This is a genomic window from Streptomyces shaanxiensis (genome assembly GCF_039537145.1).
In the GTDB taxonomy this organism is placed as follows: domain Bacteria; phylum Actinomycetota; class Actinomycetes; order Streptomycetales; family Streptomycetaceae; genus Streptomyces; species Streptomyces shaanxiensis.
In genome coordinates this window covers 476,226-937,598 of record NZ_BAAAZY010000010.1, presented here as the reverse complement: position 1 = coordinate 937,598, position 461,373 = coordinate 476,226, and the positions used below count along the sequence as shown (strand labels likewise).

Genomic DNA, 461,373 nt, shown 5'->3' with positions numbered 1-461,373 from the left:
GGGCCGGGCAGGTGCGGATCAGCGACGGCAGGCTGCAGTTGCTCACCAGCTACGGCAGCGAGATAGACAGCGCGCCGGTGCAGGCGGTGCGGGCGTCCAAGCCCTGGTTCGCCACGGACGACAAGGCGCTGGCCGACGTCAACGGCACGCGCTACTCGCTGACCCTGGGCGATCACGACCCAGCGCCCGGGGAACCGGGACCTCCCGCGGCACGCCGGTTCATCGAGGCCGTACGGAAGGCCGCGGGGCGTAAGGGCTGAGTCACCGCGAGTTGCGGTACCGCACCCCCTGCGTCACGCTGGTCTCACGTCACTCTGGGTTTACCGGCGATAACGCTGCGAACCAGCCCGCCGGCCACGTCAGCAGGCGGCCGTTTTCCTCAAGCACCCTGCTGGATCCGTACTTCGTGTTCTTCCGGACCTCTTCAGTCGGGGAGTCGCAGCCGTGATCAGTCACCCAAGCAGGCACTGCACGGTGGAGCTCCAAGCCCTGCCGTCGCGGATCGGTCAGGTCCGCAGAATCGTATCCGCGCAGTTGCGTTACTGGCATCTGGATCCCTTGATAGACCGCGCCGCGCTCGGTGTGACCGAGCTGCTGACCAACGTCCACCAGCACGCCCGGCCGGACAAGATGTGCACCGTCGAGATCGAGCTGCTGCTCGACCGGCTCATGGTCTCGGTGCGCGACCACGACCCGCGGCTGCCGGTCGTGTCGGACGTCCACGACGCCGACGCGCTCGCCACCTGTGGGCGCGGACTGGCGATGGTGGCGGCCGTCAGCGAGAGCTGGGGTGCCCGGCCGGACGGCGAGTCCGGCAAGGTCGTGTGGTTCACGCTGCCGACACCCGTGGCGGCACGGCCCGCGACCGCGCGCCCTCCGCAGCGGCGGGCCGTGGAGAAGCCCGCGCGCCGGTTCGCCGAGGTCGGGCAGCGCGTCGACCTGCGCAGGCCCGAACACGCTCCCGCCCGGTCGGCCGTTGTCGGCTGACCGGGCGGTGACACCTTCCCGCGAGGGCGGTCTCACTCCGTGGCGATCGCCCGCAATACGTCCAGGCGTGCCGCGCGGCGCGCCGGGCGCAGGCCCGCGAGGGCTCCGGCCGTGAGGCCGACCAGGGCCACCACCGCCAGTTGCAGGGGCGGCACGGCGAAGGCGAAGGCGCTGTCGCTCGCGCCGTCGGAGGCCTCGACCAGGACCCAGCCGAGGAAGGCGCCGAGGGCGAGGCCGCCGACCGTGCCGAAGGCCGCGACCAGGACCGACTCCCAGCGGACCATCGCGCGCAGCTGGGCACGGGTCTGGCCCACGGCTCGCAGCAGGCCCAGTTCGCGGGTGCGCTCGTGGATCGCCAGGGTGAGGGTGTTGGCGATGCCGAGGAGTGCGATGAGCACCGCGAGGGCGAGCAGGGCGTAGACGAGGGTCAGCATCATGTCGATCCCGCCCGCCGCGGACTGCGCGTACTCGTCCCGGGTCTGCACCTCGGGGTTGCCGTACCGGGCCGCGACCTTCTCCACCGCCGCCTTGCCCGTGTCCGTGTCGACGCCGTCCTTGAAGGAGACGGCGAGGAGGGTGTCGGCGTCCTGGGTGCGGTGCGGGGCCCAGGCGTCGCGGGTGATGACGTAGTCGCCGGCGAGTTCGGACTGGCCGTACACCGCGCGGACCGTGAAGGTCTGCGTACGCCCGTCGGTGAAGGTGAGGCGCGCCTTGTCGCCGGTCGTCAGGTTCTGCTTCTCGGCCTCCTTCTCGGTGATGGCGATGCCGTCGGTGCCGAGGTCGCGCAGGGAGCCGTGGACGGTGCCGAGGTCGAAGGTGCGCTCCAGGGCCAGTGGGTCGGTGACGGTCAGGGCGCGGCCCTTGCCGTCGACTTCCGCGACTCCCCGGCCGAGACCGACCGCCGTGTCCACCTCGGGCAGCCGCTGTACCGCGTCGGCGAGCCGCGGGCTCAGGCCGCTGCCGCCCGCGCCGAACGACGGGGTGCTCACGGCCACGTCGCCCGCGAAGGAACGGGACACCGTCTGGTCCATCGTCGCCTTCAGCGAGGCTCCGAACACGGTGAACAGCGACACCACGGCCACGCCGATCATCAGCGCGCTCGCGGTGGCGGCGGTCCGCTTCGGGCTGCGCAGGGCGTTGCGCCGGGCGAGTCCGCCGGTGACCCCGCGCAGGCGGTCCAGGGGGCCGCCGAGGACACGTACGGCCGTCGTGGAGGCGACCGGGCCGAGGACCACGAAGGCGACCAGGGCGAGGACGGCGCCGGTGCCCGCCAGCCACAGGGACGGGGACAGCAGGACACCGCTGAGCGTCACCCCGACCGCGAGGGCGAGGAGGCCGAGGCCTGTGACCGCGCGGGCGGGGGAGGCGCCGGACGTGTCGACGGCCGTCTCGCGCAGGGCGGCCAGCGGTGCGGTGCGGCCGGCGCGTACGGCGGGCAGCAGTGCGGAGCCCAGGCAGACCACGATGCCGACCGCGAGCGGGAGGGCCATCGAGAGGGCGCTGATCACCAAGTCGCCCTCGGGGAACGGGAATCCGATCGCCGGGAACAGCGCCTGGAGCCCGGCCGCGATGCCGATGCCGCCGACCAGGCCCGCCGCCGACGCCGTGACGGCCACGGCCGTCGCCTCGACGAGGGTCGACGTGGTGACCTGGCGGCGTGAGGCGCCGAGGGCGCGCAACAGGGCGTTCTCGCGGGTGCGTTGGGCCACGACGATCGCGAAGGTGTTGTGGATGGAGAAGGTCGCGACCAGCAGGGCTACGCCGGAGAACACCAGGAGGAAAGTGGTGAAGACCGTCAGAAACTGGCTGGAGATCATGTCGGTGTTCTCCTCGGCCGACGCCTGACCGGTGATGGCCTCGACTCCCTTGGGCAGTACGGGAGTCAGGGCGTCCACCAGCTCCTGCTGGCCGACACCGGGACCGGCGCGCACCTGGATGCTCGCCGCCTCGCCGGGCCGCGCGGTGAGGTACTTCTCCGCGTCGGCCTGCGTCATGCCGGTGAAGGTCACCTGGGCCATGCCGTCCTCGCCGCCGAAGGTCGCGAGGCCGACGACGGTCACCTTGACCGGGTCGGGGGTCCGCAAAGTCGTGGTGTCGCCGATCTTGAGGTCGCCGCGTTCGGCGGTGCCGCGGTCGATGACGACCTCGCCGGACTTCCGCGGCGTGCGGCCTTCGGCGAGCCGGTACGCGTTGAGCTTCGGGTCGGCGATCCAGTTGCCGGCGAGGGTGGGCGGGCCCTGGCCGCCGATCGGGTCGCCGTTCCTGCCGACGAGCTGGCCCGCGCCCTGGATGTTGGGCTCGGCGGCCGCGACGCCGGGGACCTGCTCGATCGTGGTGACCAGGTCGGTGCCGACCGGCTCGCGCACGCCTTCGCTCTCACCGGGCGTGGTGATGGCGTCGGCGCTGCGGACGACGGCGTCGGTGCCGCTGGTCGCGTTGCCGAACATGGTGTCGAAGCTGGCGCGCAGCGTGTCGCCCATGACCAGGGTGCCGGCGAGGAAGGCGACGCCGAGGAAGACCGCGAGGAACGTACCGGCGAAGCGGCGCTTGTGGGCCCGCAGGGAGGACACGCTCAGGCGGACGGATGCGTTCATGACGGCACCTCGAAGGCTTTCATGCGGTCCAGGACCTTGTCGGCGGTCGGGGATTCCATACGGTCGACCAGGCGCCCGTCGGCGAGGAACACGACCTCGTCGGCGTGGGCGGCGGCCACCGGGTCGTGGGTGACCATGACGACCGTGCGGGCCGTCCGGCGCACCGTGCGGCCGAGCAGGCCGAGGACCTCCTCGCCGGACCGGGAGTCGAGGTTGCCGGTCGGCTCGTCGGCGAAGACGATGTCGGGCCGGCCGGCGAAGGCCCGGGCCACGGCGACGCGCTGCTGCTGGCCGCCGGAGAGTTCGGAGGGGCGGTGGTGGAGCCGGTCGCGCAGGCCGACGACGTCGATGAGCGCGTCGAGCCATTCCTCGTCGCCGCTGTCACCTTTGCCGCCCTTGCCACCCTTACCGCCCGCGAGGTCCAGGGGCAGCGTGATGTTCTCCGCGACGGTCAGCGTCGGTACCAGGTTGAAGGCCTGGAAGACGAAGCCGACGCGGTCGCGCCGCAGGAGGGTGAGGCGGCGGTCGTCGAGGCTGCTCAGCTCGGTGTCGCCGATGTGGGCGGTGCCCGAGGTGAGGGTGTCGAGGCCGGCCGCGCAGTGCATCAGGGTGGACTTTCCGGAGCCGGAGGGCCCCATGATCGCGGTGAAGCGACCGACCGGAAAGTCGACGCTCACCCCGTCCAGGGCCCTCACGCTGGTGTCGCCGCTGCCGTACACCTTCACGGCGTCGACGACACGGGCGGCCGTCGGCGTGATGGTGTGGGCGGTCGTGGCCGTCATGCCGCACCGCCCTTGCCCGTACGGCCGAACTGCTCGTCCAGGACGGACAGTCGGCGCCAGTACTCGTCCTCGTCGATCTCGCCGGAGGCGAAGCGGTGGCCCAGCACGGTGATGGGCGAGTTGTCGTCCGCGGCGGGTGCCCGCCAGGGGCCGCGGCGTCCGCGCCACACCGTGCGGCGCAGCAGCGCGATGCCGCCGACCACGACGGCCGCCCAGATCAGCGGGAAGAGGAGGATCCAGGGGCCGGGGCCGCCGTCCGCGAAGTGAGCCAGGGTCTGCATCTCGAGTCATCTCCCGAGTCGGTTCGGTCAGGTTGTTCAGGTCGGTCGGGTCGTTCGGTGATGTCTCGAGACTCGCGCCGGGAGGGGGTCCGGGTCGTCGTACGGCCAGCGGCAGTGCGCGTACCTCGCGGGGAGTACGCGGGAGTGGTTCCGCTGCTTCCTGACGCCTCGACTTCTGTAACTACTAGTATGTACAGTGACGGCATGAGCACCTCGGAGCGGCTGATCGAGTCCACCCGCGAGCTGCTGTGGGAGCGCGGCTATGTGGGCACCAGCCCCAAGGCGATCCTGGAGCGCTCGGGCGCCGGGCAGGGCAGCATGTACCACCACTTCAAGGGGAAGCCGGATCTCGCCCTGGCCGCGATCCGGCGAACCGCCGAGGAGATGCGGGCTACCGCAGCGGGAGTACTCGACGGTCCGGGAACGCCGTACGAGCGCATCGAGGCGTATCTGCGGCGCGAGCGCGATGTGCTGCGCGGCTGTCCGATCGGGCGGCTGACGATGGACCCGGACGTGATCGCCAGCGACGAACTGCGCACGCCTGTCGAGGAGACGCTCGACTGGCTGCGGGAGCGGCTGGCCGGGATCGTCGAGGAAGGCAAGCAGCAGGGCCAGTTCGCGGCCGGGCTCGACGGTGAGGCGATCGCGACGACGATCGTCGCGACCGTACAGGGCGGCTACGTCCTCGCCCGCGCGTCCGGTTCGCCCGCCGCCTTCGACGTGGGCGTCCGGGGGCTGCTCTCGCTGCTCGCCCCGCGGGACGAGACGACCGCCGAGTGGCACGAGCTCGTGACCGACGCGTGACCGACCACCCGGCCCGAGAAGGGACTTGGCATGCACGCCATGCAGTACGAGTTCACGCTGCCCGCCGACTACGACATGGATGTCATCCGCTCCCGCGTCGCCCGCGTCGGCCATCTGCTGGACGGCTGGGACGGCCTCGGCACCAAGGCGTACCTGCTGCGTGAGCGCGGCGTGCACGGCTCGCCGGTCAACCAGTACGGGCCCTTCTACCTCTGGAACACCATGGAGGGCATGAACGCCTTCCTGTGGGGAGGCGCCTTCCAGGGACCCGTGAACGACTTCGGGCGGCCGCGGGTGCGTCAGTGGACGGGGCTCGCGTACGCGGAGGGCGGCGCCGCGGACTCCCTTGCCAGGGTTGCCGTGCGGCGGCGTCAACCGGTGCCGGACGGCGTGGAGTTGGCCGCGTTCATGGCGGACTCGGCGGACGAGGCCGAGCGGCTGGCGGCGCGGGACGGCGCCGTGCTGGCCGCGGCCGCTGTCGACACGCACGCGTGGGAACTGGTCCACTTCTCGCTCTGGGCGCACGACACACCCAAGGCCGAGGGCGATGTGTACCAGGTGCTGCACCTGTCGGCGCCGGGGTGCGGCGCGCTGCCGCGGGGCCGGCAGTGGTGAGTGCGGTCCGTACGGTCCTCGGGGATGTGCGACCCGAGCGGCTCGGCGTGTGCGACGCGCACGACCACCTCTTCCTGCGCAGCCCGCAACTGCCCGGCCAGGAGCTCCAAGACGCCACCGCCGCGCGCGCCGAGCTGGACGCGTTCCGCGCGGCCGGCGGTTCGGCCGTCGTGCAGTGGACTCCGTACGGCATGGGGCGCCGGGCCGCCGACCTGCCACCGCTGTCCCGAGCGGCCGGGGTGCACCTGGTCTGCGCGACGGGCCTGCATCAAGCGGCGCACTACGCCCCGGAGGCGCTCGACGCGCTGCGTGGCAGGCCGGCCGACGTCTTCGTGGCCGAACTGACCGAGGGCATCGGCACTTCCGGGGTCCGTGCCGGGCTCATCAAGGTCGCCGGCGGCTTCCACGCCCTCGACGCGCACGCCCGCTGGACGATGACCGCCGCCGCCGAGGCCCACCACGCGACGGGCGCGCCCATCGCCGTGCACCTGGAGATGGGGACGGGCGCGCTCGACGTACTGGACCTGCTGTGCGGAGAGTTGGGCGTCCCGCCGTACCGGGTGGTCCTCGGCCATCTCAACCGCTCCCCCGATCCCCTGCTCCACCGCCAGGCCGCCGAAGCGGGCTGCTGGCTGGCCTTCGACGGGCCCTCGCGCGCCCATCACGCCACCGACTGGCGCATGCCGGACGCGATGCGGGCGCTGGCCGAGGCCGGGTTCGGGCACCGGCTGCTGCTCGGCGGGGACACCGTCGTGGCCGGGGCGCGGTCGGTCGACGGGGGTCCCGGGATGCCGTACCTGCTGCGCCGGATGCGGCCGCGGCTCGCGCTCGCCCTCGGCGAGGAGCTGGTGGAACGCGTCCTCACCGACAACCCCGGCCGGGCCTTCGCCGTCGACTGGCGCTGACCTGCGGCCAGAGCGTGGCCCGATCGTGTTGATCTTTGACCCACCGAACGCTTTCGGCCACTCCCGGCGGACGGAGGATGGAAAGGCGACGGAGTTGACCCATGAGGAAGGCGGAAGACATGGCGCTGGAGATGCGTGATCGCTGTGAGCGGTGCGGGACGGCGGAGCTGCCGCTCGACGCGGCTGCCCGTATCTGCACGTACGAGTGCACGTTCTGCGTGCCGTGCAGCGATGCCATGCGGGACGTCTGTCCCAACTGCGGTGGCGAGCTGGTCCCCAGACCTCGCCGTTGGTGACGGCGCATGGCTGCGGCCTCCGTGGCAGGGGGACCGCGGCCAATGCCTCGTGCACGGGGTGGGTGTCGAAGTCCCTCAACAGACCTGTGTGCGCAGGGAGTTCGGCGGTCGGGAAGGCGATCCACTCGTGCATGTAGGGCAGCAGCGAGTCGACGGCCTCGTTGATCGACTCGCTGACGATCTCCGGCCACGGCCGGCCGGCCGTGGTCGCCACGGTGACCGCCTGCCAGGCGCGGCTGCCGACCTGTTGGGCGCTGTGGAGCCTGACGGCGGCCCAGGCCCTCAGGCCCTGCCGAGATCCAGTCGCCCGATACGCGCCACGTTCTCCCGGTCCTCCGCGTCCTCGCTCGCCGCACCGGCGAACCAGGCGTCGAGGATCTCCTTGAGCAGCGGCTCGGACGTCAGCCGCAGGCTCAGGGCGAGCACATTGGCGTCGTTCCAGCGGCGGGCGCCGTCCGCGGTGTACGCGTCGGTGCACAGGGCCGCCCGCACCCCCGGCACCTTGTTCGCGGCGATCGACGCGCCCGTACCGGTCCAGCAGCACACGACCGCCTGGTCGGCCGTCCCGTCGGCGACCTCGCGGGCGGCCGCCTCGGAGCAGGCGGCCCACTGGGGGTCGGCACCGGGGCTGAGCGCGCCGTACGTCACCACCTCGTGGCCGCGATCAAGCAGCTCGGTGACGAGCGAGCGCGCCACGGGTTCGTCCATGTCCGAGGAAACGGAGATCCGCATGTCACGAAGCGTACCCAGGTCCTCGCCGGGGGTGCGGCCGTGCGAGCGGCGGCCGAGCATGGAGATGACCGGCGGGAACGGCCGAGGAGGAGCCATGCCGACCCTGCACATCGAGCATCCGATCACGGACTTCGCCAGGTGGAAGACGGCCTTCGACCGCTTCGCTCCGGCGCGCGCGGACGCGGGCGTGCGCCACTACCGCGTCCAGCAGCCCGTCGACGACCCCGCCTACGTCGTCGTCGACCTCGATTTCGACGACGTGGCCGACGCCGAGCGGTTCCTGGGCTTCCTCAGGACGAGGGTGTGGTCCTCGTCCGAGAACGCGCCCGCGCTGGCCGGGGCGCCCCGGACGCGGATCCTCAACACCGCCGAGGAGCGGTGAGGCCTACGACGCCAGCGCACCCAGCGGATCGTCCAGCACCGGCTGCCACGCCAACTCGGCCGCGCCGACCAGGCTGTTGTGGTCGAGGGTGCAGGCGAGGATCGGGACGCCGCCGCTCTGGCCCCACAGGCTGCGGTCGGCGACGACGGCGCGCAGGCGCTCGGGGTCGGCGTCGAGGAGGGTGCGGTGCAGGCCGCCGAGGATGATGCGGTCCGGGTTGAGGATGTTGACCAGGCCCGCGAGGCCGAGGCCGAGGCGGTCGATGAGGGCCTCGGTGGCCGTGCGGACCGCCGGGTCGTCGTACTGGGTGCGGATCAGGTCCTTGGCCTGCTGGAGCAGGGAGACCTCGGGGCCGGGCTCGCGGCCGGCCGCCGTGAGGAGGGCCAGCGGGTCGGCCTCGACGTCGAGGCAGCCGCGGCTGCCGCAGTGGCAGGGTCTGCCCTCGGGGTTGACGGTGAGGTGGCCGACCTCCAGGGCCAGGCCCGAACTGCCGGTGTGCAGACGGCCGTCCAGCACGAGCGCGCCGCCGACGCCCCGGTGCCCGGTGGCCACGCACAGCAGGTCGCGGGAGCCGCGCCCCGCGCCGTGGCGGTGTTCGGCGAGCGCGGCGAGGTTGACGTCGTTGCCGGTGAACGCCGGTCCGGTGATCCCGGCCGCGCGCACGCACTCCGTGAAGATACGGCGCACGGGCGCACCCACGGGCCAGGCGAGGTGCAGGGGGTTGAGCGCCAGGCCGTCGGGTTCCGCGACCGCGGAGGGGACGGCCAGGCCCGCGCCGACGCAGCGACGGCCCGTGGTGCTCAAGAGGTCGGCGCCTGCCTCGACGACCGAGCCGAGAACCTTCGCCGGATCGGCGTCGACCGTCTCGCAGCCGGGCGAAGTGGCGACGATCCGGCCGCCGAGGCCGACCAGCGCCGCCCGGAATCCGTCGGCGTGGACCTGTGCGGCGAGGACGACGGGCCCGTCCTCGGCGACCGCCAGCCGGTGCGAGGGCCGCCCCTGCGAACCGGCCGACGCGGTGGGCCGGGCGTCGACCCGGATCAGCCCCAGCGCCTCCAGCTCGGAGGCGACCGCGCCGGCCGTGGCCCGGGTCACGCCGAGCTCGGCGGTGAGGACGGCGCGCGTGGGGGCGCGTCCGGTGTGCACGAGCTCCAGCGCGGGCCCGAGCGCACCGCGCCCCCGGTCCAACCGCGTCCTCGAGGTGGTGATCCCTTCCCCCGCCGGCCGGGGGTCCGCGTTGCCGCTCATGAGGGCGAGTCTCCCATGATCCGCAGGTGTGGTGGCCTACAGCCCGCTCACCCTGAGCGTGAGGTTCAGCCGCCCGGTCAGCCCCAACTCCGCCGGTGCGGTGCCGGGCTGTACTTTCGGCACGCCGTGGTAGGCGAGCCGCGACGGGCCGCCGAACACGAACAGGTCGCCGCTGCGCAGCTCGACGTCCGTGTACGGCCGGGTCCGGGTCTCGGTGTTGCCGAAGCGGAAGACACAGGTGTCGCCGAGGCTCAGGGACACCACGGGTGCGTCGGACTTCTCGTCGCTGTCGCGGTGCATGCCCATGCGGGCGTCGGCGTCGTAGAAGTTGATCAGCGCGATGTCGTACGCCGCCGATGGCGCCGCCCGCCGCTCGCCCAGGGTGTCGCGCACCGCTCGGCGGCCCAGCTCGCCCAGCCACTCCGGGAACGGTTTCACCGGGGCGCCGTCACCGTCGACGACCGTGCGGGCGTAGGCGTACGGGTACCAGTGCCAGCCCAGGCAGACCTGTCGGGCGGTCATGGTGCCGCCGCCAGGGGTGCGCACCGTACGCAGGCCGGCCGGTGGGCGCGCCCACTCGCGGCACGCCTCCAGCAGCTCGCGCTGCGCGGGCGCGTCCAGCCAGTCGGGCAGGTGCACCGCGCCCGGCGAGACCTCCGTACGCTCCCGGGGGAACAGCTCGGTGTCCATGTCTTCCATCCTCCCCCACCCGTCGTGAGCTGCGGCTCAGCTAGCCTTGACGCACGATGAACGACCGTATGACGACGCCCTGGGGCGAGCTCGCGCTGACCCGTTACCCCGAGGACCCCCGCGACAGGCTGCGCGCCTGGGACGCCTCCGACGAGTACCTCCTCAGGCATCTGGCGGAACAGGAGATCCCGCTCTCCGGCACGGTCGTGGTTCTCGGTGACCGCTGGGGCGCCCTGGTCACGGCGCTCGCGGCGCACGGCCCGGTGCAGATCACCGACTCGTACCTGGCCCAGGAGGCGACCCGCGCCAACCTCGCCCGGCTCGGCGTCGAGCCCGGCACCGTCCGGCTGCTCACCACGCAGGACACGCCACCGGAGCGCATCGACGTCCTTCTCGTGCGGGTGCCGAAGAGCCTGGCGCTGCTGGAGGACCAGTTGCTGCGGCTGGCGCCCGCGGTGCACGAGGACACGGTCGTGGTCGGCACCGGGATGGTGAAGGAGATCCACACCTCGACGCTCCAGCTGTTCGAGCGGATCCTCGGCCCGACCCGCACCTCGCTCGCCGAGAAGAAGGCCCGGCTGATCTTCTGCACGCCCGAGCCCTCACCGGCGCGGCCCGCCAACCCCTGGCCGTACACCTACGACCTCCCCGACGGCATCGGCGCGGTCTCGGGGCGCACGGTGGTCAATCACGCCGGTGTCTTCTGCGCCGACCGGCTCGACATCGGCACACGGTTCTTCCTGGGGCACCTGCCCGACAGCAAGGGCGCGCAACGCGTGGTGGACCTCGGCTGCGGCAACGGTGTCGTCGGTACGGCGGTGGCGCTGGCGAACCCGGAGGCCGAGGTGCTGTTCGTCGACGAGTCGTTCCAGGCCGTGGCCTCGGCGGAGGCGACGCACAGGGCGAACGAGGTGCCCGGACACGCCGAGTTCCGGGTCGGGGACGGGCTGGCGGGCGTGCCGGCCGGGAGTGTCGACCTCGTGCTCAACAATCCGCCGTTCCACTCCCACCAGGCGACGACCGACACGACGGCCTGGCGGATGTTCACGGGCGCCCGGCGCGCGCTCAGGCCGGGCGGTGAGCTGTGGGTGATCGGCAACCGGCATCTCGGCTACCACGTGAAGCTGCGGAAGTTGTTCGGCAACAGCCAACTGGTCGCCAGCGACCCGAAGTTCGTGGTGCTGCGGGCCGTCAAGAGGTGACGATGCGGTCCGGGTCCCCGACGCGGTAGCGGTTCAGGCGGTACGACTCGATCTCGCGGCGCCGGAGCACCGTCATGGCCCGCAGCACGTCCTGCCGGTCGACCACATAACTGCTCGCCGTCTCCAATGTCAGCTCGGCGCCGGGCAGCCGCTCGGCGACGAGGTCGAACACCGAGCGGACCTGGTCCTCGTCCAGGTGGACCAGGACGGCCTCGGCGACCAGGAAGTACGGCCCCGGGCTCGCGCGCACCGCCTCGGCCCAGGCGGGGTCGGTGACGGAGGCGGCGAGGGTGTGCCTGCGGTCGGTGTCCTGGAAGAAGGCGCGGCGCAGGGTCATGACGTCGGGCAGGTCGAGGTCGAACCGCAACGTCTCCTGGATCTCGCCCAGCTCAGGCACGCGCTTCGACTTAGGCGTACCTAAGTATGTACACGGGCCATCGGTCAGGGAGCCCTGAGGACGCCGATGATGTCGGCCACCGCCCGCGCCATCGCCTCCCGCCCCACGCTCAGGTACTTGCGCGAGTCGACCGCCTCGGGGTGGGCGGCGAGGAATTCGCGGATCGCGGTCGTCATCGCGATGTTGAGGGCCGTGCCGACGTTGACCTTGGCGATGCCGCCCGCGACGGCCGCGGTCAGTTCGTCGTCGGGGACGCCGGAGGAGCCGTGCAGGACGAGGGGGACGTCCAGGGTGGCGGCCAGGCGTTTGAGGAGGTCGTGGTCGAGGGTGGCGGTGCGGGTGGTCATGGCGTGCGAGCTGCCGATGGCCACCGCGAGGGCGTCGACGCCGGAGTCGGTGACGAAGGCGTGGGCCTCGGCGGGGTCGGTACGGGCGCCGGGGGCGTGGGCGTCGAGCGGCGGCTCGCCGTTCTTGCCGCCGAGCCGACCCAACTCGGCCTCGATCCATAGGCCTTGGGCGTGCGCCCAGTCGACGGCCGCCTTCGTCGCGGCGAGGTTGTCCGCGTACGGCAGGCGGGCCGCGTCGTACATCACGGAGCTGAATCCGGCGTCCGGCGCCTGGCGCAGCAGGTCGTCGCTCTGGATGTGGTCGAGGTGCAGCGCGACGGGGACGGCGGCCCGTTCGGCGGCGGCGACGGCCGCGCGGGCGAGCGGCAGGAGCCGCCCATAGCGGAACTTGACGGCGTTCTCGCTGACTTGCAGGACGACGGGCGAACTCACCGACTCCGCACCGGCGATGACCGCTTCGACGTGCTCCAGGGTGATGACGTTGAAGGCGGCGACGGCGGAGCGGGTTGCGGCGGCGCCGGTGATGAGCTCACCGGTGGTCACGAGGGGCACGGCCTGTCCTTTCTCCTGTCCTGTCTCGGCGTGCAGGGGACGTGTTCAGGGGGCGAGGATCACCGAGCGGGTGAGGTGACGCGGCTGGTCCGGATCGAGGCCGCGGGCGGCGGCGACGGCGACCGCGAGCCGCTGGGCGCGGACCAGTTCGGCGAGGGGGTCGAGGCGGCCCTCGATCCACAACCCGCCGGTGGAGCGCACCTGTTCGGCCAGTCCGTCGGGCGCCGTGCCGAACATCCAGGTCGCGGTGCCGCTCGTGGTGATGCTGATCGGGCCGTGCCGGTACTCCATGGCGGGGTAGGCCTCGGTCCAGGACAACGACGCCTCGCGCATCTTCAGCCCGGCCTCGTTGGCCAGCCCCACGGTCCATCCACGGCCCAGGAAGGTGAACTGCCCGCACTCCACGAGCCCTTCGGGCAGTTCGCCGGAGAGTGCGGTGCTGGCGTCGGCCACGACCGCGTCGGTGTGCAGGCCGAGGTGGGCGCGGAGGAGGGTGAGGGCGGTGGTCGCGAACCGGGTCTGCACGACGGACCGTTCGTCCGCGTAGTCGAGGACGACGACGTCGTGCGCCGCCGTCATGACGGGCGTGCTCGGGTCGGCGGTGATCGCCGTGGTGCGGGTACGGTCCCTCGACCGCCCCAGAAGTTCGAGGACTTCGGTGGTGGTGCCGGAGCGGGTGAGGGCGAGGACACGGTCGTACGTCCGCCCGTGCGGGAACTCCGACGCGGCGAAGGCGTCCGTCTCCCCCTGGCCCGCTCCCTCGCGCAGCGCGGCGAACGCCTGCGCCATGAAGTACGACGTGCCGCAGCCGACCACCGCGACCCGCTCCCCCGGCGCCGGCAGCATCCCGCCGAGGTCGGCGGCCTGCGCCGCGGCGCGTGTCCAGCACTCGGGCTGGCTGTTGAGCTCGTCCTCGACATGCGTCATGCCGCCACCCTCCGGGCTTCCCACAGAGCTTCATACTGCTATCGCAATGCTTGTTCTTGCAAGATATCGCTAGCTTTCGAACAGAATCAAGCATTCCGCCGGAGGGGCGTGCGCTAAGGTCGCCGGAGATCGAGGAAATGGAGTGCGGATGTCGCGCGATGCCCGCTGGAAGGCGCTGCTGGAGCTGCTCGTGGAGCGGGGCCGGCTGGACGTCGAGGAGGCGGCCGCCGAGCTGGCGGTGTCGGCCGCCACGATCCGCCGCGACTTCGACCAGCTGGCCGAGCAGCAGATGCTGGTCCGCACGCGGGGCGGCGCGGTCGTGCACGGGGTGTCGTACGAACTGCCGCTGCGCTACAAGACGGCCCGGCACGCCTCCGAGAAACAGCGCATCGCCAAGGCGGTGGCAGACCTCGTCGCACCCGGCGAGGCCGTGGGGCTGACCGGCGGCACGACGACCACCGAGGTGGCCCGCGCCCTGGCGGTGCGCAGCGACCTTGCGTCCGGCTCGCCCGCACTGACCGTCGTCACGAACGCGCTCAACATCGCCAATGAGCTGGCCGTACGTCCCCAGTTCAAGATCGTGGTCACCGGCGGGGTCGCGCGCCCGCAGTCGTACGAGCTCATCGGGCCGCTCGCGGACGGGGTACTGGCCCAGATCACCATCGACGTGGCGGTGCTCGGCGTCGTCGCGTTCGACGTCACGCACGGCGCCGCCGCGCACGACGAGGCGGAGGCGGCGATCAACCGGCTGCTGTGCGAGCGCGCCGAGCGCGTGATCGTGGCCGCGGACTCCAGCAAGCTGGGCCAGCGGGCGTTCGCCCGGATCTGTGCGGCCGACGCGGTGGACACCCTGGTCACGGACACGGCGGCCCCGGCCGAGACGGTACGGCGCTTCGCGGAGGCGGGACTGAGCGTCCTCACGGTCTGACCCGGGTACCCGCCCGATTCCCGGCACCCGTCCGCCCGATTCCCCCTACGCTGGGAGCGAGGCGCATGGCGGGCCAGGGAGGCTGCGATGAGCACGACACCGATCGACCACGACGGACCGGCGGCATCGCGGTATGTGCCGATCGCCGAGCACGGGCTGATCGGCGACCTGCGCAGTGTTGCCCTGGTCGGCACGGACGGCACGATCGACTGGTACTGCTGCCCGGCCTTCGACGCGCCGAGCGTCTTCGCGGCGATCCTGGACGCCGAGCGGGGCGGCTGCTTCGAGCTGGCGGCCGCGGTGCCGGCCAGGACCAAGCAGTTCTACTTCCCCGACACGAACGTCCTGATCACCCGGTTCTTCACCGAGGACGGCGTCGGCGAGGTGCAGGACTTCATGCCGGTCGACGGCGACTCGGTCGAGGCGGAACGCCACCGGCTGATCCGGCGCGTGGTGTGCGTGCGCGGAGCGATCCCGTTCCGGACCCGGGTGGCGCCGCGCTTCGAGTACGGCGCCCGGCCGCACACCGTCCGCATGGTCGGCGACGTCGCGGTCTTCGAGTCCGAGAAGCTGTCGCTCGGGCTGACCGCGACCGTGCCGCTGGAGGTCGACAGCCTTGACGCGTACGCCGAGTTCAAGCTCGCCCAGGGCGAGTCGGCGGTGTTCGCGCTGGACCAGGTCGGCGGTGAGGTGACCCCGCGCCGGTGCGCGCGGACCGAGGCCGAGGAGCAGTTCAACAGCACGGTCGCGTACTGGCGACACTGGCTGTCCGCCTCCAAGTACCGGGGCCGCTGGCGGGAGATGGTGCACCGCTCGGCCCTCACCCTGAAGCTGCTCACCTACGCGCCCACGGGCGCCATCGTGGCCGCGGCGACGACGAGCCTGCCCGAGCAGCTCGGCGGCGAACGCAACTGGGACTACCGGTACGTCTGGGTGCGCGATGCCGCCTTCTGTGTGTACGCACTGCTGCGGCTGGGCTTCACGACCGAGGCCAGGGAGTTCATGAACTTCGTGACCCGGCATATCAGTCCGGGCGACGGCAAGCCTTCGGGCCCCTTGCAGATCATGTACGGCATCGACGGCCGCACCGATCTGCCCGAGCGCGAACTCGACCATCTGGAGGGGCACCTCGGCTCCGCCCCGGTGCGAGTCGGCAACGCCGCCGCCGACCAGCTCCAGCTCGACATCTACGGCGCGCTGGTCGACTCGATCTACCTCTACGACAAGTGGGCCGAGCCGATCTCCAGCGGCCAGTGGGACGACGTGTGCGCGCTGGTGGACTGGGTGTGCGAGCACTGGGACCAGCCCGACGAGGGCATCTGGGAGACCCGCGGCGGCCGCAAGAACTTCCTGTACTCCCGGCTGATGTGCTGGGTCGCGATCGAGCGGGCCATCCGCCTGGCCAACCGGCGCGGTCTGCCCGCCGATCTGCCGCGCTGGCAACAGTGCCGGGACACCATCTACCGGCGGATCATGAAGCGCGGCTGGTCCGAGTCGCGCAGGGCCTTCGTCCAGCACGAGGACGGCGACGTGCTCGACGCGGCCGTACTGATGATGCCGTTGGCGAAGTTCATCGCACCGACCGACCCCAAGTGGCTGTCCACCCTGGACGCGCTCACCCAGGAGCTGGTGTCCGACTCGCTGGTCTACCGCTACGACCCGATGGCGAGCCCCGACGGACTGCGCGGCGACGAGGGCACGTTCTCGATCTGCTCGTTCTGGTACGTCGAGGCCATGGTCCGGGCCGGCCGGATCGACGAGGCGCGGCTCGCCTTCGAGAAGATGCTCACGTACGCCAATCATCTGGGCCTGTACGCCGAGGAGATCAGCCACACCGGCGAGCAACAGGGCAACTTCCCGCAGGCGTTCACCCATCTCGCCCTGATCAGCGCCGCCTTCAACCTGGACCGCGCCCTGGGGTGAGGCGAGTTCACGGGTTTCACGGGCGAGACAATCGAACTTAGGTGAGGCTAACCTAAATAGGGGCGCGGCGGAGCCGCATGTCGATGCAGCCCCAACTCACCGAAGGGCAACCCGAGATGACGCCTGGCTCGATCTTCCCGTACGTCATGCCGACCCCCGCCATGCTGCCCGACGACCGGACCGGGTGGACCCTCGACCCGGGCCGGGCGGCGCTCCTGGTGCTCAATCTGCAGCGGCGTTGTCTGCGGGAGGTGGACCGCGAGGGCGCCCCGGTCACCGAACTCCTCACGAACGTCGGCCGGTTGGTGAACGCCGCCCACGCGGCGGGCGTACCCGTCGTCCACTCGGTGCCGGCCGGCGAGCGGGGTCCCGCGCCCACCGGCCGCCCCTCCGGACGGCCGGCCGACAAGGACGGCGAGGTGTTCGCCGAGCAGGTCATGCCGCGCATCGGCGACACCGTGCTCACCGCCCGGAAGTACAGCGCCTTCGCCCGCACCCGGCTGGACAGCCGGTTACGCGAGCTGAGGCGCGATCAGGTGGTGGTCGTCGGGTTGTTCGCCCGGGTCGGCGTGCTGATGACGGCCGCCGACGCCTGGGTGGAGGACCTCGAGCCCTTCGTGGTCGCGGACGCCATCGCCGATGTGTCGGCCGGGACCCACGAGTTCGCGCTCGAATGGGTGGCGGACACCTGCGGGGCGGTGACGTCCACGGATCGGGTGGCGGCGGCCTTCGACCCCGCCGTACCGGCGGCGAAGGCCGTCTGACCGGCTCAGACGGGCGCGGTGCGGCGGGTCAGCAGGGAGCGGTGGATCTCTCCGGCACGGATCGCGGTGGTCGACAGCAGGGTCGAGGTCAGCCCGTGGGTGTGCTCGGTACTGCCCTGCAGGTAGATCCCCGCGGCGACGTCGGGCGCGGTCTCCACGCGGTGGTCGCGGGAGACCCGGATCGCGTCCCCGTCGTCCCGCAGGCAGACCTTCGCCGCCTCGCCGAGCAGGGCGGTGAGGTCGCGGGGCCGGTATCCGGTGGCGTGCACGAGCACATCGGCCTCGAGGACCTGCTGCTCGCCGGTCGGCAGGAACTCCACCGCGACGTCGAGCCCGCCGTCACCGCGCTGCCCGACCTCGCGGATGCGGGAGACGTTGAGGAAGCGCAGCCGTTCACGGCCGGTGACCTTCTCCTGGTACGCGGTGGCGTACAGGGACTCGATCAACTCCATGTCGACGACGGAGTAGTTGGTGGAGCGGTGATAGTCGAAGAGGGACTGTTTCACCTCGGAGGGTGCGCCGAAGTACACGTCCACCGCCTCCGGGTCGAAGATGCGGTTGGCGAACGGGCTGTCGTCGGCGGGGGTGTAGCCGTACTTGGCGAACACCGCGCACACCTCGGCCTCCGGGAAGGAGCGGTGCAGATAGTCGACGGTCTCGGCGGCGCTCTGCCCGGCACCGAGGACGACCGCGCGGCGCACCGGCGCGCCGGCGGTGGCGAGTTCGGTCACGCGGGGCAGTAACTGGCTGTTGTGCCAGACGCGTTCGGAGAGTTCGACGCCGGGCGGCACATGGGGTTCCAGGCCGACGGCCACGCTGATGTCGCGGGCGCGGTAGGTGAGATGTCGGCCCGGGCGTTCCGGGTCACGGCAGACCACCTCGAAGTGCGTGACCGTGCCGTTGTCGTCGCGCACCGGGTCGACGTCGGTCACGCAGTGGTCGTACGCCACGAGGTGCCGCACCCGCTCGGCGGCCCACTCGAAGTACTCGTGGAACTCGACCCGGAGCGGGAAGAGCGTCTTCTGGTTCAGGAAGTCGATCAGCCGGCCGCGCTCGCGCAGGAAGCACAGGAAGCTGAAGTCGCTGGCCGGATTGCGCAGCGTCACAAGGTCCTTGAGAAACGACACCTGCATCGTGGCGTCGTCGATGAGCATGCCCCGGTGCCAGCCGAAACGTGGCTGCCGCTCCAGGAAAAGGGCGTTGATCCGACGGTCGGCCGGAAGGCCCGTGTTGTGTTCGTCAATCGCTATGGCCAGTGCGAGATTTGACGGCCCGAAGCCGATTCCGAGGACGTCGTAGGTGGTGTCCGATCCCGTGAGCGGTGACTTCACCGTGGCATCGCCTCCCTCAGGCAGCCACATGTTAGATAAGGTTAGCCTTACCTTGCAATGGAGCCTGCCGAAGGGGAGAACCGCATGCGCGTCGCCATGTTCGGCTACCAGACCTGGGGTCACCGCACACTCCAGGCCCTGCTGGACTCCGACCACGAGGTCGTCCTCGTGGTCACGCACCCCAAGAGCGACCACGCCTACGAGAAGATCTGGGACGACTCCGTCGCCGAACTGGCCGAGAAGAACGACGTCCCCGTACTCCTGCGCAACCGTCCCGACGACCCCGAACTCCTCGCCGCGGTGCGCGATGCCCGGCCCGACATCCTCGTCGCCAACAACTGGCGCACCTGGCTGCCGCCCGAGCTCTTCGACCTGCCCCCGCACGGCACGCTCAACGTCCACGACTCGCTGCTCCCCGCCTACGCCGGCTTCTCGCCCATCATCTGGGCGCTCATCAACGGGGAGGAGCGCGTCGGTGTCACCGCGCACCGCATGAACGGCGAGCTGGACGCCGGGGACATCCTGGTGCAGCGTTCGGTGGTGGTCGGACCGACCGACACCGCAACGGACCTGTTCCACCGCACGGTCGACCTGATCGCACCGATCGTGCGCGAGTCGCTCGACCTCATCGCCTCCGGCAAGGACGCCACCCACTGGCAGCCACAGGACCGCAGGCGGGCGAGCTTCTTCCACAAGCGTTCGCTCGAGGACAGCCGCATCGACTGGAGCTGGCCGGCCGAGCGCCTGGAGCGGCTCGTACGGGCGCAGTCGGACCCGTACCCCAACGCGTACACGTTCCATCGCGGGCAGCGGATCAGGATCGTCTCGGCCGCCGTCTCCGAGGGCCGTTACGGCGGCACCCCGGGGCGCATCTTCATCCGCGAGGGCGACGGCGTGGTCATCGTGGCGGGCAGCGAGGCCCACACGGGCCACCACCCGGGCCTGCTCGTCAGGCGGCTGCGCACCGACGACGGCACGGAGTACGCGGCGAGCGACTACTTCCGCACGATGGGGGGCTACCTCACCGCCCGTCCGTGACCGAAGAAGGCCGGAGAAGTCCGACGAGGACCGAAGTGGATCGCGAACTTCGGTGACGAAACGTCAACTCACGTCCGATACAAAGAAGTTGTCCGGAAGCCGTTGTTAAGGCAAGGCTTACCTTGCTTTACTGACGGCCGTACAGATCCTGCCTGCTTCACCGGCGACAAGGGACGCACATGACGAGAAAGATCCTCACCACCCTTCTCACCGTCACCCTGGCCGCCGCCTTGGCAGCCTGCGGCTCCGTCGAGGACGACTCGAACACCTCCTCCGACGCCTCCGGCGACGCGAAGGCGGACTCCTCGTCCGCCTTCCCGGTGTCCGTCAAGCACAAGTTCGGCACCACGAAGATCACCAAGGCGCCGGAGCGGATCGTGGTGATCGGCAACGGCGGCACGGACGACATCGACGCGCTGTACGCCCTGGGTGTCACGCCGGTCGCCGTGTCCAAGGACGCCCTCAGCAAGGACGGCGTCTACCCCTGGCTGAAGGACAAGATCGACACCGAGAAGACCGAGCTCCTCGACACGCTGACCGCCGTCGACTACGAGAAGGTGGCGTCCCTCCAGCCCGATCTGATCCTCGCCACCTCCGACTTCACCCTCGACAAGGACTACAAGAAGCTCGCCGCCGTGGCGCCGACCATCGGCTACGAGACGGCCTGGGGACGGCAGACCTGGCAGGAGCACGTGCAGGTGGTCGCCAAGGCCGTCGGCAAGGAGGAGCAGGGCGAGCAGGTCATCAAGGAGACCGAGGACAGCATCGCCGCGGTGAAGGCGAAGCATCCGAAGCTTCAGGGCAAGACCTACAGCCTGTCCATCGGCAACACCCCGGCGAAGATCTTCACCATCGCCTCCGAGGAGGACTTCGCCGCCAAGCTGATGAGCCAGGTCGGGATGAGCCTGACCCCGACGGTGAAGAACATCAAGACGGTCAACGGCAGCCCGACCGGCGAGCTGTCCTTCGAGCAGCTCGACAAACTCGACGCCGACCTGGCCGTCATCGCCTTCACCACGCCGGACCTGAAGAAGGCCTTCGAGTCCAGTGACCTGGTGAAGAACATGTCCGCGGTGAAGGACGGCAGGTACGTCGTGACCGACGTCGCGACCATCAGCCAGCTGCGCAGCCCGTCCGCGCTGGGCATCCCGTGGGCGCTGGACAACCTGGAGCCCGGGTTCGAGAAGCTCGACTAGACCGCCCGAGGGGGAATCGAAGGAGGGGCGGGGCGCCTGCGGGCACCCCGACCCTCCTTCTTCCGTTCGCCTACGTGTCGCGCAGCGCCGAGTCGACCTCGTCCGCCGACATGTCCTCGATCTCCAGGTGAATCGCGGCGACCTGTTCGAGCCGCCCGGGCGCCTCCTCCTCGGCCGACAGCCGCTTGGCCATGCCGCCGGCCGTGAGGGTCGCGAAGAGGGAGCGTACGGACACCGCGGAGGTGTCCAGCGCCTCGCGCAGCCGCCCGACGATCACGGTGGCGAGCACCGAGTCGCCGCCGAGGGCGAAGAAGCCGTCGTCGAGGCCGACGCGTTCGACGCCGAGGACGTCCTGCCAGACCCGCGCCACGACGGTCTCCAGGGCGGTGCCGGGGGCCCGCTGCTGTGCCGCCTCCGCCACCTGCCAAAGATCCTGTACGGCACGGCGGTCGAGCTTGCCGTTGGAGGTGAGTGGGAGTTCCTCGGCCACGGCGATCCGGGCCGGCACCATGTGCGGCGGCAGCACGGACCGCGCCCACTCCCGCAGCTCGTCCTCCTCCACCCCCTTGTCGGCGGCCACCGCGGCCGCCAACTGGACGCCCTGGCCCCCGGTCAGCCCCGCGACGGCCCGCCGTACCGCGGGGTGACCGGTGAGCGCCGCCTCCACCTCACCGAGTTCGATCCGGAAACCCCGCACCTTCACTTGGTGGTCGCGGCGGCCGAGGAACTCCAGGGTGCCGTCGGGCCAGTACCGCGCGAGGTCGCCGGTGCGGTACCAGCGCAGCCCGTCGGCCTCCGTGAACTTCTCGGCCGTACGTGAGGGATCGGCCCGATAGCCGAGAGCCACCCCGCTCCCACCGATCCACAGCTCGCCCGGCACCCAGTCCGGACAGTCCCGTCCATGGGCGTCGACGACCCGGCAGCGGACGTTGCGCAGCGGAGTGCCATACGGCACCGACCGCCAGTGCGCCGGTACTCGAGGTTCCGTCACCTCGCAGACGGTGGAATGGATCGCGGTCTCGGTCGTCCCGCCCAGTCCGGTGAACCGGCATCCGGGGGCCCGCTCGGCGAGGCGCCCCGGCAGGTCGGTGCCCACCCAGTCGCCGCCGAGCAACACCCCGCGCAGACTGTCGAGTTCGCCGGGCGCGGTGGCCAGGAGGAGCATGTCGAGCAGCGGGGGCACGCAGTTGAGGAGGGTCACCTGGTGCCTGCGCACGAGGTCGGCCCATTGGCTCGCCTCGCGCCGGTCGTCCTCGTCCACGAGCACGAGCGCGCCGCCCGCGCTCAGCAGCCCGAAGATGTCGTAGACGGAGAGGTCGAAGTCCAGCGCGGACAGGGCGAGGCAGCGGTCCGAAGTGCCTACGCCAAAGCGGTCGTTGAGGTCATCGATGGTGTTCATGGCAGCCCGGTGCGGCACTTCGACGCCCTTGGGCTCGCCGGTGGATCCGGAGGTGAACAGCACATAGGCGGGCTGCTCCTCGTCCACCGTCACCGGCTGCGGCAAGGGTGCGCTCACCACTGCCTCCGCGACGGGCAGGGCGTGGAGACCCTCGACCGGGCGTCCGCCGGTGAGCGCGACACGGAATCCGGCGGTGGCGCGGATGCGGTCCCGACGGGCGGGCGGCTGCTCGACGCCGATCGGCACGTATGCGGCACCCGCGGCCAGCACCCCCAGTACGGCGGTGATCTGGTCGGGCCCCTTCGGGAGACTGACCGCGACCGTGTCGCCGGGCCGTACTCCGCGCTCCGCCAGGGCGGCGGCGGTGCGCAGCGCGCGGTCGGCCAACTCGCCGTAGGACAGGGCGCCTTCGGTGGCCCACAGCAGGGCGGGGGCCTCCGGCTGCTCGGCGGCGCGTTCGAAGAAGCCCTCGTGCAGCAGCCGGTGGCTGCGCGGGCCCTCGGTGGTGTTGACCGCGGCGCGGACCGCCGACTGCCCCTCGGGCAGCAGGGCCGGCACGGGCCGCTCCCACACCGTTTCGTCGGTGCCGAGCCGGGTGACGAGGCCGTGGAAGGCGGTGAACATCGCGTCGACCATGCCGGGCGGGAAGGCGTCCTCGCGGACGTCCCAGTTGACCAGCAGTCCGCCGTCGACCTCGGTGACCTGGGCGTCGAGCAGTACCTGCGGCCCCTGGGAGATGATCCAGACGGGTTTGCCGAAGGACTGCCGTACGCCTTGGTCGAAGAGCTCGCCGAGGTTGAGCGCGCTGGTGAACACCACGGGCGCCAGGACCTGTTCGCCGTTGTGGCGCGACAGGTCCCGCAGCACCTCCACGCCGGAGTAGTCGGAGTGCGCCGCGTCGGTGTGCATACGGTCCTGCAGGCGCCGCGCGTGCTCGGTGAACGAGCCCGGTTCGGTCAGGTCGACGTCGAGCAGCACCGAGCTGGTGAAGTCGCCGACGAGCAGGTCGACGTCGGGGTGAGAGCCCCTGCGGTCGAACATCGGGACGTTCAGCAGGAAGCGGGGCTGTCCGCTCCAGGCGGCCAGGACCTCCGAGAAGGCGGTCGCCACGGCCATGGCCGGGGTCAGTCCGTGCTGGTGGGCGCGGACGGTGAGCCGTCGCTTCTCCGCGGGCGGCAGCCAGTGGTGGCGGCGTGTCACCCGGGTCGGGTCGGTGCGCTCCGTCTCGGGCACGAGCGGGAGCTCGGGCGCGCTGGGCAGCTCGGGGATCCGCCGCTGCCACCACTGCTGGGCCTGCTCCCGGCTCAACCGCCGTACGTCCGTGCGCTCGGCGAGGTACTCGGGGTAGCTGGTGCGGATAGCAGGCAGCGTGGTGCCGGGGTCCTGGTAGAGCTTGGCGAGGTCGGAGAGGAGCACCCGGTAGCTGAGCGCGTCGGCGGCGAGCATGTCGACGTCGACGTGCAGCCGGCTCGAACCGTCCGGCAGCAGCGAGAGCTGGACGGAGAGGAGCTCGCCGGCGGCGATGTCCAGGCGCGCGTGCGAGGAGGAGTGCCGGACGTCCTCCAGCTCTGCCGCCACCGTCCCCGCGGGCGACGTCCGCAGGTCGTGGACGACGGTCGCGGGGTGGGTGAGGTCGGGCAGGATCTGCTGGCGGCCGTCGTCGGTGAAGCGGGCGCGCAGCATGCCGTGGCGGGCCGCCAGAGCGCGTACGGCCGCGTCCAACCGGTCGGGGTCGACGCCGGAGCCGTCGAACTCGACGTAGAGGTGGGCCGCGACGGAGCCGAGCGTGGTCTCGTCGCCGCGGCCGATCCAGTAGGCGTGCTGCATCACGGCCAGCGGGAAGGGCTCGCGTGGCTCGGGCGCGGGGGGCGGCAGGGCCGGGGTCCGCTCGGCGGGCCGCGCGTCGACCGGTATGTGGGCTGCCAGCAGCTCCCGCCAGGCGCGCAGGGTGGGCTCCTTGGCCAGCTCCGCGAAGCTGACCCGGACACCCTGTTTCCGCCAGCCGCCCGCGATCTTCATCAGGGTGATCGAGTCCAGGCCCCAGGCGATGAGGCTGTCGTCCTCGCTCGGCGGTTCCTCCGAGCCGAATGTGTCGGTGACCGAACGGAGCAGCTCGTCCGCGGTCGGGTGGTGCTGCGTCACCGGTTCCTCCGAAGTCGTCCGTGGTGGCTCAGAAGTCGTCGAAGTCGTTCTCGAAGTCGTCGATGTCCTCCTGGGTCAGTTCGACCAAGGGGAGGTCCGACGGGGTGAGTCCGCCGGCCGGGGAGTCACCGGCGTGCCGGGCGAGACCGCGCAGGGCGCGCTCCCACAGCCCGAGCAGGTCCTGTGCCTCGGACTCGGTCAGGAACCCGTCCGGCCAGGTGGCGGAGACGTGCAGCCGGACACCGCCCGCCTCCTCGACGGCCACGGCGTTGATCTCCAGACCGAAAGCGGCGGACTGTCGGCCCGCGGCCGAGCCGCTGTTGGACGCGGTCGGCGGCGGTACCCGCAGCATGGGGGCCTCGGGGGCCAGTTCCCAGGGCTCGTCCGCCGCGCCGGACGCGGTGAAACGGCCCAGGTAGTTGAAGAGGACCTGCGGCTGCGGAAGCTTCTCCAGGGCGGGTGCGGTGTCCGGGTTGAGGTGGCGCAGGAGGCCGTATCCGAGGCCGCGATCCGGTACGGCGCGCAGTTGCTCCTTGATCCGCTTGAGCGCCGTGCCCGCCGCGGCCCCACCGGACAGCGCTTCGTCGAGGTCGAGCGGGCCCGGGTCGATGCCTACCGGGTGGAACGTGGTGAACCAGCCGACCGTGGCCGACAGATCGACGCCCTCGGCGATGCCCTCCTCGCGTCCGTGGCCCTCCAGGCCGACGAGCAGCGAACGGCCGGTCAGGTCGCCGCGCCGCTCCCGCCAGGCCGCCACGGCCAGGGCGAGGGCGGTGAGCAGGACGTCGGGGGCGGCGGCGTGATAGGCGGCGGGGACGGAGGTCAGGAGGGGGGCCGTGATGTCGTCCGGGAGGGCGAGGGTGTGGTCGCGCAACGTCGCGTCGGTGTCCGGTGTGCGCTCGATCAGCGGACGCCCGTTCTCCAACGCCTCGGTCCACCGGGCGAGTTCGCGCATCCGTGCCGGTTTGCGGGCCTCCTCGCCGAGGAGCCCGCTCCAGGTTCGGAAGGAGGTGCCTGTGCGGGGAATGGCCCGCCCGGGCTGCCCGGACTGCCATGCCTCTGCCAGGTCTGAGGTGATGATCCGCCAGGACACGCCGTCGACGACCAGGTGGTGGGCCACGAGGAGCAGCCGCCCGGAGCCTTCGAACCAGACGGCCTGGAGCATGCGTCCGGCCGCCGGGTCGAGTCGCGCCACGGCGGCGGCGAGCTGATCGTCGAGTGCCGCGTCCCGCACACGACTGAGCAGGTCGCTCGCACGCACCGTTCCTGCGGCGGGCACGACCAGTCGGTTCGTCAGTCGGGCACGGAGTATGTCGTGGCGGTCCAGGACCGCTTGGAGTATGTCGACGGCGGTTTCGTAGGTGAGGTCCGGCGGCGTCACGAGCAGGACCGCCTGGGCGAGGCCGCCGTAGGAACCGTCGGGGCCGGCCGTCCAGCGCATGACCGGGGTCAGCTCCACCTCTCCGACCGGCTCATCGACGAGGCCGGCGCCGGTCGGTTCGGCGGAGGCGGCCGCCAGACCGGCCGGCGTCGGCGTCTGGAAGACGTGCCGGGGGCTGAGGGCGATTCCGGCCTTGCGGGCCAGGGTCACCAGGCGGATCGAGACGATGCTGTCGCCGCCGAGTTCGAAGAAGTTGTCGTCGACGCCGACGCGCCCGAGTCCGAGGACGGAGGCGAACAACTCGCAGAGCAGCCGTTCGCGTTCGTCCGCCGGCTCCCGTGCCGGTGCGCTGGAGGTCGTGGTCTCGGGCGCGGGCAGGGAGCCGCGGTCGACCTTGCCGGAGGGGAGCAGCGGGAAGGCGTCCAGGGCGGTGAGCGTGCGGGGGACCATGTGCTCGGGCAGCCGTTCCCGGAGCCGGCCGTGCAGGTCGCCGAGGACGTCGGCGGCGAGGTAGTACCCGGCGAGCTGCTTGACGCCAGGGGCGTCCTCCCGGATCACCACGACACCGCGCCGCACACCGGGATGCTGTTCGAGGATCGCCTCGATCTCCTCCAGCTCGACCCGCATGCCGCGGATCTTCACCTGGTTGTCGGCGCGGCCGAGGAACTCCAGGGTGCCGTCGCGCTGCCACCGCACCAGGTCGCCGGTGCGGTAGAGCCGCTCGCCGGGCGGGCCGAACGGGTCGGCCACCCAGTGGTCGGCGGTGCGGCGGGGATCGTTGACATAGCCACGGCCGAGATAGACGCCGCCGGCGTACAGCTCCCCCGGCACCCCGACCGGCACCGGCTGCAGCCGGTCGTCGAGGACGTGGAGCCGGGTGTTGCCGTTGGGCCGCCCGATGGAGACGGCGCTGCGGATCGCTCCGGTGCGGTAGACGACGTGGCTGACGCCGATGGTGGCCTCGGCCGGCCCGTACCCGTGGTACATCACCGCGGGGCTCGCGGCGCGGAACCGGGCGAACAGCTCGGGGGTGAGCACCTCGCCACCGCACCAGACGTGCTTGAGGGAGCCGGCCCGGCTGGCGAAGCCGTCCAGTTCCAGCAGCAGGTCGAGCATCGAGGAGACGAGGTAGGTGAAGGTGACCCGGTGCCGTTCGACCGTGTCGAGGAGATAGTCGACGTCGCGTTCGCCGCCCGGCTCGGCGATCACCACCCTGCCGCCGTTCACCAGCGGCAGGAAGATCTCGTTGATGGAGATGTCGAAGCCGAGCGGCGCCTTGAACAGGGCCGCGTCCTCGGTGCCGAAGCCGAGCAGGCCGCGCTGCCACAACAGCCGGTGCGCGATGGCCCGGTGGCGGATCATGGCGCCCTTGGGGACGCCGGTGGAGCCGGACGTGTAGATGACGTAGGCGAGGCCCTCGGGATCGACGGGGACGGCCGGGTTCTCCGGCTCCTCCGGGCCGTCCAGGCGCACCTCCAGGAACGGCGGCGCGTCGTCCCCGAGGACCGATCCGTCGCCCGGCCTGCCCAGCACCGCCGTCAGCGCCGCGCTCCGGCACACCTCGGCGACCCGGCGCGCCGGCCAGGACGGCTCCAGCGGGACGAACGCCCCGCCCGCCTTCAGCACGGCGAGCAGTCCCACGACCATCTCCACCGAGCGCTCCAGATGGATGCCGACGCAGCGTTCGGGCCCGACGCCCCGTGAGGTCAGCTGCCCGGCGAGGGCGTTGGCGCGGGCGTTGAGCTCGGCGTACGTCAATCGCGTGCCGCCCTCGATGCCGTACTCCACGGCGGGCAGGTCAGGGGTCCTGGCCGCCTGTTCCTCGACCAGTGCGGTCAGGGTGGTGGCCGGCATGGGGTGCGCGGTGTCGTTCCACTCCCCCAGCATCCGGGCGCGCTCGCGCGGGGTGAGGACGTCGGCCTGGGCGACCGGCAGATCGGGCCGCCGGGCCAAGTCGCCTACCATCCGCACGAACCGCTCGACCATGTCCTGGGCGGATTCACGGTCGTACAGGTCGAGGCTGTGGACGAGCGAGCCGGTGATACCTGCGCCGTCGGCCCGTTCGAAGACGTGGAAGGCGAGGTCGGTCTTCGCGGTGTAGAAGGCGACGCGCAGCTCGCTGAGCGTCAGACCCGCGAAGTCCCTTGTCTCGTCCGGAGCTTGCTGATGGGCGAGCATGACCTGGAACAGCGGATGCCGGCCCATCGAGCGGGTGGGAGCGAGCGCGTCCACGAGCCGCTCGAACGGCAGGTCCTGGTGGGCGTACGCGTCCACGTCGGTCTCGCGCACCCGGGCGAGCAGCGTACGGAACGTCGGGTCGCCCGAGACGTCGGTGCGTAGCACCAGGGTGTTGACGAAGAGGCCCACGAGATCGTCGAGGGCGGCGTCGCCCCGTCCGGAGACGGGCGCGCCGAGGGGGATGTCGTCCCCGGCTCCCAGGCGGCGGAGCAGGACCGCCAGGGCGGCCTGGAGCGCCATGAAAACCGTGCCGCCGGCCTCTGCGGCCAGGTCCCGCAGCGTCGCGTGGACCTCCGCGTCGAGGGAGAAGTCCACGGCGCCGGCCCGGTATCCGGCGACGGCCGGGCGAGGCCGGTCGACGGGCAGCTGGAGTTCCTCGGGAACTCCCTCCAACTGACGTGACCAGTAGTCCAGTTGGGTTTGTGAAACCCCACCTTCTTGGAGCAACTGCCGCTGCCACAGCGTGTAGTCGGCGTACTGCACGGTGAGCGGGGGCCATGCGGGGCGATCGCCTCGCGCCCTGGCCGCGTAGGCCGTCTCCAGGTCCCGCAGCAGGGGCTCCGCCGACCAGCCGTCGGTGGCGATGTGGTGGACGAGGAGGAGCAGGACGTGTTCGTCGGGGGCGAGGCGGTACAGCGTGGCGCGTACGGGGATCTCGGCATCCAGCGCGAACGCGTACGCGGCGGCCTCACGCAGCAGCCCGTCGAGTTCCCCGGCCCCGGCCGGCGCGACCTCGAAGGGCACGGCCACGTCCGCCAGGACCCGCTGGAAGGGCGTGCCGTCGTCGTCCGGGAAGACCGTGCGCAGCGCCTCGTGGCGGGCCACGACGTCATGCAGGGCGGCTCGGAGGGCGTCCGTGTCGAGGTGCCCGGTGAGGCGTACGGCGGTGTGGATGTTGTACGTCGGGCTCGGCCCCTCCAGCCGGTACAGGAACCACAGCCTGGCCTGTGCGGAGGAGAGCGGCACCGGGTCGGGACGCCGGGCCGGCACCAGCGCGGGGCGTCGCTCGGCGGCCGGGGCCTGCAGGAGCGGGGCGAGCGCCGCCACGGTCGGGGTGTCGAAGACCGCCCGCAGGGGGAGGACGGCCCCGAACTCGGCCCGGATGCGGGCGATCAGGCGGGTGGCCAGCACGGAGTGGCCGCCGAGGGCGAAGAACTCGTCGTGGATGCCGACGGAGGGCAGCCCGAGCAGATCGGCGAACAGGGCGCACAGAGTCGCCTCCGCCTCGGTGCGGGGGGCGGTGGCGGTGGTGAGGCCGGAGAGGTCGGGGGCGGGCAGGGCCGCGCGGTCGAGTTTGCCGTTCGGGGTCAGGGGCAGCTCGTCGAGGATCACGACGGCTGCGGGCAGGAGATGCTCCGGGAGCGTCGCCTTGAGGTCCTGCCTGATCCGCAACGGCTCCAGGGTGGTGCCGGGGTGGGGCACGGCGTACGCCACCAACCTGGGGTCCGCCGCCTGGTCCTGACGTACCGTCACCGCCGCCTGGGACACTCCGGGCAGCGCGGCCACGGCGGCCTCGGTCTCACCCGGTTCCACGCGGAAACCGCGGATCTTGACCTGGTCGTCGGACCGGCCGAGGAACTCCAGCGCGCCTTGCGCGGTCCAGCGCACCAGGTCGCCGGTGCGGTAGAGGCGGGCGCCGGGCGAGCCGTACGGGTCGGCGACGAAGCGGTCGGCGGTCAGGCCGGGGCGGCGGAGGTAGCCGCGGGCCAGCTGGGTGCCGCCCAGGTAGAGCTCGCCCGGGACGCCCGGGGGCACCGGGCGCAGGGACGCGTCCAGCACGAGGGTGCGGGTGTTCCACACCGGGCGGCCGATCGGTACGGAACCGGCGGCGGACCTGGTCCCCTCGGAGCACGGCCAGGCGGTGACGTCGACGGCCGCTTCGGTGGGGCCATACAGGTTGTGCAGTTCGGTTCCGGGCAGCGATGCGGCGCAGCGCTCGGCGAGTTCGGAGGGCAGCGCCTCACCGCTGCACACGATCCTGCGCAGGGCGCCGCGCGCCTGCCCGGCGGCGGGGTCGTCGAGGAAGACGCGCAGCATCGAGGGCACGAAGTGCGCGGTCGTGACCCGGCGGTCGCGGATCAGCTCGGCGAGGTAGCCGGGGTCGCGGTGGCCGCCGGGTCGGGCGAGGACGAGCACGGCCCCGGTGATCAGCGGCCAGAAGAACTCCCAGACCGAGACGTCGAAGCTCGCCGGTGTCTTCTGCAACACACGGTCTTCGGGGCCGAGTTCGTACGTCTGCTGCATCCACAGCAGCCGGTTGACGATCCCGGCGTGCGGAACGACGGCACCCTTGGGGCGGCCGGTGGAGCCGGAGGTGTAGATGACGTAGGCGGGGTGCTCGGGGCGGAGGGGCCGGAGCCGGTCGTCGTCGGTGAGTTCGGCGGAGTCGAAGGCTGCGGTCTCCGCGGCCATGGTCTCCGTGTCGAGCAGGAGCAGCGGTACCCCTGGCGGCAGTTCCCGCGCGGTCTCGGTGGCGGTCAGCACCAGCGTCGGCGCGGCGTCCTCCACCATGAACGCCAGCCGCTCGGCCGGGTAGCCCGTGTCCAGCGGAACGTAGGCGGCACCCGCTTTGAGCACCGCGAGCAACGCCACCACCAGGTCGGTTCCGCGGTCCAGCGCCACGCCCACCAGGCGCTCGGGACCCACGCCGTACGAGACCAGCAGCCGGGCGAGGCGGTTGGCGCGGGCGTGGAGGTCGGCGTAATCGAGGGCGGGCGAGCCGTCGTCGGCGATGAGGGCGATCGCGGTGGGGGTGCGTGCGGCCTGCTGGGCGAGGAGGCCGGTGAGGTGCGCGGCGGGGACGGGGTGGTCGGTGGCGTTCCAGTCCTCCAGGATCCGGCGTTCCTCGGCCTCGGTCATCAACGGCAGCCGGGAGATGGCGAGTTCGGGGTCGGTGAGGGCTGCGGCGAGGAGTGTCTCGAGGTGCTGGAGGAGCCGGTCGACGGTGTCCGGGGCGAAGAGGCCGCTGCGGTAGGTGGCCTCGATCCGCAGGCGGCCGCCGGTGAGGAACGCCTCCAGGGAGAGGTCGAACTGCGTGGTGTCGTTGTGGACGGTCTCCCATGCGGCGCTCACGCCCGGGAGCTGCGGTCCTTCGAGTCCCTGGGTGAGGAAGAGCAGCATGACGTCGAAGTAGACGGAGCGGCCCGGCTGCCGTTCCGGCTTCAGTCGCTCCACCAGTTTGTCGAAGGGCATGTCCTGGTGGGCGTATCCGTCCGTGCAGACCTGCTTGACGCGCTCGACGAGTTCGGCGAAGCCGGGGTCGCCGTCGAGGTCGGCGCGCAGGGCGAGGGTGTTGCCGAAGTTGCCGATCAGCTTTTCGAGGCCGGGGAGGTCGCGGTTCATCACGGCCGAGCCGATCGGGATGTCCGTGGCACCGGTGATGCGGTGCAGCAGCGCGGCCAGACCCGCGAACAGCACCATGAAGGGCGTCGCGCCCGCGCCCCGCGCGAAGGAGGTGAGCCGGTCGGTGACGTCGGGGGCGAAGGTGTGGAAGCGACGGTCGCCGTGCGCGGTGGGGCGGGCGGTGCGCGGGGCGTCGGTGGGCAGGGCGAGGGGGCGCGGTGCGGGGACGAGGGTGGAGCGCCAGTGGTCAAGGTGTTCGGCCAGCCGCTCGTCGGTCCAGGTGGTGCGCTGCCAGTGCGCGAAGTCGCCGTACTGGAGGGGAAGTTGTTCGAGCCCGGCGGACGGTCCCTCGGTCACCGCCCGGTAGAGGGCGCTGAGGTCGCGGGAGAGCGCGTTGAAGGTTCCGCCGTCCCAGGCGATGTGATGGACCGTCAGGACGAGGGTGTGGTCCTGCTCCGCGCGATGGATCAGCAGGGTGCGCATGGGGTGGTCGGCGGCGAGGTCGAAGGGCGTCGCCGAGGCGGTCCGGGCCAGTTCCGCCGTCCGGCGGTCCCGCTCCTCCCCCGGCAGCCCGCGCAGGTCGGCCGTGCCGAACTCGACCTCCGCCTCGGCGTCGACGATCTGCTCCGGGGTGCCGTCCTCGGCGGCCGGGTAGCGGGTGCGCAGTATCTCGTGCCGGTCGACCAGACCTTGCAGGGCCGTGCGCAGGGCCGCCGGATCGAGCGGGCCGCGCAGGCGGATGGCGAGGCAGACGTTGTAGGCGGGGCCGGCCGGGTCGAGCTGCTGGAGCAGCCACATCCGGGACTGGGCGTACGACAGCGGCAGCCGGGGCGTGTCCGCGGGCCGGGGCGGGATGCGCTCGGAGCGGGCCGCGGCGTCGGCCAGACCGGCGCTCTCCAGCCTGCGGCGCAGCAGTTCGCGCTTGCGTGCGGCGAGGTCGGCGGTGGGGGTCTGCGTCACTGGTCTCCGCCTTTCGGGAGCGGTTCGCCCTTCAGCAGCAGTTCGAGGGAGGTGGTCCACAGCGCGGCCAGCCGTTCGATCTCGGCCTCCGTGAAGAGCCGCTCCGGCCACTGCCAGCACACCGAGAGGTCCGTTCCGGTGATCACCGCGTCGACGACGAGGGCGTACGGGGCGGGCATGTCGGGGTCGGCGCCGCTGCCCATGGCCCCGGTCTCGGGTGCGCTCGTGAACACGGCGGCCTCGCTGCGCTCGCCCATCCCCATCCGGCCCAGGTAGTTGAACTGGATCTGCGGCTCCGGGAGTTGGGAGAGCTGCTCCGCGGTCTCCGGGTTGAGGTGGCGGAGCAGGCCGTAGCCGATCCCCTTGTCGGGCAGGGCGGCCAGCTGGTCGCGGATCCGCCGTACCCGGTCCGCGCCGGGTGGGGCACCGGGATCCAGCCGGACCGGGAAGACGCTGGTGAACCAGCCGAGGGTGCTGGAGAGGTCGGCGCCGGGGAGGAGGTGCTCCTCGCGGCCGTGGCCCTCCAGGGCGATGAGGACGGAGGGGTCGGGGGCGCTTCGCCAGGACGCCACGGCGAGTGCCAGCGCGGTCAGCAGCACGTCCTGGACGGAAGCGGTGGTCAGCGGTGCGGTGATGTCCGGGCCCAGCGTGGTCCAGTGCCTGCGGATCGTCGCCCTGGTGTCCAAGGCCGGGTCCAGTGGTCCGGCACCCAGGGGTGACTCGGGCCGGTCCAACATCCCCTTCCAGAGGGCGAGTTCGGCAGACCGCTCCTGCGCGAGGCCTTGCAGCGCCTGCGCCCACTCACGGAAGGACGTGCCGCGCGGTGACAGCTCCCCGCCCTCCCAGGCGGCGGCCAGGTCGGCGACCAGCACGCCCCAGGACGCCGCGTCGGTCACCAGGTGGTGCAGCACGACCAGGAGCCGCCCCTCGCGACCGCTGCCGGCGTCGAACCACAGGAACCGCGCCATCGCACCGGACGCCGGGTCAAGCTCGGCCACCAGCTCGTCGAACGCCTCCGGCACCAGCGTGCCGATCGCCGTGTGGTCCAGCCGCTCGGCGTCGATGCGGCGTACGCAGTCGGCCGCGCGGGCCGAACCCACGGGCGCGGCCTCGAAGCGCCAGGACCCGTCGCCTGCCCGGGCGAAGACGGAGCGCAGCAGGTCGTGCCGGGCCAGTACGGCCTGGACGGTGCGGTGCAGCCCGTCGAGGTCCATGGCGGGCGGGGTCCGCAGGAAGCGCGCCTGGCTGAGGGCCCGGAAAGGGCCGCCCTGCTCGGTGAGCCAGGTCAGGATCGGGGTGAGCGGGATGTCGCCGGTTCCCGCGTCGGGGTCGGTGACGCGGCGTTCGACGCCGCCCGAGCGCTGTCCCGCCTCCACCCGTTCGGCGAGTTCCGCGATCGTGGGCCGCTCGAACACATCACGCGGCGAGATCGCGAGACCGGCCGCCCGCGCCTGGCTGACCAGCCGCATCGACACGATGCTGTCGCCGCCGAGCGCGAAGAAGCTGTCGTGCACCCCGACCGTGTCCAACCCGAGCACCTCGGCGAACAGCGTGGCGAGCCGCTCCTCGACCGGGTTCCGGGGCGGCTGCGCGGCCGGCCCGGCGGACCGGGACGGCGCCGGAAGGGCCGCGGTGTCCAGCTTGCCGTTGAGGGTGAGCGGGAAGCCGTCCACCGGGACGAACGCCGACGGCACCATGTAGTCGGGCAGTACGGCGGCCAGGGCCCGGCGCAGCAGCTCCGGGGTCTCCTCGGCCGGCGGCGCGGACAGAACGACGTACGCGACGAGGCGCCGTACGCCCGGGGTGTCCTCGCGGACGACGACCGCCGCCCGCTCGACCGACTCGTGCTCCAGCAGGACCGCCTCGATCTCGCCGGGTTCGATCCGGTAGCCCCTGATCTTGACCTGGTCGTCGACCCGGCCCAGGCACTCCACCAGGCCGTCCTCGGTCCAGCGGGCGATGTCGCCGGTGCGGTACATGCGGGCGCCGGGGTCGCCGGAGAAGGGGTCGGCGACGAAGCGGGCCGCTGTCGGCGCCGGTTGGCCGAGGTAGCCGCGGGCCAGGCCGGCGCCCGCCACGTACAGCTCGCCCTCGACGCCGACGGGGACCGGATTGAGGTGGCCGTCCAGGATGTACAGGGTCCCGCCCGCCACGGGGCGGCCGATCGCGGGCCGCTCACTGAGCGCGAGGTCGCAGTCCGCGGAGTCGACGGTGCATTCGGTGGGGCCGTAGAGGTTGTGCGCGGCGAGGCCGTCCGTCTCCCGCAGGGTGCGCCACAGGTCGGGCGGCACGGCCTCGCCGCCGACGCCGAGCACCTTCAGGTCGGCCTGCCAGTCGCCGCCCTGGGCGACCAGTTCCCCGAGCAGGGAAGGGGACAGTTCGATGAACTCGATGCCGTGCCGGGCGAGGAAGTCGCGCAGGGCGGCGGGGTCGCGGCGGACGTCCTCCGGGACCATGTGCAGTTCGTGTCCGGCGAACATCCACAGCATGGGTTGCCAGGAGGCGTCGAAGGCGGTGGGCCAGGCGTGGCCGATGCGGAGTTGGCTGCCGCCGGCCGCTTTCAACGCCGGTGTGTGCAGTGCGGCGTTGTGGGCTGCGAAGAGGTTGGCAATGGAGCGGTGGGGGATGACGACGGCCTTGGGGCGGCCGGTGGAACCCGAGGTGTAGATGACGTAGGCGGGGTGTTCGGGCAGGAGGGGGTTGTGGCGGTCGGCGTCGGTGAGATTGGCGGCGGGGGTGTGCGCCAGGAGGTGGCGCGTGTCGGGTGCGTCCACGAGTACGCAGCGGTGGGGTGGCAGTGCCGGAAGGTGGCTGCGGGTTGAGTGTGGCTGGTCGCGCAGTTCCCCGCGCCCCTTCGACGGCGTTGCTGTCGTCGTTGTTATGAGCGCCACCGGACTCGCATCCGCCAGCATGCCTGCGATCCGCTCCTCCGGCCATTCCGGATCCAGTGGCAAATAGGCCGCGCCCGCCTTCTGGATGGCCAGGAGCGCGATCATCGTGTCCGGAGTCGGCGGGAGGGCGAACGCGACGATCTGCTCGGGTGCTGCTCCCAACTCGACCAGGTGCTTGGCGAGTTGGTTCGCCGCACTGTTCAACTCCGCGAACGTGAGGCTTTGCCCGTCCCCGACCACCGCCAACGCGTCCGGCGTGCTGGCCGCCTGCGCCTCGAACACCTCGGGCATCGTGCGATACGGCACCGGCAGCCGCTCCCCCACCCCGCCCGTCAGCAGCGCCACCCGCTCCTCGGGCGCGAGGACGTCCAACGCAGCCAGGGGGACGTCCGGCGCGGCCAGAACCGCATGGACGAGGCGCTCAAAGCGGCCTGCCAGCTGCTTCACGGCCTGACGGTCATAGCAGTCGGGGCGGAACTCGAAGACGACCCCGAGCTCCTGCTCGGCCAGCACCGCCAGGGTCAGCGGGTAGTGGGTGGCGCCCGAGCCCTTGACCTCGACGATACGCAGGCCGGCGCTCGCCTCGGCCTCGGCGACCGCCGACTCGTCGATCGGATAGTTCTCGAAGACCAGGAGGGTGTCGAAGAGGTCGCCCGCTCCGGCTGTGCGCTGGATCTCGGTGAGCCCGAGGTGCTGATGGTCCATCAGCCTGGACTGTTCGTCCTGCAGTCGGCGCAGGAAGGCGCCCGCACGCTCGCCGGGCGGTACGGTCACCCGGACCGGGACCGTGTTGATGAACAGGCCGATCATGGACTCCGCACCGGCCAGTTCGGCGGGCCGGCCGGCCACGGTCGCTCCGAAGACCACGTCGTCGCGGCCCGTCAGCCGCGCCAGCAGCAGGGCCCACAGCCCCTGTACGACCGTGTTCACGGTGACGCCCCGGCTGCGGGCGAACTCCTGCACCCGGCCCGTCAGTTCCTCGGTCAGCCGCAGGGTGTGCAGCTCCGGCGGCACCGGGACCAGCCCGGCCGCCGAAGGAGCCAGCACTGTGGGCGACGCCCCGGCCAGCGCCTCACGCCAGGCGTCGGCGGAGGCCTCGCGGTCGCGGGAGGCGAGCCAGGCGAGGAAGTCACGGTAGGGCCGTACGGCGGGCAGCGGGGCCGTGGAGCCGGGGGCGAGCCGGGCCGCGTACAGCTGGAGGAGTTCGCGGACGAGGAGGGGGATGGACCAACCGTCCAGCAGGAGGTGGTGGTTGGTGAGGACCAGCAGCCAGCGGTCGGCGGCTCGGCGTACGAGCGTCAGGCGCAGCAGGGGCGGGTCGGTGAGGTCGAAGCGCGCGGTCGCGTCCTCGGCGATCAGCCGGGCCACCTCCGCCTCCACCTCCCCCGTGACATCCGCCTCGACCCAGTTCACGGGCACCTGCTTGAGGACGACCTGCACCGGTTCGTCCAGGTCCTCGTGCAGGAAGGCGCTGCGCAGGTTGGCGTGCCGGGCGAAGAGTTCCTCGGCGGCGGTGCGCAGCAGGGCGGGGCGCAGCGGGCCCTCGATCTCCACCAGGGACTGCATGGTGTAGACGTCCTGCGCGCCCTCGTCGAACAGAGCGTGGAACAGCAGGCCCTGCTGCAGCGGGGAGAGCGGCAGAACGTCCTCGACCAGGGAACCGTCGTCCCCGGGTGCCTTGCTCATCGAGTCCTCCACCTCGCCTTGACGTTGTCGAGCTGCGACTGGCTGAGTGACACCAGCGGGGCGCCGGTCGGCGTGAACTCCTCGGGCGCGGGGCCGGTTTCGTCGGGCAGGGCCCGGGCGAGCCCGGCCGCGGTGCGGTGGGTGAACACATCACGCGGGGACAGCGCGAGTCCGGCTCTGCGGGCCCGGTCGGCCAGCCGGACCGAGACGATGCTGTCGCCGCCGTGCTCGAAGAAGTCGTCGTGGACGCCGACCCGTTCGAGACCGAGCACCTCCGCGAACAGGCCGCACAGCACCTTCTCCGGTTCGGTGCGGGGCGGCTCGAACGGGCTCGTGCCGGTGAAGTCGGGGGCGGGCAGGGCCCGGCGGTCCAGCTTGCCGCTGGGGGTGAGCGGCAGGGCGTCGAGGACGACGACGGCCGACGGTACGAGGTGGGCGGGCAGGCGTTCGGCGAGGGCTCGACGCAGGGTGGCGGGGGCGAGGGCGGGCGAGGGCGAAGCACCCTGCGTCGGCTGCGCCCCCGGCACCCTCGGCGCACCGTGAACCTCTTGCGCCCCCTGCGCCTCCGGTACGACATACGCCACCAACCGCCGCGGCGCCGCCCCGTCCTCCCGCACCACGACCGCGGCCCGTCCCACCCCCGGCAACGCACGCGCCGCCGCCTCGATCTCGCCCGGCTCGACGCGGAAGCCCCTGATCTTGATCTGGTCGTCGGCCCGGCCGAGGAACTCCACCGTGCCGTCGGCGCGAAGCCTGGCGAGGTCGCCGGTGCGGTAGAGGCGGCTGCCCGCCGGGCCGAAGGGGTCGGCGACGAAGCGCTCGGCCGTGCGGCCCGGTTGGCCGAGGTAGCCGCGGGCCAGCCCGGCGCCCGCAACGTACAGCTCACCGACCGCGCCGACGGGCGACGGACGCAGGAACGGGTCGAGGACGTGGACGCGCGTGTTCGCGATCGGCCGTCCGAGCGGGACCGGGCCCGCGCCGCCGTCGTGGAGGTGGACGAGACTGTCGCCTGCCGCCTCGGAGCAGCCGTAGAGATTGACCAGTCGTGCCTGCGGCCAGCGTCGGGTGATCGCCTCGGCCAACTCGCCGGAGAGGGGTTCGCCGCTGGAGATCCAGGTGCGGACGGAGGAGAAGGCGTCCGGCGGGGCGGATTCGACGAGGGTGGTGAAGAGGCTGGGGACCGCGGTGAGGAGGGTGGCCCGGTGGCGGTCGGCCAGTGCGGCGAGCGCGGTGGGGTCGCCGGTCGCCTCGTCGTCGGCCAGGGCCACCGCCTCGCCCGCGACCAGGGCGCCGAGCAGTTCGGTGAGGCCGTCGATGAAGCTCAGCGGGCTCTTGGAGACCCGGACCCCGGTCGGGTCGGCGCCCAGCTCCCGGCCCCAGGCGAGCCGGTTGGCCAGGGCCTGCTGAGTGCCGATCACACCCTTGGGGCGGCCGGTGGAGCCCGAGGTGAAGATGACGTACGCGGGGTGCTCGGGCGACAACGGCGGTCGCTGCCGTACGGCGGCGGCCTCCGCGCCCGGCGGGCATGTCAACTCCCTTTTGATGCCGAGCTGTTGGGCCGTCGAGGCATCGCAGATCACGAGCCGGGGCTCGGCGTCGTCGAGCATCAGGGCGATGCGGTCGGGCGGGTAGCCGGGGTCGATCGGCATACAGGCCGCTCCGGCCTTGAGCACCGCGAGGAGCGCGGTGGCCAGGTCGGGGCCGCGGGGCAGGGCCACGGCGACGACGGCCTCCGGCCCGGCGCCCCGTTCGGCCAGAGCGGCCGCCAACCGGTCGGCTCGGGTGTCGAGTTCGGCGAAGGTCAGGGTGGTGTCGCCGTGGAGGACGGCGGGGGCGTCGGGGGTGCGGGACGCCTGGTCCTCGAACAGGGCGCGGACGGTGGGGTGCGAGAGGGGGCCTTCGCTCGGGGTGTGCGGGTCGCCCTCCGCCGGGGGCAGGCCGAGCTGCGCGACGGGGGTTGCCGGGCGTTCGATGAAGTCCCGGACGAGTACGTCGAGTTGGGCTGCGACGCGGGTCACCGCCGTGTGATCCAACACCGTCGGCCGGTAGCTGAAGGTCAGTGTCAGCCGTGCGCCGGGCAGGGCGGTGAGGTTCAGGGGGTAGTGGGTGGCGTCGTGGACCGAGACGCCCGTCATGCGCAGACCGTCGGGGCCGAGGGCCCGGGCGATGCCGTCGTCGTCGATGGGATAGCTCTCGAAGACCAGCAGGGTGTCGAACAGGACCGTGTGCCCGGCGGCGCGCTGGATGTCGGCGAGGCCGAGGTGGCGGTGGTCGAGCAGTGCGGACTGCTCGGACTGGAGCCGGGCGAGCAGGTCCGCGAGCGGTTCCTCGGGACGCAGCCGCGCGCGTACCGGCAGGGTGTTGATGAAGAGGCCGACCATCGACTCGATGCCGGGAACGTCGGCGTCGCGGCCGGAGACGGTGGCGCCGAGAACGACGTCGGTGCGGCCGGTCAGTCTGCCGAGCAGGACCGCCCACAGCCCCTGGAGCACGGTGCTGACGGTGAGACCGTGGGTCCGGGCGGTGGCGGTGAGGGCCTCGGTGTCCTGCTCCGAGAGGTCCCGTACCAGTCTCTCGGGCTCCTCGGCTGGCAGGTCCCGGGCATCGGGGGCGATCAGTGACGGTTCGTCAAGTCCCGTCAACGCGGCCTGCCATGACTGTTCCGCGGCCGTGCGGTCCTGCCGGGCCAGCCAGGCCAGGTAGTCGCGGTAGGGCTGCACCCGGGGCAGGGCGTCGGGGCCGCCGTCCGAGGCGTACAGCTGGAAGAGTTCCCGGACCAGGACCGGGGCGGACCAGCCGTCCCAGAGCAGGTGGTGCGAGGAGATCACCAGGCGGTGGCTCAGCGCGTCGAAGGTGACCAGCCGGCACCGCAGCAGCGGCGGCCGGGTCAGGTCGAACCGCTTTGCGCGGTCCTCCGCCAGCAGCCGTTCCAAGGCCGGTTCACGTTCGTCGGGCGGCAGGGAGGACAGGTCGGTGACCTGCCACGGGGTCTTGACCTCGCTCCTGATCACCTGGACCGGGCGCCCTGAGCGCTGCGTGCGGAACGCGGCCCGCAGATTGGCGTGCCGGGCCAGCAGCTTCCCGACCGCCGTGCTCATCCGTTCCCCGTCCAGTGGCCCTTCGAGGCGGAGGGTCATCTGGCCGGTGTAGACGTCGTGGCCCTGTTCGTCGTACAGCGCGTGGAAGACCATCCCCTCCTGCATGGGCGACAGGGGGAGGACGTCCTCCACGGCAGGGCGGCCGGCCATCAGCCCTCGGCCCTGCGCATGGCCTCGGCCAGGCTGCGCGGGCGCATGTCCGTCCAGTTCCGCTCGATGTACTCCAGGCAGGCCTCCCGGCCGTCGGGACCGTGCACCGAGGACCAGCCGTCGGGTACGGCTACGAAGTCCGGCCACAGGGAGTACTGGCCCTCGTCGTTGACCAGGACGTGGAAGACACCGTTCGCGTCGTCGAAGGGGTTGGCCATGGCTCAGTTCCTCTCCTGCTCGGCGGCCTGGACCGGCGCGTGGTACGTGAAGGTGCCGGACACCTGGTCGGTCGCGTCGGGCACGGGCTCGGCAGGGTCGGCGCCGAGCGCGACGATCCGGTTGGCCTTGTCGACGTGGACGACCCGGGGCCGATGGGCGGCGCGCTCGGACTCGTCGAGCGCGGCGAAGGACATGATGATCACCAGGTGCCCGGGGTGGACGAGATGGGCGGCGGCCCCATTGATCCCGATGACGCCGCTGCCGCGTTCGCCGGTGATGGCGTAGGTGGTGAGTCGGGCGCCGTTGTCGATGTCGACGATCTGGACCGCTTCGCCCTCGACGATGTCGGCGGCCTCCATGAGGTCCTGATCGATCGTCAGCGATCCGACGTAGTGCAGATCTGCCTGGGTGACGGTGGCTCGGTGGATCTTGCCGTTCAGCAAGGTGCGGTGCACCATGACCCCCTGAGGAGACTACTTAGGTGAGGCTAACCTAAATCAACATCGCCGGGTGCGGAAGGACGTGTGGAAGTCCGGTCACTGAAGAACTCCAGGACCACCCGGTTCACTTCGTCCGGTCGCTCCAGGTAGCCGTAGTGTCCGCAGCCCTTGATCTCCTGGTAGACGGCACCGGGGATGGCGTCGGCGACCTCCCGCCCGAGGTGCGGCGGGAGGATGACGTCGTCCGCGAAGCCGACGACCAGGCAGGGCACGTCGACGGCCCGGTAGGCGTCCAGCCGACCATCCGGGACGTCGAGGTCCAACTGGGCCCGTACGCCGGGCCCTTGGGGCTGGGGTGAGAACTCGAAGAGCTCCAGCCAGTCCTGGACCTGCCGGTCGTCGTCCAGGGTGGCCGGTGAGAGGTTCTGCAGGGCGCGGATCCAGGCGGTGTAGGCGACGGGCAGTTCCAAGCCGCTGTCGTACAGGGCGCGTTCGGCGTTCGCCATCGCGGCGCGCAGGACGTCGGTACGGCCGCGGGTGGCCATCAGCACGCCCTGCTGGACGAGTTGCGGCCGGGCGAGCATCAGCTCCTGGACGACGTACGCACCCAGGGAGACGCCGACGAACCGGCACGGCGCGAGACCGAGGTGCTCGGCCAGGCCCGCCGTGTCGGCCACCAGGTCGTCGACGGTGAAGCCGTCCGGGCACTCGTCGGTCGGGGGAACGCCCCGGTTGTGGAAGGTGACGGCCCGGTATCCGGCGTCGACCAGGGCCGGCACCTGATGGAGGTGCCAGGCCCGGCCACCGGCACCCCGGCCCATCACCAGGACCACCGGCTCGCCCTCGCCGGTGTCCTCGTAGTGGAGCCGGATTCCGTTGATCCGCGCGCTCGGCATGGTTCACCGCCCTGTCGTCCGAGGCCGTGTCCGTCGGGTTGGTCAGTCGGCTGCCGGAGACGTCTCGGCGGGCGCCGCCCGGTCGTCACCGCCGCCGTCGCCGTCGGGAGGCCGGCTGAGCGTGGCCTTCCGCAGCCCCGGCATCGCCAGGGCCACCGCACCCACGCCCGCCAGACAGACCAGCCCTCCGACCACCACGGCCCCGCTCGACGACCCGAGCGCCCTGGCCACCAGGCCCGCCTCGACATTGCCGACGGAGGGCCCCGCGGTGGCCTGGGCCAGCCACAGGCTGCCGACCCGGCCCTGCAGCCGGTCCGGCGTGTAGTGCTGGAGCAGGGCCCGGCGCAGGATCTCCGAGGCGGTGTCGCCGAGGCCGGCCAGGGCCAGGAAGGCCAGCGCGAACCACAGATTGGGGCTGAGGCCGAAGCAGGTCATCGCCACGCCCCATACCGCGACCGCGCCGATCAGCGCCCGCCCGGTGTGGTGCACCCGGCCGGTCCAGCCGCTGGTCAGCGCGCCGAAGAAGGAGCCGACCGCCGGGGCGGTGTAGAGCAGTCCGACGGTGGACGGGCCGCCGCCGAAGTGCTCGGTGCCGAGTTCGGGGAAGAGGGCGTACGGCATCGCGAAGACCACCGCGCACACGTCGATCAGCAGCAGTCCGGCCACGACCTGGTTGCCGCGCAGGAAGCGCAGCCCCTCCCCCATCGCCTTCAGCGGATGCTGTGCCTCGGCGTTCCCCTCGGGGGCGAGCTTCGGCAGCGGGGCGAGCAGGGCGAGTCCCACGACGTATATGGCCGCGTCGATCGCGAAGCACCAGGCGACGCCGGGGCCGGCCGCGATCACGCCCGCGAGCGACGGCCCGACCATGCCGCCCAGTTGGGCGGTCAGCGTGGTCAACGCGCCCGCCGCGGCCAGTTGTCCGGGCGCCACCAGGGCCGGAGTCGCGGCCATCAGGGCCGGACCGCCCAACCCGGCGGTGAAGCCTGCCAGCACGGCCGCCACGAAGACGAACCACACCTGCGGGTCGGGCAGTGCCGCGTTCACCGCGAGCCCCGCGATCACCACCGCGGTCACGGCCCGGGTGACGAGCATGACCTTGCGCCGGTCGACCCGGTCGGCGAGCAGCCCGCCCGTGACCAGACCTACCAGCAGCGACAGGCCCAGCACCAGGCTCATCAGACCCACTTGGACCGACGAGCCGGTGAGGTGGTAGATCTGCAGGCTGGCCGCCACCGAGGTGAGGTGGGTGCCCACCATGGAGATCGCCTGGGTGGCGAACATCAGCCTGAAGTTTCTGCTGGAGCGCAACGGCGCTACGTCGACGACCACTTCTCCCAGTCGCACGCGCGCCCCTAACCCTGCGCGGGGACGACGTAGGGAGCGACGCTGCGCAGCTTCTCGCAGGTCTCCTCCAGCTCCCTGGCCGGGGTCGACCCGGCGAGGATGCCGGCGCCGGCCCGCAGCCAGGTCCGGCCGCCCTCCTCGAAGAGGCTGCGCAGCACCAGGGCCGCGTCGAGCGATCCGTCGCTGCCGGCCCGCAGCACGGCCCCGCTGTAGATGCCGCGCGGCTCCTTCTCCAACCGCGCGATGCAGTCGTACGCCGGGGCCTTGGGGATGCCGGAGGCGGTCACCGCGGGGAAGACCGCGCGCAGTGCGTCCCAGGCGGTGGCGGAGTCGGCCAGCAGGCCGTGGACGCTGGACCCGAGGTGCTGCACGCTGCCGCGCCTGCGGACGCTGAGCAGGTCGCGCACCGAGACCGTGCCCGGGCGGCAGACGGTGGCCATCTCCTCCTCGGCGAGTTTGACCGACAGCACGTGTTCGGAGATCTCCTTGGGGTCGGCGAGGAGTTCGGCGCGCAGCCGCTCGTCCTCGCGCTCGCCGAAGCCGCGGGCCCGGGTGCCCGCGAGTGGCTGGGTGACGACCTCGCCGTCGGCGCTGACCTCGGCGACGGTCTCGGGGCTGAATCCGGCGACCCGGCGCCCGCCGAGGTTCAACAGGAAGGAGCGGGCGGGGGTGTTGTGCGAGCGGCCGTGGACATAGGTGGCGACGAAGTCGACCGGGAAGGGCACGTCGACGGACCGGGAGAGGATGACCTTCTGCAGGTCGGACGTCCGTATCTCCTCGATGGCCTGGGCCACCATGTCCGGATAGCGGCCCTCGGCGTCCGACACATCGATGGGGCGGGGTACGGCGGTTGCGTGCGCGTCGGCGCGGTCGAGTAACCCCGTCAGCGCGTCCAGCGTCTCCTGGTCGGCGCTGCGGATCAGAGCGCTCCTCCGACTGAGTCTCACTTCGCTGTGCGGGACCAGCAGATGGAGCAGGTCGTCGTCGCCCGCCCGGTCGGGGCGGCCGGCGTGCAGATGGGAGAACTCGAAGGCCATCCAGCCGTAGGCGTTCCAGCCCGCTACGGCCATCCGGCCCAGTTCCTCGTGGACTTGGCGCAGTGGATGCGACCCGAGCGCGGTCGTGGTCTCCTCGCCGAGCCATCGGCGGCGGATCTCGGAGCGGCCGACCAGGATCTCGCCGAGCACTCCTCCGGCGAACCAGACGTCGCCGTTCTGTTCGTAGATCACGTACTGGTCGAACAAGCCCGACTCCGCCAGTTGCGCCGCCAACTGGACGGGGTCTCCCGGCAGTTCCGTCTCCGCGCTCCGATAACGCAGCAAGGACCTACCTCCCTGGAGTTAGGTTAACCTAACCTAATTCCCTAAGACCCTAGCCCCCGCAGCGCGGCGCCGTCCAGATCACACCTCCAGGCTTGACCCCGTGCATTCCTTAGGCAAGCCTTTCCTAAACAGCAGGCGGGAGTTGAGGATGCTCGACGGTTGGGTGCCCTGGCCAAAGCCGTTGGCCGAGAAGTACCGCGAAGAGGGCTACTGGGAAGGCCGGCCGCTGGACCGGCTGCTGAGGGAGAGCGCCGAGCGGGGACCGAGCCGTACCGCGCTCGTCGACGCCGACGGAAACCGGTGGACGTACGCCGAACTCGACCTGCGCGCCGACCGCATGACGGCGGGGCTGCGCCGGCTCGGCATCGGCGACGGCGACCGTGTCGTGGTCCAACTGCCCAATACCGACGCCTTCGTGGTGCTCTTCTTCGCGCTGCTGAGGGCGGGCGCGATACCCGTGCTCACCCTGCCGGCGCACCGCGAGAGCGAGATCGTGCATGTCGCCGAGGTGTCCGGCGCCACGGCCTACGCCATCCCCGACCTGCACGACGGCTTCGACCACCGCGCGCTCGCGCGGGCCGCACGCAAGGCCGTGCCCGGTATCGAGCACGTCCTGGTGGCGGGCGACGCCGCGGAGTTCACCGCGCTCGCCGACGTCGACGCCGACCCGGTCCCGCTCCCCGAGGCCGACCCCGGCGACGTGGCCGTACTCCTGCTGTCCGGCGGCACCACCGGCAAGCCGAAACTCATCCCGCGCACCCACGACGACTACGCGTACAACGTTCGCGCGAGCGCCGAGGTGTGCGGCTTCGACGGCGACACCGTGTATCTGGTGGTGCTGCCGACCGCGCACAACTTCGCGCTGGCCTGCCCCGGTCTGCTCGGCACGCTGATGGCGGGCGGCACCGTCGTGCTCTCCCCCACGCCGAGCCCCGAGGACGCGTTCGCGCTGATCGAGCGGGAGAGGGTCACCGCTACCGCCGTCGTCCCGCCGATCGCGCTGCTGTGGCTGGACGCGGTGGAGTGGGAGGAGGCCGACCTCTCCTCGCTGAGCCTGCTCCAGGTCGGCGGCTCGAAGCTGGGCGCGGAGCCCGCCGCCCGGGTCGAACCGGCCCTCGGCTGCACGCTCCAGCAGGTGTTCGGCATGGCCGAGGGCCTGCTCAACTACACCCGGCTCGACGATCCGCCCGAGCTGGTGATCGGCACCCAGGGCCGACCGATGTCCCCCGCCGACGAGGTGCGCGTCGTCGACGAGGACGACCGTGACGTACCGCCCGGCGAGAGCGGCGAGTTGCTGACCCGCGGCCCCTACACCCTGCGCGGCTACTACCGCGCCACCGAGCACAACGCCCGCGCCTTCACCACCGACGGCTACTACCGCACCGGCGACCTGGTGCGGATCCTGCCCTCCGGGCATCTCGTCGTCGAGGGCCGGGCCAAGGACCAGATCAACCGGGGCGGCGACAAGATCTCCGCCGAGGAGCTGGAGAACCACATCCTCGCCCACCCGGCCGTGCACGACGCGGCGGTGGTCGGCATGCCCGACGAGACGATGGGCGAGCGCACCTGCGCCTACCTCGTCCCGCGCGGACAGGCCCCGGGCCAGCGGGAGTTGGCCGCTTTTCTCACCGAGCGAGGGGTCGCCGCGTATAAGCTCCCCGACCGGGTGGAGGTCGTCGAGACCTTCCCCCGGACCTCGGTAGGCAAGATCGACAAGAAGGGGCTCGGCCGGCTGATCGCCGATCGCCTCCGCGCGGAGGGCATTGGTGGCGACTGAGGCCGGAACGGCCCCTCCTGTACAGACCGACAAGCGCTCGCCCAGGCGCCGTACCTCGACCCGTTCGCTGGCCGTGCTCGGCGCCCTGCTGCTCCTGCTCCTCGCCGTCATGCTCAGCCTCGCGATCGGCTCGCGCGCACTGCCGCCGGCCGTCGTGGTCGACGCGCTGCTCCACGACGACGGCTCGACCGCGGCCTCGGTGATCTGGGACGTCCGGGTGCCGCGCACCCTGGCGGGCATCGCGGCCGGTGCCGCGCTCGGTGTCGCGGGCGCGCTCATCCAGGCGCTCACCCGCAATCCGCTGGCCGATCCCGGGCTGCTCGGCATCAACGCGGGCGCCGCCACCGGAGTCGTGCTGTCCATCACGGTTCTCGGCATCACGAGCCTGTGGGCGTCGGTGTGGTTCGCCATGGTGGGCGCGGTCGTGGCCGGTCTGCTGGTGTACTCGCTGGCCTCGGGCGGTCGCGGCGGCGCGACGCCGGAGCGGCTCGCCCTCGGCGGAGCGGTGATCGCCGCCGTGTTCACCGGCATCAGCCAGACGCTGATGCTGCTGGACGCCCAGGCGCTGGACCAACTGCGGTTCTGGAGCGTGGGGTCGCTGGCCCGGGCCGACCGCGAGACGCTGACGACGATCACGCCGTTCGTCCTGGTGGGCCTGGTGCTCGCCCTCGCGCTGGTCCGGCCGCTGAACGCGCTCGCGCTGGGCGACGACGGCGCCCGGGCGCTGGGCGCGCAGGTGGACCGGACGCGCTTCCTCGGCCTGGTGGCCATGACGGTGCTGTGCGGCGCGGCGACGTCGGCCGTCGGGCCGCTCGTCTTCGTCGGCCTCGCGGTCCCGCACATCGCCCGCATGATCGTCGGCGCCGACCAGCGCTGGACGCTGCCGCTGTCCCTGCTCCTCGCGCCCGCCCTGCTGCTCTTCGCGGACGTCCTCGGCCGGGTCGCCGTACGCCCCGACGAACTGGACGCGGGCGTGGTGACGGCGGTGGTCGGCGCCCCGGTGTTCATCGCCCTCGTCCGCTACCGCAGGGCGGTGACCGGATGACGGCCCAGGCGCCGGCCCGTACCGGTGCGCGCGGCCGTTCGCATGTCGTACGCAGCCGCTCGCACCGTTTCTCCCTGCGGGTGGACGTGCGCGCGGTGACGGTCTGCGTGCTGGTGCTCGCCGCCACCGCCGCGGTCGGCGTCCTCGCGCTCGGCACCGGCGAGTACACGATCTCCCCGGCGGACGTGGTCCGCACGCTGCTGGGCAACGGCAGCCCGCGCACCGACTTCGTCATCAACGACCTCCGGCTGCCCCGGCTGCTGACCGGCATCCTTGTCGGCGCCGCGCTCGGCCTGAGCGGTGCCCTCTTCCAGAGCCTGACCCGCAATCCGCTGGGCAGCCCCGACATCGTGGGCTTCACCTACGGCTCGGCCACCGGGGGCCTGCTGGTCGTCCTGCTCATCGGCGGCAGCGGCGGGCAGATCGCCGTCGGCGCGGTGGGCGGAGGCCTCGCCACCGCCGTCCTCGTGTACGTGCTCGCGTGGCGGCAGGGCGTGCACGGCTTCCGGCTGGTGCTCGTCGGCATCGGCGTGAGCGCGCTGCTCCAGGGGGTGAACGCCTATCTCCTGGCCAAGGCCCGCTTCACCCAGGCCGCACAGGCGATGGTGTGGCTCAACGGCAGCCTCAACGGGCGCAGTTGGGCGGACGTCCACCCGGCCGCCCTCGGCCTGCTCGTCGTGCTGCCCCTGGTGGCGCTCATCGCGAGCAGGCTGAAGATCATGGAGATGGGGGACGACGTGGCGGGCGGCCTCGGGGTGCCCGTCCAGCGCTCCCGGCTGGTGCTGCTGGTGCTGGCCACCGCGGCCTGTGCCGTGGCCACCGCCGCTGCCGGCCCCATCCCCTTCGTGGCGCTCATCGCCCCGCAGCTGGCCCGTCGGCTCACCCGGGCCCCCGGCCCCAACCTGCTCGCGGCCACCTGCACCGGCGCCTTCCTCGTGGTGACGGCGGACTTCGCGTCCCAGCGCATCCACGAGACGGCCCAGCTGCCGGTCGGTGTGGTGACCGCGGTCGTCGGCGGGGTGTACCTGGGGCTGCTGCTGCGCCGGCAGCGGCGGGCGGGGCGGATCTGAGCGCCTCGGCGGGCGTGCTCCTCGGCGCCCCTGCCCCTCGGTGCCCGTGTCAGTGCCCGTGCTCCTCGGCCCCGTCCTCGTGCGCGGGCGCCTCGGAGGTGGCCACCGCCGTTCCGGCCTTGACCGTGAACGCCGCGGTGTGCACCTCTCCGTCGTGCTTGAAGTCGAGGAACAGCCGGTAGGCGCCGCTGCTCGGCGCGGTGGCGGTGAACGAGATCTCCGGCCCTGCCTTCGTCCTGCCGTCGCCGGGTTCGCCGTTGGGGTGGACGTGGAGGTAGGCGAGGTCGCCGGAGCGCAGGGCGACCAGGTGGCCGTAGGCGCCGAGGTAGGGCTGGAGGTCGGTCACCGGGCGGCCGTCGCGCGAGACCTTCAGCTTCAGCTCGCTCGCCTTGCCCGGACGCAGGGCGCCGTCCAGCCGGACCTCGTAGCCGTGGATCCTCGCCGTCGTGTTCGGGGCGGGCAGCTGATGCGGCCGGTAGGAGCCCGCCGCCGCCAGGTCCGCGCCGAGGGTGAGGTTCTGCGCGCCCTTCGTCGCCGGGGTGAAGTCGGCGAAGACGCGGTAGTCGCCGGCGCGGGGCAGTTCGACGGGGGTGCTCCAGGTGCCGTCGGCGGCGCGGGTGGGGTGCAGATGGCGGTAGGTGACGAGATCGCGTGAGGCCACGATGAGGTGCAGTTCCTTCTCGTGCTCGCGCTCATAGGCGGTGACGGCGCGACCGGCGCTGTCACGTATGACGAAGCGCAGGTCGGAGCGGGTACCGGCGGTGACGCCGGGGGTCTTCAGGTCGAGGGTGTAGCCGCCCTCCGACATCTCCAGCCCGCCGGCCGGCTGCGTCTCGTGACCGCCGTGACCGCCGTCCCCGTCCGATGCCGAAGCCGGTGCCTGTGACGCCTCGCGGTGGCTGTCGTGTGCCGCGGGCGCGGGTTCCTCGACGACGGGGTCGAGGCCCTGGCCCACGCCGTAGGCGGTGCCGAAGGTCGCGGCCAGTGCGGCGGCGAACGCGGTGATCCTCAGTCCGGCATTCATGGCGGTCTCCTGCGGGTCAGATGCCTCGGTATGGTCCTTCGATGCATCTCACCATACCCCCAGGGGGTATAAAGGCAATGCGATCCAGCCCTTGCCCCGCGTACCCCCCAGGGGTATATATGGACTCCGGCAAGGATACCCCCACCCCGTACCCCGGTCGACCACGACCCCGCCCCCAGGAGGCACCCATGTCCACCACCACCTACGCCGTCTCCGGTATGAGCTGCGCCCACTGCAAGGCCACGCTCACCAAGGTCATCGGCGAGCTGGACGGCGTCACCGAGGTCGGCGTCGATCTCGCGACCGGCCAGGTCACCGTCACCAGCACCGCCGAGCCCGACGACACCCTGATCGCCGAGGTCGTCGACGAGGCGGGCTACGAGCTCACCGGCCGCACGGCCTGACCCGCACCCCCGACCGCCGGGGCCCGGCCGCACCGGGCTCCGCCCGCACCCCGCACCAGGAGCAGTGATGACCACCACCGCGTCCGACCCGACGACCGAGGTAGAGCTCGCCATCGGCGGCATGACCTGCGCCTCGTGCGCGGCGCGCATCGAGAAGAAGCTGAACCGCATGGACGGGGTGACCGCCACCGTCAACTACGCCACCGAGAAGGCGAAGGTCAGCTACGGCGGTGAGGTCTCCGTCCAGGACCTGATCGCCACCGTCGAGGCGACCGGGTACACCGCGCAGGAGCCCGCGCCACCGGTGTCCGAGGTGGCCGGGAGCGCCGACGAGCAGGATGAACTGCGGCCACTGCGGGAGCGGTTGGTCACGGCCGTGACGCTGGCCGTGCCCGTGATCGCGATGGCCATGATCCCGGCCCTGCAGTTCGAGTACTGGCAGTGGCTGTCCCTGACCCTGGCGGCGCCGGTCGTGACGTATGCCGCATGGCCCTTCCACAGGGCGGCGTTCACCAATCTGCGGCACGGCGCGGCCACCATGGACACCCTGATCTCGGTCGGTACGTCGGCCGCGTTCCTGTGGTCCCTGTGGGCACTGTTCCTCGGCACCGCGGGCGAGCCGGGCATGACGCACCCCTTCGAGCTGACCATCGCCCGCAGCGACGGCGGCGGCAACATATACCTGGAGGCGGCAGCCGGAGTCACCGCCTTCATCCTGGCCGGCCGCTACTTCGAGGCCCGCTCCAAGCGCAAGGCAGGCGCGGCGCTCAAGGCCCTGCTGGAGCTGGGCGCCAAGGACGTCACCGTCCTGCGCGCCGACGGCATCGAACAGACCGTCCCCGTCTCCGAGTTGAAGGTCGGCGACCGCTTCCTCGTGCGTCCCGGCGAGAAGATCGCCACCGACGGCACGGTCGTCGAGGGCTCGTCGGCGGTGGACGTCTCGATGCTCACCGGCGAGTCCGTGCCGGTCGAGGTCACCGAGGGGGACCCGGTCACCGGTGCCACGATCAACGCGGGCGGCCGTCTCGTCGTCGAGGCCACCCGGGTGGGCGCCGACACCCAACTCGCCCGGATGGCCAAGCTGGTGGAGGACGCGCAGAACGGCAAGGCCGCGGCGCAACGGCTCGCGGACCGGATCTCGGCCGTCTTCGTGCCGATCGTCATCGCCCTCGCGCTCGGCACCCTCGGCTTCTGGCTCGGCAACGGCGCCGGGGTGGCCGCCGCCTTCACCGCCGCGGTCGCCGTCCTGATCATCGCCTGCCCGTGCGCCCTGGGCCTGGCCACGCCGACCGCGCTGATGGTCGGTACCGGACGGGGCGCGCAGCTCGGCATCCTCATCAAGGGCCCGGAGGTCCTGGAGTCCACGCGCAAGGTCGACACGATCGTCCTCGACAAGACGGGCACCGTGACGACCGGCCGGATGACGCTGCTGGCCGTGCACACCGCCGGCAACGCCGACGAGGCCGAAGTCCTGCGGCTCGCGGGCGCGTTGGAGCACGCCTCCGAGCATCCGATCGCCCGTGCCGTGGCCGAGGGCGCGCTGGAGAAGCTGGGGTCGCTGCCCACGCCGGAGGACTTCGCGAACGTGCCCGGGCTCGGGGTGCAGGGCATCGTCGACGGCCATGCGGTACTGGTGGGCCGGGAGCGGCTTCTTCAGGAGTGGGCCATGGAGCTGCCGGAGGACCTCGCGCGCGCCAAGTCCGAGGCCGAGGCGTCCGGTCGTACGGCCATCGCGGTCGCCTGGGACGGCGAGGCGCGGGCGGTCCTGGAGGTCGCCGACGCGGTCAAGGACACCAGCCCGGAGGCGATCCGGCGGCTGCGTGCCCTCGGCCTCACCCCGATCCTGCTGACCGGCGACAACAAGGCCGTCGCCCTGGCCGTCGCCCGCGAGGTCGGCATCGCACCCGAGGACGTCATCGCCGAGGTACTGCCGCAGGACAAGGCCGACGTGGTCAAGCGGCTGCAGGGTGAGGGCCGTTCGGTCGCGATGGTCGGTGACGGCGTCAACGACGCGGCCGCCCTGGCCCAGGCCGACCTCGGTCTGGCGATGGGCACCGGCACGGACGCCGCGATCGAGGCCGGCGACCTCACCCTGGTCCGTGGCGACCTGCGCGCCGCCGCCGACGCCATCCGGCTCTCCCGCAGGACGCTCGGCACCATCAGGTCCAACCTGTTCTGGGCCTTCGCCTACAACGTCGCCGCCCTGCCGCTCGCCGCGGCCGGGCTGCTCAACCCGATGATCGCCGGCGCGGCGATGGCCTTCTCGTCGGTCTTCGTCGTCGGCAACTCGCTGCGGCTGCGCTCGTTCCGGGCGGCGGACTGATTCCCCGCACATGACAGTGAGGGCGCCGCACACGCGGCGCCCTCAGTCGTGTGACGGTCTGTCAGCCGAAAGCCTTCACGGCCTGGTAGTACGTCCAGGCCGTGCTGTTGCAGGCGGCCTTCGTCGCGCCGCCGTATCCGGCGCACACCCGCTTGAGGTCCTCGTAGAAGGCGCTGTCGATCCGTGACTTGTTGGCGCTGAACGTGCCCAGCGCCTTGTAGTTGCGGTAGCCGAAGTCGTGGCGGGCGCAGGACGTCTGGAAGGGGAAGCCGAAGGGGTTGTCCGGGGAGGAGGAGCAGTAGTCGGTCGACCAGTCGAACGCGTAGGCGCTCCACGCGGACTGGTTCGCCCGGGCGGCGGCCCACGCGTTGTAGCTGGACGCGCTGGTCTGCGTCCAGCTCGCGAGGACCTGGGGCTTGTCGGCGGGAGCGGCGTCGGCGGCCGCGGCGGTGCCGAGGACGGTGATCAGGGCCAGGGACGAGGCGCCAAGTGCGGTGGCGAGTCTGCGGTGCATTCCACACCTCCATGAGACCGCGGCCCGCCCGTCGAGCCGCAGGTTCATGACAAGATGATTCACACCGCAACTGCCCTTTCACACCTGCAAGTTGCCCAATGGACCCTTAACTCTGGGATGTCCCGGACAGCCGGACATGAACGGCGGTGAGCGCCAGCGCCAACGGACCCGGCGCCAGCAAGGCGAGCGGCAGCAGCATCCACGCGCACAGCGCGGCCGTGGCCGCCGCGAACAGGACCAGACCGGAGCCCCCCACATCCCGTACGGCGTCCAGGGCGGCCCCACGCAGGGCCGCCCGCCAGTCGGTGAGGGACTCGGGACGGGCACACGCCCTGAGACCCACCACCAGCGCGCTCGCCCCTGTCACGGCGGCCACCACCGCGAACAGCGGCGCCCCGGGGAGCCCGGCCCGGGCCAACGCCAGGTCCGCGGCGAGCAGCAGCGCACCCGCCAGGGCGAGCACGCCGGCCGCCAGGTCACCGGCCCGCAGCCGTCGCCGCAGTACCGCCAAGTACCGTCCGGCGGTGGCGGGCCGCCCCTCCCCCGCGCCCCGCAGCACCGCGCACGCGCTCGACAGCGCGGCCGGGGCCGTCACCAGCGGAAGGCAGGCCAGTGAGGTGGCGAGGCCCACGCTCAGCACGTCGGCGAAGAGGGTCATACGTGGCCCGAAGACCTCGCCCGGTTCACGCGTCCGCATGTCTCTCACCCCTTGATCCCGGAGCTGGCCATGCCCTCCACCAGCAGCCGCTGGAAGGCGAGGAAGAACAGCACGATCGGCAGCAGCGCGATCACGGACATCGCGAACATGGGGCCGAACGCCGAGGTGCTGGAGGCGTCCACGAAGGAGCGCAGGGCGAGCGTGAGTGTGAACTTCTCCGGGTCGAAGAGATAGATGAGCTGGGTGAAGAAGTCGTTCCAGGTCCAGATGAAGGTGAAGATCGCCGTGGTGATCAGCGCGGGGCGGGTGAGCGGCAGCACGACCAGGAAGAAGCTGCGGAAGGGGCCGCAGCCGTCGATGCGGGCCGCCTCCTCCAGCTCGCGCGGCAGACCGCGCATGAACTGGACGATGAGGAAGACGAAGAAGGCTTCCGTCGCCAGGAACTTCGGCAGGATCAGCGGCCAGTACGTGTTCACCAGGCCGAGCTGGTTGAAGATGATGTACTGCGGTATCAGCACCGCGTGGTGCGGCAGCATGATCGTGGCGATCATGAAGGCGAACAACGGTCCGCGGAAGCGGAACCGCAGGCGAGCGAAGGCGTACGCCGCGAGCGAGCAGCTGATCACGTTGCCGAGGACCGCGCCACCGGCGATCAGCAGCGAGTTGCTCAGCAGCCGCCAGATGGAGACGTCGTTGACGCCGTCGAAAGCGGTCTTGTAGTTCGACCACTCCAGGTGACTGGGCAGCAGGTCGAGGCTGGCGATGACCTCGTCCGCGGGCTTGAGCGAGGTGGCCAGCAGCCACGCCAGCGGGTACAGCATGACCAGCAGCGCGGCGAGGCAGCCGACGTGCAGGGCGATCCGGCGCCAGGCAACGGGCCTGCGCGGAGCCTCGGTCGAGACGGATGTCATCGGTCCCCCTCGGAGGCGTAGAAGACCCAGGAGCGCGAGGTGCGGAACAGCACCGCGGTGACGGCGCCGATGACGATCAGCAGCACCCAGGCCATGGCGGAGGCGTAGCCCATGTGGGAGGCGACGAAGCCTCGGTCGTAGAGGTAGAGGGTGTAGACGAGGGTCGAGTCGGCGGGGCCGCCCTTGCCGGCGCTCAGCGCGAAGGCGGGTGTGAAGACCTGGAAGGCCTGGATGGTCTGGAGGACGAGGTTGAAGAACAGGACCGGGGACAGCATGGGCACGGTGACGGACACGAACTGCCGCCACTTCCCGGCCCCGTCCACGGCCGCCGCCTCGTACAACTCGCTCGGGATCTGCTGGAGTCCCGCGAGGAAGATGACCATTGGCGCCCCGAACTGCCACACCGTCAGCAGTGCCACGGCGAGCAGCGCCCAGCCCGGCTTGTTGACCCAGCCGCCGGTGCCGAGCAGGGTGTCCACCGTGCCGCCGTCATTGAAGATCACGCGCCAGACGAGGGCGATGGACATGGACGCGCCGAGCAGCGAGGGGGCGTAGAAGGCCGACCGGTAGAAACCCTTGCCGCGTTTCATGGACTTCAGGGCGATCGCGACGACGAGTGCCAGCGCGAGTTGCAGCGGCACGGCGATGACGACGTACGTCAGCGTGGTCGCCACCGACCGCCAGTAGCGCGGGTCCTCGGTGAACATCTGGACGTAGTTGCGCAGGCCCACCCAGCGCGGCGGGTTGAACAGGTCGTAGTCGGTGAAGGACAGGTACAGCGACACGGCCATCGGCAGCAGCGTCAGGACGATCGCGCCGAGCACCCACGGGGACAGGAACACCCAGGCGGGGCCCTGGCGTTCGCGCTTGGCACGGCGCCTCGGGGCGGTGGTGGACCCCGGCTTCCTGACGGCGGGCACGGATATGTCGGTGGTGCTCATGACCTCAGCTCCGCCTTCGCCTCGGTGACGTAGTTCTCGGCCGCCTCGCGGGGCGACATGCGCTCGTACGACACCTGGTCGTAGTCGCGCTGGAAGGTGGTCTGCAGGGCGTTGTCGCCCGAGGGCGGGGCCTGTGGCGGGTCCTTGAGGGTGCCCTCGAGGGAGGACTGGTAGGCGGCGATCGTCTGGTCGAAGTCCTTGAGCTGCGGCTCGATCTCCTCGCGTACGGCCTCGTTGACGGGGATGCCGCGGGTGGCGCCGAGGATCTTCGCGGCCTGTTCGTCGTTGATGAGGAAGTCGACGAGCTGGGCCGCCTCCTTCGGGTGGCCGGTGCCCGCCCCGACGCCGAGGAACATCGACGGCTTGAAGTACTGACCGGGGGTGCCGTCCTCGCCGGACGGCATCGGTGCGAGCGCCACGCCGCTGGGGATCAGGGCGAGGAAACCGCTGGCCGGGGCGTCCCAGTTGGAGTCGGCCGTGGCCTCGCCGCGCCCGAGCGGGGTGTTCTCGACGGAGCCGTCGAGCTGCGTGGTCTGCTCGGCGGGCGAGACGACGCCCTCGCGCCGGAGCTCGTCGGTGAACGTCCACCAGCGGGTCAGGTCGTCTGAGGTGAAGCCGAGCCCGCCGTCCTCCGTGTAGAGGGACTTGCCCTGCCCGCGCAGCCAGACCTCGAAGCAGTCCTCGCTCTGGCCGGGGTCGGTGGCGCCGGGCTTGCCGGTCTTCTCCGCCAACGCGCGCATGGTGTCGGCCCATTCGCTCCAGGTCCAGCTGCTGCCCGGGAGCGGTACGCCTGATTTCTTCCACGTCTTGACGTCGTAGGCGACCGTCTCGGTGCCGCGGCCCTGGGGAATCGCGTACTGCGTGTCGTCGAGCCGGCCGGTGGCGAGGAGCCCCGGGTCGATCTCACTCGTGCGCAGTACGGCCTTCTGCTTCGCGAGGTCGAGCAGGACTCCGCCGGAGGCGTACTGGTCGATCTGGCGGTAGTCGAGCTGCATCACGTCGGGGGCGTCGCCGCCCGCGGCCTGGGTGGCGAGCTTCTGTTTGTAGGCCTCGTAGGCCGAGAACGACGTCTGCACCTGGACGTTCGGGTGCTGTTTCTCGAACAGGGCGACGGCCTGCTCGGTGCGTTCCGCGCGGTCGGGGTTGCCCCACCACGTGTAGCGCAGCACGACCTTGCCGCCGCCGACCGACTCCCCGGATCCCCCGCAGCCGGCCGACATCGTGCAGAGCACGAGTGCGACGACCGACGCGCAGAACCCCTTTGTCCTGTGTCCGGGCATGCCGAGGTCACCTCTCCTCTCCTCGGGCTTTCTGTTTGGCCCCCCTCGGTCCCCTTGCCTTCCCAGGCCCCCTCGCCCGGTTACTCGCCGCCGTACGGCAGCGTCGTGCCGGGCAGGTTGTACTCGTCCCGGCGGCCGCACATCCCGAATCCGCCGAGCCGGGTGGGCGCGGCCTCGTACGCGGTCGCGTCGGCGAGGTACGCCGGCTCGCCCGCCTCCAGCGCGTCGAGCTGGGCGCCCGTGCGCTCGGCCGTGGCCAGCGCGCCCGCCCGCCACAGCTCCCGCCAGTTCGGCACCTTGGCCCGCACGAGCCGGGCGGCCGCGCGCTGGAACTCGGCGTACGGGCCGTCGTCCCCGGCGACGAGCGCCTCGCGCAGGGCGAGGTAGCCCTCGACGGCGAGGTCCCTGCGGCGACGCGCGGCAGCCGCGGTCTCCGGGCCGGTGCCGGACGGCAGCACCGCGGCCGCCGCGTACTTGCCGGGGTCGGCGAGCACCTCGGGCGGGAACGTGAACACGGCGTCCCCGGCCTCCGGCAGCCCGCTGTTCTGCATCAGGACGGTGATGCGCAGATCGCCGCCCTGGACCATGCGGTGCACGGTCCCGGGCGTGAACCAGGCGACGGAGCCCGGCTCCAGGGGGATGTCCCGGTAACCGTCGGGGCTCAGCGTCTGCACCGCGCCCCGGCCGCCGGTGACGACGTACGCCTCCGTGCACACCAGGTGCAGATGCGGGCTGCCGCCGCACACCCCGTCGGCGGCCTCCCAGTCGTAGGCGCTGAGGTGGGACAGACCGACGGCGCCCGGCAGTGGCTGCGGAAGGCTGGGCTTCACCACGGCAGCCCCTCCAGGTGAGCGCCCACCCGCTCCCGGTCCCACGCCCCGTCGGCGAAGACCACCCGGTAGCGGTACGCGAAGGACTCGCCGGGCGGCAGCTCGAACTCCTCGAAGAACGCCCAGGAGAACGCCACCGTCGGGATCGGCTCGGAGCGCACGAACCAGTGGGACTCGTGGATCGCGGCCTTGTCGTCGAGGTTCTCGGGCGCGTGCGCGAAGACGAGCGTGGAGTGTCCGTCGGCGTCGTCGTGCTCGGTGGTGAAGGCGAGCCACGGCCCCTGCGTGCCCATCAGTTTGCCCGCGTCCGCGCCCGCTCCCCCGTCCAGGTCCGGCCCGAAGGCGGTGCCTCCGGTGAAGTCCCGGGGTCCGCGCCACTGGAGTCCGGTGTAGCCGGCCATCTCACGGCCGGCGGTGGTGGGCGAGCCGAAGGCCAGCGCCTCGTCACGGACGTTGGTGAGCCGGATCGACCAGTCCAGGGCCCAGGCGCCGGCCTCCTCGTCCACCGAGTGGACGGTCAGCCCACGCACCTCGCGCGCCCACTCCGCGCCGCCGTTCTCGACCCAGGTGAGCTCCTCGGTGAAGGCGAGCCGGTCGTCCTCGACGGTGAACTCGCCGAAGCCGTCGTGCCGCATCGAGCCGACGCGCTCGGGCAGCGGGAGGTAACCCTCGCCGTGCACATAGCAGTTGCCGCCCCAGAAGTTCTGCCCGGACAGATGACTCGCGGTCATCTGCAGGCCCTTGTGCCAGCGGTGGTCGCTCGGCCGGTAGCCGGTGACGGTGTGCCCGGCGAGGGTGCGCACGGGGTGGGCGTAGGGCTTGCGGGACTCGAACGCCTCCGGGTCGGGGCGGTAGACGTACCGCAGGATCTCGGTGCCGTTGGCGGCCGTGACCGCGATGTGGTCGCCGTGCGCGTGGGTGACGCGGATGCTCATGCGCGCTCCTTGGGGGCCCAGTGGGGGTGGTCGCCGTGCATGGCCGGGTAGAAGGGGTCACCGGGCTCGATCTCGCCCGCGTGCACGGGGCGTCCCGTGAAGGCGGCCTTGTAGAGGGCGGCGGCGAAGTCGAGGGTGGCCCGGGCGTCGGGGCCGCTGCCGGGCGGGCGGACACCGTTGTCGTAGGCGTCGAGGAGGGTGCCGAGCTGTGCCGTGTGCGAGCTGGGCAGGTCCGCCGCGAGGGTGCGCCAGGCGGTGGCGCGCTCGGAGGGGACGTGCGGGGCCGGGGTGTAGACCCAGTCGTCGTTGCGGTGGCCGTACAGGTGGGTGAGCTCGACCGTCGCGTCGGCGCAGTCGACGCGGATGCGGCTCACCTCGTGCGGGGAGAGCACGCTGTTGACGACGGTGGCGAGGGCGCCGTTCTCGAATCGTACGAGGGCCGTCGAGACGTCCTCGCTCTCGGTGTCGTGCACCAGGCGCGCGGCCATGGCCCGGATCTCCGCCCACGGGCCGAGCAGGTGCAGCAGCAGGTCGAACTGGTGGATGCCGTGCCCCATCGTCGGCCCGCCGCCCTCGGTGGCCCACCGTCCGCGCCACGGCACCGCGTAGTACGCGGAGTCCCGGTGCCAGGTCGTCTGGCAGTGCGCGACGAGCGGGGCGCCCAGCTCACCGCTCGCGATCAGCTCCCGGGCGTGCACGGCGCCGGAGCCGTAGCGGTGCTGGAAGACCACCGACGCGTAGGCCCCGGACGCCTCCTCGGCGGTCGCGATGTCGTCGTACTCGGCGAGCGACAGGCACAGCGGCTTCTCGCACAGCACCCAGGCGCCCGCCTTCAGCGCGGCGACCGTCTGCTCCCGGTGCAGCGACGGTGGCGTGCCGATCAGGACCAGGTCGGGGCGTACGGCGTCCAGCATGTCGTCCGTGGAGGTGTACCCGGCGACGCCCTCCCCGGCGAGCTGCCGGAAGGCGTCCAGCCGGGTCCGGTCCACGTCGACGGCGGCGACCAGCTCCACCCGGTCCGCGTGGTGTCTCAGCGCGGGGAGATGGCTGCCGCTGACGATGGCGCCGGTGCCGATCACGGCGACGCGACGGCGGGCGGGACTTCTGGACATGCAGTTCTCCTCGGACGGCCGGCGGACAGCCCGCACCAGAAAGCGCTTGCACTTCGAGGGTGACCCTAGGCAGGGACGTAATGTCAGGACAACCCCTGTGCGGCGACATGGGCAAAGCCTGACCCGTACGGCTTCGGCCCGTCTCCGGCACGCTCCCCTTCTCGGCCACCGCCGAAACGGACGAAGATCACATGGCGGGCCTGGGCTGTCCTGTGCTTCAAACGCGGCCGTGACGTGCTTCAACTCCGGGCCGGACAGGGCCCGTTGACACTGCGCTGGATCGGCGTCAGGGTGGTGACTCGTCGCGCCCGGGAGGTCACCCATGGCAGCAGCCGGTAACGATGCCGATTTAGTCGCGCGCGTACGGTCCCTGCGGCCGCTGATCCGCGAGCACGCGCTGCGGACCGAACAGGAGCGCCGGGTGGCGCCCGAGGTCGCCGCCGCGCTGTCGGAGGCCGGCATCCACCGGATGAACGTCCCCCGGCGGTACGGCGGCTACCAGAGCCGGGTGCGCACCCAGGTGGACGCGGTGGCCGAGATCGCCGCGGAGTGCGGCTCGACCGCGTTCAAGACGGTGATCCAGGCCGGCTGCTCCTACATCGCGGCGCTCTTCCCCGACGAGGCGCAGGACGAGATCTTCACGAGCCCCGACGTCAGGGTGGGCGGCACCCTCGTCCCGGACGCGACGGCGGTCCGGTCGGACGGCGGCTACGTCGTCAACGGCACATCGGGCTTCGCCACCGGCTGCCACGACGCCGACTGGCACCTGCTGACCGTCCGGGTCGAGTCCGAGTCCGGCGACGGGCCGCCCGAACTGCTGTGGACCGCGGTGCCGATGGCCGAGCTGGAGATCCTCGACGACTGGTACGTGTCGGGGCTGGCGGGCAGTGGCAGCGACAGCGTCGTCGCGCGGGACGTGGTGGTCCCCGCGCATCGCACACTGCCGGTCGGGCCGCTGCTGGCGGGCGAGTTCCCGTCGAAGGCGGGGGCCGACGACCCGTTCTACCGGATGCCCGTCCTGCTGCTGTTCTGCGCATGGACGGCGCCGCCCGCGCTCGGTCTGGCCCGCTCGGCCCTGTCGGAGTTCACCGAGCGCAGCCACCGGCGGGGCATCACGTACACCTTCCACCAGCGCCAGAACGAGGCGACGGTCACCCATCTCCAGGCGGCCGAGGCGGCCCTGAAGATCTCCTGCGCCGAGCTGCTGACCAGCGACTTCGTCGCCCTGATCGAGGCGCGGGCCGAGTCCGGCGAGCCGTACACGGCCGAGGAGCGGGCCAGGATCCGGGCGCAGAGCGGCTATGTGGCGCGGCTGTGCAAGGAGGCCGTCGATCTGCTCGGCTCCGCGTCCGGGGCGTCGTCGCTGCACCGGCAGGTGCCGATGCAGCGGGCCGTGCGCGACCTGCACGCGCTGACACTGCATTCGTTCGTGAATCCGGCCACCAACCTGGAGATCTACGGCCGGGTCCTGTCCGGTCTGGATCCGGGTACGCCGTTCCTCTAGGCCTCCTCTGTCCGGTGCCCTGTCTTGTCCAGGAAGCGCCGCAGCCGGGTCAGCGGCCAGGTGTTGATCACGTCGTCCTCGGTGAGCCAGCCGCGCTGGGCCGTGCCCACGCCGTAGCGCAGGTAGGCGAGGTGGATGACGGCGTGGGCGTCGCTGTCGACGGCGAACTTCACGCCGTGCCGCCTGGCCCGCAGGATGTCCTCGTCGCGCAGGTCGAGGCGGTCCGGATGGGAGTTGATCTCCAGGGCCGTGCCGGTGCGGGCGCAGGCCGCGAAGACCGCGTCGAGGTCGACGTCGACGGCGGGGCGCTTGCCGATGAGGCGGGTGGTGGGGTGGCCGATGATGTTGACGTGCGGGTTCTCGCAAGCCCGGACGAACCGCCGGGTGAGCGCGTCGCGCCCCTGGTTGAAGTGCGAGTGCACCGAGGCCACGCACAGGTCGAATCCGTCGAGGAACTCCGGCGTCCAGTCCACGTCGCCGTCGGGGCCGATGTTCAGCTCGGCGCCGTGCAGCACCCGCATGCCGCCCCGTTTGCCGCGCTTGCCGTACTCCCCGTCGAGCTCGCGCACGCGTGCGCGCTGGGCCAGGATGCGTTCGTCGGTCATCCGCTGCATGGCCATGTCGGGCCCGTGGTCGGTGACCGCGTAGTAGGCGTAGCCGCGCTCGGCGGCCGCGGCGACCATCTCCTCCAGCGGGGCGAGCCCGTCGGTGAGGTCGGTGTGGGTGTGCAGATCGCCCCGGATGTCCTTCTCCTGGACCAGCTCGGGCAGCTCGCCGCGCAGCCCGGCCTCGATCTCGCCCCGGTCCTCGCGCAGGGTGGGCGGGATCCAGGGCAGGCCGAGCCGGGCGTACACGTCCTCCTCGGTCCGGGAGACGATCTTCTTGCCGGTCTCGGTGTCGAAGAGGCCGTACTCGGAGAGCTTGAGCTTCTTGTGGACGGCCATCTCGCGGGTGCGGATGTTGTGCGCCTTCGACCCGGTGAAGTACTGCATCGCCGCGCCCCAGGAGTCCGGCGGTACGACCCGCAGGTCGACCTGGAGGCCCTTGGTGGTGCGGATCGACGTCTTCTTCTCGCCGTGCGCGATGACCTCCGAGACGTACGGCAGCTCGGTGAAGGCCCGCATGAGCGGCTGCGGCTTCTTCGCCGCGACGAGGATGTCGATGTCGCCGATCGTCTCGCGGACGCGGCGCAGGGAGCCCGCGTAGGCGCACCGCTCGCAGCCGCTGACCTGCGACATCTCGGCGACGATGTCCTCGGCGAGGCTCATGGCGACGTCGATCAGGACCCGGTCGCCGGAGGACTGCAGCAGGCCGATGCCGTGCAGGATGTTCTCCTCGGTCTTCGGTCCGAAGCCCTTCAGGTCGCGCAGCCGCTCCTCATGGATGGCGTCGGCGAGTTCCTCGGTCGTGGAGATACCAAGCTCCTGGTAGATGACCAGGGCCTTCTTCGGGCCGAGCGTGGGGATGGCCGTCAGCTGCCGGACGCCGGCGGGGATCTTGGCGCGCAGCTCCTCGACGGCGGACACCTGGCCGACGGTGAAATACTCGATGATCTTCTTGGCGGTCGACTTGCCGACGTTGGGGATCTCCTGGAGTCCTTTGACGTCGAGTGTGGACACGTCGGCGTAGTAGCCGCCGATCGACCGGGCAGCCTTCTCGTAGGTGCGCGCCCTGAACGCGTCTCCTCCGGTGATCGAGATCAGATCCGCGTATTCCTGGAACAGCGCGGCGACCTCGTCGTTGGGCCGAGCCACACTTCCAGGGTAGCTACGGACGCGCCGTCGACGACTCCGGCGACGTTTCTTGTCCGGCGAGGCAGAGCCTGACGCGGGTCAGGTCCTCGGCTTCGACGAACACCTGTTGCCCCCAGTGGGCAGTGAGGCGGTGCGCGACAGCGACCAGCCGACGGCGGTCTTCCGGCGTGTACGCCGGAAACCGTGCCCAGCCCTGGTCGGCGATCTTGTTGCCGAGTTCGCTGAACAACACGGCCCGCACGCGCTGCTCTTCCTCGTCGGTGAGCGGTGTGGTCTCGTGCTCCGCAGGCCGCACCCGGACGTTGTACAGGTCTCGTATCACCGGCGGCTCGCAATCTGCTCAAGGTCCGTGCGCGAGAGCTTACCGACCCATGTTCGACGACAGGGCCTAGGCCCTGTCGCCAAATTCCCGTCGTCCGCCCGGAGGGCGGGCCCGGCGGCGTCTGGTGCGTGCGATCGCAAGGCGCCGGAGCGCCCTCGTGGCGGAGCCACGTGGGCGGTTCGGCAACGCGGCGAGCGTGCGTGCCAGGCGTCGCCGGGCAGGCGGGAAATTGGCGACAGGGCCTAGTGACCCAGCGGCGTGGGCGGCGTGGTCGTGGTGTCGGCCACGGGCGTGGTCGTGAGCGGCGGGTGTGCGGGGGTGGCCCGCTCCTTCGTCAGGGCGTCGGTGATCCTGCGGGCCAGGAGGGGGTCGGCGGGCAGGGTGTGGGCGGCGAACCAGCGGGCGGCCGAGGGGTCGGGGGACGGTTCGACGAACTCGGCGCCCGCGTAGTCGTCGAGCGGCGGGTCGTAGACGTATCCCGCGACCACGCCATGGTTCACCAGGCGTTCGAGGAGGGCGTCACGGTCGTGGACCAGCAGCGGTACCCGGAACAGGGACGGCGGGCCCTCGCCCACCCGCTCGCGCAGGGCCGGGGTGGCCCAGGTGGTGCCCGACAGCACGGAGACACCGGCCCGGCGCCGGGCGAGGTCGCCGTCGAGCCGGGCCATCCGCAGCTCCAACTGCCCGCGGACCAGGGCCCCGTGACGGGAACGGAAGCCGTGCAGGTCGACCCGTACCCAAGGCTCGTACGCGGTCAGGCTCGGCGCCCGTCGGGCGCTGCCGGCGAGGCGGGGCGCGTGCAGGGCCATGCGGAACTCGTCGCGCTCCAGCAGATTCAGGCGCTGCATCGTGCGCCACACCGGACGCACCAGGTGGAGGGTGCGGACGGCGGACCGTGCCAGCGGGCGCAAGGTGGTGGTCAGGTCCTCGCGGAGGCGCCGCGGTGTCAGCAGGTCGTCGCGCAACAGCTCCAGTTCCCGCCGGGTGCGCGCGTCCTCGACGACGAGGAAGCCGCCGGCCTTCGCCGCCACGTGCTTGGACAGGCTGAACGCGGCCGCCGTGCCGAAGGTCCCGATGGGCTGCCCGTCCACGTGCGTGCCGATGGCGTGGGCGGCGTCCTCGATCAGGGGAATGCCCAACTGGTCGCAGCGGCGGCGCAGTTCGACGACGCGGTCCGGCAGGCCGTACAGGTTCGTGGTCAGGACGGCGTCCACGTTCCGCCAGGTCGACTCCGGTACGGCGGCCGGGTCGATGTTGCCGTCCCACCGGGACACGGGGGCCTGAACGGGGCGCAGTCCGGCCGCGAGGACGACGAAGAGGATCACGTCGTCGTTCACCGGGGACATCAGCACCCGTCCGCCGGGCCGGCACCAACGCCGCAGTGCCAGGTACAGGGCCAGTCGGGCCGAGGGCGTGTAGACGCATTCGCGTCCGATGCGCCGTGTCATCATCGCGGCGAGCCGCGATCCGTACGGCATGGTCACCTCATCCGTGGAAGGGTACGAAGAAGGGTCGCCCGATGCGGGCGGGTGCGTTCGCGCGCGTCGATCGAGGCCACTGTGCGGGGGGTTGGATTCCGCGAAGGCCAGGCATACGACGCCGACGCGTGGCGTGTGACAGGCGTGGGCCCGATCAGCGGGCCCGGGCTCCCACCCCTGGTGAGTGGGCCGGGCCCGAGGTGCGCAGCGTGCCGACGGTCTTCAGCAGCCGGTCGGCGGGCTCGCGCAGCCTGGGATGGGCCAGGACCGTGTTTCTCAGACCGCGCACCGGTCTGCGCCACATCCGGTGGGCCGCCGCCACCGGGTGCGGGCGGGCCGCGAACCCCTCGGCCACCCGCAGTTCACGGGTCTTGAGCCAGTCCTTGTACTCCTTCGCGCCGCGCCCCATGTCCATGAGCGTCACGCCGTCCCGGCCCGCGGCCTCGGCCAGCCGCAGGTGCATCATCAGTCCGGGCGAGTAGTAGCCGAACTCGGGGTCGTAGGCGGTGAACCAGGCCGCGAACACGGTGCGCGACCGCGGCCCGAAGTGCGCGGCGACCGGCCGGTCACCGGCGTACACCACGGACAGAATGCCGGTGAAGTGCTCCTCGCGGACCTGGAAGAGGTGGTCCACCAGGTCGACGATCCATGGCTTGGCGAACCGGTCCATCCGCCCCGTCCTGCGGTACTGGGCGGACTTCCACCGCATGAGCGTGCGCAGCATGCGCGGGTCGCGCTCGTCGTAGACGAACCGCACCTCGCCCGCGTCCCGGGCCAGGCGGCGCTCCTTCTTCAGCGTCGTCTTGGCGAGCCCCGGGTACGTGGCGCGCAGCCACCCCGGGTAGTCGCCCTCGCCGGGCTTCAGGTCGAGCACGGGAGAGGCGAACGTCCCCGTGACGTACGGGCCGAACGGCTGCTGCTCCGCGACGAGGTGATCGAACTCGAAGACGGACAGCCCGCAGGCCCGCAGGAGTCGCCGGCTGTCCCAGGTGACCCCCGGCCGGTGCACCAGCGCCTGGCAGTCCGAGAGACCTAAACCGATGGCCCGGCCGACCCCGTACGCATTGCGCTCATACGGGAAGAAACCGACGGCCTCCCCGTTCTCGTGCAGCACCGCGACCCGAGCCCCACCGCGGTACCTGCTCACGCCGATCGTGAACTCCGGTGCCAGAAAGGGGTTGGCGTAGTCGGGTGACTCGTCCATCGCCCGGTGCCACGCCCGGCGCAGCGACTCGTTCAGCTCCTCGGGTCTGTGAATCGTGATGGCGCTCGTGGATCGCATGGCGAACCGCTCCCCCCAGAATCCCCCCAAGACGCGCTTTTGGCGCCTCGCCACATTTACGCCCATGTCGAACTATGCGACGAGGCTCAAACTTCGCGAAACAGTACGCACGCTGTCAAGGCGCAGGTGCGAACCTTTAGCTGTGCTTGGTGAGGCCCCGATCGACAGACAACAGATGGAACTTGGTGAGGCCTGAGTTGAAGCCGAAGTTGTCGTCGGAGACGAGGACGAGCGAGCGGGACCCGTCGGGCAGGGTCGGCCCCCAGGTGATGCCCTCGACGTTGTCGGCGTCGGTGCCGGAGGTGGTGAAGTCGTACAGCAGGTGCTTCCGCATCGGCCGCTCGGAGCCGGACAGCGCCTCCTCGCCCCGGACGTCCGTCGCGCCGCGGGTGGTGGTCCAGTACAGGCGTATGGCGAAGCCGACACCCGAGGCGAAGGACCGTTCCACGGTGATGAAGTCGGTGTCGCTGATCGCGAGGATCTCGGAGACGCCCCGGTCCGCCGAGTAGGTGTTGACGGGGGCGGGCAGCGGGGCGGTGGGCGCGTCCGAGACCGGGTCGACCTCGTAGACGTGCTCGGCGAGCGGCTTGCCCGTCCTGCGGTCCGTCACCAGCAGCCGGGACGGGCTCTTGGCGGTCAGGCTCGCGGCGGGGCCGTCCTGGACGAGGGCGTTCTCGGTGACGGTGACGGCCTTTCGGCCGTCCGGGGTGAGGGTGAGGCCCTCCAGCGCCTGGTTGTTGCGGACGCCCGCGACGAGCTTGCCGTCGGCCGACCGGACCGGCGCGTACGCCTCGGGCAACGGAAGTTCCCGCACGTACGCCCCCGAGGGGGATGCCTCACGGAGGAAGGCGGGCTGCCCCGAGTTGGACGCGCCTTCGCTGGTCCACAGCAGGCTTCGGCCACCCGGCGTCCAGCGGATCGCCTCGGGGTCGACGGCCTTGGGGGCGAACGGCTCGCCGGTCACGTCGTCGAGCACGGTGAGGCTCTCGACATCGGGCTGGTCGTGGGCGAACGCGGTGCCGTGCACCGGCAGTCGCAGGGTGTAGAAACGGGCCTTGCCGTTCTCCGAGCGGTCGTCGCTGAGGGCGACGTAGGTGCCGGTCCGGCGGTCGTGGTCGAGGCCCGACAGGCCGCCGAAGGGCATGCCGAATGCGGTCGTTCCGGCGGGGACGGTGAGGGTGTCCAGGAGCCGGACGCGGTAGGGGTGGTCGGCGGCGACGGCGCCGGTGGGCAGGACGGTGAGGAGCAGGCCGGCCGCCATGAGGCCGCCGGAGAGCACGCGTGCGGGACGCACGCCGTGTCTGGTGCGCATGGTGTTCTCTCTGTGAGGTGAAGGTGGGGGATGGCTGTCAGAGGGAGGCAGCGACCTCTGCGGTACGCCCGCGCCGCTTGCGCCGCCACGCGTACGCCGCGAGGGCGACGAGGGTCATCGCGTACGGGATCGTCGACACCAGCTGCGGCGGCACGTCCAGCGTGCCGAGCTGTACGGCCAGTGCCTCCGCCGCGCCGAAGCCGACGGCGGCGAGGAAGACGCCCCAGGGCCTCAGGCCGCCGAGGAAGACGGCGGCGAGGGCGATGAAGCCACGCCCTGCGGTCATGTCCCGTACGAAGAAGGACACGTAGCCCATGCTGAGGAAGACCCCGGCGAGTCCGGCGAGCGCACCGCTGAGGGCGAGGCCGGCGTACTGGACGCGGCGGACCTTGATGCCGACGGACGCGGCGGCGTCGGGCATCTCGCCGACCGCGCGCAGGTGGAAGCCGAAGCGGGTGCGGAAGAACAGCCAGGTGACGAACGGGGCGGTGAGGAAGGCCAGCCAGGTGATCAGGTTCTGGCCGCTGAGCACGTCGCCCACGACGGGGATGTGCTCGAGGCCGGGCAGTGTGACCGTCGGCAGGGTGCCGCTCTTCAGGCCGGTGGTGCCGCCCTTGTCGTCGAGGAGGGTGTACACGGCGTACGCGGTGCCGCCGGAGGCGAGCAGGTTGAGGCCGATGCCGGCGATGATCGCGTCGGCGCCCAGCTCCAGGCGCAGGGCGGCGAGCAGGACGCCGAGGAGCGCGGCCACCGCGACGCCGCTCACCGCTCCGGCGGCGACCGACCCGCTGTAGCCGGCGACGAGGGCGCCCGTGCACGCGGCGGAGAGCATCTGGCCCTCCAGGGCGATGTTGCTGATGCCGGCGCGTTCGGCGACGAGTCCGCCGAAGGCGGCGAGCAGATACGGCGTGGCGACGCGGAGCACCGCCGCGAGGAAGGCGCTGGAGAGGACGACGTCGAGGACGGAGCTCATCGGATGCCCACCTGCCTGCGCGCGATCCGGCGCTTGAGCAGGTCCGGCAGGGCCTGTGCGGTGACCAGGAGCACGATGACCGCCTGGATGACCACCACGATCTCGGTGCCGACGTCCGTCTGCTGTTCCATGATGTCTCCCCCGGCACGCAGGTAGGAGTAGAAGAGCCCGGCGACCACGACGACGAGCGGGTTGTTCCGGGCCAGCAGCGCCACCACGATCCCCTCGAAGGCGAGGCTCCCGGCGAGCCCCGGCTCCAGCCGCCCGTACACGCCCTGCACCAGGTGCGCCCCGGCGAGCCCGGCGACGGCGCCGCCGATGACGAAGCTCCACTCGATGGCGCGGGGCACCCGGATGCCGCCGTACTCGGCGAAGTCGGGGTTGGCGCCGGTCATGCGGATGCGGTAGCCGAGCGGCGTGCGGGTCAGCAGCAGCCACAGGGCGACGGCGGTGAGCAGCATCAGTACGAAGCCGACGTTGGCGCGGCCCAGCGGCACCCCGAACCAGTCGGTCAGCGGCGTGAGCACGGAGTCCTGCTGGATGCGCTCCGAGCGCACGGCGCTGCTGTCGGGGTCCTTCAGCGGACCGTTGACCAGGTAGTCGTAGACCCGTACGGCGATGGCGTTGAGCATGAGCGTGGCCACGATCTCGTTCGCGCCGAGGCGTGCCTTCATCGCGCCCGGCACCAGCCCCATGCCCGCACCCGCGGCCCCCGCGGCGACGAGCGGCACGAGCACGGCGGCGACCGGCGGCAAGGGCAGGAAGATCGCGACGGCCGCTGCCGCCAAGGCGCCCGCGTAGAGCTGGCTCTCGGCGCCGAGGCTGATCTGGCGGGCGCGGAAGGGGATCGCGACGGACAGGCCGAGCAGGGTGAGCGTGGTGGCGTCCTCCAGCCAGCGGCCGACGCGGTAGGAGCGCTCCAGCGGGCCGGTGAGCAGCGCCTCGTAGGCGGCGATCGGGTCCTTGCCGGTGGCCAGGATGACGAGGAAGCCGATGGCGAGGGCGGCCAGGACGGTGGCCAGGGTCATGCCGAGGTCCACGGCGAGGGCGCGGCGCCGGGTCGTCCGGTACTGGCTGCGGTCCTCGGCCTCGACGGCGGTGGCGGTCATACGGCGGTCACCTCGCCGGAGTCGTCACGGCCGGAGCCTCTCGGCCCTGAGCCGGAGAGCCCGGCAGTGAGGTGCTCCCGGTCGTGCCGCTCGACCCCGAGCATGTAGAGCCCGACCCGCTTCTCGGTCAGACCGGCCGTGTCGTCGAAGCGGGCGACCAGGCGGCCGTCCTTCAGCACGAGCAACCGGTCGGACAGGGCGAGCAGTTCGGTGAGGTCGGCGGAGATCAGCAGGACGGCGGCGCCCGCGTCGCGCGCGGCGACCAGCTGCTCGTACATGAACCGCATGGCGCCGATGTCGACGCCCCGGGTGATCTGCGCGGCGATCAACAGCCTTGGTCCGGCGGACAGTTCGCGGGCCACGACGACCTTCTGCAGGTTGCCGCCGGACAGCGCGCGCACCGGGACCGACGGGTCGGGGGTCCGGATCGCATAGTCCTCGATGAGCCGCTCGGCGTGGGCGCGGACGGCCCTGGGGCGCAGGAGGCCGCGGCGGGCGAGGGGCGGTCGGTCGTGGCGGTCGACGACGAGGTTGTCGGCGATGGACTCATCGAGGGCGGCACCGTTGTGCAGCCGGTCCTCGGGAACGTAGCCGATGCCCGCCCTGCGGTGGCCGGCGACGTCGAGCCCCGCCGTGTCGGTGCCGCCGACGGTGACGGTGCCGGAGGTGCGACGGCGCAACCCGGCGAGGATCTCGGCGAGTTCACTCTGCCCGTTGCCCTCGACGCCGGCGACGCCGACGATCTCCCCGGCGGCGACATCGAAGTGCAGGTCGTGCAGGGACTGTCCGGTGGGAGCGTCATACGTCAACTCCCGTACTTGCAGGGTGACTTCGGACCGGCGAGCGGATGCCCGGTCCACGTCGAGGGAGAGGTCGCGGCCGACCATCATCGCGGCCAGGGAGCGCTCGGTGGCGTCGGCGGTGGGGACGGTGCCCACCAGGGAGCCGGCGCGCATCACACTCACCCGGTCGCTGATCTCCCGTACCTCGCGCAGCTTGTGCGAGATGAACAGCACCGTCATCCCGCCGTCGCGCAGGCGGCGTACCGCGGCGAACAGGTCCTCGGTCTCCTGCGGGGTGAGCACGGCGGTCGGCTCGTCCAGGATCAGGACCCGGGCGCGGCGGTGGAGGGCCTTGAGGATCTCGGTGCGCTGGCGCATGCCGACGGACACCTCGTCGACGCGCGCCTTCGGGTCGACGGCGAGACCGGACTCCTCGGCGAGGCGCCAGGTCGCCTTGACGGCCGCCTGTGGGTCGACCAGGCCGCGTCGGCCGGGTTCGACGCCGAGGACGACGTTCTGCGCGACGGTGAAGGACGGCACCAGCATCAGGTTCTGATGGACCATGCCCACGCCGAGGGCGATCGCCGCGGCGGGGTCGCGCAGCACGCGGGGCCGGCCGCCGACCAGGATCTCGCCGGAGCTGGGCTGTTCCAGGCCGTAGAACAGCTTCATCAGCGTGGACTTGCCCGCGCCGTTCTCACCGACGATCGCGCGGATCTCGCCCGGCGGGACCTGAAGGTCCACCCCGCGCACCGCGCGCACGCCGTTGGCGTACGTCTTGGTGACCACGCGGGCGGCGACGGCCGGTCCGGCCGCGTCCCATGACTCGTTCATCTCAAGGCCGTTCGGGAATCAGAGGGCGCTGGGGACCGTGACGGAGCCGGACTTCACCTGGTCGGCGGCCGCTTCGAGCTCGGTACGGATCTTCTCGGGGACGAGCTGGGCGAAGTGGTCGTCGTTCACATAGCCGACGGCGTCCTCGGCGAGTCCGACGGTCTCGACGGCGCCGTACTTCAGGGAGTCCTTCTGTTCGGCCTCGGCGGCCTTGTAGAGGGCGTTGCCGACGTTCTTGAGAATGGAGGTGACGACGGTGTTCTTCTGCGCCTGGTCGGTGAGGGTCTGGTACTGGTCGGAGTCGACGCCGAGGGTGTACCGCTTGGCCGCCACCGCCGACTCGAAGGTGCCGAGTCCGGAGAGTCCGGCGACCGGCCACACCAGGGCGGCGCCCTGGCCGTACAGGGCCGTGGAGATCTCCTTGCCCTTCGCCGGGTCGCTGAACGCCTTGTCACCGCCGACGTACTGGACGAGGACGTCCGAGTTCTTCCCGCCGGCCGCCTTGAATCCGGCCCGGAATCCCACGACGAAGTCCTCGATGAGCGGCGTCTTCACACCGCCCATGACGCCGACCTTGTTCAGCGATTCGGTTCCCTTGAGGGCCTTTTCGGCCACGAGCTTCTCGGCGAGGAATCCGGCGAGATATCCGCCCTCGTTCTGCTTGAAGGTCACGGAGTAGACGTTCTCGCACTTGTTGGAACAGGTGCCGTTCTCGCCGCTGTAGTCGACCGGGGCGTCGAAGATCCAGAACTTCTTGTCCGGATACTGCGGGGCGAGTTCGCCTATGTAGTCGGTGACCTCGAAGGTGCCGGCGGCGAGGATGTCGTAGTCGTCGGCCGCGGCGGCGTCCTCGAATCCGGGCTCCCACTTGGTGCGGTCGGAGCCGATCTCGACGACCTTGAGCTCGTAGCCGAGCTCCTTCTGCGCCCGCTTCAGGCCCGCGTAGGCGGAGTCGAAGAACGACTTGTCGCCGAGCCCGCCGTTGACCACCAATTTGATCCGCGTCTTTCCGGAGGACGCGGAATCGCTTTTCTCCCCTCCTCCCCCGCACGCGGCCAGTGCGAGCATCCCCGCCACCACCACGGCGGCACTCCTTGTTTTTCTCACCGTCGACCTCCTGATCATTGGGTTCTCCGAGTGGCCCGGGATATGCGATGCGTTGACAGTAGAAACTGCAAAACGTTTTGGCTACGCCGTGAGGTTTCGGTCTTATTTCGGCCAGGGGAATTTCAGCCGTCGACGAGCCAGCGCACCAGCCGGTCCCACAGCTCGGCATACCCCTGCCATGCCAGGAACGGCGGCGGCGCCCAGTGCGGGGCGACATCGGACGTGAAAGCCGCCGACCGTCCTGCCCCGTACTCCCCGACGACGAGCAGCGGATGCCCGGCGCACTCGGCCAGCACCGCCGCGTCATGCCGTACGGCGACCTCGTTCAGGCCGAGCAGCGCGGGCCAGGACCGCTCCAGCCCCCGCACGACCGCGTGCTCGCCGACCACCTCGGGCACGGCACCGGCCGGCAGCTCCACCCGGTCGTCCCGGTCCGCCATGACCACCGGCAGGGCGGCGGCCAGCGGCGAGCGTCCCCAGCGGGCGCGGGCGTCGATGCCGCTGAAGGTCAGATAGCCGCCGATCATGAGGACCGCGCCACCCCGCTCGACGAAGGCCCGGACCAGCTCCGTGCGGTCGGGCGCGGGGACCGAGCGGTTGAAGGTCTCGGGCGGCAGCTGGAAGCTGTTGGCGCCCACATCGCTGATGACCACGACGTCGTAGGCGTCGAAGCCCTCGACGGAGGCCGGGACCCGGGTGGGGATCTCGTGGGAGGGGACGTACGTCACCTCGTGGCCGCGCGAGCGCAGGGCGTCGAGGAAGACGCCGCCGCCCTCGGTGTACTCGGCGGTGTGGAAGGCGTCGAAGCCCTTCTGATGGACGGTGTACGTGAACCAGGACTCGCCGATGACGAGGACTCTGGGCATGGCGAACCTCCTTTCGGGCAGGGCGAGTTGGGCACCAAGGCAGGCCGCTCGGCGCGGTCGTCCGGTGTGAGGAAGGGTCGGTCAGCGGGCGGGCGGTGCCGTGCTGCCGCGGACCTTGAGGGAGACGGGGAGGGTGTGCCGGGAGGCGGGCGGGACCTCGCCCCGGGTGACGTACTGGAGGAGTTGCGCGGTGGCGGTGCGGCCCACGTCGTAGGCGGGCTGGTGGACGGTGGTCAGGGGCGGGTGGGCCAGCGAGGCCGCGCGGATGTCGTCGAAGCCGACCACGGAGACGTCCCCCGGCACCGACAACCCCGCCTCCCGCAACGCGGTGAGCGCACCGAACGCCATGAGGTCGTTGGCGGCGAACACGGCCGTGCGATCGAGGCCACCCTCTTCGAGGAGCCCGGCGACGAGCCGGTGACCGGAGGCCTCCTTGAAGTCGCCCTCGCGTTCCACGACGTCGCCCCGGAAGGCCTGGACGAAGCCGTGGGCACGGGCGACGCCGCTCCGGAGGGCGCGCGGCCCGGTCAGCATCAGGGCCCGGCGGTGGCCGAGCTCCCGCAGGTGCTCGCCGACCAGCCGGCCGCCCGCCTCGTGGTCGGCGGTCGCGATGAGCGCGCCTTCGAGCCCCTCGACCTCCTCGTCGGCGAGCGCGATGGGGAACTTGCCCATCAGCGCCTCCAGCCGCCGCCGCGACGGCGCGGACCCGGAGGCGTACACCATGCCGTCGATGAACCGGCTGCGGATCATGCCGAGGTAGCGGTCCTCCCGGTCCGCGTCGAACTCGGTGTTGCACAGGATCAGGCCGTAGCCGAGATCGTGGGCGGCGTCCTCGGCGCCCTTGGCCAGCTCGGCGAAGAAGGTGTTGCTGATGTCGGGTATCAGCAGGCCGATCACGGAGGTGGAGCCGGCCTGGAGGCTGCGGGCCAGCGAGGCCGGCACGTATCCGAGCCGGTTCACGACGCCGCGCACCCGGGCGGCGGTCTCCTCGTTGACCGGCCGGTTGCCGCTCAGGACATGGGAGACGGTGGTGGGGCTGACCCCGGCCGCCGCGGCCACGTCCTTGATGGAGGCGGGTCTGCGCACCGTCGATCTGCCGCTGTAGTGCTCACGGGTCATAGTGCTGCACCGCCCTGCCGTGCGAGGTGTCGAGAACGCGGGCCACCCGGGCCTCGGCCTCCGCGAGCAGTGCGGGCTCGTCGACGGTCAGCAGCCGGCCGTCACGCATCAGGACGCGGCCGTCGACGACGACCGTACGGACGTCACTGGCACGGGTGCTGTAGACCAGCGCGGCCCTGGGGTCGTGCAGCGGACGGCAGTGCGGCCCGGACTGGTCGACGAGGACGATGTCGGCCCGCATGCCCGGCTCCAGCGCGCCGATCCGGTCGTGCAGGCCGAGGGCCCGGGCGCCACCGCGCATCGCGAGGCGCAGGGTGTCGGAGACGGTCATCCACGTGGCGTCGCCCACCGCCTGCTTCTGCGTGAGCGCGAGAAGCCGCAGCGCCTCCCACACATCGAGGGTGTTGTGCCCGGCGGCCCCGTCCGTACCGACCGCGACGGTGACACCGGCGTCGAGCAGCTCGCGGACCGGGGTCAGCGGGGACAGGGCGTGCTTGAGATAGACCTTGGGGCAGCAGGCCACCGCGGTCGTGGCTGCGTACTCGGCCAGCAGCGGCAGGTCCTCCTCGACGATCCCGCACCCGTGCGCGATCAACGCCCCGGCCTCCAGCACCCCCGTCTCGTGCAGCATCCGGATCGGTGTGATCCCGCGCCGCTCCAGCCCGGCCCGCGTCTGCTCCAGGTTCTCGGCGGCGTGGATGTGCATGCGCAGACCCAGCCGCCGGGCATGTCCGGCGAGGGTGCGCAGGTCGTCGTCGTGCACCGTGTACGGGGCGTGCGGCCCGAGCGACACGGTCACCCGGCCGCCTGCCCCGCCATGCCACGCCTCGGCGAACTTCACCGTGCCCTCCAGGGCCGCCGCTCCCCCGCTGCTGAAGTAGGTGGGCGCGATGTCCGCCCGCAGGCCGGTCTCGGCCACCGCGTCGGCGATCCGCTCGGCGAAGAAGTAGTGGTCGGCGAAGGTGGTGACCCCGGAGCGGATCATCTCCGCGCAGGCCAGGAGCGCGCCGGCGCGTACGTCGTCGGGGGTGAGGTTGGACTCCATCGGCCAGACCCGGTCGTTGAACCAGCCCTCGACCGTCACGTCCTCGGCCGCGCCGCGCATCAGCACCATGGGGCTGTGCGTGTGGGCGTTCACCAGGCCGGGGACGGCCAGCAGCCCGCGCCCGTCGACGACGTCCGCGCCGGGCACCGCGGCCGGGTCACCCGCGGGCCGTACGTCCTCGATCGCGCCGTCCACGACGACGATGTCGTGCGCCGGGAGGATCTCGCACTCGCCCTCCGGCGGGACGCGCAGCACGTCGCAGCCGCTCACCAGGAGACGGCCGGACGGCTCGGGCGTTTGGTCGCTCATGCGGCACAAGCTAGGGATCCAAAACGTTTTGCACAACAGCCGAGCGGAACGTCCGATATCGGCGGGCGGCTGCCTGCGTCAGCGGATCGCGACGACGACATGACTGTCGCCGTACTGCCAGACGACACCGACATGCCCGAACCCCGCCTGCCGCAGCAGCCGTTCGTGCGCGGCCACGGACAGGCGCGCCGCGCTGTCGGTCCCCGTGGCCGGCTCCCGGCGCCGGCGTTCGGCGAGCAGGTCGGCCAGTTCGGGGTCCTCCGCGGCGGCCGTCCACCAGGAGTCCCAGTCCTCGTGCACCAGGGCGCGCAGGCGTTCGGCGTGCCGGCGGCCGACGCACCCGGCGAGTCGGGCGAGCGCGGTGTCGTCGTGCGGGAAGTGGTCGCCGTTGACGAGGACGCCGCCGGGTCGCAGCAGTGCCGCGAGCTCCCGGTAGGTGCGGTGCAGGGCGCCCGGGCTCAGGTAGTGCAGTGCCGTCGTCGACACGGCGGCGTCCAGGGGGCGGTCGAGGCGCAGGGCGTGTGTCCAGCCCTCCTCGCCGATCACCGCGTCGACATAGCGGGCCGCGTCCGCGTGGTGGGTGCGGGCCAGTTCAAGGAGCAGGGGGTCCCGGTCGACGGCGACGATGTCGGCGTCCGGCAGTCTGCGCATCAGCCGTGCCGCGAGCGATCCGGGACCGCAGCCGAGATCCACGACCAGCGGTCGGGCCGGCCGGCCGGTCACGGCCCGCTCGACGACGTCGGCGATCACCGTGAACCGCTCCTCGCGGTCCACGGCGTACCGCTGCTGCTGGCGTTCCCAGCGCTCCACCCACCGCTCCGCCGTTGCCAGGCTCAGCCCCATCCGGTCGTGCCACCTTGCCGTCTCGCACCTGTCCCGCACTGTCGGCGCCGACCCTACAGGTGGAAACGGTTCCCATTCCCTCTAATGGCGGTACGTCACCCGAGGGTGGCAAGGACGGCCAGCAGCCGGTCGATCTCCTCGACGGTGTTGTGGATGTGCAGACTCACCCGAACCGAGCCGGTCCGCTCCCCCGCGCCGCCCTGGCAGTGCTGGTCGCAGCGGACCATGAAGCCGTGGCTGAAGAGGATGAAGCCCAGGTCGGAGGAGTCGATGGCGTGGTGCCGGAAGGTGACGATGCCCTGGCGCCGCTGCACGGACGAGTCGGCGGCCAGGCTGGTCTGACAGCCCAGGATCTCGTAGGCGTCGAGATGGCGCAGTCCGTCGGTGAGCCGGGCCGCCAGGGCGACCGTCCACCGCTCGATCCGGTCGGTGCCGGCGGCGTCCAGCCAGTCCAGCGCGGCGGTGAGGGAGGCGATGCCGACGGTGTTGGGGGTGCCGGACCAGCCGCCCGGCGTGAACTTTGGGCCGCGTGCCTGGCGGGCCCAGACGGCGCCCGTGCCGGGCAGGGCCATGGCCTTGTGCCCGGAGAAGACGACGAAGTCGACGTCGAGGTCGGCCACGGAGACCGGCAGATGGCCGATGCTCTGGGCGGCGTCCAGGCAGATGACCGCGTCCGGGCCGACCACACGGCGGATGCGGTGGATGTTCATGTCACCGCCGTACACGTGGTGGACGTGGGTGGCGGCGACGAACCGGGTTCGCCCGCCCGCGAGTTCGGCCAGGGCGATGTGGTCGTAGTCGCCGGACGCCCGCTGGTACGGCATCGGGCGGACGCGGATGTGGACACCCTGCCCGGCCAGGTACCGCTGGGCCTCCAGCCAGGGCGCGATGTTGGCCTCGTGGTCGGCGACCGGGACGACGATCTCGTCGCCGTCGGCGAGGAGATCGGGCAGCCAGTCGCGGGCGACGGAGCGCAGTCCCTCGGTGGTGCCGCTCGTGAAGTGCACGGCCGAACGCTCGGGAGCGGGGTCGTCGAGGAACCGCTTCACCCGGTCGCGGGCCTGCTCGACCAGGGTCGTGGTGCGGTTGGCCCAGGGGTAGGTGCCGCGTCCGGCGTTGGCGTTGGTCGTGGTGAGGTAGGTGTGCACGGCGTCCAGTACGGCCTGCGGCTTCTGGGCGGTGGCCGCGCTGTCCAGGTAGGCCAGTTCGGGGTGGGTGGTGATGATCGGGAACTGGGCGCGCAGGGCACGCTGCCACTCCCCCAACCCCTCGATCACGTCGGCGACTTGAGTGTCGATCCTGGGTGTGGTCATGGGCTCAGTCCCGTACGAGAGGTGCGCCCGCGTCACGCCAGGCGATGATGCCGCCGGTCAGGCTACGGACCTCCGGGTGGCCCATCCTGGTCAGCAGGGCGGCGTAGCGGGCGGACTTCTCGCCGACCGGACAGGCCAGCAGGACGGGGCGGTTGCGGCTGAACGGCAGCCCGCCGTGCAGGAGTTCCTCGAAGAGTTCGTCGACGATGTTGACCGAGCCGTCGATGTGCAGGGCGGCGTAGGCGTAGGGACTGCGCAGGTCGACGACGAGCGGCTCGCCGGTGCCGATCCACGCCTGGGCGTCGGCGACGCCGATGGCCGGTGCCGTGCGTATCTCGGCGGCCGTCAGGTCGGCCGGGGAGTTCCTGCGGCGCGGGCGCCCGAAGAGGTCGGGGCGGCGCTGACGGACGTAGCTCAGATAGCTCTCGACGCGGTCGCAGACGATGAAGACCGCTGACTGGCGCTCCGTCAGTTCATCGTCGATCGCTTGCAGTTGGCGTACGGCTCCGAAGTAGGCGGCGCCTCCGGTGGGGCCGGCCAGGATGCCGCAGCGGCGGTTGAGGGTCAGCATCCCCTCGATCGCCTCGTCGGCGCTCACCGACGCGATGGTGTCGTAGGTGCCGGGGTCGAACAGGCCCACCTCGTGCGCCTCGTCGATGGTGCGGATGCCCGGGACGAAGTCGGACTTGGCCGCGACCAGGCCGACGACCCGAACGGCGGGGTCGTGTTCGCGCAGGGCGCGGGCGACGCCCGTGGAGGAGCCGGCGGTTCCCACGCAGGCGATGAACCAGTCCGGGGCCCGGCCGTCCAGGTCCTTGACGATCTCCGGTCCGGTACCGGTGAAGTGGGCCTCGGTGTTACGCGGGTTGAAGTACTGGTCGGTGTGCAGATACGTGCTGTCCGGCTCGGAGAGGGCACGGTGGAAGAGGGTGAGCGGGTCGTCGGTGGCGGTCGGGTCCAGACACTCGCTCTGGCCGGGAAGTTCCTCGATCTCCGCGCCGAGCAACAGCAGCAGGTCCTTGATCTCCGGGATGCGCATCCGGTTGGTGACGCTCTTGAAGGTCAGGCCGTGCATGCCCGCGAGCACGGCCAGGGCCTTGGCGGTGTTGCCGCTCGACAGCTCGACGACCTGGCCTCCACCCTCGCCCGCGGCGCAGGCCGCGGCTGCCAGGTGGGGACGCGCCATGTTCCAGGCGGCCCGGTCCTTGACCGAGCCGAAGGGGTTGAGCAGTTCGAGCTTGGCGTACAGGTCGATGTGCCCGAGGCCGTGCACGGTCGGATCGATGCGCACCAGCGGTGTGTTGCCGATGGCGTCGGTGATGCTGTCGTACCTCACTGCGCTCCCCCCACGGGTGTGGTCGGCCAGTACTGGTCGTCCAGGCACCAGCGCCAGGTGTCGCCTTCCTGCCAGGCGGCGACCTTGCGCGCGACGGGCTGGTGCTGGGCACGGGTGGCGTGGAAGTCCATGCAGTAGCCGGCCGTGTTGGCGAAGACCAACAGGTCGCCGGGTTCGGGGCGACGGGGCAGGAAGACCGTGCGGCGGGTGATCAGGTCGGACTCCAGGCAACGGCTGCCGAAGAGATGGACGGCGACCGGTGCCGTGCCGGTCGCGGGGCCGACGCCCGCGCCTGCCGGGTTCCGGGGCACGACGACGGGGTCCATCAGCACCCCGTGCTCCTCCAGGGCCACGTCGTCGGCCTTGGCCGCGAGCCGTACGGCCAGCGGGCCACCAGCCTCCCGGTCCTGGGCCGGCGGGCCACCGGCCTCCTGGTCGCGCACCTCCAGCACCTTGGTGAGGGTCAGTCCGCACTGGTCCAGCAGCGCCCGGCCGGGTTCGGTGTGCAGGTCGTAGAGGTGCTCCAGCAGCAGGGCGGCCAGGGGACGACCGTCGAAGGAGGCGGCCGGGTGCGCGAGCAGTTCGTCGAGGTAGTGGGCTCCGGCGACCGGACGGTGGGCCGGATACAGACCGAGCGTGCCGCGCACGGTCCCGGCTTCGCTCCGCAGTCCGTAGCCGTGGCCGCCGTAGGTCAGGGGCGGGCGGGTGCCGAGGACGGCTTCGGTGAGTTCGGTCGTGTACCGCTCCCATTGTCCGCCGTCGGCAAGGTAGTTGACGCCGAAACCGCCGCCGATGTCCACGGCACGGGGCCTGAGTCCCCGGCTCCGGCACTCCTCCAGCACGCGCAGGCAGCCTTCCAGCGCGGTGGCCTTCTCGGTGAGGCTCGTCGTGTCCAGGTGGTAGGCCACGCCGACCAGGTCGGCCACGTCGGCGTGCCGCTCGACGGCCTCCAGCAAGGGGTCCAACTCGCCTACGGGGGTGCCGAACCGGCTGCGGCGGCTCAGCACCCGTACGCCGGACGCCTCGAACCCGGACAGGCGGAGCAGGATGCGGACCCTGGGCAGCGCGTACTTGCGTACCAGCGTGGCGAGTTGGTCCAGCTCGCCTCGCGTGTCGAGGCTGACGGTGACCGAGGTGCGGGCCGCCAGCCACAGGAACTCCGGGTTCTTCGGCCCGGTGGCGGTGATCCGGTCAGGGGTGAGGCCCGCGCCCAGGGCGTGCTGCAGCTCCTCCAGCGAGGCGACGTCCACGCCGGCGTCCGTGGCGGCGAGCCGTCGCAGCAGGGCGCTGGAGCGGTTGGCCTTGTGGGCGAGGAACACCTGGCCGACCAGGTGGTGCTTGCCGTAGACCGAGCGGAACTGCTGGAGATTGTCGGCGAGTTGGTCGGGGACGACCAGGTTCAGCGGAGACCCGAGGGCGTCGGCGAGCGTGTGCAGCAGATCCGGTGAATCCAGCAATGAGCGCAGCCGCGCTTCCAGCCGCGGTTCGAGATACAGGGGCTGCCCGCCCATGTCCGGCCCCTCCCAGCGCCTCGGGCCCGGCAGTCCGGGCACTGACGACCACTCCCCGCGGTTTGCCGTATAGCTCCTTTCCCTTCCTTCCGGTGGTTTACGCCCCGTAGCTACCCGCGTGGGTGGTTACGTCAACAGACGGCCGGAACCCACCAGTGCCGCGGGCCCCAGCCGATTCCGGAGCGACCATCGCGCGCCCTTCTGCTCAACTCGCTTCTCTCGTAACGTCATTGCCGCTTTGAAGTGACCATGACTATGAAAGAGGCTTCATGGGCAGAGGTCTGCTGTCTCTGGTTCTCGCGGCGGTCACCGGCGCCGCGTTGCTCGCGGCACCCGCGGTCGCCGCGCCGGCCCCGCCGTCCGGGTCGGCTGCGCCGCCCGGCCCGTCCGATGTGTACCGGCCGGTCCGTGGGCCGTCCGCCCCCGCGGAATACCGCTATCTCCAGAAGACCCTGCCGGGTCAGTCGCTTCCGCGCCACGCCCACGACCTCGCCGCCGCGCGGGCCCGAGAACTGCCCACCGTCGGCGGGCGCTGGAAGGGCGTCGGCCCCACCAACGTCGGCGGGCGGATCGTCTCCCTCGCCCTCGACCCGAAGCGCGCCGACACCCTGTACGCCGCGGCCGCGAGCGGCGGACTGTGGCGCAGCACCGACGCCGGGGAGACCTTCCACTCGGTGTGGCCCGACAGCTGGACCCAGGCCATGGGCGCGGTGGCGACCGCTCCGGACGGCTCCCTGTACGTCGGCACCGGTGAGCCCAATCCGGGCGGCGGGAGCATCACCTACGAGGGAACAGGGCTGTACCGGAGCCGGGACGGCGGCCGGACCTGGACGCAGATCGGCCTGCGCGACTCCGGCGCGATCAGCGCCATCACCGTCGACCCGGCCGACCCGCGCCGCATCTATGTCGCCGCGGCCGGCTCGCTGTACAACGGCGGTGGCGACCGGGGCGTCTACCGCTCGGAGGACGGCGGCGCCACCTGGGAGCGGATCCTCGCCGGCGCCACCGAGTTCACCGGCGCCACCGAGATCGTCATCGACGGCGACCGGCTCTACGCCGTGCTGTGGGACCACCGCCGCACGCCCGAGCTGCGCACGTACGGCGGTGTCGGCTCCGGTGTCTTCCGCAGCACGGACGACGGCGCGACCTGGCAGCGGCTCGGCGGCGGGCTGCCCGCCGCGGGCCCGGGCGTGGGCCGCATCGGCCTCGCGGTCGCGGGCGAGAAGCTCTACGCGATCGTCAACAAGGCCAGTGGCCCCTTCGAGGGCTTCTACGCCTCCTCCGACGGCGGCGACAACTGGACCCGCACGCCTGCCAACGAGGACATGACGGGATCCCAGTCCAGCTTCGGCTGGTGGTTCGGCAAGGTGTGGATCGACCCCCGGGACAGCAAGCACGTGCATGTGGCCGGCGTGCCCCTGATGACCACGAAGGACGGCGGCGGCACCTGGACGGCCGACGACACCAGCATGCACGTCGACCAGCACGCCATGGTGTGGGACCCGCGCCGCCCGGGCCGCGTGTACCTCGGCAACGACGGCGGCGTGTACCGCTCCGACTCGGGCGGCGACGGCGGCTGGGTCAAGTCCCGCCACCAGCCCTACACCCAGCTCTACAGCGCGGCGATCAGCCCGCAGGACGTCAGCAGGATCTCGGGCGGCTCCCAGGACAACGGCTCGCTGCGTTCCTGGGGCGGTGAGTGGTTCAACGAGTACCTCGGCGGCGACGGCGAGGAGAACCTGATCAACCCGACCGACGTGAACAACGTCTTCGCCTGCTACCAGTACGGCAACTGCTTCAGCTCCACCGACGGCGGCGACACCCTCACGTACTTCGCGGACCGGACGACGTACCAGCGCCGCAACTGGTTCACGCCGGTGGTCTTCGACCCGCGTGACCCGAAGATCCTCTACTACGGCTCCGAGGTGCTGAACCGCTCCACGGACGGCGGCGCGACCTGGCAGCCGATCAGCCCGGACCTGACCGGCGGGCCGGGCCCCGACCCGATCTACACCAACTACGGCACGATCACCTCCGTCGCTCCGGCGGGCGACGGGCGCACCGTGTACGTCGGTACGGACGACGGCCGCGTCTGGGTCACCAAGGACCTCGGGACGACCTGGACGAAGCTGGCCGAGGGGCTGCCCTGGGTCACCCGGGTGGTCGTCGACCCCAAGGACCCGCAGCGGGTGTGGACCACACACTCCGGTTACCGCTCGGGCTCCCCGCTGCCCCATGTGTACGGCAGCACCGACGGCGGCCGGCACTGGCGGAACCTGTCGGGCAACCTCCCGGCGGCGCCCGTGAACGACCTGGTCGTCGCCCGCGGCGGCATCCTCTACATCGGCACCGACCAGGGCGTGTTCACCAGCGTCACGGGCGGCGGCCACTGGCTGCGCCTGGGCCGCGGCATGCCGCAGGTGCCGGTCGACGACATCGAGTACGACGCGGGTCACCGACGGCTGGTGGCCGCGACCTTCGGCAGGGGCTTCTACGAACTGACGACTCCCTGACGACCGCCCACCGGGTCCGGAGCACCCCATTCCGTGGTAGGGACAACCCAGTTGACGCGATCGACGGGTGGGGGCGCTGTGTTCGGTGGCCGTGCGGCGGTTGTGGTGGTCGTGGCCGGAGTGCTGGGACTGGCCGGCTGCACTTTCGAAGGCGGCACAAGCGTGGCTGAGCCGACGGATGCGGCGGTCGGCAACTCGACCGCCGCATCCGCCTCGGCGTCACCGGACTCGTCCGCGCCGTCGCCCTCGGCATTGCCTTCGGCGTCCCGGAGCCCGTCGCCGGTGCCCGTCACCGGACCGGATCAGAAGCTGGTGACCATGACCATCACCGGCGGCTTCGCGGGCGTCCACCAGGAGGTCGTCCTCCGGGGCGACGGCACCGTCCGCGCGAGTCACAAGGGCGAATCCGTCGTACGCCGTACCAGTACGGCCCAGTTCACCGAGTTGCGTACGCTGCTCGGGGATCCGGCACTGGCCGATGTCTCCGACTTCGCGATCAGCATGGGGTCGGCGGACATGTTCCAGTACACGCTCCGGTTCAACGGCCGTACGGTCACGACGGACCGCTCCGCCGAGCAGCCCGCACTCGACCGGCTCATCGACGCCCTGAGCGAGTTCCTTCCGGACCGGTGACCTGTCGGGCCGGGCTCAACCGGGCCACCGCGCTCAGCCGCCCTGCCCGGCGATGTTGATCATCCAGGTGATCCCGAACCGGTCCGTACACATGCCGAAGACGTCGCCCCACATCTGCTTGTCCAGCGGCACGGTCACCGAGGCGCCTTCGGACAGCTTCTCCCAGTAGCCGCGCAGTTCGGCCTCGTCGTCGCCGCTCAGACTCACGGAGAAGTTGTTGCCCGGGTTGTGGTCGCCCGTCGGGGTGTCGGCTCCCATGAGGGTGAAGCCGCTGGGGGTCTCGAGCATGCCATGCATGATCTTGTCGGCCATGGGGGTGTCCTGCTGGCCGTACTCACCGTAGGTGTTGAGCGTCAGGGTGCCGCCCAGGACTTCCTTGTAGAACTCCATCGCCTGCCGGGCGTCGCCGGCGAAGGTGATGTAGGGGTTGAGACGCGAGGCCATGGATCCTCCCGGAACAGTGCCAGATACCGACTCCAAGGAAGCTAGCGCGGGCCACTGACAATGGCCCGCGCACACGACCACATGGCCTAGGGCACGGCTACAGCGTGCGCTCCAGCCGGTCCGCCACCAGCTTCACGAAGCGTGCCGGGTCCTTGGGCTGACCGCCCTCGGCGAGCACCGCGAGCGTGTGGAGCAGCTCGGCGGACTCGACGAGCCCCGTGCGGTCCTCGCGCTCCTTGTACGCCTGGTTGAGGCCCTTGACCAGCAGGTGGTCGGGGTTGAGCTCCAGGATCCGCTTGGTACGCGGCACCTCCTGGCCCATGGCCCGGTACATGTTCTCCAGGGCAGGGGTCAGATCGTGCGCGTCGGAGACGACACAGGCCGGGGAGACGGTGAGCCGTGTCGACAGGCGCACCTCCTTGATGTCCTCACCCAGCTGCTCCCCCATCCAGCCGAGCAGCCCGGCGTACTCCTCGGCCTGCTTGGCCCGCTCCCCGTCGGCCTTGTCGTCGCTCTCGGCGTCGAGGTCGATCTCGCCCTTGGCGACGGACCGCAGCTTCTTGCCCTCGTACTCGCCCACGGTGTCGACCCACACCTCGTCGACGGCGTCGGTGAGCAGCAGGACCTCGATGCCCTTGTCCCGGAACGCCTCCATGTGCGGAGAGTTCTCGATGCTCTGCCGGGACTCGCCGGTGATGTAGTAGATGTCGTCCTGGCCGTCCTTCATCCGCTCCACGTACTGCGCGAGCGTGGTCGGCTCGTCGTCGTGTGTCGTCGCGAACGAGGCGACGGCGAGGATGGCCTCGCTGTTGTCAGGGTCGGTGACCAGGCCCTCCTTGAGAGCGGTGCCGAACTCCCGCCAGAACGTGGCGTAGCGGTCGGCGTCCTTGGTCTTGATCTCCTTGACCGTGGACAGGACCTTCTTCGTCAGCCGGCGCTGCATCATCCTGATGTGCCGGTCCTGCTGGAGGATCTCGCGGGAGACGTTGAGCGAGAGGTCGGCCGCGTCGACGACACCCTTGACGAAGCGCAGGTAGGGCGGCAGCAGCGCCTCACAGTCGTCCATGATGAAGACGCGCTTCACATAGAGCTGGACGCCGCGCTTGAAGTCCCGGGTGAACAGGTCGTGCGGGGCGTGCGAGGGGACGAACAGCAGGGCCTGGTACTCGAAGGTGCCCTCCGCCTGCAGCCGGATCGTCTCCAGCGGCTCGCGCCAGTCGTGGCTGATGTGCTTGTACAGCTCGTGGTACTCGTCGTCGGACACCTCGTCACGCGAACGCGCCCACAGGGCCTTCATCGAGTTCAGCGTCTCGGGCTCGGGTGCGCTGTCGTCATCCCCGTCGCCCGCCACCGGGACCATGCGGATCGGCCACGTGATGAAGTCCGAGTACCGCTTGACGATCTCCCTGATCGTCCACGGGGAGGTGTAGTCGTGGAGCTGGTTCTCGGGGTCGGCGGGCTTGAGGTGGAGCGTGACGGACGTGCCCTGCGGCGCGTCGTCGACCGTCTCCAGTGTGTACGTGGCCTCACCGCGCGACGTCCAGCGGGTGCCCTGGCTCTCGCCGGCCCGCCGGGTCACCAGCGTCATCTCGTCCGCCGCCATGAAGCCGGAGTAGAAGCCGACGCCGAACTGGCCGATGAGCCCCTCGGCCCCGGCCTCGTCCTGGGCCTCCTTCAGCTCCTTCAGGAACGTGGCCGTCCCCGAGTTGGCGATGGTGCCGATGAGTTTGCCGACCTCGTCGTACGACATCCCGATGCCGTTGTCCCGCACCGTGAGGGTGCGGGCCTCCTTGTCGATGTCGATCTCGATGTGCAGGTCGGTCACCTCGGCGTCGAGCGTGTCGTCCCGCAACTTCTCCAGGCGCAGTTTGTCGAGCGCGTCGGAGGCGTTGGAGACGAGCTCGCGCAGGAACACGTCCTTGTTCGAGTAGACCGAGTGGATCATCAGCTGGAGCAGCTGACGGGCCTCTACCTGGAACTCAAACGTCTCGGTCGGCATGGTTCGCGACTACCTCACAGGTTCAGTCACCGGAACTGGTCGCAGTCACTGTAAGACACGAGGTCAGCGCGGAGTGCCGCGGTTCCGGGACAAAGGCCGGGCCCACGCGACCAAGGCTCAGGCGAGGTGGGCGAAGACGACCAGGTTCGCGGTGTAGTCCTTGACACTGCGGTCGTAGTCGCCGGCGCAGGTGATGAGCCGGACCTGGGCGCGGGGGGTGTCGCCGTACACCCGCTTGCTGGGGAAGGTGTCCTTGTCGAACGTCTCCACACTGTCGATCACAAAGGACGCCTTGCGCCCGTCCGCTCGCAGCACCTGGAAGCGGTCCCCCTTCTTCAGCTCGCTCAGGCTCACGAACACCGCGGGAGACGTCGCCGTGTCCACGTGCCCGGCGATGATCGACGTGCCCGCCTCACCGGGGGATGCGCCCCCGGCGTGCCAGCCGACGAGGTTGGTGTTGTTGGCCGGCGGGGCCTCGAGCTGACCCGAGCTGCCGATGGCGAGGTCGATGAAGGGCGCGTCGACCGAGATCTTGGGGATGAGCAGCCGGACCGGCCGTGACCTGGGCAGATGCTTGCCCGCGGCGCCGTGGGTGCGCGGGGACGACTTGCCCTCCGGCGGAGCGGACGACTCGACGGCCGGCGGGGCGTGCGGTGCGCGACCGGCTTCGGACCCCTCGTGCGGCCCACCGGGCAGGATCACCAACAGGACCATGGCGGCGACCGCGCTCCAGAACAACGTCACCGCTGTGCGCCTTATCCGCCGAGAGGGCTCGGCAGGAGTGCCGGAGCACACGAAAGCGGTGTGGGGAGGAGCCGGGTCGGCTTCGGGGGACGGGGGACGGCAGTCGTCGGCCATCGGGCACCACCTCACGGGGGCAGGGCAGAGGACACTTCACTCGGGCAGGACAGGGGAGACGACAGATCCGGAGCCGACGGGGCCGCCGCGACGCGCGGCGGCCACGGCGGTTATGTCGTCGGGCATGGTCAGGCCGCGGTTCCGGAGGCCTTCTTGCGCCGCAGTGCGTACACGCCGGTGCCGGCTACCGCCAGCACGGCCAGCCCGCCGGCGGTGACGCCCGAGTCGGAGAGACCGCCGCCACCGGTGTGCATACCGCCGTGCGGCTTGTCGTGGTCGCCGCCCCAGGACTCCTTGCCGTGTTCGTCACCCTTCCACGAGTCCTTTTCGTGGTCGCCGCCCCAGGAGTCCTTCCCGTGGTCGTCCTCCTTGTAGCTTTCCGGGTCGAACTTCGAGTCCTTGTCGCCGCCCCAGTCGTCATCGTTGTTCAGGACCCCGGCCAGCGCTCCGCCACCCGTGTGCACGCCGCCCTTGGGCTCCTCGTGCTTGCTCCCCTTGTCGTGCTCCTTGCCGTAGTCCTTCTCGTGCTCGTCCTTGCCGTAGTCCTCCTTGCCCTTCTCCTCTTCCTTCTCCTCTTCCTTCTCCTTGTCGCCGTCCCACTCGTCCCCGTTGATCAGGGCCGCCAGCGCTCCGCCACCCGTGTGCACCCCGCCCTTGGGCTCCTCGTGCTTGCTTCCCTTGTCGTGCTCCTTGCTGTAGTCCTTGTCGTAGTCGTCCTTGCCGTAGTCGTCCTTCTCCTTCTCCTCCTCCTTGCCTGAGTCCTTCCCGTGCTCCTTGCCGGAGTCCTTGTCGTGGTCCTCGCTGTAGGAGGACGAGTCCTCCTTGTCCCAGTCACTCGCGGTGATGGCGTAGGCGGCGGGAGTGATCGCCAGGGCGGCCGTGGCCGTCGCGGTGGCGAGCAGCATGCGGGCAGAGCGCATAGGTGAGTCCTTTCATCACGGCCCGGGTGGCTGACGCTTCATCACCACTTGGGCCAGGCCTTGACGTGATCCACCGTCAGCCATTCCTCCGGGTCGCACCATTCGGAGCGATCACATGGGTTAAGGCCACACCCCTACGGCCGTATGGGCAGGAGCCCTCGACGGGGTGGCCTGCGCGTTCCGCCACGGGAGGTTTGCCTGCTCAGGAAGTGGTGAGGCGCGTGGGATGTCCAAGCCCATCCCCACGACCGTCACCGCCCCGGACACCGCTCCCGTTCGCGCCACGGCCGCGCCGCCCGGGCCCGAGAAGCAGCGGGACGCGTTCTTCGACAACGCCAAGTACGCGGCGATCGTGCTGGTGGCGGTGGGGCATGCGTGGGAGCCGCTGCGGGACGGCAGCCGGAGTGTCAGCGCGCTGTACATGCTCGTGTACGCATTCCACATGCCGGCGTTCATCATCATTTCGGGTTATTTCTCCCGCGGCTTCGACGGCCGGCCGAAACACCTCAGGCGTCTGGTGACCGGTCTGGTCGTCCCCTACGTCGTCTTCGAGACGGCGTACACCCTGTTCACCCGCTGGACCGACCAGGAGCCGGACCGCCCGATCAGCCTGCTGGACCCGCTGTATCTGACGTGGTTCCTGGCGGCGCTGTTCCTGTGGCGGCTGACCACGCCGTTGTGGCAGCGGGTGCGTCTGCCGGTGCCGCTCGCGCTCGGCGTGGCGATGCTGGCCACCCTCTCGCCGTCCATCGGCAACGATCTCGACCTGCAGCGCATCCTGCAGTTCCTGCCGTACTTCGTGCTGGGGCTGTCGCTGAAGCCGGAGCACTTCCGGCTGGTGCGGCGCCGGGCGGTGCGGATCGCGGCCGTGCCCGTGTTCGTGTGCGCGTCGGCAATGGCGTACTGGGCGGTGCCGCGGATGACGGGCGGCTGGTTCTACCACCGCGACAGTGCCGAGGAACTGGGGGCGCCCGGGTGGTACGGGGTCGTGATGACTCCGGCACTGTTCGTCTGTTCACTGCTGCTGGTGGCGTGTTTCCTGGCCTGGGTTCCCGGGCGGCGGATGTGGTGCACAGCGCTGGGCGCGGGCACGCTGTACGGCTATCTGCTGCACGGCTTCGTCGCGCAGGGCGCCAAGTACTGGGGCTGGTACGACCCCGCCTGGATCCACCGGCCGCTCGGCGCGGTCGTCGTCACCGTCGTCGCCGGCGGGGTCGTGACGCTGCTGTGCACCCCGCCCGTCCGGCGGGCCCTGCGCTTCGTGATCGAGCCGGAGCTGCCGTGGCTCTTCCGGCGGGACGCTGCTCAACGAGCCCGGGAGCGGGCCGCCGCGGGCGGGTGACCTTCCCGGTCAGGTCTCCTGTACCAGCCCGGCGATGTGCGCGGTGACCGTGTCGAGGATGTCGTTCCAGGTCGCCTCGTCGCCGAGCACGAGGTAGTTGAGGGTCAGCCCGTCGGTCATGGCGGCCAGGTAGCGGGCGAGAACGGGGGCGGGTACCCGCAGTCGCAGGCCCATGGTCTGCCGCACCTGGTCGATGAGTTCGGTGTACGTCTCGGTGTACAGCTCGTACTGCCGTCGCGCCAGATGCTCGAAGCCGGGCTGGCGCAGCGCGTACTGGGTCAGTTCGTAGGTGAGCATGTGCTCGTCCGGGTGGGCGCGGACGTGGTCCCAGTACGCCTGGAAGCCGGCCCGGACCGTTTCCTCCAGGGTGGCCCTGGGCCGTAGGGCCTCCTGCACGATCGTGACGTAGTGCCCGGCGATGGTCGTGATGACGGACTCGATCAGCTCCTGCTTGGAGTCGAAGCAGTAGTGGAAGACGCTCAGCGAGACGCCTGCCTCGGCGGCGATGGACCGGGTGGTCGTCCTGGGGACGCCGTCCCGGCTCATCGCCCTGATCGCCGCCTCGGTGAGCTGTCGCCGCCGCTCGGCGGACGGCAACCGTGCCATGGAGCCCCTCTCGTGGGTGTCAGCTGCTGTGGACGCCGACCTCGTAGAGGGAGTAGCCCCAGTCGGTGCCGCGCTCCTGCCCCTGGATGCGCAGGTATCTGGCGGGTGTGCCGGTGAAGCGGGCCGTGTCCAGCCCGCCGTCGCCGGCTGTCGTGGACCATGCCGTCCGCCAGTTCGCACCGTCGGTGGAGAGCTCGATGCGGTACGACTTCCCGTACGCGCGCTCCCAGTCGAGGGTGACCCGCTTGACCAGCTGCGTGGATCCGAGGTCGACCCGGTACCACTGGTCGTCGTTCCAGTCGCTCGCCCAGCGGGTGCCGCCGTCGCCGTCGACGGCCCGGTTCGGCTGGTAGCTGGTGAACAGGCTCCACTCCGAGGAACTGGCGGATGTGTACGCGCCGCGCGCGAGGTTCACGCCGGCCTGGTGGTTCTCGGAGGCCCCCCAGGTGTCGAGATAGGACTCGGCGCCCCGGAAGAGGTCGTCCACCACGTCCTGGCCGCCGACGCGGCGGATGTCCTCGATCCAGTCCGGGACGAGGCCGTAGTGGGCGGCGCCGTCGGTGTTGAGGTCCCAGGTGCGCTCGCCGGTGGTCTGCCGGTCGATGACCGAGCCGCCGTCGACGCTCTTGAAGGGGTACGTCACCTTGTTGGGGGCGTCCGCTCCGCGCGGTCCCGGCCAGCCGCCGACGCCGTTCATGTCGGTGCCGTAGCCGTAGCCCACGCCGTACTTGTCGCGCAGGGCCTCCGTGCGCTTCGCCTCCGAGATGAAGCCCTCGGAGCCGTGCATGTACTGGGCGATGAAGCCGCCGAGGCCGTAGACCCGTTCGGTCCAGTCCAGGTCCATCCAGCTGTGCGAGGAGAGGACGCCGGGGTAGGACTCGGCCTCGAATATGTCGAGCACCCGGCCGGTGGCCTTGACGCTCATGTGGTCGATCTCGAGCATCATCTTGCGCTTCATCATGCCGCGCACGGCGTACTCGCCGAGGTCGGTGAGCCCTCGGACGTTGCACTGGGCGTCCGCGCTGTACGAGGGGACCTCCACGCCCGCCGGGAGCTCCTTCTCCGCTTCGGCCGCCGTGGCGTTGCCGATGGGGTTGTCGTGCTGCGGCCCCTTGCACGTCTCGGTCTTCCAGAAGGTGCCGGTCGACAGGAACTGACCGACGTTGATGGCCGTTCCGAGCCCGCCCGAGTCGAAGCGGACCCCGCACAGGGCGTTGTCGAACTTGTGGCACAGGAACATGCTGCGCACGCCCAGTGCGTGCAGCTCGTCCAGGCCCTTGTCGATGTCCGCCTTGCTGCACTGCGCGATGTCGAGGACCTGCTTGCAGCCGAACGGTTCGGAGGTCTCCACGCCGAGGATGACGGCCAGTTTGCCCTGCTCGATGACCTGACGGGCCTGCGCGCTGTCGGTGACGATCCGGAACCAGCCCTTGCCCGTGCCGCCGTACATCTTGTCGATGTAGGCCTGCATGTCGTACGTCAGCTTGGCCTGCAGCCGGATGGACGTCATCTCGTCGCAGCTGCGGTCCTTGAAGAAGTACACGGAGCAGATCACGCCGTTGGTGACCAGGTCGTTGACCAGCACCCGCTGGCCGCCGCGCCAGGCCCGCTCGATCCAGGCGTAGTAGTTCTGCTGGTGGGTCAGCGAGTCGTGGGCGGGCCAGTCCTTGAAGGTGGGCCAGCCGACCGGGTCGTGCTTGCCGTCGCCGCCGTTGGTGATGAAGTCGAAGATGGCGAGCGAGCCGTCGGGGTAGTGCTCGGGGCAGTCCTTGAGGGCGTCCGCGACGCCCTGCTCGGAGAACGGCTTTCCGCAGATCAGACGGCCACCGAAGGCCTCGTTGGAGAAGATGTGGTCGTGCGCGTCGACGAAGCCCTTGACCTCCCCCTTGGCGTTGGTGCCGGTGAAGGGCTCGCCGGTGACGTTGATGCCGGAGTCCGGCGCGGGCCGTGCGGTCGGGTTCCACCAGTCGGATCCGGCCGCCGAGCTGGGCGTGGGGCCCAGCGCGACGGACAGCACGAGCAGGAGGAGCGACACAACGGTGACGTTCTTGCGTCTGCGGTACGGGCGTCCGGCACTGGTCACTGCCCACGTCCCTCGGTCGGCGGATGCGGGGTCGGGTTGTCATGACCTCGCAATATGTGCGACAGAGGATCGCCACTCCCGCTTTATGAGTCAAGAGTCCGGGACGGATGACCTGATGACGGGGCGTCCGTTCACTCGGCGTGAGTGACGCGGATCTTGGACTGGCCGTGCGGCAAAGCCTCCCAGTCCGTCATGAAACGCGCCCGTAGGCCGTGCTTCTCGGCCAGGGCCACGAGGGTCTCGGTGCGGTAGTAGAAGTCCTCCCGCAGGACCTGGTGTTCCTCGCCCTCGGTGCGGTCGAAGGTGAAGTCGAACCAGCCGCCGGGGGCGAGCACCCGGCCGACATTGGCCAGGCACTCCTCGATGACCGGGAGCGGCGAGTGGGAGAAGACGCTGTGCGCGTGCACGACGTCGAAGTGGGCGTCGGGCAGGAACCGCAGCGTCAGGTCACGGACCGGCGTCAGCATGGGGAGCCGCTGTTGCAGGCCCATCTCCACGACGGTGTCCTGGGCGGCGAAGAGGATGTCGGGCGAGATGTCGATGCCGTAGTAGTGACCGGGGTCGAGGTGCCGGATGAACCGCCAGCCGCCTCGCAGGTTGCCGCAGCCGATCTCCAGCATCCGGTGCTCGGGGCGCAGGCCGTGGCCGACGAGGTAGTCGAACTGCATCGCCCCGAGCGCCAGCCACCGCTCGCGACTGTGGCTGCCGACCGCCGCGTCGGGGTCGGCGCGGGTGTCGGAGCGCATCACGGCGCGGTAGTAGGAGACGTGGTCCGGGTGGCGGCTGCGCAGCCATATGTCCCGGGCGGTGCGGGCCAGATGGCGCGGTACCCGGTCGGGGTGGCGCAGGGCGTAGGCGAGGCGATGGCCGAGGGCCGCACGGTTGGCGGTGAGGTTCTTGGCCGGCATGTCGATCGTGCCTTCCTGGGGACGCGGAGCCCCCAAGCGGGCGAACACGGTGCTCGTCACCGCCACGAGGAGGGCCGTACCACCGAGGATGCTCAACAGGGCGTTGCGGCGCCACAGGTGCAGGCCGACCGTGAGGGCCAGGGCCGACAGCGGGGCGAGGACACGGGGTTGGGTCAGCGACAGGTCGCGCAGGCAGCGGACGACGAGGATCACCATGATGCCGGCGGGCATGCGGGTGCTGAGGTAGAGCACGCTGGTGCTCGCGCGCAGCGGGGCGAGGGCCGCGAAGGGCAGGGCGCGCAGGGCCCGGGTGACGGCGGCGGTGACGAGCACCGCGGCGATGGTGTAGCGGGCGTCAGGCAATGCTCGTCACCCGGTGCAGGGGGAAGGACAGCGCGCGGACGACGCGTCGGAGGCTCACCAGGAACGCGGCCACGGCGATCGTCGCGGACGACGAGTACGCGGCCGGCGTCGCGTACACCGGCCGGGTGGGCTCCTCCCGGACTCCCGACGCGCTGTACTGCCGAAAGCTGAGCTGAACGCCGCATTCGGGGGGAACCTGGAACCCGATGCCGATCGTATGCGCTGTCGCCGTTCTCGCCGTCGCGAACCTGCTGAACAACTGGCTCGCGCGGAGCCCCGCCCTGTACGTGGTCGTCTGCGTGGCGGCGACGGCCGTCCTGCTGCTCATCGCCCGCTGGGACGGTCTCACCCGGGCCGACCTGGGGCTGGACGCGGCGGGCCTGCGCCGGGGACTGCGGTGGGCTCCCGTGCTGGCCGGGGTCGTCCTGCTCGTCGTGGTGCTGCTCCTCGCGGTCCCGGCCGGGCGCGAGGCGTTCCGGGACTCCAGGGCCGCCGGCCTGTCCGTGGCGCAGGTGCTGTGGGTGACGCTGGTACGGGTGCCGTTCGGGACCGTGCTGCTGGAGGAGACGGCCTTCCGTGGCGTGCTGTGGGCCATGATCCGGCGCCGGCGCGGCACGGCCTGGGCCACCGGCGTGTCGTCGCTGCTGTTCGGGCTGTGGCACCTGCTGCCCTCGCGCGGCATCAACCGCTCCAACGCCGCCGTCGGCTCGCTCTTCGGGGACGGCCCGGCGGGCGTGGCGCCGACGGTCGCCCTCGCGATCGTCGCCACGGCCGCCGCCGGGGTCGTCCTGTGCGAGCTGCGCCGCCGCTCCGGCAGCCTGTTGGCACCGATGGCCCTGCACTGGGCGGTCAACAGCTTCGGTTACGTCACGGCCTGGGCGGCGGCCCGCTGGTGGCTCGACGGCTGAGCCCTCAGAAGTTGATCATGTGCCCGGCAAGGCCGTGCACCGCTTCCTTGACCGCCTCGCCGAGGGTCGGGTGGGCGTGGACGTTGCGGGCGACCTCATGGACGGTCAGATCCCACTGCTGGGCCAGGGTCAGCTCGGGCAGCAGTTCGGTGACGTCCGGGCCGATCAGGTGGCCGCCGAGGAGTTCTCCGTACTTGGCGTCGCTGATCAGCTTCACGAAGCCGGTCGCGTCGCCGAGGCCGTGGGACTTGCCGTTCGCCGTGAAGGGGAACTTGGCCACCTTGACGTCGTGGCCGAGCTCGCGGGCCTGTGCTTCGGTGTAGCCGAAGCTGGCGATCTGCGGCTGGCAGTAGGTGGCGCGCGGGATCATCACATAGTCGAGCTCCATCGTCTCGGCGTCCGCGATGGTCTCGGCGGCGATGATGCCCATGGCCTCGGCGGCGTGCGCGAGCATCAGCTTCGCCGTGACGTCGCCGATGGCGAAGATGTGCGGGACCGAGGTCCGACAGCGGCCGTCGACGTCAATCGCGCCGCGCTCGGTGACGGTCACGCCGGTCTTGTCCAGGCCGTAGCCCTCGACGTTCGGCTGGAAGCCGATCGCCTGGAGCACCTTGTCGGCCTCCAGGACCTGCTGCGCGCCGTCCTTGCCGGTGACCGTGACGCGCACGAGCTCGCCGGACTCGTCGACGGCGTCGACCCGCGTGGAGGTCAGCACGTCGATGCCCAACCTGCGGTACTGCTTGGCGAGTTCGGCGGAGACCTCGGCGTCCTCCAGCGGGGCCATCCGGTCCAGGAACTCGACGATGGTGACCCTCACGCCGTAGTTGTGCAGGACGTAGGCGAACTCGACGCCGATCGCGCCGGCGCCCGCGATGATGATCGACCCCGGCAGTTCCTCGGCCAGGATCTGCTCCTCGAACGTCACCACGCGCGCGCTCCGCCGGGTGCCGGGAAGCAGCTTCGGTGTGGCGCCGGTGGCGATGATGCACTGGTCGAAGCCGATGGTGCGGGTCTCGCCGTCGTAGCCGGCCACCTGGAGGGTGTGCGGGTCGAGGAAGGTGCCGCGGCCGTCGATCTCGGTGATCTTGTTCTTCTTCATCAGGTAGTGGACGCCCTTGACCCGGCCGTCCGCGACCTTGCGACTACGGCGGAAGGCCTCGCCGAAGTCGAAGGAGACCTGCCCCTCCACCTTGATGCCGAAGGTCTTCGCCTCACGCGTGAAGATGTGCGCCAGTTCGGCGTTGCGCAGCAGCGCCTTGCTGGGGATGCAGCCCACGTTCAGGCAGACGCCGCCCCAGTACTTCTCCTCCACGACGGCGACGCTCTTGCCCAGCTGGGCGGCGCGGATGGCGGCGACGTAGCCGCCGGGGCCCGCGCCGAGGACCACGACATCGAAGCGCTCGTCCTGCTCGACCATGGAGCGTTTTCCTTCCTGAGTACGACGTCCCGACTCTGCTGGTGCCGATCTCCGCGAGGAGATCGACTTCCGCTTCTTCCAGCATGACCGCATCCACGAGGTTGTGTGGTGGTGCGGGAGGGTGACGGTGATCTCAGGTGGCGTGCGCCAAGGCGATCAGGTCAGTTCCCCGGCATGTTTCAGCCAAGGCATACGAGGTTGAGCACGCAGAGCGACGCCGGCGAGGTCTCTTCCGGAGCCGGGCTCGACGGCGACGTGGAGGTTCCGGAGTCGGAGCTCTCGGTTGCCGACGGGGTCGGCGTCTGTGGCTCGGCCGCCGAGTCACCGCTGTCACCGGAGTTCGCCCCTCCGGTGTCCGGGGAGACGGGCTGCGTCTGCGGGACCGAGGTCGCCGCGGGACTCGGGGTGGAGGCGGCGTCCGGTCGGGTGAACTGGCGCGTGGTGTGCGGTGTGGTGATGGACTCGCGCGCGGCGTTGGTGGGGGTCGGCTTCGAACCCGGCGTGTCGGTGCGCGGCGCTTCACGGGTGTCCGGCGGAGTGGACGCCGGACGGGTGAGTTCCGGTACCTGCTGCTCCACCACCGCCGTGTTGGGGTTCTCCGGCGCGGTGGCCGCCTGGGCCTTGTCGGCGGACCCCCGGTCCATGGCCGAGACGGTCAGACCGCCGCCGACCAGCGCGACGGCGGTCGCGACGACGGCCTTGCGCTGGTTCTTCTTCCAGCGGGCCCGCTGACGACGCCGCGCGGCCCGGCCCATCGGGGCGACGGGTACGCCTTCCACGTCAGGAGACTGCGCTACGGGCGCGGTCTCTTCCACGTCGGCCGACGGTGCCGTCTCGTCCCGGAAGTAGCCGTCGTACCAGGTGTCGTGGGCGGGCGTCTCCCACGCCGCCGTTGCGGTGTCGGCCGCGCCGGACGCCACCGACACGGCGGGACCCCCAACCGCGGAGGGAGCGATGTCCGGGGCGTAGGCGCCGCACCCGGGGCACACGAGGGCCCCGTTGAGATGCCGACGGCACGAGGAGCAGTAGTCCATCTACGGTCTTCCTGGGTTCGCGTGGAGGATCGAACGGCCAGAACGCTAACGACGCTTTGGACGGGCTGTGTGCAGCCCGAGTGATGCTCCTGCACAGATGTCACAGGAAGTGTGTGTGGACCGTGACCGGCTCACAGGTCACAGCAGCCCTCACGCCGCATACGCCGGCTCACCTCCAGCCACTCCTCCTCCGCCCGCCGCTCGGTGGCGGTGTCGGGGGTATCGGGGGTGTCGAAGGTGTCGACCAGGTCGGCCTGCTCGAACAGGACGCCGCCGCGGAGGACCGCCGCCGTACGGATCAGGGCGGCGAAGTCGGTGAAGGGGTCGCCGTCCACGACCGTGAGATCGGCGAGCTTGCCCTCCTCCAGCGTGCCCAGGTCGTCGTCGGCTCCGAAGACGCGCGCGGGCAGCAGCGTGGCGGTGCGCAGCGCCTCGGCCGGTGAGAGACCGGCGCGGTGCAGGGCGCGCAGGGCGAGGTGCAGGTGCAGGCCGACCGGGACGATCGGCTGGTCCGTGCCGAGGGCGACCAGACCGCCGCCCGCGAGGATCCGCCGGTAGACGTCCATCTCCCGGCCCAGCGTTGCCAGTTGGGCGTCGGTCGGCGGCTGTCCGGCCTGCTCGCGGACCGACGCGGTGTCCCACGGCGGCATGAGCGCGGTGACGCGCGGGTCGTCCGCGAGCGCGGGGTCCGCGCCGAGCAGGGCGAGCGCGGTGAACGGGGTGGCGACGAGGTGGAAGCCGGCGCGGGTGTAGATCTCCTCGACGTCCTGGTGGGCGCGCCCCGTGGCGGAGGTCGCGTGCCCGAACTCCAGCCGCTGCGTCGCCTGCAGGTGGGTCGTCAGGTCCTGGCCCAACTGCACACCGGGAGTGCACAGATGGCTGCCGCTGCGCACCCCGAGCCGTTCGTGCCCGAACTGCGCGGCCTCCTTCATCACCCAGCCCGGGGCGCGTACGTAGGTCTTCACGAAGTCCCAGTCCAGCGCGGCCCCGCGCGCCAGCGAACGGTGCAGCCCCTCGTGGGTGCGGTGGGCGCGGCCCATGCTGTACGCCACCCGTGCCCCGTCGAGCAGTTCGCCGGTGGTCAGCAGCCGGGGTCCGGCGAGGGCGCCGGCGGCGACGGCCTCCCGGATGCGGGCCTGTTCGTAGGCGAAGCCGCCCAGCGAGACGGCGGTCGTGATGCCGTACGCGAGTTGGAGCGCGGTCTGACGCCCGCCGTACGTGGTCTGCCAGGGGTGGGTGTGCGCGTCCCACAGGCCGGGGATGACGGTGCGGTCGCTCGCGTCGATGTGGCGTGCGGCGGGGCGGCGGCCGGTGCGGTGCGGGGAGACCTCCGCGATACGGCCGTCGCGGATCACGACATCGATGTCCTCTCGGACGTCCGAGCCGGTTCCGTCCCAGAAGCGGCCCGCGTGCACGACCATGTCGGCCGGGCGCGGCCTGCGGTGCTCCAGCGGGACACGGACGGTACGGGTCCGGCCGCTGCCGATGTCGATCAGGCGCAGGGTGCCCGCGGAGAGGTACAGCAGGGTGCGGGCGTCGGCGGACCAGGACGGGTGGTCGGCGGGTTCGGTGGTGAGCCGGCGGGGCTCACCGTCCGGGGTGCCGTCGGACCGTACCGGCAGCAGCCACAGCGCCGACTCGGCGACCACGGCCATCCAGCGGCCGTCCGGGGACCAGACGGGGCCGGAGTCGTAGCGGTCGGAGAGCGAGGTGTGCGGGGCGAGGGCGTGCAGGGTGGCGGCGCCGGTGGTCGTGTCGACGACGCGGATGAGGTTGTAGCCCTCGCGGAAACGCTGGTTGAGGCGGTTGCGGTCGCACAGCGCCACATACCGGCCGTCGGGTGACCAGCTGGGCCGGCCGGGCAGCCCGCCCGCGCCGAGCGGTGCGGCGAGCACCTGTTCGACTCCGTCGGGCAGGTCCCGGACCACGAGGTTGCCGGACATGTCCAGGCAGGCCAGCCGCCTGCCGTCGGGCGAGAGCGCGGGAAAGACACGGCCGCCCCCGGCGAGCACGGTCTCCTCGCCGGAGCCGAGGTCACGGCGCCGTACGGCGAACAGTCCGTCGCGGTCGTCGGCGTACACCAGCGCCGTGCCGTCGGGCGTCCAGGCCGGCGCGAGCACATAGCGGGTGGCGGGTACTTGGAGGACCTTGCGGACCTTGCGGGGTGCGCGGCCGCCCGTCGTGCCGCCGATCCACAGCGCGTTGAGCGCGGCGAAGGCGACGCTGCGGCCGTCCGGTGACAGGGCGGGCAGGTGCAGGGCACGGACGGGGCGGGTGCCGGCGCCCTCGAAGTCGTACGCCTTGCCGCGGTAGCGGGGGCGGTGCACGGGCAGTGCGGCCGTGAACGGGATCTCCTCGCCGGTGCCCGGCGCGTCCGGGTCGAGCAGGCGGAAGTGTCCGTCGACGGTGAGGAGCAGTCGTCCGCCGTCCGTCCAGCGGGGCGGAGCGGGGAGGAGGTCGCCCTGGACGGCGACCGGTCTGCCGGCCACGACGAGGGTGCAGGAGGCTGCGGGTGAGGACGTGGTGCGCAGGTAGGCCAGGCGGCCGGCGGGCGAGACGGCCGGGGTCATGAGCTGGGCGCCGGAGTCGTCGGTGTGCTCGGTGGTGACCGGGCCCGAGCCGTCGGCGGGCACCGAGGCGACGGTGGTCGCGCGCAGGGCGCCCGTCGCGGAGACGCCGGCGCGCACGAACAGCACGCGCTCCCCGTCGGGCGACCACGCCGGGTCGAAGTCCTCCCAGCGGGCGCCCTGCCCGGGGCCCTGCTGTCCGGGGCGCCCGGTGAGCCGGGTCAGCGCGCCGGTGCGTACGTCGACGACCCAGATGCGGTACGGGGCGCCGGTCACGGTGTCGCCGCCGCGCTCGGAGGCGAACGCGACCCGGGTGCCGTCCGGGGACCAGGCGGGGCCCCGGTCGTCCCACGGTCCGTCGGTGAGCTGCCGTAGCCCGGTGCCGTCCGGCCGCAGCGTCCAGAGGTGGAAACCTCCGCCGCGGTAGGCGCAGACGACAAGGCGGCTGCCGTCGGGCGAGAACTGCGGGCGGGTGGGTTCGAGGCCGGGCGGGGTGAGCGGGACGGCGGTGCCGCCTTCGCGCGGGACGGACCAGAGCACGTTCTGGATCTCGGCGACGAGCCGGTCACCGGACGGGGCGAGGGTCGCGGAACCGCCGGTGGCGGCGGTGAAGGAGAGCGTGGTCGTACCGGAGGCGGCGGCCGCGGCCGGCGTGCCGACGGTGGTGAGCGCCGTCGCGGTGACGGTGGCAGTCGCGGTGGCGGTTGCGGTGGCCTGGAGGAATCTGCGGCGGGAGAGCGGGCCGGTGCGGTGGGCGTCCGAGATGTCTGCGGGGTCCAAGGAAGCTCCCAGTGCGCGGAGTTGGCGGGCCGGACAGGAGAGACCACTGGTGGCAACGTACGGGGCGGAGCCCGGTCACGGGCCCCGCCCCGGCGGTTCTCGGCCGTTCTTCGCACCGGCTTGGCCGTGCCGGAGCCCGCGACGGCGGCGTGGACCGGCAGACACCCCCTAGACCAGAAAGAGCAGTTGGACGGCGACGAGTACGTCGATGACACCGCACCACTCGGCGAACGTACGGGAGACGACCTTGTCGAGCCGCAGGTGCACGAAGTCCCAGACACCGTGGAAGAACCAGCCGGCCGCCAGCAGATAGCGGCCCAGGTCCGGATCCACCGCCAGCCCGGCCAGCGCGAGCCCGCAGAAGACGAGCGCGCCCCCGGCCTGGACCCCGAACGTGGCCCGCCCGTGCGGGGTCCCGCGGACGGCGCCCCAGGCCAGGACGGCCAGCGCCAGGGCGACCAGGACCGTCGACGGGGCGACCGCGTCCTGGAAGGGGAGGGCGAACACCACCACCGTCCCGGCCCCTAGGACCGGCCAGGTGGCCTGCGGCTTTCCGATCTGGTGGACGACCAGGTAGATCAGGGGCAGCAACGGCAGGGTCTCCGCGAAGCCGCCGACGGCGTCGGCCACGTCCTGCGAGCCGGACGCGAGCACGTTGAGGGCGACGACCGCGACGGCCAGCACCGTGGGCCAGCGCCGCTTGAGCAGCGCGGCGGGGTTCGGCCTGTCCGCCGTCGCGAGCGGGGCACGGGTTGTCATGGGACCCTCCTTGGGTACCGGGGTGGGGTATCTGTCAACACCTCCAGCCTGTGCCCTCGCCGAGTCCGTCAGTAGTGCCGAATCCCCATGCGCGCGCGTGGCGTTGTCACGTCCGCGCATGACATTTGTCATGCGGCCTGGGCCACAATGACCGGATGGGGGACGGGTCGATCGAACGCACGGCGGCGGGGCTGACGAGCTTCCGCCGCTACACGTGGTGGACCGTGCCGGGCATGACCGTGTGTGTCCTGGTCGTCTTCGTCGGCGCGTGGCTCCTCGACGGCGACGTCCCGCTGTGGGCCCGCGCCCCGGCCGCCGTCGCGTTGGCGGTCGAGATGTGGGCGAGCGTCGTCCTGCTGAGCCGACGGTTGGCGCTCCTGCCGTCGACGGACGTACCCCCCGAAGCGCCCTTGGGCCGGCTGATCGCCGCTGTCGGGGCGGGAGTTGTGCTCGCGGTCTTCCCTCTTGCCTTGCACGACTACGGGCTGTGGCCGGTCGCGCCCGCCCTGGTCGTGGCGATCGTCGCCACCTATCTCCCGCCGCGCCGGAGGCGAGCGCTGATCGCGGGTGCCGTGGTCCTCGCGCTGCTGCCCGGGGGCGTGGTCAGCCTGCTGGAGGGTGACGGGGAGTTGGCGTACGCCGCGCTGTTCCCGGCCGGGCTGGTCGCCTTCACGGCCTGGGTGACGCTCGGCCCGCTGTGGGCCTGGGACACGGCACGGCGACTGGACGAGGCACGGCGGCTGGAGGCGGAGCTGGCGGTCAGGGAGGAGCGGCTGCGGTTCGCCGCCGACCTGCACGACATCCAGGGCCATCACCTCCAAGTCATCGCGCTGAAGAGCGAGTTGGCGGCACGGCTCGTGGACGTGGACCCGGCACGCGCCGCCGTGGAGCTGAAGGAGATACGGCAGCTGTCGGCGGATGCGCTGAGCGACACCCGGGCCGTGGTGCAGGGCTACCGTCGTACGTCGCTGGACGACGAGATCGGCAACGCGACGCGGGTCCTGGCCGCCGCCGACATCGACGCCAGGATGACCCTCGACCCCGCCGCCGTGGCCGCCGGCCTCACGGATTCCGCCCGGCATCTCCTCGGTCTCGTGATGCGCGAGGCCACCACCAACGTGCTCCGGCACAGCCGGGCCGGGCACGCCGAGGTCGACTACCGGATCGCGGACGGTTCCGCCCGCCTGCGGGTGAGCAACGACGGCGCGGAGGACCGTCCCGGAGCCTCGGACGGCACGGGACTGCGTACCCTCGCCGAGCGGTTGGAGGCGGCCGGCGGCGAGCTGACCTGGAAGCGGGACGGTCCGCTCTTCGTGGTCACGGCCGCGCTCCCGACGAGGCCACTGCAATCCCCGAACCCCGCGGACGGAGCCGCCCGATGATCCGTCTGCTCATCGCCGACGACGAGGACCTGCTCAGAAGCGCCCTGGCCGCGCTGCTCGGCCTCGAGCTGGACCTCACCGTCGTCGCCGAGGCGGCCACCTCGACCGAGGCGGTGCGGCTGGCCCGCGAGCACCGCCCCGACATCGCCGTCCTGGACCTGGAGATGCCGCCCGCCGACGGGCTGGTCGCCGCCGAGGAGATCCGGGCCGAACTGCCCACGCAGATCGTCCTGATGACCCGGCACGCCCGGCCCGCCGTACTGCGCCGGGCGCTGGCCGCCGGTGTGCGCGGCTTCGTCCCCAAGACCACCCCGGCGTCCCGGGTGGCCGAGATCATCCGTGACATCGCCGCCGGCCGCCGCTACGTCGACCCGGACATAGCCGCCTCCGCGCTGACCGAGGACGACTGTCCCCTCACCGGCCGCGAACTGGAGATCCTGCGCGCCGCACGCAAGGGCGCGTCGATCGCGGACATCGCCGCCGAGGTCCATCTGGCGTCCGGCACGGTGCGCAACTACCTCTCCTCCGCCATGGCCAAGCTGGGCGTCCCGACCCGCCATGCGGCCGCCCACCGCGCCTGGGAGCAGGGCTGGATCTGACATCACTCGTCCGAGGGGCCGAACCACCGATGTCCCTCATCCGCTGTCTCCCCGCGCCGAGAATCCGGCCATGGGGACTGGTGGGCGTACTCGACGGGTCGGTGCGGTCTATCTCGGGCTGTCGGTCGGCGGCATGATCGGGGCGGTGTGCCTCGCCGTCCGTTTCGACCTGCGGATCGCCGAGACCCTGGCCGCTCTGCTGCCGTCCGTGGGCGGTATGTACCTGTCGTGGGCGACGTTGCGCGCCGATCGGCACGAGGGCGAGGACCTGGCCCGCGTGGCGGATCGGCTGGCGCCGGCGGTACGGCAGCAGTGGGAGTCCGAGGCCCGGGTGCGGCGCCTGAACGACCCCTATCCCCTTCCGGTCTCCTGGCGGGCGGCCGACGCCCGGTTCGGTGAATCGTGGTCACTGTTGAGGGAGCTGGCCGAGGACCGGACGGCTCCGCGCGTCGGCTGGGCCACCGGACCGGAGGAACTGAGCGGCACGGGCGGGGAGATCACCGAGGTGTTCCTGGAGCGCGTACCGACGCGCCGCCTCGTGATCCTGGGCGGCCCGGGCGCCGGGAAGAGCATGCTGCTGATCCGCCTGCTGCTCGCCCTCACGGACGTACGCACACAAGGCGGCCCCGTTCCGGTGCTGTTCTCGCTCGCGTCGTGGAATCCCGATGAGCAGACGCTGGAATCCTGGATGGCGGAACGGCTCCAACGCGACTACAGCGGCCTCGGCGCCCCGGAGACGCGCCACGCCGTTGGCGCCGCCCTGCTGGAGCGAAGGCTGATTTGGCCCCTCCTGGACGGCTTCGACGAGATCCCGGAACCGTTCCGCGCAAGGGCGCTGGACGCCGTCAACTCGGCCCTGCCGCCGGGCCGACCACTGGTCCTGACCAGCCGCCTGAAGGAATACGGCGACACTCTTGCCCCGGCCCACGGCGTACCCGTCAAGCTCAGCGGCGCGGCGGCGGTGGAACTGCGCCCCCTGGCGGCCCCGGACATCGCCGCATACCTGCGACGGGACGCGGGCGGTCAGGACACCGCTGCCGCCGCCCGGTGGGACCCGGTGATCCGCCTGCTCGGCACCGACGCGCCGGTGGCACGCGCGTTCACCACACCGCTGATGCTCTTCCTGGCCCGAACGGTCTACAACCCCCGCCCGGGCGAGCAGGACACCGCCCTTCCCACGCCCGCGCACCTGTGCGACGAGGCCCGCTTCCCCGACCCGGCGGCCGTCCGGGCCCACCTCTTCGACGCGTACGTGCCCGCCGCGTACCGGCCCCATCCGAGGTACCCGTGCCGTTGGTCCGCCGAGCAGGCCGAGTACGCCCTGCGCCGTCTGGCCCGGCATCTGCAGCACACCCTGGGCGGCACCGCCGACCTGGCCTGGTGGCAGGTGCGCCGGGCGTTGCCGCCGCGGTTCGCCCAGGTGGTGACGGGTGCCGTCCTCGGCGTCGTGGCCTGGGCCGCCGCCACCGGCGCGGGCAGGCTCACCGCGCTGTTCGCCGGCCTCGACTCCGGGTGGCTGACGGGTCCGCCCGCTGCCATCGTCGCGGGCCTGGCCGGAGGGATCGCGGGCGGCATCGGCTGCGGCCTCGTCGCAGGCCTGACCGGGGGTGCCGCCGAGGGCCTGACCCATGTGCTCGCCACCGGGCAGCCGCAGTGGCCGGCGGCCACGATGGCCAACGGGCTGGCCTACGGTTTCGTCGGCGGCATCGTCGGCGCGCTCTCCAGCAGAGGCTCTCGGACCGGGCACGGCTGGACCTGGGACCACCGCAAGTGCGCGGTGGGCTTCCTCACCGGGGGCACGCTCTTCTTCTCGTACCGCCTCAACCACGGTGGTACGGCCGCTGCCGTGGGCGCCCTCGCCGCCGCCCTGGTGTGCGCGCTGGCGGGCGGCGTGTTCGGCAGCCGCGCCGGGCGTCTGTCCGCACGCCGCCCGGGTGCCATCCCGACCGTCCGCACCCGGTGGGCCTGGGACTGGCGGGGGTTCTCGACGGGCCTGGCGGGCGGCTGTGCCGTCGGCGTCACCCACTGGGCCGTCACCGGACTCCAGTCGCTCCTCGCCGACACCGCCTCCTACCACGTCTCCACGATGATCACCTTCTCCTGCGCGTTCGGCCTGGCGGTGGGCATCGCGCACGGCCTCTCCGGCAAGCCCGCCGATCTCACGGCCCCGACCGGCCCAATCACCCTGCTGCAACAGGACCGACGGATCTTCGCCAGGCTGTGGCTCGCCGTGGGCCTGGCGGTCGCCGCCGCCTTCACGCTCAGCTACGGCATCGAGTACGTCGCCCAGGGCGGGCTCTCCTACGGCCTGGGCCGCGGGACCACGGACGGCCGGGCCATCCCGATGACCCCGGCCCACATCCTCGTCCGCGGCCTGGCCTACGGCCTCACCGTCGGCCTGGCCGCCGCGCTCAGCCAGAACGCCTGGTGGTACTACACCCTCACCCGCCACCACCTGGCCACGACCCGACAGCTCCCCCGGGACCTGACGGCCTTCCTCACCGACGCCCACGAACGCCGGGGCGTGCTTCGCCGGGCAGGAGCGGTCCACCAGTTCCGTCATCTCGACCTGCAGCAGCATCTTGCGGCCCCGGAGCGGTCCCAGGAGTCCGGAGCCGGGCGGCCGGGCCCGCTCCGGCCGTGGATCCCCCGTCGGCGGCACACGGACAGGGGACCGATGACGAGAGCGTGATCCCTCAGGGTGGTCCCGGAGCCCGCTTCCTCGGCGCCGCGGCCAGGGCGGACTTCAGGAGACGGCGGAAGGCGGGGCACTCCATGTGGCTCGGTGCGGGGCAGGCGGCGGCATGCCGCAGGGAGTCGCGCAGGACGGCCAGTTCGCGGATCCGCCGGTCCAGCTCGTCCGCCTTGGTCGCGAGCATCTGCCGGTCGAGGTCCGGCTGTGCGTCCGGCTGCCCGTCCGGTGTGACCATGCGCGCGATCTCGTCGAGCGAGAACCCCGCGGTCCGCCCCATCGCGATCAGGGCCAGGCGCTCCAGCACGCCGGGATCGTACTGACGGCGCAGGCCCCGCCTGCCGATCGAGGCGATCAGGCCCTTTTCCTCGTAGTAGCGCAGTGTGGAGGCAGGCACTCCGGCGCGGTGTGCCACCTCGGCGATGTCCAGGTCCGTCATGGTCTTGACCTCAAGTCGACTTGAAGTAGGACGCTGTCACCACGGCCCGGTGAAAGCAAGCCCAGGAGACGATCATGGACGCCACACGCAGGACGGACGACGAGCAGGCGGTCCGTTGGAACGGACCCGCCGCCCAGGCATGGGTCGAGACGCAGGCGCTGCTGGACAGGATGCTGAAGCCGTTCGAGGACCTGCTCCTCGAAGCGGTACCCGCCGGGCGCGGAGGCAGGGTGCTCGACGTCGGCTGCGGCACCGGCGGCACCACGCTGGCCGTCGCACGGAGGCTCGGCCCGGGCGGTCACTGCGTCGGCGTCGACATCTCCGAACCGATGATCACCGCCGCCCGGGAACGGGCCGAGCGGGAGGCCACACCGGCCTCCTTCGTCCGCGCCGACGCGGCGGACCACGCGTTCGGACCCGCCGCCTTCGACGCCGTGATCTCACGGTTCGGCGTCATGTTCTTCCACGACTCCGTCCGGGCCTTCGCGAATCTTCGGCGTGCCGCCGGGGACGGGGCCGGGCTGCGGTTCATCGTCTGGCGCGGCCCCGAGGAGAATCCGTTCATGACGACGGCCGAACGCGCCGCGGCACCGCTCCTGCCGAACCTTCCCGCCCGCCGGCCGGACGAGCCGGGACAGTTCGCCTTCGCGGACCCCGGCAAGGTCCACCGCGTCCTGGAGGAGAGCGGCTGGGCGGGCATCGACATCCGGCCGGTCGACGTCGCCTGTACGCTGCCCGAGCGGGAACTGGTCGGCTACTTCACCCGGCTCGGGCCGGTCGGTCAGGTGCTTCCCGAGGCGGACGAGCAGACCCGCGCACGGGTCGTCGAGACAGTCCGCGCGGCCTTCGATCCGTTCGTGCAGGGCGCCGAAGTCCGTTTCACCGGGGCCTGTTGGCTGGTCGACGCCCGGGCGGGCGCCCCCAGTCCGGAGGCGAAACTTTCGTGATCTCGACGCCCCCTTCCTGAGCGCGAGCGAACCCGCGCATAGTGAGGGAGCGGTACTACGTGATCGCCCACGGGAGCGGTGATTCAACGAGATGACGCTGAAGAAAGCCCTGGTGGTCCGAGGCGGTTGGGAGGGGCATCGGCCGGTCGAGGCGACGGAGCTGTTCCTGCCCTTCCTGCGGGGCAACGGCTACACCGTCCGCGTCGAGGAGTCGACCGACGTCTACGCCGACGCCGCCGAGATGGCCGCCACCGATCTCGTCGTGCAGTGCGTCACGATGTCGCAGATCAGCGCCGGGCAACTGGCGGGACTGACCGCGGCGGTCGAGGCCGGGACCGGCTTCACCGGCTGGCACGGCGGAATCGCCGACTCCTTCCGCGCCTCCTCCGACTATCTCCATCTGGTGGGAGGACAGTTCGCGACCCACCCGGGCAAGGAGCCGTGCGAGCGCCAGGGCGGCCAGGAGGACAACTACCTGCCCTACGCCGTCACCATCACGGAATTCGGCCGCGAGCACCCCGTGACGGCGGGCATCGAGGACTTCGAGCTGCACACCGAGCAGTACTGGGTGCTCCACGACGACCTGATCGACGTCCTGGCCACCACCACGCATCCGGCGCGGCCGTGGCAGCCCTGGCACCGGCCGGTCACCTCGCCGGCGATCTGGACCCGCCGCTGGGGCGCCGGCCGGATCGTGGTGACGACGCCGGGGCACAGCCTCGACGTGCTGGAGGACCCGAACGTCCGCACCGTCATCGAGAGGGGCATGCTGTGGGCGACCCGCACCGCGTCGGCGTCGTAGGGCTCGGGGTCATCTCCCGCGCGTACCTGGACACGCTCGCCGGTCATCCGGCCGTACGGATCACCGCGGTCGCCGACCTCGACGCCTCCCGGTCGGCCGCGGTCGCCGCCGAGGTCCCCGGTGTCGCGGCGCTGCCCGTCGAGGAGTTGCTGAGCAGCCCGGACGTGGACACGGTGCTGAACCTCACCGTCCCCGCGGCCCACGCGGAGATCGCCCTCGGCGCGATCGGCCACGGCAAGAACGTCTATGGAGAGAAGCCCCTGGCCGCCGACTTCGCTGCCGCCCAAGCCGTGGTGGAGGCCGCCGCGAGGGCCGGTGTCGGGGTGGGGTGTGCGCCGGACACCGTCCTGGGCACCGGGATCCAGACGGCGCGGGCGGCGGTGGCGGCGGGCGGGATCGGACGCCCCCAGTTCGCCTCGGCCGTGATGGTCACGCCGGGACACGAAGGCTGGCATCCGCACCCCGACTTCTACTACACCGCCGGGGGCGGCCCGTTGCTGGACATGGGGCCGTACTACCTCACGTCCCTGGTGCATCTGCTGGGCCCGGTGCGTGCGGTGATCGGGGCGGCCGGACGGTTGCGGCACGAGCGCGTGATCGGTTCCGGCCCGCGTGCGGGCGAGCGGATTCCGGTCGAGGTGGACAGCCATGTCTCCGGCGTGCTGGAGCACGTGAGCGGGGCGCTGACGACGCTCACGACGAGCTTCGACGGCGTCGCCACCACCGCCGCGCCGATCGAGGTCCACGGCGACGCGGGCACGCTGGCGGTGCCGGATCCGAACCACTTCGACGGCGAGGTACGGCTCTTCGAACTCGGCGGCACGCAGTGGCGCGCGCTGCCGCCGTCCGCGGGGTACGCCGACGCCGCCCGGGGTGTCGGTCTGCTCGACTTCGTCGCCGCGGACGGGCAGCGGGCGCCCCGCGCGGGCGGCGACCTCGCCCTGCACGTGCTGGAGACGATGAGCGCCCTGCTGCGCTCGTCGGCGGAGGGTCGCCGCATCGAGCTGACGACGTCGGTCCAGCCGCCCGTACCCGTTCCGCTGACGCCCGCCGAGGAGTGGCGGGGAACCACCGGCTCCCCGTCCGCGGCGCACTGAGGGGGCGTCAGTCCACGGGCCAGGTGTGCGCGGGCGCGTTCAGGTGCATGTAGTCCATGTACGTCCTGGTCATCCGGCGCAGTGCCTCGTACCGGTCGGTGGCGCCGTCCTTCTCCAGGTGGTGGACCGTCTCGGCCTGCCACAGGGCGCCGTTGCGGGCGGTGACGCAGCGCTGCTCGATGATGCCGAGCATGGGTTCGCGCCAGCTCGTGTCCATGCCGGCCAGCTCCAGGCCCCGATGGGCGAGGGGCAGCAGGCGTCGCAACACCAGTTCCGTGACCGGCACTTCGCCCACGCCGGGCCAGTACAGGCGGGCGTCGATGCCGTCCTGAGCCGCGGTGTGGAGGTTCTCCTCGGCGACCGAGAAGGACATCCGCGTCCAGATCGGGCGGTCCTCGTCGACCAGGGCGCGGGTGAGGCCGTAGTAGAAGGCGCCGTTGGCGATGATGTCGGCCACGGTGGGGCCGGCGGGCAGGACCCGGTTCTCGATGCGCAGGTGCGGGCCACTGTCGGTGACGGCGTATATGGGGCGGTTCCAGCGGTAGATCGTGCCGTTGTGCAGAGTCAGCTCGCCCAGCTCCGGAGCGCCGCCGCCGTCGAGCACCTGCTGCGGGTCCTCGTCGTCGCACAGCGGGAGCAGGGCCGGGTAGTAGCGCACGTTCTCCTCGAACAGGTCGAAGACGCTGGTGATCCACCGCTCTCCGAACCACACCCGGGGTCGTACGCCCTGGGCCTTGATCTCCTGCGGGCGGGTGTCGGTGGCCTGCTCGAACAGGGGGATACGGGTCTCGCGCCACAGCTCCTTGCCAAAGAGGAAGGGCGAGTTCGCCGCCAGGGCGATCTGGACGCCGGCGATGGCCTGGGCGGCGTTCCAGTAGCTGGCGAAGTCCTTCGGTGAGACCTGGAGGTGGAACTGCGTGCTGGTGCAGGCGGCCTCGGGGGTGATGGTGTCGGCGTACGTCGACAGGCGCTCGACGCCGTCCACCGTGATCCGCAGGTCCTCGCCGCGCGCCGCGAAGATCTGCTCGTTGAGCAGCCGGTAGCGCGGATCGCCGGACAGGGCGGTCTCGTCGACGTGCCTCTCCGCCAGCGTCGGCAGGATGCCGACCATGATGAGGTGCGCGCCCACGGCCGACGCGCGCTCCTCGGCGTGGTTGAGCGCTTCACGGATCGCCTGCTCCCAGGCGCCGGGGCCGCCGGTCGTCAGCTGCCGGGGCGGAATGTTGATCTCCAGGTTGAAGCGGCCGAGCTCGCTGGACCAGGCGGGGTCGGCGATCGCCTGGAGCACGTCGGTGTTGCGCATCGCCGGCAGCCCGTCGGCGTCCACCAGGTTGAGCTCGATCTCCAGCCCGACCCGGGGAAGCTCGCTCTCGAACGTCGACTCACGCAGCATCTGCGCCAGCACGTCGAGGCAGGTGTGCATCTTCTCCCGGTACCTGCGGCGGTCCTCCCGCGTGAACACCAGGGCCGGCACATCACGTCCCATCGGGCCCTCCCGAGTTCCCTCGGCGGATGCCTCTCGTCCCAGGGTGGCACCTCTGGCGGAACCAGGACAGTCGGCTCCCCTGTCATCCACTCGGAGCAGATTTTGTGCCACCAATAAACAAATCCTGTTGTACCTCTCGTTCTGCCTGCCGCAGCCGCATCCGGCGGCTAGACTCCCCGGTGCACGGTCGGCATGTGTGTCGACTGCGACGGGAACGGGTCCGACGTCCCTTTCGGGCGCGGCTGTCGAGGCATTCGGCATCGCGTCAATCGCGACAACTTCACATGCGGCCTGTACGTCGGCAGGGCCTCAGTTGATCACTGAAGTAATGGTGGTCGACCTGAGACACCTGCCATCGCTCTTCGCGGCTCGCGCTCGGTTCGGCCATCTCCGCTTGGAGGAGGAGCCGAGCATGGAATTACAAGTCGTCCTGGCGATTTTGGGCGCGGCCAGCGTGGTGTCGGCGTTCATGTACGCCCTGAAGGGGCTCCTCGATCAGATCCCCGATCTCATCAGGTCGTGGCGTCGAGTGCTGGACGAATTGCGGCGAGCCCACTCCGCGTCCTCGACGGGATCGGACGAGCGCGGATCGTCCTCCGGAGGGAGGGCTTCGAACTGACCACCTGTTTCAGCGACACGTTCCTGAGGCCCGGAGGACGTGGTGGCCCCACAGGTACGCACCCACGGGCCAGCCCCAGATCCTGCCCGGCTCGTACATCGGCTTCGGCGCCGGGGACGAACGCGTGGTCGTGTTCGCCGGGAAGGCCACGCGGCGCCGGCCGCATATCGAATCAGCCGCCACCGGCGCGGCAACGCGGCAGGACGCGCCGAGCTGATCGTGTAGGGAGGTCGGTGGGCACCCGCGGGCGGAGACATCGGTGAGCGCTCACGACACCCCAGACATGCGCCGGCACATGGAGCGGCTCGCCGCCGAGGGTGTGGACGTGGTTCGGGTGATCTATCCCGACCTCATCGGCACCGACCGCGCCCGTGACGTCCTGGTGGACCATCTGCCGTCGGCCCGCGAACACGGTCTGGCCTTCTGCCGGGCCGTCTACCACACCACCCCGCAGGGCGACGTGGTCCCGGTCGCGGGCGGCCTCGACGCCGGCCTGCCGGACGTCACCGTGCGCCCCGACCTGTCCGTCGCCCGTACCGACAACGACCATGTGACCTTCGGCAAGGGCAGCCCGCACCTGTGCCTGGGCAACCTCCTCGCCCGCACCGAGATCCGCATCATGTTCGAGGAGCTGATCCCGAGGATCGCCGGCATCAGGCCGGCCGGCGACGTGCCGCGTGTGCGCTCCAACTTCGTCAACGGCATCAAGAAGCTGCCGGTCGAGGTCACGCTCGCCTGATCGACAGGGCGTGGCGGAAGACGTCACGAGGGTCCCACCGCGCCTTGACGCGTTGCAGCCGCCGGTAGTTGTCGCCGAAGTACAGGGCGTGCCAGGGGGCGCCGGTGTTCCGGGCCGGGTCGGCGAGGTCGGTGTCGGGGTAGTTGATGAACGCGCCGTCGGCTGCGGCGGGGGCGCCGCCGGTGTCGGCGTACAGGTCCTCGTAGAGCTCGCGCAGCCAGCCGATGTGCCGGGCGTCGTCGCGGGGGTCCTCCCAGCCGTTGACGTAGAACATCTTGATGCTCGCGTCGCGGTGGGCCGTCGCGGTCGCGTCCGGGGCCACGGTGTTGACCTTGCCGCCGTGGGTGTAGAGGCTCACGCTGCCGCCCGGGTGGTCGTAGTCGGACCGGGTGAGGTGGTGGTGCAGGGCGTCGATCTGCCGGTCGGTGAAACGTCGGCGCAGATAGCCCGACTTGACCTTCAGCCGGTAGACCGGGCCGGGGTCTCCCGGTGAGCCGGCGAGGGCCGCGGCCAGCCAGGCCTGGTTCCGCAGCGTGCGGACCGGCTGGACCGGCACGCCCCGGTTGATCGCGGCGAGATGCTCGTCCAGCATCCGTTCGGCGCCGGAGTCCGCGGCCACCTGGCCGATCATGAGGACCGACCCCGACGGGCGGCGGGTGAGGGCGAGTTCGCTGTAGAGGGCGAGGTACGGCGAGTCGGGTGCGCTGTGCCGTTCGGCCCACTCGCCGTGGTTGCGGACGAGCCGGGCGAAGGACGTCCTGTCCAGCTGCTGCCAGTCCCAGGAGACCGAGAAGCTCAGCACGCCGGCCGGCGGCGCGGGCAGCAGGCCGGACGGGTCGTCGCCGGCGGCGCCGGGTGTGCGGAACCAGTAGCGGGTGACGATGCCGAAGCTGCCGCCTCCGCCGCCGGTGTGCGCCCACCACAAGTCCCGGTTCGGATCCGAGGGTTCGCGGGTGGCCACCACACTGCGGGCCCTCCCCGCCCGGTCCACGACGACCACCTCGACCGCGTACAGGTGGTCGACGGACAGGCCCATCAGCCGGGACAGCGGGCCGTAGCCACCGCCCAGGACATGTCCGCCGACGCCGACATCGGCGCACCAGCCCGCCGGAACCGTCACTCCCCAGCCCAGGTACAGCCGCCGGTACACCTCGCCCAGCAGGGCACCGGCCTCGACGGCGAAGGCGCGGCGGCCCGGGTCGTACGCGACGCCGTTCATGGCGGACATGTCGACGACCACCCGCACGGCCGGGTCGGCGACGAAGTTCTCGAAGCCGTGGGCGCCGCTGCGGACCGTGATCTGCCGGCCGCTGTCCACCGCCTGCTGCACGGCCCGTACGACGTGCGCGGTCGTGCCGGCCACCCAGACGTGCTCCGGCTCACCCACGAACCGGCGGTTGTAGCCCCGGCTCGCCAGGGACCGGAACCGTGGATCCCCGGGCCCGACCATGGCCGGCCCGGGCGGCGGAGGGCCGCAGGACGCCCCCTCGCCTGCCACCGCGACCGAGGCTCCCAGCCCGGGCGCCACGACCCCCGCCGTCGTGGCGACCAGGCCGCCGCGCAGTACGTTCCTCCTGCTTAACGCGCTCATTTCGTGTCCTCGTGCTTTCTTCCGGATCCTCACTTCCGTCGGTTCACGAATCTAGGTGGCGAAGGCGCCGAGGACAGTCGTCCCAACCCCCCGGTCATGGTGGTGCCGGCACCCCTGTCGACCGTCCGCGGAAAATCGCGTGCATGGCAGCACAGCCCGGAGTACGGTCCCGGCGTGATCAATGACGACGGCTACTTCGGAGAGAACGTCGCTGCCGACTACGACGATTCGGCGGCGAGCGAGTTCCGCCCCGACGTGGTGGAGCCGGCGGTCGACCTGCTGGCCGAACTGGCCGGCGACGGCCCGGCACTCGAACTCGGCATCGGCACCGGTCGCATCGCGCTGCCGCTGGCCGCCCGCGGTGTCCCGGTGCACGGCATCGACCTGTCCCGCGCCATGGTGGACCGGCTGCGCGCCAAGCCCGGCGGCGACGCGATCGACGTGACGATCGGGGACTTCGCGACAGCACGGGTGGAGGGGAGTTTCTCCCTCGCGTACCTGGTCTTCAACACGATCATGAATCTGACGACCCAGGACGCCCAGGTCGACTGCTTCCGCAACGTCGCCGCGCACCTGGCGCCCGGAGGCCGCTTCGTCGTCGAGGTCATGGTCCCGGAACTGCGGAAACTCCCGGCCGGGCAGAAGGCCGTTCCGTTCCACATCAGCGACACACGCTGGGCGTTCGACATCTACGACCCCGCCACGCAGGCGATGAGTTCGAACTACGTGACCATCGTCGACGGCCGCGCGGAGCACTCGTCCATCCCGTTCCGGTACATCTGGCCGGCCGAGCTGGACCTGATGGCGCGCCTCGCCGGTCTCCGGCTGCGCGACCGGTGGGAGGACTGGACGCGCGAGCCGTTCACGAGCGAGAGCGGCAAGCATGTGTCGGTGTGGGAGAAGCCGGCCGACTGACCGTTCCCGCACGGCCGGGTACGGCCCGGCGGTCACCTGGCACCGCTAGAGCGTCGAAGCGGTCCGCCGCCGCGGGGCCGACGGCACGGACCGCCCCTTCCGACGCCGGCACCTCGCACTGACTGGCGGGCACAGGAACGAGCCGAATGGCCGCCCGTCCCCGCGCGTTCGCCCGCTACCCCCGCACGCACGCCGCCCAGTCCACGATCTGCACCGCCGCGCCCGCCGCCTCCATGCCCCGGCAATGGGCGTGGTGCCGGCGTGCGATGCCGTCCAGGTCGAGGTGGGAGCCGAAGGCGGGGTGCGCCGCGAGGCGCTTGGCGTAGGCCCACAGGTGCGGGTGGCCGGTGATGCTGTGCACCGCGGCGGCGTCCAGGTGGTGGCGGTGCACGGTGTCCAGTTGCACCAGGGTCACCCACAACTCGACGTCGGCGAGGGTCGGTTCACCGCCCAGCACATACTCCTGGCAGGCCAGCCGCCGTTCCAGCCCGTCCAGGGCGTCCAGCAGGGTGGCGAGCGCGGTGTCGCGCACCGCCGAGTCGACGTCCGGCTCTCCGGCGCACTGCGCGGACGCGGTGATGTCCTGCTCGCAGAGGCGGCCGATGCCCTCGACGGCCTCCTCGGCGCCGCGCGGGAAGAGATCCGGGCCATCGCCGCGGAAACGCCGGGCCAGGTCCCGCAGGATGTCGGGGGCGTGGGTGCTCACGATCGTGCCGGTCCACGTGTCGCTGAGCACCGGCGCCGCCGCCGGTCCCGGGTGCTGGTGCGAACTCGCCTCGTACAGCGGGCGCAGCGCCTCGTGCCCGCCGTCAGGGGCGTCCGGCACAACGGGGAGCAGCGTCACCGGGAGGGTGTCGTCGAGGCCGAGCAGGCTGTGGGTGACGGCGATGCGCAGACAGCGCGGAGACGACAGGGCCAGGTGGAGCCGGTAGCGGCGGGGCGCCGCGTAGTAACCGCTGCGCGCGTCACAGCCGATCCTGCTCCGGAAGGACGGCACGGCGGTCGGGGATGGGGCGGACATACGTCTCCCTGGGTGCTCGGTCACGGGCATACGACGGCGATGGCGCGCGGCGGCTTCGGCGCGGCCGGAATGCGGTACGTGAGGTGAGGTTCAGGGGCGGGCTGTCGCGCCGCCCGCACCGTGCGGGGAACTTGCCGCACTGCACACACGCTCGAGGTCGATGTGGCGACGGGACGTCAGCAGGGGCAGCAGGGGCAGCGGCCGGACGGCGACACGGACCGTGTCACTGCCGAGGTCCAGCGCGGAGCGGCCCATGTTTCCCTACCAATTCACTAGGATTCCCGTACTGGAGTGTCGGGCCGGATCCGAGCCGCGTCAAGAGGGCCGCCGAGCATTGAGACGCCGGTCCGGGTCAGGGGTTCGTCCACGCCTCGGGGTCGTCCGCGAGGCTCAGGACGTCGTCGGGCAGTTTGGCCGCGGCCACATGGGCCAGGGTGACCTCGCCGAGGATCTTGCGGACGTTGGCGCGTACGGCGATCCAGAGCGGCAGCAGGGACTCCGCGGGACCGACGTAGGAGAGGTCGGGCGGGCGTACGCCACGCACCGAGACCAGGGGGCCGTCCGCCACGCGGATCACGTCCGCGATGGGGATCGAGTCCGCCGGGCGGGCGAGCCGGTAGCCGCCCTTGCCGCCCCGCTGGCTGACCACGAGGCCGCCCCGGCGCAGATCGCCGAGGATGCCCTCGAGGAACTTGTGCGGGATGCCCTGCGCCTCGGCGATCGCCTCGGCCTTGAGCGAGGTGTCGTCCCCCGCGGCGGCCAGCTCCAATGCCGCCCGCACCGCATAGTCCGCCCTCGCCGAGATCCGCATAGCGAGATTATCCATCACTGCCGTGCCGGCCTTCACCCGCCGGGCCCTCGCTCAGGCGGGAAGGGTGAACGGAGGGTGCGCGCCGTTGAGGAAGTAGTCCCCGACCTCGCGCAGTCGATGGGCGACCGGCTCACGCAGGGTGTGCGTACGGGTGTCGCGCCAGAAGCGGTCCAGGCCGTGCCGGGCGAACGCGGCGTGCGCCCCGACGGCGTCCAGGGCACGGGCGGTGATCTCCTGCGCGGCCCGGGCCGCGGCGGCCTCGGCCGCGCTCGCCAGGACCGCTGTCTCGGCACACTCCTCGTCGTCGAGGTCGTCGCCGCGCGCGAGGCCGTGCGTCAGGGCCGCCACGGCCTGGTCGGCAAGGGCGGACGCGGCACGCGCGGAGACGGCCAGCTCGCCGTACGCGGTCAGCACATACGGGTCCTGGGGCGGGCCCCCTGTCCAGGGGTGGGGCGAGAAGGGCTGCCACGGACTGTGCACCGCGCGTCCGTGCTCGCGGACTTCGCCGAGCAGGCCCTCGGCGACGCCGAGACAGAACTGGGCGGAGATCAGCCGGGCCGTGGGCACGGCGAGGCCGGCGAACGGCGACAGGGCGCCGTCGTCCGGGGAGAGGGAGCCGAGTACGTCGTCGACCGCGACCGGCACGGAGTCGAACCCGACGCTTCCGGCGGCCGCCAGCCGTTGCCCGAAGGTGTCACCGCCGCTGCTGCTCATGAGGCCCGGGTGGGCGGGGTCGACGAGGACGGCGAGGGGTTCACCGGTGCCCGGCACGGCGGCACGGACCAGCAGCCGGTCGGCCACCCCGACTCCGGAGCCGTACCGCTGATGGCCGTCCAGCAGATAGCCGTCCGTCGTCGGGGTCAGCATGAGCGGCGGTTCGTGCGAGGCGATACCGCCGCCCCAGTACCACTGCCCCGCCGCGGACGCCCGCTCGACCCGGGCGGCACGGTCGGGGCCGGTCAAGAACCGGGCGCAGTAGGACAGGAAGTAGTGGCTGCCCAGCAGATGAGCCACCGCGCCGTCGGCCGCGGCGACGGTCCGCACGACCGTGTAGGCGGTGCGCCAGTCCGCTCCCCCGCCGCCGTGTGCGGTGGGTACGAGCAGCGTCAGGAGGCCCGATTCACGCAGCCGCGCGACCTCGTCGAGCGGAGGCTTGCCGGCCTGCTCGCGTTCGACCGCGTCCGTGGCCAGGTCGTCCGCGAGCTCGCGGGCGATGTGCGGCCAGTCGGAGCGCCCGGTCACCGCTGCGACCGTCTTGTCGGCCGGTGGTGCAGTCGTCATGGCGGACTTCCTTCAAGGCAGAAGACAACGCGGTCCCGGTCTGCCCGGCCGACCCGGTCAGCGTCATCCTCACTCGCTCCACCGACGAGGGTCAACACTTCCCTAGTAATTCGATAGGAAATCTAGGGAATGCGCGTCACCTTGGCTGATTCCCGCTCCATGAAGGGGACCTGAGTCACAGTCCGTGCGGCCGTCGCGTCGCTGAAGGGATGCGTCCACAGCCCCTGCGTCTCCAGCCGCGGCAGCACGCCCTCGCCGAACCAGTACGCCTCCTCCAGGTGCGGATAGCCGGAGAGGACGAACTCGTCGATGCCCAGCCGGTGGTACTCCGCGATCCGCTCGGCGACCTCGTCGTGGCTGCCGACCAGCGCCGTGCCCGCGCCGCCTCGCACCAGCCCGATACCCGCCCACAGGTTCGGGTAGATCTCCAGGTCGTCGGAGCTGCCGCCGTGCAGCGCGAGCATCCGCTGCTGCCCCTCGGACTCGCTGCGGGCGAGTCCGGCCTGCACGGCCCGTACGGTCTCCGGGTCGAAGCCGGCGAGCAGCCGCCGGGCCTCGGCCCACGCCTGTTCGGCGGTGTCCCGGGTGATGACGTGCAGCCGGATCCCGAAGCGGACGCTCCGGCCCTCCTTCTCGGCCAGCGCCCGGATCCAGGCGATCTTCCGGGCGACGTCGGCCGGCGGCTCGCCCCAGGTGAGGTAGACGTCGACATGGCGTGCGGCGATCTGTCCGGCGATGGGCGAGGATCCGCCGAAGTACACCTCGGGCACCGGGTCGGGCACCCGGGCCAGCTTCGCGTCCTCGACCTGGAGGTGCTCGCCGACCAGGTCGACGGTCCTGCCCTCCCACAACCCTCGTACGATCTGGAGGAATTCACCGGTACGGCGGTATCGGTCGTCCTTGTCGAGGAAGTCGCCGTAGGCGCGCTGCTCGTGGCTCTCCCCTCCCGTGACCACGTTCAGCAGCAGCCGTCCGCCGGACTGCCGCTGGAAGGTGGACGCCATCTGCGCGGCGAGGGTCGGCGAGACGAAGCCGGGCCGGAAGGCGACCAGGAACTTCAGCCGCTCGGTGTGCTGGCTGACCATGGCGGTCGTGAGCCATGCGTCCTCGCACCAGGCACCCGTGGGGGTGAGCGCGCCGACGAAGCCGAGGTCCTCGGCGGCACGGGCGATCTGGCTCAGATAGGCGACCGTCGGCGGCCTGTCACGACCGGACACCGTGGCGGGGGTTCCGTGGCCGCCGCCGACGACATGGCGGCTGTCGCCGTTGGTGGGCAGGAACCAGTGGAAGGTGAGGGACATGGGGGGTCTCCGATCGGGGTCGTTCGTGTCGGGGGCGTTCGTATCGGGGCAGGTCGTTGCGGGGTCGTTTGTGTCGGGGCAGATCTGGTCGGGGTCGTTCGTCACAGCAGGCCGTGCCGGGGCGGCCTGACGCCGCGCAGCACGTAGCGGCCGATGTGCTGGACCTTCCAGCGGGCCGGGTCGTGCAGGGTGTGGGTGCGGGCGTCGCGCCAATGCCGGTGCAGGCCCAGGGAGTCGAGCGCCGACCGGGTGCCGGCGACCTCGAAGAGGGCGCTGCCGACCTCCACGGCCGCCTCCGCCGCCGTCACCTTGGCGGCGGCCACGGCGATGGAGGCCTCGGCCGCGGAGTCGTCGGTGAGGTCGGCGCGGGCGGCGTGCACGGAGCGTGCCGCGGCGACGAGCAGCGCGTCGGCGGCGCGTACCCGGATCGCCAGCTCGCCGAAGCGCTGGACCAGCAGAGGGTCATCGGCGGCGGTCGAGTGGCCTTCGCCGACGCTCTCGAACCAGGGGCGGCTCTTCGTGCGGACGAACTCCACGGCCTCGGCAAGCGCCCCCGCGGCGATCCCGGCGTCGATGGCCGCGTGCAGCAACTGGGCTACGGCGCCGTGGAGTTGGGGCCCCTGGAAGGTGAGGTGGTGGGGCACCACCCGGTCGGCGGGCACGGGCACCGACTCCAGGCGGACGGTTCCGCTGGCTGTGGTGCGCTGTCCCATGCCGTCCCAGTCGTCCACGACCGTGAGGCCGGGCGCGTCGCGCGGAACGTACGCCACGTGCAGGTTGTCGTCGTCGGCGCGGGCGAGGACGGGGATCCAGTCGGCGAACAGGGCGCCGGTGGAGTAGTGCTTGACGCCGTCCAGGTCGTACGACCCGTCAGGGCGCCGCGCGAGCCGCGTACGGATGTCCTGTACGTGGCTGGTGCCCGCCTCGGACTGGGCGTTGCCGAACCGTTTCCCCGCCAGCACCTCGCCGAAGAAGAACTCCTGCTGCTCCCGCGTGCCCTGCCGGCGCAGCACATTGACGTACACGAAGTGGCTCTGCGGTATTTGCGCGAGGCTGGCGTCGGCCGACGCCAGCACCCGGAAGATCTCGGCGAGTGTCTCCGTACGGACGTCCGCGCCGCCGAACGCCGCCGGTACCGTCACCCCGAGCAGCCCGGAGGCGGACAGCCGCTGGAGTTCCGCGTGCGGGAGCCGGCGCTGCGCGTCCCGCTCGGCGGCGTCCTTGCGGAAGTCCGCGGCCAGTTCGGCGGCGACGGCGAGGGCCTCGGCGTCGTCGGCGATCACCGTGGCGGCGCTCATCCGGTGGCCGCCAGCAGGGTCGGGCGGCCGCCGAGGGCGAGCGAGAACTGGTCGGTGACGTGGGCGAGCGCCTCGGCGGCGCCCGGTGCGACGGTCAGGGTGCCGTCGTCGCCCACGCTGATGTCCTTGTCGAGGGTGAACCAGCCCGGCGTGATGTGGGCCGGGCCCATGGAGTTCAGCACCGGGCGCAGGGCGTAGTCGATGGCCAGGACATGGGCGGTGGAACCGCCGGTGGCCAACGGGAGGACGGTCTTGCCCGCCAGCGCGTACTGCGGGAGCAGGTCGAGCAGCGACTTCAGCAGGCCGGAGTAGGCGGCCTTGTAGACCGGAGTGCCGATCACGACCCCGTCCGCGCGCTCGAACAGTGCGGTGGCCTCGACGATCGCCGGGTGGCCGAAGTCGGCGTACAGCAGGGCCTCGGGCGGGAGTGCGCGGACGTCGAACGGGATCACCTCGTGCCCCTGGGCCGCGAGCCGGTCGTCCAGGTGGCGCAGCAGCCGGGCGGTGCGGGAGGTGGCGGAGGGACTTCCGGAGACGGACAGGACGGTGGCCATGCGAGGACCTCTCTGGGGCGTGTCGGATGCGGGCGGCTGGGCCCTGGGGTCAGGCGCGGGCTGCGGCGGGCTCGGACGCGGCTTCCTGGGCTTCCAGTTCGCGGACGAGCGGCAGCACCCGCTTGCCGAAGTACTCGACCTCCTCCAGGTAGTGCAGGAAGCCGAGGAGGAAGAGGTCGACGCCGAGCCGCTTGTAGGCGACGATCCGCTCGGCGATCTGCTCGGGGGTGCCGATCAGGCCCGTGCGGAAGCCGTCGTTGTACTGGACGAGGTCCTCGAAGCCGGAGTCCTGCCACATGCCCTTGCCGTCGCCGGTGGACGGGCCGGCCTGCTGGACGGCGTCGCGGAAGCCGTGGACGGCCTCGGTGTTGGCCTTGGCGACGATCTCACGGAGCGTGTCGCGGGCCTCGGCCTCGGTATCGCGGGCGATGAGGAATCCGTTGAGGCCGAACCTGGGTGCCGTACGGCCCGCTTGGGCGGCGGCGGCGCGGACGTCGGCGATCTGCTCGGTGACGCCGTCGAAGTCCTTGCCGTTGCTGAAGTACCAGTCGGAGACGCGGCCGGCCATGGCGCGGGCGGCGGTGGAGTTGCCGCCCTGGAAGATCTCCGGGTGCGGGCGCTCGGGGGTGTTCAGCGGCTTGGGCTTGAGGGAGAAGTCGCGCAACCGGTAGAAGTCACCGGCGAGTTCGGCGTGGTCCTCGGTCCAGATCTGACGCAGGGCGCGGATGAACTCCTCCGAGCGGCGGTAGCGCTCGTCGTGCTCCAGCCAGGGCTCGCCGAGGGCGGTGAACTCGCCCTTGAACCAGCCGCTGACGACGTTGACGGCGAAGCGGCCGTTCGACAGGTGGTCGGCGGTGGCACCGAGTTTGGCGAGGACGCCCGGGTGCCACAGGCCGGGGTGGACGGCGGCGATGACCTTCAGGCGCTGGGTGGCGAGCAGCAGGGCGAGGCTGAAGCTGGTCGACTCGTGCTGGAACTCGGCGCCGTAGCTGGCCATGTAGCGCACCTGGCTGAGGGCGTAGTCGAAGCCGTTGTTCTCGGCGAGGACGGCCAGTTCGCGGTTGTAGTCGTAGCCCCAGTCGGTGCGCTGCTCGATGGTGCTGGTGACCAGGCCACCGCTGACGTTCGGCACCCAGTAGGCGAAGCGGACGGGGTCGGATCCGGGCGGGACGGGCATGGGGAGCTCCTGGCATGACTGCGCACGCGAAAAAGGCGCGTGCGTGGCAGGGAAACGTGTTCAGGGACCGGGATTCAGGCGTGTGGGAACGCGACCTCGGGGAAAGCCGAAATCACGAGCCGAAGCACGATGGAGATCGGCCGGCAGTGAAATGCGCGAAGAGAGCGGCGCGAGTGCGAGGGTTTCCCTCGGTGCGCTCAGGCCCGACAGCGACAGCAGGAGCTGGAGACACGCGCGAGATCGACATGGCGTCGCTGCGTGAGGTCCGGTCGCTTCATGTCATCGATCAAAACAGGAGGGGGTCCGGCCGGTCAAGAATGCCCGGTGGTGATTCCACATGCTGGGAGTCGGTATTCACGAGGTTGTGACAGGGATTCCCTTGAACCAGGTGGATGGCCGGCAGCAGTCTCCTGTCGTGCGTATCGAACAGCTCGAATACATCGCCGCCGTCACCCGGTCGGGGTCGCTGCGGCGGGCCGCCGAGGAACTGCATCTGTCCCAGCCCGCGCTCAGCGAGACCGTGCGCAATCTGGAGCGCGAACTCGGTGTGGACCTGCTGGAGCGCAAGCGGTCCGGGGCGAAGATCAGCGACGAGGGCCGGGAACTGCTGCCGCACATCATGAGCGTGCTGGACGCGGTCGACCGACTGCGGGGCGCGGCCGGCGACCAGCACCGCATCAGCCGGATGGTCCGGCTCGGCACGGTCAACACGGCCACCGTGCCACTCGTCATTCCTACAGTGCGGGAGTTCCGGGCCTCGCACCCGGTGACCCAGGTCGAGTTGGTCGGCGCGCAGCAGGCCGAGATCCATCGCGGGCTGCTGGAGGGCGCGTTCGATCTGGGGCTGGTCAACTACCTCGCGGGCGACGACCTGCCGCCCGGTTTCAGGACGACCGAACTGCTGCGCGGCCGGCCGGTGGTGTGCGTGCGGCCGGACAGTCCGCTCGCGGCCCTGGACGCCGTGGACGCGGACAGCCTCCTGGCCGAGCCGCTGGTCGTGATGCGGTCCGGCTACGTCATGCACCGCTTCCTGCACCGGCTGCTGGACGGCCGTACGCCCTCCTTCTCGTACTCCACCGACGGCGCCGAGATGGGCAAGCTGATGGTCGCCGAGGGGCTGGGGGCGACGGTGCTGCCGGACTTCAGCGTCCTCGGCGACCCCCTGGAGCGGCGAGGCGCGATCACCGTACGGCCGCTCGCGGGGGACGCGACCGACGTGCTGCTGGTCCTTCAGCGCCGCGACTCCGGCTCCGTCCCCCGGGCCGTACGCGATCTGCACGAGCTGTTCGTGCGCAACGCCCGTGCGTGCGGCGCCCCTTCGCCCGGTGAAGGTGCCTGATCAGACCACGGTCACCGGATGCCGCACCACCGCGTCGAACAGATAGCCCTGCGTGTTGGGCACGGCGACGTCCGGCTGGCGGTGTCCGGCGGTGTCGGTGGCGCGGGCGAGGAGGTGAGTGGTGCCGGGTGTCTCGGGCTTCCAGGGGATGGACCAGCGGGTCCAGGTGTCGGCGCGGGGCCGGTCGTGCAGTCGGGCCGGACGCCAGCTCGCGCCGCCGTCGGTGCTGACGTCCACCCGCGCGATCCCTCCCGCGCCCGACCAGGACCGGCCGTGCAACACCTGGTCCTCCCCCACCGGGAGGGTGGCGCCGCTCGCCAGCTCGAAGGCGCTCTTGATCGTCTGGCGGGTCAGCGGCGCGCTGCCCTGCGGTGGGTGGGAGGGGCCGAACAGCCGGTAGAAGGTCGTGTTCCACGGTGAGAACAGCGGTTGCGCGGACACCTCGATGTCACCGACCCACTTGATCGACGCGATCCCCACCCATGAAGGCACCAGCACCCGCACCGGATGGCCGTGGTCGTACGGCAGCGGCTCACCGTTCATCTCGTACGCGAGCAGGACGTCGTCCAGCGCCTTGGCCAGCGGCAGCGGACGCCGCACCCGGCCGAGGCTCTCCCCACCGCTGACGTACTCGGCGTCCAGGCCGCGCGGCTGGACGTCCACGGCGTACGGGGACAGCCCCGCCCTGCGCAGGACGTCGGCCAGCCGGACCCCGCGCCAGCGGGCGACGCCGATCGCGCCCAGGGTCCAGGGGGTGCCGGTGACCGTTTCGCCCTGCTGGGTCGTGTAGTGGCTGCGGCCGTTTCCGGCGCACTCGACGAACGCGGTCCGGGTGACGGCGGGCAGGGCGCGCAGATCGTCGTATCCGAACTCCACCGGCCTGTCCTCGCCGGGGGTGCCCCGCAGCCCGCTGCCCCACAGGCGCAGCCGCCAGTCGTGCGCGTCCAGGACGGGGGTGGTGGTGTGGTTGCGTACGAAGAACAGCTCGTTGGGGGTGTGGTGACCGGTTCCGCGCAGAGCCTCCCAGCGGGTCTCGGCGTTGGTGCCGCGCTGGATGAACCACTCGGGCGGCAGCGGCTTGACGATCGGGGTGTCCGCGGCGCGGGCGGGACCGGGTGCGGGGAGCGCGGTCGCGGCCGCCGTGGCGGCGAGCAGGGTGAGCAGCCGGCGACGGCTGACCCCGTCCGCCCTGGCGTTCCCGGCGAGCCACTGGCGCAGTCTGCGGCGGTCGTAGGCGGTCTCGTCGACGCGGGTCGCGGGACGGGGCGAAGGCACGGGGGATGCGGGCATGACGGGTCCTCATCGTCAGTGTGGAGACCGGACATGGTGAGGGGGGCGGCGCGGCCCGACGCTGGGTGTCCGCAGCCGGGCTGCCCGATCCAACAGGGCCGATGGCCAAGGCTGTTGGAGGGGTTACACAGGGGAACGCGCGCGGTGATCAGCCGGGGAACCGACACAGCGCGGCGGCCACGCGGACCAGGTCCACGGTGCGGCGGCGTATCAGCGGTTCCTGCGGTGACATGGCGCGATGCAAGCACGCGGAGCGTGAAGGTGTCAACGGACCGGCCGTGCCCGGTGGTTGGCGCTCACTCCGACGCCGCTCGGCGTGCGTCGAGCTGCCGCACGAGCCGGGTCAACGACTCGTGCGGGCTCTGTCCTGCGGTGTCGATCACCACGTGCTCGCGCTCCCACGGCTCGTAGGCGCGGGCGAGCACCTGGGGCCAGTCGGGCAGGGGCAGGCCGGGGATGTCCACGGTCCGTGATGTCAGGCGGTGCCGGTGCTCGGCGGGATCCGAGCAGACCACCTCCACCTCGACGGTCTCGACTCCGGACGCCGAGCCGACGTCACGCCATGCGTCCCGGGTCACCGCCAGCGGGTTGACCGACTCCGCGATCACGGTCAGCCCTTGCCGGAGATGCTCCCCGGCAAGGGCGTATCCGACGACGTAGCCGACCGGTCCGACGGGATGCCGGGCCAGACCGGAGCGGACGATCGCCTGCTCGATGGTGTCTATCCGCAGGTGGACCGCGCCGATCCGGCCGGCCAGCAGTCGCGCCAGTGTGGTCTTGCCGGTGCCGGGCAGTCCCGACAGGACGATGAGCATGCCTGACCCCGCCGGGGCGCCCGGGCGGCGGCTACTTGTTTGTCTTGGGCAGGCCGGGCGGGTTGATCTCCGACTTGGACACGGCCTCGTCGGACAGGCCCCAGCGCTCGAGCACCTTGGCGTACGTGCCGTTCTCGATGACGTGGTTGAGGGCGTCGGCGAGCGGCTTGACCAGTCCGCTGTCCTTCTTGGTGGTGGCCGCGATGAGGCCCTGGAGGGTGGCGCCGGCGCCGGAGTAGGTGCCGACGACCTCGGTCTTGCCGGTGGTGGCCGCGTGGTAGGCGGCGGTCGGGTTGGGGCCGAGGTACAGGTCGATGCGGCCGGACTGGAGAGCGAGGTAGGTGTCGCTGTCGTTCTGGTAGTACTTGATGTTCACCGGCTTGCGGCCGGCCTTCTCGTTCTCCTTGCTCCACTCGATCAGCAGCTTCTCCTGGTTGGTTCCGCTGCTCACGGCGACGGTCTTGCCCGCCACGTCCGCGGGCCCGGTGACCTTCAGGCCACTGCCCTTCTTCGCCCCGAAGCCCAGGTTGTCCTCGCGGTAGGTGGCGAAGTCGTACTTCTCCTTGCGTTCCTCGGTGACGGTGATGTTGCTGAAGCCGGCGTCGTACTTGGCGCTGTCGAGACCGACGAAGATGTTCTCCCAGGACACCGTGTTGATGTGCGGCTTGAGGCCGAGCACGTCGGCGACCAGGTAGGCGATGTCGGGCTCGACGCCGATGACCGTCTTGTTGTCGGTGGCGACGAAGGTGAGCGGCGCGGCGGAGCCGGACGAGGCGACGAGTTCCAGCGTGCCTCTCTTGCGGATCTTCTCCGGGACCTCGGCGGCTATGGAGTCGACCTTGTCGGTGGTGACACGGTTCTGGTCAGCGCTGATGTTGATCTTCGTCTTGCCGCCCGACGCGTCCGCGACCTCGGTCGTACCGCCTTCGGAGGGGTTGCTGCAGGCGGCGAGGACGAGGGCGGAGGCGAGTCCGAGCACGGCTGCGGTGGTGCGGCGGCGGGCGAGGCTGGTGGACACGGTTGTTCTCCTTGCGTGCGGAACAGAGGGTTGAGGGTGGTGGGTCGAAGGACCTTGGATCAGGGGCCCCGGATCAGAGGTCCTGCGTCAGAGGACCTGGCTCAGAGGACCTTGGAGAGGAAGGCGCGGGTGCGTTCGTGCCGCGGGTTGTCGAGGACGGCCGCGGGCGGCCCCTGCTCCACGACGACGCCGCCGTCCATGAAGACCACGGTGTCGGCGACCTCGCGGGCGAAGCCGATCTCATGGGTCACGACGATCATGGTGGTGCCTGTGCTGGCCAAGTCCTTGATGACGTCGAGGACTTCACCGACCAGTTCCGGGTCGAGCGCCGAGGTGGGCTCGTCGAAGAGCAGCACCTTCGGTTCGAGGGCGAGCGCGCGGGCGATGGCCACGCGCTGCTGCTGGCCGCCGGAGAGCTGCCGCGGGTAGGCGTCGGCCTTGTCGGCGAGGCCGACGCGGTCGAGGAGCCGACGGGCCGTCTCCTGCGCCGCCTTGCGCGGGCGGCGCAGCGCGGAGACCGGGGCCTCGATCAGGTTCTCCAGGACGGTCAGATGGGGGAAGAGGTTGAAGTTCTGGAAGACGAACCCGATGTTGGTCCGCTGCTTCAGAACGTCCTTCTCCTTCAGCTCGTGTAGCTTGTTCCCGCTGCGGCGGTAGCCGATGAGCTCGCCGTCGATGCTGATCCAGCCGCGGTTCACCTTCTCCAGGTGGTTGATGGTCCGCAGCAGCGTGGACTTCCCGGAGCCGGACGGGCCGAGGATCACCGTGACCCCGCCGGCCCGGACCTTCAGGTCGACGCCGCGCAGCACCTCCAGCGGACCGAAGCTCTTGTGGACGCCGTGGACGTCGACCATGACGTCGCTCATGTCTTCTCCGTCGGTTGGTGGTCGGCCACGACGCGTCGGTCGGCCGCGAGTTGTCGGGGGACCGCGAGTCGTTGGGTGGCCGCGAGTCTTTGGGTGGCCACGAAGCGCCGAACGCGCTGGATCGGCGTGGGCGGTGGGGTGCGGTTGGCGCCCCGGGCGTAGCGGCGCTCCACGTAGTACTGGGCGACCGAGAGCAGGGACGTCAGTAGGACGTACCAGGCCGTGGCGACCAGCAGCAGCGGGATCACCCGGCCGTTGCGGCCGTAGATCACCTGCACCTGGTAGAAGAGCTCGCCGATGGACATCACATAGACCACCGAGGTGCCCTTGAGCAGGCCGATGATCTCGTTGCCGGCGGTGGGCAGGATGGCGCGCATGGCCTGCGGCAGTACGATCCGGCGGATCTGCCGCAGCCGGGGGATGCCGAGCGCCGCGGCCGCCTCCAGCTGTCCGTGGTCGACGGAGAGGACGCCGCCGCGGACGATCTCGGCGGCGTACGCCGCCTGGTGCAGGGTCAGTCCGATGATGGCGGCGCCGATGGTGCCGATGAGGGTGTTGCTGTCGACGGACCAGAACACCGGGCCGAAGGGGATGCCGACGCCCAACTCCTCGTACAGCGCGCTCAGGTTGAACCAGAAGACCAGCTGGACGATCATGGGGATCGACCGGAAGATCCAGATGTAGGTCCAGGCGACGGTCGAGAGCACCGGGCTGCGCGACAGCCGCATGAAGGCGAGCACGGTGCCGAGGAGGAAGCCGAGGACGGTGGCGTAGGCGGTGAGCTGGAGGGTGACCCACACCGCCTGGACGATCGTCTCGGAGAAGACGTAGTCCCTGAAGACGTTCCACTCCCAGACGGGGTTCGTGGCCAGGCCGTGCGCGAACTGGGCGACCAGCACGATCACGGCGACGCCGGCGGCCCAGCGGGCGTGGTGGCGGGCCGGTACTACCTTCAACTCAGCCGGGTCTTCGGCCAGTTGTGTGACGGGTGAGGTGATGGTGTCGCTGCTCATGGTTCACCTGTGCTCGGGCGGGTTGATCCGCGACGTCTCGATCGCGGAGGCGGAGGTGCCCCACTTCCTGAGGATCCGGGCGTAGGTGCCGTCCTTGATCAGCTCGTTGACGGCGGCCTGGAACGCCTTGGTGAGCGGGGAGCCCTTCTTGAAGGCGAAGCCGACGTCGAGGCGGTGGAACTCGCCGAGGAAGGCGGTCTGCGACGCGGACTGTGCCGCCTGGTAGCGCAGGCCGTTGATGGTCGACATGATCACGTCGATGCGGCCCTGCTGGAGCGCGGTGAGCGTCGCCGCGTTCTCCGAGTAGACCTTCACGTCGTACGGCTTCTTGCCCGCCTTCGCGCACACGCCCTTCTGCGCGGTGAGGGTCGCCTCGAAGGTGGTGCCGGCGCCGGTGCCGATGGTCAGCCCGCACAGCTGGGTGAGGTCGGTGACCTTCGACTTGAGCTCGGTGTTGCCCTTCTTCACCGCGAAGCCCTGGCCGTCGTTGATGTAGGTGACGAAGTCGATGGTCTTGAGGCGCTCCGCGGTGACGCCGAAGTTGCCGGTGCCGAAGTCGTACTTGCCGCTGCCGAGGGCGGGCAGGATCGTCTCGAAGGAGGCGTCCTGTCGCTCCAGCTTCACGCCGAGCACCTTGGCCACGGCGTCGGCGAGGTCGATGTCCTGGCCGGCGGGAGCCTTGTCCGTGCCGTTCGGGTAGTACGCCCCGGGCGGGAACCCGACCGAGCTGCCGACCCGGAGCGTGCCCGCCTTGCGTACGTCGGCGGGGAGGAGGGCGGCGGCGGAGTCGACCTTGCGGACGGCGGCTACCGGGTCGTCGGTCGGTGCGGGGGACGCCTGGGCACCCACCGCCGCCGCGCCGCCGGTCTCGCCGGAGCCGCAGGCGGTCAGGGCGAGCAGGGGCAGCAACATGAGGGCGGCGGCGCCGCGCAGGCGTGGTCTGATCCCGTGGACGTTCACAGCTCGGCTGCCTTTCCCTCGGGTGCTTCGGCGGTCAGGTGCTTCTCGAAGGGCAGCGGACCGATGCTCTCCGGGTCGGCCTCCGTGTCGAAGAGCGGTGTGTAACCGGTGGCCAGGTACAGGCCACGGGCCTCGGGCTGGCGCGGTCCCGTCGTCAGGTAGACGCGCCGGTAGCCGCGGATGCCCGCCTCGCGCTCCAACTCGGCGACGACGCGCCGGGCGAGACCCCGCCGACGGTGGGCGGAGTGCGTCCAGATCCGCTTCAGCTCGGCCGTGGTCGCGTCGCACCGCCGGAAGGCGCCGCCCGCGACCGGCTCGCCGTGCTCCAGCAGCAGGAGCAGGACGCCGCCGTACGGCGCGGTGAACTCCTCGTCGGGGTAGCGGGCCATCTCGCCGTGGGCGTCCCCGCCGTACCGCGCGGAGTACTCGTCGCCGAGTTCCCGCAGGAGCGGCTCCACCAAGGGGTCGGACACCGGCACTTCGACGACCGTCAACTCGGCCGGGTGAGCCGGTGGTTGGGCGACGGAGGTCATCCGTTCACCGCCGCGAGGGTCTGTGCGCCGCGGCCGGCCCGCTCCGCGTCGCGCTTGGCGACCTCCTCGCGGACGATCGGGATCACGTACCGGCCGAAGTCGACGGCGTCGTCCAGCAGGTCGTAGCCGCGCGCGGAGAGGATGTCGACGCCGAGGTCGTAGTAGTCGAGCAGGGCCTGGGCGACCGTCTCCGGGGTGCCGACCAGGGCGTTGGAGTTGCCCGCGCCTCCGGTCGCGGCGGCGGTCGGGGTCCACAGGGCGCGGTCGTAACGCTCCCCCGCCTCGGCGATGGCGATGAGCCGCTGCGAGCCGGTGTTCTGCGGCTGGGCCTGCCCGTTGTGCCGCTTGGTGATCGCCTCGCCCCGCCCCTTGCGGGCCTTGATCGCGCCGACCGTGCGATGGGCCTTCTCCCAGGCCAGCTCCTCGGTCGGGGCGATGATCGGGCGGAAGGCGACCTGGATGCGCGGCACGTCGGTGCGGCCCGCGGCCTTCGCGGCGGCCTTCACGTTCTCGATCTGCTCGGCGGTCTTCGCCAGGGGCTCGCCCCACAGGCAGTAGATGTCGGCCTCGGCGCCGCCTGCGGCGTACGCCGCAGGGGACGAACCGCCGAACGAGACGTTCGGGCGGGGCTGTTGGACGGGGAAGACATCGCTCACGAAGTCGTGGAAGCGGTAGTGCTCGCCCTCGTGGTCGAAGGATTCGTGGGTGGTCCAGATCTTCTTGACGATCCGGATGTACTCACGGGTGCGGGTGTAGCGCTCGTCCTTGGTGAGGGTGTCGCCCTCACGGCCCTGCTCGTGATCGTTGCCGCCGGTGATGAAGTGGACGGTCAGCCGGCCGTCGCTGATCTGGTCGAGCGTCGCGAACGTCTTGGCGGCGAACGTCGGGTACGAGACGTTCGGGCGGTGGGCGAGCAGGATCTGGAGGCGGTCCAGCCGGCTCGCGATGTACGCGGCGGCCGGTGCGGGGTCCGCCGATCCGGAGCCGTAGGCGAACAGCACCCGGTCCCAGCCGTGGTCCTCGTGCGCCCGGGCGAGTCGGAGCGTGTACTCCTTGTCGAACGCGGCGCCGGAGCGCGGCGTGGTTTCGGAGCCGTTGTTGGTGGCGGCGATGCCGAGGAACTCCACGGGCATGGGCGTGGCCTTTCGGGAATGCGGCACGCAGGCATGACGGAACTGCCCGGCGCACAAGCGTGAGTGATGGCTCGTCAGAAGGACGACGAGTGGATACGGGCGTGACGACGCCGGGCGTCGATGGAGACGGTGCTACGGCAGCGCGCGTGAAAGGAGAACTCGGCCCGCGACGGGGTCACCGAGGGAGGGAAGGGCCGGTCGGACGGCCCGCTGCCGAGTCAGGCGCAACACGCCGCGGACCACACCCGACCGAAGTCGATGTGATCGCGCGTGACCAAGCGCTGCTGGGCATTCATGCGACTAATTGAGCAGTACATCGCGTCCGCCGTCAAGCAGCGCCCGGATGCCGGACCACCCCTGTCGGCGCCTCCCACCGGCCTGTTGACACATCGATGCCATGGGCACATACGATCGACGCCGGACCGGCTCCGCGTCGCGCGGCAGCCTCTCCGGCCGCGTTGAGGGACGCGGCGAGCGTGACGACACCGAACCCCGGCCGCACCGTATCCGCGCGGCGCCCGCACCGCGCGCGCCCTACGTGTGCCGCCGGGGGTCACCCACGCCTGCGATTCCCTCCCCCGGAGAGAGCCTCCTCATGGTCACGCCGTCCGATGTCACACCCACCTCTGGCACGAAGACCCCTCAGGCGCCCGACGATCCCGACGGTCCCGGCTCACCCGGCGCGGACCTGCCGCGGATCGTGCCGCGTCGGCACGCCGGCCGGTGGCTGACCGCGGCCCTCGCGCTGCTGCTGTTCGCGATGGTGCTCAACTCCGTCGTCCGCAACCAGGCTTTCCAGTGGGACGTGGTGGGCCGGTACTTCACCACCACCGCCGTGCTCGACGGGCTGCTGCTCTCCCTGTGGCTGACCGCCGTGGTGATGGTGCTCGGTTTCCTGCTCGGCACGGTACTCGCGGTGATGCGGCTGTCCGCCAACCCGGTGCTGCGCACGCTGAGTTGGGGCTATGTGTGGATCTTCCGGTCGACGCCGCTGCTGGTGCAGCTGCTGTTCTGGTTCAACATCGGCGCCCTGTATCCGACGCTGGGCCTCGGCATCCCGTTCGGCCCGCAGTTCCTCACCGTCAAGACGGTCAACCTGCTCGGCCCCACCCTCACCGCCGTCATCGGCCTGACCCTGCACGAGACCGCCTACGCCGCCGAGGTGGTGCGCGGCGGCATCCTCTCGGTGGACTCCGGGCAGACCGAGGCCGCCCAGGCACTCGGGCTGAGCAGACGCCGCACTCTGCGCCGGGTCGTCGTCCCGCAGGCGATGCGCTCCATCGTGCCGACCGCCGGGAACATGCTGATCGGCACCCTCAAGGGCACCAGCATCGTCAGCGTGCTGGCCGTGCACGACCTGCTGTACTCGGTGCAGCTGATCTACAACCAGACCTACCAGGTCATCCCGCTGCTGATGGTCGCCACCCTGTGGTACATCGCGGTCACGACCGTGCTGAGCGCGGGCCAGTTCTACGTCGAGCGGTACTACGCGCGCGGCGACTCCCGCGCCCTGCCGCCGACTCCGCTGCAGCGGCTGCGCGGCCATCTGATCGCCGTACGCCACCGGTTGAGCGCGGCCACGGCCGCCGACGCCCGCCCGGCGATCGGCGGTGACCGGTGAGCGGCGCATCCTCCACGGCCGTCCTGGTCGTCGTCGGCGCGGGGCCGCGCGCCACCGGCCTGCTGGAGCGGATCGCCGCCAACGCACCCGAACTGTGGGACGGAGCAAGGGAGTTGCGGATCCATCTGGTGGATCCGCATCCACCCGGCCCGGGTCGCGTCTGGCGACACGAGCAGTCCGCGCTGCTGCGGATGAACTCCATGGCCGAGGACGTCACCATGTTCACCGACGAGTCCTCCACCATCGACGGCCCCGTACGGCCCGGCCCCTCGCTGGCCGAGTGGGCCGCCCAGTTCTCCGGGCGGGGCCCACGTCATGCCCCGTACTCCGAACCCGCCGACCCGGAGGTGCTCGCCGAACTGCGCTCGCTCGACGGGGCCGACTTCCCCACGCGCCGCGCCCAGAACGCCTATCTGGACTGGGTGTTCCGCCGGGCGCTGGCCGAGCTGCCGCTCTCGGTCACCGTCGAGTGGCACCGCACCACCGCGACCGCCGTGACCGGCCCCCCGGACGGCCCGCAGCAGGTGCGCCTGGCCGACCGCGCCGCCCCGCTCACCGCCGACCTGGTGATCCTCGCCCAGGGACACATCGGCTCCACGCCCACCGCCGAGCACCGTGAGCACGCCGCCTTCGCCCGCCGCCACGGCCGCTTCCACCTCCCACCCGAGTTCTCCGCCGACGCCGACCTGTCCGCACTGCGCCCCGGCGAACAGGTCGTTCTGCGCGGCTTCGGGCTCGCCTTCATCGACCTGGTGGCACTGCTCACCGAGGGCCGCGGCGGCAGCTACCGCACCGAGGCCGACGGCACCCTCACCTACCTTCCGTCCGGCCGCGAACCCGTCCTCCACGTCGGATCCCGGCGCGGGGTGCCGTACCACTCCAAGACGCGCTACCAGCTCCAGGGCCCTCGGCCCGCGCTGCCGCGCCACTTCGGGCCCGAGGCGGTCGACGCGCTGCTCGCCGAGGAGCGTGCGCTGGACCTGCGGCGCGACGTGTGGCCGCTGATGGCCAAGGAGATCGGCTTCGGCCACTACCACGAGCTCTTCCACGCCCACCCCGAGCGCACCGCTGTCGCCTGGGCTGACTTCGTCGCCGCGTACGACCGTCTGGGCTGGTACGACGACGACATGGCGGCCCTCGTCGCCGAGGCCGTACCCGATCCGGCGGACCGCCTGGACTTCGAGGCGCTGGACCATCCGCTGGACGGCCTGGCCTTCCCGACACCGGGCGCCTTCCAGGAGCACCTGCGCGAGCACATCGCCCAGGATGTCGCCCGCCGCGAGGACCCGGAGTTCAGCGCCGACCTCGGGGTGTTCCTCGCCCTGCTCTCCGTCTACGGCCAGCTGCCCCGTCTGGTCGCCGCGGGGCGGCTGACGGCGCGGTCCGTCGCCGAGCGGCTGGACGGGTGGTGGAGCGGCTTCTTCAGCTTCCTGGCCTCCGGCCCACCCGGCTTCCGCCTGCGCCAGCTGCTGGCCCTCTCCCGGGCCGGGATCGTCCACTTCGTGGGCGCCGGCGTCCGGATCGGCACCGACGAGAGCGCCGGCACCTTCACCGCGACCAGCCCCACCGTCCCCGGGCACACCGTCCACGCGACCGCCCTCATCGAGGCGTACCTGCCGGGCCCCTCCCTGGACCGCACCGAGGATCCCCTCCTGCGGGACCTGCACCGGGCCGGCGCCCTCACCGAGGAGGTCATCGCCGACCCCACCCACACCCACCGCTCCGGCCTGCTGGCGGTCTCCGCCTCGAATGCCCACGTCATCGACCCGTCCCTCGGCGGCCCCCACCCCCGCCGGATCGCCCTCGGCGCTCCCACCAACAGCCGGGCCGTGGCCGCTTTCGCCCGTCCCCGCACCGACGCGCCCGCCTTCCGCCAGAATGACGCGGTGGCGCGCGCGGTTTTGCGCGCCCTTGGCGCCGGGTCCGTGACCTCGCACTTCTCAAATGACGAGAAGGAAGTGTCCATTATATGAAAAGCCTCTTGGGGTAGCGGCAACCTTCTGCCACGATCCCCATCAGCCAGGTAGGGAAACTAGGAAACTGTGGGGTGGGTGGCCATGCGAACGCGCAACCGCACAGACCTGCTGTTGCCCCTTCTGACTTCACGTCGCCACATCGACTTCGGCCGTACGGCCAGCGCGATCTGTCGGCTCGTCTGAGTCCTTCCGCGCAACCCGCACGTCCCCCCACACCATTGCGCCCCCTGCCGTCCCACCGGGACGGCGGGCGAGTGGTGTGCCGGTGCGCACCAGCAGGCCTTCACGCCTTCCTTGCCGTACACCCCTGATCACCTTTCTCCGAGAGGACACCTCCGTGTCTGCCGCAAGACCGCTCACCACCCTGCGCACCCTCGCCGCCATCGCGGCGCTCCCCCTGCTGCTCACCGCCTGCGGCTACGGCTCCGAGTCCACCGACAGCGACAAGCAGACCGAGGTCGCGGCGGACGCCAAGAAGCTCTCCGCCGACGAGGTGAAGATCGGCTACTTCCCGAACCTCACGCACGCCACCGCCCTGGTGGGCATCCAGGAGGGCCTGCTCCAGAAGGAGCTCGGCGGCACCACGATCAAGGCCTCGACGTTCAACGCCGGCCCGTCCGAGATCGAGGCGCTGAACTCCGAGTCCCTCGACATCGGCTGGATCGGCCCCTCCCCCGCCATCAACGGCTACACCAAGGCGGCGGGCAAGAACCTGCGGATCATCTCCGGTTCGGCCTCGGGCGGCGTGAAGCTCGTCGTCAACCCGGAGAAGATCAAGTCCCTGAAGGACGTCAAGGGCAAGAAGATCGCCACGCCGCAGCTCGGCAACACCCAGGACGTCGCGTTCCTCAACTGGGTCTCCGACCAGGGCTGGAAGGTCGACGCGGAGAGCGGCAAGGGCGACGTCTCCGTGGTCCGCACCGACAACAAGATCACCCCGGACGCCTACAAGTCCGGCTCGATCGACGGTGCCTGGGTGCCCGAGCCGACCGCGTCCAAGCTGGTCTCCGAGGGCGCGAAGGTGCTCCTCGACGAGGGCGACCTGTGGCCCGACAAGAAGTTCGTGATCACGAACATCATCGTCCGGCAGGACTTCCTCAAGGAGCACCCGGACGTCGTCGAGGCGGTGCTGCGCGGTTCGGTGAAGACCAACGAGTGGATCAACGCCAACCCGGACAAGGCCAAGGCCTCCGCCAACAAGGCCCTGGAGGAGCTCTCCGGCAAGGCCCTGCCCGCCCAGGTCCTCGACCCGGCCTGGAAGTCGATCACCTTCCTGGACGACCCGCTGGCCGCCACCCTCGACACCGAGGCGGAGCACGCGGTCAAGGCCGGCCTGCTGGAGGAGCCCGACCTCAAGGGCATCTACGACCTCACCACGCTCAACAAGGTCCTCAAGGCCGAGGGCAAGGACGAGGTCGACGACGCCGGTCTCGGCGTCAAGTAGCAACGACCGCACCGGATGAGTTCCCAGGAGGTGACGACCATGGCCACCACGACGGCCACGACCGCGAAGGTCGCCGAGGACGCCACGGCGGTGCCGTATGCCGCCCGTATCGAGCACGTCTCGAAGTCCTTCCCCACGCCGGGCAGGACCGGCGGGCAACAGCTCGTGCTGGACGACATCACGCTCGATGTCGCACCCGGCGAGTTCGTCACCCTCCTGGGAGCCTCAGGGTGCGGCAAGTCCACCCTGCTCAACCTGGTCGCGGGGCTCGACCGGCCGTCCGTCGGCTCGATCGGCACGGACGGCCGGCCGGCCCTGATGTTCCAGGAGCACGCGCTGTTCCCGTGGCTGACCGCGGGCAAGAACATCGAGCTCGCGCTGAAGCTGCGCGGGGTCGCCAAGGCGGAGCGCCGCCCGGAGGCGGAGCGGCTGCTGGACCTCGTGCGGCTGCAGGGCGCGTACGGCAAGCGGGTGCACGAGCTGTCCGGCGGTATGCGCCAGCGCGTCGCGCTCGCCCGGGCGCTGGCCCAGGACAGCCGGCTGCTGCTGATGGACGAGCCGTTCGCCGCGCTGGACGCGATCACGCGGGACGTGCTGCACGACGAACTGACCCGTATCTGGCGCGAGACGGGACTGTCGGTGCTGTTCGTGACGCACAACGTGCGCGAGGCCGTGCGGCTGGCCCAGCGTGTCGTCCTGCTGTCCTCCCGTCCCGGCCGGATCGCCCAGGAGTGGACGGTCGACCTGCCGCATCCGCGGCGCATCGAGGACGCCGCCGTCGCCGAACTGTCCGTCGAGATCACCGAAGAACTGCGTGGGGAGATCCGCCGCCATGGCCAGCACTGACAACGGCGTCGACGTCAAGAAGCACAGCGCCGACGACCTGGCGGGGCTGGAGGCCGGGCTCGACGCCCTGGACTCGGTGGTCGTCAGCCGTACGCCGCTGCGCGAGACCCTGAACCGCAAGGTGCTGCCGCCCGTCACCGCCATCGTCCTGGTGCTGGTGGTCTGGCAGCTGCTGGTGTGGGCCCAGGTCGCCCCCGAGTACAAGCTGCCCGCGCCGGCCGACGTGTGGGACGAGGTGAGCGATGCCTGGCTCAAGGGAACGCTCCTCGACTACATCTGGACGTCCGTCTCGCGCGGTCTGCTCGGCTTCCTGATCGCGCTCGCCATCGGTACGCCGCTCGGTCTGCTGGTCGCCCGGGTGAGGTTCGTCCGGGGCGCCATCGGACCCATCCTGTCCGGGCTGCAGTCGCTGCCGTCGGTGGCCTGGGTGCCGCCCGCCGTGCTCTGGCTGGGCCTCAACGACTCGATGATGTACGCCGTGATCCTGCTCGGCGCGGTCCCGTCCATCGCCAACGGCCTCGTCGCGGGCATCGACCAGATCCCCCCGCTGTTCCTGCGCGCCGGACGCACCCTGGGCGCGACCGGGCTGCGCGAGGCCCGGTACATCGTGATGCCGGCCGCGCTGCCCGGCTATCTGGCAGGTCTGAAGCAGGGCTGGGCCTTCTCCTGGCGCTCGCTGATGGCCGCCGAGATCATCGCCACCTCGCCCGATCTGGGCGTGGGGCTGGGCCAGTTGCTGGAGCACGGGCGCACCAACAGCAGCATGTCGCAGGTGTTCCTGGCCATCTTCCTGATCCTGCTCGTCGGTATCGCCATCGACCTGCTGATCTTCAGCCCGCTGGAGCGGCGGGTGCTGCGCGGCCGGGGGCTGCTGGTCACCCGCTGAACGGCGCACGCGCGCGCCGCGTGCTCGGTCGTCTACACACCCAGCGGGTCTGCCACTGTTGGCAGGCCCGCTGTTGTTCGACACCCGCGGGACGACCGGATACGCATCCGGGCCGAGGCATCACGAGCGCTGCGTCGGCTGGATCCACCCCAGCGACCGCTCGACGGCCCGCTTCCAGCACGAGTACTCCCACTCTCGCCGCCCGGGGTCCATGTCCGGCAGCCACTGAGCGGCCCGGTGCCAGTTGCGGCGCAGGACCTTCAGATCCGGCCAGTAGCCGGCCGCGAGTCCGGCGGCGTAGGCGGCGCCCAGCGACACCGTCTCGGCGACGAGGGGCCGTACGACGGGAACGTCGAGCACATCGGCCAGGATCTGCATGAGCAGGTGGTCGGATGTCATGCCTCCGTCCACCTTGAGCTGCTTGAGGGCGAGCGCGGAGTCGGCGTTCATGGCGTCGACGACCTCGCGGGTCTGCCAGCCGGTGGCCTCCAGGACGGCGCGCGCCAGATGGCCCTTCGTGATGTACGACGTGAGGCCGACGATGACGCCGCGGGCGTCGCTGCGCCAGTGGGGGGCGAACAGACCGGAGAACGCGGGGACGATGTAGCAGCCGCCGTTGTCCTCGACGGTACGCGCCAGCGTCTCGATCTCGGGGGCGCTGTGGATCAGGCCGAGCCGGTCACGGAACCACTGGACCAGCGAGCCGGTGACGGCGATCGGGCCTTCCAGCGCGTAGACCGTGGGCTGGTCCGCGATCTTGTACGCGACCGTCGTGAGGAGCCCGTGCTCGGACCGCACGAGGTCGGTGCCGGTGTTCATCACCAGGAAGCTGCCGGTCCCGTAGGTGCACTTCGCCTCGCCCGGCGAGAAGCAGGTCTGTCCGAACAGGGCCGCCTGCTGGTCGCCGAGGGCCGCCGTGATGCGCACCCCGGGGAGCAGTGCACGGGCCTCGCCGTAGCTCTCCGCCGAGGACCGGATCTCCGGCAGCATCGGGCGCGGCACCCCGAAGAACTCCATGAGCGCGTCGTCCCAGGTCAGCGTCCGGATGTCCATGAGCATGGTGCGGCTGGCGTTGGTGGCGTCGGTGATGTGCAGGCCGCCGTCCGTACCGCCGGTGAGGTTCCAGATCAGCCAGCTCTCGATGGTGCCGAACAGCACCTCCCCGTTCCGGGCGCGCCGTTCCAGCCCGTCGACGTTGTCGAACAGCCAGCGGATACGGGGCGCGGAGAAGTAGGTCGACGGAGGCAGGCAGCAGTGGTCGAGGAAGAACTCTTCGCCCGGGTCCCTCCTCAGCTCGTCGACGAGGGGGGCGGTGCGGGTGTCCTGCCAGACGATCGCCCGGACCAGCGGGACTCCGGTCCGCCGGTCCCAGAGCACCGTCGTCTCCCGCTGGTTCGCGATCCCTATGGCGGAGATCTGGCTCGCGTCGATACGGGCGTTGAGCAGTGCCTCGGGAACGACGCGCTGGAGGTTGCGCCAGATCTCGACGGCGTCATGCTCGACCCAGCCGGGCCGGGGGAAGTACTGCTGGTGTTCCCGCTGGGCGACGGACACCAGCCGCCCGCCGTGGTCGAACAGGATGCAGCGGGTGGAGGTGGTGCCCTGGTCGATGGACATCACATACCGTTCAACCATGATCGGCCCTGCCTTCCGATGTGTCGCGCAGGTGCTGGGGGCCTACCAGCGGGCCGCGCCCAGATCTCTGGAGATCGCGCGTGCCGCCTCCCGCAGCACGGTGATCAGGGCCGGTTGTGGCCGGCCTTTGGTGTCGCAGATCCGCTCGACCGCGCCGGACACTCCGATCGCGCCCACCACGAGTCCGCCCTGTCCTCGGATCGGCGCGGCGATTCCGGCCTCGCCCATGCTCATTTCCTGCACCTCGGCGCCCCAGCCGAGATCCCGTATCTCGCCGAGCGCGCGGTTCAGCTCCTCCGGGTGGACCAGGGTGTGCCGGGTGTACGCCTCCGGTTCGTCGTCCAGCAGCGGCTCGACGGGCGTCGCCCCGAAAGCGAGGAGGACCTTGCCGAGCGAGGAGGCGTGCAGCGGCAGCAGGGCGCCGACGTCCAGGGTCTGCAGGGTGTCGTCCGGCCGGAAGACATGGTGGATGACAAGCACCCTGCCCTCCAGGGGCGTGCCCAGGCGGACGGCCTCCCCGCTACGGGCGGCCAGGGCGTCGGCCCAGTTGATGGACCGCGAACGCAGTTCGTTGACGTCGAGGTAACTCGTGCCGAGGTGCAGCAGAGCCGCCCCGAGCTGGTACTTTCCGGTCGCCGGATCCTGCTCCACGAAGTCCACGTGCTGCAGGGTGCGCAGGATTCCATGGGCGGTGCCCTTGGCGAGCCCCAGCGACGACGCCACTTCCCCCAGCCCCAGCCGACGGGATCCGCCGGCGAGTAGGCGCAGGATCGCCGCGGCCCGTTCTATCGACTGGACTGGGCCGGCCATGAAGCGATGGTAGTCCCGCTTTTTCCGATTCGGGACCCTCGTTCGGTAATGCCGACCGATGTTCGTTGACGGCCCGCTTGCCCCTCTTTAGGGTGCCATGATGCCCGGCTTGCGGGCTACCAGGGCTTCCCCGAGGAGGAGGGCACATGACAACTGCGCAGCTCGACGCCGCGCCGCGCGGGGAGGCCGAACACGTCTTCTCCATGCCGCCCACGCCGGGTGCCGTCTCGGGCGTACGTCGACGCGTGCGCACGGTTCTAGCCGACTGGAACCTGGCAGCGGACATCGCCGAGGACGTACTGCTGGTGGTCTCGGAGCTCCTCACCAACGCGATCGTCCACGCCCTGCCTCCGGCGACGCTGAGGCTCTCGCGACGCCAGGTGGACAGGTGCGGCGCCATACGCGTCGAAGTGACCGACATGGGGCCCACGACCCCGAGCAGTCCGTCGACCTCGGCCATCGATCCGGACGAGCACGGAAGGGGCCTCGCCATCGTCCATGCGCTGGCGGCCCAGTGCGGCGTACACGCACACTCCGACGGGATCAGCCGGTGGGCGGAGCTGAACTTCGGCAGGAGCTGAGGCCGATCACCTTCACAGGCGGCGCGGACCTGACCGACTCACGCGAAAGGGTCCCCACAGGCTCTCGCCCATGAAGACCCTTCACACCGTCGGGACGACAGGATTTGAACCGCGACAAGTGCGCATTTGCCTATCGGTGGGCTCGGCCTGCGCAGACGCGGGACAGAAGGCGCGGCCATCCCAATTCCCGCACCGGCTGAGCCCAGAACCGACAGAAACTTTCCCAACAGCCCCTAGAAGGCGCTGTTGTTGCAGCCCATGGTCGAGCCGATGTGCTTGCTCTGCCCACCGGCGTTGCCCTCGCCGTTGAGCGCGTTGCCCAGGAGCCCGTTGAGGATGCCGACCTGGCCGAGGATGTCGAGGTTCAAGTCGTGCGACTTGCAGTTGGAGCTCTGCAGGACGCTGAAGCTGTCCCCGCCCTTCTTGCCCTTGTCGCCGTGGCCGTCGAGGCCCTGGGCGGTGGCGGTGCCGGCGCTCAGGAGTCCGACGCTGCCGAGGGCGGCGACCACGACGGCAGCCTTGCGAAGCTTGTGCATATGCCATCTCCGATGGAGTGAGGTGGGTGCGATCCGTGAGAGATCGACTTCTTATGGTCACCGGAGATTAGAATCAGAAAATCTCCATACGTCGCGGTGACACACCGAGGTTCCTGATCTCGTGGCGGTGCGGTCAGGCAAACGGCCGGATTCGATGTCCTGCGGCAACTACGCGTCCGGCATCGCCCGCTGAGCTTTCGTCAGATCGCACCGACGCCGCGACCGATGCCCAAGAGGCGCTGACCAATCATGCTTGCTGCCGATGCTCGACGGAGCGGGCGTCTTCTCCGTGCCGAGGATCGGCGTAACCCGAGGCCGTCTCAGACTCACGATTTCGACACGCAGCACATCGGGAATTACTTCAACTTTATTGCACAGGTGCGCGAAGCGCTGGCCAAGTGTGAATTCATGGCTCGCGACCGCATCGGCCCCACCTAAATGTACGGGCCCATTGGGTCAGGTAAGACCTCGCTTTTAACCGTCTTTCACCAAGCGGTGTACGTCCACCCCGACCCGCAAAGTCTCAGGGCCGGCCCGGAGAAGCCGAGTAAGCTGCTCGGCCAGGAAAGATCATTGATTCTGCTTGCGGCGACGGGCGGCACTCCGCGTATCGGGCTCTGCTGGAAGAGCTGATCGTGAGAAGTTCGACGTCTCTTGGCGTTCATAGGTGATCAGTGATTTGGGTAATGGATGCTCCCGACCGTGAGGTGCCGCGGACACGGTAGAAGAGCTGTCTGTTGGTCCGGGCAAGGGGGCACGATGCGGTGTATCCAGGACATATGACCTCTTCACGACTCCGCAAAGATCACGGTTTGCCAGGGGAGCCACGTCATGCGCTGCTGGCGGTACCGATTGCGTTGATCGTGATTGTTACGGTGGTCGACATCCTGGCTCCGCCCAGCGTCCATCTTGGGCCCTTCCTGGTCGCCGCACCCGCCGTTACAGCGTCGTTCGCCGGACCCTGGACGACCGGATGCGTCGGCGCGCTCGCCGTCCTGGCGCAGGCAGTGGTCGCAGTCGTGCGCACCAGTCTCACTGATCTGAACCACACCGTGCAGCTCATCACTCTGATCTTGATCTCAGTGTTCGTGACCTTCTTTGCCTACCGACGAGAACGCCACGAAAAGGAACTGACCCAGCTGCGGTCGGTGGCGACGGCGGCACAAGAGGTGGTGCTCAAACCGCTTCCCCACAGGATCGGACCTCTGCGCATCGCCTCCGTCTACCTGGCCGCGGAAACCGAGGCGCAGATCGGCGGCGACCTGTATGCCGCCGCCCGCACGGCCCAAGGAACCCGGATCATCATCGGGGATGTCAGGGGCAAGGGCCTCGAAGCGATCGGGGATGCCGCCCTCCTTCTCGGGGCATTCCGGGGCGCAGCCCACCGGCAGGCCGACCTGTCCGCGCTGGTCACCTTCCTGGAGGGAACTGTCTCCTCGGACCTGGACGATCCCACGGCCCCCGAAGACGAGACCGAGGACCGCGGCGAGGCATTTATCACCGCTGCCGTGCTGGACGTCCCGGACGATGAGCCGGCCCTTCATCTGATCAACTGTGGGCACCCCCCACCCCTGCTGGTGCGCGGTGGCCAAGTCCGCCTGCTGGAAGTACACCACCCCGCACCGCCGCTGGGGCTCACCGAATTCGTGGAAACCGATCTCTCCGCGGAAACGTTCGCCTTTCAGCCCGGCGACATCGTCCTTCTCTACACGGACGGTGTCATCGAGGCCCGCGACCGGGACGGCACGTTCTACCCGCTCGCGGAACGGGTGGCCGACAAGTCCGGCAAACGTCCCGACGCTCTCCTGGCCCACCTGTGCAAGGACCTGTTGCACCACGCCGGCGGCTACCTGGATGACGATGCCGCCATGGTGGCGATCGAGCGCATGCCGGGGCCATCCCGACCCGCGGAGCCTCAAGGCAGGCTCCGAGAAGCTGACCGAGCTGCTCGGACGAGGTCGTGAGCAAGCTCGCCTGCGACCGGTGGTCGTCTCGGTGGGCGCACCTGGCGGATAGCTCGTAGGTTTGGAGATGAAAGCGGTCGCGCTCGTAGAGATCGGTAGGGCACGCGCGTGACGACAGCGGAGATCGATTTCGAGGAGCTGTTCGACGCCGCGCCGAACCCGTATCTGGTGCTGGACGCCGACCTGGTGGTCCGCTACGCCAACCGGGCCTACCTCCAGGTCACCGGCAGGACCCGCGAAGAACTGGCCGGGCAGTACATCCTGGCGGTGTTTCCGGACACTCCTGCCGCGCCGGCTGCGGCGCGTGACTTCGGCGCCTCACTTCAGCGCGTGCTGGACTCCCGCAAGCCCGATGTGGTGGCACCGAGGCGATTCGACATTCCCGTCGCCGACCGCTCGGGTGAACTTGAGGAGCGGTGGTGGTGCGGGATGGCCAGCCCCGTCCTGGGGCCGGACGGCACGGTGAAGTGGATCATCGCGCGGGCCGACGACGTCACCGAGTTCATGCACTCCCCCGTCATCCGTGACCTCACCCCGCCGCTGAGCACGCAGGCAACAGGGATCGCGGCTCTGGTCTATGCCCGGTCGCACGATCTGGAGCAACTGAACGAGCAGCTACGCCAGGCGCATGCCCGCGAACGTGAAATCGCCGTCACCTTGCAGGAGGTCATGCTCCGCTCGCCCGACCTGGACAGGCACCGGGACATCGCTGTGCGCTACCTGCCTGCCTTCGGATCACTCAACGTGTGCGGCGACTGGTACGACGTCGTCGATCTGCCGCCCGACCGCTGCTCGATCGCCGTCGGGGACGTCGTCGGCCACGGCCTTGAGGCCGCCGCCATCATGGGCATGCTGCGCAGTGCTCTGAGCGCAGCCATTCGGGCCGTTCCCAGCCCCGCACAGGCCCTGGAGGTACTGGGTCTGTATGCCAGGGCGGTCGACGGCGCGCTGGCCACCACCGTGGTCAAGGTGCTCATCGACCCGCGCAGCCGACTGATCATCTACAGCAACGCCGGTCACCCTCCGCCGGTCCTGCTTCGTCCAGACGGCAGTTGGCAGTTGCTGGACCAGGCCACCGACCCGCCGCTGGGCGCCCGTCCGGAACATGTCCCGCGCCCTCAGGCCGGACTGTCCTACACCCCGGGGGACACCCTCGTGCTCTACACCGACGGGCTCATCGAACGCCGCGACGAAGACATCGATACTGGTCTGGCCCGGCTGACCGATGCCCTGGCCCAGTACAGCACCCTCCCAGTGGAAGAACTCGCCGACGGCCTGCTGGCCCACCTGGGCGTCACCGGCGGCAGCCAGGACGACATCGCCCTCGTCGTCGTCCGCCTGTGACGTGAGAAATTGTGGGACGAGACCCAGGAAACGATCAAGGGCCTCGTCTCACGTGATGTGATCCAAGGCCCTGATCTGCGACTACGGAGAAGACTCCAGTCGGGACGACAGGATTTGAACCTGCGACCCCTTGACCCCCAGTCAAGTGCGCTACCAAGCTGCGCCACGTCCCGGTGCCTGTCGCGCGGCGAACCGCGTGATCATGCAGGTCAACCCTACCTCATGCGCCGCCCCGCACCCGACCGGGCCACCCCCTTGACCCATAGTTGTCGCCACCTATAATTGCCGAACTCAATAGAATCGACAGTCGGGCAGGCCCGGTCCCCGGGCCGTGACCGAACGGAGCCACATGTCCCTCCTGGCCCGGCCCGCGGTGGCCGCCTTCGTCGCCAAGGCCATGCAACGGGTGACCGTCATGGCGGACCGCCGCTCCGGCGGCCGGGGCTCCGCCGCTGCCTCGCACGCCCGGTTCCCCGAATACCCGCGCAGGACACGGGAGTTGACGATCCCGACGTCGATCGCCCCGGCGCGGGCCACCGTGTATCTGCCGTCGGACGACGAGCCCGCTCCCCCGGTGCACGTCAACTTCCACGGCGGCGGTTACGTCATGACGCTGACCGAACTCGACGACCCGCTGTGCCGGTTCCTCGCCGCCGAGGCGGGAGTGGTCGTGATCAACGTGGACTACGTCGTCGCCCCGCAGCATCCGTTCCCGGCGCCGCCCCGGCAGGCGTACGACATCGTCCGGTGGGTCGCGGAGCACGGCGCCGAAGAAGGCTGGGACGGCGACCGGCTCACCGTGGGCGGGCAGAGTGCGGGCGGCGGGCTCGCGGCGGCCGTGGCCCGGCAGGCACTGGAGGAGGGCGGGCCCTCGATCGCGCTCCAGGCGCTGCACTATCCGCCGCTCGACCTGGCGACCGGCGCCCGGGACAAGCGCGCCGCCATCGCCAAGCCGATGCTGCGGCCCTGGATGGCCGACGTCTTCGACACCTCGTACGTCCCTGACGTCCGCCGGCGTCTCGACCGGCTGGTGTCCCCCGCTCACCCCTCGGACACGGCGGACCTGAAGGGCATCGCCCCTGCCCTGCTGGTCACCGCCGAACACGACCTGCTCCGGGCCGAGGGCGAGCGCTATGCCGAGCGGCTCCGGGAGGCAGGTGCCCTGGTCGACCACCATGACGTGCGCGGCGCCGACCACGGGTACGACGGGCAGGACGACGAGAAGGCGCGCGAGGTGTACGCGATCATCGCCCGGCATCTGCGGGAGGCGACGGGCAGTCGACTGCCCTGAGAACCCGGACGCCCAACAGGCCGATCCGCCCCGCCGGTCGGTGACCGCGCAGCCCGATCACTGATCGTCCGGGCAGGTGGCACCCACACTCACCGATACCGGCGGGGCGGGCGGGTGCATGTCCGCCGAGGGACACAAAGGCCGATCCGTCGGACCCGGCGTCGTGGTGGTCCTGGCACCCCGGCCCGGGCTCCAGGACCTCCCCGCGGCGAATCCCGCCATCAGCAGGGCCACGACCACCACCACCCACCACGGCAGGTGGGCGGTGGCCATGTACCCGACGACGGCCACCAGCGCGAGAAATACCGTCACGTCACTGATCCCCCTTAACCGTTCCACTCCCCTGCCCCCGGCACACCGAGAGCCGCCCGCGTCACAGCAGGCATATGACGCAACAATACGCGAGACCGTCGTATAACCCAGTTCGGCTCATCAGTACATATGACGGACGCCAATCGGCGAGTGACACACGCCAGTCAGGGCGCGCCCGGTCGGTGCGCTCAGTGCGCGCCGATCAGTTCCTGCTCGCTGTCACTGCGGTCCGCCCGCTTCCCGCCGCGCAGCGCGGCGATGCCGATGAAGACCATGGACGACAGGCCGGCGAGGGCGAAGGCGGTGAAGCCCCAGTCGCCCTTGTTCGCGGCGAGCAACTGGCCGCCGAGCCACGGGCCGAAGACGGCGCCGAAGCGGCCCATGCCGGAGGTCCAGCCGACGGCGGTGGCGCGGTTCTCGGGGCGGGAGCGGATCGAGACCGTCGCGTAGATCATGGTCTGGGCGCTGTTCAGGAACACCCCGGCCAGGAACACCACCGTGAAGGTGAGCGCCAGCGACATGTGGACGCTGAGCAGGAAGACTCCGGCGGCGGTCAGCGCGAACCAGATCGCCGAGATCCGCGGGGCGCCGAACCGGTCGGAGGCTCGTCCGGCGACCAGCATGCCGACGATGCCGCCGAGGTTGAACAGGACCACGAAGGTCAGCGCCGAGCCGAGGTTGTAGCCCTCGCTGCGCATCAGCGTGGGGAGCCAGGTGGCGACGCCGTAGACGAGGAGCAGACCGTCGAAGGAGGCCAGCCAGTACAGGAGCGTCTGGGTCCACTCGCCGCCGCGGAAGAGGTTGGCCAGGGAGGTCCAGCGGTCTGCGGTCGCCTGCTTGTCGGCCGGGACGGCGGGCAGTTCGACGTCGTAGCGCCGGGCCAGCTCGCCGGCCTCCTCGCTGCGGCCCTTGGCGACCAGGAAGCTCAGCGACTCGGGCAGGAACCTGGCCAGCACCGGCACGAAGAGCAGCGGGAGCACGCAGAACCAGAACGCGGCCCGCCAGCCGAGGGGTTCGACGACCCACAGGGCGACGTACGCGGAGAGGATGCCGCCCGCGTGGTGGGCGGTCATCAGCATGCCGATGGTGAGGGCGCCGCGGCCACGCGGGGCGTAGTCGGAGACCATGCTGATCGCGGTGGGCAGCAGGCCGCCGAGGCCGATTCCGGCGACGGTGCGGCCGAGGCCGAACACCGCGACGCCGCCTGCCAGCGCGCAGAGCCCGGAGGCCAGCGAGAAGAGCGTGACGCAGGCGACCATCAGCTTCTTGCGGCCGATCCGGTCGGCGACCGTCCCCGCCGTCAGGGCGCCGAGCAGCATGCCGAAGGTGGCGTAACTGCCCAGGTCACCGGCCTGGTCGGGGGGTGAGGCCGAGGGCCTTCTGCTCCAGCATGTGGGGCAGGACCGAGCCGTAGACGAACATGTCCAGGCCGTCGAAGAGGACGGCCAGCCAGCACAGGCCGACGGCGAGGACGGCCAGTCTGCCGCCGCGAGCGGACGGGGAGGGGGAGGAGGACATCTTCGTTTTCCTCTCGTGCGTTTGTGCGCCAGACGCTAAGGAGCCGTCCCCGATTGCGTCAACAGTTTTGTCAACAATCTCAGCGACAATTCAGGGGGCCCGAGGTCAGTCCGGGAACGGCTCCGGGCGTCCGGAAAGTGACGGGGCGTGTCGGGTCAGGCGACCGGCGGTGTCCCGTGCGTGTGGAAGGACTCGATCGTCTTCAGGCCCCACGCCTGCCCCTTGGCCCGCTCGGCCTCGGTCCAGGTGATCAGCGGCCAGTCCGGGGCCAGCACGAGGCGCGTGAGCGGGTTGCACAGCTCGATGCGGTTGCCGCCGGGCTCGTAGACGTACAGGAAGAACGTCTGCTGGATGGCGTGCTTGTGCGGGCCCGTCTCGATGAACACGCCGCTGTCGACGGCGAGATCGGCGGCGCGCAGGATCTCCTCGCGGGTGTCGGTCGCGAAGGCGATGTGGTGCAGCCGGCCCGTGGAGCCGGTCCAGTCCGAGGTGTAGACGACGTCGTACGACTTGTCGGTGAAGGTCAGCCAGCGGGCCGCGATCTTCCCGGAGTTCAGCTGGATCTGCTCCGTCGGCCGGGCGCCCAGCACCCGCTCCTGGAACTCGGCGTTGGCGAGCACGTCGGCGGCGAGGAAGTTGACGTGGTCCAGGCGCCGCACTCCCACGCCCCGGTTGGGCTTGGCCTGCGGCTGGTTCTTCAGCGCCGGCCTCAGCTCGTCCGGTGCCCGGTAGTACTCGCTCTCCCAGTACAGGGCGTGCTCGTGCCCGTCGGGATCGGTGGTGAGGTACAGCTTGCCGATGCCGGGCTCGTCCTCGACCCACTTGCCGGAGCCGCCTGCGGCCTCGACGGCCTTGATACGGCGGTGCAGTGCCTCCTCGCTCGAGGTGCGCAGGGCGAGCCTGCCGAGGCCGGGCCGGTCGCGGGCGGTGAGGAGCAGGCTGTGGTGCTCGTAGTCGTCGAAGGTCCGCAGGTAGACGGTGTCGCCTTCCTGGCCGTTGACGGTGAGCCCTAGATAGTCGGTGAAGAAGGCGACGCTGGCGTCCAGGTCCGGGGTGAACAGCTGGGCGTGGCCGATGTGGGCGATGTCGCCGAGCGGCGGGGTCATCGGGGGCCTCCAGGGGAGTGTGCGGGGGTCGGGGCCGTCTCGGCGGGCCGGGGGAAGACAGTGCCGTCGAAGATCTTGCGGGCCGTGCGGACGACGGCGGTGCGGCGGGCGACGGGCAGGCCGTCGGGGTCGGTGGTGAGGCTGCTGTCGATGTCCAGGAATCCTGTGGGGTGTTCGAGGCGGATGCGGTCGCCCGCGGTGGGCAGTCGCGCGAGCGCCGCACCGACGCCGCCCTCGATGCGCAGTCCGGCGGCGACGCTCGCCGCGCCGAGCACGCCGATCGAGGTGTGGCAGCGGACCGGGATGAAGGTGCGGGTGGTGACCGCGCCGCCGTGCCGGGGCGGGGCGAGGAGGGTGAGCTTCGGGACCGTCGTGTCCGACACGTCGCCCAGGCCCATCAAGTGGCCTGCCTTCAGCCGGATCGCGCGGAGCCGGTCGGCGAGCGTCAGGTCCTCCTCCAGGTCCTTGGGGGTCTCGTAGCCGGTGACCTGCACGGAGGCCGCGGCCATCAGCACCGTCGGCATGCCGTTGTCCACGCAGGTCACCGGGATGCCGTCGATCATGTCCCGCGGGCTGCCCGTGGGCAGCAGTCTGCCCGCGCCGGCCGGGAACTCGATCACCACCGCAGCGGCCGTACCGGGCACGCCCGAGATCTCGGCGTCTCCCGTGTAGTCGACGCGGGCGCCCGGGGTCGGGAAGGTCGCGGTGGCGAGGTCGCCGGTGTTGACCATGCGGATGCGTACGGAGGTCCGCTCCTCCCCCGCCGGGACCAGGCCGCGTTCCACGGCGAACGGCCCTACGCCCGCGAGGATGTTCCCGCAGTTCTGACGGTCGCTCACTTCCGGTTTCCCGACGGCGACTTGAAGGAACAGGTAGTCGACATCGGCCGCCGGGTCCGACGAGGGCGAGACCACCGCGACCTTGCTGGTGAGCGGGTGTGCGCCGCCCAGTCCGTCGATCTGCCGTTCGTCGGGGCCGCCCATCACGCGCAGCAACAGCGCGTCGCGCAGGGCGGGTTCGGTGGGGAGGTCCTCGGCGAGGAAGTAGGCGCCCTTGGAGGTGCCGCCGCGCATCAGCATGCAGCGGAGCTCCGCGGGCCGGGTCACGACCCGGCCTCCTCGCGCACATACTCGTCGTAGGACTTGTAGGTCACGCCGAGCCGCACCAGTGTCTCCCGCAACCCATAGCGGTCCAGGCCGAGTTGGCCGTCGAGGAACGCGGCGCGGGTGGCGGCCTCCTTGGCCTCGCGGGCCTCGGACCTCGCGACCGTCTCGCGGGCGCGCTCACGGGGGACGACCACGACGCCGTCGTCGTCGGCGAGGATCACGTCGCCGGGGCGGATCGCCTGGCCGTCGATGGCGATCGGCACGTTGACCGAGCCGCCGGTGGCCTTGACGGTGCCTTGCGCGGAGACCGCGCGGGACCAGGCGGCGAAGCCCGTCTCCCGCAGCTCCTGGGTGTCGCGGATGCCCGTGTTGAGGACGACTCCACGCACCCCGCGCTGCTTCAGGGCGGTCGCGAACAGCTCGCCGAACAGGCCGTCCGTGCACGGCGAGGTGGTGGTGACGACCAGGAGGTCGCCCTCGCCGCACTGCTCCACGGCGGCGTGGATCATGAGGTTGTCGCCGGGCCAGCCGAGCACGGTCACGGCCGTGCCCGCGACTCGTACGCCCTGCTGGATCGGGCGGATCCCCGGGCCCAGCAGGCCGGTTCGGCCCATCGCCTCGCTCACCGTCGCCACGCCGAAGCCGGCCAGCGCGTCGACGTCCTTCAGCTCCGCCTTCGGCGGGTCGGTGACGATCACGCCGCTCATGCCAGCTCCTTCGCGATCTGCGGGAAGGGGCGCATGTACGCCTCGGCCATGGTCCGGTGGGCCAGGCCCAGGTTGGGTCCGGCGTTGCGCTTGAGCTGGACGCCGCGGCGTACGGCGAGGTCGGTGTAGTAGTCCCACAGGTGCTGCTGGGCGCCGAGGCACTCCATGGCCTTGCGCTTGGTGTCCCACACCTCGGTGATGTCGAGCAGGACCTCGGGCCTGAAGCCGCTCATCTCGGGCTGGTGCGGCTCGAAGTAGAAGACGGGCGGGGCGCCGATGATGTCGCCGTCGCCGGGGTAGCCGATGGCCTGAGCGAGGATCCGGGCCTGCAGGGCCATGCGGTTGGCGGCGGGGTGGTCGCCGTTGTACGGGTCCTCGGTGGGGTGGGTGAGGACGACGTCGGGCTGGGTCTCGCGGTAGACGGCGACGAGTTGGTCGGTCAGCTCGGCCGTGGCGGTCAGCGGGTAGTCGCCGGCGTCGAAGAAGCGGACCTCGGCGCCGAGGGTGGCGGCGGCTCGCTCCGCCTCGTCGCGCCGTATCTCCTTGATCTCCGCCAGTTCCCGGCCCTCGCGCCATGCCTTGGCGGACTCGCCGCGCTCGCCGAAGGTCAGGCACGCGATGGTGACCCGCTCGCCCCGGGCGGCGGCCAGGGCGACGGCCCCGCCCGCCCGCCACACGAAGTCCCCGGCGTGTGCGGTGATGACGAGGGTGGAGCGTGGGGTGGCGGGCGCGTTGGCCTGAGTCATTGCTGCTCTCTCCTTGTTGGACAGGTGGACGCCCGCCTCCCCGCGTCCGGCGCTTCTGCGTCAGTCGCGCAACGCCTCGATCACGCTGGTGAGATGGGCGCGGACGGCCTCCTCGGCCGCCTGCGGGTCCCTGGCCCTGATCGCCTCGATCATCGCCAGATGCTCGTTCAGGGAGTGCTGCGGACGTCCCGGCCTCAGCGCCAACTGGAAGCGGTGGCGCACCAGTTGACCATTGAGCCGCTCCAGGAGTTCCACGGCGGTCCGCTGACCGGAGAACTCCTGGATCCTGGCGTGCAGTTCCTGGTTGAGCTCGGAGTACGTCATCGGCTCGCCGTCGGCCACGGCCTTGGTCATGGCCGTGCCCAGGTCGGCGAGTCGGGCCAGCTGCTCGTCACTGGCCGTGACGGCGGCTTTGGCCGCGCAGAGCCCCTCCAGGGCCATACGGCACTCGGTGATGGCGACCGCTTCCTCCACGCTCACCACCCGCACCCGCGAACCGCGGTTGCGGATCCGCTCGACCAGGCCCTGGGCCTCCAGGTCGATGAGTGCCGCGCGGATGCTGGCCCGTGTCACACCGAACTGCTCGGCGAGTTCGTTCTCCACCAGCCGTTGTGCCGGTGCCATCTCGCCGTGCAGGATCGCCTGCCGCAGCTGCGCGAGCGCGTGCTGCTTGGCCTGCTCTCCGGTGCTCGGACGGGCTTCGTTCGGCATGTGCCCTCCCTGAGTGAGTGCCTGTCGAACGTAAATCTAGCCAAACATAATTGTCAACAATTTTGTCGGCTGAATCTCCGGCGCCAGGGCCCCGCGACTGTCCGGCGTCAGCCGATCCTCAGCTGGTCCGTGCCGTGCCCGATGTGCGCGACCACGAGCCCGGTTCCGGAGACCTCCGCGTACTCGGCGGTGTGGTGGCGCAGGACCTGGCCGGCCTGCGCGCCCCGCCGGGCCTCGACCGTCCAGCGCAGCTCGTGGAAGAAGAACCAGTCGTCGAAGTGCTGGGCGACGACGTCGATCTCACGGACGGTGTGGTGGGCGTAGAAGTCCTCGAGGTACGAGCGCAGGTCGTCCTTGGTGTGCAGTTCCACCAGGGTGCCGGTGTGCGCCACATAGTCCCGGACACCGGTCTGGATCTCGGGGTGCGCCAGCTCGACGATCGTGTCGACGTCCCCGGCGCGGTACGCGTCGAGAAGCCTCCCGTGCAGCCCCGCCACCGCGAACCGGCTCGCCAGCACCCCGTCGGCCGCATCGCCCGGCATGACGCTCTGCTGGGTCCGGCCCCAGAAGAGCTCCCCGGTGATGCCGTCGGAGCCCATGGTCGGGAACAGCACGATGACCGGGCGCTCGGTCTCCTCTCCGGTCGTCTTCAGCCGACCGCGCCCCACACCGCTGACGAAGCTGTACCAGGAGGCGTGCAGTTCGGCGACGGGGCGGATGGCCACCACCGCGGAGAAGCGGTGCATGTTGCGGTAGGTGGCGGCGATCTCGTCGTACGTCGTGACGATGCGCTGCGTGGGGAGTTCCCTGCCCTCCTCCACGCTGGGGCTGATGGTGTACGCGTACGGCCCGCTGGGAGCCAGCGTCGCCAGGATGTCGTCGACGACGTCGACGTACTCGGCCTCCACATGCCGCCATGTCGTCGCCGCGGTGCTCACCCGCAGGTCCGAGGTGCTGAGCAACACCTCGGTCTTCGCCCGGTCCTTCACGGTCGTCTCTCCTCGCCCGATGTCCCGTAGGGCGGCCGCCCCACCGGGGCTCATCGAAGCGAACGAGCCCGACCTCTCCCGGACAGCCCGCTGACAGCAACCGGACGTGGCGTACGTCACATGGGTTCGGTGGCCGCGGGAGCCGCCGTCGTTCCGCGGACCTCCAGCGCGGGGACCGCGAGATGGACCTGGCCCGCTCCCCCGGCGCCCTCGAACCGGTCGAGCAGACAGCGGGCCGCCCGGCGGCCGACCTCGTGGCTGGTGTTGTCGACCGTGGTGAGCCACACGTGGCGCAGGCGGGCGATGCTCGTGTTGTCGTAGCCGACGACGGACAGGTCGCGTGGGACGCGCAGTCCCAGTTCCTCGGCCGCGGACAGCGCGCCGATGGCGGCGATGTCGTTGACGGCGAAGACGGCCGTGGGCCGCTCGGGGCGGCTGAGCAGCCGGACGGTGGTGCGGTAACCGCCCTCCTCGGTCATGTCGCTGGGCTCGACGACCGCCTCGTCCGCGAGGCCGTGTTCCCGCAACGTCGCCTCGAAGCTGCGGCGGCGCAGCTCGCCCACCGCCCCGTACCCCGCGATGTGCGCGATACGCCGGTGTCCGAGGCCGATGAGGTGCTCGGCGACCAGGCGGGCGCCCCGCTCGTCGTCGCCCGCCACGACGTCGACGCCGGGCGGCACCGGCTCGCGGGCGGCGGCCACCACGACCGGCATCTGTTCGACCACCGTGCCGAGCGCGGCCGGGTCGGGCAGCGTGCCGACCACGACCAGGCCGTCGACCCGCAGGTCCAGCAGCGGGCCCGCGGGATCCTGGCCACTGCGGCGGTTGAGGCGGGCGTCGGCGAGCAGCATGTGCAGGCCGTTGTCGTGCAGCAGCGAGTTGAGGCCGTCGAGCATGTCGACGAACCAGGGGTTGCGCAGGTCGTTCAGGAGGACGCCGACCGTGCGGGTGCGCCGCTCGCTGAGGCTGCGCGCGGCGGTGTTGGGCCGGTAGCCGAGCTCGCGCACGGCCCGCAGGACGGCGTCGCGCTTCTCCGGGCGCACCTGGTCGGAGCCGCGCAGTACCAGCGAGACCAGCGACTTGGAGACGCCGGCCCGGTCGGCCACGTCGCGGATCGTCGGCGGTCTCATGGGATGGACCGTTCCACGGCTGCGTGCGCCTTGTCAAAAGGTTGACATCGAGCGGATATGGCCCCCAGTGTGGCCTGGACAGAAAATGGACCGGTCCAAAGAGGGGCTGTCATGGTGGATTCGCTCGGTGTCGCCGTCGTCGGGTTCGGCTGGATGGGCCGGGTGCACAGTCAGGCGTACGCGCGCCTCCCGCACCACTACCCGCGACTGGCGGTGCGGCCCCGGCTCGTGACCGTCGCCGAGGAGGTGCCGGGCCGGGCCGAGGAAGCCGCCGCGCAGTTCGGGTTCGACGCCACGACCCGGGACTGGCGTGCGGTCGCCGCTGACCCGCGCGTTCAGGCCGTCTCCATTACCGCCCCGAACTTCCTGCACCGCAAGATCGGCGTCGCGATGGCCGAGGCCGGCAAGCACATCTGGATCGAGAAGCCGGTGGGCCTGACGGTCGCCGACGCGCAGGCGGTCGCCGACGCCGTCGCCAAGGCCGGCGTGCAGGGCGCGGTCGGCTTCAACTACCGCAACGCGCCCGCCGTCGAGGCCGCCCGCGAACTCATCGCCTCCGGCGAGATCGGCACCGTCACCCACGTGCGCGTCCGCCTCTTCAGCGACTACGCCGCCCACCCCGACGGCGCCCTGACCTGGCGGTACGAGAAGGAGCGCGGCGGCAGCGGCGTGCTGGGCGACCTCGCCTCGCACGGCGCCGACCTGGCCCGGTACCTGCTCGGTGACATCGCCTCCCTGACCGCCGACACCGCCGTCTTCATCCCCGAGCGCGCCCGCCCCACCGGCGCCACCGCCGGCCACACCCTGGCCACCGGCGGCGAGCTCGGCCCGGTCGAGAACGAGGACTACGTCAACTGCCTGCTGCGCTTCGCCTCGGGCGCCCGCGGCGTCCTGGAGGCCTGCCGGGTCTCGGTCGGCGAGCAGAACAACTACGGCTTCGAGGTGCACGGCACCAAGGGCGCGGTCTTCTGGGACTTCCGCCGGATGAACGAGCTCGGCGTCAGCCGCGGCACCAGCTACCAGGACCAGCCCGTCAGCACGGTCTACGTCGGCCCGGGCGACGGCGAGTTCGGCGCCTTCCAGCCGGGCGCGGCGAACGCCATGGGCTACGACGACCTCAAGGTCATCGAGGCGTACCGCTTCCTGCGCTCCATCGCCGAGGGCGTCCCGCACGGGGCCACCCTCCAGGACGCCGTGCACAGCGCCGCCGTACTGGACGCGATGGTGCGGTCGGCTCGGAGCGGCGCATGGGTGGACGTGGCTCCGGAGGCATGACGGCCGGCGTCAGCGCGCCCTGTCGGCCCGCAGCCCCAGGACCACCTTGACCGGGGCCATGGCGAGCCAGAGCCACATGGCCGCGGCGCCGACGGCCAGCGCGAGCGGGACGCTGAGCAGGAACACCACCACCGTCACCGCGAGGTCGGCCGCGAAGAGCCGGAAGCCCTCCGGTGGCGCCGCCTCGCCGCGCAGCCAGGGGCGCCGGGCCAGGAGGAGGATCAGCGCGAGGTGGGCGGCGCCGAGCGCGGCGACCGCTCCCGCGTAGATGGCGACCGAGACGGGCTCCCTGCCGTACTCGGCAATGAGCTTGGTGGGGAAGGGCACCAGGGCCGCGACACTCAGGCTCACGATGGACAGCGTGATCACCTGCCCGTCGATCTGCCGGACGAAGCCGAAGATCCGCCGGTGTTCGCGCCAGAAGACGCCGAGCACCAGCACGCTGAGCGCGTAGGCACCGAAATTCGGGATCAGTTCGTGCAGGGCGGCGTGATACTGCGCCGAGTCGAGTCCCCGTGGCACATAGAAGTCCAGGACGAGCAGCGTGATGGCGATGGCGAACACGCCGTCGGCGAGCGCCACCAACCGCTCGGGCCCGCCGTCCGGATTCGATTTCCACATGCGCACGACGGTAGGGAGCCGGGGCCCGCCGAGCGGGCGTACACGCCAGGCACGCACCCACGATCGTCACCCGATGGGCGTGGGCATGTTGTACGGCGTCACCACCTGGATCGCCGACGGCAGCGTGGGCCCCGCGGGCGGCAGCGCGCCGTGGGCGCGCATGACGATGTGGCAGGCCTCGCGCATGTCCTGGCGCAGGTCGTGATGGAGGACCAGGGACAGACGGTGCTCGCGCAGCAGGCGGGTGTTGTCGTGGTCGAGGTCGTGCGCGACGAACACCGCGCACTCGCGGCCCAGGTCCTCGAAGGCCCGCAGTGTCGCGATGTTGCCGCCGCCGATCGAGTAGACCGCGCGGATCTCCGGATCACGCTCCAGGGCGGCCCGCACGAGGTCGTACTGGGTGGCGTCCAGGCCCTGTCCCTCGGCCAGTTCGACCAGCGTGCGCTGGGGGTGCCGGGCGCGCATGGCGCTGCGGAAGCCCATCTCGCGCTCCTCCTCGTTGCGGAAGAAGCCGCTGCTGAGGCTGGTGAGGACATGGCCGGGGCGGTCGCCGAGCCACTGGCCCATGAGGTACGCGGCGGTCGCCCCGGCGGCCCGGTTGTCGATGCCGACGTAGGCGAGGCGCGGCGTGGACGGCAGGTCGGTCACCAGGGTGACCACCGGTATCCCCGCCTCCGCCAGCCGCACGACGGCTGCCGTGACCTCGGGGACGTCCGGCGCCTTGAGGATCACGCCCTGCGAACCGCGCCGGGCGATGCGGTCCAGCGTCCTCGTCAGCTCCTCGACCGGGCCCGTCTCCCGGAAGTGGAACCGCGAACGCACCACGGCCGGGTGCAGGCCCGGCAGCTCGGCCTCCAGGGCGGCCCGGACGGCGGTGGAGAACCGGTCCGGCGTCTGCATCACGATGTCGATCATGAACGTACGGCCCACCAGCCGGACCTGGGTCCGCTGCCGGTCCAGGTCGGCGATGGCCTGCCGGACCTCCCGCGCGGTGCTCTCCCGCACCCCTCCCCTGCCGTTCAGGACCCGGTCGACGGTGGCCTCGCTGAGGCCTGCCTGACGTGCGATCTCCCGGATCGGGAAGGGGTGACCCATGTGGCTGCTCCCGGGGTTGGTCCTGAGGGGTTTTTGATGGCCCCCTGCCGGTTGTTCGAGGGGATTGTCATGACAAGAATGACAGCGCTGAGTCGCCGCTGTCACCGAGAGGACGCCGATGTCCTACACGTCCCTTCAACGCCGTCCGTGGCTGTCCGAGCAGGACTGCGACCTCGCCGCCTTCCGTGACCTCGTCGAGCGCACCACCGACCTCGCCGACCACCCGTACGCCTCCGCCGTGGAGCAGGGCGTACTGGTCTACGACAGCGACCGCCTGCGCGCGGCCGGGGACCCACGTGCGGTGCGCGCCGAACTGGTCCGCGCCCTCACCGACGGTCCCGGCATCGTGGTCTTCCAGGGCGCCTTCCCGGACCCGGTGATCGTCGACCGGCTCAGCGCCGTGTTCGACGCGCTGATCGCCGAGCAGCGCGCCTCGGGCGCGAACGCCGGGGACCACTTCGCCAAGCCGGGCGCCAACGACCGGGTCTGGAACGCGCTGGAGAAGGCCGCCCTCTACGACCCGGAGGCGTTCGCCGACTACTACGCCAACGACATCCTGGCGCTCGTCTCGGCCGCCTGGCTCGGCCCCGGCTACCAGGTGACCTCGCAGGTCAACGTGGTCAACCCCGGCGGCGCCGCCCAGACCGTGCACCGCGACTACCACCTGGGCTTCCTCACCAACGAGGTCGCGGCCGCCTACCCGGCCCACGTCCACCTCCTCTCCCCCGTGCTCACCCTCCAGGGCGCCGTCGCGCACTGCGACATGCCGGTGGAGTCCGGGCCGACGATGTACCTGCCGTACTCGCAGACGTACGAGCCCGGCTACCTGGCCTGGCGGCTGCCCGAGTTCCAGGCGTACTTCGAGGCGCACCACGTCCAGCTCCCGCTCGCCAAGGGCGACGCGGCCTTCTTCAACCCGGCGCTGTTCCACGCGGCCGGCACCAACCGGTCGGCGGACATCCGGCGCATGGCGAACCTGCTCCAGGTGTCCTCCGCGTTCGGGCGGGCGATGGAGACGGTGGACCGCGAGGCGGTCGCGAACGCCGTCTATCCCGTGCTGCTGCGGCGGCAGGCCGAGGGCGCGGACGAGGCATGGTCGGCGAACGTGATCGCCGCGAGCGCCGAGGGGTACCCCTTCCCCACGAACCTCGACAGCGATCCGCCGGTGGACGGGCTGGCCCCGCCCGCACAGGCGGACGTCGTGCGGCGGGCGCTGCGCGAGGAATGGACTCCCGAGGCTCTGCGGGACGAGCTGCGGGCCGGCGCCGAGCGGCGCCTGAGCTGAAAGGACCCGGAACACCCATGGGACTTCTCGACGACAAGGTCGTCCTCGTCAACGGCGGCAGCCAGGGCGTCGGCGCCGCCATCGCGCGGGCTGCCGTGCGCGAGGGGGCGGTCGTGGCCGTCACCGGGCGACGCACCGAACCCGGCGAGGCGCTGGTGGCCGAGCTGGCCGCCGACGGAGCCAAGGCCATGTTCGTACGGGCCGACCTCTCCGACGCCGACCAGGCGAAGGCGTCCGTCGCCGAGGTCGTCGACGCGTACGGGCGGATCGACTGCCTGGTCAACTCGGCGGGGCTGACGTCACGGGGCACGCTGCTCGACACCACGCCCGAGCTGTTCGACCAGCACATCGCGATCAACCTCAAGGCGCCGTTCTTCGCCATGCAGGCCGCCGTCACGGACATGGTGGCCCGCAAGGCGCCCGGCACGATCGTCAACATCATCACCACCTCGGCGCACGGCGGGCAGCCGTTCCTCGCGCCGTACGTCTCCGCCAAGGCCGGCCTCATCGGGCTGACCCGCAACGCCGCCCACGCGCACCGCTGGGACCGGATCCGGATCAACGGCCTGAACATCGGCTGGACGGCGACCGAGGGCGAGGACACCACGCAGAAGGCCTTCCACGGCGCCGCCGACGACTGGCGCGAGTCGGCTGCCGCCGGGCTGCCGATGGGGAAGCTCGGGCAACCGGACGAGATCGCCGACTTCGTGGTGTTCCTGCTGTCGGAGCGGTCCGGGGTGGTCACCGGTTCGGTGATCGACTGGGACCAGAACGTACTGGGTGGCATGGACTAGGCCCACCTCCCCCCTGACTCTCCTCTCGCAAGACCCGTACTCAAGGAAGCGAACACCCCCATGCGAATCGGCATCCTCGGCCTCGGCCGCATCGGCGCCTTCCACGCCGAGACCCTCTCCGGACTCGACGCGGTCGACTCCCTCGTCGTCACCGACCCGTTCGCGGACGCCGCCAAGGCAGCCGCGGAGCGGTTCGGCGCCGAGGTCGTGGACTCGCCCGACGCCCTGCTGGCGGCCGGCGTGGACGGCATCGTCGTCGCGGCCGCGACCGACGCCCACCCCGCGCTGATCCTGGCCGGCGTCGAGGCGGGCATCCCCGTCTTCTGCGAGAAGCCCGTCGCCAAGACCATGAGCGAGGGCGTCGAGGTGCTGAAGGCCGTCCAGGGCAGCGACGTGCCGATCCAGATCGGCTACAACCGCCGCTTCGACACCGGCTTCGTCAACGCCCGCGCCGCCGTGCAGAGCGGCGAGCTCGGCAAGCTGCACACGGTCCGCTCGACCACGCTCGACCCGGCGCCGCCGCCGGCCGCGTACATCGCCGCCTCCGGTGGCATCTTCCGGGACTGTTCGGTGCACGACTTCGACATCATCCGCTGGGTGACCGGCCGTGAGGTGACCGAGGTGTACGCCGTCGGCGGCAACAGGGGCGCCGACTACATCAAGGAGGCGGGCGACGCCGACACCACCGGCGCGATCCTCACCCTGGACGACGGCACCATCGCTGTGGTCTCCAACTCCCGGCACAACGCCCGGGGTTACGACGTCCGCATGGAGATCCACGGCTTCCAGGACAGCATCGCCGTGGGCCTGGAGGACAAGCTGCCGCTGAGGTCGGTCGAGCCCGGCGTGACCTTCCCCGCCGGCACCCCGCACGACTTCTTCATGGACCGCTTCACCGCCGCGTACCGCGCCGAACTCACCGCGTTCACCGAGGTCGTGGCCGGCGCCCGGCCGTCCCCGTGCACGATCGAAGACGCCCTGGAGGCCGGCTGGATCGCCGACGCGTGCACACTGTCGCTGCACGAGCACCGTCCGGTGACGATCGAGGAGGTACGGCAGGGATGAACGACTCGAGCCCGCAGCCGCTGCGCATCGGAGTGCTGGGCGCGGCACGCATCACCGAGCTCTCCCTCGTCGGCCCGGCCCGCACGACCGGCCACCGCCTCGTCGCGGTGGCCGCGCGCGACCGGTCCCGCGCCGAGGCGTTCGCCGACGAGCACGACGTGGAGCGGGTGGTGGACTCCTACGCCGACCTGCTCGCCGACCCCGAGGTGGAGGTGATCTACAACCCGCTCGCCAACGGTCTGCACGGGCCGTGGAACCTCGCCGCTCTCGCGGCCGGCAAGCACGTCCTGTCGGAGAAGCCGTCGGCGAGCAACGCCGAGGAGGCGGCCGAGGTGCTTCAGGCGGCGGCGAAGGCCGGGACCGTCTTCATGGAGGCGTTCCACTACCTCTTCCACCCGGTCACCCGGCGCCTGCACGAGATCCTGGCGAGCGGCGAACTCGGCGACCTGCAGCGGGTGGAGACACTGGTGGCGATACCCGCCCCCGGTGACGCCGACCCGCGCTGGTCGCTGCCGCTCGCGGGCGGCGCCGTGATGGACCTCGGCTGCTACAGCCTGCACGCGGTGCGGATGCTCGCGCCCTGGGCGGGCGGTGCGCCGCGCCTGGTCTCCGCGCGCGGCGGTGAGCGGCCGGGTGCGCCGGGTGTCGACGAGTGGCTGGACGCCGAGCTGGACTTCCCCGGCGGGGTGACCGCGTCCGCGCGCTGCCACATGGCCTACGACGACCTGGCGATGAGCTGCCGGCTCGTCGGCTCGCAGGGCGAGGCGTTCGCGCCGAACTTCGTGCTGCCGCACCGCGACGACCGGGTCGTGGTGCGTACGGCGGACGGCGAGCGGACGGAGCGGCTGGGCACGCGCTCGTCGTACACCTACCAGCTGGAGGCGTTCGCCGCGCACATCCGCCGGGACGCGCCCCTCGCACTGGACGCGGAGGACGCGCTGGCCACGATGACGCTGATCGACGAGGCGTACCGCGCGGCCGGGTTCGACCCACGGCCGCGTACGGCGCTCGCGGGCTGACCCGCAGGCACGAGAAGGGGCCGGGGAGCATCTCCCCGGCCCTCAGCCGTCCTGTCGCCCCGGGGTTCTCGCCGGAGCCGTCCGCGCGCGTGGGGTTCGAGCCGACGGCCCGTCACCCCCCGTACAGCGCGGGCCTGTCGACGAGTTCCACGGCGACCCGGCCGCCGTCCCGCAGCGACCGTACGCCCGCCTCGCACACCGCGGCGACCGCGTAGCCGTCCCAGGCGCTCGGCCCGACGACCTCGCCGCGCCGGGTGGCGTCGACCCAGGCCTGGACCTCACGGTCGTAGGCGTCCACGAAGCGTTCGACGAAGTCCTGGGCGATGGTGCCGCCCCAGCGGCCGGCCGCGTTGGTGACCATGGCGTGGCCGTCGCCGACGCGTGCGGTGCCGCGCTCGCAGACCACTTCGGCCTGGACCTGGTAGCCGAAGCCGCAGTTCACGAAGATCTCGACGTCGACGATGGCGCCGCCGTCGGTCTCGAAGAGCACGAACTGCGGGTCCCGGATGCCGTCCGGCGCGTTCCCGGAGGGCGTCGGCGCCAGCACGGTGACGGCCGTGATCTCGTGGCCGAGCAGCCAGCGCGTCACGTCCATCTCGTGCGTCACCGAGTCGTTGATGAGCATCTCGCTGGTCCAGCCGGGCGCGCTCGCGACGTTGCGGTGCCGGTTGTGCAGCATGAGGGGTCTGCCCAACTGGCCCGTCTCCAGAAGGGCCTTGAGCTTCATGTACTCGGCGTCGTAGCGCCGCATGAAACCGACCTGGACCCTGCGGTGGCCCAGCTTCTGCTCGGCCTCCACAACGCGCAGCGCGGCCGTGGCGTCGGGGGTGAGGGGTTTCTCGCACAGCACCGGCAGATCGTGCTCGAAGGCCGCGAGGAGGGCCGCCTCGTGGGCGGGGCCGGGGGACGCGACGATCACCGCGTCGACGTCGGCCGCCGCCATCGCCGCGGCCGGGTCGGTGTGGGCGGTGCAGCCGTCGACGCGGGCGGCGACCGATTTGGCGCGCTCCGCGTCGACGTCCACGACGGCGGTCACCCGTGCCCCGCTGGTGACCTCCTGGATGCGGCGCACATGGTCCGCACCCATCTTTCCGGTACCGATGACTGCGACTCCGAGCGTTTCCGGACGCTGGGTCATGACGATCGGCCGTCCTTTCGGGTCGTCAGGCGCCGCAGGACTTCAGGAACTTGCGGGTACGCACCGCGATGGGCAGCGGCTTGTCCGGCTCGCAGGGGTACATGTCCTGCTCGACGATCGCGAACAGGTCCACGTTGAGCTTCTGCGCGGCCTCCAGGACCGGCCCCAACTCCGGTACGCCGGACGGGGGTTCGCACATCACGCCGCGCTGGACGGCCGGCCCGAACGGAACCTCGTTCTTGACGACGTCCGCGAGGATCTCCGGGTCCACCTGCTTGAGGTGCAGATAGCCGATGCGCTCACCGTAGGTCTCGATCAGCTTGACGCTGTCGCCGCCGCAGTAGGCGTAGTGACCCGTGTCGAGGCAGAGGTTCACCAGCTCGGAGTCGGTCGAGTCGAGGAAGCGCTCGACGTGGGCCTCGGTGTCGATGTGGGTGTCGGCGTGCGGGTGCACGACGATGTCGAGGCCGTACGTCTCCTTCACCTCGTGCCCGAGCCGCTCCATGCCCTTGGTCAGGTGGGCCCACTGCTCGCCGGTGAGCTCCGGCGGCTCCAGGATCTCGGCGGTCTTGTCGTCCCGCCAGAAGGAGGGGATCACCACCAGGTGCTTCGCGCCCATCGCCTGGGTGAGCGCGGCGACCTGGCTGACGTGCTCCCAGGTGGACTCCCAGACGGACGGGCCGCGGTGCAGGCCGGTGAAGACCGTGCCCGCCGAGACCTTCAGGTTCCGCTGGTTCACCTCGTCGGTGAGGCGGGCCGGGTCGGTCGGCAGGTAGCCGTACGGTCCCAGCTCGATCCAGGAGTAGCCGGCCTCGGCGACCTCGTTCAGGAAGCGTTCCCAGGGCACCTGTACGGGGTCGTCGGGGAACCAGACGCCCCAGGAGTCCGGGGCGGAGCCGACCCGGATGCGGTCCAGCACAGGGGGCATGTCAGGACTTCCCTTCGGGTGCCGTCGCCACGGGTGCGGTGAGGTCTTCCTCTTCCGGGAGCTCCTCGACGTCCACGCCTCGCACCTGGGCCAACTCGTGCTTGAGTGCGGCGAGTTCGGTGCCGCCGGCCATGTGGTTGGTGAGCTCCTCGAGGCTGACCTCGTCGCGGGAGGCGTTGAGCTCCATGGTGCCGAGGCGCAGTACGCTGAAGTGGTCGCCGACCATGTAGGCGTGGTGGGGGTTGTGGGTGATGAAGATGACGCCGAGGCCGCGGTCGCGGGCGGCGGCGATGTACTTCAGCACCACGCCGGACTGCTTGACGCCGAGGGCGGCGGTGGGCTCGTCCAGGATGAGGACGCGGGCGCCGAAGTAGACGGCGCGGGCGATGGCCACGCACTGGCGCTGGCCGCCGGAGAGCGTGCCGATGGGCTGCTCCAGGTCGTCCAGGACGATGCCCATGTTGCGCAGTTCCTGGTCGGCCGTCTTCTTCATCTTCTCGATGTCGAGGCGGCGCACGGGCCAGGGGCCCTTGGTCATCTCGGAGCCGAGGAAGAAGTTGCGCCACACCGGCATCAGCGGGACCACGGCCAGGTCCTGGTAGACGGTGGCGATGCCCTTGTCGAGAGCCTCACGCGGGGTGGAGAACCGCACGGGGGCGTCGTCGACGAGGAACTCGCCCTCGGTGTGCTGGTGCAGACCCGAGATGATCTTGATGAGGGTCGACTTGCCGGCGCCGTTGTCGCCGAGCACACAGGTGACCTGACTGGGGAACACCTTCAGGTCGACGCCGTGCAGGGCACGGATGTTGCCGTAGGACTTGCCGGCGCCGCGGAGTTCGACGATCGGGGCGTCCTTCTCGGGGGCCTTGTCGGCGACGACGGCGCCGTGGGTGCCGGTTTCGTTGGTGGATGTCATTGCGGTCACCTCCTGGTCGCCGTGCGGCTGACCCACAGATTGATCAGGACGGCGCCGAGCAGCATCACGCCGAGGAACGCCTTGAACCAGTCCGGGTTCCAGCCGGCGTAGACGATGCCCTGCTGCACCATGCCGAACATGAACGCGCCGAAGACCGGGCCGATCGCGGAACCGGCACCACCGGTCAGCAGACAGCCGCCGATGACCGCCGCGGCGATGTAGATCAGCTCCTGGCCGACGCCCTCACCCGACTGCACGGTGTTGAACGAGAACAGCTGGTGCATACCGACGAACCAGGCGCCGAAGCCGACCAGCATGAACAGGGAGATCTTGGTGAAGGTCACCGGGACACCGACCGCGCGGGCGGACTGCTGGTTGCCGCCGACGGCGAAGATCCAGTTGCCGTACTTGGTGCGCAGCAGCACCCACGTGGCGATGGCCGCGAACACCAGCCACCACACCACCGTGATCTTCACGTTGACGCCACCGACGTCGAACGACGAGGCGAAGAGCGCCTTGGCCTGCTCGAAGCCGTCCATGTCGCTGATGTCGTCCGTGGCCACGTTGCCGGTGACCAGCTTGGTCACCGCCAGGTTCACGCCCTGCAGGATCAGGAAGGTGCCGAGGGTGACCAGGAAGCTCGGCAGACCGGTCTTCACCAGCATCCAGCCGTTGAACAGGCCCACGCCCAGGGACACGATCAGGGCGACGATCACGCCGACCCAGACATTCATCGTCAGCTGGTAGCTGATCATGCTCGCCGTCAGCGCGGAGGTGATCACCGCGACACCGGCGGACAGGTCGAACTCGCCGCCGATCATCAGCAGCGCGACCGGCAGGGCCATGATCCCGATCGTCGACGACTGGTACAGGATGTTGGCCATCGAGCTGCCGTCCCGCACCGGCGGCGCCGTGATCAGGAAGAACACCAGCACCGCCACCGCGCCGAGGAAGACACCCACCTCGGGCCGGGCCAACAACCGCAACGCCAGCGGGCGTTCGGCCGTCCGCCCGTCTTTTTCCTTGCCCGGGCCGGGGGCCGGCGGTGTGGTCACCGCCGGCTCAGCCTGTTGGGTCATGCTCATCACCGAGTGCCCTTCGCGGCGTACTTGTCGATCGTCTCGACGTTCGTCTTGTCGACGAAGGCCGGGCCGGTCAGCACCGGCTGCTCGCCGCCGCCCATGTAGTTGCCGTTGTTCTTGTAGAGCCACAGGGAGTCGATCGCCAGGTAGCCCTGGAGGTAGGGCTGCTGGTCGACGGCGAACTCGATGGAGCCCTCGTTGATCGCTCCGGTCAGCTGCTTGTTGAGGTCGAAGGTGGCAACCTTCGCCTTGCTGCCCGTCTCCTCGACCGACTGCGCGGCCGTCAGCGCGAACGGGGCGCCGAGCGTGACGACGTAGTCGAGGTCGCCCTCCTGCTTGAGCTTGGCGGTGATCGTCGACTTCACGGACGGCATGTCGGTGCCATTGACGTTGAGGGTCTCCGTGGTGCCCTCGAACGTCTTCTTCACGCCGTCGCAGCGCTGCGTGAGGCCGATGTTGCCCTGCTCCTGGATCACGCAGACGGCCTTCTTGGCGCCGGCCTCGTTCAGCCGCTTGCCGAGCGCCTCGCCGGCCACGGTCTCGTCCTGGCCGAAGAACTCCATCAGGCCGAGCTTCTGCCACTCGCTGACACCGGAGTTGAGGCCGACGACGGGTATGTTCGCCTTCTTCGCCTTGGCCACGACGTCCTTGAGGGCGTCCGGCTTGGCGAGGGTGATCGCGATGCCGTCGACCTTCTGGTCGATCGCGTTCTGGACCAGGTTGGCCTGGGTGCCCGCGTTCGGGTCGGCCGAGTAGATCAGTTCGACGTTGTCCTTCGCGGCGGCGGCCTCGGCACCCTTGCGGACGATGTCCCAGAAGGTGTCACCGGCCGCCTGGTGCGTGACCAGGGCGACCTTCATACGGGGGGTGTCGGCCTTGCCCGCGGAGGCGCCCTGCGCGCTCTCCTCGGCCTCCTTGCCGCCGGAGCTGCTGGAGCATCCGGCGAGCGTCAGCGCTGCCGCTGCGGCCACGGCCACCACGGGGGCCAGTCTGCGGGAGCGAGAGTAAGAGCGGTCCATCTTTCCAGCACCTCACTGTGCGACGGGGTGTTGCGACGGGGGAAAGGGACGATCACTGGGATCGATGGCCCGGACCAGTGGGAGAAGCCCGGGTCGTGTGCCGTGGAACACGGCGGTTTCGCTGAGACGGGATCCAAGTCCCTGAAAGCGCGCGCTGTCAATACTTTGTTAAGACATCATTTCACAAGCAGGTCCGAATGTAAGTACAAAGTATTGACAGCGTCGGCCTCCACGTCCTACACCTGGGAGGCGGCAGGCCCCCTGGGGGCCCCACCCCCAGCCCAGCTCTAGGAGCGTTACGCATGGCCGAGTCAGCCAAGCCCTTCGACTTGATCACGATGGGAAGGATAGGAGTCGATCTCTACCCCCTGCAGTCTGGCCTACCTCTGACGCAGGTGGAGACGTTCGGCAAATTCCTCGGAGGCTCGGCCGCGAACGTCGCCGTCGCCGCCGCCCGGCTCGGCCGAACCACCGCCGTGATCACCCGCACCGGCGACGATCCCTTCGGCGCCTACCTGCACGAAGCCCTCAAGGACTTCGGCGTCGACGACCGCTGGGTGACGCCCGTCGCGGCGTACCCGACGCCGGTGACGTTCTGCGAGATCTTCCCGCCGGACGACTTCCCGCTGTACTTCTACCGGCAGCCTAAGGCGCCTGACCTGGAGATACACTCCGACGAGCTGGACTACTGGGCCATCCGCTCGGCCCGCGTCTTCTGGATCACCGGCACCGGCCTGAGCGAGGAGCCGAGCCGCTCCGCCACCCTCGCCGCCCTCAAGGCGCGCGACAAGGCGGGCACCACGGTCTTCGACCTCGACTGGCGCCCCATGTTCTGGCGCGATCCGGAGGAGGCCCGCCCGTACTACGCGGAGGCCCTGCGGCACGTGACCGTCGCGGTCGGCAATCTCGACGAGTGCGAGGTCGCCACCGGGGTCCGCGAGCCGCGTGCCTGCGCCGAGGCGCTGCTGGCGGCCGGTGTGGAGCTCGCGGTCGTCAAGCAGGGCCCCAAGGGCGTGCTGGCAGTGCACCGCGACGGTACCCAGGCCGAGGTGCCGCCGGTGCCGGTCGAGGTGGCCAACGGCCTCGGCGCGGGCGACGCCTTCGGCGGCTCGCTGGTCCACGGGCTGCTGTCCGGCTGGGATCTGGCCGAAACCATGCGCTACGCCAACGCCGCCGGCGCCCTCGTCGCCTCCCGCCTGGCCTGCTCCTCGGCGATGCCCACCGAGTCCGAGGTCGAGGACCTCCTCGCACGGGCGTCGTGACTCCCGGCCGAGCCACCCCTGAAACGGAGCTTCACTTGAGCATCACCATCCCCGACCTCACCGCGGTCAGAGCCCGGCACCCCGAGGCGATCGCCGAGGCCGCCGCCCGCCGGGTGCGCCGTCCGCTGATCGGTGACAGCGGCCGCCTGATGATCGTGGCCGCCGACCATCCGGCCCGCGGTGCCCTCGGCGTCGGCGACCGGCGCCTGGCGATGGCCAACCGGGCCGATCTGCTGGAGCGTCTCTGCATCGCGCTGTCGCGGCCCGGCGTGGACGGAGTGCTGGCCACCGCCGACATCCTGGAGGACCTGCTGCTCCTCGGCGTCCTCGACGACAAGGTTGTCATGGGCTCCATGAACCGCGGCGGCCTGGCCGGAGCGTCCTTCGAGATGGACGACCGCTTCACCGGCCACCGCGCCGAGGACATCGCCCGGCTGCGCTTCGACGCGGGCAAGCTGCTGGTCCGCATCGACTACGACGACCCTGGCTCGCTGACCACCCTGGAGTCCACGGCCCGCGCCATCGACGACATGGCCGCGCTCCGGCTCCCGCTGTTCGTCGAGCCGTTCATCTCCCGGCGGATCGACGGCAAGGTGCGCAACGACCTGTCCGCGGAGGCCGTCACCAAGTCGATCGCCATCGCGTCGGGCCTGGGCGGCACCTCTGCCTACACCTGGCTGAAACTGCCCGTCACCGATGACCCCGAGGACATGGCCGAGGTTCTGGAGACGTCCACGCTGCCCGTCGTTCTGCTCGGCGGTGAGGTCGGGGGCTCCGCCGAAGAACAAGCGGGGGCGTACGAGCGCTGGGGCAAGGCGCTCCAGCTCCCCACCGTCCAGGGCATGGTCGTCGGCCGTTCGCTGCTCTACCCGGCCGAGGGCAGCGTGGAGACGGCGGTGGACACGGCCGTCGGCCTGTTGTGACACGGAGGAACACGATGACGTATCACCTTCCCGCGGGAAAGGCGCTCGGCGGCCCTTACGTCGTGGACGTCACGCCCGAGAAGGCCGGCTGGGGCTACTCCAGCCTGAAGGTCCTGGAGCTGCCGCCCGGCGGCTCGCACACCTTCGACACCGGTGACAGCGAGTGGATCGTGCTGTCGCTGAGCGGCGGCTGCACGGTGGAGACGGCGGACGATTTCGGCCATGACACGTTCCGGCTGACCGGCCGTGACAGCGTGTTCAGCGGCGTGAGCGACTTCGCGTACGCGCCGCGCGATGCCCGTACGACCGTCTCGTCCACCGGAGGCGGACGGTTCGCGCTGACCGGTGCGCGCTGCTCCCGGCGGCTGCCCGCCCGCTACGGGCCGGCGTCGTCGGTGCCGGTGGAGCTGCGCGGCACGGGCAACAGCAGCCGCCAGGTCAACAACTTCGGCGCGGCCGGGGTCTTCGAGTGCGACAAGCTCATCGCGGTCGAGGTCATCACCCCGGGCGGCAACTGGTCGTCCTTCCCGCCGCACAAGCACGACGAGCACCGCCCCGGCGAGGAGTCGGTCCTCGAGGAGATCTACTACTTCGAGTTCGCCGACCACGAGGGCACCCCCGGCCTCGGCTACCAGCGCGTCTCGCCCTCCGGACACGGCCGCAACACCGACGTCCTGGCCGAGGTGCGCGGCGGCGACGTCGTGCTGATCCCCGACGGCTGGCACGGGCCCTCCATGGCCGTGCCGGGCCACCACATGTACTACCTCAACGTCATGGCGGGCCCCGAGGCCGAGCGCGCCTGGCTGATCTGCGACCACCCCGATCACGCCTGGGTCCGCGGCACCTGGCCGGACCAGCCCGTCGACCCCCGTCTGCCCCTCTACACCGCTCCGTCCCAGTGAGGTCCCCGATGAGCCAGTCCACCGTCCGCCTGACCGTCGCCCAGGCGCTGGTGCGGTTCCTTTCCGTCCAGTACACCGAGCGCGACGGTGTACGGCACCGGCTGATCGCCGGCACCTGGGGCATCTTCGGCCACGGCAACGTGGCCGGCCTCGGCCAGGCCCTCCTCCAGGCGGGCGAGGACGTGATGCCGTACCACCAGGGCCGCAACGAGCAGTCCATGGTGCACGCGGCCGTCGGCCACGCCCGCCAGCTCAACCGCCTCTCGGCGCAGGCGGTGACGACGTCGATCGGTCCGGGCGCCACCAACCTGGTGACGGGCGCGGCCCTGGCGACGATCAACCGCCTGCCGGTCCTCCTGCTCCCCGGCGACTACTTCGCCTCGCACGCCCCCGACCCGCTGCTCCAGCAGCTGGAGCACCCGACCGAGGCGGACGTGTCGGTCAACGACACCCTGCGCCCGGTCTCCCGGTACTTCGACCGGATCACCCGCCCCGAGGCCCTGATCCCGTCCGCGCTGAACGCCATGCGCGTGCTCGCCGACCCGGCCGAGACCGGCGCGGTGACCCTGGCCCTGCCCCAGGACGTCCAGGCCGAGGCGTACGACTGGCCGGAGGAGTTCTTCGCCGAGCGCGTCTGGTACGTACGGCGCCCCGCACCCGACCCGGTCGAGCTGACGGCGGCCGTCGAGGCGATCCGGGCCGCCGAGCGCCCCCTGATCGTCGCGGGCGGCGGCGTCCACCACAGCGAGGCCGAGGCCGCGCTCAAGGCCTTCGTCGAGGCCACCGGCATCCCGGTCTCCTCCACCCAGGCCGGCAAGGGATCGCTGCGCCACGACCACCCCGCCGACCTCGGCGGCATCGGCCACACCGGCACCTCGGTCAGCGACGACATCGCCCGCGCCGCCGACCTGGTGATCGGCGTCGGCACCCGGTACACGGACTTCACCACCGCCTCCGGCACGCTCTTCCAGAACCCGGACGTGCGGTTCCTGAACCTCAACATCACCGGCTTCGACGCGCACAAGCTGGCCGCGCGGACGCTGGTCTGCGACGCGCGGGCGGGGCTCACAGCCCTGACGGAGGCACTTTCCGGCCACCGGGTGGACGCGGCGTACGAGGCCGAGTACGGCGCCGGCAAGGAACGTTGGGACGCGGTCGTCGAGGCCGCCTACCGTGCCGACGACGAGAGCGCCGTACCGACGCAGACCCAGGTGCTGGGCGCGCTGGACGCGGTCGTCGGCGACGACGACGTGGTGATCAACGCGGCCGGTTCGCTCCCGGGCGATCTGCACAAGCTGTGGCGGTCCCGCTCGCCGCGCCAGTACCACCTGGAGTACGGCTACTCCTGCATGGGCTACGAGATCCCGGCCGGGATCGGCATCCAGCAGGCCGCCCCGGACGTCGCGGTGTGGTCGCTGGTCGGCGACGGCACCTACCTGATGATGCCGACGGAGATCGTCACCGCGGTCCAGGAGGGCCTGCCCGTCAACATCGTCCTGATCCAGAACCACGGCTACGCCTCCATCGGCGGCCTGTCGGCGGAGATCGGCGCCGAGCGCTTCGGCACCGACTACCGCTACCGGGCCGCCGACGGCACCTTCACCGGCGCCCCGCTCCCCGTCGACCTCGCCGCCAACGCGGCCAGCCTCGGCATGGACGTGCTGCGCGCCAAGACGGTGCGCGAGCTGCGCGAGGCGCTGGCCGCGGCCCGCGCCTCCGACCGGCCGACCTGCGTGTACGTCGAGACGGACATCCTGAACCCGACCTCGCCGGGCGCCGAGGCCTGGTGGGACGTGCCCGTCGCCGAGGTCGCCTCCCGCGAGGCGGCCGTCGAGGCCCGCGAACGCTACGAGCAGCATGTCGCCGGACGCCGCCACCACCTCTGATCGCCGTCACCACCGCTGAACTCCCCCTTACGAAAGGCCCTTTCGCACCATGAAGACCATCACCCACTGGATCGACGGCAAGCCCGTCGAGGGCACCTCCGGCCGCTTCGGCGCCGTCTACAACCCGGCCACCGGCGCCCAGGAGAAGCAGGTCGCCTTCGCGACCGTGGACGAGGTGGACGCCGCCGTCGCCTCCGCCAAGGCCGCGTTCGAGAGCTGGGGCCAGTCCTCCCTGGCCAAGCGCACCGCGATCCTGTTCAAGTACCGCGAGCTGCTGGACGCCCACCGCGACGAGATCGCCGAGCTGATCACCGCCGAGCACGGCAAGGTGCACTCCGACGCCCTCGGCGAGGTCGCGCGCGGCATGGAGATCGTCGAGCTCGCGTGCGGGATCAGCGTGCAGCTCAAGGGCGAGCTGTCGACGCAGGTGTCGAACCGGGTGGACGTGGCCTCGATCCGGCAGCCGCTGGGCGTGGTCGCCGGCATCACGCCGTTCAACTTCCCGGCGATGGTGCCGATGTGGATGTTCCCGATCGCCATCGCGACGGGCAACACCTTCGTGCTGAAGCCGTCCGAGAAGGACCCGTCGGCGTCGTACCGGCTCGCCGAGCTGGCCACCGAGGCCGGACTGCCCGAGGGTGTGCTGAACATCGTGCAGGGCGACAAGGTGGCCGTGGACCGGCTGCTGGAGCACCCGGACATCGAGGCGGTGTCCTTCGTCGGCTCGACGCCGATCGCGAAGTACATCCAGCTCAAGGCGGTCGAGCACGGCAAGCGGGTGCAGGCCCTCGGCGGCGCCAAGAACCACATGCTGGTCCTGCCCGACGCCGACCTGGACTTCGCCGCCGACCAGGCGATCAACGCCGCGTACGGCTCGGCGGGCGAGCGCTGCATGGCCGTCTCGGTCGTGGTCGCGGTCGGCGACACGGGCGACGAGCTGGTCGGCAAGATCGCCGAGCGGGCGAAGAACCTGCGCATCGGCCCCGGCAACGACCCGGCCTCCGAGATGGGCCCGCTGATCACGCGCGAGCACCGCGACAAGGTGGCGTCCTACGTGTCGTCGGCCGCCGAGCAGGGCGCCGAGGTCGTCGTCGACGGCACCGGCTACAGCGTGGAGGGCCACGAGGACGGCTTCTTCATCGGCGTCTCGCTGCTGGACAGGGTGCCGCTGACGGCGGACGCGTACCGGGACGAGATCTTCGGTCCGGTGCTGGCCGTGGTGCGTGCGGAGACGTACGACGAGGCCATCAAGCTGATCAACGACTCACGTTGGGGCAACGGCACCGCGATCTTCACCCGCGACGGCGGCGCCGCCCGCCGTTTCCAGCTGGAGGTCAAGGCGGGCATGGTCGGCGTGAACGTGCCGATCCCGGTGCCGGTCGGCTACCACTCCTTCGGTGGCTGGAAGGACTCGCTCTTCGGCGATCTGCACATCTACGGCAACGACGGCATCGCCTTCTACACGCAGGGGAAGGTGATCACCACGCGCTGGCCGGACCCGTCCGACGGCGGCATCAACCTCGGTTTCCCCAGCAACACCTGACACATCCGCAGAGGGCCTGCCACCCGTAGAGGAATCACCAAAGGGAGGGACCATGGCGAAGACCCGCGGCTCCGCACGTGCCGCGTCCGCCTCAGCGCTGGACTCGCTGGACTTCGCCCTGGACCGGGGCAGTCCCGTGCCGCTGTACTACCAGCTCGCCCAGCAGCTGGAGGCGGCGATCGAGCACGGGGTCCTCGCCCCGGGCAACCTGCTGGGCAACGAGGTCGACCTGTCGGTGCGGCTGGGCCTGTCCCGGCCCACCGTCCGGCAGGCGATCCAGTCACTCGTCGACAAGGGGCTGCTGGTCCGGCGGCGCGGGGTGGGCACCCAGGTGGTGCACAGCCAGGTGAAGCGGGGCCTGGAGCTCAGCAGCCTCTACGACGACCTGGAGGCGGCCGGACAGGGCCCCACCACGGAGGTCGTCCGCAACGAGCGCGTCCCGGCGACCGCGGACGTCGCGGCGGCGCTCGGCATCGCGGAGGGCGCGGAGGTCACGCTCCTGGAGCGGCTGCGCTGCACCCACGCCCAGCCCGTGGCCATCCTGTGCAACTACCTCCCCGCGAGCCTCCTCGACCTCGGCAACGCCCGCCTGGAGTCGACCGGCCTGTACCGGATGATGCGCGCCGCCGGCATCACCCTGCACAGCGCCCGCCAGACCATCGGCGCCCGCTGCGCCACCGCCGGGGAGGCCGAGCGCCTGGACGAGAAGGAGGGCGCCGCCCTGCTGACCATGCAGCGCACGGCGTACGACGACACGGGCCGCCCGGTCGAGTACGGCACGCACATCTACCGGGCGTCCCGGTACGCGTTCGACTTCCAGCTGCTGGTCAGGCCCTGAGACCCCCGGTGGCGATCAGGGCTTGAGGCTCTTCGTGAACGGCGTGACCGGCCGCTGCAGGCGTTCACCGTCCACGACGATGTCCACGGCCTCGTTGTAGAAGGCCAGGAGCCCCTTGACGGGACTCACCGCGGGCAGCGGCTCGGCGTAGCTCCAGACGATGTTGCGCGGGACCTCGCCCTCGCCGCGCCAGTTCCAGTACTGGGCCCTGCCCTTGTACGGGCAGCCGGTGCGGTGGTCGGTGGGCTCGAACAGGTCGAGTCGGACGTCCTCCCGGGGCACGTAGTACCGCGTCGGCAGCCCGGTCTCGAACAGCAGCACAGGGCTGTGGGTGTCCGCGACGACGGTGCCGTCGATCTCGACCTGGACATGGCGGCTGCTGGGCATGGCGTCCACCCGTTTGTGCGGGTCGCGCGGGTGGATGAAGATCTCTTCCTCCTCCTCGTACCAGTGGTCGAGGCCGCTGTCCCACCGCCAGAACCACTCGAAGGCGATGTGCCCGGCGAGGTCGGCGGAAGGGAACGTCCACGCCGCGTTCTCCACCAGCGCGCCGTCGGCCTCCAGGTCGTAGAAGATCTGCGAGCCGGTGTGCCTGCCCGTCGGTGGGTTCTCGGCCGGGCGGAGCAGGTCGGTGCGGACCTCCTCGCGCGGGAACGCGTAGCAGGGGACGGGCAGATCGGGTTCCCAGACCAGGACGGGGTGCCGGCTGTCGACGACGGTGACGTCACCCTTGCGGCCGCGCACCCAGCGGTCGCTGGGTTCCCAGAGGAGGCCTTCGGGGGTCGTACGGACGTTCCGCTCGTTGGGGAACAGAGGCATGGACCATTCTCCTTCGGCTCCTTTTCGGAGCGTACTCCCGGAGGGTTCCGCGAGCCACGCGGGTCGTGGCGCTCCTGCCGGTTCACGCGGGGAACACAGGCGTGGCGCACCTCGCGACAGACAGAGGGCGTCCGGGCCGTCGACCGCCACCGCGCGCTGCTCGACGGCCCGGACCCGGCGGCACGACCGGCCCCGGTGGAAGCGCGGCTGCATCCCGTTCCGCATCGTCGATCACCACACCGAGGAGGCGACCGCTCCCCCCTTGACGAAATAAGACACTCCGGGAAAGAGTGTACGCATACGTCGTAAACGTACGCACCCACGCGGTACCGATCGAGGGAAGTGGGTGATCGAATGGAGATCAACGAAGCCCTGCGCCGCACGATCGGCGGTCATTGGCGGCTGCTGGTGGTGTGCATCGTGGTGCCGCTGATGGCAGTCGGCGCCCTCCACTTCGACGCCGAGCGCTCGTACGAGGCGACCGGCCGGGTGCAGGCGTCCAGCACACTCCCAGGTACGGTGACCGAGGCGGATGCCGTACTCAATCGGGTCAAGGGCATCGCCACCAGCACCAGCGTCATCAACCAGGCGCTGCAGCAGGTCGACCACCCTGGCCGCAGCACCGCGGAGGTGGCCGAGGACAAGATCACCGTGAGGCGGCTGGGCAGCTCGCCGGTGTTCAACGTCACGGTCACCGACCGTGATCCGAAGACGGCCGCCCAGTTCTCCTCGGCCCTGGCCACCCGGTTGGTCGCGTTCCTCAACGGTCAAGGACCGGCGCAGAAGGCGCTCGTCGCCCAACTCACCGACCGCGAGGAACAATTGGCAGCTCAGCGGGTGGACGTGGCCACGAAACTGGCCGTAGCCACGAGCGCGGCGGAGAGCGCCAGGCTGTCGGCGCAACTGAGGTCCCTCGACCAGCAGATCGGTGACACCCAGAACTCGCTCCTCACCCTGCAGACCGGCGACGTCACCGCCGCGGTGCTCTCCACGCCGTCGCAGGCCGAGCTCACACCGTCCCGGCTCGACACGGACCTCGCGCTGGCGGCACTGGCCGGCCTGGTCGGTGGGCTGCTCGTGGCCGCCCTGCTGGAGGTCGTCCGGCCGCACGTTCCCGGTCCCAGGGCCTTCGCCCGGGAGATCGAGGCGCCGATGCTGGGAACACTGTCGGTGCGTCGGACCAAGGGCGCCCCGCCACAACTCGTGGCCGAGGGCGAGGCTCTGGTGGCTCTGCGGCGGGCGGTCGCCCGGCACAACGTCGGCACCATCGCTCTCGTCGGCCCGGGGGAACCCGAACGACTCGCTCGTCTCGCCTCCGAGTTGGAAAGCCGCCTGGCGCCGGTCGGCGCCCCGGCACAGGGCGATGGGCCATCGCCATCCGACGGGCGGGCCCCCAGCACGCTGAACGCATACGCCGACAGCGGTCCCGCGCGCGGCACGATGCTGCGCCCCATGCTGGAGTCCCCGCCGCTTCGGATCGCCATGACGGTACGAGTCCGGGCCCTGTCCGACGTGGACGACGAGCCTGACGGCCGCAGGCACGGGATGGTTCTCGTCGTCCCCCGCCAGACCCTCTACCACGAAGTCAGGCGGGTGAAGGACCTGGTCGCCACCACCGGCTGGCCGGTGATCGGTGTCCTCGGCGACCCGGCCCGCCCGACGAGGCGCAGGTCATGACCACCTGCGCCGACCCGGCCCCGGAGGGTTTCTGATGCGCGGCACTCTCGTCCAGGTCGGAGAACAGCTCCTGGTCGACTGCCCGATGGCAGGACTGTCCAGGCTGCTGTCCCAGGCGTGCCCGGACGCCTGGCGGTCCCCCGCCGCGGATTTCACCGCCGATGTGGAGGTCGTGGTGCAGCCCGACTCCACGCCCTTCGCCGGCCGCGGGTGGGAACCCCTCTCCCGTGGTGCGATTCGCCGCGATGGTGCTGTCGTGCTGCGCAACGCCTGCGCCAGCGGATTCGACCTGCGGATACGGCCGGAACCGGACCGGCTGCTCGTCGAGGCGCGGTGGCGACCGCCCACGCAGGAGCGCCTTGCCGCGCTCGTGCTGCGTCCCCGGTTTCATCTGCTGGCCCGGGCCGCTCTGGTGCAGTACCCGGCGCTGTGGTGGGCCGGATGCCACGGACGAGTGCCGCTGCACGCCGCGGCCCTGACCGTCGGCAACACGGTGGCGCTGCTGGCGGGTCCGGGCGGCATCGGCACGTCCACTCTGCTGTTCGGCGCCGTCACCGCCGGAGAACACGCCTGCGCGGACAACCTGGTCGCCTGTGGCGGCCGGGACGTGTACGGCCTGGTCGAACCGGTCCGGGTGGCGGGAAGCGGCGGCCGGCGCATGGCGCACGGGCGCGTCGAGCGACCGCTGCCGGGCCGTGTCGAGATGTTGCGCCCGGCCACGCTGGTGGTACTGCGCAGGAACAGCGGGGCCCGCCCGGTGGTGCGGCCACTCGATCCGCAACAGGCAGCGCAGTCACTGGCGGCCGGCACCTACATGGCCGGGGAGCTGCGCCGGTACTGGTCCTTCGCGGCCACTCTCGCGCTGGGTACCGGCCGCGGTCCCGTCCACCCACCCGTCACCGAGGTCGCACACACGATCGCCCGGCATGTGCCGGCCTGCGAGCTGGTGCTCGGCGACCGGCCTTCCGAGGGCCTCGCCGAGCTGCTGCGGCTCGGCGCCCCGGACCCGCAGCAGGACCCGCAGGAGGCGACGCCATGAGGCGCTGCCTGCCGTAACCGACTCCGAGGAGTTCCCGTGCAGGTAGACATCATCAGCCGCCGGGACGACCACCCACCCCAGGTTCCCAGCGCTGGCCCGACTGTCTTCGACAGCCCGGAAGTGCCCGCGGATCCCGCACTCCTGGACCTGCTCCGCGAGGGCACCGCCACCGCGGATCTCGCCGCTCCCCCTGTCGCACTGCCCGACTTCTGCCACAAGAGGTCGGAGATGCCCTCCAGCATCGTGGTGGCCACCCGCGGCGCCATCCGGCCCGCACTCACCGAGTCGGCCCTGAACTGCGGTATGGCTCTGGCCACGTTGGACATTCCCCGGCCTCCTGCCGCGGCAATCGACGACTTCTACGGGCGGGTCAGGCGGCGTTACCCCGATCCGCCCGGCTGGAAGTTCGAGCTGTCCCGTACGGAAGTGCTGCGCGCCGCGGTGGAGGGCGCCGGATTCGCCGCCGAGCGGTACGGCATCGACCCCGAGGACATCGACCGGATCGAGGAGTTCGGGCGGCTGCCCATCGAGGAGTACGGGGACGCGGAGCGCGCCCGCCGGGAGCTCCCGTGGATCTGTGTGCAACTGGCGCGGCTGCGGTTCGGCTCCATCGGGCCGAGCACGCACTTCCTGGAGCTGCAGCAGGTCGAGGAGGTGCTGGAGCCGGAGGCCGCCGAGCGGCTGGGGATCCAACGCGGCCAGGTGACCCTGCAGTTCCACAACGGCGGTGGCGTCCTCACCGGCCAGATCGGCGGACTGTACGCGCGGCGCGCAACCGCCCGGCGGCTGCTGCGCGCGGAGATGTCGGTGCAGAAGCCGCTGTCGCTGCTGCTCAGCGCCCGCAGTCTGGCCGAGGCCCGGCGGCGCTACGCGGCCTACTTCACGAAGGGCTGCCCTTCGGTGCCCATCGAGGGCGACGATGGCCGGCGCGTGATGCTGGCACAGCGGCTCTCCATGAACTACGGCTTCGCCTACCGGCTGGCGACCTACTCCGCGCTCCGGGCCTTCGCAGCCCAGGCATTCGGCGCCCGTGCCCGGCTGGTGGTCGATTCGCCGCACAACTCGGTGTACGAGGAACTGGTCGACGGCGAGCCGGCGTTCGTGCACCGGCACAACGCCACCCGCGCCTGGACGCCCGAGATGATGGCCGGCCACCCCGCCTTCTCGGACACCGGCCAGCCGCTGCTCGTTCCCGGGACGAAGCGCACCTCGTCCTTCCTGTGTGTACCGGCATCGCAGGCGCACCGCAGCCTCTTCACGGCCTGCCACGGCACCGGCAGCGTCATCAGCGCCTTCGTACGGCAGGGCCGTTCGGGCCGCGATCCCCACGGTCGGCACACGCTGCACTACGGCTACACGGACGCCGCCCCGCAGAGCGTCCCGCAGCTCGACGACCGGGGAGTCGACGCGGCGGTGGGCATCCTCGTGGACAACGGGCTGGTCCGGCCGGTCGCCCGACTCCGGCCCTTTGCGGTGCTGACATGACGTCCGCGGCCGTCGGACACCCCGGCATCTGGCAGGAGCTGCTTCCTCCCGGACGGCGCTTCGTGGCGCTGCCGTCGAAGCAGCGGCCGATCGTGGTGGCGGAGGCCGAGCCCCGGGTGCTGCGTTATGTGCGCACCGCGCTGCTGGCCACACCGCCGCGATCGGCCGCGCCCGCCTGGCTGTACACGTCCGCCCGTCATGCGCTGCGGGTCCCCGGTGCCTGGCGTCTGGCTCCGCGTCTGACCGTCCGGCCGTCGGCGCCGGGCGCGCCGACGCAGCGCCTCGACAGCAGCGTCAGCGCGTCGGGACCGGGCCCGAGCCCCGTCGAGGCCCTGATCGCCGAGTCGGGCGTGAGCCTGCTCGCACTGGACCACAGCCACAATCCGGACGCCCGTGTGGTGCTGCTGCTGTTCGCCCCTCATGGGCACTGGCCCACGCTGGCCCTCAAGGTGCCGTCAGGGCCGGAGGCGGCGGCGCGAGTACTCAACGAGGCCGACCGGCTGCGCACCATCGGAACGCTGCCGCTGGGGGCGGTCGCACCGACGGTCCCCCGGGCGGTACGGGTGCTGCGGCACGGCGGTCTGCCGGTGATGGTGACGACCGCACAGCCCGGAGTGCCGATGCTCGTCGCGTACCACCGATCCGGGCACACGGCGCGACCCGCCCGCGTTCAGGAGGATCTGGACAGGGCCGCGGCCTGGCTGGCAGCACTGCAGTCGGCCACGGCCGGCGAGACCGCCCCCCTGGACATCGCGCCGGGTGCGGTCGCCGCACTGGTCAGGCGGCTGGCCCGCGAACCCGACGCGGGTGACCGTGTGCTGAGCCTGGTGGCCGCCCTCCGCCGGCGCCTGCGCCGCTACAGCGCACCGCGCACCGTGGTCCACGGGGACTTCTGGCCCGGCAATGTGCTGGTGCGGCACGGGCGGGTCTGCGGTGTCGTGGACTGGGAGTGGGCCGAGACCGCCGGCAGTCCGACACGTGACCTGGCCCACTTCGCGCGGGGCTACTCGGAATACCTGGACCGGCACACCGGCACCGGGCACGGTGTACGCGGCCACCCCGGAATCGTCGCCGGAGTGCCCGGAGCGGGTGTGGCCTATGCGTTGGACGGCTCCGGCTGGTATCCGCGGCTGATCCGCCGCTTTCTCACCGCGGGGCTCGAACGGCTCGCCCTGCCCGGGGTCGTCGGCCGCGATGCGGTGCTGGCCGAACTGGTCGCCGTGGCCGCCGAGGCGACCGACGAGCACTTCGCCCGCCGGCAGCTTCAAGCCTTCGAGCATCTGGCCGTGGGGGTGACGGCATGACCGCAGCGCACGGGACCCTGCACGTCCTCGACCAGCCCGAGGCAACGGCGGGTGAGCCGCGTCCGGGCGTCTCGCGTCGACGCGGTACCGCTGAGCGTGCGGCCGGGCTGATCGCCTGCGCCTCGATGGTCTTCCAGCCGATCCTGCAGCCCACCGGTCCCGCCAACAGCTCGCCGGTGGACTTGCTGACCCTCGGGACGGTGCTGATGGGGCTGCTGTGGGTGGCCACCAGCGGACGCCGGCTCGGCGCACCGTACGCGATCGGCATGGGGGTGCTGGTGGTGACGGGCGCGGTGGCAGGCCTGGCCGGCCCGCTGCCGGGCACCTCATTGCTCACGTTGTCCAAGGACATCCTGCTGATCATCTGGTGCTTCGTGCTGTACAACATCGCGCGCCGGCCACGCATGCTGCGCCTGCTCACGGCGAGCTTCGCCTACTCCGCTGTCGTCTGGGCGACGGTGCTCGCGTTCGGCGTGGCGGCCCATATCCGCGCGATCGAAGGCAACTCCGCGCAGTGGGACAACCGGGTGGTGTTCACGCTCGGGAACCCCAACTACGCGGCGGCCTACTGGGTGACGGCACTGTTCATGGTGTTCGCGACGAAGTGCCCGCGGTCGCCGTGGGCGCGCTGGTACGCGTACGCAGTGCTGCTCTGGGCGCTGATGCTCTCCTGGTCGAACGGCGGCCTCCTGCAGTTGCTCGTCGGTCTCGCCTTCATCGCGCTGGTCACCGTCTACCGCAAGTACGGGGTGGCGGCGAGTCTGGCGCTGCTGCTGACGATCGCCGTCACGGTCTGCGGCGCGCTGCAGGTGGTCTCCGTCGGCAAGGCCCAGGAGTGGGCCCGGCAGTCCGAGCAGTCTTTCGTCGCCAACACCCTGGGGCGCAGTGAGAAGGGCGCCACGCAACGGCAGACGCTGGTGGACGAGTCACTGCGGCTCTACTCGGACCACGGCGTCCTCGGTTCGGGGCCCGGGACCACGCGGGGCGTGCTGCAGGAGGAGCAGGCGGCGTACGCCAATGAGGCACACAACGACTATCTCGCCGCCTTGGTCGAGCGCAGCCCCATGGGCGTGGTCGGGATCGTGATCCTGCTGCTCTCGGCGGGTTGGCGTGCCTCCGTGGTGCTCCGTGCGCCGCCCGGCGAGGGCTTCGCGGCCCAGGTGCCCAGGCCGCTGGGGGTGGTCGCGGCGCTGCTGGCCATGGGCCTGGCAGGGACCTACCGCGAGGTGCTCCACTACCGCTTCGCCTGGATACTGCTGGCACTGGTGGCCGTGCTCGCCTCCATGCCTGATCCCGATCATCCGGATGCCGTCCGGACTGCCGCGAAGGCGCATCGCGGACGGTCGGGAGGCCGTCCGTGACCGACACCGCCGATGCGGCCAACCTGATGGAGCCGGCCAGGCCGGCGCTGGGACGCCGCCAGGCCGTACAGAACCTCGTAGCCCATGGCAGCGCGCTGCTGATCGTGTTCGTGGCGACCTTGCTGGTCGCCCGGCTGGCCGGCCCCGCGGTGCTGGGCGCGTACGCGATGCTGCGCGTTCTTCCGTGGCTGACCGGTGTCGTGGTCAGCTCGGGGCTGCCGATGGCGTCGGCGTACTTCCTGGCCGCCGGTACTCGCGACGACCCGCGGCTGCGGCCCACGCTGGCGCTGCTCGCCGCGCTCGGCTCGGGCATCGGCGCGCTGCTCTGGCTGGCGGCAACCCCGCTACTGCAGAGGTTCTTCGTCGTCGTGCCGCTGTGGCTGCTGGCACTGGCGTCCATCACGGTGATCACCAGGCTGCTCACCGTCTGGGGCAAGGCCTGCTGTCAGGGAGCGGCGGACATACGCGGCGCCAACCTGGTGATCGTCATGGAGGAACTGATGTTCCTGCCGTGGTACGCAGTGGCGCTGGCCGCAGGGTTGCGCGGGGTCACCGCGGTGATCGCCGGACTGGTCTGCGGAGGAACATGCGCCGCGCTGACCGCACTGGGCCGGTTGCTGCGCACCGGCTTCGCGCACGGCTGGGGACGGCCCTCGGTGAAGATCGCCCGCCGGGTCGTCCACTACGGAGCCCGGGGCCAGCTGGGGGATCTCCTGTTTCTGGTCAACATGCGGCTGGACTTCGTGATCCTGGGGGCGCTCGCCGGGCCCGCGGTGCTCGGAATGTACGCGGTCGCCTCGAAGTTCGCCGAGCTGATTCGGCTGCCGGCCGTCGCGGTGCGGTATGTGCTGTACCCCCGGTTCGCCCGGCAGGGGCCCCGGAGCGCCAGCCGTGACGTACGACGGCTGCTACCGCGGGCGGCGGCGATGACCGCCCTCCTCACCCCGGTCTTGGGGGGCGCATCGGTGATCGCCCTGCCGCTGCTGTTCGGCCCGGCCTTCCAGGCCGCCGTACTGCCCGCGTGCATCCTGCTGATCGGGCTCGCGGCCTGGGGCGCCGCGGCCGTATCCACGGCCTTCCTGTGCGGGATCGGCAGGCCTGGAGTGAACTCCTGGGCGATGGGGATCGGCGTCGCCGTGACGGTGTCCCTCGATGTCCTGCTGATCCCCCGTCATGGTGCTGTCGGGGCGGCTGTCGCCTCCAGCGCCGCCTATCTCGTCACCACTGTGCTGCTGAGCGCCTTCACCGTTCGTCTGGCCGCCAGGGCCCTGCGAACCCCGGTCGACGACCCCGCCACCGACTCCTCGTAGACCACGAGCGGTACGCGTCGTACGAACGGGTTGTCGTGGCAGGTGTGTGTCCGGAGCAGCCGGGCGCCGACGGACCGCGAACGCAGCGGGCGGCCTCGCACTCGGGCTGGATCCGTGGGGTGCGACGAGCCGCGACCAGGAGGCCCGGCCGAGGGCTGCAGCGGCTCGCCCTGTTCGAGGCGCCCTCCTCCACGGAGTGGGGCCGGCCGACTACGGCACGGCCTTCAACCTTCCGAACTGTCTCCCCCGGCGAGACCGCCCGGGCAGGGCCGCCCGAACGCCCGGAACGTCCAGCCCGACGACCGCCACCGCGCTGCGTCAAGGGTGTGGCGCGCATCGAGGATCACCGGCCTGCGCACAACCGCGGCGAGTCCGGTCGGATCGATCTCGCCGTACTCCGGCCATGCGGTGAGATGCAGCACCACGTCCGCGTCCTCGCACGCCTTGGGCACGTCCAAGGTGAACTGCAGCCCGGGAAAGTCGGCGCGGGCGTTGTCGGTGGCCTCCGGGTCGTGTACCCGCACCCACGCGCCCTTGCCGTGGATGGCCGCCGCGACCGCGAGGGCCGGCGAGTCACGGACGTCGTCGCTGCCGGGTTTGAAGGCGGCACCCAGGACCGCGACCTTGCGGCCGGAGAAGGACCCGCCGACGAGCTCTCGCGCCAGAGCGATGGCCCGCCGGCGCTGACGGGTGTTGATCTCGTCGATCTGGCGCAGGAAGGCCACCGACTCGCCGAGCCCCACTTCCTCCGCGCGAGCGACGAGAGCCCGGATGTCCTTCGGCAGGCAACTGCCTCCGAAACCGAGCCCCGGCTGCAGGAACGGGCGTCCGATCCGCGGGTCCCGGCCAATCGCCTCCGCCAGGGTCATCACATCGGCACCCATGGCGTCGCACAGCTCCGCCATCGCGTTGATGAACGAGATCTTGGTCGCCAGAAAGGAGTTCGCCGCAAGCTTGACCAACTCGGCGGTGGGGAGATCGGTGCTGATGAACGGAGTGCCCGCGCGCAGCATGGGCGCGTAGATCTCCCGCAGCGTCTCGTCGGCGCGCGAGGACACGACACCCACCACCAGACGCTCGGGCCGCAGCGTGTCCTGCATGGCGAAGCCCTCACGCAGGAACTCCGGATTCCAGGCGATCTCGGCCTGTGGCGCGATCCTGCCCAGCCGGTCCCCCAGCCGCGCCGCCGTCCCGACCGGCACGGTGGACTTCCCCACCACCAGGCACCAGCCACGCAGTTCGCGCAGATACGGAGCAAGATCATCTATGACGGCGTCGACGAAACGCAGGTCGGCGGCGTTGGAGTCGGGCCGCTGTGGAGTTCCCACGCAAACGAAATGGATCCGGGCGAACCGCGCTGCCTCGGCAAGGGAAGTGGTGAAGCGCAGATGACCCGACTCCAGGGTTCTTTGGAGCGTCTCGCACAGACCCGGTTCATAGAACGGCGCTCTTCCCCTGGCCAGGGATTCGATCCGCAGCGCGTCGAGGTCGATACCGAGGACCGTGTGCCCCATGTCCGCCATGCACGTGGCGTGGACGAGTCCGACGTATCCGGTGCCGATGACTGTCAGCCGCATGGGAGACCTCCGTCAGCGTGTACGACCGGGCAGGGCCAGGAGTCGGCAGTAGCAGGCGTCGATGGCCGCGCACATGGCGTCCTGGCTGAAGGCCGTACGCACCCGCGCGCAGCCCTGGCTCCCCATCGCCGCGGCCTCATCAGGGTGGTCCAGCATCCAGCCGACCGCCCGGGCCTGGCCGGCTGGATCGGACGGCGCCACCAGAAGACCGGTCGCGCCGGGCTCCACGAGATCGGGTACGCCGTTGACGGCCGTCGCGACGACCGGTCGGGCAGCGGCCAGCGCCTCGCTGAGGGCCCGCCCCAGCCCTTCGTAGAGCGAGGTGATGACGAAGACGTCCAGGCCGGCCGCCAGACGGGCCGCGTCGGGCCGCCACCCGGTGATGCGCACGTCGACACCCAGGTCGGCGGCCAGCCGCCGGACATCGTCCGCGAGCTGACCGTCGCCCACGATCACAAAGGCGGTGTCCGGGTATCGCGCATGAACCAGCGCGGCCATGCGGACGAAGTCCAGCGGTGCCTTCTGGTGGACGATCCGACCCACCGTGCCGATGAGGGCGATGTCCTTCGGGACGCCCAGCGTCCGACGAGCCTCCGGGTCGAATCCATCGGGGATGCCGGCCAGTTCCACCGCCGAGGGCACCACGTCGACGCGGCCGGGCGGCGCAAGGCGCTGACGGACGGCCTCCAGCGCCAGCCGCGGCGCCACGGCGAGGTAGGCATGGGCGAGATGGCTGGTCATTCGCTCAAGGGACCGATACAGCGCCCGCCGCCACGGGGACATGTGGTCGTGGAAGCTGATGGCGTGGAAGGTGTGGACCACCACCGGGGTACCGCACAGTCGCGCCGCCAGCCGCCCGAGGAACCCGCCCTTGGCCGAGTGTGTGTGCACGATCGTGAAGCGTTCGCGCCGGATCAGCCGTACCAGCCGCCACAGGACAAGGACGTCCCCCGGGGTGAGGAAATCCCGGAAGCCCGGTATCTGGACGGTGTGCACGCCTTCGGCAGCGGCTCGTTCCCACAGGTCGTCGCCCGGGACGCCGGCCACCCACACCTCATAACGGTCCGGATCCATCCCCAGGGCCGTCAGCAGTGTGTTGCCCCCGGCACCCGCATAGAACCGGGTGATCACATGCAGGACCTTGACCGGCGGCAGGAGCGGCTGGGGTGGCAGTGTGCGCGGCGGCACCACCGGTGCCGGGGTCGCGGTCCAGGCGTTCATCGGGCCACCGCCCATGCTTCCCGCCCGGCCTCGACCATGGCCGCCAGCCCTTCACGGACGTGTGTCCGCGGCCGGTAGCCGAACCCGTCACGCGCCACCGTGATGTCAGCAGCGGTGTGCCGCGCGTCGCCGGGCTGACGGGGGCTGTGTCGCACTCGGACGGGTCCGGTCAACTCGCCGACGATCGCCAGCACCTGGTTCATCGTGACGCGGCCGCCGCCGCCGACGTTGGCGACACCTGTCCATGACGAGTGCGCGACCTGTCGCATCGCGGTCACCACGTCGCCGACATAGGTGAAGTCACGGCTCTGCTCACCGTCTCCGTACAGCGAGAACTCCCGATCCGTGCAGGCGGCTTCGACCAGGCGCGAGAAGGCCATGTCGGGGCGCTGGCGCGGCCCGTACACCGTGAAGAGCCGCAAGGACGCCGCCGACACGCCGAATGCCGTGCGATAGGTCTCGCAGAGATACTCCGCGGCGAGCTTGGTCACGCCGTAGGGGGAGACGGGCCGCGGCGGCAGGGTCTCCGCGGTGGGATACGCCTCGGCGTCCCCGTAGACCGAGGAGCTGGAGGCGTAGACCATCCGGCACGGCGGCACCCGCCGGACCGCCTCCAGGACGCGCTGGGTGACGAGCACGTTCCGCTCGAGGTACACCCCGAACTCCGCGCCCCAGGAGTGTCGCACCCCGGGCTGACCGGCCAAGTGGTAGACGACGTCGGCTCCGGCGAACACGGACTCGAGCGGCAGCGCCAGAATGTCGTCGCGCCAGAAGGTGAACCACTCACGGTCGAGCAGCGGCGCGAGATTGTCCTCCTTCCGGGCGGAATCATAGAAATCGGTGAAGTTGTCGATACCGATGACCTCGTCCCCTTGCGCCAGCAGATGCTCACACAGGTGGGATCCGATGAATCCAGCCGCTCCCGTCACTACGGCTCGCATGACGACGGTCTCCTTCCTCCCACGATCGGCGGTCGGCGTGACCGGCCGGCCGAGACTTTGACCCGCAAGGTCAAGTGGGATGTACGTCCGTCAGTAGGCGCCGGTCCCACGGATGACCGCGCCAGGCGTCTGAGCGAGGATGTGCAGATCCAAAGCGGTCGACCAGTTCTCCACGTAGGTCAGATCAAGGCGCACCCGCTCCTCCATCGGAAGCTCGGAGCGTCCGCTCACCTGCCACAGCCCGCTCAGCCCGGGCTTCACCATCAAGCGGCGTTGTCTGATGTCCTCGGGCAGGGCGACGGACTCGTCCGGCGGCAGTGGCCTCGGGCCCACAAGCGACATCTGGCCTGCCACCACGTTGAGCAGCTGGGGAAGCTCGTCCAACGACCAATGGCGCAGAAACGCTCCCACTCTGGTGACCCGGGGGTCGTCGACGATCTTGAAGAGACCGCCGTCACCGTACTGGTTGAGAGCGGCGAGTTCGGCCTTGCGCCGCTCGGCGTCCTGGTACATGGTGCGGAACTTCAGCAGGGTGAACTCATGGCCACGAAGCCCGACCCGGCGATGCCTGAACAGCGCCGGGCCGGCACTGTCGAGGCGTACGAGGACGGCGATGGCCAGCATGAGAGGCGAGAGGACGATGAGCCCGGCCGCCGCGAGCATCCGGTCGGTCAGCTCCTTGGGGATGCGCGGGAGCCGGGAGAGCGTCGGCCCGTGTAGCTCCATCAGCGGCAGCCCGGCGACCGGCGTCACGGCCAGGCGGGGGGCAGCCACGTCGGCCAGCACCGGCGCGAGCAGGAGCTCCACGCCGTCCGCTTGGAGTTCCCACGACAGCTTCCGCAGCTCACCGGTGTCCAGTTCGGGACCCGGCAAGGCGACGACCGCGTCGCAGCCGCTCCGCCGCACCGCTTCGACCGTGTCGTCCACGCCGCCGAACGTGGGCACCCGGTCGGGGATGACGCCGTCGACGCTACCGAGGTCACCGAGGTCGGTGAGGCACACCCCGACGATCTCGAGTTCACAGGCTCCGTTCCGCCGCAGCATGGCGATGAGCTTCCCGGCGGAACGCGCCGGTCCCACCACCACCGCCCGCTCGACGCTCTCCCCGAGGTGCCATCCCGCACGCCTGCGTACGTGCCGGACCTGACGCAGCAGGAGGCTCGCCGTCACGGTGATGGGCAGGGCGAAGAGCGTGTCGTGCAGGAAGCCCGCTCCCGGCACGAACCACCAGGCCACGCTCGCTCCCACGACGACCAGTCCCGCGGCACGCAGCACCCGCCGGAACTCATTCGTCCCGGCACGCAGGCAGTGCTGTTCGTAGGCCCGTTGCACCGCGAGGGAGAGGACCCAGACGGCCGGCAACACGGCAGGGACGAACCACCTGCCGAAGAGCAGCAGGACGGTCGCCGATGCCGCGAGCGCGGCGAGCGCGTCCATGGCCAGGAACGGGATCACCGGCACATGGCATCTGCAGACCTCGTGCGGTGTACGGGGGATGCCGCGCCGCAGCCGCTGCGGCGCGTCCCGCTTGACTGTCATCGGCCTGGTCATCGCAGAGGCCTCTCACAGATTGGGCTGTACGTTTACGTTGTAAATAGACATGGTTATCCATAATGTGAGCCTGGTCAAGGGGGGCTCGGCCGACGGATCGACCAGCCCGGGACCGAAGTCGTCAGCAGCGGGCTACGGCTTGTACTCGACGTGCAACAGCGGTGCCTGCGCAGGCGAGCCGTCGCGGGACCACGCTGCGCGGGTGCCCTGCGCCCCGGACACCACGAACACCATGGGATTGCCGGGAACCCACCCGGGCCGGTCGACGATCTCCTGCACCACCGCGGCCAAGTCGGGTGTCCGGTAGGTCTTGCCCGCGGTCCACGGGCCGGGAACCCACGACACTCGGGCGTCTGTCAGCGGCCGTGCCGAGATGTCCCGATCACGCGACGCGAACGTGGCCGGGCTGTCCGCGTCCTGCCCCCGCACCACCGGGCCGGACGTGCCGGATCCCGTACTTCTTGCCGTGAACCCCAGCCACGCCGCCGTAACAGTCGCCCCCTGAGGGACGGTGACACCGGTGAACCGCAACCCGACCGTCTGGCGTGTCGACCGGTCGTACACCATCTCCAGGTCGGACGAGGAGGTGGCGTCGACCGATCCGGTGGCGGTGTCCTCCTCGGCGTCATCGGAGTCGGCCGCCACCCGCTTCTCGTAGCGGTCCGGTGTCGGAGTGGTCTGGGCCGGGGAGGGGGTCGGTGCCGGCGACGGGGCAGGTGGCCTGCCGGCCAGCCATGCCGTCTTCGCGGCGTCCCATACGGCCGCATCGGTGGTGACGGTCACCCCGGCGGGCTTCCCTGCGGGCCCCCACGGGAAGTCACCGTATGTGTCCTGCCCGGTCCACACCAGCGTCACGTTCTCGTAGGTGCCTGTCTCCGGCCAGTAGTTGTTCGACAGCGACCAGTTGGTGGGCATGTCGATGCGCACCACCACGTTCCGGAGAGTGACGGAGCCGGGGCCGTTGGGGCCGAACTTGAACAGAGAGTGGTTACCCATGTGGTCGACACCGGCCGCCGGCGGTGTGGCGATGGTGGCGCACGGCCCCGGCCCCTCGGCGCAGTACATCGGCCCGAGTTCGTTCGGCTTGATGTAGACCAGTGAATCCTCGACCGTCAACGCGGACGGGCCATCGGGGGTGACCACCTGGGACTCACCGGACTGGCGGGCGCTGAACCCGGAGTGGCAGCCGTCGAGCAGCGAGTCGCGGATCACGATGTTGTGGTGGGTGAACCGGGGACCTTCGTTCTCGACGCAGTCGTCCCGGATGTCCACGAGGTGCATCCGCTCGTAGTACGAGGTGGACCCGGCGCTGGTCGAGTTGGGGTCGAGCGCGTCGGACACGTTCTCCATGTAGCCGCCGTACTGGTACACCCAATCGGACGGTTCATCCATGTCCCACCGGAAACCTTCGTTGTCCCACTCCTGCGGGTCGGTGGTGCCGGGGTACGGCGTGTCGGCGCGGTAGAACTCGTCCCGGGAGAACTCGCGGGGAATGTTGCCGATCATGTGCCCACCGATGACACACACCTCGCCGGTGCCGGTGTCGTCCAGCCTGAACGGGTACCGGGTCGAGTCGGGCGTACCGCCGTCCGGTGCCGCACCATGCCAGGTGGCATCCCTCAGATCCCACGTCCGCCCCGACTGCGGGCCGGTGTCGGAACCCACCGATGCGACGCCCTGCTCACCGCTCACATCGGTGACCGCCGAAGCAGGGCGATCCAGACACTCGTCGACCGTGATCGGGACGGTGACCACAGCAGCCGAGCTGCCGCCCAGGCCGTACGTGAGCCCTGTGGCGATCAGGGTTGCGGCGCCCAATCCGGCGAGGGCCCTGCGGAACAGCACGACAAACGACCTCCGTTCGCCGAAAGACAGCAGCCGTCAGAACTGCGCTCGGCCGAGGGCATGCCAGTACATGCTCTCCGATCTCGACTCGCCCGTCCCCCGGGGAGACGACGATCGCGTGATGCACGCCCCCCCGAGAGGCGTACATTTACATCGTATACATACACTCTCCGCCCAAAGAGGCATAGAGTCAACACGGGCGGGCATCGCCCGAACCACAGTCGGGAGGCAGAGCGTGGCGAAGGAGCGGACCACGGCACGAAAGAACGACGAGGGCGGTGGAGCCGGTCCTGCCCGGCGCGCAAGCGACCGCGGCCGCTACGGCAGGCTCAACCGGGAGCTCACACTGGCAGCCGCCCTGGAACTCGTGGACCGCGAAGGACTCTCGGCACTGAGCATGCGCCGTCTGGGCGCCGAGCTGGGCGTCGAGGCGATGGCCCTGTACCGGTACGCGGCCGGCAAGGACGCCCTCCTGGACGGCCTCGTCGAGGCGCTGTACCTGGAGCTGGAGGAGCGCCTGGCCGCCGAGACGAGCGCGGCGGCCGAGGCACCCTCCTGGCGCAGCGAACTCCACCGCATCGCACGGGCCACGTACGAGGTGTGTCTCGCACACCCTCAGGTGGTCCCCCTGCTCACCACGCGCATGCTGGCGGTTCCGCTCGCCCGTCGCCCGCTCGCCGTACTGAAGGACCACGAGCGGGTACTCGTCCTGTTGAGGGCGTCCGGGCTCGACGACGCCGCAACGGCCGCCGCCTTCCGGGCCTTCACCGCATGGCTGCTCGGCTACATCTCTGTGGAGCTGCGACCGATGGTGGACAATCCCGACGAACCTGAACCGGCGTTCCGCCTGGGCCTGCACCGGATGCCGCCCCAGGAACTGCCCGAACTCCGGGAGACCACCCCCGCCCTCGCCGAGCGGGGCGGACCGGAGGACCTGGCCATCGGCCTGGACGCGCTGCTCGACCGCTTCGTGGACACCGCCGGGAGCTAGGCACCGACGGCACGGTACGTAGCTCCTGACATCTGCGGCCGGCTGCTGGGGCACGTACCGGAGCGGTCAGTGGGCCGCGTCGAGTCGGGCCCGCTGCTCCGAGGTCAACTCCAGGTCCACGGCGGCCAGGCTCTCCTCCAACTGGGCCACCGACGACGCACCGACCAGCGGGACGATCGGCAGCTCGGCATCGATCTGCCAGGCGAGGACGACCTGGTTGACGGTCGCGCCCGTCTCCCGGGCGACCTCGCGCAGCACCTGCAGACGGGCTTGAGTGCCCGGATGGTCGAAGTCCGCGGGAAGCCGGTCCGGGTGGGCGTAGGCGCCCTTCAGCAGCGGCGAGTAGGCGACCAGAGTGAGGCCGGGCTCGGCCCGCAGGTAGCTCAACAGCTCGGGGCCCGCGTGACCGAGGCTGCCGTCCGGGAACAGTCCCTCGGGTACGTCGATGCGGGGTCGCAGGTGGCTGTGGGCGTACTGGAGCACCTCGTAGCCGGACAGGCCGACCGCGGCGGCGAGGGCACGGGCCCGCTCGACGCGCCAGATCGCGTGGTTGCTGACCCCGAGGAGACCGACGGTGCCTTCGGCGACCAGCTCGGCGAACCCCTCGACGGTCTCCTGCAACGGAACCCGCTGGTCCTCGATGTGCGCGTAGAGCAGATCCAGCTTCGCCACGCCGAGTCGGTCGCGGCTGCGCTCGGCGGACTCGCGGATCACCTTCGCCGACAGGCCCTCGGCGTTGTCGACGTAGCTCGTGCCGGGGGCCAGCGGGCGGGCTCCGAGCTTGGTGGCGATGACGATCTCGTCACCGATGCCGCGGCTGCGCCGCCACCGGCCGAGCAGTTCCTCGCTCTGCCCGCCCTGGCCGCCGTCGATCCAGAAGGCGTAGTTGTCGGACGTGTCGATGAAGGTCCCGCCGGCCTCGACATAGCGGTCGAGCACTGCGAAGGAGGTCTCCTCGTCGGTCCGTGAGCCGAACAGCATCGCGCCGAGCGCGAGGACGCTGACCTCGCGGCGGGTGTTCGGGTCGGTGCCGATGGTGCGGTACTTCATGGCGCTCCCTCCCGTTCGCGCCCGCGTTCGGGGCACGTGCCAGGAGTCTTCAGCTTGAAGCGCTCTCCAAGTCAAGCCTCGCGGGCGTCCGACGGCCTTGACTCCCCTGAACCGATGGAGCAAAGTTGTACATATACGCCGTAAACATACGGCGCATGTCGGTGCTGTCAGCAGGAGTGTCCTGCCATGGCGAGCAGAGCAGCCGAGGGAAGTGAAGCTCCGTGGAAGCCGTCGACCGTCCTGGTCACAGGCGGGGCCGGCTTCATCGGCAGTCATGCCTGTGTGGAACTCCTCGACCATGGCTATGAGGTGATCGTGGTCGACGACTACTCCAACAGCACTTCGCAGGTCTTCTCCCGCATGGAACGGATCGCCGGCCGCTTCGTCGGTGCCGTCTACGAGTTGGACATCCGTGATCGACACGCCCTGTCGGCCGTCTTCGACCGACATTCCGTGGACGCCGTTGTGCACTTTGCCGCGCACAAGGCCGCGGGCAGGTCGACACGGATGCCCGTCGAGTACTACGACAACAACGTCGGCGGGACGACCGCTCTGCTGGGAGCCATGCACGAGCACGGGGTGCACCGGCTCGTGTACCCGTCGTCCTACGCGGTCTACGGCGACGCCGGGCACGGGCCGCTCGACGAGACCACCCCGGCCCGGCCCACCAACCCGTACGCGGCCTCGAAGTGGATCTGCGAGCAGATCCTCTCCGACGTCTGCCGCCGCCGCCCCGAGTACAGCGTGCTGTGCCTGCGGTACTCCACTCCGGCCGGGGCCCACCCCAGCGGACTGCTCGGCCAGGATCCCCGCGTCACGCCCGGCCACCTGATGCAGCAGCTCGCCCAGGTGGCCGACGGCCGGCGCAAGCGGCTCGAGGTCTTCGGCAACGACTACCCGACCCGCGACGGAACCGCGGTCCGCGACTATCTCCATGTCATGGACGCCGTCGAGGCGCACCGCGTCGCGCTCGACCACCTCGGCGACAGCTCGGGCATCCACGTGTACAACCTGGGTGTCGGAGAGGGCAGCTCCGTCCTCGACGTCGTCGCCGCGTTCTCCAGGGAGTCCGACAGGCCCATCCCTTATGACGCCGGGCCCCGCCGCCCTGGAGACGTCGCCGAACTCGTCGCCGACCCGACCGCGGTGACGCGGGCCTGGGGCTGGCGCCCCACCCGGGATCTCACCGACCTGTGCCGGGACGCCTGGCGCTTCCAGCGGCTCAACCCGCACGGCTACGCCGGCTCGGACTGGCGACCGGGACCGGAAGAGTAGCGCCGTGGTGTGGCACTCGGCTGTCCGCAGGGTCCGTGGGGCGGGCCTTCATCGGCGCTGGACACGGTCGCCGCTGGGCCACCTCCTGCCCCGCTCCCCGGGCCGGGCGACGAGGTGCAGCAGGGCACCCGCCGTGCCTACGATCGTTACAGGAGGCCCACGTTGGCGCCTCTCGCGCAGCCCGGTCCCCTCCGATTCGGGGAGGCGCTTGCCCGTGCTGCTGGCCCAGCGGCTGATGGTCGCCCACATCGCGCTGGTCGGGGTTATCACCGGCCTGTACATGACCATCCCGGCCCTGCGCACGCCGCTGTGGGCCGTCATCGGGCTCGCGGGTGCCGCCGCCGTCCTCACCGGCGTGCACATCCACCGGCCCGCGCACCGCTGGCCGTGGTGGGTGCTCGCCGCCGGGCTGCTGGCCTTCGCCGCGGGCGACACGTACTACAACGTGCAGGAGGCGTACTTCGCCGCGTCCAATCCGTTCCCGTCCCCGGCGGACGCCTGCTACCTCGCCGTGTATCCCCTGTTCGCCGCGGGCCTGTTCGGTCTGGTGCGGTACCGCTGGGTGGGCCATGACCTGCCGAGCCTGCTGGACGCGCTGATCATCACAGCGGGGCTCGCCCTGCCGGTCTGGGTCTCACTGGTTCAGCCGCTCGCCCGGCTGGAGGGCCTCACCTGGGAGCAGCGCGCGATCAGCATCGCCTACCCGCTCGGGGACATCCTGGTGCTGGCGCTCCTCGCGCGGCTCCTCACCCCCAGCCCCGGGTCCGGCCCCAACCACGCCGTCCAACTTCTCGTGCTGGGCACGCTCACGCTGCTCTGCTTCGACATCGCCTACGGAATCCTCCAGCTCAACAGCACATGGCAGACCGGCACGCTGCTGGACTCGGGCTGGATCGTCTTCTACACGGCGTGGGGACTGGCGGCGCTGCACCCCTCGATGGCGGAGCTGACCGCGTCGGAGTCCCAGCCGCAGTCCCTGCTGCCACCCTGGCGCCGGCTTCTGCTGCTCACGGCGGCCACGCTGATCCCGCCCACGATCCTGGTGTACGAGGAACTCGCGGGCCACGTGCGCGACGCGGCGGTCCTGGGCGCCTTCTCCGGTGTGCTGTTCCTGCTGGTGATCCTGCGGCTCGCGGTGATGGTCGTGGCGCACCGCAAGGCCGTGGCGCGGGAGCAGGCGCTGCGCACCGCGGCCGCCTCACTGGTGGCCGCGTTCTGGCCGGAGGAGGTCGCCCGGGCCTGCGACACCGCGGTCGCCACGCTGTTCGGGCCGAAGGACCCGCACGTGACCGTGCTCCTGTCACCCCAGGACTCACAGAAGCTGTACCGGCGCCTTGCCCGGTGCACCGTCCCGATCGGCGGCCGATGGGTCACGGATCGTGCCGAGCCCTCACGGAGCGGCCCGGCCGATCCCGCCCGCCACCGCACCCTCGTGCTTCCCGTCGCCGTGTTCGGGCCGGAGGTCGCCGTCGAGCTCGGGGATGCGGCAACAGCCCTGGTCTGCCCCATGATCCAGCCCGACCGTCCGGGCGGCGGCGAGCTTCGGGGCGCACTGCTGGCGGCCGGCCCGGAGCGGCAGCTGGCCGAGATGCGCGACTCGCTGGAGATTCTGGCCTCGCACGCGGGGCTGGCGGCGGAGCGCATCGCGCTGCGCCGGGAGATCATCCGCAGTGAGAGCGAGGCGTATTTCCGCACCCTGGTGCACAACGCCACGGACGTCATCCTCATCGTCAACGACGACACAACCGTCCGCTACGCCACTCCGTCCGCTCAGGCCGTGTTCGGCAGCGGCGTCGAGCTGACCGGGAGACAACTGCCGGAACTGCTCGATCGGCGGGAACGGGACCGGGTGGTCCGGACTCTGACGACCCTGCTCAGCAGCGGGCGCCAGGAGGCGCACGACCACTGGTGGTTGGTGCGGGGGACGCGCCGCATCGAGGTGGAGGCGCGCTGCCGTGACCTGCGTCAGGACCAGACCGTGGGCGGTCTGGTCGTGACGCTGCGGGATGTCACCGAGCAGCGTCAACTGGAGCATGAGCTCACCGAGCGGGCCTTCCACGACTCGCTGACCGGTCTGCCCAACCGCGCCCTGCTGCTGGAGCGGACGGAGCGCGCACTCCTGCGCAGCCGCCGGGAATCGGCGATCATCTGTCTGCTCTTCATCGACCTGGACGACTTCAAGATCGTCAACGACACGCTCGGCCACTCGGTCGGGGACCGGCTGCTGCGCGCCGTGGGAGAGCGGCTGTCGGGGACGCTGCGCCGTACCGACACCGCGGCCCGGCTCGGCGGCGACGAGTTCGCGGTGCTGATGGAGGACGCGAAACAGCCCCTCGACGCCGAACTCCTGGCCGCGCAGGTGATCCAGACGCTCAACCGGCCGTTCCAGCTGGCCGACGAGTCGGTGAGCATCTCCGCCAGCGTGGGGGTGGCCACGGCCAGGGACAGCCCGAACGCCGAGGAACTGCTGGCCCTCGCCGATCTGGCCCTGTACGCGGCCAAGGCCTCCGGGAAGCGCCAGTGGCGCCGCTTCCAGCCGCAGCAGCGCGCCCGCGTGATGGAACGCCACGACCTCCAGGCGCGCCTCAACAGGGCGATCGCCGACGAGGAGTTCACCCTGTGCTACCAGCCGGTCGTGGACATCACCACGGGCGACGTCGTGGGCTTCGAGGCACTGGCCCGCTGGCCGAGCCTCGGAAACGAGCCGGTGCCACCGGGACAGTTCATCCCGCTCGCCGAGGAGACCGGCCACATCTCGGCGCTGGGCACCTGGGTGCTGCACCACGCCACGGCCGACATCGCCCGGCTGCAGCACAGCGCCCGGCGGACCAGACCGCCGTACCTCAGCGTCAATGTCTCCGCGCGGCAGTGGCGGGACACGGGTTTCCTGAACGAGGTGTGCAGGGCCCTGGACACCGCCGCTCTGTGCCGGGGCACGCTGCAGCTGGAGCTCACCGAGTCGGTGCTCATGCAGCGCACCGAGCAGATCGACACGCTCATCCGGGAGCTGAAGGACCTCGGCGTGCGCATCGCGGTGGACGACTTCGGCACCGGATACTCCTCGCTGCGCTATCTCCGGGACTTCCCCATCGACGTACTCAAGATCGACAAGACGTTCATCGACGACATCCCGCAGGACCCCCGACAGGTGGCCCTCGTCGAGGGCATCATCCACCTCGCCGACACACTCGGACTTCAGGTGATCGCCGAGGGCATAGAGACGCAGGAGCAGTGGGAGCTGCTGGCGGACATCGGCTGCGGGTACGGGCAGGGGTATCTGTTCGCCCGGCCGATGACGGTGGAGCAGTCAGGGGCGGTCCTGCAGCAGCGCGGCGGTGTCCGGCCGTCTCCGCAAGTGTGAACGCGAGGGAGCAACCATGCGCACGATCGACGCCGACGTCGAACTCCCGCGAGAACGGCGTGCCCCACGGTTGGCCGACCTCGACCACCTGCGGCGGACCAGCCCCATGAGCGACGCCGTGCTGGACGAGGTGCGCGGCCGGCACATCCGCAGCGGCGGCCACTGGCTGATCGACTTCGCGTCCTGCAACTACCTGGGCTTCGACTGGGACCCCGAGATCATCGACGAGATCGAACCGGCCGTACGGCGATGGGGGACGCACCCCAGCTGGTCGCGGCTGCTGGGCAGCCCGCGGCTCTACGCGGACATCGAGGAGCGGCTCGCCGCACTGCTAGGCGCACCGGACACGCTGCTGCTGCCCACCGCCACCCTCATCCACGCCTCGGTGATCCCGGTCCTCGCCGGTGCGGGCCACGTCTTCGTCGAGGCCAGGGCGCACAAAACGGTGTACGACGGCTGTGTGTCGGCCCGGGGTCAGGGCGCACGACTGCAGCGCTTCCGCGCCGACCGGCCCGACGAACTGGACGCCCTGATGCGGGCCCTTCCGTACGACGGGCCGCGGCTGGTCTGCCTGGACGGTGTCGACAGCATGAGCGGGAACATTCCCGATCTTCCGGTACTGGCCGCGATCTGCCGGGACCGGGGCGCGACGCTGTACGTGGACGACACCCACGGTTTCGGTGTCATCGGGGAGCGGACGGCAGCGGAGCCCTGCCCGTACGGATCGCGCGGCAACAGCGTCGTCCGGCACACGGGCGAGACCTACGACGGCATCGTCCTCGTCGGCGGCTTCTCCAAGGCGTACTCGTCGCTGCTGGCCTTCCTCGCCCTGCCCTCCGTGCTGAAGGACCACCTGAAGACCGCCGCCGGTCCGTATCTCTATTCCGGTCCCTCGCCGACGGCGTCCCTGGCCACGGCGCTGGCCGGGCTGGCGGTCAACGACCGCCGTGGGGACGCGATCCGTGCCGACCTGTACGCCAAGACCGTGCGGGTCCTCCGGCACGTGCGCGGCCTCGGCCTGGACACGCCCAGTGTCCGCGAGTTCCCGATCGTGGAGATCCCGCTCGCCGACGCGGCCGACCTGGACGCGGTCGCCCGGTTCCTGTGGGAGCGCGGCATCTACGTGACCCTCGCGGCCTATCCCCTCGTCCCGCGCGACCGGGTCGGTTTCCGGATCCAGGTCACGGCGCTCAACTCCGACGAGGACATCGACCGGCTCAACGACACGCTGAGCCGACTGGCCGAGCAGTGCGTCCTGGCGCGCAGGAGGTGAGCGGGTCATGCCCGCGTTCAAGGCCCCCGGAGCCGCGCCCATCCGCAACGACGACGTGGACTGGGACAGCTGGCCGGTCCAGGACTACCTCGCCGAGAACTACCGCGAGCTGCACCCGTGCGACGCGGCGGTCATCGCCCACCACGCGGGGCTGTACCGGGAGCTGGCGCCCGGGAGCGTCTCGCAGTCCGTGGAGTTCGGTGCCGGGCCCAACCTGTACCCGCTCATGCTGGCCGCCTCCGTCAGCCGCCGCGTCGACGCCGTGGAGGCGGGCGCGTCCAACGTCGCCTATCTCACCGGGCAGCTCCGCCTCGGCCCGGACGCAAGCTGGCAGCCCTTCTACGCGCTGTGCCGGCGACACCTCCCGGGCCTTCCCTCGCCTCTTCCGGAGGCACTGTCGCGGGTACGTGTCGTCCACGGCGACGTCCGGGCTCTGCCGCCCGGCAGGTACGGTCTGGCGTCGATGCACTTCGTGGCCGAGGGCGCGACCGAGGACTTCACCGAGTTCACCGAGTTCTGCCGACTCTTCGCCCGCTGCGTCTTCCCGGGCGGGTACCTGGTGGCCGCGTTCATGGAGAACATGCCGACGTACCGCATCGGCCGCTTCTCACGCTGGCCGGGCTGCCCCGTGGACCCGGACGCCATACGGGAGGTGTTCGCGCCGCTGACCGAGCGGCTCTCGGTCACCCGCATCAACGCCGACCCGACGCTCCCGGACTACGGCGACTCGGGGATGGTCCTGATGACAGGGCGAACGCTGTCTCCACCAGGGCGATATGGCTGAAGGCCTGCGGCGCGTTGCCCAGTTGACGGCTCGCGTCCGGGTCCCACTGCTCGGCGAGCAGGCCCACGTCGTTGCGGATGGCGAGGACCCGTTCGAAGACCTCCATGGCCTGCTCAGGATGGCCGGTGGCAGCGAGTGCATCGGCGTACCACAGGGTGCACGCCACAAATGTGCCCTCGCGGCCGCGCAGTCCGTCCACATCGTGCACGCCGTGGCCCGCAGGGCCGTACCGTCGGACGAACCCGCCGTGGTTCAGCCGCTGTACGGCCCGAACAGTGCCGCGCACCCGCTCGTCCCGGGCCGGCAGGAAGCCGAGCCTGGGGATCAGCAGGGTCGATGCATCCAGGGCGGAGGAGCCGTAGGACTGCACGAAGGAGCCCTGCCGCGCGTCCCACCCCTCCCGGCAGACCTCCCGGTGCACCTCGTCCCGCAGAGCCCGCCACTGGTCCGAGGAACCATTGCGGCCGAGCGACTCTCTGATGCGCAGGGCCCGGTCGGCGGCCACCCAGGCCATTACCTTGGAATGGACGAACTGCCGCCCCGGACCACGCACCTGCCACAGTCCTTGGTCGGGTTCGCGCCAGTGCCGGACAAGGTGGCTCATCAACGCCTCCACCACGCTCCACACCCGGGCGGGCATGGGTATCCCCGCCCGTAGCGACAGGCAGAGAGCGTCCAGGACCTCGCCGTACACGTCGAGCTGGAACTGGCCCTCCGCCGAGTTTCCGAACCGGACCGGCCGCGATCGCTCGTAGCCGGGCAGCCAGGGCGCCTCGGTCTCGTGCAGGAGCCGCTGTCCCCCGACGCCGTACACGGTCTGCAGATGGGCGGGGTCGCCCGCGATGGCCCGCATCAGCCAGTTCAGCCATGCCATGGCCTCGTCGCGGTAGCCGCTGCGCAGCAGGCACGACAGGGTCAGGGTGGAGTCGCGCAGCCAGCAGAACCGGTGGTCCCAGTTGCGTTCCCCTCCGATGCACCCGGGGAGCGAGGTGGTCGGTGCCGCGACGATGCCGCCCGTCGGGGCGTAGGTGAGCGCCTTGAGGGTGATGAGTGACCGCACCACCGCATCCCGCCAGGGTCCTTCGTAGCAGCACCGGGCGGTCCAGCCCCGCCAGAAGTCACCTGTCTCCTTCAGCGCGGTCTCCGCCGGGACGGACAGGGATGCGGGGGCTCCGGGCAGGTGCGACGGCGACCACACAAGCGTCAGGGCCAGTCGCTGCCCGGCCTGGACAGTGAAGTCGAGCACGGTGGGATCCTGCGGATCGGGCACGTGCACCGGCCCGTCGGCGTGCAGCCAGACGGCGTCCGGCCCGGCGACCGCCACCGTGCCGGCCTCGGCGTCCCGGACCCATGGCATGACCCTGCCCTGGTGGAACCGCAGCCGCAGTTCACTGTGCATGGGTACGGAACCCGACACGCCTTCCACGACGCGGACCACACACGGTGACTGCGTACGCGGGGGCATGAAGTCCGTGACGCGAATCCTGTCGCTGCCGCTGTTCCACTCGGTTTCCAGTGCCAGCGTGTCCTGCCGGTAGGCCCGACGCGTACAGTGCCCGCCGGCACATGGAGCCACGCGCCAGAAACCGTTGGCCCGAGTGCCCAGCAATGCGGCCAGGCAGGCGGGAGAGTCGAATCGAGGCAGGCACAACCAGTCGATGGACCCGTCCCTGCCGACCATGGCGGCGGTTTCCAGGTCGCTGAGGAGGGCGTAATCCTCAATGGGTGAACTCATGATCGGAGTACGCCGTGGTGCGCTTCGCCGCACTTCCAGGATACAACGCGTACGTTTACGTTGTATACGGTTGCCATCGCCCGGAGGACACCGGGTCGAGCGGTAAGGAGAAGGCCAATGAACAAGGATCCGGAAAAGGGTCCGGCTCGGCGTGCGAGTGACCACGGGCGACACGGCAGGCTCAGCCGGGAGCGGGTGCTGGCCGCCGCCCTGGATCTGGTCGATCGCGAGGGTCTCTCCGCCCTGAGCATGCGTCGCCTGGGATCCGAACTCGGCGTCGAGGCCATGGCCCTGTACCGCTACGCGTCCAGCAAGGACGCGCTCCTGGACGGGCTGGTCGAGGCCCTCTACCTGGAACTGGAGGACCGTCTCGCCACGGCGTCCCCCGGGGGTGCGGCACCGGACCAGGGTCTTGGTGCCGGGGTTCCCGAGTGGCGGGCCGAGCTGCACCGCATCGCCCTGATCACTTATGACGTCTGCTTCGCCCACCGTCAGGTCGTGCCGCTGATCGCCACGCGCATGATGGCGGTTCCGCTGGCCAGGAGGCCGCCGGCGGTCCTCAGGGACCATGAGCGGGTGCTCGCTCTGCTCCGGGGCGCAGGGCTCGACGAGGAGCGTACCGCCGCCGTCTTCCAGGCCTTCACCGCGTGGGTCCTCGGATACGTGTCCGTGGAACTGCGGGCCATGGTCGACAACCCCGACGAGCCGGAACCCGCGTTCCGCCTCGGCCTGCACCGCATGCCGCCCCAGGAGCTGCCCACGCTCCGGGCGATCGCCCCGGCCCTCGCCGAGCGGGGCGGGCCGGAGGGCCTGGCCGTCGGCGTGGACGCGGTGGTCGACCGTTTCGTCGGCGCATCCTGAGGAAGCACGTGCGCTCGGTGGGGAGGCGTTCAGCGGGCGAACGGGCCCTCCAACGCCGCCCATTGCAGCAGCATGATGGTCTTCGCGTCGGCGATCTCACCGGTCCGGATCATCTCCAGGGCCCGGCGGAAGGGCAGTTCGAGGATCTCGATGTCCTCGCCCTCCTCGTCGAGGCCGCCGCCCTCGTGGGTGCGGGTCGAGGGGCCGTACGCGGCGGCGTAGAAGCTGACGCGTTCGGTGACCGAGCCCGGGCTCATGTAGACGTCGAAGACGTGCTGGACCTCGCCGATGGTGTGCCCGGTCTCCTCCACCACCTCGCGCCGCACCGCGATCTCCGGGTGCTCGTCATCGTCGTCGAGCAGCCCGCCCGGCGTCTCGACGAGCATGCCGTCGGGGTGCCCGTTGACATACACCGGGAAGCGGAACTGGCGCGTGAGCAGGACGGTTTCGCGTTCGGCGTCGTACAGCAGCATGGTGGCCCCGTTGCCGCGGTCGTGCGTCTCGCGCTGCTGGGTGCTCCAGGTGCCGTCGGCGTGCTGGAAGTCGAAGGTGGTGGCACGCTCGACGTACCAGTGACTGGAGAGCAGCCGCACGTCCCGCACCTTGACGCGGGGATTGCCGGTCAGGTCCCGGCCGGCCTGGTCGAGTCCGGTGCGGCCGCGGCGGTCGGGGGTGTCGATGCCGGCGGTCATCGGGCGCCGGCCGAGTGGATGAGCGAGTTGGTCATGGCCCGCTTCTACCATTTCGGGGCGGTCGAAGAGAGCGGGGTGCGCGATGCGGCTGGTTCTGCAGGAGTTCCCGACGCTCGACGGCGTGTCCCAGGGCCCGGGATCCCCGGACGAGGACACCAGCGACGGGTTTACCCGGGGTGGCCGGTTCGTGCCGCATCCGGACGAGGAGTTTCGAGCGCCTGGCCGGCGCCTGGCTCGGCGAGGCGGACGCCTTCCTGTTCGGCCGCCGCACCTACCGGAACTTCGCGCGGGACTGGACCACGGGGTCCTCTCCGGCGACGTCCCCGCCCAGGTGGCCGAGCTGAAGCGGCGTCCGACGGGGCTTCCGAACTACGGGACCTACAGGACCCACGCCTAGACGCGGCGGCCGGACAACCGCGACCGCCGGCTGCCGATCGCTCCCTGAAGGTGACACGCGGCGACCATCCGGACGACAGCCCGCGTGCCGTGGCCCGGGTGGTGGTCCGCTGGGTGTGGCCTCGGAAATCCCGAACGGCACAGGCGAAGGAGACGACGGCATGTTCGGACAGTCGAAGGCGTTCAGCGGCTTCTCGGTCGACGACCTCGGGAGGGCTCGTGAGTTCTACGGCGAGACCCTCGGCCTCTCGGTGGAGGAGACCGGGGAGGGCGACATGAGGATGCTCACGATCAAGCTGGGCACCGGTGCAAACGTCTTTGTCTACCCCAAGGACAACCACACCCCCGCGAGCTTCACGATCCTCAACTTCCCCGTGGACGACGTCGAGGCGGCCGTCGACGGGCTGGCGCAGCGGGGCGTGACCATGGAGCGCTACCCGGAGTTCGAGGCCGACGACAAGGGCATCGTCCGGGGCCCCGAGGGACCGGCGGCGATCGCCTGGTTCACGGACCCGGCGGGCAACGTTCTGTCGGTGCTCCAGGAGAACTGACCCGGGCCCGCCGGTCGGCGAGCTGTGGCCCCGGAAGTCGGGGCGGCGGCATACTGGCCGCATGGGCGCGCCTACCGGCCGGGAATCCGAGCCGCCCGGGGAAGTCCGCGAGTTCGTCCGAGCCGCGCCGCACCTGGACGGCATGGTGGTCTCCGCGGTCGGCTATCGATCCGCGGGTGTGCGACCCGCCCTCCACCGAGGGCTGCCTTCCCCGTACCTCACGCTCATCTTCTCGCTCGACGGTCCCGTGGTCAGTGGCCACACCCCCGAGCAGGTGCACGGGAGCGACGCCGCGCGGACGGACATCGTGGTGGGCGGTCTGCATCAGCGTCCGGCGTACGTGCTGCAGCCCGAGCACGAGGCGGGCATCCAGCTGTCCGTGCATCCGCTGGCGGCCCGGAGGCTGCTCGGCATGCCCGCAGGGGAGCTCTCCGACGAACTCGTCGTCTCGGGTGCGGACGTCCTGGGGCGGGACGCGTGCGAGGTCCACGAGCGGTTGTGCGCACAGGGAACGTGGAGCGAGCGTTTCGCTCTCGTGACCGACTACCTCCAGCGGCGCGCGGCAGCGGCCGGACGCACCGCGGAGGTACGGCCCGAGGTCTGCGAGGCATGGGCCTGGCTCGCCCGGCACCGGGGCGCGGGCACGCTGGACGGACTGGCCGCCCATGTGGCGCTGAGCCCGCGCCGGCTGACCACCCTGTTCCGGGCCGAGACCGGCATCGGCCCCAAGCAGGCCGCCCGGCTGATGCGGTTCCAGCACGCGCGCGGCGCCGTCGTCCGGGCCGTCACCGCGGGCCACGCACCGGACCTGGCACGGGTGGCCGCCGACTGCGGCTACTACGACCACTCACACCTGGTGCGGGACTTCAGGCAGTACACCGACCTGAGCCCCACCGGCTGGCTGGCCGAAGAGTGCCGGAATATCCAAGCCGGCGGCCACCGCAACGGCGAAGAGTAAGAGACATGAACGCCACTGCGAACACCGCACAGACCACGCAGACCCAGCGCGCCCCCAGCGTCTGGCCGACGCTCCAGGCCCACGACGCCCCCGCGCTGATCGACTTCCTCGTCGGCACCGTCGGCTTCCGGCGCACCGCCGTGTACCAGGACGGCGACCTTGTCGCGCACGCCCAGCTCGACTGGCCCGAGGGCGGCGGGATCATGCTCGGCTCGCACAAACCGGGCAGCGCGTCCTGGTCCCTGCAGCCGGGCACCTTCGGGGCGTACGTCGTCACCGAACACGTCGACGATCTCCACCGGCGTCTCAAGGACGCCGACGTGAAGATCATTCGCGAGATCGAGGACCAGCCCTACGGCAGCCGCGAGTTCGCCATCGCCGACCCGGAGGGCAACAAGTGGTCCTTCGGCACCTACCCGGGCGAGCCCCGCCGGGCCGACTGAGACCGTTTCAGGCGGGGGTCCAGGACAGGCCGTCCGCGGTGACGGCGAGTGAGTCGGGGGCGGTCGGGGCCGGGTCGTCGAGCGGACCGCCGTAGAGGGCCTGTTCCTGGAGGTCGTTGCCGGTACGGAAGGTCTCGCCGACGACCCGGGCCGACAGCAGCGGGTTGACGCGGTCGTCCGCCGCCGCCAACCGGCCCACCGCACCGTCCAGTTCGGCCGCCGCGGCGCGCCAGTGGTCGCCGAGTTGTTCGGGGCCCACGACCGCCCTGTCGCCGGACACCAGTCCGCCGGCGAGTTCGGCGAACGCGGCGGCCTCGCCGAGGTCGACCTTGGTCACCTTCTTCGCCGCCCAGAAGTACGACTCCTCGGCCTGCTCCATGTCGTAGAACGCGATGAGGAACTCGTAGAACACGGCGTACTCACGGCGGTAGCGGGCCTCGAACTCGGCGAAGCCGCGCGACTCCGGCACGCTGCCGTCCAGGGCGGCGTTGACCGCGCGGGCGGCGAGCAGGGCACCGTAGGTCGCCAGGTGCACGCCCGAGGACAGCACCGGGTCCACGAAGCACGCGGCGTCTCCGACGAGCGCCATGCCCGGGGTCCAGAAGGACTTCTTCCAGTACGAGTAGTCCTTGCGCACCCGGACGCGGTCGTATGGCGGGTCGGTCGCGACCGGCACGCCCGTGAGCAGCCGGTCGACGTCCGGGCAGGCCCGGATCATGTCCTGCCAGGCGGCGCGCGGATCACGCTGCACGGCGGGGATGTGCTCGGGCGAGATCACCGCGCCGACGCTGGTCAGGTCGGGCCGCAGCGGGATGTACCAGATCCAGCCGGCGTCGAAGGCGGCGCAGAAGATGTTGCCGCTGTTCGGCTCGGGGAGCCGTTGCCCGCCCTCGTAGTAGCCGAACACGGCGAGGTTGCGGAAGAAGTCGGAGTACACGCGGGTGCCGCCGACCTGGCCGTGGATCCGGCTGGTGTTGCCGGAGGCGTCGATGACGTGCGGGGCGTACGCCGTCCGTACGGTCCCGTCGGGGTCGGTGTACTCGACGCCGCGCACCCGTTCGCCGTCGGGGAGGACGCGGCGCACCGGACTGCCCTCGCGTATCTCGACGCCCGCCCTGCCGGCGTTGCGCAGCAGGATCTCGTCGAACCGGGAGCGCTCCACCTGGAAGGCGGTGGCCGTGGGTTCGGGGAGGCGGGGCGTCATGGAGAAGGAGAACTGCCACGGCTCGGGGTCACGGCCCCAGCGCAGGGTTCCGCCGCGTTTGAGCGTGAACCCGGCCTTGGCGACCTCGTCGGCGACGCCGAGGATCTGGCAGACACCGTGCACGGTGGCGGGCAGCAGCGACTCGCCGATCTGGTACCGGGGGAAGGTCTCCCGCTCCAGCAGCAGCACCCGATGCCCGCGCATGGCCACGACGGTCGCGGCGGTCGAGCCGGCCGGCCCGCCGCCCACGACGATCAGGTCGTAGTCCGGGTTCATCCAGGGTCTCCTGTTCTTGTGGGGGGGGTTACGCGGTCAGCCAGGCGCGGATCGCCGCGGCGGTGGTGTCGGCGTCGTGGTGGACGAGGGAGTAGTGGTCGCCCGGGATGTCGGCGGTGTCGTGCGGCAGCGGCCAGTGGGGGTGCCAGTCCCCGTCGGGGTCGGTCCGCCGCATGTTCGCGGTCGGCCGGCCGCGCAGCAGCAGCGTGGGGACCGGCGACGGTTCGGGCCGCCATTGCTCCAGCACGCGCGCGTAGCCGCCTCCCGCCATCAGCAGCGAGTCGTCGAACTGATCGATGAGGTCGTCCGGCAGGGCCGCCCCGGCGGCCATCAGGACCAGCCCCCGCGCATCCTCGCGGCGCAGGACGCCGACGTGGGAGTCCAGCAGGATCACACCGGCCGGTGGCTGCCCCTCCCGCGCGAGATGCCGGGCCACGGCGTGCGCGACCGCTCCGCCGGCGCAGTAGCCGACGAGGACCGGCGGCCGCCCGGCGGACAGCTCGCGCACCGTGTCGGCGTGCGCCCGTATCAGCGTGGCCACGCTGTCCGGGACCGCCCGGTGGGCGCCGAGCCCGGGATGCTCCAGCAGGAACAGGTCCCGTTCGCCGTCGAACTGCTTCGCCAGGCCGATCGGGATGCGCTGGGTCGGCGTCAGGTAGTCCGGAAGGTAGGCCAGCGCGGCGCCGTCGCCGTGGGCGAGCCGGACCGGCGGGGCGGTGTACCGGGCTCGGTCGGCCGCGGAGAATGTCGGGAGCGCGTACGACGCGAAGTGGCGCAGCGCCATCGCCTCCAGCGGCCCCTGCTCGCGCAGCACGCGATGGTAGACGGTGCCGAACCGGGCGTTGCTCGCCATGCCGCCGCCGGCCGTGATCCGTGGCTCCGCTTCGACTCCGCCCTGTGGCAGGCCGCCTGCGTCGCGGAGGGCGGCGTGGACGTGCGCGGCCAGGGCGGGCAGCGTGGGGTGCTCGAGGACGATCGTCGGCGCCAGCCGGACCCGTGTGAACGCGCTGAGCCGGTTGCGGACTTGGACAGCCGTCAGTGAGTCGAAGCCGAGCTCGGTGAACTCGCGGTCGACGGGGAACGAAGCCGCGTCCGGAAAGCCCAGCACGGCGGCCAGCTCGGCCCGGATCAGCTCGGCGAGCTCGGCTTCGCGACGGTCCGCCGGAACGGCCGCCAGCCGGTCGCGCCAGCCGCCCGGAGTCTGCTGGACGGCCGGAGCGGCGGTGACCGTCTGTGCCGCCCGGGCCGGACGGCCGGGCAGCAGGTCCGCGAGAACCGGCGGCGTGGCCCGGCCTCTCGCGGTCGTCGGGTCAAGCGGGACCGGCACGAGCACCGGCTCGGGTGTGCGCAGCGCGGCGTCGAGCAGATCGATGCCCTCGGACTCGGTGACCGCCCGGACGCCGCCCTCGCCGAGCCGGTGCGGGGCGACGCGGCCTGCCATGCCTTCGTCGTCCTCGGTGACCCACGGGCCCCAGGCCAGTGCCTGCGCGGGCAACCCGCGCGCGGCCCGGTGCAGGGCGAGCGCGTCGAGGAACCCGTTCGCCGCCGCGTAGTTGGCCTGCCCGGGCCGGCCCAGCACACCGGCCGCCGAGGAGTAGAGCACGAACGCGGACAGGTCGAGGCGGCTGGTCGCCTCGTGCAGATGCCAGGCGGCGTCCGCCTTCGGCGCCAGCACGCTCGCCACCCGCTCGGGCGTCATGCCGTCCACCACTCCGTCGTCCACCACCCCGGCCAGGTGGAACACCGCCGTCAGCGCCGGCCCGCAGGACCCGACGAGGGCAGCGACGGCCGCCCCGTCGCTCACGTCGCACGACACCACCCGCACGTCCGCGGCCAACTCTGCCGTCCACGCCGGGATACGGCCGCTGCGACCGGCCAGCAGCAGGTGCCGCACCCCGCGTTCGGCCACGAGGTACCGGGCGAGGCTCGCGGCCAGCGCGCCGGTGCCGCCGGTGATCAGCACCGTCCCTTCGGGGTCCAGGTCGGGCGGCGCGGCGGACGGCGGATCCGCGGCGGTCAGTCTCGGCACCAGAATGTCGCCGTCGGCCAGGGCGACCTGCGGCTCGCCGGTACGCAGCGCCGCGTCCAGGAGCGCCGGCGAGGCGGTCCCGCCGCGGCGGTCGACCAGCACGATCCGGCCGGGGTGCTCGGACTGGGCACTGCGCACGAGTCCGGCGACCGCGGCCTCGGCCAGGTCGGGATCGTCCCCGGTGGCGTTGTGCGTGAGCACAACGAGACGGCCCGGCCACGCCTGCGACGTCCACTCGCGCACCCGCTCCAGCACGGCCGTGACCAACCCCCGTACGCGACCGGGCAGATCGGTGCCTTCAGGCTGGGCGGCGGACAGGTGTGCGACGTCGAGCAGTTCGTGATCCGGGTCGGTGTCACCGATGGAGAGGCCGGTGGCAGACGTCGTCGGCGTGGCAGGGGTGGCAGGGGTAACGGCCTTCCAGGCCATCCTGTACGGCCGGGCGGCGCCGGCCGCGTCCTGCACCGGGATCGGCCGTGTGACTACCGACTCGACGGCGGCCAGCGGACGGCCTGCCGGGTCGGTGAGGGTGACGCGGAGCTCGTCCGGGCCGAGCCGTTGCAGGTGTGCCCGTGCGGCGGTGGCTCCGGTCGTGTACACGGTCACACCGGTGCAGGCGAGCGGGGCTCGCGGCTCGTCCGGTTGCCGGGCCAGCAGCGCGGTGTGCAGCGCCGCGTCGAGCAGAGCGGGATGCAGGGTGTACGACCCTGCGGTCGCCGCTTCCCGGGGCGGGAGCGTCAGCTCGGCGAAGAGGTCCGTGTCCCGGCGCCACAGTGCCGTCACCACACGGAACGCCGGGCCGTAGTCATGGCCGTACGCGGCGAGCCGTGGATAGTCGACGGGAATCTCCTCGGCGCCCTCGGGCGGCCACGCCCCGTACACGGGAGCGGGCGGTGGACCGGCCGGGGCGAGCGTCGCGGTGGCGTGCCGGGTCCAGGGCCCCGCGGTATCTGCCGTGCGGGCCCAGACGGTGACCGGGCGGTGCCCTTGCCCGTCCGCTGCACCGGCGACGACTTGAACCCGCACCGGATCCGCCGGGGGCAGCAACAGCGGCTCCAGGAAGGCCAGTTCGGCCAGCCGGACGGCGTCGGACGTTCCGGCCGCGCGGCCGGCCAGCTCGGCGAACAGCGTCGCGGGCGCCAGGACCCGATCCCCGATCACATGGTCGGCGAGCCAGGGCAGGCGGGCGGGGGACAGCACCCCGGTGTGCCGGATCCCGGGCCCGTCGGCATCCGGCTGCGGCTCCCCCACCAGCGGATGACCGGCCGGGACCCGGTGCCGGACGGCGTCGAGCCAGTAGCGCTGCCGCTGGAAGGGGTACGTGGGCAGCGGGCGGTATGCGCGGGCACCGCTGTCCGCGTACACCGCCCGCCAGTCCACCGGCACTCCGTGCACGTGCAGGGCGGCCAGGGCCGCCAGCGCCCCGCCTGCGTCCGGGCACGCGGTGAACACCGCGCCCGCGTCCGGCGGTACGCACTCCTCGGCCGACACGCTGAGCGCGGCCGAGGGGCCGGCCTCGACGAACGCCGTCACGCCCGCATCCGCCAGCCTGCCCACCGCGTCGGCGAACCGTACGGTTTCGCGTGCCTGCCGCACCCAGTGGTCGGCGGTGGTGAGTGCGTCCGACTCGGGACGGCCGGTCAGCGTGGACACCACGGGCACGGACGGGCGTCGGTAGTCCACCGATTCGGCGACCGCGCGGAACTCGTCCAGCATCGGGTCGAGCAGCGGCGAGTGGAAGGCATGGCTGACCCGCAGCCGGGTGGCCGGGCAGCCGATCCGGGCGGCCAGCGCGGTCACCGCGTCCTCATCTCCGGAGAGCACCACGGACTCGGGCCCGTTGACCGCCGCCACCGCGACCCGGCCGGGCACCTCGGCGTCGTCGAGCAGGCGCCTCACCTCGGTCAGCGGCGCGCGCACCGCGATCATCGCGCCGCCGTCGGGCAGGGCCGCCATCAGACGGCCGCGCGCGGCCACCAGCCGCACCGCGTCGGCACGGGAGAACACGCCCGCGACATGGGCGGCGGCCAGTTCACCCACCGAGTGGCCGACCAGGAAGTCCGGTCGTACGCCCCATTCGGAGAGCAGCGTGTGCAGGGCGACCTCGAAGGCGAACAGCGCGGGCTGCGCGTAGTCGGTGCGCTCCAGCAGAGCGCCGTCGGGGTCGTCGATCACCTCCCGCAGGGGCCGGTCGAGCCACGGCGTGAACGCCTCGCACAGCTCGGTGAAGGCCGTGTCGAACACGGGAAAGGCCGCCGCCAGTTCACGGCCCATGCCGGGCCGCTGCGCCCCCTGGCCCGCACAGAGCAGCGCCACCCGCGGACGGGCACGCACGGTGCTCCGGTACAGCGCAGGGCCGAACGCCGGACTGTCGGCGCCGTCCGCCAGGTCGCGCAGTCCGGCGAGCAGACCGTCGGCGCCGCTGGCCAGGACGGCCGCGCGACGGGGCAGCGGTGTCCTGGTGGTCGCCAGGGAGTACGCGATGTCCAGCGCGGTCTCGTCGGTCGCGTCGGCCAGTGCGGCCGCCAGCCTCCCGGCGTGGGCCCGCAGGCCGGCCTCGTCGCTGCCGCTGACGAGCCAGGGGACGACCGGCCAGGCGCGCGCGGGCTGGGCCGAGCCTCGCCCGACGCCATCGCCGGCACGGGCCCCCGCACCCTCACCCTCACCGAAGCCGACTCCGCCCTCGACACCGCTGTCGATGTCCGACGGCTCCTCGATGATCACGTGCGCGTTGGTGCCGCCGATGCCGAACGAGGAGATCGCCGCCCGGCGCGGCCTCTCGCGCTGCGGCCAGGAGCGCGCCCGGTCGAGCAGGCGCACGGCCCCGGTGGACCAGTCCACGTGCGGCGACGGCTGGTCCGCGTACAGCGATGCGGGCAGTTCGCCGTGCCGCATCGCCTCGATCATCTTGATCACGCCCGCCACTCCGGCCGCGGCCTGGGTGTGCCCGAGGTTCGACTTGACCGAGCCCAGCCACACCGGGTCGGCGGGGTCGCGGTCCTGGCCGTAGGTGGCCAGCAGGGCGCCCGCCTCGATCGGGTCGCCGAGCGCGGTCCCCGTGCCGTGTCCCTCGACCACGTCGACGTCGGCCGGGCGCAGTCCGGCGTCGGCCAGCGCCAGGTGGATCAGCTCCCGCTGGGCCTCGCCGTTGGGGGCGGTCAGCCCGTTCGACGCGCCGTCGGAGTTCACCGCCGAGCCGCGCAGCACGGCCAGCACCGGGTGGCCGTTGCGTCGGGCGTCCGAGAGCTTCTCCAGCAGGACGAGGCCCACGCCCTCCGCCCATGCCGTGCCGTCCGCGCCCGCCGCGAACGAGCGGCACCGGCCGTCCGGTGACAGCGCCCGCTGGCGGCTGAACGCGACGAACGGCTGCGGGCTCGACAGCACCGTCACCCCGCCGGCCAGCGCGAGCGAGCACTGACCCGCCCGCAGCGCCGCGGCGGCCAGGTCCATCGCGACCAGGGAGGACGAACAGGCCGTGTCCACGGTCATGGTCGGGCCGCGCAGGCCCAGCACGTAGGAGATCCGGCCGGACGCCACACTGCCCGCCGAGCCGACGCCGATGTGCGACTCCAGCTCGTGCGGCGACACCCCGCTGCCGTAGCCGGCGTGCATCAGGCCGACGAACACACCGGTGCTGCTGCCACGCAGCGACGGCGCCGGAACACCCGCGCGCTCCAGCGTCTCCCAGGCGACCTCCAGCAGCAGCCGCTGCTGGGGATCCGTGGCCAGGGCCTCCCGTGGCGAGATGCCGAAGAACAGGGGATCGAAATCCGCCGCGTCGTGGAGGAAACCGCCACGACGGGTGTACGTGGTGCCGATCCGGTCCGGGTCGGGATCGTGCAGGGCGTCAATATCCCAGCCGCGGTCGCCGGGGAACTCGCCGGTGGCGTCCACGCCGTCGGCGACCAGTCGCCACAGTTCCTCGGGCGAGCTCACTCCGCCCGGGTAGCGGCAGCCGACGGCCACGATCGCCACCGGTTCGGCCACCGGCCCGCGGCGTGGGAGTGCCGTCGTGGGTGCGCTGCCGTGCAGCCGGGTGTCGAGGTGGGCGGCGACCGCGGCCGGGGTCGGGTGGTCCCAGACCAGCGTCGCGGGCAGCCGCAGTCCGGTGCGCAGGCTGAGCCGGTGCCACAGGGACATCGCGTCCATCGAGGTCAGGCCGAGATCGGCGAACGCCGTGCCGGGATCGGCGGCCGTCCCACGGATCGCCGCGGTCTCCGCGCACACGAGGTCGACCAGCGCGGCCCGCCGCTCGCCGGGCGTACGGCCGGACAGCCGCGCGAGCTCCGGCTCGGCCGGGCGTTCGGCGAGCGTCTCGCGCAGGACCGCCCGCCGTGGCTTGCCCCCGGCGGTGCGCGGCACGGCCGGTGTGAACAGGACCTCCTCGGGCACCTTGTGCGCGGACAGCACGGCGGCGCAGGCCCGCAGCACGGCTGCCGGTTCGACCGTCTGTTCCGCCGGGACGACGAACGCCACCGGCACCTCGCCGAGCAGCGGGTGGGCGCGTGCCACCACAGCCGCGTCCAGCACCCCGGGCAGGCCGCGCAGGACCTGCTCGACCTCGGCCGGGTCGACGTTCTCGCCGCCGCGCACGATCCGGTCGTTCACCCGGCCCGTGACCGTCAGACACCCGTGCTCGACGAGCCGGCCCAGATCGCCGGTGCGGTACCAGCCATCGCGCAGCGCTGCGGCGGTCTCCTCGGGCCGGTTGTGGTAGCCCAGCATGACGCCGGGCCCGCGCACCCAGATCTCCCCCTCCGCGCCGGCCGCGTCCCGGCCGCTCTCGGGATCGACCAGCCGGACCTCCATGCCGGGGACGAGCGGTCCGCTGCTGCCGCGCACCCTCGGCCCGCGCACCGACTCCATGGCGATCTTGCCGCAGGTCTCGGTACTGCCGTACCCATCGAGGAGCGGGGCGCCGAACCGCGTCTCCACCTCGTCCCGCAGGTCCGGTTCACTGGGCGCGCCCGCGCTGACGCACAGCCGCAGCGACGGCACGGCGCCGAGGCCGGCGTCGAGCAACTGGCGGTAGGTGAGCGGCACGCCGCCCAGCACGGTCGGCCCGAACTCGCCGATCAGCCGCACCAGTTCGGCCGGATCCGCGGCCGCGGTGATCCGCGCGCTCGCCCCGGCCACGGTCGTGCCCAGCACGCACAGCGAGTGGGCGTAGGTGTGCGCGAGCGGCAACGGCCACAGCAGCCGGTCCGCCTCCGACAGTCCCAGCCGCGGCACGTAGCAGGCGACGGGCGACCACAGCGCGGACCGCTGGCTCGCCACGGCGGCCCTCGATGTCCCTGAGGTGCCGGAGGTGTAGAGCAGCCATGCGGGCTCGTCCAGCCCGAGGTCATCACGAGGGGGCGCCGACGAGTGCCCGGCGGCGAGATCCTCGAAGCGGGCGGCGTCGTCCGGTGCCGTGTCCTCACCGGTCACCACCAGACGGGGTGCCCGACCGGCGGTCAACCGGGCGATCCGCGGCAGCTGCCGCCGGTCGGTGACCAGCACGGACGGATCGCAGTCGGCCAGGAGCGCGGCGAGCTCCGCGTCGGTACCGCGCGGACTCAGCGGCACGCCGACCGCGGCGGCCCGGACCGTGGCCAGCAGGCCTTCGACCAGTTCCACGCTGTTGTCCAGGCAGAACGCCACGCGCTCGCCGCGCCCGACCCCGAGTCCGACCGCCAACCCGGCGGTCCGGCGCTCCAGTTCGGCCCAGCTCACCGCGCGCCGGTCGTCGGCGAACGCGACCTTCTCGCCCAGCCGTAACGCGTTCCCGGCCAGCAACTCCGGCACAGGCCGGACCCCGCCCGCTTCCCCTGCCCCCATCGAGCCTCCTGCCCGTCGAGCGTCCGCCCCGTGTCAGTCCGATCTACGTCGACTTCGGGCGCCCCGTCAAGATCGCATCCGGGCAAGGATCACGTAAGTGAGGCAGCGTCAATGCCCAGGGACACGGCGGACGGTGGACCGTGGACGGTGGAAACGACCCGCATGCAAAAAGGGCCCTCACAGGCTGCTGCCTGCGAAGACCCTTCGCACCGTCGGGACGACAGGATTTGAACCTGCGACCCCTTGACCCCCAGTCAAGTGCGCTACCAAGCTGCGCCACGTCCCGGTGCGTCTCGCGCGGTGAACCGCGTGATCGCGCGAACAGCACTTTACCCCACGTCGAGGCCCGCTTCGCAGAGGGCGGGGGCAAGGCGGGACAATCGACGTATGGGCAGCACATCCTCAGGCAGGCCGGCCGGTGCGCGGGACAGGGACGACGAGGGGCGAGCGCGCAGCGCCCGGCCGCGGGACGGGCTGGGGCGCCCCTTGCCCTATGGGGCGGAGGGTGTGGAGCGGCAGCCCGAGGGGGTCGTACGCACCCCCGAGCAGAGCGTCATGGAGGCGCAGGAGCTGCTCGACGCGGGCAAGCCCTTCCACGCGCACGAGGTCTTCGAGGACGCCTGGAAGTCGGGGCCCGAGGAAGAGCGGACGTTGTGGCGGGGCCTGGCCCAGCTCGCGGTGGGACTCACCCACGCGGCCCGGGGCAACGTCACGGGCGGGGCGCGGCTGCTGCGACGCGGGGCCGGGGCGGTCCAGGAGTGGGCGTCGGTCTCGGGGCGCGCGCAGCCGTACGGGATGGACCTGGCCGGGCTCGCCGGGTGGGCGCGGACGGTGGCGGAGGACGTGGAGCGGGGCGCCGGGGCCGTGGACGCGAGGGAGCGGGCGCCGCGGCTGCTGGCGTGAGACCGGAGGCGGCCCCGCCCGCGCGGGAGCGGGGCCCGGCGAGAGCGGCCGTGCCCCTCAGAGAGCCGTCCACCACGCCCACACATGCCCCGACCTCGGACGCGGTGCCCGCGTTGTCAGTGGCGTGCGGCAGACTCGGGGTGTGCGAAAGATTCATGTCATCGGTATTGGGGCGGGCGACCCCGAGCAGCTGACGCTGCAGGCGGTCAGGGCGCTGCGGGGCACGGACGTGTTCTTCATCCTCGACAAGGGCGAGGTGAAGTCGGACCTCACGCAGCTGCGCCGGGACATGCTGGACGCGCACATACCGGAGGGGACGTACCGGGTCGTCGAGGCACGGGACCCGGAGCGGGACCGCTCCGCGGGGGGTGCCGCCTACTCCCCCGCCGTCGGGGACTGGCGCAGTGCCCGCGCCGGGATCTACGAGCGGCTGATCACCGAGGAACTGGGCGAGGACGAGACGGGTGCGTTCCTGGTGTGGGGTGACCCCGCGCTGTACGACAGCACGCTCGGGATCCTCCAGGAGGTCCTGGACAAGGGCGCGGTGGACTTCGAGTACGACGTCGTGCCCGGTATCAGCAGTGTCTCCGCGCTCGTCGCCCGGCATCGGACGGGGCTCAACCGGGTCGCCCGGCCCGTGCAGATCACGACCGGGCGGCGGCTGGCCGAGGGCTTCCCGGAGGGCGTGGACGACGTGGTCGTCATGCTCGACGCCCACCAGGCCTTCCGGCGGTACGCCGACCAGGACATCGACATCTACTGGGGCGCGTACATAGGCACCCCGGACGAGATCCTCGCCTCGGGCCCCATCGCCGAGGCCGCGCCCCGGATCGAGCGGCTGCGTGCCGAGGCGCGCGAGCGCAAGGGCTGGATCATGGACACCTATCTGCTGCGCAGGAATCCGAAGGAGCAGAAGGAGCAGAAGGAGCAGTAGGAGCCCGGCAGGTACACGGTCGGGGCGGGGCCCGCCGCACGGCACCCGAGCGGACCGTTCCCGCATGCGCCGCCGTCTCACCGCTGTGATCGTGGGGCCGTGACGCTCGCCGAGGAATCCGCCCCGCCCGCCGCCTCCCAGCCACCCGTGCTGGACCCGCGTCGGCGCAATGTCGTCTTCGTGACGATCATGCTGGGGATGCTGCTCGCGGCCCTCGACCAGACGATCGTGGGCACGGCGTTGCCGACGATCGTGTCGGATCTGGGCGGTGCCGAGCACATGTCGTGGGTGGTGACGTCGTACCTGCTCGCGGAGACCGTGGCGACGGTCCTGGTGGGCAAGTTCGGCGACATGTTCGGCCGCAAGGTGGTCTTCCAGGTCTCCGCGATCGTGTTCATCACGGGGTCGTTCCTGTGCGGTCTGGCCTCCAACATGACGCTGCTGATCCTCTGGCGGGCGATGCAGGGTGTCGGGGCCGGCGGTCTGATGGTGACGGCGATGGCGTTGATCGCCGACGTCATCCCGCTCCGGGAGCGGGGCAAGTACCAGGGCGCGATCGGCGCGGTGTTCGGTGTGGCGACGGTGATCGGACCGCTGCTGGGCGGGCTGTTCACCGACCATCTCACCTGGCGCTGGGCGTTCTACGTCAACGTGCCGATCGCGATCATCGTCGTCATCGCGGCCGCCCGGACCATCCCGGTGGTCAAGTCGGCCTCCCGGCCCGTCATCGACTACCTGGGCATCGGGCTCGTCGCGGTCGGCGCCAGCGCGCTGATTCTGGCGACGAGTTGGGGCGGCAACGAGTACGCGTGGAGTTCGGGCGTCATCGTCGGCCTGTTCGTCGGCGGTGCGGTAGCGCTCGGCCTGTTCTGCTGGGTGGAGACGCGGGCGGCCGAACCGATGCTGCCCATGCGGCTGTTCGCCAACCCGGTCTTCTCGGTCTGCTCCGTGCTCAGCTTCATCGTCGGTTTCGCCATGCTCGGCGCGATGACGTATCTGCCGACCTATCTGCAGTACGTCGACGGCGACTCGGCCACGATCTCGGGCGTGCGGACGCTGCCGATGGTGGCGGGCCTGCTCATCGCGTCGGTGTTCAGCGGCAACGTGGTCAGCAAGACCGGGAAGTACCGGGTCTTCCCGATCGTCGGCTCCCTGGTGATGGCGGTCGGGCTGTTCCTGATGTCCCTCATGGGGCCGGCGTCCGGCGCCTGGCTGGAGTCGCTGTACATGTTCGTGCTCGGTACCGGCATCGGTCTGTGCATGCAGGTCCTGACGATCGCCGTGCAGAACACCGTCGCCTACGCCGACCTCGGCACCGCGACCTCCGGTGTCACCTTCTTCCGTACGCTGGGCAGCTCGTTCGGCACGGCCGTCTTCGGCACCATCTACACCAACACGCTCACACCCAACCTCACCGACGCCGTCGAGACCGCAGCGCGGACGGGCAGCGGGCTCGATCCGACCGCCATCGCCCAGGCAGCGACCAGCCCGGAGGGCCTGCATGGGCTGCCACCGGAGGTCGCGGCCCCGATCGTCGAGGCCTACGCCGACACGCTGCAGACCGTCTTCCTGTGGACGGTGCCGGTCGCGGCGGTCGGCTTCGTGGTGGCCCTGTTCCTCAAGGAGGTGCCGCTGCGCGACAGTGCGCGGATGGGGTCCACCGACATGGGCGACGGGTTCGCGTCGCCGCACGACCCCAACGCCGAGCGGGTGCTGGAGGCGTCCGTCGGGAAGATCATCGGCGGCCTGCAGCCCGACCTCGCACGCCGCATCATCGCGGACTCCGACACCCGCCTCGACGTGGCCGGCGCCTGGGCGGTCATCCAGGTCGACCTGCTGACCCGCCTGGTCGGCCACGCCGGCCTCGGCATGATCGCCGCCCGCCGCCACATGCCCCCGGAAGTGCTTCTGCCGGTCTTCGACCGCATGGTCGACGAGGGCTACCTCACCCGCGACGGCTCCCTCCTCTCCCACACCGCGGCGGGCGCCCGCGAGGCCGAGGTCCTCGGCAAGGCGTGGGGCACCTGGCTCGAGGCCCGGGTGCACGAGGACATCGGCCGTCCCCCCGGCACGGATCTGCGCGCCGCGGTCCACACGATCGCCAAACGCCTGCTCCTCGAGGACCTGACCCACGGCCTGCCGAGCCGCACGAAGGAGCCGGCGCTGAGCGAGTCGCGCTGAAACCCGGGTGCGGCGTGCGGCGGTCCGCGGCGATACTCACGCCATGTCTGCCACGCCGGTGCGTTTCCGTGATCCCCTCAGCAAGGAGTACGAGTTCACCGACTCGATGCTGGTGCGCTGCCCGCGCTGCGACGGAATGGCCCACTTCGACAGGCGGCCCGCCCACGCTCCCGACGCCGACGCCGTGTCGTACCGGCAGCGGCGTCTCGTCTGCCCGTCCTGCGGCCTCGCACGGAACCCATCGTGTGCCCACCCTGTCCTGTGGCTCCGGACCCGGACCAGGCACGGAGAGGTGTGGGCCTACAACCTCGAACACCTCGACCTGCTCAGGCGGTTCGTTGCCGCATCGCTGCGGGAGCGGCCGCCCTGGTACGAGCACGGGCGGAAGATGACCTACGTCGCCCGTCTGCCCGCCTGGATCAAGCGGGCGAAGAACCGCGACGAGGTCCTGCGCGCCATCGACCGCATCCGCGCCTCGGTCGTCACGGGCTGAGGCCGAGCCGCTCCAGGACCCCCGCCATGTCCGGCACCGCTTCCGTGCCCGCCGGGAGCGGGGGGCGTCGTACGACGACGACCGGGAGGGTGAGGCGGCGGGCGGCGGTGAGTTTGGCCGAGGTCGCCGCTCCGCCGCTGTCCTTGGTGACCAGGACGTCGATGCGGTGCTCGTGCAGAAGGGCCGTCTCGTCGGTCACCGTGAACGGGCCGCGGGCCAGGAGCACTTCGGTGTGCGGGGGCATCGGGGGCTCGGGCGGGTCGACGGAGCGTACGAGGAAGCGCAGGTCCGTGAGGTGGGCGAAGGCCGCCAGACCCAGGCGCCCGGTGGTCAGGAAGACCCGGTGACCGAGGCTCGGCAGCAGCGCGGCGGCCTCGTCGAGCGACGCGACCTCGTGCCAGTTGTCCGCTGGGTCCGGTCGCCATCCCGGGCGGCGCAGGACCACCGCCGGCACGCCGGTCGCCGTCGCGGCTTGCGCCGCGTTCGCCGTGATCGACTCGGCGAAGGGGTGGGTGGCGTCGACGACGGCGTCGACCTGCTCGGAGCGCAGCCAGTCGGCCAGGCCCTCCGCCCCGCCGAAGCCGCCGATCCGGACCTCCCCCTCGACCGCGCCAGGCCGTGACACCCGCCCCGCGAGGGAGGTCGTGACCCGGACGCCGGGGTGCGCCGTGAGCGCGGCGGCGAGTTCGCGGGCCTCGGTGGTGCCGCCGAGGATCAGGATGTGGCGGGGGGACATGGGGGGAGCGTACGAGGTCGGTCGCGGGGAGCGGGACGCCGGGTTCGTGCGCTCGGGGCATCGATGAACACTATGAACACAACTTTCAGATCGTGGTTCCCCACCCCGTCGCTCTCTAGCATCGCGGCGCACGGCTCGACGACGCGCCGACGAGGACGAGGAGCAGCGTCTTGGACTGGACGAGAACGCATGCACTGATCCGCAGGTCCGTCCCCTCGCAGGACCGGCGGCGTACGACGCTCGCCGCCCTCCTGGCCGGCGCCCTCACCGTCGGCATCCTCGTCGGCGCGTCGAACGCCCGGGGCGAGACTGCGGCACCGGCGCACGCGGACTGCCCCGCCGGCCTCGTCGGCAGGGCCGACTGCTACACCGGCCGCGACACGGAAGGCGCCTACTACGCGATCGCCGTGCCGCGGGACTGGAACGGCTCCCTCGTCGTACATGCCCACGGCGGCCCCGATCTGGGTGCCGGGTCCGACCCCGCCCGCAGCCTGGACGACCTGGGCCGCTGGTCGGTGATGGTGAAGGAGGGCTATGCCTGGGCGGGTTCGTCGTACCGCCGGGGCGGCTACGGGACACGGATGGCCGCCGCCGACACCGAGAGCGTGCGCCGGCTGTTCGTCGCGGAGTTCGGCGAGCCGCGGCGGACGTATGTGCACGGCCAGTCGTGGGGCGGGAACGTCGCGGCGAAGGTTGTAGAGACCTACGGCGGGCGGCACGGGGCGTACGACGGGGCGCTGCTCACCAACGGCGTCCTCGCCGGTGGCTCACGCGGCTACGACTACCGCGTCGACCTGCGTGTCGTCTACCAGTACTACTGCGGTAACCACCCGCGCCCGACCGAGCCGCGGTACCCGCTGTGGCAAGGGCTGCGCGCCGGCTCGACCATGACGGCCGCTGGGCTGCGCGCCCGGCTGCAGGAGTGCACCGGCTACGCGTCGGCGCCCGAGGAGCGGACCGCGCTGCAGCAGCGCAACCTCGACGACATCCTGGCCGTGACGAGGATCCCGGAGCGCACCCTGGAGTCGCATCTGCGGTTCGCGACCTTTACGTTCCGGGACATCGTGCACGAGCGCCTCGGGGGCCGGAACCCGTTCGGCAACCGGGGTGTCCGCTACTCCGGGTCGCACGACGACGAGGCGCTCAACGCCGGTGTCGAGCGGTTCGCCCCCGACCCCAGGGCCGTACGGGATCTGTCCTACGACAGCGATCTCACCGGCAAGGTCTCGGTCCCGGTGCTGACGCTGCACGCGATCGACGATCCGACTGCGTTCGTGGAGCACGAGGCGGCGTACCGGGCCACTCTGCGCGGGGCCGGTCGGGCCGGGCAGCTGGTGCAGACGTTCACTCGGGAGCGCGAGCACAGTGAGCTGAGTGATGCCGAGTACGCCGCGTCCGTCGACGCCCTGGACGCGTGGGTGGGCGAGGGGAAGAAGCCCACGCCGACGTCGGTGGCCGCGTCGTGCGGCGGCTTCGACGAGACGTACGGCAGCGGCTGCTTCTACGACACCGGCTTCCGTCCGGGTCCGTACGCCTCGCGCGTCGAGCCGCGGCCGGGCGGGCTGCGGTGGCCGGCCATGACGGTCGTTCAGGAGCGGGCGTGGAGCGGGATCGAGGGTGTCGGGATCGCTCCCTGAGCGAGGCCGGCCGGGCCGGTCTATCGTCCTGGCATGGGATCCGTACGTGCCGTCCTCATCGACATCGACGGGGTCCTCACCGTCTCCTGGCAGCCGCTGCCGGGGGCGGTCGAGGCGTTGCGGGAGATCCGTGCGGCCGGGCTCGGTGTGGTGCTGGTGACGAACACGACCTCGCGGACGCGGGCGTCGATCGCACGCACGCTGACGGACGCGGGGTTCGCGGTGTCCGCCGAGGACATCCTGACGGCGCCCGCCGTCACCGCCGCGTATCTCGCCGAGCACTGCCCGGGGGCACGGTGTGCGCTGCTGAACAGCGGGGACATCGCGGAGGACCTGGGCGAGGTCACCGTCGTAGGCGAGGACGAGGGCGGCGACACCGCTCCGGACGTCGTGGTGGTCGGGGGAGCCGGGCCCGAGTTCGGCTACGCGGCGCTCAACCGGGCCTTCGGGCATCTCCAGCGCGGGGCGCGCCTGGTGGCCATGCACCGGAATCTCTACTGGCGTACGGACGAGGGGCTGCAGCTCGACACCGGCGCCTTCCTGGTCGGCCTGGAGAAGGCCGCGCGGGTCGAGGCGGAGATCACGGGCAAGCCGTCGGCCGCGTTCTTCGAGGCGGCGCTGGCGCATGTGGGGGTCGGGGCGGACGAGGCGGTGATGGTGGGCGACGACATCGAGTCCGATGTGCTGGCGGCACAGCGGGCCGGTGTGACAGGCGTGCTGGTGAGGACCGGGAAGTACCTTCCTCAGACGCACCGGGCCGCGAGCGGCACACCCGACCATGTGATCGACTCGTTCGCCGATCTGCCCGCGCTGCTGGGGGAACTGCGGGGATCCGCACAGCGATAGCCGGGGTGTCAGCGCAGCAGCAGTTGGAGGCCGCCCACGACCGTCGCGGCGATGACGAGCTGCTCGAACAGCCGCTGGTTGATCCGGCCCACGGCCCATTTGCCGATCAGCGCGCCGGGTACGACGAAGATCACGAGGGCGGCGTCGAGCAGGAGCGAGGGTCCGTCGATCAGGCCCAGTCCGGCGCTGAAGGGCACCTTGGAGACGTTGACGATCAGGAAGAAGAAGGCGGAGGTCCCCAGGAAGCCCAGCTTCCGGAAGCCCGCCGACAGCAGGTACATCGACATCACCGGGCCGCCCGCGTTGGCGACCATCGTGGTGAAGCCGCCGAGGACACCGTACGAGCGGGCCTTGACCCGGCCGGCCCGGGTGGTGACGGAGTCCGGTTCGTCCTCCTTCTCCGCCGTACGGCGGCGCCATACCGTGACGGCCGCCATCAGCAGCAGGATCGCGCCGATCGAGGTACGGACGATCCCGTCGTCCGCCCACACCAGGAACAGCGTGCCGAACACGACGCCGGCCGCGACCGCCGGGAACAGGCGCCACAGGGTGGGCCAGTGGGCGTGCCGTCGGTAGGTGAGGACGGCGAGCACGTCACCGGCGATCAGGATCGGCAGGAGGACGCCGGTGGAGGCGCGGGCGGGCAGTACGGCGGCGAAGATCGCCAGGCTGACCGTGTTGGCCCCGCTCACGGCCGTCTTGGAGAAGCCGACGAGCAGGGCCGCGAAGGCGAGCGCGGCGAATTCCCAACCTGTTATGTGCCAGAGGTTCATCGTGTCCATGCGGAGACCGATGGTATGTGCAGACAACAGGTACTGGTAAGGACCGTCTCGCCAGTCGGGAGACCGCTAGTGCCGCTCGACCAGCACCGCGCTCCCCTGCCCCACCCCCACGCACATGGTGGCCAGTCCCCGCTCCGCCCCGGTCCTGCGCATCCGGTGCAGCAACGTCGTGAGGATCCGGGCGCCGGAGCAGCCCAGTGGATGCCCCAGTGCGATCGCGCCGCCGCTCGCGTTGACCAGCTCGGGATCGATGCCCAGCTGGTCCACGCACGCGAGTGCCTGGGCCGCGAACGCCTCGTTGAACTCGGCCTCCTGGATGTCGGCGATCGCCCAGTCGGCGCGGGCCAGGGCCTTGCGGGTGGCGGGGACCGGGCCGATGCCCATGACGTCGGGGTGGACACCGGCCGAGGCGCCGGCGACGTAGCGGCCGAGGGACTCCAGGCCCAGTTCGTTCAGGGCCTCCTCGCTGACCAGGAGCAGTCCGGCCGCGCCGTCGTTCATCGGTGAGGCGTTGCCCGCGGTGACGCTGCCGCCTTCGCGGAAGACCGGCTTCAGCCGGGACAGCTTCTCGTACGACGTGTCCTCGCGGATGCACTCGTCGCTGTCGACCAGCACCCCGTCCGGGCGCCGCACCGGCAGGATCTCGTCGTCGAAGTGGCCGTTCTTGCGGGCGTCGGCGGCCCGTTGGTGGCTGCGCAGCGCGAACTCGTCCTGCCGCTCGCGCGGGACGCCGTACCGCTCGGCGACCTCCTCGGCCGTCTCGCCCATGGCCAGCAGGCCGTGCAGTTCCTTCATCGCCGGGTTGACCAGGCGCCAGCCGAGCCGGGTGTCGAAGGTCTCGACGCGGTGGGGCAGCGCCTCGTCGGGGCGGGGCAGGACGAAGGGCGCGCGGCTCATGGACTCGGAGCCGCCGGCGAGCACGATGTCGGCCTCGCCGGCCGCGATGGTGCGGGCCGCCGTCGTGACCGCCTCGAGGCCGGACGCGCACAGGCGGTTGACCGTGGCGCCGGGGACCGACTCGGGCAGGCCGGCCAGCAGTGCGGCCATGCGGGCGACGTTGCGGTTGTCCTCGCCGGCCTGGTTGGCGGCGCCCCAGTAGACGTCGTCGATACGCGCGGGGTCCAGGGCGGGCACATCCGCGACGAGGCCCCGGATCACGGTCGCGGCGAGGTCGTCGGGCCGTACCGACGACAGCGCTCCGCGGAGTTTGCCGATGGGGGTGCGGCGGGCGGCCGCGAAGTGGACGGGACGCACGACAGGTCTCCTGACCGGGCAGTATGGATCGGCACCCATTTAATTAGCACCGCTAGTTTTGGACTATAGACCGACCCGCCGCACTCTGGGAAGACCGACCTGCCACACCCGGGGAACACCGACCCGCACCTGCGAAGATCCCTTCCGGACACCTTCACCGACGCAGCCGGAGGGTACGAGAAGACATGGCCGACACCCGTGAGCACACCTTCGCCGGACGCCGGGGATCGATCGTCGTACGCGAATGGCCGACCCCTCGGCCCCGGTACGTCGCACTCGTGACCCACGGCTACGGAGAGCACGCCGGCCGGTACGCCGAGGTGGCGGAGGTCCTCGTCGGGCACGGTGCGGCCGTGTTCGGGCCCGATCATGTCGGGCACGGGAAGTCGGCGGGCGAGCGGGTGGTGATCGAGGACTTCGAGGACGTGGTCGCCGATGTGCACGCCGTCGCCGAGCTGGCCCGGGCCGCGCATCCGGGCGTACCGGTCGTCATGATCGGGCACTCCATGGGCGGGCTGGTCGCGGCCCGTTTCGCCCAGCTCCACGGCGCCGAGCTCACCGCACTCGTCCTGTCCGGGCCCGTCATCGGCGACTGGGAGCTGCCCCGGCGCCTGCTCGCCCTCGACACGATCCCCGACACCCCCATCAACCCGGCCGCGCTCTCCCGCGACCCCGAGGTGGGCGCGGCGTACGCGGCGGATCCGCTGGTCTGGCACGGCCCGATGAAGCGGCCGACAGTGGAGGCGTTCGCCCGGATGCTGGACACCGTGTCCGAGGGCGGCGGTATCGGGCGTGTGCCGCTGCTGTGGCTGCACGGCGACGACGACCGCCTGGTCCCGCTCCCCGGCAGCCGCACCGGCATCGAGGAGTTGCGCGGGGAGGACTGGACCGAGCGCGTGTATGCGGGTGCCCGGCACGAGGTGTTCCACGAAACCAACAAGGCGGAGGTGTTCGCGGATCTCATCCAGTTCCTGGACGGCGTGCTCACCCACTGAGACACGCCGGTTTGCACCGGTTCGCGCTGGGCACTCGCGCCCCCATGGAGCCAAGCACCCAGAAGGAGGAGCTCGGTATGACTGTGGTCAGGAGCACGCTCCCCGAACCGGCCCGCCGGGTGGCGGGAGACGCCTTGCAGAGCACCCTCGTCGATCTTCTCGGGCTCTCGCTGATCGGGAAGCAGGCGCACTGGAACATCGTGGGCCCGCGCTTCCGCTCGATCCATCTCCAGCTCGACGAGATCGTGTCGGTGGCCCGCTCGTACGCGGACACGGTCGCGGAGCGCTCCGCCGCGCTCGGCGTCCCGCCCGACGGACGGCCGGAGACCATCGCCGCGGCCTACACGCTGCCCAGCCCCAAGGAGGGCTGGGTGCGCGACAACGAGGTCGTCCAGCTGGTCGTGGACACGCTGGATGCGGCCATCGGACGGCTGCGCGAACGCATCGACGCGACCGCGGAACCGGACCCGGTGACGCAGGACCTGCTGATCGGCATCACGAGCGAGCTGGAGAAGCAGCGCTGGATGTTCGACGCGGAGAACTGGCCGCGCGCCGAGTGACACGGCCGTACGCGGAGAACAGCACGCCCTGACGCACAGAGCCCTACCCGGGAGAAGGGGCACACCGTGACCGACGCCCTCGAACTCGACACGCTGTGGCAGGACTTCCACCGCGTGGTGAACATGACGTCGCAGGAGCTGGCCGCCTGGCTGCGGGTCAGTGACGCGGACGAGGACACCGAGCCACTGCCGGACCAGGCCGGCACGCCCACCGGCCAGCACGTCCTCGCGATCCTCCAGAAGCGGCGGACGGACCTCACCGACGACGACATCCAGGTGATGTACGACGTCGTGGACACCGTCACCGATGAGGCGGACCTGGAGAACGAACCCGAGCCGGAACAGACCCGCCGTCGGCATCAGTTGATGACGATCGGCCACGACCCGCTGAGGCCGTGAGCGACGGCAAGCGCGTCGTACGGGAACTCGTACGCGCGCATGGGCAGACGTTCGCCGAGGAGGCGGGCATCCCGCTGAGGAACACCCCGCAGCCTCTGTACCGGCTGCTGGTGCTGGCCCATCTGCTCAGCGCCCGGATCCGCGGCTCGATCGCCGTCGACACCGCCCGCGCCCTGTACGACGCGGGCCTGCGCGACCCGCGCCGCATGGCCGACGCCTCGTGGCAGGAGCGGGTGGATGCGCTGGGCCGGGGCGGCTACCGTCGCTACGACGAGCGCACCGCCACCCAACTCGGCGATACTGCGGCACTGTTGACCGATCGCTGGGGCGGCGACCTGCGGCGGCTGCGGAAGGAGGCGGACGGCGACGTCCCCGAACTGCGCCGTCTGCTCCGGGAGTTCCCCGGCATGGGCCCGGCCGGCGCCGACATCTTCCTGCGCGAGGCCCAGCGGGTCTGGCCGGAAGTGGCACCCTACCTGGACGGCAAGGCCCTCTCGGGCGCCGAGCGGCTCGGTCTGACCAAGGACCCGGACCGGCTTACCGCCCTAGCCGGGAACACCGAACCGGCCGTGCTCGCCGCGGCGTTGGTGCGTGCCTCGCTCGACAAGGAGGTGGCCGAAGACAGCCTCCGCCGGGCCGCATGATCGTGTCAGACTGCTCGGACACGCCGCTGTCGAGCAGAGGAGACCCGTGTGACCGGGACCGAGCCGGCCGTACCGCTCATCGACACGAGCAGACCGCATCCGGCCCGCGTCTACGACTGGTTCCTCGGCGGCAAGGACAACTACCCCGTCGACGAGGAACTGGGACGCCGGATCACCGCGTTGCAGGGCGACGCCCCGCGGCACGCGCGTGCCAACCGCCGGTTCATGGCACGGGCCACGCGGGCGGTCGTCCGGGAGACGGGGATCCGCCAGTTCCTCGACGTCGGTTCCGGCATCCCGACCGAGCCCAACCTGCACCAGGTCGCCCAGTCCGTCGTCCCGGACGCGCGGGTGGTGTACGTCGACAACGACCCGATCGTCCTCGCTCACGCGCAGGCCCTGCTGAGCGGCACTCCGGAGGGCGCGACCGAGTATGTGCAGGCCGATGCACGCGAGCCGGAGTGGATCCTCGAACGGGCCGCGTCCGTCCTCGACTTCGACCGGCCCGTCGCGCTGTCGCTGGTCGCGCTCCTGCACTTCATCGCGGACGACGACGGCGCCCACGACCTCGTGGACACTCTGGTGGGCGCGCTGGCGCCGGGCAGCTGTCTGGTGCTGTCGGCGATGACAGCGGACTTCGATCCGGAGAACGTCCACCGGGGCATCGCCGCCTACGCGGCGAGCGGGGTGACGCTCGTGGCCCGTTCGCACGCCGAGATGGGGCAGTTCTTCGAGGGACTCGCACTGCTCGAACCGGGGATCGTCTCCCTCTCGGACTGGCGGCCCGACGCGGGCGAGAACGGGGAGAAGGAAGGGCCGGTGTCGCTGTACGGCGCGGTCGGCCTCAAGCGCTGAACCGTCCCCCCGGCTCGGCCGGACGACCGCTCGGCCGGACGACTGCAGCCGGCAGGCTGCTCAGCCGAGCAACCACCCACCGTCCACGGCGAGTTCCACCCCGTTCACCGACCGGTTGCGCAGCAGGAAGTCCACGGCGTCCACCACGTCGCCCATCGTGGCGAGCCGCCCGGTGGGTGTTCTGGCGCGCAACCCGGCCCGCACCTCCTCGGGTTTGCCCAGCCAGTACGGGCTGTCCCCCACGACCCCCGGATGCACCGCGTTGACCCGTACCGGCGCCAACTCGACCGCGAGGGTGTTCACCAGGCCGCCCACCCCCGCGTTGACGGTCGCCACCGTCGTCGCCCCCACATACGGGCGCTCCTTGGCCTGACCGCCGAACAGCACGATCGCGCTGTCGTCGTGCAGCCGACGCCGCAGGGTGTGCACGACCTCGGTGTAGCCGACGAGCTTGAGCGTGACGAGCCGCAGGGCGGCGTCGATGTCGTACTCGGCGACCCGGTTGTCGTCGCGGGACACGCCGGCGATCACCAGGTGGTCGACCCGTCCGACGTCGGCCAGCGCGGCGGCGATCTCCCGCGGCCGGGACAGATCGAGGGCGATGCCCCGGGCGGCGCCGGCCTCCTTCGCCACCGTGTCGGCGCGATGCGCGTCCCGACCCGTGAGCACCACCTCGTCGCCCCGCCCCGCGCGGAAGCGGGCGAACTCACGGCCGATCCCGGACGTTCCGCCGACGACCACCACACTGCTCATGACCCCAGGGCCTCCCTCAGGTACTCCCAGTCCCGCGTGAACCGGTAGGAGTGGCGCGACGGCGGCTGCGGCGCCTGTGTCTCCAGCCAACGCACCGGCCCCTCCCCCGCGTTGGCGAATCCGTGCACACATCCCGCCCCTGCCCAGGCGAGGTCCCCCGGCCCGAGCCGATACCGCTCGCCGTCGAAGGTGGCGTCCACGACGCCCTCCAGGATCAGGTACGTCTCCTCGAAGGGGTGGTCGTGCGTGCCCGCGACGCCGTCGGGGGCGTACTGCACCATGAACATGGTCGAGGCGACCGCGCCGAGGTCGCCGTCGACCATCATCTTCACGGTGATGCCGCTGTACACGAGCAGCGCGGTGCGCATGCTCGCCGACACCGCGAGCAGGTCCTGGGCCTGCTTGCCGGGGTCCATCTGCGCGGGTTCGAAGTGGCCGAGGGACCGGGTGCGCGGGTCGCGGACGTCGATGCGGACGGGGTCGCGGGCCGGCAGCGCGGGGACGGCCTGGGTGTCGTGGCCGTAGCGGGCGCGCGGCACGGGGGCGAGCATGTCGGCCCAGCTTCCGGCGGTGTCCCCGGCGCCGCGCCAGGCGTGTGGGACGCCGGTCGGGAGGAGGCCGTAGTCGCCCTCCTCGAGGAGGTACGCCCCCTCGGGCACGTCGAGGATCACGGCCCCGTCGAGCACATGGAAGCTCTCCTCGTACGAGTGCACATGCGCGGCGACCCGGCCGTCGGGCCGTATCTCGCACAGCCCGAAGCCGGTGTGCACACTGCCGTCGCCCTCGCCGACCAACTCCCGCCGCCGATGGCCGAGTTCGTCGTACGGCGGCTCCGGGACGTCGGCGGCCCGGCGCACCAGGTGTCGGGTCATGCGGCGCTCTTCGCCTCCTTCGCGGCCAGCAGCCGCTCGCGGGACTCCTGGACCAGTCGCCGGGCCCGGTCGACGTCCGCGACGAGCCTGCCGTCGCGCTTGTGGATCACGCCGTCGACGATGACCGTGTCGACGTTGGAGACGTCCGCCGACAGCGTCACGGCGGCGGCCGCGTCGTGCACCGGGGCGACGTTCAGGGCGGTGGCGTCGATCGCGACGACGTCGGCGCGCTTGCCGGGGGTCAGGGAGCCGGTGCGGTCCTCCAGACCCGCGACGTGTGCGCCGTTGCGGGTGGCGATCCCCAGCATCTGACGGGCCGTCAACATGGTGTCGGGGACGGGCAGATTGGCCTTCCAGCAGTCGGCGTTGACGCGGGCCCGCTCGGCGCCGAAGGCCGCGCGGATCTGGGTGAACATGTCGCCGGGCACGGTGGTGACGACATCGATGCTGAGCGACGGCCGCAGTCCGAACTCGATTGCCTTCATCACGGGTGGCCAGCCGTGCCCCATCTGCACCTCCACCTGCGGCGCGATCGACACCGTGCCGCCGCTGTCGGCGACCATCTGCCACTCCTCGTCACTGAAGTAGCAGCAGTGGACGTAGGTGGTGTCGGCCCCGAGGAGCCCCAGGTCGTGCAGCTGCTTGACCATGCCGAAGCGGCCCGCCAGCCGGCCCATCGCCACATGCACCGTGATCGGGATGTCCAGCTCGCGGGCGAGACCCCACTCGGCGGTGACGACGTCGTTGAGGCAGAAACCGGGGCCGCGGGTGGCCAGGGCCATGGTCAGCAGACCGTCGGCGGAGGAGAAGTAGCTGCTGCGGATCCGCCGTACGTCGTCGCCCGGGATCGCGATCTTGCTCTCGAACCAGTAGTCGGCGAGAGAGGTGTTGGCACTGCCGTACGCGTACTGGGCGCGGATGCCGCTCTCCGTGAGGCCCTGGATCGCCGCGTCCGGGTGCTCGGGGGTGTTGTTGATGTGCGACCAGTCGACGAGAGTGGTGATGCCGGCGTTCAGGCACTCCAGCGAGCCGGCGAGGTTGGCCGCGTACACGTCCTCGGGGGTGTACAGCGGTGCGAAGGTGTCGAGGATGTCGACGAAGTAGTCGTCCAGGGTGGCGTCGGGGGCGACGTTCCGGATGGACGCCTCCCAGGTGTGCCGGTGGGTGTCGACGAAGCCGGGGATCACGATCCGGCCGGTCATGTCGAGCACTTCGGCGTCGGCGCTGATCTCCCGTTCCACCGCCGTGATCCTGCCGTCCTCGATGAGGACGTCCCCCTGGGGCAGGTCCCCGATGTCGGGGTCCATCGACAGCACGTGCCCGGCTCGCAGGAGTATCCGATCGGTCATCGCCCTTCCTCCCATGGGGTGTTCAGTAAGCGGCGAGTCCGCGTACGGCCGCCACGACCTTGTCGACGGTGGGGATCACGCGCTCCTCCAGCGCGTCGGCGAACGGCAGCGGGACGCACTCCCCCGCCACCCGCCTGACCGGCGCGTCCAGCAGGCCGAACCCCTCGTCGGCGACGACCGAGACGAGCGTGGCGCCCCAGCCGCCCTGGTACGGGTTCTCCTCGACGGTGACGAGCCGCGAGGTCCGCCCGAGCGAGGCCAGCACGGTGGCGACGTCCAGCGGCACCAGGCAGCGCAGGTCGACGACCTCCGCCTCGACGCCCTCGCCGGACAGCAGCTCGGCGGCCTTCAGCGCGACCGGCACCATCGAGGCGAGCGCGACGAGGGTGACATCGGCGCCCTCGCGGACGACGGCGGCACGGCCCAGCTCGACGAGGTGGTCCGGCGGCGCGGGCGCGCCTTTGGAGGCGAGGAGCCCCTTGTGTTCGAAGAAGACGACCGGGTCGTCGCTGCGGATCGCCGCGGCCATCATGCCGATCACGTCGGCCGGGGTCGCCGGTGCGGCGATCTTCAGCCCCGGGATCGTGAACGCCCAGTTCTCGGTGGCCTGGGAGTGCTGGGCGCCGAAGCCGAGCCCGCCGCCGTTGGCGGTGCGCACGACGAGCGGGACGGTGACCTGACCGCCCGTCATGTAGCGGACCTTCGGGATCTCGTTGGCGAGGTAGTCCCAGCAGCAGGCCAGGAAGTCGGAGAACATGATCTCGGCCACCGGCCGCATCCCGGTCATCGCAGCACCCATGGCGGCGCCCACGATGGCCTGCTCGGAGATGGGCGTGTCCCACACCCGCTCGGGCCCGAACTCCTTGAGCAGCCCGACGGTCGTCTTGAACACACCCCCTGCCTCGCCGATGTCCTCGCCCAGGCACACCACGGACGGATCGCGCCGCATCTCCCGCGCGATGCCCTCGGCGACCGCCTCCCGGTAGCTGATCACGTCCGCCACGCCGCACCTCCGTCCGCCCATACGTCGGTCAGCGCCTCGCCCGGATCGGGCGACGGGGCGGCCTTCGCGGCCTCAACCGCCTTTCGTACGACGGCACTCGCTCGGTCATCGGCCTCGGCGACCGTCTCGGCCGGTACCCCCATCTCGACCAGCCGCCCGCGCGCGAGGTCCAACGGGTCGTGCTTCAGCCAGCGTTCGACCTCCTCGGCCGGCCGGTAGGTCGCCGGGTCGGCGCGGCTGTGCCCGAAGTGCCGGTAGGTCTGTGCCTCCAGCAGTGCGGGCCCGTCCCCTGCCCGGGCCCGACCCGCCAGCCGGGCCACCGCCTCCTGGACGGCGACGACGTCGTTGCCGTCCACCACCTCGCCCGGGATGCCGTACGCGGGCGCCCGGTCGGCCGCGGGCCTGGCCACGGCCGTGACGTCGGCGATCGGCGTGTACTCCATGTACAGGTTGTTCTCGCAGACGAACAGCACCGGCAGCTTCCACACGGCGGCCAGGTTGAGCGCCTCGTGGAAGGCGCCGATGTTGGTGGCGCCGTCGCCGAAGAACGCGACCGCGATCTGGTCGGTGCCGCGCAGCCTGGCCGACCAGGCGGCGCCGGCGGCCATCGGGAGGTGGGCACCGACGATGGCGTAGGAGCCGAGCATGCCGGTGGACGCCTTCGTCAGGTGCATGGAGCCGCCCTTGGCCCGGCACAACCCCGTCGCCCGGCTCATGAGTTCGGCGAGGCACTCCTGCGGGGTGGCACCCCGCGCCATCGCGTGGTGATGTCCCCGGTAGGTGGCGAAGACGTAGTCGTCGGGGCGCAGGGCGGCGCTCGCGCCGACCGCGATGGCCTCGTGTCCGGCGGCGAGGTGGGTGGTGCCCTTGACCAGGCCCTGGAGGAACAGGTCGTGGGCGGCCTTCTCGGTACGGCGGATGACGGCCATCTGCTCGTAGGCGGCGAGGAGTTCGGCCCGGTCCATCAGCGCGGCCCGTCGCCGTGCGGGGTGTTGAGATGGGACTGCGACTCGCGTCGGGTGTTGAGTTCGCCGCCCACCGTCCAGTACTTGCGGCCCGCCACCAGCAGTTCCTCCGCCGGGAACTTGGTGATGACCTCGCAGCCGTCGGCGGTGACGACCAGCTCCTCCTCGATCCGGGCGGCGGACCAGCCGTCGGCGGCGGGCCAGTAGGTCTCCAGCGCGAAGACCATGCCCTCTTCGAGGACCTCGGGGTGGTCGAGGGAGACGAGCCGGCTGAAGATCGGCTTCTCCCAGATGGACAGGCCGACGCCGTGCCCGTACTGGAGGGCGAAGGCGGCGGTCTCGTCGGCGAAGCCGAACTCCTCGGCGCGGGGCCAGACCTGGACGATGTCGGCGGTGGTGGCGCCGGGGCGGACCAGGGCGATGGCCTGGTCCATGTACTCACGGCAGCGCACGTAGGCGTCGCGTTGGGCGCGGGAGGCGCTGCCGACGGCGAAGGTGCGGTAGTAGCAGGTGCGATAGCCGAGGTGGCTGTGCAGGATGTCGAAGAAGGCGGGGTCGCCGGGGCGGATCAGGCGGTCGCTGTAGACGTGCGGATGGGGTGAACAGCGCTCGCCGGAGATCGCGTTGACGCCCTCGACATACTCGCTGCCGAGGTCGTACAGCACCTTGCTGACCACACCGACGCACTCGTTCTCGCGCACGCCGGGGCGCAGATGGCCGTACAGCTCCTCGTATGCCGCGTCGACCATCGCGCAGGCCTGGGTGAGCAGGGAGATCTCGTCCGGGGTCTTCAGGCGGCGGGCCTCCAGGAAGACCTGCTGGCCGTCGACGACGTCGAGGCCCTCGGCGCGCAGGGCGGTGAGGACCGGCATCTCGGCGACGTCGATGCCGAGCGGCTCGCCGGCCAGGCCGTGGGCGCGCAGCTCGGTGGCGATCTTCGCGGCGACGTCCTCGGCGATGCCCGCGTCCGGGTGGAAGGCGCCGCGGAGCGTGGAGATGCCGGCGCGGGCGCCGGTGGGCGGGCCCTCCTTGCCGTCGCTGTAGTCGAGCCACGGGTTGTAGAGCTGGTGGTGGCGGGCGGCGGAGCCGAAGTCCCAGACCACCGGTTCGGCGCCGCGCACCAGCAGGGCGAAGCGGATCAGCTTGTCCATCGCCCAGGTGCCGATGTGCGTGGCGGTCATGTAGCGGATGTTGGCGAAGTCGAAGCTGAGCACCGCGCCCAGCTCGGAGCGGTTCAGGGTCTCGTTGAGGCGGGCCAGCCGCTGCCTGCGCAGCCGGTCCAGGTCGACGCGCTCTTCCCAGTCGACGGCGTTGGGTCCGAATGTGTGGATCGCCATGGCGACCACCCCCACCTCGGAGTGAACGTCCGCGTGCCGCGGGTGTCAAGTACCACTGAACACGCACCAGACGCCCACGGCCGGTACAGCACCATCATTGCGGTAGCGATGCGGGGTCGTCGACTCGAAGCAGACCGCGTCGCCGGGACGCAGTGTGTGCTCCTCGAAACCGAGGGTGAGGATCAGCTCGCCCGAGGTCAGATAGCCGTACTCGGTGCCCGTGTGGCGCATGAGGCCGCCGGAGCTGGAGGATGCGCCGCCGGGCCGGTACGTCACCAGCAGGAAGTCCACGTCGGTGCCGGGGACATGGCCGAGACGCTCCCATGTGACGCCCGAGTCCAGCTCCAGCACCTCCCGATCGCCCGGTGCCACCAGCGGGCCGATGCGGCGGCCGGGGTCGGCGGCGAAGGCGGCCAGGGCGTGCACGACGGTGCCGGGGGCCGGCAGCGACGCGGCAGCGGACTCGCCCGCCTCGAAGAGGGACTCGACGGAGATGCCGAGGGCGGTCGTGATGGCGTACAGGGTGCTGACCGAGGGCTGGCTCTTGCCGTTCTCGATCTGCGAGACGAGGCTCGCCGACATGCCGATCTCACGGGCGAGCGCCCGCAGGCTCGTGCCGCGCGCGAGGCGTGCCTGCCGGATGCGCTCGCCGAGAGGCGGAACGGCGGCGGGGGGCATGGGCGGCTCCTCTCGACGGACCGTGCACGGACCAGAGGCCGTTCGCTCTCATTGAACAGCAGGGGAGGCTGTTCGGTACCACGGTCCGTCAGGACTTCCCCACCGGAAACACCGCCCGCACCTCCCACCCCACCCCGCCCCGCGGCCCGGCGTGCAGGTCGCCGCCCAGCGCGGTCACCCGCTCCTTGAGGCCGACCAGGCCGAAGCCGCCGCCGTGGGCGGCCGCGGGAAGCTGGGTGCCGCCTCTGCCGTCGTCCGCCACCGACACCTCCAGGCGGCCGGCGTCGTCCCGCAGGCGGACCTCGATGTGTGCGGCGTCGGCCGCGTGGCGGCGGATGTTGGTCAGCGCCTCCTGGACGACCCGGAAGGCCGCGGCCTGCACCTCGTGAGGCAGGTCGTCGGAGACGGCGGGGTCGCGGCGCAGGGTGACCTGCTGGACCGGGCTCGCGAAGCCGTCCGCCAGGTCGGCGATGCCCGCCAGGTCGCCGACGGGGCGGCGCTCGGCCGACTCCTCATCGGTGTCGCGGAGCACGCCGACGGTGCGGCGCATCGAGGCGAGGGCCTCGGTGGCGGCGCGCTCGATGCCGGCCAGGACCGGGTCGAGCTCCTGCGGCTGGGTCTGCGCCATCATGCGGGCCATCTGCGTCTGCACGAGGATCCCGGTGACATGGTGGGCGACGAAGTCGTGCAGGTCGGCGGCGATGGCGAGGCGTTCGGCGCGCCGGGTCTCGCTGACGGCGAGCGTCCGCCGGTAGTCCATGGTGCGCAGGTAGACGGCGAGCCCGGCGAATATGCCGATCAGTACCACGCCGAGCAGCATGAAGCCCTGCGCGTCCCCGCCGACTGACCGGGCGAACCGCACCGGCAGCAGGAGCAGGGCGACCGCGTCGAGGACCCCGCAGATCACGGCCCAGCGCGGCGGGCAGTGCCGTACCGCGACGAACAGCGTGCACAGCAGGATCAGGGCCTCGCCGGGACCGAACATGTTCTGCGCCCCGGCCAGCAGGGAGCCCACCGTGTACAGGGCGGAGGCGAGGGCGGGCACGGCGGTGCGCACCTGCGGGGTGAGCCACTCGGGCCGCCGCTCGTCCGGCCACAGCAGAGCGGCCAGACCCACCGACAGGACGGCCAGGGTCGGCCAGACGGGGCCCGCCGTCGGTATGACGCTCGTCCCGTCGGACCCCGCGTAGAGGACGTCGACGACACAGGCGGCGAGCAGGAGGCCGACGGCGAAGCCACGGGCACAGCCCCGGGGAGAAGCAGACTTCATGCCGATCACGGTAGGCGAGGCCGCGCGGGGCGGGATCGGCCGTTCGGCCGAGGGGCGCGTCGCCGACTCCGGCCTTATGGCCGAGGTGCGTGCCCGGGCCCGCGGGCGAGGGTGGTGGCGCATCCTCACCACGGACATCTGGAGCACTCGATGCAGCGCAGCAAGTTCGCCGTCGGCGTCGTCGGCGGAGTGAGCGCCGTGGTCGCGCTGGGCGGCCTCGGCACATATCTGTTCGGCGGCACCGAGTCGACCACCGGCCTGGACGGGTACAGCACGGCATCGGTGGGCGGCCACCGGGCGCTCGCGGCGGACATCGTCGCGATCCGCACCCAGAGCAAGTACCACCCGCTGCCCTGGGTCGGCGACAAGCTCTCCTCCGTCTCCTGCCCGACCGGCCTCAAGGCCGTGGCCGGGGCCTCCATCACCTGCACCGGCAGGAAGAGCGACGGCGAGGTGGTCCGCATACCCGTCCGTGTGACCGAGGCCGACGCCCAGAGCGTCACGTGGAAGTTCGAGCGCTGAGAAGGGGCGACGACACAACATGAGCACCGTCCTGGCCGGCTACGGCCTCGTCAAGAAGTACGGCCCCACCACCGCCCTGGCGGGTGTGGACGTGGAGGTCCGCGAGCGCGACTCGCTGGCGATCATGGGCCCGTCGGGGTCCGGCAAGTCGACCCTGTTGCACACCCTCGCCGGGATCATCCGGCCCGACGGCGGTGAGGTGTTGCTGCGTGGCGAGCGCGTGGACAGGCTGAGCGAGAACAAGCTGAGCGATCTGCGCCGCAAGCGGTTCGGGTTCGTGTTCCAGTTCGGCCAGTTGCTGCCGGAACTGCCCGCCGAGGAGAACGTCGCGCTGCCGCTGATGCTGGAGGGCATACCCCGCAAGCAGGCCGTCGCCCGTGCCCGCCGCTGGTTCGCGCCGCTGGGCCTGGAGGGCCTGGAGCAGCGCCGCCCCGGACAGCTCTCCGGCGGCCAGGCGCAGCGCGTCGCCATCGCCCGCGCGCTGGTCGCCGAACCGGACGTGGTCTTCGCCGACGAGCCGACCGGAGCCCTGGACCAGCGCACCAGCGAGGAGGTCGTCCAGCTGCTGACCTCGGTCACCCGCGCCTCCGGAGCCGCGCTGGTGATGGTCACCCACGACGCCGACGTCGCCGCCCACTGCGACCGGATCCTCCAGGTCCGCGACGGCCGGATCAGCAACTACAGCCAGTTCACGGTCGCCTGACCGCGCCAACCACAGCCAGCTCACGGCCACCCGACCGCGCCAACCACAGCCAGTACACGGCCACCCGACCGCGCGAACGACACCCAGTCCGCGGTCCCCCGACCGCGCCAAACCGCAGCCGATCCACGGCCACCCGTCCCCGCCGACCACACCTAGTCCACAGGCACCCGCCCCCACCAGCCACAGCCGATCCACGGTCCCCCGACCGCACAGCCACTCCCGGAGACCCGCCCATGCGTTCCCCCGTCCTGCCCCTGACCTGGTACCTCGCCCGGTCCTCCGGCCGCCGTGGTCTGCAGAGCCAGCTGCTCGCGGCCGGTGCCGCCGCCGTCGGCGCGTTCGTGATGCTGGTGATGATCGCCGCCACCCTCGGCTCGGACGTCCGCTCCGACCGCACTGCCTGGCGCACCCCGGACGCCGTGTCGGCCGAGCAGGCCACCGCCGTCCAGGCGCTCGCCACGACGTACGTCCGCCACGAACCCGTCAGTGTCGTGTCGCTGGCCCAGCTGCCCGGCCGCAAGGCGACCCCGGCCCCGCCCGGGCTGAGGGCCTTCCCGAAGAAGGGCGAGGTGTACGTCTCCCCCGCCCTGGCCGAGCTGATGCGGAAGCTGCCGGCCGGTCAACTGGCCGACCGCTTCCCGAAGGTGACGTCGTACGGGACGATCGACGCCGCCGGGCTCGCCTCCCCGGACGAGCTCGTCGCCGTGGTAGGGCGGGCTCCCGGTGACCCAGCCGTTTCGAAGGCCGCGGCGGGCGGTGCCACCTGGTTCGACCTGGGGCAGGCGGCGCGCGCCGGCATCTCCGGGTTCGCCGGGGGCAAGGCGAGCATGTTCACCTCCATGGACCAGGGCGGTGCGCTGCTGGGCGTGGTGCTGCTGGCGATGCCCGTCGTCGTGCTCTCCTCCGCCGCCGGGCGGCTCGGCGCGGCCCGGCGCGAACAGCGGCTCGCCGCACTGCGGTTGGCAGGGGCGACCCCGCGGCAGATCCTCGCCATGACCGGCGTCGAGGCCGCGGCCGTCGGCGCGGCCGGAGCGCTGACGGGAGCGCTCGCCTACGTGGCGCTGCTGCCCGCGCTGGCCGAGGTGCCGTTCGGCATCGGGGCCTGGTACCCGAGCCAGCTGTGGGTCGGTCTGCCCTGGCTCGCGGCGGTGGTGGCAGGGGTCACCGCGCTCCTCACCGTCAGCGCGGTGACGATGCTGCGGCAGGTGGCGACCTCGCCGCTGGGGGTCGCCCAGCAGGCGAACCCGCGCCGCACCCGCTGGATCAGGCTCGCGCTGTTCGCGGCGGCGCTGCTCGTCATCATGCAGTTCTCCGGGGGCGGCATGTCGAACCGCCAGGCACTCGCTCTCCTCCTGCTCTTCTACGGCACGTTCTGGCTGTTCGGACCGTGGGTCGTGGACCGGCTGGGCAGGCTCGCGGGCCGCTTCGCACGCCGCCCCGCCACCCTGCTGGCCGCGCGCCGGCTCAGCGACGACCCGCGCGGCGCCTGGCGCACCGTCAGCGGTCTGGTGCTCGCCGGGTTCGCGGCCGGGTTCTTCGCGGTCAGCCAACTGGGCGCCGAGACCTCGCAGTACCGGGACCAGATCGCCATCGCCACCTCGACCCCGGCCCACGCCCGGCACACCGCCACCGAGGCCCGCACGCTGCTCGACCGCGAGGGCGTCACCGCCACGGTCACGGTCGGCAAGAAGGACGACTACGACAATCTGCTGGGCGGCGAGCCGGGCGTGATCGTCCATGTCTCCGAAGGATCCGGGGCAGCCGAAGGATCCGCGGCAACCGGCGGATCCGGGGCAGCCGACGACTCCGCGCGGATCGACTCCGCCGTCACCGCCGTCACCCCCGCCGCCTCGGGAACGCCGCTGTACACCCAGGACTACGCGCAGGCCAACGACCGCACGGCCATCGCCCGCTTCTCCGACGTCAGTACCGCCACCCTGGCGCTGAGCTTCCTGGTCGCGACCGCTTCCGCCGGTCTGACCGCCGCCGCGAACGTCCTGGACAGGCGCCGGGTGTACGGGCTGCTGCGGCTGGCCGGAACACCGCTGAAGGTGCTGGACCGGGCCCGGATCCGCGAAACGGTCCTCCCGCTGGTCGTGCTGGCGGGCGGCACCACGGCGATGGGTGTCTACGGCTCCTACCGGCTCAATCAGGCCTTGGACGCCTCGATCAACACCGCCGGCGCCCTGCAACTGGCCGCCTGTGTGGTCGTCGGCGCGCTGGCCGTGTTCGCGGCGATCAGCGGCAGCAGACCGCTGCTGCGCAAGGTCACGGCCGACCCCGCGCAGACGGCGGACTGACCGTGGACCGCAGTCACCCGGGGGCCGCTTCCCTGCGGCATGATCGAGCCATGACCACCCCACCCCCGTCCGGGGCGCCCATCCGCGTCCTCATCGCCGACGACCAGGAGATGGTCCGCACCGGCTTCCGCTTCTTCCTCAACGCCCAGCCCGACATCACCGTCGTCGCCGAGGCCGCCGACGGCGAGGAGGCGGTGGCGCTGGCCCGGCAGGAGCGGCCGGACGTCTGTCTGCTGGACATCCGGATGCCGAAGCTGGACGGGCTGGAGGCGACCCGGCTGCTGGCGGGGCCCGGCGTGGCCGATCCGATGCGGGTGGTCGTGGTGACCACGTTCGACCTCGACGAGTACGTGTACGGGGCGCTGCGCGGCGGTGCGTGCGGGTTCCTGCTGAAGGACTCGGGGCCCACGCTCCTCGCGGAGGCGGTCCGCGCCGCCGCGGCCGGCGACTCACTGGTCTCCCCGTCGATCACGGTCCGCCTGCTCAAGCACGTCACCGCCCCGGAGGCCGAGCCCGCACCCGCCGCCCCCGCGAAGTCCGCGCCGCTCACGGAGCCGCTCACCGACCGCGAACTCGACGTCGTCCGCCTGGTCGCCCTCGGCCGTACGAACGCCGAGATCGCCGCCGAGCTGTATGTCTCCCTGTCCACGGTCAAGACGCACCTGTCCAGCGTCCAGCTCAAGCTGGCGGCCCGGAACCGCGTCGAGATCGCGGCCTGGGCCTGGCAGAACGGGCACGCGCAGCCCGGCGCGTGACCCAGGCTCCGAGGCACCGGCGCTCCGGGCGGGGCTCACTCGAACGGTCCGGCGCCGCTGGTGGGCCGTCGGCCGCGGTGGTGCGCTGAGGGACACGCGCCACGTTCTCAGGAGGCACTCCCGATGACCCGTCGTACGTCCCGGCTCGCCCGCGTTCTCTCCTCGGCCCTGGCGGCGGGCGCGCTGCTGACCACGGCCGCCTGCTCGGACAACGGCGACAAGGACGAGTCACGGGACTCGGGCGTCACCGCGTCCCCCGCCGCCAGGAAGCAGCCGACCCCCTCGCCGACGGCCACCCTCACCGAGGCCGGCGCGCAGACCGCGCTGATCACCGCGGCGGACATCGAGGACGACTGGACGCAGGTGAAGGACACGGAGGCCGAGAACTGGCACGACTCCCTGCTCATCGGCACGGTCGACGTCTCGGACTTCCTCACCGCCAAGGCCGACGCCGCCGACTGCCAGCGGCTCATGGACTCGCTCTACCACGACGACCTGCTGGGCAAGCCATCGGGAGCGAACGCGCTGCGCGGCTTCACGCAGGACGACTCGCGTCTGCTGTACCAGGTCGCCTCCTACGACCGGAGCGACCCGCAGGACTCCTTGAACTGGATGGCGAAGCTGCCGGACGAGTGCGACCAGTTCACGATGACCGAGGGCGGCGAGGAGCGCACCGTGCAGGTCATCGAGACCTCGCTGCCGAATGTGGGCGACGCCCGGCAGGGCCTGCGCGTGACGGTGCAGGGCACGACCGACGGCGAGGAGGCCACGCTCACCCTGGACGTCGCCGCGGTACGCGTCGGCAACGACGCGATCACCGTCACGGCGGGCGGCCTCGACGGGAACGAGCACGACTCCGTCGAGCAGGCGGTGAAGCTGGGCACCCAGCGCCTCAAGGACGTCCTGGCCGGGAAGTCGCCGGCCGCGACGCCCAGCGAGATCGAGTGACGGATCCGCGGCAGCCCTCCCGCCGCACGCCAACAGCCGCAATTGCTCTGCCGATTCCCGGGACACCGTGATCAACGGAGCGGCACAATGGCGGCGATGGCCGGTTTCGGTCGTGCGTGCGTGCGAGGAGAGGACAAGTCGTGAGCGATGGCCACACCCCGTCGGGCGGGTCGGCGAAGCTGAACACCGGTGTGGCGCACAACGCGCGCGTGTGGAACTACTGGATCGGCGGCAAGGACAACTACGAGGTCGACCAGCAGGTCGGCGAGCATGTCGCCGGGATGTTCCCGATCATCCGGGACATCGCCCGCGCGGACCGCGACTTCCTCGGCCGGGCGGTGCGCTTCGTGGCCGAGGAGCGGGGCGTACGGCAGTTCCTGGACATCGGCACCGGGCTGCCGACGGCGGAGAACACCCACGAGATCGCCCAGCGTGTCGCGCCCGACTCGCGGATCGTGTACGTCGACAACGACCCGATCGTGCTCGTGCACGCCCGCACCCTGCTCACCGGCACCCGCGAGGGCGTCACCGCCTACATCGACGCCGATGTGCACGATCCGGACGCCATCGTCGAACGCGCCGGGCAGACGCTGGACTTCACCGAGCCGGTCGCGGTGATGATGCTGGGCATCCTCAACTTCGTCCTGGACTACGACAAGGCCCGCGAGATCGTTCGGCGTGTCCTGGCCGCGGTCCCCTCCGGCAGCCTCCTGGTGCTGACGCACCCGACCTTCGGCTCCGAGCTCGGCGGCGAGGGCCAGATCCCGGCGATGAAGTTCTGGAACGAGAACGCCACACCGCCGATCACGGCCCGCAGCGGCGCCGACATCGCCGCGTTCTTCGAGGGTCTGGAGCTGCTGGAGCCGGGCCTGGTGTCCTGCTCGCAGTGGCGCGCCCCCGACTCTCCCGCTCCGGTGCCGCAGTACGGCGCGGTGGCCGTGAAACCCTGACGCCCAGCAGGGACCGCACGACCCGGACCGGCACGGACAGCACCGGCACGGCCCGGCCGAGCTCGTCGAGGAGACCGTATGACCACCCTTGCCGACCCCGTACCGGGAGGGCGTCCCGGTGACGTCGAGCGGGCCACCGCGCTGAGCGGGGACCTGTCGGGGCGGGGCGTGCACGGGATCGTCCTGGCCTACGTCGACACGGCGGGCGTCGGCCGGGTGAAGACGGTCCCGACGGCGAAGCTCGCCTCGGCGGCGGCCTGGGGTGTCGGCATGTCGCCGGTGTTCGACACGTTCCTCGCGAACGACTCCACCGTCACCACCGACGTCCTGGGCTCCCCGGACGGCGACCTGCGTCTCTATCCCGACCTGGACCACCTGGTGGAGCTGGCCGGGCAGCCCGGCTGGGCGTGGGCGCCGGTCGACCGGATCACCCAGGAGGGCGAGCGGCATCCCGGGTGCGGCCGTACCTTCCTGCGGCGGACGGTCCAGGAGGCCGCCGAGCGGTACGGGATCACCTTCAGGGCGAGCATCGAGATCGAGTGGGCCGTCGCCCAACCACCCGGTGCCGACGGCGCGTTCGTGCCGGCGGTCACGGGACCGGCGTACGGCGCCACCCGCCAGGTCGAGTTGAGCGACTGCACCGCGGATCTGCTGGCGGCGCTCGCCCGGCAGGGTGTGGAGGTCGACCAGCTCCATCCCGAGTACGCGGCCGGGCAGTTCGAGCTGTCGGTGAGCGCGCTCGACCCGGTGGCGGCGGCCGACCGCAGCGTGCTGGTGCGGCAGACGATCCGCGCGGTGGCACAGCGCCACGGGCTCGCGGTGTCCTTCACCCCGGCGGTCCTCGCGCAGGGCGTCGGCAACGGCGGCCATGTCCACCTCTCCGCGTGGCGCGACGGCGTCAATCTGCACGCGGGCGGTGCCCGCCGCCACGGCATGCGGCCCGAGGCCGAGTCCTTCGCGGCCGGCATCCTCACCCACCTCCCCGCCCTCACGGCGGTGACGGCGCCGAGTCCGGCCAGCTATCTGCGGCTCAAACCCTCGCAGTGGGCAGGGGTGTTCACCGCATGGGGCCGGGAGACACGGGAGGCGGGCCTGCGCGTCGTCACCGGCACGGCGGGCCACCGCGACCAGGCGGCCAACCTGGAGATCAAGCCGGTGGACCTGGCCGCCAACCCGTACCTCGCCCTGGGCTGCCTGATCGCCGCCGGGCTGGACGGACTGACGTCGGGCGCGCGGTTGCCCGAGGAGATCACCGGCGATCCGGCGCATCTCGCTGCGCAGGTCGCGGCAGCCAGGAGCGTCCGCCGGCTACCGGTCTCGCTGCGTGAGGCCGTCCGACACTTCCGTGCGGACGAGCCGTTGCGGGCCGCGCTGGGCCCGGTCCTCACCGACGCCGTGATCGCCGTACGAGAAGGCGAGCTCGATGCCGTCGCCGGGCTGAACGACGATCAAGTGGCCGCGGCGTACCGCTGGAAGTACTGACATGAGCGCCACCGGCCCGGTCCACGAGGCGCTCGCGGCACTGCCGCTGGTGGACCATCACTGCCACGGCGTGGTCACCGCCGACCTGGACCGCGACGGCTTCGAGTCCCTGCTCACCGAGGGCGAACCCTGGCCCGGCATCTCACCCTTCGACACCCCGGTCGGCGTGGCCGTGCGCCGCCACTGCGCACCTCTGCTCGATCTGCCGCGCCACGCCCGCGCCGACGCGTACCTGGCCCGGCGCGCGGAACTGGGCGTTCGCGAGGTGAACCGCCGGTTCCTGGCCGCCGCCGGAACCCAGGTGTTCTGCGTCGACACCGGGTACACCCCGCACCGCATCACGACACCCGGCGAACTGACGGAGACCGCCGGCGGGACGGCGTACGAAGTCGTACGGCTGGAAGCGATCGCCGAAGCGGTGGCGGCCGAGGGGGTCGAGCCGGACGGGTACGCCGGCTCCTTCCGCGCGGCCGTCGAGGAGGCCGTACGGCGTCCGGGCGTGGTGGCCGTGAAGTCGGTGGCCGCGTATCGCACGGGCTTCGACCTGGACCCGGCGCGCCCGGCGGACGCGCTCGTCACCGCGGCGGCCCGGCTCTGGATGGCGGAGGGCGGCCGGCTGGCCGACAAGGTCCTGATACGGCACCTGCTGTGGACGGCGGTGGACCTGGGACTCCCCCTCCAGTTGCACACCGGATTCGGCGACAACGACATCCGGCTGCACCGGGTGGACCCCACCCACCTCACGGACTGGCTGCACCTCACCAAGGGCACGATCCCCGTCCTGTTCCTGCACTGCTGGCCGTACCAGCGCCAGGCCGCCTATCTCGCCGCGGTGTTCGAGCAGGTCTACCTGGACGTGGGCCTCACCCTGCACCACGTCGGCCCCGCCCGGTCCCGGGCGATCCTGGCGGAGGCCCTGGAGATCACCCCGTTCCGCAAGCTGCTGTACAGCTCGGACGCGTATGGTCTGGCGGAGTTCTACCGGCTCGGCGCACTGGCGTTCCGCCAGGGCCTGGGCGAGCTGCTCCAGGACCGGGTGGACGCCGACGAACTGAGCCTGCCGGACGCGCTGCGGATCGCGGCGTGGACGGCCGGCGACAATGCCCGCCGCCTCTACGGACTGCCCGCCACCGAACCCGCCCCTTCCCCCACTCCCTCTGCCGCTCCCGCTCCCGCCCCCGAATCCCGTCAGCCCCGCGACTGAGCGTTCGCAATTCCCGGAAAGTATGATCAAGCAATGTCTGACATGACCGAAACCACGCCCGGCTGGCTGTCCCCCGACGAGCTGGAGATGGCCCGCGCGCGCATGCCGATCCTGTACGTCGAGGCCGTGCCGGTGCGCGTCGACGACAGCGGCGAGGTCACCAGCATCGGCCTGCTGCTGCGCATCGGAGCTGACGGAACGGTCAGCCGGACGCTGGTCTCCGGCCGTGTGCTGCACCACGAGCGCGTCCGTGACGCCCTGCTGCGCCACCTGGAGAAGGACCTCGGCCCGATGGCGCTTCCCCGCGTACCGACCTCGCTGCAGCCGTTCACCGTCGCGGAGTACTTCCCGACGCAGGGCATCACGGCGTATCACGACCCGCGCCAGCACGCGGTCTCCCTCGCCTACGTCGTCCCGGTCACCGGCGACTGCCGGCCCCGCCAGGACGCCCTCGACCTGGTCTGGTTCAGCCCGCAGGAGGCACTGTCCCCGGCGGTGCAGAGCGAGATGCCGGGCGGGCACGGGGTTCTGCTGAGGCAGGCGCTGGCACATGTGGGCGTGGTGATCTGACCCTCGGAGCGGGACGCGCGACATGTCCGCCGTAACGGCCGGCGCCGGGGATCTACGAGGGTCTCCGGTGCGGGCCTACAGCACGGCGGGACGCTCCGCACAGCGGTGAGCGCGCCCCCCGCGAGCCCTCCCCGTCAGTCCGGGCGGCCCACCGCACCCACAATCAACGCCTCGAGCTGCTGCGCGACCCGGTCCAGGGGCCGCATGCTGCGCTCGGCGCGGCTCATGGCGATCGCGCCCTCGACGGACGCCACGATCAGGGCCGCCAGCCCTGGGGCCTGCTCGGGGTCGGCCCCGTGCGCGCACAGCGTCTCGACGAGCAGCCGCTCCCACTCCTGGAAGGCCTCGGCGGCGGCGACCAGGGCCGGCGGGAGCTCGTCGGCCGGAGGCTCCTCGACGGAGACCGCCAGCACGGGGCAGCCGGCGCGGAAGTCGCTCTCGACGACGATGCCGCGCCACAGGGCCAGGAAGGCGCGCAGCCCGGCGATCGGGCCGGCGTCCAATTCCTTCCGCAGGATCCCCGCGACCGCCGTACCCGCGTACCGCACCGCCTCGGTGGCCAGCTGCTGCTTGCCCTCGGGGAAGTAGTGGTACGTCGAGCCGAGCGGCGCCTCGGCGTGCTTGGCGACCTCCCGGATGCTCGCGGCGTTCAGGCCGCGCCTGCTGATCAGGTCGGCCGCTCCGGCCACGATGCGGTCACGCGACGGCGCGCTGGATTTGGCCAAGACCGTAACTCCCCTCTGACTATAACACCTGTAATACTCTAGCCTGAGCTTCTCTTATAACGACTGTTATAGACGTGTCCAGTGCACGAGGGGAGACTTCGTCATGCCGATGATCCGGCTCACCGTCCCGTCAGGTTCCCTGACCGAAGAGAGCCGCAGGACCGTCCAGCGGGACCTCGCCGCCGCACTGCTGCGCTGGGAGGGCGCGCCCGACACCGAGTTCTTCCGCGCCCAGGCGTGGAGCTACCTCGTCGAGCTGCCCGAGGGGGCGCAGACCACCGCCGAGGACGACGCGCCCCGCTTCCTGGTCGAGGTGACGGTCCCGCAGGGCGCGCTGTCCGAGCGGCGCAAGGCCGGCCTGGTCGACGAGGCGACCCAGACGGTGCTCGACGCGGCCGGGCTCGACCGCGCCGACGCCCTGCGGGTGTGGGTGCTGATCCACGAGCAGGCCGACGGCACCTGGGGCGCGGGAGGGTCGGTCATCCGGTACGCCGACCTCGTGGCCCTGGCGAAGGGGCAGCAGGCCGATGCGTGAACTGACCTACGTCGCCCGGCACACGGTCGAATGGCGTGAGGCGCCCGACCCCGCACTCCGGTCGGACCAGGAGGCGATCGTCGCCCCGGTCGCCGCGACCTCCTGCGACGTCGACTCGGCGATCCTGGCGGGGCACGGCTTCATCGAGCCGCCGTTCGCCCTCGGTCACGAGTGCGTGGCCCGGGTCGTGGAGACCGGCGACGCCGTCACGACCGTGGCTCCGGGCGATCTGGTCGTGGTCCCCTGGTCCGTCAACTGCGGATCCTGCGACCACTGTCGCGCCGGACTGACCGCGCACTGCACGGCCGTACCGCACATGGCGATGTACGGCGCACCGATCGGCGGCAACTGGGGCGGGCTCTTCTCCGACCTGGTCCGGGTGCCGTGGGCGGACGCCATGCTGGTGCCGCTGCCCGGCGATCTGGACCCGGTCGCCATGGCGTCGGCCAGTGACAACTGGTCGCTGTCCTGGCGTCTGGTGGCGCCCCACCTCAAGCAGCGGCCCGGAGCCCGGGTCCTGGTCGTCGCCCGCGGCAGCATCGGCCTGTACGTGTGCGACATCGCCCGCGCGCTCGGCGCCTCCGAGGTGCTGTACGTCGATCCCGACCCCGCGCACCGTGAGCTCGCCCGCGGCTTCGGCGCCGCCACCGCCGAGGCGCTGGAGCCCGTCCGGCACGGCTTCGACATCGCCGTCGAGGCCACGGGGCGCGTCGAGCAGCTCGCCCTGGCCGTCAAGTCCCTTGCCCCGGAAGGCATGTGCGAGTCGGCGGGCAACCACTTCCGTCCCGGCGAGCTGCCGCTGCTCGACATGTACCTCACCGGCGTCACCCTGCGCATCGCCCGGGACAACGTCCGGGGCCACATCCCCGACGCCCTCGAACTCGCCCGCTCCGGCAAGGTCGACCCCCGGCGGGTCGTCTCCCACGTCATCGACTGGGAGCAACTCCCCGACGCCCTGCCCGAGAAGCACCTCAAGCCCGTCTTCGTCCGCACGGACGGCTGACCGAGAAACACGATGAACGCACCACTCACCGAACCCTCGTCGACGACCACCGAGGACCTGGGCCACCAGCGTGCGGCGATCGCCGCACTGGGCCACGAACTGCGCGCCCTGGTCGACGCCACCGTACGCACCGCCGCCCCGGCCGAGGCCCTCCACCGCATGACGGACGAAGTCCGGCGGCTCACCGGGCGGTTGACCGGCCGACGGCGACTGCGCGCGGAGATCCCGGCCGTGGACGTGTTCCCCGGCGGGGTGCGGATGTACAGCCCCGTCACCGGCCCCGGCAGCCCCCTCGCCCCGCCCATGCGGGTGACGCCGGACGGCGACGGGGTCGTCGGCCACTGCACCCTGGGCATCGCCCACGAGGGCCCGCCGGGTTATGTCCACGGCGGCATGAGCGCCATGCTGCTGGACGAACTGATGGGCTGGGCCTGCTACGGGGCCGGAACCCCTGCCATGACGGTCTCCCTGCGAACGCGGTACCACCAGCCCGTCCCGCTGGAGACCCCGTTGCGGGTCCACGCCCGCGTCACAGGCACGGAGGACCGCAAGATCTTCGTGGCGGGTTCGATCAGCACCGAGCAGGACCGCACCGCCGAACTGGTCACCGCGGACGCCGTCTTCGTCTCACCGGACCCGGATCGCGCCCGCGCGCTGTTCCCGGACGGAGCGCCGTAGACGGCGACGCGTGCTACCTGCTCGACGCCGACGCGGGGAGCAGCACCACCCCGTCCTCGTCGGCGTGCAGGATGTCGCCGGGACGGAAGGTGACGTCACCGAAGGACACCGGGACGTCGACCTCACCCTTGCCGGCCTTGCCGCTCTTGCGCGGGTTGGTGCCGAGGGCCTGTACGCCGACGGGGACGCCGGCCGGCACGGCGGCATCCCGGACCGCACCGAGGATCACCAGACCGGCCCAGCCGTTGTCCCGGGCGCGTCCGGCCATGAGGTCGCCGAGCAGGGCGGTGCGCAGGGAGGCGCCGCCGTCGACGACGATCACGGCCCCCATCCGGAAGGGCACCCAGGCCTGGCAGGAGATCGAGGCGCCGGGCGGCACCCGTTTCCCCTGGCACCCGGAGTCGACGTACGTCCGGCGCCCTCCGCACCTGACGAACCTGTCCGCCCACCCGCCGGCCGAGGTGAGGATCGACCGCGCCAGGATCCTGCTCCGGCTCGGCGACAACGTCACCACCGACCACATCTCCCCCGCCGGCGCCATCCCCGCCGCCGGCGCGGCCGGGCAGTGGCTCGCCGAACGCGGGGTCGCCCGCCGCGATCTCAACCAGTACTCCACGCGCCGCAGCAACCACGAGGTGATGCTGCGCGGCGCCTTCACCAACGCCGCCGTCACCAACCTGCTGCTCGACGAAGCACCGCCGGGGCCCGGCGGCCACGCGTACACCGCCGACGGCACCCACATCCTGCCCGTCCACCAGGCCGCGCCCACCTACCGGGAAGCGGGCTACGACCTGGTCGTGGTCGCCGGGCGCAACTACGGGGCGAGCTCCAGCCGCGACTGGGCGGCCAAGGCCCAGGCCCTGCTGGGGGTGCGCGCGGTCATCGCCGGGTCGTACGAACGCATCCACCGCAGCAACCTCATCGGCAGGGCGTGCTGCCCCTGGAGTTCACCGAGGGAGACGACGCGTCGTCCCACCCCTTCACCGGCGAGCAGGAGCTCTCCTTCGAGGGTTCGACAGCCTGACCGTCGGCACCAACCGCGTCGTCCTGCGCCTGCGGGCGGCGACGGGCGGCCAGGAGACCGTGGAACTGCGGCTGCGGATCTTCTCCCGGCAGGAGCTGGCCTATCTCCGGCACCGCGGCATCCTGCCGTACGTCGTCCGCCGCGCCCTCTCCTCGTCGCCATGAGCCGCACCGACCCGGACCGAGTCCGCTATACGTCAACCGGTTAACCGGTTGACGTATAGCGGGCTCCCCCGCCGCCCCCGCCTTCACCCTCCGCCGAGCCGTGCCCGCAGCCGCTTCGTCGCCGAGTCCATGTGGGCGTGCATGGCCGTCCGCGCGGCCCGGGGGTTCTTGGCCCGTACGGCCTTCAGCACGGCCTCGTGCTCATCGAGGCGCCCCTCCCCCGGCTTGCGGATGTTCTGCCGGATCCACACGGCCGTCCGCCACCAGGGCGAGGAGATCAACCTGCTGATCCGGCCCGAGGACTGCCTGCTGTACCCGGCAACGGCCTGATCCACACGGTCACTTCGAGCCGCAGCCCCGCCCTGACCCGCTGCCGAAGGGGTCAGGGCACCGGGGGTGCGTCCAGCTTGTCCTGGACCTCAGCCGCGCGCGGACGAGGTTCTCGCAGCGGCTCATGTCGCACCGGCTCATGGACCGTCAGCCTGCCGTCGTCGATGCGCCAGAGCACATCCGCGCGCGCGGCGAACTTGGGCTCGTCGGTGACGTAGATGACCGTGCCCGGATACCGCTCCAGCAGACGTTCCATCAGGTCGGACCCGAGCGCCTCCTCATGTCTGACCTCGTCCATCAGCAGAACCCGGGGCCCGCTGCGCAGCGCCCGCACCATCGCCACCTGGTAGCGCACGGCCATGGAAAGGCCGTGCCCGTTCTCACCCACCCGGGTGCGCAGACCGTGGGGCAGCAGCTCGGCCAGCGCCTCGATGTGCTCCTTGTCCGCCCCCTCGGCCCCGCCCGGTGGTGTGCCGTGCCGTAGGTTCTCGCGCACGCTGCCGCGGAGCAACGGCAGTTCGGGGCTGGTCAGCCTGATCATCCGCCGTACGGACTCGGGGTCGTGCCGGGCCAGGTCCTGGCCGTCGAGGAGTACGGCTCCGGCGTCCGGCTCCTGCAGCCGCGCGATCAGGCGCAGCAGCAGTGACTTTCCCGAGCCCGTGGGTCCCTGCAGCACGATCCGCTGCCCGGGCCGCGCGACGGCCGACGCCTCCAGGACACCGTCCACGCGCAGCCCCGCGAGTTCCAGACTTCCGGGCCCGTTCGCGAGCGGCTCGGCTCCGCGCGGTCCGACCAGCGGCGTCGGCGCTGCGAGGACCTCGGCGATGCGCCGCCGGGCGACGCGCGACTGCTGCCAGTGCTCCTGCACCCGGACCAGCGAGGAAAGGGGCCGGCCGAGGAAGTTCGCCACCGTCAGCATCGAGGCGAGGGCCTCCCAGGTGGTGCCCGCCATCAGGCCCACGGTGACCACGATCAACAGGATCCCGATGCCGCACGCCTCGGCCGTCGCCGACATCGCTCCGGTGAGACGGGCTTGGCGCACCACGGCGCGACCGTAGTCACGGCTGTGCCGCCGCATGACCCGGCGTTCCTGCGCGACCCGGCCGAGGGACTGTATGACGGCGGTGTGGGTGACCCGTTCGTTGATGAAGGCGGCGAGCCTGCCGTTGTACCGTCTGGTCTCGCGTACGCGTTCGCGCAGCCGCCGCCCGAACAGCGCGACGGCGGCCGCGGCGAGGAGGACCAGCACCGCCGACAGCGCGCCGATCCCCGGCGCGATGACGGCCAGGACGACGAGCGCGCAGGCCACGAACACCCCGTCGACCAGGATCGGTGCCACCCCCTTGCTGATCCACAGCCGGAGGGCGGAGGCATCACCGGTGAAGCGGAGGACGGTCACGCCGACCCTGCGCCGGTACGGTCCCCCCGCCTCGCTCCCGGCGACGTGGTCGAAGAGACGCATCCTGACGCTGTGCACATAGCTCTGCGCCAGCCGTTCCGCGAGGGGTTCGCCCACCGCCTTGAGCAGCACGGTCGCACCGGCCGACGTGACAAGTCCGACGGCCAGTGCGGTGGGCGCGTACCCGGCGACGTGCGTGTAGATGGCGCTGCGGTCGTGGCCGGCCTCGATCTCCCCGCCGTGGGTGACGCGGTACGCCGCGCCGTGCACGAGGAGGGCGAAGCCGACCACGCAGACCGCCTGCCCGAAACCGGCGAGCACCAACAGCAGCATCAGCCGGCGCCGCACACCGCCGAGCGTGTGCGGCATCCGGACGCGCCGCCGTCGTCCCGCCACGGTCACGCCACTGTTTCGGCCGTAAGGGGACCGCTGTAGTCCGTCAGCCGGCTGCACTCCTGCGGCAGCCCGCTGTGGTCCGTCAGCCTGCTGCCGTCCTCCGGACGCGCGTTGCCGTCTCCTGCGACGCCCCCGCCTGCGACGGCGCCCGCGAGGAGCCGTTCGGCGACGGCCGGATCGGACAGGGCAGCAGATCCGTACGCGGGGATGTCCGCGCCGGCCACCGCTTCGGCCATGGCCAGCGGAGACGACGTCAGCACCCCGCTCAGCGCCATGACGGGAAGTCCCACCTCGCGCAGCAGCCGTACGCCCGCCACCGCGCTGACCGATTCGGCGGCCGCGAACACGATGACGTCCACGCCGGTACGGAACTCCGGTGTCCGCATCAGCGCCGCCGTCTCCTGTTGCAGGAGGCCGTCCGCGATCTCCAGCACGATGGCGTCCGCCTGGTGACTCGTCAGATCGGTGATCGCGCCGCGCAGAATGCGGGTCACCTGCGGCATCGGCAGTTGGTACGTGGTGGGGAAGCCCAGGTCGGTGAAGTCGATGACCCGGGACGCGCCCGCGTCGGCCATCAACGTCGGATCGCCGGGCGCACCCGTGCCGGTCACCTTTGCCGCGCCGACCCGCCGTCCGGCCAGGCCGAGGCCGCGGATGAGGGCGGCGGCCACGGTCGTCTTGCCCGAGTTCATCGACGTGCCGAGTACGGCGATGGTGCGCGGGCGGGGAGCGAGGGCGGGCACCACGGGCCGGGCCAGACGGGCGAGGTTGATGACGTCGCCGTGCTCGTCGGTCACCAGGCCCAGTGGCTCCAACTGGGTGGGGGTTTTCATTCTGGAGTGGGAGGACACGACCCGTCCCGCTATGCCGCCTCCGGCGACCAGGTCACAGGGTCCGAGGTCGCCGGGCACCTCCGCCTCGAATTGGTCGGGGGCATAGCGAGCCCCATAGGCGACTACGACCGTGTCGCCGACGAACAGCCGATTCCGCTTTCCGTGTACCTGCCCCAGGAATCTGTGCTGGCCGATTTGGGTGACCCGGCACAGCACCAGGTCACCCGCCCGTGGAGGCTCATCCTCCGTTCTCAGCCCCAGTGTTCCGGTGCTTCCGTAGTCCAGCTCAACAAGGCGGCGAGCCGTATAGGAAACCTTCGCCACCTGATTGCCGGAAGAATTGAACCGCACGCTCTGCATGGATTTCTCCTTAGCCCGTGGTCCCGCGGAGCACCAGCATCCGATGCGCTCGCGGAGTGCGCATTCCGATGCGTCATCCGCAGCAATCGGGCACTCCGGACGGGGTACTCCCCGCGCGAGGTGCTGCGAGTTGGGCACCCCCTCGACCGGCCGGAGCTCTTCGACCGACCCCGCGACCTCCCCGTCGACGCGCACCGTACTGTGGCCGCATTCAGGGCAACGGCCGGCCGCCCGATCCCGGCGGCCACCGAGTCTGTATAACTGTGAAAAAATCGCGCATAGGGCTTCAAAGGAGATTCCCCGTGAGCACTCCTGGCGACAAGCTCGGCTACGAGAGCATGCCGCTCGACCGCACCGGCCAGGCCGAGGCATTCGACGCCATCGGCGACCGCTATGACGAGGCCTTCCCGCACAAGGAAGGGCAGGTTGCGTCGGCCGAGTGGCTGATCCGGTCCCTGCCGGGCGAGGCCCGGGTGCTGGACCTGGGGTGCGGCACCGGGATCCCGACCGCGCTCCAGTTGACCGCGGCCGGACTGCGGGTCGTCGGAGTCGACCTGTCGGACGCGATGGTCGCGCTCGCCCGCAAGAACGTGCCCAGCGGGGTGTTCCACCAGGCGGACATCGCGGATCTGCGGCCCGGAGGTTCCCGGGACCTCGGCCGCTTCGACGCGGTGACGGCCTTCTTCTCGCTGCTCATGCTGCCGCGCGCGGAGATACCGCTCGCGCTGCGCACCGTCCACCACCTGCTGCCTCCGGGCGGCCTGTTCGCGCTGTCGATGGTGGAGGCGGACGTGGACGACTTCTCGATCCCGTTCATCGGAAGCACCATCCGGGTCTCCGGCTATCTGCGGGACGAGTTGCGCGAGGTCGTCGAGGCGGCGGGCTTCGAGATCGTCGACGAATCGCTGTACACGTACGCCCCGTCGAGCGCGGATGTCCCGCCGGAGGTACAGATCTTCCTGCGCTGCAGGCGGCGTACCTGAACGACACGGGGAAGGACACGTGTGACGAAGGACCTCGGAGCCGATCGAGGCACCGGCGAGCAGGCGGCCGGCGTGCAGGGAGCTGCTGCTCCGTCGCGCGCGGCGACGCCTCGGCCCGCCTCGGGGGCCTCCGCCGCACGTCCGAGGAGCGAGGGGCCGGACGTCGCCGAGCCGCAGACCGACCGACTCCGGTACCTCGACGCGGCGACCCGGCAGATCGCCCGCGGCATGAACCTCGACGAGACGCTGCACGAACTGTGCCGCGCGGCCGTCCCGGCCTTTGCCGACGCGGCGTTCGTCCATCTGTACGCTCCGCTACCGGTCGGCGACGAGACGGATACCGCGCCCGGCGTGCTGCGGCTGCACACCACGGACCGCGCCCCACCGCGTCGCCCGGCCACGAGTGACTCCGAACCCCCCTCACCGGCCACCGGCCCCGCCCGGGCGGCCGACCTCGTACGCCCGTCCGCGACCGGCCGGCTCACCGAGCTGCTGCGCGCCGGGCGCCCGGCGTTCGCGAACACCCCGCACACCGAATCCGCGGTGGCGGAGCTGCTGGAGACCGGGACCGCACCTCCTGCGGTGCCGCCCGGCCGACGCCTGATCGTGGCCCCGCTGCACGGCCGCAACCACGTCATGGGCAGCGTCGTCCTCCTCCGCGAACCCGACAGGCCGGACTTCACCGAGGACGATCTGCTCGTCGCCTCCCAGCTCGCCACGCACACCGCGCTCGGCATCGACAAGGCGGTGCTGTACGCGCACGAGGCGTCCGTCGCCGACGCGCTGCAGCGCGCGATGCTCCCGCCGTCGCTGCCCGAACCGCCCGGCGTCCTGCTGGCCAGCCGCTATCTGCCGTCCTCACGGACCGCGCAGGTCGGCGGCGACTGGTACGACGCGATCCCGCTCCCCGGCAACCGCGTCGCGCTGGTCATCGGCGACGTCATGGGCCACTCCATGACCTCGGCCGCGATCATGGGCCAGCTGCGCACCATCGTGCAGACCCTGGCCGGGCTCGACCTGCCCCCGGACGAGATCCTGCACCACCTCGACGAACAGGCCGAGCGCCTGGGCAGCGAGCACACGGCGACCTGTCTGTACGCCATGTACGACCCCGTGCTGCACCGGTTGCTGGTGTCCAACGCAGGCCATCTGCCGCCGGTGCTCCTGCACCCCGACGGCGGCACGGAGGTCGTGCGGGTACCGCCCGGTGCACCGATCGGGGTGGGCGGCGGTGGATTCGAGTCCACCGAGATGCACGCGCCGGCCGGAGCGACGCTGCTGCTGTACACCGACGGCCTGGTCGAGTCCCGCGACTCGGACGTGCTGACCGGCGTGGAGCGCCTGCGCGCCCGGCTGCAGGAAACGGCCTCGCGATCCACGCCCCCGTCGCTGGATCTGCTCTGCGACCAGGCCCTCGGCACGCTGGGCTCGGGAGACCGGGACGACGACGTCGCCCTGCTCGCCGCCCGCTTCCAGGGCCTCCTCCCGGAGACCGTCGCGTACTGGTACCTGGCCCCGCGCCCGCAGACCGCTCGCCAGGCCCGCCGGCTGACCCGCAGGACCCTGCACGACTGGGGCCTCGACGCCCTGGCGGAGTCCACCGAGCTCCTGGTCAGCGAGGTGGTCGCCAACGCCGTACGCTTCGCCTCCCGACCGATCGTCCTGCGCCTCCTGCGCACGGACGTCCTGCGCTGCGAGGTGGAGGACGACTCCCCGATCGTCCCGAGAATGCGCCACGCCCGCCTCAGCGACGAGGGCGGCCGGGGCCTGTTCCTGGTCGACCAGTTGGCCCGGCGCTGGGGGGTGACGAGGGTGAGCACCGGGAAAGTGGTGTGGTTCGAACAGGTGATGCCGCCGGTCCAGGACACCGGTTCAGGGGGCACGGCTACTTGGCAGTGATCACGGCCGCCGAGCCGCTCGCCTCTCGCCGGCCGCCTGTGGTGCCTCACCCAGCCCTTCAGGAATGGGTGACCTTGATGCGGGAGATACGGACCTCGCCGTAGTTGTCGTCGGCGCACGGCTCGGAGTTGTCGCAGTTGGCCTGCGTGTAGGCGCCTGCCTTGAAGTAGTTGGTGTCGCCGTCGTGGGAGATCGTGGTCTGCCGCCGGCCGTTGTAGTACACGTCGATCTCCCCGTCCTTCGCCACGAACTTGGCCTCGAACTCGGTGCCCAACTCGTAGTCGTCGGTGACGAGGTGGTGGTGGCGGTCGTCGCCTTCGGTGATGTAGAGGCTGCTGCCTTCGAGGCGGAGAACGGTGACGTCGTCGTCCCCACCGTGAACCTGCGCGCCGACCACGTACGGCCGCTCCTCCGGCAGTGCCATGAACGCCTCCCTGACCACGAGGGTGTGGGTACCGTCCGTGGTGGACCATTCGGCTTCGTCCTCGCCGTCGTCGGTCATCTCCCGGAGTTCGGCGCGCGGGTAGCTGGAGCCTCCGGTCGTCACGCCGTTGACGGCAGCCCGGAATCTCACGGCGGCGCAGTCGCTCTCCACCCGGAACCAGGGATCGGCGGAGAACGTCGCCAGCTCGGGTTGGGTGATCTCGGTGGGGTCCTCGTCGTCGCCGGTGGGCAGGGTGAGCTTCCAGTTCTTCAGGTCGAGGGCCTCGGCGGGATGCGTGCACCGGTCCGCCGCCCGCTCGTTCGGGGTCGGAGCGCCGGCGTGGGCGGACAGCGTGAACGTGACGGTCGAGACCGCCGCCGTGATACCGGCCAGTACGAGGGTCCGCGTTCGGAACATGGAAGGTCTCCTCCTGTCGGGGGTGTTCGCTCGGTGCCGACGCGTACCGTAGGCGCCCCCGCCGGGACCGGTCCCGCAGCCCGCCATCTCGCCACTTCTCCGCATGAGTGCGACTGATGGAGGGTCTGGGTAGAGACTGCATACGGTCCGCCGTACGCAGTAGGTTCGACCTCATACGCGTGGCGGCCCTGGGCCGCGTGCGTTCCGGACTCGACCGAGGGGGAAGATCCGTGCGTTCCGGGGACCAGTTCGCCGACCGCTATGTCCTCAAGGAGGTCATCGGCACAGGGCGAGGCGGCGACGTGTGGCTGGCACACGACACGGTGGTGGGCCAGGACGTCGCGCTGAAACCGGAGCGGACCGACGGCGAGAGCGAGACCGCGGTACGGCGGCTGCTCGGCGAACCGCGCGCCATGGCCAAGTTCCGCGACCACCCGCACGTGGTGACCCTCTTCGACGTCGTGACCGTGCCGCGGGACGCAGCAGGGCCGAAGGACGGGGCTCAGCCGAACGGCGGGGAAGGTCCGAAGGACGGGAAGGGTCCGAAGAGCGGGGCCGGGCCACAGACGTACTGGTTCGTCATGGAGTACGTCCCCGGCGGCGGCCTCGACCGGAAGCCGACGGTCTCCCCCGAGCGGGCGGCCCGCATCGGTGCCCAGCTCGCCGACGCACTGGCCGCGCTGCACGAGGCCGGCATCGTCCACTGCGACGTCAAGCCCGCCAACATCGGTCTCACCCGGCACGGGGCCGCGAAGTTACTGGACTTCGGTGCCGCCTATCGGGTCGGCGGCACCGAGACCATCACCGTCAACGGCCCGTACAGCTTCACCCCGGACTACGCCGCCCCCGAGCTGGCCCGGGGCAACGTCCCCCGGCCCGCCTCGGACGTCTTCTGCCTGGCCACCACCCTGCACGCACTGGTCACCGGCGCGCCACCGCGCGGTGACGCACCCGACGACGACGCCGCCGGTTCCGCCGGGACGGGGGACGACGGGGAGGAAGCCGAGCGGCTGAGGTACTGGAAGGCCGAGCAGGGCGTCGTCGAGCTCGACGCCGCCGCCGTGGGACCCCTGTACCCCGTGCTCACCGCCATGCTCCAACGCGACCCCCGGCAACGCCCCGACGCCGTCGAGGTCAAGCGGCTCCTGGAGGAGGCCGCCGGATCCGACCCGAGAACGCCCGGAAACACGGCCACCACGATCACCGGGCGCCGACGCCGTAGGCCACTGATCGCGGCCGCGCTCGGCATCACCGCCGTACTCGCTCTGGGGCTGGCCCTCATCCCCGACAACGGCGACGACGGGAAGGCCACGCCCACGCCCGGCCAGAACGCGCTGGACGAGAACGCCTCGGACGGCGAGCCGCAGGCGCTGATCGGCGACCCGCACACGGCCGACGTGTGCGACCTGGCCGACCCCGCCGCTCTCGACCAGTTCGGCGCCGGGAAAGTCGAAGTGGACGTGGACTACGGGAACTTCGACCGCTGCGACCTGCTCGTGGGCGTCGACGACAAGACCCGGATCGATGTCTCGATCCGCCTGCGCCGGGGCTCGCCGCCCGAGGGCTCGAAGCCCTCCCGCACCGTCGGGAGGATCGGCATCCGGGAGGAGGAGGCCGAGAGCGACGAGTGCAACCTGCTGCTGACGTCCGACGGCGACACCGAGGGCACGCTGGTCGGGGTCCGCGTCAACATGGGCAAGGGCACTGTGGTCGGCGGCAACGCGACCCTGTGCACGGTAGCCGACAAGGCCGCCACGAGCGCGGCCGAGGTCCTCAACCGGGGTCAGCTGCCCCGCCGTTCACCTGCCTACCCGCGTACGTCGCTGGCCTGGGCGAACGCCTGCGAGCTGCTCGACGCCAAGGCACTCTCCGTCGTCCCCGGCCTCAAGGTGGATGTGCCGGTCGTCGGCGTCGCGGACTGGAGCTGCGAGTGGTCCAGCGACATCGACGAACTGGATGTGGAGGTGGGCTTCTTCCGCGACCAGCCCAAGTCCGCGGAGGACGGCGCCACCGCGGTCAAGCTCAGCGGATACCGCACCGTCGTCGAACAGAACGACGACGGCGACACCTGTTCGGCCTTCGTCGAGTACCGCAGGTACAGCGGCCAGGACGCCGAGACCGCCGCCGAGATGGTGCGCCTGGACGTCCACGGGCAACAGCCGACGGACAAGCTCTGCGCGATGGCCGAGGATCTCGCGGCCTCGGCAGCCGCCGGACTCCGCGCGCGATGACACGAGAGCGGTGACACCAGAGCGGTGGCACGAGAGCGGTGACAGGGAGGCCGGACGGGCTTGGCCTCGAGGCCCGTTGCCGCCTCCTCAGAGCACGGAGTCCGGCCAGTCCGCCTCGTCCTCCATCAGCTCCAGGTCCGGCGGTACGAGGGTCGTCGACTCGACGAGTCCCTTGATCAGGTTCTGCAGCAGACTGTTGTCGACGGGACGGCCCTCGGACTTGTCGTGCAACAGCTGGTACTTGAAGCCGGTGCCGTGCAGCCGACGGCGTACGGCCTCGACACGAAACTCGATCTTGCGCTCGTTCCACTTGCCCTCGGGGCGAAGGTACGCGAGCCGCTCGGCTGCCTGACGGTACGTCAGGGGACGGGGCTCCTCCTCGTACAGCAGGTACCGCTGCCCGAGGACCACCAGCAGCAGCCGTTCGTCGTCGTCCAGCGACCAGGTCTCCGGCCGGACGGTCTCGGCGTGCCGGCGCGACACCGGCCCCTGGTCGTCGTGGCCCGACACATACAGCTCCACCAGGTGCTCACGGTAGCCGGAGCCCTTCACGAACAGCGGGGTGTAGCCGGTGGTGAGCGGGATCGGCTCGGTGGTGAGGTGCATCATCCGGCCGCGCGGCAGCCGGACGAGCTGCTGCCCGGTGTTGCGTAGCCACCAGTGCCCCTGAAGGTACGTCAGCTCGCCGTGCCGTCGGCTCACCCGCAGGTCGTCCACGCCGACCCCCAGGTCCACGTCCGGCTTCTCACCGCGCCCGAAGCGGACCGTCAGTCCGTGGCGGGGCGGGGCGCTGAGCTCTCCGGTGACCGTGCGGGCGTGCAGGGTTCCGGGCGTGGCGGGCGCGACACCACGCGCGAGGCTGGCGGAGAGGGGCATCGCTGGTCTCCTCGGTTCGTGAACTTCTCGGTGCTTCATGGGGCTTCTCGGTCCGACAGGTTCTCGGCGTGCGTCCGAGGTACGGACCAGTCTCCGCCTCCCTTGCGGGACCCCTCCCGTACGGTTGCGGGACCCCTCCCGTACGGTCTGGGGGCCGAGGGAATCAGTACGCGGACTTCAGTGCTCCTCCCGGAAGTTTCCCGCCGTCCTCCCGGCCCACGCTGCACAGCACGTAGCGGAAGCCTGCGTCCCATTCCTCGTCCGAGGAGCGCCAGCCCCGCATCTCGTGTCCTTGGCCGCGGGCCCAGTTGACGCCGTACTTCTCCTCGCAGAGCCCATGCGTGTCGACGCTGTCCGCCGAGCCGTCGCCCGACGCCCAGGTCCAGCCGACGGCCTGCTCGTGGTGCGGCTGCTCGCAGCTCACCAGGGTGTCGGTGATCTCGCCGTTGTCGTCCTCCTCGGAGGTGACGCAGTCGCCCGGACCCTGCTGCGTGAGGTACACCTCGTCGCCGAACTTGCGGAAGCCGCCGAGCGGGCCGCCGAGGGTGGCGTGCTTCAGGAAGAGCAGGCAGGCCGAGGCCGGCGGCTCGCTCTGCCCCGTCTCGGGTGTGAGCACGTGCAGCACCGGGGCGGCCATGGTCCCGCGCAGCTCCGCGGTTCGCCGGGTGCACTCGTCCCGTACCGCCCCCGCGCCGGACGCCCGCGCGGCACCGTCGGCCGCGACGGTCGCGATGACCTGGCCCTCGGGATCGTCGTCGCAGCTGACGACTTTCACCCTGGGCCGCCCCTTGTACTCCCCGTCCTTCCAGTCGGCGTTGACGCACTGCCCCGGCATGAGCCCCTCTCGCAGCCCGACCTGCCTGCCGTACGGGTATGGGCTGCGGGTCACGGTCGGGGTCGGCGTCGGGGACGCAGTCGCGGCCACTTTCGTGTCGGCCCGCGGCCCGTTGGCCTCGGCCCGCTCACCGTGGTACGTGGCGGCACCCCACGCGAATCCTCCGCCCGCGGCCAGCACGGCGGTGAGCGCCAGCAGCACGGGCGTTCTCCGGGCGGGGGAAGGTCGAGCGGCGCCGGACGTGCTCCGGGCGCGCGCGAGACGCTTCCTCCGGAACGGCGGGGAAGGGGCGGGCTCCGTCGCGGTGACCACGTCGCCGGACTCGGCCGCGGCCCCGGAAGCGGCCGACTTCGGAGCCGCTCCGGTGAGCACGGGTAGCGACGTGGCAGCAGCCCCGCTCCCCATGGCCTCGGCCAGCAGTTCACGCGCCCGCTCCGGCTGCATGCGCTCCGCCGGATCCTTGGCCAGCAGCCCCATGATCACCCGGCTCAGCGGATCGCTCGCCCGCTGCGGCAGGTCGGGTTCGGAGGTCAGCGCCGCCATGAGCGAGGCGTCGAGCGTGTCCCGTTCGAACGGGGAGGTGCCCTCGACGGCGAAGTAGAGGGTGACGCCGAGCGAGAACAGGTCGGTCGCGGGCGTCGCCTCGCCGCCGGACAGCCGCTCCGGCGCCAGGAACCCTGGGGTCCCGACCACCATGCCGCTCTGGGTGACCCGGGTCTCGCGGGGCCACAGCGAGATGCCGTAGTCCGTGAGCAGGACCCGGCGATCGGCGGCGCCCGAATGGTCGGGCGCCAGCAGGATGTTGGAGGGCTTCACGTCCCGGTGGATGATGCCGAGCCGGTGCCCGGCGCGGAGGGCGTCGAGGGCGGCCGCCCCGATGCCGGCCACCTCGTCGCTCGGCAGCGAACCGCGCTCGTTCACCACGGCGCGCAGGTCCCGCGTGCCCTCCAGGTACTCCATCACGATCCAGGGGCGGCCGTCGTCCTCCACCACGTCGTACACCGTGATCACGTTCGGGTGCTCGCGCAACTGCGCCGCCTTCAGGGCCTCCTTGCGGCCCCGGCCGGCCGGGTCGTCGGCGGATGACTTCGGCTCGCGCGGTACGTCGATCTCCTTGACCGCGACCCGGACCCGGAGCTCCTCGTCCTCGGCCAGCCAGACGTCTCCCCCGCCGCCGGAACCCAGCCGCTGCCCCAGCCGGTACCGCCCGGCGATGACCCGTTCCTCCCGTGTCACCAGCGCCCCTTTCCTCGGCCGCCCTTCTGGAGCGGCCGCCGTGACCTCCCCGTCGGCGGCCCCACGGTCCGCGCCGCCGTTCACCGGACCACCAACGGCCGGAAGGCGGCGTTCACATCGGACTTGGACGCATCGACGTACCTCGGGCCCGGGTCGGAGCCCGCCTCGGCGTAGAAGACCGAGGGGCAACTCGTGCCGCCGATCCGGACGGTGCGGTCGGCGATCAGCTTGCCGGTGCGCATCTCGTAGACCTTCACCGGGATCTCGATCTTGTGGAAGCTCACGTACGAGAGGGCGCCGGAGGACTCGCTCTCGTACGGGCAGGTCTCGACGGACGGTCCATGGGTCTCCTCGCCCATGCAGACCACCAGCACCGCGTCGTCCGCGTCGCCCGCCTTCCAGGAGCCGGGGAACCGCTTCGGGTAGTCGGACGCGATGCTGTACTCGTCGGAGGCGTAGAACAGCGCGCGGTTGGTGCCCTTGCCGACGGGCTTGGCACCGCTGTACTTCGCCGGGTGGGAGCAGTACTCGGGCTGTGTGTCGGTTCCTCCGGAGAGCAGGTTGCGCACGTTGGCGAGCTCGATGCTCAGCGTGGCCTTCCTCGCTCCCTTCCGGGCCCGGTCCGCGAGTTCGTCGTCGGGGTACCGGTCGAGCAGCTGCTGGTAGTGCGTCCGGGCCTGCTCCCAGCTGTCGTCCGCCATGAGGTCGTCACCGCACCCGACCAGCGCGCCGGGCGCGGTCCGCTCGGCGGTGCCGGCGGACCGGTCCAGTACGTCGTCGCTGCGCCTGCGATCGTGGAGCCAGTCGGTGACGGTGACCGTCTCGCAGGAGTCCTTGGTGGGCAGGCCGCGCAGGAACCCGTCGAGGGTGGTTTCGACCGTCTTCTCGTTGCCGGGCTCCGCGAGAACCGACGCGAGCGTGCCGAAGCCCTGCTTCAGGGCATCGGTGTCCCCGCTCAGCGCGGTCGCCAAGTCGGTGCGGGCGGTGCGCAGCCGGTCACATGCCCGTACGACGTCGTCGCCGCGGGCGCTCAGTGGCGCGTCGGCGATGCGGTGACCGAACCACACCTCGTCCTGCGCGCTCAACACCCCTGCGCAGTCGCCGCGTTCGCGGGCGTCGGTCACGCTCTGCCCGATCCTCGATGCGTCGAACCGCAGGAGCCCCACGGCCAGCAGGACCGGCAGCGTGACGCCGAGCGCGACCAGGCGCCGCCCGCGCGCCGAGCCCCTGCCGCCGCCCCCGCCTCCGCCTCTGCGCGCCAGGAACCACCCGTGCCCGACGACGGCCACCCACCACACGAGCACGGCGACTTCGTACGCCGAGTCGGCCGTGGAAACGAGCCGGGACACCAGCACCACACTCACGACCACGGCGGCGAGAGCGAGCGGACGCCGCCGCAGCATCAGATAACCGACGCCGAGCAGCGATGCGTTGCCCAGGGCGACGGCGAAGGGGTCGTTCACCCTGACCTCGTCGGGCGGGTAGTTCGGCATGTCGGGTACGGCGCGCGTCGGGTCGTTCATCCTGGTTCTCCCCCGGTCACGGAACGGGTCCGGCGCCCGTATGGTGCGTCCGCGCGCCCGGGACGGGTCCCGGAGGCCGGGCGGTGGACATCGCCCCCAGCGAGCCGCTCCTCGAATCCGCCTCCGCGTGGCGTTCACGATCACGGGCGCGGTTCTCGCGGGAACATGGCTGCTGTGCGCCATTGGTCCCCGAACAAGCGAAAGGCCGTATCGGAATGCTCCGATACGGCCTCTGACCTGCTACTCAGCAAGTCGGGACGACAGGATTTGAACCTGCGACCCCTTGACCCCCAGTCAAGTGCGCTACCAAGCTGCGCCACGTCCCGATGCCGTCTGACCTGGGGTTTCCCCCGGCCGAACGCGCATAGAAACAATACCGCACTCGGGTCGGTGGTCGCGCACCCCTTTATGGGCGTGGGGTGAGCCCCCTGCCCGCGTCGCGCGGATGATCATTCCCCGGCCGGCAGGCCCAACTCGGGGTACGCGTCCTGCAGCCGCGTCGGTGCTGCCTGGCGCCAGGAGTCCGCCAGGATGTCGCGCAGTTCGGCCTCGCCCTCCAAGGCCGCGAGCCGGACCCGTACCCAGGCGAACTGTGCTTCGTGATCGGCGATCCAGAACTTGTCCGGCTCGGCCAGGACCAGTTCGTCGCGCTCCTCCTTGGGGCAGCGCACCGCGATGGAGGTCTCGTCCTCGGGCAGCGTGGCGAACATCTTGCCCGCGACCCGGAACGTGGGCATGCTCCAGGCGATCTTCTCCGTCGTGTCCGGCAGAGACAGGGCGATACGGTGTACGTCTTCGGCGTCCGGCATGCAAGGCACCGTAGCGGCTGCCACTGACAATCACCTGGTGAGAGCGGTAACACCGACGTACTTGTAGTAGATCGTCGTCGGCCGCAGAACCCCCGTCGGGGTCGCCGCGAAGTCGGGGATCACGCCGGCCCGCGTCCACCCGGCCGAGCCGTAGAGCCGCTCGGCGAGGCTGTCGGTCTCGGTGTCCAGGTGGAGGAGGGTGACTCCCGCGTCGATCGCCGCCTCTTCCGCGGTCGCGAGGAGCCTGCGGCCGAGGCCCTGACCCCGCGCATCCCGGTGCACCATCAGCTTGACCAGCTCGGCCCGGTGGCGGCTGTTGGGCTTGCCCGGAAAGGCCAGGCTGACCGTGCCGACCGTCCGCTCACCCTCACATGCCGCCCACACGGCCACCTCACCGGCGGCGACGGCGACCGTACGCTCCTTCCACCACGCCATGGCCGCCGTACGGTCCAGAGGAGCGAGGAAGCCGATGGAGGCGCCGCCCGCCACGGTGTCGACCAACAGGTCGGCCAACTCCCCGACCCGGTCGTGCAGTTGGGCCTCGTCCAGGCGCGCCACGATCACGGCAGCACCACCGCCAGCACATAGCGCACCGCCTCGGGCCCCGGGCACCGGAACCGCGTCGGCCCCCACACCCGCATCCGCAGGCAGTCCCCGACGCCGAGACGGTGCTCGGCCTCCTGAACCGTCACGTCGAGCTCCCCTTCCAGCACCCAGATGTGCTGCTCCAGCCCCGGCACGGGCGGCCGGTCGTACGCGATGTCGGCGCCCGCCGTGAGCCGTCCCTCGACGATCTCGCCGCGCAGCCCGGCATGCGGCGGCGACACGGATCGTCGTACGAACCCCGAGGAACGGTCCTCCCACACCGGCTGCTCGGCCGCCCGCACCAGCAGCGCCGGCTCGGACTCGACCTCGCTGAGCAGCTGCGACATGGTCCGCCCGTAGACGTGGCACAGGCGGTTCAGCAGCGAGGCGGTGGGACTGATCTCCGCCCGCTCCGCCCGGGACAGCGTCGAACGGCTTACGCCGCTGCGTTCCGCCAACTCCCCGAGGGACCAGCCGCGTTCGGCCCGCAACTCGGCCAGACGGGCGCCCAGACGGGCGTCGACCGGGTCGGGCGCCTCGGCACCGCCCACACTTCCCTGTTTCATATTCGGGACGCTATCCCATATATGAAACGTCGGTGTTACGGGCGGCTCACTCCCCCGCCGCCTCCCCGAGCGCCTCCAGCACCGGCCGGATCAGCGGATGCTCCTCGGCTCCTCGGCGTACCGCCGCGAATACCCGGCGTGTGGGCGCCACCCCGTCGACGGGGCGTACGACGACGCCCGTGAGATCCATTCCGCGCAGCGCCGAGCGCGGTACGAGGGCCACGCCCGCGTCGGCCGAGGCGAGGGCGACGACCGCGCGGAAGTCGTCCGAGGAGTGTTCGAGGCGGGGCTGGAAGCCGGCGTTCTCGCAGGCCAGGACGACCACGTCGTGGCAGGGATTGCCGGGGTACGGGCCGATCCACGGGTCCTTGGCCAGGTCGGCGAGAGGGATCTCGGCGGTGTCGGCCAGGCGGTGGGTGACGGGGACGACCGCGTCGAACGGCTCGGCGTACAGCGGTACGTGGCTCAGGCGCGGATCGTCGGCGGGCGGCGCCCCGCGGTACTCGACGGCGACCGCCACGTCCACCTGCCGGTCCAGCACCATCGGCAGGCTCGCGTCGCCCTCCGCGTCCTGGACCCGGAGGCGGATGCCCGGCGCCGACCCGGCGAGGCGGGCCACCGCGGGGGCGACGACCTGGGCGATGCCGGTCGCGAAGGAGGCGACGGTGACCGTTCCGGCCGCGCCGGAGCTGTACGCCGCCAGCTCCGCCTCCGCCCTCTCCAGCTGGGCCAGGACCGCATTGGTGTGGCTGAGCAGGATCTCGCCGGCCGGGGTGAGCCGTACGCCCTTGGCGCCGCGCTCGACCAGACGGTGACCCGTCTCCTGCTCCAGCGCGGCCAGCTGCTGGGAGACGGCGGACGGGGTCAGATACAGCGCGGCGGCAGCCGCGGTCACCGTGCGGTGGTCGGCCACCGCACGGAGGATGTGGAGCCGCCGCGCTTCGATCATGCGATCGATTGTCTCAAATGCCCCGTGCGCTCCGGGTCAGCCCTCCAGCTCCGCCCGCGCCGCCACGAAGGCGCCCACGGCACGGTTGACGTCGTCCGTGGAGTGCGCCGCGGACAGCTGGACGCGGATCCGGGCCTGGCCGTGCGGCACCACCGGGTACGAGAAGCCGATCACGTACACGCCCCGCTCCAGCAGCAGCTCCGCCAGCCGGGCGGCCTTCGCCGCGTCACCGATCATCACGGGCGCGATGGCGTGGTCGCCGGGGAGGATCTCGAAGCCCTCCTCGGTCATACGGCGACGGAACAGCGCCGTGTTCTCGGCCAGCCGGACGCGCAGGTCGTCCGCCGACTCCAGCAGGTCGAGGACCTTGAGGGAGGCCGCCGCGATCACCGGGGCCAGGGTGTTCGAGAAGAGGTACGGCCGCGAGCGCTGGCGCAGCAGGGCGACGATCTCGGCGCGGGCGGCGACGTAGCCGCCGGAAGCGCCGCCGAGGGCCTTGCCGAGGGTGCCGGTGATGATGTCGACGCGGTCCATGACGCCGTGCAGTTCGGGGGTGCCGCGGCCGCCGGGGCCGACGAAGCCGACGGCGTGCGAGTCGTCGACCATGACCATGGCGTCGTAGCGGTCGGCGAGGTCGCAGATCTCGCGGAGCGGGGCCACATAGCCGTCCATGGAGAAGACGCCGTCGGTGACGATCAGCTTGCGCCGCGCACCCGCGGCCTCCTTCAACTGCCGCTCCAGATCGGCCAGATCACGGTTGGCGTAGCGGAAGCGGCGGGCCTTGGACAGGCGGATGCCGTCGATGATCGACGCGTGGTTGAGGGCGTCGGAGATCACCGCGTCCTCCGGGCCGAGGAGCGTCTCGAACACGCCGCCATTGGCGTCGAAGCAGGAGGAGTACAGGATCGTGTCCTCCTGGCCGAGGAACGCCGAGAGCCTGGCCTCCAGCTCCTTGTGCACCTCCTGCGTGCCGCAGATGAAGCGGACGGACGCCATGCCGTAGCCCCAGCGGTCCAGCGCCTCGTGGGCGGCGGCCACGACCTCGGGGTGGTCGGCGAGACCGAGGTAGTTGTTGGCGCAGAAGTTGAGGACCTCGCCGGGACGGCCACCGGCCGCGACATTGACTGTCGCGGACTGCGGGGTGTCGATCACGCGCTCGGGCTTGTGCAGGCCGGCGGCGCGGATCTCGTCGAGGGTGGCGCGCAGGTCGTCGCGCACGGAGTCGAACATGAGGGAAGCTCCTAGAAGTGCTTGCGCGGAAAGGGAGTTACGGCGGCCTGTGGCTTACGCGGTCCAGTCGAGGATGACCTTGCCGCCGCGGCCGCTCGCCGCGTCGGCGAACGCCGCCTCGAAGTCGCGGTAGCCGTACCGGCCGGTGATCACGGGCGCGAGGTCGAGGCCGCCTTCCAGCAGCACCGACATCGCGTACCAGGTCTCGAACATCTCGCGGCCGTAGATGCCCTTGACCGTGATCATCGAGGTCACGATGCGGGCCCAGTCGACCGGGAACTCCTGCGCCGGCAGACCGAGCATGGCGATACGGCCGCCGTGCGTCATGTTGGCGATCATGTCGCGCATGGCCTCGGCGCGGCCGGACATCTCCAGGCCGATGTCGAATCCCTCGCGCAGACCGAGTTCGCGCTGCCCGTCGGCGATGCTCACCTGCGACACGTTCAGCGCGAGGCTCACGCCGACCTTGCGGGCCAGCTCCAGCCGCTCCTCGCTCACGTCGGTGATCACGACGTTGCGCGCACCCGCGTGCCGGGCGACTGCCGCCGCCATCAGGCCGATCGGGCCGGCCCCGGTGATCAGGACGTCCTCGCCGACCAGCGGGAAGGACAGCGCGGTGTGCACGGCGTTGCCGAACGGGTCGAAGATCGCGGCGACGTCGAGGTCGACGGGCACACGGTGTACCCACACATTGGCCGCGGGCAGGGCGACGTACTCGGCGAAGGCACCGTCGCGTCCGACGCCGAGGCCTATGGTGGCCCGGCACAGGTGCCGCCGCCCGGCGAGGCAGTTGCGGCACTTCCCGCACACCAGATGGCCCTCGCCACTGACCCGGTCACCGACGGAGATGTCAGTGACGTCCCGGCCGGTCTCCACGACCTCGCCGACGAACTCGTGTCCGACCACGAGCGGGGTGCGGATCGCCTGCTGCGCCCAGCCGTCCCAGGACCGGATGTGCAGGTCGGTGCCGCAGATTCCGGTGCGCAGCACCTTGATCAGTACGTCTCCGGGTCCGACGGACGGATCCGGGACGTCCGCGAGCCAGAGCCCGGGCTCCGCCTTGTCCTTGACCAGCGCCTTCAACGCTACGGCTCCTGAGGGTGAGTCCTGGCCGTAGGCATGCCGAAGGAGCCCGCGGCCGGGGAGAGGGGTGGAATCGCGTAGCAATCTGCCGTACGGCGGCGCCCCGGTCCATCGAGGATTTCTTAAGCGCCGCCACAGCTTTCCTTCACGCCCTCGGCTCGGACGCCCGCTGTCCGCCTTCGAAGTAGGCGATCAGCTCCGGATCCAGCGGCGGCACCTCACGTACGACACCTCCCGTGCGCAGCGACTCGGTCGCCCCGAACCCGGCCGCCACCGCCATCCGCGCCGCCACCGGCGAGGTGTCGGTCAGCCCTCCCTCCCGAACGAACCGCAGAAACTCGTCGATGATCAGCGGATCCGCGCCGCCGTGCCCGGCGTCGTCCACCACCTCCGGCACCGGATACTCCGCGTCGGCCCGCTCACGGTGGACGGAACGCCGCGAGTTCCACACCCGCACCACCGCCCCGGGCCCGTCCCCGAAGTTCTCCAGACGGCCCGCGTCGCCGATGACGGTGTAGTTGCGCCAGTAGTCGGGGGTGAAATGGCACTGCTGGTAGGCGGCCAACACCCTGTTGTCCAAACACATGTTGACCAGCGACACATCCTCGACGTCGATCATGGGATTGAGCGCCCGCTGGGTGTGCGGCGGCCAGTGGCCGTCCTCCGTGTACCAGTCGACGGCCTTGGGCTCCCCGAGGGCCCGGCGGTGCGGATTGTCGCCGTACACCATGAGATCGCCGAACGCCTGCACCCGGCGCGTGTACCCGCCCGCGAGCCAGTGCACCACGTCGATGTCGTGGGCACCCTTCTGCAGCAACAGGCCGGTGGTGTACCGGCGTTCGGCGTGCCAGTCCTTGAAGTACCAGTCGCCGCCGTAGCCGACGAAGTGGCGCACCCAGACCGTCTTGACCGTGCCGATGTCCCCACGCTCGATGAGGCCGCGCATCAGCCGGATCACCGGCATGTGCCGCATGTTGTGACCGACGTAGAGGCGGGTCCCGGTCTCGCGGGCGGTGCGCAGGATGCGGTCGCAGCGCTCTACGGTGATGTCCAGGGGCTTCTCGACGAAGACGGGCTTGCCCGCCCGAAGTGCCTCGCAGGCCAGGTCGGCGTGGGTGTGGTCCGGGGTGAGCACGAGGACGGCGTCGACATCCGGGGCATCGATCACCTTGCGGTGGTCGTCCACCGTGCGCACACCGGGGATGCGGTGGGCGGCCCGCTCCCGCTGCCCCGCGTCGGGATCGGCCACGACGGTCACGCGCGCGCCCTCACCGGGTCGGTGGGCGACCCGGGCAAGGGAGCCGCGCAGTCCGTGGCCGAGAACGCCGAGGCACAGGTCGGTCATGGCCGGCCCTTCCGTAGGGGTGAGGTGACGCCAAGTGCGGTATGCCCGCCCGAGCCCGGGATCCGTCACGAGCCCGGCGAGGACCGGCGCCCGGTCGGTGACAACCCGATCGCCCGGAGGCGTGGTACTCGACGACGCCCGGCGGACCGACGCCGAAGGGGTGTGATCCGGCGGCCCCTCTCGTCTCCGCGGTCCTGTTCGGCGCCGAGTTCCTGGGTGTCGGCACCGCTCCGGCACGGCTCCCGGCAGCCCCTGCTCCTGGCCCCCTCGTGTTCCTCGCCGCTGCCGCGACCGGCGAGCCGCCGCCGTCCTGCGGATCGGCTTCCCGCACCACATGGTCGTAGTAGGACACAAAGCGCCCGTACGGCAGCGAGAATCGACCGAGGACGTCCGGCCCGCAGCGGCCGGCCCCGACGCGCTCGCCCCGCACTCGGCCGACTGACTTGGAGCCGCTCATGACCACCGCACAGGACCTCGCGATCGTCGCCCTGGTCGTGGCGACGGACAAGCCGGTCGAGCAGGGCGAACTGTCCCTCGCCCTCGCCGGGGCCGAGGTGTTCGACCTCATCGAGGCCCGGGCCCTCGTCGTCGCCGACGACCGCATCGTGCCCAACGCCCAGGCACCGACCGGCGACCGCCTGTTGGACGAGGCAGCCTCGACGCTCGTACGACAGGAGCCGTACGAGTCGGTCGAGGACTGGCTGTGGCGCAGGGGCCGCGGGTTGTCCTCGGCCTACGTCGACGACCTGGAGCGGATCGGGCTGACGACCCGGCCGCGGGGTCTCCGGATTCCGCTGCGGACCGGGCGGACGGAGCCGGCCGACTCGGAGACCCGGCGCCGGGCCGAGGAGCGGTGGGCGGCGGGCGAGCCCGTCCTCGCCACCCTCGCTGCCGCCGCCGGGATCGCTGACGGGCCGGCCGAGGACACCGAGGAGCTCACCGATGACGTGGCCGCGACCGTGCTGGCCGCGGTCGGCGACGCGGTGATGGAGCTGGAGGCCGTACGGCAGCGGAAGGCGATCGAGGACGCCGCGTTCGACAACGTCTGGCGCGGCTTCTAGGAGCGGATGGCAATCAGCGGGCGCACAGCAGGACCGGGTCGGTCCCTGTGATGTCACCGCGTTCCCGGGCCTCGCTGACGACCGCCTCCACCATGCCGACCTACACGTCGCCGGAGATCGGGCGATTCCCGCCGTCACAGCAGCGGCAGCCCGTCCGCCGCCCGCCGTTCCAGCCGCACCACCAGTTCCGCCGCCGACGCCTTGATGGTCTCCAGCCCGGCCTTCCCCCACGGCCGCGGCTCCATGTCGACGACGCACACCGTGCCCAGCGCCATCCCCGTGGAGTCGATGAGCGGGGCGCCCAGATAGGAGCGGATGCCGAACTCGTCGACGATCGGGTTCCCCGCAAACCGCGGATAGTCACGGACGTCCTCCAGCACCAGCGCCTTGTGTCGGACGACCACATGGGGGCAGAACCCATGGTCGCGTTCCATGGGCCGGCCCAGAACCGGCTTGGCGTCGGCGGCCCGCTCAAGGCTCACGGACTGCCGCACATGGAGGCCGGCGAAGAACTGCCGGTTCTCGCCGATGAAGTTGACCATGGCGTACGGCGCACCGGTGAGCTCGGCGAGATGATCCGCGAAGACGTCGAGGGCCGGATCCGGTTGTTCTCCCAGACCCAGTCGGAGCAGTCGCCGTGCACGGGCGGGGGCCTCCTTGTCCTCGGGGGTGAGCAGCAGGCGGGCGACTGGGCGAGGTGGGCCATAGCTCATGCGTGGATTCCGTCGCCGTGGGCGTGGGTCATATGCGGCTCCGTTCTGGTGTGTGCGGGTGTCACATGTGGGCGCCGTGACTGGGCGCGGGTGCCGGCGTGTGGGCGATGAGATGCCGTACGAGGGTCAGCAGGGTCTGCACACCGGAGCTGGAGATCCGGGCGTCACAGCGGACGACGGGGATCTCCGGGTCGAGGTCGATGGCGGCGCGGACCTCCTCGGGGTCGTACCGGTAGCCGCCGTCGAACTCGTTGATCGCGACGATGAAGCCGAGGCCGCGCTGCTCGAAGAAGTCGACGGCGGCGAAGCAGTCCTCCAGCCGCCGGGTGTCGGCGAGGATGACCGCGCCGAGCGCACCCTCGGAGAGCTCGTCCCACATGAACCAGAACCGTTCCTGTCCGGGTGTGCCGAACAGATACAGGACGTGTTCCGGATCGAGCGTGATGCGGCCGAAGTCCATGGCCACCGTCGTCTCGACCTTGTTCTCCACTCCCTCGAGGCTGTCGGTCGCGGCGCTGACCGTGGTGAGCAGTTCCTCCGTGCTGAGCGGCGCGATCTCGCTCACCGCGCCGACGAAGGTCGTCTTGCCGACCCCGAACCCTCCCGCCACCAAGATCTTCAGCGCGGTGGGGAAGGGGTCAGAGCTGTCGTCGTAGTCCATCGAGCACTGCCTCCAGAAGAGCCCGGTCTGTCGGGTTGTGGTGGAACTCGGGGGGCTTGGTGGTGAGCGCCCCGCCGTCGACGAGGTCCGACAGCAGCACCTTGGTGACCGCCGCCGGCAGCTTCAGGTGGGCGGCGACCTCGGCGACCGAGACGGGAGCGCGGCACAGGTCGAGCGCCTGCTCGTGCTCGGGGCCGAGGTAGCCGAGGGGGGTCGCCCCGGTGGCCCTCACCTGCGACATGAGGTCGAGTGCGATGGTGGGCCGGGTACGGCCGTTGCTGACCGTGAAAGGGCGCACCAGCCGTCCGGCCGCGTCGTCGAGCCAGGGCCCGTCGCCCGCCGCCGTCACGTTCAAGGCCTCATCGCCGAGGGTTCGACGGAGTGCTGGCGGGGTGCGGTGACCAGATACGGGCGGACGCTCTTGACCAGCATCGCCATCTCGTAGCCCAGCACCGCCGCGTCGGCCTCACGGCCGGCCAGCACGGCGAGACAGGTGCCGGAACCTGCCGTGGTCACGAACAGCAGCGTCGAGTCGAGCTCGACGACGACCTGGCGTACGTCCCCGCCGTCGCCGAAGCGGACTCCGGCGCTGCGGCCGAGCGAGTACAGGCCGGAGGCCAGGGCGGCCATGTGGTCGGCGCTGTCCGGGTCGAGGCCGTGAACCGACTTCACGAGCCCGTCGCAGGAGAGGAGCACCGCACTGGTCGTGTGCGGTACGCGCTGCACGAGGCCGCTCATCAGCCAGTCGAGATCGGACACATGAGCGGTCGGCGCTTCGCTCGCCATGATGGATCGACTCCTTGAGGTACGAATGTCTGCGGGAGCGCTGGGGGTGGGGGTGGCCTCCCAGGCGGACTTCGAGCTGGTCAGGGGCGTGGTCATCCGGCTGGTGCGCTCCCGTCGTGCCGGGTGGTGTGGTCGGTGCCGGGCGCGGACCCGGGGTGCGTTTCGGTCCTGTGGGCCGGGTCCATGGGTGATACGTCCATGTGGGGCCGGGTGGTCATGGGGGTCACGTCTGTGTGGAGTGCATCCAGAGAGGACGGGCGCAGACGTGTGGGCTGCGGACGTCCCGTGTCGAGGCCCGTCGGCTCGAGCCGGATCGACGCCGGGCGCACGGACTCCAGACGGGTGGGCTCAAAGGGTGTGGGTTCCGGACGGGTCGGTTCCGGGGTGAGCGATGTCGTGGCGGAGGTCGTGTGCGGTGGCGGCGTGTGGGAGGGGGGCGTCGGATGCGTGGTGTTGGTGGTGGTCGGAGTGGCGGCCGTGTGGGCCGAATCCATGTGGCCGGCGTCCCTGTGTCCCTCGTCCATGGGGGCCACGCCCGTGTAGGCAGAGGTTGCATGGCGCGATGTCATGTGCCCCGATGCCATATGCCCTGACATCGTGTGCGTCATGTGGCCCGACGATGTGTGCGGAGCATCCATGTGGCCCACGCCAATGTGCCCCGTCCCCGCATCCATGTGCGCGCCGCCCATGTGCCCGGGCCCCATGCGACCGGAGTCCCGGTGCCCCAACTCCATGGATTCATCGGCCACATAGCCGCCCATGTGGTCGGAGTCCCTGTGTCCGCCATCCGCGCGCCCGACATCCATGTGCCCGACATCCATGTGCCCCGCATCAATGCGTCCGGCGTCCAGGTGCCCGGCATCGATGCGTCCGTCATCCAGGTGCCCGACCTCCACATGCCCAGCGTCCATACGCGCAGCATCCGCGTGCGCCGCCTCCATGTGCTGCTGAGTCTCGGCAAGCCCGACGCCCCGCTGGAACGCCGCCATCAGCCCTGGGTCATGTCCGGCGAGGTAGTCGGATTCCTGGCGCGGTGCCGGGGCGTCCCGGAGTTGGGGCGCGATGTGTTCCTGGGCGCGGCGTCGGGGCAGTTGGGGCTTGCCCATGGTGCCGCGGACGGTGCCCGTACGCGGGGTCGGCGGTTCGACCGCGTTCTCCTCGACGATCCGACGCTCGCCGGGCCTGATGCCGGGTACGGCGTCCGCCGGGTTGGCCCGCCCATCGTCGGTACCGCGTACCGGCAGCGGCGCCGGTCCGTTGCTGTCGGACCTCGGATCCGCGCCCCTGACACCGGTCTGCGGCTGCGCTCGGCGATGCGCTCGCGGGGATGCCTCGGCCGCAGCCCGCTGCCCGCCCGGCGATGCAGCCGACGCGGCCGAGGGGGCCGACACCGCCGACATGGGCTGCCGATGCTGCTGGGGCGGCACCGGAGCCTGCTGCGGGCGGGCCTGCGACGAGGAGTGCGGCGGCACTGCCGTACCCACCACCCCTTGCGGCTCCGACGGCTCCGGCGCCAGCCCCGCGCCGCCCCGGCCCCCCGTCCCTTGTTCCGTCCCCAACAGCCCCTGCGGCACGACGAGTACGGCCTGGACGCCGCCGTAGATGTTGGTCTGCAGCCGCACATGGATGCCATGCCGCTTGGCGAGCTGCGACACGACGAACAGCCCGATGCGCCCGTCCGCCAGCAGGCTGGCGACGTTGACCTGGTCGGGGTCGGCGAGCAGGGCGTTCATACGGTTCTGCTCGGCGACGGGCATGCCGAGCCCTCGGTCCTCGACCTCGACGGCGAGCCCCGAGGTCACGAGGTTGGCGCGGAGGAGCACCTGGGTGTGCGGGGCGGAGAACACGGTGGCGTTCTCGACTAGTTCGGCCAGCAGGTGGATGACGTCGGCGACGGCGTGCCCGCGCAGCGTGCCGTCGATGGGCGGCACGAGCTTGACCCGCGAGTACTGCTCGACCTCCGCGATGGCCGAGCGCAGCACTTCGGTCATGGAGACCGGGTTGCTCCACTGCCGCCGGGAGACGGCGCCGCCGAGCACGGCGAGGTTCTCGGCGTGGCGGCGGATACGGGTGGCCAGGTGGTCCACGTGGAAGAGCCCCTTGAGCAGGTCGGGGTCCTCGATCTCGTTCTCCAGCTCGTCGAGGATCGAGATCTCGCGGTGCACAAGGGACTGAAGGCGCCGGGCGAGATTGACGAAGACCTCGAGCTTCTGTTCGCTGCCCGCCTGGCTGGAGAGCTGGGAGGCCTGGACGACGGCGGTGACGGCTCCGTCGTGGGCGCGGGCCAGGTCGGCGGCGAGCAGTTCGAAGTCGTCGGCGTCGTCGGGCGGACCGCTGCGCGACTTGCGCTTGGGCGGGCCGTCTCCGCGTCGCAGTGCATCGACGAGTGCTCGTAGATCGGCCTCACCACGGGCGCTGCTGCGGCGCAGTGCGCCGATGCGGTCGCTCACGGACTTGGCGGTGCGGTTGGCGGCCACCGCGGCGATCAGGATGCCGGCCAAGGTCACCGAGACGGCGCCGGCGAGGACGGCCCACAGGGTGAGGCTCGGCCGTGCTCCGGTGGTGCGCACGACGAACAGCACGGCCGCGCAGGCGCTGAGGGCCACCGCGATGGGTGGCAACACGGCCAGACGCAGCAGTTGGGGCCGTATGTGGGTCTCGGGCAGCGCGGGTGCGGTGCGGGCAGCCGGGCGCCCGTGCCGCCCGCCCTCACGGCGGTCTGCGCGTGCGGCCGGGGCGCGGAGTTGAGACATCGGGGTCCTCGTACTGGTCCGTCGGTCGGGAGCCTGAAGGGTGCGCGCGGTCTGCGCGGCCCGGGGCATGCGCCATCGCGATGTCGGTCGACGGAGCCGACGAAATTCGGCTCCGCGTCGCCCAACGGACACTGACAGTAGTCGCCTCCGCATCATGTGCGGTGGGCAGTTGACAAAGTCCCGCAGACAGAGTCCCGCTCTGGTATGAGGTCTCGTACGACAGACCGATAACCAGCTCCGCCGTTCGCCCACATGGAGCACTCGAACGATCAGACCTGGTCAGAAGTGGTCACGCAGAAAAGTCGGGGGTGGGGCACGTCATACGCCCCACCCCTGCGCGAGCCTCTCGTCCCGGCGCCCGCGAACACCCCCGCCGGGACGGTTCGGCACCCGGTACGCCCGGCTTTCCCACCCCTGTACGTCACCGGCCGTAGCGGCGCACGCGGCCACGCGCGCGCCCCGACGCGCTTCCACGCGCCCGGCACGGACCGTCCCGCAAAGGCGTGCGGCCATGTCTGTCGCACGCACCGCAGAACGGTGCGGGCGCCCAGACGCGGCCCCACGCCGAAGGCGCTTCTAGGCAGCCACTGCACCCCGAGTACGCATTAAGCGACCACCGCGCTGTCCGGGCCCGACGCGACCGGCGGCCAAGCCGGCCACCCCTCGGCGGGCGCCTCGGCGGCCTCGCGCCACCACGGCGTCACGGGCGGCACCGAGGCCGGCTCGAAGGGCTCGCCGCAGCGTGGGGCCGCCATCGTGACGCCGGCCTTGTGCGTGGCCCGCATCATCCACTCCCCCGGCTCCGCCCACGGATGCGGCGCCAGGTTGAAGGTCCCCCAGTGGATCGGGAGCATGACGCCCGCGGCCGGATCGCCGCCCTGCAGGTCCAGGTGGGCCCGCACGCCCTCGTCCGGTGTCATGTGGATGTCGGGCCAGAAGTCCGAGTAGGCGCCGACCTGGATCATCGTGGCGTCGAACGGGCCGTGGTCGGCGCCGATGTCCTTGAAGCCCTCGAAATAGCCGGTGTCACCGCTGTGGTAGATCCGGTGCTCGTCCGAGGCGACGGCCCAGGACGCCCAGAGGGTGTGCTGCGTGTTGCGCAGTCCGCGGCCGCAGAAGTGGCGAGCCGGGGTGGCGGTCAGGGTGAGGCCGCCGATCTTCGCGGTCTCGTGCCAGTCCAGTTCGCGCAGGCGGTCGGCGGACACTCCCCAGTGCTCGAGGTGGGCGCCGACGCCGAGCGGTACGGCGAAGACGGTGTCCGTGCCGGCCAGCGCCTTGATCGTGGGCAGGTCCAGGTGGTCGTAGTGGTCGTGCGAGATGACGACGACGTCGACCGGGCCGAGCGCTTCGAGGGGCAACGGCACGGGGTGCAGCCGCTTGGGCCCGGCGAAGGGGAACGGCGAGCAGCGCTGGCCCCACACGGGGTCGAAGAGCACCCTGTGGCCGTCGATCTCCGCGAGGATGCTCGAGTGCCCCATCCATGTCAGGCGCAGTCCGCCGACAGGAGGCTTCGCGAGGTCGGCGTATGTCGTGGGGTGCACCGGCACGGTGCCCTTCGGGACACGGTGGGGCCTGGTGTCCTTGTCGAAGAAGACTTTGGCGAACTCCAGCATCGACCCGGAGGGACGGGTCCGGGCGACGCCCCCGGGGTTCTGGAAGACCCCGTTCCTGAAGTTCGGCGATCTGCGGATGCGCGCCATGCGCTCACCGCTCGGATCCACGCCGAAGGCCTCGGGCCGCAGGGCGCGGAGCCCGGAGCTCGGGAAACGGAAACCGGCCACGGTACCTCCAGGTGGAGTCGGTGAGGCTTCCATTATGGTCGGCCCCTCCGACAGCCCCGCCGCGTCCCTGGGACAACCCCGGCGCCCCCGCAGGCATTCCCGATGCCATCTACGACGGCTCGCCACTGAAGATCCGATCAGTACGTTGACATGTCCTCGCCTTCCCTCCGATACTGACCCACCGATACTGACTCAGCGTTCAGTAGCCGCGCGCGGCACGCGGCCCCACCTTCACCGGAGACCTCATGACCACCCCACTCCTGTCGCTCACCTGGACCGACCACGTCACGGGCCGCCAGGGCTTCCTGGTCATCGACCGGCTGGTGCGCGGCGTGTCCAGCGGTGGGCTGCGGATGCGGCCGGGCTGCGCGCTGGACGAGGTCGCCGGGCTCGCCCGCGGCATGAGCATGAAGGAAGCCCTGCACTACGACCCCGAGGCCCGGTACGTCCCGCTGGGCGGTGCCAAGGGCGGCATCGACTGCGATCCCCGGGATCCGGAGGCGTACGGGCTCCTGGTGCGCTACCTGCAAGCCATGCGGCCGTACATCGAGAGCTTCTGGACCACGGGCGAGGACCTGGGCCTCTCCCAGGACGTGGTCGACCGGGCGGCCGCCGAGGCGGGGCTCGTCTCGTCCGTGCAGGCCGTGTATCCGCTGCTCGACGACGAGACCGGCGCCCGGCGGCGGCTCGCGGACGCGTTCGCGGTCGAGGTGGACGGCATCGGGCTCGACGAGCTGGTCGGCGGGTGCGGGGTCGCCGAGTCGGTGCTCACGGCTTTGGACCGGGCAGGTGTGCCGTACTGGAGGACCCGCGTCGCCGTGCAGGGCCTCGGGACCATGGGCGGCGCGACGGCGCGCTTCCTCACGCGCGCGGGGCTCACGGTCGTGGCGGTCGCCGACATCAAGGGCACGATCACCAACCCCGCGGGCCTCGACGTCGAGGCGCTGCTCGCGGCGCGGGACGCGTACGGCACCGTGGACCGTGCCGCGCTGCGCCCCGGTGACCGCGAAGCGCCGGGCGACGCCTGGCTGGCGGCCGAGGCGGAGGTGCTGGTGCCGGCGGCGGTCTCGTACGCGATCGACACCACGAACCAGGAACGGATCACCGCCCGCTGGATCGCCGAGGCGGCCAACATGCCCGTACGGCCCGAGGCGGAGGATCTGCTGGCCGCGCGGGGCGTCACCGTACTGCCCGACGTGGTGGTCAACTCGGCCACGAACGCCTGGTGGTGGTGGACGCTGTTCGGCGACATCGGCGCGGACGTCGACGAGGCGTTCGCGCACATCCGCCGCTCCATGCGCGCGCTGACCGACCGCACACTGGCCCGTGCCGAGGCCGACGGGACGACGCCCCGCGCCGCCGCGCACGCCATCGCGGCGGACCGGCTGCCGGTGATCGCCGAGCGGTTCGGCCGGCACCGGTGACGGTGGGCGGAGGGGGCTCCGCCCTGCTGTGGCCAGGGAACGGCCTGGGGTGAGGCCTTAGGGTGACGGAGTGACAAGGGTGCGGTTGAGCGTGGCGGAGCGGCGTGAGGAGTTGCTGCGGGCCGCCGTCGAGCAGATAGAGGCGCGAGGTGTGGCGGCGGTCAGGATCGCCGACGTGGCCTCGGCGCTCGGGGTGAGCAACGCGCTGGTGCTCTATCACTTCGCCACGAAGGAGAAGCTGGTCGCCGCCGCGTTCACCCATGCGGCCGAGGGCGACCTGGGCCGCCTGAGCAGGATCCTCGGCCGCCGGACGACGGCGCTACGACGCCTGCGGGCGGCCGTGCGGTGGTACGCGCCGACCGGACAGGCCAAGGGCTGGCGGCTGTGGATCGAGGGCTGGGCGGTGTCGCTGCGCGAGCCCGCGCTGCAGGAGGTCACACGGGACCTCGACCGGCGGTGGAAGGCCGCCATCACCGAGGTCATCGCGGAGGGCGTGGCCGCGGACGAGTTCCACTGCCCTGACCCCACCGGCACGGCCCTGCGCCTCACGGCCCTCCTCGACGGGCTCGCCGTACAGCTGACGTCCTACCCGGGCGCGGTGTCACGCGCGCGTGCCCAGGAGTGGGTGGACGAGACGCTCGCCCGGGAACTGGGGCTGGAGCGGGAGGCGTTGACCGCGTCGGCGCGGTGAGGTCGCCCGACACCGCGCGGTCGGCCGACTCGCCGGGCCCACGGCAGGCGCATTGCGTCCCTGACAGCCGTGTGGGCCTCGCCCCTTCGAACAGGGCGCGGCCCACACCGCCGACGAGCAGCCTCAAGCCACCGATTCGATCCGCATCTTGATGTCGTCCGGCGACAGCGCGCCCTTGGCCGTCACATGGTCCCCCGACGACTCGCCGCGCAGGCGCCGCCCGATCCACGGCACCAGGTACTCGCGCGCCCAGTGGACGTCGTCCCGGCGGATCTCCAGGGTGCCGCGGGGCGGGAGCGGCGGCCACGGCTGGTCCGGGTCGGCCGGCACCTCCAGGCCGAGGACCTGGCCCGCGCGCAGCGCCACGCGCGTGTGCCCCTCGGGAGACAGGTGGAGCCGGTCGTCGTCCCAGGCCCGGCGGTCCTGCACGGTCTTCAGGGACCACAGGTCGAGCACGGGACAGCCGTACCGGTCGGCGATGGCCCGCACATGTCCGTTGTAGGTGGCGATCTTGCCGCGCAGATGCTTCAGCACGGGCACGCCACGGGTGTCGAAGCCGGTCGTCACCATGACGGTGCCGACGGCGGACGTGAGCCGGGCGATGGCCCGCTCGAAGCGCTCGGCCACCTCGTCGGGGTCGGTGCCGGGCCGGATGATGTCGTTGCCGCCCGCGCAGAACGAGACCAGGTCCGGGGCCAGTTCCGCGGCCTTCGGGAGTTGGTCCTCGATGATCTGGTCGAGCAGTTTGCCGCGCACGGCGAGGTTGGTGTAGTCGAAGTCGCCCTCGGGCCGCCGGTCCGCGAGGAGTACCGCGAACCGGTCGGCCCAGCCGACGAACGCCCCGTCGGGGCCGGGGTCGCCGACGCCCTCGGTGAAGCTGTCCCCCACCGCGACGTACGACCCGATCTCTGATCTGCTGTCACTCTTCGAATCGTCTGCCACACGGGCATGATTCACCTTCTAATGTGACCTACGCGACCGTAAGGAAGGGTTGACGCGCGGTGAGATAAGCCACTCCTAAAGTGTTGACCAAACCAGGAATAAGCCTCTGATCAGGGGTGTTGTGGGCTCAACCGCCACACCCGGAAGCCGCTGAACCGGAAGTGGCTCCAGGTGGTCCGGAAGGCGAAATGCCCGCTGGTGTACGGCTCCGGGTCGCTGTAGTCGAAGACAAGCCGTCCGTTGTTCCACCACCGCACGGTCGAACCGTCGGAGACGATCCGGACCCGGTTGGGCTCGTTCGCCACGAGCAGCGGCTCGGTGTAGTCGTAGACCAGCGGACGGACCCCGGCCTCGCCGACGTACCGGCGCAGTCGTGTCGTGGTGTTCGTGTTGGCGCCGTACCCGACGTAGTACGTCTTGAGGTGGTCGTACTCCGCCAGTGCCCCGCCCCGCTCGGTGGCGAAGATGTCGTCCGGGGAGCGGACGTCGGTGGCGTTCCAGAAGTTGTTGAGGTCGGAGACTCGGTCGTTGACTCCGCCTGCCGATATCGGCGTGGCCGTGTACTCGATGACGTACGGGCCTTCCAGCCGCTTCTTGAACCAGATCGTCGCACCCGCGGGCACGTCGACCTCCAGCACACCGCGCGAGGCGGTGACGGTACCGCCCTTCTCCAGCTCCACGGCCCACTGGCCGAGGCCGTGCCGGAAGTCGTCGTGGGCGATCAGCCGTCGATGGCTGGGAGTGGCGCTCGCGGTGGTCGCGGGGGCGAGGGCGGCCAGTGCGGCGCCGGCGGCGAGGGCTCCGAAGGCTCTACGCGTGGTCGTCACGGGAGACGGCTCCTTCCGGGAGGGTGAGGGAGGGCTTGGGGATCCGACGGGTCTCGGTGCCGAGGTAGTAGTCGGTGTACGTCGACTGCAGATAGCCGCGCACGGTCCAGCCGAGGCGGTACTCGGGGTTCTGGGCGAGCGTGTAGATGCGCGTCTTCGTCGGCTCGGTGGTGGTGTAGAGGCGCAGGGCGGTGTGGTCGGCGGTCTCGGCGAGGATCTCCTCGCGCCAGTCGCCGACGATGTCGCCGTAGAACGGGGTGGCGTTGCGGGCGCCCGACACGACACCGGACGGCTCGAAGATCTTCGCGCTGGTCCGGGTGGCCGGGTCCCACTTCTCGACGTGAGTGAAGTCGAGGTTCTCCGACGCCTTGTCGCCGTCCCACCAGATACGGAAGTTGACGCTGGGCGTGGTCGTGGAGACCTGGCCGTCCTGGACGTTGTAGACGCCCGCGCCCGGTGCGGTGACGTCGGCGGTGGACGTCCAGTACTCGTAGCCGGGGTGGTTCGGGTCGATGTCGCCGGTGCTGCCGCGGCCGACGTCGATGTCGGTGTCGTTCTCCCAGTCCGCCGGGTGCTGCCCGGTCACCAGGCGCTCGCCGCTGTCGGCGTCGTAGTAGTACCAGGGGAACTTCGGTATGACGCCCAGCTCCGCCTGCTGGATGGCGAAGCCCTCCAGGCCGGGGCGGTCGGGGTCGAGGTCGGCGATGTGGAAGCGGTCGCCGTGTCCGGCACCGTCGACGACGTAGCGCAGGGTGCCGTCGCTGTTCACGACGTAGTTGCCGTCCGCGATCTCGTCCGTGCCGTCCTGGTCGACGTCGACGGTGCGGATCTGGTGGAAGCTGGTCGCGCCGCCGTCGGCCGGGACGACGTACTTCCAACGGCGGTTCAGGTCCGTGCCGTTGAAGTCCCACGACTGGAAGAGGATCCGGAAGGCGCCCCGCCTGGCGCCGACCCGGGTGACCAACTTGGTGACGAGGCTGGGGCGTTCGCCGTCGAGGTAGGCGATGCCGAAGTGGCCGCCGGAGGGGCCGTCGGGGACGAAGTCGTCGGGGACGGGCTGCCGGGTGCGCTCGGTGCCGGTCGCGCCGTCGATGACCGAGACGAACTGGTTCGCGGGCGAGGCCGCGGTGACCTTCGAGCCGTCCGCGAAGGTCGTGCCGTCGGCCGTGTGCACCAGCACCTCGGCCCTCCCGTCACTGTCGAGGTCGTAGACGGTGACGTTGTCGTCGTTGCGGTAGCCGCCGATCGCCGTCGAACCGCTGATCGCGGCGGGTGCTGGGTCGTTGGCGCCGTTTCCGCCGGCCTGGGTGTACGAGCCGGGGCCGAGGTCGACGCGCCACAGCCGGTCGCCGGTGAGGGTGTACGCCTCCAGCAGGTCGGGCCTGTCACGGGTCTGGGAGAGACGGCTGACGACGAGTTCGTAGCGTCCGTCGCCGTCGAGGTCGCCGGGCCAGGCGTGCTGCACGGTGTAGCCGTCGGCGGTGGCGAGCGGGATCTCGGCGTAGCCTCGCGAGAAGTCGAGTGCGGCCGAACTCGCCTTTTGTTCATGCCCGTTGACCACAGCACGTACCGAATACGTCCCCTTGCCACGGGTGTTGTCCTGGTACGTCGTCGAGTTGATGACCGGAGCCCGGTTCAGCCGGCGGCCGTTCTTGTACACGTTGAAGGCGATGGCGCTGCCGTGCCGCGCGTACTCGGTGCCGAGCAGGCGCCAGCTGAGGAAGGTGCCTTCGCCGGAGGGTACGGCGACCAGTCCGCGGTCGAGGTTCTCCGAGATGCGGCCCGGTTCGGCGGCGTGACCGGCGGGCGCGGAGAACAGCCCGGCCAGCAGGGCGGCCGCGGCGACGGCGCCGATTCTTGGGCGTCGGTTGGCGTGCACTAGAGCTCCTTTGTGATGAGGGCGATCAGTCGGTCGGCCGCCTTGCGGTGGCCCTGGGCGCTGGGGTGGACGGTTCCGTTGAAGTCCCCGTCCGACAGGGAGAGCCAGTCGGACGTGTCGACGAACTCGACACGTCGGTCCGCGAGTTCGTCCACGACGGCGGCGATGTCGTCGGCGTGCGTGCCGTCGAAGGGGCGCAGCGCGAGAATGCGGGCGCGCGGTGCGGCGGACCGCAGCCTGCCGAGGTAGGCGCGGTAGGCGGCACGGAACTCGGCCGGGCCGTACGCCGCGTCGTTGGTGCCCTGGTTGACGACGATGACGTCGGCCCGGCGGTCCGGGTCCGCACTGGAGCCCGCGTAGTTCCAGCCGTACGCGTCCTGCGCGGCCGGCACGCCGCCGTTGCCGGTCTGGATCACGCCCTGCCGGCCGAAGCCGACCTGGGTGAGCGAGGCGTGCAGGGCGTCGGCGACGAGGGTGGGGTAGGCGGCCGTACCGTCGGCGCAGTCGGAGGTGTTGACCTCGCACAGGGCCAGGACGCCCTGGGTGATGGAGTCGCCGTAGAACGCCAACTGCCTCACATACCGGGCATGTTGGGGCAGGACCCGGCCCCGGATGCCGGTGAGCACGACGCCGGTCTCCAGCGGTGGCGTCCACCGGTTGGCCCGGGAGAAGACGTCCTTCACGGACAGCTCTGCCGTGTGCGGCCCCCGACCGGTCGCCTCGATCGCGATGACATTGCGGTCGACGGCGTACAGCCGCTTCGGACCTCCGTCGACCGAGACGTAGATCTGCGCGGGCACGGTGATCGACGAGACGTCGAACAGGGCGTGGGCCGTGTCGCCGCTGAAGCGGAAGGTCAGCCGGGAACCGGAGTTGACGGTGGTGGCGGCATCGGGGGTCCGGCCCCAGTGGCCCTCGTAGGCGAGGCGTCCGTCATCCGGCCGTACGATGTTCGAGTCGCCGGACGCCATGACGGGCTGTACACCACCGCCGACGGGCCCCGTGATCACCGCCGCGGTAAGCGCCGCGGTCAGGAACGTACGTCTCATGACGGGATCCGGTCTCCGATCAGGGCGAGGTTCTGGATCGCCGCGAGCGCCCACTGGGCCGAGGAGTTGGCGCGTGGCGAGCGTCGTGTCGTCCTTGTGGACGCCTCGACGCGTCCGGCGAAGCGCGTTACGGCCACCTTCCGCGCCGGGGCGGCGGGGGTGCCCGCGGTGAGCCGGTACGTGGCGGACTTCGACGCATCCGGCGCGATCGCGTGCGCCGTCCACTTCACCGAGCCGTCGGGCCGGTTGCCGGTGCCCCAGGTCTGCACGGGCACGTCGTCGTCGCCGTCCGCGCTTGCGAGCCGGAACTGCTGCTCGGGCCGGTGTGCGCCACGGGACCAGGGCACGCCCCAGGTGGCGTCCGCGTGAGCGTCGAGGGTGGAGCCCTCCAGCCACTGAAGTTCGGTGGCGTCACCGTCCGCCGCCGTGGCGGGGCGGGACAGGGCCCGGGAGAACTGGGCGGCGGCGGCCGCGACTGCGGCGCCCTTGATGACGGCGCGTCGGTCGACGCCGGGCACGGGGACCTCCGTGGGCCGTGGAAGGCAGCATGGAAAGCGCTTGCGGCGGTACGGAGATCACTGTGTCCTCACTCTCCCCTCCCTGTCGATGCCCGGGGCACGCCTGCCACAAGACCGCAATGCAGCGATCATGAACGGTGCCGAGGTCGGCGGCCTCCAGTCGCGGATCACCGCCGGCCGGCGGAGCCGAACACACCGAAGGCCGGACCCGGGGATCGGGGTCCGGCCTTCGGTTGCGTGTCAGGCGAGGTGGTGAGTGGGGGGTCAGCCGATGGCGACGCCCTTGGAGCGGAGGTAGGCGACCGGGTCGACGTCCGAGCCGTAGTCCGGCGTGGTGCGGATCTCGAAGTGCAGGTGCGGGCCGGTCACGTTGCCGGTCGCGCCGGAGAGGCCGATCTGCTGGCCCGCGGTCACGGTCTGGCCGGCCGAGACGGAGAGCGACGACAGGTGGGCGTACTGGGCGTAGTAGCCGTCGGCGAGCTGGATGACGACCTGGTTGCCGTACGCCCCGCCCCAGCCGGCGGAGACGACGGTGCCCGCGCCGACCGCCTTCAGCGAGGTGCCGGTCGCGGCGGAGAAGTCGACGCCGGTGTGGTAGCCGCTGGACCACATGCTGCCCGCCACCTTGTACGCGGTGCCGACGGCGGACGTGGCCAGGGGGGCGCTGAAGCCACTGGCGGTGCTGGTGGTCTCGGCGCTCCGAGCGGCCTTGGTCGTCTTCGCCGCGGAGGACTTCGAGGCGGACGAGTCCGACGACTTCGGGGCCGAAGAGGAGGAAGAAGGCGAGGAAGACGTGGAAGCGGACGGCGACTTGGGAGCGCTCGCCGTGGCCTTCTTGCCGCCGATCGAGAGCTTCAGACCGGGGTGGATCAGGGACGGATCCGCACCGACGGCCTCACGGTTGTCGGCGTAGAGCTTCTTCCAGCCGCCGCTGACGTTCTGCTCGTCCGCGATCTTCGAAAGGTAGTCGCCGACCTTCACCGAATAGGTCTGCACACCCGCCTTCCGGTCCGCGTCCTTCTTCTCGGCAGCCTTCTTCTCGGCCACCTTCTTGTCGGCGACCGGAAGAGTCTGAACGGCCTTTTCCGAAACGGACTGCGCGGGAGCCGCGTGGGCGCCGGTGGCTCCGATCAGCGGGAGAGCGAGCGCGGCGCCGCCGGTTCCGGCGACGGCGATGGAGCGGGCGAAGCGCGGGGACTTCGGACGGCGGTGCTTACCCTTCGCGGGCATGGCGAATTCCTCTCCGGCGCCTGCGAGGTGAGCTGTCGGGTGCGGGCTGGAGATGCCCGGCCGCGTCGAAACGCGACTTGACCCCAAGCCGTTCCGGAGACCGGAACAGGCGGTTGTACCTGTGGGTCCCCCGCTCCTGCCGTACACGGGTGAGTTAGCGCGGGATCCGGTCGGCGGCAGGATTAGGCGTCCGTCCGGATTGGTGGCGAACGTAAGCGAGGAAGACGCACGGGAACAAGTGAGAGGTTCCGTCCGAATGCGTTCCTGTTGATCCCTTGTGGGAATTCTCGGTCACACTGCGTAAATTATGGGCACGCCACCCGGCTCAAAACCCCTTGAAAAGCGCGTGAATTACGTGAACATGACGGGCGACGCACGGTCACGAATATGACGCTCCTCACGTGACACTGCTCCAGCTCCCCTTACTCCAGAGCGAGTTGGAATGAAGGCGCTAATTCGGACAGAACGCCTAGATGCGACGCAGTCGGATAACTGTCGCATCGAGGTCGCCACGCAGACCGATAAGTAGTCCGTGATGCAGCAATACGGCCCCTCGGTGAACTTCGCCCGTTTCGCGGCATTCATACGATGCTGTCGGGTCGAGTCCGCGAAGCCGCAGCGCCGGCACGGCCTCGCCGTAGCTCTGCGACTGGAGCCAGGCGAGGACGACCGTCTCGTCGCCGCGCACGTACTGCACGGCACTCAGGCCGCCCCGCGGGGGCCGCAGCCGGTAGAGGTCCCCGCGCTGCACGACGGGACGGATCTCCTTGTAGAGCTCCACCCACTCCCGCGCCTCGGTGAGCTCCCCCTCGGTCCACCGGGTGAGGTCGCCGCCGACGCCGAGCACCCCGGCCATGGCGCTCACGAACCGGAACCGAAGCGAGCTGACCCGGCCGTTGAGCTGGTTGTTCGGGCTGTCGGTGACCCATGCGGCCATGACCCGCGCCGGATGGATCTGGCTGAAGCCGTGCTGGATGGCGAGCCGGTCGAGCGGGTCGGTGTTGTCGGAGGTCCACACCTGGTCGGTACGACTCAGCACACCCAGGTCGATCCGGCCGCCACCGCCCGAGCAGGACTCGAAGGCGACTCCCGGGTGGGCGTCCCGCAGCCGGTCCAAGAGGGCGTAGAAGGTATGCACATGGTCGACCCAGAGCCGCTGCGGGTACGCCTCGCCGGGCCAGCCGGCGTCACTGAAGCAGCGATTGAAGTCCCACTTCACGTAGTCGATCGGGGCACTGGAGAGGAGTCCGTCGAGCTGGTTCCAGAGGTACTCCTGGACGTCCTCGCGGGCGATGTTCAGTACGAGCTGATTGCGGAACTCTGTCCTCTTTCGTCCTTCTTGGTGCTGCACCCAGTCCGGATGGGCGCGATACAGCTCACTGTCCGGATTGACCATTTCCGGCTCGACCCAGATGCCGAACTGCATACCGAGGGCGTGCACGTAGTCGGCGAGGGGCTTGAGGCCGTTCGGGAAGCGGTCGGGGTTGGGCGTCCAGTCGCCGAGCCCGGCGCGGTCGCTGGTGCGCGCCCCGAACCAGCCGTCGTCGACGACGAACAGCTCGACGCCGATGGCCGCGGCCCGCCGGGCGAGGGTGCCCTGCTGCTCCTCGGAGATGTCGAACTCGGTCGCCTCCCAGGAGTTGAAGAGCACAGGCCGGTCCCGATCGGCGTCCGGGATCACATGCGCACGCTGGTAGGCGTGCCAGGCACGGCTCGCGCCCCCGAAGCCGCCGTCGCTCCACAGCCCGGCGAAGACGGGCGTCACGAACGACTCCCCCGCCGCCAGCCGCAGCAGACCCGACTCGTCGTACCCGACCCCACCGGTGATCTGCACGCGCGCGTCCGGCAGTTGGGCCACCGCGATCCGCCAGGACCCCGACCAGGCGAGGGCGCAGCCGTACACCTCGCCGCGCTCCTCGGTGGCATCGGTGTCGAGCGCGACCCATGGCAGGAGAGGGTGCCCGGTGTGGCCGCGGCGGCTGCCGATGACCTTCTCACCGTAGGTGAGGGAGGACTGCGTCAGCCGGGACTCCGCGGCCCAGCGTCCATGCAGCTGCGACAGCCGCCAGTCCTCGCGGTCGGGCAGGGTCCAGGTCGCGGAGTCGGCGCGCAGCAGCTCCAGGTCGGGCCCCTGGTTGTCCAGGGTCACCCAGCGCTCCACGACATCGCCGCGCATCCGGTAGTGCAGCGTGACACCCAGCCCGCCGTCCCGGAACCGCAGCCGCAGCTCCTCACCCTCGGCGCCCCCGGCCCCGTATGTCTCGTACGTCTCGAAGGTCCACTCGGTGCCGCGCCGCTCGTCGGTGCGCACGGACAGGGCAGGCCGCACGAACCGGGGGCCGCCCTCGACCGGGTACTCCTCGTGACCGTCGAGCTGCGACTCGAAGCCCCGGTACTCCGGCAGCGGGCGCGCGGCCAGCTCCTCGGCGTCGGCGAGCGCGATCCGCGGGCCCCAGTGGAGGTGCAGCAGCTCGTCGGCCTCCGTCAGATGGAGGGCGTAACTACTGGTGGGCCCGGAAAGAACCCAGGTGCGTCCACGGTCGGAGATCTCCAGCATCAGGCCCTCACAGATTCGAACAGGTCCACTCAAGCACCAACATCATCAAGGGCCGGGAGCCTCCGATGCAACGCCTGTGGATAACTCATTGCCCCAGGTATCCATGTCGTATGGTCGAGAGCGCACCCCGTCGGCCGCACCGCCGAGCCGCGTCGGCGGGGCCGACTGGGAGGAGCCCCCGTGACGCAGCAGATCCCGTCGACCGAGCCCGAGCTGGCCGGAGTCCGTAACTTCCGCGACGTGGGCGGCCTGCCGACCGTGGACGGACGGCGGGTGCGGTACGGAGTGCTGTTCCGCAGTGGCCACCTCGCGCACGCGACCGAGGAGGACGCCACCTTCCTCGGCTCCCTGGGCCTGCACACGATCTTCGACTTCCGCAACGCGGCGGACCAGAAACTCGAGGGGCCGGACGTCGAGCTGACGGGCGTGCGCAATGTGAACCTGCCGCTGAGCGACCCCGCGGACGGCGCGGAGTTCTGGCAGATGGTCCGCGACGGCGACATCGACCAGCTCCGCGAGATCCTCGCCGACGGCAAGGCCGCGGGCCGGATGATCGCCTCGTACCGCACGATCATCAAGGAGCGCACCGCCGAGCACTCCCAGGTGGTGCACGCGCTCGTGGAGGACAGCGTCCCCGCCCTGATGCACTGCGCGGCCGGCAAGGACCGCGCCGGCCTGTCCATCGCCGTGACGCTGCTCGCCCTCGGCGTCGAGCGCGAGGCGATCCTCGCCGACTACCTGGAGTCCAACGCCAAGCACCGCCGCTACAAGGTGCACCGCACCAGCAGCTCCGCCTCGGCCTACTCCCCCGAGGTCATGGAGCTGCTCAGCCCGCTGTTCGACGCGCGCGCCGAGTATCTGACGGCGGCCTTCGAAACGATCGAGGAGACGTGGGGCGGCGTCGACGCCTACCTCGAGCAGGGTCTGGGGATCACTCCGGAGGCCCGGGAGCGGCTGCGGGAGCGGCTGCTCGACTGAGGGCCGACGGCCACAGGCCTCGCTCCCGGCCTCCTCCGCGTTCCCCGCGTCTCCGCGCCCGCGCCTACTTCGCTCCCATCTCGAACAGCAGGTAGATGAAGGCGGCGAAGACATGCCCCACCGCGATGTAGATGATGAGCCGCACCCACAGGGCGCGCGGGAACTTCTCCTCCATGTTGTTCATGGCGTCTCTCCAGGGGTGGGTCCCAGGCACAGGGTGGCCGTGGGGCTCTGCAGCAGGGTGTGGACGAAGAGGAGCTCGACCCCGCCCGGGTCCTGGGCGGCGATGCGGTGCGGGGTGAGCGAGTCGAAGTGCGCGCTGTCGCCGGGCGCGAGCCGGTGCGTGGTGTCCCCGAGGCGCAGCCGTAGCCGCCCCTGGAGCACATAGAGCCACTCCTCGCCGGGGTGCACGCGGACGATGTCGCCCTGCGAGCCGTAGGGCACATGGACGCGCAGGGCCTGCATCCCGCGCCCGGGCGCGCCCGCCTGGAAGTAGGTCCAGCCGCCCGCCACGGTCGGTTCCATGTCGGCGGCGCGCACGACGGCGTCCCGGTCGGTGACCGTCTCGCCGAGCAGCTCGGAGACGGTCGTACCGTAGATGCGTGCGAGCGCGAGCAGCATCGGCAGCGAGGGCTGGCGCTGCCCGGTCTCCAGACGGGAGAGGTGGGCGGGCGACAGCCCTGCGGCGCGCGCCGCGGCCTCCAGGGTGAGGGAGGCACGGCGGCGCAGCGCGCGGAGCTGCGGCGCGACGACGGGCAGGGCCCCGGCCGGCCCGGTCGAGTCGGCCTCCGGCTCGTTCTCGGGAGAGCTCATGCTCCCCAGTCAGCCGGATGTTTGCCTCTGCGGCAAATTTCTTGCCTCAGAGGCAAAGAACCCCGGCCTGGGCGGCAGTGCGCGGCCTCCGCGCCCGGGGTGTCACCCCGGGCGTCACCGGTTGGCGACCGCCTGCTTGATCAACGTCTTGCCGAAGTCCCACATCAGCCCGCCCCCACTGTGCGCGTCGTCCATCACATCCGTGAAGGCGTCGACGAACCGGTCCACCTCCGGCTCGCCGATGATCAGCGGCGGGATGAGCTTGATCACCTCCAGGTGGTCGCCGGAGACCTGGGTGAGGATCCGGTGCCGCCGCAGCAGCGGAACGACGACCATCTGCGCGAACAGGCCCTTGCGCGCGGCCTGCAGCATGGTCCAGCGGCTCCGCAGCTTCAGCGAGTCGGGACGGCCGAACTCGATGCCGACCATCAGGCCCCGGCCGCGCACGTCGGAGAGCAGTTCGTACTTGTCGATCAGCGCGGCGAGCCGGGACTTCAACTGCTCCCCGGTCGCCCGCGCGTTGGCGACGATCTGCTCGTTCTCCATGACGGACAGCACGGCGAGCCCGGCCGCCATGGCCTGGGCATTGGACCCGAAGCTCGCCGAGTGGACCAGGACCCGGTCCATGGACGAGTAGACCTTCTTGAAGATCCAGTCCTTGCCGAGGGTGGCGCCCACCGGCACATACCCGCCGGAGAGCGCCTTGGCCACGCACACCAGGTCCGGCTCGACACCGTCCTCGTGCTGGTAGGCGTAGAAGTCCCCGGTCCGGCCCAGCCCCGTCTGCACCTCGTCGGCGATGAGGAGCGCCTTGTGCTTGTGGAGCAACTCCTGGGCGGCCCGCAGATAGCCGGGCGGGGACTCGTGCACGCCCTTGCCCTGGATCGGCTCGACGATGAGCGCTGCCACATCGCCCTTCTTCAACTCCCTTGCCAGGGCGTCGACATCACCCAGAGGGACAGCCGTGTCCGGCAGCAGGGGTGCGAAGCCGTCCCGGAAGCCGGACTCGCCGTTCACCGACAGGGAACCCGTGGTCAGCCCGTGGAAGGCGTGGTCGCAGTACAGGACCCGCGGCCTGCCCGTGACGAACCGCGCGAACTTCAGCGCGGTCTCCACCGCCTCCGTCCCGCTGTTGCCGAAGAACACCCGGTCCAGATGCGGGCTGTGCCCGAGCAGCTTCTCCGCCAGCAGCCCGGGCAGCGGCTGGCAGTCGAAGCGGGTGAGGTCGGCGAGCTGCGCGTCGAGGACGTCGTGCAGCGCCTTGCGGACGACGGGGTGGTGGCGCCCCAGCCCCATCACCCCGAACCCGGCGAGCATGTCCAGGTGGTCCTCGCCGTCCGCGTCCCAGAAGTACGCGCCCTCGGCCCGCTCGTAGACCTTGTCGAAGCCGATGGTGTGCAGCATGCGCGGGAGCTGGTGGTTGAGGTACTTCGCGTGCAGCTCGTAGCGCTCGGCTCCGCGCTCGGCGAGGAGTCTGCCGAGGTCGAACTCCGTGGTCATTCGGCTTTCTCCTTGACTGGCACGACGTCACGACCGGAACGGCCGGTACGACCGGTACGACCGCCAGTGCTGCCCTCGGCCTGCCCCGGACCGGCCGGCCCGTCCTCGGCCTCCTTGAGGGCGAGGCTCGCGCTGATCCGGCCGGCCACCTCCACGGGCGTGAGCCCGATGTCGGCGAGCACCTCGCCCCGCTTGGCGTGCGCGAGGAACTGCTCCGGGATGCCGAACCGCCGTACCGGCACGTCGACATCCGCGTCGCTCAGCGCCAGCGCCACCGCGGAGCCGACTCCGGAGGAACGGCTGTTGTCCTCGACGACGGCCACCAACCGGTGCTGTACGGCGAGGGGCGCGAGCGCGGGGTCGACCGGCTTGACCCAACGGGGGTCGACGACGGTGCAGTTGATGCCGCGTGCCTGCAGCAGCTCGGCCGCCTGGAGGCACACCGGGGCCATCACGCCGACGGCGACCAGGAGGACATCCGGCTCACCCGCGTCCCGGTGCAGCACGTCCAGCCCGCCCACCCGGTCGACCGCCGGGATCGACGGCCCGACCGACTCCTTCGGGAACCGTACGAGTGTCGGCGCGTCGTCGACGGCCACGGCCTCGCGCAGCTGCGCCCGCAGCTGGTCGGCGTCGCGCGGCGCGGCGATCCTGAGGCCGGGGACTACCTGGAGGATCGACATGTCCCACATGCCGTTGTGGGAGGGCCCGTCGGCTCCCGTGACGCCGGCCCGGTCCAGGACGAAGGTCACCCCGCACCGGTGCAGTGCGACGTCCATCAGCAACTGGTCGAAGGCACGGTTCAGGAACGTGGCGTAGATGGCGACGACCGGATGCACCCCGCCCGTCGCGAGGCCCGCCGCCGACACGGCCGCGTGCTGCTCGGCGATCCCGACGTCCCACACCCGGTCCGGGAACCGCTCGGCGAACCTGCCCAGCCCGACGGGATGCAGCATGGCCGCCGTGATCGCCACGACGTCCTCCCGCTCCTCACCGATCCGCACGATCTCGTCGCCGAACACCGAGGTCCAGGACGGCCCGTTGGACGGTGCGAGGGGTTCGCAGGTCAGCGGGTCCATCACGCCGACGGTGTGGAAGTGGTCCTCCTCGTGGGCGAGGGCGGGTTCGTAGCCGCGCCCCTTCTCCGTGAGGCAGTGGATCAGCACGGGCCCGTGGAAGCGCTTGGCCCGCCGCAGCGCGGACTCGACGGCCCCGATGTCGTGCCCGTCGATCGGGCCGACGTACTTCAGCCCGAGATCCTCGAACATGCCCTGCGGCGCGAAGGCGTCCTTGAACCCCTTCTTCGCCCCGTGCAGCGACTCGTAGATCGTGCTGCCCACCAGCGGGGTCCGCAGCAGCACGTCCTTCCCCCAGGCCAGGACCCTCTCGTAGCTGTCGGTCGTGCGCAGGGTGGCCAGATGGTTGGCGAGGCCCCCGATGGTCGGCGCGTACGACCGCTCGTTGTCGTTGACGACGATGATCAGCGGCCGGTCCTTGGCGGCCGCGATGTTGTTGAGCGCCTCCCAGGCCATGCCCCCGGTGAGGGCCCCGTCGCCGATCACCGCGACGACGTGCCCCTTCTCCCCCTGCACCTGACGGGCCTTGGCGAGTCCGTCGGCCCAGCCGAGCGCCGTGGAGGCGTGGCTGTTCTCGACGATGTCGTGCTCGGACTCCTCACGCGAGGGATAGCCGGACAGGCCGCCCTTGCCACGCAGCTTGGAGAAGTCCTGCCGTCCCGTCAGAAGCTTGTGCACATAGCTCTGGTGACCGGTGTCCCAGACGATGCGGTCGACCGGCGACTCGAAGACCCGGTGGAGCGCGATGGAGAGTTCCACCACCCCCAGGTTGGGCCCGAGGTGTCCGCCGGTCCTGGCGACCGCGTGCACCAGGAACTCCCTGATCTCGTCGGACAGTTCACCGAGTTCCGCCTCGGACAGCGCCTTCAGGTCACGTGGTCCCCGGATGCTCTCCAGAATCGTCACGCTCGGGCCCCCTCTCGGTCCGTGCCTTGGTTCAACTCACCGTCACTGCCGGTTTCCCCGTGACGGCGGGGGCGCCCGATGCGGCCCCGTCCTGCTCCATCTGCTCGGCGATCTTCATCGCCTCTTCGATCAGCGTCTCGACGATCTTGGATTCGGGGACGGTCTTGATGACCTCGCCCTTGACGAAGATCTGCCCCTTGCCGTTGCCGGAGGCGACGCCGAGGTCGGCCTCCCGCGCCTCGCCGGGGCCGTTGACCACACAGCCCATGACGGCCACCCGCAGCGGCACTTCCATGCCGTCCAGGCCGGCCGTGACCTCGTCGGCGAGCTTGTAGACGTCGACCTGGGCCCGCCCGCACGACGGGCAGGAGACGATCTCCAGGCGCCGCTGCCGGAGGTTCAGCGACTCCAGGATCTGGATGCCGACCTTGACCTCCTCGGCGGGCGGCGCGGACAGGGAGACACGGATCGTGTCGCCGATGCCCTGCGAGAGCAGCGCACCGAAGGCGACCGCCGACTTGATCGTGCCCTGGAACGCGGGCCCGGCCTCGGTCACCCCGAGGTGCAGCGGGTAGTCGCACTGGGCGGCGAGCTGCTTGTACGCCTCGATCATCACGACCGGGTCGTTGTGCTTGACCGAGATCTTGATGTCCCGGAAGTCGTGCTCCTCGAAGAGCGACGCCTCCCACAGCGCGCTCTCCACGAGCGCCTCCGGCGTCGCCTTCCCGTACTTCTGCAGCAGCCGCCTGTCCAGCGAACCCGCGTTGACGCCGATGCGGATCGGCGTGCCGTGGTCCTTGGCGGCCCGCGCGATCTCCTTGACCTTGTCGTCGAACTGCTTGATGTTGCCGGGATTGACGCGGACGGCCGCGCAGCCGGCCTCGATGGCCGCGAAGACGTACTTCGGCTGGAAGTGGATGTCCGCGATCACCGGGATCTGCGACTTGCGGGCGATCGTCGAGAGCGCGTCCGCGTCGTCCTGCGTAGGACAGGCCACGCGCACGATCTGGCAGCCGGACGCCGTCAGCTCGGCGATCTGCTGCAGGGTGGCGCCGATGTCCGACGTACGCGTCGTCGTCATCGACTGCACCGACACCGGGGCCCCGCCCCCCACCGCCACCGGACCGACCTGGATCAGCCGCGACACACGCCGCTCGGCGATCGGCCGGACCGGTACCTCGGGGACGCCCAAGGGGATGGCGGTCATGCTGTCACTCCCGGTTTCCGGAGACCGTCTCGCGCATGGCGCGCAGCGACTCCTTCAGCGAGCCCATGGTGGCGAGGACGGCCGTGGGCTCGTAGCCGCAGTGCGCCATGCAGTTGGCGCAGCGCGGGTCCTTGCCGCGGCCGTACTTGTCCCAGTCGGTCTCCTCGATCAGCTCGCGGTACGTCGGGACGTACCCGTCGCTCATCAGGTAGCAGGGGCGCTGCCAGCCGAACAGCGAGTAGTTCGGGATCGCCCACGCGGTGCACGGGAAGTCGACCTTGCCCTCCAGGAAGTCCAGGAAGAGCGGGGAGTGGTTGAGTCGCCACTTGCGCCGGTTGCCGCCCGCGAAGGCCTTCTTGAACAGTTCGCGGGTCTGCTCGACGCCCAGGAAATGTTCCTGGTCAGGGGCCTTCTCGTAGGCGTAGGCGGGCGAGATCATCATCTCGTCGACCTTGAGGTCGTCGTTGAGGTAGTTGAGGACCTCGATGATCGTCTGCGGGGTGTCGGTGTTGAAGAAGGTGGAGTTGGTGGTGACCCGGAAGCCGCGCCTCTTGGCCTCCTTGATGGCCTCCACCGCCTCGTCGAACACACCCTCCTTCGCCACGGACTCGTCGTGGCGCTCGCGCAGGCCGTCGATGTGCACGGCGAACGCGAAGTACGGCGAGGGCTTGAACTTGTCCATCTTCTTGCGCAGCAGCATGGCGTTGGTGCAGAGGAAGACGTACTTCTTCCTGGCCACCAACTGCCGCGCGATCTCGTCGATCTGAGGGTGCATCAGAGGCTCGCCGCCGGCGATGGACACCATCGGCGCACCCGATTCGAGCACCGCTCCCACGGCCTGCGCGACGGGCATCCGCTGCTTCAGCACTCCGGCCGGGTGCTGGATCTTGCCACAGCCCTCGCACTTCAGATTGCAGGCGAAGAGCGGTTCCAGCTCGACGATGAGCGGAAACTTGTCCCGCCTGCGGAGCTTCTGTTCGGCCAAGTAAGTAGCGACCTTGATGGACTGACGCAGCGGCATGGCCATCTGGCTCACCTCCTGGGGAGCAGCAAAGAACGGTGCCATTCGAAGAAAGCAGGCAGAACGGAACGAAGGACGCGGAAAGCAGATATTCCACCGCGCAACGTGCCGATCCGGACGAGTTCATGTTCTGGAGCGTCCACGACCACCCGGACGGCCGCAACCGGGCGCTCGCCCGTTCGTACGGCGCTCAGGAGTGTGGCCGCCGACTCCATGTCGACCGCGATTGCGCCGGTCGAGAGCAGGTCGGACCGTTCCTGACCACGGATGACGCGGTCGGAGCCGGTGAGTGGTCCGGTGTGGACGGTGCGGCCGGGGACGGCGCGCACCAGCTCTTTGACGAGTAGGTCGGTCCCCACGCACGGAATGGTTCCCGCCGGATCCCGGGTCTCCTCGGCGACGACCAGATCGCCGGGGTGCATCCCGGGAGCGAGCCCCGCGCAGAAGCCCGTGGCGAGCACGGCGGCCCCGGCGAGGGCCGGGTCGGCCAGCATCCGGGTGACGGAGCGTTCGGCCGCCCGGGGCCCCATGCCCGTACGGAGCACGGTGACCGGCCCGCCCGCCCCGCCGCGCTCGCCCGTGCGCAGGGCGAGCTGCTCGATGCCGAGCGCGCAGGCGATCAGCAGCGGGGCCGGGGCGGGCTGTGGGCTCATCAGCCCCCCTTGACCTCGGCCAGGGTCGCCCCGGGCCTGTCGGCGAAGGGCTCGCCGTGGACGTAGCGGCCGAGCGCGGTGAGCGGGAAGACCTGCCGGTAGAGGTGGTAGTTGATCGAGAAGTCCCAGGGGAACCCGGTGCCGGTGAAGTACGGCTCGTCCCAGGAGCCGTCCTCCCGCTGGGTGGCCGCGAGCCACTCGATGCCGCGCTCGACGGCCTTGGAGTCCCTCTCCCCCGCGGCCAGCAGCGCCATCAGCGCCCATGCGGTCTGCGAGGCGGTCGAGGCGCCCTTGCCGCTCCACTCCTGGACGTACCTGTAGGAGCGCAGGTCCTCGCCCCAGCCGCCGTCGTCGTTCTGGACGGACTCCAGCCAGGTCACGGCGCGGCGGATCGCCGGGTGGGAACCCGGGAAGCCGGCGGCCACCAGGGCGGGTACGACCGATCCGGTGCCGTAGACGTAGTTGACACCCCAGCGTCCGAACCACGAGCCGTCCGGTTCCTGCTCGGCGAGCAGCCACTGGATACCGCGCCGGGTGCGCGGGTCGTGGGCCAGGCCCTCGACCGCGAGCATCTCGACGACGTGCGCGGTGACGTCCGCCGACGGCGGGTCGATGACCTCGCCGAAGTCGCAGAAGGGCAGCCGGTTCGGGAAGGGGCTGGTGTTGTCGACGTCGAAGGCGCCCCAGGCCCCGTTCCTCGACTGCATCCCGAGGTTCCAGCGCACTCCGCGGCCGATCGCCCGCTCCACCCGCTCCGGGTCGTGGTGCCTGACCCGGCGCAGCGCGAGGACCACCTCGGCGGTGTCGTCGATGTCGGGGTAGTTGTCGTTGTGGAACTCGAACGCCCAGCCGCCGGGCGGCAGTTGGGGACGCTTCACGGCCCAGTCCCCGGGCCGCACGATCTCCTCGCCCAGCATCCAGTCCGCGGCCTTGACGAGCTGTGGATGATCGGCGGGCACGCCCGCGTCCACGAGCGCGATCGTCGCGAGGCAGGTGTCCCAGACGGGCGACTGGCAGGCCTCGATCATCCGGGCCCCGTCCTCGCGCCAGACGGCGAAACGGTCCAGCGACGCCAACCCCTCGCGCATCACCGGGTGTTCGAGGTCATAGCCCAGCAGGTACAGGGCGATGATCGAGTACACCGCCGGCGGCTGGATGCCGCCCCAGCAGCCGTCGTTCTCCTGCCGCTCGATGATCCAGCGGGCGGCGCTGTTCATGGCGGCTCTGCGCAGCCTGCGCGGGGCGACCTTGCGCAGCTGGTGCAGCGCCTTGTCGAGCCGCTGGAAGGCGCCGTCCCAACTGGCCGCCGGGGCAAGGGGTTTGGGCGGGTTGGGGTGGGCCGGGTCGGTGTGCAGTTCGTCGAGCGGGAAGGGCGCGGGCCGTACCGGGCGCTTCGCGGAGACGATCGTCAGCGGGACGATGGTCTGCCGGGCCCAGCACCCGAAGTCGTAGATGTTGAGCGGGAACCACTTGGGGAAGTAGATGAGCTCCGGCGGGAGTTCGGGCAGGTCCTCCCACTTCCACCAGCCGAACAGGGCCAGCCAGATCCGGGTGAAGACCCGGGAGGCGGCGATGCCGCCCTGCGCGCGGATCCAGGCGGAGGCCTTCGCCATGTGCGGGGCGTCGGGCGCGTCGCCGGCCAGACGGAGGGCGACGTACGCCTCGACGGTGGCGGAGAGTTCGCCGGGCGCGCCGTAGAAGGTGCCCCAGGTGCCGTCCGCACGCTGCTCGCCGCGGATGAACAGGGCGGCGGCCTGTGTGGTCTTCTCGTCGCGGATGCCCAGGAACTGACGGAGCAGCAGGTCCTCGGCGTCCATCGTGACGTTCGTCTCGAGGTCGCCCTTCCACCAGCCCTGGGCGTCCTGCTTCGCCAGCAGGAAGTCGGTGGCGCGCCGGACCGCGCGCTCGGCGGCTTCGTGCACCCCGGCCGCCACGGGGGTCTCGGTGTCCGTGTCGCTGGCCGCGGCTGCCCGGGGTGGCAATGCCCCGGTGCTTCCGTCGGTCGTCGCTGTCATGGCTTCCCCTTCGTGCAGTGCTACAGGTAGTGCGTCTGCTGTGGGTCCGCCGTCGGCCGGTGCGCTTGCTGCAGCTACACCGGCCGGCGACTACGCGAGGGCTATTCGACCGATACTGATCATCTCTTTTCGCCCGTTGGTGATCATCTCTTTCGTACGACGACGAAGTCGGCGAGCGCCGTGAACTGCGCCCGCACCTGCTCGGGCATGTCGACGGCGTCGAGGGCCTCGACGGCGATGGTGTGCTGTCGGCGTGCCTCGTCGGTGGTCCACTCGCGGCCGCCCGCCTCCTCGATGAGGGCGGCGCGGGCCGCGAACTCCTCCTCGGAGAAGTTCTCGAAGTCGCTGCTCTTGGCGTCGGCGGCGAGGATCTCGCCGAGCCGCTCGGATGCCGATCCGCCCGCCGCGAGCGCGGCCACGACCGGCAGGGACTTCTTGCGCTGGCGCAGGTCGCTCCAGGTCTGCTTGCCGGTGGAGACCGGGTCGCCCCAGATGCCGAGGAGGTCGTCGACGGCCTGGAACGCGAGGCCCAGGTGGTAGCCGTACTTCTCCAGGGTGTCGGCGGTGCGGTCGTCCGCGCCGCCGAGGACGGCGCCGATGGAGCTGGCGCAGGCGAGCAGGGCACCGGTCTTGTTGCCCTCCATCTCCAGGCACTCCTCGACGCTGACGCGATCGCGGTGCTCGTAGGAGATGTCCTGCGCCTGACCGTCGATCAGGGCGCGGGTGGCGGTGGTCAGACGGCGGGTGGCCCGGCCGGCCTCGACGGTGCCGAGCTCCAGCAGGACCTCGTTGGCCAGGGCGAACAGGGCGTCGCCGACGAGGATGGCCTGGGCGGGGCCGTGCACCTTCCAGACCGTGTCGCGGTGGCGGCGCTGCTCGTCGCCGTCCATCAGGTCGTCGTGCAGCAACGAGAAGTTGTGGACCAGTTCGACGGCCACGGCTCCGGGGATGCCGACCTCGGGCGCTGCGCCGGTGACCTCGGCGGAGAGCACCGCGAGGGCGGGGCGTACGGCCTTGCCGCCGTCGCCGGCCGTGGGGTTGCCGTCGGCGTCGATCCAGCCGAAGTGGTAGGCGGAAACGGTGTCCATGGGAGCGGCCAGGCGGTCGATCGCCGCCCGCAGTACCGGCGTGGCCAGGGTCCGACCGCGCTCCAGGAGCGCGGTCACGTCCACCGCGGTCTCTCGAGCGGCCTTCGAGGCCGGGGGCACAGTGGGCACAGTCTCTCCTCTTGTTGCGGTACCGGGGGTGCGGGAGCCTGCCGCCGTGTGCTGGTTGAGCATCACGCCGCCTCCTCGACGTCGAAGAGGTGGCTGGGGCGGGGCCGGCCCAGGGCGCTCAGCGCGGCGCCGGCCGCACTCACGCCACTGCGGACCGCACTCTCCATGGTCGCGGGCCACCCTGTGGCGGTCCACGCACCGGCCAGGTAGAGGCCGGGGACTTTGGTACGGGCGCCGGGCCGCAGCCGCCCGACGCCGGGGGTGGGAGCGAACGTCGCTGTGCGCTCCCTGGTCACGAAGAAGTCCTTCACTTCCGCGCCGCGTGCCCTGGGCAACAGCCGCTCCAGCTCGGGCAGATACCGCTCGCGCAGCGCGGCGACGGGCTCGTCGATCTCGTCCTGCGCGGCCGACTGGGACAGGGCGAGGTACTGGCCGTCCCGCAGCCCGGAGGCCCCGGTCCGGTCGAAGACCCACTGCACAGGGCTGCCGAGGGCCGCGAAGAACGGCCTGCTGAGCACCTTGCGGTCATAGACGACATGGACGTTGAGGATCGGCGCCGTGCCGATCTCCAGCAGTCGCTCGGGCGCGTCGAGGGCACCGTCGGGCAGCAGGTCGTACGCCTCGCGCTGGGCCACGGCGAGCACGACGGCGTCCGCTTCGAGCCTCTCGCCGGGAACCTGAACGCTCCAACGTCCGTTCTCGTCAGTAGAGATGGAGGTGACGCGTGTACGGACCTCGATACGAACGCCCGCCGAGTCGAGCGCCTTGCGGGCCAGCCGGTCATGCAGATCGCCCAGCGGGACATGCGCCCAGCCGATGTCGGCCGCACCCGGGTCGGACAGCAGACCGGTCTTGAACACCATCGCGGCGAGCCCCAGTGAGGCGTCGCCCGCGACCGCGTTGAGCGTGGCGACCCCGACCAGGTCCCACAGGGCCTCGACGGCGCGCGCCGACTGACCGTGCGCGGTCAGCCAGCTGCCGAAGTCCTCTGTGTCCAGGGTCGGATCGGCGAGGTCGAGCCCCTTGAGCGCGAGCGCGGCACGCCCGACCTTGGCGCGTTCGGCGAGTGACAGATGCGGATACGTCGCCAGGCTCCGGCCCAGGTGCAGGGGTACGGGCAGGGCGTCGCGCCGCAGCCTGCCGAGCCGCCGTCCCTCGGGCCGCGCGACATCGAGCACGGGCACGTCGAGACGCTCCTGCAGCGGCGCCAGCGCCGTCCCCTCGATCCGGTCGAGGAACCAGCGGTAGGCGGTGCAGCAGCGCAGGTAGACGTGCTGTCCGTTGTCGACGGTGAGGTCGCCGCGCTGGAAGGAGAAGGCCAGGCCACCGAGCCTCGGCCTGCCCTCGATCAGGGTGACGCGCACTCCGGCGTCGGCGAGGGCGAGCGCGGCGGTGATGCCGGCGAGCCCGCCGCCGACCACGACGGCGTCCCTCCCGGAGCCTCCGGGGATGTCCGCGTGCGCCTCTTCGGGCCCCATGCCGTCGGTCATCGTGCACCCTCCCCTGCGCGACCGCCGTGCCGGTGCTTGAACGCCGTACGGCTGGTCGTCTCAGTCAGGGACGCCACCCGACTGCGGAGGGTTGCCCGCCACTTTTCGCCAGCGGCATCACCTTGGACCGGAATGTCCATCAGGCGCGCCTCCTGACGGTACGACTGACGGTTCGGCGGGTCACATGCCGGGCGTCCAGACCACTCAGGCCGCGCACGGCGACGTACGCCTTCTCACGCCCGGGCAGGGAGACCCGACCGCGCAGCACGGCCTCGGGGTCGCGCTCGATGCGGTCGAGGAGGCGGCGGTAGATGCCGGCCATGGCGGCGACGCAGGCGCCGCTGCGCCGGTCGAGCATGGGGAGCAGCCGGTAGCCCTCGGCGAAAAGGGCGCGGGCCCGACGCACTTCGAAGTGCACGAGGCCCGCGAAGTCGGAGCCCTCCGGTGGTGTCGGCCCGCTGAAGCCGGCCGAGCAGCCGAATTTGGCGAGGTCGTCGGAGGGCAGATAGGTACGCCCGCCTTCGGCGTCCTCGCGGACGTCCCGCAGGATATTGGTGAGTTGCAGCGCGAGCCCGAGCGTGTCGGCATACTCGGGCGCGCGCTCGGCGCCGCGCGCCCCCGGTTCCGTACCGAACACCCCGAGCGAGAGGCGCCCGATCGCGCCCGCGACACAGCGGCAGTAGACCTTCAGGTCGTCCCAGGTCTCGTAGGTCTCGCCGCGCACGTCCATCAGGACGCCGTCGATGAGCTCGTCCAGCCCGCCGAGCGGGATCGGGAAGGTGTCGGCTGCGTGGGCGAGGGCTACGGCCACGGGGTCGGTGTCGTCCTCGGCGACCGCCCGGTCACGGACCCGGGTCAGCAACTCCCGGGTGTCCTCGAGTCTGGCGGCCTTGACCTCGCCGGTCAGCGCGCCGTCGCCGATGTCGTCGACGCGGCGCGAGAACGCGTACAGCGCCGACATCGCGCGACGCTTGGGCGTGGGCAGCAGACGGATGCCGTAGGCGAAGTTACGGGCCTGCTGTCCGGTGACGGCCTCGCAGTAGCTGTAGGCGGCGAGTACCGGTGCGGACACGTGTGGTGCAGACTCCACGGTCCGGATCACCCCTCTCCTCGCAAGGTCACGCCCACCTCGCGCAGCAACTGGAGCTTGCTGGCCTTGGGCGGGCCGGGAAGTACGTCGTATTCGGCGGCGGAGATCGCACGGATCGCCGCCCTTCCTCCCGCCACGAATCCCGCGAGCAGCAGCTTGAGCCTGCCGTGGACGCTACCCACCAGGGGGGTGCCTTCATTCAGGAGGTTCTGGGCACGTTGGGCTTCGTATGCAACCAGTGCGCGCACCGATGCGCCCGCTGATTCCACCGCCAGATCGGTTTCCTGGACGTGAAAGCGCTTCATGTCCTCGGCGGGCAGATAGATCCGGTCACGGCCGAGGTCCTCGGCGACGTCCTGGAGGTGCTCGACGATCTGCAGCCCCGTGCACACCGCGTCGGAGCGGCGGATCCGCTCGGGGGTCTGCGTGCCGGTGACGGCGAGGACGAGACGGCCGACGGGGTTGGCGGACAGTTCGCAGTAGGCAAGGAGATCGTCGTAGGTCTCGTAGCGCCCGACGAGCTGGTCCTGGCGGTTGGCGGCGATCAGGCCGAGGAAGGGCTCGGGGGTCAGCGAGCGGCGACGGACGGTCGGCTGCAGGCGGCGGAGCAACGGGTGTCGCGGGGTGCCGTCGAAGGCCCGGCGCAGGTCGGCTTCGAAGGCGTCGAGGAGGACCAGGCGGTCCTCGGCGTCCGCGGCCGACACGCCGAGCAGACGGGCGTCGGCGCCGCCGGGAGCGAGATCGCCGTCGCCGATGTCGTCGACGAGGCGGGCGAAGCCGTAGACCGCCATGAGGTCGGTGCGCCAGGCCCTGGGCAGGAAGAACGGCGCCACGGGGAAGTTCTCCGCGGCGGCCTTGTCGAGCGTGCCGCGCTCCGGATCACCGGCGCGGCCGCCTGGTCCCGTCACCGTTGACTGCCCGGGGCGGGGACGGCACAGGCAGCTGCGTTGACCTGGGGAGTTTCCGTAGCCATTGCCGTCACATCTCCCGTTCTACACCGCAGACCCAATGCATACTATTTCGGACACGCCGCCCGGCCGTCCGCACCGCGGCCCGGGGGAAGGTGTCGTTCCTTATCGCCCCACTTGCCGCGTTTCGGTACCGGTACAGCTTACGTTGTACAACGGGGCCGGGCCTGTGAGGGTGTCCTGCACATCACAACAACGCACCGATTGGCGCCAAGATTCCTGGGGCCAGCCGGAGTTGACGTTTCCTTTGCAGACGCGGGGCCCCGCCGGGGCAGTTCCGGCGAGGCCCGGTCAAGCGTGCTGGGCCACACGGCCCATGGCCGGGTGGACTACTTGCCCGTGAACTTCTCGTACTCCTTGAGTACCTCGTCCGTCGGACCGTCCATCCGCAGCTCGCCACGTTCCAGCCAAAGGACGCGGTTGCAGGTGTCGCGGATCGACTTGTTGTTGTGACTGACGAGGAACACCGTGCCGGCTTCCTTGCGCAGCTCTCGGATGCGTTCCTCCGAGCGCTTCTGGAACTTGCGGTCGCCGGTGGCCAGCGCCTCGTCGATCATGAGGACGTCGTGGTCCTTGGCCGCGGCGATGGAGAAGCGCAGCCGGGCCGCCATACCGGAGGAGTAGGTGCGCATGGGCAGGGTGATGAAGTCGCCCTTCTCGTTGATGCCGGAGAAGTCGACGATCTCCTGGTAGCGCTCCTTGATCTGCTCTCGGGTCATGCCCATGGCGAGCCCGCCCAATATGACGTTGCGCTCACCGGTGAGATCATTCATCAGGGCCGCGTTCACGCCCAGCAGCGAGGGCTGGCCGTCGGTGTAGACCTTGCCGCTCTCGGCCGGGAGCAGGCCGGCGATGGCGCGCAGCAGGGTGGACTTGCCGGAGCCGTTGGAGCCGATCAGGCCGATGGCCTCGCCCCGGTAGGCGACGAAGGAGACCCCGCGGACGGCGTGCACCTTGCGTACGCCGCGCTCCTCACCGCGCTTGAGGATGCGGCTCAGGGCGGCGGTGGCGCTGCCCTTGCCGGTCTTGGCGCCGTTGACGCGGTAGACGATGTGCAGCTCGTCCGCGACGACGGTGGGGATGTGCGCGTCGGTGTTCCGGTCAGCCACGGCCGTACCTCTCCTCCGCCTTCCAGAAGTACACGAAGCCGCCCACGAAGAACAGCACGGCCCAGCCGAGCGCGACCGCCCAGACATGGGACGGGAGGTTGTCGGAGCCGTAGCCGTCGATCAGGGCGAAGCGCATCAGGTCCATGTAGACGGCGGCCGGGTTCCACTGCAGGATGTCGGCGATCCACGCCGGCTTGTCCTTCAGCATGACCGGGATGGAGAACATCACGCCGGACGCGTACATCCACGTACGCATCACGAACGGCATGAGCTGGGCCAGGTCCGGGGTCTTGGAGCCGGCCCGGGCCATGATCATCGCAAGGCCGGTGTTGAAGAAGAACTGCAGGACGAGCACCGGGATGATCAGCAGCCACGACATGGCCGGGTAACTGCCGAAGATCAGCGCCACGGCGAACAGCACGATCATCGAGAACAGCAGCTGCTGGAGCTGCTGGAGCGAGAAGGAGATCGGCAGTGAGGCGCGCGGGAAGTGCAGGGCGCGGACCAGTCCGAGGTTGCCGGAGATCGCGCGGACGCCGGCCATCACCGAGCTCTGGGTGAAGGTGAACACGAAGACGCCGGTGACCAGGAACGGGACGTACACCTCGCGGGACATGCCGCGGTCGGCCTCGAGAATGAGGCCGAAGATGAAGAAGTACACGGCCGCGTTCAGCAGCGGGGTGGCCACCTGCCACAGCTGGCCGAGCTTCGCCTGGCTGTACTGGGCGGTCAGCTTCGCCCGCGAGAACGCGAGGATGAAGTGCCGCCGGTCCCAGAGCTGGCGGACGTACTCGAACAGCGAGGGTCGGGCGCCGCTCACGGACAGCCCGTACTTGTCGGCGAGCTGTGCCGCCGTCAGTCCCTCGTCGGGCGACGGCGGCTCGCTCACCGCGACTCCACCGTCGTGCGTTGTCTCACTCACCGGTTGAAACTTTCGTCTTCGAGATGCGCAGCCTGTGCGGGCCTGGCATGAACCTGGGGCCGGGTTACGGTCCGGTTTTTCTCAGGGTCGAGCTTGTCAGATGACAGGAGGTCGGCCCAGTCGGGTCAGCCGCCACACCGTACGCCACTTCATGGGCCTGCGGGGACCGCACGGAGTGGTCACGCCTTCCCGGAATCCGCCGAACCATGCCCTCAGGGCGGGGCGGGAGGGGCGGCGGACGAGGGTGAGCAGCAGCCAGACGCCCAGATAGACCGGGACGAGGGGGGCGGGGAGGTTGCGGCGGGCGAGCCAGACGCGGTTGCGGGCGACCATGCGGTGGTAGACCGCGTGCCGCGAGGGTGCCGTCGTCGGGTGGTACAGCACCATGTCGGACCGGTAGTCGATCATCCAGCCCGCGTCGAGGGCCCGCCATGCCAGGTCGGTTTCCTCGTGGGCGTAGAAGAACTCGTCCGGCAGGCCGCCGACCTCGGCGAAGACCTGGGTACGGACGGCGTTGGCGCCGCCCAGGAAGGTGGTGACCCGGGAGGAGCGCATCGGGTCGGAGGCCCGCAGCCGGGGCACGTGGCGGCGCTGGGTGACGCCGGTGTCCGGGTCGGCGATGCGGAAGCTGATGATGCCGAGCTTCGGGTCCGCCTCGAAGGCCGTGCGGCACAGCTCGGCGGTTTCGTGGTTCGCGAGGAGACCGTCGTCGTCGAGGAAGAGCAATATGTCGACGTCGCGGCCGCTCGGGCCGAAGGCCTCGATGCCGACGTTGCGGCCGCCGGGGATGCCGAGGTTCTCGGGCAGCTCGATCGTGCGGACGCCCTCGGGGACGTCGGGCACCGGGGAGCCGTTGCCGACCACGACCACCTCGACGCGGTCGCCGTCCTGCTTGGCGACCGAGTCGAGAAGTGCGCGCAGCTCGTCGGGGCGGTTACCCATGGTGATGATGACCGCGCCGACCTTCATGCCGCTCACTTCAGCCTGCTCGAGGCGAGGATGGACACGAGGTGCAGCACGGTCTGCAGCAGCGCGATGCCGGCGAGCACCGCGACGCCGAGCCGGGAGAAGAACAAGTCGCCGCGGACCTGGTCGGCGATCGCCAGGACCAGGATCAGCAGGGACGCCTCGATGCCGAGGATCAGGCGGTGGAACTTCAGGGCTGCGGCGGCCTTGCGGGCCAGTGCCATGCCGGAGGTGCGCATCTCGGACGCGGCCTCCTTGACCGGCGCCAGGCCCTGCTGATGCCGGGCGACGCCGACCAGGTCGGTCTCGGCCTTGATCAGGATCGCGCCGAGCGCGGCCAGCGTGCCGAGGAACGCCCACAGCCAGTCGATACGGCCGCTGCCCCACAGGTCGGCGGCGCGCAGACCGAAGCCGACGAGCACCGCGGCGTCGGTGAGGTAGGCGCCGACGCGGTCCAGATAGACCCCGCCCAGCGAGTACTGCTTCCTCCAGCGCGCGATCTCGCCGTCGACGCAGTCCAGCAGCAGGTAGAGCTGGACCATGACGACGCCGAGGACCGCCCCGGGGATCCCCGGCACCAGGAGTGCCGGGGCCGCGAGGACACCACAGATGGTCATCAGGTACGTGAGCTGGTTGGGCGTGACCCTGGTGTTCACCAGGTAGCGGTCGACCCGCAGGGACACCTCGCGCATGTAGAGGCGTCCCATCCAGTGCTCACCGCTGCGCCGGTCCTTCACCCCCGCGGGGTGAACGACGGGGCGGAGTTCAGCTACCGATGGCCTTGACATAGTCGGCGTAGATGTCCTTGATCTGGTCGGTTGTCAGGTCGAGGTGTTCGAGGATCGTGTAGCGGCCGGGCCGGGTCTGCGGAGCGAACTCCACCACGCGGACGAACTCGTCGTCCGTGAAGCCGATCTCCGCCGGCAGTACCGGCAGCCCGTGCCGACGCAGCACCTCGGCCATGTAGGCCGACTCCTCGTGGGCTCCGCGCAGGTACATCGCGAAGGCCGCACCCAGTCCGCACTGCTCGCCGTGGGCGGCGGCACGCTTGGGGAACAGCAGGTCGAAGGCGTGGTTGATCTCGTGGCACGCGCCGGAGGACGGGCGGGAGTCGCCCGACACCGACATGGCGATACCGCTGAGCACCAGCGCCTCGGCCAGCACCTGCAGGAAGTCGGTGTCTCCTATACCGCCGGGGTGCCTGAGCACTGCCTCGCCGGCCTGTCGGGCGATCGCCGCGGCGAGGCCGTCGATCTTCTCGCCGTTGACACGGTTGGCGAGTTCCCAGTCGGCGATCGCGGAGATGTTGGAGATCGCGTCGCCGATGCCCGCGCGCACGAAACGCGCCGGAGCGTCGCGGATGACGTCCAGGTCGATGACGACCGCGATCGGGTTCGGCACACCGTACGAGCCACGGCCCGCGTCGTTGTCGAGGGTGGCGACCGGCGAGCACAGACCGTCGTGCGCGAGGTTCGTCGGTACGGCGACCAACGGGAGGCCGACGCGCGCCGCGGCGAACTTGGCGCAGTCGATGATCTTGCCGCCGCCGAGCCCGACGACGGCGTCGTAGTGGCCGGCCTTTATGTCGCCGGCCAGCCGGATCGCGTCGTCGAGGGTGCCGCCGCCGACCTCGTACCAGCTGGCGCCGGGCAGCGCGGGAGCGAGCCGCTCCCTGAGCCGTCCACCGGAACCGTTGCTGACCGCGACGGCCAGCTTGCCGGAGTGCGAGATGCGCTCGTCGGCGAGCACACCGCCGAGGTCGTCGAGGGCACCCGGGCGGATGTCGACGACGACCGGCGAGGGGATCAGCCGGGTCAGTACTGGCATGCGATCTCCCGTCCTCGGGCGAGATCGTCGTGGTTGTCGATCTCGACCCACTTGACGTCGCCGATCGGCGCCACGTCGATCCGGAAGCCGCGGTTCACGAGCTCCTGGTAGCCGTGCTCGTAGAACTGCTGCGGGTCGGTCTCCCACACGGCCTTGAGGGCGTCGGCCAGCTCGGGGGCGGCGTCGCCCTCGATGAGCGTGACGCCGATGTACTCGCCCGTGGCCTCGGCCGGGTCCATCAGCTTGGTGATCTTCGTCATGCCCTTCTCGGGGTCGACGACGACCTTCATCTCCTCGTCGGCCAGGTCCTTGACCGTGTCCAGGGCGAGGATGATCTTCTTGCCGTCGCCGCGGGCGGCGAGCAGCGTCTTCTCGACGGAGACCGGGTGCACGGTGTCGCCGTTGGCGAGGATCACGCCGTCCTTGAGGGCGTCACGGCCGCACCACAGGGAGTAGGCGTTGTTCCACTCCTCGGCCTTGTCGTTGTCGATGAGGGTGAGCTTCAGACCGTACTTCCGCTCAAGGGCTTCCTTGCGCGCGTACACGGCCTCCTTGCGGTAGCCGACGATGATCGCGACCTCGGTCAGACCGATCTCGGCGAAGTTGCCGAGGGTCAGGTCCAGGACCGTGGGTTCGCCCTCTATGCCCGCAGGCCCCACCGGCACCAGAGCCTTGGGAAGGCTGTCGGTGTAGGGGCGCAGACGCCGTCCGGCGCCGGCCGCCAGCACGAGGCCGATCATGCGGGTTCTCCTTCATCGTGTACGGCGGGCGCGCCGCCCAAGTGGGCAGCCACCCAGAAGCGGATGCTCTCGACGAGCACCACGAGGGCCACGGCCACGGCGAGGGCCGTGAGCGCGACCTTGAACTGCGAGGCGGTGAGCGCGGCGGCCAGGACGGTGACGAGCAGCGTCCGCCCTTCGTGCCCCCCGATGGAGCGCACCAGCCAGGCCGGGGGCGCTCCGGCGTTGCCGCGGATGCGGTACACCGTGTCGTAGTGATGGTAGGCGACAGCGGCCACCAGCCCGAAAGCTGCGGGAAGGGCTCCGTTCACCTCGGCTTTGGCCGCGAGCATCAGGACCGTGCAGTATTCGGCGGCCCGGAAGAGGGGCGGCACCAGCCAGTCGAGGGGGCCCTTGAGGGGGCGAGCGACGGCCAGGCCCGAGGTGACGGCGTAGACGAACGCGCCGACGACTGCCCACGGACCGCCGAAGCCGGGCTGCGCGGCCAGGCCGAGGAGGACGAGGCCGCCGAGGAGGGCCACGGCGGGGGCGGTGAAGCCGGGCAGCTTGCGCGCGGGGTTCTTGAACGCCTCCGCGAAGCCCTGCGCGAGCGGGCCCGAGTCCGCGAGGTCGGCCAGTGCCGTCGCGGCCCGGTCGGTGCGCTGCGCCCGGCGCGTCAGGGAGCGCAGCACCCGGCCCGCCGTGGTGTACGTCGCCGCGAAGGCACAGCCGATGAGCAGCGCGTAGAAGGTGATGCGCGGGGTCGTGACCGCGGTCAGCACCGCGATCATCGCCCAGCGCTCACCGATCGGCAGCACGATCATCCGGCGCAGCCACACCGTCCAGCCGACGCTGTCGAGCTTGTCGGAGAGGGCGGCGGTGGGGCTGGTGTTGGCGGTGGCGTCGTGGTTGGCCTCGTTGAAGGAGAAGTCGACGACGTGCCGGCAGGTCTGGAGGACCATCGCGCCGAGGGCGAGGGCCCAGACGTCGTCGCCGCCGCGGGCCGCGCCGAGGGCGAGGCCGGCGTAGTAGGCGTACTCCTTGGCCCGGTCGAAGGTGGCGTCGAGCCAGGCGCCCAGCGTGGAGTACTGCAGGGAGTAGCGGGCGAGCTGGCCGTCGGTGCAGTCCAGCACGAAGGAGAAGATCAGCAGGAGGCCGGCCGCGACGAAGCCGCCCCGGGTGCCGGTGGCCGCGCAGCCCGCCGCGATGAGCGCGGTGATCAGGGAGGCGGTGGTGACCTGGTTGGGGGTCAGGCCCCGGCGGGCGCACCAGCGGGCGATGTAGCGGGAGTAAGGGCTGATGCAGTAGGTCGTGAAGAAGCCGTCGCGGGACTTCACGGCCGACTTCAGGCGTACGGCCTCGTCGTCGACGGCGGAGACGGCCTGCCGTGCCTCGTTGCGGGCCTGCGGGTCGGCCGGGACGACGGCGACCAGGCTGCCGAGCTCGGGGCGGTGCACGTCGGAGCCGTCGTCGGTGAGGGCGGTGACGATGCGGTCGGCGAGACTGTCGACGGCGAGCGCCGTACCGCCGCCCGCGGAGTTCTCGCGGGCCATCGCCCGGGTCAGGGCCTGGCGTCCGGCGGGCTGGGCCGTCACGGCGCCCGGGATCGCGGCGAGCGGGAAGCGGGGGTCGGTGAGGCCGAGGCGCAGCGCGTGCAGGTGGCCGACGAAGCGGGCGTCGACGAGGGCGACGCGCTGGTCACCGGGTACCTGGGCGAGGAGCGTCTCGGCGTCGGCCGGGTCGGCGGCGACCCGCACGTCGTAGCCGAGGGACCGCAGATCGCCCTCGATCGACGATCCGGGGACCGGCTGACCGGTGAGGATGGCGGTCGACAACCGAACTCACTCCCTGGGTGCCGGCATGTCCGCGCCGGTCATGTACGTGGGTGGCGGCGCCCGTTGGCAGTGGTGGCCGGGCGGCGTGTCGGCAGAGGCTATCGGATGACTGGAAGCCGGCGTTCACCGCCCGTTTGGCGGAGCGATCAACGTGGTTTGCCCAGAGCTTTGCCGCGATCATCATCGGGGATCCGCGGTCCCGCCTACAAACTCGCGCTGACAGACCGGGGCATCACAGACATTGCGTCCGCCGCAGGCGCCTCGGCATAGGGTGGGCCACCATGACATGGCTGATCACAGGCGGAGCCGGCTACATCGGGGCACATGTGGCGCGGGCCATGACCGACGCCGGGGAGCGGGTCCTCGTACTGGACGATCTCTCGGCCGGGTTTCCCGCGCGGCTCCCGGCCGGCGTCCCGCTCGTCGAGGGCTCGGCGCTGGACGGTGACCTGCTGAAGCGGGTGTGCGCCGAGCACGCGGTGACCGGTGTGGTGCATCTCGCCGCGCGCAAGCAGGTCGGGGAGTCGGTGGCGCAGCCGACGCGCTACTACCGGGAGAACGTGGGCGGGCTCGCCACGCTCCTGGAGGCGGTCGCCGAGGCCGGGATCAAGCGGTTCCTGTTCTCGTCGTCCGCCGCCGTCTACGGCAACCCGGATGTGGATCTCATCACGGAGGACACCCCGTGCGCGCCGGTGAACCCCTATGGCGAGACCAAACTCACCGGGGAGTGGCTGGTGCGGGCGGCGGGCCGGGCGCACGGCATCTCGACGGCGTGCCTGCGCTATTTCAACGTCGCGGGCGCCGCCGCGCCCGAGCTGGCCGACACGGGCGTCTTCAACATCGTCCCGATGGTCTTCGACCGGCTCACCCGTGACGAGGCCCCGCGGATCTTCGGCGACGACTATCCGACGCCGGACGGCACCTGCATCCGTGACTACATCCATGTCGCCGATCTCGCCGAGGCGCACCTGGCGGCGGCGCGGCGGCTCACCGGAGCGGACGCGAGCGGTGATCTGACCGTCAACATCGGTCGCGGCGAGGGCGTCTCCGTCCGCGAGCTGATCACCGTGATCGGCGAAGTGACCGGCGACGGGCGCCCCGCCGTGGTGGAGGCCCGGCGTCCCGGGGACGCCCCGCGCGCGGTCGCCTCTGCCGCGCTCGCCGCCGAGGAGCTCGGCTGGACGGCTTCGCGCGGGGTACGCGAGATGGTCGAGTCGGCGTGGCAGGGGTGGCTGCTCCACCACGGCGGCTGATCTTGCAAGGCCCTGACCTGCGGATCGTTTCCGCAGGTCAGGGCACATGACAACGGTGTTCAGTGCCGCGTTGCCGGATACCCCCTACCCGTAGTTCACTGTGATCCCGGACGGACATTCCGATCGTCGGAACGGACCGCAGAAGGGCGGCTTTCTCATGGGGGCTGGGCACGATCACGGGCACGCGCATGCGCACGCGCCGACGAGCGGTACGGCGGCTGCCGCGTACCGCGGGAGACTGCGCGTCGCGCTGTCGATCACGCTCTGCGTCATGGTGGTCGAGATCATCGGCGGTGTGGTCGCGGACTCGCTCGCCCTGATCGCGGACGCGGCGCACATGGCGACGGACGCGCTGGGCCTGGGCATGGCCCTGCTCGCCATCCACTTCGCGAACCGGCCGCCGAGCACGACGCGCACCTTCGGCTACGCCCGCGCGGAGATCCTCGCCGCCCTCGCCAACTGTCTGCTACTGCTCGGTGTCGGCGGCTATGTCCTGTACGAGGCGGTCCAGCGCTTCTTCACGCCCGCGGCAACCGAGGGCGGCCTGATGATCGTGTTCGGCGCGATCGGCCTCGTCGCGAACATGATCTCGCTGACGCTGCTGATGCGCGGCCAGAAGGAGAGCCTGAACGTGCGCGGCGCCTTCCTGGAGGTGGCCGCGGACGCGCTGGGCTCGCTGGCGGTGCTGATCTCGGCGGCGGTGATCCTGGCCACCGGCTGGCAGGCCGCCGACCCGATCGCCTCGCTGGTCATCGGCCTGATGATCGTGCCCCGCACCGTAAAGCTGCTGCGCGAGACCCTCGACGTGCTACTGGAGTCCGCCCCCAAGGACGTCGACATGGCGGAGGTGCGGGCCCACATACTCGCCCTGGACGGCGTCGAGGACGTCCACGATCTGCACGCCTGGACGATCACCTCCGGTATGCCGGTGCTGTCGGCGCACGTGGTGGTGAGCTCCGACGCCCTGAACGCGATCGGCCACGAGAAGATGCTGCACGAACTCCAGGGGTGCCTGGGTGACCACTTCGACGTGGAGCACTGCACCTTCCAGCTGGAGCCGGTCGGGCACGCCCAGCACGAGGCCCGGCTCTGCCACTGAAACAACCGTACGATCCGCGCTGAAACAACCGTACGGTCCGATAAAACGCCAGTACGGACGGAATGCAGCGATCCGGTGGTCGGTTGCGTCCTCATGCTCACAGCGCCCCGACGGGCGGTTCCGTGCCCGCCGCGCCGGGCACGATCAACTGCCGGGAGTGCCGGATTCGTACGGCACACTTGGGGCGCGAAGACCGATGCGAAGGATGGGTATGCCGATCACACCTGCGACCGCGACGCACAGTCCGTCGAACGGCGCCGCAGACGCGATTTTGCTGGAACTGGTCGACGAGAACGGTGTGACGATCGGCACCGCGGAGAAGCTCGCCGCCCATCAGCCGCCGGGACAGCTGCACCGCGCGTTCTCCGTGTTCCTCTTCGACGCGCACGGCCGGCTGCTGCTCCAGCAGCGGGCGCTCGGCAAGTACCACTCCCCCGGCGTGTGGTCCAACACCTGCTGCGGTCACCCCTACCCCGGCGAGGCACCCTTCGCGGCCGCGGCCCGGCGGACGTACGAGGAGCTCGGCGTCTCCCCCTCGCTGCTCGCCGAGGCGGGCACGGTCCGCTACAACCACCCGGACCCGGACTCGGGCCTGGTGGAGCAGGAGTACAACCACCTCTTCGTCGGCATGGTGCAGGCCCCGCTGCGGCCGGACCCGGAGGAGGTCGGCTCGACCGCCTTCGTGACGTCGGCCGAGCTGACGGAGCGGCATGCGAAGGACACCTTCTCGTCCTGGTTCATGACCGTGCTCGACGCGGCGCGCCCCGCGATCAGGGAGCTGACGGGCCCCTCGGCCGGCTGGTGACGAGTCGGACCCCGATCCGCCGGACCGGCCCTAGGGCACGTGCACGGGCTTGAGCGGTACGGCAGCCCAGATCACCTTGCCCCCGCTCGCCGTGTGCTCGACGTCGCACACGCCGCCCGCCTCCCGCGTCACCTCGCGGACCAGGAGCAGCCCACGGCCGCCGGTCCGGCCGTGGTCCGCCTCCAGGGCGGTCGGGCGGTAGGGATGGTTGTCCTCCACGGACACCCGCAGCCACTCGGCGCCGACGGCGACCTCCACGGCGAGCATCGGCGACAGCAGCGCCGCGTGCCTCACGGCGTTGGTGACCAGCTCCGACACGATCAGCAGCAGCCCCTGGACCAGGTCGTCCGAGACCGGCACGCCCTGGCGGTACAGCAGGTCCCGTACGGCGTGCCGCGCCTGCGGGACCGAGGCCTCGACGGCGGGGGCGGTGAACCGCCAGACGCCTTCGTACGGCAGTGGATTCGGCGGCCGCTGACCAAGGGACTCGTCCGCGTCGCCTGCTGGGCGTGGGCCGGACCCGCGCCCATGGTTCTCCATCGTCCGGTCGCCACCCTCGCGCTCGATTGTCACCACACCTCGAGTGTTGGTAACGCACCGGTCCGGACCGTAGAACTGAACACAAGTCAGCAGGTATCGAGCGATTCTGATCGTTGGCGTATGACACGGTCAGTTGTGGGACCGCTCCTGTCCCCGCTCGTGCCGACTTGGCGAACTATTCGGGTTGTACGGGTTTGGCGATGTCCTTCTCCGCGACCATGCCGACGATCCGGTGCAGAGGAGCCCTCCCTGATCGGCTGTTCGGCGCGAGCGGATAGCATCCGCCGCATGGAGCCCCAGCTGCTGCACAGCGTCACCGACTCGGTCGCCACCGTCGTCATCCACCATCCGGCCAAGCGCAACGCGATGACGGCCGCGATGTGGCGGGGGCTGCCGCCGCTGCTCGGCACGCTGGCCGCCGATCCGGCCGTACGGGCGCTGGTGCTGACCGGTGAGGGCGGGACGTTCTGCGCGGGCGCCGACATCTCCACGCTTCAGGGGTCGCCCAAGGAGGCGCAGGAGCTGGCCGTGGCCGCGGAGGAGGCGCTGGCCGCCTTCCCGAAGCCGACGCTGGCGGCGATCCGCGGCCACTGCGTGGGCGGCGGGTCGCAGCTGGCGTCGGCGTGCGATCTGCGGTTCGCCGAGGAGGGGTCGCTGTTCGGGGTGACGCCGGCGAAGCTCGGGATCGTGTATCCGGCGTCCTCCACCCGGCGGTTGGTGTCGCTGGTGGGACCGGCCACCGCCAAGTACCTGCTGTTCTCGGGTGAGTTGATCGACTCGGAGCGGGCCTTGCGGACGGGCCTGGTGGACGAGGTGCTGCTCGAGGGCGAACTCGGCAAGCGGGTCGCGGAGTTCACCCGGATCCTGGTGTCGCGCTCCCAGCTGACGCAAGCCGCGGCGAAGGAGTTCGCGGACGGGCGCACCGACCGCGACGAGCACTGGGCGGAGCAGGCCCGCGGAAGCGGCGACACCGCGGAGGGCGTCGCCGCGTTCCTGGAGCGCAGGCAGCCGCGCTTCACCTGGACTACGTCAGACTGAACCGGCTGTTCGTGCGGAACTCCTCGACAAGGTGGGCGGGGGCCTTCCGCGGGGAGCCGGCGTCGTAGGGCGGCTGCGGGTCGTACTCGATCAACAGCTGTACGGCCTGGGCGTGTTCGTCACCGGCGATCTTCCCGACGAGGGTCAGGCCCATGTCGATGCCGGAGGAGACGCCGGCCGCGGTGATGTACTTCCCGTCGGGCACCACCCGCTCGCCCGTGGGCTCGGCGCCGTACTGCGGCAGGAAGTCCAGGGTGAGCCAGTGGGAGGTGGCGCGACGGCCCTCCAGGAGGCCGGCGGCGGCGAGGAGCAGTGAGCCGCTGCAGACGGAGGTCGTCCAGGCACTCGTGGTGTCGGCGGTCCTGAGCCACTCCAGGAGGGCCTTGTTCTCGATCTCGGCGAAGGTGCCGGGCCCGCCGGGCACCACCACGACCTCCGGGTGCGGCACATCGGCCAGCGCCTTGTCCGCCGTCAGGGCGAGGAACCCCGTGTCGGCGCGCACCGGGCCCGCCTCGGCGGCGACGAAGTCGACCTGCGCGTCCGGGAGCCGGCTCAGGACCTCGTAGGGCCCCACGATGTCGAGGGCGGTGAAGCGGTCGTACAGGACCATCGCGATCTGCATGGTTTCCCTTTCCGCCGGGCTTGCGCTCGGTGTTGGTCGGGCTTGCTGGACGGCGTCTGCCGGGCTCACTGGGCGGCCACGGGGCGGAACCGGCGGCGGTACTCGACCGGGGCCGTCCCGAGGCTCTTGACGAAGGCGCGCCGCATTGCCTCGGGGGTGCCGTAGCCACAGGCGCGGGAGATCTCCTCGACTCCGTCGCCGGTGTCCTCCAGGAGCCGGCGGGCGTGTTCGAGGCGGACCCGGTCGACGTACCGGCCGGGGGTCATACCGGTCTCGTTCTGGAAGGCGCGGGCGAAATGTCGCGGGGAGAGGCTCGCGCGGGCGGCCAGCGCCTCGACCGTCAGATCGGCGTCGGGGTGCTCGGTGATCCAGCGCTGGACGTCCCGCAGGGGCTCGCGCTGGGCGGTCTGGGCGGCGAGTTGAGCGCTGAACTGGGCCTGGTTTCCCGGTCGGCGCAGGAAGACGACCAGGTGGCGGGCGATGGCGAGGGCGACGTCCCGGCCGAGGTCCTCCTCGACCAGGGCGAGGGCGAGGTCGATGCCCGAGGTCACGCCGGCGGAGGTGGCGACATGACCGTCGCGGACGTAGATCGGGTCCGGGTCGACGACGACGGCCGGGTGGTCGCGGGCGAGCTTGTCGCAGTACGCCCAGTGGGTCGTGGCACGGCGGCCGTCGAGCAGGCCCGCCGCGGCGAGCAGGACGGCGCCGGTGCAGACGGAGACCAGACGCTCGGCACGGGGGCCGTGCTCGCGCAGCCAGTCGGTCAGGTCGGGTTGCGGGCCGCGGGTGCCCCTGCCGCCCGGGACGACGAGGATGTGCGGGTCGGGGGCGTCGGCGAGGGCATGATCCGGTACGACGGTCAGGCCGCCGGACGTGCGGACGGGACCGCCGTCCAGGGAGGCCGTGCGGATGCGATACGAGCCCGGCGTGTGCGTCTCGGCCCCCACGAAGACCTCCAACGGCCCGGTGACATCGAGGCTCTGCACGTCGTCGAAGAGTACGAAGAGAACGGTTCGCTGCGCCATGGCACCGATTCTTCGGCGACCGTTCGAGTGGCCGCAATGACGAGTCCCCCACCTTTTCTGCCACGCTCCACGCGCGCGTGTGAGAGGCGTACCGGACGTACCAAGCGGTTGGTAAGGTCCGGGCCATGACTGCTGCCGCCCTCGAACCCCGTGCCGGCCGACGCTGCCACAACATGCTGAACACCCTGCACGCGGCGTCCTACTTCGCCCCGGAGCTGGGCACGGAACTCGCCGCTCTGGGCATCACACACCCAAGGGCCGTCAACTTCGCGGTGCGGGCGGCGGCGCTGGGGCCGGTCGGCGCGGGTGCGGTGACGGCGACGTTCTACAACTACAAGCACGACCTGGTGGCCCGGCACGTACCCGCGGTCTGGGCGATCGCCTCGCCCGAGGACGTGCTGGCGGCACGCGCGCGTGCGGTCGACGCGACGCTGCGGCGGCTGCTCGGCGAGGAGGCGCTGACGTCCCCGGAGATGGCGGAGGCCGCACGGCTCGCGCTGCGGGCCACCGAGGCGTGCTCGCGCAGTGCCCGGCCGCTGTACTCGGCACACGCGGACCTGCCGGTCCCCGAGGAGCTCCACCTCGCCTACTTCCACGCCGCGACGCTGCTGCGTGAGCACCGGGGTGACGGGCATCTGGCGGTGTTGGTCTCGGCGGGGCTCGACGGTCTGGAGGCGGTGGTGACGCACACCGCGACCGGCAAGGGCATGACGCCGAAGTGGGTGTGCGCCACGCGCGGCTGGACGCGGGAGGACTGGGACGCGGCGTCGGGGCGGCTGCGTGAGCGGGGGCTTGTGGACGGTGCGGGCGGGCTGACGCCGGAGGGGGTCGCCGTGCGCGAGGAGATCGAGTCCGAGACGGACCGGCTGGACCGGGCGCCGTACGAGCACCTCGGGGCGGAGGGCGTGGCGCGCCTGACCGAGCTCGGCGCGGGGTTCGCTCGGGCTGCGGCGGGAGCCGGGGCGTTTCCGGGGGATCTGATCGGCAAGGGCTGAGCCGCGCCGTGAACCCATGATCAGGGCCGTGCCGCATGCCGAGCCCCAACCGCGGTACCCGGTCCTCGACCGGCCACCGTGGCCGGGAAAGGACAGGTGAACCACGTGCTTCGCGCAATCGCAGACGTACTCCGGCAGATCGGCGGCGCCATCGCCACCGTCGTGACCTTGCCGTTCCGGGCCCTCGCGCGGCTCTTCGGCGGCGCCTCGGGCAGCACACGCGGCCGCAGGGCCTGATTCCGACCCGCCACGACCGGCCGGGTTGCCGCCCTGATCCCCGGTTGTCGGTGCCACCTGCCACAATTGCCGCGCAACCTCAGTGAGAAAGCGGGACGGGATCGTGACGACACCCCTCGTAGGGTCCATCGAAGGCAGGATCGCCGCGGAGCTCGGCGTACGGGAGCGGCAGGTGAAGGCTGCCGTGGATCTGCTCGACGGCGGTTCGACGGTGCCCTTCATCGCCCGCTACCGCAAGGAAGCGACCGAGATGCTCGACGACGCGCAGTTGCGCACGATCGAGGAGCGGCTGCGCTATCTGCGGGAGCTGGAGGAGCGGCGGACGGCGATCCTCGACTCGGTGCGCGAGCAGGGCAAGCTGACCGAGGAGTTGGAGGCGCAGATCCGCGGCGCCGAGACCAAGGCGCGGCTCGAGGACATCTACCTGCCGTACAAGCCGAAGCGCCGGACCAAGGCGCAGATCGCCCGGGAGGCCGGCCTCGAGCCGCTCGCCGAGGGGCTGCTCGGCGACCCGGGCATCGAACCCCTCGCCGCTGCCGCCGCGTTCGTCGACGCCGACAAGGGCGTGGCCGACCCGCAGGCCGCCCTGGAGGGCGCCCGGGCGATCCTCACCGAGCGGTTCTCGGAGGACGCCGACCTGATCGGCGAGCTGCGTGAGCGCATGTGGGTGCGGGGCCGGCTGGCCGCCAAGGTGCGGGAGGGCAAGGAGGAGGCGGGCGCGAAGTTCGCCGACTACTTCGACTTCGCCGAGCCGTTCACCGAGCTCCCCTCGCACCGGATCCTCGCCATGCTCCGCGGCGAGAAGGAAGAGGTTCTGGACCTCGTCCTGGAGCCGGAGGAGCCGACGGAGGGTCCCTCTTCGTACGAAGGGATCGTCGCCCACAGGTTCGGGATCGCCGACCGCGGCCGTCCGGGCGACAAGTGGCTGACGGACACGGTCCGTTGGGCCTGGCGGACCAGGATTCTCGTGCACCTCGGCATCGACCTCAGGCTGCGGCTGCGCACGGCCGCCGAGGACGAGGCTGTGGGTGTCTTCGCGGCCAACCTCCGCGACCTGCTGCTCGCCGCCCCGGCCGGCACACGCGCGACGCTGGGCCTGGACCCGGGCTTCCGTACCGGCGTGAAGGTCGCCGTGGTCGACGCGACCGGCAAGGTGGTGGCCACCGACGTGATCTACCCGCACGTCCCGGCCAACAAGTGGGACGAGGCCATCGCCAAGCTCGCACGGCTGGCGAAGGAGCACGCGGTCGAGCTGGTCGCGATCGGCAACGGCACGGCGTCGCGCGAGACCGACAAGCTCGCCGGTGAACTGATCGGCAAGCACCCCGAGTTGAAGCTCACCAAGGTGATGGTGTCCGAGGCGGGCGCCTCCGTGTACTCGGCATCCGCCTTCGCCTCACAGGAGCTGCCCGACATGGACGTGTCGCTGCGCGGCGCCGTCTCCATCGCGCGCCGGCTCCAGGACCCGCTCGCCGAGCTCGTGAAGATCGACCCGAAGTCGATCGGCGTCGGCCAGTACCAGCACGACCTGTCCGAGGTGAAGCTGTCGCGCTCGCTGGACGCGGTGGTCGAGGACTGTGTGAACGGCGTCGGCGTCGACGTCAACACTGCCTCCGCACCACTCCTCGCGCGCGTCTCCGGCATCACCTCCGGGCTCGCCGAGAACATCGTGTCCCACCGGGACTCCAACGGACCGTTCACGTCCCGCTCGCAGCTGAAGAACGTGGCGCGGCTCGGCCCGAAGGCGTACGAGCAGTGCGCGGGCTTCCTGCGCATCCGCGGCGGCGACGACCCGCTGGACGCGTCCAGCGTGCACCCGGAGGCGTATCCGGTGGTCCGGCGGATGGTGAAGACGGCCGGGCAGGAGGTGGCCGCCCTCATCGGCAACACGGGCGTGCTGCGGTCCCTGAAGGCGAGCGACTACGTGGACGAGACGTTCGGTCTGCCGACCGTGACGGACATCCTCAAGGAGCTGGAGAAGCCCGGGCGCGACCCGCGTCCGGCCTTCAAGACGGCCACCTTCAAGGAGGGCGTCGAGAAGATCTCCGATCTGGCGTCCGGGATGGTCCTGGAGGGCGTCGTGACGAACGTGGCGGCTTTCGGGGCGTTCATCGACGTCGGTGTCCACCAGGACGGTCTGGCGCACGTCTCCGCGTTGTCGAAGACCTTCGTCAAGGACCCGCGGGACGTGGTGAAGCCCGGTGACATCGTCAAGGTGAAGGTCCTCGACGTCGACATTCCGCGCAAGCGGATCTCCCTGACGCTGCGGCTCGACGACGAGGCGGCTCCACAGGGACAGCAGGGCGGTGGCGGCGAGCGCCGGCAGCGGGGCGGGCGGCCGCCCCAGCAGCGACAGGGGCGCGGCGGCGGTGGCGGAGGTGGCAGCTCGCGCCAGGCACCGCCGCCGGCCAACAGCGCGATGGCCGACGCCCTGCGCCGCGCGGGTCTGCTCGACCCGAAGAAGGGCAAGCGCTGAGCCGGCCAACGGGCCGACATACCCGGGGCAGGCGCTGAACAGGCGGCGCAGGCGCTGATTCGACACGCGGGCCCGGACCCTCCGTACGACACGGAGGGTCCGGGCCCGTTCGCCCGTAGGGTGACGACATGGCGACGTCACGTGTCATCACCTGGGAAGTGTCGGAGAGCAAGGGCATCGAGACCGCCTGGACCGAGCTCGGCGCCGACGCCCTGCGGGCCCGCGGCCGGGCGGTCGGCACGACGCCACAGCCGTACTGGATCTCCTACGAACTCGATACGGCCGACGGCTTCGTGACGCGGCGGCTGCAGGTCGTCGCCGAGTCCGCGGAAGGCGTGCGCACGCTCGATCTGCGGCATGACGGGGCGGGCCGGTGGACGGCCAACGGCGAGCGGCTGCCGGATGTCGAGGGCGCCCTCGACTGCGACCTCGGCCTGTGCCCGCTCACCAACACGATGCCGGTACTGCGGCACGGGCTCCATTCGGCGCCCGGGGAACGGGAGTTCCTGATGGCGTGGGTGTCGGTGCCGGACCTGGCGGTGACACCGTCGCGGCAGACCTACACACACCTGCGGCCGGGCCTGGTTCGCTTCGTCTCCGGCGACTTCCGCAGCGACATCGCGTTCGACGACGACGGCTTCGTCAAGGACTACCCGGGGCTGGCGACGCGGTTCGGCCGGTCCTGAGGGCGCGGTGCCTGTTGGGCCATGTGCAGTAGCGGACGCGGCTGCCCGGTTCCGGGCGGGAATGGCTGGACGGACCGGACCGCTCGTGTGTCCGCCGCCCAGGGAGTGCCGATGCCTACCCCCACCCCCTCTCGCCGCCGTTCCCCACTCGGCCCCCGCCTCGGGGCGGCGTCCCTCATCACCGTCTGCCTGATCCTGCTGTCCTCCGTCGGCGCGGGCGCCGCCCAGCCGCCCGGATCGCACCCTCAGGACACACTCCAGCACCAGCTCGACGACCTGGTCCGCACCCCGGGTGGCCCGCCCGGTGCCATCGCCGTCCTGCGCGACGACCGCGGCAGCCGGGTGGTCCGGGCCGGCGTCGCGAACCTGGCCACGGGCCGCAGACCGGAGCCCGGCGACCACATGCGCATCGCCAGTGCGGCCAAGGCGTTCAGCGGCGCGGTGGCGTTGTCCCTCGTCGACCGCCGCTACCTGCGTCTCGACGACACCCTGCGTGAGCGGCTGCCGCGCCTGCCGCGGGCGTGGGGCGCCGTGACGCTGCGTCAGCTGCTGAGCCACACCAGCGGCCTGCCCGACTACGCGCAGGCCCCGGCGTTCCTGCGGACCCTTCAGGCCAACCCCCGGCACCGGTTCGACTCGCGCCGGCTGCTCGACTACGTCGCCGACCGGCCGCTGCTGTTCCGGCCCGGCAGCCGCTACCAGTACTCCAACTCCGACAACATCGCGGTCGCCCTGATGGCGGAAGCGGCGACCGGCGTCAGGTACGAGCGGCTGCTGGACGAGCTGGTGTACCGGCCGCTGCGTCTGGTGCGCACCAGCCTGCCGCAGGGCTACCGGATGCCGGTGCCGTACCTGCACGGCTACGACGTGAGCCCGCCCGCGGCGCCGGAGGACGTGAGCGAGGTCCTGAGCATGTCCGGGGTGTGGGCGTCGGGCGGCATCATCTCCACGCCCCTCGACATGACCCGCTTCGTCCGCGGCTACGCCGGTGGCCGGCTGTACGGTCCCCGTGTCGTGCGGGAGCAGCGCCGCTGGATCCCCGGGGCGGCCTCCGAGCCCGCCGGGCCGGGGCGCAACGACGGCGGGCTGGCCATCTTCCGGTACACGACCCGGTGCGGTGTGGTGCTGGGGCACACCGGCAACACGCTCGGCTACACGCAGCTGATCGCCGCCACGCCGGACGGGCGCCGGTCGCTGACCTTCTCCGTCACCACCCAGATCAACGAGGCCATGAAGCCCGATCTGCTGCGGAAGATGCGCGCCGTACAGGAGAACTTCGTCTGCGCGCTGCTGCGCCACAGGCGCTGACGCAGCTTCCTACCGTTCGGTCACCTTGCCGTCGGCGACCTCCAGGCGGCGGGTGACATGGACGGCGTCGAGCATGCGCCGGTCGTGGGTGACCAGGAGCAGTGTGCCCTCGTAGGCGTCCAGGGCCGATTCCAGTTGCTCGATGGCCGGCAGGTCGAGGTGGTTGGTGGGCTCGTCCAGGACGAGGAGGTTGACGCCCCTGCCCTGGAGGAGGGCGAGGGCCGCGCGGGTCCGTTCGCCCGGGGAGAGGGTGGCCGCCGAGCGCAGGACGTGGTCCGCCTTGAGGCCGAACTTGGCCAGGAGGGTGCGGACTTCCGCCGGTTCCGTGTCCGGGACGGCGGCGCAGAAGGCGTCCAGCAGGGACTCCTCGCCGTGGAACAGCTTGCGGGCCTGGTCGACCTCGCCGATCAGGACGCCCGAGCCGAGCGTCGACTGTCCCGCGGTCAGCGGGATACGGCCCAGTAGGGCGCCCAGCAGCGTCGACTTGCCCGCGCCGTTCGCGCCCGTGACCGCCACCCGGTCCGCCCAGTCGATCTGGAGGGACACCGGGCCGAGGGTGAAGTCACCGCGTCGTACCTCGGCGTCCCGCAGGGTCGCGACCACCGCGCCCGAGCGGGGTGCCGACGCGATCTCCATGCGCAGTTCCCACTCCTTGCGCGGCTCCTCGACGACGTCCAGGCGCTCGATCATGCGCTGGGTCTGGCGGGCCTTCGCGGCCTGCTTCTCGCTGGCCTCGCTGCGGAACTTGCGGCCGATCTTGTCGTTGTCGTTGTTCGCCTTGCGGCGTGCGTTCTTGACGCCCTTGTCCATCCAGGAGCGCTGCATCTGTGCCCGGTCCTGGAGGGCGGACTTCTTGTCGGCGTACTCCTCGTAGTCGTCGCGGGCGTGCCGGCGGGCCACCTCGCGCTCCTCCAGGTAGGCCTCGTAGCCGCCGCCGTAGAGGTTGATCTGCCCCTGGGCGAGGTCGAGCTCGAGGACCTTGGTGACCGTGCGGGTGAGGAACTCGCGGTCGTGGCTGACGACGACCGTGCCGGCGCGCAGGCCGCTGACGAAGCGTTCCAGGCGCTCCAGGCCGTCGAGGTCGAGGTCGTTCGTCGGCTCGTCGAGCAGGAAGATGTCGTAGCGCGACAGCAGCAGCGAGGCGAGGCCGGCCCGTGCCGCCTGGCCGCCCGACAGGGACGTCATCGGCTGGTCCAGGTCCACGGCCAGGCCGAGCGAGTCCGCGATCTCCTCGGCCCGCTCGTCGAGGTCGGCGCCGCCCAGGTCCAGCCAGCGCTCCAGGCTGGTGGCGTACGCGTCGTCCGCGCCGGGCGCCCCGTCGACCAGGGCCTGCGTCGCCTCGTCCATCGTCCGCTGGGCCTCGGCGACTCCGGTACGGCGGGCCAGGAACTGCCGCACGGTCTCGCCGGGGCGCCGCTCCGGCTCCTGCGGGAGGTGACCGACGGTGGCGGTCGGCGGGGACAGCCGCAGCTCGCCCTCCTCCGGTGCGACGAGCCCGGCGAGCAAGCGGAGCAGCGTGGACTTGCCCGCGCCGTTGGCCCCGACCAGGCCGATCACGTCTCCGGGCGCGACGACGAGGTCGAGCCCGTTGAACAGGGAGCGGTCGCCGTGGCCGGCGGCGAGGTTCTTGGCGACGAGGGTGGCGGTCACAAGGGGCGATCCTAATGGCCGCGCCGCCTCGGACGCGCCGAGGTTTCCGGCGCGCAAGATCGCCGGAGCGGCAACGCCCTCAGGGGCGCGGGGCCGTATCGATGTGCGGCTCCGCCGCGTGGGCGCGACCAGTCGCAATGAGCCCGCTGACGACTGACGGCGTTTGGCGGCACCCACCTCCGTTCCATCCCGGCCCTGGCGGACCGCTACCGCGCCATGGCCTCCACCAGCACACTCCCCGACGTCCGCGCCACCACGAACGACTCCCCCTTCACCGCCTTCGCGTCCAGCGCGATGCGGTGCCGGCCCGGTTCCAGGATGCCGTCGAAGACCTCGTGGGCGTGGGTGCGGTACAGGCGGTCGAGGCGGTACGCGGTGAGGCGGACCCGGCAGGGTGAGGTGACCTCGACGCCCGCCTCTCCGTCGGCGGCCACCAGGCGGGTCAGGCGGCGCTGTTCGACCGGGCTGCGGTCCAGGGCGTGTTCGATCTGCGCGACCAGCAACGGCACGATCGGCGCGAGGCCGTCGACGTAGGCCACGTCGACTCCGGCGTCCGAGAAGGCGCGCCGTACGGCGGCACGCTGGTCCTTGGCGACCGCGCGACCGAAGGCGACGGCGCCGTAGGTGCGCAGCTCGTCGGCGGGGACGCCACCCACGTCATGGGTGATGTCGGCGCCGATGCCGATGGTGCGCAGGGCGGCGGCGAGTTTTGCGAGGAGGGCGACGCGGGCGCCGATGAGGAGCACCCGGCGGCGTGGTGCGTCGGGGTCGTTGTCGAGCAGGGAGCCGAGCGCCGTGCGGTACTCGGCGCCCTGGAAGCGGAAGGGTCCGATGCCGTGGTAGCCGTTGAGCTCCAGGTCGGCATGGTCGTCCGTCTGCCAGGCGAAGTCCCGCCAGATGTAGTCGTCGCCGTCCTTGTCGATGACGGCGGTGACGGCGCCGCAGGCGAGGTCCGCGCACTCGGGGCAGCCGTAGATGACGTACCGGCTGCCTGGAAGCGGGGCGTCCGCCTCCAGAAGCAGGCTGCGGACCTGTGCGGTGAAGATGGCGGGCGGGACGTCGGAGGCGAGCGGGGAGACGGCGTCGAGGTCGGAGAGCTGGAACAGCAGCGGGCGTCCGTCGACGATGAAGTCCACGAAGTCCCGGTGCACCTGGAAGTCACCGTTGGCGAGGACGCCACCGGCACGCATCGCCGGTGCCAGGCCGAAGGTCGCGTACTCGGCAGACATGCTGTGAGTATCCCCAGGGCGGGACCGATATGAGCGCGGCATGACATATTCCGCTACATCCCGCCCTGGGAGGCGAACAGGTGGACGAGCCCTGGGTACGCCGGTCAGGCGTGGTCGTGGCCCAGCGGGTCGCCCTCCGCTCCGGTGCCGGGGCCCGGGCCGACCTTGATCTCGAAGTCGCCGTCGTACCGCTTGTGGCCCTCGATCACGGCGAGTTCGACTGCCTCGGAGCCCATCTCGGTGCGCACGATGACCGGGTCCCGGCGCAGATCGCGCATGAGGGCGACGCACATGCCGACCATCACGAGGACGAAGGGCGCCGCGGCCAGGATCGTGAGGTTCTGCAGGCCGGTGAGCGCGTCGCCCTGGCCGCTGCCGACGAGCAGCATGATGGCGGCGACGGCTCCGGTCACCACACCCCAGAACACCACGACGAAGCGGCCGGGTTCGAGGGCGCCCTTCTGGGAGAGCGTGCCCATCACGATGGAGGCGGCGTCGGCTCCCGAGACGAAGAAGATGCCGACCAGGATCATCACGAGCAGACTGGTGGCGGTCGCGATGGGGAACTCCTGGAGGAGGCCGAAGAGTTGGCCCTCGGGGGTCTCCTCGCCGCCGAGCCCGCCGCCCTCCTTCACCTTCATCGCCGTACCGCCGAAGATCGCGAACCAGACGAGGCTGACCGTGCTGGGCACGAGGATGACGCCGCCGACGAACTGCCGGATGGTGCGGCCCCGGCTGATCCGGGCGATGAACATGCCGACGAAGGGCGTCCAGGAGATCCACCAGGCCCAGTAGAAGACGGTCCAGCTGCCGAGCCAGTCCGCGACGCCCTCGCCCCCGCTGGCCTCGGTGCGGCCGGCGAGCTGGGGCAGGTCGCCGAGGTAGGAGAAGATCGACGTGGGCAGCAGGTCGAGGACGATGATCGTGGGGCCCGCGATGAACACGAAGAGCGCGAGGATCAGGGCGAGCACCATGTTGGTGTTGGACAGCCACTGGATGCCCCGCTCGATGCCGGAGACGGCCGAGGCGACGAAGGCCAGGGTCAGGACGGCGATGATCGTGACGAGCAGGCCCTCGCTCACCTCGTCCATCCAGTCCAGCTCCTGGAAACCGGAGCCGATCTGGAGCGCCCCCAGGCCCAGTGACGCCGCGGAGCCGAAGACGGTGGCGATGATCGCGAGGATGTCGATCACCCGCCCACCCGTGCCGTTGGCGTGCTTCTCGCCGATCAGCGGCGTGAAGACGGCGCTGATGGTCTGGCGTCGGCGTTTGCGGAAGGTGCTGTAGGCGATGCCGAGTCCGACCACCGCGTAGATCGCCCAGGGGTGCAGCGTCCAGTGGAACAGGGTGGTCGCCATCGCCGTCTCCATGCGTTCGGCGGAGTCGGCGGGGTCGGTGCCCGGCGGTGGGGTGTTGTAGTGCGCGAGCGGCTCACTGACGCCGTAGAACATCAGGCCGATTCCCATGCCGGCGCTGAACATCATCGCGACCCAGGAGACGGTCTTGAACTCGGGCTCCTCGCCCTCGGCGCCGAGATGGATACGGCCGTAGCGGCTGATCGCGAGCCACAGCGCGAACACCACGAATCCCGAGGCGGCCAGTATGAAGGCCCAGCCGCCGTTGTGGATCAGGCCGTTCAGCATCTTCGTGGACACGCTCTCCAGCGAGTCCGTGGCCGCCCAGCCCCAGATCACGAAGGCCACAGTGATGGCGGCGGTGACGCCGAACACCACTCGGTCCGTGCTGCGGTGGCCGGAATCGCCCGAAGGCCCCTCCCGGCCACCTCTCTTCTTCAGATCGTCGGTCATCAGCGGCACCTTCCCCTGGAAACGGTGGATACGCCGGTTCCACATCGTTTCCCAGGACCTACCACAGATCCCGTCGATCGCAGCTGTTTCAGCAGTCGGTGTCGGGCTCGGCCGCCGTGAGGTGGTACGGGGCGCGCTCGTCCAGGAGCAGCGGGACGAGGGCGCGCAGCGACTGGCGGAGCGGGACGTAGGTGCCGTGTGTCTTCACTCCGTGCAGGGCGAGTTCGTCCCTCACCTGCGCGTACTGGTCGGTGGTGAGCCGGTAGCCGCAGGGCGGGTCCTGGATCACCTCGGCCGGTTCGGGCGTGTCGTTGTCGGCGCCGCCGACGTACACGGGTCCGGTGTCGGTGTAGCCCGCCAGCCGGGCCAGGCCGGTCGCCGCCTCGACCCGACCGCGCCGGGCGTCGGTGAAGTCGAACAGGCCCTCCAGCGAGCCGAGTTGGGAGTGCACCCGGCGCCGGTTGTTGAGGGCCTCGTCCGCCTTCTCCGCATCCGTGAGGGGGTCGACGCGGCTCTCGATCAGCAGGCCGACCGAGTGCTTGACGCCGGACATGTTCCGCAGGATGCGTTCCTGGCCGTCACCGGCGACCTGCTTGATCGGTTCGCCGGTCTCGGGGTCGGTCCAGATGCCGTACGTGCCGGTCGAGTAGCCGGCGCTCGTGGCGGCGGGGCGTACGTAGGACTCCGAAAGGGTCTGGGCCTCGTCGTGGACGTGCGCGTCGGTGTTGAGGTTGCGCGGCCACAGGTCGAACAGGTCCTTGTCGTAGTACGGCGGTGTGGCGCCGTATTCGTGCAGGTCGTAGACCACGTCGGGGCGTTGGTCGCGGATGACCGCGGCCATGGCCCGGCCCTCGGCGGTCTGGAGCGCGAGGTGGTCGCGGTTGATGTCCACGCCGTCGCTGTTGCCGCGGGTGTCGGCGGCCCGGCCGTCGGGGTTGGCGGTGGGCACGACCAGCAGGGTGGTGCGCTCCAGGAAGCGCCGGGTCTGCCGGTCCTTCGCGTAGGCCAGGTCGCGGATGGTGGACAGGCAGGCCTCGCGGCCGGAGGGCTCGTCGCCGTGCTGGCTGCAGATGAGGAGCACCTTGTTGGCGGCGGGGCGGGTGCCGATGCGCACCAGTTGGAGCGGGCGGTCCTGTTTCGTCGTGCCGATGCCGGCCACGGAGACGCGGTCGCTGGCCCGGTCGACGGCCGCGAGGAAGTCCTGCTCCTCGGCCTCCCCGGTCCATCTGGCGCCGTTCGACTGCTCGAAGCCCGTGCGGGGCGGGGAGTCGGCGGCGTGGGCGGGGACGGCGACGAGGGAGGCGGCGAGGGCCGCCGCGATGACGGTGACGGCTCGGATGCGGGTCACCGGCCTCCCTCCGGGACGCGCTGGGTGGTGCGCGGCGCGGTGACGCCGTCGAGGGGCGTGGTCGCGGGGGTGGCGGAGACGGAGCCCGCCGTGGCGCGTGCGAAGGCGGGGGCGCCGCCGACCAGCGGGACGCGGGCCTTCGTACGGGAGAGGTCGAGGGTCAGGGTCGGCTTGGTGGACGGCGGGTCGATCAGGTCCTTGTCCGTGCCCGCGACGATCAGGGCGAGGCGGTGGCCGGCGGGGACGACGTGATCGGTGGCCGCCAGGTCGAGGGTCATGGTGTACGCCTTGCCCGGCGTGAGCGGTGCGCCCTGCAGGTCGGAGGCGTGATTACCCAGGTCGGCCCAGCCCCGGCTGACGACCGTGTAGTCGACGTCGGCGGTCTTGGCCTTCGTCTCCTTGAAGCAGGCACTGTCGCCGGTGGTGCTGACGCCCCAGCAGGTGCGGTCGGTGAGCGTGGTGATGCCCTCGCCGCTGGTCGCGTAGTCGCGGATGGTGTCGGGGCCGAGGTCGACCAGGACGGCGGAGAGATGGGCCGTCGAGGTGGTCGGGGTCGCGGTGACGGTGACCTCGGAGGAGCCGGACAGGCGCAGGTCGCGGGTGAGCGGCTTGGTCACGAAGCCCGCTTTGTCGGGAGTCGGCTGGTCGATGTGGGCGGCCCAGTCGGTCTCGCTGTGCTGCGGGTCGTCGGTGAAGGTCTCGGTGCCCTTGCCCTTGCTCAGGCCGAGGGTGCCGACGCCCGCCTGGGTGCCCTTGGCGGGGCGCAGGGTGGTGGTGTCGGTGCCGCGCGGGGGCCAGATCTTGGAGGTGACCCACTGGTCGGGGTGGCGTTCGATGTCGGCCATCGGCTCGCGGTCGATGCCGTTGTCGTAGCCGAGGAGTTCATGGTCGAACCAGCGGTGCAGGGTCTCCACCCATTCGGCGCGGCGGAAGTCGAACGGGTCGACGTGGCCGGTCTGGGAGAGCCATATCTTGCGCTCGACGCCGTTCTTCGCCAGGGCGTCCCACCACTGGCCGACGTGCTTCATCCGGACGTTGAGGTCCTGCATGCCGTGGATCAGGAAGACGCTCGCCTTCACCTTGCGCGCGTCCTTCACGTAGTCGCGCTCGGTCCACAGGGGCGTCCAGTCGCCGGTGCGCGGGGCCCCGTCGACGAGCATCTGCTGGACGGCGCCGCATTTGGCGCGGGCGTCCGGGCTGTCGACGTAGTCGGAGAGCCAGTCGGGGCCGGAGTCGTAGAGCGGGGCGCCCTGCTGGAAGTAGTAGTCGTACCAGGAGGAGATGGCGCTGATCGGGACGATCGTCTTCAGGCCCTCGACGCCGGTCGCGGCGACGCCGTTGGCTATGGTGCCGTCCCAGCTCTTGCCGATCATGCCGGTGCGGCCGTTGGTCCAGGTCGCCTTGGCCTTGGTGGTGCCGGTGCGGTTCGTGTACGCCTTCCCGCGGCCGTTCAGCCAGTCGACGACGGCCTTCGCGGAGAGGATGTCGGAGCGGCCGCCGACGTCCACACAGCCGTCGGAGCGGTTGGTGCCGGCGAGGTCGACGCCGACGAAGGCGTAGCCGCGGGGCACGAAGTAGTTGTCGTAGTACAGCGGCATCTGGACGACGTCGCCGTCGGCGTCGTACGTCTTCTTCTGGCTCTCGTTGCCGCGTCCGCAGCAGGAGTAGTACGGGCTGGCGTCCATGATGACGGGCACCTTGCGGCCCTGGGCGGCCGTCTCGCGGGGCCGGACGATGTCGACGGCGACGCGGTCGTTCTTCCCGTCGCGGTCGTGATCGAGTCCGGTGTCCACCCATACGGCCTCGCGAACGGCGTTCTCGTACGAGTAGACGGGCCGGCTCTCCTGCGGGGCGGCCTGCGCCGTCGCCGGTGAGAGGAAGGCGGCCAGCAGGGATGCTGCGGCCGCCGTGGCGAGCGGTCTCCAGATCGTGAAGCGCATACGTTTCGGCATGCGCGGACGTTACATCGATCAACTCCCGCACAGAAGTGGGCGGCTGATGACACATGAGGTCCGGTGTGGCCGATAAACGCCCCTGTGGCGGGTCGGCCCATGTCGGCCGAATGGCGATCGTGTGACAGCGGTGGTCATGGACACACCGCGGACACAGGTGGTGAATAGGCTCCGGACAGACTTCGGTCCCCTACGACTTGGAGCTTTAGTGCACCGCAGAATCATGGCGCCGGGCGCACTCGCAGCCGCCTCGTTGATGCTGGTGATCCCGGCGTCGGCCGCGAGCAACGCCCCCGGCGCTCCGGGCATCGGCGACCCCTACTACCCGGCGTACGGCAACGGCGGATACGACGTCTCCCACTATGACCTCCGGCTGAAGTACCAGCCGGCCACGGACGAGTTGGAGGGCACGACGACCCTGCTGGCGAAGACCACGCAGGACCTGTCCCGCTTCAATCTGGACTTCCTGCTGGACGTCAGCGAGGTCCGGGTCAATGGCGCGAAGGCGTCGTTCGCGACGTCGGGCGAGCACGAGCTGGAGATCACGCCGAAGAAGCCGCTGGCCAAGGGCACGGACGTCACGGTGGTCGTGCGCTACCGCGGGGTGCCGTCCTCGAAGGAGGCCTACGGCTTCAACGCCTGGCTGCGCACTCCGGACGGCGGGGTGGCCGCGGGCGAGCCGGAGGGGGCCTGGTGGTGGTTCCCCAGCAACGACCACCCGCGCGACAAGGCCACCTTCGACGTGTCGGTGCAGGTGCCGGACGGCACGCAGTTCATCTCCAACGGAACACTGCAGTCGACGAGTTCGCGGGCCGGCTGGACCCGCTACAACTGGCGTTCCAACAAGCCGCAGGCCACCTACCTCGCCACGTTCGCGGCCGGCAAGTTCGACGTCACCACCGGGACGTCCGAGAGTGGAATTCCGGTCATCAACGCCTACAGCAAGAACCTCGGCGACACCGCCGGTGCCGCACGGGCGAGCATCGAGCGGACCGGTGAGGTCGCCGACTGGCTGGCGGAGTACTTCGGGCCCTACCCCTACAACGCGCTCGGCGGGTACGTGCCCAACACGCCCGCCGTCGGATACGCGCTGGAGACCCAGACCCGCCCCTTCTACAGTCCCCGCCAGTTCGCGAGCGGGTCGAACGTCTCCGTCGTCGTGCACGAACTGGCCCACCAGTGGTACGGCGACGAGGTGTCGGTCAAGGACTGGAAGGACATCTGGATCAACGAGGGCTTCGCGCGGTACGCGCAGTGGCTCTGGTCGGAGCACGAGGGCGAGGGGACGGCGCAGGAGATCGCCGACTACGTGTACGCCTCGCGCGCGGCCGGCGACCCGTTCTGGACGGTCAAGCCCGGTGACCCCGGGCCGGAGAACCAGTTCCACATCGCGGTGTACGACCGGGGCGCGCTGACCCTGCAGGCGCTGCGCAACGAGATCGGGGATGAGGCGTTCTTCGCGATCCTCAAGGGCTGGCCGCAGAAGTTCGCCCACGGCAACGCGTCGGTGGCCGACTTCCAGCGGTACGCCGAGGAGGTGTCCGGGAAGCCGCTGGCGGCGCTGTTCGACACGTGGCTCTTCCAGCCGTCGAAGCCGACGGCGCCCGCGGCGCGAAAGGCGTCGATCGCGAGGGCGTCGGTGGCTCCGGTGCAGCCGAAGTCGTGGAAGAAGATCGCGGCGACGAACGGCGTGCACGACCACGGGGCCGAGCGCGGCAAGCAGCACGAGGACGAGCACGCGCACGAGCACGGCGAGTAGGACCACACGCCGAGCAGCCGCAGGTGACGGCCGGGGCGGCTCAGGGGCGGGGAACCCCCTGGGCCGGCTCGGCCACCGCGGCCAGGAGCGCGTCCCGTCCGATCGCGCCGGCCTGCGTCGACGGCACCGTGCACGCGTAGGCGCCCGCCGCCGCGCCGTACAGGGCGCAGCGGTGCGGTGCCTCGCCGTTCAGGCGGCCGAAGAGGAACCCGGCGGCGAAGGCGTCACCGGCGCCGTTGGAGTCGACGACCGGCCCTGGCGGCGTGACCGCGGGGATGTGGGTGAGTTCGCCGTCGGTCAGCAGGTACGCGCCCTCGGCTCCGGCGGTGGCGACGACCGCCTCGGCCCGGCCGCGTTCGACGATCCGGCGCATGGTCCGCTCGGGGTCGCTCAAGGCGGTCGTCGAGAGGAAGACCACATCCGCCGTGTACGCGAACGCCTCGTGGTACGGATTCTCGCCATCCCAGTTGTGCAGGTCGGTCGAGAGGCCGACGCCTGACTCGCGCAGCACGGGCAGGGCGTGGGCGCAGGGCTGGGTGATCGACACATGCACGTGGCGGCTCGCCTCGGCCAGGGCCCGGACCGTGGGCTCCGGGAGCCGGTCGTCGGGGTGCGAGCGGCTCGTGTCGTACAGGGACAGCCGGCGCCCGTCGGGACTGACGAGGTTGACCGCGCGCTTGGTGCCGGCGGGCTGGGGGACGGCCGTGAGCGCGATGCCGCGGTCGCGGTGCAGGGCGCGGACGAGGTCGCCCGCGGGGTCGTCGCCGAGCATGTCGAGGTGGTGGGTGCGCATTCCGAGCGCGCTCAGCCCGAGGGCCACGAAGTCGCCGGTCTGCCCGGCGCGGGTGCGGATCCCCGAGTCGATCATGTAGCTGTCGGCGTACGGGAGCGGCAGCTCGGGGACGTACACGATCGTGTCCACCCCGGCGCCGCCCAGCACGAGCACATCGATGTCCTGGCTCAACTCCCGCCCTCCCCGTGGTCGTAGACCGTGACGGCGATTCCCCGCCGCACCAGCCGCTCGGTGATCAGCGGCTCGATGCGGGACCATTTGCCGCCGGCCAGCCCACACCCTATGCGGGGCATGTGCACGGAGGCGCCGAGTTCGAGGGCTTTCTCGCCCAGCCGCTCCAGCGCCGCGTCGATCGCCTCGTAGCGCACGGGCACGCCCTTGCTCCCGCTCCGGATGCCCCGCTGCCCGACCATGTTGGCCACCCAGACGTACGGCTCGACCTGGACGAACCGGACCGCGCCCAGCCCGAAGTCGTTCGAGGCGCGCTCGCGGTGCCACGCGCGGTAGGACTTCTCCGGTTCCGGCCAGCGGCGCGATATGGCCAGGACGAAGCCCTTCCCCCATCCCCCGATGTCGTTGCAGACATGGGCGATCACCTTGACGCCCTTGACCGACGGAACGGTGGCGTCACCCCGGATGTAAGTGATCTCCGACATGACGCCACCGTAGAGGCCGCCACTGACAACGGCCCCGGAACTACTTCGTGAGCTCGGCCAGCTCCTGGTCCTCCGCCTTAGCGACCCGGCGCCGGATAGCGAACCAGCCGCCGACCAGCATCATGGCGATGACCGGGATCAGCAGCAGCGTCTTGCGGCCGACCTCGGGGTCGTTCCACATCATGCCGAGGCAGGCCAGCAGGAAGACGATCGTGGCGATCTCCGTGACGGGGCTGCCGGGGAGGCGGAAGGAGGGCCGGGCCACCAGGCCCGCCTTGGCGCGGCGGACGAAGATCAGGTGGCAGACCATGATGATCACCCAGGTCGAGATGATGCCGAGGGACGCGACGTTCAGGACGATCTCGAAGGCCTGGCTCGGCATGAGGTAGTTCAGGCCGACGCCGAGCACGCACACCGCGCAGGTGAGCAGGATGCCGCCGTAGGGCACCTGGCTGCGGTTCATGCGGGCCGTGAACTTCGGGGCCGAGCCCGCCATCGCCATCGAGCGCAGGATGCGGCCCGTGGAGTACAGACCGGAGTTCAGCGAGGACATCGCCGCCGTCAGGACCACCAGGTTCATCACGTCGCCCGCGCCCTCGACGCCGATCTTCGACAGGACCGTCACGAAGGGGCTCTCGTCGGCCGAGTAGACCGAACCCGGCAGGAGCAGGGCCAGCAGGACCACCGAGCCGACGTAGAACAGGCCCACGCGCCACATGATCGAGTTCACCGCGCGCGGGACGATCTTCTCCGGCTCGGCGGTCTCACCCGCGGCGACGCCGACCAGCTCCAGGGCGGCGTACGCGAAGATCACGCCCTGCATGACGAGGACGACGGGCATGAGGCCGTGCGGGAAGACACCGCCGTTGTCGGTGATGACGCCGAGGCCGGGGGTCTGGCCGCCGACCTTGTGCTGGGTGGCGAGCAGGAAGATGCCGACGAACATGAAGGCCACCAGCGTGGCGACCTTGATGATCGCGAACCAGAACTCCATCTCGCCGAAGATCTTCACCGAGATCAGGTTGACCGCGAGCACCACGGCCAGCGCGATCAGGGCGAGCGTCCACTGGGGGATGCTCGTGAACATGCTCCAGTAGTGCGTGTAGAGCGCGATCGCGGTGATGTCGGCGATACCGGTCGTCGACCAGTTCAGGAAGTACATCCAGCCGGCGACGTACGCGCCCTTCTCGCCGAGAAACTCGCGCGCGTACGACACGAAGGAACCGGACGAGGGGCGGTAGAGCACGAGCTCGCCGAGGGCCCGCACCACGAAGAAGGCGAAGATGCCGCAGACCAGGTAGGCGATCGCCAGCGCCGGGCCCGCGTTGTGGAGGCGGCCGCCGGCGCCGAGGAAGAGGCCGGTGCCGATGGCCCCGCCGATGGCGATCATGTTGACGTGGCGGGCCTTGAGGTCCTTGCTGTAACCGGCGTCGCCCGCGTCCGCGGGCACCTGGGCCGCGTCGTTGTGGGGTGCGGCCACGGCCGTGTTCACGGCGTCCTTGCTCACGGGTGGTACCACTCTCTGGTGCGCCCGAGCGGATCGCGCTCGGGTGTCCGGACGTACGTATGGCCTGCGCCTTCCGTAAAGGCACAGACCAAGGGGCCACCTTCCCCCGGAGAGCGCGGTCCACGCGGTGGCATAGGTCACAGAGCGTTACTTCTCACACGGCCGTCGCACCGGCATCAGGAGGTGTCACAGCATTGGTGAGACAGCGATACTGCTGCGCATGACGACCGACACCACCGAGGGCGGGGCACCGACCCTCACCATCGACGAGCTGGCCGCGCGGGCGGGTATGACGGTCCGCACGGTGCGGTTCTACGGCACCAAGGGGCTGCTGCCGCCCCCGGTGATCGGTCCGCGCAGGGTGGGGCACTACGGGCGCGAGCATCTGGCCCGGCTGGCGCTCATCGAGGAGCTGCAGCAGCAGGGCATGACGCTGGCGGCCATCGAACGGTACGTGCAGCAGTTGCCGACGGACCTGAGCGTGCACGACCTCGCCATCCACCGGGCCGTCGTCGCCTCCTGGGCTCCGGACACCGCGGAGACGGTGACGCGCCAGGAGCTGGAGCGGCGGGCGGGGCGGGCCCTGGGCGACGAGGACATCGAGCGGCTGGGCGCGATGAACGTCGTACGGCCCGAGGACGGCTCGTACCGCGTCGACCTCGGGCTGCTCAGGCTCGGCGTCCAGCTCCTCGACGTACCGCTGTCCCAGCACGCGATCCTCGCCGCACGGAAGGTCCTGATCGAGCACTCGCGCGCGGCGGCCCACGAACTGTCGCAGCTGTTCAGGGGCGAAGTGTCGGAACGCGCCGCGCAGGACGTGAAGTCACTCTCCGCCCATATGCAACCCATCGTCGTACAGGCACTGCTGACGACCTTTCAGCGGTCGCTCACGGAAGAGCTGCACGAATGGCTGACGGACTCAGAGGAAAGCGGACCCGCCTGACACGTTGAGGGTCTGCCCGGTCAGGAATCCGCTGCCCTCGTCGACGACGTACAGCAGCGTCGACACCAGGTCGGACGGCTCCTGGGTCCGCGGTACGGCCTGCCGGTCACGGACGTGCTCGAAGCCGCCGTCGGCACCGACCGTGCGCTCGGCCGTGGCGGTGCGGACCATGCTGGGCGCGATCGCGTTGACGGTGATGTCGTACGGCGCGAGGGCCGCGGCGAGTGAGCGGGTGAAGCCGATCAGGCCCATCTTCGAGGCGACGTACGGGACCATCGTGGGCGGTGCCGTGAGCACGGCGGCCGAGGCGATGTTGACGACCCGGCCCCACCCGGCCGCCTTCAGATACGGCAGCGCGGCCCGGGTCACCAGGAACGGCGCCTCCAGGTTGACGCGCATGATGCGGCGCCACTCCTCGACCGAGGTGTCCTCGAAGGGTTTCGCCGGGTACACGCCCGCGTTGTTGACGACGACGTGCAGCGTGCCGAACCGGTCGATGACGCGCTCCAGTCCCTGGCACACCTGGGTCTCGTCGGTGACGTCGGCCGTCAGCTCCACGTAGTCGAGGATCTTCGCGGCGGTCTCCGGCTGCGGGACGAGGTCGAGGCCGGCGACCCGGTAGCCGCGCCCGGCGAGCGCGACGGCGAATTCCTGTCCGAGGCCCTGTGCCGCTCCGGTCACCAGGGCGGTACGTGTCTCCATGGGGCGAGTGTGAGGACCCGTCAGCCGCCGGGCAAGGGCGCATTCCACTCGCTGAAACGCCCGTGTTGCCGCCCGGCCCCGCGCGCCCGACGCTGCGGGACGACACCCCGGGCGCCGCACCGGCGCGGGCCGTACGTACGGGAGCCGTGCCCGATGACCGAGACCGAGCGTGCCGTGGACGAAGCCTCGCGCGCCCCCGAGCGGGAGGGCCGGGCACGGCGTTCGATGCCACGCCGGCTCGTGCGGGACGAGCTCGGTGTGCTGCTCGTCCTGGGCCTGCTGATCGCCGCGATCGGGATTCCGTACCCGGACTTCCTCGACACCGACAACCTGCTGTCCACCGCCCACAACTCCGTCTACATCTCGCTGATGGCCTGCGGCATGGTGTTCGCGCTGGCCATGCGCGAGGTCGACCTGTCGGTCGGCGGCAGCTATGCGATGTGCCTGGTCGTCGGGGCCCTGCTGGTGCGCGAGGGGCTGCCGCCCTGGCTGGCGGTGCCGGTGGTGCTGCTCACGGGGATCGCGCTGGGCGTGTTCAACGCGCTGGTGACGACGCTGCTGGCGCTGCCGTCGTTCATCGTCACGCTGGGCACGCTGATGCTGTACCGGGGTGTCGGGCTGGCGCTCGCCGACGGCAAGCAGATCACGGATCTGCCGTTGGACGACTCGTTCTTCCCGTTCGCGGGCGGGGATCCAGGCGGGGTGCCGTTCGCATTGTGGGTCCTGCTCGCGGTGGTCGCCGGGCTCGCCGTGGTGCTGGCCCGCACACGGTTCGGTGCCCGGGTGCGGGCCATCGGGTCCAACCCCGATGCCGCCGCGTTCAGCGGCATCCCGGTCGTCCGCACCCGGATCCAGGCCCTGGCGCTGTCCGGCTTCACCACGGCCTGCGCCGCGGCGCTCGCGCTCGCCTTCTACGGCGCCGGTGATCCGACGCTGGGCCAGGGTTACGAGTTGCAGGCCATCGCCGCCTGCATCATCGGCGGCACCCCGCTGGCCGGCGGGCGTGGCTCGGTGGTCGGGGCGGTGGCCGGGGCGATGATCCTGTCGGTCGTGGCCGCCGGGCTCGTGTTCTTCGAAGTCCCCATCAACTGGACGTCGTTCGCGACCGGCGGGGTGATCCTCGTCGCGGTCGCGGCGGACAGCGCGCTGCGCCGGACCGGCCGCCGCCGTGAATGAACGTCCTTGTGCCGTGTATGGGCGGCGTCCCTGTGAAGCCCGTCGGCCCCTCGTGGACGCCGAGGACGTACTCGGGGGCGTCCTCGGCCTCCGACAGCGCGGCCAGGAAGGGCAGTTCGGTGGTGCCGGGGTTACCGAAGACGCGGACCACGCCCTCGCCGCGCAGGATGTCCAGCAGGGCGAGGGCGGGGCGGGATCCCATGGGGGGCTCCTGGGGGGGGACGGGGACCTTGCTACGGGTTTGCCCGTCAGGGTGGGTGACCTCGCCGGGGAGGGCAAGAGTGGCGTGTCGGTCAGCGGTACGGGGGTGGGACGGAGAGGGTTTTCGCCCCCGCCGCCCCTACCCGTCCCGTCCCTGGTGGCTGCCGCCCCCAGACCCCCGCTTCGGCCCTGAACGGGCCTCGTCCTCAAACGCCGGACGGGCTGAATTACGCGGGCCGGCAAGATCCAGCGCCGCCAGCAAAATCCAGCCCCTCCGGCGTTTGAGGAGCGGGGTATGGGGCGGAGCCCCAGAAGGACGGGAAGGGTAGGGGCGGCGGGGGCGAAAAACCCTCCCCCGCGCCCGGCGTCACGCGTCCCGGAAGCGCTCCCCCTTCTCCGCCTTCTCCACCAGCAACGCCGGCGGCGTGAACCGCTCCCCGTACCGCTCGGCCAGCTCACGCGCGCGTGCCACGAAACCGGGGACGCCACCCTCGTAGCCGTTGATGTACTGCAGCACGCCGCCCGTCCACCCAGGGAAGCCGATGCCGAAGATGGAGCCGATGTTGGCGTCGGCGACGGACGTCAGGACGCCTTCCTCCAGCAGCTTGACCGTGTCGAGCGCCTCCGAGAACAGCATGCGCTCCTGCATGTCCTCGAACGGGATCTCGTGGCCCGGCTTCGTGAAGTGCTCCCGCAGGCCCGGCCACAGCCCGGCCCGCTTGCCGTCCTCGCCGTACTCGTAGAAGCCCGCTCCGCCGCTGCGCCCGGTCCGGTCGAACTCGTCGACCATGCGGTCGATGACGGCCTCGGCGGGATGGGGCGTCCAGGTGCCGCCCGCCTCCTCCACGGCCCGCTTGGACTCACCCCGGATCTTGCGCGGCAGCGTGAGGGTCAGCTCGTCCATCAGGGAGAGGACCTTGGCGGGGTAGCCGGCCTGCGCCGCCGCCTGTTCGACGGAGGCGGGCTCGATGCCCTCGCCGACCATCGCCACGCCCTCGTTGATGAAGTGGCCGATGACCCGGGAGGTGAAGAAGCCGCGCGAGTCGTTCACCACGATCGGCGTCTTGTTGATCTGCCGAACCAGGTCGAAGGCGCGGGCCAGCGCCTCGTCCCCGGTCCGCTCGCCCTTGATGATCTCGACCAGCGGCATCTTGTCGACGGGCGAGAAGAAGTGCAGGCCGATGAAGTCGGCCTGGCGCTCCACGCCTTCGGCGAGGGCGGTGATCGGGAGCGTCGAGGTGTTGGAGCACAGCAGTGCGTCCGGCTCGACGATGTCCTGGATCTCCTGGAACACCTTGTGCTTGAGCTCGGGGTTCTCGAAGACCGCCTCGATGACCGCGTCACAGCCGGCCACGTCCTGCGGATCGGCCGTCGGCGTGATGCGGGCCAGCAGCGCGTCGGCCTTCTCCTGCGTCGTACGGCCCCGGGAGACCGCCTTGGCGCACAGCTTCTCGGAGTAGCCCTTGCCCTTGACGGCGGCTTCCAGCGCCACGTCCTTCAGGACCACCTCGATGCCGGCGCGGGCGCACGAGTAGGCGATGCCCGCGCCCATCATCCCGGCGCCCAGCACGGCGACCTTGCGGACCTTGCGCGGCTCGATGCCCTTGGGCCGGTTGGCGCCCGAGTTGACGGCCTGGAGGTCGAAGAAGAACGCCTGGATCATGTTCTTCGAGGTCTGGCCCGCCGCCAGCTCCACGAAGTAGCGGGCCTCGATGACCTGCGCGGTCTCGAAGTCGACCTGGGAGCCCTCGACGGCGGCCGCGAGGATGTTGCGCGGGGCCGGGTAGGGGGCGCCGTTCGTCTGCTTGCGCAGGTTGGCCGGGAACGCGGGCAGGTTCGCCGCGAACTTGGGGTTGGCGGGCGTGCCGCCGGGGATCCGGTAGCCGGGCTTGTCCCAGGGCTGCTGCGACTCGGGGTTGGCCTCGATGAAGGCGCGGGCCTTGGCGAGCAGTTCCTCCTGGGTGGCGGCCACGTCGTCGACCAGGCCGTTCTGCAGGGCACGCTGGGGGTTGTACTGGGTGCCCTGGAGCAGCACCTTCAACAGTGCGTCGGCGATGCCGAGCAGACGGACGGTGCGGACGACGCCGCCACCGCCCGGCAGCAGGCCGAGGGTGACCTCGGGGCAGCCGATCTTGGAGCCGGGCGCGTCGAGGGCGATGCGGTGGTGACAGGCCAGCGCGATCTCGTAGCCGCCGCCGAGGGCCGCGCCGTTCATCGCCGCGACGACCGGCTTGCCGAGGGTCTCGATGCGGCGCAGGTTGCGCTTGATGGCCATGCCGCCGTCGAACAGGTCCTGCGCGGTCTCGGGGGTGACCCGGATCAGGTCGCGCAGGTCACCGCCGGCGAAGAACGTCTTCTTGGCGGAGGTGATGATGACACCGCGGATGGTGTCCTTCTCCGCCTCCAGGCGGTCGACGACCACGGCGAGGGAGTCGCGGAACGCCTGGTTCATGGTGTTCGCGGACTGGTTGGGATCGTCCAGGACGAGGGTGACGACGCCCGAACGGTCCTGCTCCCAGCGGATGGTGGTGGACTCAGTGCTCATGTGGAGATGCTCCGTGTGATCCGTCGGGAGGGGGTCAGATGCGCTCGACGATGGTGGCGATGCCCATGCCGCCGCCCACGCACAGCGTGGCGAGGCCGTACCGCTTGTCCTGGCGCTCCAGTTCGTCGACGAGCGAGCCGAGGATCATCGCGCCGGTCGCGCCGAGGGGGTGGCCGAGGGCGATCGCGCCGCCGTTGACGTTGACCTTGTCGAGCGACAGACCCATGTCCCTCACGAAGCGCAGGACGACCGCCGCGAACGCCTCGTTGATCTCGACGAGGTCGATGTCGTCGATGGTCAGCCCGGCCTTGGCGAGCGCCTTGCGGGTGGCGGGCGCGGGGCCGGTGAGCATGATGGTGGGCTCGGAGCCGGAGACGGCGGCGGAGATGATCCGCGCGCGCGGGGTGAGGCCGTAGCGCTCGCCGACCTCCTTGTTGCCGATCGCGACCAGCGAGGCGCCGTCGACGATGCCGGAGGAGTTGCCCGCGTGGTGGACGTGGTCGATCTTCTCGACCCAGTGGTACTTCTGCAGCGCGACGGCGTCGAAGCCGCCCAGGTCGCCGATGTCCGCGAAGGACGCCTTCAGCTTGGCGAGGGAGTCGGCGGTGGTGCCGGGGCGCATGTGCTCGTCGTGGTCGAGGACGACGAGGCCGGAGCGGTCCTTGACCGGGACGACGGAGCGGTCGAAGCGGCCCTCCTTCCAGGCCGTCGCCGCCCGCTCCTGCGAGAGCGCCGCGTACTCGTCGACGTCGCGGCGGGAGAAGCCCTCGATCGTGGCGATGAGGTCGGCGCCGATGCCCTGCGGCACGAAGTTGACGGAGAGGTTGGTCATCGGGTCGTTGAACCAGGCGCCGCCGTCCGAGGCCATCGGCACCCGGGACATGGACTCGACGCCGCCCGCGAGGACGAGGTCCTCGAAGCCCGAACGGACCTTGGCGGCGGCCATGTTCACGGCCTCCAGGCCCGACGCACAGAAGCGGTTCTCCTGCACGCCGGCCACCGTGTCCGGCAGCCCGGCGGCGATGGCGGCGATGCGCGCGATGTCGGAGCCCTGGTCGCCGACCGGGCCGACGACGCCGAGCACGATGTCGTCGATGGCGGCCGGGTCGAGGTTCGGGAAGCGGTCGCGGAGCTCGTGGATGAGGCCGACGACCAGGTCGATGGGCTTGGTGCCGTGCAGGGCGCCGTTCGCCTTGCCGCGGCCGCGCGGGGTGCGGATCGCGTCGTACACGTACGCTTCGGTGCTCACTGGGAGGCCTTTCGGGGGTGAGGGTCTGCCGAGCCTTGGAGCCTCGGCCGGGCAGGAGGGCTAGCCGAGCAGGGAACGGCCGATGATCTCTTTCATGATCTCGGTCGTCCCGCCGTAGATCGTCTGGATACGGCCGTCGGTGAAGGCACGGGCGACCGGGTATTCACTCATGTAGCCGTAGCCGCCGTGCAGTTGCAGACAGCGATCGGCGACGCGCTTCTGCAGCTCGGTCGCCCACCACTTGGCCATCGAGGCGTGGACGGCGTCGAGTTCGCCTCTGTCGTGGTCTTCTATGCAGCGGTCGAGGAAGGTGCGGGTGACAGCGCACTCGGTGGCCATCTCGGCGATCTCGAAGCGGATGTGCTGCTTGGTGGCCAGCGGCCGGCCGAACGCCTCGCGCTCCTTGACGTACTCCGTGGTGATCTCCAGCAGGTGTTCCGCGGCGGCGATCGCGGAGACGGCGATGCTCAGGCGCTCCTGGGCGAGGTTGGTCATCAGGTGGACGAAGGCGCCGTTGAGCGTGCCCAGGAGGTTCTCCTTGGGCACGCGTACGTCGTGGAAGAACAGCTCGGCCGTGTCCTGCGCCTTCTGGCCGATCTTGTCGAGGTTCCGGCCGCGCTCGAAGCCCTCCATGCCGCGCTCGACGACGAGCAGCGACAGCCCGCGCGCGCCGCCCTCGGGAGTCGTCCTCGCGACGACGATCACCAGGTCGGCGATGATGCCGTTGGAGATGAACGTCTTGGATCCGTTCAGCACCCAGTGGTCGCCGCGGTCCTCGGCGTGGGTGCGGATGCCCTGGAGGTCGGAGCCTGCGCCGGGCTCGGTCATGGCGATAGCGGTGATCAGCGTGCCGTCGCAGAAGCCCGGCAGCCAGCGGCGCTTCTGCTCGTCGGTGGCGAGGCTCGTCAGATACGGGCCGATGATGTCGTTGTGCAGACCGAGGGCGAGTCCCGGTGCGCCCGCGCGTGTGAACTCCTCGGCGAGGACGGCGCTGTAGCGGAAGTCGGGGGTGCCGCCGCCTCCGAACTCCTCGGGCACGGCGAAACCGAGCAGGCCCTGCTTTCCGGCCGCGCGCCAGGCGTCACGGGAGACGATGCCGTCCTTCTCCCACTGCTCGTAGTACGGCAGCACCTCCCTGGCCAGGAAGCTGCGCACGGTCGCGCGGAACGCGTCGTGCTCGGGGGTGAAGATCTGCCGTTTCATGCGAGGCCCTTCGTCGCGGGGCCGTCCGAGTCGGGCCCCTTCGTTGCGGGGCCGTCCGTGTCGAGGCCCTTCAGGAGGTCGGGCAGGTCCCAGTCGCGGGCCACGTCGGCGGTGTGTGCGCCCGGCTGGGCGGGGCCGCCGCGGACGGACGTCGGGGTCGCGGAGAAGCGTGGGGCGGGGGCCGGCTGGGTGATGCCGCCGTGGTCGGTGAAGGTGCCGCGGGCCGCGAGGTGCGGGTGCTGCGGGGCCTCGCGCAGCGACAGGACGGGGGCGACGCACGCGTCGGAGCCCTCGAAGACGGCCGTCCAGTCGTCCCTCGTACGGGACTTGAAGCGGGCCGCGACGGCCGCCCGCAGCTCGCCCCAGCGGGTCCAGTCCTTGCGGGCGTCGGCGTGTTCCGGGATGCCGAGGACGGTCACGAACTCCTCGTAGAACTGCGGCTCCAGGGCACCGACCGCCATGTACTGCCCGTCGGCCGTCTCATACGTGCCGTAGTACGGGCAGCCGCCGTCGAGGAGGTTGGCGCCGCGCCGGTCCTGCCAGCCGCCGGCGGCGAGCATGCCGTGGATCATCGCGGCGAGGTGCGAGGTGCCGTCGACGATGGCGGCGTCGACGACCTGGCCGGTGCCGGTCGCGCGCGCGTGGTGGAGCGCGGCGAGGACGCCGACGACGAGGTAGAGGGAGCCGCCCGCGTAGTCGCCGACCAGGTTGGCGGGGACGGCCGGTGGCTCGTCGGGGCTGCCGATCATGCCGAGGGTGCCGGTCAGCGCGATGTACGCGATGTCGTGACCGGCGCGGTGGGCGAGCGGCCCTTCCTGACCCCAGCCGGTCATGCGGCCGTAGACCAGCGCGGGGTTACGGGCGTGGCAGGCCTCGGGCCCGACGCCGAGGCGCTCGGCGACGCCGGGGCGGTTCCCCTCGATGAGGATGTCGGCGCGGGCGGCCAGGTCGAGGACACGGGCCGCGCCGTCGGGAGACTTCAGGTCGATGATCACCGAGCGCTTGTTGCGGTTGGTGATGTCGTACTCGGTGTTGATCGCGAGCCCGGTGCCGCCGGGCCGGTCCACGCGGACGACGTCGGCCCCCAGGTCGGCGAGGAGCATGGCCGCGAACGGGCCGGGGCCGATACCGGCCAGCTCGACCACGCGCACGCCGGTGAGCGGGCCGTGCCCGGGCGTCGTTGCCGTTGTCATCCAGCCCCCATTGGCGTGACACAACTGATGTAACACCAGTGATGCTAAGAAGGTGTCCCGGTGGGCACAAGACCTGAGCGAGCAAGCGCTTAGCCAATTTACCGGCCGGTCAGCGTCCGTCCAGCTCCGCCGTCAGCCGCTTCGGCGCGATCACCCGGTAGCTCTCCTCCACCCAGTCGCACAGCAGCTCCGCCGCCGGGGCGCCCTTCTGCTCCAGCGGGATGCTCACCCAGCCCGACTTGCCCAGGCCGTATCCGGCGGGTTCGGCACCCGGGCAGGTCAGCGCGTGGGCGTGGGCCGACTCGTCCTTGAGCTTCACCGTTATGCCCAGCGGATAGCTGCCGTCGTCCACGCCGAGGAAGACGAACACCTTCTTGTTGACCTTCGCGACCGTCTCGCCCCACGGGAACTCCTCGGTGGCGCCCGGCAGCCCGAGCGCGAACTCGCGCACTTTCTCCCACTTCTTCAGGGCATTCCTGGGCACGGCCACCGCACTACCTCCGGGCTCGTCGTCGGGCTCCGCACACCTCACGCTAGCCTCGGCCACCGACAACGGCGCGTGCTGCGGAACCGAGGGGTGTCATGGGCAGGCTGAGCAGGACGGATCGTCCGTACGACATCGTGCTCTTCGGAGCGACGGGCTTCGTCGGGGTACTCACCGCGGAGTACCTCGCCGCGCACGCGCCCGAGGGGCTGCGCTGGGCCATCGCCGGCCGCAGCGGGGCGAAGCTGGAGCGGCTGCGCGAGTCGCTGCCCGGCGGCGAGGGGATCGGGGTGCTGGAGGCGGACGTCGCCGATCCGGCCTCGATGCGCCGGCTCGCCGAACACGCGCGCGTGGTGGCCACGACGGTGGGTCCGTATGTGAAGTACGGCGAGGATCTCGTCGCCGCCTGCGCGGACACGGGCGCCGACTACCTGGACCTGTCCGGTGAGCCGGAGTTCGTGGACCGGACGTACGTCCTGCACGACGCACGCGCGCGTGAGACGGGCGCGCGACTGGTGCACGCCTGCGGCTTCGACTCCATTCCGCACGACCTGGGCGCGTACTTCACGGTCCAGCAGCTGCCGGAGGGCGTGCCGCTCACGGTGGACGGGTTCGTGACCGCCGACGCCACTTTCTCGGGCGGAACCTTCGCGTCGGCGCTCAACCAGTTCTCGCGCGGGCGCCAGATGCTGGCCGCCGCACGCGACCGGGCCCGCCACGAGCCGCGGCTGATGGGGCGCCGGGCACTGGCGCCGACGGGCGCGCCCCGGTTCGCCAAGGAGGTCGGCGCCTGGGCGGTGCCGCTGCCGACGATCGACCCGCAGATCGTCAAGCGCTCCGCGAGGGCCCTCGATCGCTACGGCCCCGACTTCCGCTACCGCCACTACGCCGCCGTACGGCATCTGCCGGTCGCGGTCGGCGGCGTCGCGGCGATGGGCGCGCTCTTCACGGCCGCCCAACTGCCGCCCGCCCGGCACTGGTTGTCCGACCGGCTCAAGCCCGGCGAGGGACCGGGCCCGGAGAAGCGCGCGAAGAGCTGGTTCTCGGTCCGCTTCGTCGGTGAGGGAGGCGGACGGCGGGTGTTCACCGAGGTCGCGGGCGGCGACCCCGGCTACGGCGAGACGGCGAAGATGTTCGCCGAGTCGGCACTGTCCCTGGCCTTCGACGACCTGCCGCCCACGGCCGGGCAGGTGACGACGGCGGTCGCGATGGGAGACGCGCTGATCGAGCGGCTGCGCCGGGCGGGGCTCACCTTCCGGGTGGCCGCGACCCGCTGAACCGATCCTGCGGGGCCCCTCTCAGTCTGGTGCCGGAGAGGCGGCCGCTCCGCCAGGTCTCCGGCTAGAGGGGCCACCCCGCGATGGTGTAGATCATCCCGACGATCCAGCCCAGCCCGGCCAGCGTGGCCAGAACGAGCGCGGCCGTCACGGCGCGCTCGACGGGGCGGTGGGGGTCGGCGAGGGGCTTCGGGGCGCGGTGCGTCGTCATGCGGCCCAGCCTGCCGACCCGGGTGGGGTGGGGGCATCCGTACAGGTACTCAGTCGAGGTACTCAGTCCGCCCGAGTGGGGCCCGCCGCCGCCCGGGCGGTCGGCTCCGGTCAGGGACGGGTCGCGTCCTTGAGCGCCTCTCGGCACAAGGAGTCCGCCCTGCGCGTGGTCTCCGGCAGCCGGAACTCAGGGGTCAACGCGAGCGTGTGGGCGCAGGCGTTGTCCAGACTCACGCGGTGGCCGATCGAGACGAAGACCGGCTTGACGGCGGCTCGGGTGCGCAGGGCCCGGCCGACCTCCTCGTCGTCCGCCAGCAGCGGGGCCCAGGAGCCGCGCGATGCGTCCGGGTCGTCGTAGGCGAAGGTGAACGGGTTCTTGGCGACGCCGATCGTGGGCAGGCCGGTGAGGACGCCGAGGTGGCTGGCGAGGCCGAAGCGGCGGGGGTGGGCGAGGCCGTAGCCGTCGCAGACCACCAGGCCGGGTGGGCAGGGCAGGGCATCGAGGGCGGCCAGCACCGTGGGGATCTCACGGAAGGCGAGCAGGCCGGGGACGTACGGGAAGGAGATCCGGCCGATCGCCGTGGCCTCGGCGACGACGTCCAGGGTCGCCGCGTCGAGGACGACAGCGGCGGCCGCGACGATGTCCCGCTCGTCGTCGTAGGCCACGTCCACACCGGTCACGTGCCCGGCTCCCGGCGGCGGCCCCGGCTCGTCGAGCACCACCCGCTCGCGCAGCTCGTCCTGGACGGCGCGGGCCTCTTCCTCGGTCGCGGGCCAGCCCGCTGGAATGCGTACGGTCGTCATGGTGGGCACGAGCGTACGGGCACGGGGCCGGCCGCCGGGGGCCCAGGGGTAGGCTCGCGATCATGTTCGTGCTGGAGCTGACCTACACCGCCCCGATCGAGGACGTCGACGCCGTGCTGGAGGCGCATGTGGCGTGGCTCGACGAGCAGTACGACAACGGGGTGTTCCTCGCCTCCGGGCGCAAGAACCCCCGCGACGGCGGTGTCATCCTCGCCGTCGCGGAGGACCGGGCTCGCATCGAGGAGATCGCCGCGAGCGACCCGTTCGTCGGCGCACAGGTCTGCGCTTACCGCATCACCGAGTTCGTCGCCACGAAGACGGCACCGGAACTCGAGCGGTACCGAGAGACGCCCGCCTGAGTCTCACTTGCCGCCCAGCGCCTGCTTGAGCTGGCTCTTGTTCATGTCCGAACGCCCGTGGATGTTGCGCCGCTTGGCCTCCTCGTAGAGCTGGTCGTAGGTGGGCCCCTGGGAGCCCTTGCCCGACCGCTGACCGCCGCGCTTGCCGGACGACATGTCCTGGGTGGACGTGCGGCTGGCGGTCTTCGACTCACCGGAGCGGGCGCGCTCCTTGTTCACCGTCCGTGCCGCGATCTCCTTGGCCCGCTCGGTGCTCTCGCCCCGGTCCTCGGCGCTCTCCTTGATGTGCTCGTACTGGCGTTCACGCTTGGCACTCGAACCGCGTGGCATGTCGGGTCACTCCTTTCGCAGTCGGCGCCCCGAGTACCCACATTGCGGCTCGGCTCTCCAGCCGCGCGCCCCCCTTCTCCCCCGCGGCTCAGCTCTCCAGCCGCGCGACCCGGCCCTTCTCCCCCGCGGCCCAGCAGCCCAGGTCCGGCGTGCAGTCCACGGTGTCGTACGAGCCGGTGTCGACGGTCCGCCAGGTGCGGCCGCCGTCGGTGGTGAGGTCGGTGCCGGTGGGGCCGACCGCGAGGGCGGCGGTGCGGCTGTGCGGGAGCCAGGCGACGCCGGAGCGGTAGGCGGTCACCGGCGTCGCGGCGGATCGCCATGCGGCGCCCCCGTCGCCGGTGCGGGCGGCGGCCTGCGGGGAGGCCTGGTCGGGGCGGTAGTCGCCGCCGACCGCGAGGCCGTGCGTGCGGTCGCGGAAGGCGAGGGCGAAGACGCCGCGGGCCGGGTCGCCCGCCGGGATCGGTGTGTCGGCGGCCGTCCAGGTCCTGCCCCGGTCGCCGGAGTGCAGCACGCGCGCGCGTGCGGCCCCGCCGGTGGCCATCCAGACGTCCTTCGGCCCGGATCCGACCAGGCACTGCCCGCTCGCCGCGAAGCCGGCCTCGCCCTCCAGCGCGGCGGGCATCCCGTCACTGGGCAGCACCTTCCAGGAGCGGCCGCCGTCGCCGGTCGACAGGATGCGGAACTTCCCGTCCACCGGGTCGCTCATCGCGAGGCCGTGCCTGCGGTCGAAGAAGGTCATGCAGTCGTAGAAGGCCCGTGGGTCGGTGTTGCGGAAGGACTCGGTCCAGGTCGCGCCGCCGTCGTCCGTGCGGTAGACCCGGGACGCCTCGCCCTCTCCGATGGCCAGCACCACGGCGCGCCGCGCGTCGAAGGCCTCGATGTCCCGGAACTGCAACTCCGCGGCACCGGGCGGCGAGACATCGCGCCAGGTCGCGCCGCCGTCGGTGGTGCGCAGGACGGTGCCCGCGGTTCCGGCCAGCCAGGCGGTGCTCCGGCTGACGGCGGACAGGCCCCGGAACCGCACCTCCGGCTTGCCGCTGTCCTTGAGCTCCCAGTGCGGCGCCCGGCCCTCCGGCTCGTGCGCCTGTGCGGGTACGGCTGTCAGCGCGGCCAGCGCCGCCCCGCACACCGCCCCCACGGCCACTGTCCGAAAAGTGTGCCCCACCCGTCGCGTGCTCCCCGAACGCCTCATGGCGGGCGAAGCTAGCCCACCGCCACGGTGCCGTCCAGATGGCCCTACGGCCACATGTGACTTTCCCGGCACGACGGACGAACGAGCCACTTGCGTGCATGACGGCGGTGACGGAGGTCACTCGGAATCCGGGTGCACGGATTGGCTGATTCCGTCGTCTCTACCAGTGCCCGGTCTCGTCCGCCCGGAAGTTCGTCCAGCCGTCACAAGGGAGCAAGGCGTTGTCCACCGTCATCGAGCAGCCCGTTGAGGCCCGTCTCGTCGCCGCCGCGCCGCGGATGCCGAGCATTCCCGCGACCCTCCACTACGACCGGCGCGACCCGTTCGCCATCCGCATGACCTTCCCGGCCCCGGCCACCCTGGAGGGCGTGGAGGTGTGCTGGACGTTCAGCCGCGAGCTGCTCCTGGCCGGCCTGGAGGAACCCGAGGGCCACGGCGACGTCCGGGTGCGGCCGTACGGCTTCGACCGCACGGTCCTGGAGTTCCACGCCCCGGAGGGCACCGCGGTCGTGCACGTCCGCACGGGCGAGCTGCGCCGCTTCCTGCAGTCCACCAGCGAGCTGGTGCCCCTGGGCCTGGAGCACCTCCAGCTCGACCTGGACCGCGACCTCGCGGAGCTGATGCGGGACGCCTGCTGAGACGTCCCGCAAGACCCTGCGCCTGGGCGACCGGCCACGCCCCGTTAATTGCGTTGACACCGTCCTAGCCCTCTCCTACGGTGTACAACGTCCTGTTGCCGTCGATTGGAGAAGGACGTTGCTCGTCTGAGGTCCTGAGACACCGCGTCACACCTGAAGTGTGTGCGCAGCGTGCGACCTCGGCGTTCGAGCCGTCCTCACGGAACAGGGCTTTTCTCATGCCCAGGGCCTCTCACCGCCCGTTGGTCGCCGGTGTCTCGATACGCGTTTGCCCTTGATCACTTCGAGCAACCGCGGAGGCGCCCTTATGCCTACTTCCATCACCTGTACGTCCCTTTCCTTCATCTGGCCCGACGGCACCACCGTCTTCGAGGGCCTCGACGTCACGTTCGGTCCCGGCAGGACCGGGCTCGTCGGCGTCAACGGGTCAGGAAAATCAACCCTGTTGAAGCTCATCGCCGGTGAGCTCGTCCCGGCCGACGGCGCCGTGCGCCTCGCGGGTGAGGTCGGCTGTCTCCCGCAGAACGTCACGCTCGACACCGGCCTGAAGGTCGACGAGGCCCTCGGTATCGCCGCACAGCGAGCCGCGCTGCACGCCATCGAGGCGGGCGACGTGGCCGAGGAGCACTTCGAGACCGTCGGCGACGACTGGGACGTGGAGGAGCGCGCGCTCGCCACACTCGGCGAACTCGGGCTCGGACACGTCGAGTTGGACCGCACGATCGGCGAGGTCTCCGGCGGCGAGTCGGTCCTGCTGCGCCTGGCGGCGCTGCTGCTGCGCCGCCCGGACGTCCTGCTGCTCGACGAGCCCACCAACAACCTCGACCTGTACGCACGCAGGCGGCTGTACTCGGCCGTCGAGTCCTGGCCGGGGGTGATGGTGGTGGTCAGCCACGACCGCGAACTCCTGGACCTGGTCGACCAGATCGCCGATCTGCGCTCCGGGGAGGTCACCTGGTACGGCGGCAACTTCTCGGCGTACGAGGAGGCACTCGCCACCGAACAGGAGGCGGCCGAGCGCATGGTGCGTGTGGCCGAGGCCGATCTGAAGAAGCAGAAGCGCGAACTGGTCGACGCCCAGGTCAAGTTGGCCCGCCGCAAGCGGTACGGCCAGAAGATGTGGGACCAGAAGCGCGAGCCGAAGATCGTCATGGGTGCGCGCAAGCGGGCGGCACAGGAGTCCGCGGGCAAGCACCGGATCATGCACGAGGAGAAGCTCGCCGGGGCCAAGGAGCGCCTCGACGAGGCGGTGGAGGCCGTACGGGACGACGACGAGATCCGCGTCGACCTGCCGTACACGGCCGTTCCGCCGGGCCGCAGCGTGCTCACGCTGCGCGAACTGGAGCTCGTGTACGGCGCGCGGGTGGCCGGTGGCCTCGATCTGCACGGTCCGGAGCGGATCGCGCTGATCGGGCGCAACGGGTCGGGCAAGACGACGCTGCTGCGCACGATCGCCGGGGAGCTGGCTCCGGTGTCGGGCGAGGCGACGGCCCACGTTCCGCTCCGGTTCCTGCCGCAGCGGCTGGACGTCCTCGACGACGAGCTGTCGGTCGCCGAGAACGTGGCCCGGTTCGCGCCGGGCGCCACCAACAACCGGATCCGGGCGCGGCTCGCCCGCTTCCTGTTCCGGGGCGCCCGCGCGGACCAGAAGGCGGCCACCCTGTCCGGCGGCGAACGCTTCCGGGCGGCCCTGGCGGCACTGATGCTGGCCGAGCCCGCGCCGCAGTTGCTGATGCTGGACGAGCCGACGAACAACCTGGACATGGCGAGCGTACGGCAGCTCACCACGGCCCTGGAGTCCTACGAGGGGGCGCTGATCGTGGCCAGCCACGACCTGCCGTTCCTGGAGTCGATCGGCATCACGCGCTGGCTGATGGTGGAGGACGGAGAACTGAAGGAAATCACGCCAGAAGCTGTCGGGTATCCCGCCTAGCTTCGACTGCATGGCCGATTTCATGCCCCCGTTCATCACCATCACCGGAGCCAGGGAGAACAACCTCAAGGACGTCACCCTCCGCATCCCGAAGGGCCGGCTGACCGTGTTCACCGGCGTTTCGGGATCGGGGAAGTCGTCGATCGTCTTCGACACGATCGCGGTGGAGTCGCAGCGCCAGCTGAACGAGACCTTCACGTGGTTCGTGCGCAACCGGCTGCCCAAGTACGAGCGCCCGCACGCGGAGGAGCTTCAGGACCTCTCCCCCGCGATCGTCGTCGACCAGCGGCCGATCGGGGGCCACTCCCGGTCCACGGTCGGCACGATGACCGACATCTACTCGGTGATCCGAGTGCTGTTCTCCCGGCACGGCACCCCGAGCGCCGGGCCGGCGACCGCGTACTCGTTCAACGACCCCTCGGGCATGTGTCCCGAGTGCGACGGCCTGGGCCGGACGGTACGGCCGGACTGGGACCGGATCCTCGATCCGGAGCGGTCGCTGGCCGACGGGGCGGTCCGCTTCCCGCCGTTCGCCGCGGGCACCTGGCAGGGACAGGCGTACACGAACAGCGCCGAACTCGACCCGCACAAGCCCGTCGGGCGCTTCACCGCCGCCGAGCGGGAGTTCCTGATGCACGGCCGCCCCGGCAGCAAGGTCACCGTCAACGGCACGGGCGGCACCTGGACCACCGACTACGAAGGGCTCGCCACCCGCTTCGAACGGCTGTACCTGAAGCGAGACCTGTCGGCGATGAGCCAGAAGACCCGCGACCTGGTGCGGGAATTCCTGGCGGAGGGCACCTGCCCCGACTGCGAGGGGGCCCGCCTGAACGCGGCGGCACTCGCGACCCGCGTCAACGGCCTGAACATCGCCGACTGCACGCACATGCAGGTCACGGACCTGATCGCCGTACTGAAGGACATCGACGACCCGGTCGCCGGACCGATCGCCCGGGCCGCCGTCACCGCGCTCGAACGCATCGACGCCATCGGCCTCGGCTACCTCAGCCTCGACCGCGAGACCTCCACGCTCTCCGGCGGCGAGGGCCAGCGCCTGAAGACGGTCCGCCACCTGGGCTCCAGCCTGACCGGCATGACGTACATCTTCGACGAGCCCAGCGTCGGCCTGCACCCGCGCGACGTCGGCCGCCTGGGCGACCTGCTGCTGCGGCTGCGCGACAAGGGCAACACCGTGCTGGTGGTCGAGCACGACCCGGACGTCATCGCGCTCGCCGATCACGTCGTCGACATGGGGCCGGGGGCCGGTGCGGGCGGCGGCCGGGTGGTGTTCGAGGGGACGCCGGGCGCGCTGGCCGGGTCGGGCACGGTGACCGGGCGATGCCTGGGCCGCCGTACGGCCGTCAAGGAGGAGGTGCGAACGGCGGGCGGTGGGCTCTGGGTGAAGGGCGCCGACCGGCACAATCTGCGGGACGTGACGGTCGAGTTCCCGACCGGGGTGCTCACCGTGGTGACCGGGGTCGCCGGCTCGGGGAAGAGCACGCTGGTCGCGGAGTTCACCGCCGCTCACACCGACGCCGTGGTCGTGGACCAGTCGTCGATCGGGATCTCGGCGCGGTCGACCCCGGCGACGTATCTGGGAATCATGGACACGGTGCGGAAGATCTTCGCGCGGGAGACGGGCGCCGAGCCGGGGCTGTTCAGCTTCAACTCCTCCGGCGCGTGCGGCACCTGCGAGGGCCGCGGGATCATCTACACCGACCTCGCCTTCATGGACCCGGTGACGACGACGTGCCACGACTGCGAGGGGCGCCGCTTCAGGGACGAGGTGCTGCGGCTGACCGTCGACGGCCACTCCGTCGCGGACGTCCTGGAGATGACGGCCGGGCAGGCGCTGGAGTTCTTCCGGGACGCGGGCGTACGACGACGCCTGCGCGCCCTGCGGGACGTGGGTCTGACCTACCTCACGCTCGGCCAGCCCCTCTCCACCCTCTCGGGCGGCGAGCGCCAGCGCATCAAGCTGGCGACGCGGCTGCACCGCACCGGAGCGGTGTACGTCCTCGACGAACCGACGACCGGACTGCACATGTCGGACGTCGACGGGCTGCTCGGCCTGCTGGACCGGCTGGTGGACGCGGGCAACACGGTGGTGGTCGTCGAGCACAACCTGGACGTCGTGGCGCACGCCGACCGGATCATCGATCTGGGGCCGGACGGAGGCCGGGACGGGGGCCGGGTGATCTTCCAGGGAACCCCACGACAGCTCCTCGACGCCCGCGGCTCCTTCACCGCGGAGCATCTCAGGAGGGCCACAGCCTGACCACGAGGGTTTTGTACGGGCGGGTAGGCCCTGCATGATGGCGGGTCGGTGCCCCATGCATGAGGGCGCCGGAACCTGCCACCGATCCGGAGATCCCGTCGTGCCCAGCAAGAAGGCCCTTGTCCGCCGCCCGAGCCCGCGCCTCGCCGAAGGGCTGGTGACGCATATCGAGCGGGAGAAGGTCGATGCCGATCTCGCTGTCGAGCAGTGGGAGGCGTACGTGGAGGCCCTGCGTACGCACGGCTGGGAGACGATCGAGGTGGACCCGGCCGACGACTGCCCCGACTCGGTGTTCGTCGAGGACACGGTCGTCATGTACCGCAACGTCGCGCTGATCGCCCGGTCCGGGGCCGAGTCCCGGCGCGACGAGACCATCGGCGTCGAGGAGGCCGTGGCCTCGCTCGGCTGCTCCGTGAACTGGATCTGGGAACCGGGCACGCTGGACGGCGGCGACGTGCTCAAGGTCGGCGACACGATCTACGTCGGCCGGGGCGGCCGTACCAACGCGGCCGGCGTCCAGCAGCTGCGCGCCGCCTTCGAGCCGCTGGGGGCGCGGGTCGTCGCCGTCCCGGTGAGCAAGGTGCTCCACCTGAAGTCGGCGATCACGGCGCTGCCCGACGGAACGGTTCTGGGCCGCATCCCCCAGCTGGACGCCCCGTCGCTGTTCCCGCGCTTCCTGCCGGTGCCGGAGGAGTCCGGAGCGCATGTGGTGCTGCTCGGCGGCGACAAGCTGCTCATGGCCGCGAGCGCGCCGAAGACGGCGGAGCTGCTCGCCGACCTCGGGCACGAGCCCGTCCTGGTCGACATCAGCGAGTTCGAGAAGCTCGAAGGATGTGTGACATGTCTCTCGGTGCGGATGCGTGAGCTGTACGCCTGACCGGCTGCACCGATCGCGCTCTCAGCCCCAGGACCTGCGGGTCCTGGGGCCTTTTGCATGCCCGTGAACGCCCGGCGGAACGGTGGCTGATCAGCAGTCTTTACATCCCCCTTAACCTACGGCTTCGTAACCTACGGATTCGTAGCCTACGATCCCGTAGGTTCCGGCAAACCGCTCGCCGGTCACCTTGCCTGTGTCGTGCGTCCCCCAGGAGTACCCGTGACGATCACCTCCCCTCACCTTGGCAGCTCTGCCGGCTGGACCGACGCCCGGTTGCTGTACGCGCTGGAGGAAGTGGTCGAGCAGGAACTCAACCGGCATCTGAAGGTCGCCAAGGACTGGATGCCGCACGAGTACGTGCCGTGGACGGACGGCCGTAACTTCCCCGGCTTCTTCGAGGACGGGGAGGCCTGGGAGAAGGAGCAGTCGCAGGTCACCGAGATCGGCCGCATCGCGCTCGTGGTGAACCTCCTCACCGAGGACAACCTGCCCAGCTACCACCACGAGATCGCCTCGCTCTTCGGCCGTGACGGCGCCTGGGGCACCTGGGTGCACCGCTGGACCGCGGAGGAGGGCCGGCACGGCATCGTGATGCGCGACTACCTGCTCACCTCGCGCGCGGTGGACCCGGACAAGCTGGAGCAGTTCCGGATGGCCCACATGAGCGAGGGCTTCGAGTCGGACAACCGGCACTCGATGCTGCACTCGGTCGCCTACGTCGCCTTCCAGGAGCTCGCGACCCGCATCTCGCACCGCAACACCGGCCACCAGTCCGGTGACCCGATCTGCGACCGCATGCTGGCGCGCATCGCGGCCGACGAGAACCTCCACATGATCTTCTACCGGAACCTCCTGAAGGCCGCGTTCGAGATCGCCCCCGACCTCACCATGCAGGCCGTGCGTGACGTCGTGGTCAACTTCCGCATGCCCGGCCACGGCATCCCCGGCTTCGAGCGCGCCGCCGCGCAGATGGCCATCGGCGAGGTCTACAACATGCGCATCCACCACGACGACGTGCTGCAGCCCGTTCTGCGCTTCCTGAAGATCATGGAGATCGACGGCCTCGGCCCGGAGGGCCAGAAGGCGCAGGAGGAGCTGGGGCTCTTCATGGGCGGGCTGGACGCGGAGGCCTCGAAGTTCGACGAGAAGCTGGCTGCCCGCAAGGCGCGCATGGCGGCGCGCGCCGGAGGCTGACCCTCCGTCCTGTTGCAGCGATCTACGACCATCCCCTGCGGTGCCACGGTGCACGCAGGGGATGAGTTTCATGGCCCAGACCCATGAGTGGATGTTCTACGAGGTCATGTGGCGCGGCTGGGCGGGGCGGGACCGGATCCTGTACCCCGTGCCCTGGTGGGCACAGCAGGCCTTCCGGCGCTGGAGCGACGACTTCGACTCCGGCACATACGACTCCAAGGAGGCGGCCCTCCGCCTCGAACGCCCTGTACCGCTACTGGCACATGGTCGGGGTGAAGGACCACCGCCAGGAGTCCCTGATCGGGCAGGCGGGCGAGATCGAGCCCGTCCACGACAAGTACTGCCTCTCCTTCTTCCTGCACGACCCGGCGACGGGCGCCTTACGCCTGCCGCAACTCCCGGACGCCGACCGGGTGGAGCAGCGGATGTAAGCGCCGCACCTGCCGGTGGTGCGGTCCTACCTGACCATGCAGTTGGCGCACGCGTATCTGCTCGCCGGTGACCCGGCGCGCATGGACGCGCTGCTCGGCTGGACGGTCGCGGCCGGCTTCCCGACGGTGGCCGGGCGGGCGGTGGCGCTGGGTGCGTGGAACGAGCAGCACGCGTTCCCGGTGGCCTCCGACTTCGGTGAAGTTCCGTACAGCCGCTGGTACATGAGCGACATCCCGCACGGCTGGGCGGCCGCCGAGTATCTGCTGCTGCTCCGCGACATCCTCTTCTTCGAGGCCGACGAGGACCTCGACCCGCACCTGTACATCGCGCCCGGCGTACGGCCGCACTGGGTGCCGGTGGGCGAGGGGATCGCGGTGGACGCCGCGCCCACCCTGTTCGGCGCGCCTTTCGGCTACCGGCTCGCGCACGACCCGGCCGGGCGGACGGTGACGGTGGACGTCACGCAGGCGCCGGAGGGGGTGCGGTTCGTGTATCCGTGCCGGTTCGGTGAGGTGCGGTCGGTGGCGGCGGACGGGCAGGAGCTCGCGGTGACGGGCCAGGACGTGCGGGTACCGGCCGGGGCGCGGCGGTTCAGTGTGACGTACGCCTGAGCTCCAGGCGTTCCTTCTCCGACATGCCGCCCCAGACGCCGAAGCGTTCGTCGTTGTCCAGCGCGTACTCCAGGCAGGTGGAGCGGATCGCGCACATGCCGCAGATCCGCTTCGCCTCGCGTACGGAGCTGCCCGGCTCGGGGAAGAAGAAGTCCGCCCCGGTCTGTGCGCACAACGCCTCCTGCTGCCAGTCCAGGTCGGGTGAGGTGATCGTTGTGATCGTGTCGATGTGCATGCGCAGGATCGTGCCGGTCGGCGAAAAACGTTCGCTCAACGCGGGATCAACGCCGCGTCACGGGGCCCCCGGCCGACCCGATGGTCTCCCGCCACGCGCTGCGGCGCACGGCGGCGCGCGGGAACGGGCGAGATGGAGGAGACCCGCACCGGTCACCGAGGGTGACGGCGGGCGTCGCCGCCATCGGTGGCGCGGTTCCGGCGGCGCTTGTCAGTGGGCGGTGCAAGACTCGGCAGAGCAGACAACGGGACCCTTCCGAGGAGGGCGATGATGCTCACCACCCGTTACGTCACCGGCGCGCCGAACTGGATCGACCTCGGCACACCCGACATCGACGGCGCCCGTGCCTTCTACGGCGGTCTGTTCGGCTGGCGGTTCCAGCCGGGCGGGCCCGAGACCGGCGGTTACGGACTCTTCCAGCTCGACGGCAGGACGGTGGCCGGCGGTATGCAGACCACCGAGGAACAGGGTCCGCCGTCCTGGACGGTGTACTTCCAGACGCCGGACGCGGACGCCACGGCGAAGGCGGCCGAGCAGGCGCACGGCTCGGTGTGGATGCAGCCCACGGACGTGCTGGACCTGGGCCGCATGGCCATCCTCGCCGACAAGGCGGGCGTGCCCTTCGGCCTGTGGCAGCCCGGCACCAACAAGGGCCTCGACGTCGTCCAGGAGCCCGGCTCACTGTGCTGGCTGGAGCTGTACACCACGGACGTGCCGGCCGCGGCGGGGTTCTACAACGCGACGCTCGGCATGGAGACCTTCGCGCTCGACTTCTACGGCGGCACGTACACGACGTTCAGCCCCGCCGGCGCCGGGGAGGACGCCATGTTCGGCGGGGTCGTCGACAAGTCCGACGACCCGGCGGAGGCGGAGGGCCCCGCGTACTGGCTGCCGTACTTCGAGGTCGCCGACACGGACGCCACGGTCGCCAAGGCACAGGAGCTGGGCGGCACGGTCCGCATGCCGGCCACCGACCTGCCGGACGTCGGCCGCATCGCCAAGCTCACCGACCCGCACGGGGCACGCTTCGCGGTGATCAAGAGCGCGCCGGTACAGAGCCGATAACGAGTAGAGACGAGACGTTCCGTTCTGTTACAGTGAGCGTGTGGCTTTCTTCTACTTCCTCTGAGTCCGGGCACGGCCGACGCCGCCGTCTCCGCCGCCCGTAGACCCTTCGTACCCTCAGGGAAAGTCACATGCGCGAACGCGCCCATACCTCCATGCCCGCTGCCGTGGCGCAGCTGTCCGTCAAGGGCGTCACCAAGTCCTACGGCACCCGGCTCGTCCTCGACCAGGTCTCCTTCACCGTCCGCCCGGGCGAGAAGGCCGCCGTCATCGGCGAGAACGGCTCCGGCAAGTCCACCCTGCTGCGGCTGCTCGCCGCCGTCGAGATGCCGGACGCCGGGGAGCTCACCGTCGGCTTCCCCGGCGGCACCGGCCACCTCGCCCAGACCCTCGACCTCGACCCGGACCGCACCGTGCAGGACGCGGTCGACCTCGCGCTCGCCGACCTGCGCGACATGGAACGCCGGTTGCGCACGGCGGAGGAGCGCCTCGGCGAGGCGTCGGACGGCGAACTCGCCGCGTACGGCGAGCTGTTGATCGCGTACGAGGAACGCGGTGGCTACGAGGCGGACGCCCGCGTCGACGCCGCGATGCACGGGCTCGGGCTCGCCGGCATCACCCGCGACCGCGTGCTCGGCTCGCTCTCCGGCGGCGAGCAGTCGCGGCTCGCGCTCGCCTGCGTGCTGGCCGCCGCCCCCGAGCTGCTGCTCCTCGACGAGCCGACGAACCATCTCGACGCCGCGGCCGTGCGCTGGCTCGAGGATCATCTGCGCGCCCACCGCGGCACGGTCGTCGCGGTCACGCACGACCGCGGCTTCCTGGAGCGCATCGCCACCACGATCCTCGAGGTCGACCGCACCGCGCGTACCGTGCACCGGTACGGCGACGGCTGGGCCGGCTACCGCGCCGCGAAGGCCGCCGCGCGCCGCCGCGCGGAGCAGGAACACGCGGACTGGCTGCAGGAGGTCGCCCGCACCGAGGAGCTGCTCGACGCCGCCGGGAAGCGGCTTGCCACGACCGGCAAGGACCCTCGGCAGGGCTTCGGCAAGCACCGGCGCTCGCACGAGGCGAAGCTCGGCGGGCAGGTGCGGGCGGTCCGCGAGCGGCTGGCCCACCTGCGGCGCAACCCCGTGGCGGCGCCACCGCTGCCCCTGCGGTTCACGGCGGCACTGCCGACAGCGGACGGCGGGCATCCCGTCGACCGCCCGCTCGCCGAGCTCGACGGGGTGGCGGTCGGCGAGCGGCTGCGGCTGAACGGGCTGCTGGCCGTCGCACCCGGGCAGCGGCTGCTGGTCACGGGAGAGAACGGGGCCGGCAAGACGACCCTGCTGCGTGTCCTGGCCGGAAACCTGGAGCCGGACGCGGGTGCGGTGCGCCGCCCTGCCCGGATCGGGTACCTGCCGCAGGAACTGCCCGCCCGCTCCACGCGCCTCCCGCTGCTCGCAGCCTTCGCGGCCGGGCGGCCCGGGCTGCCGGACGAGTACGCCGAACAGCTGCTGGCGCTGGGCCTGTTCCGCGAGGAGGACCTGCACATCCCGGTCGCGGCGCTGTCCGCCGGGCAGCAGCGGCGACTCCAGATCGCGCACCTCGTGACCCGGCCCGCGGACCTCCTCGTCCTCGACGAGCCGACCAACCACATCGCGCTCGACCTGGTCGAGGACCTGGAGTCGGCACTCGCGGCGTACCCCGGGGCGGTCGTCGCCGTTTCCCACGACCGCGGCTTCCGCGCGCGGTTCCCGGGGGAACGACTGGAACTGCGGGACGGGCGGGCGAGGGCGGAGGTCCTGCGCACGTCGGCGCCCTGAGCCGTCGCGCAGCGACGTGCGCGGACGGTCTACGCGGACGCGCGCCGCACCAGCGTGGTGGGCAGCACCACGCTGGACGGCGCGGCGCCGATGCCCTGCTCGCCGACGTGCCGGTCGAGCCCCCGCAACAGCAGCCGGGCCATCAACCGGCCCATCTCCTCGATGTCCTGACGGACCGTCGTGAGCGGTGGGTCGGTCTGCTCCGCGACCGGCAGCATGTCGTCGAACCCGACCACGGCGACGTCGTCCGGCACCCGTCGCCCCGACTCGCGCAACACCCGCAACGCTCCCGACGCGGTGAGATCGTTGGCGGCGAACACGGCGTCCAGGTCCGGACAGCGGGCGAGCAGCTCACGCATCGCCCGTTCACCGCCGGCCGGCGTGAAGTCGCCCTCGACGATGAGCCGCGGATCGGCGTCGACCATGACATCCCGGTATCCGTCGAGCCGGTCCACCGCCGACGTCTGGTCGAGGGCCCCGGCGATGTGCGCGATGCGGCTGCGGCCGAGCCCGACGAGATGCCGTACGGCGTCCCGCGCGCCACCCCGGTTGTCGCTGTCGACGTACACCACGCCCTGCCGGTCGCCGCTCCAGCCGGGCCGTCCGCCGAACACGGTGGGCACTCCGGCGCGCTGGATCAGTCCGGGCAGCGGGTCGTCGAGGTGCAGCGAGAACACCAGCGCCCCGTCGACATGCCCGCCGGCGAGGTAGCGACCGACGCGTGCGTGATCGTCTCGACCCTCGGTCAGCAGCAGCACCAGCTGGTTGTCGTGGGCCGTCAACTCCTTGCTGATGCCGCGGAGTTGCAGCGCGAAGAAGGGGTCGGCGAAGACGCGGGTCTCCGGTTCGGCCACGACGACCGCGACGGCGTCGTGCCGCCGGGTCACCAGGCTGCGGGCGGCCTGGTTGGGCACGTACCCGAGCTCCTCCACCGCCTTGCGCACCCGCTCGACGAGCGGCTCCCGCACCCCGTCCCCGCCATTGACCACCCGCGACACGGTGGCCCGCGAGACCCCGGCACGTGCGGCCACGGCTTCCAGGGTGGGACGCGGGGCGGTTTCGGTCACTGGGCGGCTCCTCGTCGGTGGTTGCCGATCAGGATAGCCCCGCGGAGAGCGGCCTCGTGAGAGCGCTCTCGCACCGCCGACAGCAGCCTCGGTCCGGCCCCGGACAACGGCACCTGCGCGCTCCATGACGCCGTGGACCCCACCGGACACCTCCAGCGAACGGACGCCCGCCCGCGCTGGACATCTCCGGAGCGATCCGAGTCACGCCAGCAGATCCACCCGCCGCCCGATGCCCTCCCGTTCCGCCGCCCGATACGCCGCCCAGCTCAGCGCCAAGTCCTGCCAGGGCAGCCCGACCGGCGCGTAGACCGTACGGCTGTCGGCGCCGCCCCGGCCGGGATGCTCACCCCGCAGCACGTCCCCGAGTGTGGCGTCGGCGGCCGACGCCGCAAGCCCCGCCGCCGCCAACGCCCCCATGCTCGCGGCGAGTTCCCGGTCGTCCACGACGAGCAGCGCGGCTCGCAGCAGATCGGCCGCCAGCTCCTGCTTGCCGGGTTCGTCTGCGCCCAGGCTGGTGAAGTGCTGGCCCTCCCGGGTGTCCGACAGCCGCAGCAGCGGGGTGCGGGCCCAGGTCGCCAGCAGTACGGTGTCGGCCGCCGCCGCGACCTCCTTCGCCGAGCCCACGGCCCGGCCACCGTGCCGTGCGGCGAACGCGGAGGCCCGCTCGGTGTCCGTGTCATGGACGACGAGTGCACGGTGCGGCCGCAGCACCGCCAGTCCCCGCATCATCAACTCGGCCTGGGCCCCTGCCCCGATCACCCCGAGGATCTCCCCGGCGCCGGCCAGCACATGCGTGCCCAAGGCCGCGGCCAGCCCCGTACGCCATGCCGTGACCGTCGCCGAGTCCAGCAGCGCCAGCAGTTCCCCGTCCCGCCCGCCGTGCAGGCAGATCACCCCCCGCAGGGCGGGCCGCGCGTCCGGGAACTTGGCGTTGACCTTCACCGTGTAGGCCTCGACGCCCGGCAGGAGCCCGGGCAGCAGGGCTGTCGCCGTGCCGGGGAACGGCAGATCGGTGCGCACCCGCTGCCCCGCGACCGGTACGGCGTCCGCGCACCGGAATCCCTCGGTCAGTGCGGCCAGGCACGTCTCCGGCTCCAGCACGGCTTCCAGGTCACCTCGCGTCAGAACAAGCGTCATCCGTCCATGATCCGTCAGTGCTCGTGCGCGGACCCGGAGGTCGACTCCTGACCGTGCTCGTGCGGGTCGTACCCGGGAATCGTGCCGTCCGCCTTCTTCACCAGGAACAACCCCACCATCCCCATGTCCGAATGGCTCTGTACATGGCAGTGGTACATCCACGCCCCGGCCCCGACCCCCTCCCCCGCGATCACCTGGAACCCGAAGGAGTCCGCCGGGCCGACGATCTTGTTGTCGATGACCTGGCTCGGGTCGTCGGGCCCGGTGAGCATGCCCGTGCGGTTGTCCGCCCAGCGGTGACCGTGCATGTGGAAGGTGTGGTAGTACTCGCCGTGCGTGATCATCACGAACTCGACGCGATCGCCCACCGTGGCCTCGAAGTCGGGGCCGCTGTGCGCCGGCTTGTTGTTGATCAGCATGTCGTTGAAGACGACGGTGTGGGTCGCGTCCGGAAGGATGTCGCCCTTGCGCCGCACGATCACCGGCCCGTACAGGCCCTTGCGGATACCGCCCGTGCCGTGTTCCGTGCCGACGACGTGGTCGTGGTAGTGCCAGTAACCCGCGCTGCCCGCCCGCCAGGTGCCGTCCTTCCGCCGGCCGGGGGCATGGGTGCGCCAGGTGTAGGTGCGGGTGCCGCCGGGTTCGACGTGGCTCTTGTTCAGCTTCGTGCCGTCGCTGGTGATCTCGTAGTCGAGGCCGTGGACATGCAGGCTCACCGGCACGTCCATCGTGTTCTCGAACTCGACGTGCAGGGTGTCGCCCTCGTTGAGCTCGATCAGCGGGCCGGGGATCGTCGCCTTGCCCTTCTCGAAGCCGTAGCCCATCTGCCCGTCGGCGAGCTTCTCGGCGTACAGCTTGATGTGCCTGACCTCGCCGCCGGCCGGGGCGGTCCTCGGCGGTGTGTCGGCGCCCACGGCCTCGGGTACCGATGCCAGCGACAACGATGTCGCGACGGTCGCGCCGCCCAGCAGGACGCGTCTGTTGAAGGTGCGTCTGTCGAAGCCGCGTCTGTTGAAGTTGCTCTTGTTCATGCCGAACTCCCCACGGCGGTACGGAAATTACGGGGATGAACCGGTGAGACGGTACCGGCCACTCCCACGTTTATCCACACTCAGGACAAAGTTCGTCCCAGTACGGCCATAGGTATTGGCGAGTCGTTCAAAGGGGTCTAGCTTCCTTGTCGCTGCTGCTGTGACCGTGGAGGTGCCCATGCACTTACGAGGGTTGAGCACGAGAAGACAGACCTGGGTGGCCACTGTGACCGCCGGGATCGTCGCCGCCGGGCTGATGTCAGCCCCGGCCGCCGACGCACGCCCGGCCCCCGAGCCACCCCTGACAACGATGTCCATCAAGTCGCCGCCCGGCGGCGCCAATGTGCGTGTGCTGATCTTCTACGGTTCCGCGGCCGCAGGCGAGGAGTCGCCTCTGGTGAACGCCGGCATCGCGGCGATCGAGAAGATCGGCCTGTCCGGCCCGACCGACCAGCGCTTCGACGTCGAGGCCACGAACGACGCCTCGGTCTTCACCGATGAGACCGAGCTGGGCCGTCTCAACGCGATCGTGTTCCTCACCGGGGGCGGCGACGTCCTCGACCCGGAGCAGGAGGCGGGTCTGGAGGCCTACATGGAGGCGGGCGGCGGTTTCGTCGGCATCCATGACGCGGCCCGCGCCGAGCCGTACTCGGACTGGTTCACCGGACTCGTCGGCGCCCGCCCGGCGGCCGGCGGCCCGACGGCCGTACAGCGGGCGGTCGTCGAGGTCGGTGACCGGCGGCATCCGGCCACCAAGGAGCTGCCGCTCCAGTGGAAACGGCCGGACAAATGGCTGAACTGGACAAAGAACCCGTCAGGCGCGGTGCATACCGTCGCCCGAGTCCGGGAGGCGTCGTACCAGCCCGGCACGAGCGCCAACGGCTGGGACCACCCGGTGAGTTGGTGCCGTGACTACGACGGCGGCCGCTCCTTCTACACCGGGATGGGCGGCACGGTGTCGTCGTACGACGAGACCGACTTCCGTACGCATCTGCGCGGCGCCCTGCTCTGGACGACCCGGCTCGTGCAGGCCGACTGCAAGGCCACGATCACCGGCAACTACAAGGCGGAGCGCCTCACCCAGCCCAACCAGCCCGGCCAGAACGACCAGATCGGCGAACCGCACGGCCTGGTCACGGCCCCCGACGGGCGGGTGCTCTACATCGGCCGGGGCGGCGCCGACTCCTCGCAGCCGGTGATCACCGACTGGAACAACCCGGACATCGGCAAGGGCAAGGGCGAGATCCATGTCTACGACCCGAAGACCAAGAAGGTCACCCTGGCCGGGGCGTTGACGGTCTTCGGTAACAAGGGCGGCGGCGACGAGCTGATCAAGGTCGAGGAGGGGCTTCTCGGCATCGAGCTCGATCCGCGGTTCGAGGAGAACGGCTGGGTGTATCTGCACTACACCCCGCATTCGCGGCTCAACCGCGACACGCGGATGGCCGACCGGCGCGTCTCCCGCTTCACGCTCGACCTGGCCACCAACAAGCTGGACCTGAACAGTGAGAAGGTGCTGCTCAGCTGGCCGGTGCAGGTGCACAGTTGCTGCCACTCGGGCGGCGGGATGACCTGGGACTCCAAGGGCAACCTCTACATCGCGACCGGCGACAACAACTCCAGCCGCTTCAGCGACGGTTACTCGGGCAACAACCCCGATCCCGACTACAAGGGCGTGTCCTTCGCCGACGCGCGCCGCACCGCCGGCAACACCAACAACCTCAACGGCAAGATCCTGCGCATCCACCCGGAGCCGGACGGGACGTACACCCTCCCGGAGGGCAACCTGTTCACGGGGCGGGAGACCGACGAGGGCGGCGGCAAGACGCGCGGTGAGATCTATGTGATGGGCGTCAGGAACCCGGCGCGCATCTTCGTCGACCGGAAGACCGACATCCTGTACGCGGGCTGGGTCGGCCCGGACGCCTCGGCGCCCTCCACGACGTGGGGCCCGGCGAAATACGACACCTTCGCGGTCATCACCAAGGCGAGCAACCGAGGTTGGCCGTACTGCATGGGCAACAAGCAGCCCTACCGCGACCGCAATCTGCCGGATCCGAGCAAGCCGCTGGGCTGGTACGACTGCGACCACCCCAAGAACGAGTCGCCGAACAACGACGGGCTCGTCAACCTCCCGCCGGTCACCGGCAACAACATCTGGTACTCGCCCCAGGGCGGCGCCCCGGACTTCCCGCGCGACGCGAACGGCGTGCCGTCGTACAAGCAGGAGGAGTCCACCTATCTGCTGCCGTGGCTGAAGGGCGGCGGTCAGGCCGCGATGAACGGGCCGGTGTACCGGTACGACGCCGTCTCGGCCACCAGTGACGTCAAGTGGCCGTCGTACTGGGACGGCAAGTGGTTCGTCGGCGACTTCTACGACGCCGACCAGCCGCGCAACGCGGTGATCACCGACCCGAAGACGCACGGTGAGGGCGGTCTGCCGGTCCACTCCGAGTCGCTGAAGAAGATCGTGCCGGTCGGCAACGACGGCATCAAGAACCTCATGGACTGGAAGTTCGGTCCGGACGGCGCGCTGTACGTGCTCGACTACGGCCGCGGCTTCTTCACCTCGGACGCCAAGTCGGCGCTGTGGCGGGTCACTTACACGGGCGGAGGGCCGACTCCGGCCGCCGACCGGCTGGCGAGAGGAGGAACCCAGTGATACGCCGACGCCATCGACGAAGAGTCTGGACGGCCCTGGTGGCCGCGATGCTCGTGATGCTGGGGCTGCAGTCCGCGCCCGTCGCCGTCGGACAGCCCGACGCCCCGGCCGCGGCGGCCGCGCAGGTGCTCACCTGGACCGCGGGCGACGACATCACCAAGTACACGACGGCGCCCGTGACGGCCGTGGCCGGTCAGGCGACGATCGTCTTCGAGAACAGCACGGCGACCGGCAACACCACCGGAATGCCGCACACGCTGACGTTCGACACCTCCGACCCGGAGTTCAACAACGACGTCCAGCTCAACATCCTGGCCAACCCGAACGACGACCAGGGCGGCCGCCACACCGCCGAGGTCACGCTCACCCCCGGCCGCTACCGCTACTACTGCACGATCCCCGGCCACGGGCAGATGCAGGGCATCCTGGTGGTGACCGAGGGCAGCGGCGAGGACACCACGGCACCCGAGGCGTCGGCGCACGTCAGCGGGACACAGAACGCGCAGGGGCAGTACGTCGGTTCGGCGAGCGTGGCGATCCACGCCACCGACGACGAGGGCGGTTCCGGAGTCGACCGCGTCGAGTACGCGATCGGCGACACGGGCGCCTGGCAGCCGTACACCACCCCGGTCGTCGTCGACCAGGTCGGCGACCACAAGATTCGCTACCGCGCCCTCGACAAGGCGGGGAACGTCTCGGCGGAGAAGAGCGTCGCGTTCACGGTCGTCGCGCCGCCGACCGACGACACGACAGCGCCGGAGACATCGGCGACCGTCAGCGGCGAGCAGAATACCGACGGCACGTACATCGACATGGCGACCGTCACCGTCTCCGCCTCCGACACCGGTTCCGGCGTCAACAGCATCGAGTACGCGATCGGCTCCGGTGCCTGGCAGCCGTACACCGCACCGGTGATGGTGCATCAGGTCGGCACCCATACGGTGCGCTACCGGGCCACCGACAAGGCGGGCAACGTGGCCGGCGAGAAGAGCGTGCAGTTCACGGTGGTCGCGGCGCCCCAGCCGGACACCATCCCGCCGGTGACGGGCGTGACCGTCGAGGGCACGAAGAACTCCGACGGCGCGTACGTCGGCAACGCCAAGGTGACCGTCTCGGCGACCGACGAGCACGGCGGCTCGGGGCTCGACCGGATCGAGTACTCGCTCGACGGCGGACCGTACCTCGCGTACGGCGCCCCGGTGGTCGTCGACCGGGCGGGCACGCACACCCTCGCCTACCGGGCGACGGACAAGGCCGGCAACACCGCGGCGGCCCGCACGGTGACCTTCACCGTGGTGTCGAGCCAGGTTCCGGCGCCCAACTGCCCCGAGTTCGACGAGCGGTTGACGGTGATCGTCGGCACGGTCGACTCGGGTGTCCCCAACCGGCTCACCAACAGCCGGTGCCGGATCAACGAGTTGATCGAGGACGAGAAGCAGTGGACGTCCCAGGCGCTGTTCCTCAAGCACGTGAAGACGGTCCTGGACAAGCTCCTCAAGGACGGCGTCGTCGACGAGCGCGAGTACGACGCCATCCGCGAGGCCGCCCGCGAGTCGGGGATCGGCAAGCCCGGCCAGACCGAGGGCTACCGCACGATCCTCGACGGCAGCGCGGCGTCGTTCGCCAAGTGGCAGCAGGTGGGCGGCGGTTCGTTCGCGCCGAACGCCGACGGCTCGATCACCAGCGGCACCACCAAGCCGGGCCTGGGCATGCTGTGGTTCCCGGAGCGCAAGTACGGCGACTTCTCGCTCAAGCTCCAGTGGCGTGACGACGCACCGGGCACGGGCAACGCCAACTCCGGCGTCTTCGTCCGCTTCCCGTGGGTCCACGACCACCCCGAGGAGTCGCGGCCGGAGTGGGTCGCCATCAAGTACGGCCACGAGGTGCAGGTGCTCGACCGGCCCGACGGCGACATGTACAAGACCGGGTCGGTCTACGGCTTCGACCGGGTGGGGCTCGCGGGCGCGGGCGTCACCCAGAAGGGCACGTGGAACGACTACGAGATCCGTGTGGTCGACCAGCACTACTCGGTCTACCGCAACGGCGTGCTGATCAACGAGTTCGACAACACCGGCGGACAGGACTTCGTCCCGCCGCGCTCGGACGACCCGGGCACGGACGGGCGGCGGTTCGCCTCCGGCTACATCGGACTCCAGGTGCACGGCACGACCGATGTGGTGTCGTACCGGGACATCCGGATCAAGGAGTTGTAGCAGGCCCTCCCGCAGGGCCCGTTGTCAGTGGCGTACGGCATGCTGTCGATCAGTGGCAGCCCGCCGTACGCCACTGCGCAACGGGGAGGAAGACGTGTTCACGGGGATCGACGACGTCGACTGGGCGTCACTGGGCCATGCGTACACCGAGTCGGCGACGGACGTGCCGGACCTGCTGCGAGGGCTGGCCTCGGACGACCCGGCCCGTCGGGAGGTGGCGCTGGACGGTATGTACGGGGCGCTGCACCACCAGGGGGACGTGTACGACAGCACGGTCGCCTGCATACCGTTCCTCTTCGAGCTCGTGACCACCGAGGCGGTCGCCGACCGGGGTGCGGTCGTGCACCTGCTGTGCAGCATCGCGGGTGAGCGGGAGCCGGACCCGGAGGAGATCGGCGGTCTCTTCGAGGACGAGGCGGAGGACGCCGAGTACGTCCAGCCGTATCTGGACGCCTGGGCGACGGTCCGTGGGTGCGCGGACGTTTTCCTGGGCCTGCTCGCCGATCCCGACGCCGAGGTGCGCGCGGCCGCCGCCACGGCGCTGGCCCATGTGCACCCGGAGCCGGGCCGGGTTCTCGCCGCGCTGCGGGAGCGGCTGACCGTCGAGCGGGATCCGGAGGCCGTGGGCGCCCTCGTCGAAGCGATCGGCCGGCTGGGCGCCGACCACCGGGACACGCTCGGCGCCGAGGCGGGCGCGGTGCTGCAGGAGGTCGTGGCCGTCGCGTCCCACCCCGAGCAGCGCCTGGCGGGACTGGTCCAACTGGCGCGCTGCGGGCCCGCGTCACTGCCCGAGGACCTGGTGGAGACCGTCCTGGGCGTCATGCGGATCGCCTACGAGCAGAAGGTGTCCGCAGCGGAGCAGCCGACCGCGCCGGAGCGCCCCGGCACGGACACGATGGTGTCTTATCTGCGCGGACTGGAGGCCGCACAGCGCCGGAGCGTCGACTCTTCGAGGGCCGGCGACCTCCTGGAGGAGCTGCACAGGGCGCTCGGTGACCATACGGATCCCAGGTTCGACCTCCTCGTCGGGCAGCTGCAGAGCCCGGACTGGGGCCAGCGCATGGCGGCGGTCGACATGGCGGGCACGCTGTTGACGGGGTGGCGGGCGCCCAACGACCTGCCGGTCGCGCTGCTCGCCCGCCAGTTGGCCGAGGGCGAACCCGAGCTCTCCCACCGGACCCTGAGCGAGCTGTGCAACGTGGCTCCGGTCGCCGGCGTCGTCGCGGACGTCCTCGCCGTGTGTGTGCGGGAATGGGGCGACACCTGGCAACCGGAGAGCTGGGAGCGGGCCCTCTTCGGCAAGGCGCTGCAGGCGCTGGCGCTTCAGGGCGACGAACAGGCCGTCCCCGCGCTGACCGAGGTGCTGGCGCGGGAGGGCACCGTCCCGGAGTACCTGAGCAGGTGGGTCGGACGGATCGGCAGCGAGGCCGCCGCGCCACTGGTGCCGGTGTTGCACCGCCGGCTCGGGGCAGTGCCGCCCGACCGCCACACGCGCTCGACGGAGCGGCTGATCGCGGCGCTCGATGTGCTCGCCCGCCCCGAGTCCCTGCCCCTATTCATCGAGATGGTCGAGTCCGACACCTGGCGCAGCGGTCCGGCGGTGCGCGCCCTTGCCCGGTACGGACCTGCGGCGGCCGAAGCGGCCCCTCGGCTGCGGGAGTTGATCGCTTCCTCGTCAAAGTCGCTCACCCTTCGACTGGACGCGGCAAGGGCCCTACTGGCGGTGACCGGCGAGGCCGAGCCCCTCCTGACCCGGATCCTGCCCCTGGTCCGGGAGGGCATGGAATCGCACCAGTGGCCCACGGAGAACAGCGCCCTGAAGACAGCCGCCGCGCTGGGCCCGGCAGGCGCGCCGCTGGCCCCGCGGTTGCGGGAACTGGTCGCGAGACGCGACTCGTCCAAGGACGTGATGGTGGCCCTGTGGAAGGTCACCCGGGACGCGGACGAGATGCTGCCGATCCTGCTCGCCAACTGGACGGCGTTCCCGAGGATCCGGCCGGACATCGTCGCCTGCCTGATCGAGATGGGCCCCGCGGCCGCATCCGCTCTTCCCCTCATACGCGAGGAGTTGTCCTCCGCACGCCGTCACAACAACGACAGCCGCGACGACGACAGAAGGAACGTCCGGTACGACGTCGCCGCGGACGAGAGGCTGCTGAGGGACTGCCGTCGGCTGGTGGCGGCGCTGGAGGTCTGATCCGACGCAGGAAGTCTGATCCGAGGGAGGATGCGCACGGCTGTCGGCCTCGCCGCGCCGTCCGACCATGTCCCTGGCTCGTCCGGCCTCCTGGCCCCTGGGTCCGCCCGGCCTGGCTCCTTCAGTCCGTCCGGTCCGGCTCCTTCTTCGCCCGACTCGGCTGCACCCGCTTGGGCTCCCCCGGCATCTTCGGGTACTCGGGCGGGTACGGCAGATCGCCCAGCCCGTGGTCGCGTTCGTCCTTGTTGGCCAGTTCCAGCAGGGCGTCCAGGGAGAAGCGGTGGTCGTCCATGTCGGCGTGTACGTCGCCGAGTTCGGCGAAGCGGGCCGGCATCGTCGCGATGTCGAAGTCCTGGGGATGCGCCACCCCGACCTCCTCCCAGCGCAGGGGTGCGGAGACCGGGGCGTGCGGGCGGGGGCGTACCGAGTAGGCGGAGGCGATGGTGCGGTCGCGGGCCGTCTGGTTGTAGTCGATGAAGATGCGCTCGCCCCGCTCCTCCTTCCACCACTTGATCGTCACCTGCTCCGGCATCCGGCGTTCCAGCTCCCGGCCCACCGCGATGGCGGCGCGCCTTACCTGGGTGAAGGTCCAGCGCGGCTCGATCGGCACGAAGACGTGCAGGCCGCGGCCGCCGGAGGTCTTGGGCCAGCCGCGCAGGCCGCCGAACTCGTCGAGGACGGCGCGCAGTTCGTGGGCGGCGCGGACGGCGTCGTCGAAGTCGGTGCCGGGCTGTGGGTCGAGGTCGATGCGGAGTTCGTCGGGGCGGTCGACGTCGTCGCGGCGCACCGGCCAGGGGTGGAAGGTGAGCGTGCCGTACTGCGCGGCCCACAGGACGGCGGCCTCCTCGGTGGGGCACATCTCGTCGGCGCTGCGGCCGCTGGGGAAGGTGATGTGGGCGGTGGGGATCCAGTCGGGCATGTTCTTGGGCGCCCGTTTCTGGAAGAACCACTCTCCGGTCACACCGTCCGGGTAGCGCTCCAGGGTGGTGGGACGGTTGCGCAGGGCGCGCAGGATGCCGGGGCCGACGGCGACGTAGTACTGGGCGAGGTCCAGCTTGGTGAAACCGCGCTCCGGGAAGAAGATCTTGGCCGGGTTGGACAGGCGCACGGTTCTGCCGCCCGCCTCAAGCTCCACCGCTTCGCCCATGCGAGCCACGGTAGGCCCACCGCCCACGCCTCGCACACTGGGCGGCAGCTGCCGTATGCGCGCAGAATCGGACCATGGACCTTCCGGTGATGCCGCCCGTGAAGCCGATGCTCGCCAAGTCGGTGGCGAAGATCCCGCCGGGCATGCAGTACGAGGCGAAGTGGGACGGGTTCCGGGCGATCGTGTTCCGGGACGGGGACGAGGTCGAGCTGGGCAGCCGTACCACAAAGTCGCTGACCAGGTACTTTCCCGAGCTGGCGGCGGGATTGAAGGAGCGGTTGCCGGAGCGGTGCGTGCTGGACGGGGAGATCGTCATCGCGCGCGAGGGGCGGCTGGACTTCGACGCGCTCACCGAGCGCATCCACCCGGCCGACTCCCGGGTGCGGATGCTGGCCGAGAGGACGCCGGCGTCGTTCGTGGTCTTCGATCTGCTGGCGCTGGCGGACCGGTCGCTGCTGGAGACGCCACTGGCGGACCGGAGGGCGCTGCTCACCATGGCGTTGTCCGGGGCGACGGCGCCGGTGCACGTGGCGCCGGCCACGACCGACGTCGAGACGGCCCAGGGGTGGTTCGAGCAGTACGAGGGGGCCGGGCTGGACGGTGTCATCGCCAAGCCGCTCACCCTGCGCTATCTCCAGGACGAGCGCGCCATGTTCAAGATCAAACACGAGCGGACTGCGGACGTCGTCGTCGCGGGGTACCGCCTGCACAAGAGCGGACCGGTCGTGGGCTCCCTGTTGCTCGGTCTCCACGACGACCGGGGCACCCTCCAGCATGTGGGCGTGTCGGCCGCGTTCTCCATGAAGCGGCGCGCCGAGCTGGTCGAGGAACTGGAGCCACTGCGCATGGACGACGTAGCGGGGCACCCGTGGGCGGCCTGGTCGGACGAGGCGGCCCATGAGTCGGCCCGGCTGCCGGGCGCGCCGAGCCGCTGGTCGGGCAAGAAGGACCTGTCCTGGGTGCCGCTCCGGCCGGAGCGGGTGGCCGAGGTGGCGTACGACCACATGGAGAACGGCGTCCGCTTCCGGCACACGGCCCGCTTCCGCCGCTGGCGCCCGGACCGCACCCCCGAGAGCTGCACCTACGCGCAGCTGGAGGAGCCGGTCCGCTACGACCTCGCGGAGATCTTCGCACCGCAGGCCTGAGTCGCGGAGTGCCCGAGTCGCCGCGTACCCCAAGTCGCCGCAGGTCCGAGTCCCGGCAGGCCCCACTGCCGCAGACCCAGTCACGCAGACCCGAGTCGCGTACCTCAGTCACCACAGGACCGAGCCACCGCCTGCCCCACCTCGCCGCAGGCCCCAGTCCCCGCAGGCCCCACTGCCGCGGGCCCGACTCGCCGCGCGTATTTCAGCCTCCGCGTGCCCCAGGTCGGGGTGCCGACCCCAGTTCCGCAGGCCCGAGCCCCCACGTATCCGCGTCACCGCAGCCCAGCCTCAGGGCTTCATCAGCACCTTGACCGCACCCTCCTGCTTCCGCTGGAACATCTCGTACGCGTGCGGGGCGTCGCTCAGCGGAACGCGGTGGGTGGCGAAGTCGTCGACGCCGAGGGGGTCCTCGTCCGTCAGGTACGGCATGATGTCGTCGCTCCAGCGGCGCACGTTGGCCTGTCCCATTCGGATCTGGAGCTGCTTGTCGAACAGGGTGAGCAGCGGCATCGGGTCCGCGGTGCCGCCGTACACACCGGACAGAGAGATCGTGCCGCCACGCCGGACCAGGTCGATGGCGGTGTGGAGGGCGGCGAGCCGGTCGAGGCTGAAGCGTTCGGCGAGCGGGCCGCTCAGCTTCCGCGGCAGCATCGTCGAGGCCTGCTGGGCCAGCCGGGCGGCCGCGCTGCCGTGTGCCTCCGTGCCGACTGCGTCGATCACGGCGTCGGGGCCGCGACCGTCGGTCTCGTCGCGGATGGCGGCGACGAGTTCCTTCTCGTCGTGGAAGCTCCGCAGGTCGAAGGTCTCGACACCCCGTTCACGCGCCCGCTGCAGCCGCTCGGGGACCAGGTCCACCCCGAAGACGCGCCCCGCGCCCCGCACTTGGGCGACCCGGCAGGCCATGTCGCCGATGGGGCCGAGGCCGAGCACGGCGATGCTGCCGCCCTCCGGGACCTCGGCGTAGCGGACCGCCTGCCAGGCGGTGGGCAGGACGTCGGAGAGATAGACGAACCGGTCGTCGGGTGGCCCGTGCGGGATCTTGATCGGACCGAACTGCGCCTGCGGAACCCGCAGGTACTCGGCCTGGGCGCCCGGCACCGCGCCGTACAGCCGGGTGTAGCCGAACAGGGCGGCGCCCATGCCCTCGCCGGTGACCTGGGTGGTCTCGCACTGGGTCGGCAGCCCGGTCAGGCACATCCAGCAGTTGCCACAGGCGATCTGGAAGGGCACCACGACCCGGTCGCCCGCCTGCAGGTCCGGCACCGCGGCGCCGACCTCCTCGACGATGCCGATCGGCTCGTGGCCGAGGATGTCGCCCGGGGTCATGAACGGCGTGAGCACCTCGTACAGATGCAGGTCGGAGCCGCACAGTCCGCTGGACGTGATGCGGATGATCGCGTCCGTCGGCTCATGGATCCGGGGATCCGGCACGTTCTCCACGCGCACGTCACGCTTGCCCTGCCAGGTCACTGCCCTCATCGCCGCGCGCTCCCTCCGTCACTGGTGCGCGTCCGCGCGTCCGCGCGTCCGGTGGCCGCCGGGTACCCCGGCGCTCCCCGGCCGAATCCACCGGTCGGCCGCCCGGCCAGGGCCGATCGGCGGATCGAAAGTGTGCGGTCGCAGCCACGCAGGTATGGGCAACTATGAAGTGATAAGCACACAATTAATGAGACGGACCGGGCGGGTGGTGGCGGGTGGCCATGATGGTCAGGCAACGAGCGACGCGCACGAGACGCACCACGACGACGGCGCTGCTGGCCGCCGCACTGGCCGCGTCCCTGGCGGCCGGCTGCACGACGTCCGACGGCCCACGCGACGACGGCCGCGGCCGGGAGCAGTCACCGGCGCCGAATGAGAGCGGAAACCGGCAGGCCCAGGGCTCGGTGCTCGCCGTGAAGATCGACAACGTTCGGGCCGCGCGTCCCCACATGGGCCTGAACGAGGCGGACATCGTGTACGTCGAGCAGGTGGAGGCCGGGCTGAGCCGCCTGATGGCGGTGTACGCGCAGAAGCTGCCGAAGACCATCGGGCCGGTGCGCAGCGCCCGCGAGAGCGACCTGGAGCTGCTGGGCCAGTTCGACCGGCCGACGCTCGCCTTCTCCGGGGCGCAGAGCAAGCTCATGCCGCTGATCGACAAGGCGCCGCTGGAGGCGGAGCCGCCCGGCAAGGCCTCCGACGCCTACTTCCGCAGTCCATACCGGCGCTCACCGCACAACCTGTATCTGCGGCCCGGCCGGCTGATGCCCTCGGCACCGGGCACGAAGGCCCTGACGACCGGCTTCCGCTTCGGCGCCGCCCCCGGGGGCGGCAAGGCCGAGACCTCCCGGACGGTGCGCTACCCCGCGGCCCGGCACACGTTCACCTGGTCCGCGAGCCAGAACCGCTGGCTGGTCGCCATGGACGGCACGGCCGCCACGACGACGGACGGCAAGCAGGTGACGGCCTCGACGGTGGTCGTGCAGTACGTGAAGGTGCGCCAGTCCGCGTTCCACGACTTCCTCGGCAACTACACGCCGTACACCGAGACGGTGGGCTCCGGAAAGGCGTCGGTGCTGCGGAATGGTCGCGCCTACGACGACGTGCGGTGGAAGCGTCCGAAGGCCGCGGACGGCACGACGTTCACGACCCGCGACGGAAAACCGATGAACTTCCAGCGCGGCCAGGTGTGGGTGGTGCTCGCGAAGGCGCCCTGAGAAGCCACCCCGAGCAGTCGCTCTGAGTAGGCGCTCCGAGGAGGCATCCTGACGGGACGTTCCGCCTGCCGACGAGCCCTCGGGCACGGAGCCCGCGGATCAGGGCTGTGCGACCAGGGGTTCCGCCGGGTTGCGGAGCCCCTCGGCCGCGTCCGCGACCCGCCGGATCAGGTCGAAGAACAGGTTCTGCTCCTCGGCGGAGAGCGGGGCCAGGAAGACCTGGTTCATCCGGGCCGTGCGGACGGTCAACTTCTTGTGCGTGCGCAGCCCTTCGTCCGTGAGGCGCAGCAGGAAGCGGCGGCCGTCCTGGGGGTCGCGCACCTTGTCGAGCAGCCCGCGGCGACCGAGCCGGCTGATCACCTCGGCGATGGTGGACCGGTCGAGCCCCACCCGCTCCCCCACGGTCCGCTGGTCCAGGCCCGGCTCGGCGACGAGGGTGTTGAGCACGGCGAACTGGGGCGAGGTGATCTCTTCGGAGACCATCGTGTTCCACAGCAGGTAGTGCGCCTGCTGGAGCCGCCGGGCCAGGTGCCCGGGGTGGGTGGTGAGGTCCACGGCGGCCATGCGCGCTCCCCTGGTCGAATTCATCGGTGCACTGAACAATACCCGGCCCCTGCGTGACTGTCTGCGGTGCGCGCACTCCGCCGACACTTGCGTTTACCGGGGCCTTGACGGACTTCCCGCTCCAGTGGCAGCGTGAAGACGAACCTCGCGGAATTAATCAGTGCCCTGACTAACTCGGGTGCTGGGAGCTCGGAAGAGATGGGGCTTCTCGGATGGACAAGGTGGTCGCCACGGCCCTGGAGGCGGTGGCCGATGTCGGCGACGGCGCGTCGCTGGCGGTGGGTGGTTTCGGGCTGAGCGGTGTGCCGAACGTGCTGATCCAGGCCCTGTTCGAGCGGGGTGTGGCCGGTTTGTCGGTCGTCTCCAACAACTGCGGGGCGATGGAGTCCGGCTTGGCGGTGCTCCTGGCTGCGGGGCGGATCGCGCGGGTGACCGGCTCCTACATCGGCGCGAACAAGGAGTTCGCCCGCCAGTACCTGTCCGGGGAGCTGGAGGTCGAGATGATCCCGCAGGGCACGCTGGCCGAGCGGCTGCGGGCCGGCGGCGCCGGGATCCCGGCGTTCTTCACGCCGGCCGGTGTGGGCACGCAGGTCGCCGAGGGCGGGCTGCCCTGGCGGTACGACGGCTCCGGCGGGGTCGCGCTGGCCTCGCCGCCGAAGGAGGTGCGGGAGTTCGACGGCACGGAGTACGTGCTGGAGCGCGGTATCCGCACCGACTTCGCGCTGGTACGGGCCGCGAAGGGCGACCGCCACGGCAACCTGGTCTTCAACAAGTCCTCCCGGAACTTCAACCCGCTGGCCGCGATGGCCGGGCGGGTGACGATCGCCGAGGTCGAGGAACTCGTGGAGCCCGGCGAGATCGACCCGGATGCCGTCCATCTGCCGGGGATCTTCGTCCAGCGGGTCGTGGCGCTCACCCCCGAGCAGGCAACGGACAAGCAGATCGAACGGCGCACGGTTTCCGCGCCCGAGGCACGAGGGACGGTGGGCTAGTCATGGCGTGGACGCGGGAAGAGATGGCCGCGCGGGCCGCGCGTGAGCTTCAGGACGGGCAGTACGTCAATCTCGGCATCGGTCTGCCGACGCTGATCCCGAACTACCTGCCGGAGGGCGTGGAGGTGATCCTGGAGTCGGAGAACGGCATCCTGGGCACCGGTCCCTACCCGACCGAGGACCAGGTCGACCCGGACCTGATCAACGCCGGCAAGGAGACCGTCACGGTCCTGCCCGGGGCATCCTTCTTCGACTCGGCACTGTCCTTCTCGATGATCCGCGGCGGACACATCGACGTCGCCGTGCTCGGCGCCATGCAGGTCTCGCAGACCGGCGACCTGGCCAACTGGGCCATCCCCGGCAAGATGATCACCGGGATCGGCGGGGCGATGGACCTGGTGCACGGCGCCCGCACGGTCATCGTCGTGATGACCCACACCGCCAAGGACGGCTCGGCGAAGATCCTCGCCGAGTGCGCGCTGCCGCTCACCGGCAAGGCGTGTGTGAACCGGATCATCACCGACCTCGGCGTCCTGGACGTCACCGACGACGGGCTCGTCCTCGTCGAGACCGCACCCGGCGTGAGCGTCGCCGAGATCATCGCCAAGACCGACGCCAAGCTGACCGTCGCGGAGGCTCTGCTGTGAACACCGTCTACCTCGTCGACGCGGTCCGCACCCCGATCGGCCGCTACAACGGCGGCCTCGCCTCGGTCCGCCCGGACGACCTGGCCGCGCACGCCATCCGTGAACTCGTCGGCCGTACCCCGGAGTTGGACCCGGCCCGGATCGAGGACGTCTACTTCGGCAACGCCAACGGCGCCGGCGAGGAGAACCGCAACGTCGGCCGCATGGCCGCGCTGCTGGCCGGTCTGCCCACCAGCGTGCCGGGCGTGACCGTCAACCGGCTGTGCGCCTCCGGCCTCGAGGCGGTGATCCAGGCGGCCCGCGCGATCGCGGCCGGGGACGCCTCCATCGCCGTAGCAGGTGGTGTCGAGTCCATGACGCGGGCGCCGTACGTGCTGCCCAAGTCGGACAGGCCGTTCCCGGCCGGGCACGCCGAGCTGTACTCCACCACTCTGGGCTGGCGCATGGTCAACCCGAGGATGGACCCGCAATGGACCATCGCGCTCGGGGAGTCGGCCGAGCTGATCGCCGAGAAGCACAAGATCAGCCGCGAGCAGCAGGACGAGTTCGCCCTGAACAGCCACCAGAAGGCAGCGCGCGCCCAGCAGGCCGGGCTGTTCGACGCCGAGATCGCGCCGGTGAGCATTCCGCAGCGCAAGGGCGACCCGAAGGTCTTCGGCGCGGACGAATCCGTACGGCCCGACGCGTCGCTGGAGGCGATGGCAAGGCTGAAGCCGTCGTTCCGCAAGGAGAACGGCACCGTCACCGCGGGCAACGCGTCCCCGCTCAACGACGGCGCCGCCGCCCTGCTGCTGACCGACGAGGAGGGCCTGAAGGCGACCGGCCGCGAGCCCCTCGCCCGGATCTCCGCCACCGGTGTCTCCGCGCTCGACCCGCAGTACTTCGGTCTCGCCCCCGTGGCGGCGGTTACGCGTGCGCTGGCCAAGGCGGGCAAGGGATTCGGCGACCTGTCGGTGCTGGAGCTGAACGAGGCGTTCGCCGCGCAGGTGCTCGGCTGTGTCGCCGAGTGGCCCGAGTTCGACCCGGAGATCCTCAACCCGCAGGGCGGCGCCATCGCCCTCGGCCACCCCCTGGGCGCCTCCGGTGCCCGCCTGGCCGGCACCGTCGCCCACCAACTTGCCCGCAAGGGCAGCGGAGTCGGCGTCGCCACCCTGTGCATCGGCGTCGGCCAAGGCCTCGCCCTCGTCCTCGAGCGCTGAGTCCTCGAACGCCAAGAACCCACGAGGAACCCCCATGACTCTCACGCAGCACGACATCGACCAGGAAATCGCCGCCGAGCGCGCCGCCTACGAGAAGCGGATCGCCGACGGCGCCCCCGTCGAGCACCAGCCGCGCCGCGACTACGCCCCGTACCGGTCCTCGGTCCTGCGCCACCCCAAGCAGCCGCCGATCTCGATCGACGTCACCAAGGACCCGGAGCTGGTGGAGCTGCACTCCCCCGCCTTCGGGGAGCGGGACATCACCGAGATCGACAACGACCTCACCCGGCAGCACACCGGGGAGCCGATCGGTGAGCGGATCACCGTCGAGGGCCGGCTCCTCGACCGCGACGGCCGTCCGATCCGCGGGCAGCTCGTCGAGATCTGGCAGGCCAACTCGGCCGGCCGCTACGCGCACCAGCGCGAGCAGCACGACGCTCCGCTGGACCCGAACTTCACCGGCGTCGGCCGTACGCTGACGGACGACAGCGGCTTCTACCGCTTCACCACCGTCCAGCCGGGCCCGTACCCGTGGCGCCAGCACGTCAACGCCTGGCGGCCGGCCCACATCCACTTCTCGCTGTTCGGTTCGGCGTTCACCCAGCGGCTCGTGACGCAGATGTACTTCCCGAGCGACCCGCTGTTCCCGTACGACCCGATCATCCAGTCGGTGACGGACGACGCGGCCCGGCAGCGGCTGGTGGCGACATACGACCACAACCTGTCGGTGCCCGAGTTCTCGATGGGCTACCACTGGGACATCGTGCTCGACGGCCCGCACGCCACCTGGATCGAAGAAGGACGCTGACCTGCCATGACGAAGATCGACACGAGCCGTCCGGAGACCGTGCTCCCCACTCCGTCGCACACGGTCGGACCCTTCTACGGCCACGCCCTGCCGTTCCCCGGCGGCGGCGACATCGCGCCCGTCGGCCACCCGGACACGATCGTGCTCCAGGGGTACATCCTCGACGGCGAGGGCAACCCGCTCCCGGACGCCTTCGTGGAGCTGTGGGGCGCCGACCCGGACGGCAATGTCCCGCAGGCCGACGGTTCGATGCGGCGCGACCCGGCGAGCGGCGGGTTCCTGGGCCGCAACGGCGTGGAGTTCACCGGCTGGGGGCGGATCCAGACGGACGCGAACGGCCACTGGTCCGCACGGACGCTGCGGCCGGGGGCACGCGGGCAGAGCGCGCCGTACATCAGCGTGTGCGTGTTCGCGCGCGGGCTGCTGGTGCACCTGTTCACGCGGATCTATCTGCCGGGCGACGAGGCGGCGCTGGCCGCCGACCCGCTGCTCGCCCGGCTGGACGAGGCGCGACGCGACACGCTGATCGCCGAGGACCGGGGCGACGGCACATACCGTTTCGACATCCGCCTTCAGGGCGAAGGCGAAACGGTCTTCCTGGAGTTCCAGTGACTTCTGCCGATCCCGACGACACCGGCCTGCTCGCCCCCGGGTGGGCAGGCTCCCCCGCCGCCCGTGCGACCGGCGACACGGCCTGTCTCCAGGCCCTGCTCGACGCGGAGGCCGCCCTCACCCGGGCCCAGGCCGCCCTGGGGCTCGCCCCGGCCGAGGCGGCGTCGGCGGTGACGGAGGCGGCGGACGCCGGCCGCTTCGACGTACGCTCGCTCGCCGAGCGGGCCCGTAGCGGCGGCAACCCGGTCATCCCCCTGGTCGCTGATCTGACGAAGGCGGTCGGTGACGCGTACGGCCCCTACGTCCACCGGGGAGCGACCAGCCAGGACATCATGGACACGGCGTCGATGCTGGTCGCCGTGCGCACGCTCGACCTGGTTCTCGGCGACCTCGACCGCACGCAGCGGGCGCTCGCCCGGCTGGCCGCCGAGCACCGCGACACCGTGATGCCGGGGCGGACGCTCACCCAGCACGCCGTACCGACGACGTTCGGGCTGAAGGCGGCCGGATGGCGGTCGCTGGTGCTCGACGCGCGGGACCGGGTCATCGAGGTACGGGACGGCCTGCCCGCCCAACTAGGCGGTGCCGCCGGGACATTGGCGGCCTTCACGGCGTACGGCACCCAGGACACCGCGGCCCTCACCGTGGCCTTCGCCCGTGAACTCGGCCTCGCTGCGCCGCTCCTCCCCTGGCACACCCTTCGCACACCGATCGCCGATCTCGCCGGCTGCCTGGCCTTCACGGCAGGGGCGCTGGGCAAGATCGCGACGGATGTGCTCGTCCTCGGCCGTACCGAGATCGCCGAGGTCGCCGAGAGCACCGGCGGCGGCTCGTCCGCGATGCCGCACAAGGCCAACCCCGTACGGTCCACGCTGATCGCCGCCGCGGCCAGGCGGGCGCCGCAGCTGGCGGCCACGCTGTACGGGGCGATGGCGGCGGAGGACGAGCGGCCGGCCGGGGCCTGGCACGCCGAGTGGGAGCCGCTCAGGGACCTGCTGCGGCTGGTCGGCGGGGCCGCCCGGGATGCCGTCGAGCTGACCGAGGGACTGCGGGTCGGGTCCGAGGCCATGCGGGAGCACCTGGAGCTCACGCACGGGTTGATCGTCTCCGAGCGGCTGTCGGCCGAGCTGGCCCCTCTGCTGGGGCGGGCCCGCGCCAAGGCCCTGCTCACGGACATCGCCCGGCGGACCTACACCGAGGACCGCTCGTTGGGTGAACTCCTCGCCGAGGAACCCGAGTTGAAGGACGTCGACCTCGACGAGCTCACCGACCCCGCCCGTTACACCGGCTGCGCCGGATCCCTCACCGACCGTGCTCTGGAGCGACGTTGACCGACAAACTCCTCAACCACCGCGCCGAAGGGCCCACTTCCGCACCGCCGCTACTGCTCGGCCCCTCGCTCGGCACGTCGTACGCCCTGTGGGACCAGGTCGCGCCCGAGCTGTCGATCACCCATCGGGTCGTGCGCTGGGACCTGCCGGGGCACGGCGGATCCGCCGCCGACCTCATCGGGGCGGGTGCCACCGTCGGTGACCTCGCCCGCCTGGTGCTCGCGCTCGCCGACTCGCTCGGCATCGAGCGGTTCGCGTACGCGGGTGTCTCGCTCGGCGGTGCGGTGGGGCTGCATCTCGCCGTGCACCACCCGGAGCGGGTCGCGTCCCTGGCCGTGATCTGTTCGTCGGCGCACTTCAACGGTGCGAAGCCGTGGGAGGAGCGGGCCGCACTGGTGCGGCGCGAAGGGCTGTCGGGGCTCGCCGAGGGCGCGAACGCCCGCTGGTTCACCCCCGGGTTCACCGTGCCGGAGCTGGTCCAGGACCACCGCGACGCCGATCCCGCCGCATACGCCGCCTGCTGTGACGCGCTCGCCGCCTTCGACCTGCGGGAGCGGCTGCCGGAGATCTCCTCGCCCACCCTGCTGATCGCCGGCCGCGAGGACCCCGCGACCCCGCCCGCGCATCTGCGGGAGATCGCGGACGCCGTACCGGGTGCCGCGCTCGTCGAGATCCCGGGGGCCTCGCATCTGGCGCCGGCGCAGTGCCCGGAGGCGGTGCTGACCGCCCTGCGCGCGCACTTCGACGGGGGCGCCAAGCGGGGCATGGAAGTGCGGCGCGAGGTGCTCGGCGACGCACACGTGGACCGGGCGCAGGCCCGGCAGACCCCCTTCACCGCACGCTTCCAGGACTTCATCTCGCGCTACGCCTGGGGGGAGATCTGGACCGACCCGACGCTCACCCGCCGCGAGCGCAGCATGATCACCCTGACGGCGCTGGTCGCGCACGGTCACTACGACGAGCTGGCCATGCATGTGCGGGCGGCGCGGCGCAACGGGCTGACGCCGGAGGAGATCGGGGCCGTACTGCTGCAGACGGCGGTGTACTGCGGGGTTCCGGCGGCGAACTCGGCGTTCGCGGCGGCGCAGCGCGTCCTCGCGGAAGAGGAAGGGTGACCCTGCTGGTCGTAGCCTCAGCAGCACCTCGCACATGCCTCCACCCCGTGCCTACGGTGGGAGGCATGTCCACGATTCTCATCACCGGTGCCACCTCGGGTCTCGGCCGGTACGTGGCCTTCGAGCTGGTCCGCTCGGGGCACGTCGTCCTCGCGCACGGACGCGACCCGGGCCGTACGGAACAGCTGGTCGAGGAGTTGCGCACCGAGGGTGACGCCGAGGGGTTCGTCGCCGATCTGGCCTCGCTGACGCAGGTGCGCGAGCTGGGCGCGCATGTCGCCGGCGCGCATCCCGACCTGGACGTGCTGATCAACAACGCGGGCGTGGGAGCGGGTCCGCCCGGCGCGGGGCGCGAGCTGAGCGCCGACGGACACGAACTACGGCTCGCCGTGAACTACTTGGCTCCGGTGGTGCTGACCCGTGCCCTGCTCCCGGTACTGCAAGCGAACACGCCCGCCCGGGTCGTCAACGTCGGCTCGGCCGGCCAGGAGCCCCTCGACTTCGACGACGTCGAGTTCCGACGCGGATACGACGGCTTCGCGGCGTACCGACGAGCAAAGTTCGCTCTGGCGGCCCACACCTTCGTCCTCGCCGAGGAGTTGGCGGACACCGGTGTCGCCGTGAACGTGCTCCACCCGGCGACCTTCATGGACACGGCGATGGTGCGCGAAGGCGGGGTCGCCCCCTGGAACACCGTCGCCGACGGTGCCCCGGGTGTCCTGGCCCTGGCGACCCAGGACCTGGGCACGGGCATGTACTTCGAAGGCACGAGCCCGTCCCGGGCGCACGAGGGGACGTACGACCCCGAGGTTCGCAAGCGGCTGGCCGCGGTCACCGACCAGCTGCTCGCCCTCTGACCCCCCTCAGACCACTCCCGCGGCCAGCGCCGCCTCCGCCTCCAGCGCCAGCCCGTCCGCACCGCACGACCGCGCCAGCGTCAGCCCTCGCTGGAGCTCCGCGGACGAGCGGGCGGCGAGGCCGTACTCGACCCGGGCGGCCGCGTGCTCGTACTGGCAGGGCGAGGCCTCCAGATAGGTGACGGCCTGTTCGGCGAGGCGGACCGCGCGCTGGCCGGTCTCCAGGGCGGCGGCGCAGCGCAGGGCCTCGCCGATGGCGGTGTCGGTGCCGAAGCGCTCGGCGTGGCGGCGGACGTCGGTGGCGAGCCGGGCGGCGCGCGCCGGGTCCTCGCTCGCGAGGGCGCGGGCCAGGTCGACGGCCCAGGGGACCATGATCGGGTTGTGGTGGCCGCGTACGGCCGCCGCCTTCTCCGCCTCCTCCAGTTCGTTGATGCCCTCCTGGGTGCGGCCGACCGCGAGGAGGAGGCGGCCGCGGACCGAGCGCGGGTCCGGCAGGACGATGGTGGACGGGTAGGGCGGGGCGAAGCCGTACTGCTCGGCGATCTCCCAGGCCTCCTCGACATGGCCGCGGGCGAGAAGTGTGTCGACGAGGTTGCAGGTCGCGGACCAGTGCAGGGGCAGCCGGCGGCCGACGCGCTCGGCGAGCGCCAGCGACTTGCGCAGGGACGCCTCGGCCTCGTGGAGCCGGCCGCGCCTGCGGTGTCCGACGCCGACGTAGGCGTGGGCCAGGGCGAGGTGGCCGCCGCTCCAGCCGGCGGACTCGTAGGCGCGAAGGGCCTCGTTGTAGAGGGCCTCGGCGCGGTCGAGCCGGTCGGTGAAGGCGTAGGAGTTGGTCAGCATCATCAGCAGCTCGATGCCCCACTCCGGGTCGGTCCAGCCGAGTCCGGGGGCGAGGCGGCCGTTGACGAGGGCGCGGTCGCACAGCTCGACGACCTCCTCGGCGTTCTCCCCGCGGGCCATCACGTCGAAGCCGCGCAGGATGAGCAGGGCGCGCTCGGAGTTGTCGCGGCCGGTGCAGGTCCTGGCGAGGTCGGCGAGGCGTGCGGAGCGTCCGGGCGAGGTCGCCTCGCCGGCGTAGATGCCCTCCCACATGAACTGCACCGCCTGGAGCCGCAGTTTGGCGGGTCCGGCCTGGTGCTTGGCGGCCTCCGCCTCGACGGTGCGGACGGCCTCCTCCAGCTGGTCGTTGTGGAGCAGCGCCTGGGAGAGGCGGTAGACGGCGTCGACGCGTTCGTCGCCGTCGAGACCGGGCATGGCAAGGGCGGTCTGGAGGTGGTCGATGGTGGTGGCGGGCGCGGTGAGGAGCGTGGCGCAGCCGAGTTCGTGGAGCACGCGCGCGTGGACCTCGGGCAGGGGCGGCTCCAGCAGGGCCCGCTCCAGGCAGCGGCGGGCCGCGTCGGGGGCACCGACGGCGAGGTGTTCGCTCGCGGCCTCGCGCAGCTGCTCGACGAGTTCCTCGTCGTTGTCCGGGTGGACCTCGAGGAGGTGGCGGGCGGCGACCGCGGCTCCCCGGCCGTTGTCGGTGACGACGCGGGCGGCGATGCCGTGCATGGCGGTGCGCAGGGCGTCCGGGATGGAGTTGTAGACGGCGGTGGCGATCAGTGGGTGGACGAACTGCAGCTCGCCGTCGTCCGGTTGGGCACCGGCCGGGTCGGGCTCGGTGAGGATGCGGGCGGTGCGCAGGAGGTCGGCGCACCGCTCGGCGTCGTCGATGCTCATGGTGGCGAGTTCGGCCACCAGGTCGACCGAGATGCCGGTGCCGAGGATGGCGGCCGCCCAGGCGAACCGGGTGGCGTCGATGCCGAGCGTCTCCAGGCGGGCGACGAGTCCGCCGCCGCGCGCGGAGCGGTTCAGGGCACGCAGTTCGCCGGCCGCGGACTCGGTCGGCTCGAACTCGCTGTCCTGCACCTTGGCGAGGAGTTCGACGGTCTCGTAGGGGTTGCCGCCGGTGACGGCCCACACCTCGCGGCAGAACGGGGCGTCGGCGTGCGCACCCAGCGTGGCGCGGGTGAGGCCGGCGGTGGCGTCGGGGGTGAGGGCGCTCAGGTTGGCCACGGAGGAGCCCGCGGCGGCGACCGCGTCGAGGTGGCGGGCGCTGTCGCCGCTGACCTCGCCGGGGCGGCGGGCCACCATGACCATGACGCTCTGTTCGCCGAGGCGCTCGGCGAACGCGGCGAGCCAGCGCAGGGTCTCCTGGTCGGCCCAGTGGGCGTCGTCGATCAGCAGCACCAGCGGCCAGTCACGCCGGGCGAGTCGGCGTACGACCGCCACCAGGCCGTCGCACACGCCCTGCGGGTCGGCCTGGCGCTCGCCGGGGTCCGTTATGCCGAGGGCGGGTCCGGCGATGTCGTACCAGTCCCCGAGGTACTCGCGCGCCTCTTCCGGCATCAGCGACAGCAGCGCCGGCTGCAGTAACTGCCGTACCACGTTGAAGGGGACGGAACTCAGGGTCTCGCTGCCGCGCGCGGACCACACCATGCAGCCCCGGGCCTCCGCGATGCGGCGTGTCTCGGCCAGCAGTGCCGTCTTGCCGATTCCCGCCTCGCCGCGCAGCACCAGGAGGCTGCCCGAGGAGGACTTGTCGGCGCACAGGGTGTCGAGGGCCCGCTCCACTGCGGCAAGTTCCTCGTCGCGCTCCCACAGGGAAGCCGAGGCGGCCTGTGTGGGCCGTACCTCCGTCATCCCGCTACCTCCCCAAGTCGCCCGAACGACGTACAGACCTCGAGCGTAGCCGTCCGGTTGCCTAAGTGGAGGCCGGTCCGGGCAGCTGTTGCCGTGATGGGTGAAAGCGGGTGCGGACAGGCGACGCACGAGGCCCGTGACCTGCCCGTCCGAAACTTACCGACAGTCAGGAACCGACACCCCACAGGGCAGTCCGACCGACAGTCAGAAGGCTCGGGAATGACTCGGAAGGCTCGGGAATGACACTGACGATCCAGGACCGAAGCAGGGTCCGGTCCCGCAGGGCGCTGGTCGCGGGATCGGTGGGCAACTTCATCGAGTGGTACGAGTTCGGTGTCTACGGCTACTTCGCGACGATCATCGCGGCGCGCTTCTTCACACCGGAGGGCGGCAGCGAGGCCGAGGCGCTGGTGAGGACGTACGCCTCGTTCGCGCTGGCGTTCTTCTTCCGGCCCGTCGGAGCGGCCCTGTTCGGCCGGCTCGGCGACCGGATCGGGCGACGACCGGTGCTGATCCTGGTGATCACCCTGATGACCGGTGCGACGACGCTGATCGGCGCGCTGCCGACGTACGCCACGGTCGGCGCCCTCGCGCCCTGGCTGCTGACGTTTCTCAGGGTGCTTCAAGGGCTGTCCGCGGGTGGCGAGTTCGGCGGCGCGGTGTCGGTGCTGACCGAGTTCGCGCCACCCGGGCGACGCGGGCTGTACGGGTCGTGGCAGTCGTTCACCGTGGCGCTGGGGCTGCTGGGTGGTGCGGGCGCGGCGGCGCTGCTGGCCACCGTGCTGACGGAGGATCAACTGGGCGACTGGGGCTGGCGGTTGCCGTTCCTGCTGACGCTTCCGCTCGGGCTGGGCGCCTTGTGGCTGCGCTTGAGGCTGGACGAGACGCCCGCGTTCCGGGAGGAGAGGGAGGCCGAGCGGCCGCCGGTGCGTGAGGTCGCCGGCGCGATCGCGCTGGGCGCCGGGCGGATCATGGGGTGGGCCGCGGCCGGGTACACCTTCCTGGTCGTGCTGCCGTCGTATCTGCAGTCCACGCTGGACGCGACCTTCCAGCAGGCGCTGATCGCCACGGTGCTGGCCAACCTCGGGTTCGCGATGACGATCCTGCCGGCGGGGTGGCTCAGCGACCGGTTCGGGCGGCGCTCGGTGATGCTGACGGGGGCGGTGCTCGTGGTGGTCCTCGCGGTGCCGCTGCTCAACCTTCTTCAGGAGCCGGGCGTTTCCCTCACCGTGAAGGGTGCGGCGGTGTGCGGTGCGGGTGCCGTGGTGGGGCTGATGGCGGGGCCCGGGCCGGCGATGCTCGCCGAGCTGTTCCCGACGAACGTCCGCCACACGGGGCTGGGACTCGCCTACGCCCTGTCCAATGCGGTGTTCTCGGGCTGCGCGGGGCTCATCATCACGGAGACGATCGAGCGGACCGGGAACGTGGACATCCCCGCGTACTACGCGGCCGCGACCTGCGCGGTGAGTGTTCTCGCGCTGGCCGGGAACCCGAAGGCCCCGGTCAAGGCAGCGAAGAGAAGGGCGAGTTGAGCGGATGCGGGTGATCGGCCTGATGTCGGGCACGTCGTACGACGCCATCGACGCGGCCGCCGCCGACCTGCGTCTCGTCGGGGACGGCCTCGTCCTCAAGCCGCTGGGGCTGGTCAGCGAGGCGTACGACTGGGCGCTGCGCGAGGCGCTGGAGGCGTCCCTGCCGCCGGGGACGACCTCGATGGCCGAGGTGTGCCGGTTGGACACGCGGATCGGGCAGGCCTTCGCGGCGGCGGCCGTCCGAGCGGACCGTGAACTGTGCGACGGGCGGGCGGAGTTGATCGCCTCGCACGGGCAGACGGTGTATCACTGGGTCGACGGCGCAGAGGTGCACGGCACGCTGCAACTCGGGCAGCCCGCGTGGATCGCCGAGGCGACCGAGCTGCCCGTGGTCGCCGATTTCCGGCCACGCGACATCACCGCCGGCGGCCAGGGCGCACCGCTGGTCAGCCTGGTCGACCTGCTGTGGCTGCGCGGCCGGCCGGGCACGCCGGTCGCCCTCAACCTCGGTGGCATCGCCAACCTCACCGCGCCCGACGGCTCCGCCTTCGACAGCGGGCCGGGCTGCGCGCTGATCGACGCGGCTGCCAGCGGATTCAGCGGCGGGCAACTGGCGTACGACGTGGACGGGGCGCTGGCCGGTCGCGGCAGCATCCATGAGCCGCTGCTGCACAGGCTGCTGGAAGAGCCGTACTACGCGCTGCCCGCGCCGAAGACGACCGGCAAGGAGCTGTTCCATCTCGGCCATCTGCGGGACGCGCTGGCCGGGTTCGGCACACTGCCCGCCGAGGACGTCGTCGCGACCCTGACCATGCTGACCGCACGGACGGTCGCGGACGCCGTGCGCGAGGTGGGCGCGACCGAGGTGATCGCCTCGGGGGGCGGGACGCGCAACCCCGTACTGATGGGGATGCTCGGGCAGCGGCTGCCCGGGGTGGCGCTGCGCACTTCCGACGAGCTCGGGCTGCCTGCGGCGGCCAAGGAAGCGTACGCCTTCGCCGTGCTGGGGTTCCTGACCGCGCACGGGCTGCCCGGAACCGTCCCGGCGGCCACCGGCGCCCGGCACGCGCGCGTGCTCGGTTCGATCACACCGGGGCGGGCCGGTCTGCGGCTGCCGCCACCGGTTCTGGAGCGGCCGGTACGGCTCGTCCTGGAGTGACGCGGACCGAGGTCCGGATGTGTCGGGGCCGGGTCCTCTCATCCCCCTTTCACCGACGCCTCATACGGTGGACCCATGACGCAGGTGACTCCTCCCGGCTGGTACCCCGACCCCGGCCGGAAAAGTGACGGTCCGCCCACCGAGCGCTGGTGGGACGGCAAGGCATGGACGGACCAGGTCCGACCCGCGGGGTCGGCCGCCGCATGGGCGCCTCCGGGGGAGCCGGCGGCGGACGGGGCGCAGTCGGGGCCTCCGGCGACCGAGGAGGCTCCCTCAGGGCAGCCGACGACCGACGAGGCTCCTCCGGCGCATCCGCCTGCCGACGGGACTCCCCCGGGGCAGCCGGCGGCGGGCACGGCGCATCCGGGGCAGCCTCCGGCCTACGGGGCTCAGCTCCCGTATCCGGTGCACCCGGGGTATCCCGGCGAACCGCAGTCGAGCGGGCGGCGCGGGCTGCGCACGGGGATAGCGGTGGGTGTGGCCACGGTTGTCCTCGCGAGCATCGGGGTCGGCGTGTACGCGCTGACCGCCGACAGCGGCTCGGGCGGCGGCAGCGCCAACTCCCAGCAGGGCCCGGACGGGCAGGGCGGGCCCGGCGGACAGGGCGGCCCAGGCGGGCCCGGCGGCGGCAACGGCGGCGGCAACGGGGGTTCCGGCGGGCAGTCGCCCTCCCCCGACCAGTCCGAGGCACCGAAGGTGGACAGCGGTTCGGTGACCGACCCGGTGAGCGGGATCAGCCTGCCGATCCCGGACGGCTGGTACGGCCAGCAGGTCAACTGGGGCGCGCACGTGGCGTCGGACGAGACGTACAAGTGCCCCGCCGAGACCTCCCAGACCTGCCAGAAGGGCGGCGCCTACTCGGCGCCGGCGCTCGCGCTCGGCACCAAGGGCGACACGGCCGAGGAGGTCGCCAAGGCGGACATCGAGGCGAACGCCGAGGAGTCCTACGGCAAGGGGTACGGGGAGATCACCTCGCACGAGGTGCTGGCCTCCAAGGCGGTGACCGTGGCCGGGCAGAAGGGCTACCTGGTCCGCTGGAAGGCGATCACCAGCAAGGGCACCGACGGCTATGTCGAGTCGCTCGCCTTCCCCTCGCCCGTCAGCGAGCAGCAGATGGTCCTGGTCCGCCTCGGCGTCGACACCACCGAGAAGCAGTCGATCCTCGACGAGATCGCCAAGGGCATCAAGGTGTCCACGGGCGGCGGCACGGGCCAGGACGTCTGAGCCGCTCCTCCGCTGGTTCGCCCCGGACATGATGCGGCCGGGTGGGGCGCCCCTCCGCTCAAGAGGAACCCCACCCGGCCGGGGGGTGCGCGCCGCCCCCGTCCCCACGGTGCGGCGCGGAACAGGTCACCGTCCAGTCATCCCGTGGACGGCGGCCTGAGTCTCAGGTCAGGCCCAGTGTCGGAAGCACGGCGGCCTCCACGAACCGGACGATGTAGTCGGGGTCGGCGTCCTCGCCCTCCAGGACGGGGCGAGCCCGCAGCACGCCGAAGATCTGCGCCGGGATGTACTCCAGCGCCGGATGGTCGGCGGCCACCTCCCCCCGGTCGACCCCGCGCCGCAGGATCTCCTTCAGCGCGTCGAGCTCGGGGTCGATGAGCGCCTCGCGCAGGGCCCGCTGGAGCTCCGGGTCCTGCATGACGGCATGGCCGAGCGCCTGGAACAAACGGGTGTCCTTGCCCGACCACGCCCCCGCTGCCCGGGCGGCCTCCTTCAGGTCCCCCGCGAGGCTGCCGGTGTCGATGCCCTCGAACCGGGTACGCCGGCTCGCGCGCAGGGCGGCGGCCACGAACTGCGGCTTGGTCTTCCACTGCCGGTAGAGCGTGGACTTGCTGCAGCGCGTGCTGGTGGCGACGCCCTCCATGGTGACGGAGTCGTAGCCGCACGCTCGGATCTGTTCGAGCACGGCGTCGAAGAACTCCTGCTCACGCTCGGGCGTGATCTTGGAGCGGCGCGAGGCGGTGACCGTGTCCGGTCCGTCCGCGGCCTGCGACGTCATCTGCTCGTCTCCTTGCTCGGGTGCGACGCCCCGCGGTTGTGAAGGGGCCGCGTCTCCAGTGTGTCGTACGTCTATCGATACGCCACTGTACCGGAACGGGAGCGTATCGGTACAGTGGCGTATCGGTACAGGGGCGTTTCGGTACGCCGACGTATCGATGAGTTCGGCGATCCCGCACAGTCAGCACCTCTACGAACTCACTCACCACCACCCAGCACCACCCAGCACCGTTCAGCGAAAGGGCCGGGGGAATGAATGGCCGCACCGAGCCTGCCGAAGCGGAGACCGACGCGATAGCGCGGCCTCCGCTGGTCCGTGAGCTCCTGCTCGTCGCAGGGCTCTTCCTCGTCTACAAGCTCGGCCGGCAGCTGGCCACGGGCCACACCGGCGAGGCCTTCCGCAACGCCGACGGTGTGTGGAACTTCGAGCGAGCCGCCCATCTGCCCGGCGAGGGCTCGGTGCAGAACCTGCTGCTGCACGGCGACACGCTCATACACATCGCCAACACCTACTACGCCACCGTCCACTTCCCGGCCACGGCGGCCTTCCTGGTCTGGCTCTACCTGCGGCGCCCCGCCCACTACGTCTGGGCCCGCCGCGTCCTCGCCGCGCTCACCGCCGCCGCCCTGGTGGTACACCTCGCGTTCCCGCTGGCCCCGCCACGCATGCTGACCGCGGCCGGCCTGATCGACACCGGCCAGGTGTACGGCCCCTCGGTGTACGGCTCCCCCGAGACCGACCACCTGTCGAACCAGTTCGCGGCGATGCCGTCGCTGCACTTCGGCTGGGCCCTGATGGTGGCGATCGGCCTGATCGTGGCGACCCGCTCGCGATGGCGCCGGCTGTGGCTGCTGCACCCGCTCCTGACGCTGCTGGTCATAGTCGGCACCGCCAACCACTACTGGCTCGACGCGATCGTGGTGACGGCCATGCTCGGCCTCGCCCTCGCGGTGATCAACCTGCCGCGGCGCACGGCGACGACGGCCGGACGCGGTGCCGGGAAGCTGGTGCCGGCGGCCCGGGACGAGGAGAGCGCCCTCGTGGGCGCGGGAGCGGGCCGATGAACGCCACCCTCTTCGCCATCGTCCTCTCCCTGTTCTCCGCCGTCGCCTACGCGGCCGCGGCCGTCGCCCAGGAGCGGCTGGCCTCCCGCGCACAGGGTTCGGGTCTGCTCCGACTGCTGGGCTCCGGCGCCTGGTGGGGAGCGGTCCTGCTCAACGGCTCCGGCGCGCTGCTGCACGTGGTGGCCCTGAAGTACGGTCCGCTGACCGTGGTGCAGCCGCTCGGGGCGCTCACCCTGGTGGCCGCGGTGCCGCTGGGCGCGCGGGTCGCGGGGCGGCGGGTCAGCGCGGTCGAGTGGCGCGGTACGGCGCTGACGCTGGTCGGCTTGGCCGCGATCCTCGTCACGGCGTCCGGGCACGCGCCCGACGAGGTGCTGAGCACGTCCGAGGCGCTGGCGGTCGCGGCGGCGACCGTGGCACTGATCGGCATGCTGTCGCGGCCCGGCGCCCGGCCGGGGCTGCGGCACGCGGCGGCGTCCGGCTTCGCCTCCGGGGTGGCCTCGGCACTGACGCAGACCGTGACGGTGGCCTTGACGGACCACTCCGCCCCGGTGCTCAGCCTCCAGGTGTCCGGGGTGGCGCTGCTCATCGCAGCCCTCGCGGCGAGCGGACTGCTGCTGTCGCAGACCGCCTACCGGGGTGGCCTGGGCGGCCCGCTCGCGGTGGTGACGCTGGCGAACCCGATGGCCGCCGCGGTGATCGGGCTCGTCCTGCTCGGCGAGCGGTTGCAGGGCGGTGCGGCAGGCATCCTGCTGGCGCTGGCCGGGGCGGGGCTCGCGTCCTGGGGCGTGGTGCTGCTCAGCCGGGCGGCACCGGAGTCCGCCTCGGACGCGGCGCACGTCGATCCCGCGTCGGTCGACGAGCACCCCGTGGCCGCCGTACTGGCCCTGGAGCCCGAATCGGCGAAGCCGGAGCCTGCGTTGGTGCCCCGGCAACCGGAGCCGGGGCACCTCACAGCACTCTGATCCGAGGAGTCCGTCCCTCGCGACCGGTTACTCGGTGATGATCGCCGGGTCGCTCACCCCCGGCCGCCCGTTCTCGACGCGCCCCGCGAACCGCCGCAGGAACGCCGGGTCGGCGTCGGACGTGACGGTCAGGTCGTACCAGCGCCGACTCGTCGCCAGGTCGACCGTGCGGCACACCGTGGCACCGGGCCGCACCGTCACCGTCGTAGCGCTGCCGACGTAGCCGTTGGCGACCTTCAGGCGCACGGTGGCGGTGCCCTTGTTGGTGAAGGTCAGCTCGATGTCGTCGCCCTTGTGCCGGGCGGTGACCTCGGGACCGGCCGCCTTGTTCGAGCCCTTGAACCAGCGCACGAAACCGGCCGGACCGTGCACGGTCAGGTCGTACGATCCGCCCGAGTACGCCGAGTTCCAGGTGTCGGCGATGCTCTTGCCGGCTTCGGTGGTGTACGTCCAGGGGCCGTCCGTGCGGTTGCCGGACGTGACGTGGAAGGCCGCGCCCGCCTTGGCACCGGAGGCGAAGGCGAGTGTGAACCTGCCGGCCGCCGCGTCGACGGAACCGTCCACGTACGGGGCGTACTTGAGCGGCCGGGAGGGGCGCAGACCGCGCTCCTGCTTCGGCATGTCCGGATCGGCCGGCGGCGTCGGCTTGTAGTCGGGGTGACGCTCGCGGTCCTGCGGCTCGTACTCGTCCGTCTCCGGCAGCGGGGCGGGGCGGCTGTCCTTGCGGGAGAAGTCGAAGGCCGAGGTCAGGTCGCCGCAGATGGCCCGGCGCCAGGGCGAGATGTTCGTCTCCCTGACGCCGAAGCGGCGCTCCATGAACCGCAGGATCGAGGTGTGGTCGAGGGTCTCGGAGCAGACGTAACCGCCCTTGCTCCACGGCGAGACGACCAGCATCGGCACCCGCGGGCCGAGGCCGTAGGGGCCCGCCGGGCGCTTGCTGTCGCCCGGGTAGAGGTCGAGGGAGACGTCGACGGTGGACTTGCCCCGCGAGGCGTCCTTCGGCGGGAGCGGAGGCACCACGTGGTCGAAGAAGCCGTCGTTCTCGTCGAAGGTGATGAACAGGGCCGTCTTCGACCAGACCTCCGGGTTGGAGGTGAGGGCGTCCAGAACCTGGGCGATGTACCAGGCGCCGTAGTTCGACGGCCAGTTGGAGTGCTCGGAGAAGGCCTCGGGGGCGGCGATCCAGGAGATCTTCGGCAGCTTGCCGGCCTTGACGTCGGCCTTCAGCTGGTCGAAGTAGCCGTCGCCGTTCTTGACGTCGGTACCGGTGCGGGCCTTGTCGTACCAGGGGTCGCCGGGCTGGGCGCCCCGGTACTTGTTGAAGTACAGCAGCGAGTTGTCGCCGTAGTTGCCCCGGTAGGCGTCCTCGATCCAGCCCCAGGAGCCGGCCGCGTCAAGGCCGTCGCCGATGTCCTGGTAGATCTTCCAGGAGACGCCCGCCTGCTCCAGGCGCTCGGGGTAGGTCGTCCAGCCGTAGCCGAGCTCGTCGTTGCCGAGGACCGGGCCGCCGCCGGTGCCGTCGTTGCCCGTGTAGCCGGTCCACATGTAGTAGCGGTTCGGGTCGGTGGAGCCGATGAACGAGCAGTGGTAGGCGTCGCAGACGGTGAAGGCGTCGGCGAGGGCGTAGTGGAAGGGGATGTCCTCACGGGTCAGGTACGCCATGGTCGTGGTGCCCTTGGCGGGTATCCACTTGTCGTACTTGCCGCCGTTGTAGGCCTGCTGACCGTCGGTCCAACCGTGCGGGAGACCCTCCAGGAACTGCATGCCGAGGTCGTCGGCGTCCGGGTGGAACGGCAGGATGTCCTTGCTGCCGTTCGACTGGTGCCAGTTCGACTTGCCGTTGTCCAGCTTCACCGGGCGCGGGTCGCCGAAGCCGCGCACGCCGCGCAGCTTGCCGAAGTAGTGGTCGAAGGAACGGTTCTCCTGCATCAGGACGACGATGTGCTCGACATCCTCGATCGACCCCGTGCGATGGTTCGCCGGAATCGCGGCGGCCCGCTGGATGCTGCTCGACAGAGCCGTGAACGCCGTGGTCGCGCCCGCGAGTTGAAGGAAGCTGCGGCGATTGACTTCGGGCATGAGTGAGGGACCTCTTCCCATTGAGGGTGATTTGACCGGACGGCATGTGACGGAATGCGCGCGGAAGGAGTGTTCCAGGAGCACCAAACGTCAGGGAAGGGTCCGGTGGCGCTCGTGTGAAAGTCGCGGGTACGTGAGGTGTGCCGGGGCCGGTGTGCGGGGATGGTCGCGATCATGACAGAGACGACGCGCACGGATTCCCCGCCGACCTCCCGGCCCGTACGCCAGCTCCTCGCCGCCTCGGTCGGCAACGCCGTCGAGTGGTATGACTGGTACGCCTACACGTTCCTGGCCACCTATATCGCGGCCGAGGTCTTCCCGAAGAGCGCGGACAGCTCCCTGGTGCCGCTGCTGTCGACGTTCGCGGTCTTCGCGGTGGGCTTCTTCATGCGGCCGGTCGGCGGGCTGCTCATGGGCGCCGTCGCGGACCGCCGCGGCCGGCGCGCCGCGCTGACGGTCACCATCCTGCTGATGGGCGGCAGCAGTCTGCTGGTCGGACTGACCCCGACCTACGAGACCGCGGGCGTCCTCGCTCCGGTGATCCTGGTCCTCGCCCGCCTCCTCCAAGGCCTGTCGGTGGGCGGCGAGTTCGCGGCGTCGACGACCTTCCTGGTGGAGTCGGCGGGGCCGGGACGGCGCGGACTGTTCTCCAGCTTCCAGTACGTGTCGACGACCGTCGGGCAGCTCGTCGCGTCCGGTATCGCGACGCTGCTGGTGGACACCTTGAGCGACGGGCAGATGAACGGCTGGGGCTGGCGGGTGCCGTTCGTGCTCGGCGCCGTCCTCAGTCTGGTCGGCTTCTGGATCCGGCAGGGCGCGGCGGAGACGAGGAGCGCCGAGCAGCAACAGGCCCCGCGACCGGGCCTGTTGGAGGCGCTGCGCCGCCATCCCCGCCAGTCCCTGCTGATCTGCGGCATCACCGCGGGCGGCACGATCGCGTACTACACGTGGACGTCGTACCTGCCGACGTACGCCGAACTCAACGCGGGCATCGAGAAGTCCGACGCGCTGCTCGCGGGCACGATCTCGCTGGCCTTCTTCGCCCTGCTCCAGCCGCTGGGCGGCCTGCTCTCGGACCGGTTCGGCCGGCGCCCCCTGCTCCTCTTCTTCGGCCTGGGCTTCACCCTGCTCACCGTCCCGCTGCTGCACGCCCTGCACGACTCGTTCACGGTGCTGCTGCTCGTGCAGTGCGCGGGCATGGTGCTGCTGACCGGGTTCACGTCGATCAGCGCGGCCGTGAACGCCGAGGTGTTCCCGCCGCGCGTGCGGGCGGCCGGCATCGGGTTCCCGTACTCGCTGACGGTCGCGATGTTCGGGGGTACGGCGCCGTATGTAGGCACGCTGTTCAAGGAACTGGGGCACGCGGACCTGTTCCCCTGGTACGTCGCCGCACTCTGCCTCGGCTCGTCGCTGGTGTATCTGCGCCTTCCCGAGACGGCGCACAAGGCGCTCGAACGATGACCTCGCCGCGCCGGATCGGCGCGGCGCCGCTCAGTGCGCCTCCGCTCAGCGCGTCTGCGGCACTCTGACCGACCGCCCCCTAACCGGACCCGTTCCCGCCCGTCGAGTGCGAGGCCCTTTCGCGGTCCGGTACGGGCGCGGCGGTATCGCCTTCCGCTACGGGTGCGGTCGTACTCAGGTGCTCCCGCAACCACTGCTCCGTACTGCTGACATGCACCAACGCGGCAGCCTGGCTGAGCGGGGCGTCCCGCCGCGCCAACGCCGTGAAGATCGCCTCGTGCTCGGCGAGGGTGCGGCTTGCCGCCCGGGTGTCGACCAGACCGCGCCAGACACGGGCCCGCAGGGTGCGGCCCGAGACGCCCTCCAGCAGGGTGGCCAGGGATTCGTTGCCCGTGGCGGCCACGACGGCCCGGTGGAACGCCGCGTCGTGCGCGTTGAGTTGCTCGACGTCGTCGCGGGCCTCCCGCATCGCGTCCAGGTGCCGCTGCACCTCGGCCAGGTCCTCGTCGGTGATCCGGGTGGCGGCCAGGGCGGTGGCCATGGGTTCGAGCAGGCGCCTGACCTCCATCAGGTCCAGCAGCGCGGCCGGGTCGCTCTGCAGCAGGTCCACCGCACCGCCGAGTCCCTCCAGCAGGAGGCTCGGCTGGAGGCTGGTCACATAGGTGCCGTCGCCGCGTCTGACCTCCAGTACCCGGGCGACGGCCAGCGCCTTGACCGCCTCGCGCGCGAGGTTGCGGGACAGCCCCAACTGGGCGGCGAGGTCCGGTTCCGGGGGCAGCTTGGAGCCAGGGGGCAACGCGCCCGAGCGGACCAGCTCACGGAGCTGGTCGATGGCCTTGTCGGTCAGAGACATGTGATGTCTCCCCTTGAGCAAAAAGTAGTATTCAGGAACAAACCGGTCAACTCCCCTACCCCGGCAGGCGCATTCATCCCTGCACACCCGTTGACAGTAGACGGTCCCATGCCTGACGTTCATGCGTATGTCGCAGTCGATCAGCAGGCGCAGGTTACTTGCCGGAGCCACGGCCGTCGCGGCGGCCGCGGTGACCACCGACGTGTTCGCGGCCGGCCGTGCGCCGGCCGCCCCGACGACCTACCAGCCCACCTGGGACTCCGTGAACCGACACCCCGCCGCCCCCGAGTGGTTCAGGGACGCCAAGTTCGGCATCTACTTCCACTGGGGCGTCTTCAGCGTCCCCGCGTACGACAGCGAGTGGTACCCGCGCAACATGTACGTGCCGGACAGCAAGGCGAACAAGCATCACCTCGCCACGTACGGCGACCCGTCCGTCTGGCCGTTCCACAACTTCATCGACGGAGCGGACGATCTGGCGGGTAACCACCGGGAGTTCGCGCCGAGGCTCAAGTCCGAGGGCGGCGCCTTCGACCCCGACGAATGGGCGCAGCTCTTCGTGGACGCGGGTGCGCGGTTCGCCGGGCCGGTCGCCGAGCACCATGACGGCTACTCGATGTGGGACAGCAAGGTCAACGAGTGGAACTCCGTGCGCCGGGGCCCGGGCCTGGACCTGCTGAAGCTGTTCGCCGACGCCGTCCGCGCCAAGCGGCTGAAGCTGCTGGTGGCGATGCACCACGCGTACAACCACACCGGCTACTTCGAGTACGTCCCGGAGCAGGCGGACGAGAGCCTGAAGAAGCTGTACGGACAACTCACTGCGGAGCGGGAGAACCAGCTCTGGTACGACAAGCTCAAGGAGGTCGTCGACCGTGCCGAGCCGGACATCCTGTGGCAGGACTGGCGGCTGGACCACGTCGACGAGCAGCAGCGGCTGAACTTCCTCGCGTACTACTACAACCAGGCCGAGCGGTGGGGCAGGGAAGTCGTCGCCACCTACAAGGACGGGTTCAACAGCCACGGCCAGGTCTTCGACTACGAGCGGGGCGGCCCTGCCGACCTCACCGCGCCCTACTGGCTGACCGACGACAGCATCTCCAGCTCCAGTTGGTGCTACACCGAGGGCATCGGCTACTACTCTCTCGCCCAGATGCTGCACTCGTTCATCGACCGGGTCAGCAAGAACGGCAACGTGCTGCTCAACATCGCCCCGACGGCCGACGGCACCATCCCGCAGGGCCAGCGCGACATCCTGCTCGGCATCGGCGACTACCTGAAACGCTTCGGTGAGTCGATCTACGGCACCCGGGCCTGGACGGCGTACGGCGAGGGCCCGACGAAGATGGGCGGCGGCTCCTTCACGCGGCCCACGGCCGGTACCGCCCAGGACATCCGCTTCACACGGAACAAGGCGAACACCGTCCTGTACGCCACGGTGCTGGGGTGGCCCGGCAGTTCGCTGACGATCGAGACGCTCGCCTCCGACCGGATCGACCTGGGCTCCCTGTCCTCGGTGCAGTTGCTCGACGCGACGGCGGGCACCTACGTCGACCTCCCCGCCCCGGCCCGGAACACCTCCGGCCTGACGGTGGCTCTCCCCTCGACGGCACCGTTCGACGCCCCCGCCTACGTCCTGAAGCTCCGCTTCTCCGGCCGTATTCCGACGTTGCGGCCCCTCACCGGTGCCGTCGCCTTCAAGGGCACCGGCTACGACGGCGACAGTGCCGTGCTGCCCCTCGGCGGCTACACGGCCGAGCAGTTGACCCTGGCGGGACTGCCGCCGCGGACCCTCTCCTCCCTCCGGCTCGCCCCCGGGTACGAGCTCGTCGGCTACTCGGGCGACGACTTCACCGGCACCTCGTGGACCTTCACGGCCGACAGCGCCGCAGTCCGCAAGCGGATCACCTCTCTCAAGGTCGTGTTCAACCCGTCGGCCCACTTCCGGATCACCAACGTCACCAACGGCCTGGCCCTGGACAGCGGCGGCGACGTCCCCTCCGGCTCCGACCTGAAGCAGTGGGCCTGGGACGCCTCCCCCAACCTGCAGTGGCAGGCGGTCGACCTCGGCAACGGCTACTACAAGCTGGTCAACCGCACCAACGGCATGGTCGCCGACGGCAGGGGCGCCACGACCGACGGGGCCACGGCCCGCCAGGCCGACTGGAACGGCGGCACCGACCAGCAGTGGCTGATCACCCACCGCGGAGACGGCCGGTACTCCATCGCCAACCGCACCACGGGCCTCGTCCTGGACGGCGGCGGCAAGGTGTCCTCGGGCTCCGTCACGAAGCAGTGGACCTGGGGCACCAGCACCAACCTGCTGTGGACGTTCGGCCTCACAGCGGCGTGAGGGGAAGGGGAAGGGGAAGTCCCCCGCCTTTGGTGTCGTCCCGTTTCCCCGGCCTCCGATAAAATCTTCTTATGATCGAACTCTCAGAAATGATCCGGGAGTTGCGGCAGGAACTCATCAATGCCTTGACGGACGGAAGCGGCGGACCCCTGCGGTTCGAGCTCGGTCCCGTCGAAGTCGAGGCGACCGTCGCGGTGGGGCGCAAGGGAGGCGCCCAGGGCAAGGTACGTTTCTGGGTTGTCGAGTCGGCGGCCGACGTGGCCATGGAGTCGTCGCGCACCCATCGGATCACTCTCACTCTGAAGCCGACACTCGTCGCACCGGACGGGGTTCAGCACAGTGTTCTGATCTCGGGGGACGAGGCCCTCGGGGAACGCTGACCCGCACCGGGTCCAGGCACACTGCACTTCAACCCCCTGACGTGGGTGGACGTGTGGCCGTACCCTGGTCGGCACGATCAGGACTAACTCGATGGCGGCCGACGGCAATCGGGAGGTCACGGGGGTGGAAGGGCGCAGCCCTGCGCGGGTTCGTAACGAGCTGGTGGCAGAGGTCGTCGATGTGCTCCAGGACTCGCCCACGATGCGGCATTCGACCAGCGCCGACCTCCTGGTCACGATGCTGGGGCAGGAGCTGGGCCATCCCTTGGAGCTCTCGCGCAGCGAGATGCTGCGACCGTGGCTGCTGCAACTCGTGGAACAGTGCGCGCGGTTTCCCGACGGGCTGCCCTGCCTGGTGCGCTGCCTCGGATACGTGGAGCAGCAGTCCACCGGTGTCACCACGTTGCAGCGTCTGGTGGACGAGTGGGAGGCCGTGGACTTCTTCGACGGAACCGATGTGCGCTCCCTGCGGCCGATCCTGGAGGAGATGCGCTCATCAGTCGCCCTGACGGCCATGGTGCGGCGGGCCAGCCGTTCGCGTATCCAGGAACTGCCCCCGTGGTGCGACACGGGTTGGGCGATCTTCTTACGTCTGGCGGGGGACAACTCGGTCGCCGGGGAGCTGCCGGTGAGCATGGCCTTTCTGTCCCTCGCCGCCGAACTGCTCATGGAGGACGGGAACGCTCGGGTAGCGGAACAGCTTCGTCGCTGGAACCGCCGGCAGGCCGGCATCTGGGGTCTGGAGGACCAGATGGCGGAATGGCAGCGCACCGACGTCATACGGCCCTCCCTCTCCCCCGTGCCGGCGTACTTGATGATCCAGTTCGAGCCCGACGGTGTGGACCCCGACCGCTACTACCTCTCCCACTGGCTCGCCCACTGGAGACCGTCGGACGCGGCGGGCTGGCACCCCCTTCCGGGCGAAACCCTGCACCTGCACCGCGACGAACTCCGTTCCAAGGTCGAGCAGCTCGTCGAGCAGACCGAGGAACGCTGGTGGGATCTGCGACAGCCGGTCGTCCTCGAATTCATCCTGCCGTGGGAGCTGCTCAACGAACCCGTGGAGTGGTGGCACAAGGAGGCCGACTCCGCATCCCCCATCCCGCTGGTGATGGACTACGCCGTCCTCCTCCGCAGTTTGGAACGCCTGCGCAGGGTCGCCTGGCACCGGCCCTGGCACAACAGGTGGCGCCAGTTCAAGGAACAGCCGGCCGACAGTCACGCCTACTGGAACCACCCGGGCCAGTCGCACTTCCATCTTGAGCGGGAGTTGAAGGAGGACGAGCGGGCTGTCTGTCTCGTGCTCAGCGAGCCGCCCAACGGCGAATCGTCCTCCAGTCGGCAGGAGTTCCTGGCGGCGCTGCGGGCGGGCATTCCCGCCATGGTGTGGCATCGCAGCGACTGCTCCGATCCCGCCTTCAAGGAGGCGGTCGCCGACATCGTGCAGGACAGAGGGCTGAGCGGCCTGCTGGAGCGGACCACCCGATGGCGCAGGGAAGCTCTGGCGATGGGACCGGAGGGGTGGGACGATCACGTGGGCCGCCACCTCGCGATCCTGCTCGACGATCCTGACCGCAAACCCGGACCTCCGCCTTCCGCCCGTGCACCGGTGCCACGCTGAACCGGCCGGCCGAAGCACGGATGCGGTGACCGTCCGCCGACGACGAGAGGGGTGCCACGGGTGAACCTTCGTGAGACCGGGGCGGGTCACCGCGTGTCCGGTACGAGCTGTCTGCCCGGTGCTGCGGCGCCCTCACCGTTACGGCGACGTCCTGAGAGCGCCCATGCCTGGTGACGAGGTTCAGCGATCCGGACAGCCCGCGCACATGCGCAGCGAGGCCTTTCATGTCCTGAGTCGACTGGGGCTCCCGGACGGACCGGAACCCGCGGAAGCCGTCCTCGTCATCGACACGCATCCGACGATGAAGGTGTGGGAGGGCGTAGTCCGGGAACTGGTCGAGGCGTTCCGGCAGGCGAACGGGTTCGCTCGGGTGCGGGTGGTACAGCTGCTGGGGACCGACGAGACCGACCCGGTCCAGGTGAGCGTCCACGAGCCGCTCGGTGACCTGACCGCGGATGGGCGCCGGGTCGTGATGGTCGTGACGGACGGGCTCGCGGCCGGCTGGCGACTCGGGGTCGTGCAGCCCTCGCTGCGCACCTGGGCACGTGCGTGTCCCGTCGCCATGGTGCACCTGCTTCCACAACACCTGTGGTTCCACACAGGTCTGGACGTCTACCGGGTACGCATCCGGGCACCCCGCGTCTGGGCCGCCAACAGCGTCTGGGAGTGGGAGGAACGCGCCGCCCCGACCGGGTGGGGCGACAACGGCGACACCGGCACCGCGTCGGACGGCGGCGCCGTCGTCGTCCCCGTCCTCGCCCTCACCAACCCCTGGGCCGAGGCCCTGGCCCGGCTGGTGTCCGGACCGGAGCCGGAATGGCTCGACCTGTCCGTCATCGAGGCCCGGGAGTGGAAGCGCAGGCCCGACGCGGCACGCGCCCTCCCCTGGGCAGGGGAGGTGCCGGACCCGCGCGGCACGGTGTCCGCGGCGGAGCGGGTGTCCGACTTCCGGTCCGCCGCCAGCCCCACCGCCTTCGCGCTCGCCACCCGGCTGGCCGCCGCTCCACTGAGCCTGCCCGCCATCCGCAAGGTCATGGGGGCGGTTCCGGACGCGGGCCCGGTGCACGTCTCCGAACTGCTGATGAGCGGACTGGTAGGTCCCACCAGGGTGCTCGGCGACGGCCCCACGGACCTGGTCTTCACCTTCGCCCCCGACACCCGCGGTGAACTGCTGGCGCTGGGCCGCCGCAGCACGACCGCCAGAGTGCTCCGCGACGTACGCGAGTTGCTGGACACGGACCCGACGACCCGTTCGCTGCTGCCGCCTCCCGCAGAACCGCTCGACGCCCTGGTGATGCCCCATATCCACAGCGCGAACATCACGTTCCTTCGGGTGGAACTGACCGCGCTGCAGGCCTTGTCGGGTCGCTACGGCCAACGTGCCGCCAGGTTGGCCAAGTTGCTGAGCCGGCACGATCGGCGCTACGCAGTGAGCCTGGAGAAAGCACCGCGTACTTCGAAGGGAACGGAGCCGTCGGGTTCGGCTCCGGCGGCGATCGAATCCGATGCCGCGCATGAAACCCGGACCACTTTCGAAGGAGCCTCTCCGATGTCGACACCACCCCGGCGGACCGCCGACTCGGACCGCACGACACAGCCGCGTGTCTGGGGGAACCTGCCGCCCCGCAACCCGAACTTCACCGGCCGCGATGCTCTGCTGGACCTGCTCGACCGGCGGCTGCGAGAGGGCACGACCACGGTCCTGCCGGAGGCGATCCACGGGATGGGAGGCGTCGGCAAGACGCAGCTCGCCATCGAGTACGCATACCGCCACCAGTCGGAGTACGACGTCGTGTGGTGGATCCCCGCCGAGCGGCCCGGGCAGATCGGCCAGGCCTTGGTGGAACTGGCCCAGAGGCTGGGCCTGGTGACGTCCACCGAGGCCAATATCGCCGGTCCGGCGGTCCGGGAGGCCCTGCGCGAGGGCCGGCCGTACGCGCGCTGGCTGCTCATCTTCGACAACGCCGACAGCCCGGAGCAGGTGCGCCACTATTTCCCGCAGGGCGGCGACGGGCACATCCTCGTCACCTCACGCAACCGTCGCTGGGGGCAGGTCGGCAGGTCCTTGGAAGTCGACGTGTTCTCCCGCGAGGAGAGCAAGGAACTGCTGGGCCGCTCCGGGCCCACGATGGAGGACCACGAGGCGGACGCGCTGGCCGAGGCCCTGGGGGATCTGCCGCTGGCCCTGGAACAGGCCGCCGCGTGGCGGGCGGAAACCGGGATGCCCACCTCCGAGTACCTGCGTCTGTTCGAGAACAAGCGCATGGAACTGCTCGAGGTGTCCCCGCCACCGGACTACCAACTGCCCGTGGCCGCCGCCTGGAACGTCTCGCTCGACCACCTGGAGACCCGCAGCCCGGCCGCACTGCGGCTGCTGCAGCTGTGCTCCTACTTCGCCCCGGACCCGATCTCCCGGTCCGTCTTCTCCGGCCTCGGCAACAGCAGCATCTACCCCGAACTGGACGCGGCGCTGAACGACCCGATGAAACTTGCGCGCGCGATCAGGGAGGTCAACCGCTACTCTCTCGCCCGTATCGACCACCGTACGAACTCCATCGAGATGCACCGCCTGGTACAGCTCGTCCTGAACAACCGCATGACCCCCGAGGAGCAGCAGCGAATGCGTGAGGGAGCCCACACCCTGCTCGCCGCAGCAGACCCGAAGTCCCCTGGAGACCCGGCCAGTTGGCCCCGGTACGCCGAGTTGTACAGCCATGCCATCGCCTCGGAGGCGATCAAGTCCGACCAGCCCTGGGTGCGCCAACTGGTCAGGAACGTCGCCGAGTACCTCTTCTGGTGGGGCGACCAGGATGTGTCCGTCGACTTCTCCGAGGCCGCTCGGGAGGCCTGGCTGACCATCTTCGGCGAGGAGGACCAGCAGACGCTGCTGATGGGGCAGTGGTTGTGCTTCACGTACTGGGCCGTGGGCCGGTTCGACGACGCTGCTCGGCTGGTGAGCCACCTGCGGGAGGTGTACGAGCGCACGGCTCCCGCGGAGGGCGAGGACACCCGCGAGGACGCGCTCGATGCTCTTCAGCTCGAAGCCGCGGTACGCCGTGTGGAGGGCAGGTTCGCCATCGGCGCGGAGCTGGACAGAATCGCGTACGAGCGGGCCCGCACGGCGTTCGGCGAGGACGACCCGACCACGCTCAACATCACCCACAACCTCGGGGTGAGCCTGCGTCTGGTCGGTGACTTCCGGCAGGCCCTGGAGCTGGACCAGCGCACCCTGGCACTGAAAGTGCGGCTGTTCGGCCGGGACGACCGACGCACCCTGCACACACAGCACAACGTCGCCATCGACATGCGCGAGACGGGCGACTACGTCGGTGCCCGCGCTCCGCAGGACTCCGTACTGGACTCCTACCGGAACGTTTTCGGACCGGAGAACCCCTTCACGATCGAGGTGATGCGTCAGCTCAGCGAGTCCTGCGCCAAGGCGGGCGATCACGCGCGTTCGCTGGAGCTGGCCATCGAGGCGCACGCCGAGACCGTCCGCCGCTACGGCGAGACCCACCCCCAGTCGCTGGCCGCCGTCCTCACACTGTCGGTCGCGCTGCGCCAGAACGGTGATCTGCAGGCGGCCCGGGACCAGGGCGTCAAGGCCTGCGAAGGGTACCGGCGGGTCTACGACGCGCAACACCCGCATGTCCTGGCCGCCGACGTCGACCTCGCCGTGACGCTGCGCCTGCTGGGCATGCCCGAGGAAGCACGATCCCTGGACGATGCGGCGCTCGGCTGCCTCGCCGACCGGCTCGGCGCGCACCATCCCCTCACGGCCATCTGCGCCGTCAACCTGGCGAGCGACATGGCGGCCCTCGGTCGGCACGACGAGGCGCGGCGCCGGGGCGAGGAGACGCTGGCACTGTGCCGTGCCGCGTTCGGAGAGGACCATCCGACCTCGTTGGCGTGTGCCGGCAACCTCTCGATGGACCTCGTCGCCGACGGCGCGGAGGAGGAGGGCGCCGCACTGCGCGCGGACACGCTGGAGCGCATGGAACGTGTGCTGGACGCGCCCCTGATGCGGGCCCGCTCGGACACTCCGCATCCGGCGACCCTGCGGTTCAGGAACGGTCAGCGGGCCAACTGCGATATTTGTCCGCTGCCCCTGTGACCTGCGGGAAGCTGCTACGCCTTGCCGGTGGTACTCCCCAGCCATGCGGCAAGGCGTACCGGGTCCGCCGGCTGTCCCGTCTCTGCTTGCAGGGCGTTCTGCACGGCCCGGGCCCGCTCCGGGAATTCGAGCAGTAGCCGGGATGCGGTCTGTTGCGTCGCGTCCTCGAACAAGGCCCGCCCCAGGCCCACCCAGGCTGCAGCCGGAGCACCCTCGGCGAGCAGCCGTTCGAAGGCGGTTCGGGCGGCTTCGCGGTCGCCGCAGGCCAGGAGGACGTCGGCCGCGCCGGCGCCGTCGACGCCGCCGGCGTCCGCCTCGTACCGGGCGGCGGTGTGCCGCCAGCTCCCGTCGGGGTCGCTGAGGCGGTGCCGGGCCAGAACGGCGGCGCTGTCCAGGAAACGGATCTCGGTGTCCGGGGCGAGGTTGGGCTCGGCTGCCAGGGCGGGCGGGGGGAGCGCGTCGCCGCGCCGCCAGGCTCGCACGGCTTCTTCGACGGCCGCCGCGGACGGCCGCAGATGGTAGGCACGCCAACGGGCCCGGTGATCGTCGGCGACCTCCTCGGCCAGGTCCAGTTGCACCGCCGGGACCTCGTCGGCCATCCATTCCGCAAGCCGCTCGGCCAGACCCTCCAGGACCCGCCGTCCCAACGGCGTCAACCGCTCATGCCCACGGACCAGGTTCAGCGTGGACCACACCTGAGTGCGCCACAGCGCGAACTCGAAGTGCGCCAACGGTGCGTAGGCAGGGTCGGCGACATGCCGGTGGGCGCGCCAGAACCGGGTCACCCCGAAGAAGGCGTAGATGCCCTGGAGCAGGCCGCCGAGCGGTCGAGGGTCGTCGCGCCACGGAGCGTAGAACAGCTCTTCCCGCCCTCCCGGGGCCGGTGGCACGCTCAGCGGTTCCAGGTGCATCAGGCCGCCCAGCTTGGTGTGCTGGAACTCGTGGACCAGGGTCGCGGCGAGCTGGGCGACGTCGTCCGGGCGCGACACCGTGACGGCGCCGAAGGCGTCTCCGGCGGTGCTGCTGTGGGGGCGGAACCTCTCTCTCGCCGGCGTGGGCGTCACCGACATCAGTCCCCTGTGCATGGCCCGGGCACTGACCGGTTCGTCGCGCAGCAGCATGTCCCACGCGCCGGACAGAAGCGACTCCCAGCCCTCGGCCTCCGCGTGCGACAGCAGACTGGCCTCGCTCGGGTGGGGAAACGTGCGATAGGGATCGAGCTCTTCGAGGACCAATGGCTTCGGAGCCGCCGGGGCCCCCAGGATCACCCTGCGCACCGGCAACCAGCCCGTACCCGGCCGGTCCCATTCCGGATCGACCTCGACCTCGCTGCCCGACCCCGTGATGCGCAGCCGACCCTCGCATCCCACGATCCGGGCCGTGCTCCACGGTTCTGTCGCCGGGAGCACGGCGCATCCCAGCGTCGGCAGCAACGCCTTCCCCTGCCGCACCGGGATGGTGATCGAGAAGTCGAGACCCCCCCGGGCAGCGGCTGCCGCGGCGAGCGCCGCGAGATGCCCGGCGACCACCCACAGCGGCGCGTCCTCGTACGACCGGCCCCTGAGACGACGTACCGCCAGGGATACCCACATACCGGTGTTCGGGGACATCAGGACATCCTCGAAGGCCTTCGGCGCATGCCGCTGGGCTCGCTCCAGCAGGGCCCAGGCCTCGGTGTACGGTGCCGAAGGGTTCTCCTGCCGGGGCAGGGCGCTCCGGGCCAAGCCGCTGTCCAGCGCCCGTAGCAGCAGGAGCCGTCGGCTGCGCTCCGCGCTGAGCAGTTCCTCCACCACCGCGTCGTCGCCCTCACCGCGGACGAGCGCACCGACGTCGGCCGGGGTCAGGCGGTGAAACGACAGATCGCTCCCCGGCAGGGTGGCTTCACCGGCCACGGGTCCCCCACAGCACCGTGCCGTTCCCTCCGGTCGGTTCAGTCGAAGCGGGAGGGGTTGTACGACAACGTGATGGCCTGGGGGCCGTCGATGTGGCGCAGCAACTGCTCCAGCGACTCGGTGAAGACCCCGCCGTCCATGGAGCGCAGCGCTTCAAGAGACACCCCCGAAAGATCCACGAGACCGGACTCGACGGCAGGCATCATTGGTTCCACTGCTGCCAAGTCCCCCTCCAGTGCGCAAGCGTTGGCGCTGCCGGTGCCTCAACCATGATGGACCAGCGAGGCATTGGGCGAAAGCTTATATCCACTTCGCCGGGGGAGATCGAATCATCCGTGGCGCATGGCGAGCCGTGCCGCCACCTGGTCGACCCGCTCCATGTCCACCGTTTCCCCCTCCACCACACGCACCGCCTGCAGGAACTCCTCCAGCGTCCCCGGATAGCGCAGACAGGTGCGGACGATCCCGTAGAGGTCCATCCGGAGCCTGGGGTCACGAGGGCTGTTGGCGGCGATGCGGTCACTGATGAGGTCGAGGACGAGCGAGAGGCCGCTGCCGCTGCGCAGACTCTCAAGCGCCGTCAACGCATCCACCAGGTCCGCGATCTCGTGCAGCGCGGGATCGGTGGGCAGGCCGGAGAAGGGCACAGGTCGAGGAGCCGAAGCGTCATCGCCGACGTCGGAAGACATGCCGCTCTTCCGCCGGCCGGCCCGGTCGACAGCGAGAGGGAGCCCAGCCCGTGGTGGCAGGCCCGCGCGTCGGCGGAACTGCTCCAGGTCGGCGGGGGACAGGGTGTCGTACCAGCGTTCCACACGGCGTGCCGCGAGCGTTCCCAGGCCATCCGCACGGTGGTGAACGCTCACCATGCCGATGACGGCGCCCCCGCTCCATACGACGGCACCCGACATGCCCTCCCAGGGCGACCGCCCGGGTTCGACGTCGGCGGGCGGTGCGACGACGGCCAGTTCAAGGGTCCCCTCGCGGCGGTTGGACAGGACCGAGAGAGTGCCGGAGACGTGGCAGGAGTCGCGGTACTGGCGGGGGGAACCGTCGTCGACGAGGCGCATGTCGTCCTTGCGAAGCTTGAAGCGCGGGAAGCCGACAGCGCTGAAGGGCAGAACGACATCGGTGTCCGGCACGGCAGCGTAGGGGGGCGGCGGGGCCGAGCCGCGGTCGGGCGGCACGTCCATGAGCTCCAGCAGGGCGACATCGGCGGACTCGTCCAACAGGACCACCCGGCAGGCGGTGCTCCATTCCCCCGGTCGGTCGGCGTCGAAGCGAACCCGGACCGACGTGACCTCGCCGGCCAGGACGTGAGCAGCCGTCAGAACACAGACCGGGCCGACCCGGTAGCCGGAACCGCGCCGGCCTGAGGCACCGCCCGAACACTCGACCAGTATCTCGGCGACCCGAGCCGCCTCCAGTCCACGCCCCCGTTCACCCACACGAGGCACTTACCCCTTGCGTGTCGCAGGTACGCGAGTCCAGCCCCCGAGGTCGAGCAGTCAATGGACACGTCGTCCGGAGGGTGCCCGGCGAGCCCTGCGGGATACGGAATCGGGCTGGGCCACCGTGCTCGGGCCACTCTCGAAGAGCTGGTACATGCCGAACCCCAAGGGGCGACCGGAGCGAGGACGCCGGCAGACGCACGCAGTCGAGTCACTGAATGACGTCACTGACTGACGCGCCCGCCCGCCGCACCGCCAGGAGCGCCGCGCCGATGTCCGCCACCGCTCGCGGATCGGACAGGGAGCGGCCCGCCAGCTCCTCGACGCGGCGCAGCCGGTAGCGGACGGTGTTGGGGTGGACGAAGAGGTTCCGTGCCGCGTCCGTGGCGGAGCCTGCGGCGGCGTACCACTGCTCCAGGGTTTCCAGGAGACGGGACCGCTCCGCTGCCGGGAGGTCGAGCAGGGGCTGGAGGACCACCTCGACGAGGTGCGCCGCCTCGGCCGGTGCGGCGGCGACGACCATGGCCAGCGGGTTGTCGTCGAACCGCGCGACGCCGGGGCCGGTGCCCTGGAGGCCGGCCAGAGCCAGGCGGGCGAAGCGCAGAGCCTGGGGGGTGTCCCGCAGCGAGTGGAAGCACGGGCTGACACCTACGCGGGCGCCCGCCCGGCGCAGGACGCGCAGGCAGGTGCTCTCCGCCGTCGCCGTGGGCAGGGCGGCCAGGCCGATCTGCTGGTCGGGCAGCAGCCGCCAGGCGAAGTGGACCTGGGCCTGCCGCAGTGCCGCATCCGTCCCCGCCATTGGCTCCTCGCCGGGCGCGTCGGCCGCCGCCACGGCGACCACGTAGGGCCCGCGGTCGGGCAGCCCCAGCTCGCGGGCGGCCTCCCACAGGGTGCGGTCGGCGATGACGCCGGTGAACAGTGCCTCCACCAGTGCCGAGCGGCGTGCCTGACGCCGCGAGGTCAGTTCGGCGGTGGTCTCCCGGTAGGCCGCCGCCACCGCCTCCGCGTAGCGGCCGAACAGGGCCCAGATCTCCGCGGACTGGGACACCAGTTGGGCGTCGGTCACCTCGGGACGGTTGCGTGCTTCGGCGAGGATGTCCGTCCACAGGAGCTCGAAGCCGATCCGGTACGCGTGCAGGGTGTCCGCAAGCGGCACGCCCTGCTCGGCGCGGATGCGGCCGGTCTCCCGGGCCGGGCTCGGGTCCTGTGCGCCCGCGCGGCCGAGCTGGTCCAGGAGCAGGTCCGCGTTGGCGGTGCACGAGCGGCGCAGCGAGTCGAAGGGGATCAGCGCCTCGTCCTTGTAGGCGTCGACGTCCGAGCGGATGCGCTGCGCCATCCGCTCGCCCAGTTCCGGCAGCCTCGCGTGCAGCGCCGAGACCACCCCTGAGAGGTTCATTCCCGCAGCGTAATGCCCCTGTTTTGTTCTCGGGAACAATCCGGGAGGGCAGACGCTGTCGTACCGCACATAGGCCGTCGCCAAGGACATCTGCACGATGTCGTCAGCGTGAACAGCGGATTTCGACGGCGACTTTCGTGGAGGCGGTCATGGCCAATCTGGCGGAGTTCCTGGTGGAGACGGCACGGCGGCAGCCGGAACGCCCCGCATTGCGACTGGGAGGCCAGGTCACCAGCTACGCGGAGCTCGACGAGCGCAGCGCCCGCGCCGCCGCGCTGCTGCGGGCCGAGGGCGTACGGCCGGGAGACCGGGTCGCTCTGATGCTGCCCAACGTTCCCGAGTTCGTCGTCCTGTACTACGGCGTGCTGCGCGCCGGAGCGGTCGTCGTACCGATGAACCCGCTGCTGAAGACCCGGGAGACCGAGTACCATCTGCGCGACGCGGGCGCCAGGATGCTCTTCGAGTGGCACCAGGCGCCGGGCGAGGGCGCGCAGGGCGCGGCCGCCGCCGGAGTGCGGCACATGGCCGTCGAGCCCGCCGCCTTCGCGGGCCTGCTGGCCGGTCACGAGCCGCTGCCGCAGGTGAGCGAGCCGGACGGCGAGGACGTGGCCGTACTGCTGTATACGTCCGGCACCACCGGCCGCCCCAAGGGCGCCACGCTCACCCACTCCGGGCTGCGGCACAACACCGAGGTCAACACGGTGCATGTGCAGCGGGTGACGGCGGAGGACGTGGTCGTGGGCTGTCTGCCGCTGTTCCACATCTTCGGCCAGATCTGCACGATGAGCGTGACCGTCCGCGCCGGTGCCTCGCTCACCCTGATCCCCCGCTTCGACCCGCAGACCGTGCTGGACGCCGTCGCCCGCGACCGGGCGACGATCTTCGAGGGCGTACCGACCATGTACGCGGCGCTGCTCCAGCACCCGTCCGAGGCCGACGTGTCCACGCTGCGCATGTGCGTCTCCGGCGGGGCCTCGCTGCCGGTGGAGATCCTGCACGGCTTCGAGCGTCGCTTCGGCTGCGTGGTGCTGGAGGGCTTCGGCATGTCCGAGACGAGCCCGGTGGTCACCTTCAACCACCCCGACCGGCCGCGCAAGGCCGGGTCCATCGGCACCCCGATCAAGGACGTGGAGGTGCGGCTCGTCGACGACAAGGGCCAGGACGTGGCTCCCGGCGAGATCGGCGAACTGGCCGTGCGCGGGCCGAACGTGATGAAGGGGTACTGGAACCGCCCGGAGGAGACGGCGGCCGCCATCCCGGACGGCTGGCTGCGCAGCGGCGACCTCGCGCGGCAGGACGAGGACGGCTACCTGTACATCGTCGACCGCAAGAAGGACATGATCATTCGCGGCGGCTACAACGTCTACCCGCGCGAGATCGAGGAGGTGCTCCACGAGCACCCGGCCGTCGCGCTGGCCGCGGTGGTGGGTGTGGCCGACGCGCATCTGGGCGAGGAGATCGCGGCCGCGGTGGTGCTGCGCCCGAAGGCGCAGGCCACACCCGACGAGCTCCGGCAGTTCGTCAAGGAGCGGGTGGCGGCGTACAAGTACCCGCGCGAGGTGTGGCTCGTGGACACGCTGCCGACCGGCCCGAGCGGCAAGATCCTCAAGAGGGAGATCAGCGCGCCGGCGGGGTGATTTCCGCGGTGGTCGAGCCGGCCGGGTGAGCAGTGGTGACGCCGACGTACGCCGACGCGTCACCGGTTCTCGACGGCTCCCCGGCCGATGGCGGCACCGCTCAACGCTGAAGGAGCCCTGCCGGCCAGGACGACGTGGCCATCGACCGGACCCCGCCCCGGCTCGATGGTTCGACGGAACAGCACCCGCGCGCGCTTCAGCGCGGGAAGACGACCGTCAGCAGGCGGAAGAGTTCGGCGCGCTCCTCGTCGGACAGGTTGTCCAGGCCGGTCTGCGTCTGCTCCATCCGCTCGCGGATCGTGTCGATCGCCTTCTCGCCCGTCTCGGTGAGGGCGACGTTCTTCACGCGGCGGTCGGTCGCGCTGACCTCGCGGCGGACCAGGTCGCGCTTTTCGAGCCGGTCGATGATCCCGGTCATGTTCGACGCGTCGCAGGCGAGGGTGACCGCGAGCGAGCGCATCGAGGCCGGCGCGCGGCGCAGCACCGTGAGGGTCTTCGCCTGGCTGGAGGTGAGACCCATGTCGGCGGCGGCGGTCGTGAAGTCGGCGTAGTGCGTGCTGACCGAATGGGCGAGCAACTCCATGAGCTGCGCTTTGGACGGGATGGACGGCATGGGTCGAGAGTACCGCGTAAAGCTTGAGCATCTCAAACTTTGACATCCACCATCTCCTATTGTTTGATGTCCTCAAGCATCGACTACCTCAATGGTTTGTCCCCTCGACCATCGATGCGTCCCACCTTCGGGCAACCCTCCACCGGAAAGAAGACCGTGAAGTCCTCCCCTGCCGCCGCTCCGGAGCGCCGCACCGGCAGCCTCAGCCTCGTCCTGGTGCTCGGCCTCGCCGCCATGGTCGTGTCGATGATGCAGACCCTGGTCATCCCGATCCTCGGCATCATCCAGACCGACCTCGGAGCCACCACGGCCCAGGTCAGCTGGGTCACCACCGCCACGCTGCTGTCGGCCGCGGTCTTCACGCCGCTGCTGGGCCGCCTCGGCGATCAGCGCGGGACGAAGCCGACTCTGATCGGCGTGCTGGTGGTGATGGTGGCCGGATCCGTGCTCGCCGCGACGACGAGTTCGATGCTGTGGCTCATCGTGGCCCGCGTGATGCAGGGCGCCGCCACCGCGATCTTCCCGCTCGCGCTGTCCGTCCTGCGCCAGGAGGTCGCCCCCGCGCGGCTGCCCGGCGCCATGGCCCTGGTCAGCGGGACGCTCGGGTTCGGCAGCGGCCTCGCGCTGGTGAGCGCCGGCCTGCTGACCACGGGTGCCGACCCCGACTACCACCTGGTCTTCTGGCTGGCCGCCGCGCTCGCCGTCGCCGCCCTGATCGCGGTCGCGGTCGCCGTCCCCGCGCCCCGCACCCGCACGGGCGGGCGCATCGACTGGCTCGGCGCCGCCGGTCTCGCGCTGCTGCTCGTGCTGATCCTGCTGCCCATCTCGCAGGGTCACACCTGGGGCTGGACCTCGGCCCGTACGCTCGCCCTGTTCGCCGGCGCAGCCGTCACGACGGTCCTCTGGGTCCTCGTCGAACGCAGGGTCCGCGACCCCCTCGTCGACATGAAGATGTTCGTCCACCGCCCGGTGCTCTTCACCAACATCGCCGGACTGCTCGTCGGATTCGCCATGTTCGCGCAGTTCATCGGCGTCTCCTACCTCGTCCAGACGCCCTCTGAGATCGCGGGCTACGGCTTCGGCGCCTCCGTCCTGCGCGCCTCCGTCGTCTACCTGCTGCCCTCCGCCCTCGTCTCGCTCGTTGCCGCGCAGTTCGGAGGCGTGCTGGTACGCCGCATCGGCGCGCGTCTCACGCTTGCCGCCGGTGCCGTCTTCGGCGTCGTCGGGTTCGCCTGGCTGACCCTCGCCCACGACACCACGGCGTCGGTGATCCTGGCCGGCATGGTCGTCGGCGTCGCCATCAGCTTCGGTTACGCCGCGATGCCCGCCCTGATCGTGGCCGGCGTTCCCCACCACCAGACCGGCATCGCCAACGGCATCAACTCCATCTCCCGCTCCACCGGCAGTGCGATCGGCAGCGCGGTCGTCACCTCGCTGCTCGCCTCCAAGACGCTCGACAACCTGCCCGCCGGGGTCCCCGCGCTGCCCGCCGAGAGTCAGTACACCCTGAGCTTCGCTCTCGCCGGCATGGCGTTCGTGCTGGTCATCGGCGTGGCCATGGTCGGCCTGGCGATCCGCCGCAGGTCCCCCTCGCCGGCCCTCGCAACGCCCGCCCCGTCGGGCGACGGCGAGACCACACCCGCCCCCTCGGACGACAGCGAGACCACGCCCGCCCGCACGGCCGTCACTGCCTGACCGAGCACCACCGGCACGGCCGCGCCACCCCCGGATGCCGAGCAGCTTCCCGCCCAACCGAACAGGACACGACTGTGACTGACGCCAAGGCAGCCTTCACCCTCGACGACAGCTTCACCTCCGCCGACGCCACCGCGCTGGTGGAGCGGCTGCGCGCCACCTTCCGCACCGGCCGCACCAAGCCCCTGGCCTGGCGCCGGCAGCAGCTGACCCGCCTGCGCGACCTGCTCACCGACAACCGCGCGGCGATAGCCGACGCCCTCCACGCCGACCTGCGCAAGAACCGCGCCGAGGCCGACGCCATGGAGATCGACCTCACGATCGTCGAGATCGACGACTACCTGGAGCACCTGGAGGAGTGGACCGCCCCGCAGCCCGCCCCCGTGACGGTGCCCGGACTCCCCGGCAGCACCGCCCGCACCCAGTTCGACCCCCTGGGTGTCGCCCTGGTCATCTCGGCGTGGAACTATCCGGTCAATCTGCTGCTCGTGCCCGTCGCGGGCGCACTCGCCGCCGGGAACGCGGTCGTCATCAAGCCCGCCGAATACGCCGCCCACACCTCGGCACTCCTGGCCGAACTACTGCCCGCGTATCTCGACACCGACGCGACCGCGGTCGTCGAGGGCGGCGCGCCGGAGACAGGCGTGCTGCTGGAGCAGCGCTTCGACCACATCTTCTACACCGGCAACGGCACGGTCGGCCGCATCGTGATGACCGCCGCCGCCAAGAACCTCACCCCCGTCGTCCTCGAACTCGGCGGCAAGTCACCGGTGTTCGTGGACCGGGACGCCGACATCGCCACGGTCGCCCAGCGTCTGGCGGGGACGAAGTTCGCCAACGCCGGTCAGACCTGTGTCGCCCCCGACTACGTCCTGACCGACCCCGATACCGCGGCCGAACTGCAGGCCGCCCTGGCCGTCGCGATCAAGGCACTGTTCGGCGACGACTCGCAGACCTCCGACGCCTACGGACGCATCATCAACGAGCGGCACTTCGACCGGCTGTCCGCGCTGCTGGGCTCCGGCCGTACGGTCACCGGAGGGCAGACCGACCGCGCGGACACGTACATCGCGCCGACCGTGCTGGCCGATGTCCGGCCTGACGAGCCCGTGATGCAGGAGGAGATCTTCGGCCCCATCCTGCCGATCCTGACCGTGGCGGACCTCGACGAGGCCATCGCGTTCATCAACGACCGCGACAAGCCCCTCGCCCTGTACGCCTTCACCGAGAACGACACCACCAAGCGCCGCCTCGCCGCCGAGACCTCCTCGGGCGGCCTCAACTTCGGCCTGCCGATGCGCCACCTCGCCGTGCCGACGCTTCCCTTCGGCGGCGTCGGCGAGAGCGGCATGGGCAACTACCACGGCCGCTACTCCATCGAGACGTTCAGCCACCGCAAGGCCGTCCTCGACGTCCCGCTGAGCTGAACCGCCCCAACTCCCGGCGGCGGTACGCAATTCCACCTGGCGATCTCACGCGCGCCGCCGCCCACGTGGCCAACGACCTCGAACCCTATGGCAAGGAGCACAAACGCAACATGGACGACAAGCTGCTGAAGCAGCTCGGCGCCGGCAAGTACATGCTGATCACCAGCTACCGCAAGAACGGCACCCCGGTCGCCACCCCGGTGTGGGTGGTACGCGACGGAGACACGCTCGGCGTGCAGACCCCCGCCGACTCCTGGAAGGTCAAGCGGATCCGGGCCCGAGGCGACATCCTCGTCGGCCCCTGCGACCTGCGCGGCAATCCCACGGGCGACCAGGTCCCGGCCACCGCCGAGATCACCGACGCGGCGACCAGCGCCCGCTACCGCTCACTCGTCGCCCGCAAGTACGGCATCCTCGGCCGCCTCATGGTCCTCAACAGTCGGCTGCGCCGGGGAGGGGACACGACGCTGGGCATCCGTGTGCGGCTCGCCCCCTAGCTGAGCAATGCCCTGACCAGCCGATTCGCTGGAGAGCTTCCGCCTGACGGAAGCCGCCTTGCCGAGCCACCCCGTGCGTCACGACCCTGATTCCAACCACGGCACGCGGGGCGAGGACGCCCCGCCGACAGGGACGGGAACGCCATGCCGCACACGACTGCCTTCGCCAGGAACCAGTGGTACGTCGCCGCCTACAGCCATGAGGTCGGGCGCGAGCTGCTCGGCCGGACGATCCTCGGTGAGACGCTCGTCCTCTACCGCACCGAGGAGGAGGGGACGCCGGTCGTCCTGCACGACCGCTGTGTGCACCGCCGCTACCCGCTGTCCGAGGCCCCGACCCGTCTCGACGGCGACCGGATCGTGTGCGGGTACCACGGGTTCACGTACGACACGACCGGCGCGTGTGTGTACGTGCCCGGGCAGAAACGCGTCCCGCGCACGGCGCGCGTCGCCTCGTACCCCGTCGTCGAGCAGGACTCCCTGATCTGGGTGTGGATCGGTGACCCGGCGCTCGCCGATCCCCAGGGCATCCCGCGGGCCAAGCACCTCGACTCCCCCGGCTGGGTGACCGTGCGCGGCATGGAGCCCATCGACTGCGACTACGGCCTGCTCGTCGACAACCTCCTCGACCTCTCCCACGAGACCTACCTGCACGGCGGCTACATCGGCACCCCCGAGGTCGCCGAGACGCCGATCACCACCGAGGTCGACGAGGGCGCCGGCATCGTCCGGGTCAGCCGGCACATGGACGACGCCGAGTGCCCGCCGTTCTACGCCAAGTCGACCGGCATCGAGGGCCGCATCACCCGCTGGCAGGACATCGAGTACCACGCCCCGTGCCTGTACCTGCTGCACAGCCGCATCGCCCCGGTCGGCGTGCTGCCCGAGGCCGACGGCAGCGACCCGAACGGCTTCCACACCGAGATCACGTACGCCATCACGCCGTCCGGCGACGGCAAGGTGTACGACTTCTGGGCGGTCTCCCGGGACTGGGCGACGGACGACGAGGAGGTCACCGAGTTCCTGCGCGGCAACAACCACACGGTCGTGATGCAGGACGTGACCGCCCTCAATCTGCTCCAGAAGACCCTCGGCACCGAGCGTCACGGCTACCAGGAGCTGAGCATCAACATCGACACCGGTGGTCTGGCCGCCCGGCGTATCCTCGCCCGGCTGGTCGAGGAGGGCGCGAAGCCGATGGAGAAGGTCCAGTGACCAGTCCCACGGGCGAGATCTACCGCATCGACTGGCTGCCGGGCACCGACATCCTGCACGGCACCTGTCACTGCGGCCGCGAGCACACCGCGCAGGACCCGGTGGAGATGTGGGAGTGGATGCTCTCCCACCCGCAAGGACACGAGCCGCGAGGAACCAGTTCATGAGTGACGTGTACGAAGCCGAACTCGTCGTCGACCGCAGGGAGTTCGCGGCCGACGGCGTGCTCGCCCTCACTCTGCGCCACCCGCTGGGCGAGCCGCTCCCGGCCTGGGAGCCCGGCGCCCATGTCGACGTCGTGCTCGGGCCGGACCTGGAGCGGCAGTACTCGCTGTGCGGCGATCCGGCCGACCCGAGCCGGTGGCGGATCGCCGTCCTGCGGGAACCGGACGGGCGCGGCGGTTCCGCCCATGTGCACGAGCAGTTGGGGCAGGGCGACAAGGTCCGGGTGCGCGGTCCGCGCAATCACTTCCGGCTGGAGCCCTCGCCTCGCTACCTCTTCATCGCCGGCGGCATCGGTATCACCCCGATCCTGCCGATGCTGGCCGCGGCCGAGGCGGCGGGCGCCGAATGGACGCTGCTCTACGGCGGGCGTACGCGCGGATCCATGGCGTTCACCGAGGAGGTGAGGTCGTACGGCCAACGGGTCGAGATCTCGCCGCAGGACGAGTCCGGGCTGCTGGACCTCGCCTCGGTCCTCGACGACGTACCCCACGGCACGCTCGTCTACTGCTGCGGTCCCGGTCCGCTGCTGGACGCCGTCGAGGAGCGGTGTCCGTCCGGGGTGCTGCACGTCGAGCGGTTCCAGGCGAAGGACCAACCCGCCGGTGAGGACGGGGAGTTCGAGGTCGAGCTGGCGCGGAGCGGGCTGACGCTCACCGTCGCGCCCGGCGTCTCCCTGCTGGACACGGTGCGGGCGGCCGGCGTCGAAGTGCTCTACTCCTGCACCGAGGGCACCTGCGGGACCTGCGAGACCGACGTGCTCGACGGTACCCCCGACCACCGGGACTCGGTGCTCACACAGGTGGAGCAGGAGAGCGGCGAGACGATGATGATCTGCGTGTCTCGCTGCTGGGGGAAGCGACTGGTCCTGGATTTGTGATCCGCAGGTCGGCCTCGATCCGGGCGACGGTCGCCAGCAGATGCGGCAGCAGGTCCCGGCGCACCGAGTCGACGGAGTTGCGGCCCGCGTGCACGGCGATGTTGACGGCCGCCACCACCTCGCCGCCCCGGTCCCGCACCGGGGCGGCGACCGACCTCAGTCCCTCCTCCAGCTCCTGGTCGACGACGGCGTAGCCCTGCCGGCGGACGCGGCGCAGTTCCGCCCGCAGCGCGTCCGGCGAGGTGACGGTCCGCTCGGTCAGGGGTTTCAACTCGGCGCGGGCGAGCCGGACTTCGATCTCCTCGTCCGGCCGATGGGCGACGATCACCCGGCCCACCGACGTCACGTACGCCGGGAAGCGGGTGCCGACGGTGATGGACGCGGTCATGATGCGGCGGGTCGGGACCCGGGCGACGTACACGATGTCGTCGCCGTCGAGGACGCACAGCGACGACGACTCCCGTACCTGTGCGACGAGTTGCTCCAGATGCGGTTCGGCGATCTGGGGCAGCGTGTAGCTGGAGAGGTAGGAGTAGCCGAGTTCCAGTACGCGCGGGGTGAGGCGGAAGAGGCGGCCGTCCTGGTGGACGTAGCCGAGGTCCGCGAGGGTCAGCAGCAGACGGCGGGCGGCGGCGCGGGTCAGGTCGCAGGTGTGGGCGACCTCGCTGAGCGTGCGGGCGGGATGCTCGGCGTCGAAGGAGCGGATGACGGCGAGGCCGCGCTCGAAGGACTTCACGAAGTGCGGTGCGCGGGCTTCGGCGGACATCGCCACCTCCAGAAGTGTCAACAATGTTGTCGGTGAACCCTTGACGAACCCATTGACCGGACTCGTTCGAGGCTTCTACCTTCCCGCTGAGCAACCTTGCGCACTACTGTGCGCCTTGCGCACAACCTGTCGGAACACCGCTGCACCGTTGTCTGTACAGGAGGAGCCATGCGTCGTCTGTCCGCCGGTCTCACCGCCGGCGCCCTGCTGTTCGTCGCGACGGCCTGTGGCTCGTCCGACGGCGGATCATCCGACGCGGGCGCGTCGTCCGGCGGAATCACCACCGTCAAGCTCGGGCTCATTCCGATCGTCGATGTCGCGCCGCTGTATCTCGGCCAGAAGAAGGGCTTCTTCGAGAAGCAGGGCCTGAAGCTGGAGTTCACCACCGCACAGGGCGGCGCGGCGATCGTGCCGGGGGTGGCGAGCGGGCAGTTCCAGTTCGGGTTCAGCAACGTGACGTCCCTGATGGTGGCTCAGACCAACGGCGTCCCCGTGCAGGCCGTCGCCAACGGCATCGCCTCGACCGGCGTGCGGGGCAAGGACTTCAACGGCCTGATGGTCAAGAAGGACAGCCCCATCAAGTCGGCGAAGCAGCTGGAGGGCAAGAAGGTCGCCATCAACACGCTGAAGAACATCAACGAGACCGCGGTCCGCCAGGCGGTGCGTGTGGCGGGCGGCGACCCGGACAAGGTGACCCTCGTCGAGATGGCCTTCGACCAGATGCCCGCCGCCCTCGACCAGGGCCAGATCGACGCCGCGTGCGTGGTCGAGCCCGCGACGGCCACCATCCGCAGCCAGGGCGGCCGGGAGATCGCCTCGCCGCTGATCGACATCGCACCGGAGCTCACCGTCGCGATGTACTTCACCTCGACGCAGTACGCGCAGCAGAACCCGGACGTGGTCAAGAAGTTCCAGGACGCCACCGCCGAGTCCCTCGCGTACGCCGAGGCCCATCCGGACGAGGCACGGCAGATCGTCACGACGTACACCAAGATCCCGCCGAACGTGCTGGACCAGGTGACCCTGCCCAAGTGGCCGGCCGAGGCGAACCGCTCGTCCATCGAGGCCCTGATGAAGCTCGGCGAGGAGGACGGCCTCTTCAAGAAGACGCCCGACCTGGACGCGCTGCTGCCGTGAGGGACGGAACCGGCATGAGGGATGTGAACACTTGAGGGGCGCGAACGTCGCACTCGGTGCGGCCGGGCTCGCGGCCTTCCTCGCCCTGGGCGAGGCGGTACCGCGGCTCGGCCTGGTCAAGGAGGCCTACTTCCCGCCGACGAGCCGTATCGCCGAAGCGCTCGCGGACGAGGTCGCCGACGCCGCCTTCTGGACCGCGCTCGGCGACACCCTCACCGGCTGGGCGCTGGGCCTGGCGATCGCGTCCTGCGCGGGCATCGTGGTGGGAGTGCTCCTCTCCGTCGTGCCGTACCTGCGCGAGCTCACGGCCTCGACGATCGAGTTCCTGCGCCCGATCCCGTCGGTGGCGCTGATCCCGCTGGCGGTGCTGCTCTACGGCACCGAACTGAGGTCAGTGCTCCTCCTGGTCGTCTACGCCTCCTTCTGGCAGGTGCTGATCCAGACCCTGTACGGCGTCCAGGACGTCGACCCGGTCGCCGAGGAGACGGCCCGCAGTTACGGCCTCGGCACCTGGGCGCGCGTCCGCCATGTGCTGTGGCCGACGGCCCTGCCGTATGTCATGACCGGTGTGCGGCTCGCCGCGGCGGTTGCGCTGATCCTCGCGATCACCGCCGAACTCGTCATCGGGGCGCCGGGGTTGGGCCAGCAGATCGCGGTGGCGCAGACCTCGCAGGCGGTGCCGGAGATGTACGCGCTCGTCGTGGTCGCGGGTCTGCTGGGGCTGCTCATCAACGTCGGCGCACGTACGGTGGAGCGGCGGGCGCTGGCCTGGCACCAGTCGGTGCGCGGGGAGGTGGCGGTGTGATCGGGCGCTTGCTGGCGCGCGTGTTCTTCGCGGTCGCGCTGCCCGTGGTGCTGGTCGCCGGGTGGTGGGCGGCGTCGGACGGCAGCACGGACCCCTTCTGGCCGCCACTGCGGACGATCCTCGACACCTTCCCGGACGTCTGGACGGCCGACCGGCTGCGCACGGACGTCGTGCCGAGTCTCCTGCGACTGCTGGGCGGCTTTGCGACGGCCGCCGTGGTCGGCGTGGCGCTAGGCACGGTCATCGGCTCCTACCGCAGGGTCCGCGCGGTGTGCGAACCGGTCCTGGAGTTCCTGCGGGCCGTGCCGCCGCCCGTGCTCGTCCCGGTCATCATGCTGTTCGCCGGCATCGGCGACACCATGAAGATCGTCGTGATCGCGAGCGGCTGCGTCTGGCCGATCCTGCTCAACACCGTGGAAGGCGTGCGCGCGGTCGACTCGGTGATGCTGGAGACGGCCCGCTCGTACGGCGTCACGGGGATCGCCCGGCTGCGCCATCTGGTGCTGCGCTCGGCGAGCCCGCAGATCTTCGCCGGGCTGCGCCAGGCGCTGTCCATCGGCATCATCCTCATGGTCATCAGCGAGATGTTCGCCGCCAACAACGGCATCGGCTTCACCGTCGTCCAGTTCCAGCGCAGCTTCGCGATCCCCGACATGTGGACCGGGATCCTCGTCCTCGGACTGCTCGGCTTCCTGCTCTCCGTCGTCTTCCGACTGGTCGAGCGCCGGGTGCTCGGCTGGTACCACGGTCTGCGCGCGACCACCCGGCGGTCCTGAGTGACGAGCATCGTGAAGGGGCGGTCCATGCTCGACGTACGCGGCCTGAAGAAGGTCTACGAGGGGTCCGGACGGCGCGTGGAGGCCGTACGCGACCTCACCTTCACCGTCGACGCCGGCGAACTGGTCTGTCTCGTCGGCCCCTCGGGCTGCGGCAAGACGACCCTCCTGAAGTGCATGGGCGGTCTGCTCGCCCCGACCGGCGGCGAAGTGCTGCTGGAGGGGCGGAAGGTGAGCGGTCCACCGCCCGGGATGGCCTTCGTGTTCCAGGAGTACGGACGCAGCCTGTTTCCCTGGATGCGGGTCGGTGAGAACGTCGAACTTCCGCTCAGGCAGAAGAACCTGGGCAAGGCGCGGCGTCGGGAGCTGGTGCGGGACGCGCTGGAGTCGGTGGGGCTCGCGGACGCCGTGGGGGCGTATCCGTGGCAGCTGTCCGGCGGCATGCAGCAGCGGGTCGCCATCGCCCGGGCGCTGGCGTACGAACCCCGTGTGCTGCTGATGGACGAGCCGTTCGCGGCGGTGGACGCGCAGACGCGGGCCGATCTGGAGGACCTCGTCCGGGGGCTCTGGCGCGAGCGCGGCATCACCATCCTGTTCGTCACCCATGACATCGACGAGGCCGTCTACCTGGGCGAGCGGGTGATCGTGCTGTCCGCCTCCCCCACCGTCGTCCAGGAGCAGCTGAAGGTCGAACTGCCCGCCGAGCGGGACCAGTTGCACACCAGGGTGGATCCGCGCTTCGCCGAGCTGCGCACCCATGTGTACGCGCAGATCCAGGCGGCGAAGCGCGGCACTCCCCAGGACGCCGTCACGAAGTCGGATACGCCTCCACCTCACTGAACTGACCCGCCGGCCAGCCGGTGTTGGCGCTGACGGACAGCCGCAGATACCGCAGCCTCGTGCCGTCGGGCAGGGAGACGGTGGCCGTGTTGCCGGTCGCCGGGTCGAAGCGGTAGCCGGTGGCGCCGACGACCGTCGAGTAGGTCGAACCGTCGGTGCTGCCCAGCACGGTGACGGTCTGGGTGCGCGCGCCCCAGGCCGAGGACGGGGGCAGCTTCAGCACCAGTCGGCGGACCGCCTCGGACGAGCCGAGGTCGACCGTCCAGGACTGCGGGAAGGCGTTGTTGGTGGCTTCCCAGTAGGTGTTCGCGTCGCCGTCGACCGCCTTGCCGGGTGTGTAGACGTCCTGTGAGCCGGTGGCTGTGGCCGGGCGGCCCTTGGCCAGGTTGCGGTTCGGATCCGGGTCCGGGTTGCCCTGCCCGGGCTGCGGCCAGGTCGAGCAGTCCGACCAGGTGCTGCTCCAGCCGGAGTTGCCACCGGCGTCGGTGAGGGTGAAGGTGCCGGCGCCGGCCGGGTAGGGGCAGTTGTAGATGCCCGCCGCGCCGACGCCGGTCGCGGTGACGTCGCGGAAGGTGGCGGCGCCCTGCGTCTCGGCCTGGACGACGACCGTGCCGGTGCCGCGCACGGTCGCGCCGTCGACGGTGATGTTCTTCGCCGCGAAGCCGCGCCCGCTGCCCGAGACGAACTCGAAGGCGCTGTACGGGCTGTCGGTGATGGTGGTGTTGGTGATGCGGACGTTCGCCTCGATGGCGCTGTCGTAGGAGTCGACGCGCAGGGCGCCCATCGGGTGGTTCCAGTTGGGGTTCATCGCACCCGTGCGGACGAGGGTGTTGCCGTCGACCGTGATGGTGCCGGACAGCGGGTGGAAGGGGTCGAGGAACTTCTGGTTGGAGATCGCGATGCCGCTGCCGAGGGCGTTGGTGTCGGAGATCAGGTTGTCCTTGACGGTGATGTCGGTGCCGCCGTAGATCGCGATGCCGTTGGCGAGGTTCGGCTGGGTGATGGTGTTGTTCTCGAAGCTGCTGTCGGTGTCCGGCGCGTACAGCGACCACATGGCGAGCGCGTCGTCGCCCTGGTTGCGCAGGAAGTTGTGGCGGACGCGGACGCCCCGGGCGTTGCCGTTGAGGTTGAGGCCGTCGGCCGTCATGTCGAGGAAGCGGTTGTTCTCGACGACGAGGTTGTCGTTGGTGCCCATCAGCCAGAGGCCGACCTTGAGGTGCTGGAGCCACATACCGGAGACCGAACTGTTCGGTCCCAGCGAGCCGTTGACGAAGTTGTCGGGGTTGGAGTCGACCCGTTCGGTGACCTCGCCGATGACCGCGAAGTCCTTGATGTGGACACCTCCGGAGGAGCTCGACTGGTCGATGAAGCGCGAGGTGCGCACGATCGAGTGCCAGCTGCCCGCGCCCTGGAGGGTGACGTTCTGGACGCCGCTCAAGGAGGACGTCAGCCTGTACTCGCCCGGCGGGATCCACACCACCCCGCCCTGCGCGGCGGCGATGGCGTCCCGGAACGCCTGGGTGGAGTCGCCCTGGCCGCTCGGGTCTGCGCCCTTCGACGTCACCGACACCGACCCGGCGGGCTGCCCGGCCGCGTCGGCGACCTGCTCGAAGTCGGCCACGTCGACGGTGACTTCGGCGTCGGCGGCTTCCAGGGCCACCTTGTCGCCCGCCTGCACGTTCTGGCCGAGCAACAGACGGGCGTTGTCGTAGAAGTGGTGGGTCTTGGCGCCCGGGATCCAGCCGGTGTCGATGTACAAGTACTTGGAGGTGACGGCGATGGTCCTGGCCAGCTTGGTTCCGTTGACGTACACGTTCAGCGTGCCGGTCCGGCCGTCGGGGACGCTGTAGGCGACGTTGAGGGCGTTGGCGGCGCGCGGCGCGGTGAACTCGACGCGCCGGCCTGCGGTGAGGCGGACGGCCTGACGTCCGGAGGCCTCCGAGGCGAGGGTGCCCTGGGTGTGGTCGGGGCCGATCTTCGTGCCGGTGGTGGTGGCGGACTCGGCCTCGACCGAGGTGAAGGGCAGAGCCGCGCCGGCGGCCGCGTGGGCGGTGGGGGCCGTGGTGGTGAGGAGGCCGGCGGCGAGGGCGACGGAGATCGCTGTTGGCATGGTCCTGACATATCTGCGCGTGTGCTGCATGGCTGATCCCTTCGTGGTGGGGGTACGGGGACAGCGGGCCGCGGTCTCAGGCGCGCAGCCAGACCGCGGTGTCCTTCGGCAGCCGCCCGTCGGTGTCCAACGAGTCGCTGGCTACGAGGAGTTCGGTGTGGGCGGGCAGGTCGGCGGGGGTGTCCGCGAGGTTCACCACACAGGTGACACCTGGTGCGCGGGTGAACGCGAGCACGCCGTCGGGTGCGGGCAGCCAGGTGAGCGGGCCGCCTGCGAGCACCGGCCGGAGCGCGATCGCGCGGCGGTAGAGGGCGAGCATCGACGTGGGGTCCGCGGCCTGCCGGTCGGCTGCGTACGCGGCCCAGTCGACGGGCTGTGGCAGCCACGGCTCCGCACGAGAGCCGAAGCCCGCGTGGGGCGCGTCGGCCGCCCACGGCAACGGCACCCGGCAGCCGTCCCGGCCCGGGTCGGTGCCCCCGGAGCGGGCGTGCATCGGGTCCTGGACGCGGTCGAGCGGAATGTCGGCCTCGGGCAGGCCGAGCTCCTCGCCCTGGTAGACGTAGACGGCTCCGGGCAGGGCCAGCGACAGCAGGGCGGCCGCCCGGGCCCGGCGGGTGCCGAGCGCGAGGTCGGTCGGGGTACCGAAGGCCTTGGTGGCGAAGTCGAAGCCGGTGTCGGCACGGCCGTACCGGGTGACCGTGCGGGTGACGTCGTGGTTGCACAGTACCCAGGTCGCCGGTGCGCCGACCGGCGCGTGTTCGGCGAGCGTCTCGTCGATGGCCGTACGCAGCCGTGCGGCGTCCCAAGGGCAGGTCATGAACGAGAAGTTGAAGGCCGTGTGGAGTTCGTCGGGGCGCAGATAGCGGGCGAAGCGTTCGGTGTCGGGGAGCCAGACCTCGCCGACGAAGATGCCGCCGTACTCGTCCGCGATCGCGCGCCAGGAGCGGTAGATGTCGTGGAGTTCGTCGCGGTCGACGTACGGGTGGGGGTCCCGGCCCTCGGTGAAGTCCGGCAGGCGGGGGTCCTTGGCGAGGAGGGCGGCGGAGTCGATGCGGACGCCGGCGACACCGCGGTCGAACCAGAAGCGCAGGATGTCCTCGTGTTCCCGCCGGACGGCCGGGTGGGCCCAGTCGAGGTCGGGCTGTTCGGGGGCGAACAGGTGCAGGTACCAGGTGCCGTCGGGCAGCCTGGTCCAGGCCGGGCCGCCGAACTGGGAGCGCCAGTCGTTGGGCGGGAGGGCGCCGCGACCCGTGCGGAAGTGGAACAGGTCCCGTTCCGGGCCGCCCTTGAGCGCCGCCCGGAACCAGGGGTGCTGGTCCGAGACATGGTTCGGCACGATGTCGACGATGGTGCGGATGCCGAGTCCGTGCGCCTCGGCGATGAGTTTCTCCGCCTCGGCCAGGGTGCCGAAGGCCGGGTCGATCGCACGGTAGTCGGCGACGTCGTAGCCGCCGTCCTTCATCGGTGAGACGTACCAGGGCGTGAACCAGAGTGCGTCCACGCCGAGTTCGGCGAGGTACGGCAGCCGGGCACGGACGCCCGCGAGGTCCCCGGTGCCGTCGCCGTCCCCGTCCGCGAAGCTGCGGACGTACACCTGGTAGATGACGGCGTCACGCCACCAGTCCTGCGCCTCGCGGGGCTTGCGGGCATGGGTGGGCTGTCCCACGGTGGGTGCCTTTCTGTCGGAGGGGCGGCGTCAGCCCTTCGAGCCGCCCGCACTGATACCGGCGATGATGTGCCGCTGGAACACCAGGAACATCGCGACCATGGGAATGCTGGCGATCACCATCGCGGCGATGAGCACGGTGAGTTGGATGTTCTGCGACAGCTGCACGAGCGCCACGCTGATCGGCTGTTCGTCGGTGTCGGAGAAGACCATCAGCGGCCACAGGAAGTCCTGCCAGACGGCGACCAGCGCGAAGATCGACACGACGCCGAGCACCGGCCGTGACATGGGCAGCACGATCGACCACAGGGTGCGCAGTCGGCCGGCCCCGTCGATCTCGGCGGCCTCCAGGACATCGCGCGGGAGCTGGTCGAAGAACCGCTTCAGCAGGTAGAGGTTGAAGGCGTTGGCGACGGCCGGGAGCCAGATGGCGAGGGGGTCGTTGAGCAGGCCCAGGTCCGCCACGGTGAGGTACTTCGGCACCACCAGCGCCTGCGCCGGGACCATGAGGGTGGCGAGGACCCCGCCGAGGATCACCTTGCCGAAGGCGGGCCGCAGCTTGGACAGGGCGTAGGCGGCGGCCGTGCAGAAGACGAGCTGGAACGCCCAGGCGCCGGTCGCCTGGACCACCGTGTTCCACAGGTGGGTGGGCAACTGCATCAGCTCCCAGGCGTCGGTGTATCCGCCGAGGTGCCATGTCTGCGGTATGAGGGTGGGGGGCGTCCGCGTCACTTCGTCCGGGGACTTCATCGCACCGGTCACCATCCAGTAGACCGGGAACAGGAAGGCGAGTGCGAAGAGCACGACGACCCCGGTGAAGACGGCCCAGTAGACGGCCTTCCCGCGCGGGCGGGCCAGCACGGCCGGGGAGACGAGGGTGCGGGTGCCGCTCATGTGTCCCCCTCGGAGCGGGTCAGCCTCAGGTATGCGGCGGAGAACAGGCCGAGCAGCGCGAGGAGCAGCACGCTGAGCGCGCAGGCGCCGCCGAAGTCGTTGTAGAGGAAGGCGTACTTGTAGATGAGGTAGAGGACGGTGACCGTGGCGTTCTCCGGGCCGCCGCCCGTGATCACGAACGGCTCGGTGAAGACCTGCATCGTGGCGATGATCTGAAGGAGCATCAGCATCAGGATCACGAAGCGGGTCTGCGGGATCGTCACATGCCGTACGCGTTGCAGCAGGTTCGCGCCGTCGAGTTCGGCCGCCTCGTACAGCTCCCCCGGAATGGACTGGAGCGCCGCCAGGTAGATCAGGACCGTGCCGCCCAGGTTGGCCCAGGTGGCGACGACGACGAGGGAGACCAGGGCCGTGTCGGCGCCGTTGGACCAGTTCGACGTGGGCAGGTGCAGGAACCGCAGCGCCTCGTTGGCGAGGCCGGTTCCGGGGTCGTAGAACCACTTCCACAGCAGGGCGCTGACCACCGGCGGGATCATCACCGGCAGATAGACGACGACCCGGAAGAACGCCTTGGCATGCCTCAACTCGTTGAGGACCAGGGCGAGTACGAAGGGGATCGCGAAGCCGATCAGCAGGGCGAGCAGGGTGAAGACGAGGGTGTTGCGCCAGGCGGCGGCGAACTCCGGGTCGGCGAGGACGCGGGTGAAGTTGGCGGTGCCGACCCACTCGGGGTCGCTGCCGGGCGTGTACTTCTGGAAGGCGATCACGACCGCGCGGATCGCCGGGTACCAGGAGAAGAGCGCGAAGCAGACGAGGCCGCCGAGGAGGAAGCCGTAGGCACGGGCCTGGTCGGCGACGCGGCGCCGTCTCCGGTCCCCTGCCGGGGTCGGCGCCCGCATCGGCCGGACCACGACCTTCGCGACGGTCCGTCGCTGAGCCGTCCTGGTCATGGCCCGTCAGCCCCGGGCCAGGATGCCGTCGATCTTCCCGGACGCGTCCTTGAGGAGCTGGTCGATGTCGGCGTCCTCCTTGGTGAGGACGGCGGAGACGACACCGTCGAGGACGGAGTAGATCTGCTGGGCGCTCGGCGGCTCGATCTTCATGTCGAGGCTCTGGTTTCCGTCGAGGAAGGCCTGGTAGTTCTCCACCGGGACGTTGGCGTTGGCCTTCTTGACCTGCTGGTCCTTGGCGTCGGCGGCTCCGGTGAACAGACGGGGTTCGGGCAGTCCCACGGGGGCGTCGTTCTTCTTGGCGCGGGCGTAGTCGCCGAGGAAGCCGTCACCAGGGGTGAGGAACATGTGGTCGAGCCACTTCAGGGCGGCTCGGATCTGCTCGGGGCTCGCCTTCTTGCCGATCATGTAGCTGTCGCCGCCGATGAGCGTGCCCTGGCCGCCGGGCATGGGGGCGAGGGCGAGATCCTTGTAGTCGCCGCCCTTCTCCTTGACGAGGATCGGGATGTTGTCGGGCGCGGCGAGGTACATGCCGAGCTTGCCGGCGCCCATCATCTGCTGGACGTCGTTGATGACGAGCAGTTGCCTGCTGCCCATCGAGTCGTCCGTCCAGCGCATGTCGTGCAGGTTCTGCAGCACGGCGCGGCCCTCGGGGGTGTCGACGGTGGCCTTCTTGCCGTCCGCGCTCACCACGTCCCCGCCCTGGGAGTAGAGCTCGGCGGTGAAGTGCCAGCCGCCCTGGTTCTGCGCGCTGTAGTCGGCGTAGCCGACGGTGCCGTCGCCGAGTCCGGCGATCTTCTTGGCGGCGGCGCGGACTTCTTCCCAGGTGGCCGGGGGCTGTTCGGGGTCGAGGCCCGCCTGCTCGAAGAGCCTCTTGTTGTAGATCAGGCCCATCGAGTAGCCGGTGCGCGGGATGCCGTAGATCTTGCCGTCGACGGTGTAGATGTCGCGCAGCTGCTGCTGGATGGTGTCGTAGCTCTTCAACTCCTTGACGTACGGCGTGAGATCGGCCGCCTGGTCGATCTCCACGACATGCCTGGCATCCGTGAAGTAGGTGTAGAAGACGTCCTCCATCTGCCCACCGGCGAGCTTCGCGTCGAAGGTCTTGGGGTCCTGGCAGGGGAACGCGTCATGGGCCACGACGTCGATGTCCGGGTTCTGCCTCTCGAAGGAGGCGATGTCCTGCTCGAAGAACCGGCGGTCGACCTTGGCGCTCTTGGGCGGCATGCAGTTGACCGTGATACGGGTCTTGCCGCTCGCCGAATCGTCGCCGTCCGACCCGCAGGCGGAGGCGGCCAGGGCGAGGGAGCAGACGCTCAGCGCGGCAAGGGTGCGGCGGAACCCGGTGCTTCTCATCGGTGGACCCCTCTGGGCAGGAGCGGTGGGCGCCGCACACTCAAGCACCGGCGACATGCGTCCGCAAGATGTCGCGCGAGAATTGAAATTTCTTGACAGGGGAGCCGACCTCGGTAGCGGTCAGCTGGATCTCAGGGACGAGGTGCCTGTGCGGTGGATCCGCGCACCACCAGTTCCGGCTCGAAGAGCAGTTCCTCGGCCGGTACGGCGCTGCCCGCGATCTGCGCGTTCAGCAGCTCCACGGCAGCCCTGCCCATGGCCTCGATGGGCTGGCGGACGGTGGTGAGCGCAGGCTCCGTGCAGTTCATGAACGCCGAGTCGTCGTACCCGACCACGGAGATCTCCGACGGGACGCCAAGCCCCTTGCGGCGGGCGGCCCTGATCGCCCCGAGCGCGAGCGGGTCGCTGGCGCAGATGATGCCGGTCACGCCCCGGTCGATCAGCCGGGAGGCTGCCGCGTGCCCGCCCTCGATCGAGAAGATGGCCCGCGCCACGCGCTCCTCGGGCAGCTCCCCGGCGAAGGCCCGGGCGGCGGCCAGCTTGCGCGCCGACGGCACGTGGTCGGCCGGCCCGAGCACGAGCCCGATGCGCTCGTGGCCCAGCGAAGCCAGATGCCGCCAGGCCTGTTCGACGGCCACGGCGTCGTCGCAGGACACCCCCGGGAAGCCCAGGTGTTCGATGGCCGCGTTGACCAGCACCACCGGGATATTGCGGTCGCCGAGCTCCTTGTAGTGGTCGTGCGGCGCGTCGGCCTGGGCGTACAGCCCGCCGGCGAAGACGACGCCGGAGACCTGCTGTTGCAGCAGCAGCGCGACGTAGTCGGCCTCGGAGACACCGCCCTTGGTCTGTGTGCACAGCACCGGGGTCAGTCCGTGCTGGGCGAGCGCTCCGCCGATCACCTCGGCGAACGCCGGGAAGATCGGGTTCTGCAGCTCCGGCAGCACGAGGCCGACGAGGCGGGCGCGTTCACCGCGCAGCTGCGTGGGCCGCTCGTAGCCGAGGACGTCCAGGGCGGACAACACCGCCTGCCGGGTGGCCTCGGAGACGCCGGGCTTGTCGTTGAGCACCCGGCTGACCGTGGCCTCGCTGACCCCGACCTTCTTCGCCACCTCAGCAAGTCGTCGCGTCATGTACGCAAGAATAGCGCAAGAAACGCAAGCGGCTTGCGTCGCGGTGGCGCCTACTTCTTCGCCGCCCAGAGTCCGCGGACGTGCCCGAGGTGACGGGTCATGACCTCGCGTACGGCCTGCTCGTCGCGGGCGATCAGCGCGTCGAGGAGTTCGAGATGCTCCTCGGCGGAGGCCAGCAGACGGCCGGCCTCGACGAGGGCGGTGAGGCCGTAGAGGCGGGAGCGCTTGCGGAGGTCGCCGACGACCTCGACGAGATGGGCGTTGCCGGCGAGGGCGAGCAGGCCGAGGTGGAAGCGGGTGTCCGCCTCGACGTACGCGATGAGGTCGGCGGAGACGGCGGCCTGGACGATCTCCCGGGCGGCGGGGCGCAGCGCCTCCAGGGAGACCTTGTCGGCGGTCCTGGCCAGCTCCACCACCGTGGGGATCTCGATGAGCGCCCGGATGTGCTTGTACTCGTCGAGCTGTTTCTCGGAGACCGCGGTGACCCGGAACCCCTTGTTGGGAACGGTGTCGACCAGGCCCTCCTTGACGAGGTCCAGCATGGCCTCGCGCACCGGGGTCGCCGAGACGCCGAAGCGGGCGGCGAGCGTCGGCGCGGAGTACACCTCGCCGGGGAGCAGCTCCCCCGCGATCAGCGCGGCCCGCAGGGCGTCGGCGACCCGCTCCCGGTAGCTGCTCTTCTTGCCGCCCAAGGTGGGCAGCGCCGGGGCAGCTGCGGCAGGCGGGGCGCCGGTGCGCTGGGCGGCCATGAGTCTCCTCGTTGTGCAATGTCACGCGGTACGCGGCTCATTATCCTCGACGCTCAGAGCACGAACCCGGCCGGGAACGGGTCCGACGGATCGAGCAGGTACTGCGCGGTGCCGGTGATCCACGCGCGGCCGGTGAAGCTCGGCAGGACGGCGGGCCGGCCCGCGACCTCGGTGGTGCCGAGGAGCCGTCCGGTGAACCGGGTCCCGATGAAGGACTCGTTCACGAACTCGGTGTGCGGCGGGAGTTCGCCGCGTGCGTGCAGCTGCGCCATCCGCGCGCTGGTGCCCGTGCCGCAGGGTGAGCGGTCGAACCAGCCGGGGTGGATCGCCATGGCGTGCCGGGAGTGCCGGGCGGTGGCGCCGGGGGCGACCAGGTGGACGTGGTGGCAGCCGCGGATGGACGGGTCCTCGGGGTGGACGGGCTCCTCCTCGGCGTTGATCGCCGCCATGAGGGAGAGTCCGGCCTTGAGGATGTCGTCCTTGCGGGAGCGGTCGAAGGGCAGCCCGAACTCCTCCAGCGGCAGGATGGCGTAGAAGTTGCCGCCGTACGCCATGTCGTATGTCACCGTGCGCCCGTCGGCCAGTGTGATCTTGCGGTCGAGGGCGACGGAGAAGGACGGCACGTTCTGCAGGGTGACCGCCTTCGCGGAGCCGTCCTCCACCGCCACCTCGGCGACGACCAGGCCCGCCGGGGTGTCGAGCCGGATCGTGGTGACCGGCTCGACGACCTCGACCATGCCGGTCTCGACGAGCACCGTCGCGACACCGATGGTGCCGTGCCCGCACATCGGCAGATAGCCGGAGACCTCGATGTAGAGCACGCCCCAGTCGCAGTCGGGGCGGGTGGGCGGCTGGAGGATGGCGCCGCTCATCGCCGAGTGGCCGCGCGGCTCGTTCATCAGGAGCTGCTTGATGTCGTCACGGTGCTCACGGAAGTACAGGCGCCGCTCGTTCATGGTCGCGCCGGGGATCGTGCCGATGCCGCCGGTGACGACCCGGGTGGGCATGCCCTCGGTGTGCGAGTCGACGGCGTGCAGGACGAGTTTGCTGCGCACGGTCCAGTCTCCTTTGCGGTGACGCGAGTTGCGATGACGCGAATGCGGTTACGCGAGCCCTGCAGCGACGGCCTGCTCGGTGGCGGTCCGGACCGCCACCTCCTGCTCGGGCAGCAGCGGCACGCGCGGCGGGCGGACGGGACCGCCGTGCCGGCCGACGAGGTCCATGGACAACTTGATGGCCTGGACGAACTCCACCTTGGAGTCCCAGCGCAGCAACGGGTGCAGCTGCTCGTACAGCTTCTTGGCCGTGCCCAGGTCACCGCCGACGGCCGCCCGGTACAGCTCGACGGAGGACTTCGGCAGCGCGTTCGGGTAGCCGGCCACCCAGCCCTTCGCACCGGCGATCGCGAGCTCCAGCAACACGTCGTCGGCGCCGATCAACAGGTCGAGTTCCGGGGCGAGTTCCGCGAGTTGGTACGCGCGGCGGACATCGCCGGAGAACTCCTTGACGCCGTGGATGTAGCCCTCGCCGTGGAGCTTGGCGAGCAGCTCGGGCACGAGGTCGACCTTGGTGTCGATGGGGTTGTTGTACGCCACGATCGGCACGCCCGCCTCGGCGACCTCGGCGTAGTGGGCGAGGACGGAACGCTCGTCGGCGCGGTAGGCGTTGGGCGGCAGCAGCATCACGGACGCGCAGCCCGCGTCACGCGCCTGCTCGGCCCAGCGGCGGGACTCGGCGGACCCGTAGGCGGCGACGCCGGGCATCACGCGCGCTCCGCCGATGGCGGCGACGGCCGTCTCGACGACCTTGGCCCGCTCCTCGGGAGTGAGGACCTGGTACTCGCCGAGCGAGCCGTTCGGAACGACGCCGTCGCAGCCGTTCTCGACCAGCCAGGCGCAGTGCTCGGCGAACCTGCCGTGGTCGACGGAGAGGTCGTCGTTCAGCGGGAGCGCGGTGGCGACGAGGACGCCGCGCCAGGGGCGGTTGTCGGAGGCGAGGGCGTTGGCGCTGTGGGTCATGAGGATCCCATCTCAATAGCGTGTGACATTTTACTGATGGTCGGTCTCTCCGGCACGCGCCAGAACCCCGAGCGGCACCGGGCGGGCGAACGGCCGCCGGGACGGCGTGAGTTCACATCCGGCGAGCCCCGCCACCGCGGGCCCGCACATCCGCCCCTGGCACCAGCCCATCCCGGCCCGCGTCAGCAGCTTCACGGTCCGCGGATCACCGGCACCGAGTTCCGCCACGGCCTCCCGGATCGCCCCGCCGGTGACCTCCTCGCAGCGGCACACGACGGTGTCGTCGGTGACCTGCTCGGTCCAGTGGGCGGGCGGGGCGTACACGGAGTCGAGCGCGGCGGAGAACGCGCGCAGCCGGGTACGGACCCGGGCGGCCGCCGCCCATGTGCCCGGGTCGGGTTCGGTGCCGCACAGGCGGGCCGCGGCCGAGCGTCCGGCGATGTGGCCCTCGGCGAGCGAGAGGGCCGAGCCGCCGATGCCCGTGGTCTCTCCGGCGGCCCAGACGCCGGGCACGTCGGTGCGCTGCTCGTCGTCGACGTGCACTCCGGGGCCGTCGAGCCGGCAGCCCAGCGTGTCGGCGAGGTCGGTGTGCGGGAGCATGCCGTGGCCCACGGCGAGGGTGTCGCAGGGGATACGGCGCTCGCTGCCGGGCCTGACCCGCCCGCCGGCGTCGAGCGCGGCGACGGTCACGGCCTCCAGCCGCTCGGTGCCGTGCGCCTCGACGATCGTGTGCCGGGCGAGGAGTCGCGCCCGGTGGCGCAGCAACCGAGCCGCGTACCCGGCGCCCTCGGCGACCTTGCCGGGCTGCGCCGCCAGCGCACGGGACTGCCGCACGAACGCCTTGGGGCCGGCGGACTCGACGAGTGCGGCGATGTCGACCCCGGCCGCGGCGAGTCCGGTCGCCACGGGGAGCAGCAGCGGCCCGGTCCCGGCGACCACGGCGGTGCGGCCGGAGACCGCGAGGGCACCCTTGAGCATGGCCTGGGCGCCGCCCGCGCTGACGACACCGGGGAGGGTCCAGCCGGGAAAGGGCAGCACCTTCTCGTAACCGCCGGTGGCCAGGAGCACTGCGTCGGCACGCACTTCGGCCGGGTCCTCCTGCTCGGGGCCGAGCAGCGCGTGGACGGTGAAGCCCCGTTCCGGCTCGGCACGGCGCTCGACGCACCAGACATGATGCTCCGTCAAATGCCGTACGGAGCCTGCTCGGACGTACCGGTCGAGGCCGTCGCTGAGCCGTTCCCACGTGCGCCACTGGTGGTGCAGGGCCTGCGGCCGACGGGCCCGCAGCCCGGCAGCGGGCCGACGATAGAACTGCCCGCCCGCCTCCCCCGCCGAATCGACCAGCGTGACCCGCACGCCGTGCGCCGCAGCGGCCACGGTCGCCGCCAGCCCCGCCGGACCCGCACCGACCACGACGAGGTGCGGGAGCGGCCCGCTGCGGTTCGGGTCAGTCATCGTGACCCGTTCCCTCCTGGGTGCGGATGGCGTCGCCGGGGTGCAACGGCACAAGGCAGGCCCGCTGGTTCGGGCGGTCGTTGACGGTCACGAGGCAGTCGAAGCAGATGCCGATTCCGCAGAAGACGCCACGCGGCCGGCCCTGGCCCCGGGTGCTGCGCCACGACGTGACACCGGCCGCCCAGAGCGCGGCGGCGACGGTCTGGCCGGGCAGCGCCTCGATCTCGCGGTCGTCCAGGGTGACCGTGAACGCCGGGCCCGGCTGGGCGTCGGCAAGTTCCAGAGGGGTTCTCACAGGGCCTCCGCGGCGAAACGGTCGGGGCGGAACGGGGTCAGGTCCAGGTCGGGGGTCTTCGCGGTCAGCGTCTGGGCGATCAAGTGGGCGGTTCCGGTGGCGAGTCCGATGCCCGCGCCCTCGTGACCGCAGGCGTGGTACAGGCCGGGGACACGGGGGTCGGGTCCGACGGCGGGCAGGTGGTCGGGCAGGTACGGGCGGAAACCGAGGTAGGAGCGCATCGCGCGCACCCGCTCCAGGAACGGGAACAGCCGGGTCGCCCCCGCGGCCAGCGCCCGCACGACCGGCAGCGAGAACGTCCGGTCGAAGCCGACCCGTTCCCGGCTCGCCCCGATGAGGATCGGCCCCGCGGCCGTGCCCTCGACGACCGGTGAGATCTGCAGCGCGGCCGAGTCGCTGGCCACGTCGGCCACGTAGTCGGCGGCGTACACCTTGTGGCGGACCCGGCGCGGGAGGGGTTCGGTGACGAGGACGAAGCCGCGCCGGGGGAGGACGGGGAGCCGGACGCCCGCGAGTGCGGCGAGCTCACCGCCCCAGGTGCCGGCCGCGTTGATGACGGCCGGGGCATGGATGTCGCCCTTGTCCGTACGGACCCCGCGCACGGCGCCGTCCGGCGCGCGCACCACGTCGGTCACCGTGTGACCGGTGAGCAGGCGGCCGCCGGATGCGCGGAGCAGGTGGGCGGCGGCCAGAGCGGGCATGACCTGGGCGTCCTGGGGGTAGTGGACGGCGCCGGGCAGGCCGGGGGCCAGGTGGGGTTCGAGGTCGTGGAGCCCGTCACCCGCTACCGGTTCGGCGACGACCCCGGCGGCGCGCTGTCCTTCGGCGAAGCGCTCCAGCGCCGCGAGCCCGTCGGGCGAGGAGGCCACGACCACTCCCCCCTTGGCCTCGTACTCCACGGCCTCCCCGAACTCCTGCGCCAGCTCCCCCCACAGCCGACCGGACAGCAGCGCGAGGTCCAGCTCGGGCCCCGGCTCCTTGTCGGAGACGAGGAGGTTGCCCTCCCCGGCCCCGGTGGTGCCGCCGGCCACCGGGCCACGGTCCACGAGGATCACGTCGAGGCCCGCGCGGCCCGCGTAAAGGGCGCACGCCGCGCCCACCATTCCGGCGCCGACGACCACGACATCGCAGGTCAGTCGCTTGCTCACATCAGTACTATGTCACATGTCGCTGGCGCTGGGAATGACGCCGTTACGGGGAAATGCGGGAGAGGACAAGGAATCCACCGCACTGACGGGGCGCCGTCGGCGACCTGAACGCCGACGGTGCCCCGTTCAGTCCTCGGTGGTGGGCACGACTCTCAGATGGCTCGCGGTGCGGCGCACCCCACGATCCCTGGGCCGGTCACGGCGCACCTCGCGGAGCACCAGGGTCAGCCGGGTGTAGCCCATCTCCTGAAGGGTCCTGGGCGTCTCCTCGACGACCCGGCACTCGGTCGCGCCCCAGCGCGGATCGGGGTGCAGCAAGGGCCGTACGGCGCCGTCCTGCACGACGGCCCGCTCGCCGACCGCGCGGATCCAGTGCGGCAGGCCCTGCCGGTAGGCGGCCTCCATGATCGGGTCCTGGGCGATCTCCCGGCGGATGGCCTGCAAGCCATGGTCATGGCCGTTGCGCTCCACGGCGGCCGCGAAGTGGGCCAGCATCGGCAGGCACCAGCTGGACTCGTGCTCGCCGAGGACCGTGCTCGCGTCCGGGTGGAAGAGGACGAACCTGAGGAAGTTGTCGTCGGGCATGGCGGTCGCGTGCGGGCCCACCGCGCGGAAAAGTGACGCGAAAGCGGCGTTCGCGAGGACGACGTCCCAGCGGTGATCGAGGATGACGGACGGGAAGGGCACGGCCTCCAGGAGAGTGCCGTAGTCCCGCAGATACGCCTGGGCCTCGCAGCTCTCGGGGACGGGCCGCGGCACGAACCGCTGCCCACCTGCCTGATATGCCATCGGGAGGTCACCCCTCTTGCCTATGCGGCCTTCACGCGGCGCCTTGATCCTGCTGCCCGGGTCGGAGCCGTGTCAACTATCGTGGCATTCCATGCCTGTTGACGGCTGAAATTGGACACAGTTGTGGCGAGACCTGGATGTGAGTTCGAACCAGCGGGTAATCTCCGTCCAGTTCACGGCAACCGCTTGTGAGAAGCCTGTGAGAGACGTAGGAGATCTGTCGGTGACGGATGGCATCGAGGGTCCGGGCGCCACGCCGACGGCTGCGCTGCCGGCCGTCGTCGCTCGTGTCACCGCGCTCGCCGACCGGCTCGGCGTGCCGCACGCGGAGGTCTTCGACACCGGCCGCCTGTCCGTTGCCTCCGGGGTCCCGGTGCCCGTGGTCAAGGCCCTGCTGAGCGGCCGCCCGGCGGGCGAGCCGGACATCCAGGCCCGCTTCCTCCAGCGCCTGGACCTGCTGCGCCGCACCCGGCTCAAGCCGAACGGCCGCAAGTACACCCAGCAGGAGATCGCCGACGGCGCGGGCATGTCACGCCAGCAGGCGGGCGCGCTCATCAACGGCGACCGGCGCCCCACCATGGAGCACTGCGACGCCATCCAGCGTTTCTTCCGCGTACACGCCGGATTCCTCACGGCCGAGGACCCCGAGGCACTCGCGGGCGCCCTCCAGCGCACGGAGCAGGATCTGCTGCAGAAGCTGGCCGAGCGCGAGGCGGCGCAGACCGTCGAAGATCCGCTGGAGAAGCTCCTGCAGGACCACGGCGTGCGCGGCATCGCCTGGCGAGCCGCCCAACTGCCCACCGACCAGCACCGCGACAAGGTCGCCGAGTGGCTGGACATGCTCCTGGAGAGCGTCAAGCGGCCCGAGTCGTGATGCGGGGAGAACGGGAGACCTGTGGGCATCGGTAGGGAAATGCGCCGCCTGTGCGGCGAGTTGGTCGCGGAGCTGGCGCTTCCCGCGCCGGCGGCGCCCGAGAAGCTGTACGGCGCCCTGTGCGACGCCATGAGCAGACGCCGCGGCCGTCCCGTCCTCTTCCGTACGTCCGCCTTCCCGCCCGGCACCGCGAGCGGGCTGTGGCTGGACATGCCCGACCAGGACCTCGTCGTCATCGAGGAACGCACCGCGCCCGACCACCAGTTGGTCATCCTCGGCCACGAGCTGTGGCACATGAAGGCCGGCCACTGCAGCCACAGCATCGATGGCGCCACCGTGGCGGCCCGCCTCCTCGACGACCGGGCCGACCTGCGCTCGACGGTCCTGAAGGTCGCCGCCCGCAGCCACTTCGACCAGGCCGAGGAGAAGGAGGCCGAGACCTTCGGCCTGTTACTGGCCAGCAAGTGCCGCACGTGGCTGGCGGTTTCGTCGGCACGGGGACAGCGGGACCATTTGGCGGGGCGGATCGAGGCGTCACTGGGTTATCTCGGGCCACAGGGCTGATCTCGGGCACGACGAGTCCCGTACGCACCTCGGATCACGTCGCGCTGCGTTCGCTCGCCTCCCGCAGATCCCGTTCCACCGCACGGGAGCGGGCCGTGTCCGGCTGCCCCACCGCGGTGCCCGGCCGCCCCGCCCGCAACAGCTCACGCCAGCTCTCGCGGCTCCAGTCGGCGGGCGCGGTGGTGGCCGTGAACTCCTCGACCAGGGCGACGAACCGGGCCGGGTCGGTGTGGAACGGAAAGTGGCCGGCCCCCTCGAAGATCTCCAGCCGGCTGCCGGGCATCGCCTCGTGCGCACCGTAGGCGTGCCGCACCGGCACCACGCTGTCCCGGTCGCCCCACAGCAGCATGGTCGGCATGCCCTCGGTCAGATAGCAGCGGTCCAGCATGGTGACCACCTGCCCGCGCCAGTCGACGACCGCCCGCAGGGTGCGGATGAAGGCGTTGCGCGAGGTCTCGTCGGGCAGCGCGTCGACGAGGGTGAGCAGTTCCGGCGCGTCCTGGCCGAGATCGGTGTCCAGGAGCCTCATCAGCCGCACCGCGAGCCCTACTTGGAGCCGCATGCCGGGCAGCCGGAGTGTCGACAGCATGAGATGGGCGCCCGGCAGCGAGACCAGCCGCAGCACCGGGTTGACCTCGCGGCCCACCCCGCCCGCGCTGACCAGGATGAGCCGTTCGGTGCGCTCGGGGAACTGGTAGGCGAACTGCATCGCCACTCCCCCGCCCAGCGAGTGCCCGACGAGAGTCGCCGACTCGATGCCGAGCGTGGTGAGCAGATCGCGCACGCCGTTCGCGTATGCGGCCACCGAGTAGTCGGCGCGCGGCTTGTCCGAGTCGCCGTGGCCGAGCAGGTCGGGGGCGATGACGGTGTGCGTGCGGGCGAGGTCGGGGATCAGCTCGGCCCAGGTGTCGGAGGAGTCGCCTATGCCGTGGATCAGCACCAGCGCCGGTCCTTCGCCGGCCATCCGGAACGCACGCCGGTAGCCGTGCACGACCCGGTACTGCAGCTCGAGTTCTCCGTCGCCCACCGGGCGCAGCCGTACGGCGCGCGCCGGGCGCGATCCCGGGACGTCGACCACGTCACTCGCTCCCGTTCCTCTTCCCGTAACTGTTCCCGTGCCTGTTCCCGTGCCTGTTCCCTGGCCGCGAGAGCGCGGCCGAAAGCCCTTCCCTCCAGCGTAGGACGGCTTTCCCACACGGGATTTCGGGGAGGTTTCGCCTCCGCTAAGCGGGCGAACGGAGGTGTGGCCGGGCCCGATTGTCAGTGGTGGGCGGCAAGCTGGTGGTACGCCCTCATATGCGGGGCATGACGCGACGACGCCGACTTGGGGAGAGCCGACCGATGCCCACCGCCGTACTGACCGACCGCGAGCGCACCGCCGTCCAGGCCTATCTGCGGCTGTTGCACACCGTACGAGCCGCGTTCGACGGTCCCCCCGGCTCGCGCCGGCCACCCCTCGTCCCGCCCTCCGTCCTCGCCGAGGCGGAACAGGCCCTGGCGGACGCGGGACTGAGCGGCAACGAGGAGGAGTTCTTCCGGCTGCTGCAGAGCTGGTGCCCCGCGGAACCGTAGCTGACCGGGAGCGGACCGCAGGGCGCCTGCACCGGGCGCCCACCGCGGGCTCAGGTGTGCGGCATGCTCACGACGGACTCAGGTGTGCGGCACGCTCACCGCTGTCGCCACCAGGCCTCGTCGGACCGTCCACCGGCCCTCGAAGAGGTCCACCTGGTGGTCGCCCACCCACGGGCCCGGGACGAGGAGCCGGGCCCGGAAGCCACCACCGAACGGCTCACCGGGGTCGGTGAAGAACTCGATGTCGGCCTCGGTGAAGTCCAGCCACTTTCCGGTGAGGGGGAACCACGCCTTGTAGACGGACTCCTTGGCGCTGAACAGGAGCCGGTCCCAGTGGATGCCGGGGTGCTCGCCGGCCAGACGGCGCAGCCGGTCCGCCTCGGCGGGCAGGGCGACGGCCGACAGGACGCCCTCCGGGAGCGTCTGATGGGGCTCGGCATCGATGCCGAGGGAGGCCAGGTCGGCGGCGCGGACCAGGGCGGCGGCGTGGTAGCCCTCGCAGTGCGTCATGCTGCCGGCCAGGCCGGCCGGCCAGCCCGGGGCGCCGCGCTCGCCGGGCAGGATCGGCTGCGGCGGCACGCCGAGCTTCTCCATGGCGCGGCGGGCGCAGGAGCGCACGACGGCGAACTCCCGGCGGCGCTTGCCGACCGCCCGGGCCACGACCGCCTCCTCCTCGGGGTAGAGGGCCGTGTTCGGGGGCTCTTCGTCGCCGTACGCCTCGACGGTGACGACCGCGTCCGGCAGCAGTTCCTCGATCAACGGGTCCCGTCCTCCCTGGGCAGAATCCGGCGCAGCCGCCCCGGTGGATCCGATCGCTTCCGCCACTCCCGGGGGTACCCCACGGACACTTCCTCGAAGCGGACGCCCTCGTGCCAGGTGGTGCGCGGGATGTGGAGGTGGCCGTAGACCATGGTCTCCACGCGGAACCTGCGGTGCCAGTCCGCGGTCAGCCGGGTGCCGCACCACATGGCGAACTCGGGGTACCACAGGACGTCCATGGGGTGGCGGTCCAGCGGGTAGTGGTTGACGAGGACGGTGGGCAGATCCTCGGGCAGTGCGGCGAGCCGGCGCTCGGTCTCGGCGACCCGGGCCTCGCACCAGGCCTCCCGGGACGGGTACGGGTCCGGGTGCAGCAGGAACTCGTCGTTGCAGACGATCCCGGTCCCGTGCGCGTACCGCAGCCCTTCCTCCTTGGTGGTGCAGCCGGAGGGCAGGAAGGAGTAGTCGTACAGCAGGAACAGCGGGGCCACGGCCACCGGGCCGCCGGGGCCGTCCCAGATCGGGTAGGGGTCCTCGGGGGTGATCACGCCGAGTTCCCGGCACAGGTCGACCAGGTGCTCGTAGCGGGCGACGCCGCGCAGGGTGACGGAGTCCTTGGGGTGGGTCCACAGTTCGTGGTTGCCCGGCGCCCAGACGACCTTGCGAAAGCGCCCGGCGAGTGTTTCGAGGGCCCAGCGGATGTCCGCCACGGTCTCGGCCACGTCACCGGCGACGAGCAGCCAGTCGTCGTCGGAGCCGGGGCGCATCTTCTCGACCAGGGCGCGGTTCTCCTCGTAGCCGATGTGCAGGTCACTGATGGCCAGCAACTGTCCGCCACCGCCGACCGTCGACGTCACCCCGCGCCCCTTTCGATCACCCGAATGACTCCACGAGACCATATGGTGCCGCGCGAGGACAAGGCGGGATCACGTCGACATGATCGCGAAATCCGTAACACGTACGTTGCACGCGGCACCCTTTGAAAGCCGTATGATCGCCCCAACACCACCGCCTTGAACGTCCCTTCGCACGGGGCGATTTTGGTGTCCCTCCAAACACCCTGCCCGGGCACGGGCCTGCTTCGCCCTGCCCGCGAACCCCGAAAGGACGGCCCTGCATGGTCTCTCGCGTACGCGTCTGGCTCAACCGCACGTACGCGGAGAACGTGTTCTTCATGGATCAGCTGCGGAGAAATCCCAGCGATCGGGCCGTCGAGATCCATGCGACGCACGGGGACGCCGACTCGCCGGTGCTGGCCGCCGCCGACACCGCCGATCTCGAGCCGGAGGGCCTGTCCCCGGCCGGGTATGTCGAGTACGCGCTCGCCCAGTGCCGGCGCCGTGGCATCGACGTCTTCGTGCCGCGCATGCACCAGTCGGCGATCGTCGCGCACCGCGCGGAGTTCGAGGCGGTCGGCACTGCGCTGCTGGCGCCGCCGCCGGAGGCCGTGGCGGTCTTCCACGACAAGGTGATCGCGTACGAGGCCGTGCAGGCGATCGGGGTGCCGGTGCCGCCGTGGTGGCGGGTGCGCACCGCCGACGAACTCGAGGTCGCCGTCGAGGAGTTGGAGGCGGGCGGGCACAAGGCCTGCTTCAAGCCGGCGTCCGGTGCGGGCGGGGTGGGCTTCCGGGTCATCACGCGCTCCCCCTTCTCGCTCATGCACCTCAACGGGTTCCCCACGCCGTACGTCCAGCTGGATCTGGTGCTGGACGCGTTGCGGCGGGCCGACGAGCCCGTGGACTGGCTGGTCATGCCGCGCCTTGAGCAGCCCGAGGTGTCGGTGGACTGCCTCACCGGGCCGGACAACCGGGTGCGGCTGGCGATCGGCCGCAGCAAGAACGGCCGCCGTCGTGGGTTCACCTTGCAGGAGCAGTGGCTGGAGCCGGCGCGGCGGATCGCCGAGGGGTTCGGGCTGCACTACCTGTCCAACATCCAGTTCCGGATGTTCGGGGAGACGCCGGTGCTGATGGATGTCAACACGCGGCCGGCGGGTGGGTTGCACCAACTGTCGTTGTGCGGGGTCAACGTGCCTTGGCTGGCCGTTCAGTTGGCGCTCGGGGAGGATCCGGGGGAGGTTGCGCCGCCGTTCCTCGGGCAGGACTACACGGTGGTTTCGGGGCCGCGGCAGGTGAGGCCGGTGTCCATTCCGCAGCAGCGGGCGGAGGATGCGGAGCCGTTGCTGCCGGCGATGCCGGCGCCGGTTGACTCCGTCAAGAGTGGGGCGGCTCAGGTTCTGCCGATCTAGGCCGTCTGCCGGGTGCGGGTTGTGTGTGGTCGGTCGCGCCCACGCGGCGGAGCCGCATATCGACACAGCCCCGCGCCCCTGAGGGCGTCACCTCATCCTCGGTATGGACCAATCCCGGCGTCGGAGCTTGACAGCGGGGTTGGTCCATACCAATTTGGTTTGCGCACCTCTGCATCTCGTGCACTCCCGAACACCCCACATTCCCCAGGGAGATCGCGTGCGCAACCAACCCCTCAGACGTCTCAGACGGCGTCTTCTCGCCCTGCTCGGCTCCGCCGCACTCGCCGTCGCCGGAGCCGTCGCGCTTCCCGGTACGGCCCAGGCGGCCAACATCCTCACCAACGCCGGCTTCGAATCCGGTTCCCTCTCCCCCTGGTCCTGCACCGGCAACCTCGGCTCGGTCGTCTCCTCTCCCGTGCACGACGGCTCCAAAGCCCTTGCGGGGGCGGTCAGTTCGAGTGACATCGCCAAGTGCGGCCAGACCGTCTCGGTCCAGCCGAACACGGCGTACACACTCAGCGGCTGGGTGCGCGGGTCCTACGTCTATCTCGGTGTGGACGGCGGTGCCTCGACGTGGACGACGTCCCCGTCGGCGTACAGCCAACTGTCCGTCTCCTTCACGACCGGCGCTTCGCAGACCAGCGCCACCGTCTATGTCCACGGCTGGTACGCCCAGGGCACCTACCACGCCGACGACATCAGCCTCGACGGGCCCGGTGGCGGTGGATCGGACAGTCAGGCGCCGAGCGTGCCGGGCAGCCTGCGGTCCACCGGCAAGACGTCGTCGAGCGTGTCGCTGGCGTGGAACGCCTCGACCGACAACGTCGGGGTGACGGCGTACGACATCTACCGGGGTTCGAGCCAGGTGCTCAGTGTCTCCGGTACCACCGCCACGGTCAGCGGGCTCTCTCCGAGCACAAGTCACACCTTCACGGTGAAGGCCCGGGACGCGGCCGGGAACGTGTCCGCGGCCTCCAACGCCGTCACCGTCACGACGGACCCCGGCGGCGGTGGCGGTACCGGCTTCAAGCAGGCCGCGCCCTATCTGTACCTGGGCTGGGGTGACCCGCCGAGCGCCACGTCGGTGATGAGCTCGACCGGCATCAAGTGGTACACGATGGCGTTCATCCTGTCCTCCGGCGGTTGCAACCCCGCCTGGGACGGGCAGCGTGCGCTGACCGGCGGCAACGACCAGAGCGTCATCAACTCCATCCGCTCCGCGGGCGGTGACATCGTGCCGTCGATCGGCGGGTGGAGCGGTAACAAGCTCGGGCCGAACTGCTCGTCGGCGGAGGCGCTGGCGGGTGCGTACCAGAAGGTCATCGACGCGTACGGGCTGAAGGCGATCGACGTCGACATCGAGAACACCGACGAGTTCGAGAACGCGACCGTGCAGGACCGGATCCTGAACGCCCTGAAGATCGTCAAGGCGAACAACCCGGGGCTGCGGACGATCATCACCTTCGGTACCTCGACGACGGGCCCGACCTACTGGGGCAACCGGCTCATCGAGCAGGCCAAGGCGCTGAACGCGGACATCGACGTCTTCACGATCATGCCGTTCGACTTCGGCGGCGGCGCCGACATGTACGGCAACACCGTGAACGCCACGGAGGGGCTGAAGAACAAGCTGAAGTCCACCTTCGGGTGGGACGACGCCACGGCCTACGCCCGCATCGGCATCTCCGGCATGAACGGCCTGTCCGACCAGCAGGAGCTCACCTCGCCCGCGACCTGGACCCAGATCCGCGACTGGGCGAACTCCCACCACATCGCCCGTCTCGCCTTCTGGTCGGTCAACCGCGACCGGCCGTGCCCGGGCGGCGGCGTGACGAGCAACTGTTCCGGGATCAGCCAGAGCAACTGGCAGTTCACGTCCATCACGGCCGGGTTCACCGGCTGAGGCCGCGATCACCCACGCCCGGAGAAACTTTCTTTTCGGGAGGGTGTATCAGGGCGCCGACCGCGCGCTCATAGAAGTGAAAGGCAACGGGGGAACGCACCACAACGGGGGAACAACGGGGTACGGGGGAACGCACCACCACGGGGGAAGCAGGGAAAGCACGGGGGATTCGGGCCGGCCGACCGCTGTCACGGGGGCGGCGGCCGACCGGTCCGAGTTGATCCTCGGGGCCTGAAGGGGTCAGAAGCGGCCCGAGCCCCGGTACAGCTCCAGCTCACCGTCCAACTCCACGGCCAGCACCGTGGCATGCGGGTCGAGGTCCGCCGCGGCGGGCGGTTCGATCCAGAGGACACCCGGCGTCTCGTGCAGACCGCCGGTGATGCGGTGGGCGAGTTCCGTGCCGCTGCCGAGCACCGTGACCCGGCGTATCGAGCCGAGCAGTCCGCGTACGTTGATCTCTGCACGCGGGGCGTCGAAGAGGATCAGGTACAGGGTGCGGCGGTCCTTGGAGAGGGTGCTCGGACCGTAGTGGTGCCCGGCCGGGAGGCCGCGCTCGGTGCCGTACACCGCCTCCGCGTGCTTCGCGATCCAGTCGCCGAGCCCCTCCAGGCGCTCGACGTGCTCCTGCGGGATCGTGCCGTCCTCCCTCGGGCCGACACTGAGCAGCAGGTTGCCCCCTCCCCCGATCGTCTCCGTGAAGTAGCGGACCAGCTGGTCGACCGACTTGTGGTTGTGGTCGTGGTGCTGGTGGCCCCAGGAGTCGTTGAGGGTCAGGCAGAGTTCCCAGGGGCCCTCCGGCGGAACGACCGGGGCGCCCTGTTCCGGCGTCGCGTAGTCGCCCTCGCTCAGCATGCGGGCGTTGAAGACGACGTCCGGTACCTCGGAGCGGATGAGCGCGGCGAGTTCGGGGATGCGCCACTGCTCCGCGCTGCGGTCCCACTCGCCGTCGAACCACAGCAGGTCCGGCTTGTAGCGGGAGGTGAGTTCGCGGATCTGGCCGTCCCGGTAGGCGAGGAAGCGTTCCCAGGCGTCCAGGTCCTCGAATTCCGCGGCGACTTCGGAGTACCGGTTGTCCTCCAGCTCCGGCGGGCGGCCCGGCTTGCGCGTGGAGGCGTAGTCGGGGTGGCTCCAGTCCGAGTGCGAGTAGTACAGGCCGACCTTGAGGCCCTGCTCGCGCAGGGCGTCCGCGTAGCCGCCGATCAGGTCCCGGCCCACGTTCAGATCGCCGTGGGCCGTGTCCCAGAGGGCCACGCCGTCGTGGTGGCGGCTGGTCAGGACGGCGTACCGGGCGCCGGCCCGCGCGAAGAGCTTCGCCCAGTCGCGCGGGTCGTAGCGGGAGGCGGTGAAGCGGTCGAACTGGGACATGTACCGGTCGTAGGGGACGATGTCGTCGTAGAACGACCAGGACTCCTGTACGCCGTCGACGGCGTAGATGCCCCAGTGGATGAAGATCCCCAACTTGGCGTCGGTGAACCAGGGTTGCATCGGCACGGTTCAGTTCCCCTCGGCGCGCTTCAGGCGGAGCGTGAGGACCTGGAACGGGCGCAGAGCGACGGCCACCCCGCCGTCGGCGGTGATGTCCGCGTCCTCCTCCAGCGGGCGTTCCAGCAGGTCGGTCACCTGGGCGCCCGCGAGCGGGAAGCCGGTGCGGACGACGCCGGTCGCCCGGCCGCCGCGGGACTCGTAGAGGCGTACGACGACGTCGCCGGACCGGTCGTCGGCCAGCTTGACCGCCTCGACGGTCACCCCGTCGCCGTCCACGGAGACGACCGGCTCGGGCGCGCCCGCCGCGTCCGCCACCCGCAGGGGGAGGTTGAGGGAGTAGCCCTCGGCGACGGCGTCCTCGATGCTCGCGCCGGGGAGCAGCGAGTAGGTGAAGCGATGCCTGCCCTGGTCGGCCTCGGGGTCCGGGACGCGCGGGGCGCGGACCAGGCTGAGGCTGACCCTGGTCGTCGTACCGCCGTCCTCGCGGACCGTGCGGGAGACGTCGTGGCCGTACGTCGAGTCGTTGATGACGGCGACGCCGTAGCCGGGCTCGGCGATGTGCACCCAGCGGTGGCCGGAGACCTCGAAGCGGGCCGCCTCCCAGCTGGTGTTGGTGTGGGTGGGGCGCTGGATGTGGCCGAACTGGATCTCGGCGGAGGAGTGCGGGGCGCGGATGTCCACGGGGAAGCCGACCTTGAGGATCTTCTCGGCCTCGTGCCAGTCGATCTCGGTCTCGAAGTCGATGCGGGGGCTGCCCGCCCGGACCGTGATCGTCTGGGTGAGCTTCGAGCCCTTGCCGAAAGCGCGCTCGACCCGGATCGCGCCGACCAGCGGGTCCGCCTCGACCACGGTGACCGACTCGGCCTCCAGCAGATCGGTGAAGCGGTTCTTGTAGTGCTTGTCGATGTCCCAGGCGTCCCAGTAGTTGGGCAGGTCGGTGTGCAGGCGGAGCAGGTTGCCCTTCTCCGCCAGGACTTCCCGGCCGGCCCGCAGGTCCCGTACGGAGGCCAGCGTGCCGTCCTCCGCCACCTCGATGCGGATCAGGCCGTTGTCGAGGACACGGCCGGAGACCGAGACCGGGTGCGCGGGCTCGGCGGCGTCGAGGGGCGCGCTGCCGCTCGCGGGCACCTTCACGTACGCCGGTGCGCCCTCGGCCGTACGAACCACCTCGGCACGCTCGAACGGGCTCGTGTTGAAGACCCGGGCGTCGCCACCGCCGAGCGCAGCGACCGCCTCCGCCGTCAGGGCCTCCAACTCCTCGGCCACCCTGGCGTATTCGGCCTCCGCCTCCCGGTGCACCCAGGCGATGGACGAGCCGGGCAGGATGTCGTGGAACTGGTGGAGGAGGACGGTCTTCCAGAGGCGGTCGAGCTTCTCGTACGGGTACGCGTAGCCCGGCGCGTGCAGTGCCGCGGTCGTCGCCCACAACTCGGCCTCGCGGAGCCGGTGTTCGCTGCGGCGGTTGCCCTGCTTGGTGCGGGCCTGGGAGGTGTACGTCGCCCGGTGGAGCTCCAGGTACAGCTCACCGACCCACACCGGGGCGTCGGGGTACTCCTCGCGGGCCTGGGCGAAGAATTCGTCCGGGTGCTCGATTACGACCTTGGGCGAGCCCTCCAGGTCGGCCAGCCGGCGCGCCCGCTCCATGATCTCGCGGGTGGGGCCGCCACCGCCGTCGCCCCAGCCGAAGGGGGCGAGGGAACGCGTGCCGCCGCCCTTCTCCGAGTAGTTGCGGACGGCGCGGTCCATCTCCTCGCCGCTGAAGCGGGCGTTGTAGGTGTCGACCGGCGGGAAGTGCGTGAAGATGCGGGTGCCGTCGATGCCCTCCCACCAGAAGGTGTGGTGGGGGAACTTGTTGGTCTGGTTCCAGGAGATCTTCTGGGTGAGGAACCACTCGTTGCCGGCGAGCTTGGCGAGCTGGGGGTAGGCGGCGGTGTAGCCGAAGGAGTCCGGCAGCCAGACGCCCTTGGTCTCGACGCCGAAGTGCTCGATGAAGAACCGCTTGCCGTGGATGAGCTGGCGGGCGATGGCCTCGCCGCCGGGCAGGTTGCCGTCGGCCTCGACCCACATGCCGCCGACCGGCGCCCACTGGCCCTTCTTCACGGACTCCTGGATGCGGGCCCAGACGTGGGGGTAGTTGTCGCGCACCCATTCGTACTGCTGGGCCTGCGAGCAGGCGAAGATGAAGTCGTCGTACTCGTCGGCGAGCGAGGTGACGTTGGAGAAGGTGCGGGACGTCTTGCGCTTGGTCTCGCGGATGGGCCACAGCCACGCCGAGTCGATGTGGGCGTGGCCGACCCCGGAGATGGTGTGCGCGCTGGCGTGGGCGGGGCGGGCCAGGACGGGGGCGAGGATCTCGCGGACGGCGGTGGCGCTGCCGGAGATGTCGTCCAGGTCCAGGGCGTCCATGGCCCGGTCGAGGGCGTGCATGATCTCGTGGCGGCGGGGCTCGTGCTCGCCGAGGTGGACCATGAGCTCGCGCAGCACCTGGAGGTCCAGGTCGAGGTGCCAGACCTCCTCGTCCAGGACGGCGATGTCGGCGCGCTGGAAGGTGTAGAGGGGCTTGTCGCCCGCGGTGCGGATGTCGCCGAGCAGGGTGGGGGCCGCGAAGTCGTTGGCCAGGATGTCGGGGTTGGAGGCGGCCTCGACCAGGTAGTCGATCTCCTCGCCGCCCGAGACGGGGTTGCCGATCGGCACGTACTGGTTGAGCGGGTTGACCGCCTTCAGGGGCCGGCCGTCGGACAGGTGGACCAGGGCCTCGGCCTGGTTGCCGGGCCAGTCGCCGACGAAGCCGAGGTCGATGACCGCCTCGACGCGGCGTCCGGCCCATTCGGCGGGCACCCGGCCGCGCATGCGGAACCAGGTGGTGCCCCAGGGCGGGCCCCACGGGGTGTCCATCGCGAAGGGCTCGTACCGGGCGGCCGCGGCCTCCTCGAAGGAGACGGGCTCCCCCGGTGCCTGCCAGGCCTCGACCTCGAAGGGGACGGTGGCCGCATAGATCGCGGGCTTGATGCGCTGGTTGTGGAGGCGCTCGACGCGCTCTTCGATGCGGCGGCGTTCGTCGTGCATGAGGGGTCTCCAGAGAGGCTGGCGGGAAAGCGCTTTCCGTCAGGGGGCTTACTTAAGGTACGCGAGACCGGGGTGAACGTCGGTGTAGCCGTCGACGAGGCGACGGGCCACGTTCACGGAGTCGACCAGCGGGTGCAGCGCGAAGGCCTTCACCGCCGTCGTACGGGCGCCGGACTCCGCGGCGGCGAGCACCTCGCGCTCGACGGCCTTGACCGCGCAGACCAGCCCGGTGGCGTGGTCGGGCAGCGGGGCGACCGCGACCGGGTGGGCGCCGTTGGCGTCGACCAGGCAGGGGACCTCGATGACGGCGTCGGTGTCGAGGACGGACAGGGTGGCCTGGTTGCGGACGTTGAGGATCAGGGTCGTGCGCTCGTCGCGGGCGATGGCCCGCATCAGGGCGAGCGCCACCTTCTCGTAGCCGCCGGACAGGTCGTCGGCGTCACGCTCGCCGGCGCCGGCCGTCTCCCGGTTCTCGGACATGTAGGTGGCCTCGCGCTCGGCGCGGGTGCGGTCCCAGACCTCCAGGGCGGAGGCGTCCGGGTCGCGCATCTGCTCGTAGAAGCCGGCCTGCTGGTCGCGCAGGAACGCGCCGCGGGTCTTCTCCGCCTGCTGGTAGGCGCGGACGGCTTCCCGGTTGAAGTAGTAGTAGTGCAGGTACTCGTTCGGGATCGCGCCGAGGGAGCGGAGCCAGTCGACGCCGAAGAGCTTGCCCTCCTCGAAGGAGCCGAGCAGGTCGGGGTCGGCGAGCAGGCGCGGGAGTTCGTCGCGGCCGGCGACGCGCAGGCCGCGCACCCAGCCGAGGTGGTTGAGGCCGACGTAGTCGATCCACGCCTCGCCGGGGTTCTTCACACCGAGCACGCGGGCGATACGGCGGCCGAGGCCGACCGGCGAGTCGCAGATGCCGATGACGCGGTCGCCGAGGTGACGGGACATGGCCTCGGTGACCAGGCCGGCGGGGTTGGTGAAGTTGATGACCCAGGCGTCCGGCGCGAGGCGGGCGACGCGCTGGGCGATGTCGACGGCGACCGGGACCGTGCGCAGGCCGTAGGCGATGCCGCCCGCGCCGACCGTCTCCTGACCGAGGACGCCCTCGGCGAGCGCGACCCGCTCGTCGTTCGCCCTGCCCTCCAGGCCGCCGACGCGGATCGCCGAGAACACGAAGTCGGCGCCGCGCAGGGCCTCGTCCAGGTCGGTGGTGGCGGTCACCTCGGGGGCGTCGGGGATCCCGGCCGCCTGCTCGGCGAGCACCCGGGTCACGGCGTTCAGGCGGCCGGCGTCCAGGTCGTGCAGCACGACGTGGGTGACCCGGCCCTCGGCGCGGTCGCCCAGGAGCGCCCCGTACACGAGCGGCACGCGGAATCCGCCGCCGCCCAGAATCGTCAGCTTCACGTCTGCACCTTTCCCGCCACGACGACCTCGACGCCCGCCTCCTCCAGGGAAGCCCGCGTCGCCGTGTCGACCGGCGCGTTCGTCACCACCACGTCCAGATCCTCGGGACCGCACACCTTCGCCATCCCGTGCCCGGGGAACTTCGCCGAGTCGGCGAGCAGGACGACCTTGTCGCCGGCCTTGATCATGGCCCGCTTGACCGGCACCTCGACGACCGTGGTGTCCATGACCTGCCCGCCGGGCCGCACCCCGCTGGTGCCGAGGAACAGCCAGTCGGCGTGCAGCTGGCGCAGATTGTCCTCGGTGAGGAAGCCGACCAGGGAGCGGTACTCCCGGCGGAGCATGCCGCCGAGCAGCACCAGCTCGATGCCCTCGTCGTCGGCGAGCTCCTCGTAGACCACCAGGTTGCTGGTGATCACGGTGAGCCGGCGGCCGTGCAGCTGGCGGGCCAGCCGGAAGGCGGTGGTGCCGATGTCGAGCAGCACCGACTGACCGTCTTCGATCATCGCGGCCGCACGCGCGGCTATGGCGTCCTTCTCGGACACGCGCACCTCGGCGACCTCGGCGAAGGGCTGGTCGCCCTCGTCCGCGACCGCGCCGCCGTGGACCCGGGTGAGCAGGCCGTCCTCCTCGAGTTTGACCAGGTCACGCCTGATCGTGGCGGGGCTCACACCCAGCTGTTCGGAGAGATCGGTCACGGCCGCGGGGCCACCGGCGCGCAGGGCCCGCAGGATGAGTTGGTGTCGTCGTTCCGCTAGCACGCCGTGAACACTACTCGTCATCTTCAATCATCGCCATGCTCATTTCTGCTCGGGTATTGACCAATCTCTCCGAGCGGCGCACGATTCCGGTCACCGAATTGAAGAGTTTTGACGAGCTCTGCTGAGCGGTCCCGAACGAGAGGACGCAACCGTGGACGACGACCGGCCCGATGTGCTGCTGACCGGGCTGCTCTTCTACGACCTCGTCCTGACGGGGCTCGGGAAGCCGCCGACACCGGGCGAGGAGATCTGGACGGGCGGCATGGGCTGCGGCCCGGGCGGCATCGCCAACCTGGCGGTGGCCGCCGCCCGCTTCGGCCTCAGGACCTCGCTGGCCACGGTGTTCGGCGACGACCTCTACGGCGAGTACTGCCGGGACATCCTGTGCGACCAGGAGGGCATCGACCTCTCGCTGTCCCGCACCGCGGACGGCTGGCCCACCCCGGTCACCGTCTCGCTCGCCCACGGCCACGACCGGGCTCTCGTCACCCACGGCCAGGAACCCCCGTACTCGCAGGACGCGCTGATGGGCGACCCGCCCGAGGCGCGCACCGCCCTCGTGCACATCGAGGCCGAACCCCGCGAGTGGCTGGCCAAGGCCGCCGCGAGCGGCACGCACATCTACGCCGACGTCGGCTGGGACCCCACCCAGCAGTGGTCCACCGACCTCCTCGACCAGCTCCGCCTGTGCCATGCCTTCCTCCCGAACGAGACCGAGGCGATGGCGTACACCCGCACCGACAGCGCGGTCGCAGCCCTCTGGACGCTCAGCGAGCTCGTGCCGGTGGCCGTGGTGACGCGCGGCGGTGACGGTGCGGTCGCCGTGGACCAGGTGACCGGCGAGTACGCGGAGGTGCCCGCCCTGGACGTCGACGTCCTCGACGCCACCGGCGCCGGCGACGTGTTCGGGGCGAGCTTCGTCGCGGCCTCGCTGGGCGGCTGGTCCCTGGAGGAACGGCTCAGGTTCGCCGTCCTGTCCGCCGGGCTGTCCGTCCAGCGGCACTCCGGCGCCCTGGCCGCCCCCGGCTGGTACGGCGTCGACCGCTGGTGGCGCTCGTTGACCGACCCCGAGCTGAAACGGACGTACGGCTTCCTCGCGGACCGGCTCCCGGCGGATCCCGGTCCCCCGGTCGCGTACGCCCCGGTGACCCCTCCCGCACGGCAGAACTGACTTCCCCACCCCACGTGCCCCACACACGTGCGCCCCCCACATGCCCCTCTTCATGCGAAGTCCCGAAAAGATCCGAAAGGCGGTGGGAGCTGTGCGGCTCTCACGAAGAGGCCTGCTGCGCGCGGGCCTGGCCGGTACGGCCGCCACGGCGCTCGGCGGCCTGGCGTCCGGCTGTGCCGTTCCGACCGGCTCGACCGGCCGGAACATGGTCCTTTGGTACTGGAGCGGCGGCCTGAGCGACACCGTCGTCAAGAACGCCAAGGCCCGCTACGACAGCTCGGTGGACCTCCAGCCCATCCAGATCGGCGGCCAGTACCGCTCCAAGCTCATCACCACCATCACCGGCCGGGCCCACATCCCCGACATCGCGGGGCTCAAGGGCGAGGACATGGCCGCCTACCTGCCGAACGCGGACCAGTTCATCGATCTGCGGACGCTGGGCGCCCAGAAGTACAAGGACCGGTACCTGTCCTGGAAGTGGGACCAGGGCATCGCCGACGACGGCACGATGGTCGGGTTCCCGATCGACTGCGGGCCGGTCGCGCACTTCTACCAGTACGACGTGTTCCGCAAGGCGGGACTGCCGTACGAGCCCGCCGACGTGTCGAAGGAGCTGAACACCTGGGAAGCGTTCTTCGACGCGGGCGTGCAGCTGGGCAAGCGCGTCCCGGGGGCCAGGCTGCTCACCGACGTCAACTCCGTCTTCGACAACGTGGTGAACCAGGGCAGCAAGCGGTACGTCGACAAGGACCGTCACTTCATCGGTGACGAGCAGCATGTGCGCGACGCCTGGGCGCTGGCCGTCGAGGCCAAGCGGCGGGGGATCGTCTCGGACCTGGTCAGCGGTACCCCGGACCAGCTGTCGGCCATCCAGGACGGCAAGCTGCCGAGCCAACTGGGCGCCTCCTGGGCCAGCTTCGACATCAAGAACGGCGTGCCGAAGACCAAGGGCAGGTGGCGGGTCGCCGACATGCCGGTGCGGCCCGCCAACAACGGCGGCTCGTTCCTGTCGATCACCAAGGCGTGCCGGGAGCCCGAGCAGGCCTTCGAGATCATCACCTGGATGCTCGACGCGGCCAACCAGGCGCAGGGTTACGTCGACGCGGGCCTCTTCCCCTCCACGCCCGCCTCGTACGACCTGAAGCAGATGCAGGAGCCGGACGAGTTCTTCGGCGGCCAGGTCACCACCGACGTCTTCGGACCCGCCGCGCAGAAGATCGTGGTCGCCTACAACAGCCCGTACGACATCGCGCTCGGGCAGCCCATCAAGGACGAGATCAAGAACGTCGGCGTCCTCGGCAAGGACCCGAAGAAGGCCTGGAGTGACGCCATGAGCAAGTGCCGTCGCATCGCGCAGCACCTGGGGGTGAGCTACTGATGGCCGTCCTCGAGCAGACCCCGCCCGCTGTCGCGCAGCCCTCTCCCTCACAGCCGAAGAAGGGCTTCCGCAAGTACTGGCACCTCTACGCCGCCATCTCGCCCTTCTACCTGATCTTCCTCGGCTTCGGCCTCTTCCCGGTCGGCTTCTCGCTCTACCTGTCCTTCCACCGCTGGGACGGCCTCGGCTCGATGGAGTGGGCCGGGCTCTCGCAGTACCAGTACCTGCTGAGCGACAGCGACTTCTGGAACTCGATCGGCAACACGGTCGTCATCTGGGCGCTGGCCACCTTCCCCATGATCTTCCTGGCGATGGTCACGGCCGTGATGCTCAACTCCGCGGTCCGGTTCAAGGGCCTGTACCGCGTCGCGTACTTCCTGCCGAACGTCACCTCGGTCGTCGCGATCGCGATCGTCTTCGGCTCGATCTTCTCCACGAACGCCGGCATGGTGAACGCCGTCCTGAACGCGGTGGGGATCGATCAGGTGGCGTGGCTGAACACGCCGTGGGGCATCAAGGTCACCATCGCGGCGCTGATGACCTGGCAGTGGACCGGCTACAACGCCATCATCTTCCTCGCCGGGCTCCAGACCATCCCGAGCGACCTGTACGAGGCGGCGCGCATGGACGGCGCCGGTCCCGTCCAGACCTTCTTCCGGATCACGCTGCCCCTGCTGCGGCCCACGCTGCTCTTCGTGCTCGTCGTCTCGACGGTCACCGGCCTGCAGAGCTTCTCCGAACCACAGGTCCTGCTCCAGACCTCGTCCAACGACTCGACGTTCGCGGGCGGTCCGGGCCACTCGGGCCAGACCATGGTCCTCTACTTCTTCCAGCAGACCTTCGACAACAACGACTTCGGGTACGGAGCCGCGGTGGCGTGGGGCATCTTCCTCGTCGTCGTGCTCTTCTCGGTCATCAACTGGCGCCTCGTGCAGCGCCGGGGCGAGTAGGAAGGGCCCGCATCATGGCATCCATCAAGGGGTCCCGCCGCAGAGGGATCGCGCTGCACCTCCCGCTGATCATCGGCACGCTGCTCTCGGCCTTCCCGTTCTACTGGGCCGTGATCATGTCGACGCACAGCTCGTCGGAGATCTTCTCGTACCCGCCGAAACTGCTGCCGGGCACGCACTTCCTGGAGAACGTCCGTAATCTCTTCGACGCCGTCGACTTCTTCGGGTCGATGTGGAACTCACTGCTGGTCGCGGTGTCGGTGACCTTCCTGGTCCTGCTCTTCGACTCGCTGGCGGCGTTCGTCTTCGCCAAGTTCGACTTCCCCGGCAAGGGGCTGCTGTTCGGGCTGCTCATGGTCATCTTCATGGTGCCGGCGCAGCTGTCGGTCATCCCGCAGTTCGTCCTCATGGCGAAGATCGGCTGGATCGGCTCGATGACCGCGCTGATCGTGCCGGCCGCGGCCAACGCCTTCGGCATCTTCTGGATGCGCCAGTACATGAAGACGGCCATCCACGACGAGCTGCTCGACGCCTCCAAGCTCGACGGTGCGAACTTCCTGCGCCAGTACTGGCACGTGGCGCTGCCGGTGGTCCGCCCCGGCCTCGCCTTCCTCGGCATCTTCACCTTCATGGGCCAGTGGAACGACTTCGCCTGGCCCCTGATCGCCCTCACCAACCCCGACAACGTGACCCTCCAGGTCGCGCTCTCCCAGCTCAACGGCACCCACGGCACCACCGACTACGGCATCGTGATGACCGGCGCCCTGCTCGCCCTCATCCCGCTGCTGATCGTGTTCGCGGTCGGCGCCAAGCAGATCATCGGCGACCTCGCGAAGGGGGCCGTCCGCGGATGACGAGCGACCCGCTGCTCGCCCTGCGCCCCTGGGAGGCACCCGAGGTGACCTCCTGGGGGCGGCAGCCCATGAACGCCGTCGACCGGCGCCCCGGAGCACTCCCCCTCGACGGCGACTGGCGCTTCCAGTTGCTGCGCGCTCCGGACGCGCCGGTCGGCGGTGCCTGGTCGTCGGCCCGCGTACCAGGTGTCTGGACCATGCAGGACACCGACGACCTTCCGCAGTACCTCAACATCCGGATGCCGTTCGCCGAGTTCCCGCCGGGCTCGCCCGCCGCCAACCCGACGGGCGTGTACGAGCGCGAGGTGGACGTCCCCGCCGAGTGGGCCGGCCGCCGGATCGTGCTCCAGGTCGGGGCCGCCGAGAGCGTGCTGCTGGTGCAGGTGGACGGGCGGCCCGTAGGCGTCTCCAAGGACTCCCATCTGGCCGCCGAGTTCGACCTCTCCGGCGTCGTACGCCCCGGCGGGCGCGCCACCGTACGGCTGACGGTCGTGAAGTGGTCGGACGCCTCGCACATCGAGGACCAGGACCAGTGGTGGCACGGCGGGATCACCCGCTCGGTGCTGTTGTACGCGACGGATCCGCTGCACCTCGCGGACGTGACCGTGCGGGCGGCGTACAGCGGCGAGCTGCGGGTCGCCTGCCGGGTCCGGGACGCGGGCGGTGCGGTGCCCGAGGGGTGGTATGTCACCGGGGAGGTGGACGGCCGACCGTTCGCCCAGGACGCCGAGTTCGACCGCGCCAACGTCGAGGACGAACGCGTCTCCGACTTCCTCGGCGAGGCACGGCTGCTGACCACCGTCCCCGAGGTGCGCACCTGGAACGCGGAGACGCCCGAGCTGTACGACCTGACCGTCCGCCTGCACCGCGCCGACGGCACGGTCACCGACACCTCCCGGCACCGGATCGGCTTCCGGGACGTCGAGATCGTCGGCCGGGACCTGCTGGTCAACGGGGAGCGGGTCTTCATCCGGGGCGTCAACCGGCACGACTTCCATCCGCTGACGGGGCGGACGGTGTCGTACGACGACATGCGCGCCGACCTGGTCCTGCTCAAGCGCTTCGGCTTCAACGCCATCCGCACCGCCCACTACCCGAACGACCCGGCGCTGTACGACCTCGCCGACGAACTCGGCTTCTACGTCGTCGACGAGGCGGACATCGAGTCCCACGACCACGCCCACGAGACCGCCGACGACCCGCGCTACCTGAACGCCTTCGTGGACCGGGTCTCGCGGATGGTGCTGCGCGACAAGAACCACCCGTCGGTCATCATCTGGTCGCTGGGCAACGAGTCCGACTACGGCGCGAACCACGACGCGGCGGCGGGCTGGGTGCGCCGGCACGACCCGACCCGGCCGATCCAGTACGAGGGGGCGGCCAAGCTCGACTGGGCGGCGACGGACGACGCCTCCGACATCGCCTGCCCGATGTACGCGCCGCTGGAGGACTGCGTCGCCCACGCCCTGTCGGGCAAGCAGACGCGGCCCCTCATCCAGTGCGAGTACTCGCACGCCATGGGCAACAGCAACGGCACGCTGGCCGACCACTGGGCCGCCATCGAGGCCACCCCAGGTCTTCAGGGCGGGTTCATCTGGGAGTTCTGGGACCACGGGATTCTGCAACGCGTGAGCGACGGAAGACCGGCCGGGCGTGGGGGCGCCGGGCTCTATGACAACGGTGTCGCCGCGCCCGGGTATCGCTGGGCGTACGGCGGCGACTTCGGCGAGTCCGACCACGACGGCGCGTTCATCGCGGACGGCGTGGTGTTTCCCGACCGCACGCCCAAGCCCGCGATGTACGAGCACCGGGAGATCGCGGCGCCGGTGCGTATCGAGTGCTTCCGGCACGAGGGCATCGTCCTCGCCAACCACCAGCACTTCCGCACCCTGGACTGGCTGTCCGGCGAGTGGGAACTGGTCCTCGCGGACGGCCGGACGCTGACCGGCCCGGCCGAACTGCCCGACCTGCGCCCCGGCGAGACGGCCGCCGTACCGCTGCCCTTCGAGGTGCCGCGGGACGGCGGCGAGGCCTGGCTGACGCTGCGGGTGACGACGGCCGAGGACCAGCCGTGGGCGCCGCGCGGCACCGAGGTGTGCGTGCCGCAGATCCGGCTGCGCGGCCCAGCCGAGACCCCGGTCGTTCCCGTGGACCGGAGCGTCGAGGTCGACGGCGAGGGCCTCCTCGTCCACCCGCTGCTGACGCTCGCGCCCACGCTGACGCTGTGGCGGGCGCCCACCGACAACGATGAGCTGGGCGGCATGGCGCTGCGCTGGCGGACCTGGGGGCTCGACGCGCTGGTGCGCAAGGTCGTGTCCGTGCGGGAGGACGCGGGCCGGGTGACGGTGGAGGCGGAATACGCGGGCACGGCCGGTGTCGTACGGCACCGGCAGGTGCTCACGGCCGTCGAGGGCGGGGTCCGGGTCGAGGAGGAGGCCGAACTGCCCGAGGCGTTCCACGACGTGGCGCGGGTCGGCACGGTCTTCGAGACGGTCCCGGGGCTCGACCTGCTGGAGTGGTTCGGGCAGGGGCCCTGGGAGTCGTACCCCGATCGCCGTGCGGGCGCGCCGGTCGGCCATCACTCGCTGCCCGTCGACGCGTTGTTCACCCCCTATCTGCGGCCCCAGGAGAGCGGCGGCCGGCACGGTGTACGGCGGTTCACGCTGTCGGCGCCGGACGCCACCGGGCTCTCCGTGGCGCTGGACGAGCCCCGTCAGGTCTCCGTGACCCGCTACCGCGCCGAGGACCTCGCATCCGCGGCGCACCACGACGAGCTGGTCCCGCGGCCCGGCTGCGTGGTGCACGTCGACGCCGCGCACCGGGGCCTGGGCACCGCCTCCTGCGGGCCCGACACCGCACCGTCGTATCTCGTCGCACCGGGCATCCACCGCTGGAGCTGGACCCTGCGCGTTCTCTGACTCCCCCACGCCCTCCTGACTCCCCCCACGCCCTTCGCCGTCACTTCTCTTGGATCTCACGGATCCGCTTACGGAGCACACGTGTGTACTTCGCATGACCATGTCCCGGGCGGCGAGGCCGCGCAGGCCGGCGCCGGACGTCGCAGTTTCCTGCGGGCCACCGCGCTGCTCGGTGCCGCCGCGACGGCCTCGGTCGCCGTCCCGGCGGTCGCCGAGGCCGCGCCCGCCGAGGCCGCGGCGGCCGACTGGCGGCCCGACTCGGACAGCCGGCGCTTCACGCTCGCCGTGATGCCGGACACCCAGTACCTCTTCGACGGTCCGAGCATCGACAAGGCGCCGGTCGAGGCGTCCCTGCGCTATCTGCTGGAGCACGGCCGGAAGGAGAACATCGTCTTCCTGTCGCACCTCGGCGACCTCACCCAGAACGGCACCCAGCCCGAAGTCGCCGCGATCAGCGAGGCGTTCCGGCTGCTGGACCGGCGGGGCGTGGGCTACAGCGTCCTCGCCGGCAACCACGACGTGAAGTCGTCGACGGACGACCAGCGCGGTGCGACGCCGTACCTGGACGCCTTCGGGCCGAAGCGGTTCCAGGGGAAGAAGACGTTCGGGGGCGCCTCCCCCGACGGCTACAACAGCTTCCACCTCTTCCGGGCCGCCGGGCGCGAGTGGATGGTGCTGGCGCTGGACTGGCGGCTGTCGGCGAAGGGCTACGCGTGGGCCGAGGACGTCCTCGCCCAGCACCCGAAGACCCCCGTGATCCTCACGACCCATGAGCTGGTCGTCGAGGACGACTCCCTGTCGGCGTACGGGCAGCAGCTGTGGGACCGGCTGATCGAGGACCACGACCAGATCTTCCTCACCCTCAACGGGCACTACTGGCCCGCCGGCCGGGCGACCCGCAAGAACGCTGCGGGACATGACGTCCACCTGCATCTGACGAACTATCAGAACCGGTACTTCGGTGGCGCTGCGATGATCCGCCTGTACCGCTTCGACCTCGACCGGAACGTCGTCGACGTGGAGACGGTCTCCCCGTGGATCCTGGGCCGGGCCGCGAAGGGGCTCAACGAGCTGGAGCGGCAGGAGATCGAGCTGAGCGGCGACGCCGACCGGTTCTCCGTGGACATCGACTTCGCCGCCCGCTTCTCGGGCTTCGATCCGGTGCCGGCGCGTCCGGCGCGCCCCGCGTCGAAGATTCTGGTGCCGGGCACGGTGGCGTACTGGCGCTTCGACTCGGCCGTGTCCGACACGGTCCGCGATCTGTCCGGACAGGGCAACGACCTCACCCTGGTGACGGTGGGCGGTGGCTCGCTGGGCTGGTCCGCGGACCACCATCCCGACCAGCCCGGCCACGGCAGCCTGGAGTTCCAGGGCTTCAAGTCCCCGCTGAAGGGCGCCTACCTGCGCACGGTCGACAAGGCCCCTCTCAACTCGGCGACCTTCGGCAACGGTTACACCATCGAGGCCTTCTACCGCCTCCCCGCCGACTGGGACCCCTCCCACCACGCCTGGTCCGGCATCGTCGGCCGCACCGGCACGGGCGGCGCCGCAGGCAAGACCGCGGACGACCCCGACGAGCCGCTCGCCACGCTGTCCCTGTCGAACGACCGCGAGCCGCAGTGGGCGATGCGCCCGCTCAACCAGCAGGGCATCGCCACCAACTGGGGCCAGGAGACACCGCTGGAGACCTGGTGGCACCTGGCGGTCGTCAACGACGGCCGGCGCACCACGCTGTACGTCGAGGGCTGCCCGGTCGTCCGCAATCCCAGGGCGTCGGCGGTGGGCATCACCTCCGTCGGACTGCCCTGGCTGCTCGGCGGCTACGAGTACGGCGGCAAGATCGACCAGATCCTGCACGGCCGCCTCGGCGACGTCCGTATCGTCCAACGGGCGCTGCCCGTCACCTCCTTCATGAACCACTGACCTCCAGAGGATCGCCGTGACCGAGCAGCAGCTCCCCTCCTGGGCCGACCCCTCCGTCTCCCCCACCGACCTCGACGCGCAGGGCGTGTCGCGACGCGGCCTCCTGCGCCGCGCGGGCCTGTTCGGCGCGGCGTTCGCGCTGGGCTCCGCGGCCGTACCGGCAGCGGCGGCCACCGCCCCGGCCACCTCCGACCGGCGTCCGGGCGGCGACGACCCACGCCTCGCCTACCTCGTCGGCGACCACCACATCCACAGCGTCTACAGCCACGACGCCAAGTACACGTTCTCCCAACTGGCCGCCGCCGGCGCCAAGTACGGCCTCGACTGGATGGTGTTCACCGAGCACTCCAACTTCGGGCACGCCAAGTACGGCGCCGCGCTGGAGCACGAGGAGATCCGCCAGGCACGCGCCGAGAACCCGCGCCAGCTGATCTTCCAGGGCCTGGAGTGGTACATCCCGGCCGCCGAGCACTGCACGGTCTTCACGGCTCCGGGCGCGCACGAGGTCGACCTGCTCACGCGGTTCGAGAGTGCCTACGACGGCAAGCTGCTCGGCTACGACAAGGGCGGCGCCGCCGACGCGGACACCGCCCGCAACGAGGCCCACGCGGTCAAGGCCATCAAGTGGCTGGCCGAGCAGCGCCGCACGGGCTATGTGGACGACGTCCTCGTCCTCGCCAACCATCCCCTGCGTCTCGGCATCGACTCCCCGCACGAGATGCGGGGCTGGCGGGACGCGGCCCCCGAGATCATGATCGGCATGGAGGGCGCACCCGGCGCCCAGGGCGCGGCCATCCCCGGCTGGCGCGGCGCCACCTCGATCCGCGGCGAGTACGAGAACAAGCCGTCGGCGCAGTCCTGGCCCGGCTACCCGGCGGACGCGTTTGTGACGTACGGCGGCTTCGACTGGGCGACCGCGACGGTCGGCGGTCTGTGGGACTCGATGCTGGCGGAGGGCCGCCTGTTCTCGGTCACCACGAACTCCGACGCCCACCGCATCGTCTTCGACACCTGGAAGAACGGCGACTGGCCCGCCGGGCAGAACTTCGACACCACCGGCAAGCTCCCCGACCCGGTGAACACCACCACCCCGCAGCCGGGCAGCGACTTCTGGCCGGGCCAGTTCAGCCGCACCCACGTCGGCGTCACCCGCTACGGCTACCGCGCGGTGATGGCGGGCCTGCGCGCGGGCCGCGTCTGGCTGGACCACGGGCATCTGCTCGACGGCCTCGACGTGCGCCTCAAGCGGGACTGCGACCTCGGCCGGGGCAT

Annotated in this window: 391 protein-coding genes, 3 tRNA genes, 5 pseudogenes and 1 riboswitch (2 of these 400 running past the window's edge); of the genes and pseudogenes, 170 read left to right on the top strand and 229 right to left on the bottom strand. The window is 71.1% G+C overall.

Annotation, left to right across the window (positions count from 1 at the left end; translation table 11 throughout):
• Together ABD932_RS18160 and ABD932_RS18155 are read left to right on the top strand one after the other, a co-directional pair.
• Positions 1-260 carry the 3' portion of a hypothetical protein gene (locus tag ABD932_RS18160; protein ID WP_126397222.1) on the top strand. Its footprint begins 64 nt before the window's first position, so the window shows 260 of its 324 coding nt (coding positions 65-324); its start codon lies off the left edge, out of view; its stop codon occupies positions 258-260.
• 184 nt (positions 261-444) lie between these two features.
• Positions 445-987, top strand: a complete 543-nt coding sequence (locus tag ABD932_RS18155) for an ATP-binding protein (protein ID WP_345013891.1) — start codon at positions 445-447, stop codon at positions 985-987.
• 32 nt (positions 988-1,019) lie between these two features.
• On the opposite strand, the gene ABD932_RS18150 is transcribed toward ABD932_RS18155, so the two are convergent.
• The 3 genes from ABD932_RS18150 to ABD932_RS18140 are packed head-to-tail and all read right to left on the bottom strand — an operon-like array spanning position 1,020 to position 4,644.
• Complete coding sequence (locus tag ABD932_RS18150; RefSeq protein ID WP_345013889.1) at positions 1,020-3,581, bottom strand: ABC transporter permease; 2,562 nt, start codon at positions 3,579-3,581, stop codon at positions 1,020-1,022.
• Entirely contained in the window at positions 3,578-4,363 is a 786-nt protein-coding gene (locus tag ABD932_RS18145) for an ABC transporter ATP-binding protein (protein ID WP_345013887.1), read from the bottom strand. The genes ABD932_RS18150 and ABD932_RS18145 overlap by 4 nt, the downstream gene beginning before the upstream one ends.
• Entirely contained in the window at positions 4,360-4,644 is a 285-nt protein-coding gene (locus ABD932_RS18140; RefSeq protein WP_126397214.1) for an SHOCT domain-containing protein, read from the bottom strand. Before ABD932_RS18140 ends, ABD932_RS18145 begins: the two co-directional genes overlap by 4 nt.
• A gap of 204 nt (positions 4,645-4,848) precedes the next feature.
• Between ABD932_RS18140 and ABD932_RS18135 the strand changes: the two genes are divergently transcribed.
• From ABD932_RS18135 to ABD932_RS18120, 4 genes are all read left to right on the top strand, one after another.
• Positions 4,849-5,448, top strand: a complete 600-nt coding sequence (locus ABD932_RS18135) for a TetR/AcrR family transcriptional regulator (RefSeq protein ID WP_345013885.1) — start codon at positions 4,849-4,851, stop codon at positions 5,446-5,448.
• 30 nt (positions 5,449-5,478) lie between these two features.
• The gene (locus tag ABD932_RS18130; protein ID WP_345013883.1) at positions 5,479-6,063 is read left to right on the top strand and encodes a DUF4865 family protein; all 585 of its coding nucleotides are present in this window, start codon (positions 5,479-5,481) and stop codon (positions 6,061-6,063) included.
• Positions 6,060-6,968: a phosphotriesterase family protein gene (locus ABD932_RS18125; protein WP_345013881.1), complete on the top strand. Its 909-nt coding sequence runs from the start codon at positions 6,060-6,062 to the stop codon at positions 6,966-6,968. Before ABD932_RS18130 ends, ABD932_RS18125 begins: the two co-directional genes overlap by 4 nt.
• A gap of 119 nt (positions 6,969-7,087) precedes the next feature.
• Positions 7,088-7,264 (top strand): DUF1272 domain-containing protein, encoded by a 177-nt coding sequence (locus tag ABD932_RS18120; protein WP_345014461.1) that lies wholly within the window; start codon positions 7,088-7,090, stop codon positions 7,262-7,264.
• 282 nt (positions 7,265-7,546) lie between these two features.
• On the opposite strand, the gene ABD932_RS18115 is transcribed toward ABD932_RS18120, so the two are convergent.
• Positions 7,547-7,996, bottom strand: coding sequence for an RpiB/LacA/LacB family sugar-phosphate isomerase (locus ABD932_RS18115; RefSeq protein WP_345013879.1), 450 nt, complete (start codon positions 7,994-7,996; stop codon positions 7,547-7,549).
• 94 nt (positions 7,997-8,090) lie between these two features.
• Between ABD932_RS18115 and ABD932_RS18110 the strand changes: the two genes are divergently transcribed.
• On the top strand, positions 8,091-8,378 hold the full coding sequence (locus ABD932_RS18110) for a hypothetical protein (protein ID WP_126397205.1): 288 nt from the start codon (positions 8,091-8,093) through the stop codon (positions 8,376-8,378).
• Positions 8,379-8,381: 3 nt separating this feature from the next.
• Here the strand turns inward: ABD932_RS18110 and ABD932_RS18105 are convergent, their stop codons facing one another.
• A complete protein-coding gene (locus tag ABD932_RS18105; protein ID WP_345013875.1) occupies positions 8,382-9,626 on the bottom strand; it encodes an ROK family protein in 1,245 nt (414 codons plus the stop codon).
• A gap of 36 nt (positions 9,627-9,662) precedes the next feature.
• Positions 9,663-10,316, bottom strand: a complete 654-nt coding sequence (locus tag ABD932_RS18100; RefSeq protein WP_345013873.1) for an alpha-ketoglutarate-dependent dioxygenase AlkB family protein — start codon at positions 10,314-10,316, stop codon at positions 9,663-9,665.
• 68 nt (positions 10,317-10,384) lie between these two features.
• On the opposite strand from ABD932_RS18100, the gene ABD932_RS18095 reads away from it, so the two are divergent.
• Complete coding sequence (locus ABD932_RS18095; RefSeq protein ID WP_345014459.1) at positions 10,385-11,518, top strand: methyltransferase; 1,134 nt, start codon at positions 10,385-10,387, stop codon at positions 11,516-11,518.
• Here ABD932_RS18095 and ABD932_RS18090 read toward each other — a convergent pair.
• Genes ABD932_RS18090 through ABD932_RS18080 form a run of 3 tightly spaced genes read right to left on the bottom strand, consistent with a single transcriptional unit; the run spans position 11,508 to position 13,741 of the window.
• Complete coding sequence (locus tag ABD932_RS18090) at positions 11,508-11,915, bottom strand: hypothetical protein (protein WP_345013871.1); 408 nt, start codon at positions 11,913-11,915, stop codon at positions 11,508-11,510. The two genes, ABD932_RS18095 and ABD932_RS18090, sit on opposite strands and share 11 nt — an antisense overlap.
• Positions 11,916-11,959: 44 nt before the next feature.
• Positions 11,960-12,814, bottom strand: coding sequence for a class II fructose-bisphosphate aldolase (locus tag ABD932_RS18085; protein WP_345013869.1), 855 nt, complete (start codon positions 12,812-12,814; stop codon positions 11,960-11,962).
• Positions 12,815-12,859: 45 nt separating this feature from the next.
• Positions 12,860-13,741: an SIS domain-containing protein gene (locus tag ABD932_RS18080; RefSeq protein ID WP_345013867.1), complete on the bottom strand. Its 882-nt coding sequence runs from the start codon at positions 13,739-13,741 to the stop codon at positions 12,860-12,862.
• A gap of 148 nt (positions 13,742-13,889) precedes the next feature.
• Between ABD932_RS18080 and ABD932_RS18075 the strand changes: the two genes are divergently transcribed.
• From ABD932_RS18075 to ABD932_RS18065, 3 genes are all read left to right on the top strand, one after another.
• Entirely contained in the window at positions 13,890-14,669 is a 780-nt protein-coding gene (locus ABD932_RS18075) for a DeoR/GlpR family DNA-binding transcription regulator (protein ID WP_345013865.1), read from the top strand.
• Between the two features lie 87 nt (positions 14,670-14,756).
• Positions 14,757-16,592: a glycoside hydrolase family 15 protein gene (locus ABD932_RS18070; RefSeq protein ID WP_345013863.1), complete on the top strand. Its 1,836-nt coding sequence runs from the start codon at positions 14,757-14,759 to the stop codon at positions 16,590-16,592.
• 77 nt (positions 16,593-16,669) lie between these two features.
• The gene (locus tag ABD932_RS18065) at positions 16,670-17,356 is read left to right on the top strand and encodes an isochorismatase family protein (RefSeq protein WP_345013861.1); all 687 of its coding nucleotides are present in this window, start codon (positions 16,670-16,672) and stop codon (positions 17,354-17,356) included.
• A 5-nt stretch (positions 17,357-17,361) separates the two neighbouring features.
• Here ABD932_RS18065 and ABD932_RS18060 read toward each other — a convergent pair whose 3' ends face one another.
• Positions 17,362-18,687, bottom strand: a complete 1,326-nt coding sequence (locus ABD932_RS18060) for a lysine N(6)-hydroxylase/L-ornithine N(5)-oxygenase family protein (RefSeq protein WP_345013859.1) — start codon at positions 18,685-18,687, stop codon at positions 17,362-17,364.
• 84 nt (positions 18,688-18,771) lie between these two features.
• Between ABD932_RS18060 and ABD932_RS18055 the strand changes: the two genes are divergently transcribed.
• Positions 18,772-19,725, top strand: a complete 954-nt coding sequence (locus ABD932_RS18055; RefSeq protein WP_345013857.1) for a methionyl-tRNA formyltransferase — start codon at positions 18,772-18,774, stop codon at positions 19,723-19,725.
• 179 nt (positions 19,726-19,904) lie between these two features.
• Positions 19,905-20,921 carry an iron-siderophore ABC transporter substrate-binding protein gene (locus tag ABD932_RS18050; protein WP_345013855.1) on the top strand — a complete coding sequence of 339 codons (1,017 nt, stop codon included), beginning with the start codon at positions 19,905-19,907 and terminating at the stop codon, positions 20,919-20,921.
• A gap of 70 nt (positions 20,922-20,991) precedes the next feature.
• Here ABD932_RS18050 and ABD932_RS18045 read toward each other — a convergent pair whose 3' ends face one another.
• The 9 genes from ABD932_RS18045 to ABD932_RS18005 are packed head-to-tail and all read right to left on the bottom strand — an operon-like array spanning position 20,992 to position 44,429.
• Positions 20,992-24,462: an amino acid adenylation domain-containing protein gene (locus ABD932_RS18045; protein WP_345013852.1), complete on the bottom strand. Its 3,471-nt coding sequence runs from the start codon at positions 24,460-24,462 to the stop codon at positions 20,992-20,994.
• A 28-nt stretch (positions 24,463-24,490) separates the two neighbouring features.
• Complete coding sequence (locus ABD932_RS18040) at positions 24,491-32,383, bottom strand: amino acid adenylation domain-containing protein (RefSeq protein WP_345013850.1); 7,893 nt, start codon at positions 32,381-32,383, stop codon at positions 24,491-24,493.
• Entirely contained in the window at positions 32,380-36,960 is a 4,581-nt protein-coding gene (locus ABD932_RS18035; protein ID WP_345013848.1) for an amino acid adenylation domain-containing protein, read from the bottom strand. Before ABD932_RS18035 ends, ABD932_RS18040 begins: the two co-directional genes overlap by 4 nt.
• Positions 36,957-40,208 (bottom strand): amino acid adenylation domain-containing protein, encoded by a 3,252-nt coding sequence (locus ABD932_RS18030; RefSeq protein WP_345013846.1) that lies wholly within the window; start codon positions 40,206-40,208, stop codon positions 36,957-36,959. The genes ABD932_RS18035 and ABD932_RS18030 overlap by 4 nt, the downstream gene beginning before the upstream one ends.
• Entirely contained in the window at positions 40,208-40,426 is a 219-nt protein-coding gene (locus ABD932_RS18025) for an MbtH family protein (RefSeq protein WP_345013844.1), read from the bottom strand. Before ABD932_RS18025 ends, ABD932_RS18030 begins: the two co-directional genes overlap by 1 nt.
• Before the next feature lie 3 nt (positions 40,427-40,429).
• Complete coding sequence (panD, locus tag ABD932_RS18020) at positions 40,430-40,885, bottom strand: aspartate 1-decarboxylase (RefSeq protein WP_425587472.1); 456 nt, start codon at positions 40,883-40,885, stop codon at positions 40,430-40,432.
• 29 nt (positions 40,886-40,914) lie between these two features.
• Positions 40,915-41,763 (bottom strand): alpha/beta fold hydrolase, encoded by an 849-nt coding sequence (locus tag ABD932_RS18015; RefSeq protein ID WP_345013843.1) that lies wholly within the window; start codon positions 41,761-41,763, stop codon positions 40,915-40,917.
• A gap of 42 nt (positions 41,764-41,805) precedes the next feature.
• Positions 41,806-43,107 (bottom strand): enterobactin transporter EntS, encoded by a 1,302-nt coding sequence (gene entS, locus ABD932_RS18010; protein WP_345013841.1) that lies wholly within the window; start codon positions 43,105-43,107, stop codon positions 41,806-41,808.
• A gap of 8 nt (positions 43,108-43,115) precedes the next feature.
• Positions 43,116-44,429, bottom strand: coding sequence for a salicylate synthase (locus tag ABD932_RS18005; protein WP_345013839.1), 1,314 nt, complete (start codon positions 44,427-44,429; stop codon positions 43,116-43,118).
• A 148-nt stretch (positions 44,430-44,577) separates the two neighbouring features.
• On the opposite strand from ABD932_RS18005, the gene ABD932_RS18000 reads away from it, so the two are divergent.
• The 3 genes from ABD932_RS18000 to ABD932_RS17990 are packed head-to-tail and all read left to right on the top strand — an operon-like array spanning position 44,578 to position 48,321.
• The gene (locus ABD932_RS18000; protein WP_345013837.1) at positions 44,578-46,206 is read left to right on the top strand and encodes a (2,3-dihydroxybenzoyl)adenylate synthase; all 1,629 of its coding nucleotides are present in this window, start codon (positions 44,578-44,580) and stop codon (positions 46,204-46,206) included.
• Entirely contained in the window at positions 46,196-47,251 is a 1,056-nt protein-coding gene (locus ABD932_RS17995; RefSeq protein WP_345013835.1) for a FecCD family ABC transporter permease, read from the top strand. The genes ABD932_RS18000 and ABD932_RS17995 overlap by 11 nt, the downstream gene beginning before the upstream one ends.
• Positions 47,248-48,321, top strand: a complete 1,074-nt coding sequence (locus ABD932_RS17990; RefSeq protein ID WP_345013833.1) for a FecCD family ABC transporter permease — start codon at positions 47,248-47,250, stop codon at positions 48,319-48,321. The genes ABD932_RS17995 and ABD932_RS17990 overlap by 4 nt, the downstream gene beginning before the upstream one ends.
• A gap of 49 nt (positions 48,322-48,370) precedes the next feature.
• On the opposite strand, the gene ABD932_RS17985 is transcribed toward ABD932_RS17990, so the two are convergent.
• Positions 48,371-49,345 carry a hypothetical protein gene (locus ABD932_RS17985; protein ID WP_345013829.1) on the bottom strand — a complete coding sequence of 325 codons (975 nt, stop codon included), beginning with the start codon at positions 49,343-49,345 and terminating at the stop codon, positions 48,371-48,373.
• 188 nt (positions 49,346-49,533) lie between these two features.
• Here ABD932_RS17985 and ABD932_RS17980 point away from each other — a divergent pair, with 188 nt between their 5' ends.
• On the top strand, positions 49,534-49,749 hold the full coding sequence (locus tag ABD932_RS17980) for a heavy-metal-associated domain-containing protein (RefSeq protein ID WP_345013827.1): 216 nt from the start codon (positions 49,534-49,536) through the stop codon (positions 49,747-49,749).
• Positions 49,750-49,816: 67 nt separating this feature from the next.
• The gene (locus ABD932_RS17975; RefSeq protein WP_345013825.1) at positions 49,817-52,072 is read left to right on the top strand and encodes a heavy metal translocating P-type ATPase; all 2,256 of its coding nucleotides are present in this window, start codon (positions 49,817-49,819) and stop codon (positions 52,070-52,072) included.
• Between the two features lie 61 nt (positions 52,073-52,133).
• Here the strand turns inward: ABD932_RS17975 and ABD932_RS17970 are convergent, their stop codons facing one another.
• The 8 genes from ABD932_RS17970 to ABD932_RS17935 form a co-directional block, all read right to left on the bottom strand.
• Entirely contained in the window at positions 52,134-52,586 is a 453-nt protein-coding gene (locus ABD932_RS17970; RefSeq protein WP_345013823.1) for a phospholipase, read from the bottom strand.
• A 106-nt stretch (positions 52,587-52,692) separates the two neighbouring features.
• Positions 52,693-53,283: a hypothetical protein gene (locus tag ABD932_RS17965; protein WP_345013821.1), complete on the bottom strand. Its 591-nt coding sequence runs from the start codon at positions 53,281-53,283 to the stop codon at positions 52,693-52,695.
• A gap of 5 nt (positions 53,284-53,288) precedes the next feature.
• Positions 53,289-54,155 carry a carbohydrate ABC transporter permease gene (locus ABD932_RS17960; protein ID WP_345013819.1) on the bottom strand — a complete coding sequence of 289 codons (867 nt, stop codon included), beginning with the start codon at positions 54,153-54,155 and terminating at the stop codon, positions 53,289-53,291.
• Positions 54,152-55,096 (bottom strand): carbohydrate ABC transporter permease, encoded by a 945-nt coding sequence (locus ABD932_RS17955; RefSeq protein ID WP_345013817.1) that lies wholly within the window; start codon positions 55,094-55,096, stop codon positions 54,152-54,154. Before ABD932_RS17955 ends, ABD932_RS17960 begins: the two co-directional genes overlap by 4 nt.
• Positions 55,093-56,376, bottom strand: coding sequence for an ABC transporter substrate-binding protein (locus ABD932_RS17950; protein WP_345013815.1), 1,284 nt, complete (start codon positions 56,374-56,376; stop codon positions 55,093-55,095). The genes ABD932_RS17955 and ABD932_RS17950 overlap by 4 nt, the downstream gene beginning before the upstream one ends.
• Positions 56,377-56,456: 80 nt before the next feature.
• Positions 56,457-57,209 carry a cupin domain-containing protein gene (locus ABD932_RS17945; protein ID WP_345013813.1) on the bottom strand — a complete coding sequence of 251 codons (753 nt, stop codon included), beginning with the start codon at positions 57,207-57,209 and terminating at the stop codon, positions 56,457-56,459.
• Positions 57,203-58,141 carry a DUF6807 domain-containing protein gene (locus tag ABD932_RS17940; RefSeq protein WP_345013811.1) on the bottom strand — a complete coding sequence of 313 codons (939 nt, stop codon included), beginning with the start codon at positions 58,139-58,141 and terminating at the stop codon, positions 57,203-57,205. Before ABD932_RS17940 ends, ABD932_RS17945 begins: the two co-directional genes overlap by 7 nt.
• Complete coding sequence (locus ABD932_RS17935; RefSeq protein WP_345013809.1) at positions 58,138-59,253, bottom strand: Gfo/Idh/MocA family protein; 1,116 nt, start codon at positions 59,251-59,253, stop codon at positions 58,138-58,140. Before ABD932_RS17935 ends, ABD932_RS17940 begins: the two co-directional genes overlap by 4 nt.
• A gap of 322 nt (positions 59,254-59,575) precedes the next feature.
• Between ABD932_RS17935 and ABD932_RS17930 the strand changes: the two genes are divergently transcribed.
• On the top strand, positions 59,576-60,757 hold the full coding sequence (locus ABD932_RS17930; RefSeq protein WP_345013807.1) for a flavin-dependent monooxygenase: 1,182 nt from the start codon (positions 59,576-59,578) through the stop codon (positions 60,755-60,757).
• Here ABD932_RS17930 and polX read toward each other — a convergent pair.
• The 16 genes from polX to ABD932_RS17850 all read right to left on the bottom strand — a co-directional run bounded on the left by polX (position 60,754) and on the right by ABD932_RS17850 (position 80,052).
• Positions 60,754-62,511, bottom strand: a complete 1,758-nt coding sequence (gene polX / locus ABD932_RS17925; protein ID WP_345013805.1) for a DNA polymerase/3'-5' exonuclease PolX — start codon at positions 62,509-62,511, stop codon at positions 60,754-60,756. The two genes, ABD932_RS17930 and polX, sit on opposite strands and share 4 nt — an antisense overlap.
• A 13-nt stretch (positions 62,512-62,524) precedes the next feature.
• Positions 62,525-62,806, bottom strand: a complete 282-nt coding sequence (locus tag ABD932_RS17920) for a hypothetical protein (protein ID WP_345013803.1) — start codon at positions 62,804-62,806, stop codon at positions 62,525-62,527.
• 269 nt (positions 62,807-63,075) lie between these two features.
• Positions 63,076-64,317, bottom strand: coding sequence for a DegT/DnrJ/EryC1/StrS family aminotransferase (locus ABD932_RS17915; protein WP_425587471.1), 1,242 nt, complete (start codon positions 64,315-64,317; stop codon positions 63,076-63,078).
• 148 nt (positions 64,318-64,465) lie between these two features.
• Entirely contained in the window at positions 64,466-65,593 is a 1,128-nt protein-coding gene (locus tag ABD932_RS17910) for a GNAT family N-acetyltransferase (RefSeq protein ID WP_345013799.1), read from the bottom strand.
• 136 nt (positions 65,594-65,729) lie between these two features.
• The gene (locus ABD932_RS17905) at positions 65,730-66,905 is read right to left on the bottom strand and encodes an esterase-like activity of phytase family protein (RefSeq protein ID WP_345013797.1); all 1,176 of its coding nucleotides are present in this window, start codon (positions 66,903-66,905) and stop codon (positions 65,730-65,732) included.
• A gap of 37 nt (positions 66,906-66,942) precedes the next feature.
• Positions 66,943-67,878 carry an ABC transporter permease gene (locus ABD932_RS17900; protein WP_345013795.1) on the bottom strand — a complete coding sequence of 312 codons (936 nt, stop codon included), beginning with the start codon at positions 67,876-67,878 and terminating at the stop codon, positions 66,943-66,945.
• Positions 67,875-68,987 (bottom strand): ABC transporter permease, encoded by a 1,113-nt coding sequence (locus ABD932_RS17895; RefSeq protein WP_345013793.1) that lies wholly within the window; start codon positions 68,985-68,987, stop codon positions 67,875-67,877. The genes ABD932_RS17900 and ABD932_RS17895 overlap by 4 nt, the downstream gene beginning before the upstream one ends.
• Positions 68,984-70,603, bottom strand: a complete 1,620-nt coding sequence (locus tag ABD932_RS17890; protein WP_345013791.1) for an ABC transporter ATP-binding protein — start codon at positions 70,601-70,603, stop codon at positions 68,984-68,986. Before ABD932_RS17890 ends, ABD932_RS17895 begins: the two co-directional genes overlap by 4 nt.
• Positions 70,604-70,621: 18 nt before the next feature.
• Positions 70,622-71,710 (bottom strand): BMP family lipoprotein, encoded by a 1,089-nt coding sequence (locus tag ABD932_RS17885; protein WP_345013789.1) that lies wholly within the window; start codon positions 71,708-71,710, stop codon positions 70,622-70,624.
• 122 nt (positions 71,711-71,832) lie between these two features.
• Positions 71,833-72,576: a glutamine amidotransferase gene (locus tag ABD932_RS17880; RefSeq protein WP_345013787.1), complete on the bottom strand. Its 744-nt coding sequence runs from the start codon at positions 72,574-72,576 to the stop codon at positions 71,833-71,835.
• A gap of 81 nt (positions 72,577-72,657) precedes the next feature.
• Positions 72,658-73,695 carry a LacI family DNA-binding transcriptional regulator gene (locus ABD932_RS17875; RefSeq protein WP_345013785.1) on the bottom strand — a complete coding sequence of 346 codons (1,038 nt, stop codon included), beginning with the start codon at positions 73,693-73,695 and terminating at the stop codon, positions 72,658-72,660.
• Positions 73,685-75,049, bottom strand: a complete 1,365-nt coding sequence (locus ABD932_RS17870) for an amidohydrolase (protein WP_345013783.1) — start codon at positions 75,047-75,049, stop codon at positions 73,685-73,687. The genes ABD932_RS17875 and ABD932_RS17870 overlap by 11 nt, the downstream gene beginning before the upstream one ends.
• Positions 75,050-75,127: 78 nt before the next feature.
• On the bottom strand, positions 75,128-75,892 hold the full coding sequence (locus ABD932_RS17865) for a class I SAM-dependent methyltransferase (protein WP_345013781.1): 765 nt from the start codon (positions 75,890-75,892) through the stop codon (positions 75,128-75,130).
• A 95-nt stretch (positions 75,893-75,987) separates the two neighbouring features.
• The gene (locus ABD932_RS17860; RefSeq protein WP_345013779.1) at positions 75,988-77,205 is read right to left on the bottom strand and encodes an aminotransferase class V-fold PLP-dependent enzyme; all 1,218 of its coding nucleotides are present in this window, start codon (positions 77,203-77,205) and stop codon (positions 75,988-75,990) included.
• Positions 77,206-77,209: 4 nt separating this feature from the next.
• Positions 77,210-78,541 carry a pyridoxal-phosphate dependent enzyme gene (locus ABD932_RS17855; protein WP_345013777.1) on the bottom strand — a complete coding sequence of 444 codons (1,332 nt, stop codon included), beginning with the start codon at positions 78,539-78,541 and terminating at the stop codon, positions 77,210-77,212.
• Positions 78,538-80,052: a Y4yA family PLP-dependent enzyme gene (locus ABD932_RS17850; protein WP_345013775.1), complete on the bottom strand. Its 1,515-nt coding sequence runs from the start codon at positions 80,050-80,052 to the stop codon at positions 78,538-78,540. Before ABD932_RS17850 ends, ABD932_RS17855 begins: the two co-directional genes overlap by 4 nt.
• Positions 80,053-80,321: 269 nt before the next feature.
• Between ABD932_RS17850 and ABD932_RS17845 the strand changes: the two genes are divergently transcribed.
• Both ABD932_RS17845 and ABD932_RS17840 read left to right on the top strand, forming a co-directional pair.
• Positions 80,322-82,565 carry a VPS10 domain-containing protein gene (locus ABD932_RS17845; protein WP_345013773.1) on the top strand — a complete coding sequence of 748 codons (2,244 nt, stop codon included), beginning with the start codon at positions 80,322-80,324 and terminating at the stop codon, positions 82,563-82,565.
• A gap of 162 nt (positions 82,566-82,727) precedes the next feature.
• On the top strand, positions 82,728-83,198 hold the full coding sequence (locus tag ABD932_RS17840) for a hypothetical protein (RefSeq protein WP_345013771.1): 471 nt from the start codon (positions 82,728-82,730) through the stop codon (positions 83,196-83,198).
• Positions 83,199-83,231: 33 nt separating this feature from the next.
• Here ABD932_RS17840 and ABD932_RS17835 read toward each other — a convergent pair whose 3' ends face one another.
• The 4 genes from ABD932_RS17835 to ABD932_RS17820 all read right to left on the bottom strand — a co-directional run bounded on the left by ABD932_RS17835 (position 83,232) and on the right by ABD932_RS17820 (position 87,419).
• The gene (locus tag ABD932_RS17835) at positions 83,232-83,642 is read right to left on the bottom strand and encodes a VOC family protein (protein ID WP_345013769.1); all 411 of its coding nucleotides are present in this window, start codon (positions 83,640-83,642) and stop codon (positions 83,232-83,234) included.
• 97 nt (positions 83,643-83,739) lie between these two features.
• Positions 83,740-85,641, bottom strand: coding sequence for a molecular chaperone HtpG (gene htpG, locus ABD932_RS17830; RefSeq protein WP_345013767.1), 1,902 nt, complete (start codon positions 85,639-85,641; stop codon positions 83,740-83,742).
• A 117-nt stretch (positions 85,642-85,758) separates the two neighbouring features.
• Positions 85,759-86,385 carry a class F sortase gene (locus tag ABD932_RS17825; RefSeq protein WP_345013765.1) on the bottom strand — a complete coding sequence of 209 codons (627 nt, stop codon included), beginning with the start codon at positions 86,383-86,385 and terminating at the stop codon, positions 85,759-85,761.
• 242 nt (positions 86,386-86,627) lie between these two features.
• The gene (locus ABD932_RS17820) at positions 86,628-87,419 is read right to left on the bottom strand and encodes a hypothetical protein (RefSeq protein WP_345013764.1); all 792 of its coding nucleotides are present in this window, start codon (positions 87,417-87,419) and stop codon (positions 86,628-86,630) included.
• A gap of 226 nt (positions 87,420-87,645) precedes the next feature.
• On the opposite strand from ABD932_RS17820, the gene ABD932_RS17815 reads away from it, so the two are divergent.
• The gene (locus ABD932_RS17815) at positions 87,646-88,761 is read left to right on the top strand and encodes an acyltransferase family protein (RefSeq protein ID WP_345013763.1); all 1,116 of its coding nucleotides are present in this window, start codon (positions 87,646-87,648) and stop codon (positions 88,759-88,761) included.
• Positions 88,762-88,770: 9 nt separating this feature from the next.
• On the opposite strand, the gene ABD932_RS17810 is transcribed toward ABD932_RS17815, so the two are convergent.
• From ABD932_RS17810 to ABD932_RS17790, 5 genes and pseudogenes are all read right to left on the bottom strand, one after another.
• Positions 88,771-89,367 carry a TetR/AcrR family transcriptional regulator gene (locus tag ABD932_RS17810; protein ID WP_345013761.1) on the bottom strand — a complete coding sequence of 199 codons (597 nt, stop codon included), beginning with the start codon at positions 89,365-89,367 and terminating at the stop codon, positions 88,771-88,773.
• A gap of 19 nt (positions 89,368-89,386) precedes the next feature.
• Complete coding sequence (locus ABD932_RS17805) at positions 89,387-91,450, bottom strand: galactose-binding domain-containing protein (RefSeq protein WP_345013759.1); 2,064 nt, start codon at positions 91,448-91,450, stop codon at positions 89,387-89,389.
• Positions 91,451-91,581: 131 nt separating this feature from the next.
• The gene (locus tag ABD932_RS17800; protein WP_345014455.1) at positions 91,582-92,358 is read right to left on the bottom strand and encodes a class I SAM-dependent methyltransferase; all 777 of its coding nucleotides are present in this window, start codon (positions 92,356-92,358) and stop codon (positions 91,582-91,584) included.
• A gap of 72 nt (positions 92,359-92,430) precedes the next feature.
• A pseudogene (locus ABD932_RS17795) lies at positions 92,431-92,691 on the bottom strand (branched-chain amino acid transporter permease); the annotation flags it as partial.
• Between the two features lie 22 nt (positions 92,692-92,713).
• Positions 92,714-92,839: a hypothetical protein gene (locus ABD932_RS17790; protein ID WP_345013757.1), complete on the bottom strand. Its 126-nt coding sequence runs from the start codon at positions 92,837-92,839 to the stop codon at positions 92,714-92,716.
• An 88-nt stretch (positions 92,840-92,927) separates the two neighbouring features.
• On the opposite strand from ABD932_RS17790, the gene ABD932_RS17785 reads away from it, so the two are divergent.
• The gene (locus tag ABD932_RS17785) at positions 92,928-93,629 is read left to right on the top strand and encodes a CPBP family intramembrane glutamic endopeptidase (RefSeq protein WP_345013755.1); all 702 of its coding nucleotides are present in this window, start codon (positions 92,928-92,930) and stop codon (positions 93,627-93,629) included.
• Between the two features lie 4 nt (positions 93,630-93,633).
• Here ABD932_RS17785 and lpdA read toward each other — a convergent pair whose 3' ends face one another.
• The 4 genes from lpdA to ABD932_RS17765 all read right to left on the bottom strand — a co-directional run bounded on the left by lpdA (position 93,634) and on the right by ABD932_RS17765 (position 100,186).
• Positions 93,634-95,046 (bottom strand): dihydrolipoyl dehydrogenase, encoded by a 1,413-nt coding sequence (lpdA, locus tag ABD932_RS17780; RefSeq protein ID WP_345013753.1) that lies wholly within the window; start codon positions 95,044-95,046, stop codon positions 93,634-93,636.
• A 179-nt stretch (positions 95,047-95,225) separates the two neighbouring features.
• Positions 95,226-96,080, bottom strand: a complete 855-nt coding sequence (locus ABD932_RS17775; RefSeq protein ID WP_425587470.1) for an SCO2400 family protein — start codon at positions 96,078-96,080, stop codon at positions 95,226-95,228.
• Positions 96,081-96,211: 131 nt separating this feature from the next.
• Positions 96,212-99,427, bottom strand: coding sequence for an amidohydrolase family protein (locus tag ABD932_RS17770; RefSeq protein WP_345013749.1), 3,216 nt, complete (start codon positions 99,425-99,427; stop codon positions 96,212-96,214).
• Positions 99,428-99,595: 168 nt separating this feature from the next.
• Entirely contained in the window at positions 99,596-100,186 is a 591-nt protein-coding gene (locus ABD932_RS17765) for a hypothetical protein (RefSeq protein WP_345013747.1), read from the bottom strand.
• A gap of 155 nt (positions 100,187-100,341) precedes the next feature.
• Here ABD932_RS17765 and ABD932_RS17760 point away from each other — a divergent pair, with 155 nt between their 5' ends.
• The 3 genes from ABD932_RS17760 to ABD932_RS17750 all read left to right on the top strand — a co-directional run bounded on the left by ABD932_RS17760 (position 100,342) and on the right by ABD932_RS17750 (position 104,859).
• On the top strand, positions 100,342-101,568 hold the full coding sequence (locus tag ABD932_RS17760) for a sensor histidine kinase (protein ID WP_345013745.1): 1,227 nt from the start codon (positions 100,342-100,344) through the stop codon (positions 101,566-101,568).
• On the top strand, positions 101,565-102,167 hold the full coding sequence (locus ABD932_RS17755) for a response regulator transcription factor (RefSeq protein WP_345013743.1): 603 nt from the start codon (positions 101,565-101,567) through the stop codon (positions 102,165-102,167). The genes ABD932_RS17760 and ABD932_RS17755 overlap by 4 nt, the downstream gene beginning before the upstream one ends.
• Before the next feature lie 70 nt (positions 102,168-102,237).
• Positions 102,238-104,859, top strand: coding sequence for an NACHT domain-containing protein (locus ABD932_RS17750; protein WP_345013741.1), 2,622 nt, complete (start codon positions 102,238-102,240; stop codon positions 104,857-104,859).
• Positions 104,860-104,863: 4 nt separating this feature from the next.
• Here the strand turns inward: ABD932_RS17750 and ABD932_RS17745 are convergent, their stop codons facing one another.
• Positions 104,864-105,298: a helix-turn-helix domain-containing protein gene (locus tag ABD932_RS17745; protein ID WP_345013739.1), complete on the bottom strand. Its 435-nt coding sequence runs from the start codon at positions 105,296-105,298 to the stop codon at positions 104,864-104,866.
• A 74-nt stretch (positions 105,299-105,372) separates the two neighbouring features.
• Here ABD932_RS17745 and ABD932_RS17740 point away from each other — a divergent pair, with 74 nt between their 5' ends.
• The 3 genes from ABD932_RS17740 (at position 105,373) to ABD932_RS17730 (ending at position 108,144) form a co-directional block, all read left to right on the top strand.
• Positions 105,373-106,245, top strand: a complete 873-nt coding sequence (locus ABD932_RS17740; RefSeq protein ID WP_345013737.1) for a class I SAM-dependent methyltransferase — start codon at positions 105,373-105,375, stop codon at positions 106,243-106,245.
• Positions 106,246-106,336: 91 nt separating this feature from the next.
• The gene (locus ABD932_RS17735) at positions 106,337-107,047 is read left to right on the top strand and encodes a ThuA domain-containing protein (RefSeq protein ID WP_345013735.1); all 711 of its coding nucleotides are present in this window, start codon (positions 106,337-106,339) and stop codon (positions 107,045-107,047) included.
• Entirely contained in the window at positions 107,017-108,144 is a 1,128-nt protein-coding gene (locus tag ABD932_RS17730; RefSeq protein ID WP_345013733.1) for a Gfo/Idh/MocA family protein, read from the top strand. Before ABD932_RS17735 ends, ABD932_RS17730 begins: the two co-directional genes overlap by 31 nt.
• Positions 108,145-108,151: 7 nt before the next feature.
• Here ABD932_RS17730 and ABD932_RS17725 read toward each other — a convergent pair whose 3' ends face one another.
• Positions 108,152-109,630, bottom strand: coding sequence for a glutamate-cysteine ligase family protein (locus ABD932_RS17725; RefSeq protein ID WP_345013731.1), 1,479 nt, complete (start codon positions 109,628-109,630; stop codon positions 108,152-108,154).
• Positions 109,631-110,508: 878 nt separating this feature from the next.
• On the opposite strand from ABD932_RS17725, the pseudogene ABD932_RS17720 reads away from it, so the two are divergent.
• Positions 110,509-110,772: pseudogene (locus ABD932_RS17720) on the top strand (glutamine synthetase family protein); the annotation flags it as partial.
• Positions 110,767-110,988: pseudogene (locus tag ABD932_RS17715) on the top strand (cytochrome P450); the annotation flags it as partial. The pseudogenes ABD932_RS17720 and ABD932_RS17715, both read left to right, overlap by 6 nt.
• Here the strand turns inward: ABD932_RS17715 and ABD932_RS17710 are convergent.
• Positions 110,975-112,579, bottom strand: a complete 1,605-nt coding sequence (locus ABD932_RS17710; RefSeq protein ID WP_345013729.1) for an FAD-binding oxidoreductase — start codon at positions 112,577-112,579, stop codon at positions 110,975-110,977. The pseudogene ABD932_RS17715 and the gene ABD932_RS17710 sit on opposite strands and share 14 nt — an antisense overlap.
• Positions 112,580-112,753: 174 nt before the next feature.
• On the opposite strand from ABD932_RS17710, the gene ABD932_RS17705 reads away from it, so the two are divergent.
• A complete protein-coding gene (locus ABD932_RS17705) occupies positions 112,754-113,494 on the top strand; it encodes a class I SAM-dependent DNA methyltransferase (protein ID WP_345013727.1) in 741 nt (246 codons plus the stop codon).
• Between the two features lie 175 nt (positions 113,495-113,669).
• Here ABD932_RS17705 and ABD932_RS17700 read toward each other — a convergent pair whose 3' ends face one another.
• From ABD932_RS17700 to ABD932_RS43995, 9 genes are all read right to left on the bottom strand, one after another.
• Complete coding sequence (locus ABD932_RS17700; protein ID WP_345013725.1) at positions 113,670-114,515, bottom strand: glutathione S-transferase C-terminal domain-containing protein; 846 nt, start codon at positions 114,513-114,515, stop codon at positions 113,670-113,672.
• A 90-nt stretch (positions 114,516-114,605) separates the two neighbouring features.
• Entirely contained in the window at positions 114,606-114,770 is a 165-nt protein-coding gene (locus ABD932_RS17695) for a hypothetical protein (protein ID WP_345013723.1), read from the bottom strand.
• 97 nt (positions 114,771-114,867) lie between these two features.
• Positions 114,868-115,326, bottom strand: a complete 459-nt coding sequence (locus ABD932_RS17690) for an RrF2 family transcriptional regulator (protein WP_093910565.1) — start codon at positions 115,324-115,326, stop codon at positions 114,868-114,870.
• A gap of 51 nt (positions 115,327-115,377) precedes the next feature.
• A complete protein-coding gene (locus tag ABD932_RS17685) occupies positions 115,378-116,607 on the bottom strand; it encodes an acyl-CoA dehydrogenase family protein (RefSeq protein WP_345013720.1) in 1,230 nt (409 codons plus the stop codon).
• Positions 116,608-116,729: 122 nt separating this feature from the next.
• On the bottom strand, positions 116,730-117,908 hold the full coding sequence (locus ABD932_RS17680) for an LLM class flavin-dependent oxidoreductase (protein ID WP_345013718.1): 1,179 nt from the start codon (positions 117,906-117,908) through the stop codon (positions 116,730-116,732).
• Between the two features lie 101 nt (positions 117,909-118,009).
• Positions 118,010-119,206 (bottom strand): SfnB family sulfur acquisition oxidoreductase, encoded by a 1,197-nt coding sequence (locus ABD932_RS17675; protein WP_345013716.1) that lies wholly within the window; start codon positions 119,204-119,206, stop codon positions 118,010-118,012.
• Positions 119,203-119,760: an NADPH-dependent FMN reductase gene (gene ssuE, locus ABD932_RS17670; protein ID WP_345013714.1), complete on the bottom strand. Its 558-nt coding sequence runs from the start codon at positions 119,758-119,760 to the stop codon at positions 119,203-119,205. Before ssuE ends, ABD932_RS17675 begins: the two co-directional genes overlap by 4 nt.
• Positions 119,761-119,809: 49 nt before the next feature.
• Positions 119,810-120,937 (bottom strand): dimethylsulfone monooxygenase SfnG, encoded by a 1,128-nt coding sequence (gene sfnG / locus ABD932_RS17665; RefSeq protein WP_345013712.1) that lies wholly within the window; start codon positions 120,935-120,937, stop codon positions 119,810-119,812.
• A 197-nt stretch (positions 120,938-121,134) separates the two neighbouring features.
• Complete coding sequence (locus ABD932_RS43995) at positions 121,135-121,215, bottom strand: putative leader peptide (protein ID WP_425587487.1); 81 nt, start codon at positions 121,213-121,215, stop codon at positions 121,135-121,137.
• Positions 121,216-121,352: 137 nt separating this feature from the next.
• Here ABD932_RS43995 and ABD932_RS17660 point away from each other — a divergent pair, with 137 nt between their 5' ends.
• Positions 121,353-122,276 (top strand): LysR family transcriptional regulator, encoded by a 924-nt coding sequence (locus tag ABD932_RS17660; protein WP_345013710.1) that lies wholly within the window; start codon positions 121,353-121,355, stop codon positions 122,274-122,276.
• On the opposite strand, the gene ABD932_RS17655 is transcribed toward ABD932_RS17660, so the two are convergent.
• The 8 genes from ABD932_RS17655 to ABD932_RS17620 form a co-directional block, all read right to left on the bottom strand.
• A complete protein-coding gene (locus ABD932_RS17655) occupies positions 122,277-123,566 on the bottom strand; it encodes a sulfite oxidase (RefSeq protein WP_345013708.1) in 1,290 nt (429 codons plus the stop codon).
• Between the two features lie 296 nt (positions 123,567-123,862).
• A complete protein-coding gene (locus ABD932_RS17650; protein WP_345013706.1) occupies positions 123,863-124,381 on the bottom strand; it encodes a P-loop nucleotide/nucleoside kinase family protein in 519 nt (172 codons plus the stop codon).
• Between the two features lie 31 nt (positions 124,382-124,412).
• The gene (locus tag ABD932_RS17645; protein ID WP_345013704.1) at positions 124,413-125,399 is read right to left on the bottom strand and encodes an ABC transporter substrate-binding protein; all 987 of its coding nucleotides are present in this window, start codon (positions 125,397-125,399) and stop codon (positions 124,413-124,415) included.
• 101 nt (positions 125,400-125,500) lie between these two features.
• On the bottom strand, positions 125,501-126,265 hold the full coding sequence (locus tag ABD932_RS17640) for an amino acid ABC transporter ATP-binding protein (RefSeq protein ID WP_345013702.1): 765 nt from the start codon (positions 126,263-126,265) through the stop codon (positions 125,501-125,503).
• Positions 126,262-127,278 carry an amino acid ABC transporter permease gene (locus ABD932_RS17635; RefSeq protein ID WP_345013700.1) on the bottom strand — a complete coding sequence of 339 codons (1,017 nt, stop codon included), beginning with the start codon at positions 127,276-127,278 and terminating at the stop codon, positions 126,262-126,264. Before ABD932_RS17635 ends, ABD932_RS17640 begins: the two co-directional genes overlap by 4 nt.
• A gap of 3 nt (positions 127,279-127,281) precedes the next feature.
• Positions 127,282-128,190: an ABC transporter substrate-binding protein gene (locus ABD932_RS17630; RefSeq protein ID WP_345014453.1), complete on the bottom strand. Its 909-nt coding sequence runs from the start codon at positions 128,188-128,190 to the stop codon at positions 127,282-127,284.
• A gap of 44 nt (positions 128,191-128,234) precedes the next feature.
• Positions 128,235-128,771: a GNAT family N-acetyltransferase gene (locus ABD932_RS17625; protein ID WP_345013698.1), complete on the bottom strand. Its 537-nt coding sequence runs from the start codon at positions 128,769-128,771 to the stop codon at positions 128,235-128,237.
• Positions 128,768-129,904: an LLM class flavin-dependent oxidoreductase gene (locus ABD932_RS17620; protein WP_345014451.1), complete on the bottom strand. Its 1,137-nt coding sequence runs from the start codon at positions 129,902-129,904 to the stop codon at positions 128,768-128,770. The genes ABD932_RS17625 and ABD932_RS17620 overlap by 4 nt, the downstream gene beginning before the upstream one ends.
• A 595-nt stretch (positions 129,905-130,499) precedes the next feature.
• On the opposite strand from ABD932_RS17620, the gene ABD932_RS17615 reads away from it, so the two are divergent.
• From ABD932_RS17615 to ABD932_RS17595, 6 genes are all read left to right on the top strand, one after another.
• Positions 130,500-131,525 (top strand): amino acid ABC transporter permease, encoded by a 1,026-nt coding sequence (locus ABD932_RS17615; protein ID WP_345013696.1) that lies wholly within the window; start codon positions 130,500-130,502, stop codon positions 131,523-131,525.
• The gene (locus ABD932_RS17610; protein ID WP_345013694.1) at positions 131,522-133,498 is read left to right on the top strand and encodes an FAD/NAD(P)-binding protein; all 1,977 of its coding nucleotides are present in this window, start codon (positions 131,522-131,524) and stop codon (positions 133,496-133,498) included. The genes ABD932_RS17615 and ABD932_RS17610 overlap by 4 nt, the downstream gene beginning before the upstream one ends.
• An 84-nt stretch (positions 133,499-133,582) precedes the next feature.
• Positions 133,583-133,684 carry a putative leader peptide gene (locus ABD932_RS43990; protein WP_425587469.1) on the top strand — a complete coding sequence of 34 codons (102 nt, stop codon included), beginning with the start codon at positions 133,583-133,585 and terminating at the stop codon, positions 133,682-133,684.
• Positions 133,685-133,838: 154 nt separating this feature from the next.
• Positions 133,839-134,945, top strand: a complete 1,107-nt coding sequence (locus tag ABD932_RS17605; RefSeq protein WP_345013692.1) for an ABC transporter substrate-binding protein — start codon at positions 133,839-133,841, stop codon at positions 134,943-134,945.
• A gap of 15 nt (positions 134,946-134,960) precedes the next feature.
• Positions 134,961-135,791: an ABC transporter ATP-binding protein gene (locus ABD932_RS17600; protein WP_425587468.1), complete on the top strand. Its 831-nt coding sequence runs from the start codon at positions 134,961-134,963 to the stop codon at positions 135,789-135,791.
• Positions 135,778-136,677: an ABC transporter permease gene (locus ABD932_RS17595; RefSeq protein ID WP_345013688.1), complete on the top strand. Its 900-nt coding sequence runs from the start codon at positions 135,778-135,780 to the stop codon at positions 136,675-136,677. Before ABD932_RS17600 ends, ABD932_RS17595 begins: the two co-directional genes overlap by 14 nt.
• A 120-nt stretch (positions 136,678-136,797) precedes the next feature.
• Here the strand turns inward: ABD932_RS17595 and glpK are convergent, their stop codons facing one another.
• Together glpK and ABD932_RS17585 are read right to left on the bottom strand one after the other, a co-directional pair.
• On the bottom strand, positions 136,798-138,312 hold the full coding sequence (glpK, locus tag ABD932_RS17590; protein ID WP_345013685.1) for a glycerol kinase GlpK: 1,515 nt from the start codon (positions 138,310-138,312) through the stop codon (positions 136,798-136,800).
• Between the two features lie 42 nt (positions 138,313-138,354).
• Positions 138,355-139,122 carry an IclR family transcriptional regulator gene (locus tag ABD932_RS17585; RefSeq protein ID WP_345013683.1) on the bottom strand — a complete coding sequence of 256 codons (768 nt, stop codon included), beginning with the start codon at positions 139,120-139,122 and terminating at the stop codon, positions 138,355-138,357.
• 146 nt (positions 139,123-139,268) lie between these two features.
• On the opposite strand from ABD932_RS17585, the gene ABD932_RS17580 reads away from it, so the two are divergent.
• Complete coding sequence (locus ABD932_RS17580; protein WP_345013681.1) at positions 139,269-139,703, top strand: ATP-binding protein; 435 nt, start codon at positions 139,269-139,271, stop codon at positions 139,701-139,703.
• Positions 139,704-139,936: 233 nt separating this feature from the next.
• On the opposite strand, the gene ABD932_RS17575 is transcribed toward ABD932_RS17580, so the two are convergent.
• Complete coding sequence (locus ABD932_RS17575; protein WP_345013679.1) at positions 139,937-140,239, bottom strand: hypothetical protein; 303 nt, start codon at positions 140,237-140,239, stop codon at positions 139,937-139,939.
• A 779-nt stretch (positions 140,240-141,018) separates the two neighbouring features.
• Here ABD932_RS17575 and ABD932_RS17570 point away from each other — a divergent pair.
• A complete protein-coding gene (locus tag ABD932_RS17570) occupies positions 141,019-142,203 on the top strand; it encodes a PP2C family protein-serine/threonine phosphatase (protein ID WP_345013677.1) in 1,185 nt (394 codons plus the stop codon).
• A gap of 108 nt (positions 142,204-142,311) precedes the next feature.
• The gene (locus tag ABD932_RS17565) at positions 142,312-143,547 is read left to right on the top strand and encodes a PP2C family protein-serine/threonine phosphatase (protein WP_345013675.1); all 1,236 of its coding nucleotides are present in this window, start codon (positions 142,312-142,314) and stop codon (positions 143,545-143,547) included.
• A 99-nt stretch (positions 143,548-143,646) separates the two neighbouring features.
• On the opposite strand, the gene ABD932_RS17560 is transcribed toward ABD932_RS17565, so the two are convergent.
• Positions 143,647-143,720: transfer RNA gene (locus tag ABD932_RS17560), tRNA-Pro, on the bottom strand.
• A gap of 176 nt (positions 143,721-143,896) precedes the next feature.
• On the opposite strand from ABD932_RS17560, the gene ABD932_RS17555 reads away from it, so the two are divergent.
• Positions 143,897-144,838 carry an alpha/beta hydrolase fold domain-containing protein gene (locus tag ABD932_RS17555; RefSeq protein WP_345013673.1) on the top strand — a complete coding sequence of 314 codons (942 nt, stop codon included), beginning with the start codon at positions 143,897-143,899 and terminating at the stop codon, positions 144,836-144,838.
• Positions 144,839-144,895: 57 nt separating this feature from the next.
• Here the strand turns inward: ABD932_RS17555 and ABD932_RS17550 are convergent, their stop codons facing one another.
• From ABD932_RS17550 to ABD932_RS17510, 9 genes and pseudogenes are all read right to left on the bottom strand, one after another.
• On the bottom strand, positions 144,896-145,150 hold the full coding sequence (locus ABD932_RS17550; protein WP_345013671.1) for a hypothetical protein: 255 nt from the start codon (positions 145,148-145,150) through the stop codon (positions 144,896-144,898).
• 188 nt (positions 145,151-145,338) lie between these two features.
• A pseudogene (locus tag ABD932_RS17545) lies at positions 145,339-146,668 on the bottom strand (MFS transporter).
• Between the two features lie 155 nt (positions 146,669-146,823).
• Positions 146,824-147,774 carry a catechol 2,3-dioxygenase gene (locus tag ABD932_RS17540; protein WP_345013669.1) on the bottom strand — a complete coding sequence of 317 codons (951 nt, stop codon included), beginning with the start codon at positions 147,772-147,774 and terminating at the stop codon, positions 146,824-146,826.
• Positions 147,771-148,853 carry a 4-oxalomesaconate tautomerase gene (locus tag ABD932_RS17535; protein WP_425587486.1) on the bottom strand — a complete coding sequence of 361 codons (1,083 nt, stop codon included), beginning with the start codon at positions 148,851-148,853 and terminating at the stop codon, positions 147,771-147,773. The genes ABD932_RS17540 and ABD932_RS17535 overlap by 4 nt, the downstream gene beginning before the upstream one ends.
• Before the next feature lie 23 nt (positions 148,854-148,876).
• A complete protein-coding gene (locus tag ABD932_RS17530; RefSeq protein ID WP_345013665.1) occupies positions 148,877-149,587 on the bottom strand; it encodes a 4-carboxy-4-hydroxy-2-oxoadipate aldolase/oxaloacetate decarboxylase in 711 nt (236 codons plus the stop codon).
• Positions 149,584-150,333, bottom strand: coding sequence for a PIG-L deacetylase family protein (locus ABD932_RS17525; RefSeq protein ID WP_345013663.1), 750 nt, complete (start codon positions 150,331-150,333; stop codon positions 149,584-149,586). The genes ABD932_RS17530 and ABD932_RS17525 overlap by 4 nt, the downstream gene beginning before the upstream one ends.
• Before the next feature lie 60 nt (positions 150,334-150,393).
• Positions 150,394-151,044, bottom strand: a complete 651-nt coding sequence (locus ABD932_RS17520; protein ID WP_345013661.1) for a GntR family transcriptional regulator — start codon at positions 151,042-151,044, stop codon at positions 150,394-150,396.
• A 107-nt stretch (positions 151,045-151,151) separates the two neighbouring features.
• Positions 151,152-152,033 (bottom strand): hypothetical protein, encoded by an 882-nt coding sequence (locus tag ABD932_RS17515; protein WP_345013659.1) that lies wholly within the window; start codon positions 152,031-152,033, stop codon positions 151,152-151,154.
• Positions 152,034-152,149: 116 nt separating this feature from the next.
• Positions 152,150-153,163, bottom strand: coding sequence for a LacI family DNA-binding transcriptional regulator (locus ABD932_RS17510; protein WP_345013657.1), 1,014 nt, complete (start codon positions 153,161-153,163; stop codon positions 152,150-152,152).
• Between the two features lie 111 nt (positions 153,164-153,274).
• On the opposite strand from ABD932_RS17510, the gene ABD932_RS17505 reads away from it, so the two are divergent.
• Positions 153,275-154,438: a Gfo/Idh/MocA family protein gene (locus ABD932_RS17505; RefSeq protein ID WP_345013655.1), complete on the top strand. Its 1,164-nt coding sequence runs from the start codon at positions 153,275-153,277 to the stop codon at positions 154,436-154,438.
• Positions 154,439-154,447: 9 nt separating this feature from the next.
• On the opposite strand, the gene ABD932_RS17500 is transcribed toward ABD932_RS17505, so the two are convergent.
• Positions 154,448-155,059 (bottom strand): TMEM175 family protein, encoded by a 612-nt coding sequence (locus ABD932_RS17500; RefSeq protein WP_345013652.1) that lies wholly within the window; start codon positions 155,057-155,059, stop codon positions 154,448-154,450.
• Positions 155,060-155,125: 66 nt separating this feature from the next.
• Positions 155,126-156,154 carry a LacI family DNA-binding transcriptional regulator gene (locus ABD932_RS17495; protein WP_250085070.1) on the bottom strand — a complete coding sequence of 343 codons (1,029 nt, stop codon included), beginning with the start codon at positions 156,152-156,154 and terminating at the stop codon, positions 155,126-155,128.
• A 118-nt stretch (positions 156,155-156,272) separates the two neighbouring features.
• Between ABD932_RS17495 and ABD932_RS17490 the strand changes: the two genes are divergently transcribed.
• The 4 genes from ABD932_RS17490 to ABD932_RS17475 are packed head-to-tail and all read left to right on the top strand — an operon-like array spanning position 156,273 to position 160,317.
• Complete coding sequence (locus ABD932_RS17490) at positions 156,273-157,439, top strand: phytanoyl-CoA dioxygenase family protein (RefSeq protein ID WP_345013648.1); 1,167 nt, start codon at positions 156,273-156,275, stop codon at positions 157,437-157,439.
• A gap of 17 nt (positions 157,440-157,456) precedes the next feature.
• A complete protein-coding gene (locus ABD932_RS17485; RefSeq protein ID WP_345013646.1) occupies positions 157,457-158,233 on the top strand; it encodes an SDR family oxidoreductase in 777 nt (258 codons plus the stop codon).
• 60 nt (positions 158,234-158,293) lie between these two features.
• Positions 158,294-159,298, top strand: coding sequence for a Gfo/Idh/MocA family protein (locus ABD932_RS17480; protein ID WP_345013644.1), 1,005 nt, complete (start codon positions 158,294-158,296; stop codon positions 159,296-159,298).
• Positions 159,295-160,317, top strand: coding sequence for a Gfo/Idh/MocA family protein (locus ABD932_RS17475; protein WP_345013642.1), 1,023 nt, complete (start codon positions 159,295-159,297; stop codon positions 160,315-160,317). The genes ABD932_RS17480 and ABD932_RS17475 overlap by 4 nt, the downstream gene beginning before the upstream one ends.
• A 112-nt stretch (positions 160,318-160,429) precedes the next feature.
• On the opposite strand, the gene ABD932_RS17470 is transcribed toward ABD932_RS17475, so the two are convergent.
• Genes ABD932_RS17470 through ABD932_RS17450 form a run of 5 tightly spaced genes read right to left on the bottom strand, consistent with a single transcriptional unit; the run spans position 160,430 to position 165,400 of the window.
• The gene (locus tag ABD932_RS17470; RefSeq protein ID WP_345013640.1) at positions 160,430-161,455 is read right to left on the bottom strand and encodes a Gfo/Idh/MocA family protein; all 1,026 of its coding nucleotides are present in this window, start codon (positions 161,453-161,455) and stop codon (positions 160,430-160,432) included.
• 25 nt (positions 161,456-161,480) lie between these two features.
• A complete protein-coding gene (locus ABD932_RS17465; protein WP_345013638.1) occupies positions 161,481-162,383 on the bottom strand; it encodes a sugar phosphate isomerase/epimerase family protein in 903 nt (300 codons plus the stop codon).
• 1 nt (position 162,384) lies between these two features.
• Positions 162,385-163,299 carry an ATP-binding cassette domain-containing protein gene (locus ABD932_RS17460; protein ID WP_345013636.1) on the bottom strand — a complete coding sequence of 305 codons (915 nt, stop codon included), beginning with the start codon at positions 163,297-163,299 and terminating at the stop codon, positions 162,385-162,387.
• A gap of 5 nt (positions 163,300-163,304) precedes the next feature.
• Complete coding sequence (locus ABD932_RS17455; protein ID WP_345013634.1) at positions 163,305-164,384, bottom strand: ABC transporter permease; 1,080 nt, start codon at positions 164,382-164,384, stop codon at positions 163,305-163,307.
• On the bottom strand, positions 164,384-165,400 hold the full coding sequence (locus tag ABD932_RS17450) for a sugar ABC transporter substrate-binding protein (protein WP_345013631.1): 1,017 nt from the start codon (positions 165,398-165,400) through the stop codon (positions 164,384-164,386). The genes ABD932_RS17455 and ABD932_RS17450 overlap by 1 nt, the downstream gene beginning before the upstream one ends.
• A 302-nt stretch (positions 165,401-165,702) precedes the next feature.
• On the opposite strand from ABD932_RS17450, the gene iolC reads away from it, so the two are divergent.
• The 6 genes from iolC to ABD932_RS17420 are packed head-to-tail and all read left to right on the top strand — an operon-like array spanning position 165,703 to position 172,754.
• Positions 165,703-166,662: a 5-dehydro-2-deoxygluconokinase gene (gene iolC / locus ABD932_RS17445; RefSeq protein ID WP_345013628.1), complete on the top strand. Its 960-nt coding sequence runs from the start codon at positions 165,703-165,705 to the stop codon at positions 166,660-166,662.
• A gap of 35 nt (positions 166,663-166,697) precedes the next feature.
• Complete coding sequence (locus ABD932_RS17440; RefSeq protein WP_345013626.1) at positions 166,698-167,585, top strand: Cgl0159 family (beta/alpha)8-fold protein; 888 nt, start codon at positions 166,698-166,700, stop codon at positions 167,583-167,585.
• A 14-nt stretch (positions 167,586-167,599) separates the two neighbouring features.
• Positions 167,600-168,487, top strand: a complete 888-nt coding sequence (iolB, locus tag ABD932_RS17435) for a 5-deoxy-glucuronate isomerase (RefSeq protein ID WP_345013624.1) — start codon at positions 167,600-167,602, stop codon at positions 168,485-168,487.
• An 8-nt stretch (positions 168,488-168,495) separates the two neighbouring features.
• Positions 168,496-170,373, top strand: a complete 1,878-nt coding sequence (iolD, locus tag ABD932_RS17430) for a 3D-(3,5/4)-trihydroxycyclohexane-1,2-dione acylhydrolase (decyclizing) (RefSeq protein ID WP_345013622.1) — start codon at positions 168,496-168,498, stop codon at positions 170,371-170,373.
• A 49-nt stretch (positions 170,374-170,422) separates the two neighbouring features.
• Positions 170,423-171,916, top strand: a complete 1,494-nt coding sequence (locus ABD932_RS17425) for a CoA-acylating methylmalonate-semialdehyde dehydrogenase (RefSeq protein WP_345013619.1) — start codon at positions 170,423-170,425, stop codon at positions 171,914-171,916.
• A gap of 52 nt (positions 171,917-171,968) precedes the next feature.
• Positions 171,969-172,754, top strand: coding sequence for a GntR family transcriptional regulator (locus ABD932_RS17420; RefSeq protein WP_345013617.1), 786 nt, complete (start codon positions 171,969-171,971; stop codon positions 172,752-172,754).
• A 15-nt stretch (positions 172,755-172,769) separates the two neighbouring features.
• Here the strand turns inward: ABD932_RS17420 and ABD932_RS17415 are convergent, their stop codons facing one another.
• The gene (locus ABD932_RS17415) at positions 172,770-173,573 is read right to left on the bottom strand and encodes a DUF427 domain-containing protein (protein ID WP_345013615.1); all 804 of its coding nucleotides are present in this window, start codon (positions 173,571-173,573) and stop codon (positions 172,770-172,772) included.
• Between the two features lie 354 nt (positions 173,574-173,927).
• Between ABD932_RS17415 and ABD932_RS17410 the strand changes: the two genes are divergently transcribed.
• From ABD932_RS17410 to ABD932_RS17385, 6 genes are read left to right on the top strand one after another with little or no spacing between them, the layout of a single operon-like run.
• Positions 173,928-175,250 carry a GumC domain-containing protein gene (locus ABD932_RS17410; RefSeq protein WP_345013613.1) on the top strand — a complete coding sequence of 441 codons (1,323 nt, stop codon included), beginning with the start codon at positions 173,928-173,930 and terminating at the stop codon, positions 175,248-175,250.
• 34 nt (positions 175,251-175,284) lie between these two features.
• A complete protein-coding gene (locus tag ABD932_RS17405) occupies positions 175,285-176,289 on the top strand; it encodes a hypothetical protein (RefSeq protein ID WP_345013611.1) in 1,005 nt (334 codons plus the stop codon).
• A 36-nt stretch (positions 176,290-176,325) separates the two neighbouring features.
• Positions 176,326-177,774, top strand: a complete 1,449-nt coding sequence (locus ABD932_RS17400; protein ID WP_345013609.1) for an RtcB family protein — start codon at positions 176,326-176,328, stop codon at positions 177,772-177,774.
• Positions 177,771-179,078, top strand: a complete 1,308-nt coding sequence (locus ABD932_RS17395) for a phosphotransferase family protein (protein ID WP_345013607.1) — start codon at positions 177,771-177,773, stop codon at positions 179,076-179,078. The genes ABD932_RS17400 and ABD932_RS17395 overlap by 4 nt, the downstream gene beginning before the upstream one ends.
• A complete protein-coding gene (locus ABD932_RS17390) occupies positions 179,075-180,439 on the top strand; it encodes an O-antigen ligase family protein (RefSeq protein ID WP_345013605.1) in 1,365 nt (454 codons plus the stop codon). The genes ABD932_RS17395 and ABD932_RS17390 overlap by 4 nt, the downstream gene beginning before the upstream one ends.
• Complete coding sequence (locus tag ABD932_RS17385) at positions 180,436-181,749, top strand: oligosaccharide flippase family protein (RefSeq protein WP_345013602.1); 1,314 nt, start codon at positions 180,436-180,438, stop codon at positions 181,747-181,749. Before ABD932_RS17390 ends, ABD932_RS17385 begins: the two co-directional genes overlap by 4 nt.
• 224 nt (positions 181,750-181,973) lie before the next feature.
• Here the strand turns inward: ABD932_RS17385 and ABD932_RS17380 are convergent, their stop codons facing one another.
• From ABD932_RS17380 to ABD932_RS17360, 5 genes are all read right to left on the bottom strand, one after another.
• Positions 181,974-183,326 (bottom strand): UDP-glucose dehydrogenase family protein, encoded by a 1,353-nt coding sequence (locus ABD932_RS17380; protein WP_345013600.1) that lies wholly within the window; start codon positions 183,324-183,326, stop codon positions 181,974-181,976.
• Between the two features lie 12 nt (positions 183,327-183,338).
• On the bottom strand, positions 183,339-184,547 hold the full coding sequence (locus tag ABD932_RS17375) for a glycosyltransferase family 4 protein (RefSeq protein WP_345013598.1): 1,209 nt from the start codon (positions 184,545-184,547) through the stop codon (positions 183,339-183,341).
• Positions 184,544-185,488, bottom strand: a complete 945-nt coding sequence (locus ABD932_RS17370; protein WP_345013596.1) for an NAD-dependent epimerase/dehydratase family protein — start codon at positions 185,486-185,488, stop codon at positions 184,544-184,546. Before ABD932_RS17370 ends, ABD932_RS17375 begins: the two co-directional genes overlap by 4 nt.
• A 90-nt stretch (positions 185,489-185,578) precedes the next feature.
• A complete protein-coding gene (locus ABD932_RS17365) occupies positions 185,579-187,027 on the bottom strand; it encodes a sugar transferase (RefSeq protein WP_345013594.1) in 1,449 nt (482 codons plus the stop codon).
• Positions 187,028-187,171: 144 nt separating this feature from the next.
• Positions 187,172-188,884 carry a hypothetical protein gene (locus ABD932_RS17360; RefSeq protein ID WP_345013592.1) on the bottom strand — a complete coding sequence of 571 codons (1,713 nt, stop codon included), beginning with the start codon at positions 188,882-188,884 and terminating at the stop codon, positions 187,172-187,174.
• 235 nt (positions 188,885-189,119) lie between these two features.
• On the opposite strand from ABD932_RS17360, the gene ABD932_RS17355 reads away from it, so the two are divergent.
• Positions 189,120-189,875, top strand: coding sequence for a TetR/AcrR family transcriptional regulator (locus tag ABD932_RS17355; RefSeq protein ID WP_345013590.1), 756 nt, complete (start codon positions 189,120-189,122; stop codon positions 189,873-189,875).
• 66 nt (positions 189,876-189,941) lie between these two features.
• On the opposite strand, the gene ABD932_RS17350 is transcribed toward ABD932_RS17355, so the two are convergent.
• Positions 189,942-190,925, bottom strand: a complete 984-nt coding sequence (locus tag ABD932_RS17350; RefSeq protein WP_345013587.1) for an aldo/keto reductase — start codon at positions 190,923-190,925, stop codon at positions 189,942-189,944.
• 186 nt (positions 190,926-191,111) lie between these two features.
• Between ABD932_RS17350 and galE (ABD932_RS17345) the strand changes: the two genes are divergently transcribed.
• From galE (ABD932_RS17345) to ABD932_RS17330, 4 genes are all read left to right on the top strand, one after another.
• Positions 191,112-192,200 carry a UDP-glucose 4-epimerase GalE gene (gene galE / locus ABD932_RS17345; RefSeq protein ID WP_345013585.1) on the top strand — a complete coding sequence of 363 codons (1,089 nt, stop codon included), beginning with the start codon at positions 191,112-191,114 and terminating at the stop codon, positions 192,198-192,200.
• A 214-nt stretch (positions 192,201-192,414) separates the two neighbouring features.
• Positions 192,415-195,561 (top strand): EAL domain-containing protein, encoded by a 3,147-nt coding sequence (locus ABD932_RS17340; protein ID WP_345014449.1) that lies wholly within the window; start codon positions 192,415-192,417, stop codon positions 195,559-195,561.
• 16 nt (positions 195,562-195,577) lie between these two features.
• The gene (locus ABD932_RS17335; RefSeq protein ID WP_345013583.1) at positions 195,578-196,834 is read left to right on the top strand and encodes an aminotransferase class I/II-fold pyridoxal phosphate-dependent enzyme; all 1,257 of its coding nucleotides are present in this window, start codon (positions 195,578-195,580) and stop codon (positions 196,832-196,834) included.
• A gap of 7 nt (positions 196,835-196,841) precedes the next feature.
• The gene (locus tag ABD932_RS17330; RefSeq protein WP_345013582.1) at positions 196,842-197,618 is read left to right on the top strand and encodes a class I SAM-dependent methyltransferase; all 777 of its coding nucleotides are present in this window, start codon (positions 196,842-196,844) and stop codon (positions 197,616-197,618) included.
• Here the strand turns inward: ABD932_RS17330 and ABD932_RS17325 are convergent.
• The gene (locus ABD932_RS17325) at positions 197,527-199,353 is read right to left on the bottom strand and encodes a glycoside hydrolase family 15 protein (RefSeq protein WP_345013580.1); all 1,827 of its coding nucleotides are present in this window, start codon (positions 199,351-199,353) and stop codon (positions 197,527-197,529) included. The two genes, ABD932_RS17330 and ABD932_RS17325, sit on opposite strands and share 92 nt — an antisense overlap.
• 117 nt (positions 199,354-199,470) lie before the next feature.
• On the opposite strand from ABD932_RS17325, the gene ABD932_RS17320 reads away from it, so the two are divergent.
• Positions 199,471-200,214 carry a TetR/AcrR family transcriptional regulator gene (locus ABD932_RS17320; protein WP_345013578.1) on the top strand — a complete coding sequence of 248 codons (744 nt, stop codon included), beginning with the start codon at positions 199,471-199,473 and terminating at the stop codon, positions 200,212-200,214.
• Between the two features lie 29 nt (positions 200,215-200,243).
• Here the strand turns inward: ABD932_RS17320 and ABD932_RS17315 are convergent, their stop codons facing one another.
• Entirely contained in the window at positions 200,244-200,906 is a 663-nt protein-coding gene (locus ABD932_RS17315) for an NUDIX domain-containing protein (protein ID WP_345013576.1), read from the bottom strand.
• A gap of 557 nt (positions 200,907-201,463) precedes the next feature.
• Between ABD932_RS17315 and ABD932_RS17310 the strand changes: the two genes are divergently transcribed.
• The 3 genes from ABD932_RS17310 to ABD932_RS17300 all read left to right on the top strand — a co-directional run bounded on the left by ABD932_RS17310 (position 201,464) and on the right by ABD932_RS17300 (position 203,254).
• Complete coding sequence (locus ABD932_RS17310) at positions 201,464-201,853, top strand: VOC family protein (RefSeq protein WP_345013574.1); 390 nt, start codon at positions 201,464-201,466, stop codon at positions 201,851-201,853.
• Between the two features lie 61 nt (positions 201,854-201,914).
• Entirely contained in the window at positions 201,915-202,811 is an 897-nt protein-coding gene (locus tag ABD932_RS17305) for an AraC family transcriptional regulator (RefSeq protein ID WP_345013571.1), read from the top strand.
• A gap of 5 nt (positions 202,812-202,816) precedes the next feature.
• Entirely contained in the window at positions 202,817-203,254 is a 438-nt protein-coding gene (locus ABD932_RS17300; protein WP_345013569.1) for a VOC family protein, read from the top strand.
• Positions 203,255-203,261: 7 nt separating this feature from the next.
• On the opposite strand, the gene ABD932_RS17295 is transcribed toward ABD932_RS17300, so the two are convergent.
• The 3 genes from ABD932_RS17295 to ABD932_RS17285 form a co-directional block, all read right to left on the bottom strand.
• On the bottom strand, positions 203,262-204,734 hold the full coding sequence (locus tag ABD932_RS17295) for a tryptophan 7-halogenase (RefSeq protein WP_345013567.1): 1,473 nt from the start codon (positions 204,732-204,734) through the stop codon (positions 203,262-203,264).
• Between the two features lie 28 nt (positions 204,735-204,762).
• A complete protein-coding gene (locus tag ABD932_RS17290; protein ID WP_345013565.1) occupies positions 204,763-212,583 on the bottom strand; it encodes an SDR family NAD(P)-dependent oxidoreductase in 7,821 nt (2,606 codons plus the stop codon).
• Positions 212,584-212,795: 212 nt separating this feature from the next.
• Positions 212,796-212,869, bottom strand: a tRNA-Pro gene (locus ABD932_RS17285).
• Positions 212,870-212,970: 101 nt separating this feature from the next.
• Here ABD932_RS17285 and ABD932_RS17280 point away from each other — a divergent pair.
• From ABD932_RS17280 to ABD932_RS17265, 4 genes are all read left to right on the top strand, one after another.
• Complete coding sequence (locus ABD932_RS17280; protein ID WP_345013563.1) at positions 212,971-213,486, top strand: DUF309 domain-containing protein; 516 nt, start codon at positions 212,971-212,973, stop codon at positions 213,484-213,486.
• 142 nt (positions 213,487-213,628) lie between these two features.
• Complete coding sequence (gene cobF, locus ABD932_RS17275) at positions 213,629-214,420, top strand: precorrin-6A synthase (deacetylating) (protein ID WP_345013561.1); 792 nt, start codon at positions 213,629-213,631, stop codon at positions 214,418-214,420.
• A 99-nt stretch (positions 214,421-214,519) separates the two neighbouring features.
• The gene (locus ABD932_RS17270; protein WP_345013559.1) at positions 214,520-216,601 is read left to right on the top strand and encodes an MDR family MFS transporter; all 2,082 of its coding nucleotides are present in this window, start codon (positions 214,520-214,522) and stop codon (positions 216,599-216,601) included.
• A 43-nt stretch (positions 216,602-216,644) separates the two neighbouring features.
• Complete coding sequence (locus ABD932_RS17265; protein WP_345013557.1) at positions 216,645-217,094, top strand: hypothetical protein; 450 nt, start codon at positions 216,645-216,647, stop codon at positions 217,092-217,094.
• Here the strand turns inward: ABD932_RS17265 and ABD932_RS17260 are convergent.
• A complete protein-coding gene (locus ABD932_RS17260; protein WP_345013555.1) occupies positions 217,084-217,830 on the bottom strand; it encodes a cobalt-precorrin-6A reductase in 747 nt (248 codons plus the stop codon). The genes ABD932_RS17265 and ABD932_RS17260 overlap by 11 nt on opposite strands.
• A gap of 170 nt (positions 217,831-218,000) precedes the next feature.
• Here ABD932_RS17260 and ABD932_RS17255 point away from each other — a divergent pair, with 170 nt between their 5' ends.
• Complete coding sequence (locus ABD932_RS17255; protein WP_345013553.1) at positions 218,001-219,467, top strand: hypothetical protein; 1,467 nt, start codon at positions 218,001-218,003, stop codon at positions 219,465-219,467.
• 33 nt (positions 219,468-219,500) lie between these two features.
• Positions 219,501-220,313 carry an HAD-IIA family hydrolase gene (locus ABD932_RS17250; protein WP_345013551.1) on the top strand — a complete coding sequence of 271 codons (813 nt, stop codon included), beginning with the start codon at positions 219,501-219,503 and terminating at the stop codon, positions 220,311-220,313.
• Between the two features lie 8 nt (positions 220,314-220,321).
• Here ABD932_RS17250 and ABD932_RS17245 read toward each other — a convergent pair whose 3' ends face one another.
• Both ABD932_RS17245 and ABD932_RS17240 read right to left on the bottom strand, forming a co-directional pair.
• Positions 220,322-221,095, bottom strand: a complete 774-nt coding sequence (locus tag ABD932_RS17245; protein ID WP_345013549.1) for a sulfite exporter TauE/SafE family protein — start codon at positions 221,093-221,095, stop codon at positions 220,322-220,324.
• 66 nt (positions 221,096-221,161) lie between these two features.
• Positions 221,162-222,349, bottom strand: a complete 1,188-nt coding sequence (locus ABD932_RS17240) for a thiolase family protein (protein ID WP_345013547.1) — start codon at positions 222,347-222,349, stop codon at positions 221,162-221,164.
• A gap of 185 nt (positions 222,350-222,534) precedes the next feature.
• Between ABD932_RS17240 and ABD932_RS17235 the strand changes: the two genes are divergently transcribed.
• The 5 genes from ABD932_RS17235 (at position 222,535) to ABD932_RS17215 (ending at position 225,802) form a co-directional block, all read left to right on the top strand.
• A complete protein-coding gene (locus tag ABD932_RS17235) occupies positions 222,535-223,344 on the top strand; it encodes an alpha/beta hydrolase (protein ID WP_345013545.1) in 810 nt (269 codons plus the stop codon).
• A 77-nt stretch (positions 223,345-223,421) separates the two neighbouring features.
• Positions 223,422-223,904, top strand: coding sequence for a Dps family protein (locus ABD932_RS17230; protein ID WP_345013543.1), 483 nt, complete (start codon positions 223,422-223,424; stop codon positions 223,902-223,904).
• Positions 223,905-223,970: 66 nt separating this feature from the next.
• The gene (locus ABD932_RS17225; RefSeq protein WP_345013541.1) at positions 223,971-224,303 is read left to right on the top strand and encodes a DUF3140 domain-containing protein; all 333 of its coding nucleotides are present in this window, start codon (positions 223,971-223,973) and stop codon (positions 224,301-224,303) included.
• Positions 224,300-224,947 (top strand): HhH-GDP family DNA glycosylase, encoded by a 648-nt coding sequence (locus tag ABD932_RS17220; RefSeq protein WP_345013539.1) that lies wholly within the window; start codon positions 224,300-224,302, stop codon positions 224,945-224,947. Before ABD932_RS17225 ends, ABD932_RS17220 begins: the two co-directional genes overlap by 4 nt.
• A 48-nt stretch (positions 224,948-224,995) precedes the next feature.
• Entirely contained in the window at positions 224,996-225,802 is an 807-nt protein-coding gene (locus ABD932_RS17215) for an SAM-dependent methyltransferase (RefSeq protein ID WP_345013537.1), read from the top strand.
• Between the two features lie 60 nt (positions 225,803-225,862).
• Here the strand turns inward: ABD932_RS17215 and ABD932_RS17210 are convergent, their stop codons facing one another.
• The 8 genes from ABD932_RS17210 to ABD932_RS17175 form a co-directional block, all read right to left on the bottom strand.
• A complete protein-coding gene (locus tag ABD932_RS17210) occupies positions 225,863-226,555 on the bottom strand; it encodes an SDR family oxidoreductase (RefSeq protein ID WP_345013535.1) in 693 nt (230 codons plus the stop codon).
• Positions 226,552-227,427, bottom strand: a complete 876-nt coding sequence (locus ABD932_RS17205; protein WP_345013533.1) for a cupin domain-containing protein — start codon at positions 227,425-227,427, stop codon at positions 226,552-226,554. The genes ABD932_RS17210 and ABD932_RS17205 overlap by 4 nt, the downstream gene beginning before the upstream one ends.
• Entirely contained in the window at positions 227,424-228,776 is a 1,353-nt protein-coding gene (locus tag ABD932_RS17200) for an amidohydrolase family protein (protein WP_345013531.1), read from the bottom strand. Before ABD932_RS17200 ends, ABD932_RS17205 begins: the two co-directional genes overlap by 4 nt.
• A 22-nt stretch (positions 228,777-228,798) precedes the next feature.
• On the bottom strand, positions 228,799-229,779 hold the full coding sequence (locus ABD932_RS17195) for an alpha-ketoacid dehydrogenase subunit beta (RefSeq protein ID WP_345013529.1): 981 nt from the start codon (positions 229,777-229,779) through the stop codon (positions 228,799-228,801).
• On the bottom strand, positions 229,767-230,744 hold the full coding sequence (locus ABD932_RS17190; RefSeq protein ID WP_345013527.1) for a thiamine pyrophosphate-dependent dehydrogenase E1 component subunit alpha: 978 nt from the start codon (positions 230,742-230,744) through the stop codon (positions 229,767-229,769). The genes ABD932_RS17195 and ABD932_RS17190 overlap by 13 nt, the downstream gene beginning before the upstream one ends.
• Positions 230,744-232,081, bottom strand: a complete 1,338-nt coding sequence (locus ABD932_RS17185; RefSeq protein ID WP_345013525.1) for a M24 family metallopeptidase — start codon at positions 232,079-232,081, stop codon at positions 230,744-230,746. Before ABD932_RS17185 ends, ABD932_RS17190 begins: the two co-directional genes overlap by 1 nt.
• A 45-nt stretch (positions 232,082-232,126) precedes the next feature.
• On the bottom strand, positions 232,127-232,759 hold the full coding sequence (locus ABD932_RS17180; protein WP_345013523.1) for a helix-turn-helix domain-containing protein: 633 nt from the start codon (positions 232,757-232,759) through the stop codon (positions 232,127-232,129).
• Positions 232,760-232,847: 88 nt separating this feature from the next.
• Entirely contained in the window at positions 232,848-234,029 is a 1,182-nt protein-coding gene (locus ABD932_RS17175; RefSeq protein WP_345013521.1) for a sensor histidine kinase, read from the bottom strand.
• Here ABD932_RS17175 and ABD932_RS17170 point away from each other — a divergent pair.
• The 10 genes from ABD932_RS17170 (at position 234,028) to ABD932_RS17125 (ending at position 243,463) form a co-directional block, all read left to right on the top strand.
• On the top strand, positions 234,028-234,222 hold the full coding sequence (locus tag ABD932_RS17170) for a hypothetical protein (protein ID WP_345013519.1): 195 nt from the start codon (positions 234,028-234,030) through the stop codon (positions 234,220-234,222). The two genes, ABD932_RS17175 and ABD932_RS17170, sit on opposite strands and share 2 nt — an antisense overlap.
• On the top strand, positions 234,180-234,551 hold the full coding sequence (locus ABD932_RS17165) for a DUF4333 domain-containing protein (protein ID WP_345013517.1): 372 nt from the start codon (positions 234,180-234,182) through the stop codon (positions 234,549-234,551). Before ABD932_RS17170 ends, ABD932_RS17165 begins: the two co-directional genes overlap by 43 nt.
• Positions 234,552-234,570: 19 nt before the next feature.
• Positions 234,571-235,254, top strand: coding sequence for an ABC transporter ATP-binding protein (locus ABD932_RS17160; RefSeq protein ID WP_345013515.1), 684 nt, complete (start codon positions 234,571-234,573; stop codon positions 235,252-235,254).
• 233 nt (positions 235,255-235,487) lie between these two features.
• Positions 235,488-237,554, top strand: a complete 2,067-nt coding sequence (locus tag ABD932_RS17155; RefSeq protein ID WP_345013513.1) for an FtsX-like permease family protein — start codon at positions 235,488-235,490, stop codon at positions 237,552-237,554.
• Between the two features lie 50 nt (positions 237,555-237,604).
• Positions 237,605-238,309 carry a response regulator gene (locus ABD932_RS17150; RefSeq protein WP_345013511.1) on the top strand — a complete coding sequence of 235 codons (705 nt, stop codon included), beginning with the start codon at positions 237,605-237,607 and terminating at the stop codon, positions 238,307-238,309.
• A gap of 123 nt (positions 238,310-238,432) precedes the next feature.
• A complete protein-coding gene (locus ABD932_RS17145) occupies positions 238,433-239,257 on the top strand; it encodes a hypothetical protein (RefSeq protein ID WP_345013509.1) in 825 nt (274 codons plus the stop codon).
• Between the two features lie 140 nt (positions 239,258-239,397).
• A complete protein-coding gene (locus ABD932_RS17140) occupies positions 239,398-240,207 on the top strand; it encodes an SAM-dependent methyltransferase (RefSeq protein WP_345013507.1) in 810 nt (269 codons plus the stop codon).
• A 78-nt stretch (positions 240,208-240,285) separates the two neighbouring features.
• Complete coding sequence (locus ABD932_RS17135) at positions 240,286-241,689, top strand: glutamine synthetase family protein (RefSeq protein WP_345013505.1); 1,404 nt, start codon at positions 240,286-240,288, stop codon at positions 241,687-241,689.
• A 1-nt stretch (position 241,690) separates the two neighbouring features.
• Positions 241,691-242,893: an amidohydrolase family protein gene (locus ABD932_RS17130; protein ID WP_345013503.1), complete on the top strand. Its 1,203-nt coding sequence runs from the start codon at positions 241,691-241,693 to the stop codon at positions 242,891-242,893.
• A 42-nt stretch (positions 242,894-242,935) separates the two neighbouring features.
• Positions 242,936-243,463 (top strand): NUDIX hydrolase family protein, encoded by a 528-nt coding sequence (locus tag ABD932_RS17125; RefSeq protein WP_345014447.1) that lies wholly within the window; start codon positions 242,936-242,938, stop codon positions 243,461-243,463.
• 134 nt (positions 243,464-243,597) lie between these two features.
• Here the strand turns inward: ABD932_RS17125 and ABD932_RS17120 are convergent, their stop codons facing one another.
• Entirely contained in the window at positions 243,598-244,188 is a 591-nt protein-coding gene (locus tag ABD932_RS17120; RefSeq protein ID WP_345013500.1) for a TetR/AcrR family transcriptional regulator, read from the bottom strand.
• A 103-nt stretch (positions 244,189-244,291) separates the two neighbouring features.
• Between ABD932_RS17120 and ABD932_RS17115 the strand changes: the two genes are divergently transcribed.
• Genes ABD932_RS17115 through ABD932_RS17105 form a run of 3 tightly spaced genes read left to right on the top strand, consistent with a single transcriptional unit; the run spans position 244,292 to position 246,404 of the window.
• A complete protein-coding gene (locus ABD932_RS17115; protein ID WP_345013498.1) occupies positions 244,292-244,723 on the top strand; it encodes a tautomerase family protein in 432 nt (143 codons plus the stop codon).
• Complete coding sequence (locus ABD932_RS17110; RefSeq protein WP_345013496.1) at positions 244,716-245,726, top strand: zinc-dependent alcohol dehydrogenase; 1,011 nt, start codon at positions 244,716-244,718, stop codon at positions 245,724-245,726. Before ABD932_RS17115 ends, ABD932_RS17110 begins: the two co-directional genes overlap by 8 nt.
• A gap of 12 nt (positions 245,727-245,738) precedes the next feature.
• Positions 245,739-246,404, top strand: coding sequence for a PaaI family thioesterase (locus ABD932_RS17105; RefSeq protein ID WP_345013494.1), 666 nt, complete (start codon positions 245,739-245,741; stop codon positions 246,402-246,404).
• Between the two features lie 13 nt (positions 246,405-246,417).
• On the opposite strand, the gene ABD932_RS17100 is transcribed toward ABD932_RS17105, so the two are convergent.
• On the bottom strand, positions 246,418-246,726 hold the full coding sequence (locus ABD932_RS17100) for an RraA family protein (RefSeq protein WP_345013492.1): 309 nt from the start codon (positions 246,724-246,726) through the stop codon (positions 246,418-246,420).
• Between ABD932_RS17100 and ABD932_RS17095 the strand changes: the two genes are divergently transcribed.
• Positions 246,692-247,636: a hypothetical protein gene (locus ABD932_RS17095; protein WP_345013490.1), complete on the top strand. Its 945-nt coding sequence runs from the start codon at positions 246,692-246,694 to the stop codon at positions 247,634-247,636. The two genes, ABD932_RS17100 and ABD932_RS17095, sit on opposite strands and share 35 nt — an antisense overlap.
• 39 nt (positions 247,637-247,675) lie before the next feature.
• Here the strand turns inward: ABD932_RS17095 and ABD932_RS17090 are convergent, their stop codons facing one another.
• From ABD932_RS17090 to ABD932_RS17080, 3 genes are read right to left on the bottom strand one after another with little or no spacing between them, the layout of a single operon-like run.
• Positions 247,676-247,927 carry an FCD domain-containing protein gene (locus ABD932_RS17090; RefSeq protein WP_345013488.1) on the bottom strand — a complete coding sequence of 84 codons (252 nt, stop codon included), beginning with the start codon at positions 247,925-247,927 and terminating at the stop codon, positions 247,676-247,678.
• Between the two features lie 47 nt (positions 247,928-247,974).
• Positions 247,975-249,717, bottom strand: coding sequence for an ATP-binding cassette domain-containing protein (locus tag ABD932_RS17085; protein WP_345013485.1), 1,743 nt, complete (start codon positions 249,715-249,717; stop codon positions 247,975-247,977).
• Between the two features lie 2 nt (positions 249,718-249,719).
• Positions 249,720-250,550 carry a P-loop NTPase family protein gene (locus ABD932_RS17080; protein ID WP_345013483.1) on the bottom strand — a complete coding sequence of 277 codons (831 nt, stop codon included), beginning with the start codon at positions 250,548-250,550 and terminating at the stop codon, positions 249,720-249,722.
• Between the two features lie 698 nt (positions 250,551-251,248).
• Here ABD932_RS17080 and ABD932_RS17075 point away from each other — a divergent pair.
• Positions 251,249-251,893, top strand: coding sequence for a class I SAM-dependent DNA methyltransferase (locus ABD932_RS17075; protein WP_345014445.1), 645 nt, complete (start codon positions 251,249-251,251; stop codon positions 251,891-251,893).
• A gap of 21 nt (positions 251,894-251,914) precedes the next feature.
• The gene (locus tag ABD932_RS17070; protein ID WP_345013481.1) at positions 251,915-253,792 is read left to right on the top strand and encodes an ATP-binding SpoIIE family protein phosphatase; all 1,878 of its coding nucleotides are present in this window, start codon (positions 251,915-251,917) and stop codon (positions 253,790-253,792) included.
• A gap of 58 nt (positions 253,793-253,850) precedes the next feature.
• Here ABD932_RS17070 and ABD932_RS17065 read toward each other — a convergent pair whose 3' ends face one another.
• Positions 253,851-254,633 (bottom strand): polysaccharide lyase family 7 protein, encoded by a 783-nt coding sequence (locus ABD932_RS17065; protein ID WP_345013479.1) that lies wholly within the window; start codon positions 254,631-254,633, stop codon positions 253,851-253,853.
• A gap of 230 nt (positions 254,634-254,863) precedes the next feature.
• Here ABD932_RS17065 and ABD932_RS17060 point away from each other — a divergent pair, with 230 nt between their 5' ends.
• Complete coding sequence (locus tag ABD932_RS17060) at positions 254,864-256,864, top strand: serine/threonine-protein kinase (RefSeq protein WP_345013477.1); 2,001 nt, start codon at positions 254,864-254,866, stop codon at positions 256,862-256,864.
• Between the two features lie 87 nt (positions 256,865-256,951).
• Here the strand turns inward: ABD932_RS17060 and ABD932_RS17055 are convergent, their stop codons facing one another.
• The 11 genes from ABD932_RS17055 to ABD932_RS17005 all read right to left on the bottom strand — a co-directional run bounded on the left by ABD932_RS17055 (position 256,952) and on the right by ABD932_RS17005 (position 267,901).
• Positions 256,952-257,740 (bottom strand): FHA domain-containing protein, encoded by a 789-nt coding sequence (locus tag ABD932_RS17055; protein WP_345013475.1) that lies wholly within the window; start codon positions 257,738-257,740, stop codon positions 256,952-256,954.
• Positions 257,741-257,903: 163 nt separating this feature from the next.
• The gene (locus ABD932_RS17050; RefSeq protein WP_345013473.1) at positions 257,904-259,811 is read right to left on the bottom strand and encodes a serine/threonine-protein kinase; all 1,908 of its coding nucleotides are present in this window, start codon (positions 259,809-259,811) and stop codon (positions 257,904-257,906) included.
• Positions 259,812-259,891: 80 nt separating this feature from the next.
• Positions 259,892-261,334 (bottom strand): tetratricopeptide repeat protein, encoded by a 1,443-nt coding sequence (locus tag ABD932_RS17045; protein WP_345013471.1) that lies wholly within the window; start codon positions 261,332-261,334, stop codon positions 259,892-259,894.
• Between the two features lie 252 nt (positions 261,335-261,586).
• Positions 261,587-261,660, bottom strand: a tRNA-Pro gene (locus tag ABD932_RS17040).
• A gap of 123 nt (positions 261,661-261,783) precedes the next feature.
• On the bottom strand, positions 261,784-262,143 hold the full coding sequence (locus tag ABD932_RS17035; protein ID WP_345013469.1) for an MmcQ/YjbR family DNA-binding protein: 360 nt from the start codon (positions 262,141-262,143) through the stop codon (positions 261,784-261,786).
• A 30-nt stretch (positions 262,144-262,173) separates the two neighbouring features.
• Complete coding sequence (locus ABD932_RS17030) at positions 262,174-262,707, bottom strand: GNAT family N-acetyltransferase (protein ID WP_345013467.1); 534 nt, start codon at positions 262,705-262,707, stop codon at positions 262,174-262,176.
• Entirely contained in the window at positions 262,704-263,294 is a 591-nt protein-coding gene (locus ABD932_RS17025; protein ID WP_345013465.1) for a helix-turn-helix domain-containing protein, read from the bottom strand. Before ABD932_RS17025 ends, ABD932_RS17030 begins: the two co-directional genes overlap by 4 nt.
• Positions 263,295-263,340: 46 nt before the next feature.
• The gene (locus ABD932_RS17020; RefSeq protein WP_345013463.1) at positions 263,341-264,243 is read right to left on the bottom strand and encodes a LysR family transcriptional regulator; all 903 of its coding nucleotides are present in this window, start codon (positions 264,241-264,243) and stop codon (positions 263,341-263,343) included.
• Positions 264,244-264,279: 36 nt separating this feature from the next.
• A complete protein-coding gene (locus tag ABD932_RS17015) occupies positions 264,280-265,473 on the bottom strand; it encodes a glycine C-acetyltransferase (RefSeq protein ID WP_345013461.1) in 1,194 nt (397 codons plus the stop codon).
• A gap of 54 nt (positions 265,474-265,527) precedes the next feature.
• Positions 265,528-266,556, bottom strand: coding sequence for an L-threonine 3-dehydrogenase (gene tdh / locus ABD932_RS17010; protein WP_345013459.1), 1,029 nt, complete (start codon positions 266,554-266,556; stop codon positions 265,528-265,530).
• A 145-nt stretch (positions 266,557-266,701) separates the two neighbouring features.
• Positions 266,702-267,901, bottom strand: coding sequence for a Gfo/Idh/MocA family protein (locus ABD932_RS17005; RefSeq protein ID WP_345013457.1), 1,200 nt, complete (start codon positions 267,899-267,901; stop codon positions 266,702-266,704).
• Between the two features lie 455 nt (positions 267,902-268,356).
• Between ABD932_RS17005 and ABD932_RS17000 the strand changes: the two genes are divergently transcribed.
• Positions 268,357-268,962, top strand: coding sequence for a GOLPH3/VPS74 family protein (locus ABD932_RS17000; RefSeq protein WP_345013455.1), 606 nt, complete (start codon positions 268,357-268,359; stop codon positions 268,960-268,962).
• A gap of 134 nt (positions 268,963-269,096) precedes the next feature.
• Here the strand turns inward: ABD932_RS17000 and ABD932_RS16995 are convergent, their stop codons facing one another.
• From ABD932_RS16995 to ABD932_RS16970, 6 genes and pseudogenes are all read right to left on the bottom strand, one after another.
• Positions 269,097-269,675: a GAF domain-containing protein gene (locus ABD932_RS16995; protein WP_345013453.1), complete on the bottom strand. Its 579-nt coding sequence runs from the start codon at positions 269,673-269,675 to the stop codon at positions 269,097-269,099.
• A gap of 61 nt (positions 269,676-269,736) precedes the next feature.
• Positions 269,737-270,336 carry a GTP-binding protein gene (locus ABD932_RS16990; protein ID WP_126396810.1) on the bottom strand — a complete coding sequence of 200 codons (600 nt, stop codon included), beginning with the start codon at positions 270,334-270,336 and terminating at the stop codon, positions 269,737-269,739.
• A complete protein-coding gene (locus ABD932_RS16985) occupies positions 270,314-270,685 on the bottom strand; it encodes a DUF742 domain-containing protein (RefSeq protein WP_126400704.1) in 372 nt (123 codons plus the stop codon). Before ABD932_RS16985 ends, ABD932_RS16990 begins: the two co-directional genes overlap by 23 nt.
• A 2-nt stretch (positions 270,686-270,687) precedes the next feature.
• On the bottom strand, positions 270,688-271,122 hold the full coding sequence (locus tag ABD932_RS16980) for a roadblock/LC7 domain-containing protein (protein WP_003996239.1): 435 nt from the start codon (positions 271,120-271,122) through the stop codon (positions 270,688-270,690).
• Between the two features lie 899 nt (positions 271,123-272,021).
• Positions 272,022-273,875 (bottom strand): annotated as a pseudogene (locus ABD932_RS16975) (sensor histidine kinase); the annotation flags it as partial.
• Between the two features lie 605 nt (positions 273,876-274,480).
• Positions 274,481-275,656 carry an MBL fold metallo-hydrolase gene (locus ABD932_RS16970; RefSeq protein WP_345013446.1) on the bottom strand — a complete coding sequence of 392 codons (1,176 nt, stop codon included), beginning with the start codon at positions 275,654-275,656 and terminating at the stop codon, positions 274,481-274,483.
• A 245-nt stretch (positions 275,657-275,901) separates the two neighbouring features.
• On the opposite strand from ABD932_RS16970, the gene ABD932_RS16965 reads away from it, so the two are divergent.
• Both ABD932_RS16965 and ABD932_RS16960 read left to right on the top strand, forming a co-directional pair.
• Complete coding sequence (locus ABD932_RS16965; protein WP_345013444.1) at positions 275,902-277,080, top strand: Glu/Leu/Phe/Val dehydrogenase dimerization domain-containing protein; 1,179 nt, start codon at positions 275,902-275,904, stop codon at positions 277,078-277,080.
• A gap of 91 nt (positions 277,081-277,171) precedes the next feature.
• The gene (locus tag ABD932_RS16960; RefSeq protein WP_345013442.1) at positions 277,172-277,771 is read left to right on the top strand and encodes a TetR/AcrR family transcriptional regulator; all 600 of its coding nucleotides are present in this window, start codon (positions 277,172-277,174) and stop codon (positions 277,769-277,771) included.
• A gap of 123 nt (positions 277,772-277,894) precedes the next feature.
• Here the strand turns inward: ABD932_RS16960 and ABD932_RS16955 are convergent, their stop codons facing one another.
• The 7 genes from ABD932_RS16955 to ABD932_RS16925 form a co-directional block, all read right to left on the bottom strand.
• Entirely contained in the window at positions 277,895-278,713 is an 819-nt protein-coding gene (locus ABD932_RS16955; protein ID WP_345013440.1) for an SGNH/GDSL hydrolase family protein, read from the bottom strand.
• Between the two features lie 110 nt (positions 278,714-278,823).
• A complete protein-coding gene (locus ABD932_RS16950) occupies positions 278,824-279,540 on the bottom strand; it encodes a DUF6250 domain-containing protein (protein WP_345013438.1) in 717 nt (238 codons plus the stop codon).
• Positions 279,524-281,419, bottom strand: a complete 1,896-nt coding sequence (locus ABD932_RS16945; RefSeq protein WP_345013436.1) for a rhamnogalacturonan lyase family protein — start codon at positions 281,417-281,419, stop codon at positions 279,524-279,526. The genes ABD932_RS16950 and ABD932_RS16945 overlap by 17 nt, the downstream gene beginning before the upstream one ends.
• Complete coding sequence (locus tag ABD932_RS16940) at positions 281,419-282,468, bottom strand: GDSL-type esterase/lipase family protein (RefSeq protein WP_345013434.1); 1,050 nt, start codon at positions 282,466-282,468, stop codon at positions 281,419-281,421. Before ABD932_RS16940 ends, ABD932_RS16945 begins: the two co-directional genes overlap by 1 nt.
• Complete coding sequence (locus ABD932_RS16935; RefSeq protein WP_345013432.1) at positions 282,465-282,986, bottom strand: RIFT barrel domain-containing protein; 522 nt, start codon at positions 282,984-282,986, stop codon at positions 282,465-282,467. The genes ABD932_RS16940 and ABD932_RS16935 overlap by 4 nt, the downstream gene beginning before the upstream one ends.
• A gap of 264 nt (positions 282,987-283,250) precedes the next feature.
• On the bottom strand, positions 283,251-284,216 hold the full coding sequence (locus ABD932_RS16930; RefSeq protein ID WP_345013430.1) for a LysM peptidoglycan-binding domain-containing M23 family metallopeptidase: 966 nt from the start codon (positions 284,214-284,216) through the stop codon (positions 283,251-283,253).
• Positions 284,217-284,220: 4 nt separating this feature from the next.
• Positions 284,221-284,386, bottom strand: a riboswitch (cyclic di-AMP (ydaO/yuaA leader).
• 299 nt (positions 284,387-284,685) lie between these two features.
• The gene (locus ABD932_RS16925; RefSeq protein ID WP_345013428.1) at positions 284,686-286,773 is read right to left on the bottom strand and encodes an alpha-galactosidase; all 2,088 of its coding nucleotides are present in this window, start codon (positions 286,771-286,773) and stop codon (positions 284,686-284,688) included.
• Positions 286,774-286,953: 180 nt separating this feature from the next.
• Between ABD932_RS16925 and ABD932_RS16920 the strand changes: the two genes are divergently transcribed.
• Positions 286,954-287,751, top strand: coding sequence for a tyrosine-protein phosphatase (locus ABD932_RS16920; protein WP_345013426.1), 798 nt, complete (start codon positions 286,954-286,956; stop codon positions 287,749-287,751).
• Positions 287,752-287,815: 64 nt separating this feature from the next.
• On the opposite strand, the gene ABD932_RS16915 is transcribed toward ABD932_RS16920, so the two are convergent.
• The 20 genes from ABD932_RS16915 to ABD932_RS16820 all read right to left on the bottom strand — a co-directional run bounded on the left by ABD932_RS16915 (position 287,816) and on the right by ABD932_RS16820 (position 309,085).
• Positions 287,816-287,935, bottom strand: coding sequence for a DUF6126 family protein (locus tag ABD932_RS16915; protein ID WP_345013424.1), 120 nt, complete (start codon positions 287,933-287,935; stop codon positions 287,816-287,818).
• A complete protein-coding gene (locus ABD932_RS16910) occupies positions 287,932-288,564 on the bottom strand; it encodes a helix-turn-helix domain-containing protein (protein ID WP_345013421.1) in 633 nt (210 codons plus the stop codon). The genes ABD932_RS16915 and ABD932_RS16910 overlap by 4 nt, the downstream gene beginning before the upstream one ends.
• Before the next feature lie 114 nt (positions 288,565-288,678).
• Positions 288,679-290,064, bottom strand: coding sequence for an aspartate aminotransferase family protein (locus tag ABD932_RS16905; RefSeq protein WP_345013419.1), 1,386 nt, complete (start codon positions 290,062-290,064; stop codon positions 288,679-288,681).
• The gene (gene dxs / locus ABD932_RS16900; RefSeq protein WP_345013417.1) at positions 290,061-292,046 is read right to left on the bottom strand and encodes a 1-deoxy-D-xylulose-5-phosphate synthase; all 1,986 of its coding nucleotides are present in this window, start codon (positions 292,044-292,046) and stop codon (positions 290,061-290,063) included. Before dxs ends, ABD932_RS16905 begins: the two co-directional genes overlap by 4 nt.
• Before the next feature lie 31 nt (positions 292,047-292,077).
• Entirely contained in the window at positions 292,078-293,253 is a 1,176-nt protein-coding gene (gene ispG, locus ABD932_RS16895; RefSeq protein WP_345013415.1) for a flavodoxin-dependent (E)-4-hydroxy-3-methylbut-2-enyl-diphosphate synthase, read from the bottom strand.
• A 4-nt stretch (positions 293,254-293,257) separates the two neighbouring features.
• On the bottom strand, positions 293,258-294,280 hold the full coding sequence (gene hpnH / locus ABD932_RS16890) for an adenosyl-hopene transferase HpnH (protein ID WP_345013413.1): 1,023 nt from the start codon (positions 294,278-294,280) through the stop codon (positions 293,258-293,260).
• Positions 294,281-294,285: 5 nt separating this feature from the next.
• Positions 294,286-294,927, bottom strand: coding sequence for a 5'-methylthioadenosine/S-adenosylhomocysteine nucleosidase family protein (locus ABD932_RS16885; RefSeq protein WP_345013412.1), 642 nt, complete (start codon positions 294,925-294,927; stop codon positions 294,286-294,288).
• Complete coding sequence (shc, locus tag ABD932_RS16880) at positions 294,927-296,942, bottom strand: squalene--hopene cyclase (RefSeq protein WP_345013410.1); 2,016 nt, start codon at positions 296,940-296,942, stop codon at positions 294,927-294,929. Before shc ends, ABD932_RS16885 begins: the two co-directional genes overlap by 1 nt.
• A gap of 143 nt (positions 296,943-297,085) precedes the next feature.
• Complete coding sequence (locus ABD932_RS16875; RefSeq protein WP_345014442.1) at positions 297,086-298,150, bottom strand: polyprenyl synthetase family protein; 1,065 nt, start codon at positions 298,148-298,150, stop codon at positions 297,086-297,088.
• A 71-nt stretch (positions 298,151-298,221) separates the two neighbouring features.
• Positions 298,222-299,649 (bottom strand): hydroxysqualene dehydroxylase HpnE, encoded by a 1,428-nt coding sequence (gene hpnE / locus ABD932_RS16870; RefSeq protein WP_345013408.1) that lies wholly within the window; start codon positions 299,647-299,649, stop codon positions 298,222-298,224.
• Complete coding sequence (locus ABD932_RS16865) at positions 299,646-299,789, bottom strand: DUF6380 family protein (RefSeq protein WP_345013406.1); 144 nt, start codon at positions 299,787-299,789, stop codon at positions 299,646-299,648. Before ABD932_RS16865 ends, hpnE begins: the two co-directional genes overlap by 4 nt.
• Entirely contained in the window at positions 299,789-300,751 is a 963-nt protein-coding gene (gene hpnD / locus ABD932_RS16860) for a presqualene diphosphate synthase HpnD (protein WP_345013404.1), read from the bottom strand. Before hpnD ends, ABD932_RS16865 begins: the two co-directional genes overlap by 1 nt.
• Positions 300,748-301,647 carry a squalene synthase HpnC gene (gene hpnC, locus ABD932_RS16855; RefSeq protein WP_345013402.1) on the bottom strand — a complete coding sequence of 300 codons (900 nt, stop codon included), beginning with the start codon at positions 301,645-301,647 and terminating at the stop codon, positions 300,748-300,750. Before hpnC ends, hpnD begins: the two co-directional genes overlap by 4 nt.
• 389 nt (positions 301,648-302,036) lie before the next feature.
• Entirely contained in the window at positions 302,037-302,816 is a 780-nt protein-coding gene (locus tag ABD932_RS16850) for an ABC transporter ATP-binding protein (RefSeq protein ID WP_126396772.1), read from the bottom strand.
• Positions 302,809-303,738 (bottom strand): ABC transporter permease, encoded by a 930-nt coding sequence (locus ABD932_RS16845; protein ID WP_345013400.1) that lies wholly within the window; start codon positions 303,736-303,738, stop codon positions 302,809-302,811. The genes ABD932_RS16850 and ABD932_RS16845 overlap by 8 nt, the downstream gene beginning before the upstream one ends.
• A gap of 96 nt (positions 303,739-303,834) precedes the next feature.
• Complete coding sequence (locus ABD932_RS16840) at positions 303,835-304,707, bottom strand: glycosyltransferase family 2 protein (RefSeq protein WP_345014440.1); 873 nt, start codon at positions 304,705-304,707, stop codon at positions 303,835-303,837.
• Between the two features lie 5 nt (positions 304,708-304,712).
• The gene (locus tag ABD932_RS16835) at positions 304,713-305,492 is read right to left on the bottom strand and encodes a CDP-alcohol phosphatidyltransferase family protein (RefSeq protein ID WP_345013398.1); all 780 of its coding nucleotides are present in this window, start codon (positions 305,490-305,492) and stop codon (positions 304,713-304,715) included.
• Positions 305,470-306,531: an iron-containing alcohol dehydrogenase family protein gene (locus tag ABD932_RS16830; protein ID WP_345013396.1), complete on the bottom strand. Its 1,062-nt coding sequence runs from the start codon at positions 306,529-306,531 to the stop codon at positions 305,470-305,472. The genes ABD932_RS16835 and ABD932_RS16830 overlap by 23 nt, the downstream gene beginning before the upstream one ends.
• Complete coding sequence (locus tag ABD932_RS16825; RefSeq protein WP_345013394.1) at positions 306,519-307,271, bottom strand: phosphocholine cytidylyltransferase family protein; 753 nt, start codon at positions 307,269-307,271, stop codon at positions 306,519-306,521. The genes ABD932_RS16830 and ABD932_RS16825 overlap by 13 nt, the downstream gene beginning before the upstream one ends.
• Entirely contained in the window at positions 307,268-309,085 is a 1,818-nt protein-coding gene (locus ABD932_RS16820; RefSeq protein ID WP_345013392.1) for a DUF5941 domain-containing protein, read from the bottom strand. The genes ABD932_RS16825 and ABD932_RS16820 overlap by 4 nt, the downstream gene beginning before the upstream one ends.
• 281 nt (positions 309,086-309,366) lie before the next feature.
• On the opposite strand from ABD932_RS16820, the gene galE (ABD932_RS16815) reads away from it, so the two are divergent.
• The 3 genes from galE (ABD932_RS16815) to idi all read left to right on the top strand — a co-directional run bounded on the left by galE (ABD932_RS16815) (position 309,367) and on the right by idi (position 312,242).
• Positions 309,367-310,338, top strand: coding sequence for a UDP-glucose 4-epimerase GalE (gene galE, locus ABD932_RS16815; RefSeq protein ID WP_345013390.1), 972 nt, complete (start codon positions 309,367-309,369; stop codon positions 310,336-310,338).
• A 157-nt stretch (positions 310,339-310,495) separates the two neighbouring features.
• Positions 310,496-311,437, top strand: a complete 942-nt coding sequence (locus ABD932_RS16810; RefSeq protein ID WP_345013388.1) for a cation diffusion facilitator family transporter — start codon at positions 310,496-310,498, stop codon at positions 311,435-311,437.
• A gap of 211 nt (positions 311,438-311,648) precedes the next feature.
• Positions 311,649-312,242 carry an isopentenyl-diphosphate Delta-isomerase gene (idi, locus tag ABD932_RS16805; RefSeq protein ID WP_345013386.1) on the top strand — a complete coding sequence of 198 codons (594 nt, stop codon included), beginning with the start codon at positions 311,649-311,651 and terminating at the stop codon, positions 312,240-312,242.
• A 30-nt stretch (positions 312,243-312,272) separates the two neighbouring features.
• On the opposite strand, the gene ABD932_RS16800 is transcribed toward idi, so the two are convergent.
• A complete protein-coding gene (locus tag ABD932_RS16800; protein ID WP_345014438.1) occupies positions 312,273-312,782 on the bottom strand; it encodes an ATP-binding protein in 510 nt (169 codons plus the stop codon).
• 288 nt (positions 312,783-313,070) lie between these two features.
• Here ABD932_RS16800 and ABD932_RS16795 point away from each other — a divergent pair, with 288 nt between their 5' ends.
• Positions 313,071-313,820: an enoyl-CoA hydratase/isomerase family protein gene (locus ABD932_RS16795; RefSeq protein ID WP_345013384.1), complete on the top strand. Its 750-nt coding sequence runs from the start codon at positions 313,071-313,073 to the stop codon at positions 313,818-313,820.
• Here the strand turns inward: ABD932_RS16795 and ABD932_RS16790 are convergent.
• Both ABD932_RS16790 and ABD932_RS16785 read right to left on the bottom strand, forming a co-directional pair.
• The gene (locus ABD932_RS16790) at positions 313,807-314,442 is read right to left on the bottom strand and encodes a DJ-1/PfpI family protein (protein ID WP_345013382.1); all 636 of its coding nucleotides are present in this window, start codon (positions 314,440-314,442) and stop codon (positions 313,807-313,809) included. The genes ABD932_RS16795 and ABD932_RS16790 overlap by 14 nt on opposite strands.
• Before the next feature lie 65 nt (positions 314,443-314,507).
• Entirely contained in the window at positions 314,508-315,467 is a 960-nt protein-coding gene (locus ABD932_RS16785) for a GlxA family transcriptional regulator (protein ID WP_345013380.1), read from the bottom strand.
• A gap of 125 nt (positions 315,468-315,592) precedes the next feature.
• Here ABD932_RS16785 and ABD932_RS16780 point away from each other — a divergent pair, with 125 nt between their 5' ends.
• From ABD932_RS16780 to ABD932_RS16760, 5 genes are all read left to right on the top strand, one after another.
• Complete coding sequence (locus ABD932_RS16780; RefSeq protein ID WP_345013378.1) at positions 315,593-316,462, top strand: SCO6745 family protein; 870 nt, start codon at positions 315,593-315,595, stop codon at positions 316,460-316,462.
• A 105-nt stretch (positions 316,463-316,567) separates the two neighbouring features.
• The gene (locus ABD932_RS16775) at positions 316,568-316,699 is read left to right on the top strand and encodes an LPFR motif small protein (RefSeq protein WP_345013376.1); all 132 of its coding nucleotides are present in this window, start codon (positions 316,568-316,570) and stop codon (positions 316,697-316,699) included.
• A gap of 103 nt (positions 316,700-316,802) precedes the next feature.
• Positions 316,803-319,175, top strand: a complete 2,373-nt coding sequence (locus ABD932_RS16770; protein WP_345013374.1) for a Tex family protein — start codon at positions 316,803-316,805, stop codon at positions 319,173-319,175.
• 128 nt (positions 319,176-319,303) lie between these two features.
• On the top strand, positions 319,304-319,861 hold the full coding sequence (locus ABD932_RS16765; protein ID WP_345013372.1) for a putative glycolipid-binding domain-containing protein: 558 nt from the start codon (positions 319,304-319,306) through the stop codon (positions 319,859-319,861).
• A gap of 111 nt (positions 319,862-319,972) precedes the next feature.
• Positions 319,973-321,169 carry a serine hydrolase domain-containing protein gene (locus tag ABD932_RS16760; protein ID WP_345013370.1) on the top strand — a complete coding sequence of 399 codons (1,197 nt, stop codon included), beginning with the start codon at positions 319,973-319,975 and terminating at the stop codon, positions 321,167-321,169.
• Positions 321,170-321,178: 9 nt separating this feature from the next.
• On the opposite strand, the gene abc-f (ABD932_RS16755) is transcribed toward ABD932_RS16760, so the two are convergent.
• From abc-f (ABD932_RS16755) to ABD932_RS16735, 5 genes are all read right to left on the bottom strand, one after another.
• Entirely contained in the window at positions 321,179-322,819 is a 1,641-nt protein-coding gene (abc-f, locus tag ABD932_RS16755) for a ribosomal protection-like ABC-F family protein (protein ID WP_345013368.1), read from the bottom strand.
• 206 nt (positions 322,820-323,025) lie between these two features.
• Entirely contained in the window at positions 323,026-324,048 is a 1,023-nt protein-coding gene (locus tag ABD932_RS16750; RefSeq protein ID WP_345013366.1) for an oxidoreductase, read from the bottom strand.
• Positions 324,049-324,152: 104 nt separating this feature from the next.
• Positions 324,153-325,856: a BCCT family transporter gene (locus ABD932_RS16745; protein ID WP_345013364.1), complete on the bottom strand. Its 1,704-nt coding sequence runs from the start codon at positions 325,854-325,856 to the stop codon at positions 324,153-324,155.
• Between the two features lie 88 nt (positions 325,857-325,944).
• Positions 325,945-327,204, bottom strand: a complete 1,260-nt coding sequence (locus ABD932_RS16740) for a M14 family metallopeptidase (protein WP_345013362.1) — start codon at positions 327,202-327,204, stop codon at positions 325,945-325,947.
• On the bottom strand, positions 327,201-329,156 hold the full coding sequence (locus ABD932_RS16735) for a Xaa-Pro dipeptidyl-peptidase (RefSeq protein WP_345013360.1): 1,956 nt from the start codon (positions 329,154-329,156) through the stop codon (positions 327,201-327,203). The genes ABD932_RS16740 and ABD932_RS16735 overlap by 4 nt, the downstream gene beginning before the upstream one ends.
• A 208-nt stretch (positions 329,157-329,364) precedes the next feature.
• Here ABD932_RS16735 and ABD932_RS16730 point away from each other — a divergent pair, with 208 nt between their 5' ends.
• Positions 329,365-330,915: a M1 family metallopeptidase gene (locus ABD932_RS16730; protein WP_345013358.1), complete on the top strand. Its 1,551-nt coding sequence runs from the start codon at positions 329,365-329,367 to the stop codon at positions 330,913-330,915.
• A 40-nt stretch (positions 330,916-330,955) separates the two neighbouring features.
• Here the strand turns inward: ABD932_RS16730 and ABD932_RS16725 are convergent, their stop codons facing one another.
• The 3 genes from ABD932_RS16725 to ABD932_RS16715 are packed head-to-tail and all read right to left on the bottom strand — an operon-like array spanning position 330,956 to position 333,871.
• Entirely contained in the window at positions 330,956-331,879 is a 924-nt protein-coding gene (locus ABD932_RS16725; RefSeq protein WP_345013357.1) for an adenosine kinase, read from the bottom strand.
• Entirely contained in the window at positions 331,876-332,364 is a 489-nt protein-coding gene (locus tag ABD932_RS16720) for a macro domain-containing protein (RefSeq protein WP_345013355.1), read from the bottom strand. Before ABD932_RS16720 ends, ABD932_RS16725 begins: the two co-directional genes overlap by 4 nt.
• Positions 332,365-332,404: 40 nt before the next feature.
• A complete protein-coding gene (locus ABD932_RS16715) occupies positions 332,405-333,871 on the bottom strand; it encodes an amino acid permease (protein WP_345013353.1) in 1,467 nt (488 codons plus the stop codon).
• A 220-nt stretch (positions 333,872-334,091) separates the two neighbouring features.
• Here ABD932_RS16715 and ABD932_RS16710 point away from each other — a divergent pair, with 220 nt between their 5' ends.
• Positions 334,092-334,814: a MerR family transcriptional regulator gene (locus ABD932_RS16710; RefSeq protein WP_345013351.1), complete on the top strand. Its 723-nt coding sequence runs from the start codon at positions 334,092-334,094 to the stop codon at positions 334,812-334,814.
• Here the strand turns inward: ABD932_RS16710 and ABD932_RS16705 are convergent.
• On the bottom strand, positions 334,791-335,516 hold the full coding sequence (locus ABD932_RS16705; RefSeq protein WP_345013349.1) for an SDR family NAD(P)-dependent oxidoreductase: 726 nt from the start codon (positions 335,514-335,516) through the stop codon (positions 334,791-334,793). The two genes, ABD932_RS16710 and ABD932_RS16705, sit on opposite strands and share 24 nt — an antisense overlap.
• Before the next feature lie 153 nt (positions 335,517-335,669).
• Between ABD932_RS16705 and ABD932_RS16700 the strand changes: the two genes are divergently transcribed.
• Complete coding sequence (locus tag ABD932_RS16700; protein ID WP_345013347.1) at positions 335,670-336,692, top strand: ABC transporter permease; 1,023 nt, start codon at positions 335,670-335,672, stop codon at positions 336,690-336,692.
• Here ABD932_RS16700 and ABD932_RS43985 read toward each other — a convergent pair.
• From ABD932_RS43985 to ABD932_RS16670, 6 genes are all read right to left on the bottom strand, one after another.
• The gene (locus ABD932_RS43985) at positions 336,601-336,894 is read right to left on the bottom strand and encodes a thiamine pyrophosphate-binding protein (protein WP_425587467.1); all 294 of its coding nucleotides are present in this window, start codon (positions 336,892-336,894) and stop codon (positions 336,601-336,603) included. The genes ABD932_RS16700 and ABD932_RS43985 overlap by 92 nt on opposite strands.
• A 366-nt stretch (positions 336,895-337,260) precedes the next feature.
• Positions 337,261-339,438 (bottom strand): 3-hydroxyacyl-CoA dehydrogenase NAD-binding domain-containing protein, encoded by a 2,178-nt coding sequence (locus ABD932_RS16690; RefSeq protein ID WP_345013345.1) that lies wholly within the window; start codon positions 339,436-339,438, stop codon positions 337,261-337,263.
• A gap of 34 nt (positions 339,439-339,472) precedes the next feature.
• Complete coding sequence (locus tag ABD932_RS16685) at positions 339,473-340,687, bottom strand: acetyl-CoA C-acetyltransferase (RefSeq protein ID WP_345013343.1); 1,215 nt, start codon at positions 340,685-340,687, stop codon at positions 339,473-339,475.
• Positions 340,688-340,747: 60 nt separating this feature from the next.
• Positions 340,748-341,890 carry an acyl-CoA dehydrogenase family protein gene (locus ABD932_RS16680; protein WP_345013341.1) on the bottom strand — a complete coding sequence of 381 codons (1,143 nt, stop codon included), beginning with the start codon at positions 341,888-341,890 and terminating at the stop codon, positions 340,748-340,750.
• The gene (locus tag ABD932_RS16675; RefSeq protein WP_345013339.1) at positions 341,887-343,083 is read right to left on the bottom strand and encodes a CaiB/BaiF CoA transferase family protein; all 1,197 of its coding nucleotides are present in this window, start codon (positions 343,081-343,083) and stop codon (positions 341,887-341,889) included. The genes ABD932_RS16680 and ABD932_RS16675 overlap by 4 nt, the downstream gene beginning before the upstream one ends.
• A 109-nt stretch (positions 343,084-343,192) precedes the next feature.
• Complete coding sequence (locus tag ABD932_RS16670) at positions 343,193-343,573, bottom strand: MmcQ/YjbR family DNA-binding protein (RefSeq protein WP_345013337.1); 381 nt, start codon at positions 343,571-343,573, stop codon at positions 343,193-343,195.
• A 92-nt stretch (positions 343,574-343,665) separates the two neighbouring features.
• Here ABD932_RS16670 and ABD932_RS16665 point away from each other — a divergent pair, with 92 nt between their 5' ends.
• A complete protein-coding gene (locus tag ABD932_RS16665) occupies positions 343,666-344,844 on the top strand; it encodes a saccharopine dehydrogenase family protein (protein WP_345013335.1) in 1,179 nt (392 codons plus the stop codon).
• 64 nt (positions 344,845-344,908) lie between these two features.
• On the opposite strand, the gene mmpA is transcribed toward ABD932_RS16665, so the two are convergent.
• Positions 344,909-345,055, bottom strand: coding sequence for a morphogenic membrane protein MmpA (gene mmpA, locus ABD932_RS16660; protein ID WP_175647692.1), 147 nt, complete (start codon positions 345,053-345,055; stop codon positions 344,909-344,911).
• A gap of 110 nt (positions 345,056-345,165) precedes the next feature.
• A complete protein-coding gene (locus tag ABD932_RS16655; RefSeq protein WP_345013333.1) occupies positions 345,166-345,858 on the bottom strand; it encodes an endonuclease V in 693 nt (230 codons plus the stop codon).
• A 62-nt stretch (positions 345,859-345,920) separates the two neighbouring features.
• On the opposite strand from ABD932_RS16655, the gene ABD932_RS16650 reads away from it, so the two are divergent.
• On the top strand, positions 345,921-346,217 hold the full coding sequence (locus ABD932_RS16650; RefSeq protein ID WP_345013331.1) for a YciI family protein: 297 nt from the start codon (positions 345,921-345,923) through the stop codon (positions 346,215-346,217).
• Between the two features lie 3 nt (positions 346,218-346,220).
• Here ABD932_RS16650 and ABD932_RS16645 read toward each other — a convergent pair whose 3' ends face one another.
• The gene (locus tag ABD932_RS16645) at positions 346,221-346,547 is read right to left on the bottom strand and encodes a plasmid stabilization protein (protein WP_345013329.1); all 327 of its coding nucleotides are present in this window, start codon (positions 346,545-346,547) and stop codon (positions 346,221-346,223) included.
• 88 nt (positions 346,548-346,635) lie between these two features.
• Positions 346,636-347,739, bottom strand: a complete 1,104-nt coding sequence (locus ABD932_RS16640) for a WD40/YVTN/BNR-like repeat-containing protein (protein WP_345013327.1) — start codon at positions 347,737-347,739, stop codon at positions 346,636-346,638.
• Between the two features lie 221 nt (positions 347,740-347,960).
• Between ABD932_RS16640 and ssgD the strand changes: the two genes are divergently transcribed.
• The 7 genes from ssgD (at position 347,961) to ABD932_RS16605 (ending at position 355,702) form a co-directional block, all read left to right on the top strand.
• On the top strand, positions 347,961-348,377 hold the full coding sequence (gene ssgD / locus ABD932_RS16635) for a spore wall synthesis regulator SsgD (RefSeq protein ID WP_345013325.1): 417 nt from the start codon (positions 347,961-347,963) through the stop codon (positions 348,375-348,377).
• 307 nt (positions 348,378-348,684) lie between these two features.
• Positions 348,685-350,310 carry an ABC-F family ATP-binding cassette domain-containing protein gene (locus ABD932_RS16630; RefSeq protein WP_345013323.1) on the top strand — a complete coding sequence of 542 codons (1,626 nt, stop codon included), beginning with the start codon at positions 348,685-348,687 and terminating at the stop codon, positions 350,308-350,310.
• A gap of 22 nt (positions 350,311-350,332) precedes the next feature.
• Complete coding sequence (locus ABD932_RS16625; protein ID WP_345014436.1) at positions 350,333-352,588, top strand: ATP-binding cassette domain-containing protein; 2,256 nt, start codon at positions 350,333-350,335, stop codon at positions 352,586-352,588.
• Positions 352,589-352,688: 100 nt separating this feature from the next.
• Positions 352,689-353,465, top strand: coding sequence for a dimethylargininase (gene ddaH, locus ABD932_RS16620; protein ID WP_250086480.1), 777 nt, complete (start codon positions 352,689-352,691; stop codon positions 353,463-353,465).
• 219 nt (positions 353,466-353,684) lie between these two features.
• Positions 353,685-354,659 carry an acyl-ACP desaturase gene (locus ABD932_RS16615; RefSeq protein ID WP_345013321.1) on the top strand — a complete coding sequence of 325 codons (975 nt, stop codon included), beginning with the start codon at positions 353,685-353,687 and terminating at the stop codon, positions 354,657-354,659.
• Between the two features lie 263 nt (positions 354,660-354,922).
• Positions 354,923-355,090, top strand: a complete 168-nt coding sequence (locus ABD932_RS16610; protein WP_345013319.1) for a hypothetical protein — start codon at positions 354,923-354,925, stop codon at positions 355,088-355,090.
• An 18-nt stretch (positions 355,091-355,108) separates the two neighbouring features.
• On the top strand, positions 355,109-355,702 hold the full coding sequence (locus ABD932_RS16605) for a hypothetical protein (RefSeq protein ID WP_345013317.1): 594 nt from the start codon (positions 355,109-355,111) through the stop codon (positions 355,700-355,702).
• On the opposite strand, the gene ABD932_RS16600 is transcribed toward ABD932_RS16605, so the two are convergent.
• Positions 355,683-355,937 carry a WhiB family transcriptional regulator gene (locus ABD932_RS16600; RefSeq protein ID WP_345013315.1) on the bottom strand — a complete coding sequence of 85 codons (255 nt, stop codon included), beginning with the start codon at positions 355,935-355,937 and terminating at the stop codon, positions 355,683-355,685. The genes ABD932_RS16605 and ABD932_RS16600 overlap by 20 nt on opposite strands.
• A 270-nt stretch (positions 355,938-356,207) precedes the next feature.
• On the opposite strand from ABD932_RS16600, the gene ABD932_RS16595 reads away from it, so the two are divergent.
• On the top strand, positions 356,208-357,002 hold the full coding sequence (locus tag ABD932_RS16595; RefSeq protein WP_345014434.1) for a VOC family protein: 795 nt from the start codon (positions 356,208-356,210) through the stop codon (positions 357,000-357,002).
• 155 nt (positions 357,003-357,157) lie between these two features.
• Positions 357,158-358,807: a ribosomal protection-like ABC-F family protein gene (gene abc-f / locus ABD932_RS16590; protein WP_425587485.1), complete on the top strand. Its 1,650-nt coding sequence runs from the start codon at positions 357,158-357,160 to the stop codon at positions 358,805-358,807.
• A gap of 29 nt (positions 358,808-358,836) precedes the next feature.
• On the opposite strand, the gene ABD932_RS16585 is transcribed toward abc-f (ABD932_RS16590), so the two are convergent.
• From ABD932_RS16585 to ABD932_RS16575, 3 genes are all read right to left on the bottom strand, one after another.
• Complete coding sequence (locus tag ABD932_RS16585; protein WP_345013311.1) at positions 358,837-359,874, bottom strand: LacI family DNA-binding transcriptional regulator; 1,038 nt, start codon at positions 359,872-359,874, stop codon at positions 358,837-358,839.
• A gap of 201 nt (positions 359,875-360,075) precedes the next feature.
• Positions 360,076-361,011, bottom strand: coding sequence for an ornithine cyclodeaminase family protein (locus tag ABD932_RS16580; RefSeq protein ID WP_345013309.1), 936 nt, complete (start codon positions 361,009-361,011; stop codon positions 360,076-360,078).
• Positions 361,012-361,025: 14 nt separating this feature from the next.
• A complete protein-coding gene (locus tag ABD932_RS16575; RefSeq protein ID WP_345013307.1) occupies positions 361,026-362,042 on the bottom strand; it encodes a multicopper oxidase domain-containing protein in 1,017 nt (338 codons plus the stop codon).
• A 178-nt stretch (positions 362,043-362,220) separates the two neighbouring features.
• Here ABD932_RS16575 and ABD932_RS16570 point away from each other — a divergent pair, with 178 nt between their 5' ends.
• From ABD932_RS16570 to ABD932_RS16560, 3 genes are read left to right on the top strand one after another with little or no spacing between them, the layout of a single operon-like run.
• Complete coding sequence (locus ABD932_RS16570) at positions 362,221-364,704, top strand: ThuA domain-containing protein (protein WP_345013305.1); 2,484 nt, start codon at positions 362,221-362,223, stop codon at positions 364,702-364,704.
• 47 nt (positions 364,705-364,751) lie between these two features.
• Positions 364,752-366,917, top strand: a complete 2,166-nt coding sequence (locus tag ABD932_RS16565) for an OmpL47-type beta-barrel domain-containing protein (protein WP_345014432.1) — start codon at positions 364,752-364,754, stop codon at positions 366,915-366,917.
• Positions 366,918-366,969: 52 nt separating this feature from the next.
• The gene (locus tag ABD932_RS16560) at positions 366,970-369,114 is read left to right on the top strand and encodes a HEAT repeat domain-containing protein (RefSeq protein ID WP_345013303.1); all 2,145 of its coding nucleotides are present in this window, start codon (positions 366,970-366,972) and stop codon (positions 369,112-369,114) included.
• A 121-nt stretch (positions 369,115-369,235) separates the two neighbouring features.
• On the opposite strand, the gene ligD is transcribed toward ABD932_RS16560, so the two are convergent.
• Entirely contained in the window at positions 369,236-370,261 is a 1,026-nt protein-coding gene (gene ligD, locus ABD932_RS16555; protein WP_345013302.1) for a non-homologous end-joining DNA ligase, read from the bottom strand.
• A 74-nt stretch (positions 370,262-370,335) separates the two neighbouring features.
• Here ligD and ABD932_RS16550 point away from each other — a divergent pair, with 74 nt between their 5' ends.
• A complete protein-coding gene (locus tag ABD932_RS16550; RefSeq protein WP_345013300.1) occupies positions 370,336-371,406 on the top strand; it encodes an ATP-dependent DNA ligase in 1,071 nt (356 codons plus the stop codon).
• Between the two features lie 288 nt (positions 371,407-371,694).
• Here ABD932_RS16550 and ABD932_RS16545 read toward each other — a convergent pair whose 3' ends face one another.
• Entirely contained in the window at positions 371,695-372,885 is a 1,191-nt protein-coding gene (locus ABD932_RS16545) for a zinc-dependent alcohol dehydrogenase (protein ID WP_345013298.1), read from the bottom strand.
• Positions 372,886-373,106: 221 nt separating this feature from the next.
• On the opposite strand from ABD932_RS16545, the gene ABD932_RS16540 reads away from it, so the two are divergent.
• Positions 373,107-374,099 carry a DUF3048 domain-containing protein gene (locus tag ABD932_RS16540; protein WP_345013296.1) on the top strand — a complete coding sequence of 331 codons (993 nt, stop codon included), beginning with the start codon at positions 373,107-373,109 and terminating at the stop codon, positions 374,097-374,099.
• Between the two features lie 99 nt (positions 374,100-374,198).
• Here the strand turns inward: ABD932_RS16540 and ABD932_RS16535 are convergent, their stop codons facing one another.
• Positions 374,199-374,663 (bottom strand): MarR family winged helix-turn-helix transcriptional regulator, encoded by a 465-nt coding sequence (locus ABD932_RS16535; RefSeq protein ID WP_250086494.1) that lies wholly within the window; start codon positions 374,661-374,663, stop codon positions 374,199-374,201.
• A 212-nt stretch (positions 374,664-374,875) separates the two neighbouring features.
• Between ABD932_RS16535 and ABD932_RS16530 the strand changes: the two genes are divergently transcribed.
• The 8 genes from ABD932_RS16530 to ABD932_RS16495 all read left to right on the top strand — a co-directional run bounded on the left by ABD932_RS16530 (position 374,876) and on the right by ABD932_RS16495 (position 382,224).
• Positions 374,876-375,655: a CoA transferase subunit A gene (locus tag ABD932_RS16530; RefSeq protein WP_345013293.1), complete on the top strand. Its 780-nt coding sequence runs from the start codon at positions 374,876-374,878 to the stop codon at positions 375,653-375,655.
• Positions 375,656-375,657: 2 nt separating this feature from the next.
• Complete coding sequence (locus ABD932_RS16525) at positions 375,658-376,302, top strand: CoA transferase subunit B (protein ID WP_345013291.1); 645 nt, start codon at positions 375,658-375,660, stop codon at positions 376,300-376,302.
• Positions 376,299-377,501: a thiolase family protein gene (locus tag ABD932_RS16520; RefSeq protein ID WP_345013289.1), complete on the top strand. Its 1,203-nt coding sequence runs from the start codon at positions 376,299-376,301 to the stop codon at positions 377,499-377,501. Before ABD932_RS16525 ends, ABD932_RS16520 begins: the two co-directional genes overlap by 4 nt.
• A gap of 34 nt (positions 377,502-377,535) precedes the next feature.
• On the top strand, positions 377,536-378,309 hold the full coding sequence (pcaH, locus tag ABD932_RS16515; protein ID WP_345013287.1) for a protocatechuate 3,4-dioxygenase subunit beta: 774 nt from the start codon (positions 377,536-377,538) through the stop codon (positions 378,307-378,309).
• A 6-nt stretch (positions 378,310-378,315) separates the two neighbouring features.
• Positions 378,316-378,921, top strand: a complete 606-nt coding sequence (gene pcaG / locus ABD932_RS16510; protein WP_345013285.1) for a protocatechuate 3,4-dioxygenase subunit alpha — start codon at positions 378,316-378,318, stop codon at positions 378,919-378,921.
• Positions 378,918-380,252 carry a 3-carboxy-cis,cis-muconate cycloisomerase gene (gene pcaB / locus ABD932_RS16505; protein WP_345013283.1) on the top strand — a complete coding sequence of 445 codons (1,335 nt, stop codon included), beginning with the start codon at positions 378,918-378,920 and terminating at the stop codon, positions 380,250-380,252. Before pcaG ends, pcaB begins: the two co-directional genes overlap by 4 nt.
• A complete protein-coding gene (pcaDC, locus tag ABD932_RS16500; protein ID WP_345013281.1) occupies positions 380,249-381,367 on the top strand; it encodes a bifunctional 3-oxoadipate enol-lactonase/4-carboxymuconolactone decarboxylase PcaDC in 1,119 nt (372 codons plus the stop codon). The genes pcaB and pcaDC overlap by 4 nt, the downstream gene beginning before the upstream one ends.
• A gap of 65 nt (positions 381,368-381,432) precedes the next feature.
• Entirely contained in the window at positions 381,433-382,224 is a 792-nt protein-coding gene (locus tag ABD932_RS16495; RefSeq protein ID WP_345013279.1) for an SDR family NAD(P)-dependent oxidoreductase, read from the top strand.
• 6 nt (positions 382,225-382,230) lie between these two features.
• Here ABD932_RS16495 and ABD932_RS16490 read toward each other — a convergent pair whose 3' ends face one another.
• Positions 382,231-384,906, bottom strand: a complete 2,676-nt coding sequence (locus ABD932_RS16490) for an ATP-binding protein (protein WP_345013277.1) — start codon at positions 384,904-384,906, stop codon at positions 382,231-382,233.
• A 239-nt stretch (positions 384,907-385,145) separates the two neighbouring features.
• Here ABD932_RS16490 and ABD932_RS16485 point away from each other — a divergent pair, with 239 nt between their 5' ends.
• The 3 genes from ABD932_RS16485 to ABD932_RS16475 all read left to right on the top strand — a co-directional run bounded on the left by ABD932_RS16485 (position 385,146) and on the right by ABD932_RS16475 (position 388,821).
• Positions 385,146-386,438, top strand: a complete 1,293-nt coding sequence (locus ABD932_RS16485) for an MFS transporter (RefSeq protein ID WP_345013275.1) — start codon at positions 385,146-385,148, stop codon at positions 386,436-386,438.
• Between the two features lie 4 nt (positions 386,439-386,442).
• Positions 386,443-387,597, top strand: coding sequence for an anhydro-N-acetylmuramic acid kinase (locus ABD932_RS16480; RefSeq protein ID WP_345013273.1), 1,155 nt, complete (start codon positions 386,443-386,445; stop codon positions 387,595-387,597).
• A gap of 75 nt (positions 387,598-387,672) precedes the next feature.
• Positions 387,673-388,821, top strand: coding sequence for a DUF2510 domain-containing protein (locus tag ABD932_RS16475; protein WP_345013271.1), 1,149 nt, complete (start codon positions 387,673-387,675; stop codon positions 388,819-388,821).
• Between the two features lie 163 nt (positions 388,822-388,984).
• On the opposite strand, the gene ABD932_RS16470 is transcribed toward ABD932_RS16475, so the two are convergent.
• The gene (locus ABD932_RS16470; RefSeq protein WP_345013269.1) at positions 388,985-389,599 is read right to left on the bottom strand and encodes a TetR/AcrR family transcriptional regulator; all 615 of its coding nucleotides are present in this window, start codon (positions 389,597-389,599) and stop codon (positions 388,985-388,987) included.
• Between the two features lie 251 nt (positions 389,600-389,850).
• On the opposite strand from ABD932_RS16470, the gene ABD932_RS16465 reads away from it, so the two are divergent.
• Both ABD932_RS16465 and ABD932_RS16460 read left to right on the top strand, forming a co-directional pair.
• Complete coding sequence (locus ABD932_RS16465) at positions 389,851-390,663, top strand: phosphatase PAP2 family protein (RefSeq protein ID WP_345013267.1); 813 nt, start codon at positions 389,851-389,853, stop codon at positions 390,661-390,663.
• Complete coding sequence (locus ABD932_RS16460; protein ID WP_345013265.1) at positions 390,660-391,625, top strand: DMT family protein; 966 nt, start codon at positions 390,660-390,662, stop codon at positions 391,623-391,625. The genes ABD932_RS16465 and ABD932_RS16460 overlap by 4 nt, the downstream gene beginning before the upstream one ends.
• Before the next feature lie 27 nt (positions 391,626-391,652).
• Here ABD932_RS16460 and ABD932_RS16455 read toward each other — a convergent pair whose 3' ends face one another.
• The gene (locus ABD932_RS16455; protein ID WP_345013263.1) at positions 391,653-393,704 is read right to left on the bottom strand and encodes a phosphocholine-specific phospholipase C; all 2,052 of its coding nucleotides are present in this window, start codon (positions 393,702-393,704) and stop codon (positions 391,653-391,655) included.
• Positions 393,705-393,866: 162 nt separating this feature from the next.
• On the opposite strand from ABD932_RS16455, the gene ABD932_RS16450 reads away from it, so the two are divergent.
• Entirely contained in the window at positions 393,867-395,165 is a 1,299-nt protein-coding gene (locus tag ABD932_RS16450; protein ID WP_345013261.1) for an MFS transporter, read from the top strand.
• Positions 395,166-395,244: 79 nt separating this feature from the next.
• On the opposite strand, the gene ABD932_RS16445 is transcribed toward ABD932_RS16450, so the two are convergent.
• Positions 395,245-396,018, bottom strand: a complete 774-nt coding sequence (locus ABD932_RS16445) for a FadR/GntR family transcriptional regulator (protein ID WP_345013259.1) — start codon at positions 396,016-396,018, stop codon at positions 395,245-395,247.
• A gap of 127 nt (positions 396,019-396,145) precedes the next feature.
• On the opposite strand from ABD932_RS16445, the gene ABD932_RS16440 reads away from it, so the two are divergent.
• The 4 genes from ABD932_RS16440 to fxsT all read left to right on the top strand — a co-directional run bounded on the left by ABD932_RS16440 (position 396,146) and on the right by fxsT (position 404,483).
• The gene (locus tag ABD932_RS16440; RefSeq protein ID WP_345013257.1) at positions 396,146-398,368 is read left to right on the top strand and encodes an alpha-L-fucosidase; all 2,223 of its coding nucleotides are present in this window, start codon (positions 396,146-396,148) and stop codon (positions 398,366-398,368) included.
• Positions 398,369-398,439: 71 nt separating this feature from the next.
• Positions 398,440-398,748, top strand: a complete 309-nt coding sequence (locus ABD932_RS16435) for a trypco2 family protein (RefSeq protein ID WP_250086511.1) — start codon at positions 398,440-398,442, stop codon at positions 398,746-398,748.
• Between the two features lie 163 nt (positions 398,749-398,911).
• Positions 398,912-400,369 (top strand): VMAP-C domain-containing protein, encoded by a 1,458-nt coding sequence (locus ABD932_RS16430; protein WP_345013253.1) that lies wholly within the window; start codon positions 398,912-398,914, stop codon positions 400,367-400,369.
• Positions 400,370-400,574: 205 nt separating this feature from the next.
• On the top strand, positions 400,575-404,483 hold the full coding sequence (fxsT, locus tag ABD932_RS16425) for an FxSxx-COOH system tetratricopeptide repeat protein (RefSeq protein WP_345013251.1): 3,909 nt from the start codon (positions 400,575-400,577) through the stop codon (positions 404,481-404,483).
• Between the two features lie 14 nt (positions 404,484-404,497).
• Here fxsT and ABD932_RS16420 read toward each other — a convergent pair whose 3' ends face one another.
• From ABD932_RS16420 to ABD932_RS16405, 4 genes are all read right to left on the bottom strand, one after another.
• Positions 404,498-406,375, bottom strand: coding sequence for an HEXXH motif domain-containing protein (locus tag ABD932_RS16420; protein ID WP_345013249.1), 1,878 nt, complete (start codon positions 406,373-406,375; stop codon positions 404,498-404,500).
• Positions 406,376-406,413: 38 nt separating this feature from the next.
• The gene (locus tag ABD932_RS16415; RefSeq protein ID WP_345013247.1) at positions 406,414-406,539 is read right to left on the bottom strand and encodes a hypothetical protein; all 126 of its coding nucleotides are present in this window, start codon (positions 406,537-406,539) and stop codon (positions 406,414-406,416) included.
• 165 nt (positions 406,540-406,704) lie between these two features.
• The gene (locus tag ABD932_RS16410; RefSeq protein WP_345013245.1) at positions 406,705-407,820 is read right to left on the bottom strand and encodes an effector-associated domain 2-containing protein; all 1,116 of its coding nucleotides are present in this window, start codon (positions 407,818-407,820) and stop codon (positions 406,705-406,707) included.
• A gap of 214 nt (positions 407,821-408,034) precedes the next feature.
• Positions 408,035-409,204 (bottom strand): PucR family transcriptional regulator, encoded by a 1,170-nt coding sequence (locus tag ABD932_RS16405; protein ID WP_425587484.1) that lies wholly within the window; start codon positions 409,202-409,204, stop codon positions 408,035-408,037.
• Positions 409,205-409,368: 164 nt separating this feature from the next.
• Between ABD932_RS16405 and ABD932_RS16400 the strand changes: the two genes are divergently transcribed.
• Positions 409,369-410,856 carry a long-chain-fatty-acid--CoA ligase gene (locus tag ABD932_RS16400; RefSeq protein ID WP_345013241.1) on the top strand — a complete coding sequence of 496 codons (1,488 nt, stop codon included), beginning with the start codon at positions 409,369-409,371 and terminating at the stop codon, positions 410,854-410,856.
• Between the two features lie 196 nt (positions 410,857-411,052).
• Here ABD932_RS16400 and ABD932_RS16395 read toward each other — a convergent pair whose 3' ends face one another.
• Positions 411,053-411,469 (bottom strand): MarR family winged helix-turn-helix transcriptional regulator, encoded by a 417-nt coding sequence (locus tag ABD932_RS16395; RefSeq protein WP_345013239.1) that lies wholly within the window; start codon positions 411,467-411,469, stop codon positions 411,053-411,055.
• 114 nt (positions 411,470-411,583) lie between these two features.
• Between ABD932_RS16395 and ABD932_RS16390 the strand changes: the two genes are divergently transcribed.
• The 6 genes from ABD932_RS16390 (at position 411,584) to ABD932_RS16365 (ending at position 417,405) form a co-directional block, all read left to right on the top strand.
• Positions 411,584-413,164, top strand: coding sequence for an MFS transporter (locus ABD932_RS16390; protein ID WP_345013237.1), 1,581 nt, complete (start codon positions 411,584-411,586; stop codon positions 413,162-413,164).
• Between the two features lie 74 nt (positions 413,165-413,238).
• Positions 413,239-414,591: an aldehyde dehydrogenase family protein gene (locus ABD932_RS16385; protein WP_345013235.1), complete on the top strand. Its 1,353-nt coding sequence runs from the start codon at positions 413,239-413,241 to the stop codon at positions 414,589-414,591.
• 110 nt (positions 414,592-414,701) lie between these two features.
• Complete coding sequence (locus tag ABD932_RS16380; protein ID WP_345013233.1) at positions 414,702-415,088, top strand: PPOX class F420-dependent oxidoreductase; 387 nt, start codon at positions 414,702-414,704, stop codon at positions 415,086-415,088.
• Positions 415,089-415,232: 144 nt separating this feature from the next.
• Positions 415,233-416,303, top strand: a complete 1,071-nt coding sequence (locus ABD932_RS16375) for a Rieske 2Fe-2S domain-containing protein (protein WP_345013231.1) — start codon at positions 415,233-415,235, stop codon at positions 416,301-416,303.
• Positions 416,300-416,470 (top strand): hypothetical protein, encoded by a 171-nt coding sequence (locus ABD932_RS16370; protein ID WP_345013229.1) that lies wholly within the window; start codon positions 416,300-416,302, stop codon positions 416,468-416,470. The genes ABD932_RS16375 and ABD932_RS16370 overlap by 4 nt, the downstream gene beginning before the upstream one ends.
• Positions 416,467-417,405 carry a PDR/VanB family oxidoreductase gene (locus ABD932_RS16365; protein ID WP_345013227.1) on the top strand — a complete coding sequence of 313 codons (939 nt, stop codon included), beginning with the start codon at positions 416,467-416,469 and terminating at the stop codon, positions 417,403-417,405. Before ABD932_RS16370 ends, ABD932_RS16365 begins: the two co-directional genes overlap by 4 nt.
• Here the strand turns inward: ABD932_RS16365 and ABD932_RS16360 are convergent.
• Positions 417,320-418,171 carry an IclR family transcriptional regulator domain-containing protein gene (locus ABD932_RS16360; protein WP_345013226.1) on the bottom strand — a complete coding sequence of 284 codons (852 nt, stop codon included), beginning with the start codon at positions 418,169-418,171 and terminating at the stop codon, positions 417,320-417,322. The genes ABD932_RS16365 and ABD932_RS16360 overlap by 86 nt on opposite strands.
• A gap of 168 nt (positions 418,172-418,339) precedes the next feature.
• Here ABD932_RS16360 and ABD932_RS16355 point away from each other — a divergent pair, with 168 nt between their 5' ends.
• The 4 genes from ABD932_RS16355 to ABD932_RS16340 are packed head-to-tail and all read left to right on the top strand — an operon-like array spanning position 418,340 to position 421,729.
• Positions 418,340-419,308, top strand: coding sequence for an ABC transporter substrate-binding protein (locus ABD932_RS16355; RefSeq protein WP_345013225.1), 969 nt, complete (start codon positions 418,340-418,342; stop codon positions 419,306-419,308).
• Positions 419,309-419,339: 31 nt separating this feature from the next.
• A complete protein-coding gene (locus ABD932_RS16350; protein WP_345013224.1) occupies positions 419,340-420,113 on the top strand; it encodes an ABC transporter permease in 774 nt (257 codons plus the stop codon).
• Entirely contained in the window at positions 420,113-420,889 is a 777-nt protein-coding gene (locus ABD932_RS16345; protein ID WP_345014430.1) for an ABC transporter permease, read from the top strand. The genes ABD932_RS16350 and ABD932_RS16345 overlap by 1 nt, the downstream gene beginning before the upstream one ends.
• A 27-nt stretch (positions 420,890-420,916) precedes the next feature.
• Positions 420,917-421,729, top strand: coding sequence for an ABC transporter ATP-binding protein (locus tag ABD932_RS16340; protein ID WP_345013222.1), 813 nt, complete (start codon positions 420,917-420,919; stop codon positions 421,727-421,729).
• On the opposite strand, the gene ABD932_RS16335 is transcribed toward ABD932_RS16340, so the two are convergent.
• From ABD932_RS16335 to ABD932_RS16275, 13 genes are all read right to left on the bottom strand, one after another.
• Positions 421,698-423,839 carry a discoidin domain-containing protein gene (locus ABD932_RS16335; protein WP_345013220.1) on the bottom strand — a complete coding sequence of 714 codons (2,142 nt, stop codon included), beginning with the start codon at positions 423,837-423,839 and terminating at the stop codon, positions 421,698-421,700. The genes ABD932_RS16340 and ABD932_RS16335 overlap by 32 nt on opposite strands.
• A 76-nt stretch (positions 423,840-423,915) precedes the next feature.
• Entirely contained in the window at positions 423,916-425,505 is a 1,590-nt protein-coding gene (locus ABD932_RS16330) for a glycoside hydrolase family 13 protein (RefSeq protein WP_345013218.1), read from the bottom strand.
• A 30-nt stretch (positions 425,506-425,535) separates the two neighbouring features.
• Positions 425,536-426,399, bottom strand: a complete 864-nt coding sequence (locus tag ABD932_RS16325; protein WP_345013216.1) for a carbohydrate ABC transporter permease — start codon at positions 426,397-426,399, stop codon at positions 425,536-425,538.
• The gene (locus ABD932_RS16320) at positions 426,396-427,349 is read right to left on the bottom strand and encodes a carbohydrate ABC transporter permease (RefSeq protein WP_345013214.1); all 954 of its coding nucleotides are present in this window, start codon (positions 427,347-427,349) and stop codon (positions 426,396-426,398) included. Before ABD932_RS16320 ends, ABD932_RS16325 begins: the two co-directional genes overlap by 4 nt.
• Positions 427,350-427,355: 6 nt before the next feature.
• Positions 427,356-428,705: an ABC transporter substrate-binding protein gene (locus ABD932_RS16315; protein ID WP_345013212.1), complete on the bottom strand. Its 1,350-nt coding sequence runs from the start codon at positions 428,703-428,705 to the stop codon at positions 427,356-427,358.
• A 131-nt stretch (positions 428,706-428,836) separates the two neighbouring features.
• A complete protein-coding gene (locus tag ABD932_RS16310) occupies positions 428,837-429,835 on the bottom strand; it encodes a LacI family DNA-binding transcriptional regulator (RefSeq protein WP_345013210.1) in 999 nt (332 codons plus the stop codon).
• Between the two features lie 50 nt (positions 429,836-429,885).
• The gene (locus ABD932_RS16305; protein WP_345013208.1) at positions 429,886-430,584 is read right to left on the bottom strand and encodes a GntR family transcriptional regulator; all 699 of its coding nucleotides are present in this window, start codon (positions 430,582-430,584) and stop codon (positions 429,886-429,888) included.
• A 53-nt stretch (positions 430,585-430,637) separates the two neighbouring features.
• Positions 430,638-431,639, bottom strand: a complete 1,002-nt coding sequence (locus tag ABD932_RS16300) for a proline racemase family protein (RefSeq protein WP_345013206.1) — start codon at positions 431,637-431,639, stop codon at positions 430,638-430,640.
• Positions 431,640-431,687: 48 nt separating this feature from the next.
• Entirely contained in the window at positions 431,688-432,602 is a 915-nt protein-coding gene (locus tag ABD932_RS16295; RefSeq protein ID WP_345013204.1) for a dihydrodipicolinate synthase family protein, read from the bottom strand.
• Positions 432,603-432,632: 30 nt separating this feature from the next.
• On the bottom strand, positions 432,633-434,057 hold the full coding sequence (locus ABD932_RS16290) for an FAD/NAD(P)-dependent oxidoreductase (protein ID WP_345013202.1): 1,425 nt from the start codon (positions 434,055-434,057) through the stop codon (positions 432,633-432,635).
• Positions 434,050-434,352, bottom strand: a complete 303-nt coding sequence (locus ABD932_RS16285) for a (2Fe-2S)-binding protein (protein WP_345013200.1) — start codon at positions 434,350-434,352, stop codon at positions 434,050-434,052. Before ABD932_RS16285 ends, ABD932_RS16290 begins: the two co-directional genes overlap by 8 nt.
• Positions 434,349-435,500, bottom strand: a complete 1,152-nt coding sequence (locus ABD932_RS16280) for an NAD(P)/FAD-dependent oxidoreductase (RefSeq protein WP_345013198.1) — start codon at positions 435,498-435,500, stop codon at positions 434,349-434,351. Before ABD932_RS16280 ends, ABD932_RS16285 begins: the two co-directional genes overlap by 4 nt.
• Before the next feature lie 126 nt (positions 435,501-435,626).
• The gene (locus ABD932_RS16275) at positions 435,627-436,289 is read right to left on the bottom strand and encodes an MmyB family transcriptional regulator (RefSeq protein ID WP_345013196.1); all 663 of its coding nucleotides are present in this window, start codon (positions 436,287-436,289) and stop codon (positions 435,627-435,629) included.
• Between the two features lie 223 nt (positions 436,290-436,512).
• Between ABD932_RS16275 and ABD932_RS16270 the strand changes: the two genes are divergently transcribed.
• A complete protein-coding gene (locus ABD932_RS16270) occupies positions 436,513-437,163 on the top strand; it encodes a helix-turn-helix domain-containing protein (protein ID WP_345013194.1) in 651 nt (216 codons plus the stop codon).
• Between the two features lie 39 nt (positions 437,164-437,202).
• Positions 437,203-437,727: a toxin-antitoxin system, toxin component gene (locus ABD932_RS16265; protein WP_345014428.1), complete on the top strand. Its 525-nt coding sequence runs from the start codon at positions 437,203-437,205 to the stop codon at positions 437,725-437,727.
• Between the two features lie 34 nt (positions 437,728-437,761).
• On the opposite strand, the gene ABD932_RS16260 is transcribed toward ABD932_RS16265, so the two are convergent.
• On the bottom strand, positions 437,762-438,805 hold the full coding sequence (locus tag ABD932_RS16260) for an alpha/beta fold hydrolase (RefSeq protein ID WP_345013192.1): 1,044 nt from the start codon (positions 438,803-438,805) through the stop codon (positions 437,762-437,764).
• Between the two features lie 263 nt (positions 438,806-439,068).
• On the opposite strand from ABD932_RS16260, the gene ABD932_RS16255 reads away from it, so the two are divergent.
• Positions 439,069-439,299 (top strand): hypothetical protein, encoded by a 231-nt coding sequence (locus ABD932_RS16255; RefSeq protein WP_126396598.1) that lies wholly within the window; start codon positions 439,069-439,071, stop codon positions 439,297-439,299.
• A 78-nt stretch (positions 439,300-439,377) separates the two neighbouring features.
• Here the strand turns inward: ABD932_RS16255 and ABD932_RS16250 are convergent, their stop codons facing one another.
• Together ABD932_RS16250 and ABD932_RS16245 are read right to left on the bottom strand one after the other, a co-directional pair.
• Positions 439,378-440,058 carry a 4'-phosphopantetheinyl transferase family protein gene (locus ABD932_RS16250; RefSeq protein WP_345013189.1) on the bottom strand — a complete coding sequence of 227 codons (681 nt, stop codon included), beginning with the start codon at positions 440,056-440,058 and terminating at the stop codon, positions 439,378-439,380.
• Positions 440,055-440,915 (bottom strand): metallophosphoesterase family protein, encoded by an 861-nt coding sequence (locus ABD932_RS16245; protein WP_345013187.1) that lies wholly within the window; start codon positions 440,913-440,915, stop codon positions 440,055-440,057. Before ABD932_RS16245 ends, ABD932_RS16250 begins: the two co-directional genes overlap by 4 nt.
• A 260-nt stretch (positions 440,916-441,175) precedes the next feature.
• On the opposite strand from ABD932_RS16245, the gene ABD932_RS16240 reads away from it, so the two are divergent.
• Together ABD932_RS16240 and ABD932_RS16235 are read left to right on the top strand one after the other, a co-directional pair.
• Complete coding sequence (locus tag ABD932_RS16240) at positions 441,176-442,303, top strand: ATP-grasp domain-containing protein (RefSeq protein WP_345013185.1); 1,128 nt, start codon at positions 441,176-441,178, stop codon at positions 442,301-442,303.
• A gap of 217 nt (positions 442,304-442,520) precedes the next feature.
• The gene (locus ABD932_RS16235; RefSeq protein ID WP_345013183.1) at positions 442,521-444,206 is read left to right on the top strand and encodes a carbohydrate binding domain-containing protein; all 1,686 of its coding nucleotides are present in this window, start codon (positions 442,521-442,523) and stop codon (positions 444,204-444,206) included.
• 240 nt (positions 444,207-444,446) lie between these two features.
• Here ABD932_RS16235 and ABD932_RS16230 read toward each other — a convergent pair whose 3' ends face one another.
• From ABD932_RS16230 to ABD932_RS16215, 4 genes are read right to left on the bottom strand one after another with little or no spacing between them, the layout of a single operon-like run.
• Positions 444,447-445,697 (bottom strand): alpha-L-fucosidase, encoded by a 1,251-nt coding sequence (locus ABD932_RS16230; RefSeq protein ID WP_345013181.1) that lies wholly within the window; start codon positions 445,695-445,697, stop codon positions 444,447-444,449.
• A 3-nt stretch (positions 445,698-445,700) separates the two neighbouring features.
• Positions 445,701-448,757 (bottom strand): alpha-mannosidase, encoded by a 3,057-nt coding sequence (locus tag ABD932_RS16225; protein ID WP_345013179.1) that lies wholly within the window; start codon positions 448,755-448,757, stop codon positions 445,701-445,703.
• A 48-nt stretch (positions 448,758-448,805) separates the two neighbouring features.
• Entirely contained in the window at positions 448,806-450,146 is a 1,341-nt protein-coding gene (locus ABD932_RS16220; protein WP_345013177.1) for a 6-phospho-beta-glucosidase, read from the bottom strand.
• Complete coding sequence (locus tag ABD932_RS16215) at positions 450,143-450,907, bottom strand: DeoR/GlpR family DNA-binding transcription regulator (RefSeq protein WP_250086546.1); 765 nt, start codon at positions 450,905-450,907, stop codon at positions 450,143-450,145. Before ABD932_RS16215 ends, ABD932_RS16220 begins: the two co-directional genes overlap by 4 nt.
• Positions 450,908-451,058: 151 nt before the next feature.
• Here ABD932_RS16215 and ABD932_RS16210 point away from each other — a divergent pair, with 151 nt between their 5' ends.
• From ABD932_RS16210 to ABD932_RS16180, 7 genes are all read left to right on the top strand, one after another.
• Positions 451,059-452,078, top strand: a complete 1,020-nt coding sequence (locus ABD932_RS16210) for a carbohydrate kinase family protein (RefSeq protein ID WP_345013175.1) — start codon at positions 451,059-451,061, stop codon at positions 452,076-452,078.
• A 91-nt stretch (positions 452,079-452,169) separates the two neighbouring features.
• On the top strand, positions 452,170-453,456 hold the full coding sequence (locus tag ABD932_RS16205) for an extracellular solute-binding protein (protein WP_345014425.1): 1,287 nt from the start codon (positions 452,170-452,172) through the stop codon (positions 453,454-453,456).
• A complete protein-coding gene (locus ABD932_RS16200) occupies positions 453,456-454,406 on the top strand; it encodes a carbohydrate ABC transporter permease (protein ID WP_345013173.1) in 951 nt (316 codons plus the stop codon). Before ABD932_RS16205 ends, ABD932_RS16200 begins: the two co-directional genes overlap by 1 nt.
• A 14-nt stretch (positions 454,407-454,420) precedes the next feature.
• Positions 454,421-455,260 (top strand): carbohydrate ABC transporter permease, encoded by an 840-nt coding sequence (locus ABD932_RS16195; protein ID WP_345013171.1) that lies wholly within the window; start codon positions 454,421-454,423, stop codon positions 455,258-455,260.
• The gene (locus ABD932_RS16190; protein ID WP_345013169.1) at positions 455,257-458,178 is read left to right on the top strand and encodes a glycoside hydrolase family 2 TIM barrel-domain containing protein; all 2,922 of its coding nucleotides are present in this window, start codon (positions 455,257-455,259) and stop codon (positions 458,176-458,178) included. The genes ABD932_RS16195 and ABD932_RS16190 overlap by 4 nt, the downstream gene beginning before the upstream one ends.
• An 81-nt stretch (positions 458,179-458,259) precedes the next feature.
• Positions 458,260-460,101, top strand: a complete 1,842-nt coding sequence (locus ABD932_RS16185; RefSeq protein ID WP_345013167.1) for a LamG-like jellyroll fold domain-containing protein — start codon at positions 458,260-458,262, stop codon at positions 460,099-460,101.
• 16 nt (positions 460,102-460,117) lie between these two features.
• Positions 460,118-461,373, top strand: the 5' portion of a protein-coding gene (locus tag ABD932_RS16180) for a PHP domain-containing protein (protein WP_345013165.1). Its footprint extends 430 nt past the window's final position; 1,256 of the gene's 1,686 nt are visible here — the first part of the coding sequence; its start codon is at positions 460,118-460,120; its stop codon lies beyond the right edge, outside the window.

Excerpts from the sequence above, each read along its gene's own strand:
- ABD932_RS17335 (WP_345013583.1), top strand. The coding sequence starts at position 195,578 with ATGCGCACGATCGACGCCGACGTCGAACTCCCGCGAGAACGGCGTGCC.
- ABD932_RS17205 (WP_345013533.1), bottom strand. The coding sequence starts at position 227,427 with ATGACCCGACACCTGGTGCGCCGGGCCGCCGACGTCCCGGAGCCGCCG.
- ABD932_RS17910 (WP_345013799.1), bottom strand. The coding sequence starts at position 65,593 with ATGCGATCCACGAGCGCCATCACGATTCACAGACCCGAGGAGCTGAAC.
- ABD932_RS18100 (WP_345013873.1), bottom strand. The coding sequence starts at position 10,316 with ATGGACACCGAGCTGTTCCCCCGGGAGCGTACGGAGGTCTCGCCGGGC.
- ABD932_RS17475 (WP_345013642.1), top strand. The coding sequence starts at position 159,295 with ATGAACGACTCGAGCCCGCAGCCGCTGCGCATCGGAGTGCTGGGCGCG.
- ABD932_RS17990 (WP_345013833.1), top strand. The coding sequence starts at position 47,248 with ATGACGGCCCAGGCGCCGGCCCGTACCGGTGCGCGCGGCCGTTCGCAT.
- ABD932_RS17530 (WP_345013665.1), bottom strand. The coding sequence starts at position 149,587 with ATGAGCGGCGTGATCGTCACCGACCCGCCGAAGGCGGAGCTGAAGGAC.
- ABD932_RS18075 (WP_345013865.1), top strand. The coding sequence starts at position 13,890 with ATGTCGCGCGATGCCCGCTGGAAGGCGCTGCTGGAGCTGCTCGTGGAG.
- ABD932_RS18035 (WP_345013848.1), bottom strand. The coding sequence starts at position 36,960 with ATGAGCAAGGCACCCGGGGACGACGGTTCCCTGGTCGAGGACGTTCTG.
- ABD932_RS17615 (WP_345013696.1), top strand. The coding sequence starts at position 130,500 with ATGGTCACGCCGTCCGATGTCACACCCACCTCTGGCACGAAGACCCCT.
- ABD932_RS17740 (WP_345013737.1), top strand. The coding sequence starts at position 105,373 with ATGGACGCCACACGCAGGACGGACGACGAGCAGGCGGTCCGTTGGAAC.
- ABD932_RS17725 (WP_345013731.1), bottom strand. The coding sequence starts at position 109,630 with ATGGGACGTGATGTGCCGGCCCTGGTGTTCACGCGGGAGGACCGCCGC.
- ABD932_RS17960 (WP_345013819.1), bottom strand. The coding sequence starts at position 54,155 with ATGACATCCGTCTCGACCGAGGCTCCGCGCAGGCCCGTTGCCTGGCGC.
- ABD932_RS17525 (WP_345013663.1), bottom strand. The coding sequence starts at position 150,333 with ATGACTCAGGCCAACGCGCCCGCCACCCCACGCTCCACCCTCGTCATC.
- ABD932_RS17930 (WP_345013807.1), top strand. The coding sequence starts at position 59,576 with ATGGCAGCAGCCGGTAACGATGCCGATTTAGTCGCGCGCGTACGGTCC.
- ABD932_RS17210 (WP_345013535.1), bottom strand. The coding sequence starts at position 226,555 with ATGAGCAGTGTGGTGGTCGTCGGCGGAACGTCCGGGATCGGCCGTGAG.
- panD (WP_425587472.1), bottom strand. The coding sequence starts at position 40,885 with ATGGTGCACCGCACCTTGCTGAACGGCAAGATCCACCGAGCCACCGTC.
- ABD932_RS16525 (WP_345013291.1), top strand. The coding sequence starts at position 375,658 with ATGGCGTGGACGCGGGAAGAGATGGCCGCGCGGGCCGCGCGTGAGCTT.
- ABD932_RS16710 (WP_345013351.1), top strand. The coding sequence starts at position 334,092 with ATGACGACCGACACCACCGAGGGCGGGGCACCGACCCTCACCATCGAC.
- ABD932_RS17300 (WP_345013569.1), top strand. The coding sequence starts at position 202,817 with ATGAACGCCACTGCGAACACCGCACAGACCACGCAGACCCAGCGCGCC.
- ABD932_RS17350 (WP_345013587.1), bottom strand. The coding sequence starts at position 190,925 with ATGAAGTACCGCACCATCGGCACCGACCCGAACACCCGCCGCGAGGTC.
- ABD932_RS16795 (WP_345013384.1), top strand. The coding sequence starts at position 313,071 with ATGGAGCCCCAGCTGCTGCACAGCGTCACCGACTCGGTCGCCACCGTC.
- ABD932_RS17535 (WP_425587486.1), bottom strand. The coding sequence starts at position 148,853 with ATGCTGATGCGCGGCGGCACCTCCAAGGGCGCCTACTTCCTCGCCGAG.
- ABD932_RS17025 (WP_345013465.1), bottom strand. The coding sequence starts at position 263,294 with ATGAAACAGGGAAGTGTGGGCGGTGCCGAGGCGCCCGACCCGGTCGAC.
- ABD932_RS16380 (WP_345013233.1), top strand. The coding sequence starts at position 414,702 with ATGGACGACAAGCTGCTGAAGCAGCTCGGCGCCGGCAAGTACATGCTG.
- ABD932_RS17075 (WP_345014445.1), top strand. The coding sequence starts at position 251,249 with ATGCCGCTCGACCGCACCGGCCAGGCCGAGGCATTCGACGCCATCGGC.
- ABD932_RS17135 (WP_345013505.1), top strand. The coding sequence starts at position 240,286 with ATGACCACCCTTGCCGACCCCGTACCGGGAGGGCGTCCCGGTGACGTC.
- ABD932_RS17490 (WP_345013648.1), top strand. The coding sequence starts at position 156,273 with ATGTCCTACACGTCCCTTCAACGCCGTCCGTGGCTGTCCGAGCAGGAC.
- ABD932_RS17055 (WP_345013475.1), bottom strand. The coding sequence starts at position 257,740 with ATGCCCCTCTCCGCCAGCCTCGCGCGTGGTGTCGCGCCCGCCACGCCC.
- ABD932_RS17315 (WP_345013576.1), bottom strand. The coding sequence starts at position 200,906 with ATGACCGCCGGCATCGACACCCCCGACCGCCGCGGCCGCACCGGACTC.
- ABD932_RS17410 (WP_345013613.1), top strand. The coding sequence starts at position 173,928 with ATGGAGATCAACGAAGCCCTGCGCCGCACGATCGGCGGTCATTGGCGG.
- ABD932_RS18065 (WP_345013861.1), top strand. The coding sequence starts at position 16,670 with ATGTCGATGCAGCCCCAACTCACCGAAGGGCAACCCGAGATGACGCCT.
- ABD932_RS17420 (WP_345013617.1), top strand. The coding sequence starts at position 171,969 with ATGGCGAAGACCCGCGGCTCCGCACGTGCCGCGTCCGCCTCAGCGCTG.
- ABD932_RS16400 (WP_345013241.1), top strand. The coding sequence starts at position 409,369 with ATGGCCAATCTGGCGGAGTTCCTGGTGGAGACGGCACGGCGGCAGCCG.
- ABD932_RS17370 (WP_345013596.1), bottom strand. The coding sequence starts at position 185,488 with ATGCGAGCCGTAGTGACGGGAGCGGCTGGATTCATCGGATCCCACCTG.
- ABD932_RS17760 (WP_345013745.1), top strand. The coding sequence starts at position 100,342 with ATGGGGGACGGGTCGATCGAACGCACGGCGGCGGGGCTGACGAGCTTC.
- ABD932_RS17810 (WP_345013761.1), bottom strand. The coding sequence starts at position 89,367 with ATGGCACGGTTGCCGTCCGCCGAGCGGCGGCGACAGCTCACCGAGGCG.
- ABD932_RS17870 (WP_345013783.1), bottom strand. The coding sequence starts at position 75,049 with ATGAGCGACCAAACGCCCGAGCCGTCCGGCCGTCTCCTGGTGAGCGGC.
- ABD932_RS16760 (WP_345013370.1), top strand. The coding sequence starts at position 319,973 with ATGCCTACCCCCACCCCCTCTCGCCGCCGTTCCCCACTCGGCCCCCGC.
- ABD932_RS17710 (WP_345013729.1), bottom strand. The coding sequence starts at position 112,579 with ATGAGCGCGTTAAGCAGGAGGAACGTACTGCGCGGCGGCCTGGTCGCC.
- ABD932_RS17575 (WP_345013679.1), bottom strand. The coding sequence starts at position 140,239 with ATGCACAAGCTTCGCAAGGCTGCCGTCGTGGTCGCCGCCCTCGGCAGC.
- ABD932_RS18105 (WP_345013875.1), bottom strand. The coding sequence starts at position 9,626 with ATGAGCGGCAACGCGGACCCCCGGCCGGCGGGGGAAGGGATCACCACC.
- ABD932_RS17000 (WP_345013455.1), top strand. The coding sequence starts at position 268,357 with ATGACCACCGCACAGGACCTCGCGATCGTCGCCCTGGTCGTGGCGACG.
- galE (WP_345013585.1), top strand. The coding sequence starts at position 191,112 with ATGGCGAGCAGAGCAGCCGAGGGAAGTGAAGCTCCGTGGAAGCCGTCG.
- ABD932_RS16225 (WP_345013179.1), bottom strand. The coding sequence starts at position 448,757 with ATGCACGACGAACGCCGCCGCATCGAAGAGCGCGTCGAGCGCCTCCAC.
- ABD932_RS16750 (WP_345013366.1), bottom strand. The coding sequence starts at position 324,048 with ATGTCTGCCGAGTACGCGACCTTCGGCCTGGCACCGGCGATGCGTGCC.
- ABD932_RS16705 (WP_345013349.1), bottom strand. The coding sequence starts at position 335,516 with ATGGAGACACGTACCGCCCTGGTGACCGGAGCGGCACAGGGCCTCGGA.
- ABD932_RS17850 (WP_345013775.1), bottom strand. The coding sequence starts at position 80,052 with ATGGGCGGGCAGCCCCTGTATCTCGAACCGCGGCTGGAAGCGCGGCTG.
- ABD932_RS17020 (WP_345013463.1), bottom strand. The coding sequence starts at position 264,243 with ATGATCGAAGCGCGGCGGCTCCACATCCTCCGTGCGGTGGCCGACCAC.
- ABD932_RS17495 (WP_250085070.1), bottom strand. The coding sequence starts at position 156,154 with ATGGGTCACCCCTTCCCGATCCGGGAGATCGCACGTCAGGCAGGCCTC.
- ABD932_RS16915 (WP_345013424.1), bottom strand. The coding sequence starts at position 287,935 with ATGAACAACATGGAGGAGAAGTTCCCGCGCGCCCTGTGGGTGCGGCTC.
- ABD932_RS16445 (WP_345013259.1), bottom strand. The coding sequence starts at position 396,018 with ATGTCTCTGACCGACAAGGCCATCGACCAGCTCCGTGAGCTGGTCCGC.
- ABD932_RS16630 (WP_345013323.1), top strand. The coding sequence starts at position 348,685 with ATGCCTACTTCCATCACCTGTACGTCCCTTTCCTTCATCTGGCCCGAC.
- ABD932_RS16365 (WP_345013227.1), top strand. The coding sequence starts at position 416,467 with ATGAGTGACGTGTACGAAGCCGAACTCGTCGTCGACCGCAGGGAGTTC.
- ABD932_RS16735 (WP_345013360.1), bottom strand. The coding sequence starts at position 329,156 with ATGCCGAAACGTATGCGCTTCACGATCTGGAGACCGCTCGCCACGGCG.
- ABD932_RS16940 (WP_345013434.1), bottom strand. The coding sequence starts at position 282,468 with ATGAGACGTACGTTCCTGACCGCGGCGCTTACCGCGGCGGTGATCACG.
- ABD932_RS17185 (WP_345013525.1), bottom strand. The coding sequence starts at position 232,081 with ATGGCGATCCACACATTCGGACCCAACGCCGTCGACTGGGAAGAGCGC.
- ABD932_RS16905 (WP_345013419.1), bottom strand. The coding sequence starts at position 290,064 with ATGACCACGGAGTTCGACCTCGGCAGACTCCTCGCCGAGCGCGGAGCC.
- ABD932_RS16640 (WP_345013327.1), bottom strand. The coding sequence starts at position 347,739 with ATGAGGCGTTCGGGGAGCACGCGACGGGTGGGGCACACTTTTCGGACA.
- ABD932_RS16535 (WP_250086494.1), bottom strand. The coding sequence starts at position 374,663 with ATGGCCGCCGTGGACCTCACCACCCACCCCGGGCACCTGGCCCGGCGG.
- ABD932_RS17505 (WP_345013655.1), top strand. The coding sequence starts at position 153,275 with ATGGTGGATTCGCTCGGTGTCGCCGTCGTCGGGTTCGGCTGGATGGGC.
- ABD932_RS17165 (WP_345013517.1), top strand. The coding sequence starts at position 234,180 with ATGCAGCGCAGCAAGTTCGCCGTCGGCGTCGTCGGCGGAGTGAGCGCC.
- ABD932_RS17455 (WP_345013634.1), bottom strand. The coding sequence starts at position 164,384 with ATGAGCATGACCCAACAGGCTGAGCCGGCGGTGACCACACCGCCGGCC.
- ligD (WP_345013302.1), bottom strand. The coding sequence starts at position 370,261 with ATGGGCGAAGCGGTGGAGCTTGAGGCGGGCGGCAGAACCGTGCGCCTG.
- ABD932_RS17115 (WP_345013498.1), top strand. The coding sequence starts at position 244,292 with ATGCCGATGATCCGGCTCACCGTCCCGTCAGGTTCCCTGACCGAAGAG.
- ABD932_RS17330 (WP_345013582.1), top strand. The coding sequence starts at position 196,842 with ATGCCCGCGTTCAAGGCCCCCGGAGCCGCGCCCATCCGCAACGACGAC.
- ABD932_RS16600 (WP_345013315.1), bottom strand. The coding sequence starts at position 355,937 with ATGCACATCGACACGATCACAACGATCACCTCACCCGACCTGGACTGG.
- ABD932_RS18140 (WP_126397214.1), bottom strand. The coding sequence starts at position 4,644 with ATGCAGACCCTGGCTCACTTCGCGGACGGCGGCCCCGGCCCCTGGATC.
- ssuE (WP_345013714.1), bottom strand. The coding sequence starts at position 119,760 with ATGGCCACCGTCCTGTCCGTCTCCGGAAGTCCCTCCGCCACCTCCCGC.
- ABD932_RS16925 (WP_345013428.1), bottom strand. The coding sequence starts at position 286,773 with ATGCTGGAGATCTCCGACCGTGGACGCACCTGGGTTCTTTCCGGGCCC.
- ABD932_RS16690 (WP_345013345.1), bottom strand. The coding sequence starts at position 339,438 with ATGAGCACTGAGTCCACCACCATCCGCTGGGAGCAGGACCGTTCGGGC.
- ABD932_RS17155 (WP_345013513.1), top strand. The coding sequence starts at position 235,488 with ATGCGTTCCCCCGTCCTGCCCCTGACCTGGTACCTCGCCCGGTCCTCC.
- ABD932_RS17640 (WP_345013702.1), bottom strand. The coding sequence starts at position 126,265 with ATGAGCGACGTCATGGTCGACGTCCACGGCGTCCACAAGAGCTTCGGT.
- ABD932_RS16460 (WP_345013265.1), top strand. The coding sequence starts at position 390,660 with ATGAACGCCACCCTCTTCGCCATCGTCCTCTCCCTGTTCTCCGCCGTC.
- ABD932_RS17865 (WP_345013781.1), bottom strand. The coding sequence starts at position 75,892 with ATGGGGCTGAGCCTGGCAACGGCGGAGCGGTGGGTGGAGCGCTGGGAA.
- ABD932_RS17785 (WP_345013755.1), top strand. The coding sequence starts at position 92,928 with ATGCCGATCGTATGCGCTGTCGCCGTTCTCGCCGTCGCGAACCTGCTG.
- ABD932_RS17320 (WP_345013578.1), top strand. The coding sequence starts at position 199,471 with ATGAACAAGGATCCGGAAAAGGGTCCGGCTCGGCGTGCGAGTGACCAC.
- ABD932_RS17540 (WP_345013669.1), bottom strand. The coding sequence starts at position 147,774 with ATGACCCCGCCGCTCGGCGACATCGCCCACATCGGCCACGCCCAGCTG.
- ABD932_RS17555 (WP_345013673.1), top strand. The coding sequence starts at position 143,897 with ATGTCCCTCCTGGCCCGGCCCGCGGTGGCCGCCTTCGTCGCCAAGGCC.
- ABD932_RS16550 (WP_345013300.1), top strand. The coding sequence starts at position 370,336 with ATGGACCTTCCGGTGATGCCGCCCGTGAAGCCGATGCTCGCCAAGTCG.
- ABD932_RS17940 (WP_345013811.1), bottom strand. The coding sequence starts at position 58,141 with ATGAGCATCCGCGTCACCCACGCGCACGGCGACCACATCGCGGTCACG.
- ABD932_RS16800 (WP_345014438.1), bottom strand. The coding sequence starts at position 312,782 with ATGGAGAACCATGGGCGCGGGTCCGGCCCACGCCCAGCAGGCGACGCG.
- ABD932_RS17250 (WP_345013551.1), top strand. The coding sequence starts at position 219,501 with ATGGGATCCGTACGTGCCGTCCTCATCGACATCGACGGGGTCCTCACC.
- ABD932_RS16720 (WP_345013355.1), bottom strand. The coding sequence starts at position 332,364 with ATGTCGGAGATCACTTACATCCGGGGTGACGCCACCGTTCCGTCGGTC.
- ABD932_RS16780 (WP_345013378.1), top strand. The coding sequence starts at position 315,593 with ATGACTGCTGCCGCCCTCGAACCCCGTGCCGGCCGACGCTGCCACAAC.
- hpnH (WP_345013413.1), bottom strand. The coding sequence starts at position 294,280 with ATGGCCATGCCGCTGCGTCAGTCCATCAAGGTCGCTACTTACTTGGCC.
- ABD932_RS17480 (WP_345013644.1), top strand. The coding sequence starts at position 158,294 with ATGCGAATCGGCATCCTCGGCCTCGGCCGCATCGGCGCCTTCCACGCC.
- ABD932_RS17380 (WP_345013600.1), bottom strand. The coding sequence starts at position 183,326 with ATGCGGCTGACAGTCATCGGCACCGGATACGTCGGACTCGTCCACGCC.
- ABD932_RS16465 (WP_345013267.1), top strand. The coding sequence starts at position 389,851 with ATGAATGGCCGCACCGAGCCTGCCGAAGCGGAGACCGACGCGATAGCG.
- ABD932_RS16790 (WP_345013382.1), bottom strand. The coding sequence starts at position 314,442 with ATGCAGATCGCGATGGTCCTGTACGACCGCTTCACCGCCCTCGACATC.
- ABD932_RS16565 (WP_345014432.1), top strand. The coding sequence starts at position 364,752 with ATGCTCGTGATGCTGGGGCTGCAGTCCGCGCCCGTCGCCGTCGGACAG.
- ABD932_RS17245 (WP_345013549.1), bottom strand. The coding sequence starts at position 221,095 with ATGGACACGATGAACCTCTGGCACATAACAGGTTGGGAATTCGCCGCG.
- iolC (WP_345013628.1), top strand. The coding sequence starts at position 165,703 with ATGGCCGAGTCAGCCAAGCCCTTCGACTTGATCACGATGGGAAGGATA.
- ABD932_RS17675 (WP_345013716.1), bottom strand. The coding sequence starts at position 119,206 with ATGAGCGCCGCCACGGTGATCGCCGACGACGCCGAGGCCCTCGCCGTC.
- ABD932_RS17695 (WP_345013723.1), bottom strand. The coding sequence starts at position 114,770 with ATGGGCCGCTCCGCGCTGGACCTCGGCAGTGACACGGTCCGTGTCGCC.
- ABD932_RS18000 (WP_345013837.1), top strand. The coding sequence starts at position 44,578 with ATGCTCGACGGTTGGGTGCCCTGGCCAAAGCCGTTGGCCGAGAAGTAC.
- ABD932_RS16910 (WP_345013421.1), bottom strand. The coding sequence starts at position 288,564 with ATGAGCTCTCCCGAGAACGAGCCGGAGGCCGACTCGACCGGGCCGGCC.
- ABD932_RS17815 (WP_345013763.1), top strand. The coding sequence starts at position 87,646 with ATGTCCAAGCCCATCCCCACGACCGTCACCGCCCCGGACACCGCTCCC.
- ABD932_RS17975 (WP_345013825.1), top strand. The coding sequence starts at position 49,817 with ATGACCACCACCGCGTCCGACCCGACGACCGAGGTAGAGCTCGCCATC.
- ABD932_RS17290 (WP_345013565.1), bottom strand. The coding sequence starts at position 212,583 with ATGGGGGCAGGGGAAGCGGGCGGGGTCCGGCCTGTGCCGGAGTTGCTG.
- ABD932_RS18115 (WP_345013879.1), bottom strand. The coding sequence starts at position 7,996 with ATGCGGATCTCCGTTTCCTCGGACATGGACGAACCCGTGGCGCGCTCG.
- ABD932_RS16530 (WP_345013293.1), top strand. The coding sequence starts at position 374,876 with ATGGACAAGGTGGTCGCCACGGCCCTGGAGGCGGTGGCCGATGTCGGC.
- ABD932_RS17650 (WP_345013706.1), bottom strand. The coding sequence starts at position 124,381 with ATGCTCATCGTCCTGTCGGGACTGCCCGGCACCGGCAAGACCACACTG.
- ABD932_RS17680 (WP_345013718.1), bottom strand. The coding sequence starts at position 117,908 with ATGTCCCTCACCTTCCACTGGTTCCTGCCCACCAACGGCGACAGCCGC.
- ABD932_RS17835 (WP_345013769.1), bottom strand. The coding sequence starts at position 83,642 with ATGGCCTCGCGTCTCAACCCCTACATCACCTTCGCCGGCGACGCCCGG.
- mmpA (WP_175647692.1), bottom strand. The coding sequence starts at position 345,055 with ATGACGACGCACCGCGCCCCGAAGCCCCTCGCCGACCCCCACCGCCCC.
- ABD932_RS16200 (WP_345013173.1), top strand. The coding sequence starts at position 453,456 with ATGGCCGTCCTCGAGCAGACCCCGCCCGCTGTCGCGCAGCCCTCTCCC.
- ABD932_RS17325 (WP_345013580.1), bottom strand. The coding sequence starts at position 199,353 with ATGAGTTCACCCATTGAGGATTACGCCCTCCTCAGCGACCTGGAAACC.
- ABD932_RS17305 (WP_345013571.1), top strand. The coding sequence starts at position 201,915 with ATGGGCGCGCCTACCGGCCGGGAATCCGAGCCGCCCGGGGAAGTCCGC.
- ABD932_RS17180 (WP_345013523.1), bottom strand. The coding sequence starts at position 232,759 with ATGCCCCCCGCCGCCGTTCCGCCTCTCGGCGAGCGCATCCGGCAGGCA.
- ABD932_RS16305 (WP_345013208.1), bottom strand. The coding sequence starts at position 430,584 with ATGGCCGCCCAGCGCACCGGCGCCCCGCCTGCCGCAGCTGCCCCGGCG.
- ABD932_RS16475 (WP_345013271.1), top strand. The coding sequence starts at position 387,673 with ATGACGCAGGTGACTCCTCCCGGCTGGTACCCCGACCCCGGCCGGAAA.
- ABD932_RS17985 (WP_345013829.1), bottom strand. The coding sequence starts at position 49,345 with ATGAATGCCGGACTGAGGATCACCGCGTTCGCCGCCGCACTGGCCGCG.
- ABD932_RS18050 (WP_345013855.1), top strand. The coding sequence starts at position 19,905 with ATGACGAGAAAGATCCTCACCACCCTTCTCACCGTCACCCTGGCCGCC.
- ABD932_RS17395 (WP_345013607.1), top strand. The coding sequence starts at position 177,771 with ATGACGTCCGCGGCCGTCGGACACCCCGGCATCTGGCAGGAGCTGCTT.
- ABD932_RS17965 (WP_345013821.1), bottom strand. The coding sequence starts at position 53,283 with ATGCGGACGCGTGAACCGGGCGAGGTCTTCGGGCCACGTATGACCCTC.
- ABD932_RS17110 (WP_345013496.1), top strand. The coding sequence starts at position 244,716 with ATGCGTGAACTGACCTACGTCGCCCGGCACACGGTCGAATGGCGTGAG.
- ABD932_RS16675 (WP_345013339.1), bottom strand. The coding sequence starts at position 343,083 with ATGACAACGGCAACGACGCCCGGGCACGGCCCGCTCACCGGCGTGCGC.
- ABD932_RS16825 (WP_345013394.1), bottom strand. The coding sequence starts at position 307,271 with ATGATCGGCCTCGTGCTGGCGGCCGGCGCCGGACGGCGTCTGCGCCCC.
- pcaG (WP_345013285.1), top strand. The coding sequence starts at position 378,316 with ATGACGAAGATCGACACGAGCCGTCCGGAGACCGTGCTCCCCACTCCG.
- ABD932_RS16470 (WP_345013269.1), bottom strand. The coding sequence starts at position 389,599 with ATGACGTCGCAGGCCGCGGACGGACCGGACACGGTCACCGCCTCGCGC.
- ABD932_RS16395 (WP_345013239.1), bottom strand. The coding sequence starts at position 411,469 with ATGCCGTCCATCCCGTCCAAAGCGCAGCTCATGGAGTTGCTCGCCCAT.
- ABD932_RS16655 (WP_345013333.1), bottom strand. The coding sequence starts at position 345,858 with ATGACGACCGTACGCATTCCAGCGGGCTGGCCCGCGACCGAGGAAGAG.
- ABD932_RS17045 (WP_345013471.1), bottom strand. The coding sequence starts at position 261,334 with ATGAACGACCCGACGCGCGCCGTACCCGACATGCCGAACTACCCGCCC.
- ABD932_RS16765 (WP_345013372.1), top strand. The coding sequence starts at position 319,304 with ATGGCGACGTCACGTGTCATCACCTGGGAAGTGTCGGAGAGCAAGGGC.
- ABD932_RS18110 (WP_126397205.1), top strand. The coding sequence starts at position 8,091 with ATGCCGACCCTGCACATCGAGCATCCGATCACGGACTTCGCCAGGTGG.
- ABD932_RS16485 (WP_345013275.1), top strand. The coding sequence starts at position 385,146 with ATGACACTGACGATCCAGGACCGAAGCAGGGTCCGGTCCCGCAGGGCG.
- ABD932_RS17620 (WP_345014451.1), bottom strand. The coding sequence starts at position 129,904 with ATGCCCGTGGAGTTCCTCGGCATCGCCGCCACCAACAACGGCTCCGAA.
- ABD932_RS17895 (WP_345013793.1), bottom strand. The coding sequence starts at position 68,987 with ATGACCGCCACCGCCGTCGAGGCCGAGGACCGCAGCCAGTACCGGACG.
- ABD932_RS17265 (WP_345013557.1), top strand. The coding sequence starts at position 216,645 with ATGTCTGCCACGCCGGTGCGTTTCCGTGATCCCCTCAGCAAGGAGTAC.
- ABD932_RS17800 (WP_345014455.1), bottom strand. The coding sequence starts at position 92,358 with ATGCCGGCCAAGAACCTCACCGCCAACCGTGCGGCCCTCGGCCATCGC.
- pcaH (WP_345013287.1), top strand. The coding sequence starts at position 377,536 with ATGACTCTCACGCAGCACGACATCGACCAGGAAATCGCCGCCGAGCGC.
- ABD932_RS43990 (WP_425587469.1), top strand. The coding sequence starts at position 133,583 with ATGCGAACGCGCAACCGCACAGACCTGCTGTTGCCCCTTCTGACTTCA.
- ABD932_RS17500 (WP_345013652.1), bottom strand. The coding sequence starts at position 155,059 with ATGTGGAAATCGAATCCGGACGGCGGGCCCGAGCGGTTGGTGGCGCTC.
- glpK (WP_345013685.1), bottom strand. The coding sequence starts at position 138,312 with ATGGTTGAACGGTATGTGATGTCCATCGACCAGGGCACCACCTCCACC.
- ispG (WP_345013415.1), bottom strand. The coding sequence starts at position 293,253 with ATGACCGCCATCCCCTTGGGCGTCCCCGAGGTACCGGTCCGGCCGATC.
- ABD932_RS16455 (WP_345013263.1), bottom strand. The coding sequence starts at position 393,704 with ATGCCCGAAGTCAATCGCCGCAGCTTCCTTCAACTCGCGGGCGCGACC.
- ABD932_RS17655 (WP_345013708.1), bottom strand. The coding sequence starts at position 123,566 with ATGCCCGCATCCCCCGTGCCTTCGCCCCGTCCCGCGACCCGCGTCGAC.
- ABD932_RS16865 (WP_345013406.1), bottom strand. The coding sequence starts at position 299,789 with ATGGACATTCCGGTCCAAGGTGATGCCGCTGGCGAAAAGTGGCGGGCA.
- ABD932_RS16450 (WP_345013261.1), top strand. The coding sequence starts at position 393,867 with ATGGTCGCGATCATGACAGAGACGACGCGCACGGATTCCCCGCCGACC.
- ABD932_RS17765 (WP_345013747.1), bottom strand. The coding sequence starts at position 100,186 with ATGACAACCCGTGCCCCGCTCGCGACGGCGGACAGGCCGAACCCCGCC.
- ABD932_RS18015 (WP_345013843.1), bottom strand. The coding sequence starts at position 41,763 with ATGCCGAGCGCGCGGATCAACGGAATCCGGCTCCACTACGAGGACACC.
- ABD932_RS17570 (WP_345013677.1), top strand. The coding sequence starts at position 141,019 with ATGACCTCTTCACGACTCCGCAAAGATCACGGTTTGCCAGGGGAGCCA.
- ABD932_RS16325 (WP_345013216.1), bottom strand. The coding sequence starts at position 426,399 with ATGAGCGGCACCCGCACCCTCGTCTCCCCGGCCGTGCTGGCCCGCCCG.
- ABD932_RS17485 (WP_345013646.1), top strand. The coding sequence starts at position 157,457 with ATGGGACTTCTCGACGACAAGGTCGTCCTCGTCAACGGCGGCAGCCAG.
- ABD932_RS16745 (WP_345013364.1), bottom strand. The coding sequence starts at position 325,856 with ATGACCGACGATCTGAAGAAGAGAGGTGGCCGGGAGGGGCCTTCGGGC.
- ABD932_RS17365 (WP_345013594.1), bottom strand. The coding sequence starts at position 187,027 with ATGACAGTCAAGCGGGACGCGCCGCAGCGGCTGCGGCGCGGCATCCCC.
- shc (WP_345013410.1), bottom strand. The coding sequence starts at position 296,942 with ATGACAGCGACGACCGACGGAAGCACCGGGGCATTGCCACCCCGGGCA.
- ABD932_RS17170 (WP_345013519.1), top strand. The coding sequence starts at position 234,028 with ATGCCGATCACGGTAGGCGAGGCCGCGCGGGGCGGGATCGGCCGTTCG.
- ABD932_RS17160 (WP_345013515.1), top strand. The coding sequence starts at position 234,571 with ATGAGCACCGTCCTGGCCGGCTACGGCCTCGTCAAGAAGTACGGCCCC.
- ABD932_RS16265 (WP_345014428.1), top strand. The coding sequence starts at position 437,203 with ATGCGCCGCCTGTGCGGCGAGTTGGTCGCGGAGCTGGCGCTTCCCGCG.
- ABD932_RS18145 (WP_345013887.1), bottom strand. The coding sequence starts at position 4,363 with ATGACGGCCACGACCGCCCACACCATCACGCCGACGGCCGCCCGTGTC.
- ABD932_RS16830 (WP_345013396.1), bottom strand. The coding sequence starts at position 306,531 with ATGCCAGTACTGACCCGGCTGATCCCCTCGCCGGTCGTCGTCGACATC.
- ABD932_RS17510 (WP_345013657.1), bottom strand. The coding sequence starts at position 153,163 with ATGAGACCGCCGACGATCCGCGACGTGGCCGACCGGGCCGGCGTCTCC.
- ABD932_RS16335 (WP_345013220.1), bottom strand. The coding sequence starts at position 423,839 with ATGCCAACAGCGATCTCCGTCGCCCTCGCCGCCGGCCTCCTCACCACC.
- ABD932_RS17845 (WP_345013773.1), top strand. The coding sequence starts at position 80,322 with ATGGGCAGAGGTCTGCTGTCTCTGGTTCTCGCGGCGGTCACCGGCGCC.
- ABD932_RS16495 (WP_345013279.1), top strand. The coding sequence starts at position 381,433 with ATGTCCACGATTCTCATCACCGGTGCCACCTCGGGTCTCGGCCGGTAC.
- ABD932_RS17105 (WP_345013494.1), top strand. The coding sequence starts at position 245,739 with ATGAACGCACCACTCACCGAACCCTCGTCGACGACCACCGAGGACCTG.
- ABD932_RS17690 (WP_093910565.1), bottom strand. The coding sequence starts at position 115,326 with ATGCGGATCTCGGCGAGGGCGGACTATGCGGTGCGGGCGGCATTGGAG.
- ABD932_RS17015 (WP_345013461.1), bottom strand. The coding sequence starts at position 265,473 with ATGTTCGACTCCGTGCGCGACGACCTGCGCGCCACCCTCGACGAGATC.
- ABD932_RS16275 (WP_345013196.1), bottom strand. The coding sequence starts at position 436,289 with ATGGCATATCAGGCAGGTGGGCAGCGGTTCGTGCCGCGGCCCGTCCCC.
- ABD932_RS18130 (WP_345013883.1), top strand. The coding sequence starts at position 5,479 with ATGCACGCCATGCAGTACGAGTTCACGCTGCCCGCCGACTACGACATG.
- ABD932_RS17065 (WP_345013479.1), bottom strand. The coding sequence starts at position 254,633 with ATGTTCCGAACGCGGACCCTCGTACTGGCCGGTATCACGGCGGCGGTC.
- ABD932_RS17595 (WP_345013688.1), top strand. The coding sequence starts at position 135,778 with ATGGCCAGCACTGACAACGGCGTCGACGTCAAGAAGCACAGCGCCGAC.
- ABD932_RS16990 (WP_126396810.1), bottom strand. The coding sequence starts at position 270,336 with ATGGACTACGACGACAGCTCTGACCCCTTCCCCACCGCGCTGAAGATC.
- ABD932_RS16645 (WP_345013329.1), bottom strand. The coding sequence starts at position 346,547 with ATGCCACGCGGTTCGAGTGCCAAGCGTGAACGCCAGTACGAGCACATC.
- ABD932_RS16435 (WP_250086511.1), top strand. The coding sequence starts at position 398,440 with ATGATCGAACTCTCAGAAATGATCCGGGAGTTGCGGCAGGAACTCATC.
- iolB (WP_345013624.1), top strand. The coding sequence starts at position 167,600 with ATGACGTATCACCTTCCCGCGGGAAAGGCGCTCGGCGGCCCTTACGTC.
- ABD932_RS17465 (WP_345013638.1), bottom strand. The coding sequence starts at position 162,383 with ATGCCCCCTGTGCTGGACCGCATCCGGGTCGGCTCCGCCCCGGACTCC.
- ABD932_RS18120 (WP_345014461.1), top strand. The coding sequence starts at position 7,088 with ATGGCGCTGGAGATGCGTGATCGCTGTGAGCGGTGCGGGACGGCGGAG.
- ABD932_RS16835 (WP_345013398.1), bottom strand. The coding sequence starts at position 305,492 with ATGTCAAGGCCATCGGTAGCTGAACTCCGCCCCGTCGTTCACCCCGCG.
- ABD932_RS16440 (WP_345013257.1), top strand. The coding sequence starts at position 396,146 with ATGTCGCAGTCGATCAGCAGGCGCAGGTTACTTGCCGGAGCCACGGCC.
- ABD932_RS17950 (WP_345013815.1), bottom strand. The coding sequence starts at position 56,376 with ATGCCCGGACACAGGACAAAGGGGTTCTGCGCGTCGGTCGTCGCACTC.
- ABD932_RS16930 (WP_345013430.1), bottom strand. The coding sequence starts at position 284,216 with ATGCCCGCGAAGGGTAAGCACCGCCGTCCGAAGTCCCCGCGCTTCGCC.
- lpdA (WP_345013753.1), bottom strand. The coding sequence starts at position 95,046 with ATGGTCGAGCAGGACGAGCGCTTCGATGTCGTGGTCCTCGGCGCGGGC.
- ABD932_RS16255 (WP_126396598.1), top strand. The coding sequence starts at position 439,069 with ATGCCCACCGCCGTACTGACCGACCGCGAGCGCACCGCCGTCCAGGCC.
- ABD932_RS17685 (WP_345013720.1), bottom strand. The coding sequence starts at position 116,607 with ATGACGACTGCACCACCGGCCGACAAGACGGTCGCAGCGGTGACCGGG.
- ABD932_RS17150 (WP_345013511.1), top strand. The coding sequence starts at position 237,605 with ATGACCACCCCACCCCCGTCCGGGGCGCCCATCCGCGTCCTCATCGCC.
- ABD932_RS17970 (WP_345013823.1), bottom strand. The coding sequence starts at position 52,586 with ATGCACCGCAGACTCGCCACCGCACTTGGCGCCTCGTCCCTGGCCCTG.
- ABD932_RS17955 (WP_345013817.1), bottom strand. The coding sequence starts at position 55,096 with ATGAGCACCACCGACATATCCGTGCCCGCCGTCAGGAAGCCGGGGTCC.
- ABD932_RS17630 (WP_345014453.1), bottom strand. The coding sequence starts at position 128,190 with ATGTTGCTGCCCCTGCTCGCCCTGACCGCCTGCGGCTCCGGCGAGACC.
- ABD932_RS18025 (WP_345013844.1), bottom strand. The coding sequence starts at position 40,426 with ATGGCCAACCCCTTCGACGACGCGAACGGTGTCTTCCACGTCCTGGTC.
- ABD932_RS18135 (WP_345013885.1), top strand. The coding sequence starts at position 4,849 with ATGAGCACCTCGGAGCGGCTGATCGAGTCCACCCGCGAGCTGCTGTGG.
- abc-f (WP_425587485.1), top strand. The coding sequence starts at position 357,158 with ATGCCCGCTGCCGTGGCGCAGCTGTCCGTCAAGGGCGTCACCAAGTCC.
- ABD932_RS16540 (WP_345013296.1), top strand. The coding sequence starts at position 373,107 with ATGATGGTCAGGCAACGAGCGACGCGCACGAGACGCACCACGACGACG.
- ABD932_RS16810 (WP_345013388.1), top strand. The coding sequence starts at position 310,496 with ATGGGGGCTGGGCACGATCACGGGCACGCGCATGCGCACGCGCCGACG.
- ABD932_RS18150 (WP_345013889.1), bottom strand. The coding sequence starts at position 3,581 with ATGAACGCATCCGTCCGCCTGAGCGTGTCCTCCCTGCGGGCCCACAAG.
- ABD932_RS16575 (WP_345013307.1), bottom strand. The coding sequence starts at position 362,042 with ATGAACAAGAGCAACTTCAACAGACGCGGCTTCGACAGACGCACCTTC.
- ABD932_RS43995 (WP_425587487.1), bottom strand. The coding sequence starts at position 121,215 with ATGAAGCGACCGGACCTCACGCAGCGACGCCATGTCGATCTCGCGCGT.
- ABD932_RS17880 (WP_345013787.1), bottom strand. The coding sequence starts at position 72,576 with ATGCCCAGAGTCCTCGTCATCGGCGAGTCCTGGTTCACGTACACCGTC.
- ABD932_RS16340 (WP_345013222.1), top strand. The coding sequence starts at position 420,917 with ATGCTCGACGTACGCGGCCTGAAGAAGGTCTACGAGGGGTCCGGACGG.
- ABD932_RS16650 (WP_345013331.1), top strand. The coding sequence starts at position 345,921 with ATGTTCGTGCTGGAGCTGACCTACACCGCCCCGATCGAGGACGTCGAC.
- ABD932_RS17625 (WP_345013698.1), bottom strand. The coding sequence starts at position 128,771 with ATGACCTCCGTCGCCCAACCACCGGCTCACCCGGCCGAGTTGACGGTC.
- ABD932_RS17125 (WP_345014447.1), top strand. The coding sequence starts at position 242,936 with ATGACCGAAACCACGCCCGGCTGGCTGTCCCCCGACGAGCTGGAGATG.
- idi (WP_345013386.1), top strand. The coding sequence starts at position 311,649 with ATGCCGATCACACCTGCGACCGCGACGCACAGTCCGTCGAACGGCGCC.
- iolD (WP_345013622.1), top strand. The coding sequence starts at position 168,496 with ATGAGCCAGTCCACCGTCCGCCTGACCGTCGCCCAGGCGCTGGTGCGG.
- ABD932_RS17745 (WP_345013739.1), bottom strand. The coding sequence starts at position 105,298 with ATGACGGACCTGGACATCGCCGAGGTGGCACACCGCGCCGGAGTGCCT.
- ABD932_RS17230 (WP_345013543.1), top strand. The coding sequence starts at position 223,422 with ATGACTGTGGTCAGGAGCACGCTCCCCGAACCGGCCCGCCGGGTGGCG.
- ABD932_RS17775 (WP_425587470.1), bottom strand. The coding sequence starts at position 96,080 with ATGGACTACTGCTCCTCGTGCCGTCGGCATCTCAACGGGGCCCTCGTG.
- sfnG (WP_345013712.1), bottom strand. The coding sequence starts at position 120,937 with ATGCCCGTCCCGCCCGGATCCGACCCCGTCCGCTTCGCCTACTGGGTG.
- galE (WP_345013390.1), top strand. The coding sequence starts at position 309,367 with ATGACATGGCTGATCACAGGCGGAGCCGGCTACATCGGGGCACATGTG.
- ABD932_RS17935 (WP_345013809.1), bottom strand. The coding sequence starts at position 59,253 with ATGTCCAGAAGTCCCGCCCGCCGTCGCGTCGCCGTGATCGGCACCGGC.
- ABD932_RS17520 (WP_345013661.1), bottom strand. The coding sequence starts at position 151,044 with ATGCCGAACGAAGCCCGTCCGAGCACCGGAGAGCAGGCCAAGCAGCAC.
- ABD932_RS17130 (WP_345013503.1), top strand. The coding sequence starts at position 241,691 with ATGAGCGCCACCGGCCCGGTCCACGAGGCGCTCGCGGCACTGCCGCTG.
- ABD932_RS16390 (WP_345013237.1), top strand. The coding sequence starts at position 411,584 with ATGCGTCCCACCTTCGGGCAACCCTCCACCGGAAAGAAGACCGTGAAG.
- ABD932_RS16190 (WP_345013169.1), top strand. The coding sequence starts at position 455,257 with ATGACGAGCGACCCGCTGCTCGCCCTGCGCCCCTGGGAGGCACCCGAG.
- htpG (WP_345013767.1), bottom strand. The coding sequence starts at position 85,641 with ATGCCGACCGAGACGTTTGAGTTCCAGGTAGAGGCCCGTCAGCTGCTC.
- ABD932_RS17080 (WP_345013483.1), bottom strand. The coding sequence starts at position 250,550 with ATGAAAACCCCCACCCAGTTGGAGCCACTGGGCCTGGTGACCGACGAG.
- ABD932_RS16980 (WP_003996239.1), bottom strand. The coding sequence starts at position 271,122 with ATGGCGAGCGAAGCGCCGACCGCTCATGTGTCCGATCTCGACTGGCTG.
- ABD932_RS17460 (WP_345013636.1), bottom strand. The coding sequence starts at position 163,299 with ATGACATCCACCAACGAAACCGGCACCCACGGCGCCGTCGTCGCCGAC.
- ABD932_RS17190 (WP_345013527.1), bottom strand. The coding sequence starts at position 230,744 with ATGGACCGGGCCGAACTCCTCGCCGCCTACGAGCAGATGGCCGTCATC.
- ABD932_RS16375 (WP_345013231.1), top strand. The coding sequence starts at position 415,233 with ATGCCGCACACGACTGCCTTCGCCAGGAACCAGTGGTACGTCGCCGCC.
- ABD932_RS16965 (WP_345013444.1), top strand. The coding sequence starts at position 275,902 with ATGACCACCCCACTCCTGTCGCTCACCTGGACCGACCACGTCACGGGC.
- ABD932_RS17900 (WP_345013795.1), bottom strand. The coding sequence starts at position 67,878 with ATGAGCTCCGTCCTCGACGTCGTCCTCTCCAGCGCCTTCCTCGCGGCG.
- ABD932_RS16355 (WP_345013225.1), top strand. The coding sequence starts at position 418,340 with ATGCGTCGTCTGTCCGCCGGTCTCACCGCCGGCGCCCTGCTGTTCGTC.
- ABD932_RS17005 (WP_345013457.1), bottom strand. The coding sequence starts at position 267,901 with ATGACCGACCTGTGCCTCGGCGTTCTCGGCCACGGACTGCGCGGCTCC.
- ABD932_RS17415 (WP_345013615.1), bottom strand. The coding sequence starts at position 173,573 with ATGCCTCTGTTCCCCAACGAGCGGAACGTCCGTACGACCCCCGAAGGC.
- ABD932_RS16490 (WP_345013277.1), bottom strand. The coding sequence starts at position 384,906 with ATGACGGAGGTACGGCCCACACAGGCCGCCTCGGCTTCCCTGTGGGAG.
- ABD932_RS16785 (WP_345013380.1), bottom strand. The coding sequence starts at position 315,467 with ATGGCGCAGCGAACCGTTCTCTTCGTACTCTTCGACGACGTGCAGAGC.
- fxsT (WP_345013251.1), top strand. The coding sequence starts at position 400,575 with ATGCGCAGCGAGGCCTTTCATGTCCTGAGTCGACTGGGGCTCCCGGAC.
- ABD932_RS17425 (WP_345013619.1), top strand. The coding sequence starts at position 170,423 with ATGAAGACCATCACCCACTGGATCGACGGCAAGCCCGTCGAGGGCACC.
- hpnE (WP_345013408.1), bottom strand. The coding sequence starts at position 299,649 with ATGACCGACGGCATGGGGCCCGAAGAGGCGCACGCGGACATCCCCGGA.
- ABD932_RS16665 (WP_345013335.1), top strand. The coding sequence starts at position 343,666 with ATGGGCAGGCTGAGCAGGACGGATCGTCCGTACGACATCGTGCTCTTC.
- ABD932_RS16320 (WP_345013214.1), bottom strand. The coding sequence starts at position 427,349 with ATGACCAGGACGGCTCAGCGACGGACCGTCGCGAAGGTCGTGGTCCGG.
- ABD932_RS17890 (WP_345013791.1), bottom strand. The coding sequence starts at position 70,603 with ATGAACGAGTCATGGGACGCGGCCGGACCGGCCGTCGCCGCCCGCGTG.
- ABD932_RS17390 (WP_345013605.1), top strand. The coding sequence starts at position 179,075 with ATGACCGCAGCGCACGGGACCCTGCACGTCCTCGACCAGCCCGAGGCA.
- ABD932_RS16315 (WP_345013212.1), bottom strand. The coding sequence starts at position 428,705 with ATGAGAAGCACCGGGTTCCGCCGCACCCTTGCCGCGCTGAGCGTCTGC.
- ABD932_RS16360 (WP_345013226.1), bottom strand. The coding sequence starts at position 418,171 with ATGTCCGCCGAAGCCCGCGCACCGCACTTCGTGAAGTCCTTCGAGCGC.
- ABD932_RS16240 (WP_345013185.1), top strand. The coding sequence starts at position 441,176 with ATGGTCTCTCGCGTACGCGTCTGGCTCAACCGCACGTACGCGGAGAAC.
- ABD932_RS17450 (WP_345013631.1), bottom strand. The coding sequence starts at position 165,400 with ATGGACCGCTCTTACTCTCGCTCCCGCAGACTGGCCCCCGTGGTGGCC.
- ABD932_RS16580 (WP_345013309.1), bottom strand. The coding sequence starts at position 361,011 with ATGACGCTTGTTCTGACGCGAGGTGACCTGGAAGCCGTGCTGGAGCCG.
- ABD932_RS16195 (WP_345013171.1), top strand. The coding sequence starts at position 454,421 with ATGGCATCCATCAAGGGGTCCCGCCGCAGAGGGATCGCGCTGCACCTC.
- ABD932_RS16290 (WP_345013202.1), bottom strand. The coding sequence starts at position 434,057 with ATGACTGACCCGAACCGCAGCGGGCCGCTCCCGCACCTCGTCGTGGTC.
- ABD932_RS18030 (WP_345013846.1), bottom strand. The coding sequence starts at position 40,208 with ATGGCCGGCCGCCCTGCCGTGGAGGACGTCCTCCCCCTGTCGCCCATG.
- ABD932_RS16610 (WP_345013319.1), top strand. The coding sequence starts at position 354,923 with ATGGTCGGGGTGAAGGACCACCGCCAGGAGTCCCTGATCGGGCAGGCG.
- ABD932_RS16310 (WP_345013210.1), bottom strand. The coding sequence starts at position 429,835 with ATGACGCGACGACTTGCTGAGGTGGCGAAGAAGGTCGGGGTCAGCGAG.
- ABD932_RS17405 (WP_345013611.1), top strand. The coding sequence starts at position 175,285 with ATGCGCGGCACTCTCGTCCAGGTCGGAGAACAGCTCCTGGTCGACTGC.
- ABD932_RS17755 (WP_345013743.1), top strand. The coding sequence starts at position 101,565 with ATGATCCGTCTGCTCATCGCCGACGACGAGGACCTGCTCAGAAGCGCC.
- ABD932_RS17585 (WP_345013683.1), bottom strand. The coding sequence starts at position 139,122 with ATGGCCGGCCCAGTCCAGTCGATAGAACGGGCCGCGGCGATCCTGCGC.
- ABD932_RS43985 (WP_425587467.1), bottom strand. The coding sequence starts at position 336,894 with ATGGGATCCCGCCCCGCCCTCGCCCTGCTGGACATCCTGCGCGGCGAG.
- ABD932_RS17310 (WP_345013574.1), top strand. The coding sequence starts at position 201,464 with ATGTTCGGACAGTCGAAGGCGTTCAGCGGCTTCTCGGTCGACGACCTC.
- ABD932_RS17600 (WP_425587468.1), top strand. The coding sequence starts at position 134,961 with ATGAGTTCCCAGGAGGTGACGACCATGGCCACCACGACGGCCACGACC.
- ABD932_RS17175 (WP_345013521.1), bottom strand. The coding sequence starts at position 234,029 with ATGAAGTCTGCTTCTCCCCGGGGCTGTGCCCGTGGCTTCGCCGTCGGC.
- ABD932_RS17470 (WP_345013640.1), bottom strand. The coding sequence starts at position 161,455 with ATGACCCAGCGTCCGGAAACGCTCGGAGTCGCAGTCATCGGTACCGGA.
- ABD932_RS17200 (WP_345013531.1), bottom strand. The coding sequence starts at position 228,776 with ATGACCGATCGGATACTCCTGCGAGCCGGGCACGTGCTGTCGATGGAC.
- ABD932_RS17280 (WP_345013563.1), top strand. The coding sequence starts at position 212,971 with ATGGGCAGCACATCCTCAGGCAGGCCGGCCGGTGCGCGGGACAGGGAC.
- ABD932_RS16885 (WP_345013412.1), bottom strand. The coding sequence starts at position 294,927 with ATGAGCCCACAGCCCGCCCCGGCCCCGCTGCTGATCGCCTGCGCGCTC.
- ABD932_RS16840 (WP_345014440.1), bottom strand. The coding sequence starts at position 304,707 with ATGAAGGTCGGCGCGGTCATCATCACCATGGGTAACCGCCCCGACGAG.
- ABD932_RS17905 (WP_345013797.1), bottom strand. The coding sequence starts at position 66,905 with ATGCGCACCAGACACGGCGTGCGTCCCGCACGCGTGCTCTCCGGCGGC.
- ABD932_RS17980 (WP_345013827.1), top strand. The coding sequence starts at position 49,534 with ATGTCCACCACCACCTACGCCGTCTCCGGTATGAGCTGCGCCCACTGC.
- ABD932_RS16545 (WP_345013298.1), bottom strand. The coding sequence starts at position 372,885 with ATGAGGGCAGTGACCTGGCAGGGCAAGCGTGACGTGCGCGTGGAGAAC.
- ABD932_RS17635 (WP_345013700.1), bottom strand. The coding sequence starts at position 127,278 with ATGAGCAGCGACACCATCACCTCACCCGTCACACAACTGGCCGAAGAC.
- ABD932_RS17375 (WP_345013598.1), bottom strand. The coding sequence starts at position 184,547 with ATGAACGCCTGGACCGCGACCCCGGCACCGGTGGTGCCGCCGCGCACA.
- ABD932_RS17580 (WP_345013681.1), top strand. The coding sequence starts at position 139,269 with ATGACAACTGCGCAGCTCGACGCCGCGCCGCGCGGGGAGGCCGAACAC.
- ABD932_RS17875 (WP_345013785.1), bottom strand. The coding sequence starts at position 73,695 with ATGACCCGTGAGCACTACAGCGGCAGATCGACGGTGCGCAGACCCGCC.
- ABD932_RS16595 (WP_345014434.1), top strand. The coding sequence starts at position 356,208 with ATGCTCACCACCCGTTACGTCACCGGCGCGCCGAACTGGATCGACCTC.
- ABD932_RS17260 (WP_345013555.1), bottom strand. The coding sequence starts at position 217,830 with ATGTCCCCCCGCCACATCCTGATCCTCGGCGGCACCACCGAGGCCCGC.
- ABD932_RS18080 (WP_345013867.1), bottom strand. The coding sequence starts at position 13,741 with ATGACGCATGTCGAGGACGAGCTCAACAGCCAGCCCGAGTGCTGGACA.
- ABD932_RS18070 (WP_345013863.1), top strand. The coding sequence starts at position 14,757 with ATGAGCACGACACCGATCGACCACGACGGACCGGCGGCATCGCGGTAT.
- ABD932_RS16680 (WP_345013341.1), bottom strand. The coding sequence starts at position 341,890 with ATGAAACGGCAGATCTTCACCCCCGAGCACGACGCGTTCCGCGCGACC.
- ABD932_RS16295 (WP_345013204.1), bottom strand. The coding sequence starts at position 432,602 with ATGACCCACAGCGCCAACGCCCTCGCCTCCGACAACCGCCCCTGGCGC.
- ABD932_RS16570 (WP_345013305.1), top strand. The coding sequence starts at position 362,221 with ATGCACTTACGAGGGTTGAGCACGAGAAGACAGACCTGGGTGGCCACT.
- ABD932_RS17820 (WP_345013764.1), bottom strand. The coding sequence starts at position 87,419 with ATGCGCTCTGCCCGCATGCTGCTCGCCACCGCGACGGCCACGGCCGCC.
- ABD932_RS16480 (WP_345013273.1), top strand. The coding sequence starts at position 386,443 with ATGCGGGTGATCGGCCTGATGTCGGGCACGTCGTACGACGCCATCGAC.
- ABD932_RS17700 (WP_345013725.1), bottom strand. The coding sequence starts at position 114,515 with ATGTCCGCCCCATCCCCGACCGCCGTGCCGTCCTTCCGGAGCAGGATC.
- ABD932_RS18095 (WP_345014459.1), top strand. The coding sequence starts at position 10,385 with ATGACGACGCCCTGGGGCGAGCTCGCGCTGACCCGTTACCCCGAGGAC.
- ABD932_RS16995 (WP_345013453.1), bottom strand. The coding sequence starts at position 269,675 with ATGAGCTATGGCCCACCTCGCCCAGTCGCCCGCCTGCTGCTCACCCCC.
- ABD932_RS18055 (WP_345013857.1), top strand. The coding sequence starts at position 18,772 with ATGCGCGTCGCCATGTTCGGCTACCAGACCTGGGGTCACCGCACACTC.
- ABD932_RS17750 (WP_345013741.1), top strand. The coding sequence starts at position 102,238 with ATGGGGACTGGTGGGCGTACTCGACGGGTCGGTGCGGTCTATCTCGGG.
- ABD932_RS17735 (WP_345013735.1), top strand. The coding sequence starts at position 106,337 with ATGACGCTGAAGAAAGCCCTGGTGGTCCGAGGCGGTTGGGAGGGGCAT.
- ABD932_RS17860 (WP_345013779.1), bottom strand. The coding sequence starts at position 77,205 with ATGACCACACCCAGGATCGACACTCAAGTCGCCGACGTGATCGAGGGG.
- ABD932_RS17035 (WP_345013469.1), bottom strand. The coding sequence starts at position 262,143 with ATGCCGGACGCCGAAGACGTACACCGTATCGCCCTGTCTCTGCCGGAC.
- ABD932_RS16625 (WP_345014436.1), top strand. The coding sequence starts at position 350,333 with ATGCCCCCGTTCATCACCATCACCGGAGCCAGGGAGAACAACCTCAAG.
- ABD932_RS17295 (WP_345013567.1), bottom strand. The coding sequence starts at position 204,734 with ATGAACCCGGACTACGACCTGATCGTCGTGGGCGGCGGGCCGGCCGGC.
- ABD932_RS16700 (WP_345013347.1), top strand. The coding sequence starts at position 335,670 with ATGACCGAGACCGAGCGTGCCGTGGACGAAGCCTCGCGCGCCCCCGAG.
- ABD932_RS17235 (WP_345013545.1), top strand. The coding sequence starts at position 222,535 with ATGGCCGACACCCGTGAGCACACCTTCGCCGGACGCCGGGGATCGATC.
- ABD932_RS17145 (WP_345013509.1), top strand. The coding sequence starts at position 238,433 with ATGACCCGTCGTACGTCCCGGCTCGCCCGCGTTCTCTCCTCGGCCCTG.